This window comes from Pseudomonas sp. AM8, from assembly GCF_036346475.1.
Classification (GTDB): Bacteria; Pseudomonadota; Gammaproteobacteria; order Pseudomonadales; family Pseudomonadaceae; genus Aquipseudomonas; species Aquipseudomonas marginalis.
This window is the reverse complement of the sequence record NZ_JAOTNX010000005.1, coordinates 1-425,706: the sequence shown is the minus strand read 5'-3', so window position 1 is coordinate 425,706 and position 425,706 is coordinate 1. Positions and strand designations below refer to the sequence as shown.

Below are 425,706 nucleotides of genomic sequence, written 5' to 3'. Positions count from 1 at the left end.
CCCACGCTCCAAAGCCGGAGTGAGGGCATGCCGAGCCTAGGCGAGGCACCGAGTGTTGGGGCGAAGGCCTTTTGCTTACTTTTGGGCCTTTCCAAAAGTGAGCCGCCGTAAGGGCGGAACCCTAAGCCGCCGTTACCGCAGCAACGGATATGTACCCGGTCCAATCCAAAAAAATAGTCGGCCCAGAGGCCGCCATCGGGGGCAAGCCCCCCTCCCCCATTTCTAACCGCGTCCACCCGCGAGTGTGGGGCGAAGTCCTATAGTGACTGGTGGCGCCCAGCCCAAAAATTTCCCCTCAGTTAAAAAACTTTCCCAAAAACCCTGGACGCCCTGCCCCCATTCCCCTATAAAGCCACTTCAGGAATATTTTATTCCCCACAAGAAAACGCGCTCAAGGAATGAGCCTGCTGTCCTCAGACATTTTTTCGCTATGCGATGAGCTGCCGCCATCATCCCGAGGACGTGTCATGCAACACGAAAAAAACCATTTCATCATCAAGGTGACGTGCCCCGCCGTGTCCGGCATCGTCGCTGCCGTCACCACTTACCTGGCGGACAAGGCGTGCTACATCGGGGAAATGGCGCAGTTCGATGATGACTTCAGCGGCCGCTTTTTCATGCGTGCCGTGTTCCGTTTCAACGATGGCCACACAGGCGACCTGCAAGAGATCAGAGACGGTTTCGCCGATGTCGCCCAGGCCTTCGACATGCAGTGGGAGCTGCACGACACCCGCGAGCCGATGCGCGTGATGCTGATGGTGAGCAAGTTCGACCACTGCCTCACCGACCTGCTCTACCGCTACCACAAGGGCGAGATGGACATGACCATCACCGCCATCGTCTCCAACCACCTCGACCTGCGGCCGATGGCCGAGCGCGAGGGCATTCGCTTTATCTACCTGCCGGTGTCCAGGGACAACAAGGCCGCGCAGGAAACCGAGCTGATGAAGATCGTCGACGACACCCGCACCGAGCTGGTGGTGTTGGCGCGCTACATGCAGATCCTCTCCGACGACCTGTGCCGGCAACTGTCGGGGCGGGCGATCAATATCCACCATTCGTTCCTGCCCGGGTTCAAGGGTGCCAAGCCCTATCACCAGGCGTATCAACGCGGTGTGAAGTTGATCGGTGCCACCGCGCACTATGTGACCAGCGACCTGGATGAGGGCCCGATCATCGAGCAGGAAGTGCAGCGCGTCGACCACGTGTACAAGCCCGACGACCTGGTCGCCATCGGCCGCGACACCGAAACCGTGGCCCTGTCCAAGGCGGTCAAGTACCACCTGGAGCACCGGGTCTTCCTCAATCAGGACAGAACGGTGGTGTTCCGGTGAGCGCGCATAAACTGATCGACGGCAAAGCCGCCGCGGCGCGCGTGCTGCTGCAAGTGCGCGAGGACGTGGCGCGGCTGCATGGGCAGGCTATTCAACCGGCGCTGGCGGTGATCCTGGTGGGCAGCGACCCGGCCAGCCAGGTCTATGTGCGCAACAAGATCCTGCGCGCCGAAGAGGTGGGCATCCGCTCCGTGGAGCATCGCCTGCCCGGCGATACCAGCACCGAACACTTGTTGATCCTGATCGGCCAATTGAATGCCGACCCGGCGATCCACGGCGTCCTCCTGCAATTGCCGTTGCCGGCGCAGATGGACGAACTGCGCGCCCTGGAGGCCATCGCGCCAGACAAGGACGTCGACGGGTTTCACAGCCAGAACGTCGGTGGCCTCAGCCAGGGCCGCGCAGTGCTCACGCCATGCACCCCGAGCGGTTGCCTGTATCTGTTGGAGCAAACCTGCGGCGACCTGCGTGGCAAACACGCGGTGGTAATCGGCCGTTCGAACATCGTCGGTAAGCCCATGGCCGCGCTGCTGCTCAAGGCGGATTGCTCGGTGACCGTGCTGCATTCGCGCAGCCACGACGCCCAGGCCCTGTGTCGCCAGGCCGATATCGTGATCGCCGCCGTGGGCCGCGCCCGCTTGATTGACGCGAGCTGGTTGAAGCCCGGCGCGGTGGTGATCGATGTCGGCATCAACCGCATCGACGACGACGGCCGCAGCCGCCTGGTGGGTGATGTCGACTTCGACAGCGCCCTGCCCCATGTCGCCGCCATCACCCCGGTGCCCGGCGGTGTCGGGCCGATGACCATTGCCTTCCTGATGAAAAACACCGTGGCCGCCGCCCTGGCGCAACACCACGCCCTACGCAGCCAATCGGAGGCCGTATGCCATTCAATCTATTGAAATACGGGCTGAGTTCGGAGTACCCGGTGGAGGTGGACCTGCCACCGCCCAAGGAACTCAAGTCGAGTTACGACGTGGTGATCATCGGCGCCGGTGGCCATGGCCTGGCGACGGCCTACTACCTGGCCAAGTACCACGGCATCACCAACATAGCGGTGCTGGAAAAGGCCTACCTGGGCGGCGGCAATACCGCGCGCAATACGGCGGTGATCCGCTCCAACTACCTCACCAGCGAAGGCGTTCGTTTCTATGCCGAGTCGGTGAAGATGTTCCAGTCGCTGTCCAACGAATTCGATTTCAACATCATGTACTCCGAGCGCGGCCAACTGACCCTGGCCCACACCGACGCCACCGTGCGTTCGTTCCGCCAGCGTGCCGAGGTCAACAAACACTTCGGCGGGCGTACCGAGATGATCGACCGCCAGCAGATCCGCGAGCTGGTGCCCAGCCTCAACCTCGACCCCGGCCACCTGCCGGTAATCGCCGGGCTCTGGCATATCGACGGCGCCACCGCGCGTCACGATGCCGTGGCCTGGGGCTACGCCAAGCAGGCGGCCAAGCGTGGCGTGGAAATCCATCAGCTCACTGAAGTGCAGGACCTGGTGATCGAGAACGGTGCCATCACCGCGGTGAAAACCAATCGCGGCACCATCCGGTGCGGCTGCGCGGTGCAGGCGATTGCCGGGCACAGCTCGCTGCTGATGGCCAAGGCCGGTATCCGTTCGCCGATCCAGACCTTCCCGTTGCAGGCCATGGTCACCCAGCCGTTCAAGCCGTTCCTCGACCCGTTGGTGAGTTCCTCGGCCCTGCACTGCTACGTGCAGCAAACCAGCCGTGGCGAAGTGGTGTTCGGTGGCGGTTCCGACCCGTACCCGCTGTTCAACACGCGCTCGACCCTGGACCTCAAGGAAAGCCTGTTGGCCCATGCCATCGAGATGTTTCCGTTCCTGGCCAACGCCAAGTTGATGCGCCAGTGGGCCGGGATCACCGACATGACCCCCGACTACAGCCCGATCATGGGCCTGTCGCCGCTGAAGAATTACTACCTCGACGCCGGCTGGGGCACCTGGGGCTTCAAGGCCACGCCGATCTGCGGCAAGACCATGGCCGAGCTGGTCGCCAGCGGCGGCAAGGTGCCGGACTTGATCAAGCCCTTCGGCCTCGAACGTTTCTCGACCTTCCAGCAAGTCAACGAAATGGGCGCCACAGCGGCCAGCCACTGACGGAGAGCAGACGATGAAAATCATGATTTGCCCGCTCAACGGGCCGCGCAATATCAGCGAGTTCACCTACGGCGGTGAATTCAAACCGATGCCCGACCCGCTGACCTGCAGCGATGCCGAATGGGCCGACTACGTGTTCAACACCGACAACCTCGCCGGTGTGGTGCGCGAATGGTGGATGCACACGCCGTCCAGTTACTGGTTCCTCGCCGAACGCCACACGGTCACCGACGAGATCCTGCGCACCTTCGATCCGCGCGAAGTGTTCACTACCCGCGTCGACTTCACCACCGCCAAGGAGATCGCCGGATGAACCGCCTCCCCGCCCCCATGGGCCTGCTGATCCAGCGTGACCAGCCACTCGATTTCAGTTTCGACGGCCTGCCCTACCAAGGTTTGCAGGGCGACAGCATCGCCAGCGCGCTGCTCGCCAACGGGCGCTTCCTGATGTCGCGTTCGTTCAAGTACCACCGCCCACGCGGCCCATTGACCATGGCCGGCCATGACGCCAACAGCCTGGTGCAACTGCCCCGCGAACCCAACGTATTGGCCGATGCCCACGCGCTGTCCGCCGGCCTGGCGGTGACGGCGCAGAACGTCAACGGCTCGCTGGATAACGACAAGGACGCCTACCTGGGCAAGTTCTCCAGGTTCATGCCAGTGGGTTTCTACTACCGTTCGTTCTACAAGCCCAAAGGCATGTGGAAAGTCTGGGAACCGATCATCCGCAAAAAGGCCGGCCTGGGCGTGCTCGACCTGACGTTCCAACCCGAGTACTACGACAAGGCCTACCTGTTCACCGACCTCGCCGTGATCGGCGCCGGCCCCGCTGGCTTGCAGGCCGCGCTGACCGCCGCGAATGCCGGCGCCAAGGTGCTGCTGATCGAGCAGCAGCCTATTCTCGGCGGGTCGCTGACCTACGCGCGCTTCGATATTGCCGGCACCCGTGCCGACACCCTGCGCCGCGAGTTGCTCGGCGCGGTACAGCAACACGCGAATATCCAGGTGCTCACCGACGCCACCTGCAATGCCTGGTTCACCGACAACTACCTGCCGGTGATCCAGGGCAAGCGCTTGTACAAAGTGCGCGCACAACAGTGCCTGGTGTGCAGCGGTTCGTTCGACCAACCGGTGGTCTTCCGCAACAACGACCTGCCGGGGGTGATGCTCACCAGCGCCGCGCAACGCCTGATGAAGCTCTATGCAGTCAAGCCCGGCAAGCGCGCAGTGGTACTCACCGGCAACGATGACGGCTACCTCGCCGCCCTCGACCTGCATGACCAGGGCGTGGACGTGGCCGCCGTGATCGACCTGCGTCACGCCCCGGCGGACAAAGCCCTGCCGGGTGCCCTGGCCCAGCGCAAGATCCCGTGCCTGAGCAACAGCACCGTGTTCGAGGCCCTGCATGAAAAAGGCCTGCGCCATGTGAAAGGCGTCGATGTGCGCCAGATCACCGGCCAGGGCCAGGTCAGCGCCAGCGGGCAAGTGATCGACTGCGACCTGCTGTGCATGTCGGCCGGTTATATGCCGGTCTATCAGCTGCTATGCCAGGCCGGTGGCAAGCTGGCCTATGACGACTCGCGGGCGGAGTTCAGCCTCAGTGGCCTGCCGCGCAACCTGGGCGTGGCCGGTTCCGTACACGGTCGGCATCAACTGGACAATGTGCTGGCGGATGGGTCCAACGCCGCCGCCGACAGCCTGTGCGCCCTCGGTTTGAACAGCCCGAGCCCGCCTGCAGCGCTGCGCAGTGAAGCCCAGGTCAACTTCCACTGGCCGATCTTCCCGCACCCCAAGGGCAAGGATTTCGTCGACTTCGACGAAGACCTGCAAGTGGCGGATATCGTCAACGCCACCCGCATCGGCTACCGCGATGTGCAGTTGGTCAAGCGTTACTCCACGGTCGGCATGGGTCCGTCCCAGGGACGTCACTCGGCGCTGCCGACCGCACGGCTGGTGGCCTGGGCGACCCAGCGCACGATCAGCGAAACCGGGGTCACCACCGCACGCCCGCCGTTCGTGGCGGAGAAACTCGCCCATGTCGCCGGACGCGCCTTCGACCCCTACCGCCAAACGCCGATGCACGCGCGCCATGTGCAAGCCGGGGCGAAGATGATGCCCGCCGGTATCTGGCAGCGCCCGGCCTATTACGGCAAGCCCCAGGACCGCGAAGCGTGCATGCAGGCCGAAGCGCTGCATGTGCGTAACAAGGTCGGGCTGATCGATGTGTCCACACTCGGTGGCCTGGACGTGCGCGGCCCGGACGCCGCCGAATTGCTCAACCGCATGTACACCTTCGCGTTCCTCAAGCAGCCGGTGGGCCGTTCGCGTTATGCGCTGATGACCAACGAACACGGCGTGGTGATCGACGACGGCGTGTGCGCGCGGCTGGCCGACAAGCATTTCTACGTCACCGCCACCACCAGCGGCGTCGACCGCATCTACCAGCAGATGCTCAAGTGGAACGCACAGTGGCGCCTGGACGTGGACGTGACCAACGTCACGGCAGCGATCTGTGCGGTGAACGTGGCCGGGCCGGATTCGCGCAAGGTGCTGGAGCAGGTGTGCAACGACCTCGACCTCAGTGCCGAAGGCTTCCCCTACCTGGGCGTGCGCCAGGGCACGGTGGCCGGGATCAAGGCGCGCTTGCTGCGGGTCGGGTTTGTCGGCGAGCTGGGCTATGAAATCCACGTACCGGCACGCCACGGCCTGGCGTTGTGGGACGCGTTGATGACGGCCGGCAAGGCCTTTGACATTCGCCCCTTCGGCGTCGAAACCCAACGCCTGCTGCGCCTGGAAAAAGGCCACGTGATCATCAGCCAGGACACCGACGGCATGACTCACCCGGCAGAAATCGACATGGGCTGGGCGGTCAGCCGCAACAAGCCGTTCTTCGTCGGCCGCCGCTCGGTGGACATCCTCGAAGCCCAGCCGCTGAAACGCAAACTGGTGGGCTTCAGCCTGCCCAAGGGCAGCGTGCAACCGCTGGAAGGCCACCTGGTACTCAACGGCGCGGACATCAGTGGCAACGTCACCTCCTGCGAATACTCCACCAGCCTGGGCCGCATCATCGGCCTGGCCTACGCCGGGATCGACCAGAGCACACCGGGGCAGCGCATTCCGATTCGCGTCGAGGGCGGCATCGTCGTCCAGGCCGAGGTGGTGCAACTGCCGTTCTTCGACCCCACCAACCAACGCCAGGAGGGTTAAGCCATGACCAGTCTGAAAGCCCACGAATTGTTCACGCCGCCCTGCCAGTTGCAGGACCAGACCGACCTGCCCCGGGTCGGCTTTCGCGGCGCACAAAGCACCGAGTACCTTACCGCGCGCGGCTTCACGTTGCCGGGCGCGCCCAACCAAGCCAGCGCGCAAGCGGACGGCAGTTGGGTGGCGCGCCTGTCGCAGAACGAATACCTGGTGCTGGGCAGCCCGCAGGATCAGGGGCAACGGATTGCCGATGAAGAAGCGCGTTGGGAACTGGACCACCGTGCCAATTACCTGCTGCCGCGCCAGGACAGCCATGCCTGTGTGCGACTCAGCGGGGGCCTGATTGCGCAGGTGATGGCCAAGCTGTGCGGGGTCGATCTCAATTTCCCGGCCTTCAAGCCGGGAGCGGTGGCGCAGACGTCGGTGGCGCGGGTCAATGCGATTGTCATCCACACAGGGAGTGTGGAGCTGCCGGCGTTTCATATCCTCTGGGATCGCGCCTCGAAGGAATACTTCGAGGGCGCGTTGCGGGATGCGTTGGAGGAGTTCGGCGGAGTGGCTCAGTCGGTGTAGCCCAACCGCGCCGCCCTGATCTTCCGGGTGTGTTGACGTGTCGCCAGGCAGTAATACAACGGGCACGTCACCACCAGTCCCACCAGCCACGACAGGTCCGCGCCTTCCACCAGGTTGGCCCACGGCCCCACATACAGCGACGTATTGGCAAACGGCAGTTGCACGATGATGCCGATGAAGTACGCCACGATCGCATGCAGGTTGAAACGCCCATACACCCCGCCATCGGCCCGGAAGATCGAGGCAATGTCATAGACCCCGCGCTTGATGATGTAGAAGTCGATCAGGTTGATCGACGCCCACGGCACCAGCACCAGCAACAGCGCGAGGATCAGGCCGATAAATTGCGAGATGAAGTCCGCCGAGGCACCCAACGCCACCACGCAGCAACCGGCCAGGACCACGCCCGACAGCAGCACGCGCACCTTGATGCTCGGGGTCCACTGGCTGGCGAAGGTCTGCACCGAGGTGATGATCGACAGCACCGCGCCGTACAGATTCAGGGCGTTGTGGCTGATGATATTGAGCAGGAACAGCACCATCAGGATCGGCCCCAGCCAGCCGGTGGCTTGCTTGACCGCGACCATGGCTTCGGTGCCTTCGGGCGTGGCCAGTGCAGCTACCAGGCCAAAGGCGAAGGACAGGATGGTGCCAAGGGTGGCGCCCAAGTAGGTCGCAATGAACGGCCGGGTGATGCCGATATCCGCCGGCAGGTAGCGCGAGTAGTCGCTGGTGTAGGGCGAAAAGCTGATCTGCCAGATCACCCCCAGCGACACGGTGGCCAACCAGCCAGCGGCGTTGAAGCCGCCACGGGTCAGGAAATCTGCCGGCAAGTCATGGGCGAAGATGTAGATAAAACCGGCCAGCAACGCGCTGCCCATCACCCAGGTGCCGATGCGGTTGAGGGTATGGATAAAGCGGTAGCCGATCACGCCGATGGCGGTGGCGCTGAGGGCGCCGATCAGGATGCTCGCCGGCACCGGCACCGACGGCACGATGCCAACGATGGACTTGCCGGCCAGGACGATATTGGAGATGAAAAATCCGATGTAGATCAGCGCGGCAAAGAACACGATCAGCAGCGCGCCGTAACGGCCGAACTGGCCACGGCTCTGCACCATCTGCGGGATGCCCATGCGCGGGCCCTGGGCCGATGCGAGGGCAATCACGATGCCGCCGAGCAAATGCCCGAGGGCAATCGCCAGCAGGCCCCACGCCAGATTGAGATGGAACACCTGGGCCACCATGGCACCGGTGACGATCGGCAGTGGTGCGATGTTGGTGCTGAACCATAAGGTGAACAGGTCGCGGGCCTTTCCATGGCGCTCTGCGAGGGGGACGTAATCGACCGTGTGATGCTCGATCAGGGGGTCTTGCCGGGACATCTGGGGCATGGAAATGAACTCGCGTTTGTCTGATCTTATAGTTGTTTGACGCCAAACCGGGGGAGCTCTCTGGCCGCCCCTCAGATGAACACCATATTATGGTATTCCAACATTTTCACAAGACTGATCCGCTGGTTTTACCTGCAACTGATCCGGTTCCTTGTCGTATTGATTCCTTGATTTTTAAACCTAACACCCCGTATTCATTGAATATTTCGCCACAAAAGACGTTTATCAGGGATTTAAAAAAGCGCTTGCAAGCTTTGTATTACGGTATACCATCATACCTACAACCCGATAAAAACCGTTTCACCGCCAGAGGACCGTCACATGATCGATGCCACCATCTACAAACAAGTGATGGGTTCGTTTCCTTCCGGGGTCACCGTGATTACCACGCTCGATGACGACGGGCAGATCGTCGGCCTCACCGCCAGCGCGTTCAGCTCGCTGTCCATGGACCCGGCCCTGGTGCTGTTCTGCCCCAATTACAGCTCCGACTCCTATCCCATTCTGATCAAGAACAGGCACTTTGCCATCCACGTCTTGTCGGGCGGACAGCAAAATGAAGCCTACGCCTTCGCGCGCAAGGGCAAAGACAAGGCCCAAGGCATCGAATGGACGCTCAGCGCACTGGGCAACCCGATCCTGGCGAATGCCACTGCAGTGATCGAGTGTGAGCTGTGGCGCGAATATGAAGGCGGCGACCACGCGATTATGGTCGGCTCGGTAAAGAACCTGATCGTGCCAGAGCAGGCCAATGGTCCACTGGTGTATTGCCACGGCAAAATGGGTACCCTGCCCCTGCCTGCCTGACCCTCCCTGCAAACCCGGTATTTGCGGAAAATAACAACAGATTAGAGGTAAGCGTCATGAAGTTTTCCCTGTTCGTACACATGGAGCGTTGGGACGAAAGTGTCAGCCACCGCCAGTTGTTCGAAGACTTGACCGAACTGACCCTGATGGCCGAGGCCGGCGGTTTCAGCACCGTATGGATTGGCGAACACCACGCCATGGAATACACCATCTCGCCGAGCCCGATGCCGCTGCTGGCTTACCTCGCGGCCAAGACCACCACCATTCACCTGGGCGCCGGGACCATCATCGCGCCGTTCTGGCACCCGCTGCGGGTGGCGGGCGAATGCGCCTTGCTCGACGTGATCAGCAACGGGCGCATGGAAGTCGGCCTGGCCCGTGGCGCTTACCAGGTCGAATTCGACCGCATGGCCGGCGGCATGCCCGCTTCCAGCGGCGGCCAGGCGCTGCGTGAGATGGTGCCGGTGGTGCGTGCGTTGTGGAAAGGCGACTACGCCCACGACGGCGACATCTGGAAATTCCCCACCTCCACCAGCGTGCCCAAGCCGATCCAGCAGCCCAACCCGCCGATGTGGATCGCCGCCCGCGACCCGGACTCGCACAACTTCGCAGTCGCCAACGGCTGCAACGTGATGGTCACGCCGCTGATGAAGGGCGACGAAGAAGTCCTCGACCTGAAAAACAAATTCCAGGCCGCCCTCGACAACAATCCCGGCGTACCGCGCCCGCAACTGATGGTGCTGCGCCACACCCACGTGCATGCCGCCGATGATCCGGACGGCTGGAAAGTCGGGGCCAAGGCGATCTCGAAGTTCTATCGCACCTTCGATGCCTGGTTCGGCAATAAAGAGGTGCCGGTGAATGGCTTCCTGGCACCGAGCCCGGAAGAAAAATTCGCCGCCCGCCCGGAGTTCGAGCTGGACAGCCTGCACAAGACCGCGATGATCGGCACCGCCGAAGAAATCATCCCGCGCATCCGCTACTACCAGGAACTGGGCGTGGATGAGTTCAGCTTCTGGTGCGACAACAGCCTGCCCCATGCCGAGAAGAAGAAGTCGTTGGCACTGTTTATCGAGCAGGTGGTGCCGGCGTTTCGTTGATTGCTTGCAGGCGTCGCGCCAAACAGCTGCGACGCCTGCCCGCCCGGCATCAACTGAACAGTTCGACACCCAATTGGAACGCAACCCACAGCGCCAGCCCCGTGGCGAAGAGCAGCGCAATATTTTCGAACAGGTTATTGCGGTATTCCTTGCTCAGCAGCGACTTCTGGTTGGACATAATCAGCAAGCCGAGGGAAATCACCGGCAAGCCAATGATGTTCAACGCGCTGACGCCGATGGTCAGCGTGACAAAGTCCGGCATGCCCGGCAGCGACCAGATCAGCGGGGTCACCAGGATGAACAACATGAACCACTTGTGCATCGGGTCATGGTGAAACTCTTTGCCGTAACGCTCCCGGCGCCCAGGCCGTACGTGCTGGAAGGCATCGGTGATCAGCATCGGAAAGGCCGTGGTTTTGCCGGAGATGCTGGCAAACAGCGTAGCGAATACACCGATAAAGAAAATGTACCAGCCGATCGGCCCGAAGAAGATTTCGAGCGCCTTGCCCAGGTCGCCCAAGGTCTTCACTTCAATACCGTTGGGCCGCAGGATCTCGGCGCCCACAATCCAGATCGCCAGATTGATCACAATGCCGACGAACACGGCGAATAGCAGGTCGTTACGCTGGATGCGCTTGTGCTGTGGGCCGACCCAGCCTTTCTGGCGCATGACATAAGGGTGCACGAAGTTGGCAATCGAGCCCGCCACCGCGCCGATCACCGAGACAGCCACCAGCAACGCCCCGTGTACGCCCTCATCCGGCGGAATGCTGAAACCAATAGTCCCTTTGACAATGCCCGCCATATCCGGCCCGGACATCACCGCCAAGGCAATGAACGCCAGGGTCATGATTGCCAGCAGGCCTTTCATCACGCCTTCGATCATCGAATAGATATTGCGCCCCACCAGCAGCCACACCGCCAGCACCACCGCCACCGAACACAGCAGCGCATAGTCGGTCTTGAACAGCATGGCCAGGGCTTCACCCGCCCCCTTGATCATGTAGGCATTCATCAAATGCCCCATCAGCAGCGCGTACACCAGCAGGAACCAGGCGAAGAACGGGTTCAACTGGGCATAACCCTGAAGGATCGTCATGCCTTGGTTATTGCACAGTTGAAAGCGCGCAATGATGTTGACGATCAGGTACCTGAGCAGCAGGGACACTGCCAGCACCCACATCATGGCGTAGCCGTAATTCGCGCCGGCAACGGAGGAAGTAATCAAATCGCCTGCCCCCAGCCAAGACAGGACGGCGATCACGCCTGGGCCTAATAACTTGAGTAGTCGTACAACATGGCCGCTTACGGGTGCGGCAGACTTGCCTTCTATCGAAGGGAAATCGGTCATAGGGGAGTCTCCGTTGTTGTTTTTGTGAGAGCGGAGATAGTCGAACACAATTGATACGACGTCGTATAACCAATCAGGGCGGGTATGTATTAATAAATGTTTCCTGGCGGGCGCCCCCCCTTGAGTGCTGATTGACCGGACAGAAAGAGGATTGGATCGCTGTGCACACGGCAAAATGTACTATCTGGTTACTTATATTGCTAAAATCGCGTCTTTGCCCTCTCTCACTCGAGTCCTTTCGACATGAAACGAGCATCGCGCGCCACTGGCGTCTCTAGATTCCTACTCCTGGGCCTGGGCGTAATCATCGCCCTGCTCGGCCTCGCGCTGGCCGTTGGCGGCGCCAAACTGGTGAGCCTCGGCGGTTCCTGGTACTTCCTGATCGGCGGCGTGGCCATGGCGGTTTCCGGCCTGTTGATTGCCCGGCGCAACACCGCCGGTGCATGGTTGTTCGCCGCGTTCCTGATCGGCACGGCCATCTGGGCGGTGGCGGATGTGGGCCTGGTGTTCTGGCCGCTGTTCTCGCGGCTGTTCATGTTTGCGGCCATCGGCCTGGTGGTGGCGCTGGTGTATCCGCTGCTGGCCGGCCGGCCCGCGCGCGGTGCCTATGGCGTTGCCGCCGTGTTGGCGGTGGGCGTGGCGGTGGCGGCGGGCAATATGTTCGTCGCCCATCCCAGCGTCGCGCCGACCGGTGCGGGCCCAGGCATCACGCCCGTGGCCGCGGCCGACGCGCAGAAAGACTGGGCCCACTACGGCAACACCGAAGGTGGCAGCCGCTTCGCTGCGCTGGACCAGATCAATCGCGACAACATTAACCAGCTCAAAGTGGCCTGGACCTACCACACCGGTGACGTGGCCCTCAGCGACGGCAACGGTGCCGAAGACCAGCTGACGCCCCTGCAGATCGGCAACAAAGTGTTTATCTGCACGCCCCACAACAACCTGATCGCCCTCGACGCCGACACCGGCAAAGAGCTGTGGAAGAACGAAGTCAACGCCAAGTCGGCGGTGTGGCAGCGTTGCCGGGGCATGGCGTATTTCGACGCCACCGCGCCGATTGCCCAGCCGACCCAGCCCAACAGCTCGCCGATCATCGCCGCCAGCGTTCCCGCCGGTGCGCAGTGCCAGCGTCGCTTGCTGACCAACACCATCGATGCACGGCTGATCGCCGTGGATGCCGACACCGGCAAATTCTGCGAAGACTTCGGCACCCATGGCCAGGTGGACCTGAAAGCCGGCCTGGGCAATGTGCCGGACAGCTACTACCAGCTGTCGTCCGCACCGTTGGTCGCCGGCACCACCGTGGTGGTCGGTGGTCGCGTCGCGGATAACGTCCAAACCGACATGCCCGGCGGTGTGATCCGTGGCTTCGATGTGATCAGCGGGCAAATGCGCTGGGCCTTCGACCCGGGCAACCCGGAAGACAAACAGGCCCCGACCGGCGACAAGACCTACGTGCGCAGTACACCGAACAGCTGGGCGCCGATGTCCTACGACCCGTTGATGAATACGGTCTTCCTGCCGATGGGCAGCTCGTCCACCGACATCTACGGTGTGGAACGCACTCAGCTCAACCACAAATACGGCGCTTCGGTATTGGCGCTGGATGCCTCTACCGGTGCTGAAAAGTGGGTGTACCAGACCGTCCACAATGACCTGTGGGACTTCGACCTGCCGATGCAACCGAGCCTGATCGACTTCACCCCACCGGGCAGTGACAAGGCGGTACCCGCAGTGGTAATCGGCACCAAGGCCGGGCAGATCTATGTACTCGACCGCGCCACCGGACAGCCGCTGACCGAGGTCAAGGAAGTCCCGGTCAAAGCCGCGAACATCCCCAACGAACCCTACTCGCCGACCCAGCCCAAGTCTGTGGGCATGCCGCAGATCGGCGCGCAGACCCTGAGCGAGTCGGACATGTGGGGCGCCACCCCGTACGACCAGTTGCTGTGCCGCATCGACTTCAAGGGCATGCGCTACGACGGCCTGTACACCGCGCCGGGCACGGATAAATCCCTGAGCTTCCCGGGTTCCCTGGGCGGCATGAACTGGGGCAGTATTTCCACCGACCCGGTGCATGGCTTTATCTTCGTCAACGACATGCGCCTGGGCCTGTGGATCCAGATGCTGCCGTCGCAGAACAAGACCCAGGCCGCTTCCGGTGGCGAAGCGCTGAACACCGGCATGGGCGCGGTCCCGCTCAAGGGCACGCCGTATGCGGTGAACAAAAACCGCTTCCTGTCGGTGGCCGGCATTCCGTGCCAGGCGCCGCCGTTCGGCACCCTCACCGCCATCGACATGAAGACCCAGAAAGTCGCGTGGCAAGTGCCGGTGGGCACCGTTGAAGACACCGGCCCCCTGGGCATCCGCATGCACCTGCCGATCAAGATCGGCCTGCCGACCCTCGGCGGCACGCTGTCGACCCAGGGCGGCCTGATCTTTATCGCCGGCACCCAGGACTTCTACCTGCGCGCTTTCAACAGCGGCAACGGTGATGAAATCTGGAAGGCCCGCCTGCCCGTCGGCAGCCAGGGCGGCCCGATGACCTACGTGTCGCCGAAAACCGGCAAGCAGTACATCGTCGTCACCGCCGGCGGTGCGCGCCAGTCCACCGACCGTGGCGACTATGTGATCGCCTACGCCCTGCCATAACCTCTCTGTCCGCGCGGTGCCCCTGCACCGCGCTCCGGCATCGGGGGCAAGCGCCCTCCCACTGGTGAGCGCTGCAAGTTTCGGCTACTACGCACAGGTGACGCGGAGCGTCACGGGCTGCAGGAGCGTGGGAATGTTCTTTGAGCATTGAGCCGGGGGCGTTTTCGGGGGAGAACATCGACAATGCGCTGGTGCTGGGGTTGCAGGTCAAGGCGACGTTCTGACGTGTTTCAGACACCCATGGCGGTCGTGTTGAAACCCGCATCCACATGGAGGATTTCACCGCTGATACCGGACGCCAGGTTGGAGCACAGGAAGGCGCCCGCGTTGCCGACTTCGTCGATGGTGACGTTGCGCCGCAGCGGCGCATGGGCTTCGCTGGTCGTCAGCATGGCACCAAAGTTCTTGATGCCCGACGCGGCCAGGGTACGGATCGGGCCTGCCGAGATGGCGTTCACGCGGGTGCCTTCGGGGCCAAGGCTGCTGGCCAGGTAGCGCACGCCAGCCTCCAGGCTGGCCTTGGCCATGCCCATGACGTTGTAGTTTGGCATCGTGCGCCCAGCCCCCAGATAAGACAGCGTCAGTACACTACCCTGGCGGCCGCGCATCATTGCACGCCCGGCTTTGGCCAACGCCACCAGGCTGTAGGCGCTGATATCGTGAGCACTGCGAAACCCCTCGCGTGTGGTGACTTCGGTGAAATCGCCGTCGAGTTGCTCAAGCGGTGCGGAACCCACGCAATGCACGATGCAATCCAGGGCGTCCCAGTGCTGCCCCAGATGTTCGAACACCTGCGCAATTTCATCATCGCTCGCCACATCGCAGGGTACGCACAAGGCCGCTCCGGTACCCCATTCAGCCGCCAGTGCTTCAACGCGGCCCTTGAACTTTTCATTCTGATACGTGAACGCCAACTCTGCGCCCTCGCGATGCATGGCTTGCGCGATGCCTGAAGCAATCGACAAGCGGCTGGCGACGCCGACGATCAGCACGCGCTTGCCCGTGAGAAAACCCATTGTGTGCTCCTTGCTGTTCGATACGACCACGGTTTGCTATGGCTGAACCACAGGAATCGCGTTGTTGATAATCTCGCGGGCGTGATTGGCCAGCTGTTTTGCACTCATCGCCGCCACCTCATCAGCCTCGATGGGCGGGTGGGCGATGATGCTCACGTCAGTACTGCGAAAGGCGTTGTAGGCGATATGGTTGACCGCAGGACTGATCGTGACAGGAACAATCCCCACCCCCATGTCCTTGGCGATCCGGAAGGCCCCGGTCTTGAAGGGCAGCATCTCGCCGCCATGGCTTCGTGTGCCTTCGGGAAAGATCCACAGTGACGTGTTGTCTGCTACCACTCGCTTGGCAATCTTGCGCAAACTCTGGATAGACGCCCGTGGGCTGTTTCTATCAATGAACAGGCTGCCGGTCAGCCAATACAACTGCCCGACCAGCGGCAGCCATTTGAGCGATTTCTTACCGACGATCACGGTACCCGGATTGAGCGCCTGCGCCACGATCAACACGTCATAGTTGCATTGGTGATTGGCCACGTAGATATACGGACGGGTCGTGGGAATGCTGTCAAAGCCCCGCACCTCGACGCGCACCGAGAAAATTTTATTAATTACCGAGTAGGCTCGGCAGGCCACGTACAGGTTTCTATTCTTCGAGGGGTTGATCAACATGTAGAGACACAGGAATGGAAAGCTCAACACGATCAACACCAACACCAGCAGCCCTCTGGCTAACGCAATCATAAGTTACCCGCCTGACTCGAATTTCCGGGCCCACCTGAAGCGGCCCCTTGAACATCGTTACGCTGAACCAGTGCAACGCCATAAAAACCTTCTTCATCCACACAGACCATCACACCGCCGCCCTGCGCCGAGATGTGTTTGGCCAAGTACGCCAATTGATAGGCGCCGACCATGGACAAACTCAAGGCCTTGGCCCGATCGAGCCTCTCGACCGGCATACCCAGGGCCGTGCTCAACTGCACGCAGGCCGCCGGCCAGGCATCCGGCGCGGCCAGGCTCACGCGCCACTCACCCGACTCAATGCCCTGCCCCAGCAGAAACTCGCGTATAAGCTCGCCCAGGCTGGCCGCGTCGGCGGCGAGCAGTCGCCCCGTGACACAGGCCCGTACGACCAGCCCCGGCGCCTGCGTGTCGGTACTGGCCTGAAAGCTGAACACCGCCGCCGTGTCCGGCCGTTCTTCATCGGGCCGTTCGATAGCACGTACGTAGCGCTTACCAAACTCACCACTGAACGTCTCAAGCGCCGTGGTGTAGAGACGTTCCGAATCACCGCGCCGGGCAATCCTCAAGGTTTGAACCAAGGCGTTGTAAAAACTCAGCTCCTTTGCACACAGCGAGACGTTCGCGCCCTTGATGCCGTATTTGATCGCCAATTGGCCCAACGACGAATTGATCACGGTATTGGGGATCTGCGCGGGATTGACCTGAAAGGCAAAGCGGTTGTCGTTGGATTCCTTGATCAACTGAATGACGCTGTCGATAGACCCATTTGACGTTGCACCGATAAGGGCCGAGCACGTCAAGGCGTCACCGTGGTTGTCATCGCTGATCAACGCCATCGCCGCCAGCAGCAACAGGGCTTGGCGATCAAAATTTTTCAGCTCACGGCTCGCCACCAGCTCGCCAGCGGCCAAGTCCCACGCCGGCAAGGTGCCCCGGTTCAATTCCACGCCGCCGTGCTCGAACTCACCGGGCATTTGCAACATGACCCAATCACGCAGGATCAATCCAACGATAGCGTCGCCCGTCATTTCAGATTACCGAATACCAGAATTGAATTATTCCCGCCAAAAGCGAAAGCGTTGTTGACCGCCACATCGACCTTGCCGGCCCGGAACCCCTGGGCAACCACATCAAGGCGGATGTGCGGGTCCTGCTCAGTGACATTGATTGTCGGCGGCAGCCCTTCGCCTAACGCCAGCATGCAGGCGATCGCGCCAAAACCGGCCGCCGCGCCCATGCTGTGCCCCATCATGGATTTGATCGAACTCACCGGCGGCGGCGAGGCCCCGAAGACCGCTTCAATAGCTTGGTATTCGTTGCTGTCATTGGCCACGGTGCCGGTGCCATGGGCGCAGATATACCCCACCGCGCTCGGCGCCACTGCGGCCCTGTCCAGCGCCGCCTGCAGGCATTCGCCGACACGCTGGTGATTGAGCCTCACCATGTGGTCAGCATCGCAGTTCATCGCAAAACCCAGCACCTCACCATAGATAGGCGCGCCCCGACGCAGCGCCCGCTCGTAATCCTCAAGCACCAGGGCACTGCCACCTTCGGCGGTCAGCACGCCTTTACGTCCGGTATTGAACGGCGTGCAGTCTTTGTCGGTCATGCTGCCCAAGCGATGGAAGGTGGCGAAGGTCGCTTTGTAGACCGCGTCGCTGCCACCGCAGATGGCAATCTCACAGTCCCCGGCCTTGATCGCCTCATAGCCGAAGATCAGCGCTGTGTTGCTGGCCGAGCAGGCATTGCCGATGGTGAGCGATTCACCGGTCGAACCGATTGACCTGAGCACATCACGGCTTATTTCAGAGGCAAACGCCGAATCGACTGACGCTTGCGAGTCCGACTGGGGGTCAGCCATGGCCGTCACCATGCTGTCGATCCGATCCGACTCGCCGTAGGTGGTACCGAAATAACAATTGACCCGCTGGCCGCGAATCGCGGCCCGCTCGATACCCGCGTCTGCCAGAGCCAGTTCAGTGGCAGCAAGGGCAAAATGGCTGGCAACCCCGGAACGCGCAAAGGCGCCGAAATTCGGGATCAAGGGCTCGACCGGCGACTTCACTTCACACCCGTATTTGCGCTCGAAGCGATCGGTGTCGATTTTGCAAAGCGGCGCCGTGCCATTAGCGCCGGCTTTCAACGCCTCGAAAAACGCGGCTTTGCCGATGCCGATCGGACTGACCGGCCCCAGCCCCGTGACCACCACCCTCCTGCCCTGGTCGGCGTTCATCATGCACACTCGGCCGCGGGCAGGGTCTCGTGGATAAACCCGAGAATGGAATCCACACTGATGATCTGTGGCAGATACGCTTCATCAACGCGCACCTGGAAAGCCCCTTCGATACCCGCCAGAATTTCTATACCTGACATCGAATCGGCACCGTAAGCCTCGACAAAGTTTTCGTGGTTGAGAATCTCCGAGGCATTGACCCCCAATACTTTGGCGACGATCTGCTTGATCTTTGCTTCATGCACAGTGTTCATAAATGCTCCTTTTAATAAAACGACTCAGATAACAAACGGGATAACTTTGAAGCTATCGAACTGGTACTGCCGGTACGCCGCGCCGAAATAACCCACCATCATCTTTTCCTCCTGGTTCACGCGCTTGAGAATCAACGCAAGTGCAAGAAAAAAGATGATCAGCGCCGCGTAAATACTCGTGTACAAGGCAAAACCGGTCACGATCAGCAAGGTGCCCAGATACGCCGGATGCCGGATATATTTGAAGGCACCGACCTTGACCAACTCATGATCGACCAGCACACGCAGAGAGTGGGAAAAGTGCCGCCCCAAGACGATCTTTCCATGGGCGCGCAAACCGATCCCTGCGGCGATCAGCAGTGAGCCGATAAGTTGCAACAACACATCACTGCGAATCAGCAACTGCAACAACATGACGATCGATATGCCACAGGACACCATGAAGCCGCTCTTGATGCCCTTATCGAAGCTGCTGTCGCTGTCGGTTTCGTGGAGAAAATACAATTCGGCCAGCAGCAGGACACTGGCCATGATGATCGGCCCCAGGAATGTCAGACCGGCGTAATACACGAGGATTGCCGACGCACATGCCAACGGCATCAGAAGGCTTAACGCGACATCAACCCTGAGCGTTTTCAAAGTAGTCTCCTATCAAAGCCGACACGCTGAGCGGGGTCTCGATCACGCCTACACCGCTTTCGATTTGCCAGGGGCAGACAAACAGGTCATTGAAGCGCGCCCATGGAAACAGCTTGCGTGCGCGCCTGAAGCCGTCCATGAACGTCAGCACTTTGTAGACCCTGGCCATCGTGCGCACGCTGGCCGAACGTAACGTCGTGCCATGCCCGACCGGTTGCAGGCGGGCATACACTTCGCCTACCAGATCGTTGTAGGTCACCGTATGGTCACTGAGCAGGTAGTACGTCTGCAGTGCCTGGTCGGGAACGCGCGACAACCACTGGATAATGCAGTTGGCAATGCTCTGCACCCCAATCACATGCAGGGCCGGAAGTTGACCGGTGACCTTCGGCAGCAGTTTCAACCGGCACATCGAAATCATCGGCAGCAGGTTCTTGTCATGCCGACCCAGTACCGTCGGCACGCGCAATATGACGCCCTGCACTTTGGCGCAATTGAGGTGAATAACCTGCTCCGCTGCGTACTTGTCATCAGCGTAGGCATCCACCCGTTGCTCGGGGTTATGGGCTTTGACGCTGCTCAAATGAAACAGCGGCTTCTTGCCCGCGGCACTGGGTTTGATCGCCGCGAGTATCTGCTCTGTGAGGCCTTTATTGGTTTCGCCGGCCGTTCCCAGGCGGCTGAGACCGATGCCGGTGCAATTGACAATACAGTCGCTTTCGTCGACCAATTCAGCGAATGCCGGCGAACCGATTTCGCAGGCCTTGTAACCCGCCCTGGGCGAACGCGAGTGGCGGATCACCTCAATGCCCGGTACCGGGTCCAGGCGTTCATAGACCCCTCTTCCGATAAATCCACTGGCGCCTAACAGCAGTATCTTCTTCACGTACACGCAATCCCTTTCATGGGGTTAAAGTTTCGACCGTGAAACACCCTGAGCGATAAACCGTTTGCGCCTGCATACCCTGCTTTTGCAGGCGCTTGCGCACCGTTCGCAGAAACATGCCGTGGGAGACAACCACCACGGTCTTGCCGGCCCCGGTGCTGGCGGCGTGGAGTTCATCCGCGACCGCTGCCGCTCGACGGTACTCAGCCTTGCGGGAGGCAGCGCCCAACGAAATGCCCAGCAGCCAGGCCACCCGGTGCAGAGCGAACCATTGCCTCAAGCCCATCGTCACCAAGGGAATGGCGCTCAAGCGCAAGTCGTACTCGTGCAGACGGTTGTCCCGTTGGACTCGCTCTTCACCGAACAGACGGCACGCAGTGGCATAGGCTCGGTTGACGGGTGACGACAAGATGGTGGCTTCGGCACTCAGCAGCGGCTGCGACAACTGCGCGCGGTTCAAGAAACCGCTGATTTCGTCTTCTTCGATCAGTACGGTGTGGTTGTACTCATCCAGGCGAACCTTGGCCAGCGCCGCACCGCAGCGCGAATAGTCAACCTGTGGTGAGGCATGTCGAATCAGGTAAATCACAGCAGATAGACTCCCGTCACGATTGCGTTACCGACCAGAAACAGAAACGGCGTATCCCAGGTGTGCGGGGATTTGGCTTCCGTCAGCGTCAGTGCAAGTGGAAACACAGCACAGAGCAGGAAAAACTGTCCCGCTGAAAAGTACTGCTCGAACGCCACGCAAAACACCATAGACATCACAAACACGGTGGCCGACCCTTCAAGGGTTCGCTTGAACTTCTTATCGATAAAAAAGCCCTTGGCAACGTACTCGTGCTTACCAAAACGGATGCCCACAGGCTCTGCCAGCCCGTCACCGAAGGTGGTGGCCAGAATCGTGATGTACATCAGCTCCACCGGCACCCCGAGCGCCAGCCAGCAATACTGGGTCACCCACAGCACGAACAGCCCCGCCACGGTTTGGCTCACCAGCCAGGAAAGGGTGTGCGGCGAGTCTTCCGGGCGATCAATACTGGCAAACATATGCTGTGCGGTGAGGGACCGACGACGCGACCATCCACACATCGCGAGGAACAGGATGGCGGTAGAAACCATCGATAGCAGCAGGCGCTCATGGGTACTTTGAATATTGAACAGGACGAAAAACAGGCTGGGCAGCAGGAACATCGAGAAGTGCCCGACTTTCCTCGTGTAGTTCACCCGCACGCCATGATTGAGCACCAACAGCCCCAAGCCTTTACACAGCACAAAATAGAAAAGCACGATGCCTAACAGAGCCGAAGCCACCTGAACCATTTCATTACCACTTCGTTGACGTATTAAATAGCAGGCACATGCGCCCGCTACCATTGGGTACAGACGCCAGTCTCAGATCACGCTGCGCAGGGCTGTGATGCAGTAATCCACATCGGCGACCGTATGGTTGTACGTCAGGCACAGCCTGATCCGGGATTGATGATTAGGGACAAAGGGCGGCACAAACAGCGACCCCATGATGCCTTGCTTAACCAGCTCGGCGTTGACCCGTGCAGCCTCCATCGGGTCCTTGAACACCACGGGAATCACCGCCGTTCGGGAGCTGAGCTTGTCAACGCCCAGGGTACTCAGTTGTTCGTGGGTATAGCGCGTCAATTCGGCCAGTGCCTGTCGGCGTTCCGCGCCCTGCGTCGCGTTGATTTCAAGCGCCGTGCACGACGCAGAAGCGACACCCGGTGACACCGACCGCGAAGCGTTGTAGGTCGGGCAACGGAACCGTACCCGTTCGGCGAACTCATCGTCCTTAAACACTACGAACCCACCGGAAGAGCCGAACGCCTTGCTCATGGTGCCGACAATGTAGTCAACCTGCGCGACCACCCCCGCCGATTCACAAGCCCCCTGACCGGAGTCGCCCAACATACCCACACCGTGGGCATCGTCGATGTAGATTTCGAGCTGTGGATGCACCTGCTTCAATGCCACGATGGCAGCAAGATCAGCCACATCGCCGTCGGCAGAAAACACACCGTCGCTGATAATCAGGATTTTCTTATCCTGATTGAGCTGCACCAATTGCCCGAGCATCTCCACGTCTGCGTGGCTATAGGCCCTGAATGGGCAACCGGATAATTTCACGCCATCCCAGATCGAGACATGGGACAGTTTGTCGAGCAAAATCAGGTCGGCGCGCTCAGCGGCCAGGGGGATCACCCCGAAATTCGCCTGGTACGACGTGGTAAACATCAGCGTGGTGCGCCCACCAAACAAATCACGGTAGCGGCTTTGCAAGCGCTCGTGGTACTCGGTAAAACCACTGAAAATCATCGGCCCACCGATATTCGAACCGTACTCGCGAATGGCCGCGATGGCCGACTCTTTCATACGTTCGTTATTGGACAAGCCCAAGTAGTCACACGACGCAAAGTTCAACAATGTGCGCCCATCTGCGAGGGTCATGTCCCGACCACAGGCCGAACGTACTTTAGGGAAGTAGGTGTAATAACCCAACTCTTTCGATTTGAAGGCGACGTCATCTATGCGCATAACACTCTCATTCAGCCGGCGTGGCATATCTATAAATTCGATAAACTCGCTCATGGCAAACACCCTCTTGAGTGAGGTGGCGCATGGTGCGCAGTACCATGATGTTGTCTTCCAGCATCCAGGACACACTGATGCGCCCGCGTCCGACCACACTTAATGCAATCGCGGATAGCTTCAGCGTGAGCGCAACCGACAAGCCTTTGCGTTGATACTCCGGCGCAACACCAGTGAAAAACGCCCGGCCATATAAACCTTGTTCATTCAGGGCGGGTGCAAACATGGTAAAGCCGATGACTTCACCCTCCCGTTCGGCAATCAACGCAGAAATATTCCTGATATTACGAGCCGCCACTTCAAACTGCCCTTTCAACGCCGGGCTATAGCCCCAATTGCGTTCCCAGGCGCGGTTATAGCAATCGGCCAATTGCTGACTCTTGGCGACCAGTTCATCCTGGCCACAATGAACAAACTTGATACCCGCCAATCGTTGCGTCAGTTTTTCTTCCAAGGCCTGGTACTGATAACCCTGGGCAGGCGGTTCGAAGACAATCTCGATCAGGTCTTTTTCTTTGTGGAAACCGGCTTCGGTCAATGCATGCGCGAGCGCCAGCGTATTGGCGGGCAATGAAAACACATTGAAATCAGACTCGAACGTACGCAGCCCGCGCTCGACCAGGAACGAACTGTGAATAGGGCCGACCAGGTCGGTCACCTGCCGGGGCAGCAACCGCGAGCTGTTTATATAGTCGATTGAACTGCGCATCAGCGCCTGCAAGGCATCTGCCTGGGGTCGCGCGATCAGGGTCGAAAAATACGCAGTATCCAGCCCGTTGATCATTGCTCGCCGATCAAAATGCACAATGCAGAAGGCGACGAGGTTACCGTGCTCATCTTGCCAGGCCACCGGGACGTTATGCTCAGTGGCTGAATGCTCGCAGGCGGCTATCACCCGCTGTTCGATTTGCTGCTGTGTGCGACCTACCACCGACACTTGCTGGTCCAGACGCTGCAAGGCATACCAGTCGCACGCCGCCAAACCTATTACTCTACTCATCAATATTCTCGCCCCACATGCATGGCAGGGTTTTCAGGCGGCCAGGCACAAGGCGCGGGTGGTTTGGTCGTCGATCTCGATCCAGAAGGGCACGATGCTTTGGTTATCGATAAGGTGCGGTGGTGAAATTCGCCGGGTAGTGACGCCCATGCGTTTGAGCAGACGCTCATTGCCTACCGCACTGAATGCAATCAATCGGAAAGCGCCCTTTGAGCGCGCAACATCAATGACCTCTCGAACCAGCGTCACTGTGTTTTTCCAGGCTTGCGCAGCGGTTAATACCTGGCCCTTGGGCTGGCTGATGGCGAACCGCGAAAGCTCCCAGATGTCGGCTGAAAAAGGCAGAGAACTGACGCCCATCAAATGAGGAAAAACTTCCCCCAACAAATACGGACCATTCGTGGGAAGAAGTCGGGCACAACCGAATATTTCGCGATCACGATCACAGGCCACTACATAGACGGTATCCGGACGGTCAAACGCATCCAGTTCAATACCCTCTTCGCAATGTAACGGCCAACCCAACGCCTTAACGAATACTTCATACCGATATTTAGCCAACGCCCCGACCATGCCTGGCAAAAGTTCGCCAACCGTCCCTGTTATTGCCGTAAGCATGCCAACCATCCAGCCCGCCAATATGATTAAGCAAGTACAACAAACCCCTCACTGAGTGAGTAGCTGCCCGAATGGGCAGGTCAATCGGAACCCCCATTGCCTGGCCAGAACTTACTGGTCGAAAACCGACTTTCTAGTACTGACGTACTAATAAATAAACAACAAGAGTGCTTCGACCACCTCCTTCATCTCGCCTACACCCCACGCCGAATAAGGGGTTACCGATTTTTGTATGCCACTCGCGAGCGTTCAACCGCGCGCCCTTTATCCGCTGCTGAGTCTGTATAATCTGCCCCCGCCTCACACACTCAGGGGGCGCTGACCACGGAAGGTATTATTGGTGAAAGAATGGCGCGAAACGTTAATCGAGGCAGTGTCGGGCTGCGCGACCGAACATGAACTATTCAACAAGCTGCATACGATAACGTCCAACTTAGGTTTCGAATTCTGCTCCTACGGATTAAAAGTTCCGTTGCCCTCAAGCACTTCGCAATATGTGCTGATTTCAAACTATCCCGCCTCGTGGGAAGAGAAGTACGTCAGTGAAAACTACTTCTCCCAAGACCCCACCGTCGCCCATGGCCTGACCCGCTCCATCCCGCTGCACTGGTCCGCTGCACAACAGCAACAACACCTGGCTTTCTGGGAGGAAGCGCGTCATTACCAGCTCAACCATGGCTGGTGCCTGTCTTCGCAACGCGGCCCTAACGCGATTGGTTTACTCTCGGTGTCCCGCTCCGGTGAATACATTTCAACCACGGAGCTTGAGCACATCGAAAACAAGTTGATCTGGCTGACGCAGTTGGCACACGAATCGATGACGCGCTTCTTCTCCGAAAAATGCCTGCCAGAAATCCACCGCCCCCTGACCGCACGGGAAAAAGAAACCTTGAGATGGACGGCCCTTGGCAAAACCTATGTCGAGATCAGCATGATCCTCAGCATCGATACGCGAACGGTAAAGTTTCATCTGGTCAACGCCATGCGCAAACTCCAGGCCAGCAACAAAGCAGAAGCTGCCGTCAAAGCCTCCTTACTGGGATTACTCTTTTAGCCCTGCTGGTACTCCCGCGGCGTACAACCAAACTCGCGACGAAACACCGTATGCAGGTACTGCGCCGACTTGAACCCGCACTTGGCGGCAATATCGGCAATCGCCAGTTCGTGGCTTTCCAGGCCCTTGGCGGCGGCGGCGAGTTTGAAACGCAGGATCTCGTCATGCACGCTGCAGCCGCGCACCTTGCGAAAGTGCGCTTCCAGGGAGGAGCGCGACACGCCGACATAGGCCGCCACCTGCGCGGTCTTGATGCCCTGGCAGGCGTACTGGCGGATAAACAGCAGCGCCTGCATCACGTACGGATTACCCAAGGGTTGATGCAAGCTGGAGGCCTGCACATTGATCGCCTCCGGCGGCACCAGGACCTGCGTGCCCACGCACGGTTTGCCGTGCAGCATCTGGTGCAGCAAGGCGGCGGCCGTGCGCCCCATGGTTTCCGTGCCCTGGATCACCGAACTCAGCGGCACGCGCGTGAGGGTGCGGGTCAGGGGGTCGTTGTCGATACCGATCAATGCGACTTGCTCCGGCACGGCGATGCCGGCAGTCAGGCAGGCTTGCAGCAGTTGTCGGGCGCGGGCGTCGGTGACGGCGATGATGCCGATGGGCTTGGGCAGACTGTGCAGCCAGGCAATCTGCTGTTCCACCGCGCTGTCCCACAACGGCGCGCTGGTGCCCAGGCCGCGATACACCTCGACGTGCAGACCATCGCGTTGCAGCAGGCGGCGAAAGGCTTTTTCACGCTCCTGGGCCCAGCGATTGGCCTGGGCCTCGGGCAGGCTGAAACAGGCAAATCGGGTCAGCCCGGCCTCGATCAGGTGCTCGTACGCCAGCTTCATCAACTCATGGTTGTCGGTGGCCACGTAGGGAATGCCCTTGGGATAAGCGCGCGCGTCTTCATACGAGCCACCCACCGCCACCACCGGCAACGTGCTGTCGGCCAACGCTTCGCCGATCAGCGGGTCGTCGAAGTCGGCAATGATGCCGTCGCCCTGCCAGCGCTCGATACCGCGCAGGCGACAGAGAAAATCCTCCTCGAGGAACAAATCCCAGGACGCGCGCGTGCTGCTCAGGTAATTGCCGATGCCGGCGATGATGCCGCGGTCGTAGATTTTGCTGCCGTTAAACAACAGGGCGATGCGGTGGACGGGCGGTAGGGTTTTCATTGTTTTTATCCTGGGGCCTGTGGCAACAGACTAGCCCCCACCACTCAAAATCGCACCACCCCTTGGTGATTTTCATAATCAGCGGGCCAGGAGCCGTTGCTAGTATCCAGACACCGCCAAGAACAATAAGGAAAACGCCATGCTGTACTTCCCCGGTGTCGAGAAGGTTCGCTTCGAAGGCCCCAGCAGCGATGCCCCCCTCGCCTTTCGCCATTACGACGCCAACAAACTGGTCCTCGGCAAACCGATGCGCGAGCACCTGCGCATGGCCGCGTGTTATTGGCACACCTTCGTGTGGCCTGGCGCCGATATGTTCGGCATGGGTACCTTCAAGCGGCCGTGGCAGCGCAGTGGCGAGCCCATGGACGTGGCCATCGGCAAGGCTGAGGCGGCCTTCGAGTTTTTCTCCAAGCTGGGCATCGACTACTACAGTTTTCACGACACCGATGTGGCGCCGGAAGGCAGTTCGATCAAGGAGTACCGCAACCACTTTGCGCAGATGGTCGACCACCTGGAGCGCCATCAGGAACAGACCGGCATCAAGTTGCTGTGGGGCACCGCCAACTGCTTCAGCAACCCGCGTTTTGCCGCCGGTGCCGCCAGTAACCCGGACCCGGAGGTGTTTGCCTACGCCGCTGCCCAGGTGTTCAGCGCGATGAACGCCACGCTGCGACTCAAGGGCGCCAATTACGTGCTGTGGGGCGGCCGTGAAGGTTATGAAACCCTGCTCAACACCGATCTCAAGCGCGAGCGCGAACAGCTCGGGCGTTTTATGCGCATGGTGGTGGAGCACAAGCACAAGATCGGCTTCAAGGGCGACCTGCTGATCGAGCCCAAGCCCCAGGAGCCGACCAAGCATCAGTACGATTACGACAGCGCCACGGTGTTCGGCTTTTTGCATGAGTACGGCCTGGAGCATGAGATCAAGGTGAATATCGAGGCCAACCACGCCACCCTGGCCGGGCACAGTTTCCATCACGAGATTGCCACGGCCGTGTCGTTGGGCATTTTCGGCAGCATCGACGCCAACCGGGGCGACCCGCAGAACGGCTGGGACACCGACCAATTCCCCAACAGCGTCGAGGAGATGACCCTCGCCACCTATGAAATCCTCAAGGCCGGTGGCTTCAAGAATGGCGGCTACAATTTCGACTCCAAGGTACGCCGCCAGAGCCTGGACGAAGTCGACCTGTTCCACGGCCATGTCGCCGCCATGGATGTACTCGCCCTGTCACTGGAGCGTGCGGCGGCCATGGTGCAGAACGACCAGTTACAGCAGTTCAAGGACCAGCGCTATGCCGGCTGGCAGCAGCCGCTGGGCCAGGCCGTGCTGGCCGGTGAGTTCAGCCTGGAGTCGCTGGCCGAACATGCGTTTGCCCACGAACTGAACCCGCAGGCCGTGAGTGGTCGCCAGGAGATGCTGGAGGGGGTGGTCAACCGGTTTATTTATCGGTGACCGTGTGGCGAGCGGGTTTGTTGTGATGAGTGGGGTTGGTGTGGTGAGGGGCTTATTGTGGTGAGAGGCTTGGTGTGGTGAGGGGGGGTTATTGTGGTGAGCGGGCTTGCCCCGCGTTGGGCTGCGAAGCAGCCCCAAACCCAGGCACCTCGGTGTGTCAGCTAAAAACACATCGCCTGCAATGGGGCCGCTTCGCGCCCCGGCGCGGGGCAAGCCCGCTCACCACAACAAGCCCCCTCACCACACCAAGCCCGCTCACCACAACAAGCCCCCTCACCACACCAAGCCCGCTCACCACACCAAACCCATTCACCACGACAAGCCCATTCACCACAAAAGCCCGGCTTGCCACAACACACCGGTTAGCCACACCTACAGTGTTCGCCTAAAGTCCTCACCCAGTGTCTTTCCAACAACAATAAAAGGACGCACCACCATGAAGTCATTCAAACGTACCCTGCTCGCCACCGCCCTGGCCCTGCTCGCCCTGCCGGTGATGGCCGACTCCGCCCACCCGAAAATCGGTTTTTCCATCGACGACCTGCGTCTGGAACGCTGGTCCCGGGATCGTGACTACTTCGTCGCCGCCGCAGAAAAACTCGATGCCAAGGTCTTTGTGCAGTCCGCCGATGCCAACGAGCAGAAGCAGATTTCGCAGATCGAAAACCTGATCTCCCGGGGCGTCGATGTGATCGTGATCGTGCCGTTCAACGCCACCGTGCTGACCAACGCGGTCGCCGAAGCCAAGAAAGCCGGGATCAAGGTGGTGTCATACGACCGCCTGATTCTCAACGCGGACATCGATGCGTACATTTCCTTCGATAACGAAAAAGTCGGCGAGATGCAGGCCAACGGCGTGCTGCAAGCGGCGCCCAAGGGCAATTACTTCCTGCTCGGCGGCGCGCCCACCGACAACAACGCCAAGGTGCTGCGCGAAGGCCAGATGAAGGTGCTGCAACCGGCCATCGACAAGGGCGACATCAAGATTGTCGGCCAGCAGTGGGTCAAGGAATGGAACCCCACGGAAGCCCTGAGCATCGTCGAGAACGCCCTGACCCGCAACAGCAACAAGATCGACGCCATCGTCGCCTCCAACGACGCCACCGCAGGCGGTGCGATCCAGGCCCTGGCCGCGCAGAAGCTGGCGGGCAAGGTGCCGATCTCCGGCCAGGACGCCGACCTCGCAGCCGTCAAGCGCGTGATCGACGGTACCCAGACCATGACCGTGTACAAGCCGCTCAAGCTGATCGCCACCGAAGCCGCCAAGCTCTCGGTGCAACTGGCGCGTAACGAGAAGCCCACCTACAGCTCGCAGTACGACAATGGCAGCAAGAAAGTCGACACCATCCTGCTCACCCCGACCCCGCTGACCAAGGCCAATATCGACCTGTTGGAGAAGGACGGGTTCTATACCAAAGAGCAGATCGGCCTGTAGGCGCTGGCTTGCCAGCGAAGATCGCGAACGAAAACGCGGAAAGCCTGAATAAACGCGGTGACTTGGCGTTTTTCGCGAGCAAGCTCGCTCCTACAGTCATGTCGTCAGTCCTGTGTGTGAGCCATGGTATGTCCGACTACCTGCTGCAAATGAACGGCATCGTCAAAACCTTTGGCGGTGTCCACGCGCTGAACGGCATCGACATCAAGGTGCGGCCGGGGGAATGTGTCGGCCTGTGCGGCGAGAACGGTGCCGGTAAATCCACCCTGATGAAGGTGCTGTCGGCGGTCTACCCCCATGGCACCTGGGAGGGGGAAATCCTCTGGGACGGGCAACCGCTCAGGGCCCAGTCCATCAGCGAAACCGAGGCCGCCGGTATCGTCATCATTCACCAGGAACAGACCCTGGTGCCCGACCTGTCGGTGGCCGAGAACATCTTCATGGGCCACGAGCTGACCCTGCCCGGCGGGCGCATGAACTACCCGGCGATGCTGCACCGCGCCGAAGCGTTGATGCGCGAGCTCAAGGTGCCGGACATGAACGTCGCGCTGCCGGTGTCACAGTACGGCGGCGGCTACCAGCAACTGGTGGAAATCGCCAAGGCCCTGAACAAACAGGCGCGCCTGCTGATCCTCGACGAGCCTTCCTCGGCCCTGACCCGCTCGGAAATCGAGGTACTGCTCGACATCATCCGCGGCCTCAAGGCCAAGGGCGTGGCCTGCGTGTACATCTCCCATAAGCTCGATGAAGTGGCGGCCGTGTGCGACACCATCGCGGTGATCCGCGATGGCAAGCACATCGCGACCACGGCCATGGCCGACATGGACATCCCGCAGATCATCACGCAGATGGTCGGGCGGGAAATGAGCAACCTCTACCCAACCGAGCCCCATGCCATCGGCGAGGTGATTTTCGAAGCGCGCAACGTCACCTGCTATGACGTCGACAACCCCCAGCGCAAGCGCGTCGACGATATTTCCTTTGTGCTCAAGCGCGGCGAAATCCTCGGCATAGCCGGGCTGGTGGGCGCCGGGCGTACGGAGCTGGTGTCGGCGTTGTTCGGCGCCTACCCCGGCCGCTACAGCGCCGAGGTGTGGCTCGACGGCCAGGTGATCGACACGCGTACGCCGCTCAAATCGATCCGCGCCGGGCTGTGCATGGTGCCCGAGGACCGCAAGCGCCAGGGCATCATCCCTGACCTGGGCGTGGGCCAGAACATCACGTTGGCGGTGCTCGACACCTATGCCCACCTGACCCGCATCGATGCCGAGGCCGAACTGGGCAGCATCGACCAGCAGATCGCACGCATGCACCTTAAGACCGCCAGCCCGTTCCTGCCGATCACCAGCCTGTCCGGTGGCAATCAGCAAAAGGCTGTGCTGGCGAAAATGCTGATGACCAAGCCCAAGGTGCTGATCCTCGACGAGCCCACACGCGGGGTGGATGTGGGCGCCAAGTATGAGATCTACAAACTGATGGGCGCGCTGGCGGCAGAAGGCGTGTCGATTATCATGGTTTCCTCGGAATTGGCCGAAGTGCTCGGCGTGTCCAACCGCGTGCTGGTCATCGGCGACGGCCAGTTGCGTGGCGACTTCATCAACGAGGGGCTCACCCAGGAACAGGTGCTCGCCGCCGCGCTCAGCCAAAACAATAACAATCGGAAAACCGCGTAGATGAATCAGGTCAAACAGCTGTTCACTCGCTACAAAATGCTCGCACTGGTGATCGCCGTGGCGTTTATCTGGCTGTTTTTCAGCTGGCAGACCGAGGGCGGCTTCCTCACCCCGCGCAACCTGTCCAACCTGCTGCGGCAGATGTCGATCACCGGCATCCTGGCGTGCGGCATGGTGCTGGTGATCATCAGCGGTGAGATCGATTTGTCGGTGGGTTCGTTGCTGGGACTGTTGGGCGGGCTCGCAGCGATCCTGGATGTGGTCTATCACATTCCGCTGCTGGCCAACCTCAGCCTGGTGGCGTTGTGCGGCTTGATGATCGGTTTGGCCAACGGCTACATGACCGCTTACCTGCGCATTCCGTCGTTTATCGTTGGCCTCGGCGGCATGCTGGCGTTTCGCGGGATCCTGCTGGGGATCACCGGCGGCACCACCATCGCGCCGGTGTCGCCGTCGCTGGTGTATGTAGGCCAGGGGTATTTGCCGCATTCGGTGGGGGTTGGCCTTGGGGTCTTGCTGTTTGCCCTGACTCTGTTTTTGACCTGGAGACAACGGCGCAACCGCGCGCTGCATGGCTTGGCACCGCACGCCCTGATGCGCGATGTGCTGCGCGTGGGGGTGATCGGCGCGGTGCTCGCCGGGTTTGTCACCACCCTCAACAGCTACGACGGCATCCCCGTACCGGTGCTGCTGTTGCTGGTGCTGCTCGGCGTGTTCAGCTACGTCACCAGCCAGACCGTGTTCGGCCGCCGCGTCTACGCGGTGGGCAGCAACATGGAAGCCACGCGCCTGTCAGGCATCAACGTGCAGGCGGTGAAACTGTGGATCTTCGGCATCATGGGCGTGATGTGCGCCCTCGCCGGCCTGGTCAATACTGCGCGTCTCGCGGCGGGCTCACCGTCAGCGGGCAATATGGGCGAGTTGGATGCCATCGCTGCGTGCTTTATTGGGGGTACGTCGATGCGCGGCGGCTCGGGCACGGTGTATGGCGCTTTGCTCGGGGCATTGGTGATTACCAGCCTGGATAACGGCATGTCGATGCTGGACGTGGACAGTTACTGGCAGATGATTGTGAAGGGCAGCATCCTGGTGTTGGCGGTGTGGGTGGATGTGAGTACGCGCACGGGTCGGCGCTGACTGCCTCACTTCCCGAGCAACACGGCCCCATCCCCCAGCCGCCCCAACTGATCCCCCGGATTGCGCAACGGGCAATCATCCAGGGACAGGCATCCACAGCCGATACAGCCATCGAGTTGGTCGCGCAGTTGAGTGAGGCTGTTGATACGCTCACTCAACAGGTCGCGCCAGCGTGTGGAGAGTTGGGTCCAGTCCTTGGCCGTCAATGGCCGTCCTGAAGGCAGTTCGTCCAACGCGTCCTTGATAGTCGCCAACGGAATGCCCGCGCGCTGCGCGACCTTGATCACCGCAATTCGGCGCAGTACGTCACGCTGATAACGACGCTGATTGCCCGCGCTGCGTTGTGCGTGAATCAACCCCTTGGCTTCGTAGAAATGCACCGTGGCCACGGTCACGCCGCTGCGGCGGGCCAATTCGCCCACGCCGAGGGGGATGCGCACATCGATTTTCGCTTCCATCCAGCTCTTGACCTCATCTAAACATGAGGTTTTATAAAGGGTGTCGGCTTGCCTTGGCAAGCCTTCAGTCCTTTGAATCGGAGCCTGCATGGACACACCTCAACCCTCCCCCTCCAACTGGGCCGCGCTGTTGTCCGGTGCCAACGGCGTACGTTCGCTCGCACTGGCAGGCGGCGTGGTGCTGCATGCGATCAACGTGTACATCGCCACCACGATTCTGCCGTCAGTGGTCCAGGACATCGGCGGCATCGACTACTACGCATGGAACACCACGTTATTTGTCGCCGCCTCGATCCTCGGCTCGGCATTGTCGGCGCGCCTGCTTGGCAGCCTCGGGCCGCGTGCGGCGTACCTGGTCGCCAGCCTGGTGTTCGCCGGCGGGGCCTTGGCCTGTGCGTTTGCGCCGTCCATGCCGGTGATGCTCGTGGGGCGGTTGGTGCAGGGATTGGGCGGTGGGTTCTTGTTCGCGCTGTCCTACGCGATGATTCGGTTGGTGTTCGATGAAAGCCTGTGGCCGCGCGCGATGGCGTTGGTGTCGGGGATGTGGGGCGTGGCGACGCTGGTCGGGCCAGCGGTGGGCGGAGTGTTTGCCGAGCTGGGCATATGGCGCGCGGCGTTCTGGTCGTTGATTCCGGTGGCCGGGTTATTCGCGGTGCTGGCGGCGGCGGTCCTGCCCAAGCGCAGCACCGATAGCGTTGAGCCGACACCGCTGCCTCTCGCCCAACTGGTGCTGCTGACGGCGGCGGTACTGGCGGTGTCGGCCGGCAGTGTCTCGTCCACCCTGCCCCTGAACCTGCTGGGGCTGGCCGTGGCTGCGGTGTTCACCGCGCTGCTGATCGTCACGGAAAGCCGCGCCCGCCATCGACTGTTGCCCGCCGGAGCGTTTCGGATCACCACGGCACTCGGCGCGCTGTACGCGACGATGTCATTGCTGGCGGTGGCCGTGACCAGTGGCGAAATCTTCGTGCCGTTGTTTCTTCAAGTCCTGCACCACCAGTCGCCGCTGGTGGCCGGTTATCTGGCGGCATTGATGGCGGCTGGCTGGACGCTGGGGTCAATCGCCAGCGCGGGTGTGACGGGCAGCAACATTCGACGAGCGATCCTGGCCGGGCCGATCCTGGGCGTGGTGGGCATGGTGGCGCTGGCCATCTTGATGCCCGTCGAAAGCAACGGCAGCGGGCAGACGCTCACACCGATCTGCCTGGCGCTTATCCTGATTGGGTTGGGCGTGGGGCTGGCTTGGCCGCACTTGCTGACCCGGGTGTTCCAGGTGGCGCCGGCCGGTGAGCAGGACCTTGCCAGCGCGTCGATTACCACCGTGCAGCTGTTCGCTACCGCGTTTGGCGCGGCACTGGCGGGGATGGTCGCGAACGTCGCCGGCCTCACTGAGCCCGGCGGTGTCGAAGGCACCGCGAGCGCGGCGGTGTGGTTGTTTGGCGTGTTTGCACTGGCGCCTGTGGTGGGTGTTCTGATTGCCAGGCGGGTGGTTCGCATGATCGGTCAGTACCATGCCAAGCTCACCAATACCCCTGCCTGAGCACATTTGACTGCATTCCAAGGTTGGATCGAGGTGCTCAGTGCTATTCAAACGCCTGGCGATTCTCAGGCGTGATCAACTTGAACGGCACCCAGACCACCGCCGACTCCAGCACCTCGCCGCGTACCAGGCGCAGTGCGGTGTCCACTGCGCCGCCGGCCTGGCCGGCGGCATCCTGGAACACGCTGACCGCCATCTTGCCCTCAGCCATCAATTTCAAGCCGTCCGGTGTGCCGTCGATGCCGCCGACCCAGTAGTCCTTGGCCTGCTTGCCGGCCTTTTCCAGCCCCATGATCGCGCCGATCGCCATTTCATCGTTATTGGCCGCGATGATCGAAAAATCGACGCCCTGCTTGACCCAGTCAATGACAATCGTGGCGGCCTGGCTACGCTCCCAGTTACCGACTTTTTTCTGTACGACTTTCATATCGGGGTATTTGGCGACGACTTTTTCCACGTCCTCGGTGCGCATCAAGGAGGACGCGTTGGCGGGGTCGCCCACCAGAATCACCACGTTGCCCTTGTAACCGGCGCGGCGCGCCAGCTCTTCCATCTGCAACGTACCCGACTCCAACTCGTTGGAGCCGACAAACGCGGTCTGCGCCGGCCACGTTTGCGGGTTCGGATTGCGGTTGACGAACACCAGCGGGATCTTTGCATCCGAGGCCAGCTGCATCATCTGCGCCGCACTTTTGCCGTCGACCATCGCGACGATGATCGCATCCACCTTGGAATTGACCAGGTTGCGGAATTGGCGCATCTGCAGATCGACGCTGTCCTGCCCGTTCTCCATAAAGATGTCGGCGTTCATGACGCTGGCCTGTTGCTGCACCCCGTTGCGCAGCAGGGTCTGGAAGTTATCGTCGTACTTTGCCATGCCCACACCCAGCAAGGGCGTGGCGGCCTGGGCCGGGCCCGGAATGAACAGCGTCGCCCCCAAGGCGAGGATTAACCATGCTTTCATGTTCTGACTCCCGCGGCTCAAACGCTGAAATGATGGAGCAGCTCGCGCTGCACCTTGGCCATGTCCGACAGCTCGTGGCTGCTGATGGCGGACTGCTCGGCGCCGTCTGCCGTCTGCTGGGCCGAATCGTTGATCTGGATGACCATCCGACTGGTTTCCTGCACCGTGGCGCTCTGCTCCTCGGTGGCGGCGGCGATCTGAATATTCATGTCGCGGATACTGTCGACCGAGTCGCTCATCGACAGCAGCAAGTCACCCGCGCCCGAGGCCAGGGACACGCACTGGGTGGACTGCGCCTGGCTTTCGTTCATCACGTGCACCACCGAGTGAATCTTTTCCTGCATGAGCCCGATCATGTCCTGGATTTCGCTGGTCGAGGTCTGGGTACGGCTGGCCAGGGAGCGCACTTCATCGGCCACCACCGCAAAACCGCGTCCCTGCTCGCCAGCACGGGCCGCTTCGATGGCCGCATTCAGGGCGAGCAGGTTGGTCTGTTCGGCAATGGTGCGAATGGCGACAACAATGCCCTCGATATTCTGCCCGTACTTCTGCAACTCATCGGTCACCTGCGTGGCCTTGTTCACCTGGTCGGCCTGCTGGCGGATGTTGACGATGGTCTCGGCCACACGCGCCTGCACCTTGTGCGTGAGTTCACTCGTGTCGTCCACGGCCTGGCGGGTGTCCTGCGCACGCCTGGCCACCTCTTCGACCGTGCTTTCCATCTGCGTCATGGCCGAGGCGGCCGATTGCAAGCGGTCCTTCTGCTCATCCACCACACGGGTGGTCTGCTCGCTGTTCAAGGCGTTGCTGCCCGCGGTAACGGCCAGCGCATCGGCAGAGCTGATCAATTCACGGAAGGTTTTGCGCAGGGCCGTGGTCAGTTCGTTCAGGTAACCGCCCAACTCACCGAACTCGTCTTTACGGCTGACGTCGAAACTAACCCGCATGTCCCCCGCCGTGAGCGTCTTGAGGACTTCACGAAACGCCGCCAGCGGACGCCGCAGGCTGAAGGCGACCCAGGTACCAATCGCCACCGCCGCCAGCACCGCCAGCACACACGCGATCAACAGCAAGCTGCGGCTGGTGCCGATGGTCGCATTGGCCGACTGGCTGGCCTGGTTGGCGACCTCCAGGGACTGGCTGCCGAACTCGCCAATCCTGTCCAGGGTGGCTTTCAGCGCCGCGTCAACCGCACTGCGTTGCTGCTGCACCTGCGCGGCCAGTTTTGCCTCCACCTGATAAGCCTGGAACAGGCCGTCAGGGGCGGTCAGGTCACTCAGCAGGCGATTGACCATGACGCCGGCAATCCGCCCGACCCTGGGGTCAATCGCCGCCAGGGCCTGGGCCCGGGTGCTGATCACTTCGTCCTGCAGATTGAGCACACGCTGTAATTTATCAATGGCCGGCGTGACGGTATGAGCCGCGAAGCCATCGTAGGATTTGTTGACTTCCAACAGCAGCTTTTCCGCTGCGGCCACCTGTTGCGGTTCGCCGACACTGCGTGCATGGGCAATGTAATCGCGCAGATAGCTGGTCAACTGTATCGCCTGTGCACTGCTGTAGCCTTGCAGTTGCCGCGTCAGCGCCAACTGCTGCACGTGTTGCACGTGGGACGCCATCAACGCCTGCGCCTGCTCGGCGTAGGCTGCGACCTGTTGGCGCTGCTGCGCCAGGTTCGCGCGCAGCGCCTCATGCTCGCCCGTATAGGCAACGGTGCTGTCGAGCAATTGATTGAACTGGGCGATGCTCTCGGTGAACGGTCGCTTGCCGTCCTCGATCTGCTTGGGGTCGGTGCTGATCTGAAGGGCCAGCAACGCCTGGTTGGCGCGCAGGATATACACGTACAGCTCACTGGCGGCCCGGCTCAAGGGTGCCGACTCGCCGGTGATAATGTTCAAGCGACTGCTGATGGACTGGGTGTTCTGATAACTGATCCCCGCCATGACTAGCAGTAACAGCACCAACACCGCAAACCCGCCGATCACACGCTGCAATATGGTCATGGCCACCCCTTTTGATTTTTATTCGTTGACCTGAGCGACGACCAGGCGTGCACCTACGAGCTCGGGATCACTCGTGGTGCTAGTGCCTGTATCGGCCAGGTGGGCGAGGACTTGAGCCTTGAAGGCAGGCTGAAATGCGGTCAAAAAAAGTGGGAGGGGGCAAGCCCCCTCCCACCTACCTGATGAATTCAGGCTGGGTTTTGCACTGCGGTCACTGGCTCAACACCACATCCCGCATCGCCGGAATGTAGCCATAGTCATAAGCCTCCTGCACAAACGAACGATCGCCCTTCAACACGATCCTGACCGTCGGCGCTTCGGTGCCGCCGATGCGGTAGTCATCGCCGGTGGTGGGCACGCTGTCGATAAACGACGTCACCAGGCCGTTGGGCATCACACAGTGGGAATACGTCTGGAACGGCTGCGACGGCGGATTGCCGAGGACCAGCCCGGACGCGTTCATCGGCGTATAGGGCCCGAACAGATGATCGCTGACAAACCCATAGACGCCATCCGGCCCCGTCACGCCATCGGCATAGGTGAACTTGTGGCTGATGGTGAACAGGTAGTACTTGTTGTCCTGGAACACATAGTGCGGCCGTTCGGTCTGGTCGTTCACGCCGACGGCCGTGACCAGGGGCGGCAGGATTTCCCATTCGTCACCGTTGAGGTCCTTGGCCACGGCGATGCCGATGCAGCCCACCTGGTAGCGGGCACCGCCCACGTCCTCGTGCCCCGGCGGCACCAGGCCCAGCTCGTTCGGGCCCACTTCGTGAGTGCCGCGCTCACCGGCGACATTGCCTTCGAACACCATGTACAACTTGCCATCGACGGGATCGATAAAGGGGCTGGGATCGCGAAAGTTCCAGGTCGCATTCTGCGCTTCGGTTTGATAATAGGTGCCGTCGGCGTCGAACAACGACTTGACCTGATCAAAGCCCTGGAGGGTGACACCGGTGTCGGACGTAATGACCTGGCCCCGGACCTTGGCAATCGTGGCGCCCGGCGTGACGCAGGTGTAGTACAGGTCGATGTCACCGTTGTTATTCAACAGAATCGGCGTGCCCGCCCATTCACGGGTGGTCGGCGAAACCCCTTCGGCCATGACACGGCCGCCGAAGATCCAGTCCTTGCCGGTGCGCGAATACCAGTAGCAGATCCGCGCATGACCATGACGGTCTTCCCAATCGCGCTTGATGTCGTAACGGCCATCGGCATTGATGAATTGTGGATCATGGGGGCGACGGTCGGCGGTCAGGGTGAAGATCACCGACCAGCCATCCACCGATACCACCGTGCCATCGAGTTCACGCAAGGGCATGGTGTCCCAGATAAAGACCGTGTCACTCATGACAGGAAAGTCAGGACTCACTAACGGCTGTGTCGTCGTCGGGTCATTTTCATTAACTTTCAGCGCATCGGCCCGTGTCCAGCGAGTGGGTGCGTGATTCGCATGTTTCATGATGATGTCCTTTTGCTGACGCTTAAGTGACAAGCGAAGATTAAATAGCACCTGACAGCCAGCAACTTAATACTGACTGAAAGAGCAAGAGATAGTTGGCTCTGCAAGTGCGCACCAAGGTTTAACATGGGCACTTGCTTATCGCAACATGAAGAATTATTTATATTACAAAGGCCATCACTGTGTTTATATCCTTGATATAAATACAGTGGCACTTGCAATAAATGACAGCTCAGTAGAAAGCTAGCTACTCAACTACCGAATACCAGCGCCGCAGCCTGGGCACCGGCATTCTTCTGGGTGAAGTCCTTGGCTTGCGCCGCAGTCTTCAAGGTATAGGCGTAGTTGGAACTGGCCGTCCATTGTGCTTTGGGCGACTTCTGGTTGGTGATCGGCGGCACACTGTTTGTATCCGTGAACGTCCCGGTGCCTTTGTCATCCAACATGCCTTTGTTTTGGCTGCCCTCGCCAAAATAGTTACTTTCAGACAGGATATTGGCGTTCTGCGCCAGGGTAAAACCGAGGTGGAAGTTATTGATGTAGTTGTTATACACATGGAAATAACCATAGCGCATCAAGCCGGGTGCGCGCACTTCCATATTGTCGAAGCGGTTATGGCACAACGTCAGGCGCGGATAACCGTTGAACTCTGCCTTATTATCATCCGCTGGGTGACCGAAGATCAGCCCGTACTTGTGGCTGCCAAAGAAGCAGTTGCTGATGGTGGCATAATCGGCTTTTTCACCGATATACAGCAGTTTATCTTCACTGCCGTCAGTGGTGGACCAGCTGTGACCGACAAACGAGCAATGGTCAATCCAGTACTTGCTGCCGTAGTTCAGGTAGACCTGAATATCGTCATTGGCCTTAATGCTCGCCGAATGCTTGAAGATAATATTCTGCAGAATAATGTTCTGCGACTGCGCGGTTGCACGCAGGTGAATATTCTCCAACGTGCGGTTCTGGAACGAACCGATCAGGGTCTTGTTGGCGCCCAAGTTGACTTTGGTCAGGCTCGACGCCGAGATATTACTGTTGATCACCAATACCCGTGGGGTGGTGTCGCCAATATTGGCCTTGAGTTGATCCAGGGTGGTGATACTGACCACAGGACCGGACCAGCCGCCTGTGACTTTTGCCGCGAGGGCGAAACCGGTCAAGCCGGTGAGTTTGCTTTCTGGATAGGACATGAGTTCCCTCTCTATCAATCAAACGGCTCGGTATAACGAGCCTGTGCATTAAGTTAATCCATTAACTTGCACACAGTGTTTGGCGTGGCTGATGTTGCCATCCTGGTTGATCAGCGCTTAAACACTGTGTTTATGTACAGTATTCGTCATTCGCCTGGCCGTCAACCCTCAAGTGAAAAACAACCAAAAGTGGGAGGGGGCTTGCCCTAATGCTGATCAGTTGAGAGATAGAACGGGCAAACAGTAACCAGTGGCGAGCGGGCTTGCTGTGGTGAGCGGGCTTGTCCCGCTCACCACAGCAAGCCCGCTCACCACAGTTACAGTGTTTTTCCTTAACTGACTGGCAAGCCCCCTCCCACAGGGTTCCGCTGTGTTCTTTTGGCCGTTATTTGGACACCGGCATCGCAAACTCCGCGCCCTGCTCGATGCTCTCCGACCAGCGCTGCATGATCGATTTCTGCTTGGTGTAGAAGCGCACACCCTCAGTGCCGTAGGCATGCATGTCGCCGAACAGGCTCTTCTTCCAGCCACCAAACCCGTGCCAGGCCATCGGCACCGGGATCGGCACGTTGATACCGACCATGCCCACTTCGATACGCCGGGCAAACTCGCGGGCAATGTTGCCGTCGCGGGTAAAGCAGCTGACGCCGTTGCCGAATTCGTGGTCGTTGACCAGCTTCACCGCCTCGGCGAAGTCATTCACGCGCACGCAGGCCAGTACCGGGCCGAAGATTTCTTCGCGGTAGATGCTCATCTCCTGGGTCACGTGGTCGAACAGGGTCGCGCCGAGCCAGAAGCCGTTTTCCAGGCCAGCCTCGGTGGGTACATAGTCACGTCCGTCGAGCAGCAGTTGCGCGCCGGCCTGCACGCCTTGCTCGATGTAGCCGCTGATGCGCTCCAGTGCGGCACGGGACACAATCGGGCCCATCTCGGCCTTGAGGTCGCGGCCGTCGGTGATGCGCAGGTGCCTGGCGCGTTCGGTCAGGGCGGCGATGACCTTGTCACCGACATCGCCGACCAGCACCGCTACGGAAATGGCCATGCAGCGTTCGCCGGCACTGCCGTAGGCGGCGCCCATCAAGGCATCGACGGTTTTTTCGATATCCGCGTCGGGCATCACCACCATATGGTTCTTCGCGCCGCCCAGGCCTTGCACACGCTTGCCGTTGCGCGCACCGGTTTCGTAGATGTACTGCGCAATCGGCGTGGAGCCTACGAAGCTCACAGCCTTGACGTCCGGATGCGCGATCAGCGCGTCCACCGATTCCTTGTCGCCCTGCACCACGTTGAACACGCCTTTGGGCAGGCCGGCTTCACGCAGCAGTTCAGCCATGAACAGCGAAGCACTTGGATCGGTCGGGCTTGGCTTGAGGATGAAGGTGTTGCCCGCCGCGATGGCGATCGGGTACATCCACATCGGCACCATCACCGGGAAGTTGAACGGCGTGACGCCGGCCACGACCCCCAGCGGCTGGCGCATCGTCCAGTTGTCCATGCCACGGGAGACCTGGTCGGAATGCTCGCCCTTGAGCAGGTTGGGGATGCCGCAGGCGAATTCGAGAATGTCGATGCCACGGTCGACTTCGCCCTGGGCATCGGTGAAGACCTTGCCGTGTTCGGCGACGATGATGCGCGCCAGGTCGTCCTTGCGCTCACGCAGCAGGTGCAGGTATTCGAACAGCACGCGGGCACGGCGGATGGGCGGGGTGTCGGCCCAACCGGCAAAAGCGGCCTGGGCAGCGGCGACGGCTTCCGACACGGTCTGGCTGCTGGCCAGGGCAACGCGGCCGGTGATTTCGCCGGTGGCCGGGTTGTAGACGTCCTGATAGCGATCATCGCGGCTGACGCGCTGGTCGTTGATGTAGTGCTCGATGGTTGCAGTCATGGCAGTAGATCCCAGGTGGGTTGCGTTGGGACACACGATAGGCTTTCGGTTTGTTCCAAACTAGAGCAGAATCAAGAACTGATTGTCCTCACAAGCGAACAATAAACCCATGGAAAAATCCGAGATCGAAGGGCTGTGGACCCACATTCACTGGCTCTCAGTGCTGGAGGAACACGGCACCTACACCGCCGCCGCCGCGCGCCTGGGGGTGAGTAAATCCGCGGTCAGCCAGCGCATTTCCGACCTCGAGAAAGCCACCGGCACACGGCTGGTGACCCGCACCACGCGCAGCGTGCGCTTGACCGATGCCGGGTTGTCGCTGACCCGTGAAGTGCGCGGTGCCTATGAGCAAATCGCGCGCAGCTTCTCGTCGGTGCGCGATTCCGCCGGGGAGATTCGTGGCCTGGTGCGCTTGACCGCTCCCGTGGCATTCGCCCGACAACAGCTGGTGCCGCACTTGGCGGAATTCCTGCAGCAGTACCCGCAGGTGCGTATCCAGCTGGATGTGTCGGATGCCCTGAGTTCGCTGGCGGCCGAAGGCTACGACCTCGCTGTGCGCCACGGCTTCCAGGTGCCGGAAACCCATGTGGCGTGGAAACTGTGCGACACCGGTTCGGTGCTGGTCGCCAGCCGCGATTACCTGCAACGCCACGGCGAACCCCGCGAACCCGGCGACCTGTCGGCGCACAACTGCCTGTTCTACCCGCGCGGCACCGACCAGCCCGCATGGACCTTCGAGCGCGGCAGCAAAAAGGTCGAACGCCTCACCGTGCCTATCGCCGGCAGCTTCGCCACCAACAACAGCGAAGCCCTGCGTGATTCGGCGCTCAACCACCTGGGCATCGCCCTGCTCCCGGACTTCAGCGCCCACGCTGCGCTGGCCAGCGGCAAGCTGGTACAGGTGCTCAAGGGCTGGACACTCAAGGGCGCGTTTGCCGATGAGATCTACCTGATTCGGCCGTATTCGCCCCATGTGCCGAAGTCGGTGAGTGCGTTGGTGGGGTATTTGAAGGAAAAGTTATCGACGGGATTCCGCTTCGAGGGCTGAGGTTTTTAGCTTGCCCAACGGAACTAAAAGTCCATAATGGACAAATAAGTTCAGATATCGGAGATATCCATGTCCAGCGCGCCCCATGTAATCAACCAGGCCCAGGCCCGTGAACTGCTCGCCCAAGTCGATGTACCGCAGATCCTGCACACGCTGTTTCGCGCCCTGGCCGCCGGGCACGCGGTGCAACCGGCGCAGCAATTAGTGGCGTTCCCCCACGACGCCGGCGATTTCATCAATTACCTGGGCGTGCTGGCTGAAGAGGGGGTGTACGGGGTCAAGACCTCGCCGTATATCGTGCGCGAGCAAGGGCCGCTGGTGACGGCCTGGACGCTGTTGATGTCGATGCAAACCGGCGAGCCCCTGTTGCTGTGCGATGCCGCCGAGTTGACCACCGCGCGCACCGCCGCGACCACTGCGCTGGCGGTGGAGGCGCTGGCCCCGCAGGTGGCACGGCGCCTGGCGATCATCGGCAGCGGCAAGGTGGCCCAGGCGCATCTGCACTACGTGAAAAACCTGCGGGACTGGCAGAACATCAGTGTGTTTTCGCCCAGCCTGGCCACTGCCAATACCGACGCCATCAAACGCCTGGATCCACGCTTGAGCGTCGCCGACAGCTGCGATGCGGCGGTGGCCGACGCCGATGTGATCCTGCTGTGCACCTCATCGGCCGGCCCGGTGATCGACCCGTCGCGCTTGAGCAAGCCGGCGCTGATCACCTCGATCAGCACCAACGCCCCGCGTGCCCATGAAGTGCCGCCCCAGAGCCTCAACGCCATGCAGGTGTTCTGCGACTATCGCCAGACCACCCCCGGCTCGGCCGGCGAAATGTTGATTGCCGCTGAACAGCACGGCTGGGACAAGAACGCGATCGTCGGCGACCTGCCCGAACTGCTCAGTGAGCAGGTACAGCGCCCGGCCTATGACCGCCACGTATTTTTCCGTTCCATCGGCCTGGGCCTGGAAGACATCGCCCTGGCCAATGCCCTCTGGAGACTGTTATGAGCCATGCCGACTTCATCATCATCGGCGGCGGCATTGCCGGCGCGTCCACGGGTTTCTGGTTGTCGCCCCATGGCAAGGTGCTGGTGCTGGAGCGTGAATCCCACCCGGCCTATCACTCCACCGGACGCTCGGCGGCGCTCTACACGGCGGCGTATGGCACCCCGCAGGTGCGGGCGTTGACCCTGGCCAGCCGCGCGTTTTTCGATAACCCGCCGCCGGGTTTCTGCGAGCACCCGCTGCTGACGCCACGCGGCGAAATGACTGTGGACTTCAACGGTGACGCCGCCGAATTGCAGGCCCAGTACCTGAGCGCCAAGGCCACGGTGCCCCAGGTCGAACGGCTCACGGCGGATGAAGCCTGCGCGCGCCTGCCGATCCTGCGCCGGGAAAAAGTCCATGGCGCGCTGTATGACCCGACCGCCAGCGACATCGACACCGACGCCCTGCACCAGGGCTATTTGCGCGGTATCCGACGCAATCAGGGCGAAGTGCGTACCGACAGCCATGTACTCGGCTTGAGCCGTGACAGCGCAGGCCTCTGGCACGTAAACACCCAGGACGGGACCTACACCGCGCCGATCATTATCAACGCCGCTGGCGCCTGGGCCGATCATATCGGCGGGCTGGCGGGCGCCGCGTCCATCGGCCTGCAACCCAAGCGGCGCTCGGCATTTATCTTCACCGGCCCCGAAGGCGTGGACAGCCACGCCTGGCCGATGCTGGTGGCCCTCGACGAAGCCTTCTACATGAAACCCGACGCCGGCATGTTCCTCGGCTCGCCGGCCAATGCCGACCCGGTGGAGCCCCAGGATGTACAGCCCGAAGAGCTGGACATCGCCATGGGCATCTATCAGATAGAAGAAGCCACCACCCTGACTATCCGCCGCCCGACGCGCACCTGGGCCGGCCTGCGCAGTTTTGTGCACGATGGTGATTTGCTCAGCGGCTTCGACCCACAGGTACCCGGCCTGTTCTGGGTGGCGGCGCAAGGCGGTTATGGGATCCAGACATCGCCCGCCATGGGCCAGGCCAGTGCAGCGCTGGTGCGCGGTGAAGCGTTGCCGGAACCACTGACACGGTTCGGCCTCGACGCTGGTATGCTCTCCCTCGCCCGCCTGGAGCCCCATTGATGAACAGCGCCGAACACGAAAAAGTCCTGCAGAATTTCCGTGCGATTGCCGACGCAATCGCCACGTTGTTCTTCCCCCACGCTGAAGTGGTGCTGCATGACCTGCGCACGCAAAAAGTCGATTACATCGCCAATAACCTGTCCAAACGGGGCATTGGCGACGATTCGGCGCTGGAGGACATGCTCAGCGCCGACGTCAGCGACGTGAATATCGGCCCCTACGAAAAGCTCAATTGGGATGGCCAGAAAATCCGCAGCCTGAGCACCGTGCTGCATGACCACACAGGTCGCCGGCTGGCAGTGCTGTGCATCAACCTGAATATCTCACTGTTCGAAAACGCCAAGGCGGCGCTGGACCTGTTCCTGTCGCCGAGCAAGCTGATCCCGCAACCGGACTCGCTGTTTCGCGATGACTGGCAGGAGCGCATCAACACATTCCTGCATGCCTGGATGCGCGAGCGCCAGCTGAGCCTGAACCTGCTCACCCGTGACCACAAGCGTGAGCTGGTACTGGCGCTGCATGCCGAAGGCGCGTTCAAGGGCAAAAGCGCCTCGAACTACGTGGCCAACGTTCTGGGCATGGGCCGGGCTACGGTCTACAAGCATTTGAAGGAGCTCAGGGGCTGATCAAATGTGGGAGGGCTTGCCTCAATGCCAGTCAGTTAAGGCTTTTTGTAGGAGCGAGCTTGCTCGCGAAAAACTCGCAGGCGCCGCGTTCATTCAGGAAGCACGCGTTATCGTTGACGTTTTTCGCGAGCAAGCTCGCTCCTACAGGAGGCGATGTACGCTTAACTGACTGGCATTAGGGCTTGCCCTCTCCCACCACATTTTTCCCGCGTATGACGCTCAATCGCCGTAGATGTCAGCCTTGAAGTACTGCTGTGAAATCTTCTGGTATTCCCCACTGGCACGAATGCCGTCGATGGCGCTGTTCAGTTCGCTGACCAGCGCGGTATTGCCCTTGCGCACCGCGATCCCGGCGCCCTCGCCCACGTATTTCGGGTCCTTGAGTTCCGGGCCGACAAACCCGTAGCCCTTGCCCCGAGGCATCTGCAAAAAGTCATTCAAGGGAATGGTGTCGGCAAAGATTGCATCCAGCCGGCCTGCCGCCAGGTCCATGTAGATCTCTTCGTTATTGCTGTAGCGCTTGACGTTGATGCCCTTGGGTTCGAACACCTCGGTGGCGTAACGGTCGGTGGTGGTGGCGCGCTGCACACCCACGGTCTTGCCCTTGAGGCTGGCGTACTGGTCATCCACCACGGCACCGTCCCTCATCACCAGGCGCGAGGAGGTGAAGTAGTACTTGTGGGAGAAATCCACCGACTTCTTGCGATCGTCATTGATGGTCATGGACGACAAGGCCATGTCGATTTTCTTCACTTTGAGGGAAGGAATCAGGCCGTCGAATTCACCTTCGACCCACACACACTTGACCTTCATCTGCGCACACAGCGCATTGCCGATGTCGTAGTCGAAGCCGACGATCTTGCCCTCTTCGGTCTTGGACGCAAACGGTGGGTAAGCCGCTTCGATGCCGATACGCAGGGTTTTCTCGGCGGCCAGCAGGTGGCTGGAGGCGATCAGGCCCAAGGCCAGGGCGGTGATGAGGGGGAGTTTCTTCATGGTCGTGTCTCGCGAGTTGTTATTGGTTTTGGCAAGCGTGAAGAAAAAGCTGGAGCGGGTTCTTTTGTACTTATAATTCCATACTGGACTTTTACGTATAACCCGTCAATCACCACTCGCCAGCCCTTATCACCCATGACTTTTTTGCACAACGCTCCGGTGTTTTTGAGCGTTTTGCTCTTATTTATGCGTGCCTATACTCGGTCCAGCCTCTCGGTGCACCCGAAGGGCCAGTCCCCACAACAATAATTAAGGACACCGACCATGACCCAGTCCTTCCTGGCTGCCCGGGATTTTCTGCTCGCGCACCGTACCGACTACGCCACCGCCGCCCGTGACTTTCGTTGGCCGCAACTGGACGCCTTCAACTGGGCCCTGGACTACTTCGATGCCATGGCCGAGGGCAATGCCGCCGACGCGCTGTGGATCGTCGAAGAGGACGGCAGCGAGCAGCGCTACAGCTTCCAGCAACTGGCCGCGCGCTCCAACCAGGTCGCTAACCACCTGCGCGCCCTCGGTGTTCGGCGTGGCGAGCGCGTGCTGCTGATGCTCGGCAACGATGTGGCGCTGTGGGAAACCATGCTGGCGGCCTTCAAGCTCGGCGCGGTGGTGATCCCCGCCACCGCCCTGCTCAACCCCATTGACCTGCACGACCGCATCGAGCGGGGCCAGGTCCGCCACCTGGTGGTCGGCGCGGCGCATGTCGGCAAGTTCGAGGGCCTGGGCGAAGGTTGCAGCCGCGTATGCGTGGGAGCGGCGCCGACTGGCTGGGTCGCGCACAGCGCCGCCTTTGAATACCCCGAGCGGTTCGAGGCCGAGGGCCGTACCTTGGCCACGGACCCGATGCTGCTGTATTTCACCTCCGGCACCACCTCAAAACCGAAGATGGTGCTGCACAGCCACCAGAGCTATCCGGTCGGCCATCTGTCGACCCTGTACTGGATCGGCCTGCAACCCGGCGACCTGCACCTGAACATCTCCTCGCCGGGCTGGGCCAAGCATGCCTGGAGCTGCCTGTTCGCACCGTGGAATGCCGGCGCCTGCATCTTTATCCATAACGTCGCGCGCTTCAGTGCCCAGGCGTTGCTCGGCGCGCTGGAGAAGTACCGGGTAACCAGCCTGTGCGCCCCGCCCACGGTGTGGCGCATGCTGATCCAGGAAGACCTGGCCAGCTACAAATCGCGCCTGAACCTGCGCGAACTGGTGGGCGCCGGTGAACCGCTGAACCCGGAGATCATCGAGCAGATCCAACAGGCCTGGGGCCTGCCGCTGCGCGACGGCTTCGGCCAGTCGGAAACCACCGCCCTGGTCGGCAATACGCCGGGCCAGGTGCTCAAGCCAGGCTCCATGGGCCGCCCGTTGCCGGGCTACCAGGTGGCCCTGCTGGACGCCGACGGCGTACCGGGCACCGAGGGTGAAGTCGCCCTGCCCCTTGAGGTGCGCCCACTGGGCCTGATGCTCTGCTACGAAGACAGCCCGGAGAAAACCGCCGAGGTGATGCGCGACGGCTACTACCGCACCGGCGACACCGCGCAGATCGACGCCGACGGCTACATCACCTTTGTCGGGCGCGCCGACGACGTGTTCAAGGCCTCCGACTACCGCATCAGCCCCTTCGAGCTGGAAAGCGCGCTGATCGAACACCCGGCGGTGATGGAAGTGGCCGTGGTGCCCAGCCCCGATCCGTTGCGCCTGGCGGTGCCCAAGGCGTTCCTGATCCTGGCCCATGACGCCCCGGGCAGCGCCGAACTGGCCGCGCACATCCTCGCCTTCGCCCGCGAGCATCTGGCGCCCTACAAGCGGGTGCGGCGGATCGAGTTTGTCAGCGAGTTGCCCAAGACCATTTCCGGCAAAATCCGCCGGGTGGAGTTGCGGCAGATGGAGGTGGTGCGGCGCCAGAGCGACACACGGGGTGAACAGGAGCACTTCGAAGAAGATTTCAGCTAAAAAAAGCCCGGTGACGCAAGTCACCGGGCAAAACGAAGCGACCAGCTTCAGAAACGCGGTTTGACGGTCTTCCAATCCGGTTGATAGCGCTGCATCTGCTTCACGTCGTCGCGCTGGCGAATGCCGCATCTGAGGTATTGGTCATGCAGCTTGCCCAGTTGATCAGGGTCCAGTTCCAGGCCCAGCCCCGGTGCGCGGGTGATCTTCACGCAGCCGTCGACAATCGGCAGTTTGCCGCCCTTGATCACTTCTTCGTCCGGTTCTTGCCAGGGGTAGTGGGTGTCGCAGGCGTAGTCGAGGTTGGGCACCGACGCGGCCACGTGGGCCATGGCCATCAGGCTGATGCCCAGGTGTGAGTTGGAGTGCATCGACACGCCCAGGCCAAAAGTCTGGCACATCTTCGCCAATACCTGGGTGTCGCGCAGGCCGCCCCAGTAGTGATGGTCGGCGAGTACGATCTGCACGCTGTTCAGGGCCACGCTGCGGCGGAACTCGTCAAAATCGGTGACCACCATGTTGGTCGCCAGGGGCAAGCCGGTGCGTGTGTGCAACTCGGCCATGCCTTCCAGGCCGGGGGTGGGGTCTTCGTAATACTGCAGGTCGTCGCCGAGCAGTTCGGCCATGCGGATCGAGGTTTCCAGGGACCAATTGCCATTCGGGTCGATGCGCAGCGGCACGCCGGGGAAGGCTTTTTTCAGGGCCTTGATGCACGCCACTTCATGCTCAGGGTCCAGCGCACCGGCCTTGAGCTTGATGCTTTTGAAGCCATAGGTGTCGATCATCCGCCGCGCCTGGGCGACGATCTGTACTTCGTTGAGGGCTTCGCCCCAACTGTCGGGTTTATAGGGCGAGTCGATGTGCTCGGCGTACTTGAAGAACAGGTAGGCGCTGAACGGGATCTGGTCGCGGATCGCGCCGCCCAGCAGGTCCACCAGCGGCACATTCAGTGAGTGCGCCTGCAGGTCGAGAAACGCCACCTCAAACGCCGAATAGGCATTGCTCACTGCCTTGCTCGCATGGGAACCGGGGGCCAGTTCGGCGCCGGCAATGCTCGCGGGTTTGTGCGCCGCCACGGTGGCCTGCACGATGGCGCGCAGTTGGTTGAGGTTGAACGGATCAAGGCCGATCAGTTGATCCTTGACCTGTTGCTGGATCGCCAGCGCCGGGGCATCGCCGTAGCTTTCGCCAAGGCCGATGTAGCCGGTGTCGCTCTCGATTTCGATGATCGAGCGCAGCGCGAAGGCTTCGTGGATACCGCTGGCGTTGAGCAGCGGCGGGTCGCGAAACGCGATGGGGGTGACGGTAACGCGGACGATTTTCAAGAGGCGGCTCCCTGTGGGCCTGGACGCAAGGCATGATGATGAGTCGGTTTGGAGGTGGGCGGCACACCGGGCCGTGGTGCGGTGCGCGCAAAAAACACCACCACCGCGGCCACCAGCGAGGTCGCGGCCAGGCCGTACAGCCCGCCTTCAATCGAACCGGTGGTCTGCTCCAGCAGGCCGAAGGTGGTGGGGGCAACAAAACCGCCGAGGTTGCCGACCGAATTGATCAAGGCAATCACCGCCGCGGCGATGCGCGCATCCAGGTAACCCTGGGGGATCGGCCAGAACAGCGCGGAAGCGGCCTTGAAGCCAATCGCGGCAAAACAGATGGCGACAAACGCAAACACCGGCCCGCCAGTGGTGGACATGAACATGCCGACGGCGGCGATCACCAGCATCAGCGCCACCCACGCCTGCTGGTGTTTCCACTTGCTCGCCAGGGCGGCGAACCCATACATGGCGACGATGGAAATCAACCACGGGATCGAGTTGAACAACCCCACCTGGAAGTCGCCCAGGTTGCCCATTTTCTTGATCATGCTCGGCAACCAGAACGTGGCGCCGTAGATGGTCAGGGCGATGGAAAAGTAGATAAAGCAGAACAGCGCGATCTGCTTGTCGGCCAGCAGCTTGAACATCGACGGCCGCACGCTCTGGGTGGCTTCGCGGGCCGTTTGCTCAAGCGCGATGGCCGTCACCAGCGCGTGTTTTTCTTCGTCGCTGAGCCACTTGGCCTGATGGGGGTGGGACTGCAACCAGAACCACACAAACCCGCACAACAGGATGGAGGCAAAACCCTCGATCAGGAACATCCACTGCCAGCCATGCAGGCTCAAGCCGCTGACGTTGAGCAACGCCCCCGACACCGGCCCGGAAATCACCGAGGCGATGGCCGAACCGCTGAGGAAAATCGCCATCGCCTTGCCGCGCTCGGCGGCCGGCAACCATTGGGTGAAGTAGTAGATGATGCCGGGGAAAAAACCGGCTTCGGCCGCGCCGAGCACGAAGCGCAGGATATAAAAGCTGGTTTCGCCTTGGACAAAGGCCATGGCCATCGCAGCCGCGCCCCAGGTGAACATGATGCGCGTCAACCAGGCCCGTGCGCCGTAGCGCTGCAGCAGCAGATTGGACGGCACTTCGAAGATCGCGTAACCGATGAAGAACAGCCCGGCACCCAAGCCATAGGCGGCGGCGCCAATGCCCAGGTCGGTCTCCATATGGCTGCGCACAAAGCCGATATTGACCCGGTCGATGTAATTGACGATGAACATCACCACGAACAACGGCAGTACATGGCGCTTGACCTTGGCGGCTGCGCGGGCGAGCACGCTCGGGTCGGGCGGATTCTGGACGGTATCCAAGGGCAACTCCCAATCATTGTTTTTTTAGGGACGCACCGATGATGGACGCCGGGGATTGTTCCCGTCTAATCTAACTTGGCATTCGATTGATACCTGGATTAGATCAATGTTCGAACTGACGCAACTGCGCTGCTTCACCACCGTGGCCACCGAGCTGAATTTTCGCCGCGCCGCCGAACGGCTGAACATGACCCAGCCGCCCCTCAGCCGACAGATCCAATTACTGGAGCATCACCTCGGCGTAGAGCTGTTTACCCGCACCACCCGCAGCGTTGCCCTCACCGCCGCCGGCCGGGCGTTTTTCATCGAGGCCCAGAACCTGTTGGAGCGCGCCCAGCAGGCAGCCGTGACCGCACGGCGTTTTGCCGAGGGCGATATCGGCACGGTGAATATCAGCTTCGTCGGCAGCGCGGTGTATGAGTTTTTGCCCAGGGTCATCGCCGAGGCACGGCTCAAGCAGCCCCAGGTCAGGATCGACCTCTCGGAGATGAACACCTACCAGCAATACGAAGCCCTGCGTGCGCGCCGCATCGACCTGGGCATCGTCCGCGCGCCCCTGCTGGAACCCGGTTATGCCACCGAATGCCTGGTGCGCGAGCCCTTTGTGCTGGCGGTGCCGAGCAGCCATCGACTGGCCAGCGCCGACAGCGTCAGCGTCCACGACCTCGACGCCCAGCCCTTCCTGATGTACGCCCATTCGGCCTACCCGCCGTTCAACGAACTGCTCACCGGGCTGCTGCGCTCGGCCCGTGTCGCCCCCGAATATGTGCAGTGGCTGGGCTCGTCCCTGACCATCCTGGCCCTGGTCAACGCCGGCATGGGGCTGGCGCTGGTACCGCGTTGCGCCAGCAGCGTGGTGTTCAAGAACGTGGTGTTTCGCGATATCGACCTGGGCGAAGGCGCCCAGAGTGAACTGCACCTGATCTGGCGCGAGAACAATGACAACCCGGCGTTCGCGATGTTGCTGGAGGGGATTCGCAGTGCGGTGCGTGACGGGTGGGCGGACTGACGACGCATGCCGACTCAGGTGCCCGCGGGTGATTGCGGCGTGTCGGGGTTGAGCTGCTGGCGCCTGAATTGCCCGGGTGGCTGGCCGTGTATCTGGCGAAAACGTCGGGAGAAATACGCCTCGTCGGCGAAACCGCACAACCTGGCCACCTCACCCACCGGTCGTGTGCCATTGAGCAAATAATTGCGCGCCGCGTGCATCCGGCGCTCAAGCACCAACTCCGTAAAGGTCTTGCCGATTTCCTTGCGCAACCAATGCGTCAGGTAGGTCGGTGACAGGTAAGTCGCCGCCGCCACCTTGATCAGGTTCAGATCGGGGTCTGCAATATTCTTGCGCAGGTATTCAGACATTCTGCCCAGTGCATCGCGCCGACTGAGTTCGGCGGCATTCTCTTCGGCCAAGTGCTTGAGCGGTTCGGCATACAACGCGCACACGCGTCCTACCAATTGCAGCAACAATCCCTTAAGCATCTCGCGAGTACCAAACTGGCGGTTTTCATCCAGGGCGCGCATCTGTTCGATCAAGCCACAGACGATGCCGAAGTCCTCATCGCCGAGGATGAAATCCAGATGTTCTTGGAAGCGGAACGGTGACAACTCGGGCGCAAGCAGGATCGAGACCTCTTCCAGATCCATCGGGTCGCACTGCAAATGCGGCAGCAGGAAGGTCTGGGAGAAATTGATCACAATGAAGTTGCTGTCTGCCGGATGGGGAATCACATGCACCCGATGCGGCAGGATGAAAGCCAGCGCATTGCGCGGAAACGGCCGTTCGGCATTGCCGATGTGCTGCACAGTGTCGCCACCCAGGTTGACCTGGATCTGGAAATACTCATGGCGGTGGGGGCTGGTTTCTGCGCGACGACCTTTTTTGTCGCGGATGTAAAAGTCGGTCAACTCGCTGCGTTGCTGCATGACGTAAGTGGGGACTCGACTGGGTGATGACATTGCCTGAGGCTCCTCGACAGGTACAGGGTCGGGGTGATTGTGCAGGCGGACCGGCGCGGCTTCAATATGTCATCGGATGACAGCCAGGTGTGACGGATTATTTTCACCTGCGTTGGCGATTTTCTCTGTCCAAAAAAATCGGGCGCACCACGAAATAATTAATCATTAAAAAACAATAGATTATTTAAAAAAAGCAGCGGTTTTAGCCAAATAAATTAATCCGTTTTTTCTTGGACTCCTGCATTCAAGGCCTTTTCATAAAGAAAAAACGATCTAACGCACGCGTTGATTTTGGAATGTTGTACGACCACTGTAATCACCCATGCAGCCCGAACCTTCCAAAAACAATCAAAAGGTGCGCACCCCATGAACCTGCTTTTTTGCCCTATCCCCCCTCCCCCGGCCCGACCCGTGCGAAGGCATCTCTGAGCGCCTGACAGCGGCTGTCCGCGCCTCTCATTAATGCAGCGATTGCTCTGCCCCAGCACTGGGGGCATCGGCTTCGGCTGCGCGCGAACTTCACGATTCACCTGACAATAAAAAGGTCTACCCATGTCGAACTCGCACCTCTCCCCGTCCACCGCGCCGTCGGTGAGTGCCGGCGTACGGGACGCCGTCCTGCCCCAGCGGCTGCCGACCCGGCGTCGCTGGTTCATGCTGTCGTTGCTGCTGATTGCAACCATCATCAACTACATCGACCGCGTGAACATCTCGATTGCGGCACCGTTCATGGCCAAGGACCTGGGCCTGGACAAGATCGAAATGGGCCTGGTTTTCTCCGCGTTTGCCTGGACTTATGCCCTCGCCCTGGTACCAGCAGGCTTTGTGGCCGACCGCTTCGGCTCCCGGCTCACCTACGGCGTGTCGCTGATCAGTTGGTCAACCGTGACCGTGTGCCAGGGTTTCGCCACAGGGTTTGCATCGTTATTCGGCTTGCGCCTGGCCGTCGGCGCCATGGAAGCACCGGCGTTTCCGGCCAACAGCCGGGCAGTGACGGTATGGTTCCCGGCCCGCGAACGCGGCATGGCCAGCAGCATCTATGTGTGCGGCCAGTACCTGGGCACGGCTCTGTTTACCGGCGTGCTGCTATGGCTGGCCACCACTTATGACTGGCGCCATGTGTTCTACAGCACAGGGTTGCTCGGCATCGTGTTCGGCGTGGCCTGGCTGTACCTGTACCGCGACCCGTTGAGCTGCAAGCGCGTCAGCCAGGAAGAGTTGAAGTACATCGAAGGCGGCGGTGGACTGGTCAAGAGCAGCCAGGAGCGCACCCGCTTCAATTGGCGGCAGATCACCGAGCTGTTCGGCTACCGGCAGATATGGGCCATTTGCATCGGCAAGTTCGCCAGTACCTCGGCGCTGTACTTCTTCCTGACCTGGTTCCCGACGTACCTGATCGAAGAGCGCAAGCTGACCATGATCAAGGCCGGGTTCTTCGCGGTGCTGCCGTTCGTGGGCGCTACCGTCGGCATTCTATTGGCCGGCATCGTCTCCGACTTGCTGATACGCCGTGGTTACTCAATGTCCTTCGCGCGCAAGTTGCCCCTGGTGGTCGGCTCGATGCTGGGCATGTCGATTGTGCTGGTCAATTTCACCGACTCGAACGTGATCTGCATCGCGGTACTGACCATTGCCTTCTTTGCCCAGGGCATCGCGTCGTCGTCGTGGGCCGCCGTATCGGAAGTGGCACCGAAAGAGCTGATCGGCCTGACCGGTGGGATCACCAGCCTGGCCGCCAATATCGGCGGGATCGTCACCCCGATCGTGATCGGCGGCATCGTTCACGCGACAGGCTCGTTTGCCTACGCGTTCTGGTTTATCGGCGGTGTCGCGCTGATTGGCACCTTGTCTTACTCGTTGTTGCTCGGCCGCTTGTACCGCATCGAACTCAAGGCGCGCTGAGTCAACAACATGTTTTTCTCCAACACCAGGCCGCAATCGTCCAACTTCACCCATGAATGCCGCCGTAGGCTGCGGCTTCCAACAGGACACTGATAAAAATGACCATGACCGAGTATGTGTTTACCCCCGATCTGCCCGTGACCTTGCCGGTTGCCGGCAGCCTGCAGCGCTTTCCCGTCGGCCGGGTATTTTGCGTCGGCCGCAACTACCCGTGGCCGGATACCCAAGGCCAGTCCCGCCAGCCGCCGGTGTTCTTCATGAAGCCCGCGAGCAGCGTGGTGGACGCGACCGGTGAAGTGACGTTCCCGCCGTTGACCGAAGAGTTTGCCCACGAAATCGAATTGGTCGTGGCCATCGGTGAGGGTGGCGCTCATATTCCTGAGAGCCAGGCGCTGGCCTATGTGTGGGGCTATGCCGCCGGCCTGGACCTGACCCGCCGCGATGTGCAGCGCGCAGCCAAAAGCCAGGGCCTGCCCTGGGAAGGCGCAAAGGTGTTCGACGGCGCCGCGCCCATGACCGCCATTGTGCCGGTAACTCACGCCGGGCACCCGAGCGGCGAGTTGTGGCTCAACGTCAATGGCCAGGAGCGCCAGCGTGACAGCCTCGACAGCCAGATCTGGTCGGTCAGCGAGATCATCAGCCGGATCTCCCAGTCGGTATCGCTGCGGGCCGGTGACCTGATCATGACCGGCAGCCCGGCGGGCGTGGATGTGCTGCAACCGGGCGATCTCATCAACGCCGGGATCGACGGCATCGGCCAACTCGAAATGCGCGTCGGCCAGCGCGCTTGAACCCGACACACCTACCCGAGAATGGAAAAAGGAGATAACACCATGTCGAATCTTTTGAAGGTGGCCCTGGTTACCGGCGCCGGCAGCGGAATCGGCCGCGCCGTGGCCCTGGGCTTGATGGCGGACGGTTTCACCCTGGTACTGGCCGGGCGCCGGCCGGAGCCGTTGCAGGCCTTGGCCGAGTTGGCGACCAGCGAAGGCCACGAAGCCTTGGCCGTCCCCACTGATGTGCGCGACCCGGCCAGTGTCGACGCGCTGTTTGCAACGATTGCCGAGGTGTACGGACGTCTCGATGTGGTGTTCAACAACGCCGGGGTCAACGCCCCTGCCGTGCCATTGGATGAACTGACGTTCGAGCAGTGGCGCAACGTGATCGATACCAACCTCAACGGGGTTTTCCTCTGCGCCCGTGGCGCCTTCGGGCTGATGCGCCATCAACAGCCACAGGGTGGACGCATCATCAATAACGGCTCGATTTCCGCGCATACCCCACGGCCTTTCAGCAGCGCCTATACCGCCAGCAAACATGCGGTGTTGGGGCTGACCAAATCCCTGGCCCTGGACGGGCGCGAATTCAACATTGCCTGCAGCCAGATCGACATCGGCAACGCCTTGACCGACATGTCGGTGCGCATGACCAAAGGCGTACGCCAGGCCAACGGCACCATCGCCGTGGAGCCGATGGTCGACGTCAAGCACGTGGCCGATGCCGTGCGCTACATCGCCGCGCTGCCCCTGGAAGCGAACGTCCTGAACATGACCGTCATGGCCAGCGCCATGCCGTTTGCCGGTCGCGGTTAAACCGGCCTTTTTATTCCGTGACACGAGGTTCCCAATGAAACCAGAAGTCTTGCAGCTCAGCCCTATCCTGATCCCTGAAATCAACGCGCGGCTCGATGAGCTGTTTACCGTCAGACGTTACTTCCAGCAGGCCGACAAGCCGGCTTATTTACAGGAACACGGTGCGAACATTCGCGGGGTGATCACCGGCGGGCATACCGGCATCAGCCAGGCGCTGATGGCGCAACTGCCGAGATTGGAAGTGGTGGCGGTCAACGGCGTGGGCACCGATGCGGTGGACCTGGCGTATGCCCGGGATCGCGGGATCCGCGTGACCGCAACGATCGGCGCGCTGACCGAGGACGTCGCCGACCTGGCCATCGGCTTGCTGATCGCCGTGTGCCGTGGGCTGTGCACCAGTGATCGCTATGTGCGCTCGGGCCAGTGGCCGCAGAGTCCGACACCGCTGGCGCCCTTGCCGTTGGCGCGCCAGGTGTCCGGCATGCGCATCGGCATCGTCGGCATGGGTCGGGTCGGGCGGGCAGTCGCCACTCGAGCGGCGGCCTTCGGTTGCCCGATCTGCTACACCGACCTGCAGCCGATGAGCGATGTGAGCCATACCTTCATCGCCGACCTGAAACAGTTGGCCAGCCAAAGCGACGCGCTGATCCTGGCCGCCGCCGCCGACCAGGCTGAAGCCATTATCAACGCCCAGGTGTTGCAGGCATTGGGCAAGGACGGCTACTTGATCAACGTGGCACGCGGCAAGCTGGTCAACGAGGCTGACCTGGTAGCCGCGCTGGCCGCCGGTGAGATCGCGGGGGCGGCCCTGGACGTGTTTGTCGACGAGCCAAATGTTCCCGAGGCGCTCTTCGCCAATGAGCAAGTGGTGCTGCAACCCCACCGCGCCAGCGCGACGCTGCAAACCCGCACGCGCATGGGGGACATGGTGGTGGCGAGCCTGCTGGACAGTTTCGCCGGGAAAAAACCCCAGGGTTGTGTGACGGATTGAGCGTTTGATCGTTCCCACCTGCGCGTGGGAACGATCAAAGCCCCCTCACCACCGCCTCACGCCACTTTGAAACGATTGACCAGACGCTGCTGGTGCTCGGCCAGCCGCGCCAGTTCCTGGCTGGTGATTGCGGTTTGCTCGGCGCCGGCACTGACCTGGATGACCAGGTCGTTGATCTCGTTGACGTTACGGTTGATGTCTTCTGAAACCGCAGTCTGCTCTTCAGCCGCCGAAGCAATCTGCAGGTTGCGATCACTGATACTGGCCACGCCTTCGGCGATCTCCAACAACAACTCACCCGCACGTTCGACCTTGCGTGCACCGTCCTGGGCCTTGCCCAAGGTCTCCTGCATGGACGAGCTCGCCCGATCCGAACCACTTTGCAGGTTGCTGATCATCTGCTGAATGTTCCCCGTGGACTCCTGGGTCTTCTGGGCAAGTACCCGTACCTCGGACGCCACCACGGCAAATCCGCGCCCATGATCCCCTGCCCGCGCCGCCTCGATGGCCGCGTTCAAGGCCAGCAGGTTGGTTTGCTCGGCAATGCCGCGAATGACGTCGAGCACGGAGGAAATCCCATCGCTTTCCTGCTTGAGTTCGCCAATGATCAGCGCGGTGTCCTCGGCCTGCCCCGAGAGCTGGCGGATCAGCGTGATGGTGCCTTCGATCTCGGTACGTCCTTGGGTGGTGCTGGTATTGACCCGTTGCGACAGTTGCGCCGCATCGTTGGTGCTGTGCGCCACCTCGCGCACGGTGGCGCTCATTTCGTTGATCGCCGTGGCCACCAGTTCAGTGCTTTGGCGCTGCTGCTCGACGCTTTGGCTGGTCTGCATCGTCACGGTTGAAGACTCCTCCGCCGCCGTTGCAACCTGTGCGGTGGCGTTGCCGATTTCCTGCACCACGCCACTGATCTCTTGCGCCATGCGGTTGAGGTTGCGCGAGATCTGACCGAATTCGTCCTTGCTGTCATAAGTCGCCCGCGCGGTGAGATCGCGCTGTGCCAGGTCATTGAGCACGCGGTTGAGGTCGCGCACCGCCGAATCGATCATGCGGATGATCAGCCAGGACAACACCGCCACCGCCAACAGGGACACGATCACTGCGCCAACGGTCAACCATAGGGCGCGGCGGGCGTCATCCCGCTCGTGCATCGCCAGGCTGCTGACACTTTGGCCCAGGGCTTCCTCCACTTGGCTCATCAGGTCAATGCGTTGGGTAGAGGTTTCAAACCAGGCTTCGGGTTTGATCCCCAGCGCCTGCCCCATCGGCACCTCAAACGCCAGGCGCTGCAACTTGGCGACTTCGACGGCGGCCGGTTGCTGCATTTGCGTATCGAACTGCGCAAGCGAGGCCGCGGGCGCTTTGCGTCGGAACGCATCGTAATAGGCGCCGAACTCGCCCAGGTTGCGGCTGAAGCGCGACAATAGGGCCTCATCGAAATGCCCCTGGCTGAAGACCAGGCCCAGCACCACGCGCTCGCGCCCGGCCCGCTCTTTCATTTCGATAAATTGATTCAGGGCCCCCAGGGCGTAGACGATGGTCGCGTTGTTGACGCTCGCTTCCAGGGAATGGGTGTAACCGGTCAGCACTTGAATGATCTCGGTATACCGCGCGCCGGATTCGGTGCTGTTGATGCTCAGTTTATCGACCTGCCCGCGCATCGCCGGCAACTGGTCCAGGGCCCGCATGACGTTGTCCAGGTTCGCACCGCCGGAGGTGGACAAACCGCGCACCACCTCGACGGCCGCGCTGGAGTCCCTGCGCATCTGCACCATTCGTTCGCCCATGGACTTGCCGCCACTGCCGAGGAACACGCCACTGGCACCACGCTCACGCTGCAAGGTGGTAATCAACTGGCTCAACTTCTGGGCGGTGGCGCTGGCCATCACCGTGGTGTTCATGTCACGCAGCGTTTTGTAGTTGTCCACCACAAACACGCCGGCCAGGGTCAGGAACCCGAGCATGGGCAGTAGCAGAATCAACAACAGTTTCAGACGCAGCGGAGCGTTCTTAAGCATTTCCCTAAAGCCTCATGTCCATGGATCAGACTGGCGCCTGTCACGCCAAGATAGTGGCGCCATAATATCACCCATGAAAACAGCGCTACCGCTCTCGGACGGCCATCTGGAGCCAATAGGGGGTTGTACTGACCCAGATCAATAAACCCTCACAAACCAATCGGCTGCCGGCCCCTGTGTTGATCAACCACCTTGATTGACTGACTCAATCCTCTCGAATACTTGCCTGATCCTCCGAATATTCGGTTTTTTCGTAGATGGCCCTTGTGCCCTGATCTAGAGTTCGACAATGGGCGCCCATCGCCTTTCTTATAAGAAACACGCCATCCCGACCGATGATCAGCAGGTGAGCCAGCCATGGAATTACGCATCAACCAAAAAACCTATCAGGTCGACGCCGACGCGGACACGCCGCTGCTGTGGGTGATCCGCGATGACCTCGGGCTGACCGGCACCAAGTACGGCTGCGGCCTGGCCCAATGCGGCGCCTGCTCGGTGCTGGTGGACGGCAATGTCGTGCGCTCGTGCGTCACGCCGGTGGCCGGGGTGGTCGGGCGTGAGATCACCACCATCGAGGCCATCGAAGCCGATGCAGTCGGCAAGCGGGTGGTCAGTGCCTGGGTCGAACATCAGGTGGCGCAATGCGGTTACTGCCAGTCCGGGCAGGTGGTGGCAGCCACCGCGCTGCTCAAGCACACCCCCGCGCCGACCACTGCGCAAATCGATGCGGCCATGGTCAACCTGTGCCGCTGCGGCACCTACAACGCCATCCATGCCGCCATGCATGACCTGGCCGCCGGGAAGGAGTGCGCCTGATGAACACGCCTGACGTCATCCCCGGCCTCTCCCTGGGCGAGCCGATCAACCTGTCGCGTCGACGCTTCCTGGCCAGCACGGCCGTGGGTGCGCTGGTCATCGGTTTTGGCCTGCCGCTGGGCTCGGCCCGAGTCCAGGCCGCTGCCGCCACAGAACGCGGCACCCAGGTGCCGGCATTCCTGGAGATTCGCCCGGACGGTACGGTGCGCCTGCTCAGCCCCTTTATGGAAGGTGGCCAAGGCACCCACACCGCCATGGCGCAGATCGTCGGCGAAGAGCTGGATGCCGACCCTGCCACCTTTATCGTCGAAGCCGCGCCACCCGGTGAGGCCTATGTGGTGATGGACAACGGCATGCGCATCACCGGCGGCAGCATGTCGGTGCGCATGAGCTACCCGGTCATGCGCCGCCTGGGCGCCCTCGCCCGCGCCATGCTGTTGCAGGCCGGCGCCGAGCAGCTTGGTGTGCCGGTGGCCCAACTGACCACCCAGCCTGGCCGCGTGGTGCACGCCGCCTCCGGGCGCTCCCTGGGCTACGGCGAGTTGGCCGGCCGCGCCCTGGACATGCCGGTGCCCGACCCGGCCAGCATCACCCTGCGCGACCCGAGCCAGTTCCGCTGGATCGGCAAGCCGGTCAAGCGCCTGGATGCCTATGACAAATCCACCGGCAAGGCGCAGTACAGCATCGACATCAAGGTCGACGGCATGCTCCACGCCGCCGTGCAGCACGCGCCGCGCCTGGGCATGACCGTGGGCAGCCTGCGTAACCAATCCCAGGTCGAAACCATGAAAGGCGTGCACTCGGTGCATGTGCTGCCCGGTGCGGTGGCCGTGGTGGCCGAACGCTGGTGGCACGCCAAGCGTGCGGTGGAGGCGATCCAGGTCGACTGGCAGGAACCGACGGCCGACTCAAAAGTGCGCGGCATGCCCGCGGATTTCTCCAGCGACGGCTTTCGCGATTTTCTCGCGGCCCAGCAAGGTCCGGCGCGTGACGACGAGAACGAAGGCGATGTGGCCGGCGCGTTGAAGAACGCCAAGACCCAGGTCGAGGCCACCTACCACAACCAATACCTCAACCATGCCCAGCTGGAACCACCGTCAGCCCTGGCGCGCTTCAACCCCGACGGTTCGCTGGAGATCTGGCTGCCCAACCAGGCGCCCGATATGTTCCGCGCCGACATCGCCAAGCGCGCCGGGCTCGACCCCGCGCAAGTGACCCTGCACTCGCCGCTGCTGGGCGGGTTTTTCGGCCGACACTTCCTGTATGACTCGGCCAGCCCTTACCCGCAGGCGATTGCATTGGCCAAGGCGGTGGGCCGTCCGATCAAGCTGATCTGGAGCCGTGAGGAAGAGTTCCTGCGCGACGTGTTGCGCCCGGTCGCGGTGGTCAAGTTCCGCGCCGCGCTGGACGCCGACGGCCTGCCGGTGGCGATCGAAGCGGTGAGCGCCACCGAAGGCCCTACCGAGGCCATCGCTGGCAAGCAGGGCGAAAAACTCGACCCCACCGCCCTTGAAGGCCTGTCGGGCAAGAGCTACGCCATCCCCAACAAACGCATCGCGCAGATCTACGTCAAGGGCCCGGCCATGCTCGGTTACTGGCGTTCGGTGGGCAATTCGCTGAATGACTTCTTCTACGAAGCGTTCCTCGATGAACTGGCGGACAAAGGCGGCCGCGATCCCTATGAGCTGCGCCTGCACCTGCTGCGCGACAACCCACGGCTGACCACCCTGCTCAAGGCCGTGGGCGAGTTGTCCGGTGGCTGGAAACGGGGCCCCTACACTGCCGAAGACGGTACCCGGCGCGCCCGTGGCGTGGCCATGGCCTCGCCGTTCGGCTCCCACGCGGCAGTGATCGCCGAAGTGTCGATTGAAAACGGCCAGGTCAAGGTCCACCACATCTGGGAAGCCATCGACCCCGGCAGCATCGTCAACCCGGCGATTGTGCAAGCTCAGGTCAATGGCGCGGTGGCCCTGGGGCTCTCGCAAACCTTGCTGGAAGAAGCGGTGTACGTGGACGGCAAGCCACGGGCGCGCAATTACGACCTCTACCCGATCCTGCCGCCCTCACGGATGGCGCAGGTGCACGTGAAGATTGTCGAGAGTGGCGAGAAGATGGGCGGCATCGGTGAGCCTCCGCTCCCCGCTGTGGCGCCGGCCGTGGTCAATGCGGTGGCGCAGCTGACCGGCCAGCGTGTTCGCAGCCTGCCATTAAGCCGACACACCTTCAGCTAACCGAGCGAGACCGCCCATGAACAACCGTCGATTCGTAAGAACCGCAGGCTGGCTGGCGCTGCCCTGCCTGCTCGCGGCAGCCCTGCTGGCCTGGTATGTCACCCGCCAGCCCGCCACCCCGTTCGCGCAGGAACAAGCCGCCAGCGTCGACCCCGCACAGGTCAGTCGCGGCGAGTATGTCGCCCGCCTCAGTGACTGCGTCGCCTGCCACAGCCTGCCGGGCAAGGCGCCCTTCGCCGGGGGCCTGGAAATGGCCACGCCGCTGGGCGCCATTCACGCCACCAACATCACCCCGGACCGCACCCACGGCATCGGCACCTACAGCCTCGCCGACTTCGACCGTGCAGTGCGCCACGGCGTCGCACCGGGCGGTCGCCGGCTCTACCCGGCGATGCCCTACCCGTCTTACGCCAAACTCAGCGACGACGATATACGCGCGATGTATGCGTTCTTCATGCAAGGCGTACAACCGGCCAACGAGCCCAACATCCCCAGCGATATTCCCTGGCCGCTCAATCTGCGCTGGCCCATCGCCTTGTGGAACGGCCTCTTCGCGCCGACCGCCACTTACGCGGCCAAACCCAACCAGGACGCGCTATGGAACCGTGGCGCCTACATCGTCCAAGGCCCTGGCCACTGCGGCAGCTGCCACACGCCGCGCGGCCTGGCCTTCAACGAAAAAGCCCTGGACGAATCCGGCAAGCCGTTCCTAGCCGGCGCCCTGCTCGACGGCTGGTACGCACCGAGCCTGCGCCAGGACCCGAACACCGGCCTGGGGCGCTGGAGCGAGCCGCAGATCGTGCAGTTCCTCAAGACCGGGCGCAACGCCCATGCGGTGGTCTACGGCTCGATGACCGAAGCCTTCAACAACTCCACGCAGTTCATGGAAGACGCCGACCTGGCCGCCATCGCGCGTTACCTCAAGTCACTGCCCGGCGACCCACAGCGTGACGGCACGCCCTGGCAGTACGTAGCCGCCGATACACGCCAGGACGTCCCCGGTGCCCACACCTACGCGACCCGCTGCGCCTCCTGCCATGGCCCGGACGGCAAGGGCCAGCCCGAATGGATGCCGCCCCTGGCCGGCGCCACCTCGGCATTGGCCAAGGAAAGTGCCTCGGCGATCAACATCACCCTCAACGGCTCACAGCGGGTAGTCGCCGCCGGCGTACCGGACGCCTACCGCATGCCGGCGTTTCGTGAGCAACTGTCCGATGCGGAAATCGCCCAGGTGCTGACCTACGTGCGCAGCACCTGGGGTAACCACGCAGAGGCGGTCGACGCCACGGCAGTCGGCAAGCTGCGCGGGCATACCGACCCGGCCAGCAGCAGTCCGATTATTTTGCATATGCGTTAAAAGTCGCTGTCCTGATCTTTTCCCCGGCGTGGTCAGTGAAATGAGCATGCCGGGGAATAAGGGTTGATGTGAACAAACTTAGTATTGATCCGGCCCCGCGAACGTTGATCTGTCCGATTACTCACCTGTTCAAGCTCGCCTCTTCCGACAATCAAAACAGAATCCTTCTACGTAACGGATTAACCATTACGCACGGAAATATGTTGGCAACCTCAGCAAGATCGAGACCCAACTGACCGAGCGGAACATGGCAAATTCACACTACCGCTATTTATGGCTGGCCATCTTCCTGACTGACGGTTCCTTCAACCGCTTTTTCATACATATAAAGTATGCATAATGAAGACGTTCAGGATTCAATACGATGAGGCAAAAAACATCGCCAATCAGCAGAAGCACAAGGGCATAAGCCTGGCGGACGCAGAACCGGTGTTCAACGATGAGATCGCCCTGACGATACAAGACCACGATCACGGTGAAGAGCGCTGGGTGACCATGGGCACTGACGCGAGGGGACGAATTTTGGTAGTGACATACACTTACCGCGATCCGAATTTCGTACGCGTTATCAGCGCCAGGCCGCATCAAAAAATGAACGGCGCCGTTATCTGGAGGCTTGAACAATGAAAGACGAATACGATTTCACCCACGGCAAACGCGGTGCTGTCGCCAGCAACAAAGGCAAGACCCGCATCACCATCATGCTTGACGATGCGGTTATCGATGCCGCCCGTGAACGCGCAGAAAGCGCCGGTACGGGCTATCAAACCGTGATCAACAATCTGTTGCGTCAGGCGTTGATTTCGCAACACGCACACAATCTGGCGCCCGCCCCAAAGAAGCGGGCTAAAACCCTGCAAGTTATCAACAATGGCATTAGCCTCTCTGAAGTTGAAGCACTGGAACAACAACTCATCGCTGTCGCTGGCGAGTTGAATCGCGTGCTGGGCACAGCCAAACCGGCCGATTGACCAAGGCTTTCTGCGACCGACCCCAACTCCCGCTTGAGTGGCTAATGGTCCAGCGCCCCATCCCAGCGGGCAATGAACTGGGTGGCCACGCCGTTGCCGATCACATTGATCAGTGCACCGCCTTCGGAGATAAACCGGTAGACGCCCAGTACCAGCACCAGACCTGCTGCCGGTATCACATAGATCGAGCCGAGGGTGCGGTCCGCCCTCCGAACTAATTTGAACGAACCCCCACGTTTATCCATCAACACTGAAGGACCTATCAGACACGAGAACGGCTTGTGTCGCTCCTACGCGAGCTACGAACCCGGCGGCCTTGATCAGGCCCCTGCACTCTTCGCTCGCACATGACGACCTTGGGGTGAAGGCCATGGCAGCGAATATGCGTGAAGCGTCGAAACACACCGGCTGGGAAGCAGAGCTGGCCAGGAACACCGAGCTGTTCTACGAGGCCGACCGCCTGGAAACACAGGCCTACGCCATCATAGGCAGCAGCCTGGCCGATGCCGGTGACTGGCTGCGCTTTACCGAAGCGAAACAGATAGCCGATGCAAAGCGCACCGAGGCGTATCAGGACCTGATGCGGATCCGGCGCGGCATGGAGGCTGCGCGCTCCGACTGAGGCCGCTCGGGGCGCTGCGGCAAGACAAAAAAACCACTCGTTCGAGTGGCTTTTCTGGGTTTTCACAGCGCCTCAGGAAGAAAAAACCTCCGCGCGCTGCCGTGTTGTCTTTTTGTACCGGAGCGGCTGCTGCCAGGCCAACTGAGCCTGGACCTGCGCTACGGCCTCCAACACCCGCTGCGCCCAGTTTTCGTCCTGAGGGTCCACCACTACCACGCGAAAACCGTGGTCATGGCCTTCACTGCGCACGCCTTCGGAGTCATCCACATGCAGGTCGATGTCGAAGGCCGGGGGGAATTTCGAGGGTGCGTTCGACAGCCCGCGTGCCGTCAGGGCATGGTTGTGCAGCACGCTGTTGACCACACCGTCGACGCGGATGCCGTAGAGCATCAGCCAGCGGCGGATATACGACGGCGTGCGACCGGACGAGGTGTAGACCCAGATGCTGCAGCCCTGGCGACGTAGCTCACGGGTCAGGGAACGCGTGCCGATCCGCAAGGGCTCACCCAGCCAACGGTGCACGCAGGCCGGCAGCCGGCTCGGCTCGACGTCGCAGTGGTGCAGCTGGCAGGCCAGGGTGTCGTCGATATCGAAGGAAATACGGATACGCGGGCGCTGCTGCATCGGCAGGATGCGCTGGAGGACCCGCCCTGCCCTGGCAAATACCGGAGAACCGCTCATCAATGGCCTCCTTGAAAAACGGGCTGGCGCGGGTCCTTGAGAAAAAACTTGTGCGGATCCGGCGCCTGTTCTTCCAGGAAGGCGGCGTATTTTTTCTTGATCTTGGGCAATTCGTACAACGCCTTGACTCCATGTTTGGCTGAGTTGCGGATCACCGACGAAGGGTTGAAGTAGCCCTCGGCGTTCTCCAGCGTCAGCACGAACGGCGGCAGGCCTGCACGCATCAGCAAATAGCTGACGATCAGCGAACCGCTGCGGTTGTTGCCTTCAATGAACAGCTGCGGCTTGCTGAGGATGCGTACATACACCCCGGCGGCGCGCTTCCAGACTGATTCACTGCGATACGCGCAGTACCAGTTGTACAAGTCCTTGATGCCACCTTCGACATTGTTGAAGAAGTGTTCTTCGGTCGCCGCCAGGTGGTGGGCGTATTCCAGGCGCCGTGCCGGGTCGCTGCCACAGAGCACGGTGGCGTTGATCTCCAGCATCAGGTCCAGCTGCTGCAGGTCGAACAGGTCGACGCCCCGCGCGACATAGTCGTCAATCAGCGCGTAGCCTTCAAGCACGTTGTGCAGCACTTCGTCGGTCAACGGGTCGCGCGGCTCGGTAAAGTCCCGGCTGAGCTCGGCAAAGCGCTGTTGCACCTCACGCAGTGCGCGTTCAATCGCGGGCAAATCAAGGCTTCGTGTTGCAGGCATCGGCATTCCCATAAGCAGTTGAAAATACGGGAGCATCCCAGCTCCCGCAGGGGCATCAGCTGAACTTGCCGCTGATGTAGTCCCCGGTCATTTGTTCACGCGGGTTCTCGAAGATCTGCGCCGTCGGGCCCATCTCCACCAGGTAGCCGGTGCGCGTGCCCTGGGAAATATCCACCGAGAAAAACGCCGTGGTGTCGGCCACGCGGATGGCCTGCTGCATGTTGTGGGTCACCAGGGCGATGGTGTAGTCCTTCTTCAGCTCGACCATCAGCTCCTCGACCCGGCGCGTGGCGATCGGGTCAAGCGCCGAGCACGGCTCATCGAGCAACAGCACTTCCGGCTCGGTGGCGATGGCACGGGCGATGCACAGGCGTTGCTGCTGGCCACCGGACAGCGACAGGCCGCTGACCTTGAGCTTGTCCTTGACCTCATCCCACAGCGCGGCGCCTTGCAGGGCGTGCTTGACGCGGTCGCCCAGGTCGCCTTTGTAGCGGTTCAGGCGCAGGCCGAAGGCGACGTTGTCGAAGATGCTCATCGAGAACGGGTTCGGCTGCTGGAATACCATGCCGATGTAGCGGCGCACGACCACCGGGTCCACGCCCTTGCCGTAGACGTCCTGGCCGAGGAAGTGCACATGGCCCTCGAAACGGAAGCCCTTGACCAGGTCGTTCATGCGGTTGAGGCTACGCAGCACGGTACTTTTACCGCAGCCGGAAGGGCCGATGAAGCCGGTGATCTTGTTCTTTTCGATCGGCACATGGCTGTCACGCACGGCCATGAAGTTGCCGTAGAAGATCTTGTCCAGCTTGCAGTCCATGACCACAGGCGCCTGGGTGACAAACGGAGCGGCTATTTGCGCAGTTGATACGTTCAAGATTCAGATGCTCCCGTTTTCAATACTTTGGCTTGCCGAAGATACGGCTCACGATATTCACGACCAGCACGATCATTACCAGTACCAGCGACGCCGCCCATGCGAGTTCAAGCTGGTTGTCGAAGGGCATGCCGGAGAAGTTGTAGATCAGCACGGCCAGGGAGGCCGTCGGGTTCATCACCGCCAGGCTGCCGTCGTGGTAGATCCAGTAGTTGCTGAACAGCGCGGTAAACAACAGCGGCGCGGTTTCGCCGGCGGCGCGGGCCACGGCGAGCATCACGCCGGTGAGGATTGCCGGCAGGCCGGTGGGCAGGACGATTTTCCAGATCACCTGGGAGCGGGTGCAACCCATGCCGTAGGCGGCGTCCTTCATGATCTTGGGCACCATGCGCATCGACTCTTCAGCCGTCAGCACCACGATCGGCAGCATCAGCACCGCCAGTGCCACGCCACCGGCCGGGGCCGAGTAGGTGCCGGTGGTCATCACCACCAGGGCGTAGGCGAATACACCGGCCAGAATCGACGGCAGGCCGGTGAGCATCTTCGCGGCAAAACGCGCGGCGTTCGCCAGCTTGCTGTCCGGGCCCAGTTCGGCGAGGAAGATTGCCGCCATGATGCCGACCGGCACGGCGATGGCAGCGGCAATGCCGACCATCACGAAGGTACCGGCCATCGCGTTGCCGAAACCGCCGCCGGTCTCGAAACCGGTGGGCGGCAGCTCGGTGAACACTTCAAGGCTCAGGCGCGCACCGCCGCGGGTGATGAGCATGTAGAGCACGGAAATCAGCGGTACGCTGGCCAGCAGCGCGCCCGCCCAGACCAGGGTGGTCAACACCAGGCTGCGCAGGGCACGGCCTTCGAACCGGCGCTGGAGGCTGGGCATTGCGCCTGCGGGGGACGTCAGGTCAGTTGCAGCAGTGAGGTCAGTCATCACTTATTACCCCGTTGGGCGTACATCATGATCATGGAGCCGAAGATGTTGACGATCAGCGTGATCAACATCAGCACCAGTGCGGCGTACATCAATACTTCGATCTCGTTCGGCCCGGCTTCGGGGAAGTTCAGCGCCAGCAAGGCCGCCAGGGTGTTGGCCGGGGCGAACAACGACAGCGAGATGTTGTTGGCGTTGCCCACCAGCATGGCCAGGGCCATGGTTTCACCGAGTGCGCGGCCCAGGCCCAGCACCAGGGAACCGAAGATGCCGGTGGCGGCGGACGGCACCATCACCTTGAGAATCGCTTCCCAGTGGGTGGTCCCCATGCCGTAGGCGGCTTGCTTGGTTTTCATCGGCACGGCGGTGAGCGCATCCTGCGACACGGCGGCGATGGTCGGCAGAATCATGATTGCAAGCACCAGCGCCGCCGGGAGCAACCCCGGCCCGCTCAGGGACGTGCCGAAAAAGGGGATCCAGCCAAGTTCAGTGTTCAACCATGCGGTCAACGGCCGGATCGCCGGGATGACCACGTAAATGCCCCACAGGCCGTAAACGACGCTGGGGATGGCCGCGAGCAGTTCGACGATGGTACGAAACACCGCCGCCAGCTTCGCCGGCAAAAAATCCTGGGTGAGGAAAATCGCCATGCTGACGCCGAAAACACCTGCGATCAGCAACGCGATAAAGGCACTGTAGAGCGTGCCCCAGATGGCCGGCAGAATGCCGTACTTGCCTTGGTTGACATCCCAGACGCTGCCCAGCAGCACGTCAAAGCCGTGCTTTTCCATGCCTGGCAGGGCCTTGCGCCCGACTTCGAACACCAGGGCAAACACCAACGCCAGCACCAGGACCACGCCTATTCGCGCAAGCGCACGGAAGGTGCGATCAACCAGGAAATCCTTCGCAGAAGGTGGCTGGCAGGCAGAATCCGGGTTACCCGGTACGACAAACGGTGTGTTCATTGGCTAATTCCGGAACAGGGGGGTAACTCTCCCGGCCGGGCTGACAGCACCCGCCGAGAGAGGCCTCACGAGCGTTACTGGATGTTGGCAGACGCTTTGCGAACCTGATCGACCACCGACTTCGGCAGCGGGATATAGCCCATCGAATCGGCGATTTTCTGCCCTTCGGTCAGGCTGTACTCGACCATTTCACGCATGGCCTTGGCCTTGGCCGGGTTGCCGTTGTCCTTGCGGAAGATCATCCAGGTGTAGGACGTGATCGGGTAGGACTTGGCGCCGTCCGGGTCCGGCAGCCAGGCCACCAGGCTTTCCGGCATTTTCACCGCAGCCAGGGCTTCGGCACCGCTTTCGGCGTTAGGTACCACGTACTTGCCGGCCTTGTTCTGCAACTGGGCAAAGTCAACCTTGGCCAGCTTGGCGAAGCCGTATTCGATGTAGCCAATCGCGCCTGGGGTCTGGCGTACGGTGGCGGTCACACCATCGTTCTTCGGCGACTTGATGAATTTGTCGCTGGCTGGCCAGTTGACGGTGTTGCCTTCACCCAAGTCCTTCTGGAACTGCGGGTTGATGGCCGCCAAGTGCTTGGTGAATACGGCTGTGGTGCCGCTGGAGTCTGCACGCACGACCACGGTGATCGGCATGTCCGGCAGTTTCAGGCCAGGGTTGGCGGCGACGATCTGCGGATCGTTCCACTTGGTGATCTTGCCCAGGAAGATGTTGGAGTACACATCGCGTGGCAACTTAAGTTCTTTAGGATTGCCCGGCAGGTTGAACGCCAAGACGATTTCGCCTGCGGTCATCGGCAGCAACTGCACGCCTTCGGCGACCTTGGCGATGTCTTCGTCCTTCATGGCCGAGTCACTGGCGGCGAAGTCCACGGTTTTGTTCAGGAAGTCCTGTACACCCGCGCCGCTGCCTTTGGACTGGTAGTCAACCGTGACGCCTTCGGTCTTCTTGCTGAAATCCTTGAACCAGGTGAGGTAGATCGGCGCTGGGAAACTGGCGCCAGAACCTGTCAGACGGACGTTCTCGGCAGCAAATACCGAGGTGGCACTTAGAGAAACCGCAACGGCGAGTGCAGCTGACTTCATCAGACGTTTCATTCAGGGAAATCCTTGTGATTACGGGCTCCCGGAACTTTGCAGCAGCTTTGTTACGCTTTTATGAAAATTGGGTGGCAAACCGCTATTTCGTCCCGTCTTTCCGCCACAGCCACGTATTTCGATGTAATTGGTTGGTAACAAAATGCGACTAAGACTTTGCCATCTCCCCCACGACGCGAGTGCCTCCCATGTCTGCAGTAGACGACGCCTTGATCCAGCGCATCCACCGAGAGCTGCTGGATCACAGTGACGAAGAGCTGGAACTGGAATTATCCGAAGACGGGCACGACCTCAACGCGCTGTTCGACGAGCACGTCGAGGAAAGCCCCGAAAAGGCCGCGCGCAGGATTTACTTCAGCGAACTGTTCCGCCTGCAAGGCGAACTGGTGAAACTGCAAAGCTGGGTGGTCAAGACCGGCGCCAAGGTGGTGATCCTGTTCGAAGGGCGTGATGCCGCCGGCAAAGGCGGTGTGATCAAGCGCATTACCCAGCGCCTCAACCCGCGAGTCTGCCGCGTCGCCGCACTGCCCGCGCCCAACGACCGCGAACAGACGCAGTGGTACTTCCAGCGTTATGTCTCGCACCTGCCGGCCGCCGGTGAAATCGTGCTGTTCGACCGCAGCTGGTACAACCGCGCCGGCGTCGAACAAGTCATGGGCTTTTGCAACGAAGACCAGTACGAGGAATTCTTCCGCACTGTACCGGAGTTCGAACGCATGCTCGCCCGCTCCGGCATCCAGTTGATCAAATACTGGTTCTCCATTTCCGACCAGGAACAGCACCTGCGCTTTCTCAGCCGCATTCACGACCCACTCAAGCAGTGGAAACTCAGCCCCATGGACCTGGAGTCGCGCCGGCGCTGGGAGGCGTACACCAAGGCCAAGGAAGTCATGCTCGAGCGTACCCACATCGCCGAAGCGCCATGGTGGGTGGTGCAGGCCGACGACAAAAAGAAAGCCCGCCTCAACTGCATCCACCACCTGCTTGGGCAAATGCCTTATGAAGAAGTGGAACTGCCGGTGATCGAGCTGCCGCAACGGGTCAGGCAGGAGGACTACTCGCGCAATCCGACGCCGGTGGAAATCATCGTGCCGCAGGTCTATTAACGCGGGACGCAATAGATTCCCCGGTGGTGAGCGCGCCGTTCAGTTAAGAGCGAACACCGTACCGGTGGTGAGCGGGCTTGCCCCGCGCTGGGCTGCGTAGCAGCCCCAATAAGAACGCTGCAGTGTGCCAGACAGTTCCGGGGCTGTGTTTTGGGGCGGCTGCGCAGCCCAGCGCGGGGCAAGCCCGCTCACTACAAGGATCCATTCGCCATAACGTTTGCGCTTACGGTGCCGGCTCCACCTCCTTGAACACCAGCCCTTGGCTATCACCCAGGGATAGTTAAGAGCGAACACCGGACCGGTGATGAGCGGGCTTGCCCCGCGCTGGGCTGCGTAGCAGCCCCAATAAGAACGCTGCAGTGTGCCAGACAGTTCCGGGGCTATGTTTTGGGGCGGCTGCTCAGCCCAGCGCGGGGCAAGCCCGCTCACTACAAGGATCCATTCGCCATAACGTTTGCGCTTACGGCGTCGGCTCCACCTCCTTGAACACGAGCCCTTGGCTATCACCCAGGGATAGTTAAGAGCGAACACCGTACCGGTGGTGAGCGGGCTTGCCCCGCGCTGGGCTGCGTAGCAGCCCCAATAAGAACGCTGCAGTGTGCCAGACAGTTCCGGGGCTGTGTTTTGGGGCGGCTGCGCAGCCCAGCGCGGGGCAAGCCCGCTCACTACAAGGGTCCATTCGCCATAACGTTTGCGCTTACGGCGCCGGCTCCACCTCCTTGAACACCAGCCCTTGGCTATCACCCAGGGATAGTTAAGAGCGAACACCGGACCTGTGGTGAGCGGGCTTGCCCCGCGCTGGGCTGCGTAGCAGTCCCAATAAGAACGCTGCAGTGTGCCAGACAGTTCCGGGGCTATGTTTTGGGGCTGCTGCGCAGCCCAGCGCGGGGCAAGCCCGCTCACTACAAGGGTCCATTCGCCATAACGTTTGCGCTTACGGCGTCGGCTCCACCTCCTTGAACACGAGCCCTTGGCTATCGCTGACCTGCCATGGGTTGGCAGCGCCGGTCTGGCTGAAGACCACGTGGTCGAAGCGTGAGTCTTTCAGTCCATCGATACGCGCCTTGGCCGCGCCGCGAAAGCGCACGCGCTCGAACACCAGGCCCTGATGGTAGGCGTTGTGCGCTGCATCACCCTTGACCTCGATCGCCGCCCCCTGGGCATTCTCGACGCTCACGTCGCTCACCCGGATGTCCTTGAACTGCCCCGCGATGGTTGAGCGCTGATAGTCGAGCTTGGCGTTAGGGTCGTTGTAGTCGAGGGTAAAAATGAACGCCTGCTTGACGGTGTTGCGGATCGCCGAGTCGCGGAATGTGACGTTGCGCGCGCCGCCGCCCATGAAGTTGGTGCTCTTCATGCGCAACCCGGCATCGGTGCCGTCCGACACGTTGTCTTCGGCCAGGATGTTCTGGATCCAGGCGCCGGTGTGGCTGCCGGCGACCACCATGCCGTGGCCCTTGCGGAAGTAGTTGTTGAAGATCCACGCGTCTTCCTGCGGCGGCTGGTGCACGGCATCGGCACCGGTGCCGGCCGCAAAATTCACGCAGTCATCGCCGGTGTCGAAGAAGTTGTTGAACACCATCGCGCCCTTGCTGTTGGCGAACTCGATGCCGTCGCCGTTGTTGGCGTCGTAGGTCTTGTGGGTGGTGTTGGCCAGCACCACGTTTTCGGTCTCCAGGTTCATGATGCCGTGGAACGCCGGGTTCACCACGGTGAAGCCGCCGTAGAAGACGTTCTTCACATTGCGCAGGGTAATCAGCGAGGAACGCATCTGCCCGTAGGCATCCTTGACGTTCATGCCGCGTGCCACGGCCTGTTCCACCTGCGCCTTGGCGAGGATGCCGTCCTGGGCATAGCGGGTATTGTCACTGGGCAGGTAGAACGGCAGTGCCTGGCCACGCTCGTCGACGACATCGGCGTTGCGCTTCCAGCCATTGCCATCGAGGGTGCCCTTGCCGACGATGCGGATGTTTTCGAATGACTGATGCTGGCGTGGATCGCGGGGCAACGCGTTGATCAGCGAAGCCGGGCGCACGGTGGTGGAATACGGGTACTGGATATAGCCGGCCAGCGGGTAATCTTCGGCGCGCTCGGAGCCGAGCAGGGTCGCGCCTTCGGCGATCTCCAGGGTCATGTTGCTCTTGAGGTAGAGCGCGCCGCTTTTGTAGGTGCCTTCAGGCAGCAAGACTGTGCAACCGACGGTGCAGGTATCGATGGCGTTCTGGATCGCCTGGGTATCGAGGTGACTGCCGTCGCCTTTGGCGCCGTATTTTTTCACGTCAAATACCGCCGCAACCGGGGTGGTGCGTTGCAGCACCGGGGCGCTGTCGGCGGATTCCTTGCCGCTGCCGTCCACCGAACGCACGGTGAAACGGTACGCAGTGTCGGGCTTCAAGCCTTGGGCAGTAAAGCTGTGAATGCCGATGCGATGGTGGAAGTTGGCGGTGTCTTGCCGATAAAACTGGTCGATGTAGGGTTTGGCCGGTGACACCTGGTCATTATTGGCATTGGCGCTGCCCAGCAGCGTGCCATTGGCGTAGACCCGGTAATCCTTGATGCCGGCATGCTCGGCAGGTTTTTCCCACACCAGGATGATTTGCCGGTCATCAAAGGCCAGCGTCGGTACCTGCAGTTTTGACGGGGCTTGCAGCGCCCATGACAGCGGGCTGCATCCAAGCGCCACGAGGGCCAGCGCGCAACGCACCGGTTTTTTTTTCGAGGGTTGATACGGCATGTTGTTCTCCTTGTTTTTGCCGGTATTCACACCGAGGGGCGCTACCTCTGCCGCCCGGATTCTTCGAGGTATTGGCTGCGATTGACGAAGGTCTCGCGGGGCATTTCGCGTACGTCCATGGACAGCGCATCGACCTGCGGCAGCAGTTCAATCAGGGCGCCCAGCGTCGCCGAAGCCAGGCTGCGCTGTTGTTCGGCAGTGCGCCCGGCGAACAGGTACAGGGCGACGTGCACGAAGTCATCTTGAGTGCTGCCACAGCGGTAATGGCTGAAGCCGTTGAGCCGCACCTTGATGTCGCCGGGCTTGAATACGCCGAAGCTGTCGAGGGCATCGTGTACGGTGGCCAGCAGGGTGTGTTCGCCGATGCGTTGGGCCAAGGCCGCAGGGCAATCGATGATGCAGTGGGGCATGGTCAAACCTCAGGTTGATGAAAGGACAGCGGCGCCACACAGGACGCCGCAGACTGGCCGCTTACTGCGCGCCCAGCGCCTTGATCAGCACGTCCAACTGCTCCACTTCTTCAGGCAGCAAGTCGGTCAACGGCGCGCGCACCGGGCCGGCGTCGTGGCCGACCAGGCGTGCACCGGCCTTGACGATACTCACGCCATAACCTTCGCAACGGTTGCGGATCGCCAGGTACGGCAGGAAGAAATCATCGATCAAGCGGCCCACGGTGGCGTGGTCGTCGGCGGCCACCGCGCGGTAGAAATCCATCGCGGTTTTCGGGATGAAGTTGAACACCGCCGAGGAATACACCGGCACGCCCAGGGCCTTGTAGGCCGCGGCATAGACTTCGGCGGTCGGCAGCCCGCCGAGGTAGGTCAGGCGATCGCCGAGGCGACGACGGATCGACACCATGGATTCGACTTCACCGATGCCATCCTTGAAGCCGATCAGGTTCGGGCAGCGCTCGGCCAACTGCTCGAGGCTGTCGGCATTGAGACGGCACAGGTTGCGGTTGTACACCACCACGCCGAAATCCACCGAATTGCACACCTGCTCAACGTGGGCCACCAGGCCTTTCTGGCTGGCTTCGGTGAGGTAGTGAGGCATCAGCAGAATACCGGCGGCACCGAGGCGCTCGGCCTCCTGGGCGTAGGCGATGGCCTGACGAGTCGGGCCCCCTGCCCCGGCGAGGATGGGCACCTGGCCCCTGCAGGTGTCCACCGCAGTCTTGATGATCTGCGTGTATTCCTTGGCTTCCAGGGAGAAGAATTCCCCGGTGCCCCCGGCCGCGAACAACGCGCTGGCGCCGTAGGGTGCCAGCCATTCCAGGCGGCGGGCATAGGTGTCGGCACGGAAGTCACCGGCCGCGTCAAAGTCGGTAACCGGGAACGAGAGCAAGCCGGAAGACAGGACTGTTTTTAGTTCTTGTGGCGTCATGTTCGCAAACCTCAAATCAAAAAATAAAGGGATACCTCGAGAGGTACGTCATCGTACAACTACAAATGATTGTTAGCTAGCCCTGAGTGCCTTAGTTCAGGGCCTTTAGATTTAATTCAATAAAAACAGCACATTAATCGCATTTAATAGGAATTGGCGCGTTACCAATCAAGAATAGTCATACGATGACTACAGAAATCAGCCGACTCGCCGTCGCTCAGACTCCTGGCTGAAGTCACGGCTGGCCTGCACCAGCATGCGCGTGTAGTCGTGCACGGCCTGGTCCTGGCTCAAGGCCTGGCAGTCGAGCAACTCGACGATCCGGCCGTGCTGCATAACCGCCACCCGGTCGCACAAGTGAGTGACCACACCCAGGTCATGGGTGACCAGCAGATAGGTGAGTTTCTCGCGCTGGCGCAGGTCCGCCAGCAAGTTGAGGATCTCGGCTTGGACCGACACATCCAGGGCCGAGGTCGGTTCATCCAGCAACAACACGCGGGGTTCAAGGATCAATGCGCGCGCAATCGCCACCCGTTGGCGCTGCCCACCGGACAGCTGATGCGGATAGCGAAAGCGGAAGCTGTCGTTCAGGCCGACCTTGAGCAGGATCTCGTTGATCCGATCGTCCTTGTCCCCTACCCCATGGATAATCAGCGGCTCGCGCAGGGCGGTGTCGATGGTGTGCCTGGGGTGCAGGGAGCCGTAGGGGTCCTGGAAGACCATCTGCACTTTGCGAAAGTGCTCCTTGGGAATCTTGTGCTGCAACGGCGCGCCGGCGATGCTCAGCTCCCCGTGCCAATGCCGGTATTGCCCGGCCAGGCAGCGCAGCACGGTGGTCTTGCCCGAACCGGACTCCCCCACCAGGCCGAACGATTCGCCGTCGGCGACACTCAGGCTCACATCGTGCAGCACCTGGTTGATGGCAGCGCCGGTGCCGAAACTCAGGTTCAAGGCGTGCGCTTGGATCATGGGCATGGTCAGGTTCCTTATAGAGTCAGCCAGAGTGGATCGCGCTTGAGCACCGGCAGGTGCACGCGACGGTTATCCATGCTCGGCAGCGCGGCCAGCAGGCCACGGGTGTAGGGATGCTCGGCGTATTGCAGGTCGCAGGCAGCCAGGGATTCGACCACGCGCCCGGCGTACATCACCAACACGCGGTCACAGTAGTTGCGCACCAGGTTGAGGTCGTGACTGACAAAAATCAGCCCCATCTGCTGCTGGTCCACCAACTCTTCCAGCACGTTGAGCACTTGCTGGCGCACCGAGACATCCAGGGCCGAGGTGGGCTCGTCGGCAATGATCACTTCCGGGCGAGTGATGACCATCATCGCGATCATGATGCGCTGGCCCATACCGCCGGACACCTCGTGGGGGTACAGGTTGTAGACCCGCTTCGGATCGCGGATATGCACCTGCTCGAGCATCTGCATGACCCGTTCGCGCGCATCACTGCGACTGGCCTTGTGGTGGGCCAGGTAGGCTTCGGCAATCTGGTCGCCCACCTTGACCACCGGGTTCAGCGAGTACTTGGGGTCTTGCATGATCATCGAGATGCGCTGGCCGCGAATCTTCTGCATCGCCTTTTCACTGGCCGAGAGCAGGTCGACCTCGCCAAACGCCATGGCCTTGGCGGTGATTCTGGCGCTGGGCGGATGCAGCTTGAGCAAGCTGCGCCCGACGGTAGACTTGCCTGAGCCGGACTCACCGACAATCGCCAGTTTCTCCCGCCCCAAGGTAAAGGACACATCGCGCACGGCGTGGGTTTCTTTCTGGCCACTGACGAAGCGCACATTCAGCCCTTCGACATTCAGCTTGATGGCAGACATAAGGTGTTCTCCGATTATTCGCTGCGCGGATCAAGGATGTCCCGCAGGCCATCGCCCAACAGGTTGAAGGCCAGGCTGACCAACATGATCGCCGCCCCGGGAACCGCCACCAGCCACCAGCACTCGAGCATGTAGCGGCGCCCGGTGGAAATCATCGCGCCCCACTCCGGCAGCGGCGCCTGGGCACCCAGGCCGAGAAAGCCCAAAGCGGCGGCGGTGAGGATGATCCCGGCCATGTTCATGGTCAGGCGGATGATCACCGAGGACAGGCACATCGGCACGATATGGCGCAGGATAATCCGCGCCGGCGACGCGCCTTGCAGTTCCACGGCGACGACAAAGTCGGCGTTGCGCAGGGACAGGGTTTCAGCCCGCGCGAGCCGCGCAATCGGTGGCCATGAGGTCAAGGCAATCGCCACCACCGCATGCTCCAGGCCAGGGCCCAGGGCGGCGATAAAGGCCAGTGCCAGGACCAGGCTGGGGAAGGAAATAAAGATATCGGTCAGGCGCATGAACACGGTGTCGACCGCTCCGCCGAAGTAGCCCGAGACGGTGCCGATAAACAGCCCGATGGGACCGACGATCACGGTTACCAGGGCAATGATGTACAGCGTGATCCGCGAGCCATAGACCAGCCGACTGAAAATATCCCGACCGTATTCGTCGGTGCCGAACCAGTGCGCCGAGCCCGGCGCCTGCAAGGCTGTGGCGAGGTTTTGCGCGACCGGGTCATGGGTGGCGATCCACGGCGCAAAGGCCGCGACCACCACCAAGAGCAGCGCAACCAGCAGGCCCGCCAGGGTCATGGGGTTGCGCAACAGGTGACGCAGCACCCGCAGGCCGCTCTTGCAGAAGGCATCGAAACTGGAGCCCGGCGAGCGATCCACCGGCCGCTTCGCCGCCGTGTCGATGGAAGACAGATTGGCATTCATAAGCATCTTCTCTGTGTGAATTCTGAAGGGCCGCAGCCCCACTCAACGCTGCTTGTAGACACCCAGGTAACGGGTGGCCTCGGCATCGTCACCACTGAAACCCTTGACGTCGGCAGCGCTGACCACGGTGTCGGTCATCTGCGAGATCATCAGGATCGGCCCCACCTGCTGGTCATAGAGCGTCTGCGCCTGGTGATACAGGCTGACCCGCTGTGCCGCATCGCGCGTCACGCCCGCCTGGTCGATCAGGCTGTTGAGCTGCGGATTGAAGAATGAAGCGCGCCAGCCCTGGAAGTTCGGCAAGCCGGCGTCATCGCTGTTATCGGGGTTGTAGGCGAAGGTGCGCAGGCTGAAATACGGATGCGGATAGCGCTCGGCGCCACGGGCCACGATGATCTCGAAATTGCGCGCGCGCATGGCGCCGTAGACCTGGTTGCCGGTGCCGGTGACGATGCTGGCCTTGATCCCGCCTTCGGCCAGGGTCGCCTGCAGGCGCGCGGCGATGTCGATAAACGGCGGCTCCGACAGCGTGCGAATGGTGGTGTTGAAACCGTCGGGGTAACCCGCCTCGGCGAGCAGCTTTTTCGCCTTGGCCACATCCATGTGATAGCCCGGATCCGGCAAGCGCGCTTCCAGCCCCAACTGCATCGGCTGCTGATTGAGCTTGCCGTAATACGGCATCACCTGTTCATCCAGGCCCTTGTAGTCGATCAGGTTGCGCACGGCTTCACGCACCTGAGTCTTGGCAAACTCGGGTTGCTTCATGCTCATCGCCACGTAGTACATGGTGCCGCGCGGCAATGATTGCACCTGAATCTTGTCCGAGCCGTCGATGGCGCGAATGTCCGGTGCCGCCATGCCGTAGGCCAGGTCGAGGTCGCCGCGCTCGAGCATCAGGCGCAAGGATTGGGATTCGGTCATGTGCCGCACCACCACGCGCTTGAGCTTGGCCGCGCCGCCCCAGTAGCCGTCGAAACGGGTCAGCAGCAGCGAATCGTTGGCGCTCCATTTGGTCAGCACGAAGGGGCCACTGCCGGCCTCGTTGGTCACCAGCCAGCCGGCGCCGAGGTCGCCGTTTTTCTCATGGGCCAGGGCGGTCTTGCGGTCCACTACCACAGCGCTCGGCGAGATCGCCAGGGAGTCCACCAGCAGCAGCGGGTCCATGGTCTGCGGCAGGTCGATGACCAGGGTGTGGGCGTCCGTGGCGCGGATCAGCGATTGGATATTCTCGACGCTGTAGCCATAGGCCTTCCAGGTGGTGGCCAGGCCGAAATTGAGCTTCATCACCCGGTACAGCGACCACGCCACGTCCTCGGCGGTCAGCGGGTTGCCCGAATGGAATTTCACATCCTGACGCAGATGAAAGGTCACCTGCTTGCCGTCTTCGCTGATGTCCCAGCGTTCGGCCAATTGCGGCAGGTGTTTTTCCGGGTTGCCCTGGTCACGCTTGATCAGCGTGTCGTAGAGGTTGGCGTTGACGCCGGAGGCATCCAGGCCAGGCGCATTGGCCGGGTCGATGGAGAACAGGTTGACCATGCTCATGCCGACGATCAATTGATCGACGGGGGTCTTGGCGCTGGCCGTTGTCATCGGCCCAAGGGCGAGCATCGCCGTCAACAGGCCAAGGTGCAGTGTTGAAAATACCGTCTTCATGCAAAATTCCCTCTTTTTATAGTTTTATCGGTACGGCGCAGTGCGTTAACGGGTACGGGGGTCGAACACCTTGTACAAGGCGTCGCTGATCAGGTTGAGCGCGACGAAAATCAAGCCGATCACCAACACGCAGCCCATCACCGCGTTCATGTCGCCGAGCATCAGGCTGCTGGTCAGGTACTGGCCGAACCCCGGCCAGGCAAACACGGTTTCGATCAGCACCGCGCCCTCCAGCAACGAGCCGTAGGCCAACGCAACCACCGTCAGCAACTGCACGAGGATGTTGCGAAACGCATGCCCCCACACCACCTGGCGCCGGGAAAGGCCCTTGACCCGCGCGGTGATGATGTACTCCTGGGACAGCTGCTCGAGCATGAAGCTGCGGGTCATGCGGCTGATATACGCCACCGAGTTCAGACCCAGGATCAGCGCCGGCAACACGATGTGGCGCAGAGCGCTGGCGAAGGCCTCCCAGTCACGTGCCAGGGTCGAGTCGATCAGCAGCAGGCCGGTGACCTCGGGCACCATGCCGTCGTAGGCCAGGTCGATGCGCCCCGCTCCACCGGCCCAGCCGAGCCAGGCGTAGAACACCAGCAGCCCCATCATGCCCAGCCAGAAAATCGGCGTGGAGTAGCCGAACAAAGTGATCACCCGCGCCACGTGATCGCCGAGGCGCCCTTGGTTGCTGGCGGCACAGACGCCCAGGGGCAAACCGATCAGCACGCCGAACAGGATCGCCAGGGTGGCCAGTTCGATCGTCGCGGGGAAGACGCGCAGGATGTCGTCGAGTACCGGGTGGCCGGTCAACAGCGCATTGCCGAAGTCACCGTGGAGCAAGTCGTTGAGGTAAAGACCGAATTGGGTCCAGATCGGCTTGTCCAGGCCCATCGACCGGTACACCTGATCGTAGGTTGAACTGTCGGCATCCGGCCCGACGACCGCCAGCACGGGGTCGAGCGGCATGACCCGGCCGATGATGAACGTCAGGGCCAGCAGGCCGAGCAAGGTCACCAGCACCGTACCGGCACGCCGGGCTGTGTTGGACGCGCGAGCGCCCATGACAGAGGCAGTCATAACAAACATAGTGAGCTCCTGATAATCGGTCAGCGCTTCTTGTAGACGTCTTTGTAGCGCGTGGTCGCGGCGGTATGGCCCTGGAAGTCGGCCACGTCTTCGTACACCACCACGGTGTCGGTCATTTGTGAGACCGGCAAAATGGCCCCGACCTGCCGGTCGACCTGCTCCTGGATGTCGCGGTATTGGGCCAGTTGCTTGCCTGTGTCAGGCTCGACTTCGGCGCGCTCGATCAGTTGGTTCAGCTCAGGGCTGTAGAAGGACGTGCGCCAGCCCTGGAAGTTGGTCAGCTTGGCTTCATCGCGGTTATCCGGGTTGTACACCAGCGTACGCAGGCTGGAGTGCGGATGCCGTTCCGCCCCGCCACCGCCGCGGCCGACGATGATGTCGAAGCTGCGCTCACGCATCGCGCCGTAGATCTGGTTGCCCGTGCCGGTGATGATGCTGGCGTCGATACCGGCCTGGGCCAGGGTCGACTGCAGGTTGGAGGCAATGTTGATAAACGGCGGTTCGGCGAGCACGCGAATGGTGGTCTTGAAACCGTTCGGGTAACCGGCCTCGGCCAGCCAGGCCTTGGCCTGCTTGACGTTGAGCGTGTAACCCGGATCCGGCAGGCGTGCGGCCAGGCCCAGCGGCAGCGGCCGTTGGTTGATCACGCCGTAATGGGGCATGACGGTCTGGTTGATGCCCTGGTAATCGATCAGCGCACGCACGGCCTTGCGCACACGCGCATCGGCAAACATCGGTTGCTTCACACTCAGGGCTACGTAGTACAGGGTGCCGCGCTGCAAGGTCTGGGTGCGGACCTTGTCGCTTTTCTGCAGGGCTTCGATGTCCGGCGCGGACATGCCTTTGGCGATGTCCAGGTCGCCGCGCTCGATCATCAGGCGCAACGACTGCGACTCGGTCATGTTGCGCATGACGATGCGCTTGAGCTTGGCCGGGCCGCCCCAGTACCCGTCGAAACGGGTCATCAGGATCACGTCGTTGGCGCGCCAGTCATTGAGCACGAACGCACCGCTGCCGGCGGCGTGAGTCACCAGCCAGGCGGCGCCCATGTCGTTGTTTTTCTGGTGTTCGAGGACTTTTTTGCGATCAAGGACAAACGCACTCGGCGAGGTCGCCAGGGTGTTGAGCACCAGCAGCGGGTCGGTCGGACGCGGCAGCTCGATCACGAAGGTCGTGGCATCCGTGGCACGCATGTAGCGCTCGACGTTCTCGGCGGTAAAGCCGTAGGCCTTCCAGGTGGAAGCCAGTGCGAGGTTAAGCTTGAGCACGCGCTGCAACGACCAGGCAACGTCTTCGGCACTCAGGTCATTGCCGGACTGGAATTTCACGCCGGTGCGCAGGTTGAAGGTCAGGGTCTTGCGGTCGTCACTGACCTGCCAGCGCTCGGCCAGCGCCGGCACCAGGCGATCCGGCTGGGCAACGTCCTGCACCAGCAACATGTCATAGAGGTTGGCGTTGATCTCCGACACATCCAGGCCGGTGGCCGCCGCCGGATCGAGGGACAGCAGGTTGATCATGCTCATGCCGACGATCAATTGATCGGCCGGGGTTTTTGCGAAACTTGCAGGTACAGCGGTGACAGCCAGCGCGGCGACGAACACCCGCGCCCACAGCGAAGGGAAAATGCTCATAACAAGAGTGCCTTTTTTATATTTATTCTTGTATTGGTAGGTGCTCTTGATCAGCCCGACTCATGCCGGACTGACCGTGTGCACGTCAGAAGCTTTTAAGCGTATTGGTCTCGATGAAGTTGAAATCGATGTCTTCACCCAAGCCCGGCAAGTCGGACAGATGCACAAAACCGTCGCTGTCCATCGGGTCTACCAGACGCTTGAGGTAGGCCGGTACTTCGTCGTAATCCAGGTACGGGTGCAACAGGCCACGCTCATACCAGGTGCAGTTCTTGATCGCGCCGACGACAGCCAGGTTGGCCGCACCGTTGCCATGAATCTCGCAATCCATGCCGAAGGATTCAGCCAGGTGCGCAACCTTCAGGCACGGCGCAATGCCGCCGACGCCCGCCACACCGGCGCGCAAGATATCGCACACATCGTGCTTGACCCAACTGGCGCGGCTCAGGTGTTTGCCGGACAGGGTTTCCGGACCCAGCACCGGAATGTCCAACTGCCCCGCCAGCCAGGCATAGGACTCGGCGGACTCTTCCATCATCGGCTCTTCGAACCAGGCGAAGTCGAGCTTCTCCAGCTCACGCCCGATGTACAGCGCTTCGGTGCGGCTGTACCAGTGATAACCGTCCAACATCAGGGCGATGTCCGGGCCGACCGCTTCGCGTACCGCCGCACAAGCCTGCACGTCGATGCGCGGGCTCGGGGCGAAGGACACCGGCGGCATCCAGGTGTGCAGCTTGATGGCCTTGTAGCCGCGCTGCACCAGGGTCTCGGCAAAACGCCCGTAGTCTTCCGGGGTCGCCAGGCCACCGGGCAGTTCGTCGCCACACATGGTGGAGCCGTAGGCCGGCACCTTGTCGCGGAAACCGCCAATCAACTTGTGCACCGGCACACCCAGTTTGCGCCCGGCCCAATCCCACAGGGCCTGCTCCACCAGCGCCAGGGCGCGGTCGGTCAACTGGCTGGCACTGCCGCGCTGCCAGTGCGCGAGGTCGTGCCAGATTTTTTCGCGATCGAAAGCGTTCTGCCCCACCAGCACTTTGCGCACGAAACCATCGAGCACATACGGGCGGATCAGTTCGGGGGCGCCGAAGGCATAACCCTCGTGGCCGTCTTCGGTCTGGATGCGCAGCAAAGCCATCTGCGCCTGGGTGACATCACCGGGGTGCGCATGGCCGGCACTGTCCACTGCGCGGCGGGTCGGGTAGGAAAATACCTGGACGTTGACTGCTGTGATTCTCATGGACGTCGTAAGCCTTCTTATTGGATTTGTGACGGAAGTGTCGTCTGTTGCGACCGATCATAGGTCATCGTACAACACTTGAAAAGACCCAATAACCCGCCCCTCACCTGCATGCATTTTCAGTAAATCCCGGCAAAACCCTTATTTTTAAAGACAACCAAGGAATAACTCGGATTGCTGTAAAGCCCTATTCACTGGGCACATATATTTCAAGATGTTTCAAAACCACCGATAACCCATAGACGAGTCATCTTGTCGTACGATAACGTATATCGGCACCTTAGATGAGAGCCATCCGCAACAACCCACTGCCGTAGCAACCGTCAAACGACCCTAACAAAAACAAAAAAGAAGACCGTATGAACACCACCCTACGCACGCTCGTTACTGCCCTGACCCTCGGCCTGCCGCTGTATGTCAGCGCTGACTCTGCCAGCATCAACTACCGCCACCAGTTCACCGAGGAGGACAGCGCCCACGCTGACCGAATCAAGCTCAACTACCGCCTGGACAGTGGCCTGGGATTTGAAGCGGAAATGAAATACCGCACCGCCGGCGACCGTGAAGACGTCGCCTACGACAACATGGTCAACAACGGGCACGAGTTCACCGTGAGCTACAACTACAAACTCAGCGCGCAATCGACGTTGACCCCGGCGTTCCAGATGGACAGCTCGAAAGACTCGACCACCTACAAGTTCGGCCTCAAGTACAACTACAAGATCAACGACGCCTTCTACGCCGCCACGCGCTATCGCCTGGATGCCAAGAAGCTGGACCGCGACCAGGTCAACGAGGACTTGCCCGACCACATCAAGGATGACCAGACCACCCATCGTTTCGAGGGCTGGCTCGGCTACACGCCGGCCAGTAAGTGGGCGTATGAATATCAGTTCATCTACTTCAAGACTGACTACATCCGCTACGACAACAAGAAGAGCGATTACGAACAGAACCTGATCGTCAAATACAAGCTCACCAAGGAATGGGCCCCGTTCATGGAGATTGGTGATGTGAAGGTCAACGCCACGTCCGAAGACCGCCAGGCGCGGTGGCGCCTGGGCATCCAGTACAACTTCATGTAAAGCCCCCACGACTTGCCTGGCGAGTGCGCATCGCTCGACAGGCAAGCCACCTGCATTCAGCGTTCAATGGAAGACCTGACCATGACCACACCACCCAAACCCTTCACGCGCATCTTGCTCACCGGCGCCGCCGGCGGCCTGGGGCAAATCCTGCGGAACACCTTGCACGCCCATGCCGACATCGTCCGCGCCTCGGACATCAGCCCCATGGCCCCCAGCCGTGGTGAGCACGACGAGGTGATCACCTGCAACCTGGCCGACAAGGCCGCCGTTGCGGCGTTGGTCACCGGCGTCGACGCCATCGTTCACCTGGGCGGGATTTCCGTGGAGCGGCCGTTCGAGGAGATTCTCGACGCCAATATTCGCGGCACATTCCACATTTATGAGGCGGCGCGACAACAGGGGGTCAAGCGGATTGTGTTTGCCAGTTCCAACCACGTCACCGGTTTCTATCCCCAGGACGTTGAACTGGACGTGCACTCACCGCGCCGTCCGGATGGCTACTACGCCCTCTCCAAGGCCTACGGCGAAGACCTGGCGGCGTTCTACTTTCACCGCTATGGGATTGAAACCGTGAGCCTGCGCATCGGCTCGTCGTTCCCCGAGCCGCGCAACCGGCGGATGCTGTCGACCTGGCTGAGCTACACCGACCTGGACCGTCTGGTGGCGCGCGCCCTGCTGACCAAGGAGGTCGGGCACAGTGTGGTATATGGCGTCTCGGCCAATCGCGATCGCTGGTGGAGTACTCGGCACACGGAACACCTGGGCTTTGCACCCAAGGACAGCTCGGAAGCGTTTCGCGCCAAGGTCGAGCAGCAACCGCCGGCGGCGGCTGATGAACCGGGCAGCGGGCTTCAGGGCGGCGCGTTCACTGCGGCCGGGCCGTTCGACAACTCGGCGGCGGCAGCTTCATAGGCCCGGCGCATACGCTCGCGACTGTTGGACAGATGCAGGCGCATCGCTGCCCGAGCCGCATCGGCGTCACGGCGCAGGATGGCTTTGTAGATGTCCTCATGCTCACGACTCAGGCGCTCCAGGAAGGGCTCCTTGTTGTCGTTGGCCAAGCGTTTTGAGTGCAGGCGTGTACGCGGCAGGATGTTGACCCCCAGGTGCAACATGATGTCGGTGAAGTAGCGATTGCCCGTGGCCAACGCGATCTGCTGGTGAAACTGAAAGTCTGCCGACACCGCGTAGTCGGCACTCACCGCCCGCGAGTTCAGCGCATCCAGCGAGTCGCGCATCACCTGCAATTGCTCGTCGGTCCGCCCCACGCACGCGAGGCCGGCAGCCTCCACCTCCAGGCTGATGCGCAACTCCAGCACGGCCAGCACATCCTGCAAGGTCACGATGCTGTCCGGGTCGATGCGAAACCCGCTGGGGCTCGGGATATCCTTCACAAAGGTACCGACGCCGTGCCGGGTTTCCACCAGGCCCGAGGCCTGCAGGCGCGAAATGGCCTCGCGCACCACCGTGCGGCTCACACCATGTTCGGCCATCACTTCGGATTCGGTGGGCAGCTTGGTGGCACGCGGCAGCTCACCGGAACAGATGCGCCGGGAAAGCTCGGTGACCAGTTCTTCGGCCAGGCTGCGGTGCCGGCGGCGAACGGTGGGCTGGACGTTCGGGTTGTCCATCAAGAACGGGTATCTCGGTTGGCGGAGGAACGCGCATCATAGCGCATTCGGTTGTACGACAACCCTCCCTGTGGCTCGCAGCGCCGCCCCCTACGCGAAAAGCCTCTGCCAGGCCGCTCTCGACGGTTACTGAGCGGACTAAAAATGTGCAGGATTGCTCAACGCCTCGGTTCATGATCGGGCTATGATCGGCCGATATGAACCGGACGCCCGATGCCCCATGCCCGTTGACCTGCAAGCGCTGTACCCAAAACTGATCCACCTGATGCTGGATACGGTGTTTGTCGTCGACGGTGACAGCCAGATTGTCTTCGTGAGCGATGCCTGCGAGGCGCTGCTCGGCTACCGAGCCGACGAACTGATCGGCACCCTGATCACCCACTACATGCACCCCGAAGACCTGGCGCGCACCCGGGCCTCGATTGTGCGGGTCATGAATGGCCAATCCCATGTCGACTTCCGCAACCGCTATCTACGCAAGGATGGCAGTGTCGTGCACATCCTGTGGGCAGCCTTCTGGTCCCAAGAGGTGGGCGCACGGATCGGGGTCGCCCGGGATGTGACGGCGCTCACACAGGCCGAGGAAGAACTGCGCTTCCTTGCCCATCATGATCCGCTGACGGGCCTGACCAACCGCTCACTGTTCAATGATCGACTGGACCAGGCCCTGCACAGTACGCAGTCCCACAACCGCGGCCTGGCGTTGCTGTTCCTGGACATCAATGATTTCAAGGGCATCAACGATGTGCATGGCCACGCCATGGGCGATCGCGTGCTGTGTGCGATTGCCCGACGCCTGGAACGCTGCGTACTCGACAGCGACCTGGTGGCGAGGATGGGCGGTGATGAGTTCACGGTGCTGTTGACGGACATCCCGTCGCGGGAGGCTATTTCTGCCAGGGTGGTGCAGATACTCGCGGTCATGGCCGAGCCGCTGGGTCCCGAGTTTGGTGGGGTGAAGATGCCGTCCTGCAGCATCGGCGTGGCGGTTTATCCCCAGGACGGAGAGGATGCCGACACCCTGCTCAGCCATGCGGACGGTGATATGTATCGAATAAAAAGGCAGCGATTCGCGGCTGAATGACCAGAAGGCGGTTTGCATCAGGCAGGTCGGCCCACCCGCCCGATGCAGAAGCCCTCAGAGGCTCACAACCGACAGGCATTGACCGGCGGAACCCGGCCGCGCCAGGGCTGGGCCCGCTCCAACTGCCCCGCAAAGGCCAGCAGGGTACTTTCTTCGCCAAAGCGAGCGGCGAAGTGGGCGCCCATCGGCAGGCCGGCAGCGCTCCAGTGCAACGGCACCGACATCGCCGGTTGCCCGCTGGCATTGAACAGGGCCGTGAACGGTGAGTAGCTGTGGAACCGTTCGATCAGTTCCTCCAGGCTCAAGCGGTCGTCTTGCAGGTCCAGCTCCCCGATCGGCACCGGCTCGCGGGCCAGGGTCGGCGTGAGGATCAGGTCGTAATCCTGCATGAACACCGCCAACTGCCGGCCCAAGGCATGAATCCATTCCACGGCACCGGCGTACTGCGCACCGCTGACAGCCCCTTTGCAGCGCAAGATAATGCGGGTGCGGGCTTCCAGCTCCTCGGGCTGCACGGCGGAACCGCGCATCTGCCCCAACACATCGACATAATGGCGCGTGCTTGCACCGATGATGGTGAAGACCTGATCGAGAAACGCCGGCAGCGCCACCGGCAAGCTGACCGGTTCAACGCGGTGGCCCAGGGATTCGCACAACCTGGCGGCCTGGCGCACGGCTTGCACACTTTCGCCGGAGGTCGGCCAAGGCCCGAGCTGCTCGACCAGGGCGATCCGCAGCGGCCGAGGGTCCTGCTGCAGCGCGGTGACATAGGGCTGCGCCTGCAGCGGCGCGGCATAGGGTGCGCCCAGGTCGATCCCGGCCGTGGCATCCAGCAGCGCGGCGCTGTCACGTACCGACAAGGTAATCGCATGGGGGGTGCCCATGCCGGCCCAGCCCTCGCCGATCATCGGCCCGGACGGCAACAGCCCACGGCTGGGCTTGAGGCCGAACACCCCACAGCAGGACGCCGGCACACGCAAGGAACCGCCGCCATCGTTGCCATGGGCAAACGGTACGGCGCGCGCCGCCACCAAGGCTGCCGCACCGCCACTGGAGCCGCCGGCACTGTGGGCGATGTTCCAGGGGTTGCGCGTGGCGCCAAAGCGGTTGGACTCGGTGGAATAAGAGGTGCCGAATTCGGGTGAGGTGCTGGTACCGACAATCACACACCCGGCACGGCGGATACGGCTTACGTGTTCGGCTTCAAAGTCAGCGCGAGCGCCTCCCAACGCCTGCGAGCCATGGGTCATCGCCGCGCCGTTGACCGGCGAAAACAGATCCTTGATCAGGGTCGGTACCCCGGCAAACACAGCGGGGCCGGGGCGCGACGCGCGTACCGACTGGCGGGCCGAATCGTAAAGCCGCTCGGCCACCGCATTCAGCTGCGGTTCGACCCGTTCGATACGCTCGATCACCGCTTCCAGCAGCTCGCCGGGCTGCACCTCACCGCGCCTGACCCATTCGGCCAAACCGGTGGCGTCTTCGCTGTCCAGCAGGTTGTGGATGTCCATGCTTATCTCCTCTTGATTACGAATGACTTGATCCGAATGCCTGGGTCAGCGCTTTGCGCCGTGCTTGCAGGCCTGCCAGTGCCCAGGCCAGGGCCGAGGCAAAACTGGCGCAGGCCAGCCACAGGATTGAACGACGCACGTCACCCGAGTAAACGCTGAGCACGGCCACCACCAGCGGGCTGACAAATTGACCGAAATACAGAAACGCCGTGAACCCACCCAAGCCGCGCCCGCGGGTTTTCGCGCTCAGGGCATTCATCACCGGCGCCATCGCGTTGGGCACCAGCAGCCCGGCGCCCAGGCCATGGATCAGCACGGCCACCAGCACCATGCTGTAGCTCGGTGCGCGCATCAGCAGCCACAACCCCAAGCCCAGCAGGCTCAGCAACAGCGCATTGCAACCGGGGATACCGATGCGCCGGCGCAGCAGCGGCCAGGCTAACGAACCGCCCAGGGTCGCCAGCAGACTGCCCCCCGCCGAGAGCCCGATCATCGTGCTTGAAGTGATGCCGAGGCTGACGAGTAAAACCGGCGCCTGGATCGGCACGATAAAACTCAGCACCATCCCACTGAGGATCAGCAGATAACCGAGCACCAACGGCAGCACGGCCACCCTGCCCTGTTCAGCCACCTCGACGGGCTGGCGAGCGGCGGCGGGCTCCCACAGCACCTTGATCATCATCGGCACCAACAGCAGTGGCAGCAGGTACAGCAGGAACGGCAGGCGCCAGGAGTGTTCGCCCAACGCGCCGCCCACGACATAGAACAGCGAGCCGACCAAACCGATGGTGACCACTTGCCGATTGATGTAGCGCAGCCGTTCCTCGCCGTGCCAATAGTCGGCAATCAGCGTGGCGCAACAGGTCATCACCGCCGCCTCCGCCGCGCCGAACAGCAGGCGTACACCGACGATGGCGGGCAAGTTATCCAGCAGCGCCGGGATGGCCCCGAGCACGGCATACAACAGCGTGGCGATCACCAGCAACGCCTTGCGCCCGACCCGGTCGGCCAACCAGCCAGCCAGGGGGGCGCACAGCGCAATCGCGAGTGCCGGCCCGGTAACCGCCAAGGGCACCAGCAGGTCGGCGCGCGGTTCCAGCGCACCGAACTCGGCGCCCAGCTTGGGCAGGATCGGCGCGACCATGGCCGCGCCCATGATGGTCAAGCTGCTGCCCAGCATCAGCACCAGCCCTTCACGGCGCCCGGTGGCTTGCCGCGGCGAGGGGGAATCGGAATGTGATGAGTTCATGGCCAGCCCCTTAGAAACTTTGAGAAATGCGCAGTGCCACGGTGTAACCCTCGGCACGGTTGCGGGCATCGGTTTCCTTGTAGGCGTGCAGCCAAATGGGCGGCAGGCCGGGCTTGAAGTAACTCACGGCCGGCCCGACAGCCAGCACCCGCGCCCGGTTGCCCGATTGCAGCCCCGGGGCGTCGTCATCGCTGAACTGGCGGTAGTAGTAACCACCCAGGCCCAGGGTCCACGGCCCTACATGCTGGCCCACGGCAAATTCGTGGCGGTACTCGACACCGTTCTTGTAGTCGGTCGCGGGGTTGCGGGTATTGACGTCCACCTCAACGCTTGAGGAAACCTCGAAGCCACCGTCGGTGATGTAGGTGGCGTTGACGATCGGCGAGAACGTCCAGTGATTGAGCCCTGGGGAGATCAAACGATTCTTGTCGTAGTCACCGGTGGGCGCCTGGATCTGCAGTTGCGTGTTGATAAACAGGTTCGGCGACAGGTTCCATTGCAGGATCACCGGCAGAAACTGCATGTCGGCCATTCGAAACGGATCGGCCTCCAGGCTCAGCGGGCCGGCCGGGGTCGGTACCTTGACGGAAGCGTCCATCTTGAAGAACGGTACCACCACGCCGAAACCATAGTTGGCGCCCAGCACCGTGTGATCGGTCATGCGCATGTAGGCGACGCCGATGGACAACACATCCAGTGAGAAGTGGTTGTCGACGGAGCGACCGTTACGGTCCTTCTGCACATTGGCCGAGTAAAACGCCGTGCGCAGCCCCACGGTCCCGAACGGCGTGGCCGGCGGCATCATCCCCGCGCCGAAATCGTACACACCGACAGCGGTGGTCGGCGCACCGTTCTCGGTGGCCTGGACACTGGCGCAGCAACCCAGCAGCCCCAGGGTGAACAGCGTCATGCGTGTGGCGCTTGCATTATTGTGGTGAATCATCGAATGCCCCTCCCATCAAGTGGTGTGGGCCATCCTAGTAACGCGCAGAGTGCGGCGGTTATCCGTTTTCAGCAGAGTTGCGTGCGACGCAGGGTCTGGGACGGGCTTTCGCCGAACATGGTGCGGTAATCGCTTGCGAACCGGCTCAAATGCCAGAAGCCCCAGCGCGCCGCCACTTCCTGTACGCCGTGGGCTTGGGTGCTGGTTCGCAGTTCGCGGCGCACCGCATTGAGGCGCAGTGCCCGCAGATAGGCCACCGGGTTGATGCCCAGGGTCTCCTGAAAACAGTACTGGAGTTTGCGCCGGCTGGCGCCGATGTGGTTGCACAGATCGAGGATCGACAGCGGCTCGTCGAGGTGACTCAACGCATATTCGCGGGCGCGATCGACCATCCTTTTGCGCGCCGTGGGGTTGAGGGGTGGCGCCTGGTCCGGGGCGATCAACTCCAGCATATGCAGCATCACCGCATCGCGGATGCCGCGGCGGATCGAGTCATGCCCGAGCACGGCATCACAGCCCGCCAGCTCGTCGAACAACGCCGCGAGGTCACGTTGCACGGATGAATCACCCAAGCGGTAACACCTGGGAAGATCGGTAATTCGAAATTGAATGCCCTGGCACTCCAGCACATGTTCCAGGGCGTGCTCTTCGATGGCCACGCCGAGCAGGTCCAGGTGCTGTGGAGTGTGCAGCTCGGGCAGGTTTTCACCGTGGGCCACCAACAGGCTGGGCTCGTGGATCGGATGCCCCGAGCAATACACCGGGCCGTCGGCACTCAAGGGAATGCTGAAGGTGATCGCACCTTTCCAGGCCACACCACTCTTGACCATGGCCTGATTAGAGCGGTCGCGCACCAGTTGCATCCAGTCCGAGCGGAACTCCAGCAACTCACCGGCAAAGGAGCCGGGTGACAACTGATCGTAGCGAACCTGCCAGCCGCCCATATTACGAGCGTGCTCGTCGATGTCGCTGGTCAGGAAACGCTGGAGGGGTAACGCCGGTGGAAGCACCACCGAGGCCGCAGGCATCTGCACATTATTATTGTTCATTGACCTAACCTTTTTCAGTTGCAAGGCTTACAGGTCGTATCGCACGCAAGTTCCATTCCGAACCCGGGGCAGCGCGTGCATGTGTGCCGAAAATGGATAGTGAGGATGTGCGCCCGCGATGCCAGCCTCGGGCAAACACGTTCACCTGTTAATGAATTTCTCCACCTTCAAGGCTTGATGTTTTTCAGCTCATTGAGCAAGTCCAGCAACTGCTGCATTTTCTCCGCGCCAAACTGCTCTTCGATCTTCTGGTAGTTGCTTTCCATGCCTTCGCTCATGGAGACGAAACACTGCTGGCCGCGCTCGGTGAGGCCCACGAACACCCGGCGCTGATCCTGGCTGGACTTCTGCCGACGCACCAGGCCGTCGCGCTCCAGGCGCGTCAACACTCCGGTCATGCTCGGTTTCAGGATGCAGGCCTGCTGGGCGAGTTGATGGCTTTCGAGTTCGCCCTGCTGACGCAGGATCCGAATGACCCGCCACTGTTGCTCGGTCAGGGCATGCTTGTTCAACGCCGGGCGGAAGAACGCCATTGCGGCTTCACGGGCTTGCAGCAGGGTCAGGGTCAGCGAAGGTCTGGGGTTGGCCATATCGGCACCAATTGGATGGGCGAGTCGGCAGCTTAGTGTCGCCGGCCAACCGCTGCAAGCGGCCTGGGGGCTGTGAAAAGTACAATCGGTTCGGCGTAAAAGCCATTCTGTTGCACCGCGGCGATGCTCATGATGATCCGCACAAGATCAACAAGCCCCCCCTTATGCCTGGCTCAACGCAATCCCGATTGGCGCTGGCGGTACTCCCCCGGAGTGAGCTGGGCGTAACGCTGGAAAAAACGACTGAAATAGGCCGGGTCCTTGAACCCCAGCTGATAGCAGATCTCGTTGGCCGAGCTGCCGGTAAACAACAGCAGGCGCTTGGCTTCCTGCATCAGGCGCTCCAGGATCAGGCGCTTGGACGGCAGGTCGGCAATACGCCGGCACACATCATTGAGCCGTGCTTCTGTCACCCCAATGCCCTGGGCATACCGCGACAACGGCCAGTGTTGCTGGTAGTGCGCTTCGATCAGCTCGTTGAAGCGGTGGAAGATTTTCAAGTCTTCGTGGCGGGCGGGCGTGGCTTTCAACGAGTTCGAACACAGCCGCAACAGGCTGATCATGATCAACCGCGTCAGGCTGTCCAGGGCTGCGCTGCGCCCGGAGCGCTGGGCTTTTACCTCTTCGCGCAGTTCCTCGAACAGATAATCCAGGCGGCGGATATCGCCCGCGTATTGCGGCGCCAACTGCGTCAGGGCGACACACGCGGCCGGCAATTGCACACCGGCCGGCGCCAGGCTGGCGTCGGCTTCGATCAGTTGCCACACCAATTGCTGACGCACCGTCAGCACATGCCCGTCACTGTCGGCCTCGGTCACAAACGAGTGCGGCACCGTGGGTGGCGTGAGGAAGAACATCGGCCCGGACTCGACGTATTGCTGGTCGTCCAGGTACACGCGCACGGTGCCGCTTTTTACGTAGTGAACCTGGAAGAACCGGTCATGCCGGTGAACGGGCATGTTGCGCCCGAAAAAATCCGCCAGGTTGGCCAGCTTGTCGTAATGGACTTCGGCGTCGCTGTAGCGCTGGTCGTACACCTGGCCAATGTTGATGTTCGGGATGGGTTGACGGTCGCTCATCGCACGCTACTCGTTTTTATTGTGATTGCCCTGATGCAGCGGTGCTCACCCTGCAAGCACCCCGTGGACAGTCTACACCCTTGACGATAGTTAACATCTTAATTATAACTGTTAACACATTAACTAAATGCAAGGCCGCCATGGCCCTGCCAGGAGAACCCATGAGCCGTGCCTTGCATGACATCGCGACCGGCACCCTTTTCGGTGTCGCGCTGAACTACCAGGGGTTGCTCAAGCAGCGCCTCGCCGAATTCGAACAGCCGCCGTACCAGAAACCGCCGGTCAAGCCGGTGCTGTTCATCAAGACGCCCAACACCCGCAACCAGCACGGCGCCGAGGTGGTGCATCCCGGCCAGGGCGAACGCCTGCAACCTGGGCCGGCGTTGGGGGTGGTGATGGGCAAGAGCGCCAGCCGCGTCAGCGTAGATGAAGCCCTCGACTACGTGGCCGGCTACACCCTCGTCAATGAGTTCAGCCTGCCGGAAGACAGCTACTACCGCCCCGCCGTCAAAGCCAAATGCCGCGATGGGTTCTGCGCCATCGGGCCCGAGCTGATACCCACAGGGCAGGTGTCGAACCCGCACAATCTCGCGATCACCCTGTACGTCAACGGCGAGGTTCGCCAGCACAACACCACGGCCAACTTCGTGCGCAATATTCCATTGCTGATCGCCGAGATCAGCGAATTCATGACCCTGCACGCGGGCGATGTGCTGATCACCGGCACGCCCGAAGGCCGGGTGGATGTGCAGCCCGGCGACACCGTGGAGGTCGAGATCAGCGGCCTCGGCCGCCTGGTCAACCACATCAAGGCAGAGGAGCTCTCATGAAACACGCCCGTATTCGCTTTGAAGGTGAAGTCCATTCGGTACAGGTCGAAGCTGAAAACGCCGTGCGCCTGGCCGACGGTCGCCTGCTGGCCGAAGACCAGGTGCAATGGCTGCCACCGACGACCGGCAGCATGTTCGCCCTGGGCCTGAACTATGCCGACCACGCCGCTGAACTGGCTTTCAAGCCGCCGACCGAACCCCTGGCCTTCATCAAGTCCGTGGGCACGTACACCGGCCACAACCAGGTGACCTGGCGCCCGGATAACGTCGCCTACATGCACTACGAGTGCGAGCTGGTGGCCGTCATCGGCAAGCCGGCGCGCAACGTCAAGCGCGAAGACGCCCTGGATTACCTGGCGGGCTACACCGTGTGCAACGACTACGCCATTCGCGACTACCTGGAAAACTACTACCGACCCAACCTGCGCGTGAAAAACCGCGACGCCACCACGCCCGTCGGCCCGTGGATCGTCGATGTGGCCGATGTGCCGGACCCGAGCAACCTGAAACTGCGCACCTGGATCAACGGCGAGCTGCGCCAGGAAGGCAACACCCAGGACATGATTTTCGACATTCCCTACCTGATCGAATACCTGTCCAGCTTTATGACCTTGCAACCCGGCGACATGATCGCCACCGGCACGCCCGAAGGCCTGGCCGACGTCGTGCCTGGCGATGAAGTGATTGTGGAAGTCGAAGGCGTAGGCCGCCTGGTTAACCGAATTGTCAGCGAAGCGGCGTTCTTCAGCGCCCGTAAAGAGGCTTGAGCAGCATGATCAAACATTGGATCAACGGCCGTGAGGTCGAAAGCAAAGACGTGTTCGTCAACTACAACCCGGCCACCGGCGAAGCCATCGGTGAAGTCGCCAGCGGCGGCGCCGAGGAAGTCGCGCAAGCCGTGGCGGCGGCCAAGGAAGCCTTCCCGAAATGGGCCGGCACCCCGGCCAAGGAACGGGCGCGCTTGATGCGCAAGCTCGGCGAACTGATCGAACAGAACGTGCCCCACCTGGCCGAACTGGAAACCCTCGACACCGGCCTGCCGATTCACCAGACCAAAAACGTATTGATTCCCCGCGCCTCGCACAACTTCGATTTTTTCGCCGAAGTCTGCACGCGCATGGACGGCCACAGCTACCCGGTCGATGACCAGATGCTCAACTACACCCTGTACCAGCCGGTGGGTGTCTGCGCGCTGGTGTCGCCGTGGAACGTGCCGTTCATGACCGCCACCTGGAAGACCGCGCCGTGCCTGGCCCTGGGCAATACCGCGGTGCTGAAAATGTCCGAGTTGTCGCCGCTGACCGCCAACGAACTGGGGCGCCTGGCGGTGGAGGCCGGGATTCCAAAAGGCGTGCTCAATGTCATCCAGGGTTACGGCGCCACCGCCGGCGATGCCCTGGTGCGTCACCCCGATGTACGCGCGATTTCCTTCACCGGCGGCACCGCCACCGGCAAGAAAATCATGCAGACCGCCGGGCTGAAAAAGTACTCCATGGAACTGGGCGGCAAGTCGCCAGTGCTGATCTTCGAAGATGCCGACCTGGAGCGCGCCCTCGACGCTGCGTTGTTCACCATCTTCTCGTTGAACGGTGAGCGCTGCACCGCCGGCAGCCGGATATTTATCCAGGAAAGCGTGTACCCGCAGTTCGTCGCCGAGTTCGCCGCGCGCGCCAAACGCCTGATCGTCGGCGACCCCCAGGACCCGAAAACCCAGGTCGGCTCGATGATCACCCAGGCGCACTACGACAAGGTCACCGGTTACATCAAGATCGGCCTTGAAGAAGGCGCCACCCTCCTCGCCGGTGGCCTGGAGCGTCCGGCCAACCTGGCGGCGCACCTGAGCAAAGGCCAGTTCATCCAGCCCACGGTGTTCGCTGACGTGGACAACTCCATGCGTATCGCCCAGGAAGAGATCTTCGGCCCGGTGGTGTGCCTGATTCCGTTCAAGGACGAAGCCGAAGCCTTGCAACTGGCCAACGATACCGAATATGGCCTGGCGTCTTACATCTGGACCCAGGACATCGGCAAGGCGCATCGTCTGGCCTATGGCATCGAAGCGGGCATGGTGTTCATCAACAGCCAGAACGTGCGCGACCTGCGCCAACCGTTCGGCGGCGTGAAGGGCTCCGGCACCGGCCGTGAAGGCGGCCAGTACAGCTTCGAAGTGTTCGCCGAGATCAAGAACGTGTGCATCTCGATGGGCAGCCATCACATTCCACGCTGGGGCGTGTAACCCGGACACAACAACGCGTCCTGTAGGAGCGAGCTTGCTCGCGAAGAATCCGCAGGCGCCGCCGGCTAACAGAAGTGCTGCGTTATCGTTGATGTTTTTCGCGAGCAAGCTCGCTCCTACAAAAGAATAAATACTCAGGAGAATGATCATGGGCGAAGTAGTTCTGGCAGCAAAGATCTGCCACGTACCCTCGATGTATTTGTCGGAGCTGCCTGGCAAGCACCACGGCTGCCGCGAAGCGGCGATTGCCGGGCACAAGGAAATCGGTCGGCGCGCCCGCGAGCTGGGCGCCGATACCGCCGTGGTGTTCGACGTGCACTGGCTGGTCAACAGCGCCTATCACGTCAACAGCGGCGAGCACTTCAAGGGCATCTACACCAGTAACGAACTGCCGCACTTCATCAAGAACATGGCCTACGAATACCCCGGCTGCCCGGAGCTGGGCGAACTGATCGCCGCCGAGGCCAACGCCACCGACGTGCGTACCCTGGCCCACAACATCCCGAGCCTGGAGCTGGAATACGGCACCCTGGTGCCGATGCGCTACATGCACATGGGCGTACCGGACGAGCAGACCTTCAACGTCGTTTCGATTGCCGCCTGGTGTGCCTGGCATCGCCTGCAAGACAGCTTCACCTTCGGCGCCGCCGTGCGCCGGGCCATCGAGAAGAGCGATCGCAAAGTCGTGGTGCTGGCCTCGGGGTCGCTGTCGCACCGCTTCTCCGACGACCGCAATGCCGAAGCCAATATCCATAACTGGACCCGTGAATTCGACAAACAGGTCGACCTGCATGTGGTGGAACTGTGGCGCCAGGGCCGCTGGAAAGAGTTCTGCGCCATGCTCCCGGACTACGCCGAGCATTGCTTTGGCGAAGGCAAGATGCACGACACCGCCATGCTTCTCGGTTTGCTCGGCGGGCCGGACTACGACAAGCCGGCCGAGATCATCACCGAACCCTTCGGCAGCTCGGGCACCGGGCAGATCAACGCCATTTTCCCTGTTTGACCGCATGGCCGCGCGGCATCCCCGCGCGGCCTGAAGGAGCCGTTCATGCCTCACTTCATCGCTGAATACACTGACAACATTGAACAGCAGGCCGACCTGCCGGGCCTGTTTGAAAAAGTCCACGCCAGCCTGGGCGCCAGCGGCGTGTTTCCCCTGGGCGGCATCCGCAGCCGTGGCGTGCGCCTGGACACCTGGCGCATGGCCGACGGCAAGCATGACTACGCGTTCGTGCACATGACGTTGAAGGTCGGCCATGGCCGCGACCTGGCGACACGGCAGCACGTCGCCGAGCGCCTGTTCGAGGTCATCACCCAGCACTTCGCCGCGCTTCAGGCCCAGCGCCTGCTGGCCTTGTCGTTTGAAATGCTCGAACTGCACGAGCAGCTCAATTTCAAGCAGAACAACGTGCATGCGTTCCTCAAGGCGCAGGTCGGCTAAAGCACCCTGCCCGTTCACACCCTCGGCCTCTCAGACAAAAAGTATAAAACCATGAGCACAGCCCATACCGCCGCCCCCCTCGGCCAGGTCGCACGCGACCGTACCCACAGCACCATCACCTGGCGGCTGATGCCGTTGTTGCTGATCTGCTACCTCTTCGCCCATCTCGACCGCATCAACATCGGCTTCGCCAAGATGCAGATGAGCGCGGACTTGAACTTCAGCGACACCGTCTATGGCTTCGGCGCCGGCCTGTTCTTCGTGGCCTATGCGTTGTTTGGCGTCCCCAGCAACATGGCCCTGGACCGTGTCGGCCCCAGGCGGTGGATTGCCACGCTGATGGTGGTGTGGGGCGTGCTGTCGACCTGCATGTTCCTGATCGACAGCGCCATGGGTTTCTATGTGCTGCGTTTTTTGCTGGGCGTGGCCGAGGCCGGTTTCTTCCCGGGCATCCTGGTGTTTCTAAACCGCTGGTACCCGGCCGGCCGTCGTGCTCAGGTTACCGCCTTGTTTGCCATCGCGGTGCCGATGGCTGGGGTGATCGGCGGCCCGCTTTCCGGCGGCATCCTTGAACACTTCCACGACCTGGGCGGCCTGCGCGGCTGGCAATGGATGTTCGTCATCGAAGGCGCCCCCGTGATTCTGATCGGGCTGGTGGTGCTCAAGTGCCTGCCGGACAGCTTCGAGACGGTCAAGTGGCTGGCGCCGGAACAGAAGCAACACCTGCGCGAGCAACTGCACCAGGAAGAACACCGCAAATCCATCACCTCGTTTTCCGCCATTCTCAGCAACCCACAGGTGTGGCTGCTGGTGGCGGTGTACTTCGCGGTGATGCTGGCGGTCAACACCCTGGCGTTCTGGATGCCGACGCTGATCCACGGCGCCGGCATCGGCAGCGACGGCAAGGTCGGCCTGCTCAGTGCGGTGCCGTACCTGGCCGGGTGTTTTTTCATGATTGGCTGCGGGCGTTCGTCCGACCGCCAGCGTGAACGCCGCTGGCACCTGTGTGTGCCCTTGCTGATGTCGGCCGTGGGCATTGCCATCGCCGGGCTCGCCCCCGCCAACCCGGCCGTGGTGCTGGGCGGCCTGATCGTCGCCGGCATGGGCGCCAGCGCGGCGTTGCCGATGTTCTGGCAACTGCCTCCCGCGTTCCTCTCCAATAACACCCAGGCCGCCGGGATCGCCCTGATCAGCTCGTTCGGCAGCATCGCGTCATTCTTCGCGCCCTACCTGATCGGCTGGATGCGCGACACCACCCAGAGCGCCAGCCTGGCCCTGTACGTCCTGGCGCTGCTGATTGCTCTCGGTGGCCTGCTGGTGCTGCGCACCCGGGCAGCCATCGTCAACCCTCAATAAGAGACTCTTGCCATGCTTGATCAATCGCTCATTTTGCAAGCCGCCGCGCGCCTCGACCAGGCCGAACGTTCACGCGAACAGGTGCGTCAGTTTTCCCTCGATCACCCGGCGATCACCCTCGAAGACGCCTACGCCATCCAGCGCGCCTGGGTGGAACAGAAAATCAGGGACGGGCGCAAGCTGGTCGGCCACAAGATCGGCCTGACCTCCCGGGCCATGCAGGTCTCGTCCAATATCACCGAGCCGGATTTCGGTGCGCTGCTGGACGACATGTTCTTCGATGAAGGCACCGACATCCCCTTCGAGCGCTTTATCGTGCCGCGCGTCGAGGTGGAGCTGGCGTTTATCCTGGGCAAACCGCTGAAAGGCCCGAACGTGACGGTGTTCGACGTGCTCGACGCCACCGAATGGGTGATCCCGGCACTGGAGATCATCGATGCACGCATCCAGCAGGTCGACCCGCACACGAAGGCGACCCGCAAGGTCTTCGACACCATCTCCGACAATGCCGCCAACGCCGGCGTGGTCATGGGCGGGCGGGCCGTGCGCCCCACCGAGATCGACTTGCGCAAGGTACCCGCGGTGCTCTACCGCAATGGCGTGATCGAAGAGTCCGGCGTCTCCGCCGCCGTGCTCAATCACCCGGCCAAGGGCGTGGCCTGGCTCGCGAATAAACTGGCCGCCTATGACGTCACCCTGCAACCCGGACAAATCATCCTGGGTGGCTCCTTCACCCGTCCGGTGGCGGCCAACCCTGGCGATACCTTCCATGTCGACTACGACATGCTGGGTTCGATTGCCTGCCGATTCGTTTAACCGGAGAGTGCTCATGGACATGCCTATCAACACCTTCAAACATCGCCTGCGCAGCGGGGAAGCCCAGATCGGCCTGTGGCTGGGCCTGGCCGATGCCTATTGCGCGGAACTGGCCGCCAACGCCGGTTTCGATTGGCTGCTGATCGACGGCGAACATGCGCCCAACGACCTGCGCGGCATGCTCGGCCAGCTCCAGGCCGTGGCGCCCTACCCCAGCCAGCCGGTGATTCGCCCGGTGATCGGCGACACCGCGTTGATCAAGCAAGTGCTCGACATTGGCGTACAGACCTTGCTGGTGCCCATGGTGGAGAGCGCAGAACAGGCGCGTACGCTGGTGAAAGCCATCCATTATCCGCCCAAGGGCGTGCGCGGCGTCGGCAGTGCGCTGGCCAGGGCTTCACGCTGGAACAGCATTGCCGGTTACCTCGACCACGCCGATGAGCAGATGTGCCTGCTGGTGCAGATCGAAAACCGCGAGGGCCTGGCCAACCTGGAGGCGATTGCGGCGGTGGAAGGCGTCGACGGGGTGTTTATCGGGCCGGCGGACCTGAGCGCCTCGATGGGCCATCGCGGCAACCCCGGCCACCCCGAGGTGCAGGCCGCCATCGAAGACGCCATCGCGCGCATCCGCAACGCCGGCAAAGCCGCCGGCATTCTCAGCGCCGACCAGGCACTGGCGCGGCGCTACATCGAACTGGGTGCGGCGTTCGTGGCGGTGGGCGTCGACACCACGGTGCTGATGCGCGGGCTGCAAAGCCTGGCAGCGGCCTTCAAGGATTCACCGGCGCCTGACAGCGCGGCCGGCGGCGTCTACTAACGTAGCAGCTGCCGAGCCCCGGCGAGGCTGCGTAGAGCGCGACTCGATCTTGAATCGGCAGCGCGGCCTACGCAGCCTCGCTTGCGCTCGGCAGCTGCTACGAGGGTAGACCGTGGCATTCGTAGCAGCTGTCGAGCCTCGGCGAGACTGCGTCGGCCGCGACTCGAGCCTGAATCGGCAGCGCGGCCTACGCAGCCTCGCTTGCGCTCGGCAGCTGCTACGAGGGTAGACCGTGGCATTCGTAGCAGCTGTCGAGCCTCGGCGAGGCTGCGTCGGCCGCGACTCGAGCTTGAATCGGCAGCGCGCCTGACGCAGCCTCGCTTGCGCTCGGCAGCTGCTACGGGAGGAGACCTTGGTGGGGGGTTGGCATTCGTAGGATTTGCGCGGTGTTGGATAAGACGGTATCCACGGGGGGTAGTTTAACTAGCGCTTGAGGGTTTTCAGTTCGTTGAGCAAGGTCAGCAAGGTCTGCAACTTCTCTTCGCCAAACCCCGCCTGCAAGCGCTGGTAATTGGCTTCCATGCTCTGGCTCATGGAGTCGAAACAGGCTTGGCCCTTCTCGGCCAGCCGCACCAGCACGCGGCGTTGGTCCTGTTGCGCCTTGCGCCGCTCCACCATGCCTGCCGCTTCCATGCGCACCAGCACCCCGGTCATGCTCGGCTTGAGGATGCACGCCAGCTCGGCCAGGCGGTTGATCTCAAGCTCCTCATGCTGGCTGAGGATCCGAATGACCCGCCATTGCTGCTCGGTCAGCCCGTGTTGATTGAGCGAAGGGCGAAAAAACCCCATGGCGGCTTCACGCGCATGGAGCAAAGTGAGGGTCAGGGATTGGCGCGGTTTGGACATGGATGGCGGCGTCGCAATTGGTTAACAGATTAACAACATTCTAGCATTGGCGATTGTTGCCCGTGTGCGGCTTTACCGCGCGGCCGGATTCAGGGTTGATGATTGGCAGCCACGGTCAAGAGCGGCGGCACACAGAATCAAGACACCTACCGCTCGGAAGGCACTTAATACACCCCAACAGGCACAGAGCTTCGTGTCGGCTCTGCAGTGCGTTTCCCTTCACTTTTCCAGGCTGCGCCATGATCAATATCGAAACGCCGACCTACTACTCGGCAACCAAGAAATACAACCTCAGCTTCCCCACCCTCGAACAGGACGTGGAAGCCGATGTGGTGGTGATTGGCGGCGGTTTCTCCGGCATCAACACCGCACTGGAACTCGCCGAAAAAGGCATCACCAACATTGTGGTGCTCGAAGCGCGCTACCTGGGTTTCGGCGGCACGGGCCGCAATGGCGGGCAGATCATGGCGGGGATCGGCCATGACCTGGAGAAGATCAAGCAACAAGTCGGCGACGAAGGCCTGCGCCAGATCTTTGAAATCAGCGAGCTGGGCGCCGGCATCATCAAGGATCGCATCGCCAAGTACGCGATCGACGCCGATTTCTGCCACGGCTACGGCTACATGGGCTTCAACGCCCGCCAGGAAAAAACCCTGCGCGCCTGGGAGAAGGACTTCAAGTCGATCAACACCAAGGACGAAATCCGCTTTATGGCGGGGTCCGAGGTCAAGCAGATCATCGGTTCCGACGCCTATACCAGCGCGCTGCTGCACATGGGCGGCGGGCACGTGCACTCGCTGAACCTGCTGCTGGGCGAAGCCAAGGCTCTGGCCGGCCACGGTGTGCGCATCTTTGAGCACAGCCCGGCGCTGGAAGTCAGTTATGGCGAACGCATCACCGTGCGCACCGGCCGCGGCTCGGTCAAAGCCTCCAAGTTGCTGTGGGCCTGCGACAGTTTCCTCAACAAGCTGGAACCGGAACTGCACAAGACCACCGTCAATACCTATGCCTTCCAGTTGATGACCGAGCCGTTGTCGGACGAGATGATCAACCGCATCAGCCCGATACGCGGCGCCTACAGCGATATTCGCCCGGTGATCGACTACTACCGGGTCACCAACGAAAACCGCTTGCTGTTCGGTGCCGCCACACCTTTCGTCGAGCACATCCCGCTGGACCTCAAAGCCTGGAACCGCAACCTGATGCTGAAGATTTTCCCCTACCTCAAGGACGTGAAGATCGACCTGGCGTGGGGCGGGCCGATGGCGACCGGGGCCAACCTGTTCCCGCAGATCGGCACGCTCAGCGGGCGCCCGAATGCCTTTTATGTGCAGGGCTACGCCGGCTTCGGGGTCACGCCCAGCCACATCATCTGCAAGGTCTTGGCCGAGGGCATGAGCGAAGGCTCGTCGCGCTACGACCTGATCAGCGCGGTCAAGCATGCGCAGATCCTGGGCAAGGACCATATCCGCCCGCTGCTGCTCACGGCCGGCAAAAGCCTTCATCAACTTTCGGGCTATTTCAACGGTCGCCGTTGAGCCCCGCTGTTTCATTCACAGGAGAACTGCCATGCCCGTTACCACCCTGAAGAAAGACATCCAATTATCGGACCTCGATGCCTGGGGCACCGTTGCCGACCTCGGCTCCGAGATCCTCGAAGGCGAAGTCAAAGCCTTTGGCAAAATGACCTTCGGCGCCCCGACCGACGCCGTCAGCAGCGCCTATTTCGGCACCACCCAAGGCAAGTTCCGCATGGTCTACCCGTTCGCCGAACAAGCCACGGTGGTCACCGGTGAAGTGGTGCTGACCGACGAAAGTACTGGCCAGAGCACCCGCTACAAAGCCGGCGACAGCTGGTTCGTGACCAAGGGCACGCCGGTGCTGTGGGAGGTGGTAAGCGAGAGTTTTGTGAAGCACTATTTCGCGGTAGTCTGATCGCTCCCCTCTGCCGGCTTCGGCCGGCAGCGTTTGTTCCGGCGCAGGTGACTGACCATGCACGCCATCCCCGCTCAGGAAGTCGCCGGCCATTGCCTGCAGGCTTTCACTCAACTGGTGCCCGCCAGCCAGGCAGCGTTCTATTGTGTCGACCGCCAGCTGCAGGCCCGTGATTTCAGGCTGCAAGGCATGAGCGGTGAGATGCACCGCGACTACCTGGACAACTACCGCCAATTCGACCCGTTGCAACCGCGCAATTGCCTGTCCAGCGGGCTGGCGGTGGTGCCGCTGGGGTTCGCCATGGCCCGCCAGCCCCTGCGTGACAGCCGCCGCTATCAAGACTTCCTGCAACGCTACGGTGTGGTCGATGTGGTGGAGATCGTGGCCCATCGCGCGGACCAGCCCCAGGCGGCCATCTCCTTGCTGCGCACGGCGGAGCAAGGGGTGTTTACCCCCGACCAACTGGCTCAGCTCAATGCCTTGCAGGCATTGCTGCAAATGGCGGTGGCCAATATGCAGCCCTGCGACGATGCATTGGCCGGTCTCACGCCCAAGGAACGCCAGATTGCCTGGTTATTACGTCAGGGTGCGAGCAACAAGCAACTGGCCCTGGAGCTGGATGTCGGCCTGCCGACCATCAAGACCCACTTGATCCACCTGTTTCGCAAAACCGGTGTGAGCAGTCGTACCGAACTGGTCGCCGCGCTGTTTCTTTAAGCCGCCTCAACCCTTTGGTTGATAGGCGCGCCAGGTTGCCAACCGCATGATCCGGGGTGTCCATTCCCTCAACCGGAGCCATGCAATGACCACTTCATCCGACTGGATCACCGTAGGCGCCCTCGCCGATGGTTTTGCCCCCGACGCGTTTATCCTGCCCAACCTTGCCGACCTCAACGGCAAGGCCTTCACCCTGCACTTCGCCAACGGCTGGCAGATCGAGCATCGCTTCGACACCGAGCAGTTGCACTGGCACGCCGCCGACGGTCAATCCAGCGGTTCGGCCGCCTACCGCGCCACCTCGGTCCGCCCGGGCCTGTACCTGGTCGACTTCATCAAACATGAAGCCGGACAGGCCTGGTCGATCAGCCTGGTGCTGGACACCACCACGTCGTCGTTCACCGCCGTGATCGGGCGCATGCCGGACCGCGAACAAACCGAGCAAGGCCTCTACAGCCGCGCCCTGGCCGGCAAGGCCCTGACCTCGGTGGACGTGGACTTCCTGCACGGCAGCCTGGATCAACCCTGGCAGCCGGGCCAATGCCCCCACGCGCCCACCCAGGAACTGACCGGCCTGCGCAATCTGTATCGCTACAGCCCCAGCGAAGTCTACGAGCACATCTACCTGAACGATCAGTTCTATGCCTGGCAATGCCTCAAGGGCGTGGAGCAAGGCCTGTGCGATACCGATCGCTGCCACTACTACAAGATCGCCGATCAGCTGTACCTGTTCGTCTGGCGCGAAAAGATCATCCCGACCCTCGGCCTGGTGCTGATCGACCTGCAACAGCACCGCAGCGACGGCAAGATCTTCGGCTATGCCGGTGCGTCGTTCGATGAGCTGTCGAACTTTCCAGTCAGCTCCTACTGCCAAGTGCTCAACCGCACGGAGTATCCCGATGCCTGATCCACGCACCGTTGTCATCACCGGTGCCGGCACGGGCATCGGTGCCGCCTGCGCGCGCTTGTACGCCGCCGAAGGGGCCAACCTGGTGCTCATCGGCCGTCGCCGCGAGCCCCTGGAGCAAGTTGCGCAGGACACCGGCGGCCTGGTGTTGGTCGGCGATGCGGCCTGCCCGGCCACCTGGGAGCGTTTCGTTGCGCAGATTGGTCAGCGCTACGGCCGCCTCGATGTGCTGCTGGCCTGCGCCGGCGGGCATGGCGTGGGCAGCGCCACCCAGACCAGCCCACACACCTGGGAGGCGGCCTTGCGCAGCAATCTGGACAGCGCGTTCTACAGCGCCCGCGCCTGCCTGCCGCTGCTGATCGAAAGCGCCGGCAATATCGTGCTGCTCGGTTCCATCGCCTCGCTGGCCGCCGGGCCCGACGTATGCGGCTACACCACCGCCAAGCATGCGCTGCTCGGGCTCAATCGCTCCCTGGCGCGGGATTACGGCCCACGCGGTGTGCGGGTGAACGCGGTGTGTCCCGGCTGGGTTACCACGCCCATGGCCGACGAGGAAATGCAGCCGTTGATGAGCTTCCACGGCGACACCCTGCCGCAAGCCTATGCCCGCGTATGCGCCGACGTGCCGTTGCGGCGCCCCGCCAGCGCCGAGGAAATCGCCAAGGTATGCCGCTTCCTGGCCAGCCCGGATGCCGCGATCATCACCGGCGCCAGCGTGGTCGCCGATGGCGGTTCGAGCATTGTCGATGTACCCACGCTGGCTTACGTCCATATGGAGCGTGCACATGCCTGAAGACTTGGATTTCAGCGGCAAGACCGTGCTGGTCACCGGCGGCGCCCAGGGTATCGGCCAGGCCATCGTCGAGGCGTTCGCCTGGCGTGGCGCCCGCGTCATGATCGCCGACCTGCGCCTGGCACAAGCCCAGGCATTGGCCGAGGGCTTGCGTGCGCGCGGCTGCCGGGTCGAGGCCATCGCGCTGGACCTGGCCGAGGCGACGGCGGTGTTCGAAGGCATCAAGGCTATAGAACAGGACTGGGGTCGCCTGGATATCCTGGTGCACAACGCCGGCTACTTTCCGTTGACAGCGTTCGCGCAGATCACCCCGGCCATGCTTGAACGCACGCTGGCGGTCAACCTCTCGGCGCTGTTCTGGCTGACCCAGGCCGCCTTACCGATGTTTCAACGCCAGGGCGGTGGCTGCGTACTGGTCACCTCATCGGTCACCGGGCCACGGGTTGCCTATGCGGGGCTCAGCCACTACGCGGCGTCCAAGGCCGGGGTCAACGGTTTTATCCGCAATGCCGCGCTGGAGCTGGCGACTTACCAGGTGCGCGTCAACGGCGTCGAGCCAGGGATGATTGCCACGCCGGCCATGGATAACCTGGGCGACAGCCAGGTCAATGCCGACATCGCCAGCCGCGTGCCCCTGGGACGCCTCGGTGCCGCTCAGGATATTGCCGGGGCCATGCTGTTCCTGGCCTCCGACCTGGCGACCTACATCACCGGGCAGACCATCGTGGTGGACGGCGGCTCGACGTTGCCAGAGGTGAAGTGACCTCTATCGGGATGTAAACCGGATCAAATCTGGGAGGGGCGGTGTATCCGTTGAATAGCGCTCGCCCCTTCAAGCAGCGACAGTGAATCACTGAACACCCGCGACAACGCCGCAAGCCGCTTGACGTAACCCTGGGGCGTCGAATAGATCAGCTCCACATGCAGGCTGTCGACGATACCCAGGTAAGCGTCACAAAACACCTCGAGCGCCTCGGGCCGTACCATCCTGTATCGCCCTTGCGCGGCACGCTGGAAATCCTCGCGAATGCTCGCCAGGTACCCCTCAAATCCTGCCGTAATCACGCTGCGAATATCCGCCGGCGGAAAGTAGGCCGTGCGCAACAGGAAGCGCAGGTGCGCCGACCCCGCATAGCGCCCGCGCAACCGCTCAAGGTGCAATTGCCCAGGCACGCCAGGGTGCCCGGCCTCTTCCTTGAAGCACTGCGCGATGTACTGATGTTCATGGGCCAGGGCAATCTCGAAGACCGTCTGAAACAGCGCGTCCTTGCTGACAAAGTGCGCGTACAGCGAGGCCTTGCGCATGCCCGCCCCGACCGCGATTTCGTTCAGCGATGAAGCGTCGTAGCCGTAAGCGGCAAAGTGTTCGACCGCGACTGCGCAAATGTTATGGGCCGACAGGGTGAGCGGTTTCATTGATCCATCGATACCCTATGCCGCACCGACCGCTTGCTGCAGATGAGTGGAACGAAAATCCTTGGGCGACAGCTCGAATTGCTTCTTGAACGAGCGGCTGAAGTGCGCAGAATCGGTGAAGCCCCACTTGTAGGCAATCGAGGTGATCGACTCGCTCTTGAGGAACGGGTTGGTCAAGTCGTCCGCGCTGCGTTTGAGCCGCGCACGCTGGATGTAGCGGCAGACGCTGTCGTCCTGTTCTTCAAACAAGCGGTACAAATGCCGCACCGAGATGTTCAGGCGGCTGGCCAGGCCTACCGGGCTCAGGCCGGGTTGGGTCAGGGACTCGTCGATGACTTTCTGCACATAACTGCGCAGGTTGCTGCCCTGCAAGGACACGCCGCTGTCGCCTGGGGCGTCATGCAGTTCAAAGGCTGACCCGAGCAGGGAGACAAACGCCGCTTGCAGCGCCTCGGCCTCTTCAATCGAATCCTGACCCTCCAGGCCCTCGCGGCACAGCTGGTCCATCAACACGTGGAGCATGCGCCCGCAGGCCTTGCTCGAAGAGATCTTGCCGAAGGTTTTCGAGGCGCTGCCCAGCTGCTTGCACACTTCATTGCGCGAGAGTGACAGCGAGGCATGTTCGATAAGGCCAAACGGGCTGATCTCGATCGAACCCGTGGAGTCCATCAGCAGCATATCGCCGGGGGCCAATTGAATGACCTGGCCGTTCTGGGTGATCTGGCAATAGCCACTGCGCTGGCTGACCAGGAAGCAATGCTGGTCCATATCGTGATCGGCATTGGGCCGCTCGCGTTTGATCAGGCCGGCGTTGGTGCGCAGGTTGGCCAGTGACAGGCCGCCCCGGGAGTGCTTGGACACCTCACCGATGAACAGTGAGCGGTTGAAGGCCAGTTCCGTGTCGAAATGGCCGCAGGCCGCTCGCAGATCCCGAGTCCAGGTTTCCAACCCATAGTGCGCAGACTGATAGGTGCTCATGGCATCTCCACAATGGTTTCTTGTTTTTGTCGGCCAATAGTTAACATGTTATCTATATAGGCGCAACAAGTACGTGATACCGACTGTAGAAGCACTAATGATGCCAATTGCTCGACTCAGAGCGCGCCCAATACCCGCTGCAAACCCGCCAGTACCGTGAGCAGCCCGGCCCGCTGCGCGCCGCTCAAGGGGATGTAGCGCCGGAACGCCGGCATGCGGTTGACCACCTCGCTGCCGCCCATGTGCTCAAGCCGTACGTGCCATTGCTGCCCGCTCAAATCGAGGTGCAGGCGCTTGAAGTCCAGCCCCATCAACGCTTGATGCAGGTCGGGGTCATCGTTCAAGGCCGCCTGGAGCCTGGCCAGCAAATCCGGCGCTCCCGCCCGTTGCCGGCAGGCCAGCCCCGTGCGCCGGATCGACCCGCTGTGGTGCAGTTCAAAGCGCGCACTGCCCTGCTCTGAGGCGGGCACCGTGAACCTGAATTCGGTCATCACCAGGTGCATCAGCAATTGCGCTTCGGTGCGCTCGGCCACGTCGACCTGAAGGCCGATGTCGTCCAGGCAAAACCTTGCCTGGGCTGGCCCCGTCGAGGTGAAACTCGCCAGCCCGAGGTTGCGCCGCACGTACTCAAGCGTGACCCCAGGCCGGTAACCGGACGGGGCCCGTTGGGCGCTGAACAGCTCAGACAGCTTTTGCAGCCTGCTCGAGATAAGGGTTGTGAGGGTTGCCAGGCTCATGGGAAAACTCCTTGGCCAGCACTTCTTCTACCGAAGCCGGCTTGAATGGATTGACCTTCTGTACCACCAGTGTCCAGAACAGCGCATATGAAGCCGTGATCCCGAGCATCACCCCGAACGGCACATAAATGTCCGCAGGGTTCATGCCCGGCGGGGTAATGAACCACATGCCCAGCAAGATGCCGACGCTGGAAAGGATCTGTGGCAACGGGAAGAACGGCGAACGATAGGCCCGTGGCAGGTCCGGACGACGAATGCGCAGGATCACCACCGACAGCGTCACCAGCAGGTAAGAGAAACTCCACGCACACACCGCCGCCAGCACCAGGTGCATGATGTTATCGGTGTTGCCGCCCAGCCACAGGGCATACAGGCACGGAATCAGCATCGCCACCAGGATGCACAGCAGCGGCGTCTTGAAGCGCGGGTGCAAATAAGTGAAGACCTTGGGCAACGCGCCGTCCACCGCCATGCCGTAGAGAATCCTCGGCACGCCCGCCATCAGCGTGTTGATGGTGGCGGCACCGGCGAACAGGAAACCGATCCCCAGCCACAGCGGGCCAATATCGCCCATGACCTGCTGGGCAAAGCGTGGGATCGCCATGGGCGTGTCGAGCAGGTGCACGCCGGTGGCGGCATCCAGCACCACGTTTTCCACCTGGCGCTTCATCGCCGCGCCATAGATGAACATGCAGGTCGCCACGCTCAACAAGCCGAAAATCATGGCCTTGGGCATGACCTTGGCCGAGTTGCGCAGGTCCGGGGCCAACGGCGTGACGAACTCGCAACCGACGAACATGAACATGGCCATGCCCACCAGCGACAGAATGGTGACCAGGTCGGTACCCACCAGCGATACGCCGAACCAGCCCTCCAGCTGCACCGCCGGGGCCGCGATCAGGCCGAGCACGCCGAACACCATCAGGGTGGTCCACATGCCGAAAGTCAGGATGATCTCGGCCCTGCCGAAGGCGCTGACGCCAAAGGCATTGAGAACACCGAACACCACGACAAACCCCACCCCCAGCAACCAGGAGCCACCGGCGGACTCCGCCAGGGTGTTGAGGTGTTCGAAGTTCACCAGGGCCATGACCCCGGACAGAATCGTCTCGGCGGTGCCGGCGAATACGTGCACGATCAGGTACGCCGACAGGGTGCCGGTGATCGCAAAGAAACGGCCCATGCCGCAATTGATGTAGTCGTAGACCGAGCCGGTGGTCGGCAGGATCGACGCGGCCTCGGCAAAGGTGGTTGCCTGGGCCAGCATCATCACCACCGCAATCAGCATGGCCACCGCGAAGGCGCTGCCGCCGATACCGAAGCCCATGGTCGCGGTGAGAATCACCGGGCTGGCCATGATCAGGCCAATGGTGCTGGCCAGCGCGGTCGGAAACCCGACGCTGCCGCGTTTCAAATGCTGTGTAAGTCGGTCATTGATCGACATGGTGCGGATCCTCGAAAGCGGATTTCTGAGTGGATGCATCGAGCCGTTCAAGGAGCCGGCGATAAAGCCCTCCCCAGCCAGTCCCTGATCGAAACGGCATCGTGCGCAAAATCACTGTGCACTTCCCGAGCACCGAGCGTCTTGCCCATGTCTGCCGTGGCTTTTGTTGCTGCCTGCCAAGGCATACGGCTTGGCGGGCAGGATCAATTGCGTGGCACGCAGGTGAAAGACTTCCTCCGCCTGGGGTCATCTTAATGCGCCCTCGACCTAACCATGCTGGGGACTATAACAATGGAGCACACCTTGAAAATACGCACGCAATCCTTGGCCGTCGGCCTGGGTATCGCGCTGTTGATCGGCCATTCACCGGCCCAGGCCTATGAGCTATACGCCGACGAGGACTCCCACCTGAATGCGGACTTCCTGGCGGTCTACGGCCTGTTCAACAGCCGTCACAACTACGACGGCACAGCGGGCGGCTCGACCTGGCGCGAGGGTTTCATCAAGTACGGGGTGAGCGGCGACCAGGGCCTGGCCGGGCACGGCACCGCGTATGGCGCGCTCAATTGGGTCAGCTCCGGCACCTGGGGCGACGGCGATGCGGCGGGCAACACCGATGGCAGCGAACGCACCACCAAAATCGAAGACGCCTACCTGGGATGGCGCTCGGCCGACCTGTTTCCGGCGCTGGGCAAGGACGGTGTGGATTTTTCCATCGGGCGCCAGGTGGTCAAGATCGGCCGGGGGTTCCTGATCAACGACGACGGCCCCAACCTCGGCAAAGGCCCGGCTGACGGTGCGCTGAACCGTGGTGGCGCCTATTACCTCGCGGCACGCCACGCCTTCGACCGCACGGCGGTGCTGCGCCTGGGCGGGCAAGAGGGCCTGCACGGCTCGGTGCTGTGGCTCAAGTCGGACAACCGCGCCCAGGCCGAAACCGAACTGGCGGCGGGCACGCTCGACTACACGGCCGCAGCCGGTACGCTGGGGTTGACCTGGGTGCACGGCATGGGCGTCACCGACCAATGGGCCAACGACGTCCAGAAGCAGCGTGACGGTCTCAATACCTACAGCCTGCGCGGCGAAGGCAGTGCGGGCATCGACAACGCCAGCTTCGCCTTCGAATACGCCTGGCAGGACAAAGACACCGGCCCGGAAAAAGCCTGGTACGGTGAAGCCGGCTACACCTTCGCCGATGTCAGTTGGGCACCGAAGCTGACCTATCGCTACACGCGCTATTCGCAAAAATGGGACCCGCTGTTCACCGGGCTCAGCACCGGCTACGGTACCTGGGTCCAGGGTGAAGTCGCCGGCAATTACGCCGGCCCATTCAACAGCAACACCGGTATTCACCACATCGGCCTCAAGGCGACCCCGCTGGAAAACCTGACGATTGCCGCGCTGTACTTCGACTTCAATACCCTGCGCAAACACGACGCGCTGAACCTCGACGCCCGGGAGCTGGACCTGTACGCCGAATGGGCGGTCAACAGCCACCTGATCATCAGCCCGCTGGTGGGCATCTACCAACCCAAAAAGGATGCCGACTCCGGCGGTAACCAAGTGGGTGGCAACGGCACCAGCCTCTACAGCCAGTTGACGGTGGCCGTGCCCTTCTGACCGGCCTCAGGAGCTGCGCAACGCAGCTCCGTCCTAGCGTTCGTGCTGATGCAGCATCGTCTGGATCTGATGGGTCGCCTGACGGGTGTTTTCCGCCAGCTTGCGCACCTCATCGGCCACCACCGAGAACCCGCGCCCGACCTCGCCGGCCCTGGCCGCTTCAATGGCGGCGTTCAAGGCCAGCAGGTTGGTCTGGTCGGCAATGCCCTTGATCACACTCACCACCGTGGCGATCTGGCCGTAGGTGGCCTGATTGTGTGCGAGCAGCTGTTGATGGGTGGTCTTCGCCGACTGCTCATCGCTGATATCGCGTACCGCGCCGATCACCCGCGTCAAACGCCCCTGGGCATCGCGCACCGCTCGCCCACGCTCGCGGCACCAGATGTAGTCACGGGTCTTGTGGCGCATCCGGTATTCAAACACGTACTCACCGCTGCCCTGGGGCGCAAGGATTTCCCGATCGAAGATCGCCATGATCTTCGGCAGGTCATCGGGGTGGGTGATGCTGACCTGCGCGTCCCAGCCATCGGGCAGCTCATGGGGCGCGTAGCCCAGGAGCAGGCGGAACTGATTGAAAATCCGCATGCGGCTGGCGGGATCCTGCACGTCACCGTTGACCACGGTGATGTCCCAGCAGCCTTCGGTCATGGTGCAGAGCAGCAGCTCCCAGATCTGCGTCTCGTGTTGATGCGCAAGGGCGCGCTGCGCATGCTCGCGCAACTCGGCTTCCCGCGCCTGTTCACGCTGCCCGGCCTGCTCCAGTTGCCGGCGAAGCACGGCAAGTGCCTGTTCGCTGCGCGCCCCTTCGGCAGCCTGATCGCGGGCTGATTCCTCGAGCAACAGCAACTGCCGCGCAGCCCGCGCACGTTGTGTGGCGAGTTGCTCCAGGTCGGCCTGCACCGACGGATAAGCATGCAGTGCCTGGGTTCCCAACACCTCTCCCGCCAGCAGTTGCTTGAGGACGGCGGCAAGGTCCTGCATCGGCTGTTTTTTCTTGAAGAACATCGGCCTGGCCCTTTCTGATCGAGTCGAAACCCCGGATCTGATCGCAAACCGAGCGTGATTGCTTGTACGAGCCTGCAAGGCCTTTGCGCGTGGCTGCCATCCAAAAAAACCCTGCGTCGGGCGCTATCGTGCATCTGTAGGATGGTGATCGGCTTTCAACCCGTCGATACTTGTCTCCAGGCCCTGCCCACGTCAAAACGACGTTCCGGCCCTTAATGACTTCGTGACGAAAACAATAAGAATGTCGCACAGAGGTACATACGAATGAGCCGTCATGATCATGGTCACGCCAGCCTGCTGGAGGCATTCAGCGCGATGACACTGGAGCTCCAACGCCTGGCGCAGGACAAAGACATAGAACACTTCCACGAAGCGGCGCTGAGCTGCATCCGCCAACTACTGCCCTTCGACAGCGCCTGGTGGGGCCGGGCTGCGCTGATTGACGGCCTGCCGGAAGAACACAGCTCCTACCTCTACAACCTGCCCCGCAGCTACCTGGCAGATTGGCAATCGATTCGTCATATCGATGTGACCATTGCCAGGGTCAACGACGTGCCGGGGCAGGCGGTCATCGTCGACATGCGCAACCCCGCCAACGGCCCGGGGCTCAACTGGCTCGGCTCGTGCTACGCGATCGGTGAATTGCTGTGCGTCGTGTACATCGACCCGCAAACCCACCTCAGCGATCACCTCACGCTCTACCGGGCGCCCGACGCCCCACGCTTTACCGAGCAGGACTGCCTGCTGCTGAACAACCTCATGCGGCACCTGGTGGCGGCGGTCTCGGCCAATCAGATTCGTACCCTGGTCGCCATGCGCGAAGCCCTCACCCACCCGCGCAATCTCGCACTTGCCGTGTGCGACCAGCGCGGCACCCTGCACTGTACGGAACGTGGCTTCGTCGACTTGCTGCTGAGCGAATGGCCGGACTGGACCGGCCCTTGCCTGCCGGTCGCGATGGACGCCGGGGGCTATGACGGCAAGCACCTGCAGGTCGAGGCCTCGACGGTCGGCGACCTGCTCCTGCTGGCCGCCCGCAGCCGTACGGTGCTGATGCAACTGAGCCCTCGGGAGAATGCGGTGGCCCAGGGTTTCGGCGAAGGCAAGACCTACAAGGAAGTCGCCCGCGACCTGGGCATGTCGCCCAATACCGTGCGCCATCACATCCGCGCCATCTACAGCAAACTCGGGGTCAAGGACAAAGCCCGAATCGCCCATCTGCTGCACGCCCCGCCTGACTGATCGGCACCACTGACCCGCGCTGACTTTTTCGCTGTCGTTTTGACGGCCACGGGACACCTTTGCGCTTTTTTTGTCCCCTCTGCCACCCACGGGCGAGCCGTTCGCCACACAACACCTCAAAGAAGAGATGCCATGCCCATGATCCACACCTTCACCCGCACCACCACACTGGCCCTGCTCGGCGGCCTGTCGAGCCTGCACGCCAGTGCGGCCGACCTCAACGCCCGGGACTTTTTCGGCGCCCCCTCGGGTACCAGCCTGGGCGTGCTGTACCTGCCGGCAAGCCGCGCCAGTGACTTCCACGGCCCGGCCGACAGCACCGGCAAGGCCGACCTGAAGGTTAACGCCGTGGCGTACCGCCAAGTGTTCTTCACCGACCTCTGCGGCACCCTCTGTACCCCACAGTTCATCGTGCCTTTCGCCGACATCAACGCCCGCCTGCCGGGTGCCGGCCAACGCAGCGCAGAAAGCGGTTTCGGTGATCCCCAGGTCGGCGGCACGGTGTTTTTCATCAACGATCCGGCCTCGCGCACCTACAGCGGCCTACTGACCCTGATCACCCTGCCTGTGGGCGAATACCACGGTAACAATCCCGATGTGTCGCCCGGTGCCAATCGCTGGGGTACCACCTTCGTTTACAACTACACCCAGGGCATCGGTGAAAAATGGGTGCTGGAAGCCAACCTCGAAGCCCAACTCTATGGCAAGAACGACGACTACTTCGGCAGCGACCTGAAACAGGACCCGCTGTACCGCCTGCAAGCCTTCGCCTCCTACGACTTCACACCCAGCACCTACGGCGCACTGCGACTGATCCACGCCGATGGCGGCGAATTGCGGATCAATGACCAGCGCATCGACAACACCCACAAGCGCTACACCCAAGTGGGGTTCGAGGTTGGTCACTGGCTGGATAAACAGAACCAGTTGATGTTCGGCCTCTCGCAGAACGTCGCCACCGACAACGGCTATCACGGTACCGACGCGCTGCTGCGCCTGGTCCATGTGTTCTGAACCCCCTCATCGGAGCTTGCCCATGAACACCCAGACCCAACCGCTGACCGATGAACGTTCGCGCGCCTCATCCCCATTGGCATTGCTGGCCGCCATTGTGCTGTTCGCTGCCATCACCCCGACCATTCTGATGACCGCACCGGCCGTGGCGGCGCAACTGGCGACGCAATGGCAGTTGAGCCCGTCGCAGATCGGTGACCTGTTCTCCACCGAACTCGGCGCCATGAGCCTGGCCACCCTGCCGGCACTGTGGTGGCTCAAGCGTGTCGACTGGCGCCGCGCCGCCTTGCTGGCCGGGTTGCTGTTCATCGCCGCCAACCTGCTTTCAATGCTGGCCCACGACTACCCGATACTCCTGGCACTGCGCTTTTGCAGCGCCCTGGCCGGTGGCTCGTTGATGATCATCTGCCTGTCCAGTGCGGCCTCCACGGCCCATCCCGGGCGTGTCTACGGGTTATGGGTGATGGGGCAATTGGTGGTCGGGGCGATCGGTTTGAGCATCCTGCCCCAGCTGTTCGAGCACTACGGGTTGTCAGCCTGCTACCTGATCCTCGCCGCCTTGATGACGCTCTTTCTGCCCCTGGCACGGCACTTTCCCCAGGGCAGCCCGGCGCCTGAAAAAGCCGCCGAGCGCATCGCCCTCGCCTCCCGGTGGAAAGCCGCACTGGGCATTCTGGGCCTGCTGAGTTTCTACGTCAGCCTGAGCGGTGTCTGGACCTTTATCGGTTCCATCAGCAGCCATGCCGGCCTCTCTGCCGAGGCCAGTGGCGAGATTCTGGCGCTCGCCACGGTGATGGGCATCGTCGGGGCCGGTTGTACCTCACTGATCGGCGACCGTCTGCCACGCCTGTTGCTGTTACTGCTGGGGTACGCGTTGATGGCAGGCGCCGTGCTGTTGCTGCTGGGCCAGCCCGACATGCTGCGTTTTGCCTTGGCGGCGCTGCTTTTCAAGTTCACCTGGACCTTCATCCTGCCGCTGGTCCTGGCCTGCCTGGCCGACCTCGACCGCTCCGGAAAATTGATGAACACCTCCAACCTGGTGATCGGTGGCGGCCTGGCCATCGGCCCGACCGTGGCTGGCCGGATGATCGAAGCCAGCGGCGGCTTCCAATCACTGCTGATCGCAGGGGCGTGCATCACCGTGCTGTCCCTGGTGTTGATGCTGAGCAGCCGCCCGAATGCCTGACGGGCCCTTTTACCCCAACGAAAATGGAAAGACGATGAGCCGAAAAAGTGCATTTTTCTTCGACGAACTCAGCCTCTGGCACAGCGCCGGGTTGCACGCCTTGACCTTACCGGTGGGCGGGTGGGTGCAGCCGCCTGCCGCCACCGGCCACGCCGAGTCACCGGAAACCAAGCGTCGCTTGAAGAGCCTGCTGGACGTTTCCGGTCTGACCCGCCACTTACAGGTGCGCAGTGCCAACGCGGCCACCGATGAAGACCTGCTGCGGGTGCACACGCCCAACTACCTGCAACGCTTCAAGGCGATGAGCGATGCCGGGGGCGGCGAATTGGGCCCCCACGCGCCCATCGGGCCAGGCAGTTATGAAATAGCCAGGCTCTCCGCCGGGCTGGCCATGGCAGCAGTGGATGCGGTGCTGTCCGGCGAAGTCGACAATGCCTATTCTCTGTCACGCCCACCCGGTCACCACTGCCTCGCCGACAACGCCATGGGCTTCTGCTTCCTGGCCAACATCGCCATCGCCATCGAAGCCGCAAAAGCACGGCGTGGCCTGGGCAACGTCGCGGTGATCGACTGGGACGTGCACCACGGCAACGGCACCCAATCGATCTTCGAAGAACGCGGCGACGTGCTGACGATTTCCCTGCATCAGGACGGCTGTTTCCCGGCAGGTTACAGCGGTGAAGCCGATCGCGGGCGCGGCGCGGGGCTGGGTGCGAACATCAATATCCCGCTGCCTCCCGGCAGCGGTCATGAGGCGTATCTGCACGCGATGGAGCGTATCGTGATTCCGGCGCTGGAGCGCTTCGAGCCGGAATTGATCATCGTCGCCTGCGGCTACGACGCCAACGCGGTCGACCCACTGGCGCGAATGCTGTTGCACAGTGACTCGTTCCGGCACATGACCCGTCTTGTACGCCAAGCAGCCGAACGCCTGTGCCAGGGCCGCCTGGTGCTGGTGCACGAAGGCGGCTACTCCGAAGCCTATGTACCGTTTTGCGGGCTGGCGACCATTGAGGAATTGGTGGGCGTCAGGACACAGGTCGGCGACCCGATGCTTGAGTTTGTGCAGTTGCAGCAACCGAACGCGGCGCTGGCGGCGTTTCAGTTGCGCTTAGTCGATGAGTTGGCCGAAGCCCGCTGAGCGTGACGCAAAAAAATCCGATGCCGTTGCCGGCATCGGATTTTGGCCAGTCAGCAGTGGCTGATCAGTCCCTTCAACACCGTCTTGAAGGTGTCGATCTGGTCCTGACTGAACTCGGCGAACACCTTGTCCTGCTGTTCCCGTGCGATGGCCCAGAGGTCTTCGGTCTGTTCAATGCCCGCAGCGGTCAGGCGTACGCCGTGTTCATCATCGTCGACCAGCCCCTTGCGCTTGAGGTTGGCCACGGCGTCGTCGATTTCCCGCACCGGCATCGCCACTTCCCGCAGCAGGTCGCCAGCGCTCAGGCGGGCATCGTTCTCCAGCACCATCAGCATCCGCGCCTCGCTGGTGCGCAGGCCGGTGGACAGTTGCCGGGGCTGGTAGCTGGACTGGTAGGCGCGTACCGCCTGGGTCATCAGGTAATACAGGTTATGGTTCAGGCGCCCCTGGAAGTGGCTGCTCGGCGGTTGGCTTTCGTCGCGCCTGGTCATGCGCGTATGGGGCAGGACCATGGAGTAGGCGCCCTGGTGGTAGAGCAGCGGCGAGCGCCCGAAATCGTCGAAGGCCACCACCTTGCCGATCATGATCCAGTGATCGCCGCCATCCACCTGCTGGTATTTCTCGCAGTGAAAACGTGCCGCACAATCGGCGAACACCGGCGCCCCGCCCTCCCCCGGTTCATAGGCGATCTCGGCGAAGCGGTCGTCCTTGGGCCGGGCAAAATTGTTCGACAGGTCGATCTGGTCCGCCGCCAGCACGTTGACCGCGAAGTGGCTGGCCTCCTCGAATACCCCGTGGCTGCTGGAGCGTTTGTCGATGCTCCACAGCACCAGTGGTGGGTCCAGGGACACCGAGTTGAAGCTATTGGCGGTAACGCCCACCTTGCGGCCGGAGGCGTCGGCGGCGGTGACCACGGTCACGCCCGTGGCAAAGTTGCCCAGGGCCCGGCGAAAAGCGCGTGGGTCGAAGGTCGATTCAGACATGCAAGACTCCCGGGCTGCGTCAGGCGCAGCCCTGATTGTTGTTTTCAAAAGCGCGTTCAGATCATGCTCGGATCGGGCTCCAGGCCCATCAACTCGCGGCCGAGGATCTGTGCACAGACGTCGTAGTCGGTGTAGGCATGGGCGCCGGTCATGTGTGAGTCGCGGAACAGGCGCTGCATCTCGTTGTGCTCGAACCAGGCGTTGCCGCCGGCGGCTTCGAACAGACGGTCCACTGCCTGGATGCACATCTTGGTCGCGTAGGCCTGGTTGGTGCGCCAGAACGCCAGGGTCTGGCGGCTGGGGTAGCGCTGCTGCTCACTGTGTTCGGCGTGTTCGTCCCAGGTTTTTTCGAGGAAGGCGCGCGCGGCGGCCACCTGGTGCGTCGACTCGGCCAGGCGCATCAGCGCCGGGGTCGCGGCACCGACTGCCGCGCCGGTGTAGGCGCGCACGCGGGTCCTGGTCTTTTCGCGGAACACCTCCAGCATTCGCTCGGCGACGCCCAGGCTGACGGTGGAAAAGCCACTGGCAAAATACGGCCGGTACGGCGAATAGAAAATCTTGCTGTCGGGGTACAGCCCAAAGCCGGCGGACTTGCCTTCCATCATGTCCTTGGCTTTCTGGATGCGGTGTTCCGGCACCCAGGCCTTGTCGATGATCAAGGTCTTGGTGCCGCTACCTTTCATGCCGGCGGCAAACCAGTCATCGCGGATCTGGTAGTCACTGCGCGGCAGCACCGCGAAGCAGTAATCCTGGGTGCCCTGGGCGTTGTTGCGGCGGAAACCCACGATCGCCCAATCGGCGTGATCACAGCCGCTGCTCCAGCCCATTTCTCCGCTGAACAGCACGCCGCCCTCGACTTCCTCGGTGCGCCCGAACGGCGCGATGCTGCTGCTCGCAGTGGCATCCGGGTCAGCGCCCCAGACCTCCTGCTGCAGTTGGGCCGAGAACAGTGCCAATTGATGGCTGTGGGTACACAACAGGCTCATGGCCCAGGCCGTGCTGGCGCAGGCCCCGGCGAGCAAGGCGATGCAGTCGGCAAACTGCGGCAGCGACAACTCCATGCCGCCGAACACTTTCGGCTGAAACACACGGTGCATGCCGATGCTCTTGAGCAGCGCAATATTCTCGGCGGGCACTTGGCGGTCCTGCTCGGCCACGAAGGCATTGGCGGCGATGGTCGGCAGGATGGACTTGAGGTCTTCAAGGAGCGGGTTTGGCTTTTTCATGGATGGCCCTGCTTATTATTGGATGTCCGGGCAGCGCCAGAAATCAAGGCGTGGCGCCGGATGCAGGGCCAGTATGGAGCGTGCCTTCCTGGCAGGACATGCACCTTCCAGAGTCAAAATTGTACTTTTCAAAGGCTCAGGCTGATCCGCCGCGTACAGGCGCTGGCAGCCACAGACATGCCACTGGGCAGCCACAGTCAAGCCCGTTCCGGCCACGGGGATTAACCTCGGGCTTTTCAATGTCTGCCACCAGGAAAAACCCCATGAGCGATATTCCACTGCTGCCCCAGGTTGAAGCCTTCCTCCGTCGAACCCATGGGTTGTTCATTGACGGTGGCTACGTCGAGAGCCATTCCAGCCAGCGGTTGGAGGTGATCAACCCGGCCACCGGCCAGGTCATCGCCGATGTCGCCGACGCCGACCCGGCCGACATTGACGCGGCTGTGGCGTCGGCGAGCCGAGGCTTCAAGCAGTGGTCGCAGGTCGCACCGGCAGTGCGCGGCAACGTGCTGTTCAAACTGGCCGATCTGCTGGAGCAACACCGCGAAGAACTGGCACAGATCGAAACCTGCCAGTCGGGCAAGATCATCCAGATTTCCCGCGCCTTCGAAGTCGACCAGGCCGCGCACTTCCTGCGTTACTACGCCGGCTGGGCCACCAAGATCAGCGGCCAGACCATCACTCCGTCGCTGCCCTCCTTCGCCGGCGAGCGCTACACCGCGTTCACCCTGCGCGAGCCGGTCGGAGTGGTGGTCGGCATCGTGCCGTGGAATTTCTCGACCATGATCGCCATCTGGAAACTCGCCTCGGCGCTGGTAACCGGTTGCAGCATCATCATCAAGCCCAGCGAGTTCACGCCGCTGACCATCCTGCGCATCGCCGAACTGGCGATTGCCGCCGGCCTTCCCGCCGGTGCGCTGAACGTCTTGACCGGCAGCGGCAGCGTAGGCAAAGGCCTGATCGAACACCCCGGCACCGACAAAGTGTCGTTCACCGGCTCCGTGCCGACCGGAATTGCGGTGGGCCAGAGTGCCATGGGCGCCGGGCTGACCCGGGCCACCCTTGAGCTGGGCGGCAAGAACTCGGCCGGGTTCCTGCCCGATGTGGACCTGGACAAGGCCGTCAACGGCATCATCGAAGCGGGCTTTTTGCACTCCGGGCAAATCTGCGCCGCCGCCGAACGCTTCTTTGTGCATCGTTCGCAGATCGAAACGGTGATGGGCAAACTGGCCCAGCGCCTGAGCACGCTGAACATCGGCTCGCCCCTGGATGAGCGCACCGAATTCGGCCCCGTAACCAACCGCCAGCACCAGCTCAAACTCGGCGAGTTCTTCGCCAAGGCCCGTGCCGAAAACAACCGCATCATTCACGGTGGCAACCTGATCGACCGTCCGGGCTGTTACGTCGAGCCGACGATCATCCTCGCCAACAGCGTCAACGACACCCTGCTCAACGAGGAGACCTTCGGCCCCATTGCCACGTTCTTGCCGTACGACAGCGAAGAAGAACTGCTGGCCTTGATGAACAACACACCCTACGGCTTGAGCGCCAGCCTGTGGACCAACGACCTCAGCAAAGCCTTGCGCATGGTGCCCGCCATCGAGGCCGGCACGGTGTGGGTGAACATGCACACGATGCTGGACCCGGCGGTGCCGTTTGGCGGCAACAAGTCCTCGGGGGTAGGCCGGGAGTTCGGCAGCGCCTTCATCGAGGATTACACCGAGTTGAAGTCAGTGATGATTCGCTACTGAGAGGGATCGTGATTCAAATGTGGGAGTAGGACGGTGCGACTTGCCCCCGATAGCACCGGGTCAGTTAACAAATAAGTGACTGACACTCCCTCATCGGGGGCATGAGTATCCACACAACTTGAATAGTGCGTAGCAGCTGCCGAGCGCAAGCGAGGCTGCGTCAGGCGCGCTGCCGATTCAAGCTCGAGTCGCGGCCGCCGCAGCCTCGCTTGCGCTCGACAGCTGCTACGGATTTGCGCGGCGTTGGTATCTACGCAGAAGGCTCGCTCAAGTTGTGTAGATACCCATGCTCATCGGGGGCAAGCCCCCTCTTATCAAACTTAAAATAACTCCCTGATTTTAAAGATTAAATTTTTCAATTAAAAACTGGAATTTCACATTCAAAGATCATTCCCACGCAGAGCGCGGGAACGATCACCTCAGCCGCCACGAATATTCGTAGGCGCCCCCAGTTTGCTGCGCGACAGCGCTACGTCGAAGACGTAGTGGGCCTCCCACATTTTTAACCGAGGACACCAGACCCAACTCCGGTCGGCTCTAAGGCCGCCACAGAAGCAACCCCCCTCCCACATCAACCCCAGCATTGGATCCATAAATCACAAACAGCTCGATAATCGCCCAGTAAAATCCCATACCAAGCTTGACTACTCTCTACCTCTTAAGCCTAATGGATCCATTAAATAAAAATAATCCATCGCCTGGAGAGTCATCATGTACCCCAAAAACACATGGTATGTCGCCTGCACCCCCGATGAAATCGCGCACAAGCCACTCGGTCGACAGATCTGTGGCGAAAAGATGGTGTTTTATCGTGGCCAGGAAGGCGCCGTGGTGGCGGTAGAGGACTTCTGCCCCCATCGCGGCGCGCCGCTTTCACTGGGGTATGTCGAGAACGGCAACCTGGTCTGCGGCTACCACGGCCTGGTCATGGGCGGCGACGGCAAGACCGTGGAAATGCCCGGCCAGCGGGTACGTGGTTTTCCCTGCAACAAGACCTTTGCCGCCGTTGAACGCTACGGCTTCATCTGGGTATGGCCCGGCGATCAGAGCCAGGCCGACCCGGCGCTGATCCATCACCTGGAATGGGCCGTGAGTGACCAGTGGGCCTATGGCGGCGGGCTGTTCGATATCCAGTGCGACTACCGCCTGATGATCGACAACCTGATGGACCTGACCCACGAAACCTACGTGCACGCCTCCAGCATCGGCCAGAAGGAAATCGACGAAGCGCCGCCCGTGACCACGGTGGACGGCGATGAGGTCGTCACTGCCCGGCACATGGAAAACATCATGGCCCCGCCATTCTGGCGCATGGCCCTGCGCGGTAATAACCTCGCCGATGACGTGCCGGTGGACCGCTGGCAGATCTGCCGCTTCACCCCGCCCAGCCATGTATTGATCGAAGTCGGCGTGGCCCACGCCGGCAAAGGTGGCTATAACGCCGCCCCCGAACACAAGGCTGCGAGCATCGTGGTCGACTTCATCACCCCGCAAACCGACACCTCGATCTGGTACTTCTGGGGCATGGCGCGCAACTTCAACCCCCACGATGAGGCACTGACCGCAAGCATTCGCGAGGGCCAGGGCAAGATTTTCAGCGAAGACCTGGAGATGCTCGAACGCCAGCAACAGAACCTGCTGGCCCATCCGCAGCGCAACCTGCTCAAGTTGAATATCGACGCGGGTGGCGTGCAATCGCGCAAGATCCTGGAGCGACTGATTGCCAAGGAACGCGCCCTCGAACCGCAACTGATCGCCACCACCACCGCCTGAACAGCGCGACAACTTTGCGAGGACTGAACATGATCGATGTGGTGGTGGTATCCCGTAACAACGAAGCCCAGGACATTTGCAGCTATGAACTGGCCAGTGTCGATGGTCAGCCGCTGCCGGCCTTCAGTGCCGGCGCGCATATTGACGTGCACCTGCCCGATGGGGTGATCCGGCAATATTCCCTGTGCAATCACCCCGAAGAACGTCATCGCTACCTGATCGGCGTGCTCAAGGACCCGGCGTCCCGGGGTGGCTCGCGCAGCCTGCACGAGCAGGTTCACGAGGGCGCCCGCCTGACCATCAGCGAACCACGCAACCTGTTTCCCCTGGCCGACAACGCGCGACGCAGCCTGCTGTTTGCCGGCGGCATCGGCATCACCCCGATCCTGTGCATGGCCGAGCGCCTGGCCCATGTGGGTGCCGACTTCGAACTGCATTACTGCGCCCGCGCCAGTGAGCGTGCGGCGTTTGTGCAGCGGCTCAAGGCGTCGCCGTTTGCCGCGCGGGTGTTCCTGCATTTCGACGAGCAGCCCCACACCGCGCTGAACATCGCCGAAGTGCTGGCAGCGCCCGCCGATGACGTGCACCTGTATGTCTGCGGCCCCGGCGGGTTCATGCAGCATGTGCTCGACAGCGCACGCGCGCAGGGCTGGCAGGAAGACTGCCTGCACCGCGAATACTTCAGCGCGGCACCGGTGGACAGCAGCCTCGACGGCGGCTTTTCGGTAAAGCTCGGCAGCAGCGGCCAGGTCTTTGAAATTCCCGCCGACAAGACCGTGGTCCAGGTCCTGGAAAGCCACGGCATAGAGATTGCCGTGTCCTGCGAACAGGGGATTTGCGGCACCTGCCTGACCCGTGTGCTGGAGGGCATACCGGAGCACCGCGACCTGTTCCTCACCGAGCAGGAACAGGCCCTGAATGACCAGTTCACGCCCTGCTGTTCACGCGCGAAGACCCCGTTGCTGGTGCTCGATATCTGACAGGTGTCACGACGCGGGCAAAATCACCTTCATGCGCGCGGCGGCGGTGGCTGAGCTGAAGATCTCGGCATAGCGCAACGTCGCGTTGGCGTGCTCGCGCATGATGGCTTCGGCCCGCGCGCCCTGGCGATTGACCAGGGCATCGAAAACCGAATGATGCTGCATGTGGGCATAGTTGAAGCGTCGGTACTCGCGGGCCATGTCCTCGCGATCCACCGCCAGCGCCGTCACCGAGGCGAACGGCAGGTGATCATTGCGGGCCAGCGCGTCGGCGATCGCCGGGTTGTGGCTGCCTTCGACGATGACCTGGTGAAAGCGCATGTTCAGGTCGTGATAGACCTCAAGGTCATCCTCGGTCACATAGCCCTTTTCGAACAGTTGATCGCCTTCCACCAGGCAGCGCTCCAGCGCCGCACGCGCCGCGTCGGATAAACCAAGCTCGGCGGTCTGACGCGCTGCCAGGCCCTCAAGCACGCCGCGCACTTCGACGGCGCCGGCAATGTCGCTGGGGCTGACCGAACGCACCTGATAGCCGCGCCCGCCAAACGGCACCAGCAGTCCTTCCTGTTCGAGGGTACGAAAGGCCATGCGCACGGGCATGCGCGACACGCCGAACAGCTGCGCCGTGGGAATCTCCATCAGCCGCTCGCCCGCCGCCAACTCCCCGCTGGCAATCATCTTGCGCAGTGCAACCAGCACCAATTGACCGGGTTTACTCATCCAGGCAACTTCCAGAAAACGTGAGCCGCCATGGTACCGCAAGTAGTACCGCAAGCACCTGGCCGCGTCAGATGAACGCCAGCGCTGCCCGTGCCCCGTCTATGGCGCCCAGGTGCTGGGCCAACCGCGACGGCAGGTAATCGAAAAAGAACCCGGCGCTTTGCAGCTTGGCGGCACGCAGCGGATCGTCTTCGCGCAGGGCCCTGGAGACCCGCGCGGCCCGCGCCCAGGCAAAGGCCAGCAACGCGACGCCACAGAGCTGGAGGAAATCCGGCGCCGCCCGATAGGGGTATTCACTGTCCTCGTGGGTGCGTTCACGGATGGCGTGCACCACACTGGCCAACGCGTCGCACAGGTTGGCCAACGCGCCGGAAAAGCCTGCGCATTCCTCATACTGCGCGCCCTGCCCGGCCTCGGCGCGCAACTCGGCCAGCAGCAGGCCAAAGGCTCGCCCCTCATCCCCCAGCACCTTGCGCAGCAACAGGTCATTGGCCTGGATCTCGTTACTGCCCTCGTAGATCATCGCGATGCGACTGTCGCGCAGGGTTTGCTCGATGGCGAACTCGGTGACGTAGCCGTAACCGCCGAACACCTGCAGCCCATGGCTGGCCTGGCGAAAGCCCTGTTCGGTGAAAAACGCCTTGATGATGGGCGTCAGCAGCGGCGCCAAGCGGGCGGCCGACGAGTCCTGGTCATGCTCGGCCTGATCAAGCAGGTGCGCCGCCCAATAGCCGATGGCGCGCATGCCCTCGCTGGTCGTGCGCAGCTCCAGCAACACGCGGCGCATGGCCGGGTGATAACGGATCGGGTCAGCCGCCTGGGCGACCACCTCTTCCGGCCGGCATGGCGCACGCATCTGCAAGCGCTCGGCGGCGTACTGGCGGGCGTTCTGCCAGGCCGCCTCGACATGCCCCAGGCCTTGCAGGCCCACATGCAGGCGCGCCGAATTCATCATCACGAACATCGCAGCCAGGCCGCGATGGGCCTCGCCGATCAGCCAGCCCTGGGCGGCGTCGAACACCAGGGAACAGGTGGCGCTGCCCTTGATGCCCATCTTGTGTTCGATGCCGTCGCAGTGCACGCCATTGGCCTGGCCATCGTCCAGTTGCTTGGGCACCAGGAACAGTGAAATACCACGGCTGCCCGGCGGCGCATCGGGCAGGCGCGCCAGCACCAGGTGCAGGATATTCGCCGTGAGGTCATGCTCGCCGCCGGAGATAAACAGCTTGCTGCCGCTGAGGCGATAACTGCCATCCGCCTGGGGCTGCGCGCGACAGCGCAGCAAGCCGACATCGCTGCCGGCCTGGGACTCGGTCAGGCACATGGTAGGCAAGGCCTGGCCACTGACAATGTCGGGCAGGTAGCGCGCCTGCAACCAAGGAGCGGCGTGGGTCTTGAGGCACAGGTAGGCGCCGTGGGCGATGCCGGTGTACATGGCCCAGGCGTGGTTGCTGGCATAGAGCATCTCTTGCAGCGCCGCATCGAGCAGTTGCGGCAAGCCCTGGCCGCCGTGTACCTCGGCACACGCCAGCGCCGGCCAGCCCCCTTCGACATAGGCGCGATAGGCCTCGACGAAGCCGTCCGGGGTGCTGACCCGGCCCGCCTGCCAGCGGCAGCCCTGGCGATCACCGCTGCTATTCAACGGCGCCAGCACGCCCTGACTGAAGCGTGCCGCCTCCTCCAGCACCTGTACCGCCAGCGGCAGGTCCAGGGCCGCGAATGCCGGGTGGCGCTGCCAGGTATCGGGCGCCTGCAGCCAGTGTTCCAGGACAAATTGCATATCGCCCAGGGGCGCCTCATAGCTCCACATCGGGACACCTCATCGACTAAGAAAAACCATCAAGCGCGGTAAGCAGGGTTCTCGATCAGCAACGCCATGCCCTGCCCGCCGCCCACGCACGCTGCGGCAATCCCGTAGCGCAGGTTGTGCTGGCGCAGTTGCCGGGCCAGGGTCATCACCAGGCGCAGGCCGGTAGCGGCCAGGGGATGCCCCAGGGCAAGCGAGCCGCCCTGGACGTTGAGGCGGGTGCTGTCCAGCTCCAGTTCATGGGCCACCGCCAGTACCTGGGCGGCCTGGGCTTCGTTGATCTCGAAGCGGCCGATGTCACTCAGGTTCAAGCCGCTGCGTTGCAGCAGCAGGCGGATCGCCGGTGCCGGGCCGATGCCCATGAACTCGGGGGCCACGCCGACCACCGCGCTGGCCAGCAGCCGCGCCAGGGCCGGACGTGTGCAGGCCGAGGCACGCCCCACCAAAGCCGCCGCCGCGCCATCGACCACCGCGCAACTGTTGCCGGCGGTTTGCACGCCGCCTGGATGCACGGCGCGCAAGCGTGCCAGGGCATCAAGGTCGGTGGGACGTGGGTGGCTGTCGGCGCTGACGGCACTCGCCCGACGCGCCAGGCTGATGCCCCTGGGCTGGTACCCCTCAAGCTCGAACACCTGGTTATCGACCGTGACGATTTCTTCCGCCCACGCGCCGTCACATTGCGCTTGCAAGGCGCGCTGATGGCTGTCGCAGGCGTGGCGGTCCACAGCCTTGCGGCTCAGGCCATAACGGCGCGCCAGGTTGTCGGCGGTGGCGATCATGTCCAGGCCGGGGGCCGGGTCGTACAGGGCCTCCCAGAGAAAATCCTTGAATTGCACCTCGCCGCCGAGTCGAAACCCATCCCGATGGGTGTAGGCCGCAATCGGGTTGCGCGACATGGATTCACTGGCCACGCACAGGGCCAGTTGCACCTCGTCGCGCACCTGTTCAGCGGCCTGGCGCAGCAGTTCGAAACCGGTGGCGCAGATGCGCTGCACCCCCAGTGCCGGGACTGCTTGCGCCACCCCGCTGTACAGGCCGATATGCCGTGGCAGCAAGTAGGCATCGAAACTGGCCTGGGCCATGGAGCCGGCCAGCACGCTGTCCACCGCCAGGGGGTCGATGCCGGCCCGGGCCAATACTTCACGGCCGACCTTGATGCCCAAATCGATAGGCGACACCTGGGACAGTGCACCGCCAAGGTCGACCCACGGCGTGCGCACCGCCTCGAAAATCGCTACATCGGCAAACGCCGAGTACTGCCCGGCGCTGTTCAAGGCTTGGGCCCGGCGCGCAGGATCGCAGGGTCTTCACCGCGATACAGCGCCTCGACCCTGGCCGCGCGCCATTGCAGCACGGCGCGCTGGTTGATCGAGCCTTTGTCGGTGATTTCCCCGCGATCGATGGACGCTGGCTCGTCGAGCAGGGCAATCCATTCCAGGCGACTGGCATTGCCGGTGGCCTCGCGGTTGAGGCGCTGCAACCAGTCGCCGAACCACTGGCGTACCGGCGCGCTGGCCAGCACCTCGGCGTCGCTGGCGTCGGCGCTCAAGCCGGCCAGCCGACGGCACTCGTAGAGCCGGGGGAATACCAGGGCGCCCAGGCATTCGCGGTCCGGCGCAGCAATCACCAGGTCTTGCACATAGGGCGCGCCATCGAGCACCGCGCGATTGCGCAACGGGCCGACACTGACAAACACCCCGGAAGACAACTTGAAATCCTCGGCGATGCGCCCGTCGAACATCAGCCCCAATTGCGGCTGGTGCGGGTCGGCGAGCTTGATCGCGTCACCTGAACAGTAGAAACCCTGGTCGTCGAACACCTCGGCGGTTTGCTCCGGCGCCCGCCAGTACCCCGGCATGATGTGCGGCCCGCGGAAGCGCCCTTCGAACTTGCCGTCCAACGGCACCAGGCGCACCTCGCAGCCGGGCGCAGGCAAGCCGATATAGCCGGCCATGGACAACGGCCCGGTGGTGAAGGTGCAGGACGGCGCGGCTTCGGTCATGCCCAGCCCGGCCATCATGCGGATACGTTCACCGCAGTGCTGTTCGGCCACGCGGTCGAGGCGATCCCAGATACTTTGCGACAGGCCGGCGGCGGCGAAGAAGAACAGTTTCATGCGCGCAAAAAAGCGCTCGCGCAACTCGGCGTCCTGTTCCAGGGCGTTGACCAATTCTTCCCAGCCCTTGGGCACCGTCAGGTAGGCCGTGGGCGAGATGTCCTTGAGGTTGCGCAGGGTCTCGGCAAAGCCCTGGGCGGTCGGCTTGCCATCGTCGAGGTAAAACGTGCCGCCGTTGTAGAGCACAATGCCGACGTTATGGCTGCCACCGAAGGTGTGGTTCCATGGCAGCCAGTCCACCAGCACCGGCGGTTCCTCACCGAACACCGGGAACGTCTGCAACAGCATTTGCTGGTTGGCACAGAGCATGCGCTGCGTAGTGATCACCGCCTTGGGCAACTTGGTCGAGCCCGAGGTGAACAGGAACTTGGCGATGCTGTCGGGGCCGGTGGCCTGGAACGCCGCGTCGGCCTCGGCGCCGCCCGGCGTTTGCAGCAGGCTGGCGAAGCTGGCCTGAGTGCGCCCAGGCACGTGGCCGCGCACGCTGATCAGCGGGGTCTCGGCCGGCAGGACGGCGTCGATGGCACGCTGGTAAGCGGCCCCATCGCTGACGAACACCAGCCCCGGTTGCAGCAGGTCGCACACATGCCGCAGCTTGGCGAAATCCTGGGACAACAACGAATACGCCGGCGACACCGGGCAGTAGGGAATGCCGGCGTACATCGCGCCGAGGGCAACCTGCAAATGCTCGATGTCGTTGCCCGACAGCAAGGCCAGCGGCTTATCCGCCGACAACCCGTAACGCAACAGGCCCTGGGCAATCGCACGCACGCTGTCGAGCATCTCGCGGTAGCTGACCCGGCGCCAATCACCGCCGGCCTGGCGTGCGGCGATAAACGTCTGCTCGGGCCGCACCTGGGCCCAATGCACCAGGCGATCGAGCAGGCGCGCCGGCAACTCGGCCAGGGGCTCGAGGGAGCGCATATGCAGCACGCCGTGTTCTTCAGTGATCGCCACCGCTGCGTGGCCGATGGAGACCTCGCGGTATCGCGGTGCGGGCTGGGGTTGCGGTCTGAATTCGGAACTCACAAGGGTGTCCTCCAGCAAGGCGGATCAATGCCGCCTTGTTATTGTTATGTCGCGACGCCTGCTCAGATCGGGTAATGCCGTGGCCCGTTCTGCAAGGTCACCCAGCGCAATTGCGTGAAATGCTCGATCGAGGCCTTGCCGCCGAAGCTGCCGTAGCCGCTGGACTTGACCCCGCCAAACGGCATCTGCGCCTCGTCATGTACGGTCGGGCCGTTGATATGGCAAATGCCCGACTCGACCCGCTGGGCCAGGGCCAGTGCGCGCCCGGTGTCACGGCTGAAGATCGCCGCCGAGAGGCCGAACTCGGAGTCGTTGGCCAGGCGCAACAAGGCTTCATCCCCGTCACCGCGCAGCAGTACCGCCACCGGACCGAAGGATTCTTCGCGGTACAGGCGCATATGCTCGGTAACGCCATCGATCAGGGTCGGCTGCAGGATGCTGCCGTCCAGTTGGCCACCCACCACCAGCCGCGCGCCCTTGGCGAGGGCATCGTCGATCAGGGCCTTGATGCGTGTGCCGGCGCCGGCGTCCACCAGGGAACCCAGAACCGAATCCGCTGCAATGGGATCACCTGCGCGCAGGGTCGCGACCTTGGCCGCCAGCTTGGCGGTGAAGGCATCGGCGACCTTGGCATCGACAATCAGGCGCTCGGTGGACATGCAAATCTGGCCCTGGTTGAAATAGGCGCCAAAGGCCGCCGCTGCCACCGCCGCGTCGAGGTCGGCGTCGTCGAGCACCAGCAACGGCGCCTTACCGCCCAGTTCCAGCAAGGCCGGCTTGAGGTGACGCGCCGAGAGTTCGCCGACAATCCGCCCCACATGGGTCGAGCCGGTGAAGTTGACCCGGCGCACGGCCGGGTTGGCGATCAGCCGCTCGACAATCGCAGCGGCATCCGCCGGGGCATTGCTGATGACATTGACCACGCCATCGCCCAGGCCGGCGTCCTGCAACACCTGGCCAATCAGGCGGTGCACCGCAGGGCTCAGCTCCGAGGCCTTGAGCACCACGGTATTGCCGCAGGCCAACGGCATGGCGATGGCGCGGGTGGCGAGGATCACCGGGGCATTCCACGGCGCGATGCCCAGTACCACGCCGCAAGGCTGACGCAAGGCCATGGCGAAACTGCCGGGGACATCGGAGGGGATCACTTCACCGGTGATCTGGGTGGTCATCGACGCCGCTTCGCGCAGCATATTGGCCGCCAGGCGCACGTTGAAGCCATACCAGTTGGCCATGGCGCCGGTCTCGCCGGCGGCGGCAATGAATTCGGCGCTGCGCGCCTGCAATTGCTCGGCGGCATTGAGCAGGCGGGTGCGGCGTTCGTTGGGTGCCAGCGCCGCCCACGCGGGGAACGCGGCGTGGGCGGCCGCTACGGCGGCGTCGGCATCTTCCAGGGTGGCGGCGGCCACCCGCGAGACCACTTCACCGGTCACCGGGTTGCGGCGCTCGAAGGTTCGACCGTCACGGGCGGGGCACGACTGGCCGCCGATCAACAGGGGCACGTCCAGCATGGTGATTCCTCTTTATTGTCTTTATCGGGAATACGTTCAAGCAGGGTACAACGGCGCGGCCAGGCGGCCGCGCCCTTCAGCGTTTATACGCCTGCAGGCCAGGCTTGATGCTCTTGTCGTCGAGGAACTGCTTCATGCCCTGCTCGCGACCGCCTTCGGTGTCGAGCAGGCGCGACTGATCGAGCTTGGCGTAGAGGTAATCCTCGTTCTGCTCCCAGGTCAATTCGCGGCAGCGCTTGAAGCCATGCTTGGCGGCACGCAGCACCACCGGGTTTTTCTCCAGCAGGTTGCGCGCCAGTTCAATGGTCACTTCGCGCAGTTGAGCCAGCGGCACGCTTTCGTTGACCAGGCCCATTTCGGCGGCTTTCTGCCCGCCAAAGGTCTTGCCGGTCATGATGTAGTACAGCGATTGGCGATGGCCCACGGTGTCGGCCATGGCCTTGCTCACCAGGTTGCCCGGCGGGATGCCCCAGTTGATTTCCGAAAGGCCGAAGGTCGCTTCGTCCGCACAGATCGCCAGGTCGCAGGCCACCAGCGGGCTGAAGCCACCGCCGAAGCACCAGCCATTGACCATGGCGATGGTCGGCTTGGCGTACATGCGCAGCAGTTTCCATTGCCATTGCGAGGCTTCGCGACGGATTTTTTCCTGGAGGATTTCCGGGCCGGCGTCCACTTCGCGGAAGTATTCCTTGAGGTCCATGCCGGCGGTCCAGGCTTCACCCGCGCCAGTCAGCACCAGCACGCCGGCGGCAGGGTCCTGCTCGAGGGTTTCGAGGACGTCGATCATTTCCCGGTTCAGGGTCGGGCTCATGGCGTTGCGTTTTTCCGGACGATTGAGAATGACCCAGGCGATGCCTTCTTCGATCTCAACCTTGACGGTGGTCCAACGGCCTTCGTAATTGCTCATGGCGGTACGCTCTTGTTCTGGGTTTGAAGATGAGTCGAAATTAAACCGCAAATATAGTTATGTCAATTAACTATTAATCCGGATAACCAATATTTTTAAGCGATGAAACCTGCGTTTTCCAGGCGTTGTGAAAAGCCGGCATAGCCATGGCGCGCCAACCCCGGCAAACTAGATAGCCTTCTTAACCTCCACCTTCTGAGGATTGCACTGCCAATGGCCAAGCCTTCCACCATCGCCGCCGCCAGCCAGGCCCTGCCCGACAACGACGAGGTACGGCCGCCGCTGGATTCAGCCCTGGACGATCTGATCGGCTACGCCATGCGCCGCGCCCAGCTCAAGCTGTTCCAGAACCTGATCGGCCGGCTGTCGGACCACGACCTGCGCCCTGCACAGTTCTCGGCCCTGGCGATCATCGAGCAGAACCCCGGGCTGATGCAGGCCGACCTGGCCCGCGCCCTGGCCATCGAGCCGCCCCAGGTAGTGCCGTTGCTGAACAAGCTGGAAAGCCGCGCCCTCGCCGTGCGGGTGCGCTGCAAGCCGGACAAGCGCTCCTACGGGATCTTCCTCAGCAAGAGCGGCGAAATCCTGCTCAAGGAACTCAAGGCCATCGCCGCCCAGAGTGACCTGGACGCCACGGCCGCCCTCGACGGCCAGGAACGCGAAGAGCTGCTGCGCCTGCTGAAGAAGGTCTATCAGGACTGAGCGGCCTACCAGAGCGCCACGGTGTAGAGGACCAGGAAACGGGTCTGGTTTTCATCGCGAAACGCCGCGCCGCTCGGGAAGTCATTGCGGTAGATCGACTTGCGCGCCATGAACCCGACGTTCTTCAGCGGGCCGTCCTGGATCACATACCCCAACTCCATCTGGAACTCGCGCTCCTTGCGGTCCTCGGCATTGAAAGCGGCCAGTTCGATGTTGTCGCCGCGCACATAGCGCAGCCGACTCTTGAGCCCCGGCACACCCGCTGCGGCGAAGTCGTAGTCATAGATGGCTTGCCAGGTGCGCTCCTTGGCGTTAAGAAAGTCCGAGCTCATGGTCAGCTCGCTCATGCCCATCAACTCGGTGCCGGAGATATAGGGTGTGGCCGTCTCCCCGCTTGAGTGCATGTAGCCAAGGCTGACGCGATGGCCGCCGAGGCGGTAGCCGAACAGCGCCGAGAGGTTGCGGTTATCCACCTTGCCCGCCTTGGCACTGCCATCCTCGCGGCTGAAAAAACTGCGCAGGTCGCTGGTGAGCACGCCATCGCCCAACGGCAGGTTGTGCAGCAGCGCCAGGGTGTCCTGCTGGTAGAGGTCGGCGACCTGGGAGTGATAGACGCGCAGGCTGAGGTCTTTGTTGACCTGATAGTCCCCGCCCACATACGCCAGGTGCGACGTGGTGGCGGTGGCGTTGAAACGCCGGTTGGGCGAGGCGATGGTCATGGCCTGGTAGTCGGTGGAGTCGCGCTTGTTGATGCGGTCGATGTAGCCGGTGTTAAGGGTCAGGCCCTCGATGTCCTTGGAGCTCAAGGTGGTGCCGCGAAAGGTTTGCGGCAGCAGGCGCGACGGACTGGCAAAGGCGAACGGCAGGAAGATCGACACATCGCCGGCCTTCACTGTCGTTTGCGCAAACCGCAGCTTGGCAGTCGGGGCCAGGCGCGAGTACTCATCGGCGGCGCGCTTGTCGCTGGCCGACACCGGCAGCAACTCGGTGCCGCTGCGGTCCGGCGACGAGTCGAGCTTGACCCCCATCAACCCGCGCACATCCAGGCCGAAGCCCACCGGGCCCGGGGTGTAGCCCGATTCCAGGTTGAGGATGAACGCCTGGGCCCATTCCCGCGCGGCGGTCTTCGCCCCGTCGTCCTTGTAGTCGCGGTCCAGGTAGTAATTGCGCAAGGTCAAGGTGCCGTGGCTGTCGTCGATAAAGCCTGCGGCCCATAGCGAAGTGGGCAACACGCTCAAGACCAGGCATGCCATGAGCAGGCGTGGGGTATTGTTCGACACACAGGCGACGGGCGCCGCTGCAACGGCGTGCTCCATAGGGAGTTCTGGCATGTTCGATGTCCATTTTTTGTTGTTGTTTTTGGGGTGGCACACGCTCGGCCCGGTCGGCTTCGCGAGCCAAGAATGGAAACAGCCGACGGTGCCCGTCAACCACAACTGAGCGATAATCGAACATTAATAAAGCTATCTATTTTTTAGCTGCATATGGATCAACATCACAAGCCTATGAATTACATGAATTTATTCATGTTTTATGGGCAGATTAATCCACGATTCATTTTTTAGTTATCTTTGTTATCTTAATCACCAGCAGCCACTCGCGCTCGTCACCACAACAAAAACAACAATGAGGTTTGCCCATGGACAGTCCATCGCGTCGTTCGACGCTGACTATTGCGTTGTGCTTTATCGTTGCGCTGATCGAAGGGTTCGATCTGCAGGCCGCCGGCACTGCCGCCGCCGGGTTACGTCAAACGTTCGCCCTGGATCCGAAGATGCTCGGCTGGGTGTTCAGCGTCGGCATCATCGGTCTGCTGCCGGGGGCGTTCTTCGGCGGCTGGGTCGCCGACCGCATCGGGCGCAAGAAAATCCTGGTGGGTGCCGTGCTGCTGTTCGGGCTGTTTTCCCTGAGCACCGCGTTTGTCGACAGCTACGCCAGCCTGTTGCTGGTGCGCTTTCTCACCGGCCTGGGCCTGGGCGCCGCACTGCCCAACCTGATCGCGCTGTGCGCCGAAGCGGTGAGCGAACGCAACCGGGGCACGGCCATCAGCGTGATGTACTGCGGGGTGCCGCTGGGTGGCGCATTGGCCGCGGTGGTGGCGATGTTTTCCAGTGAGCACTGGCAGACCACCTTTATCATCGGTGGCCTGGCGCCGTTGCTCGCCGTACCGTTGATGATCCTGCTGCTGCCGGAGTCCAGCGCCTTTCGCCAACAGCGCGACACTCCGCACGGCGCCCGCCCTTCTACCGGCCAGGCGCTGTTCGGCGAAGGTCGCGCCCGCACCACACTGGCCTTGTGGCTCAGCTATTTCTTCACCCTGACCGTGATGTACATGCTGCTTAACTGGCTGCCGTCGCTGTTGCTGGAGCAAGGTTTCAGCAAGCCCCAGGCGGGCATGGTGCAAATGCTCTTCAATATCGGCGGCGCCCTCGGTTCGCTGCTCGGTGGCGTGCTGCTGGACCGCTGCAATGCCGTCAAAGTGGTGCTGGGCGTGTATGCCGGATTGCTCGCAGCGTTGGCCGGGGTCGGGTTGTCGGTGGGCATCGTGCCCATGGCCATCGCCGGTTTTGCCGCCGGCCTGTTCGTCATGGCCGCGCAGTTGGTGCTGTATGCATCGGCACCGCCCTCCTACCCGACCTCGGTGCGCGCCACCGGTGTCGGTGCCGCGGTGGCCGTCGGCCGCCTGGGTTCGGTGGCCGGGCCGCTGGCGGCCGGGCAACTGCTCGCCGCCGGCGCCGGCACCGCCGGGGTACTGCTGGCGACCTCCCCCGGGGTGGTGATTGCCGCACTGACCATCATCAGCGTGATGGTGCGTACGGCGCCCACTAGAACTTATGCAGCCAATTGAGCACCAGTTTGTTGCCCTGCGTGCGGTTCTCCGCCTGCTGCTCGAAGTAGGCATTTACCGATAGCACGTCTTCCTTGCTGAACCCGTAGACCAGGCCTGGGCCGATGGCCCAGACCTTCTCCCGACGCCCGCTCACGGCGTGCCCATCGACCTGGGTGTCGGTGATCTGCTTCAACCAGTAGCCGTTAACCCCCACGCTCAGTTGCTGGCTCACGGCATATTGCAGGGTCAGGTTGGCATGCAACGCCTGCCCGGCCTGGGTATCGGAAACATCCCCGAAGCCTGCCTGCGGATCATCGTTCTTGCCATTCCACAGGTACATGAACCGCCCGCTCGTCGACCACTTCGGGCTGAACCAGTACGTCGCCGCGTAATACGGGTTGAATGACCAGAAATTACTGCCTGGGTTGATCGAGCGCTTGCGGTCATAGGCGCCCACCGGCACCGAGATATCGGCTTCGATACGCTGGGTCAACAGCGGGCTGCCATCGGCACGGCTCAGGGTCGGCAGTTGCAGGAAGGGCCCCACAATCACATCACCAAAGCCGGCGCGAGAACTCAGGGCCGCATTGTTCAACCCGTCGTCGACATCCACATGGGCCAGGGAGGTGTTGATCAGGGTGAATCCGGGCATCGCGCCATTCGCCAAGGGTTGGCCGAGGTAGATGATCTGCGTGGTAGGCGCCACCACTTCCACGTCCTGGTTGGGCAGTGCCAGCTTGTGGCCGTTGGCATCATTGAAACGGCTGGCCCGGGAGTACGTCAGGTATTCCTCCAAATACCACCCAGGGCCGGCGGGTGCCGGTGAGCCGTCGTAGAAACTGGTACTGCCCAGATTGAGGCCGGGCAAGTCGTAAGCATGTGCAGTCGATGACAGTGCGATAAAGGTCCCGGCCGCAGCCGCCCGCAAGATAGGCTTGAGCATCTTGTATGTCCTGTATTTTTGTTGTTGTTCAAGACCCCCGGCACGGTGGATCCGCACCGGGGTTTACCGCTGTAGCAACCCCTACACGTAGGTCGCCGCCAACCCACCGTCCACCGGCAGATTGACCCCGTTGATCCAGCGCGCGGCGTCGGAGCACAGGAAGGCGATCACCGCCGCCACCTCATCGGCCAGGGCCGGACGGGTCATGCGCTGGCTGTCCGCCGCCACCCGCTCCGGCCCGAGCATGCTGACAAAATCGTCGAGAATCGGGGTAAATACCGGCCCCGGCGCCACGCAGTTGATACGCACCGAGTGATCACGAAACCAGGCCTGGGATTGCTGGAAGCTCCACACGATCAGCGCCTCCTTGAAGTACTGATAACAGCTGGCCTGCTCCACCGGATTGGCCGCCAGCCATTGCTGCCCGGCCTCGAAGCTTTGCGTCACGGCCAGGGCCTTGTGCAGCTCCAGGCGTTGCGGCCACTGCGCACCGAGCACCGAAGCGACATTGACGATGCTGCCGCCCGCCGCCATGCGTGGCAGCAGCGCTTGAGTCAGGTGCCGCAACCCCAGGTAATTGACCGTGGCCACCGCTTGCACGGGCGCGGTACCGGGCACGCCGGCGATGTTGCACAGCCCATCGACCCGCGCCGGCAGGCGTGCCACCAGGGCATCGATGCTGGCCGGATCGCCCAGGTCAGCCTGGAAGAAGCCATCCAGGGTCAGTTGCGGTGCATGGCGATCAACGCCGATCACCGTGGCACCCTGGAAGCGCGCGAGCCGCGCCAGCTCGGCGCCAATGCCGGAGGCGACGCCGGTGACGACCAGGGTTTTGTTGTGCAGGTTCATGTTCAAGCCCTCTTGTTTTTGTATAGGCATAGGTGGATCAAAGCGATGAGCCAGGGCTCAGAACGGATAGACAGGTGCAGTGTTCTTCACCGTGACCCACTGCCACTGGCTGTACTCGTCCCAATCGGCCGGCCCGCCTACGCTGCCGCCATTACCGGAAGCGCCTCGCCCACCAAAGGGGTTGATGCATTCGTCGGCGACGGTCTGGTCATTGATGTGCAGCAGGCCGCAGTCAAGCCGCTCGCCGATGGCCATGGCACGCCCGACCGAAGGCGAGATGATCGCGGCCGAGAGGCCGTACTCGGTGCGGTTGGCCAGCTCGATGGCCTCCTCGTCGGTGGCAAAACTGACCACCGTGGCCACCGGCCCGAAGATTTCATCCTCAAACGCGCGCATCCCTGGCCGCACACCGCTGAGCACGGTGGGCTGGTAGAACAATTGGTCGTATTCGCCACCCGCCTCCAACCGTGCGCCCGCTTGCAGGCTGTCGCTGACGATCTCGTGCACGCGCTGCAATTGCCGTTGGTTGATCAACGGGCCGAGCGCGGCTTCACCGCGGGCGGCATTGCCCACGGTCAACGCCCGGGCCTTGTCCACCAACTTGCGCGTGAGGCGTTCGGCGATGGATTCATGGGCGAGAATCAAGCCGGTGGCCATGCAGATTTGCCCCTGGTGCAGCCAGGCGCCCCAGGCGGCATTGCTCGCGGCCAGGTCGAGGTCGGCGTCTTCGAGAATGATCAGCGGGTTTTTGCCGCCCAGTTCCAGCGCGACTTTTTTCAGGTGGCGTCCGGCCACTTCGGCGACTTTGCGCCCCGCCGCCGTCGACCCGGTGAACGCAATCATCTGCACATTCGGATCGCGGCACAGCGCCTCACCCGCCGGCGCGGCGCCGGGCAACACCTGCAGCAGGCCCTTGGGCAAGCCCGCCTCCTCGAACAGCCGGGCGATGAGAAAACCACCGCTGACCGGGGTCTGCGGGTCGGGCTTGAGCACCACCGCATTGCCCGCCGCCAGGGCCGGCGCCACCGAGCGCAGCGACAGCACCAGCGGAAAATTGAACGGTGAAATCACCCCGACCACGCCATGGGGCTGACGCCGGGCATAGGACAGGCGACCGGCCGCACTGGGCAGCACCAGCCCGTGAGGTTGGGACAACAGCCCCGCCGCCTGATACAGCAGCACAATCGCTTCGCGCACTTCGTGTTCACCCTTGAACAACGCGCCGCCGGTTTCCCGCGCGACGTACAGCGCCAGTTCGGCAAAGGACTGCTGGGCCAGGTCCGCCGCCTTGCGAAACACCTCGGCGCGCTCCCGTGGGCCGAGTGCTGCCCAGGCCGGCTGCGCCAACGCCGCGCTGCGGCAGGCGACGGCGATGTCGGCCGGGTTGGCCATGGCGCAGCGCATCAGGGGTTCGCCGGTGGCGGGTTCGATCACCGGGATCACGGACCCCGAGGCGGGTATCCAGTCGCCGTTGAACAGGCATTCGGACGCAATGGCCCGCTGTAGCAAGTGGGTGGTTTCAGGTACTGACATGGCAACTCCCGGTTCTTGTAATTGTCATCGCCTGCACAGGGTGCAAACGCCGCATCAAGCCTTGAGCAAAGGCTGTGCCGCTTGCACGCAACAACGCTGACATAAAGCATCGAGGGCTCTGGGACGGGGCCTGGCACACACCGCTCATACCTCACCCGCCAATCGACTGCAAAAACCGCAGCGCTGCCACTTGTTCAATTGATAAGGTTATGTTTAATAACTATCTGAGCAGTTACTCATATCGATCACTCGCTTTGCAGGGGCATAACAATGACTAATCCCCCCAGCGCGCTGCCCGACGACCGGGTGGCCAGCGCGCCCTACCATCCGCGCGGCGACAGCCGCCAACTCAGTGACAGCAGCTCGCCCACCCCGGCGGAACTGACTGACTGCCTGTTCTTCTCGCCCGAAGACGGGCGTATCTGGCTCAACGATCAACGCATGGTGTTGCTGCACGGTTCGTCGTTCGGTGCCCTGCGCCGGGAAGTCATCGAGCGCCTGGGGCTGGAGCAGGCGCGTGGCCTGTTCACCCGCACCGGTTATGTCTCCGGCGCGCGGGACGCGCGGTTGATCCGCGAGCGCTGGCCACAGGCCGATGCCGCCGCGGTGTTCCGCGCCGGGACCCACCTGCACACCCTGGAAGGCATGACCAAGGTTGAACCGCTGCACTTCAAGTTCGATGCCGACTCGGGGTTCTATGAAGGCGAGTTCCTCTGGCACCACTCCTGCGAGGCCGATGAACACGTGGGCGCCTACGGCATCGGCCAGGACCCGGTGTGCTGGACTGAAACCGGCTATGCGATCGGTTTTGTCAGTGGCCTGTTCGGGCAAATGGTGATTTTCCGCGAGGTGGAATGCCGGGGCATGGGCCACCGCTGTTGCCGGGTGATCGGCAAGACCGCGGAGCAATGGGGTGACGTCGAGCAGGACCTGCGCTACCTGAATGTGTCCCAGGCCGTCACCAACGCCACGGTCGCGCCCACGCCCGACCACCCGGTGAACCACAGTGCCAGGGCCAACCCGCCGCAAACACTGGTGGGTGCGAGTGCGGCCTTCAACGCCGCGACACAAGCCCTGCAACGTGTCGCACTGACCCCGGCAACGGTGTTGATCAGCGGCGAGTCAGGGGTCGGCAAGGAGATGTTTGCGCGCCAGTTGCACCAGCTCAGCCGCCGCCAGGACAGCCCGTTCGTGGCGCTCAATTGCGCCGCCATTCCGGACAACCTGATCGAGGCCGAACTGTTCGGTGTCGAACGCGGCGCCTATACCGGCGCGACGCACTCGCGGCCTGGACGTTTCGAACGGGCCCAGGGCGGCACGCTGTTTCTGGATGAAATCACCAGCCTCAGCCTGGCCGGGCAAAGCAAGTTGCTGCGGGCCTTGCAGGAACGGGAAATCGAACGGGTCGGCGGAGTGCGCGGTATCAAGGTGGATGTGCGCGTGGTGGCTGCCACCAATCTCGACCTGCGTAAAGCCGTGGCTGACGGCAGCTTTCGTGAAGACCTGTTCTACCGCTTGAATGTCTACCCCATCGCCCTGCCCCCGCTGCGCGAACGCCGGGACGACATCCCGCTGTTGATCAATGCGTTCCTCACGCGCTTCTGCCAGGAATACGCGCGAACGCCGGCGGGCCTGACCATGCGCGCCCTGAAGGTGTTGCTGCGCTATGACTTCGCGGGCAATGTGCGCGAACTGCAAAACCTGATCGAACGCGGCCTGATCGCCAGTGACGAAGGCCAACCCATTGACCTGGTGCACCTGTTTCGCAACGAACCGATGCCGGCCGATCCCTACGGCCTCGACGACCACGGCAGCCTGTCCAACAGCGCACCGCCGCCGTGCCTGGCACTGTTCGACACCCTTGGCCAACTGGAACCGGGGTTTTCCATCGAAGGCCTTGAATCGCGCCTGCTCAATGAAGCCCTGCAACGCAACGCCGGCAACCTGGCCGCCGCCGCCAGGCTTGTGGGGCTCAGCCGCGCTCAATTTGCCTACCGGTTGAAGAAGCATCAGCGGCAAATCCCTTGAATGCCAATTAGTGCTTTAAAAGCTTTACCCAATTAAGTATTTTGCAGGGATACCGGGGCGATAAGCGCCCCTCTTTTTACTCGTGACAAGGATCTCCTGTGAGCGGACTGCGTGAACGTCAGAAAGCCGAACGCCGGCAAGCTATCAGCAAGGCCGCGATCGAGCTGTTTGAGCGCCAGGGTTTCCAGAACACCACCATCGAACAGATCGCCAGCCAGGCCGGGGTGTCGCCGCCGACGGTGTTCAAGTACTTCGGCAACAAGCAGGAAATCATCCTGGAAATCCTGCACCACGCCGATCAGCGCGCAATCAGCGACACCCGCCGCGAGATCCACACAATCGACGATCCGGTCGAAGCGCTGTGCCACCTGGAAAGCCTGCTCACCGGCTATGCCCTGGAAGTCATGCACCCCAGCCTCTGGCGTGAACTGCTGCCGCTGATCCTGTTCGGCGGCAGCAATGAACTGCCGGCCGGTTATCGCGCCATGAACGATGCGCTCAGGGCGCAAATCAGCGAACTGCTGCGGGAACTGCAACGGGCCGGCAAGCTGCGCCCACAACTCGATGTGGAATTGGCCGCGTTCCTGTTGAACGACTATTCGCACCTGCAACTGTTCAGGCTGGTGAACCAGGAACACCCGGATATCGACGCGCACTCGACCCAGGTCAGGCGTATCACCGAGCTGCTGTTCTACGGCATGCAGGCCTGACAGCTTCCAGGGCCGGGCCTCAGTAAAAGCGATAGCAACGAATTACCACCTGGTCGGCGCCCGGGTAATGCACCAGGCCGATAAAACTTGAACGGGTGAGCCAGTCCAGCCGCCCCTTGGGCACCTGAAACACCGGGGTGCAGGTGCAGCGGTACTCCGTCTCAGGAATCGGCCATTGACCGTCGCGCTCCATCTGGCGCCCGTACTCAGTCATGGTCAATATGCCGCGGTTACGGATGTTGACCACCTCGCCTTCGTCGGTCCTCAGGCTGTAGCGGGCATCCAGTTGACCGATGCCATCCGGGCGTAAAACAAAACAATCGTCTCCGCCCGCCAGGACCTGGCCGCTGATGCCGACCCCATCGAAGTCCCCGCCCACAATCGGGTAGTTGCAGCGCAGGCCTTCAACGCTGTCGCCCAGGGTCACACCCGGCCCTATCGCGACGCGCAGGGTCAGCACCCGCTGCAAGTTGGGGGCAATGTCAATCCGTTCAGTCATGGCAAGCTCCAAGCCCGGCGCACACGCACCGGGCCACACTGATCAGCGGTTGCTCTTGATGGCCGTCCAGGTGCGGGTACGGATGCGCTCCACGGCGGCCGGAATCGGTTCCAGGGCGAACAGGGTCTTGCGCGCTTCCTCCGGCACATACATGTTGGGGTCGTTGCGGATGCTGGCGTCCACCAGCGCAGTGGCGTCCTTGTTCGGGTTGGGGTAGCCGATCCTGTTGCTGATGCGCGCAATCACGTCCGGGCGCAGGATGTAATTGATGAACGCATGGGCCTCCGCCAGGTCGGGTGCCTTGGCCGGGATCATCATCACGTCCGCCCACATCGGCGCGCCTTCCTTGGGCAGTGCCATCTCGACCTTGACGCCCTTGCCGGCGGCATCTGCCAGTCGCGTGGCCAATGCGACACCGCCGGACCAGCCCACGCCCACACAGATATCACCGTTGGCCAGGTCCATGCCGTAGCGCGACGAATTGAAGTAAGTGACGTAAGGGCGAATCTTCATCATCACGGCCTGGGCTTGCACATAGTCCTCACGCTTTTGGCTATTGGGGTCGAGGCCCTTGTAGTGCAAGGCAATCGGCAGGATCTCGTTGCCGGCGTCGAGGAAACCCACGCCACAACTGGCGAGCTTGGCGAGGTTTTCTTCCTTGAAGATGATGTCCCAGCTGTTCATCTGCACGTCAGGACCCAGGGCCTTGCGCACCTTGTCGACGTTGTAGCCGATCAATGTGGTGCCCCATAGGTAAGGCACGGCGTAGCGGTTGCCGGTGTCACCCACGGCTTCCAGGGATTGCATGAACTGCGGGTCCAGGTGCTGCCAGTTCGGCAACTGCTGGCGGTCCAGCGGCTGCACGGCCCCGGCCGTGATCAAGTGCCCCAGGTTGGCGGTGCCGGGGAACACCACGTCATACCCGGAGTTGCCCGTCAGCAGCTTGGACTCCATGGTTTCGGCACTGTCGAACACATCGTAAATCGGGCGAATGCCGGTTTCTTCCTGGAAACTCTTGAGCACTTCGGGTGGCAGGTATTCGATCCAGTTGTAGATCCGTACGGTGCGTTCTTCAGCCAGGCAAAAACCACTGATGAGCAACGAGGCGACAGTGCCCAGCACGGTGTTACGCAAAAATCTGTTCATGATCAAAACACTCCAGCGCGGCCGCGATGGCTCGCAGCACTTAATAGCGGTAGGTGAAATACAGTTCCAGCGCACTGAACATCTGGTTGTTACCGAACACCTGTTTGGCGGCGGCCAGCGGCTTGACCCAGTTGTAGGACAGCGACGTATAGAACGACGGCGTGGGCGTCCAGTCGAGGAAAACCACACTTTCGTCAGCAAAGCGCCGATCGCTGACCGGCGCGCCCATGTAGTTTTTCTCGTCCAGCCAGAACTGGTAGTGAATCGCGCCGAGGGCCAGGGTGTCGTTGAGGTGGGTCTTGAGGGAGAACTGCTGGACGTTTTCGTTGCTGTTGAACAGCAGGTAGTTGCCGACCACATCCCCGACCAGCCACGTGCTCCAGTCGACAAAGCCCTTGCTCAGTGAATCCCAGGCTTTCTGGCGGTTGTCGGTAAGGTTGTCGTCGCCGGAAAAGCTCGCGTAGCGGTAGCCAATGATCGGCGTCAGCGGCAAGGTAGTGAAGGCATAGTCGGCCTGGGCATACCAGGCGTTGGCATCGTAGTCGACACCCTCGCCGCTGCCGCGCTCCAGCGCGTATTCGGCATTCAGGGTCAGCGCCTGGACGCCGGGCACCTTGGCGTTGAGCGCCCTGACGTTGTACACCTGCATCCCGTCCCGACGGCGCGGCAGCGTGCTGCCCCGGGGGCCAAGGGCATTGACCTTCATGGCCATGGCGCCGAGCGTAACCTGGTCATCGAGGTTGTAATCCACGTTCACGCCGGTCATGCGGAAATCGCCCAAGTCGTCATCGGTACGCAAGGTGAAGGCCTGGGACTTCAGCGCGTCATGATCCCAGGCCAGGATCGCTGAGTCCTTGAACGCAGTTCGCGGGCCGAGCCAGTAGGCGCCGTCCTTGTACTGGTCGAGGTTACCGTCCATGACGATGAACCCCGTACCGATCATGTAGTTCTGGCGGCCGGCGGTGAACTTCCACTCGCCGACGCGAAAACCGCCGTAGAGTTCTTCGGCTGCGACCTTGCCGTCGGAACTGCGGCTGAAGCCTCCCGCATCGCCATCGCCGAAGGTGCTCGCCGCCACCAGGGAACCGCCGGCCAGCAGGCTGAAATCCGGTTGCAACGCATACTCAAGCTTGACCCCCGGCTTTACGTAGACCTCTTGCCAGTTGATCCGGGCGCCGCCGTTTTTACCGTTGCGTGCATCGACCTGGCCGCTGCCGAAGTTGACGCCACGGGTAAACAGCGTCGCCCCACCCGCCGTGAGATTGACTTCACCCTTGAGATCGCCGTCCTCAAAGGTGTAGCCCGCCAACGCGACGTGGGTGGTCAAGGGTAAGCCGAACGCTAACAGCGCTCGGGAAAAACGCTTGGTGAAAACCATAAGAAGCTCCTGTGGAATTATTGTTGTTACAGGGCAGTCAATGGCGACGCAGAGCGCCGCCAACACCTGGGCAAGCCAGGTGAATAGAACGCAAGACTCTTATTGTTTGGGCGTGGGTCAGCGACTCAGGTGGGCGGCGATCGCGCGCAGCATGCGCACGCTGTCGTTATCGAACGGGCTGACTGCATCGGTGAGCGACGATTGCTTGACGATCACCACGCCGGACGGTTTGTCGATGAACAGGTATTGGCCGTGGATCCCTCCGGCCATCAGGGCTTGGCTGTGGTCGTTGAACACGTACCACTGGCTGCGATAGGACGCACCGGGCGTCCAGCTGGAGAACTCGGCATTTTGCGCGTAGATCGCCGGATCAGCGCCGGCGGCGATACGGGCCACGGTCTCAGGCGACAGCAGCTCAACGCCGTCCTGGCGACCGTCGTTGGCGAGCAGGCGACCGAAGCGCGCCATGTCTCTCAAGGTGGCACTGAAGCCCGCCCCGGCAACGTTACGGCCCCAGGGATCGGCCATGAAATAACCGTCGCGTTCGCACCCCAAGCGCCCCCAGATCTGTTCCAGCATCTGACTGCACGCCTGGCCCGAGGCACGTTCCATGACCCATGCCAGGACTTCGGTGGTGGCGGTCACGTAATGGAAAAAGCCGCCGTGTGCGCCACGTTTTTTCAGTGACGGCAGGTATTGGTACAGCGATTCAAACTGGGCGTATGGCGCCGGTGCCGGCTGGAAACCGCAGGCATAACCGTACTGCGAACTCTCGGAGGCGGGATCGTCATACACCTCGCTGTAGTCGATGCCCACGGCCATATCGAACAACTGGCGCACGGTGGCATCGCCAAACGCACTGCCCACCAGCTCAGGCACGTAGTACGCGGCGGACAGCTCAGGCTTGAGCATGCCGTTGGAAACCAGTTGTTCGCCGAGGGTGCCGATCAGCGACTTGGTCACCGAAAACATGATGTGCCGGTCATCCGCGCGCTGGCCGTTGAAGTAGCGCTCGAACAACACCGTGTCGCCCTGCATCACTAAAAAAGCGTCGGTCTGGCTGGCCACAAGGTGTTCGATCACGCTGATGCTGAGCCCGCATTCGCTGTCGAAACACAGCGGGTCCAGCGCTGTGGGCGCTTCCTTGAGCTGACCGGCAGGCCTTGAACCCGCCGCCACATCAATCGTGGGGCGCAGCCGCGCCAGATGACGGAACCCCCACTGGCTGAAGGGCGCGCGCATCCAGTTGTGCCACGTTACCCGGTGATTCGGCTCGGCCGGGAAGCCCTGCATCAGCACAGGTGCCACGGGGGTTGCAAAGCACGACTCATTGGCCTCGACGTAAAGAGTCGCCAGTACAGACGGGGTTTTAAGGCTCATCGGGATAACCCTGAAGATGACTCTGCATGGGAGCAGATGCACAGGAATAATTATCCGATATTTTGTTTTAGTCAATAAAACTATTTACTCGTTAATTTTACAAACAGTTGTACGACAACGAATACACGCATGATAGTATTTCTCATGCAGCGGACGTTCGATTCGCTGCACCAGTGGCAAGGACGTCCGCTCGAGAAACGCGCATGCCTGTGCGCGTTTAAACACTCAAGTTAATCAAGGATCTGATTACTCATGACAACCCCCTCAACCTTCACTGCCTCAACACTGGCCAGTGCCGTTATCGGTGCCCTGCTGTTTTCCAGCGTTCCTGCGCATGCCGCGGACATCTGGCTGGATTCGGCCACCACTGGTTGGGCCACTCAGAACGGCGGCACCAAGGGCGGCTCGCGAGCTGCGGCGAATAATATCTACACGGCAAAAAACGCGGCGGAGCTGAAAACCGCACTGAGCGCGTCGGTGGGCACCAACGGCCGCATCATCAAGATCACCGGCATCATCGATATCAGCGAAGGCAAGGCTTATACGACGACTGCTGATATGAAGGTACGCGGTCGCCTGGATATTCCTGGCAAAACCACCATCGTCGGTACCACCAGCAATGCCGAGATCCGTGAGGGTTTCTTCTATGCCAAGGAAAACGACGTCATCATCCGCAACATCACCATCGAAAACCCTTGGGATCCCGAGCCGAAGTGGGACCCCACGGACGGCAGCGCCGGCAACTGGAACTCGGAATACGATGGCCTGACCATCGAGGGCGCCAATAACGTGTGGGTCGATCACGTGACCTTCACCGATGGCCGCCGTACCGATGACCAGAACGGCAGTGCCAACGGCCGTCCGAAGCAGCATCACGACGGCGCGCTGGATGTAAAAAACGGCGCCAACTACGTGACCATCTCGTACTCGGCGTTCAAGTCGCACGAGAAGAACAACCTGATCGGTTCCAGCGACAGCCGCACCACCGACGACGGCAAGCTCAAGGTCACCATCCACAACAGCCTGTTTGAGAATATCTCTGCCCGTGCGCCGCGCGTGCGTTTCGGCCAGGTGCATCTGTACAACAACTACCATGTGGGCAGCACCAGCCATAAGGTGTACCCGTTCTCGTACGCTCACGGTGTGGGCAAGAACTCGAAGATCTTCTCCGAGCGTAACGCCTTCGAGATCGCCGGTATCAGCGGTTGCGACAAGATCGCCGGCGATTACGGTGGCAGCGTCTACCGCGACACCGGCTCGACCCTCAACGGCAGCGCATTGAGCTGCTCGTGGAGTTCGAGCATCGGCTGGACCCCGCCGTACAGCTACACTCCGCTGGCTGCCGATAAGGTCGCCGCCGACGTCAAGGCCAAGGCCGGCGCCGGTAAGCTCTAAGCAGCGGTGTCACCTTCGTGAAATGAAAAGCCCTCGGTGACGAGGGCTTTTTTGCTACTGCACCAGTTGGTTGATCTCGATGATCGGCAACAGCACCGCCATCACGATCACCAGCACCACCGCGCCCATCACCACGATCATCAGTGGCTCCAGCAGTGCGGTCATGCCCATCGCCCGGCGCTCGATATCGCGGGACAGTGTCTGCGCGGCGCGATCGAGCATCGGCGGCAGCGAGCCGGTCTTTTCGCCGCTGGCGATCAGGTGGATCAGCAGTGGCGGAAATACTTTCTCCGCCGCCAGCGCCGTGGCCAGGCTGACGCCTTCGCGCACCTTGGCAGTGGCGTCGTTGACGCACTGGCTCAGGCAGTCGTTGGACAAGGTCTGGCGTGCCGCTTCCAATGCACGCAACAGCGGCACCCCGGCGCCGCCGAGAATCGCCAGGGTCGAGGCAAACCGTGCGGTATTGAGCCCGAGTACAAAACGCCCGATCAGCGGCAGGCGCAACACGCGGCGATGCCAACCCAGACGCGCCAGCGGGTTGCGCAGGTACACACGCCAGCCCCAGAAACCCGCGATCAAAGCACTGAGGCACAGCCAACCCCAACCGCGAATGAAATCACTGGCATTGAGCATCGCCAATGTCAGCCCGGGCAAGTCCTGGCGCGCCTGGGAAAACGCACTGACCACCTGGGGCACCACGTAGCTGAGCAGGAAGATCACGATGGCGATCGAGACCAGCCCTACCACCCCAGGATAGATAAACGCGGTGAGGATTTTACTGCGCAGGTTATTGCGTTCTTCGATGTAGTCGGCCAACCGCTCCATCACCTGGGCGAGGTCGCCGGACTCCTCCCCCGCCGCAATCAGCGCGCGGTAGATCTCCGGAAAGTCCCGTGGCCGCGCGGCCAAGGCATCCGCCAGGCGCATGCCGCTGCGTACATCGGCACGCACCGCACTCAGGGCCTGGACGATGTGTTTGCGCTCGGCTTGTTCCACCGTGGCACTCAACGCGGCCTCCAGTGGCAGGCTGGCGCTGAGCAGGCTGGCCAGTTGCCGCGTGGCCCAGGCCAGGTCGTTGTCCGACAGCTTGGCGCTGAACAGGCCCGCGCCAGCCCCCGAGGCCGTATTTTGCTCAAGGTGCACCGACAAGGCCGTCAAGCCACGCCGGCTCAAAATCCCGAACGCCTCGCGCTGACTGTCGGCTTCCAGGTGTCCGCTCTCGATCTTGCCCATGGCGTCGGCGGCTTCGAAACGGTAGCGATTCATCAGGCGTCCCGTGTCACGCGGAGCACTTCTTCGGGTGCCGTCACGCCGCTGTTGACCCAGCGTTCGCCATCCTCACGCATGCTGCACATACCGGCGCTGCGAGCTGCGGCCCTGAGCGCCTGCTCACCGGCACCCTGGTGAATCAGCGCGCGAATCGCGTCGTCAATGCAGAACAGTTCATGAATGCCGGTGCGACCGCTGTAGCCGGTGTGGTTACACGCCAAACACCCGAGTGGACGCCAGGTGCCCGGGCTGGCCGGGTCTTCTTCCTTGCATTGCGGGCAGAGACGACGCACGAGGCGTTGCGCCAGAACCCCAAGCATTGAAGACGCCAGCAAAAACGGCTCGACGCCCATGTCCAGCAGGCGATTGACGGCGGATACCGCGTCGTTGGTGTGCAACGTAGCGAGTACCAAATGCCCCGTGAGCGAGGCCTGCACCGCGATTTGCGCGGTCTCCAAATCGCGGATTTCACCGATCATGATGACGTCCGGGTCCTGACGCAGGATCGCTCGCAGCGCCAGTGCGAAGGTCATGTCGATCTTGGCATTGACCTGGATCTGGCTGATGCCCGGCAAGTCGTATTCCACCGGGTCCTCCACGGTGAGGATATTGCTGGTGCTTGCATCCAGCCGTGCCAGCGCCGCGTACAGGCTGGTGGTCTTGCCGCTGCCCGTGGGCCCGGTGACCAGCACGATGCCGTGGGGCTGGCGGATCAGGGTATCGAGCCTGGCCAGTACCGAGGGCGCCATGCCCAGGGTTTCCAGTTGCAGACGGCCGGCTTGCTTGTCGAGCAAGCGCATCACCACCCGCTCACCATGCCCGGTGGGCACGGTCGACACACGAATATCAATCGGCCGCCCGGCCACGCGCAGGGCGATGCGGCCGTCCTGGGGCAAGCGTTTTTCGGCGATGTCGAGCTGGGCCATGATCTTGATCCGCGACACCAGCGCGCCATGCAACGCCTTGCGCGGCGACACCACATCCCGCAGGGTGCCGTCGACGCGGTAACGCACCACGGAGTGGGTTTCATACGGTTCAATGTGAATATCACTGGCCTCGTCCCGCGCTGCCTGTGTGAGCAAGGCGTTGATCATACGAATCACCGGCGCGCCGTCCTGGGTGTCGAGCAGGTCGGTGATTTCGGGCATGTCCTGCATCAGGCGGTCGAGGTCGACCTCGTTTTCCGCCGCGCCCACCACGGCGGCGGCGCTGCCCGTATCGGCATAAGCACTGGCGAGGAGGCCGTCGAGTTCATCGTCGCGTACCTGCTCGAGGTGGGCCTGGCCGAACTGGCGCCGTACTTCGCTGATGGACCAGCCGGGGGTGGAGGGGCAGACGGTCAGCAGCATGCCGTCGTCGCCGGGGCGCAGGAGGATGCGTTGGGATTTGGCCCAGGCGTAGGGCAGCAGGCTCATACCCCTCTCCCACAGGAATACACATTGGGTCCTGCGTACAGCAGGCTCATGGTCGCGCACCTACAGGCACCGCGCGAATCACCGCCCTCGGCCCCTGCTGCTGCCCGCCCGGAATCCCCTTCTCCACCGCCGGCAACTGCGGCGCCTGCACATCCGGCATCGCCCAGCTGTGTTCCGGCTGGGAATGGCCCTGGGCACGGCGCATGTAGTCATAGCGGTTCAGGGTGATCGCGCGCCCGGCCCCACTGTCGCGGATGATATACGGGCGCAGGAACACCATCAGGTTGGTCTTGGTGACCGCCCGGCGTTCATTGCGAAACAGCACACCCAGCCCCGGAATGCTCGACAGCCACGGCACGGCTTCATTGCTCTGGCTGTAACCGTCCTGGAGCAGGCCGCCGAGGACCATGATCTGCCCGTCGTCGAGCAAAATACTGGTGTCGATCGCGCGCTTGTTGGTGACGATCCCGGCCGACGCGGCGCTGCTGGACGCGCGCTCATCGATGCTGCTGACTTCCTGGTAAATATCGAGTTTGACCGTGCCACCCTCGGAGATTTGTGGGCGCACATTCAGCTTCAAGCCGACCTCTTCACGGGTGACCGTCTGGAACGGATTATTGCTGGTACCGCCGCCACCGGTCACGTAGCTGCCACTGACAAACGGGATGGTCTGGCCAACAAAAATACTGGCCGCCTCGTTATCCAGGGTCAGCAGGTTCGGCGTCGACAGTACGTTGCTGCCGCCTTTGCTTTTAAGCGCGCGGGCCAACACCTTGAGGTCCATGACCTTGCCAATGCCGGGCACATCCACGGTACCGTTGATAAAGCCGAGGCTGAGCCCGCCGGGCAGCACGTCAACGCTGGTCTTGCCATTCAGGTTGAACCCCGCGCCGCCCAGGTTAGTCCCGCCAATCACGCCTTTGCCGGCCAGGTCGCCGCTCTGCCACTGCACGCCGAACTCATTGGCATCGTCCTCGCCGACTTCAACGATAAGGCTTTCAATCACCACTTGGGCGCGGCGCTGGTCGAGCATGTCGATGACTTCACGCAGGTTGCGGTACAGCGGCTCCGGGGCAGAAATCAGCAAGGTGTTGGTGGTCGAGTCGGCCTGGAGGGTCACGCCACCGGCGGTGAAGGCGACGTTTTGCTCATTCGTTTGCCCGCCGGGCTGGCTGCTCGAGCTGCTGTTCGTCTGCGCCGACTCATTGGCGCTGGTGGTACTGCCTTGGCCACTGCCCTGCCCGGTCTGGCTGCCGGAGATATTGGCACCCATTGTGCTGAGGGCCGACCGCGCATTGTCACCGCCACCGCTGTCGCTTTCACCGGTCAGCAAACCGCGTAACGACTGCGCCAGTTTCGCGGCCTGGGCGTTGCGCAGGTACACCACGTGCAAATTGCTTGGGTTGGCTTGGGCGTTATCCAGCTTGTAGATCAAGTTACGCGCCAACTCGGTTCGCTCCGGGCTGCCGGCACGAATCACGATCGCGTTGGAGCGCGGGTCGCCCACCACCGTGATTTTCTGCGTCGGATCGCTGCCCGGCTGCTCCAGCAGTTGCGAGACCATCTCGGCGATATCCACGGCGATCCCGTTTTGAACCTGCACCACGTCGGTGTCGATGGCGCTCGGGGTATCGATACCGTCGATAAGCTGCGCCACCCGCGCCAGGTTCTCGGCGTAGTCGGTGACAACGATGGTGTTGTTGCCCGGATAGGCGTTGATCGGATTGTTTGGCGAAACGATCGGGCGCAGTACCGGGATCAGGTTCACCGCGTTTTCGTATTGCAGGCGGAAGGTGCGCGTGAGCATGCCGCTGCCGCCCGGCTTGTCGGCACTGTAGATCGGCCCGCCGAGCAGCTTGGCATCGGCCTCGGGCACCACGTGCGCGATACCGCCAACATCCACCACGCTGAAGCCCTGCATGCGCAGTGCCGCCAGCAGCATGTCGTAGGCCTGATGCGCCGGCACCTGCCCTTCGGAAACCAGCGTGAGGGAACCCTTGACGCGCGGGTCGACCAGGAACTGCTGCCCCGTCGCACGGGACAACGCCCGCACCACGGCTTGAATGTCGGCCTCGACGAAATTCAGCGTGACCGGTTGATCGCCCAAGGGTTTGCTCGGCGCCACGCCGCTGTGACCGGCACCGCTGCCACGTGTGGGGTTGGTAACCTTGTGCAAGGGCCGCGACTGCCGTTCGATTTGCACTTGCGCACGCTGCCGGTCTACCAGGGCATCGCCGCTGCGCTGGGTGGTGGCCAGGGGCAGGCCGAGCTCACTGTCCTGGGGTAAATCCGCCGTGGGTTGCGCGCTGCACGCCCCCAGTGCGAGCAACAGAAACGGCGCAGCCGTGCGTACATAATGGGAACCTGACCACTTCATGATGCTTCCTTAGCGCCGTGCATCCGATCCATACGGACGGTTCCTGTGAGAGTGCCTGCCGTGTTGTCGGCCGAGGCTTCGCTGGCGCGCTGCAAACGAGCCTCCACCACGTCCAGCGAAAATTGCCTGGGGTCACTCAATAACCAGCCGAGCACCGCATCGGCGGGGGCCGCGTCCAGTGTCAGTTGCCAGGACGCATCCTGGGCCTGTAACCGGTAGTACCCCGTCAGTCCGGCGGCGTCGAGGGATTGCCGCAATGAGTGTTCAAGGTCCAGCCCGACAGGCGTGGTGACCTCGCGAAGCAACAGCGCCAGTGCCTGGCTCTGGGCGCGCAGCTTCGGGGTTTCGGCTTGCCAATAGTCAATGCTCTTGAGCGCCGGCTGGATCAGCGACAGCCAGACCAACAGGCTGGCGAGAAACACCGCCGCACCGCTGAGCATGGTTTTTTCCCGCGGAGCCAACGCTTTCCAGCGTCCTCTGAATGCCATCAGCCTCGGATTATTCATCGTCGTTTTCCACGCTGGAATCACCCTCTCCCGACGCGGGTTCGGCCATCGCACTCAGCGTCCAGATGCGCTCGTTGCGGTGGGCGGAAAGTCCCGCCTGGCTCAGCGCAGCCTGTACAGCGCCGTCGGCAGCGGGAGTGGCTTCGGCGGTCATCTGCAGCTGCAACTGGCGCTCGCTGAAGGTCAACCGCTGGACGCTGCCGGCCATGAACGGCAGCGCCATGGCGGCTTGCTGCACCAGGTAAGCAAAGTCGTGATTGAGCTGCGCGGGCCCTCCCCCTTGCCGGTTCGCCAACTGCTGGCGAGCCTGTTGCAGAGGGTTGAGAATCACCGGCAGCTCGGGAAATGCGTGCTTCACGCGCTGGCTCATCTGCTGCTTGAGCTGCTGCCCTTGCGCAACCTCGCGGGCGGCGTAAAGGTTGAGCCCGGCCACCCAGACACCCACGGCCAACGCACAACAGCCCAACGCCCGCCCCCAACCGGCCGCCTGTGCAGTGCGCCGACCGACCCCGGCGTGCAATCCCCAGCCAGGGGCAGCGCCGTTCCAGCGCTGATGGTCCACGGGCCACAGCACACTTTCGCCGGTGGCGGCGAGCGCTTCCAGACGGTCCTCAACCAACGGTTCCACCGCCCCATGGGCGAGGGTGAAACGCAGCAGCAACTGGCCCTCTACCACACACCCATTGACCTGCCCGGCCGCTGGCACGGCTAAGCGGTAAGGCGCTGGATACAGGCCGCCCAGCTTCAATCCGTGCAGGCCAAGCAACTGATCGAGGCGATCCAGTACAGCCTTGGGCAGCCAGCTCAGGTGCACCTGTCCATCGGCATCTCGAGCGCTGTGCGCCACATGCATCTGCTCGCTGGGCCCCAGGATCAAGGCCTGCGCAGCGCAGGTAACGGCCGCATCGATACGGGACGCTGACAGCGGCGGAAGTTCAATGCGCGTAAGTACCGTGTCCATGGGGTGAAGGAAACACTCGACGGCCTGAGACTTGACCTGTTGTCCCAGCTGGCCAAGGGTGCTGATGCCGGTATGACTGACGTGCCCCTTGCGGTCCAGTTGCGCGAACTCAAGCTCGGTGTCCGACGTCAAGGACTCCAGCGGCGGCAAGGCAAGACGCAGGCGTGTCATACGCCCAGCCTCGACCAGATCACCCTGGGCATTGCGTCTTCCGGACGATGCAGCAGCGCAGCCAGGTGAACACGGCGCTGATTGCGGCGGGCCTGCCCCTGGAGCAGGAACCACTCACTGGTGATCCCGACGTTGAGTTCATCCACGTTCAGGTTGGGCAATCGCGCACGGTTAACGAAGTCGCCGCGATTGATAAACCACTGGCCGCGATCGCGCTCGGCGACCAACGCCTTGGCCTGCGCCCAGGACAAACCCGGCACCACCGCGGCCAGCACCTCAGCGCTGGCCGTATTGCCGTTGACCCAGGTGTTGACCGGAAGAATGCTGACGTAGTGCTCCAGCCGTGCCAAGACCCGCTCATTGAGGCCTTCGATACCGCGTAATTGATCAAGACTGCGCAGCATCGGCTGGGTGGCGGGTAATGGCGGGGGCGGCTGCCCCACTGTTGAGGCAACCGGCCTATGTGGGTAGGCCGCAATCACGCGTTGGCTGATGCGCTGCGCCAGGCGGGCCTCGACACCGATCATCTCGCACAACCGCTCAAAGCTGCGCATCTGCCCGAGATCAACAGACTCTTGGGCGATTAAATTGCGCAGGTTGAACTTGCCTTGCAGGTCCTCAAGGCGGCCTTCGAATTCGCCGTCCTGAGCGGTGTTGATCGGCCGGGCCCATGGCTGGTCAAGCCGCGTCAGCACATCCTGCTCGCGGGCGTCCCGAAGCAATCGCCGGCTGACTTCCAGGCCGCCCAGCAGTGATGCACTGCCCTGCACTCGCGCCTGCTCGGCCTCAAGTGAACGGGTAAAAACGCTCTGGCGGGTGAGCATGCCGGCGGCGAACACAGCGACCACCGCCGCGATCAGCATCGCGCTGATAATCGCCATGCCGCGCTGTTTCGCCCCTGTGGGCGAGTGTGATTTCATGGCCGCGCTTAGAGCTGCCAGGATCCGATATCGGCATTCACACCGTCGCCATCAGGCTGTCCGTCGGCACCGAGGGAGAAGATGTCGACTTCGCCGTTCGCGCCGGGATTCAAGTAATGGTAAGGACGGCCCCAGGGGTCGTTGGGCAGGCGCTCCAGATAAGAACGCCAGTTGGTATTTTTTGCATCTGCCGGGCGCTCGACCAATACCTTGAGGCCCTGGTTCATGTTGGGATAGGTGCCGTGGTCGAGGCGATAAAGCTTGAGCGCCTGCATCAGGCCGGCAACGTCCTGCTTGGCCGCAATCGCCCTGGCCTGGTCCGGACGGTCCAGCACTTTAGGCACGACAATCGCCGCCAGAATGCCGAGGATGACCACCACCACCATGATCTCGATCAGCGTGAACCCTTGCTGAACGTGGCGGGCGCGAGGCCCATATTTGATGCGCGCGAAATCCATATCCACCATCCTTGGCTTGATCCTAATTCGGCGCGCAGTGTAACAAAACTAACTATCTGGATAGCAAAAATAATTGGCCGCTGCCCGCGGCTCTCTGAGTGCTACTCTACGGCGTGTTTTTACGCCAAGAGTGACCCATGGAGCTGTCGCGCAAGGAGCAAGGTTTTACATTGATCGAGGTGCTCGTGGCCTTGGCGATCATTGCCGTGGCGATGGCGGCGGCGGTCCGCGTTGCAGGCTTGATGACCCAGAGCAATGGGTTGCTGCGCGACCGCTCGATGGCGCTGCTGTCGGCCCAGGGCAGGCTCGCCGAACTGCGCCTGGAGGGACGCCTGCCCAGGGGGCACAAAGCGTTTGACTGTGATCAGGGCCGCTTGCAGTTGCGTTGCGAGCAGAGCATCGCACCGAGCGCCGATGGACGCCTGATGCGCGTCACCCTGCAGGTGTCGGAGCGCAAGCGCGAGGCGCCACCGTTGGCGCGGGTGGAAACGCTGCTCAACCCGCCGAAGGCAACGCCCCAATGAGCGTTCAGGGTCGGGTCAAGCGCGGTAGCACCACCGAGTCCGGCAGCGTGCTGACCTTAATGCGGGTGTGCTGCGTGCCACGCTCAATCACTACCGCATCGCCCTCGATCGCCGCCAGGCGCACACCCTGGGCCAATGACTCGCCCACCCGAAAACTGCGCGGCGGCCCCTCGTTCAGGCTCAGGATCGCCACCGCCCCGCGCACGCCCGCCATCAGGCCGGAGACCTTGATGTCCACCACCGCCGGCTGGTTGGAAAACCACTGCAACGCCGGGGTATCCGGGCGAGCGGCCAAAACCGGCGGCTCGACTGGCGGCACCTGGGACTCGGCCGATGTCAGCAACACGGAAGACCAGACCAGCCCCCCCGCGAGCGCCGTGGCCAATGCCACTGCCTGCACCACTCGCGGCGCGGTCAAACGAAAAATAGCGACCACGACAAAACCTCCTTGTTGTCCTGCCGGGCAGTCTACAGGAGAGACCCACGACGAAGGAGCGTTGTGTCATGACCAAGGCCAATCAGCAAGGCTTCACCCTGATCGAGTTGATGGTGGTCCTGGTGATCATCGGCATCGCCTCAGCGGCGATCAGCCTGAGCATCAAACCCGACCCGTTGCAATTGCTGCGCAAGGACGCCAACCGCGTGGTCCAGATGCTGCAGATCGCCCAGGCCGAAGCCCGGGCCGACGGCCGCCCCATCACGTGGCGGGCCGACAATAAAGGGTTTCGCTTCAGTCGGCGCAACGCGCCCGGCGAGGGTTGGGATCACTTCATGAGCGACCCGCAACTGCGTCCCCGTGCCTGGGAAACACCCTCGATGAGCGTACGTGTAACCCCCAGGCAACCGGTGGTACTGAATGCCGAATGGTTTGCCTCGCCCTTGCAACTGCAGCTCTCGGATGGCCAGCACCGCCTCACCCTTCACCGCACGGCGACAGGACAAATACGCGTGGCGAACCAACCATGAAAACAGACCAGCACGGTTTTACCCTCATTGAAGTCATGGTGGCGATCATGCTGATGGCCATTGTCAGCCTGATTGCCTGGCGCGGCCTCGACAGCGTGAGCCGTGCCGACAGCCATCTGCAGGCCAGCACCGAGCAAACCGAAGCGTTGTTGCGCACACTCAACCAGCTGGACCGCGACCTGGCCCTGCGCGCCAGCGTTGAACTGAGAACGCCAGCCTTGAACGATGACGAACAGCCCGACGGGCTCGCCGCAATCAGCGTTCGCAGCTCCGACCAGCATGATTTTCAACTGAACGTGATTCGTAACGCAGCCCTTCCCGAAAACGGTCTGCAACGGGTGCGCTGGTGGCTGGAGGGTGACACGCTGTACCGCGCCACATCCGCAGCCAGTGATCGATACCCGTTGCCTGCGCCCAAAAAAGCAGTGGCCGTCTTATCCGGTGTCAGCGACCTGCAAGTGCGCATCTGGGAACCGGGCCAAGGCTGGCGTCAGCTGGCCGGCAACCGTAAAGCCGATCCCATCGGCCTGGAAATCAACATGACCCGCCAGACGCCGCAGGGGGAAGAACGCTATCGGCAAGTGGTGGGGCCGCTGCAATAACCTCATCTTTTCAAAGCCGCTTCGCCTTCGCCAGCTCAGCGATCAGAAAATCCCTGAACGCCGAAACCGCCGCCGGTAGATTGCGCCCAGCCATGCTTTGCAGTTCGATGCGCCGCGCCTGCATGCCTTCATCAAGGATCGGCAAGCATTGCAACTGCTTGTCCGCCACCTGTTGGTGCAAGGTCATTTCGCTGGCCAGGCTGATGCCTCCCTCTTCACGGACGAAACTGTAGAGCGCGGCAACGTAATTGGTGGTCAATACCGGGTCGAACAACAACCCCTGGACGCCGCAACAGATGTCGAAGAGTTGCCGTATCGTAGTGTCGGCCTTGGGTAACGCAATGGGCCAGGGTTGCAACTCGGCGAGGTTGACAGACTCCCGCCCGGCCAAGGGATGGGCATTGGAGACCACGGCAAAAATCGCCCCGCTCAGGACATGTTCGACCTTGATTTCCTTTTGCGGCGTCAGGCTGAACGTCATCGCCAGGTCGGCTTCACCGGAGCGAACCTTCTCGGTCGCTTCAGCGGGCGCACAGACCTCCAACGTAAAATGAATGCCCTGATACTCACGCCTGAACGCGCTGATGCTCCTGGGCATGTATTCCAGGGCAAATCCTTCCGAACAGGCAACATGCACATGGCCCCGTTGCAAGCCGTGCAGCTCGGTAATTTCCAGCACCACCTGCTCGGCCTCAAGCTGCGACTTGCGCGCATACGCCGCCAGTCGCGCCCCCGCCTCGCTGAGCACCATGCCGCGGGCACGACGCTCAAACAGGCTGGCATCCAGGGCCAACTCAAGCTTGGAAATTTGCCGGCTCACCGCTGATGCCGCCACATTCAGCCGCATTGAGGCCTCGCTGATCGATCCGCATCGGGCGACTTCAAGAAAATAGCGCAGTGCCGTGGACTGCACGCCATACAGCTGCATCGGAGCCCCCAAGGATTGCCTTTTCGGCAAAGGAAGTATCGAAATATTGTGCTTGCGGCATTGATAGCCCTTCCCTACATTCGTGTCCAGACCAAAAAAAACAGCGCCCGACCTTTTCCTCCTCCTTCTACGCATTTGCGATTCGCTGCCCTTTGATTCAACCACTCTCGCCAACGGAGACGACGGCATGGGCATCAAAGGTTTCGCCTGCAGTATCGCGCTGATGGGCCTTATCAACAGCTTTCCGGCGCATGCCGGCAAAGCCAACGACACCCTGGTTTACGCTTCCGACAGCGAGCCTGAAAACATCAGCCCCTATCACAACGATTTACGCGAAGGCGTGATTCTCGGCCGGCTGATCTGGGACAACCTGATCTACCGCGATCCCAAAAGCGGCGAATACAAACCCATGCTGGCTACCAGCTGGAAGCAGGTCGACGACACCACCCTCGACTTTGAGCTGCGCAAGGGCGTCAAATTTCACAACGGCGACGCCTTCACCGCCGACGATGTGGTGTTCACCCTCAACTACGTGGTGTCGCCCGAAGCGAAAGTCGTTACCGTGCAAAACGTAGACTGGATCAAGGGCGCCGAAAAAACCGGCGACTACAGCGTCCGCCTGTATTTGAAGAAGCCTTTCCCGCCGGCACTGGAATACCTGTCCAACGCCGTTCCGATGTTTCCCAAGCAGTACTTCGAGAAGGTCGGCCTGGCCGAATTCAGTCGCAAGCCCATTGGCACCGGGCCGTATAAAGCCGTGTCGGTGGTGGCCGGCGAAGGCGTGACCATGGAGATCAACAAGGACTACTTCCCGGACAGCCCACAAGGCAAGCCCCATATCAGCCACCTCAAGTTCCGCGTGATCCCGGATGCAGAAACCCGTCTGGCCGAGTTGATGACCGACGGTGTCGACTGGACCTGGCGTGTGACCTCGGATCAGGCGGTCGACCTCAAGGGTATGCCGAACCTGACCGTGACCAGTGGCGAAACCATGCGCATCGGTTTCCTGATTCTTGATGCACGTGGCACCTCCACTGAAAACTCACCGATGAAGAACCTCAAGGTGCGCCAGGCCATCAACCATGCGATCAACCGCAATGCGCTGGCCACGCAATTGGTGGGGGGCGAAGCCAAGCCCTTGCAGGTTGCCTGTTATCCCGGCCAGTTCGGTTGCGATACCACTGCGGCCACGGTCTACGACTATGACCCCGCCAAGGCCAAGGCGCTGCTCGCCGAAGCCGGTTACCCAAATGGCTTCGAGACAGAAATCTTCGCTTATCGCGACCGTGATTACGTCGAAGCCATCATCGGCAACCTGCGCGCAGTGGGCATCAACGCCAAGCTGCGCTACTTGAAGTACGCCGCCCTGCGCGATCAGCAACGTGGCGGCAAGGTGCCCATGTCGTTTCAGGCCTGGGGCTCGTTCTCGATCCTCGACACCTCGGCGTCGGCCGGTACCTGGTTCAAGGGCAATCCGGACGACAATATCAAGGACCCACAAGTCCAGGGCTGGTTGCAGACCGCCGACAATGCCCTCGACCCGCAAGTGCGCAAGGATAACTACCGCAAGGCCTTGCAGCGCATCAGCGAGCAAGCCTACTGGGCGCCGCTGTTCAACTACTCGATGAATTACGCCTACACCTCGGAACTCGCGTTCACACCGTACCCGGATGAGCTGCCGCGTTTCGTCGAGTCCACGTGGAAGTAATACGTAACCGGGCGCACGGACTCTCGTGCGCCACGGACACGTCCTCACACTTGTCATCCATTGGATATGAGGAAACTTGCCATGCTTGGATTCCTTCTGCGCCGCCTGGGCATCGCCATTTGCGTTGCCATTACCGTGTCGGTGATCAGCTTTTCTCTTTTGCACCTGTCCGGCGACCTCGCCACTGCCATTGGCGGACCGGAAGCCACCAGCGAACAGATCGAACAGATTCGCGTGCAGTACGGCTTGAACAAACCGCTGCCGACCCAGTACTTCAACTGGCTGGGCGATTTGCTGCGGCTGGACCTGGGCAACTCGTTTTTCTTTCAGGAATCGGTCTACAACCTCGTCGCCAGCCGCCTGCCGATTACCCTGGGGCTGGGTGCCATGGCGCTGGGGATCGCCTTGCTGGTGGCCATTCCACTGGGCGTGCTGGCCGCAGTCAAACGCGACACCTGGGTTGACCGGCTGGCCTTGAGCATCGCGGTGCTGGGCCAGGCAATGCCAAGTTTCTGGTTTGCTCTGATGCTGATCGTGGTGTTCGCGGTGACGCTCAAGTGGCTGCCGGTGTCCGGCAACGCGACCCTGTTGCACTTCGTCATGCCGGCCATTGCCCTGGGCTACTACGCGACGCCGGCAATCATGCGCCTGACCCGCGCCGGCATGCTTGATGTGCTCAGTTCCGATTACATCCGCACCGCCCGCGCCAAGGGCCTGCGCCCTGCCCGCGTGCTGTTCAAGCATGCACTGCGCAACGCGCTGATTCCGGTCGTCGCGCTGGCGGCGGTGGAGTTCGGTTTCATGCTCGGCGGCTCGGTGGTGATCGAAACCGTGTTCTCCCTGCAAGGCATCGGGCAACTTGCCTGGGACGCCATCGCCCGTGACGACTTTCCGGTGGTACAGGCCGTGGTCCTGTTGATTGCGGTGATCTACATCATCCTCACGTTGCTGGCCGATGTGCTCAACGCACTGCTCGACCCGCGTATTCGCGTGCGCTAGGAGGCCTACATGAGCACCCCCACTACCCTCGCGATCAATGACTACCTGCCACCACCGAGCAGCCTGAGCCGAGTGCTCGGCAAGAGCTTGCGTCATCGGGGTTTCGCCATCGGCGCGGTGTTGTTGCTGATTATCTTCGCAGGTGCACTGTTCGCGCCGTGGCTGGCACCTTACGACCCTTATGCGCAAGACGTGATGCTGCGCATGAAACCACCGGTATGGATGGCCAACGGCACCTGGGAATACGTGCTCGGCACCGACAAGCTGGGCCGTGACTACCTGTCGAGGCTGCTCTACGGCGCACGTATTTCGCTGTTCATCGGCATTGCAGCGGCGCTGATTTCCGGTTTTATCGGCACGCTCATGGGGCTGTTGGCGGGCTACTACGGCGGCAAGGTCGATGGGTTTATCAGCTACCTGATCACCACCCGGCTGGCGATGCCGGTGGTGATGGTCGCGCTGGCCTCGGCCTCGTTGATGGGCGGCTCACTGAAAGTGGTGATCGTGCTGCTCGGCTGCCTGTTATGGGATCGCTTCGCGGTGGTGGTCAGGGCCTCGGTGCAACAGATTCGCGATGCTGAATATGTGGCGTCGGCCCAGGCGCTCGGCTGCTCGACCCTGCGCATTCTGGTGAGTGAAATCCTGCCCAATCTGGTCGGCGCACTGATCGTCGTCGCGACGCTGGAAATGGCCCACGCGATCCTGCTGGAGTCGGCCCTCTCGTTCCTCGGGGTTGGCGTGCAGCCACCGACGCCGTCCTGGGGCCTGATGATCGCGGAAGGCAAACCCTACATGTTCTTTTCCCCGTGGGTTATCGCCATTCCCGGCGTCGCCCTGATGATTCTGGTGCTGGGCATCAACCTCGTCGGCGATGGCCTGCGCGATCTGATCCTGCCCGACGGCCGTAACTGATAGACCGCCGTAACTGATAGAGGGAACCGAACATGGCACTACTCCATGTAGAAAACCTGCGCGTGGACATCCCCATGGGCAACAGCCCGACGCCGGATGACATGCTGCATGCCGTACGCGGCCTGAGTTTTGAAGTCGAGCGCGGTGAAATGCTGTGCATCGTCGGGGAATCCGGCTGCGGCAAATCCCTGACCTCGCTGGCGTTGATGGACCTGTTGCCACGCAAGGCCAAACGCACCGCGTCCCGGCTGACGCTGGACGGCATCGACATGCTCGGCCAGAGCGAGCGGCGCATGTGCGACCTGCGCGGCAACCGCCTGGCGATGATCTTCCAGGAGCCGATGACCTCGCTGAACCCGGCCTACAGCATTGGCGATCAACTCAGCGAGGTACTGACCCAGCATCGCAAGGTCTCACGCAAGGAGGCCCTGGCGCGCGCCGCGCAGATGCTGGAGAAGGTCGGGATCAGCAATGCCACCGAGCGCTTGCGCCAGTATCCGCATCAACTTTCCGGCGGGCTGCGCCAGCGGGTGATCATCGCCATGGCATTGATGTGCGAACCGGACCTGATCATCGCTGATGAGCCCACCACGGCGCTGGACGTGACCATTCAAGCGCAGATCCTGCGCTTGATCCGCGACATTCAGAAAGAACTCGGCCTGGCGGTGATCTTCATCACCCACGACCTTGGGCTGGTGGCACGGATCGCCGACCGGGTCGCCGTGATGTATGCCGGGGAAATCGTCGAAACCGCCCCTGCCCTGCAACTGTTCGAGAATCCGCAGCATCCGTACACCCGGGGTCTGCTGGCGAGTATTCCAATCCCTGGCCGGACCAAACCGGGTGAGGCGCTGGGTTCGATTCCAGGCCTGGTGCCGAGCCTGGTCGGCGAACAGCAAGGGTGTGCGTTCCGCAATCGTTGCAGTCAGGCGATCCCGGCCTGCGCGCAAAACATCCCCGAAGTCGAACAGGACGGGCACATGGCGCGCTGCCTGTTCGCCGCCCCGGCCCCGGCACCGATTCGCCTTCAGGAGCGTGCAAGGTCATGAAAAAAGATATCGCTTTGGAGCTGTGTGACATCCGCCGTGAGTTTCGGATCAACCAGGGATTTTTCAAACCGCCCGCCACCCTGAAGGCCGTGGATGGTGTTTCCCTGCGCCTGATGCGTGGCGAGACCCTCGGTCTGGTGGGCGAGTCCGGTTGCGGCAAAAGTACCCTGGCCAAGATGCTGCTCGGTCTGTTGCCGCCCACCAGCGGCGACGTGTTGGTCAATGGCAAACACCTGGCGGCGACTGATCGCAAGGCAATGTCCCGGCATATCCAGCCGATTTTCCAGGACCCGTATTCCTCGCTGAATCCACGCAAGACCCTGCGCGAAATCGTTACCCTGCCGCTGATCGTGCATGCCATCGGCAGCACCGCCGAGCGCCGCAGGAAGACCGAAGCGATGCTTGATGTGGTCGGCCTGCCCAAACGGGTGATCGACAGCTACCCGAGCCAGCTGTCCGGCGGGCAACGCCAGCGGGTGGCGATTGCCCGGGCGCTGATCATGCGCCCTGACGTGTTGATCTGCGACGAGCCCACCTCAGCGCTGGATGTGTCGGTGCAGGCGCAGATTCTCAATCTGCTGCAGGACCTCAAGCGTGAATTCGGCCTGACCTATCTGCTGATCAGCCATAACCTGGCGGTCATCGAACACCTCGCCGACCGGGTCGCCGTGATGTACCTGGGGCGCATCGTCGAAGAACGCACGCGCGAATCGTTGTTCGCGGAGCCCGGTCACCCATATACCCGCGCCTTGCTGGATTCGGTGCTCACGCCCGATCCGCGCCTGGGCATTCCCGAGATCGGCCTGCACGGCACCTTCCCCAACCCCATGTCACCGCCGTCCGGCTGCGCTTTCCATCCGCGCTGCCCGAGCTGCTTCGCCCCCTGCAAAACGGCCTACCCGGCCAATGGTCCGCTTATCGGCGGCAACGTGCGTTGCCACCTTCACGACACTTCTGCCCAAACACTGGAGCTTGTCCACTCATGAGTCGTTCACTGGCTATCAGCAACACCACAGCACAATTCGACAATGGCGAGTTTTTCAATCTGCTCCAACGCAGCGTCGCCTTGCACACCGAAAGCCAGGCAGCGGACAGCCAGCCCGAGCTGTATCGCTACCTCAATGAGTTCATCACCCCACATGTCGAGGCGATGGGTTTCAGCGTCAAGATCTATGACAACCCAGTGGCCGAGCGCGGCCCCTTCATGATCGCCACGCGCATTGAACACCCGGACCTGCCGACCGTGCTCAGCTACGGCCACGGTGATGTGGTGCGCGGCTATGAGGCGCAATGGCGCGAAGGCCTGTCGCCGTGGCACGTCATTGCCGAAGGCGATCGCTGGTACGGCCGCGGCACGGCGGATAACAAAGGCCAGCACCTGATCAACCTGACCGCGCTGGAACAAACGCTCAAGGCGCGCGATGGCCAACTGGGTTTCAACGTCAAGCTGCTGCTGGAAATGGGCGAAGAAGAAGGCTCGCCGGGCTTGAACGCATTCTGTGCCGCGCACAGCAAAGAGCTTGCGGCGAATATTTTCATCGCCTCGGACGGCCCGCGCCTGGCGGCATCACGCCCGACGATTTTTCTCGGCTCGCGCGGGGTATTCAACTTCGAGCTGGTGGTCAATTTACGTGAAGGCGCCCACCACTCCGGCAACTGGGGCGGGTTGCTGGCCAATCCCGGCATCATCCTGGCCAATGCCATCGCGAGCATGGTCGATGAACACGGTCGGGTGAAAGTGGCGGGCCTGATGCCCGAGACACTGCCGGAGCCGGTTCGGCAGGCGCTGGCCGATATTGCCGTGGGTGGCGGACCGGGCGATCCGGACATCGACGCCAACTGGGGTAACCCGGCGCTTTCGCTGAGCGAAAAGGTGTTCGGCTGGAACACCCTCGACGTCATCGCCTTCAAGACCGGCAACCCAGACGCCCCGGTGCATGCGATTCCCGGCAAGGCTAACGCCCACTGCCATATCCGCTTCGTGGTCGACAGCGACTACACGACCTTTATCCCGGCGGTACGTACCCACCTGGATGCGCATGGCTTCAGCAATGTCGAGGTCAAGCAAAGCCGCATCGATGTGATGCATGCCACTCGGCTGGACCCGCAGAGCCCTTGGGTCGATTGGGCGCTCGGCTCCCTGGCACAGACCACGGGCAAAAAACCTGCGCTGCTGCCAAACCTCGGTGGTTCGCTGCCCAACGACGTGTTCGCGGACGTGCTGGGCCTGCCGACATTGTGGGTGCCGCACTCGTACCCGGCCTGTTCACAACATGCGCCGAACGAACACTTGCTGGCGCCGGTGGTCAAGGAAAGCCTGCAAATCATGGCCGGGCTGTTCTGGGACCTGGGCAACGATGCGGCACGCCTGACCCGGGAACATCAGTTACGGGAGCAGGCGCAATGAGCGCCACGCCACAACAGGCCCTGGACTGGCTAGCCGACCAGCGCCCAGCCATGGAAGCGCTGCTGCGGCGCATCGTCGACACCGATTCCAACAGCTATGACAAGGCGGGTGTCGACGCCGTGGGCGCGCTGCTCGCGGCTGAACTGGAGGCCGACGGCATCCTGCTCAAGCGCATCCCGGTCGAGGGTTTTGGTGACGTGCTGCTCGCCGAAGTGCCAGGCGATTCTGGAAAACCGGTGCTGTTGCTGGGCCATCGCGACACGGTCTTCCCCAAGGGCACCACCACGACTCGCGGCTACAGCCGCGACGCCAACCTCGCCTATGGCCCCGGCGTCGCCGACATGAAAGGCGGCCTGGTGCTCAATTGCTTCGCGCTCAAAGCACTCAAGCGCGCCGGCCGGTTGCCCTATCCGGTGCAGGTCCTGTACACCGGCGACGAAGAAATCGGCTCCGGCAGCGCCAGGCCCCATATCGAAAACGCCGCCCGTGCCGCCCGCGCCGTGCTCAATACCGAACCCGGCCGGGCCAGCGGCAACGTGGTCAGCGCACGCAAAGGCGGGGCCACGCTGATCATCGAAGTCAGCGGCCGCGCGGCGCATGCCGGGGTCAACCATGCCGACGGGGCCAGCGCCATCGAGGCCCTGGCACACAAGATCGTCAAGCTGCATGCCTTGACCGATTACCCGGCCGGCATCACCACTAACGTTGGGCTGATATCCGGTGGTACGTCGAGCAACACCGTCGCGCCCAGCGCCTGTGCGCGGCTGGACGTGCGCTTCATCGAACTCAAGCACTGGGACCGGATCTTCAGCGCAATCCAGGCCATCGTCGCCGAAGAAGAACTGATCGGCACCCGCGCCGTCCTCAAGGAAGCGACGACCTTTCTACCGATGGAAGCACGCCACAGCGAACGACTGCTGCACCTCTATCAACAAAAAGCACTGGCATTGGGTTTCAGCGTCGAAGGCGAATTCACCGGCGGTTGCGCCGACTCCGGCTTTACCGCCAGCCTGGGCGTTCCAACCCTGTGCGGGCTCGGCCCGGTGGGTGGCAAGGTCCACACCGATCGTGAATACCTGGAGCTGGACACCCTGGTACCTCGCGCCCTGGCCCTGGTGGCGACCATTCTGGCGGTCGGCGACAGCGTTTGAGGCCATGGTTTTCTACGTGTGGTCCCCGACAGGTTCACAGGCAGCTCCCGGCGCTGTCGGGTATCGTTTCAAGGTGACGGGAATAGCTCACTCGGGCGAAGTTTTTGACCTGTTCTACTGCTGCAATCACCGAACATTCGGCCGACACGTCTGGCGCTATGGAGTAGAGGCATCGCTTACCCATGGAAAGGCTATGCAATACACGTTCATCCAGTTCACCGAGCACGACAAAAGAACAGTCACTCCTGGCCACTTGCACATCAACGTGCTTGCCAGGGACGGTGTCCACCGCATCGACATGGAGCAGCGCAACATTGTCAAAACAGCTGAACCCTTGATGAATCAAGTCAATATGAGCGCTATCAAGTCCGCACACGATGACCACGATGCGCGTACAACTTGATGGCTCGCGCATCCACTTCATGGCGTTGGGACGACAATCGACAGCTTGGCTCATAAGCGATGCCTTTATGGTTCCAACAGGCGAATGGACCAGGTCATTGGTTAAATGACGCCGCGTGCCTGCAACACGCTTTTCGCCAGGCTTCGGGTCGCCGCTAACACTGCCTCCACCTGTTGATCCATCTGCGCAGTGGAGGAAGCTACTTCTCCAAGCTCGACCACGCGCAACGGATGACCAAAGACGGACCCCAGCCACGTCATGCCGGAATCCGTGCCCATTTCGACATCCAGTAAAAAGCTGCCGTGGGAGACGCCGCGCAACAGTTGACTGGCATGGCACGCGTAGGCTCCGTCGGACGGCTCCGGGCTGGACCCGACCTGCAACCAGTCGAGCCTCAACGCCTCGGACTGTTTGATGGCTAGATAAGCCACCTGGTCCCACTCATCTATCGCCACATGCAGCTTGTCGATCATGTACGGGGGCAACGCGGCGCTGGTAACGATCACTACTCCGGCATCCGCCGAAGGCTCCTTGATCCAGACTGCAGATTGCGTTATCGCATGCATGGCGGTACTTCCGGCGGTTGGATAGGAGCAACGTGCTCCGGGTGGCGTTTCGACGATGGGGTCGTGACATTCAATATTGATGCCGACTCACCCATCGCTTCGTGAGCTCCCTGGTTTTTTGGCGTTAATCAGCCGTTGCGAAACAGGAAGCTGTAGGCATTCAGCGCAGGCGCCCCACCCAAGTGCGCATACAGCACTTTGGAGCCTTCGGGAAACTCACCACGGCGGACCATTTCAATCATCCCGTGCATGGATTTGCCTTCGTACACCGGATCGGTCAGCACACCTTCCAGGCTCCCGCACAAACGAATGGCTTCCAGCGTGCCTTCGTTGGGCAAACCGTATTCCGGGTAGGCAAAACGTGTATCGAGCACCACGTCGTCTTCGGTGATCTCACGGCCCAGTTCCACCAACTCTGCGGTGTGCCGGGCGATACGCAGGATCTGCGCCTTGGTTTGCTCCGGCTTGGCCGAGGCATCAATGCCGATAACGTTCTTCGAACGGCCGTCCGCGGCGAAACCGACGACCATGCCGGCCTGGGTACTGCCGGTCACAGAGCAGACCACGATGTAGTCGAACGTGAACCCCAGTTGTTTTTCCTGCTCTCGCACTTCCTCGGCAAAGCCGACGAACCCAAGGCCGCCGTAGGGGTGTTCGGAACAACCCGCCGGTATCGGGAACGGCTTGCCACCCCGCGCCACCACATCGTCCATGGCCTTCTCCCAACTGGGCCGAATGCCGATATCGAACCCGGCGGCGTCCAGTCGTACCTCGGCGCCCATGATGCGAGACATTTCGATATTGCCAACGCGGTCATATACCGCATCGGAGTAGTTCACCCAGTTTTCCTGCACCAGCACGCACTTCATGCCCAGGTGAGCGGCAACGGCGGCCACCTGGCGGGTCTGGTTCGACTGGATGCCGCCGATGGAAACCAAGGTATCGCAGCCTTGCTCGAGCGCTTCGGGAATCAAATATTCGAGCTTGCGCGTTTTGTTCCCGCCGAAGGCCAGGCCACTGTTGCAGTCTTCACGTTTGGCATACAACTCGACCTTGCCACCCAGGTGTTCACTGAGGCGCTTCAAGGGCGTGATGGGAGAAGGACCGAAGGTCAACGGATAACGTTTAAAACGATTCAGGTTCATGACGCTGCTCCTTGATTACTGGACATCAAAGCGCCAGACCGAAAGGCAAAGGTTGCCTTCCAGGTTCTTTCAGGCGGGCTTCGATGAGTTCAATATTAAGAAGATTTCCAAAAAGATGTGTTGCAAACTTCTACCACTTAAAGAACTATAATTTCTCGCTATAAATATCGAACATACTTTAATTGCGAATAAACAGTCATGAACGCAATAAACACTCGCAAGAAGCCAAGTGTATCGGCCCCGGTGCCGCAGCCGCTGGATCGAACCGACCGCGCCATTCTCAAGGCCCTGCAGCGAGATGCCTCCATCTCCAATGTGGCGCTGGCAGAGAAGGTGAAATTGAGTGCACCGGCGTGCCTCAGGCGCGTCGAGCGGCTCAAGCAAGTCGGCCTGATCAAAGGCATAGTCGCGCTGCTCGACAATGTCGCGCTGGATGCGGGGATGGTGGTGTTGATCGGCGTGGTGCTGGACCGCTCCACACCGGAATCCTTCGCCGCATTCGAGGCAGCCGCACAAAAAGTGTCCGGCTGCATGGAGTGCCATGTGGTGACGGGGGAATTCGACTACTTCATGTTGATACGAACCAAGGACAGCAACAGTTTCAACCGGCTCCACGCGGAACAGTTGCTTTACCTGCCTGGGGTTCGCCAGATTCGATCGTTCATGGGCTTGCGTCAGGTCTTGTCGACCACCCACATTCCCCTTTGAAGCGTCGCTAGTCGAGCAGTCCGCCCTGCTCCCGTACGTGCTTGATGTCTCTCGAGGGCGGGGCTCCGAAACGCCGGGCATATTCACGGCTGAATTGAGCGACACTTTCATAGCCGACGCGCAACGCGGCGGTGTTCACGTCAACACGATCGGTCAACATCAGGCTGCGTGCGGCTTGCAGCCGTAACGCCTTTTGATACTGAACAGGGCTGGTGCCTGTCAGCTTGCGAAAACTGTGATGCAGCGTAGAGCTGGCCATTCCTGATCGTTCGGCGAGATCGGCCACGTGCAGCGGTTTGTCGTAGTGATGTTTCAGCCATTCAATGGCTCTTACGATGCCCTTGTCTCGATAACCGTCGCGGGTGACGCTGCGCAGCCAGTGCCCTGCACTACTTAGCAATAGCCGAACGCATATTTCCCGCTTGATCAGATCCGACATCAAGCCTGCTTCAAGCGGCCGTTCGATCAGCGTAGCGAGTCGAGCGAATGCGTCGAGCATCTCACTCGACGCCGCACCGGATACGAAGCCTCGCGCTTCAGTAGCCATTTCCTGCGCAGGCGGTTCCAAGGTCTGGATCACCTCGTTGAGCATGGAAAGGTTGAGCTTCAACACGACGGATAAATAGGGGGTTTCCTCGCTGGCAGCGGTAACACGGGCCAGTGTGGGGATGTCGACCGACGTGACGAAGAACGCCCCCTGCCCGAACTCACAGGCCTCCTCACCGAACGTGATCTCCTTCGCGCCCTGCAGAATGATGGCCACGCAAGGCTCATAAATGCAGTAAGTGGGCGTACCCAGGTCAGCCATTCGATAAAAGGCCAGACCTGGAATCGATGTTTTGCAGACCTCGTTCAAACCAATCTGCCGGGTGACTTTTTCGATCAGCCGCCTGAGCGCCTGGAGACGCTCGTTGGGCTGTATGGGATCGCGCAACGCCAGAGAATGCAGATGGCCGGAACCGAACTGCGAGAAGGAACCGCTCGTCATTACATGCGCCCCTGTTTACGGAATGCTCGAGTCTGCTGAGAGTGCGTGACCAACACAAGCGCATCGGCAGGATTGTGCAAAAAATATGGCGTATTAGGGTCACCCGGCCAACCCTCGTTGTTCTAACTTCCAGTACGAATACCGGCTTCGATGATCCCGTGAAACCTCGGTCGCGAAAGGAACGTTGGATGGACAGACGAGATTTTCTTACTTACTCGGCAGTGGGTACTGTTGCAGCCGCTTTGCTGCCAGCCTCGAGTGTCGCCAGTTCGGCAGCCCCAGCGCCCTCTTTACTGACAGAGCGCGGGAGCGTGATGCGTACTGAAGGCCGGCCAGTGCGCACAGGCCTGCCCCTCAATTCACCCTCGCCTACCCTGCGATACATGACGCCTCAACGCTTTGGCATGGGCGGGACACAGATTGGCAATATCTTTGCGCCGCTCAGCGACGAGCAGGCGGGCCTGGTTCTACAGGCCGCCTGGGACGCGGGTGTAAGGCTTTACGACACGTCGCCGTTCTACGGGTTTGGTTTGAGTGAATATCGGGTAGGCCGCTTTCTGCACGGCAAACATCCGAACGACTATGTGGTCTCCACCAAGGTAGGACGCGTTTTGACTGCCGCGGGTGGCCCCCGCGCGGACCATGCCATCTGGAAGTCACCCGCGCCCTTCAACTACCGGTATGACTACACCGCGGCAGGCGCACGGCGTTCCGTGGAAGACAGCCTGCAGCGGCTGGGGCTGCCGCGTATCGATATCGTGTTTATCCATGACATCTCGCCCGATAACAGCGAACTGGAAGGCGGTTGGGAAGCGGCGTATCGCATTGCGCGCACAGGGGCGATGGTTGAGCTTGAAAAGATGCGTGATGAGGGGCTCATCAAGGCATGGGGCTTCGGCGTCAATACGCCGAATGCTGTGGTCCAGGCAATGGCCGGTGATGACCCGACTCCCGACATCGTGTTGCTTGCCTGCCAGTATTCGCTCCTTGAGCACAGCGATGCGTTACGCAACACCTTTCCGGCGTTGAGCAGGAAGGGCACCAGCGTTGTGGTTGGAACACCACTGAACGATGGATTCCTGGGAGGACGCAGCCGATACAACTTCAGTTTGGATCTGCCTGCCGGAGCGGTGGAAAAGCGCGCGCGAATCATGGCGGTTGCCAAACGACATGGCATCGACATTCATACTGCCGCCCTGCAGTTCGCGGCAGCACATCCGCAAGTGTCAGCGATCATTCCGGGTGCCCGCACGCCGGGGCAGATCGTTTCCAATGTGCAGGCGATGAAGGTCGGTATCCCGGCAGCCTTTTGGGAGGAGCTCAAGAGCCGGAACCTGATCGATGCCCAAGCACCGGTCCCTTCCTGAGCAGGGTCTACGCCCGTGCAACCTACTGATGTGACGCTAGCGTCGCTGGCCTCATTTAACCCGAAACGTATCTTCCTGGTTGCAGCAACGCTGCAGATAGCAGCCGCTTGATCCGCCTGTTCCAGTAAACAAACTGCGCACGCGTCCAACTAAAACACTCGTCCAAGGCCGTAATAAATGAAGATACGCACGTCTTTCATGATTTTAGGCGGCCTGCTTGCGCTGTCCGGCAGTGGCTACTTACTCGCCGACACACTCGCGCTGAGCGTTACATTGCCGGCTCCACTCCCACAGCTAAAGGTGCTGACACTCCTTATAGGTATACACCTGCTCGGCATGTGCTTCGGTCTCGGTGGGGCGACGATGCTGGACCTCTGGATCCTGCGTTGGATGCGCCGGGGCAGCCTCCCGGTTGAAATCGGACGCACCTTTCACTTCATCAGCGACGCGGTCAATATTGGACTCTGCCTCCTGTGGCTTTCAGGCCTTGGTTTCCTTGCCCTTTACGCGATGGAATCGCCGGAAAAGTTTGAAAACCCCAAACTCTGGGCGAAAGTCATTGTGGTGATCGTCCTGACCATCAACGGAATAATCATCCACGCGCTTGTGCTGCCAGAAGCCCTACGCGACCTGAGTCGCCCCCTGCTCTTTGGCGTATCCCGCAAAAGAGCGGCCTTGTTTCTCGCCTCCGGTGCAGTTTCGGGGGTGTCTTGGTACACGGCTTTTGCCTTCGGCATTTTTCGGGAGTTAAACAACAGTGTCACCTTCACCCTGCTGGTCATCATGTGGCTTACGCTGATAGTCGCCGCCTCTCTCGCCGCAATGCTGCTCTGGTTAAACTCTGCCGCGGGAACCAGAAAACCTCCGTCGCTCAGTCATCCGACATGAAGATAAAGACCCGCTTGGGCATTGCGCGTAACTGAGCGCTCGTCATGTGGGAGCTTGGGGGTCACTACCCGCCCGGCTCCAAAACTCTTCAGCAGATTGACTGAGGATTGCTTTCGGGCGGGTCAGATGAATTTCCAGAGGTATGTCCCAGCTTTCGTCGAGCGCTCTGACTAAGCGCCCATCAAGAACTTCCTGCTCGGTAAGGCTCTTGGGCAGCCACGCCACACCTTTGCTTTCCAGGGCCATGGACATGAGTACCGCTGCAAGGTGGCTGCTGAAAAGCGGCTTGAGGTGAAGGTAATCTTCCTTGCCACGCAACCTGTGGGCGACGATACGTCCCAGTCCAGACTCATGGGTGTATGCGAGGTATGGCAATGCCGCGGGTGAGGTGCCGAAGTGAGTGGAAGCACTCGCAAGCGGAACGAGGACGTCCTCCCCCACCTTCTTGCTGGTGAACTGATCAGGCGCCAGTAAAGGCGGAACGTCGGGATGGCGGTGGCAGAGCAGGAACTGAACCTGACCATGTATCAGCATCTGCTCACAGACGGCCATGCTGTCCGAGTGCAGTTTCACTGCCTCAATGGGGGCACCGTTTTCTGAGCTTCGAAGCCACTTGGGAAAAAACGTAAACGACAGCGAGTGAGTTGCCGCGAATTGCAACGACTTGGCGGCGATTCCTGCTACCTCTTGAGCCTCGTTGCGCATCCTGTACAAGTGTCGAGCCGCTTCCTGGGCACTGGGCAAAATTTGCCTTCCGGCCTCGGTAAGGGTTGCGCCTTGTGGTGTGCGCACAAACAACTCGACGCCCATCCAATTCTCCAGTGAGCGTACTCTTCGACTGAAGGCTGGCTGAGTAACATGGCGTGCCTCAGCGGCACGGACAAAGCTGCCGTACTCCGCAAGCGCTGAAAGATCTTCAAGCCAAACGAGTTCCAAGGGGCCATGCCTCCTGTGCATAGGGTCCGGCATTAATAGCATTGGGCGGGTGACATCGCAAAGCATAACGTGGGGCCACGAACAACAAGAGGAGCCCGTCATGCGTATCGTAGACATCCGTGAAAAAACAGTTTCCATTGCCTCCCCAATTGCCAATGCCTATATCGATTTTTCCAAGATGACCTGCTCGGTCGTCGCTGTCATCACCGATGTGATGCGCGATGGCAAACCCGTCATCGGCTACGGTTTCAACTCCAATGGCCGCTATGGCCAAGGCGCTCTGATGCGGGATCGTTTCCTGGCGCGTATCACGGAAGCTGATCCTGACACGCTCGTCGACCATGAAAACAACAACCTGGATCCGTTCGCCATCTGGAAAACCCTGATGACCAACGAAAAGCCAGGCGGCCACGGCGAGCGCTCGGTCGCGGTTGGCACCATCGACATGGCTGTATGGGATGCCGTCGCCAAGATTGAGGGCAAACCTCTGTATCGCCTGCTGGCTGACCGCTACCGTAACGGCGTGGCAGATGACAAGGTCTGGGTCTACGCAGCCGGTGGGTATTACTACCCAGGTAAAGACCAGACCAAGCTCAAAGCAGAAATGCAGAGCTATCTGGATCGTGGCTACGACGTCGTCAAAATGAAGATCGGGGCAGTACCGCTGGATGAGGATATTCGTCGCATCGAAGCGGTGCTTGAAGTGGTGGGTGACGGTCGTCGACTGGCGGTCGATGCCAACGGTCGTTTCGATCTACAGACCGGTATTGCTTACGCGGAAGCCATCAAGCAGTACAACCTCTTCTGGTACGAGGAGATCGGCGACCCGCTGGACTACGCACTTCAGGCTGAGCTCGCCAATCACTATGAGCTGCCCATGGCCACCGGGGAAAACCTGTTCTCCCACCAGGATGCCCGTAACCTTCTGCGTCACGGTGGAATGCGCCCTGATCGCGACTTCCTCCAGTTCGACTGCGCCCTGTCCTACGGGCTGGTGGAGTACATGCGCACCCTGAAAGTGATGGAAGACATGGGCTGGTCTTCCCGCCGCGTGGTTCCCCATGGTGGCCACCAGATGTCCCTGAACATCGCAGCCGGCCTGCACCTGGGCGGCAACGAATCCTACCCCGACGTGTTCCAGCCTTTCGGCGGCTTCGCCGACGGAATCAAGGTGGAAAATAGTTATGTCGGCCTGCCGGATATTCCAGGTGTTGGTTTCGAAGCCAAGTCCGCCTTGTACGCAGTCATGCGCGAGCTAGGCGAAGGCTGATCAACCTCGGTCTGCGGTTTCTTTTAAAGGGGCCGCAGACTCAGGCGTCATCCACTGACGCCAAACCACATGCCCATCACAAAAATAAAATGAGGTGCTTCCGTGGAAATGTCCAAGTCCCGCTGGTACAGCCAGCTGTATGTGCAGGTGCTGATCGGTATCGTCATCGGCGCTGCAATCGGTCACTTTGAACCGCAATTCGGAGCCAAGCTTCAACCTTTTGCGGATGGCTTTATCAAACTCATCAAAATGCTGTTGGCGCCGATTATTTTCGGTACTGTCGTGGTGGGTATCGCCAAGATGGGCAGCATCAAGGAGGTCGGGCGGATCGGCGTGAAGGCGCTGCTCTACTTTGAAATCCTTTCAACCATTGCGCTGGTCATCGGCCTTATTGTGGTCAATGTCGTAAAGCCAGGCGCCGGGATGAATATCAACGCTACCACGCTTGATGCCAGCGCTATCGCCAAGTACAGCCAAGCCGCCAGTGAGCAGGGCGGGACTATCGATTTCTTTCTCAACATCATCCCGAGCACCTTCATTGGCGCATTCTCGAATGGCGTCATGCTTCAGGTCATCTTGATTTCGGTATTGATGGGCATTGCCCTCGTTCAAATGGGTGACACCAGCAAACCGCTGATCAATACCATCGACTTGTTTCTGCAAGGGCTGTTCAAGATCGTAGCAATGGTTATGCGCCTGGCGCCGATTGGCGCCGGCGCCGGGATGGCGTTCACGATAGGCAAGTACGGAATTGGTACCTTGCTGTCACTCGGCCAGTTGCTGGTCGCGCTCTACATCACCACCTTGATTTTCATCGTGGTCGTACTGGGGACGGTTGCTAGATGGTCAGGCATGCCGCTTATGCAATTTCTGCGTTATTTCAAAGATGAAATTCTCATCACGCTTGGCACCTGCTCAACCGAGGCCGTGCTTCCGCGAATGATGGTGAAACTTGAAAAGCTGGGCTGCAAGAAGTCAGTGGTGGGCATGGTGCTACCCACTGGATATGCCTTCAATGCGGATGGCACCTGCATTTACCTCACCATGGCGGCGATTTTTATCGCACAGGCAACCAATACGCCCCTGACGTTTATGGATCAGATGATTCTGCTGGGTGTCTTCCTGCTGACCTCAAAAGGCTCCGCTGGCGTGGCGGGTGCCGGGTTCATAACCCTTGCGGCAACGCTCACGACCATCCACTCCATTCCGTTGGTAGGCCTTGTCCTGCTGTTGGGCATCGACCGCTTCCTCAACGAAGCGCGTGCCGTGACCAACCTGATCGGCAACGGTATCGGCACCATCGCCATTGCCAAATGGGACAACTCCTTTGACGTCGAAGCCTGCGAGCGTGAAATTGCCGCAATGAAACACCAAAAAGCAGTGCGCAAAGCACTGTTGCCGCAAAAGTAATCAGCACAGTTTACCGGTCATTTGCGCGTCAACCATGGCCATGACCGGTCGTGATTTCCAGGTCTCGTTCAACGCGGGACGATCCCAACGAAGACCGCGAATGAAGTGGATGGAGCCGAAAAAATGATCGAGCGATCTCATCATGAATTGCGCAAGACGTTTGGTGACTTACTTCACGGAACCGCCTGTAAACTTGCCGCGTCCGTATTCGATCCTATCTCGGTTCGCATGGCATCCGACCTTGGCTTTGAGGTTGCCATCCAAGGTGGTTCCGTCGCCTCGCTTCAAGTGCTCGGGGCACCTGACATTGCACTGCTCACGCTTGATGAGTACGTCGAACAGGTTTCTAGAGTCGGGCGGGCCAGTCAAATCCCAATCATCGGCGACGCTGATCATGGGTTCGGTAACGCACTTAATGTCATGCGAACAGTGACCGAACTTCAGAAAGCCGGGGTTGCCGCCCTGACGCTGGAAGACACCCACCTACCGGCCAAGTACGACGAGCAGTCGAACGTGCTTATCGAAAGGCAAGAAGCCGCAGCCAAGATCTACGCTGCACGATTTGCCCGTTCGGATGATGCGCTCAGCATCATTGCCAGAACGAATGTGGCCGCTACCACGTTGGAAGACTCCATCGCTCGCACTGCGGCCTATCAGAAGGCCGGAGCAGATGCGATTTGCCTGGTTGGCGTTAAGGATTTCCAGCACCTGGAAGCACTCACGGCACACCTCAGCGTGCCAATCATGCTGATCAACTACGGCAATCCGGCCCTGAGCGATGTCGAGAAACTGAGTGCCGCCAATGTGCGGGTCGTGGTCAATGGGCATGCCCCTTATTTGTCCGCAATCAAAGCGACCTACGAGGCGCTGCGCGAACAAAGCGGCACACACGCAAGCGAGCTTTCCCTTCCTGAGCTGCTTTCAAAATACACGCTCTCGGATAACTATCGTGAGTGGGCCAAGACCTACTTGAAGTCAGGGTACGATTCAAATTGCCCCTGAAACAGGCGGGCGGAGTGACCACCAGGTTGCTGGCAATAGGGCTGCCCTAAAGGCTACACGTTTTTCTTCAGGCTCTCGGGGCTGCCAGCGCACAGACCATCCATCACCAGGTTCATCAATCTGGCGAGACGCGAGCGCCATTCACTCTGGGCATCCATTTGCCATATGCCAGCAATGGCTAGAAAGAAATCGTCGTTGGTAATCCCGCTACGAATAGTTCCGGCCTTTTCATTCGCCCTCAAAAGCAACTCGGCGGCGGCCTGGACTGGAGCGTATCCCGATTTCCCTGGGAACTCGTAAACAGACGCAGCTTGTTGAATCGCTGCAGCGAGTCCTGCCTTTGTCATTGCGTATTCAGCGAGGCTGTCCATCCATTCCCGCAGGGCCTCCTTGGGCGGTTTTGCCGCGAGAAGCTGTTGCGCCAACGATGCCACCTGTTGCATCTCGAATTGATAGACCTCGAATACCAGTTTCTCTCGGGTGGCGAAGTGACGATAGAACGTGCCCTGCCCCACCCCGGCCTTCTTCGCGATCGTGCTCAACGCAACCGCAGGATCGCTGGTCAGCTCGAGCACAGCGACTTCCAGTATCCGTTCGCGGTTTTTCTTGGCGTCAGAACGCATCACCAATTCGTCAGTCATGGACAAAGTTTTCCTTCATTGCATTGCTAATCGGACAATTGTCCGGTAATTTTGATCAATCGGACACTTGTCCGTTTAAGCGTGGTTTCTGGAGTTTACTATGAACAGCACTGGCAACACGATTCTGGTTACTGGCGGCACCTCAGGCATCGGCCTCGGTCTGGCGCTCAGGCTTCACAAGGCGGGCAACACCGTCATCATTGCAGGACGTCGCAAGGCTCTGCTCGACAAGATCGTGTCGGAGCATCCGGGGATTGAATCCGTCGTGCTGGACGTCTGCGATCCACAATCCATCCAGCGCAGCTGCACAGCGCTTGCGACCAGCCATCCGAATCTGAACGTCCTTATAAACAACGCCGGGATCATGCACTGGGAGGATCTGACTGATCCGCAAAGCCTGAGCACGGCCGAAGATATCGTGACCACGAACTTACTTGGCACGATTCGTATGGTTTACGCGTTCACTCCCCAACTGATCAAGCAACCCAGTGCAACGATTGTGAATGTCAGTTCGGCGCTGGCATTCGTACCGCTGCCAGCCACACCGACCTACAGCGCAACCAAAGCTGCAGTTCACTCGTTCACTCAAAGTCTTCGAGTGCAGCTAGAGAGCTCGCCGGTTGAGGTTATAGAGCTTGCGCCGCCGGGGGTGCGTACCACTTTACTGGGGCAGGAAAACGACGAACACGCCATGCCCCTGGAGGCGTTTTTGGATGAAATCTTCGAACTGCTCGAGATCTCTCCGACCCCACGGGAACTTGTCGTCGAGCGCGCCAAGCCCTTACGGTTTGCTGAAGCAAGCGGATCACATGATGATGTGCTGAAAATGCTGGCGGGATACAAACCACCGGCAGAATGATGTCAACCGTGTGAGTAGCCTCTGCTGCCATCGCGGTCACCCGATGGCATCTCGCAGCGCCCAGGATTGATCGGCACGGCTTGATAGCTTGATTATTGTTCGTAGGTGAGGATCCAATTGAAATGAAAATCGGAATTATCGGCGCAGGCAACATTGGCGCAACGCTTGCCCGTAAGCTCGCGGCGTGCGGCCATGAAGTCAAACTGGCAAATTCAAAGAGCCCTCATACCCTTGAGAACCTTGCCAACAAAATCGGTGTACACGCGGTGACCAAAGAAGACGCGGTGTCCGACGTGGACGCCGTAATCCTCTCTATCCCCTTTGCAAAGTACCCGGATCTGCGGCAAACATTGAGCAATCTTCCCGAGAAGGTCGTCATCATCGACACCTCCAATTACTATCCAGGACGAGACGGAGCGATCAAAGAAGTGGACGACGGCAAGCCCGAAAGCGTTTGGGTAAGCGAGCAGATTGGCCGCCCGGTGGTTAAGGCATGGAATGCCGTCCTCGCAGCAACGCTTGCCGACCACGGCCAACCGGTCGGGTCTTCCTCACGCATAGCCTTACCTGTAGCTGGCGGTGACATCAATGCTGAAGCGATCGCGCAAGATCTTGTAGAGGACACCGGCTTCACCGCGCTTGCCGCGGGTAGCCTTGAAGACTCGTGGCGTCAGCAACCCGGTACACCTGCCTATTGCACCGAACTGAAGTTGCCAGCGCTGAAGGCAGCCTTGTGCGCGGCAGATAAGTTGAGGGCGCCTCAAAACCGGGATGCCCTGATGGCCACGTTCATGACGCCCGGTGGCCATTTCACACACGAGGACATTGTTGCCATGAATCGGGAACTGACCGCCTGACTATCGGATTGGAGGGACTCTTGCCTAAGGTCCCGCCTGAGTGATCAATCAGAGGTCGCAAGCCCGTTATGAAATCTGGCGAGAGCGTTGTTCCTCCAGAATCTTTGGCAGATTGCCTTCGATCCAGTCAACCAGGCCTTCGACATGGCGGGCTACTTCAGTTCCCATAGGGGTGAGGCTGTACTCAACGTGAGGTGGCACGACCGGATAGGATTTGCGCAGGACGAAACCATCGAGTTCCAAAAACTGGAGGGTCTGCGCAAGCATCTTTTCGCTGACGCCTCCAATCTTGCGACGCAGATCGCTGAAGCGATGCGTACCCGCGAGCAAGGCCACCAATACTAATACTCCCCAGCGGCTGCTGACGTGCTGGAGCACGACCCTCGAAGGACAATCCGGGTCGAATAATTCACCGCTGCGCAGTCGGTTGGCCACTGTTGCGGGACGGGTTGCTCCAGAGGGCTCGGAATCCGGCATGCTTACTTACCTTTAGGTACGTACTTACGAAAAGTTAGTTAAGGCCCTACTCTGCCTGTTCTATCACTTTTTGTAAAAGGAACCCCTCATGATCGCCGTCACCGGAGCCACCGGCCAACTTGGCCGCCTCGTTGTCCAGCAACTCAAGCAAAAAGTACCCGCGTCCAACCTGGTCGCGCTGGTGCGCAGCCCTGACAAGGCGAGTGATCTAGGCGTGGAGGCACGTGTTGCCGACTATGACAATCCGCAAACCCTGGTCGCGGCGCTCAGCGGAGTCGACACGCTTCTACTCATTTCCTCAAGCGAAATAGGTAAGCGACTCTCACAGCATCGAAATGTCATCAACGCAGCAAGGCAGGCCGGTGTAGGTCGCGTCGTTTATACCAGTGTACTGCACGCGGATACCTCTTCATTGAGCCTCGCCGAGGAGCATCGACAAACGGAAGCCGAGCTCACAGCATCGGGGTTGGCATTCACGATATTGCGTCATGGTTGGTATACCGAGAACTACACCGGCTTTATCGCTGGCGCGTTATCGGCCGGTGAATTTATCGGCAGTGCAGGTGATGGAAAGATTGCCGCGGCGACACGGGAAGATTTTGCCCAGGCCGCTGCCGTCGTGCTGACCCGCGACGATCAAGAGGGGAAGGTCTACGAGTTGGCGGGTGACAGCGCCTGGACGTTATCGGAACTCGCAGCCGAGGTTTCTCGGCAAACGGGTAGGAACATTCCCTACAAGAACTTGCCTGAAACTGACTACGCCTCTGCGTTAATCAATTTCGGCCTCCCGGAGCCACTCGCACAGGCCCTGGCTGGCTACGATGTCAACGCATCCCAAGGCGCACTTTTCGATGATAGCCATCAGCTTTCGACGCTGATCGGCAGGGCCACGACTTCACTTTCAGCAGCAGTGGCAATCGCGCTCAAAGGGCAATGATCGCAGGACACCGTGACGCCGCCGAGCAGCCACGCCAACAAAGAGCGCAAGGGCTGTAAACCCCTGCGCACCGTTGAGCAATGGCGAATTCGGGTCAGTGACGATCGGGTGGCCAGCAAGGCTTAAGCTTATTGCTGGTGCATGATTGCTCCATACCGGCGCCCGTCAAAAATCGACGGTCGCCGATAGTTGCAAGGTACGCGGATACCCCGGGGAAAACGCACCATAAGAGGCCACGCCGGACCAGTACTCACGGTCGAACACGTTCTGTACCGTGGCGCGGAATGTCGTCGGCCGCCCTTCTATCTTGGTGGCGTAACGCGCACCGGCGTCAATGCGGGTCCAGGCGTCGAGTTCCTGGGTGTTGGCCTGGTTGACGTATTGGCTGTCGGTGTAGATCGCACCACCCGTGAGGGTGAAACCTTCCAGCCAGGGGGTGTCGTATTCCGCCCACAGGTTGGCCTGGATATCGGGCACGCCGACCGGCTTGTTGCCTTGGTTAGCGGCAGTCGCCGACTTGGTCAGCTCGCCATCGAGGAAGGTCACCCCCCCCATCAAACGGGTGCCGGTGGCCACTTCGCCGAACACGCTGAGTTCCAGGCCACGGTTGCGCTGTTCGGCCTGCACCGAATACACGCCATTGGCGCCCAGTTCGCCGGCAGGTTTCTCGATCTGGAACAACGCCAGCGTGGTCATGAAGGTGCCGTGTTCATACTTCACCCCCAGTTCGTGCTGCTTGGACTCATACGGCGCAAAGGTTTCCCCGGCATTGCTCGCCGTGCCCGGTGCCGCATCGCCTTTGCTCAGCCCTTCGACGTAGTTGTAGTAGAGGGAGACGTCCTCCCAGGGCTTGACCACCACCCCCAGCAACGGCGTGGTGGCGTTGGCGCTGTAACGCGAGCTGACGGAGCCGGCGGCATTGTAGTTACGCGACTCGATAAACTGCCGGCGTACGCCCAGGGTCAGTTGGAAACGGTCATCCAGCATCCCCAAGGTGTCGGTCAACGCCACGCCGGACAACTCCGACTCGGAGATTCGCAGCACCTTGGGCGTGTTGATGTATTGCTTGGGCGTGTCCACCGGGTGGTAGATATTGGAGAGGATTGTGGTGCCGTTGTTGATGCCCCGCGATAGCTCATCCTGGTAACGGGTCGCCATCAGCGTGGTGGTATGGGTTACCGGGCCGGTGGCGAAGAGCCCGCGCATCCCCACATCGGCGGTAGAACGGTCGACGTTGAATTTGTAATAGCCCGGGACGTTGCTGGTGTCGCCCGCGTCATTGAGGATGCGCGGCACCTGGTCGGACATGCGTTTCACATCCGACCTGCCGCCCCCTGCATGGGCGAAAACGGTGAGGTTGTCGCTCAGATCATATTCACCGCCGAGCAATGCGGACTGTTCCTTGGTATCCGACCAACCCCACTTTTGCGGCAGGCTGGTACGGCCATTGGGGGCGGATGGCACGTCAACGCCCGGCGCGATGGTGAACGGGCGTGAGGCACCGTCGAAGCTTTCTTTCTGGCTGATGTAGTCCAGGTTCAGGCGCAGCCGCTCGCCACGATAATCCAGGGCAATCGCACCGATCCCTACGTCGCGATGCTGGTCGTTCACCGCCGTGTCGCCGCCCTGCAGGCTGCCGTTAAAGCGCACGCCGAACTGGTTTTCCTCACCAAAACGCCGACTGATATCCAGGTGCCCGCCCGCCTGGGAATCTGACGCGTAGCTACCGGTGAACCGGGTCAGGTCTTCCTCCAGCGGCCGTTTGGGAACGATGTTGATGACCCCACCCACGCCACTGTTGGGCGAGATGCCATACATCAAGGCACCCGGTCCCTTGAGCACTTCGACACGCTCGGCATACTCGGTAAAGACCCGGTAATTGGGGGCTACGCCATACACACCGTCGTAGGCCAGCTCACCCAGGTTGCCTTCGCCGATGGCGAAACCGCGAATGAAAAACGAATCGACGATACCGCCGGTCTGGCCGGTCGAGCGCACCGAGGGGTCGCGTTCCAGGGCATCGGCAACGGTAACGGTTTGCAGGTCGGCGAGGGTTTTGGCGGTGTAGCTGGTGACGCTGAACGGCGTGTCCATCACGTCTTTGTTGCCCATCATGCCCAGCCGCGCGCCGCGCGCCACCTGTCCACCGGGGAGGACTTCGGGCAACGCCGTCGGGCCGTTGTAGCGGCCGTCGATCGTGGTGGTGTCGAGGGTCAGGCTGGGCGTGCTGTCATCCGTGGCGGCAGGCGTTGGTGTCTCAGCCCAGGCATTGGCGCCCGCTGCGACCATGACGAAATTCAACAGGGCGGTTCGAATAGCGAGGGTTAACGCGCGTTCACCGCAGGGCCGACTGGCAACAGGCATGACGAGAGGATCCTTTCAACGAGAGAAAATGGGAATCACTCCTAATGCCAGTCGACGTGCGAAAAAGTATCACCCACCCACCTGATTTTTTTGCACGGCTCACTCGTACAGGCGATCCAGCGGGATCGCGATGACCGGTAGCGCCGGATCAAACACATGCCGTGTGGTTTTGTACGGAAAGATCTCGCCGCGAGCGATGGTGTTGAAAATCCGCGCGACCTCGAACGCGTGCCCCGTGTGCCAGTGCCGTACGCACACCCGTGGGTCCGCGTAGTCGAGCTGGATGCACGGCACCCGACACAGACCCAACTGCAACGCTGCATTCAGGCGATGGTTACCGTCCATCACGATGCCTTGCGAGCGCTCGACAATGATCGGTTCCAGCCAATGCCCTGCGCGGATAATCGAGTCGCATAGCCACTGCACATTCGCCGGGTCCACCTGTTCCGATTGCAGCACTTCGCACACCGGTCGCAGCGCAATCTGATAGGTCTGCGCAATGGCCCCTTCCTGTCCTGGCAGCATGTTCAGCAAGCTCCGGTCTTGGCGACCGCTGCGTGTCGGCGGGCCATGTCCAACAGGCGTTGCGCCTGTTCGATCAGCGGCAGGTCGACCATTTCGCCGTCAACTTGCACCGCATGGCTGCCCCCGGCCACGGCACTCATCACCCGACCCGCCCAGGCCAATTGCTGCGCATCGGGTAGAAATGCGCGCTGCACCGTCGCCAACTGCGCGGGATGGATGCACAGCTTGGCCCCGAACCCGAGGGAGCGAGCGTAGAGCGAGTCCTGGGCGACCACCGCCAGGTCGTTGATCGCCGGTGTGACTCCGTCGATCGGCGCCGGCAAACCTGCAGTGCGAGAGGCCAGCACGATGCGGTTGCGTGCGTACACAAACGCCTCAGGCACCTGGCCGCAATTGATATCCAGGGAAAAATCCAGCGAGCCAAAGGCCAGGCGTGACAGGCCGGGAACCGCAGCAATCGCCTCCACCTGCTGCAAGCCTCTGGCCGTCTCGATGATCGCGACAATGTGCAATTGGGGTTGCCACGCCAGCAACTGCTCGACCACCCGCGCCAACGCTTGCGGCGCCTCGGCCTTGGGCAGGAATACCCCGGTGCAACGCTCGGGGTAACGCATGTCGCCCAACCACGTCAGGTCCTGGCGGAACAACGCGCTGCCGACGCTGTTGAGCCGGATAAACCGCCGGCACGCCACACTTGGCGCACTCTCCTGCCACGTCCAGATGGCAGCTCGAGCAGCGGCTTTGCTATCGGGATGAACCGCATCCTCAAGGTCCAGGATGATTGCATCCGCTCCGGCCTCAGCCGCTTTGGCAAAGCGCTCCGGACGGTTCCCCGGAACGAACAGGTAGCTGATGGGAAGCAGGGCAGTCGTGATCGGACGATCAGTGTTCATAGCAGTTCTCCTTGGCGTGCATCAGTCGTGGTTTTTGCAAAATTTTCAGGGGCCTCGGGGCGGCTGAATTGCGCCTCTGTCAGCGCCCTCGCCGATCAACGCTTAACCCCTTATTGATCAATGAATTAACAACGCTTTCAAACTTGGTACGAACGCCCGCAAGAGCGTGCAAATACACGTTCGCGCAACGCTGTTCGGCCGGGATCAATTAGAAATATTTGAAAACCTTACTTGATAATCGTTCTCGGTAGCAATATTGTTCACGCCGCCAAGAGAAACTTTTCATGACCCTAGGCAAGTCTTAACGCTCACCGAAAGTATGGCCTCGCGACATCATTTAACCATCACTCAGCGGTGAGTCAGATCAAGAAAAACGGCAGTTAGTGGCCGATAGCTACACCCGTATAAACCTTATGGAATGGGGTTCTTATGCAATTGTTTTATGAACCGGTTATTACCATCAAAGCCACAGTTTCGCCTGCAGGATTCGTGTGGCATCCACCGCCAAACGCATAAGCGTTAAAAACACGACGAACGACAAGACCACATTCATCGATCTCTTCCAGAGATTTAAATATGAATGACGACGCTATAAGCGCCAGGGGATAGTTATGTCTATTGCAATAACGCGCCTCAATGAAGCGCGCACTGAAGTTCATCTTTCGAAAATGCTTAATCCATTATTGGACGCATGTATCGCACAGCTGTTACATAGCCAACCCGACAAACTGCTTGAACTCGTTGCGCAACACGGCTCCCCCCTGAATCTTGTATGGCCACACGCCTTTGCACTGAACACCGGCGCATTGCAATCCGTGCTGGAACAGCATGAAGTCCGACATGCGATCTTCTATGGCGCCAAAGCCAACAAGTCACAATGTTTACTCGGCGCGGCCAAGGCGTCCGGTATCGGCGTCGACGTTTCCAGCATTTACGAGATGCAAGCAGCACTGCGCGCCGGTGTGCCGGCCGCTCAGTTGTGTGCCACCGGCCCGGCCAAAACCGAAGATTTTCATCGGGCGCTGGTCCATGCCGGTGCACTGATCTGCGTGGATTCGCTGGAAGAGTTCGACCATTTGAAAACACTGGTCGAAGCCAGCAGCGAGGCCATAAAGGCCAGGGTTTTACTGCGTTACAGGCCTAAAGCCTGTGGGACCAGCCGCTTCGGAATGGGGGCCGCGGACCTGCTGGTGTGCTTGCACTTACTGACCGGACTCAGGGCATTTTTTGACTTCGAGGGTTTCCATTTCCACCTCGGTGGCTATGGGTTCGAATCTCGAGCACAGGCCTTTCGTGAAGTGACCGATTTCGTCGATGTGGCTCGGACGATGGGGTTGGCTCCGACCATGATCGATATCGGCGGAGGTTTGCCCATCCGCTATGTCGAGCCACACGCCTACGAGCGCTTTCTACAAAACGACAATACGCCCAATCACTATTACAACCAGTCAGTACCCAAGTCTTATTACCCTTACGGCAGCAACTTGACGGCGAGCCAATGGTTAACGTTGTTTCTGGAAAGTGCCTTCTCGCCGCGACAAAACATTGCCCAGTACTTGAAAGCCAACAGCATAACCCTGGCATTGGAGCCGGGCCGAAGTCTGGTGGACCAAGCGGCAATTTCGGTATTTCGCATTACACGCAGCAAAAAACTGGCCAATAACAAAACGGTGTTATTTGTCGAAGGCAGCAGCTTCAGTGCCTGCGAAACATGGTTCGCGTCGGAATATCTGGTCGACCCGATTTTAATCAGCTCAGCGCCAACATCCGCCACACCAATGCAAGCCTATATTGCCGGGCATAGTTGCCTGGATGATGACGTCATCACCCACCGCCTGATCAACTTCACGACTTCCCCCAAGGCCGGCGACTTATTAATTTATGCCAACACCGCCGGCTATCAAATGGACTTACTGGAGAATGAGTTCCATCGTCACCCCCTGCCCCGGCGAATGGTGGCGACCTGTTGCACGTACGGTAACTACGCGTTTTCACCTGACGACTAAAGGAAGTACTTCATATGATACTGACTAAAGTTTCCGAGCTGATCGGCAATACGCCTATGTTGGGTATTTATATTCCGGGCACTGATGCCCGGCTGTTATTAAAGATAGAGAAAAACAATCCCGGCGGCAGTATCAAGGACCGCATGGCGCGCAACATGGTACTCGCCGCGCTCAAGTCCGGACGCTTGAAACCAGGTGGCGTGGTGGTTGAGTCGTCGTCGGGCAATACCGGCATCGGCCTGGCCATGGCCGCCGTCGAATTCGGCCTGCAATTTATCGCCGTGGTCGACCATCACGCGGCGCAGGACAAGATCGCGGTGATGAAGGCACTGGGCGCCGATATTCGGTTTGTCGCGGGAACTTATCGTGAAGATGAAGTCGCGGTGGTAGAGCGCCAGCGCCTGGCGGCCGAACTCGCCGAGCAGATCCCGGGGGCCGTGTTCATGAACCAGTCCGACAACGCGGCCAACGCCGGCGGCTACAGCGACTTTGTGCGGGAAACCATCGTTCAGGCCGAAGGTGTGATCGGCGCGTATGTCGGTTGCGTCGGTACCGGCGGGTCGATGACCGGGATTGCCCGAGGCCTTAAACAGCACAACCCCGACATTGTGACCGTGGCGGTGGAGCCCGCAGGTTCCATCGTTTTCGGGCATCCCGGCTATCCGTACTATCAGTCCGGTACCGGCACGCCTGCCGGGGACACAGTGGGGCTGGTGCTCGATTACAGCTGCATCGACCTGGGCGTGCAGGTCACCGACTCACAAGCCTTCGAGACCTCGCGCTATATCGCCCGCCACCTCGCCCTGCTGGTAGGCGGCTCGACCGGTGGCGCAATTTTCAAGGCCCTGGAGCTGATTCACAAAGGTGTACTGAGCGGCAATGTAGTAGTGCCGATTGCCGATGGCGGCGAAAAATACCTGCACACGGTCTTCGACGATAAGTGGCTGGAGGAACGCGACTTGCTCGACCCCGGCGTCGCGTCGCAGTTGGATGCCTGGCTGGGCAAGAACCACTGGCAGGAGTCCAGCTCCGCCCCGCTGCAACTGAGCGTCGCATGACCCTCTTTCGACCAAGGAGCGCCTCTGAATGAAACCGCTGAAAGTCGCCATTTGCGGCGGTGGCCGAACAGGTCATCTCAACGCCATCCTGTTCAAGCAACTGCCTGACGTCCAGGTTTCGCTGCTGACCAGCAACCTGGAAGTCGTCGACCACCACACGCGGCAGGTGCCGCTTCAGGCCCTGCTGCCGGACGGCTCCACATTGAACGCCCGGCTGGATCGGGTGACCGCCGAGGCCAGGCCCGCCGTCGAAGACGCCGACATCGTCATCATCACGGTGCCAGCCCATGCCCGTGCCAAAACCCTGCAGGCCATCGCGCCGCACTTGAGCACGAGCAAACCGGTGTACATCGGTGCGATTCCGGGCTTCTGCGGGTTCGACTGGCTGGCCGAGGCCACACTGGCAAACCACCCGAACCTGGTGATCTGGGGCATGAAGGACGTACCTCATACCGCCTTCGATCTCACCCCCGGTAGGTCGATAAAAATGGGCGGCGGCAAAAGCCAGTTATATGTCGCGACCCATGCCCGCGAATCCCAGGTGTCGCGCCAGCACTTGCACGACATCCTCACACGCCTCTACGGCCCTTGCGTCACGCTGCTCGATCACTACCTGGAGATCACCCTGACGCCCGGTAACCCGATCATGCACAGCTCGGTGATCTACGGGTTGATCGGCCCCTACGGGCAATGGCACCGCAAGATCTTTCCCCAGCGCCTGTGCTGGTGGACGGAGTGCCCCGAACTGGGCGCCTACTTCCTGGAACGCATGGATCAGGAAAGCCAGGAACTGTGCGCGGTCATCAGTGCGCGCATGGGCGTCGACCTGTCGTCCGTCAAATCCTTGAAACAGGAAATCGTCGAGGCGTACGGCGATCAGATTCGCGACCAGAGCAGCATGTTGTCCATTCTGCGCACCAACCAGGCCTACAACGACATCCTCGCGCCCATGGTGCCAGCCGGTGATAACCGCGCCGGGTATGTGATCGAGCGTGAGAGCCGTGCGTTCAACGAAGACGTCGCCTATGGCCTGGTGCTGCTGGTGGAAATGGCCAGGCGTTTTGAACTGAAAGTGCCCTATATCGAAGAAGTCCTGCACTGGAGCGTTGCCTACATGCAAGGCCTGCGCGACTCGGCGCTGGATTACTTCCCGAGCCAATGGCCTCGCACGGCATAACCCTTTTAATGAATGACTCAACAAGCAGAGAGCTGATATGGATGACCTCAACACCTTGATCGCCTACTCCCGCAAGAACGCCCTGCGCCGGCTGATTCGTTGCTTGTTTGCGGAAAATATCCTGGATCGTTCGGCGCTGGCGTTTACCCACGACGGCCAGCAGGCCACCTACCCGCTCAAGCAGAACGGCGAGGCGCTGTTTTTCTCCGAGATTGCGCTGGGCCCGGCCGACACGCTGGTCAATGACGGCGACGTGGTGCTACTGACGGCCGAAGGCGTGCGCCAGGTGATCACCCGCCATCAGGACCTGCTGGATGTACTGCGCGACAGTTTCGACTTCGAGCCCAGCGACGAAGGTGTGGCCGGTCTCAAGTCGGATATGGAAAACAGCCTGCTGAACGACGCCCACGCACGTCAGTTCCGCCAACACTGGAACGCGCGCCTGGCGCAGGCCGCTCAACGCCAGGGCCTCAGCAGCCTCACCGATTACCTGCGTCGGCATGCAAGCACCAAGGACGCCGCGATCTTGCTGGATCAGTGGGGCTCGCTGGAAGGCCACCCCTACTACCCGACCTGGAAAGCCCGCCCCGGGCTGAATGACGCTGAGGTCGAGCAACTGTCTCCGGAGTTCAACGCCCAGGTGCCCCTGCGGATAGCCGCCTTGCGTGCCGACATGGCCAAAAGCGAAAGCATGCCTCACGTGACCAACTACCACGCCTGGTTCGCCAGCAATTTCCCGGCACACTGGGAGCAATGGAAAGCGGCGCTCAACGCCAAAGGCCTGGATGAAACGCAATGGCTGCCCCTGCCGATTCATGCCTGGCACTTGCAGGCCTATGTGCTCAAGACGTTTGCTGCGGAAATCGAAGAAGGCCTGCTGATCACTGAGGGGCCGGATATTCAGACGCTGCCGACCATGTCATACCGCACGATGATGCCGGTCCTGGACCACGCTGCACCGCTGATCAAATTGCCCATCGCGTTGTGGATGACCAGCGAGTTGCGCAGCCTGCAAGCCAAGTCGATCCATATGGGGCCGCGCATCAGCACAGTGATCACGCAAATCCTGGAAGCCGAAAACGGTTTCGACCAGCAACTGGAAATCTTCCCGGAAGAAATCGGCGTGCGCTACCGCCACGCAATCACCCAGGACGACGTACCGGGAAAACACCTGTCCGTGGTGTTTCGTGCCAGCCGGCAAGCGTTCGAACGCAGCGATGAGCGTCTGCCGATCACGGTGGCTTCGTTGTTCACCCGTTTACCGGGCAGCGGTCGGCCGCTGTTTACCGACCTGATCGAACGCGACGGGGTGCGTGCCGACGCCGCCAGCGTAGAACAGTGGTTTCGCCACTATGCCAAGGTCGTCACCCACCCCGTGGTGGCAATCTATCTGCTGTACGGTATCGGGCTCGAAGCGCACCAGCAGAACACCATGGTGCTGTTCTCACCCGATGGCGTGCCGCGCAGCCTGCTGATCCGCGATTTTGGCGATGGCAGAACCTACGCCCCCCTGCTGGAAGAACGCGGTTATACGTTACAGCCGCATGTGCAGCCTGGCATTCTGCCTACGGTATTTAGCGGCGATATCGAGCCGGTGCGCATGTTTGTACTGGACGCCGCGTTCCTCACCCACTTGCATGAAATGGCCCTGTGGCTGACCAAGGAGTACGGCATGGACAACACACGTTTGTGGGCAATATTGCGCGAGGAAACCGAAAACGCCTTTGCCGCCGTGCGCGAGCGGGTCTCGCCGCAGGTGTGGGAGGTCGAGCGCCAGGCCTTTGTCGAGGATCCATGGCCTACCCGTTCGTTACTGCGCATGCATTTGATGCAGTATTCCAACTATCGTTTGCAGCACACCCTGACCAACCCGCTAGCTGCCGTTTAATCACTGAGGCCGTCTCATGTCCCAAGCAGGTGCCATCCAGGGTTCGCGTGTAAGAATCCTCATTTATCTTCTGTTCGCGATCCAGCTGGTCTCCATGGGCGCGATGGAAATGAGCGGGCCGTTCTGGCCCGTGCACCTGCGCGGGCTGGCGTCCTCGGAGTCGGTATTCAGCTTCGCCAGCATCGCCGTGTACGTCGGGCCGATGCTGGGCATCATGCTGACCAGTGCATTCTGGGGCCGTATCGGCGATCGCTACGGCCACAAGCTGATGATGATCCGCGCACTCGCGGGGTTGTCCCTGACCCAGCTCGGGCTGGCCTTTTTCAGTGACATCTGGGTCATCCTGGTCCTGCGTTTTCTGCAGGGCGCCTTTGCCGGCTATATAGCCCCGGCGCAGGCTTACGGGGTCAGTATCGAAGCGCCGTCGCGGCGGGCGCGGTTATTCGCGATCCTGCAGATATCGACCAATGTCGGCTCACTGCTCGGTGCGGTCGTAGGCGGCCTGATCCTCGATTACGCGACGTTTTTCTGGATCAACATCGTCGCCTCGGTGCTCTGTGCACTCTGTACCGTCATCGCCGCCGTGACCTTGCCGGATGTGCCTCCCGTACCAAAAAAGCCGACGGTGGCCACCCGCACGCCGGTCGCAGGCACCGACAGCGTATGGCGCAGCTCTCCGCTGCTGTCGCTGCTGTGCGTCATGGGCATCCTGCTGCTCGCGCGCATGCTGCCGCAGACCTCGTTCTCGCTGTATGTGAGCTCGACGTTCGAGGTCAACAACTCCGTCGTCGGCTTGTGCTACGGGTTGCTGGCGCTGGGCTTCATCCTGTCGGCAACGGCATGGTCGCGCTACTTCGAGCATCGTTCCCAGGCAGAAACCCTGCAACGCATCACATATGTCGTCATGGGCTGCATCGCCCTGACCGCCGTGGCGGGCGTAACGCGCAGCGCCGTGGTATTTATCGTCGCCTACTTCATTTGGGGGGTGCTGCTAGGGGCGACCACCCCCGTGCTGATGGCGTTGGTCTCGAAAACCGCCGACAGCTCGCGACAAGGCTACGTACTGGGTATTGCCCAAAGCACTGCGCAGTTCGCCTCGATTGCCGGCATCTCCATCGGTGGCTTGCTGAGCCAGGTCTACGGCCTGCAATACACCTATCTTTTCGTGTGCCTGGCCTATGCAGTGGCGCTGATTCCCATGGTCGCGCTGCGGTACTGGTCGGTGTCCGCGCCGTCCAATGGCGTTGCAGGCAGCGACTGAACAAGGAGCAAGGGTTTGAACATTGAACAACTGCGTGCCGATACACCGGGTGTCGAGCATCTGATCCATTTCAATAATGCCGGTGCGGCGCTGATGCCTGAGCCGGTGGTCCAGGTCATGACCGGGCACCTGCAACAGGAAGCCCGCCTCGGCGGGTATGAAGCGGCCGCCCGATGCGCGCCTGAACTGGACAATGTCTACACCGCCGTCGGGCGCCTGATCAATGCGCACCCCACTGAAATCGCAGTGGTCGAAAACGCCACCCGAGCCTGGGACATGGCCTTCTATTCACTGGCGCTCAAGCCCGGCGACGCCGTGCTGACCTCCATGACCGAATACGCCGGCAACTACATCCCATACCTGCAATTGAGGCAGCAGCGCGGGATCGAGATCCGGATCATCCCCAACGATGAACACGGCCAGGTGTGCCTCGCAGCCTTGGCGGCCATGCTTGAAGACGAGCGCGTCGCCCTGGTATCGCTGCCGATGATCGCCACCAACGGCGGGCCTGTGCAACCCGTCGAGCAGATCGGTGCCCTCGCCCGGGCGGCGGGTGTGTTGTTCCTGCTGGACGCTTGCCAAGGGGTGGGCCAGGTGCCGATCGATGTGCAAAAGATCGGCTGCCATATGCTCGCCGCCACCAGTCGAAAATACCTGCGCGGGCCGAGGGGCGTGGGGTTCCTGTACGTAGAACAATCCCTGTGCCAACGCCTGGAGCCGGTTTTTCTGGACCTGCATGCGGCGTCCTTGCTCACGGCAGACAGCTTTGAAATTCGTGCGGATGCGCGACGTTTTGAAAATTGGGAATGCAATGTTGCGGCCAAGCTGGGCCTGGGGGCCGCAGCGGAGTATGCGTTGGCGCAGGGTATCGAACCGATATGGCAGCGCATCCAGCACCTGGCGGGTTACTTACGCCATCGACTGACCGACGTGGCGGGTATCACCTCGCAGGACCTGGGTCCTGTAAAGTCCGGCATCGTCACCTTCAGTCATCGCCACCACAGCGCCCCACAGGTGCAGCAGTGGCTCGCAGCGCAACCCAAACGCATCAACGTGAGCACTTCGACAGCAGGCTCGACCCTGCTCGACATGCAGCAGCGGGGCTTGCTTGAGGTCAGCCGTGCATCGGTTCACGCTTACAACACCGAAGCTGAAATCGATTTGCTGATTGACGCCTTGATACGCCTGTCACACGCCTGATCACGGGACACGATGGCGCTTGCGCTCAAGCTGGTTTGTCAACTAGCATTGGGAATACTTCTCAATTACAAACAAATCTGCCGCCATGAGCGAAATCTCTTCCGCAAATCATCTCAATCACCTGCGCGCCATCGAGGCCCTATACAGCGGGCATCACGGCTGGCTGTATGCCACGCTGAAGAGAAAACTGGGTAACGCCATGGATGCGGCGGATCTGGCGCAGGACACCTTCACCCGGATCCTCGCCTCACAAGTCACGGTGATTGACCAGCCACGGGCGTACCTGAGCTGCGTGGCCAAGGGCATCCTGGTCAACTGGTACCAGCGCAAGGCACTGGAACGCGCCTACCTGGATGCGCTGGCGAACGTGCCCACCCACGAAGCGCCGTCGCCCGAGGCGCACTTCATGGTGCTGGAAACCCTGCACGAAATCGACGCCATGCTCGATACCCTGGCGCCCCTGGTCAAGCGCGCCTTCCTGCTGTCGCAGATCAACGGCCTCAAGTACGACGACATCGCCGAGCAACTGGGTGTATCGCTGATCACCGTCAAGCGCTACATGAAACAGGCCTTCGTACAGTGCCTGATGCTGGTGGAGTGAATGCTCGGTCTGCGCAAGGAGCCGCCGCTGGACCCGCAGGTACTCGAAGAAGCCGCCGAGTGGCTGATGCGCTTGAGCGAACGCGAACTGAGCGAGCACGAGCGCGCCGAATGGGAGCGCTGGAAGGTCAGCAGCCCGGAGCGGGATCGCGCCTGGTCCCGTGCGCAATTGCTGCAGAGCAAGTTCGGCGGCCTGCCGCCCGCCCTGGCGATGTCGGCGCTGGACCGGCCAGACAGCCCTGAACGTCGTGCAGCACTGGGCAAGCTGGCGATCCTGCTGGCGCTGGCGCCCGCGGGTTGGGGGAGCTGGAAGCTGGCGCAATCGCAGCAATGGTCAGCGGACTATCGCACCGACGTTGGCCAACGCCGCGAACTGACCCTGGCCGATGGCTCACGCATCACCCTGAACACCGCCACCGCCATCGACGTCGTATTCGACGACCGTCAACGGCTTATTCACCTGCGCGAGGGCGAAATCCTGGTGCAGACCGCCGTGGACACCGCCCCCCTGCCCCGGCCGTTCCTGATCAGCACCCGCCAGGGAAGCATGCAGGCGCTGGGCACACGGTTTACCGTGCGTGAAGTCAGCCCCCGCACCCATCTTGCGGTCATCGACGGCGCGGTGCGGGTGATATTGGCCGATAACCGCCAGACCCCGCCGCTGATCGTCAATGCAGGGCAGCGCACCGACTTCTCCTCACAGACCTTTGGTGACCTGGCGCCGACCGATCGCTACATCGGTTCATGGACCCAAGGCATGTTGATGGCCGACAAGATGCGCCTGGCGGATTTCGTCGCGGAACTGACGCGCTACCGCCGAGGTTTCCTGCGCTGTGATCCGGCCATCGCCGACTTGCGCATTTCCGGGGCCTTTCCGATCAGTGATACCGATCGCACCTTGAGCATGCTGGTGCACACTTATCCCGTGCTGGCGAACAGTCATTTGCGCGGTTACTGGGTCACCCTGTCGCCCGCCTGACTCTCACGCAAAAATAAACGGCGGCCGGGGTGATACTTTTTTCGATCTCGACTGGCAAAGACAGGAACAGCCTTTTCCTCTCGTCCATGGGTCATCCTTTCATGCTCGTAGCACGGCCCCTGCGTCCGGCTCGTCCGCTCAAACCGATGGTGCACGGCGTTGTGCTCAGCCTGCTGCTGGCCGGAGCCATGTGCCCGGTGGCGTTGGCGGATGCACCGGCCCAATTGGACTCAGTCGCTGTGCAGGCCTACCACATTGCCCCCGGCCCGCTCGGCGCGACGCTCTCAAGCTTTGCCGTGGACGCCGGTATTGCCCTGTCGTTCCAGCCGTCGATCACGGAGGGCCTGATCAGCCCCGAACTGAACGGCACCTACTCCACGCAGGAAGCCGTCACGCGTTTGCTCGAAGGCAGCGGCCTGGAGATGGTGTTGCGCAGCGATGGCAGCTACACCCTGGTACTGCGCCGGCTGACGCTGTCGGCGACCACGGTGGAGGCGGCGCAAAAACACACCGATAGCCTGCCGCCGGTGTACCCGGGCGGCCAGGTGGCCGAGGGCGGGCGTCTCGGCCTGCTGGGCAATACGGATGTGATGGACGCGCCGTTCAGCATCAGCACCTATACCGCGTCATTGATCAAAGACCAGCAGGCGACCACCGTGGGCGACGTGCTGGAGCGCGACTCTTCGGTCCGCTCCACCGGCCAGACGGGAGGGATCGTCGACTCATTCTTTATCCGCGGCTTTCCGGTGGGCGAAGGCAACCTCGGGGAACTGGCGTTCGACGGTGCGTACGGCGTGGCCTCCAATTACCGGGTCTTCACCGACTACGCCGAACGCATCGAAGTGGTCAAAGGCCCTGGCGCCCTCCTCTACGGCATGTCCCCCAACAGCGCCGTCGGTGGCGTGATCAACGTGGTCCCCAAGCGCGCCCTGGACGAGGACCTGACCCGCGTCACGGCCACCTATGCCCAGGACCGACAACTGGGCACCCATATCGACCTGAGTCGGCGGTTTGGCGAGGACCGGCGATTCGGCATGCGCGTCAACGGCCGCGTGCAGCAGGGTGACACTGTCATCGACAAGCAATCGCGGGATGTCGGGGTCAGTGCCATCGCCCTGGATTACCAGGGCGATCGCCTGCGCACCAGCCTGGACCTGATCAACCAGCAAGAGCAATTCGACGCGGCGTCACGGCCCTTCCTGATCGCGCCCGGCGTGCCGATTCCCCACGCCGCCAACGGGCGTACCAACGTCAGCCAGGCGTGGGGCTGGTCCAAGACTCGCGACGAGTCGGCATTGCTGGGTGGCGAGTATGACGTGAGCGACGCACTGACCCTGTTTGCCCATGCCGGCGGTGGGAAGTCGAACGTGGCACGCCTTTCCGACCAGACCCCGACCATCATCAACACCGTCGGCGACACCTCGTCGATCCCCGGCTATTACAAATTTAAAGTACGGCGCTACACGGTCGACAGCGGTGCCCGACTGCGTTTCGACACCGGGCCGATCAGCCACAGCACCACGCTGCAAGTGACGCGCTATCGCGATGAGTTGTCGCGCGGCATTATTTCCGGCCCGCCGATCCTGTCGAACATTTACCACCCTGTCTCACGACCCGAGGCCGACATTGCTACGCCTGCCACGCCGAAAGTCTCGGCGACCGAATTGTCCGGCGTCGCCGTTGCCGACACCTTGTCGATCCTCGATCAGCGCCTGCAGGTGACGGCCGGCCTGCGCAAACAGACCATCCGCTCCAACAACTACGACGCGGCGGGTACGGTGACCACGGCTTACGACGACGGCAGGACCACGCCGCTGTTCGGCGCAGTTGTCCGGCCCTGGGAGCATGTGTCGTTCTACTACAACTACCTGGAAGGCTTGAGCAAAGGCGATATCGCCCCCGCCACGGCCTCGAACGCGGGCCAGATCTTTGCCCCCTACGTCTCACGCCAGCATGAGGTGGGGGTCAAGCTCGACTACGGCACGGTCATGTCCACACTCGCGCTGTTCCAGATCACCAAACCCAGTGGCGAGCTGTCAGGTACCACCTTTGCGGTACAAGGCGAACAGCGCAACCGCGGCCTGGAGCTGAACGTATCCGGTGAGGCCGGCCAAGGCACACGCCTGCTGGGCGGGGTGACGCTGCTGGATGCGCAACTGACCAAAAGCGCGGTTGCGGCCAACCGGGGCAACACCCCAGTGGGGGTGCCGAAGGTGCAAGCCAACCTCTGGGCCGAGTGGGACGTGCCCTGGGTCGAGGGGCTGACGCTAACCAGCGGGGCGTTGTACACCGGCAGCCAATATGTGAACCAGGCCAACACCCAGCAGTTGGACCCCTGGACCCGCTTCGACATGGGCGTGCGCTACAGCACGCGCATCGCCCAGCGGCCGACGACCTTTCGCGCCACGGTACAGAACGTGTTCGACCGTGAGTATTGGTCGGGGGTCGCTTCCTATGGTGCGTTCTCTCAAGGCTCGCCACGCACCCTTCTACTGTCGACCACGGTCGATTTCTGAAACCTTCGGCCCGGCACGGCAAGCTGCACCGCCACCCGGCCCGACCACTGCAAAGGCTTTAACCATGGTTACCATTGTTCGACGCAGCCACGCCTTCGCCGGGCTGCTGCTTGCGGGTTTGTTGGGATGGGCTCTGCCGTCGACGGCCGCCGAGCCGCAGGCACCACGCAGCACCGTCACCGATTTGCTCGGGCGCCAGGTCAAGGTGCACCTGCCGGTCCGGCGGGTGATTCTCGGGGAAGGCCGTCAGTTGTACCTGGTTGCCGCGCTGGATACGCAAAACCCCATCGAGCGAATCGTCGGCTGGCGCAAGGACCTGATCCAGTCCGACCCGGACACCTATGGCGCTTACCTGCGTAAATTTCCCGCCATCGCCAAAATCCCCACCTTTGGCGGCTTTGAAGACGGCACCTTCGATATCGAGCAGGCCATCTCCCAGCGCCCGGACGTGATCATCCTCAATATCGAGGCCCAGCACGCGACCGAGGACGCCCGCTATATCGAAAAGCTCGATGCCCTGGGGATTCCAGTGGTGTACGTCGACTTTCGCAACCACCCGATGCAGAACACCGAACCGACCATGCGCCTGTTCGGCCAGTTGTTCGGCAAAGAGGCGCGTGCCGAAGCGTTTATCGACTTTCGCAACCAGCAGATCCGCCGCGTCACCGACGTGATCAACGCGCAACACCCTTCGCGCCCCAGCGTGTTCATCGAGCGTATCGGTGGCTACACCGACGATTGCTGCCTGAGTTTCGGCAATGAAAACTTCGGTCTGTTCGTCGATATGGCGGGGGGCAATAACATCGCCAGAGGCGTTATTCCCACCACCTTTGGCCAGCTGAATCCCGAGCAAGTGATCGTCGCCAACCCGGAACAGGTGGTGGTCACCAGTGCCAACTGGGAAGCCTTTGCCCCCGGTGGCCACTGGGTCGGGGTGGGGCCCGGTGCCGACATGGCCCAAGCCCGGCGCAAACTGGCCTGGTATACCCAACGCCCGGCCTATGCCGGGATCAAGGCGCAGGATGACCAGGCGTTCCATGCCATCTGGCACCAGTTCTACAACAGCCCTTATCAGTTCGTGGCCATCCAGCAGTTGGCCAAGTGGTTTCATCCGACACTGTTTACCGACCTGGACCCTGAAGCCTCGTTTCGCGAATTGCACGAGCGATTCCTGCCGGTGCCCTATGAGCCGGGTTACTTCGTGAGCCTCAAGCCATGAGTGCCGTGATCCAACGCGACACCTACCGGGCCCTGGTGCTGCGCAAACGCCTGATCCTCGGTGGCCTGCTCTTGCTGCTGTTGTGCAGTGTGCTGCTTGACCTGGCCCTGGGGCCGGCGCGCTACAGCTTCAATGAAGTACTCGGTGCACTGTTTGCGCCGGACAGTGCGCCGGCACAGGTTCGCGTGGTGATGTGGGACATCCGCCTGCCGATCGCCCTGATGGCCGTTGCCGTGGGTGCGGCGTTGTCACTGGCCGGCGCGCAGATGCAGACCATCCTCAATAACCCGCTGGCCAGCCCCTTCACCTTGGGCATTTCCGCCGCCGCCAGTTTTGGTGCAGCCATGGGGCTGGCGTTTGGTGTGGCGCTGTTTCCGTTGGCGGCGCAGTACATGGTGCCGGTCAACGCGTTCATCATGGCCATGCTGTCGGCGTTGCTGATTCACTTCCTGAGCATGCGTCGCGGGGTCACCGCGGAAACCATCGTGCTATTGGGTATTGCCCTGGTCTTCACGTTTAACGCGTTATTGGCCCTGGTGCAGTTTTTCGCCACCGAGCAAGCCGTGGCGGCCGTGGTGTTCTGGACCATGGGCAGCCTGACCAAAGCCACCTGGCCCAAACTCGGGGTGATCTGCCTGGTGATCGTGATCACCCTGCCGATCTTTGCCAAGCGCGCCTGGGCCCTGACCGCACTGCGACTGGGGGACGACAAGGCCGCCAGCTTCGGGATCAACGTACGCAGCCTGCGCTTTCAGACGCTGATCATGGTCAGCCTGCTCGCCTCGTTCCCCGTGGCCTTTGTGGGCACCATCGGCTTTATCGGGCTGGTCGGCCCGCATATTGCGCGGATGTTGATCGGCGAGGACCAACGCTTCTTCCTTCCGGCCTCGCTGCTGACCGGCGCACTGATTCTGTCCGCCAGTTCAGTGGTGAGCAAAACCCTGATCCCCGGCGCCATCTTCCCGATCGGGGTGGTCACTTCACTGATCGGCGTGCCGTTCTTCATATCACTGATCCTCAGCGGGAAGAAAAACACATGGTGAAGATTCAGCTGCAAGACCTGGGTGCCCGCTATGGCCAGCGCACGATCATCCGTGGCGTTACCACCGCCGCGTTCACCGGCGGCCAGGTGGTCGCGGTGGTGGGGCCCAATGCGGCGGGCAAGTCCACCTTGTTCAAACGCATGGCCGGGCTGATCGACGGGCCTGGACAGGTGATCCTGCAGGACTCGAAAAAGGGCCGGCAGGGCATCTGCTACATGCCCCAGGGCTTGAATGCCAGTGCGCGGTTGACGGTCTACGAATCGGTACTCCTGGCCCGCAAGCAACTGTCGCCGCAATGGACCGTCCACGATGACGAGTTGAACCTGGTCGACGAAATGCTCGAGGCCCTTGGCATCAGCGACTTGTCCTTTCGCAACCTCGGCGAACTCAGCGGCGGCCAGCAGCAACTGGTGTCCATCGCCCAGACCTTGGTGCGCGAACCGGAAGTCCTGCTGATGGACGAACCCACCAGCGCCCTCGACATGCATCGCCAGGTGCAAGTGTTGAACTTCATGGGCGCACTGGCCCGCCAACAGCAGGTCATCGTGTTTATTGCCCTGCATGACCTGAACCAGGCGTTGCGCTTTGCCGACCAGGTATTGGTGATTGCCGACGGCACCGCCCAAGGCAGCGGCGCGAGTCATGAGGTGATCACCGAACGCATGCTGCGCGAGGTGTACCAGGTTGAGGCGCGGATCGAGCAGTGCAGTCGGGGACAACGGCATATTTTGATCGACGGCATAACTTGACCGCGTACCCAGCACGAGCCATAGATTGATGCGAGAACATGCCGATAGCCGAAACCCGCGTCGTCAGCTTGGCTTGTTTCGTCCTCGCAGTGACTCCAGGCTTAACCCTCATTGACCGCGCGTTCGCATTGCACCTTCACAGGTCAGGCAACGACACGCTCTGGAGCGCCGTCAGCCCAAGCAACAGGTACCCTGGCTACTGCCGACGGCGCCAGGTCACTCACGCTATCAAGTCGACCAATTTGCTCCGCAGAGAGCTGCAGTGTCAGCGCTCCAAGGTTATCGGTAAGTTGGCCAAGTGAGCGCGGGCCGATAATGGGAACCGCACCATGCGTGCCTGCCCAAGCAATGGCAACCTGGCCCGGGCTGACGCCGTGTTCACCCGCTATAGCGACTACCGCGTCCAGCGTCTGCGTGCGCTGTGCCGAGTTCTCCGGCTGGAACACACGCCCTGCGAACCCTTCAGCACGCCCCTTTTCCCCTTGCCGGTACTTTCCGGTCAACATACCGCCCCCCAGGGGCGACCACGTCACGATGCCGAGACCGAGCGCATGCGATGCCTTGAACAAATCGGCCTCGGGCTCGCGATGCACCAAGCTATGTTCGAATTGCGCAGCCGCAATCGGAACGGCATGGGACAGTTCGGCCAACGTGACCGCACGGGCGAGGCGCCAGGCGGGGAAGTTCGACAGGCCCGCGTACAGGATCTTGCCGGCACGCGCCAGGTCCTCGAAGCCTCGGACGATTTCCTCAAGGGGCGTGGTGCCATCCGGGTGATGCGCCCAGTAAATATCAATCCGATCGGTTTTGAGCCGTTTCAGGCTTGCCTCCACGGAAGCCACCATGGCCTTACGGCTGTTGCCGGTGACCAGTCGGTTCGCATTCTGCACTGCGCCACTGCTGAACTTGGTGGCGAGCACAAAATCCTCACGCCGCCCTTCCAGCAATGTACCGAGCAGTTCTTCGGATTGCCCGAATTGGTAGACGTCAGCCGAATCGATGAAGTTGCCGCCAGCTTCGGCATAAGCGTTGAACACAGCTTTGCTGGCGTCGGGATCGGCGCCATAACCCCAGCCTGTGCCGAAGTTGCCCGTGCCGAGCGCCACCTGTGAAACCTGCAAACCGGTCTTTCCAAATGATGTGTACTTCATGCTGTGCTCCGTCAATTGAATCGGCCCTGTTGTCGGGATCGACTGGGCGCATGACCGCCTCGATAGCGTTCCCCTGCGCTTTAGTGACTTTCATCTTCAAGATCTGTGTAGATAGGCCAGCAGTGAAGCCTATAGCCTTCATTGATGTCAATCGCAATCAAAGATCTTGACGACGAAGATTATGATCGACATCATTGAGGTGCTTGCCTCACAAGGGTGCTGGAAATTTGCGCGCCCATCTGACCGCGCCCACCTGCTTTCGTCGAGGCGGGCTTGGCCTTCGAGTTTGCCGCCATGGTCCAGGAAAACCTCGCTGGGACGCGCAAGGACAAGGGCATCGTCACCTTCAACTACCCTCAGGTGGGTCGCAGGCGAACCCAAGGTTTTCCAACTGGGTCAACTGATTTAGCACAACGCACGTGGTCACCTGACCAGGAGAAGACGATGACATTCAAGGCACTGCTCGCCAGCAAGACCGGTGACACCCTTTCAACCCGTTTGGTTGACTTTGAGGACGAGGATTTGATGCCGGGCGACGTCACCGTCGCGGTCGAATACTCAACGGTGAACTACAAGGACGCGATGGCGCTCAGTGGCCGGTCACCGATCATCCGCAAGTTTCCGCTGATTCCGGGGATCGACTTTGCCGGGGTCGTAGAGTCGTCGACCTATCCCGGCATTGTGGCCGGCGACCGTGTGCTGGCCAACGGCTGGGGACTCAGCCAGACTCACCACGGCGGCTTCGCCCAAAGGGCACGGGTGAGCGGTGATTGGCTGGTCAAGGTTCCCGCAGCGTTTTCGGCCCGGGATGCCATGGCCATCGGCACAGCGGGGTACACCGCAATGCTGTCCGTGCTGGCACTGGAACATGGCGGTCTGACGCCTGCGCGCGGCGACATCCTGGTGACCGGCGCCAATGGCGGCTCTGGATCGGTGGCGATTGCCCTGCTGTCCAAACTGGGCTATCGCGTGATCGCGTCGACCGGGCGGCTTGAAGAAGCCGATTACCTGCGCGCGCTCGGCGCGAACGAAATCATCGACCGCCACACCCTGTCCGCACCGGGCGCACCGATTTCCGAAGAGCGCTGGGCGGGCGCCATTGACTCGGTCGGCAGCCATACGTTGGCTAACGTGCTGGCGCATACCCGGTATCGTGGCGTGGTCGCGGCCTTCGGACTTGCACAAGGCGCGGATCTGCCCGCCTCTGTGCTCCCCTTCATCCTGCGCAACATCACCCTTGCTGGCATTGATTCGGTCAATGCGCCTCAGCAGATACGGCTGCAGGCTTGGTCGCGCCTTGCCAGTGACTTGGATCTGGACAAGCTTGCCCGAACCTCAAAGGTGGTTGGCCTCGGCGATGTTCCTGACATCGCCAGCCGCGTGCTCGCAGGGAAAATTCAGGGGCGCACCATCGTTGACGTGAACGCGTGACGGGGCGGCGGGGTTTTCCAGTGCCACCACGAGTTCTTGCCCGAAGCGGTGCCCTGCTCAATGAATGAAACAATCCAATGAGGAGGCGCGCCCTGGAGCGCAGATGCTATACGCCGACCGACGACGCGCGCACGTCGCTGGGCGTGCGCCCATAGTGCGCCTTGAAGGCCCTGGCGAAATGCGCCTGGCTGGTGAACCCATGCCGATAGGCGACCTCGGCAATGTCCAGCCCGCGCCTGTCCGCCTGGCTCAGCAGACGGAACGCTCCTTGCAAGCGCTTTTCCAGAATAAAACGATGGGGTTGTGTGTCTTCCAAGGCAAATAGCCGGGCCAGGTGCCGCGTGGAAACGCCGGTTTGCAGCGCCACCCGCTCACAGCTCAATGCCGGGTCAGCCAACTGCTCGAGGATGCATTGCTTGGCGACCAACAGGTAAGACGCACTGAGTGCGTTGATCCGGCGATTGCCCATCTGGCCGGCGATGATCGTGCCGAGCAGCTCAAGGGCATCCTCTTGATAATTGTCCGCCCCTTGGCTGAGCGGCCGCTCGAAAAAACCGCCGGTGCGCTCACTCAATGTCCTTAGCAGTAAACGCTGTGTGCCGGTGTGTGCGCTGATCTTCACGGCGTGATCAAAGCGGCGCAGACAGCGGGAGGCAAACACGTCCTGGGGGATATCGAAGATAAACTTGTGCATCGAAGCGGAGAAGCCGAACAGGTAGGGCTTGTCGGTGCGATACACCATCATCTCGCCCGGTTCCAGCAGATGGCAGTTGCCGTTCTGAAAGAAAAACGACGCACTGCCCATGACCAGCGATACGAACACCGACTCTTTGGGCACGGTGCGAATCATTGAACCATCACGCTCGATGACGTGTTGGGTACCGGCAATATGGGCAACCCGCAGCCGGTCCAGACTCAGATTGTCCTCCCGCGCGCTGAACCCGGTTTCACTGAAGGAAGAGCACTTCAGGCCGACCAGCGTCGATGCGTTGTACTGCTCCCAGAATGCCACGCGCTGATCCAGTGGAAGGTCATCGGTACTGGCACGCTGGGTATCAAGCAAGGCGGCGGTTCGGGTCATTTTTTTTCTCGTTCTTATTGACTGCTCGGCGCTACACAAGGCGGATTTCGGGGCCTGCAGCGCTCCATTAACCGCCCAGCCAGGCACGCTGTCAATCGGTAGCCGATACAAAACCACGGCAACCGATGAACTGAAAATATCCGTCCGATTCAGACAACAATGACGTCAGTTTCGATCAAACCGCAGTGCCCCGTTCGCCCTAGAGTGGCCCCTGTATTCCAACAATCAGAGGCCCAACATGCCCGAATTAGCCCGCAACGAATTTTGGAAAGACCTGCAGCCCATCGCGAACTGCTTCAAGCCCGATGCCAAGCCTGAGGTTTACCTGCCGAATGCCGCCAGCGATGATCTGCGGCTCTACGTGCCTTTCACCGAGACGGTTTCTTCGCGCCCTCTGTGGATCTCCCCCAGCGAAAACCGCTGGTGCGACATCTTGATGTCCAGCCATGCCGGCCTGGTCAATCGCCACTACCACCCGCACGAAGTGTTCGCCTACACCCTGTCGGGCAAGTGGGGCTACCTGGAGCACGACTGGACCGCCACCGCCGGTGATTTCGTTTATGAGACGCCCGGCGAGGGTCACACCTTGGTGGCCTATGAACACGAGGAACCCATGCGCGTGTTCTTCATCGTCAAGGGGCCGCTGATCTGGCTCGACGAGCACGGCGAATCCACCGGCTACTTCGACGTGCACTCCTACATCGCCCTGTGCCGTGAACATTACGAAAAGGTCGGACTGGGCGCTGATGCAGTGGACCGTCTATTCCGTTAAACCCCTTGCTGCGGAGAACCGTCATGGCTCACAAAAATAATAAAGCCAGTTATGAAAATGTCCTGCTCTGCGTGTTGTTCCTGACGTTTGGTTTTGTGTTTTTCGATCGTCTAGCGCTGTCGTTCCTGTTTCCGTTCATGGCGCAAGAGCTGAATCTGAGCAACAGCCATCTCGGCATGTTGTCCTCGGTGCTGGCCTTGGCCTGGGCGATTTCCGGCACGCTGGTCGGCGCGTGGTCAGATCGTCGGGGGGTGCGCAAGCCGCTGCTGATTGCGGCGGTCATCCTCTTCTCGCTGTGCTCGGCCCTCTCCGGGCTGGTCGCGGGATTCCTTAGCCTGTTGCTGTTTCGCGCCATCATGGGGTTGGCCGAGGGGCCCATCCTGCCGTTGTCTCAATCGATGATGGTGGAGGCGTCATCGCCGCATCGCCGGGGCTTGAACATGGGCCTGCTGCAAGGTTCGGCAGCGGGTTTGTTGGGCGCAGTAATCGGCCCGCCGGTATTGATTGCCCTGGCCGAGGCATACGGCTGGCGACATGCGTTCATTGTGTCGCTGCTGCCAGGACTGCTGATCGCATGGCTTATCTGGCGCTATGTGCGTCAGGATGAACCTCGTCAGGCTCCGGTGAATGACGTCAAGCTCAGCGGGCATCGCCTGGCATTGCTTAGAAGCCGCAACATCGTGCTGTGCACATTGATCAGTTGCGTGTTTCTGACCTGGTTCGTGATCCTGATCTCCTTTACCCCGACGTTTCTGGTCAGCGTCCGCGGTTACAGCGCACCGAGCATGGGCACGATCATGAGTTGCCTGGGTGCGGCATGGGTTGTGTGGGGGTTTGTGGTGCCCAGCATCTCCGACCGTATCGGCCGCCGTCCGACGCTGGTGCTGTTCTCGCTGGTTGCTGCCTGCTGCCCGATAGCCCTGCTATTTGCGCCCTCGCCGATGATACTCGGCGTGCTGATGGTGCTCACCTTTACCGGGCTTGGCTGCTTCACGCTGTTCATGTCCACCATTCCGGCTGAAACCGTCCCGCGTGAAGTCATGGCCACGGCGCTGGGCATGATCATGGGCGTTGGCGAACTGGTGGGAGGGTTCGTGGCGCCCACCGTCGCAGGGTTCGCCGCCGATCAGTTCGGGTTGTCGATTGTGATGTGGATCTCCTGCGGCGGCGCCTTGCTGGCAGCAGGGCTGTCCCTGCTGCTCAAGGAAACTGCGCCTGGCGTGCTGCAACGCCGATCAATGCAAGCCTGCACACAGCGTGCGTGATCCGAGATCACCACGCGGCTCCCTTTACTCATCACAACAACAATAAAATGAGTCCAATACCATGCACCCTACCCTTCGTTTGTGCGCGTTTTTGTTGCTGGTGTATACCTACCCCCAAGCCTGGGCACTGGACCGTGAAGGTCCACTGGCCGGCCTGGGCGAGCAATTGGCCGGCTACGGCATCCAGCCCCATGTGCAATTCACGAGCCTGTCGATGAAAAACCTCGACACCGGCCCGCGCCCCTACAGCTTCGGCAACAGCGGTGACCTTTACATCGGCGCAGACGTTAACCTCGCCACGCTCAGTGGCCTGGACGGCGCAGCCCTGCATTTCGAACAAACCGTCTTTATCCTCGATAACGGTACCGGTCAGCCGACCGGGGGCGAATGGCAAGGTGCCGTCGGCAGCTATTTTGGCGGTGCGCCCTTGCACAATGACATCGCCAGCAACCAGTTGAGCGTGTTGACCTACGAGCAAAAATGGCTCGATGGTCAACTCGACCTGCACGTCGGACGGACCAATGGCCGGCGGTACTTCTACATCTATAACTGCGAAACGGGCGTCACCTGTACTGACCCGATCCTGGACGCTTCAAGCGGCATGTTGCCGCCGCCCTTCGGCGCCTGGGGTGGCTACCTGAAGTATCAAGTGAACCCGCGCTTTTACGTGCACGCGGGTGCGTTCGAATCCAACCCGGTGGACTACCTGAAAAAGCGCAAAGGCCTGGATTTCAGCACCGACGACGCGAGTGGCACCAGCTTCCTGGTGGGCCTGGGCAGCAAGCCTGGCGATGACACCACCCAGTACGAACTGAATGCGTACTTCAACTCGTCCAACCAGGTCGACCCCTTGACGGGTGCCAGCGACCACGGCACGGCCGGCGGCTTCTTCAAGTTCCGACAGACGCTATGGCAGGGCGGGCAACAAGGCGTACAGGTATTCGGCTCGCTGTCGGCGGCGGCCGACGAGAAACAACCCTTCAGCCATTTCGCCGAAGCCGGGCTGACCTACCTTGCCCCCTTTGATCGGGCGCAGGACAAGCTCAATCTCAAAGTCAGCTACCTGCAAGTCAACGCCCACCAGTTGCAGTTCCAGCAGCGCCTGCGCACGGCGGCTGGTGGCGATCCTGAATTGGGTGAACGCAATGTCTACGCCGTGGAAACCAACGGCCATTTTGCCTTGACCCGCCACCTGGCGATCGAACCGAGCATCCAGTACATCATCAACCCGGACAACTTCTACAACCCGGGCGCGACGCAATTGAGCAACAACGGCTTCGTGGTTGGCCTGCTAGTGGTGCTGGATGTGGGTTCGGTACTGGGTCTGTAAGCCCGTGCCTTGAATAAAACGTTTAACTGACTCCATGAGGTAACGATGACTATGTTCAGCAGCTCTCTGTTTGAAGGCAAGGTCGCGCTCGTCAGCGGCGGCACGTCCGGGATTGGCCAAGCGACCGCCGAGTATCTGGCCCGGCATGGCGCCAGGGTCGTGGCGATCGGCTTGGGCGCCGACGCGACAATCGTCGCCGAGGGGGTTGAGCTCGATCTGCGCGAGGTTGACGTCACCGACGATGGTGCGCTTAAAGGCGTGATCCAAAGCCTGGACCGCCTGGATATTCTGGTACCGGCTGCGGGTGGCACCCTGGGCGAAAAGGAGATGGAGTGGGAGGCCTTCAACCAGGTGTTGTCGGTTCAACTCAATGCCGTTTACCGCCTCATCAACCTGGCGCATCCGCTGCTGGCCAGGCAAGGTGGGTCGATCATCAACATCGCGTCGATGTTCTCCTACTTCGGCGGGGGCAAACTCGTGGCTTACTCGGCAGCCAAAGGGGCGGTTGTCCAGATCACGAAATCCCTGGCGGAGGCCTACGCCCCTGACAACATTCGCGTCAATGCCGTGGCGCCGGGGTGGATCACGACCCCCCTGCTGGCGAAAATCGATGATCAACCGAGGATCGACCGTTTGCTCTCTCGCACGCCCATGAAGCGCTTCGGCAGTGCCGAAGAGGTCGCCAAGGTGATTGCATTTCTGGCTTCGGATGCGGCGTCATTTGTGACCGGCGTGGTTCTGCCGGTCGACGGTGGCTACCTGACCACCGCTATCTGACCCACACAGACGCGCCTGCATCGGCAGGCGCGCTTGAGGTCTCCCGGACTATTGCTCGCTGCCTGGCGATACCGGCAAGGAAGCCGATATCCGGGCGTGGCAAACCTCAAGTATTTCATCGGCGAGCGGCGAATCATCCGGACACGCTCGCGACAACACCATCGCGCCAACGGCATGAGCCAGTACGTCGATCATCTTCGCTCTCGTCTCGCCCGGCGCAGCGTCTTCGACGGTCGGAGACTTTTGCACCAACGCTTGCAGCATGCGGTCTATGCCTTCGGCGAATGCACGCTTCAGCTCATCCGACTGACGCGCGGCGTCTCCACACAGGGCCGCCATGGTGCAGCCCTCGCCACGCCGGTCACGGTGATCCCTCGACACGTAGATATCGATGAACGTCTGAATATCAAGCGCCTCGGTGCCGGCGAGCGACCGGGAAAGACTGCTGGCTGCAGCCTCGGCCATCAGATCGGCCTTTGAGCCGAAATGTTTGTAGAAACCTCCGTGGGTGAACCCGGCGGCCCCCATGAGATCCACCAAACCTACGCCGTCAAACCCCCGCTCACGAAACAACACGGAGGCCGTCTCGACGATGTGCTCGCGATTTGCCTGCGCCTGCGCTTTGGTCACTTTCACCTGCGATACCTCGAACTTGCACAAAAAACCTACGCCCATAGTACATAGATGTTGATTGCAATCAAAATAATTGACAGCTTTGATTATGATCACCATCATAAAGGCAAACCAAATCCCTCTTCCGCCACAGCCACAGAAGACACCTCACATGACCGATCAAAATCTGTTTACTGCCTATACCCTTGGCTCACTGACCCTCGCCAACCGCATCGTGCTCGCGCCCCTGACGCGCAATCGCGCCGGCACTGGACTGGTGCCCAGCGAGTTCGCCCCCACTTACTACAGCCAGCGCGCTTCGGCCGGACTGCTGATCACCGAGGCCACCCAGATTTCGGCGCAGGCGCAGGGTTACCAAGACACACCCGGTCTTTACACCCAGGCGCAGATCGACGGCTGGCGCCGGGTTACCGAAGCGGTGCATGCCAAGGGCGGCAAGATTTTTGTGCAGCTGTGGCACGTTGGCCGGGTTTCCCATGTGGACCTGCAACCGGGCGGTGCCGCCCCAGTAGCGCCGTCGGCCATCCGTGCCCAGACCAAGACCTTCGTCAATAACGGCTTTGCCGACGTGTCCGAGCCACGCGCACTCGAACTCGACGAACTGCCAGGCATCGTCAACGATTTCCGCCAAGCGGCAGCAAACGCCATTGCGGCCGGCTTCGACGGCGTGGAACTCCACGGTGCAAACGGCTATTTACTCGATCAATTCATCAAGGACGGCGCCAACCAGCGTACCGATGCCTACGGCGGTTCGATCGAAAATCGTGCGCGCCTGTTGCTGGAAGTGACCGCTGCAGTGGTCGCCGAGATTGGCGCGGACCGCACGGGCATTCGCCTGTCGCCGGTCTCGCCCGCCAATGGTGTGTCGAGCAGTGAGCCGCAGGCTCAGTTCGATTACATCGTCGACCAACTCAATGCGCTCGACATCGTTTACCTGCACGTCGTCGAAGGCGCGACCGGTGGGCCACGCGACGTGGCGCCGTTTGATTTCGACGCGTTGCGCCAGCGCTTCCAGAACACCTACATCGCCAACAATGGCTACGACCAAAACCTGGCCAACTCGCGGCTTGCGCAGGACAAGGCTGACCTCATCGCCTTTGGCCGCCCGTTTATCGGCAACCCGGATCTGGTGGAGCGGCTCAAGGCCGGTGCGCCGCTGTCCGCCTTCGACCCCACCACCCTCTACGGCGGCGGTGCGACGGGCTACATCGACTACCCGACACTGGCCGAATCAAGCGCTGCCACCAACTAGGCGGTGCCTGACCGGGCCAGGTTTTATTTGTGCATCCCTCTCACTGCGTGACCGAAGCTTGTATCCGGGAAGGTCCAGGTAACTCCGTATAAATGGCGCGCTTGGTGTCGTTACCTGTGTTCTGGCACCAAACGAGCCAGCGTCGATTACAGAACGATCACGACTGGGGGCACAAGGGGTAAGGCAGGAGCGCGCAAAAGGCTGGAAAGATGAAGTTGAATAACGATAAGTGCGACATCAATGAGTGCGTTGAATCAACCGCAGCCGCACCACCCGATACAGGACACACAGGCCCATATCAGGATCAAGCGCCACAACGTGACGAAGCGACACCTGCGCAGTCACCGACCAGCAAAGTACCTGAAGACGCGGCTCAGCCTGTAATCGTCTGGCGTAGCTTGATGTTGCAGCAGTAACACTGCGAAGTCGCATTGCTCCGTCAACACCCGTCGCAGTGCAACCAGACATCGAGCCCGGTGCGGACAACCCGCGCGGGTGCAATCTGTACCCAAACAGCCATGGTTTGCTGCATCAGATGACAACCCCTTGGAGGACTTCAAAATGAGCTATAGCCATCTAACCGCCCCTACCCTGTATATCGACGTCGATGGCGAGACATTTGCCTATCGCCGCTGGGGCAATGACAAGACAGATCAGCCTCCGCTGTTCCTCCTCCAGCATTTCCGTGGCGGCATGGATCATTGGGACCCCATCATGACGGATGGGCTGGCGGCAGGGCGCGAGGTCATCCTCTACAACGGTCGCGGCATTGCCTCTTCTTCCGGAGAGCCGCGTAACCGAATTGAGCTGATGGCCGACGACGCTGCCGCAGTGATCCGCGCACTCGGTCTATCAACAGTCGATGTGCTGGGTTTCTCGCTTGGCGGTTTTATCGCCCAGGACCTGACACGACGCCATCCCGACCTCGTGCGCAAACTGATGCTGCTGGGTACCGGGCCTCGTGGCGGTAATCCGGACTCAGACCCTGGCGTGCTGGAGGCCGCACCACGGCCCATTCCCACAGTGGACGATTTTCTGTTTCTGTTTTTCGGTCGCTCCGAGGCGGCGCGGCAGGCAGGGCTCGCGTTCTGGGAGCGCCGTCATCAGCGTGTCGACCAGGATCCACCCAGCTCTGTGCAGGTGATGCAGGCACAGATCGAAGCCCACATGCACTTTATGCCCAAGCTGGACCCAAATGATCCCTTCAATCATCTGCGCGCTATCAAACAGCCAACGTTCATCCTGAACGGCATGAATGACGTCATGATTCCAACAGTCAACTCCTGGTACATGGCCCAGAACATCCCGAACGCCCAGTTATTCCTGTACCCGGATGCGGGCCACGGCGCCCAATTCCAATGCCCTGAGCGCTTTCTGAAACACGCCATCGCGTTCCTCAGCGAATGACAACTTACGGAGCCAGCACATCATGCTGAAGTTTAAATTTTTGTTGTGGGCGCTGACCAAGCTGTTTCAGCGGGCCATCAAGAAAAACCCCGGCTGCGCAAAATTTGTTAAAGGCAAGTCGTTGGTCTTTCAGATTCGAACAGAGGATGGCGTGGGTCGCTACTTCACCGTTGCGAACGGAAAGATAAAATCCGCCGCAGGTTTAACGCAAAAGCCGGCATTCACGCTGTCGTTTAGAAACACAGAAAGAGGCTTCGCCATTCTGTCGGCTAAAGACAGCAAGGATGAATTCCTGACGGGGTTGCGTACAGGCGATCTGAAAATCAGCGGTGATTTTGTCGAGGTGATGTGGTTCCAGGGATTAACAGAATACTTGCAGCCGGCTAAAGACCCCGCGCAGGTCTTTTCACGACGCCTTGCATCGTGCGGCTGCCGATCATCACGATTCGGGCGCCGGGGTGCAGCCTGGCGTGCAGGGTGTTGACCAAATGGCTCGCCGCCGCCACGTGAACCTGCCACATGGCTTGGCCATCCTGCGGCTGCAACTGCCCCAACGGGGCGGTACGCATGAAACCTGCCGCGTGGACGATGGCATCCACCGTTTCGATGGGCTGCAAGGCTTGATCCAAGGCCTGCAAGTCACTCAGATCGCATTCAGTCCAGTGAAAGCGCGGATGATCGATACCGGCAGCGCGGCGACTCAGCCCCTGCACACGCCAGCCTTCTGCCAGCAGGCGTTGCGCGCTGGCCATTCCAGGCCCAGTCGCCAGCGAACGTATTCGCCAGCGCCTGGGCAGGCCATCGGTTTACAGCGCCGGGGGTTTAGGGAATACGCCGCGGGCGTGTTCGTAGGCCTGGGCAACGCGCAGTGCGAGGGCGTCCTGGAAGCGCGGAGCAACGATCATCATGGCGACCGGCAAGCCGTCCGCAAGCCCCGCCGGGATCGATGTCGCGGGGTGCCCCGTGAGGTCAAACGGCGCGGTATTGGCAAGCATGTCCAGTGCACTGTGCACGTACTCCTCCACGGGTGCGTCCGCGGCGGTCAACGGCGTGGCTACGAAGGGCATGGTGGGCATCACCAACACGTCAAAATCCTTGAATGCCTCGTCGTACTGGCGCGTCAGCTCCGGTACCAGCATCCGCGCCTTGGCGTAGTAGGCGCCATGCAGGTTTTTCAGGCTGTAGTGACCGGTCAACGCAACCGCTCGCACGCTACTGGACAACGCATCGGCGTGTTCGCGGCGTTTTTCGCCGAAGTAACTCATGATGTCCGGGTCGTAATAACCGTCGACGTTCATGCCGTAACCATTGCCCTGCAACATCTGATACGCCGCGCCGTCAGTGGCAATCACGTTCCACAGATCCAACGCCACGCCCGTGTGCCACGGCGCGCTTGCTTCGCCGACGCTGGCGCCCAGGCTTTCAAGCTGGGCAACCGCCGCCTTGACCAGGGCATCCACCTGCGGCTCGGACATTCCCGGGATCGCAAAACCTTCTCGCAGCAAGCCGATTTTCAAGCCGGCCACGCCCTGCTCCAGCGTCGCGAGGCAGTTGACCGCTGGCGGATTTTTCTGCCGGGAATCAAGCCCATCGGCCCCCGCAATGACATCGAGCATCGCTGCCACATCGCGTACGTTATTGGCCATCGGGCCCACATGGTCGATGGTCCGCTCAATCGGAAAAGCGCCGGTGTAAGGCACCAGGCCGTAAGTCGGCTTGTGCCCGACGATGCCGCTCCAGGCCGACGGCATCCGGATCGAACCGCCCTGATCGCCGCCGATGGCCATGTCGACTTGGCCAAGCGCCACCAGCACCGCACTGCCGCTGGACGAACCGCCTGCGTTGCGCGTCAGGTCCCAGGGGTTTTTAACCGGGCCGCTGGCGGAGGTAAAACTTGCCCCGGAAAAACACAAGTCTTCACACACCGACTTGCCCACCACCGTGGCCCCGGCCGCCAGCAAGCGTTTGACCACAGTGGCGTCTTCGGACGGGATATAACCGTCCAGGCTCAATGAGCCGTTAGCCATGGGCACGCCAGCCACCGACACATTGTCCTTGATGACCACCGTCTTGCCGGCCAACGGGCCTTGCGCCGCGCCGACGATTCGGGTTTTCACGTACCAGGCGCCGTGCAGGTTGTCTGCCTCGGCGGCTTTGTTGTATTCGCGTTCAGGCGGTTGCTGCGCGACGTTGGCAGCGTAGAGCGCATCGATGGCTTCGTAGGAATTCAACGTTTCATCGGCCAGGTTGAGGAAGGCCTCCATCTGGCTATCTGTCAGGTGATAACCGTGGTCTTCGGCGGCAATCAGAAAGTCGGCTTTGCTGGGGCGTTTTACGGACATGGTGTTCTCCAAATGACGTTAAGAACCACCCGATCTCGGGCGATCATTGACGCGCGCCACCCGTGCCCACTGCACAGGTTACGGCTCGCTCCGGAGGACTCCATTGTCCACGCCGGTCGCCACGCGGTGATCCATACCTGCCAAGGGAGGCGTATGGCAAACGTCCACGCAGAAGAGGATCAAGCCCTCACAAGCTTGATGCTCAAAGGCTGTTCAGGAACAGGCTTGTCGGAACAACTCATGGGCCTTGACCAGCGCTTCGGCGATTTTTTCCACCGGTTCGCGTTTGGCCATGGCTTGATCTCGCAAGGCGTTGTAGGCATCGGTCTCCGACATGCCCTTGGTTTCGATAAGGATTATTTTCGCCTGCTGCACGGTGCGCATGACCGCCATGCGCCCTTCCAGGCGCTTGACGTGCCGTTCCCGTTCGCGGGCCTTGCGTGACTGACTCAGGGTGATCGCCAAAGCGGTCAGCAAACCGAACGACTTCACGGGCGAAGGGATGACAGCGCAAGCGTTCAGTTGCACCAATGCCTCGACGATGATCGGGTTCTCATAGGCAATCACCGGAATGATCGGCGGCGTGCTGGCGTGCAGCAGCCATGGCGTGTTGGTCGACAGGCTTTCCGGCGACACCGCCAATACGATCACGTCCGCCTCGGCGCTCAAGCGCTCCGGAATCGGCCATTGCACACGCACCTGACAACCGATGCGCTGCAACTGCTCGATCAGGTTGCGTCCATCCTCGTCATCCGGGTGGATCACCAATACGCTGACATCGCGCAGGTCCTTGATGCCTGTCGCGCTGTCGTTGCGCAGGCGTTTCTTGGCGGCGCGCAAGGTCATGGACGTCTCCCCACCGAGCCGGACCATTCATTGAAATTGGGTGCAATGGCATAAGGGTCAGGCTTGAGTGCACTCTGGCTTTCGTAAAGGATGTCGAATTGGCCCTCGACGTTGGCCCGGCCAATCCGCGAAAACAGGTACGTGTGGTGATTGTTGGCATCGACCCGAATGCGTCCTTGTGGCGCTTCGAATTCCAGCCCGCGCATGGCCTGCAGCACATCCTCCACTTGCGTGCTGCCAGCTCGAATGATCGCCTTGGCCAGCAAGTGCACCTGAAAGTACGCCGCCTCCCAGCAACGGTCAGTGACCTGGTGTTGACCAAACAACTCGCGGTATTGGGCGATGCATTGGCGGTTGGTCGGCGTGTCCACCGACTGAAAATACGTAGCCGCCGAGATATGCCCAGTGCCCAGGTGAACCCCCATTTGCTGGATGTCGGTTTCGCTGGTCGTCAGGCTGGCAATCGGCATCACCGAGGGGTCAAAGCCTGCGTCGGCGTAGGCCTGGTACAAATGCCCCATGGTTTCGCCGACGACCGTCGAGAAAATAAACGAGGGCTTGAGCTCCCTGGCCTTGACCATCAGTTTGGCAAAATCTTCCGGACGTGCGTTTTTCAGCGGCAGGTAATACTCGCCCAGCTTGGTACCGCCACGCTCGTACAACAGGTCGCTCATCAAGCGATTGGTTTCGTACGGGTAGACGTACTCGGAACCGATCATCAACACGCGATTGCCGAAGTTGTCGAGCATGTAATTGCCCAGGGGCAAGGCATTGTGATTCGGTGTGGCGCCGGTGTAGATAATGTTGCGCGAATACTCGAAACCTTCGTAATACACCGGGTACAGCAACAGGGCGTCGTAGCGCTCGACAATCGGCAGTGCCGCCTTGCGTGCAGCCGAGGTGTAGCAACCAAAGAAAAACCGCAGGTGTTCTTCGCGGATCAGCGATTCGATATGCATGGCGTACAGCGCAGGCGTTGAATCGGGGTTGCGGGTGATCAACTGCAGCGGGCGACCACCGACCCCGCCTGCCGCATTGATCTGCGCAATTGCAAACTGCGCGCCGCGCATCGTCGAGCCCTCGGCAGCCGCCGTGACACCGGTATCGGAAAACAGACCGCCTATGCGGATCGACTGGTCAACCATGCCTATCAACCTTGTTCAACGTGATAAAAGACACCCGCTCGTGGATTGGGGGTCTGGAGGCCTGTGCAAATAATGATTGAGCGAGACGCCGTATAACAAAATGGCTGCTCTCAGGCGGGTTGTGCCTGGGGCTGGCGCGACAACACTGTCAGGGCCAGTCATGCGAGGGGCCTTCCACACCTGCCGAGAATGGGCGTGTGACAAGGGACCCTGCGAGGGTGTTGCCTGTCGCTCATGCAGATAGTGGGCCACACGCAATGGGCGAGCTGCACCCGCGGCGCCGGCCGGTTTCAATCCTTGCCGTGGAGCCCATCCATGCCGCCCACACGCTCACGGTATTGGTGCATTCAGGGTGCATTCGCGCCAAAGCAGCGCAGGCCAGTGACACGCGACAATAGATGCAGGCGTCACTCGCACGCCCCTTCGACTGCCCGGAAAACGCCCTGGTCGCAATTGGCACTGCCCTTGCTATAACTCTCCAGAGACATCGCGCCAGCTGTTTGCCCTACGCCCCCTTGGCAAGTAGGGAAGCACCTCGCGTACGACTGGATCGGACACAGCTGTCCCGCCAGATTCGGCACAAGAAGCCTGATTTCCCGACTATTGATTTAGCCGGGATGTCGGGCTTTTTTTATTCCTGGAGAGAAGTGAATGCACAACGACAAACGCCGTTTGATCAAGCATGCCCTGTTGCTGGGCGCCTTCAGCCTGTTGCCGTTTTCCCTGGTCAGCCAGGTGCAGGCAGCCGAGACCGTGAAGGTCGGCATCATCCACTCGCTGACCGGCACCATGGCCATCAGTGAGGCCTCGGTGGTGGACGCGGAAAAACTCGCCATCGACGAAATCAACGCCAGCGGTGGCGTGCTCGGCAAGACCATCGAACCGATCGTCGAGGACGGTGCCAGCGATTGGCCGACCTTCGCCGAGAAGGCGCGCAAGCTGTTGGAAAACGATCACGTTGTAGCTACGTTCGGCGCCTTCACCTCGGCGTCGCGTAAAGCGGTGTTGCCAGTGTTCGAACGCAACAAGGCGTTGCTGTATTACCCGACGTTCTATGAAGGCCTGGAAAAATCCCCGGCCATCATCTACACCGGCGCCGAAGCGTCGCAGCAAACCCTGGCAGCCGTCAGCTGGTTGATGGCCAACAAAGGCAAGACCGTCTACCTCGTGGGCTCGGACTACATCTGGCCGCGCACCACCAACAAGCTGGCACGGGCGTCGGTGACCAAGCAGGGCGGATCCATCGTCGGTGAGGATTACCTGCCCCTGGGCAACATCGAGTTCTCCTCGGTGATCAACAAAATCAAGGCCGCCAAGCCCGACATCGTACTGTCCACCATCGTCGGTGGCTCAAACGTGGCGTTCTACAAACAGCTCAAGGCCGCCGGCATCGACAGCAGCAACCAGACGCTGATGGCGCTGGCCGTCACCGAAGAAGAAGTCACCGGCATCGGCGCCGAAAACCTCACCGGCTTTCTCACCTGCATGAGCTACTTCCAGAGCCTGAAAAACCCGGTCAACGAGAAATTCGTCGCCGCCTTCAAGGCCCGCTATGGCGACAAACGCGTAGTCGGCGACCCGATGGCGGCCGCGTACACCGCCGTGTACCTGTGGAAGAAAGCCGTGGAAAAAGCCGGCAGTTTCGACGTCCCGGCCGTGATCGCCGCGTCCTCGGAGCTGACCCTCGACGCGCCTGAAGGCGAGGTCAAGGTCCACAAGGACAACCACCACCTGTGGAAGCGTGCGCGCATCGGCGCCCTCAACGCCCAGGGCCAGGTTGACGTGATCTACGAGTCCGCGCCCATCGAGCCTAACCCTTTCCCGAAACTGTGATGCAGGGTCGGGCGCGATCTGACTCGCGCCCTCTCCCGCCCACGCGGTCCGCCAACGTGCAGCGACAGGTAGCGACGCAATGACTTTCGATATTTTGGTGATGCAGGTCTTCAGCGGGTTTTCGCTGTTCTCGGTGTTGGTGCTGATGGCCCTGGGGCTGACCATCGTGTTCGGCCTGATGGGCGTAATCAACATGGCCCACGGCGAGTTGATGGCGATGGGGTCGTACATGACCTACGTCACGTCCGTGGTGTTTGCGCGCTACTTTCCCGACTACATGGGCTGGTATTTCGTGATCGGCATCGGCGTGGCCTTCGTCGTGACCTTCGCGTTCGGTTTCCTGCTCGAGCGCTGCTTTATTCGCTTCATGTACAACCGCCCGCTCGACACGCTTCTGGCGACCTGGGGCCTGTCGCTGGTGCTGCAGCAGGTGTTCCGCCAGGTCTTCGGCCCCAAGGAAGTCAGCGTGCCCACGGTGCAATGGCTGCAAGGCGCGTGGAAGATCAGCGAAGGCCTGGAACTGCCGCTCAATCGGATTTTCATCATCGGCCTGACACTGGTGATCGCCGGCGCCGTGTTTCTGTTTTTGTACCGCAGCCGCTGGGGGCTGCGCATTCGCGCGGTGACCCAGAACCGCGCCATGGCGGGGGCAGCCGGCATTAACACCGCCCGTGTCGATGCGGTCACGTTTGCCCTGGGCTGCGGGCTGGCAGGGATCGCCGGCAGCTCGTTCACCATGCTGGCCTCGACCGGCCCGGTCAGCGGCCAGCAGTACCTGGTCGACACCTTCATCGTCGTGGTGTTTGGCGGGGTGGAGAGTTTGCTGGGCACCTTCCTGTCGGCCTTCGCCATCGGCCAGACGCAGATTTCGCTGGAATACCTCACCACCGGGTCCATGGCCAAAGCCATCACGCTGCTGGTGGTGATCGTGCTGCTGTTCTTCCGCCCCAACGGCTTGTTCGCCGCGAAAGTGAGACGCTGAGATGAACGATATGACTGAGACGCCCCTCACCCGCCCCAGCACCTCGACGCCGACCACGCGCCGGCTGCGCACCGGGTTGCTGCCGTTGCTCGAGCGCCACAGCCTGGTCTGGCTGTCGCTGCTGTTGCTGGTGATATTGCCCCTGAGCCTGGGCGACTTTCGCCTGGGCCTGGCCGGCAAATACCTGAGCCTGGCGTTCTGCGCCGTGGGCATGGTGATGATCTGGGGCTACGGCGGGATACTCAGCCTGGGCCAGGGCATCTTCTTTGGCCTTGGCAGCTACATGATGGCGATGTACCTGAAACTTGAAGCCACCGCCAACGACGAAGCGGCGAGCGCGCTCGCCGCCTTCTACGGCTCGGCGTTGCCGGACTTCATGATCTGGAACAGCGTCGACGCGCTGCCCTGGTGGTGGAAGCCTTTCGAGTCGGCGACATTCACCTTTGCGGCGATCCTCGTCCTCCCGGCATTGCTCGCGTTTGTGTTCAGCTACGCGTATTTCAAGAAGCGCGTGGGCGGCGTGTACTTCTCGATCATCACCCTGTCGTTGGCGGCGATCATGTCGATCATGATCATCGGCCAGCAAGGCTACACCGGCGGCGTCAACGGCCTGACCGACTTCAAGACCGCCTTTGGCCTGAGCCTGCAAACGCCTCAAACGCCCTGGATTCTGTACCTGATCACCACCCTGTTACTGCTGGGCTGCGTGGCGTTGTGCGGGTTCATCCTGCGCAGCCGGCTGGGCAAAGTGGTGGTGGCGATCCGTGACCGTGAGGACCGCGTACGGTTTTCCGGCTACAACACAGCACTGTTCAAAGCGTTCATCTTTGCCGTCGCAGCACTGATCTCCGCGCTCGGCGGGGTGATGTTCACCCTGCAGGTCGGCCTCGCGTCGCCGTCGCTGGTGGGCATCATTCCTTCGACCGAAATCGTGATTTACGCAGCCCTCGGCGGGCGTCTGTCGCTGGTCGGTGCGGTGTACGGCACGCTGTTGATCGGCGTGGCCAAAACCTACCTGTCGGAAAATTTCGTCAACTTCTGGCAGTACTTCATCGGTTTCCTGTTCATGGGCGTGGTGCTGTTCTTGCCGACCGGGCTGGCCGGTTTGCTGCAACGCCTTGGCCACAACAAACAGGAGGTGCAGTCATGAGTGGCCTGTTGCTGAGTGTCGAAGACCTCACGGTGTCGTTCGACGGTTTCAAGGCAGTGGACAGCCTTAATTTCTATGTCGAAGAAAACCAGGTGCACGTTGTGATCGGGCCTAACGGCGCGGGCAAGACCACCCTGCTTGACATGATCTGCGGCAAAACCCGACCGAGTGCCGGCAGCATCCGTTTCAAGGACCTGCAACTGGCCAACATGATCGAATACCAGATCACCCGCGCGGGCGTTGGGCGCAAGTTCCAGAACCCTTCGGTGTATGAAGACCTCACCGTGCGCGAGAACCTCGACATCTCGTCGCCCGGCAAACGCGGCATTTTCAACTGCCTGTTCGCCCGCAAAGACCCGGCCCTGCAAGCAGAGATCGAGCAGACCGCCGAGATGATTTTCCTGCAGGACCAGCTGGGGCGCAAAGCCGGGCTGTTGTCCCACGGGCAAAAGCAGTGGCTGGAGATCGGCATGCTGCTGATGCAGCGCCCGGAACTGTTACTGCTGGACGAGCCGGTGGCCGGCATGAGTGCAGGCGAGCGGGAAAAGACCGCAGGCCTGCTCAAGCGCATCGCCAAGGGCCGCGCCATGGTGATCATCGAGCACGACATGGAGTTCGTGAAGTCAGTGGCTGACAAAGTCACCGTCCTGCACCAGGGCAAAACCCTGGCCTACGGCTCGATGGATCAGGTGCAAAACGATCCTCGCGTCATCGACGTCTACCTGGGGCACTGAGCATGCTGACCGTCAATAACCTGAACGTGTATTACGGCGACAGCCATGTGCTGCGCAATCTCGACCTGACCCTCGCACCGGCCGAGTCCCTGGCGATCATGGGTCGCAACGGCATGGGCAAGACCACCCTGCTCAGAAGCCTGGTGGGCATGCTGCCGGCGCGCAGCGGCAGCATCACGCTGGCGGGCCGGGAACTCAGCGCCAGCAAGAGCTATGAGCGGGTCGCCGCCGGGGTGGGCTTCGTGCCGCAGGGGCGGATGATTTTTCCGTACCTGACGGTGGAGGAAAACATCCTCACCGGCATGCAGGGCGCCCCTGCCGCACCGATTCCCGACTACATCTACGAGTACTTCCCGGTGCTGTTCGAGATGCGTCGACGCAAGGGCGGCAACCTCTCCGGCGGCCAGCAACAACAGCTGGCGATTGCCCGCGCGCTGGTCTCCAACCCCAAAGTGTTGATCCTGGATGAGCCGACCGAGGGCATTCAGCCGTCGATCATCAAGGACATCGCCCGGGCCCTGAACCTGCTGAAAAAAGAACGGGGATTTTCGCTGATCGTCTCCGAACAGGTGCTGTCGTTTGCGATGGCGGTGGCCGACCGTTACCTGATCATCGAGAAAGGCGAGTTCGTGCACAGCGAGGTCCGCGAAACCGTCGACCGCGAGCGCATCCTGCGCTACCTGACCATCTGAAACCAGACCTGAGAGCACACACCATGTTGATCCTCGACCGCATTCTGGGCCAGGCCAGCGACCCTGCCCTCGCCGACCGCTTGCATGACCTCAGCCACGCAGGCCTGGTCGAAACCCTCAGCCTGTCGGCCAGCGACATTCAGCGTCATCGCCTGCGCCTGGCCAGTGATCGCGGCACCGACTGTGCGATTCGGCTGGAGCGCCATCAGCAGCTGCGTAACGGCTCGGTGCTGATGCTCGACGGTCAGCGCGCCATCGTCGTGCACATGCAGGACGTGCACTTTCTCGACCTGCAACCGCGGGACGCTGCCGCAGCGCTGGAGCTGGGGTATTTCGCCGGCAACATGCACTGGGCCGTGCGCTTTGCAGGCACTGCGTTACGGATCCCGCTGAATGGCCCGGAGGCCGACTACCTCGAGCGTCTGGCGCCGCTGCTCGCGGACGGCCGGGTGCTGCGCCTATGAACGCCGCACCGGCCGAGTTGCGCAGCAGCCTGTTGGCACTGCAACAGGCCGACAGTTTTTTCCCTGGTGGTGCGGTTGCCTGGTCATGGGGCCTGGAAACGCTGGTGGCCGATGCGCGCCTGGGGCAGAACGCCGCGATGACCGACCCCGTCCCTGTCAGGCGCCGTCAGCGCGGCCTGCAGAATGATCGCAGCGTTCAGGTGCGGGCCTTCGTCGAAGGTCAATTGCGCCATCGCTGGAACAGTTTTGACCGGGTGTTTTTATGCGCCGCCTGGCATGCAGCGGCTGACCTCGCCACCCTGATGGACCTGGACAGTCACATCGAGGCCCTGACCCTGGCCGAGGAACTGCGCCAAGGCTCACGTCGCGTCGGCCAATCGTTGCTGGGCGTGCATGTCGCGCTCGGTACCCCCGGCGCTGCCGCTTACCAGCAACACGTGCTCGCCTGGGCAACGCCGGGGCATTTGCCGGTGTTGCAAGGGCTGCTGTGGCAACAACTCGGCATGCAACTCGAGCACTGCCAACTCGCCGCCGCCCATGGGCTGTGCACCGGATTGGTCAGTGCCGCTGTGCGCCTGGGCGTAATGGGGCATGTGGATGCGCAGCGGGTGCTCACCGACATCCAGCCCTTGCTGCTGCAACTGCTGGCTCAGGCGCCACTCACCCTCGACGACGCCAGCGGCTTCACACCCATGGCCGAGATCGCCGTGATGCGGCACGAAACCCAGGACCTCCGTCTTTTCGCCAATTGAGGTGGCGGGCACGAAAACGCCTGCTGCCGACACAGGAGCTTGAACATGCTGCTGACGCCCACCGAACTTGAGCGGCTGACGCTATACACCGCCGCCGAACTTGCGCGCAAACGCCGCACCAAAGGGCTGCGCCTGAACTTTCCGGAAGCCTCGGCGCTGATTGCCGATGAAATCCTCGAAGGCGCCCGTGAGGGTCGCAGCGTGGCCGAGCTGATCGGTTTCGGCTCGACACTCCTCAACACTGACGACGTCATGCCCGGCGTGGCCGATCTGCTGCCGGTACTGCAGGTGGAAGGTACGTTCCCCGATGGCACCAAACTGGTCACCGTGCATCAGCCGATTCGACCCGGGCAGTTGCCGTTGGCCGTCATGCCGACGCCTGGGGAAATCATCTCGCCCGAGGGCGATATACAACTCAACAGCGGTCGCCCCACGACCACCGTACGGGCCATCAATACCGGCGACCGGCCGGTGCAAATCGGCAGTCACTACCACTTTTTCGAAGTCAACAAGGCGCTGGATTTCCCCCGCACCGCCGCCTTCGGCATGCACCTGGACATTCCCGCGGGCACCGCCGTACGTTTTGAGCCGGGGGAGCTGCGCGAAGTGCAGCTGGTGCAATTCGGCGGCACGGGGGACATCTACGGTTTCAGCGGTTTGACCAATGGCAACCTGCACGATCCGGCCTGCAAAGCCATCGCGCTTGATCGAGCCCGCGCACAACAGTTCAAGGGGGCGTGACCCATGGCAACAATGACGCGCAAGGAATACGCCGCGATGTACGGCCCCACCACCGGCGACGCGGTGCGCCTGGGGGATACGTCGCTGCTGGCCGAGGTGGAATTCGACTACGCGGTGCCCGGCGATGAATGCCTGCACGGCGGCGGCAAGACCCTGCGCGACGGCATGGGCCTGATGCCGGGGCATGACAGCGCAGACGGCGCGCTGGACATGCTGATCTGCAACGCGCTGATCATCGACCCGGTGATCGGCATCGTCAAAGGCGACATCGGCATCAAGGACGGCAAGATCGTGGCCATCGGCAAGGCCGGCAATCCGCAGGTCATGGACGGTGTCCATCCGCAATTGATCTGCGGCGTCGCAACCACCGTGCGCGACGCAGAAGGCCTGATCGTCACGCCGGGCGGGATCGACGTGCACGTGCATTTCGACTCGGCGCAACTGTGCGATCACGCGCTGGCGGCGGGCCTGACGACGCTGATCGGCGGCTCGCTCGGGCCGATTACCGTGGGGATCGACTGCGGCGGCGAATGGAACGTCGGCAAGATGCTGCAGGCCTCTGAAGCCTGGCCAATCAATTTCGGCTTTCTCGGCAGGGGCAATTCCAGCAAGCCGGAATCGCTGCTCGGCCAACTGCGCGGTGGCTGCCTGGGATTGAAGATCCACGAGGACTGGGGCGCGATGCCCGCCGTGATCGATACCTGCCTCAAGGTGGCCGATGAATACGACTTCCAGGTGCAGTTGCACACCGACACCCTGAATGAATCGGGTTTTCTCGAAGACACCCTGGCCGCCATCGGCGACCGCACAATCCACATGTACCACACCGAAGGCGCAGGCGGCGGCCACGCCCCGGACATCATCAGCGTGGCGGGAAAATCCAATTGCATCCCCTCCTCGACCAACCCGACCAACCCGTACACCGTCAACACCTTCGACGAGCACCTGGACATGATCATGGTCTGCCATCACCTCAATCCGGACGTGCCGGAAGACGTGGCGTTCGCCGAATCCAGAGTGCGTCCGCAGACCATCGCCGCCGAAGACATCCTGCACGACACCGGCGCAATTTCGATCCTGGGCTCCGACAGCCAGGGCATGGGGCGCATCAACGAGGTGATCTGCCGCACCTGGCAGCTGGCCTCGAAGATGAAAGACCAACGCGGCCGTCTACCGGAAGAAAAAACCGGATTGGGCGACAACGAACGCATCAAGCGTTACATCGCCAAGTATACGATCAACGCTGCGCGGGTGTTCGGCATCGACAGTTACATCGGCTCGCTGGAGCCGGGCAAGCTCGCTGACCTGGTGCTGTGGCGGCCGGCCTTTTTTGGCGTCAAGCCGGAGCTGGTGGTCAAGGGCGGGTTTATCGTGCACGGCGTGATGGGCGACTCGGCAGCCTCGCTGTACACCTGCGAGCCGCTGATCATGCGCCCGCAATGGGGGGCCTTTGGTGAGGCCAAACAGGCACTGTCGGTGAATTTCGTCAATCGCCTTGCGGTGGAGGCCGATACCGCTGAGAAACTGGGCCTGAAAAAAGCCCTGTTGCCGGCCTTCGGCACCCGCACGCTGCGCAAGTCCGACATGTTGCACAACGACGCCTGCCCGGACATTCGCGTCGACCCCCAGACCTTCGATGTGTACGCCGACGGTGAGCGCCTGAGCTGCGAGCCGGTCAGCGAAGTGCCCCTGGCCCAGCGCTACATGCTGCGCTGATAACAGCCAATAAAAGGAACCTGCTAATGAGCACTGCATTCAACGCCGCACCGCAGCCGCAACCCCACCCCGGCGCCGCGCGCGTCGGGATCGGCGGCCCGGTCGGCTCGGGCAAGACTCGCCTGCTGGAGCAACTGATTCCGCGCTTCATCGCGCGCGGCACCGAGCTGGCCATCATCACCAACGACCTGGCGACCCGCGAGGACGCCGAACGCGTGCAGCGCAGCGGCCTGATCGACCCACAACGGGTGCTCGCGGTGGAAACCGGCGCCTGCCCGCACACGGCGATCCGCGAAGACCCGACGCTGAACCTGCAAATGGCCGACGAGCTGGAAGCGCGATTCGAGAACCTGGACCTGATCCTGATTGAGTCCGGCGGCGATAACCTGGCCTCGACCTTCTCGTTGGATCTGGTGGATTACTGGATCTTTGTCATTGATGTCGCCGGCGGCGATGACATCCCGCGCAAACGAGGGCCCGGCGTGTTGAGCTGTGATCTACTGGTGGTCAACAAATATGATCTGGCGCCCTATGTGGGCGTGGATCTGCCACGCATGCGTCGCGAGTCAGCCGAAGCCCGCAACGGCCGGCCCGTGCTGTTCACCAACTGCGCGACGGGTGACGGGGTCGACGCGGTCGTCGACGCCATCAGCCGCGCCGTGTTGTTTGACCGACCATGAACGCGCCGCAGGAACTGTTTCACCCGTTGATTGCACCGCCCAAGGCATCCTCGCAGGTGCAGGCCCGGATTGCCTTCAGCAAAGCGCCGTCCGGCGCCAGTTATATCAGCGAACAGCGCGTGGGCTATCCCTTTCATCTGGGCCGCACCCTGAAGCTGCCCGACGACCCGAAAGGCATGGCCGCCGTGTATGTGCAGTCTTGCTCGGGCGGGATTTTCGCAGGCCAGGATTTGCGGATGCACCTGCATGCCGGGCCGGACACTCAAGTGCATGTCAGCACTGGCGCGGCGACGGTAGCCCACAGTATGCTCGAGCAATCGGCACGGCAGACCGTCAGCCTCACCGCCGAACACGGAGCGCTACTGGAGTACCTGCCTATGGCGACGATCCTGTTTCCCCAGGCAAAACTGCACAGCCAGGTAAGGGTGAATCTGCACCCGGGCGCCAGGGTGATGCTGTGCGACGCGTTTTGCCTGCACACCCCCCAGGACAGTGCCGGCCTCTTCGATGTCTACCGCGCCGACCTGGAAGTGCGCTGCCCGGCAGGCCGCTTGCTGGCCGGCGATCGCCTGGCGCTGAACGGGCAAGACCTGCTGCGGCAATTACCGGGCGTCAGTGGTGCCTTCCAGACCCTGGCGACATTCATGCTCGTGGGTCAGGGCTTGCCTGTCGAAGCGCTGAAAACCGCATTGCGCAATGCCCTGCCCACTCACCCCGACAGCTATCTGGGTGTCAGCGCATTGCCCAACGATTGCGGGGTTTCATTACGCATCATGACCCTTGATGCCGTGTCACTGCGCAACAGCCTTCACATAGCCTGGGCGTGTGTACGTGAGCATCTGACCGGTGTGGCACCGCGTATGCGCCGCAAATGAGGAGTGACGATTACAATCCACGCCGGCTGACGGCGTTCAGCGATTTTCTGTTCGACCGCTGGCAGGAGGCGCCGTGGGATCAATGACCTCATTCGCCGCAGCCGATGCATCGTAGGCATCTCGAACAGCCGCTAAGTTTCGTAGGAAATTTTGTAGGTCTTGCCTATCCGCTCGACATGTGCAAATCCAAGCTCGCAAAGGTGCATACCCGCGATAAGAATCTTGTCCGAGCTGACGACATCCAACAACTTTGAACGTGTGGCGGCGGAAAGCAGCGGGTCTTGGTCAAATGCAATGGATACGTCGGGACGCGCAATCTGGACTTGAGGGAAATGAACGATATCCCCCCAGATCAACAGACTCCTCTGATCGGATTCGAGGCGATAACCGGAATGCCCCGCCGTATGCCCCAGAAGGGGCGTCGCACTGATGCCAGGGAGGACTTCGTTATCAGTAAATGTGCGCATTTTCTCCCGATACTGATCGAACACCTTCCGAGCAAACAGAAAGTTGCCACGAGCACGCTCACTCGCTCGGCTGAGATTGCCATCGTCCTCCCAGAAAGAAACCTCACGCTGGTGCACGACCAACTCTGCATCGGGAAAGACAGCTGCCCCGGAAGAATCAACCAGCCCCCCAACATGGTCGGGATGTGCGTGAGTCAGGAGAATCGCGTCAATGTCAGAGGGTTGCACGCCAGCCAGTGCGAGATTGGCCTTCAGCTTTCCGCCCCACTGCTTGAAACCACCAGCCCCCGCATCGATGAGAATCGTGCGGCCCCTTCCACGCACCAGGTAACAGTTGATGTGGATCGAGGATGGGTCGCTCACGCCTGCGTCCTGCTGCAACTTGGACGCCTGCGCAGGATCGATATTGGAGAGGAGATCCAGACTTGCGCAAAGGTATCCGTCACTGATGGCCGTAATCGAAAACTCGCCGATCTGCTGGCCCGGAAATTTCATGTCGCTCATTGCAGCACTCCTTGCGCGTCATCAGTTCCGCGCGTAAATGGCAGCAGCTGGATAGCCGATACAACGGATGCGCGCCGTTAGCCCCGCATGGCGCTCTACGGCCTCATCCAGTCGCGCCATGAAGACATCCATGACCGATGGCGTTCTGAGCGGTTCGAGGCGGTACCTGATTTCCGCGTAAGCAGGATGCCCGCGCCCTTGGCGAACAGAGACATAGATGACATGCACGTTGTCCAACGTAGCCTGGAGGACGTCCGTGCAAAGCCGAGTACATTCTTCAGTGAGTTCCGCCAGATTCGCCTCGGGCGGCATCTTTTCCGCCTGGATGAAGATTGTCAGGTTAGGCATGTCGGTTTTGCCCCGGCGTGTGGGGCAGTGCGCCACTGCCACTCGTCAACTGCGCGGTCATCGGAGCATAGAGGTGTACGTGGTTCGGAAGGGTATCCACATCGAGACGGATGGAGCTATCCAGCTTCGCCAGCCATCTGATTTCAGGGCACTTCTCCAATGCGACGGCGCGCATCCGATCAGGCGCCAGCCCCCTCTCGATGAGCGGCTCGGGACCGACTGCGCTTACGATCAGATGCTCGCCTTCACCGACGGCAGGCGCACGTTCAAGGGCGCCATACAGATTGCGGTGCCAATCGGTGATGTGCTGCTGCCAGCGTGCAAAATTGCCGCCGCCCTTCTGGCGATACTCATCGCCTTCAAGCACGGCCAGGCCGTCGATCGAATGCATGGCAAGGTAGACAGGGCAACCCGTGCTCAACGCCTTGAAGCGCTGCGAGGTATGGAACCCGCTCACGGAAATAAGCGCGGGTAGTTTTTCCAGGCTATAGAAATCATTCCACTCGGCTTCGCTGGCGGGGTCGGTAAAGCTGCACTCGACGGTATAGATCATGGATAACGTCGCGACCGAACATCGTGTGTCCGGCCCTCCTTGTTGATGTTCCATCACGGTATGGCCTTGACATCAACGAATAAAGCGATTTTTCGGTATACTTCAGTGATAAAAGCTCAAGCTTATCTGGATCACCACCCTTAGACCGAGAACGCTTATGCGAAAGAAGATCCCGAGCAGCACGGCATTGACAGCATTCGAGGCGGCCGCTCGTCACGGCAGCTTCGCGCGCGCGGCAGAAGAACTGTCTTTGACTGAAGGCGCCATCAGTCGCCAGATTGGCCGGCTGGAAGCCTTCCTCGGTGTCGCGCTATTCGAACGAGTCGGCAATCGTGTCCGGCTCCTGCCCAACGGGGAACGCTACGCGGCCCAAGTTCGCGAATCGCTGGACCGCCTGGATCGGGACAGTCAGTACTTAATGGGGCAGCCGAACGATGGTGCGAGCCTGGACATCGCCACTATCCCGACGTTCGCGATGCGATGGCTCATTCCTCGCTTGACACGATTCCAGCAAAAGCATCCGAACATCACTGTGCATTTGGCCGAGCGCATGGACCCCTTCGTCCTGGCCGGGAGCGGATTCGATGCTGCCATCCATTTCGAGCACCCAGCGTGGACGGGTATGCGGACTCACCACCTTTTGCATGAAGTGCTGGTTCCTGTTTGTCATCCTGCATTGCTCCAAGAGAGCACAGGAGCAGCAACACTGGACATGCTTCCACGCCTGCACCGACGGCAGAACCCGGATGCCTGGCAGCGCTATTCCCTGGAAACGGGGATCCCACTTACCAATCCAGCGATTGGTGCGCGCTACGATCTTCACGGCATGTTGATCGAGGCGGCATTGGCCGGCCTCGGTGTTGCGCTGGTCCCGCGTCTTTACGTTGAAACTGAACTGGCGTTAGGACGTCTGGTCGCTCCGTGGCCAGAGGGGAAAACCATTTCCAAAACCTTCTGCCTCATCCTCCCCGAGCCCATCGCATTGAGCAGAGAGCCAATACAAGCGTTTGCTCAATGGATGCTGGACGAAGCGAAGAAAGCAACGACGGTTGAGTCGTAGGGAACCTCCTTTTGCAGGCCTGCCACCAGGTTGTCCCATACGTTTTTATGTATGCATCGATGCATGCCCCCGGTAATCAGGCAAGGTGCTTGAGCAAATATAGTTGAGCTAAAATGCCGGAAACACAGACCTCAAGGACGCGCGATGATATTGCAACACAGGCCAGTGAAGGCTGACGACATCAAAACTATCTGTAGCTTTCCCCTGAACGCTCGGGAACTGTTTTATATGTTCCCGAAAGCTCAATACCCTCTGACTGAAGCTCAACTGTCTAACGCTATTACTCAACGATTCGACTCCACGGTTGTCGAGACCCGGAACAGCGTTGTCGGCTTTGCTAACTTCTATCGGGCTGAAACGGGTGGGGTTTGCTGTATCGGCAATGTCATCGTTGCCCAAGAGGCACGAGGTAAAGGTGTGGCGACCTTCATCGTGGAGACGATGACAGCTCTGGCGTTCGACCGCTACGACGCCACAGAGGTGCAGATCTCGTGCTTCAATGAAAATACAGCAGGCTTGCTGCTTTATCCAAAACTAGGCTTCTTGCCCTTTGCTGTCGAAGAGCGAATCTCCCTGGATAGTCGTAGATCAGCACTCATCCATATGACCCGCAGCAGAGCGGCCCGAGCATGATACTCACCTTGAAAGCCCGCTTAATGCAGCTGCTTTCAGGTATTCAGTCAGTTGCTTTGGTTCTGCTGTATCAGTGCTGAATGGGCAGCGCTGTGCAACAAGGATCAAGGGGTAGGTACTGCATTACCTCAGGTGGAAACAAGCGTTACGGGGTTTGATAGGATATTTATTACTTCTTGTCGAAGCATCCTGCTGAGTAGCCCAGCGGTCGCGCATAAACGTCAGTCCGGCTGTGAAAAACTGTCGAATCCACTAAGCCGCAGAGAAGAACGCCACTTTAGCGGTAAGACGATCCGCTAAATCTGATAGCTCGATGCTGGCTGCTGCCACTTGGCGCGCGCCATTGGCCGACTCAACCGTCGAGCCATGAATGCGGTTGATGTTTTCAGCGACCTCATCGGTCACGCTACTCTGCTGCACGGAGGCACTCGCGATCTGGGCGTTCATATGACTGATAGCGGCAACCTGCTCACTGATCCTTGCCAACGCCTCCTGCGCACTGCGTGTTTGTGTGACCGTTTGGCTCGCCAGCTCACAACTATCGCGCATGGTTTGAGATGCTGTTTCGGTACCCGATTGCAACGTACTGATCATCTCTCGAATTTCTTCGGTCGACTGCTGTGTCCGGTTGGCCAAGGAACGTACTTCGTCCGCTACCACCGCAAATCCACGCCCGTGCTCGCCAGCTCTAGCAGCCTCGATAGCTGCGTTCAAAGCAAGCAAATTGGTTTGCGAGGCGATGGAGTTGATTACGTCGATCACTGACGCAATATTTTCACTATGTTTGGAGACCTGGTTCACGGTAGCAGTCGTTTGCTCGAGGGTTAATGCCAGCTGTTCGATAGCAACCGTGGTGCTTGCAACCAATTTGTTCCCACTTCCCACGTCAGTATCAGCCAACCGGGAGGCATCAGCTGCCTGCGCGGCATACCCGGATACTTCATTAACCGTCGCCGCCATTTGCATGATGGCTGCGGCTACCTGCTCGGCTTCGCGGGTTTGCAAGCTGGTCTGCTCATTATTAGCCGATGATGCGGCAGACAACTGGGTGGCCGAGTAATTGACTTCTTGGGCCGCCTTACGTACTTGACGAATGGTCTCTGCGAGATGGCCCAGCGTGTCTTTCAGGACGCCCATGACACTGCCGGGATACTCTGTGGAAATCGTTTGATTCAGATCACCAGCTGCCAGTCGCTCGATGGCCAATGCAACGTCTGTGGGCTCAGCACCCAGCGTGGATTTAACAAAGCGAATAAGTACGGCCGACAACGTGATGCTCAGCAGCAGGGCAATACCTGTCGCGATAAGCATCAGCGTACTGAACTGGCTAGCGGTTGCCTGCACTGCGCCCAACTTTGCCTTGATTGATGCTTCCTCGTAGTCGATCAATGCATTGACGCGCTTGAGCCACTCACTGTAATCCAAAGACGTTTGACGCATCAGCAGCGCCTGAGCCCCTGGTATGTCACCCGCCTGGCGCAGGGAGATTACCGCTCTGGTGGAGTTAAGGGTTTGTTGTTCGATGTCCTTGATAGCGCTCAGTAATCGAACCTCCTCGCCAGTTACGCTTGCGCCCTTGAACAACTGATCCATTGGAGCTGCCGAGTCAGAGTAGGCCTTTTCCAAGGCTGAGACTTCCGATAAGTGTTTTGCCAAATCCAAATCAGTCGTTACCAGCACGGCATCCCGAATAGCGATGGCACGGTTATGGACACTGCCTCGGAAATTGATTGCGTAGCGCTGCACCTTTGCGGCATTTTCGCTTACGTAGCCCAAGGTGGAGTCAATGAACGCAACGCGGTGAATGCCGATGGTGGTTATCAATATGAGCAGCGCCAGGATGGCCGCGAAACTAAGCCCTATGCGTGTGGCCAACGAAAGCGTTTTCTTCATGGAAATCTCGGAAACATGACCTGTACAGGCCTGTGTTGATTTGGAAGACGCGAACGGTGCTACCGGCCCATCACGCTTAATACCTCTACGATACGTAGACGCAGAATGGTCATCCAGTTAGTAATACGCACGGCCATGATAGCTCATAGCTATCATGGCCGTGCGCATGCTTCACAGTGGGCCTCGCGAGTTAGACAGCAGGTACCAAGGCAGAGAGCGTATGGGTAAACGTCACGCCTGAGGAGCTTCACCGGAACCGTACTTAGCGAGCAATCATCCCGGCAGCTTGTTCGGTTGCTTCAGTCGTGCGAGTTGCGAGCTTGCGAACTTCGTCTGCAACGACCGCAAAGCCACGGCCCGCTTCGCCCGCGCGCGCCGCCTCAATTGCCGCGTTGAGCGCCAAGAGGTTTGTCTGGCTCGCAATGCTCTGAATAGTCCCAACGATTTGCGATAATTGAGCAATGTTGTTCTCAAGCGTCCGCTGATGCTTGACCTCTGCCTGTCGTAACGCCTCCTGCTCATGCTGCAAATGGACATCCACAAGGGCACCTACTACCCGAAGCGGTGAGCCGGAGGAGTCGCGCCGAGTCTGACCTCTCGCTCTGAACCACCGATACTCGCCGCTCTTCATCTTCAAGCGATACTCGATGTCAAAGGGCGTTTTACCAGAACGGTCGCTTAGGTGAGCACCAAAGGCGGTGAGGCTTTGCTCCTTATCGTCCGGATGCAGCCTGGACGCCCAGCTATCCAAAACATCCGGGAACTCCTCCACCGTTTCAAAGCCGAGCAATCGCCGGAACTGAGGAGACCACCAGAAAGGGTTCTTTGGATTTACCGGGTCTCCCGAGATAACTTCCATATCCCACAACCCGTCCGAGAGCATCTCCCTGGCCAGTTCAAATCTGGTGATGATTACCTCGTGTTCCTGGTCGCGCTCAAGCTGATCATGGATATCACGCAGAGAACCAGCTACACGTATAGGCATGCCGCGATCATCCCGTAGAGTTTCTCCTTGGGCATAGAACCAACGGTATGAACCGTCTTTCATCGCGAGCCGATTTTTCACTTTATAAGGTGTGTGCCCGGACTTATCGTTCAGATGGCGGGCAAAAGCATCAAGAGTGGCTTGCTTGTCCTGCGGATGCAGGCGATCAGCCCAACTGGCTAAAACATTTGGGAAATCGCGCTCATCTCTGAACCCCAGAAGGTTTCGTAGTTGCTGAGACCACCAAAAGCGATTTTTAGGGTTCACGGGGTCGCCGGCAACTACTTCCATATCCCAAAGCCCCTCGCTAGAGGCTCGGTTCACAAGATCAAACCTGACCTCATGCGCAGAAGCGGACAACGCTGCCTCGCGAAGCAGCTCACGGGCTGCTTCCAATTCATGCTCAAGCTCAGATATACGGGACTTGGAGCCGCGATCGAGTGAGTCAAAAGTCCTCCAAGCACCAAGAACTGCAGCGCTTTCAGCGCACCCGTCTACTTGTGGCGGTACCCCGCAAGTGATTGCAGCTACCAGTTGTTGAATAGCGCGACGATCACGGCGCCTTTTGAAGAAGATAGTCATGACGATTGGACTCATAGATGTTGCGGGCCCTATCCATGGCACCTTGCCATCTATATCGTCATGAACGAAAAAAACTGTACACGGATTTTATACTTGTACATATTTATCCAGCGATTATTTTTAAGCTCGACGAAAACCTTTGATTGATCCTTTCACTGGAATGAGTAAGCAGTGGATCAGAGGTAACCGTGCGGTAGACACGTCTTGACGAAATCATCTTAGGCCGATGGCGCGAGCAAGACGTGGAGCATTTAGGAGCTTTTGGTGTCCGGGAGAGAGCCTTTAGCCCAGTGGTCAGATGCTTCGCCGCCCAGATAAGGCAGAACCTCGCGGGCCGCATCTGCGAACCGAGTAGTACTGTTCGCTCCTTGCCGTTGTCTTTTGGAATGCGCTTTTCCCGTACAGGTGGCGGGAAATACGACCCTGAACACAACCGGTTCCAGATGCGGTAGAGGTTATGATCGCGTTGCCGATCAAAGTCCGTGTGCTCTACCGCATTACGCACAGAGCGACGTAAACCGATTCAGTGTGCGTCCGAATTCAAGACTCTCATTCAAGACTCTCATTCAGGACTTAAAAACACTGGATGGTGCTGGATTTCAGGGGTTCTTGCCGGAACGAAAAAAGGACCCGAAGGTCCTGATTTCAATCGCTTGCAGAATTCAGTGGAGCTCTGCAGCGCAATACTTGGAGCGGGAAACGAGACTCGTATCTGGTGTCCGACTCATTGAAATATAAGGGGTTTCTTTTCTTGCCGTAGCAGGAAAAGACTTAATTCTGGACTTGTATTTGGGGAATAACAAGGGCTAAGAAAGCGTGATTCCGGGCTGCTCTATTTGCTTCTACCCATAACCAGCCGGACGGGAGCGTCCGGTCTGGACAATTACTCACTAATTTCTTAGGTAACTAGATGGGGCCGTGAAACTGCTCCTGCTGTAGCGCCCCTACGAGTTTAATGAACCGTATCCTGGAACTGCGACCTAGGGTTTGTCTGAAAAGTCGCTTTGGCTAAGATGACGTGCTCTGGTTGCTGGGAGGGCCGTTATGGCAGGCCGATATGAAATCTCATCTGCACGTTGGGCGATGATCGAATCCATCGTTCCCCTCCTCAACGCATGGGACGCCCAAGGCGCGATGACCGTCAGATGCTTAACGGTATCTTCTGGATATTGTGCTCGGGCGCCAAATGGCGGGATCTTCCAGAGCGCTTTGGGCCTTGGAAGACTGTTTGTGACCGCTGATGACGGATTGCCCCTGTTGCGGACGGGACGCTTACCCGGTCAGCTCGCGAATTACCCAGAGCCAATGATCGTTTACGTCACAACAGCCCGGGTCAGCTAAATATTAGCAACTGGATCAATCTCGCTCCAGCGCCAACAATGGTCTTTCAGCATGGCCACGCCTACCGACACTTGGCCAATCGGTCACCATTATTCAGAGCATATTGCGATCAAGCTTTACGGCTCCGTCCGATACCCTGATGCATTCAAACACCCAACCATAGAATGCTACCTACATTTAGGCCCACTACTCCTAAGCGACAAGTCGGCTCCTCGCTGCATCGACTCTATGCAGGCGACTGGCAAACGGCTCATTGCATATGTCGCCGTTGACCTATAAAAGCAGATTGAACAATTATGCGGGATTTTTCCAATAGTACTTGGAGTACTCACGGCATGAACTAGAGTTCGTTAGCGCAATTTATATCGCCGTCAGCCCAGCGCTTGATATCACTTATCTTCGGCGATCTAGCACCGACACTCAAGATGTTCTTTGTTGTGTACAACCTGACCTGTGCTTTGTTCGCATCATGTCTTTCTATTTCAATTAGGGCGTTGTTAATCAACAGTCCTTCCGAAAGGAGCTTTTGATTGATCTCACCTTCACTGCGCTCATCGCTAAACTCGCTTAATACGATGACCGGCTTTCCTGTATATGTCTCATGTTCCAGGCATTGTCTTGCCATTAGTCTTAAGTTTCGATAAGTATCGGAGGGCGTCTTCTCGCTAGTGAAGCTGCCGTCATAAGATGAATGACTACTTTTTAATTCGCTGACGGTTATAGCGCACCCGCTGATTGAGATAGAAAATAATAGTATAGGCAAGGATAAATATTTCAATTTCAACTCCATTGTTCTGGTATGGGCCCTCCGCCGGGCAGGCATCAAATCATGCTTTTTCAGTCGGAATTGTGTTTTGGAAAATCAACAGTCGCCAGGAGTCCACCCTCTGCAGATGTACTTAGCCATACGTTGCTGTTGTGCTGCAGTGCAACCGCTTTGACTATTGCGAGCCCCAGTCCGCTGCCGCTTTGCATTTGATTGGGCTCGCGAAAAAACCTATCGAAGACTCGCGCCCTTAATTCAAATGGAATGCCAGGGCCTGCATCTGAGACACGTAGCTGAGTAGATTTATCAAGTGATCGCACATCTACCTCAACGCGTCCGCCCTCAGGGCTGTACTTCACGGCATTTTCAATTAAGTTATCAATCAGCGACATAAGGCGTTCCCTGATGCCATTGATCCAGCTTTCACCATCAGAGTAGAATTCAAGTTCAATCCTACGCTCAGCCGCTAGGGGGGCCAGCGCAGCCATTTGCTCTTGTATGAGGGTCGTCAGCGGCACAGCCTCCATAACAGTGTCGATGCTTGCTTCGCTATGCATCAGCAGCAATAACTGATTGACGAGACGCGCAGCACGGCTATTGCTGCGAATAATCCCTGCAAGCAGCTCCTGTTGATTAGTGCTGCTTACATAGGACTGCAAAGCCTCAACATTGATTCGCATTGCAGCCAGGGGAGTACGCAGCTCATGAGCGGCATCTGCAATGAAAACCCGTTCCCTCTCAGAACTTGCTCGCACTCTGGCAAGAAATAGATTAGTCGCGTCCACCATTTGGCGAAGCTCTATCTGCTTTGGTCCTTCTTTTAAGGGGGAGAGATCTTCTAAAGTTCGCAAAGAAATACCATTTATCACCTTGCTCCAAGGGCGCATTGCAATACGGACTGATAGCCATGCGGGAAAAAAAAGAAAAGGAATGCACACCAGCAGCGGCAATATGTAGTATCCACGAGAGTTCAGGTATATGAAGAAGTTCCAGCCTCCGGCAGGGGTAATAAGTGTTACCTCCGCGTCGGAGTTCCCTGATTTGAGAGTACGGCTATTCCAGCTGCGCCCCTCACTCTGAATGCTCTGAATTTCTCCATACCTGCTATTTGTTACTCCTGTCGGAGCACCATCAGATGAATAAATTATCTTTCTATTCTTACGAACAATGAGGCTGATTGACAGTTTGGGATCTTCACCTCCGCCATAACCTTCCTGCAATGCTTCGCTGAACTTTTTCAGCACGGTAGTGAGGTCCTGCGGGCGATCATCCATGCGCTTAACTAATGTAAGAATGGTTTCGTAAGTATTGCTACCCGTGAGCATAGAGGGGCTTCGCAAGTTCTCCCACAAAATGTAGGTCAGAAAAAGACACCAAAGCAGTGTAAGTAGTAGCATCTGGGCGAGTATAATTCGTCTTACAAGCGTTGGAGTTTTCAAGTTGAGCCAAAAATTTCGCATCAACCAATCCCTTTCTGAATTGTAGCGGTATCAATGACATACCCCACACCCCGCACCGTTCGCACATAGCCTTCGCCGATTTTGCGACGCAAATTTCCCATATGCACATCCAGCGGATTACTCATATTTTCTTTCGCGCCGAATAGCCTTTCCTCCAGAAAACGTCGTGTAAGCACGCGGTCAGCGCGCATCATTAAAATTTCAAGCAGGGCGTATTCACTTGCCGTTAAATCAACATTACGTCCACTAACTGTCACGCGACGAGTCGGCATATGAAGAAATAATCCTCGAATTTCTATCACCTCATTTTGAAAACCGTAACTGCGTCGGGCCAGTGCTCTCACCCTAGCCAACAACTCGGCGAGAACAAATGGTTTTACCAGATAGTCGTCTGCACCCGCATCGAGCCCACACAGGCGATCTTGCAGAGTGCCTCTTGCAGTCAGGATGATGACGGGGATCCCCCTGAACTGCTGACGTAAGCATGCTACCAGGCTCATGCCGTCACCGTCGGGCAGTCCGAGGTCGAGTAGCACAAGTTCTGGCACGCAGACATCGAGCTGATGCAACGCATCTACTTTTCGGCGAACCCATATGACATCTAACCCTTGATCTGCAAGTGCGATACGAACGCCATTGCCGAGATCCAGGTCGTCTTCGATTAGGAGAATTTTCACAATAGTTACGTTATCAAAAGTGAATGAAGAACGTCTGAAGAAAAAATATATTAGGAAATCTATTATGATTTGTCTGAAAAGTCTCTTTGGCTAAAATGATGCCCTCTGATTGCCAAGAGGGCCGTCATGACAGGCCGCTATGAAATTTCATCTGAGCGTTGGGCGATGATCGAAGCCATCGTTTCTCCTCCTCAACACATGGGGCGGCCAAGGCGCGATGACCGCCAGATGCTTAACGGAATCTTCTGGATTTTGTGCTCTGGTGCCAAATGGCGAGATCTTCCAGAGCGCTTTGGGCCTTGGAAGACCGTTTACCAGCGTTTCCGACAATGGCGTGACAACGGCACTTTTGAGCAGGTTCTGCGCCATTTACACCTTCGTTTGTGCGAAGATGGCTTTATCGATCTGAATACCTGGATGGTCGATTCGACATCGATTCGAGCTACCCGAGCGGCCAGCGGTGCTGGAAAAAAAGGGGCCCGCAAGAACCGCAACACCACTGCCTAGGCCGTAGCCGAGGCGGATTGACCACCAAAATACATCTCGCCTGCGACAGCCATGGCTTCCCCCTGGCTGTCATGTTGTCGCCCGGTCAAGAAGCCGACTCGCGCTATTTCATGCCGCTACTGGAACAGATCAGCCTGCCAGGCAGCAAGGGTCGTCCGCGTAAGCGTTGCCGATGTGTACTGGCGGACAAGGGCTATGACAGCCAGATACTGCGTCAGTACTGTGACCGCTACGGCATGCAGCCGATCATTCCCTTGCGCAAGATGCATCGCAAGCCTCGACCAGGCCTGCCTCGACTGTTCGACAGGCCACAATATAAAAAGCGCAACGTGATCGAACGGCTGTTCAGTTGGCTCAAAGAAAAGCGTCGGCTCTGTACGCGATACGAAAAACTGGCGAGCAGCTTCAAAGCCATGATTACACTGGCCTGTATCAAGAAATGCTTGCGGGCTGACTTTTCAGACAAACCCTAAGTCGCGCACCGTCATCGGTTCGCTGGCATGATCCAGCGCCTGGATGATCGCTCAAAGGACTGCTTTCGGCCATTAGCGGACACTAAGGCCGTACGTGAAACCTGAGACGACTCATACAACGCCTTAGATCAGCCAAAGCAGAGAGTTTCTAGCACCCTAGATTAAACCCGTTGACTTGGCGGTATTGATTTCGACCCATGCAGCAAAGGCGTCAATGAATTTTTTCAAGAACTGAGTAGTTCCGTCGTCATTCAAATTTCCGCCTGGCCCCAGTAGCCTTGTCGCCCCACCGATATACGCTTCCGGCTGCTGCAAAAGTGGCATGTCCAGAAATACCATAGACTGACGTAAATGATGGTTAGCACCGAAGCCGCCGCTGGCACCGGGCGATACGCTTACGATAGCTGCGGGTTTGCCTGCCCACACAGACTCGCCGTAAGGGCGAGAACCAATATCAATGGCGTTCTTCAATACACCAGGAACTGACCTGTTGTATTCGGGAGTGAAAAACAGTACTCCATCTTTCGACGCCATATTTTGGCGAAAACGAGTCCAGGCTTCAGGGGCACTCTTACCGTTTTCTTCCAAGTCTTGGTTAAACAGATTCAGTTCATTGATCTCGACTATTTCTAATAAAAGGCTCGGTGGCGCAAGCGCGATTACTTCTTGAGCAAATAGGCGGTTCAACGACTCTTTGCGCAGGCTGCCGACAATGACGGCAATCTTTTTAGGCGACATGATGGGACCTTGATTTAAGTGGCTTTAAAGGGGGTAATCAATTTGAAAAGAACAAAAAAACGGACGTCGAACGGTGGCCGAACGATGAGGACTGCCCCACCGCCTGGTCATGTGGGTCTGCCCTATACTTTGGCGGCGCCGTTGACAACCAGGTGATGACCGGAAATCCAAGCTGCATCGTCACTTGCCAGGAAAAGCACGGCGCCTTCGACATCGGCGACAGAGCCCAAGCGCGCAAATGGCGACAACTGTGCCAATGCCTGATAGTCATTTTCCTGAAGGTTTGCGATGACACCGGCGTCACGTAGCGGCCCCGGTACCACACCGTTCACCGTGACGTTACGCTTGCCCATTTCCTGCGCGAGACATTCAACGTAAAGCCGGCCGGCGGCTTTGCTTCCGGCATACGCGGTGAAGCCTGCGTTCGGTACGATCGTCGTAGTGGACGAAATCACGATGATGCGTCCACCATCGGTAACATGGCGCGCACTTTCGCGAAGCGTATAGAAGGTGCCAAACACATTGGTTTTGGTGACAGCCTCGAACATCGCGTTATCGATTTCCGTGATCGGTGTGTCGATAAGCTCCCGCCCGGCATTGGCCACGACAATATCGATGCGCCCAAATCGAGCCAGCACTGCTGCGAATATGGCTTTGACAGCGTCCGGGTCGCTGATGTCTCCCCCGATGGCCATTGCTTGAGCGCCCTCAGCAACGAGAGCCTCGACATTTCGGTCGGCTGCGGCAGCGTCAGTGTTGTACGTCAACGCAACGGAAGCCCCCTCTCTGGCAAAACGACGTGCCAGGGATAATCCGAGCCCGCGCGATGCGCCGGTAATCAGTACAACTTTGTTGGTCATTCGCATGATCAGATTCCGTTGATGCTGCGTTCTGTAGAGGTTGCGTTGCCCTGCCACTGGACAAGTTCCTGCTCGACTTTGGCCATTTTTGCACGCATTCCGCCCATCGCATCGGCACCCAAGGCCGCGTGTACGGGTGGATGATCCGCCTCCATCAGGTTGATAATCGCCAAAGCCCCTTTTCCTGGAACATTCGGCTGCTTACCTTGCAGACCACCTATAGCTACACGGAACTTACCGACGGGTGTGCCTTCATAGTCATCGATTTTTTGCTCGACGTAAGCCAGTGAGCGACCCGCAAATTGGGTCTCGAATACACCGATGGTCAACACAGTCGTGGCGATGTTAAAGGGTGCAAGTTCACCTGCCAGTGCTTCCCCCAGGATGTCAGTAGCGCCCTTAGCGGCCGAGTACACGCCCATGCCCGGGTAGCCAATGAAGCCACCGATTGCGGAGAATTGAATGATGTGCCCGCTGCGCTGCTTGCGCATCGCAGGGGTTACAGCGCGAATGATGTTCAGGCCGCCAAAGAAATTCAGATCGAATACACGCCGCGCTTCTCGATCCGTCATTTCTTCAACTGCACCCACTGTGCCAGCACCCGCACAGTTGGCGACAATGTCGATACGTCCAAAGTGATCCAGCACCTGGGCCACCCCCGTTTTGACCGCCACATCGTCTGTCACGTCTACCAAAACGCCCATGCCCTGCGCAGCATGTTTACCGTTATAGAAATCCACTTCTTCTTGCTTGCGAAAGGTGGCTGCGACTAGCGCACCTTTTTCCAGCAGTTGATGCACTAACTCGCGCCCCAATCCCGATGAGGCACCAGTAACGAGGACGACTTTGCCATTTATTGATTTCATTCTCTGCTCCGGGGTTTGGCTATTCACCGGATGTTAGGTATTGGGCCTCCCCCCAACAAGCCGGTTTGGCCAGATTCAACTTCCCGCTCATTGGACGCTCCTTCCCAGCGAAACATTGCCAAATAACCACATAGTTCTAGACGGTACCCTTGGAACTCTTCAAGATTAAAAATTGCCTTCCTATGATTGGGCCATACGTGAATCGGCTGGACCTGAACGATCTGTTTATTTTTGTCAATGTGGTCGATCGCGGTGGGTTTACTGCCGCAGTTGCAAGTACCGGTATGCCCAAGTCAACGCTTAGCCACCGCATGCAACAATTGGAGGGCGAATTAGGTGTGCGTTTGCTCAGCCGAACGTCGCGTCGCTTCGGTATGACCGAGGCAGGAGAAGAGTTTTACCAGCACGCGCTGGCCGCGCTGCGAGAAGCGGAGATGGCAGAAATGTCAGTGCGTCAGCGGTTGTTGGAGCCCGTCGGGACCATCCGGTGTACCGCTGGAGTCGCGACCATGAATTTCGCCATGGCGGGTATGATCGCTGACTTCCTTCGTGTCTATCCCAAGATCAATATGGTCGCTCATGCAGCCGATCGAACCATCGATATTGTTGGCGAAAATTACGACGTCGCCATCCGGGCGCATGAGGCTCCATTGCCGGACTCCGATCTTGTCCAGCGCATGCTCGGGGTCGCTCTCTGGTTTCTGTTCGCCGGATCAAGCTATCTGGCCGAACATGGCGCACCGGCCACGCCAGCGGAGCTAAGCAGCCACGCCTCGATTTTCTTTGCGCGAGCTAATGCCCCCATGAACTGGCGGTTGCGCCATGTCACTTTATCGATCGAAGAAATTGCTGTGCCCATCATGCCGCGGCTGCAAAGCGAGGACATGCTCAGCCTGCAACATGCAGCTATCAGCGGGCTTGGGATTGTGGCCCTGCCGAGTTACATCGCGCGGGCGGCCGTTGCGCGTGGTGAGCTTCATCGAGTTCTGCCCGAATGGATAGCTGGCGATGCCAGGATCACTGCACTGGTACCTTCCCGCAAAGGATTACTGCCGTCAGTACGTGTTTTCTTGGATCACTTGGCTTCGGAGTTTCCCAAGATCCTCTAGCTGTAAAGCCATCCTTAATACGCTGGGCAAATCGTTGCAGCGGCTTCTCCGTGAATACAGCACGTTTTTTTACCGAATACAGCAACTACGGCGGCACTACCGAGCGGGTAGGCGCCGAAGATAGGGGGAGTTCTCGACGTCCATTCCACCGGACACAGATTCCAGAAACCCCGTCTTGCTGGGTCAGGTACGCGTTCCTACCATGGTTTCTTGCCTCTCATCCTCGACGGCACTAACGATACCTGATCTGGAATCTATGACTTTGACAATCACACGACGCGGCGCGATAGCTTTGGGAGCACAGGCAGTGCTGGTTGCAATGACGGCAGGCGCTGCTACGTTTGCCTCTAGTGCAACGCGCAGCTCCAGTAAAACTAAAGAGACCCCTCGGACTGGCAAGCAGTTTGACGTGGTGATCGTCGGTGGTGGATCTGCCGGTGCCGTCCTTGCAGCACGTCTCAGTGCCGACCCGCTGCGCAGTGTGCTGCTGCTCGACGCAGGTCCCGACTTTGCGCCCGACCGGTATCCAGCAGTGCTGACGAACGCCGACCTAGTTGCCGCCTCTCCCGAATACGACTGGCATTACCATAGTGACGACTCAGCTCGGATAGGTCACGACATAGCCATCCCACGCGGCCGAGTGATCGGTGGTAGCTCCGCGGTCAATGCTGCTGTGGCGATGCGTGCGCGTCCTGCCGACTTTGCGCGCTGGGCCGGACGCGGAATCGAAGGTTGGGCTTGGCCGGAAGTGCTGTCCGCCTACCGAACGATGGAAAACACGCCAACTGGCGAAGATGCATGGCATGGCCGTACCGGCCCATTTCCAGTGCGTCAGCGCACTGCTGCGCAGAATACTATCTCAATGCGTGCTTTCGTGGCGGCTGCCGAGTCAGTTGGACTGCCGCTCGTGGATGACTTCAACGGCGCGCGCCAGCACGGCGTAGGTCCCTACCCGTTGAATGTCATCAACGGCACCCGAATCAATACCGGCATGGCTTACCTGAGTGCAGACGTGCGGGCTCGCGCCAACCTCACTATCCGCGGCCACGCTGAAGCCGACCGCGTCCTGATAGAACGAGAACGCGCCATAGGTGTATTGCTAGTAGACGGCGAGATAGTTCCAGCCGGCGAAGTAATCTTGTCGGCCGGTGCCATAGGCAGCCCCGCTATCCTGCTACGCTCCGGTATCGGCCCACAAGGCCATCTTCGCGAGATGGGAATCGCCACCGTCGCTGATCTACCGGTAGGTGAACGGTTGCAAGAACATCCGTTTTTCTTCAACGTCTACGCGCTGAAGACCTCCGCAATTGCTATGACCCCAGCCGGCGGCGCCATCGCCTGGACTCGTTCGCAACACGCCGCACCGGACGATCTGGACTTACATATCTCCGGTACACACCTGATCGACCCAAAGGCAAGCCCTACCGGCGGTGCGATAGTGCTGGCATGCGCCGTCACATTACCTAAATCCAACGGTAGCGTACGCTTGACCAGCCGTGACCCCCGAGTTGCGCCGAACATTCGGTACAACTTTTTTGAACAGGAAAATGACTTGGATCGCATGGTCGAAGCTGTAGAACTGTCTCGCAAGATTGGCCGCAGTGCACCGTTTGCTGACTTGGTTGACCATGAAATGACACCGGGTAGCAGCGTACTTGAAGGCAAGGCTTTGCGACAAAACATCGTAAACAATGTCGCCGGCTATCAGCACCCCACGTCGAGCGTGCCGATGGGCGCGGACGGTGACAAGGCCGCCGTAGTCAACAATTGGGGCGCGGTGCGAGGTATCGCGGCACTGCGTGTTGTGGATGCCTCTATCATCCCGGATATCCCATCGGTGGCGACAAATCTTACTACTATCATGCTAGCCGAACGCATTGGTGCCCACCTGACTCGATAATTTCCCCGAACGCAGCGTAAAACTGGAGCATCAATGATTGGATCGCTAAAGCCGAACTCTGCAATAAGAACCATAATCTGAAATTGAATAAAATATACGGAGACCGTTGAGCAAACGCCGTCAATAGACGATAAATTGCAAATTAGAAGTTTGGCCGAAACAGCGCCGCAACTGCGGCGCGAGCCAAGAATGGTTTATTTTTATGTCGGACATATCTAGTGCTTATAAAAAAGAGCCAAACTACAGAAAGACTATTTATAATTACCCTAAGTATCACACATATAACTATAACCATCAAATAAGATAAATAAAGCCAGGAAGTTAATGCCTTACATTAAGAGAATTGAAATCTTAGAGAACTATAGAGAAGAGAATAATTTCCCCTTCTATTTGCCTTCAATTCAATCAATTAGCAAAATCGAGCTTCATCCCGTGATAAATTTTTTCGTTGGAGAAAACGGTAGCGGTAAGTCAACCCTCTTAGAGGCTATTGCAGTTTCATGTGGCTTTAATCATGAGGGAGGCAGTAAGAATTTCAAGTTTTCTTCCAGCGATGAAAAATCCCTACTGTCCAAGGCATTGCGCTTGTCACGCACAGCAAAGCGACCTCGAGATGGCTATTTTTATCGCGCAGAAAGTTTTTATAATGTAATTACAGAGATGAATAAGTTGGATTGCGGACCTGGCGGGCCAGCTATTAAGGACTCATACGGGGGAAACGATCTTCATACGAGGTCTCATGGGGAGGCTTTTATGGATCTGATTTTACATCGATTCGGAGGAAACGGATTGTATTTACTAGACGAGCCTGAATCTGCGCTATCTCCCCAACGCCAATTATCTCTGCTGGTACGTATAGCGGAACTCGCAAAACAAAATTCGCAGTTCATAATTGCAACTCACTCACCAATTTTAATTGCTTACCCGGGCGCCAGAATTTGGGAGTTTACCAATAGTGGATTGGTAGAGAAGGAATATTCAGAAACTGAAAACTACCTAATTATGAAAAGTTACTTTGCTAACCCTGAAAGCTTTATGAGCAAACTATTTGATGAAAAGCATGATTTTTAGTTAGTTCAGGCACTGAAGAACATCGATGGCTAGAGCGTTTATCAAGATCGCTGGCGCAAAAAAATGAATTGTTGCCGATCGCGGCTTAATAAGTACGACGGCATTATTGCCTTGTTTAGCGTAGATCGAGATGCCGCCGATTTTGAGGAGAATGGCCACTTCTTGCCGAAAGCGGTAGCCTGGTACGGCAGGTTTCGGCTAGAAGCGCACTCGACAGTTAGCCGCTGATGTCTCTACGCTGATCGATCTGGTGAAAGCACACCACTAAAAGGAGCAGTCATGTTGGTAGTTGCCGTTGATCGAGATAGCGTTCATGCGGGAGATGATCTGGAAAGTCATGCAATATCGATCACATTCGATCAATCAGCAACACTGCGCACCTTGATCGAAGTGATACAAGATATGGACTACCTACCTCGTATCAGTGGAGGCAAGGCCACTTGGGTTGTTTATTCATCTGGCAAACCATTAGGTGTTTTAGCCCAGCAATGGCCAGAACCTAAATTGGTCGTGCGCCCCGAGAGCATCGTGGATCAATATTTCGGAAATATCGAGCCTCGCCTACTTTTCAGATATTGGTGTCAGGCAGATCCAGATGAGGTCTTTTCGGATGCCCAGGCCGGAAATGAACTGCCATCACGATTTTAGGATGGGCAGGAGGCATTGCTTTAAATCAATGCGAGATTACTGCTGTGGGTCGAGAGCCGCCTCCCGTGAACGACTGCTTTTGGCCGTTAGCTGCCGATCCCGACTGTTCGCTCACGGGCGATTCTGTTGAAAAAGTCCCCCCGTCCGCAGAGATTATGGAACAGAGGGTGGGATTTCGCCGACGCCATGCCCCACCAGTAACTTGAGCGTTGCCTCGGGGTCAACGCTCCACCATGGGCCACCCCGCACATGCTGCCACCCTACTCTACGCATCAGACTTACCGTAGCCTTGGCGGCGAAACTCGCGGCCTCCGACTCGGCGACTATTCCCAAAGATCGGACGCTTAAAACCTCAACAGGTCTATACATCGTGGTCCATTCCGAACCTTTGCCCGCAAAGTGACGACGAATGCGTGCGACCGGGTTACTGCTGTAGCCTACAAAATACCGGTCCCCCTCCAGCAGTAACACGAACAGCGAGTACTCCCCGCCATTGCCCAACTCTGCGGGGCCGACAACATCGCAGGGTGGTTGTCCTGCGGCCATCGCGGACGCGACGCTGTTGAAGGCTTCCATGCCAGGCATTGCACCTACCACGTCATGGTGACCATGACTGATCAGGGCCTTGACGGTGAGCTCATGGCTCAAATTAGTAAAGAAACCGCCTCGAACATTCTGATACCCATGGATGCGCATCAGCGCGAGAACTGCTTCGTTCTCCGCCAACTCCCCGGTCCTGTAGTCAATCTCTCCCAAGTCGACCCGACGTACTTCGCGCACGGGTGGATGGAGGCGTGTCCATTGAGATCCCGTGCCACTGAAATGCTTTTTAATGCGACGGTTTGAATCCTTTGCCTGCCCCACGTAAAACTTTCCGTTAGCAAGTTCCAAGACATACAGTTGGCGAGCGGCGAGCTCCAGTTTCCAGTCCATAGTCAGATCCATACCAATGTCAAGTCCGTAACATATGCACGAGTCGCTGATGTTGCCATCACCAACCGGCGCGACGACAGCGATATATCGCATCGCTTAGCGCAATCGCATTTCGCGAAGAGCAGCTTTAGAATCGATAGTTGCCGTTCATTAATGTTCCCTCTTGGTCAGATTCAGTAGCGTGCAAACACTGAACATTGGCCAGGCATCGCAACATCCGCGACACGGTACGCGGGAAGGACATTTCGTTTCGTTACAGGATGGTCATCCTGCAAATTTCCTACTCAAACGTTCCCATCTGCGGCAACCGCTGCAAAAGCGAATTACTTAGCGCATCACGCAGTCCTGTCGGGATGCTCGGTGGTCCCTGCCGAAAAATCGGGCTCACCATCTGCCCGTCAAACTCATTGAGAATGGTGTCGATGATCTCATCTGGTACCTTTGTCATATCGTATTGAACGATGGGCGTGGTGCCAGGAAACAATGTGTGTATTGCCATGAGTTGCGCCAGCTCGGCCAGCTTCAGTTCATGTGTCGCGACAAAGGCGATTTCGACATGGCCACCATTCACTGGCGGCTTCAATAGCAGTTCTGGCGTTCTCAGCAGCAACAAGTCCCACGCGGTAGCGGAAATATTTCTGAGCGCCTTTTTACGTGAGGTGTTCTCCTTGATTCCGAGCAGAGAGCCTGCTTGCCCGCTGAAGTAATGCAAAGCCAACTGGCTTTCCCGCGCAAGCGAGACATTTACCGTAGAGCTGATAAACCGCTGATAAGCAATATACTGGTCTGCTGCCGAGGCGCCTCGCATTTCAAATTCCCGTAACAGAACCATCTTCAGCAATGCTATCTCGGTGACTTCAACTGTCTCCAGAGCCTTACGCTGGGTGTGGGTTGCGATAAATGAATGCACATGCCGCTCGGCAATCTCATCAAGGGAATCTACGCCCTCCTTCGCAAGATAATGCGCGACGGCGGCCGGGAGCAGGCGGACGTTACCTGTCGCCAGAAAATAACCGGTGTCCATGGCTAGAAACCGATAAAGCAACCGTAAGCGCCGTGTGGCATGAAGTATGAAATTTGCGCGCGTTGATTTTGCATACTGCTCGACCAAAAAGAAGCCCGCGTTGATATCCCAGCCTTCGCGCGAGACAAACTCAATAAAGCCTCGCATGCCATCTTCTATCTCAGCACCAGACATCAGCGCTGCGATGCCGTCCAACAAATTGGAATCGACCACGACCCTGGCACAGGCCGGATAACTCAACTCGCCCTCTTCCCGGTACTGTTGGTTAATTAGGTAAGGTTGTTTACCGCCGAACTGATCGATCAACATGACGGGCTTATTGACACCAAAAATCTTCGTGCCGCGTAGCCAAGGCGAATCAATTGGGGAATCTTTCACCAGCCACTGGAATGCCGTCACGATGCTGCCCTCCATTTCCAAGAACTTTTTTTAATAACTACATTCCGAGGCTTGTGCAGCGCGAAATGAGCAACGATTAACTCGACACTTTGTCCATAAGGATGTCCATCCTAAACCCTTTCCGCGCTATCTCGCATGGCTGTGTGGATCATACAGGGAGTCTGGGTGACGGTCCGCTTGAGGTATGCGCTGTCACTCGTCAAGTTCGCCCTCCGCCTCGCCCCGCTACGGGGCAGCAGCCTAGAATCCCAGCCTGGCGCCGGCCATAATGAAGGTCCAATAATGCGTAGGCGCGATCATGAAAACAGCTCTAGGAATAGGACTAGCGCTACTGCTGGTGGTGACAACCTTTACGGCGCTCGGCCTCTTTGAAAAAAATCATATGCTGGTCTTCGGCCTACTCCTTGCGGTGGTCTCAGGCCTCGTAACCATCGCCCTGGCCGCCACGGCGAAAATCCAAGCGCTGCGCGCGACCTTTGAACCCACACCCTCGGTCGCGCAGAATAAGTCGCACTCTTTCAGCAACACCACAGCGATGCACCACTACCCTAGCGAGGAGCTCCGTGAACTGGCATCGCTACGCCAGGACTTACGCACGCTGCAGGATCTGCACGGTAATGCCGTGTTTGAGATTGCCGCACTGAAAACGCACATGCGCCTGTGCTTCGACAATATCCGCTACCACGAGCAAATCACCCTCCCCCACGCGCTGGCGGGTCAGGCCAGCGCGATTATTGTTGCAACGCTGTTGACGCTCGTGGGCACAGCCTTGTGCGCTCTGCCCGATATTGCCTATGCGCTGGCTAAGGCCGTCAATGTAGTGGTTGTTGACGGCTGGCAACACCTCAGTCATTGGCGCGCCGGCTGAACGCTCGACTACAGTGTGCTGATTCACGCCACCCCGGAATACCGGCCCATGGGATACACGGTCTCAACCCGGGAACACGATGGCAGTGAAGCTGTAGGGCTGCTGCCACGTTTCGATCATGCGCCCCACGACAACGCAGCGGGCTTTGCCAGTCTGCGCCAGTATGTCCTGAGCGAACTGACCAGCCACTTCATTACGCGTACTGGAGAGCATGCGCGGAAAGACGTAGAACGCCACCACGCTATCGCTGTAGGGCGCCGGCAAGACAGCGAGCCCTCGCGGCTGCTTGGGATCATGCGGGTTCACCGCAACATCCTGTTTAAGCGCCAGTAGCTCGTCGTCCAGGCTGTCGCCAGCGTGGAAAGCGATGTCCAGCAACGCCAGACTGACTGTCGTCCAGCCGTGACGGCCACGACGCTGCGCCTCTAGAATCATATAGCGCAGCGTGTCGGGTAACAGCAGCGTTGGCTTTGGCAGACTTACTCCGGCATCACGGCTGGTGTAATAGCGGTCAACGGGCTCGGACAGGCCGGAGATGGCAAACAGTGCGTCAGTCCGCGCGACTTCCCCCATGCCAAAGGCGGTTTGCAGATAGAATCCGAGGTAGTCCAGTTCATCGCCTAGCAGCCCCGTCCAGCGCTGGACAGATCCGCGATTAGCCAAATAGTGGAGGATGTATGCCGGCTCCTCCAAGACTTCTAAAATGCAGCCAAGGTCGGCGAGATTCACCGTCGGAGCAAGCTCGAGATCCAGCGGCACCCAACCTGCCTCCTTCAGCTCCGCTTCGCAACTAGCGAGAATGGAAAAGTCCTCCAGTGTCACCGACAGCCGAATCACCTGATCGATTACCCTGGCGTCAATCCCTAGGGATGTAACAACCTGTTGACTGAGCTCATCACCACGCTTGGCAGCGTCAATCACCTGCGCCAGCCGATCTGATTGAACGGCCGGCTCGACCAGCAATTCCTGCACATGGCGTTTAACTCGGTCTGGCGCCCCGCGCAGACCCTGTGCGCTCAAAGCTCCAGACTTCGCTTCAACAATCAGCACCGTACGATCGAGGATCAGCAGTACATCCGTCTCGTAGCGATCTACCCCCACCGCCCACTTGACTCCCGCCTGCAGCCGGGCGGAAGGAAATGCCCCTCGCAGCAGATCGGTTACTTGCGCTTCCAGGTACTCGGCCCGTGTCCGGGCCATTTTGTTCCTGACGGCCGGGGTGAGGTCTCCCAACAGCGAACGCATTACGCTATGAATATGACTGAACACTAACTGGGGCATGGGGAAGAAGTACTCAAGTCCGGTACTGATACAGGGTGCAGACCAGATCGGATTACCCATGAAGAAATGGGGGATGTCGTCGGCGCTTAAGCTCCCAGGTTCCCGCGACAAGCGTTCCAACACCCGTACCACGACGCCTCGATCACGGCCGGTGGCGTGTGCGATGCCTTCGGAGTCCACGATGGCCAGCTTGAGCAGTTGAAAATCGGCGTGAGACATTATCCAACCGGCCAACTGCTCGCGGCTTACGGTTTCCGGGATTTGGCGCAGAAACGCCTCAGGATCGCCTTCGACAAAGTCAGGCTCGCGAAAAAAAGCGTGGACCATTTCAGCATGGGTTTGGCAACGGATAATCGCGCCCAATCGCCGCAGACGTTCTGATGCGCGCTGCTCGACATCCACGAGCAAGGCCTTAGCCACCTCGATCACGTCGGTCGCGCCGAATCCGTAGGCAGCGGTAAGGTCGCCGTCCAACGCGCCGTATAGCTCGCGGGCAATGCGTAACACGGCACCATGGTAGCCCCAATTCCTGACGAACTGGGTATGCCCGCGCAAGCGCTCCTGGAGCACCAACGCGGCGCGTTCATTCACCTCCTTCGCCTCGGACAGTGAGGTGTACCGGGCATGGTAAAACGCGTCTGCTAGGGCTTTCAGGCGCTCGATTAACTGCTGAATCTCGTCGGGTTCAGCCGGGCGCTGCCCCCACTGATCCTGACGCAACGTCAGGATCAAGGCTTGCAGCAATTCGACATGCGGCTGCCCGATGCCCGACATTAGACTGCGTTGAGCTACGCCCTCGGCACTGACCGGTGCCTGCAGCCCGTAATGGGCGAGGACCGCCAGCAGGTGCGGGGGATAGCAGCGCTGCAGCAACGCACAAATGTCACTGCACAGTACAGGCAATTGCCGTTGGCTCTCGATCCCGTTTGCCACCAGTTGCGCTTGCAGCTCATCACGATCCATCGAACTGTAGGGGTGAATCGTCCATCCTCCAGCGGGCAACGCCGACGCATCATTCATGAGGTTCTCTTCCATTTTCCGTATCGTCGATGGCAACTTAGCCGAACGGGTCACCAGGTAGTTTTGCACACCGTGCCGTCCGGTCAACGCTCCGTTGTGAGAGCGAGACATGAAACATGTTTGGAGAGATGAAGTCAGGCGCGCCAATGCTGGAGTCAGAACCTAAAAGGCAAAGCCCGGCAGCATCAGCGATTTGCGAAGAGGATGGAGTCTCAACGATAAAGTTAAAAGGTGGACAAGGGATAGCCAATTGCCATTCCTAGTAATTCGACCATACTCAGATGCCATAGGAATGAAGCATAGGAATTTGACCGCCCCCTCAAGGGCTCCACTAATCCAGCATCTGACGAACGCAATCTATTCGCAAGGAGCAGACTTTGAAGGCATTTTTTCCTATGGTAGCCACCATGCTCCTCAGCGGCCTTGCACCGCTTGCGTCCGCTGAAGAAGTCGAGTCTTGTGGAGATATTCTTAGGTATGCGTCCCGGGATGTCCGTCACGACGTATCCTTCTCTGACCAAAGGAAGTACTACTACCAAAACGTGTGCAAAATGGCCGGTTCGGGATTTGGGATTGACTACAAAGACGCCTCATCCGCGCTCGGTTTTTCTTACTCTTCGAAAGATGAGTACTGCAAAGCAGAACAGTCGCTCAATACAAACACCAACTACAACCAAGCCGATTCAAGTTTAGTGGTTCGCAGTTCTTTGGATGCTTACGTTGCTTGTCGTGCACTTAGTGCTAAAGGCGTTGCTACGTCAATATCCATGCCGCCGGGCGAGACGCCCACTGTTTTTTCCATAAGCGTGAAGCGTCTGAGTTCATTACCGCAATCCGTTGACTCTTTGGCCATTGACCCTGAGGCGGTTTCTTGTAGTTCACAAAATAACGGCCAAGTGCAGTCCTATGACAAAGCGTTTAATGTTGTCGGGTTTCAGCTTCCACAAAGCGAAGCACAGTGGTCGCTCCTTTGCACGAGAAAGGCTGCGGTCAATTCAAATGGTAATCGGACATATGGCTCTGTCCAACTCATTCTTACGACCTCGTCAGGAGCGCTTCCTATCTCACTGCCGCAAGCCGGATATGCCTCTGGAGCCTGGGCAACAGAGCTTCAGGGTGAAACAGCAGCCATCTCGAAGAAGCTAACCTCTGTTGAGACAAGCCTGGCTGCGCAGAAGCTGATCGCGCAATGTAGTGGTGATGGTTGGCTCCCTCGACCTGCGGCGCCTGCCTGCCCTTCTGGATTCAAGGACAGTGGGCAATTCACTCACTCCGCACCTGGAGGCCCGCATGGGTTTGGTGGAAATTGCCGTATATGCTTGGGGAATTAAACGCCCCAAGCGCCAATTTGCTCACTAATATGAGGCCATATGAGCATTTTCTTGATGGTCCAGGCAGGCATACTGAACGTGTTGAAATAGCGGACCAGATGGGCTTTCATTTTCGTTTTTATGCAATTTTGCGGACAGCACCATGCCATATTCCAAAGCTGAGTGCTGTTGGCTTAACCAGTGTATACCCAACACTGACGGTCTCGTCCAAGAAGCGATGTTCCCCGATATGCAGGCATGAAGGGCTATTGCAAAGCTTATAGGCGATGCAGAGTACGCTCACTACATGCTCTGCCTTCAGAGCTCTCTCACTTCACACCAAACGCTCAAAGCCGAAGCCGAAGCCGACTCAAGGCTGGTCAAGCATGTTATTGCGTGATACCAGCCAGTAGAAATACTGATTGGTTTGCAGGGCCACTCTGACTCTATATTTTGGTGTTGAAAAACAACTAGATGAATAACACCCGCACAAAATGCATTTAAGGTCCAAGACCAGTCAACCCTGCCAAAAACGAGAACGCGCCCATGATTAAAATCCTAGCCGCTGTACGCAGAAAACCAGGAATGACGCATGCTGAGTTTTTAAACTATGTAGAGCACACCCACGGAGAAATCGCTAAAGCCAAACCGTTAGGCGTCAAACGGTACGTGCAAAACCATGTCATCGACGCGGCTTTCGGGGTCGACGCCGACAATGCCTATGCACAGTCCTTCCACAAAGACTCCATTACGGAGCTGTTTTTTGAAGACGTGCCAGGTTTGATTCGCACCTTCAGCGATCCCTATACCCAGCAAACCGTCGGCCCAGATGCAAAGAACTTCGCTGACCTTTCCGAGCAGCTCGCTCAATTGATGGACGAAGAAATAGAGACCTCCAACGTCGCTAAAGCCCCCCTCCAGTGGAAGGCGATGATCCTGCTGAAGAAGAATCCCGCGATGGCGCTCGATCGTTTTTTCGAAGCTTGGGACGCAGCTCACGAGAGCATTACCCGCGAACAGCCCGACTTCCAGAACGCCCTACGCCGGTATGTTCGCTCCCGGTATCTGCCCGAGGGTGACAAGGTGACGGCCTATTTCGGGCCAAACATCGCCGTATACGAAGGCGCCTCTAGCCTGTGGTTTGAAAATGAAGCGGATTTTTCGACCTTTCGGCAGTATCAGCGAGCGCTGTTTCAAAAACTTGCCGAGGACGGCGTGGCGCTGACGTCGGCGTCTTTTTTCGCTTACGTCAAAGAGGTCGTTATTTTCGATCACTGCTCCTAACGACCAGAAGCGCGACCCTTCTCATCCAGCAGGGTCGCAATCAATCAGATAGGCTCAGCCAGCGTCGCAGTGGACTCACGCATGATCTGCGCATGCTCTTCCTTGTCCCCGCCACTTTTCTCTATCTCGCACAGACGCGCGGAGTTCTCGACCACGAGTTGGCAACGCTCCCAGCGCCGCGTTTCGAACCGGCTCAGGGCCGTCTGTAGATTGCTATTGCCGAGCAACTCTTCGGCAAGCACGATGGCGCTCTCAATACCGATGCCAGCCCCGGAAGCCAGGTGCGGTGTGGTGGCATGCACCGTGTCTCCGATCAGCACGATTCGGCCCTTGTGCCAGGGCAACGGCACCAACAGATTGGACAGCGGACGATAGTCGATATTGGCGTCCGCCTCGTACAGTTGCGGCACCAGCGTTTGCAGGATCGGAGCTGGGAACTCACTCAACAGGCGCGCCATTTCACCCGGCCAACTGGCCGGGTCGATCCACTCGGAAAACTCGCGGCTTTCCATGAGGAACATGTACATGTGCGTTTCGGAGATTGGATTGACGCCAACCTTGGTGCTACCCAGCCAATGAGTGGGGCGCACGATTTCCGGCGGACGCTTCAGCACCGCGCGCCAGACGCTCTGATGAATGGGTTTTGGCGAGGGTGCTTCCGGGAAAAACTCCTTTCGCGTGCGCGAATGCACGCCGTCAGCGGCGACGACCAGGTCATAGCGTTCAGTGGTCCCGTCGGTGAAAGACACATCAATGCCATCATCATGCTCGATGACGCTGTCGTAGGTGATGCCCAGGCGCACACGGGTCCCCACTTCCCGCGTCCTGTCGGCAAATATTCGAGCCAGTACCGGGCGCAGGATGCCGCCACCACAGGGAATCGGCTTATCGCTGACCGGCGGTCGAAGCGCCAATTGCACGATCAGGTCGCCCACCGGTGAAAACACATCGAAATTGGTCGACAGGTACCCTTCCCCGGCGACCCTTTCCAAAATCCCAACCGTATCAAGCGCTCGCAGCGTGGGCCCACTGAGCGTAATCCCCGCTCCCAAAGGACACCACAATGGATCGATTTCGACGAGGTCCACTTCGACGCCCTGGCGGGCGAGCTGGATAGCCGCGGTCATACCGGAGAACCCTCCCCCGATCACCAGGACCTTGTTGACTGCTGCAATCATCACGCTCTCCTAATTATTCTTATTCACTCGGGCAGACATTGCATGGCGCACCAACGAGCGCTGCGGCGTCATTGCGTCAATGCCGCAGCAACATGGAATGCCGACGAAAAATGCCGGATCAGCCACGAGACTATCGAATCGGCTATCAGGGCTGAAATCGCTTTGCACAATCCGAGGTATCGCTGGCGGCGATGGGTCTCGCAGGTAAGCCGGGGGCATTGCTCGGAGTGCCTGCCTTTGCGGCAGAACAAATACAAAAGCCGATGAACGACGGCTCACACGAACCGCCGTCCACCGGCCTTTAACGACGGTTGTTTACACGCTTTCCAAGCCATCCCAGCAGAGGTATTTAACCTCTAGGAACTCGTCTATTCCCAGGTGAGATCCCTCTCGCCCAAGACCGCTCTGCTTCACGCCACCGAAAGGTGCGACCTCATTTGAAATCAAGCCACAGTTGATGCCCACCATGCCCGACTCGATGCGCGCGGCGTTGCGCCAGATACGCGCCGCGTCACGGCTGAACAGATACGCGGCCAGGCCAAACTCGCTGTCGTTGGCCATGGCAATGGCTTGGTCATCCGTGTCGAAACGCACCAGCGGCATGACCGGGCCGAAGATCTCCTCACGAGCAACCCGCATCCCATGGGTCACATCAGCCAACAAGGTGGGCTCGAAAAAACACCCGCCCAGCGCATGGGGCTTGCCGCCAGACAGCAGTCGAGCGCCTTGGGCCAGCGCATCATCAACCAGCGCCTGGGATTTTCGTACCGCCGCGTCATCGATCAACGGCCCGACTTGTACACCCGGCTCCAGGCCATTGCCCAGCTTCAGGCGTGCCATGCGCTCGACGATGCGTTCGGCCAGTGCGTCATAAACCGCGGACTGCACCAGCACCCGATTCGCGCCGATACAGGACTGTCCACCATTGCGAAACTTGGCCAACATCACCCCGTCAGCCGCAGCATCCAGATCAGCATCATCGAAGACAATGAACGGGGCGTTGCCGCCCAACTCCATGGAGCATTTCTTGACCGTCTGCGCCGCTTGCGCCAGCAGCAGCCGGCCCACTTCCGTGGACCCGGTGAACGTGAGCTTGCGCACCAACGGGTTGGCCGTGAGTTCACCGGCAATATCGCGCGTGTCATTGCCGGTGATCACACTGAACACACCCGCCGGCACTCCCGCGCGCAGGGCGAGTTCGGCGAGTGCCAGCGCGGTCAGCGGTGTCTGGCTGGCCGGTTTCACCACCATCGTGCAACCGGCCGCGAGGGCCGGAGCGGCCTTGCGTGTAATCATCGCAGCGGGGAAATTCCAGGGCGTGATCGCCGCGCAGACGCCGATGGGTTCGCGCAGGACCACGATGCGCTGAGTGTCCTTTACGCCCGGAATCAGATCACCGCGCACCCGTGTGGCTTCCTCGCCAAACCAGCGCACAAAAGACGCCGCGTAATCGACTTCACCCCGCGCCTCCTCCAGTGGCTTGCCCTCCTCCAGGGTAATCAGCGTGGCAAGGTCCTCCCGATGTTCAACCATCAACTCATACCAGCGGCGCAACACCTCGCCACGGCGTTTGGCCGTCAGGCGACGCCATGGGCCAAAGGCCTCATTCGCCGCGTCGATGGCGTGCCGAACTTCAGTTTCACGACAACGCGGCAACTCGGCCAGCACCGTTTGGTCAACCGGATTACGCAGCGTGTAGTGACCGTGCGGCGTCTCGCTCAGCCACTCACCGGCGATATAGGCACCGTCACGCCACAGTGTGGGATCTTTAAGTAAATGCTTCACTGTGCAACCCTCCTGATCAGCACGGATGACGCCCGATCATGAAGGCGCTGTCAGGATCCGAAGTCACCGGCAACCCCGACGCAACCAACCCTTGACGCAGCGACTTCATGAAGCGATCCGGCACGCGCATCGCCGGGGCACGCAGTGGGCCGCCGTTGAAGCCGGCGAGCCAGTCCTGGTATTTCCACATCGTGCGATTGAGCACACCAGTGCCGCCGGCATAGCTTTGCGCGGCGGCGCCGTTGGCGCTGCGTGCCGGATTGACCTTCCAGTACAGTTCCATCGCCTCTTCAAAGCGGCCCGTGCGTGCCAGTTCGAAAGCTTTCGGGTAGTAGTCGCTCATCCAGGCGGTGTTGCTGGTGCCGGAAAACTGCAACTTCATCAGGCTCATCAAGGGGATTGCGTCGCCTTCGATCGGGCAACTGATCACCACCTGATCACGGAAGTGGTAATACATCTCGCAAATGCCCGCCGGCAGCGGGAACCCTTGCTCGGACTTGATGGCCGCGATATTCGGGCAATCAGCCAACAGCCGACTGACCAACTCCAAGGACATCCCTGCCGGATGCACGCGCTCAAAGCCCCAGAGCGGAATCGGGAAGAGCATGACGGCGAGGTCCGTCGCGTCACAGAACGACTTGGTGTAGTCGTAGATTTCCTGCTCGCAGGTCGGCCAGAACTGTGGTGGATAGGAGAGTAGGACGATGTCCGCACCGGCATTCTCGGCGAGCTTCACCGCCTCGATATTCTCGGCAAGCGTGCCAAAGGCCGCATGGAAAAACAGGATCAGGTCTTTCCCTGACTCACGGGCCCAGGCAGTGAACTGGGCATTCTCCTGGATAGAAATCGCCAGCTCGCTGCACAGCAACGTAGCACTGTAGCCCAGGCCAACCGTATGTTCGATGTCGTGGCGTATGCCACGCTCATTGAGACGCTTCAAATCAGCACTGAAACTTGGGATGGTGACAGCCGAGCAGCCCACCAGGTTTTCCCGCGCCCAGGCACGGGCATCCGCTTTCTTGTATGTGGCCATGATGATGTTCCTTTGCACAGTGAAGGGAGTTATTTCGAGACAGGGACAATGCTGGCGGGCAACTCGATGCCGAGGCCTTGTTGCCGGGCGCGCTCGTACAGCGCTTGGGCGATGACGACGTCCTGCAGCGCCGAGCCAACAGACTTGTAGAGAACGATGTCGCTTGCGTGCTGGCGCGGTATGACACGGCCCGCGACGAGGTCCGACAGCGCGACCAATTTGTCGGCGACATAAACGCCGGCACTGATCGCCGCAATGGCGTCACCGGTATCGTGAAGCACCTCTTGCGGCATATCGGCGACGATGCAGACGGCTCGCTCCATCGTGACCGGGTCAACTTCCCGTTGCTCAGGCAAGGTGGAACCCAACGACACAACCGTGGCCCCCGGGCAAAGCCAGGCGCCTTGCAGGACCGGAGATTCGTCACGACTGCGGGCGGCACAAATCACCACGTCGCAATCCTGCACAGCTTCTTGCGCGCTGTTCACCGCTTGGATCTCCAGCCCTGGCCTGAAGCTCTCGGCAAAACGCTCGCGGCTAGCGGGCGTTGGACTGAATACCCGGACATGCGCCACATCGCGCACGGACTTGAGGCAGTCCAATGCGCCACGGGCCTCAAACCCCGAGCCAATCACCCCCACCCGCAGCGCGCGCTTGGGCGCCAGTAAATCGACTGCCAGCGCAGCGGTTGCCGCGGTGCGCAAACCCGTCACCCGGTTGCCGTCGATCAGGGCACTGAGCGCCATGGTTTTCTGATCGAACAACGCAATCAGGTAGCTGGCGCAGCGCGCCCGCATGGAGGCTGCGATCAACTTGCAGCCCATATGGCCGCCAGCCGGAGGTACGGCAGTCAAACTGCGCAGCCAGATGCCATCGCCCCGGGCCATGGAGCGAGGCGGCACCATGGCATCCGATGCAGGGCGTGCATACGCCTCGGCGAGCGCGGCGACGGCGGTGCTCCAGTCGGCGAGCGAGGCCACATCGGCGTCACTGAGAAAAAGCGTCGGGGCAATGACTTGGAGTTCTTGGGCGTGATGCATGGCGCAAACCTCGCAATCGGGGATCAGTCGTTGGTTGACTGACACCCTACGAGGCGCGCCCCCCACCGAATACTGCTGGGGATGCAAAGCAGCTATCGCTTAAATCGATGGCATGGACAGATTGCAAATCAGCCGTCGCACTTCACGGGAAGCACGGGTCAAGGGGCGCCGGGGCGATTCGACCAGCACGACAAAGCGCTCCAACACGGGCTCTATAATGCGCGATGAAATAAGTCGTTGATCCAGTGAGCCCGGCAACACCGAGGCAATCGCATAGCCTCCGCCTGCCGCGACGACTTCGTACTGGAGCTGGACCGAGTCGGCTTCCACGGCCACGCACAGTTCCACGCCTTGCTCCGCAGCCAAATGATCGAGCCTGGCCCTCAGCAGATGCGGCCGCCCAGGCACGACCAATGGCAACCCAGATAGATTTTCCAGCGCAATATCTCGATTTCCGAGCAGAGGATCGGCGACGGGTCCTACCAGGTGCAGCGGTAGCCTGGCCAACAGATGAGCTTGGCCGACGCTCGCCTCGCTCTCGCGCAGCACCAGCGCCATATCCAGACGACCATCGTGCAACTGCTCTTCGAGTTGAGCACTGGCGCCCTCGATCAGGTGCAATCTCACCCCGGGCATCTGCGCGCGCACCGCAGAAAAGAGCGTCCCCGCAAACCGGCGCACCGCGGAAGGCAACATGCCCACAACTACCTCCCCCACCGGCTTTCCACGCAGGTTGCGAATGTCATCGACAAGGCTTTCAGCGTTCGCCAGAAGATCCGATATACAGGGCAGCAACTGCTCGCCAAATTCGGTCAGAACCACCCCACGTCCGTTGCGATGGAACAGGCGTTCGCCACATTGCGATTCGAGCAGGGCAATATTGCGACTCACCATGGACTGCGGCATGTCCAGTAGTACGGCCGCTTTGCTGAGACTGCCAGCCGCCACGACCCGGACGAACAAAGTCCAGCGGGGATCGATGATGGTGAGCGCCGTGGCAGTAGGCTGCGTGGCCATGTCCGGCACCGGGTAGCTCTGGTTCTCCGTCATGTCATCAACTCTTGGCGGGCCTGGTGCAAGTATTCGCGACTGTCCTGGAGATGCAGGCGCATCGCGGCACGCGCACACTCAGTGTCCTGATGGAAGATCGCCTGGTAAATCTGCTCGTGCTCGCTTTGCATGCGCTGTTCGTAATGCAAAGGCTCATCGTGAAACAGACGCGCAGAATCCAGTCGGCTGCGGGGGATGATGACCTCGCCCAGGTTGAGCAGTGTGCTGGCGATGTAGGGGTTGCCGGTCGCCTGGGCAATGCCCAAATGGAATTGAAAATCCAACGCCGCCCGATCATTGACGCTGACATCCGGCTGCCCGAGCTGATCGAGAAGTGCCCGCAACCCCGTCAACTGATCCGTGTTGCGTCGCTGGGCCGCGAGCCCGGCGGCTTCGACCTCAAGACCGATCCGAAACTCCATGATCGCCAGCGAATCGGTGATGAGACCGATCGTCTCCGGGTCGATGAAGGCCCCCAACGACAGGGCGCTACCGCATACAAAGGTCCCTATGCCGTGGCGTGTCTCGACCATTCCCCCGGCCTGTAGACGCGACATGGCCTCGCGCACCACGGTCCTGCTGACGCCATGCTCCAGCATCAGGGCCGACTCGGTGGGCAACTGTTCACCGCCACGCAGCCGTCCCTCGATAATGTGCTCCGACAGCAGCGCCTCGAGCCCCTGGGACAGGCTAGCGCGCTTTTTCCCACCGGCAGCCGGCACGCTCATTCCTCGAAAATCGCTACGGCGCGGACGAAACCGGCCGAAGCGTGCCTGATCTTGTAGGGGAAGCAGGACACCTGGAAACCATGGGCCGGCAGGCATTCCAGGTTGGCCAGCTTCTCCATCTGGCCGTAACCGATGTCGCGTCCGGCCTTGTGCCCTTCCCAGATGATCGAGGCGTCGCCTGTGGCGGCGAAGCGTTCGCGTGTGTACTTGAACGGCGCGTCCCAGCTCCAGGCATCGGTGCCCACCACGCGCACGCCGCGTTCCAACAAGTACAACGTGGCCTCACGGCCGATGCCAACCCCGGCGTCCAGGTACCCAGGCTGGCCAAACAGCGCGCCGGCACGGGTATTGACCAGGACAATGTCCAGCGGCCGTAGAACATGGCCAATACGCTCCAGCTCTGCTTGCACTTGGGCAGCGCTGACCACATGGCCATCCGGCAAATGACGAAAGTCCAGTTTGACGCCGGGTTGCAGGCACCAGTCCAGCGGCAACTCGTCGATGCCAAACGCCGGCTTGCCACCGTCCGTGGTCGAGGCGTAGTGCCAAGGGGCGTCCATGTGCGTACCGCTGTGCGTGGTGATCTGCAGGCGCTCGGCCGCCCAGGATTCGTCGCCAGGCAGTTGCGCCTTGGACAGGCCGGGAAACATCGCGGCCATCTCCGGCCAGCCTTGCTGATGGTCCATGTAGTCGATTTTCGGCAGCAACGGCGGTGGATCGGTGTAGGGGTTGTTGTCCAGGGTGACGGACAGGTCCACCAGGCGGCGTTTAGCTGTTTGCATGATCAGTCACTCCAAGCGCCACCCGTCCACGCATACGACGCGCCGGGGCAGCAGCGTTCAAACTGTTTCGTATCAAGGCGCCGGCAGAGCCGTCATGGCGAAAGCCAAGGGCGCGGGCCAGAGGGGTTTTCATTGCAGGGAAGTTGCCGAACAACGCTTGCAGCCCGGCATCCGGCGCGAAGCTGATCAGCGCGCGGCGTTCCTGGCCGTAGGCTGCGGCCAGGGCATCGATGACCTGGGCAATGGACAGGTGCAACAGCGGCAGTTGCCAGACACGTGACGCGCCGAGCTCGGCCGCCGGCAATTCGGCGGCCCGCAGCAGGTTATCCACGCAACACCGCACGGACATCCACCACACCTGCGCCTGCGGCGACACCGGGCAGCAATACGGTTCACCTTGAGCGAAGGCGTAAAGTAGATCGCTCATGAACGCCGAGCGCAGCCCATTGGGTTCACGTGGACGGGCTACGATGCCGGGCAGGCGCACGGCACGACCGTCCACCTCGCCCCGTCGGGCAAGGTCATTGATCGCCATTTCCACCATTGCCTTGTGCGCACCGTAACTCAACTGCGGGTGCGGCACGGCACGCTCATCCATGCGAGCCGGCAGGTCGCCGCCGTACACCGCCACGCTGCTGGCATACACCAGCACCGGCGTACCAGGCTGCTCGCGCAACTGGTCAAGCAACTCCAGGCTTGCCAGCAGGTTGACCTGATAGCCCAGTGAATAGTGCTGCTCGGCCGCGCCACCCGGGATGCTGACCAAGTGAAAGACCACATCGATGCCATCGGCCAAGGCCCGGCGCAATAACGCGGCGTCGGTGACACTGCCGCAATGCCGGCGCAGGCGCTTATCCTCAGCAAACCCCACCAATTCCTTGTCCAGTAATATCAACGCGCTGATCGACCGGCCTCGCAACTCATTGGTTTGGAGCAATCGTTTCACCAACGCCCGGCCGACAAAACCATTGGCCCCGGTAATCATTACGCGCATGGGAGGCCTCCGCGCACGATGCACTGGTCTATCGCCCCGAACACCGACTGCCCTTGCAGATCGAAGACCTCCATGCGCACGCGGTCGCCAAAGCGCATGAAGGACGTCTGTGGCGCGCCGTGCTCAATCATCTCAACGGCACGACGCTCGGCGATGCAGGCCGCGCCCACCGTGGGATCGGCATTGGAAACGGTGCCGGAACCGATCACGCAGCCGGCCCTGAGTCGCCGGGTCAGCGCCGCATGGGCGATCAATTGATGAAAGCCGAAATGCATGGCGCCACCGTGGGCATGACCGAACCACTGGCCATTCCATTCGACCCTCAGCGGCAAGTGCACACGCCCGTCGCGCCAGGCCTCGCCCAACTCGTCGGGGGTGATCGCCACCGGGGCAAAACTTGACGAGGATTTGGCCTGGATAAAACCGAAGCCGGTCTTCATTTCCCGAGGGGCGAGCGCACGTAAGCTGACATCGTTGACTTGCACGATGAGCCGGATATGGTCGGCGGCCTCTTGCGCCGAGCAGCCCATGGGGACCTCATCGACCATTACCGCGAACTCACCTTCGAAATCGATACCATGGGTTTCACTAGGCAGCACAATGTCATCGCGAGCGCCGAGAAAATCATCGCCAGAGCCCTGGTACATCAGCGGCGTGTGTTCAACGCCTTCGATCGGATCCAGCGCAAACGCCTTCTGCATCCGCTCGCCATGACTGAGGAAAGACGAGGCGTCCAGCCACTGCCAGGCACGTGGCAAGGGCGCGGCGGCTTGCCCCGGATCAAAGGCGAAGGCACCGGCCAGCGTGCCTTCGTTCAAGGCGTCATACCGCAAGCGCAAGGCCGTTTCGACGTTCGACCAATGCTCGAGGGCGGCCTGCAGCGTCGTGGCGATATCGCTGGCCTCCACCGCCCAGGCCAGGTCGCGCGACACGACCAAGAGGCGACCGTCGCGGCTGTGATCTTTCAGGGTGCTGAGCTTCATGCCGGTTCTCCTTGCAGCTCGGGGGCGAAGCGGCCATCGAGCAGCACGAACAACATGCGCGCCATCTGCTCGGTGCGATTGCTCCAAGCGTGGTTGGTGCCGCGCTGCACGACGATGTCACCGCGCTTGAGATGCACTTCCTCGCCATCGAGCACCAGCCACACCTCCCCCTCCGTGACCACGCCGTAATCGAGCGTTTCGGTGCGGTGCATCAGCTTGTGTTTGGAATCCGCCTGCCCCGTGCCGGCATGGGCCTGGCCAATTTCGACAAAGGCCGCCGCGGCATCCTCGGCGCTGATTTGGTTCTGCATGCTGTCGGGCGGGATATCCACCACGCGAATGACGCTGCCCAGGGGTGCCGGACTCAATTGAAGCGGCTTGCGGGTGGGGTCGTCGCCGTTATCCAGCACGGCCGGGCTGGCGCCACTGCTCCAGATCTCATGGAAGACCGTGCCAGGCACGGCCTTGAGCGGGAAGCTATTGGGCGTCGGTCCGCTGAGCGCGACCACCGCCTGGCCCTGGGCATCGTGCCCGGTGACCACGCGTTTGAAACCAGGAAGTTGTTGCATGTCCGACTCCTCAATCAGTTGGCGAAACACCGCAGCGGGTAAAGATGGATGCATGGAAAAATCTTAAAGATCGAGCACCAGCCGCGCGCTCCTGGCGCGCGAGCAACACGGCGTGAACTGGTCGTTGCGGGCTCGCTCGACATCGGTCAAGAACATGTCACGATGCTCTGGCTCGCCTTCCAGCACGCGCGTGATGCAGGTGCCACAGATGCCCTGCTCGCAAGACAACGGGATCTCGATGCCGGCCTCCGACAGCACCTGGGCAACGCTGAGCGCGGCCGGCACTTGGAAACACTGTCCGGTGCTCGCCAGTTGCACTTCGAACCCGCCCGCCTCACCCGCCGGGGCAGCGGCGGCGGTAAAGTACTCACGGTGCAGTCGCGCCTCGGCCCAGCCCTGCTCGCGAGCCGTGCCGAGCACGTGTTCCATGAAACCGTTGGGGCCACAGACGTACAGGTGACGGTCGGCGGCTGGCCCGGATAAAACCCGAGCGGCGTCGAGACGCTGGGCATCCTCGCCATCGTCCACATGAACCTGCACACACTTGGCAAACGTCGAATGGCGCAGGTACTCGATAAAGGCCATGCGCCCGACCGAGCGACCGCAATAGTGCAGCTCGAAAGGCGCCCCGATCCGCGCCAGGCGCTCGGCCATGCAGAGAATCGGCGTGATGCCGATACCGCCGGCGAACAGCACGCTGTGCCCCGCCCCATGCTCAAGCGGGAACAGATTGCGTGGCTCGCTGATGCGCAGCCGGCTGCCTTCGTGCACTTGCTGGTGCATGGCCTGCGAACCGCCGCGAGACGCTGGGTCGAGCAACACTCCCAGCAGGTAGCGGTGGCGTTCTTCCGGGTGATTGCACAGCGAGTACTGGCGCACCAGGCCATTGGGCAGGTGCACGTCGATATGCGAGCCAGCGCTGAAGGCAGGCAGCATGGAATTTTCGACCGGGGCCAGTTCGAAGCTGTAGATGCCCTCGGCTTCGAGGCGCTTGCGAGTGACGATGACTTCAATCATCACTGGGCACCCGCAGGCTGTTCGGCAGCAATCATGCGGTCGAGGACACGCCGCGCCCGGACCGCTCCTGCATCACCAATCAGCAGGACCGGCTTCAAGTCCCAGAACGATGCAGCGCCCATCATGCGCTGCTGCGCCTCGAGCATTGGCAAGTCTTCATCGGCAAAGGGCCGGCTGATCGCGGCCGCCTGCTCATCAGCGAATCTCTCGACAAATTCGCCCATTACCTTGGGGAAACAGACTGAGAACCAGTAGTGAGTCGTGGTCTCGGTCTCTGGAGTGAACAGATGCGGAATCGGTGTGGAAACGCCCTTATCCCTGGGGAGCCCGGTCGCCACGGCGCCGGAAAACAGCAACATGTTCGCCGGAGCATCCCAACGCACATCGATCCAACGGTCCACCGGTGTGCCCTGAGGAATGTTCCAGGCGGTGTAGAGAAACTCCGGCATGATTTCCGCAACCGTCTGGCGGTTGGACCAAACGGTGTTGCCCTCCTCTTGCACGCTGGTCAACGCGCTCTTGACGCCATCGCCACCCAGCGTAGACGGGTGCAAGAATTCGATATGACTCAGGTCCATGATGTTGTCGGTTTCCAGCACGTAGTTGGCTCTGGCGTGCAGGTAGCGTTTGCCGACATACCAACGGTCTTCATCCATGCAACTGAAATCCGGAATCAGCGTCGCATCGGCCAGTTGTGCATCGCCCATCCAGATCCACAGCAGGCTGTAGCGTTCAACCAGCGGGTAGGCCTTGACCTTTGCCGCCTTGGGAATTGCACCATCACCATGAGGGTTATGCACACAGGTGCCGCTGCCATCGAATTCCAGGCCGTGGTACGGACAACGCACCGCATCGCCTTTGAGGATGCCCATGCCCAGGGGCGCGAAACGGTGGGGACAGCGATCGGCAATGGCTTGGGCATTACCTTGGGTGTCGCGAAAAAACACCACGGGTTCATTGAGCAAGGTTCGTTGGAACAACTCGCCAGCCTTGATCTCGTTTCCCCAGGCGGCCGCGTACCAGACGTTGCGTAGAAAGCTCATCGCAGTTCCTCTTTTTCATAGTTTGATGACCGACTGGCTTGCGTCTCCGCTCGCTCGGCTTCCATCAATCGACGCAGAACACGTCGACAGCGCACGGCCCCTGCATCGACTGGCAGCAACACAGGGTTGAGGCCAAGCAGTTCAACCTCACCAATCTGGCGCTGTTGAGCCTCGACCATGGGTTTGTCTTCACCGGCGAAAATACCGATCAACATCTCCTGGACGAAGGCATTCAACTGCGCATTGTCCTGCTCGAAACTGCGCGTGTTGGCAAAGAAATAATGGGTGTTGGCCGCGTCCTGCGGCGTCATCAGATGCAGGTTCCATGTCACTGGTCCCTCGGCCCTGGGGCGCCCTGGCGCCGTGGCGCCACTGCCGAGCAGCATCAGGCCGGGGGCGTGCCAGATGACTTCGGCCCAGACGTCTGCCCGACTCGGATCTTCAAGGTGAGCGCCGAAAGCCGGCGGGGGCACATCGTCCGGCGCCCACCAACTGATGCGTACGCGATCGTTGGGCAATTCCTCGATGGTGGCTCGGGTGTGTGACAACGCCCCGCCACCGAGCGTATCCGGGTGCAGGAAATCAACATGGCTCAGGTCCATGATGTTGTCGGACAGCAACTCGTAGTGCGCACGGGTCGGCAAATACCCATGCCCTTTGGCATGGGTGGGCGCCTGCTCGAAAAAGGAAAAATCAGGAATCAAGGCATCGCTGGCCAGGTGACGATCGCCCGGCCAGACCCAGATCGCCCCGTGGCGCTCAACGGCCGCGAAACCGCGAACACAGGCGGCCTTGGGGATGTTTCCTTCGCCATGGGGATTGTGCGTGCATTGGCCACTGCCATCGAAACGCAGGCCGTGGTACGGGCACTGGACGCTGTCGCCGACAACCTTGCCCATGTGCAGCGGGGCAAAACGGTGCGGGCAACGATCGGCGAGCGCCTGGATCACACCGTGGCTATCGCGAAAGAACACAATGGGTTGCTCGACGATGGTTCTGCCCAGCATGCCACCTTGCGCCAGCTCGTCTGCCCATCCAGCGATGTACCAGGTGTTGAGCAAATAACTCATGATGTTCTCCTCGTTGTTCTTATTTTTATGAAACGTCGAATGGGCAGGTCAGTGCTCAGGGTCTGCGACAACCGCAGTAGTAAAAGCAGCCCCGCTGCCTCGCAACCGAAGACAGGCCAGGGCTACCACCAGCTGAACGCCCGCGACGATGCCCAGTGCGGCTGGCAAGGCGCCGATTACCCCGCCGGTGATCGCCAGCACCACCAGCGGGCTGGCGAACTCACCGGCGAAGAACATCGCCGTGAAGCCGCCGGCCGCGCGGCCGCGCTGCTGGAAGTCGACCTGGCTCATGATCCAGGTGAGCAGGGTTGGCATCATCAGGCCGATGCCCAGGCCGTTGATCAGGACGGCGATCACCACCAGCCCATGACTGTCGGCTACCGCCAGCAGCCCGCCACCCATCCCGGCCGCGACGAAGGCCAGGAGCATCTGCCGGTGCGCCGGCACACCACTGAACAGACGGAAACTCAGGGCGCCAACCAGCACGCCGAATTGACTGGCGCCCATGGTCAAGCCGATCTGCTGAGCGCCTTCAACGTGCAATAGGTTGAGTAGATAACCGACTTGTACCGGCACGATGAACAGGCTCAAGCCCGCCAGGAAAGACAAGCCATACAACGGTGCCAAGGTGCGCCAGGGGAATGCCCTGCTCATCGCCTTCTTCTCGATGGCCGCATGCCCGCGCGGCTCCCAGAGCAACCAGGCCATCAGCGGCAGCAACACCAGCCCCAGCCCATACAGGGCAAACGGGGTACGCCAGCCGTGCTCGCCGAGCACACCACCGACGGCAATGAAGATCGCCGCCGACAACGACGTCGCGACCATTTGCAGGGCGAACATGCGTTCACGTCGTGCGCCGCTGTAGTAGTCACCCATCATCGTTGTGCAGCAGGTCATGATCGCCGCTTCGGCCACGCCGATGCCGGCGCGGCTGATGACGATGACCTGCAGCGACTCCAGCCACAACGGCAGCACGCCACAGACGGTGTAGAGCACCATCGCACCGATCAGCAACGTCTTGCGCCCCAGCCGGTCGGCGATGATCCCTGCCACGGATGCCAACAGCGCAATCATCAACGCCGGCAGCGTCAGGGCGATGGGCACCAGCACGGCCACACCCGGTGTGTCGGCGAAGTGTTCCTGCATACGCGGCAGGACGGGGGCCAGCAGCACCGCACCGAGCACTGGCAGGCAACTGCCGAGCAACAGCAACAAGGATTGCGGTAGCCGCGCCTGGCGTTCAACGTTCATCGCGCACCTCCGCAGGTTGCGCCGCGCAAAATGCCATACCGAAGGCGCTCAGGCCGGCGATGACGTCAAGCCATAGAGACTGCTGGAACAGAGATGCACGAGACATGGGAAAGTCCTTTCTTGTTGTTATGACGTGACAGGGTCAGCAGCCGCTGTCGTCGTTTGATCGTGTCCCGACGTCAGGCGCAGTGAGTGGTGCTTCACACAGGCCCCCTCCTCGGCTACGGCCGGCATTAGCGGCAAGCTCAATGGGTGGCTGGGTCTGGCCTCGGCCGACCCCGCGCTCACCCGCTTGCTCGGCAACAGGAAGTGAGCCAGGGCTGGCAATAGAACCAGCGCACCGACCATGTTCCAGACGAACATGAAGGCCAGCAGCACGCCCATATCAGCCTGGAACTTGATTGGCGAAAACATCCAGGTGGCCACGCCGATCGCCAAGGTCACGCCAGTCAGCATCACCACCTTGCCGGTGGACAGCAGTGCCCGGTAATACGACTCAGACAAGCTTGTACCCTGGCGCATATGACCGAGCAGGATGCTCATCACGTACAGCGCGTAGTCGACGCCGATGCCCACGCCGAGGGCAATCACCGGCAGGGTCGCGACCTTGACGCCGATGTTCAGCCAGACCATCAGCGCCTCACAGAGGATCGATGTGAGCATCAGCGGAATCACCGCGCAAATCGTGGCGCGCCAGGAACGGAAGGTGATCAGGCACAGCAGGATCACCGCGCCGTAGACCCAGAACAGCATTTCGCGGTTGGCCTGCCTGACGACGATGTTGGTCGCGGCCTCGATCCCGGCATTGCCAGCGGCCAGGAGGAACTGGACGTCATCGGTATTGTTCGCCGCGGCGAATTGCTCGACGTGATCCACCAGGCGGCTCAAGGTTTGCGCCTTGTGGTCGGAGAGGTAGACGTACAGTGTCAGCAGGCTGCAGTCTTCGTTGTACAAACCGCGCGGTGCCCCGGCGGTGACCATGTTGAGCATCGCCTGGTTGTTCTGCAGCTCATACCATTTCGGGCTGCCTTCGCTCAGGCCCACCAGCATGCGGCGGTTGAGCAACGCCAGGGAATTGGTCGAATCGACACCCGGCAAGGTGCGCAACTGCCAGTCGAGGGCATCGACCTTGTTCAGGATGTCATAGCGCGAACAGGCGCTGGCGGGTGTCTTGATCATGACCGCGAACAGATCGCTGCTGGCGCCGTAATGCCGGGTCAGGAATGCATCATCCTGGTTGTAGCGCGAGTCGGCCCGCAGCTCAGGCGCGCCCGCATCCAGGTCACCGACTTTCAATTGCAGGCTGACGATGAAGCCGAGCGTCGCCAGCGCCAGGCTCAGGGCGATGCACAGCGCCGCCCACCGGCGCTGGGTGAACAGGTCGAGGAAGCGCCAGAATCCGTGGCGATTGTGGCCGGCCAGTTCGGCGTGCTCGCTTTTCAGGCTCAGTTGCGCCGCACGGCGGCTGACCCCCACATAAGAAAGCAATATCGGCAGCAGGATCAAATTGGTGAAAATCAGCACCGCCACGCCGATACTGGCAATCATCGCCAGGTCCTGGATCACCTGGATCTTGATGATCATCAGCACCGCGAAACCGACCGCATCACACAGCAGCGCGGTGAGGCCGGCGAGAAACAAGCGGCGGAAGGTGAAGCGTGCGGCGACCACCCGGTGCATGCCGCGCCCGATATCCTGCATGATGCCGTTCATCTTCTGTGCGCCGTGGCTCATGCCAATGGCAAACACCAGGAACGGCACCAGCACCGAATAGGGGTCCAGTTGATAATTGAGCAGCGGCAGCAAGCCGAGCTGCCAAACCACCGCCACCAATGAGCAGAACACCACCAACAGAGTGCTACGAATGCAGCGGGTGTACCAATAAAGCACCACCGTGGTGATCAGGATCGCCACGGCGAAGAACATCAGGATTTGCCGTAGGCCGGCAATCAGGTCACCGACTTTCTTGGCGAAACCGGTGATGCGGATGTCGATGCTGTCGCTCTGGTATTGGCTGCGCAATGATTCCAACTGTTGCGACAGTTGGCTGTAGTCCAAGGGTTTGCCGTCCGGGGTGCGCTGCAGCAGCGGTACCTGGATGATGCTCGAAGCCTGGTCGAACGCCACCAACTGGCCGATTTCGTTGGACAGCTGCACGTTGCGCCGCAATGCCGCAAGGCTCGCTGCGCCGCCATCGTAGTTATCCGGAATGACCGGCCCACCCTCCAGGCCCGCCTCGGTCACCGCCACCCAGCGCGTGGCCGGCGTCCAGAGCGATTTCATGTACGCACGGTCGACACCGGGCAGCAGGTAGATCTTGTCGCTCAACGCCTGCAGGGTCTTGAGGTAGGCGCTGTCATAGATGTCGCCCCGCTTGTTGACCACTGCAATGCGCACCGCATTCCCCAGCCCGCTCAACTCCTGCTGGTGCTCAAGGTAGTTGGCGATATAGGGCTGATGGGTGGGAATCATTTTTTCGAAGCTGGCATTGAGCTCGACACGACTGGACTGCCACCCCAGCACCAGCGTGGTCGCCAGGCACAGCAGCAACACCCACAGACGATGGTTGAACAATGCTCGTTCGAGCAGCGAGCCGGAGCGTGGATCAAAGTCATCGAACGTACTTGCACGAGACGGGGAAAAATTATCAGGGGACGTCATAACCTCACTCCGGAGCGGCAGTGGCTGGCTGCGCAAGACGCTGCAGCCCGGTGAAACCGGCAACGATCAAGCTACCATCGGCGGCCTCGATCACACTTGAAACAGGTTTGCCCAAGGGCGTTCCCAACGGCAGCAGCGCCGCCCCGGTCTGCTCGCTGTTGCGAAACAGCATGCCGCCCTGGTTGACCAGCAGTAGTTGGCCGTCGGCCAGGCGTGTGGCGTCGTTGAAGGAGATCGGTACGGGCACCGAAAGACGCTGGAAACTTGCGCCGGCGTCGTGGGAGACAAAGGCATTGCCCTTCAGACCGGCGACCATCAGCGCGCCATCCGCGCGGTTCTGCAGGGTGAAGAAACTACCTTCGTAGGGGCTGTCCAGCTGACTGAACGACAGCGCATCGTCGTCCGAGCGTGCCAGGTAGCCCTGCTCGCCAGCCAGGAACCAACGTGTGCCGTGGCGACTGATGGCGTACAGGTGCAAGCCGTTGGGGTTGGCAATTTTCCCCATCAGCGATTGCCAGGTGGCGCCACCATCGGTGGTCAGCAGCGCCAAACCGTAGGCACCGACGATCAGCCCGCGATGTGCGTCGACGAACTCCAGTGCCAGAAAGGGTTTGTCTGGACCATCGGCGACAAGACGCTCGGCATTTTGTACCCGTATCAGGGCGGCATCCGGGTCGACAGCGGTGGCTTGTTCCGCCTTGGCGGCGTCCAGTTCCAGCTGTGCCACGCGTACGCCGTCGAGCTGCAGCGTCCAGTGCTCGCCGCCGTCCAGCGTCGCCAGCACCACGCCCGCATGACCGACTGCCCAGCCCTTTTGCGCATCCACGAACCGCACCGCCGTCAGGCTGACCGAAACCGGTACCGAAGCCTGGTGCCAGCTTTGCCCATTGTCGTCGGAGAACAGCACCAGGCCGCGCTCACCCACGGCCACCAGGCGTGTGCCGGCACGCGCCAGGTCGATCAATACGCCGTTCTGCGCAGCCGGTACCCGCATGGCCGGGGTATTGAGCGGCACGCCCACCGCTGCCGACCCGGCCAGACACTCGCTCGTGGCGAGGGGCAAATACAAGGCCAACAGCAACGCGCTCGCCTGACTGATTCTGTTCATAACCTACCTCGGACAAACACTCGTATCCCAAGGGCAGACCGGCAGGCCTGCCCTTCACTCTCGGCTCAGGTCTAACGCACGCCACGCCCCGCCATCGCCGCGGGCGAGAACTCCGAGGACTTGTAGCGATCGACCGCGCGATACTGATCCGGCAACCCGGCATAGAGATTCTGGATAAACCACGCACCGGAGGTCAGGTCATAAAAACCTGAAGAGAGTTGCACCAGCCCAGGCAGGTCGGGCAATACGGAAGGCAGCGACCAGAGGGTCTTGGCCAGTTGGCCGCTGGCATCCCAACGGTCGCCGAGCAGGGCTTGCCAAGTGTCTTCATCGAGGTAGTAACGCCCCTTGGGCAACTGGTGGCGCTTGCCGGCGGCCACCGTCGATTCGAGCACCCAGACGCGGTGCAATTCCCAGCGCACGTAGTCCGGGTTCAGATGGTGCTTGCCCAGCAGGTCCTGCGGCTGGGCAGCGTTTTGCACCTTGTTGGTGTTGTAGGGGACATACATCTCCTGCTTGCCCACCAGTTTCCAGTCGAACCGGTCCGTGCGACCACCCCACACACTCAACTCATCGAAGGACATGACCCCGGCAGTGGACGGCGTCGGCGTATCGCAGCAAGCGTTGGGCAGCGTGCGTACCCGGCGTTGACCGCTCAGGTAGACATGGGCCTGGGATTTGTCACCGTTGATGTTTTCACGCCCCAGGATCTGCTCACCGGCACGAATCGCCGGGCCGAGATTGACAAAGTGCACCTGCCAGTAGTCGCCCGAATAGTTCTCAGGGCCGCCCTCCTGAAAGTAGTAGGGCATTTCCTGGGTCAACAGGCCGTCGCTGGTCATCACCTGGTTGCCGTCAGCGGTCATCAGATAGTGGCGAAAGTGCCCCGCCACCGAAGTGCCGCGCCAGTTCAGCACATGGTTCCAGATGGCTTCGGTACCATTCTGTGGAATCGGGAACGGGATCCCGCCATAGGCACCGTCGGGGATCAGTCCGGCGCTGCTGTCGACCAGTTTGGCGCGGGTCGCATTCTTGAACGTGTTGTCATAGACCCACTGCGGCGCGGCCGCCGTGCGCCGGGTCGGATAGACATCGATGCGATAGGTGTCCGGGAAACGCTTGAACAGCTCCTTGGTGCCGTCGCTGAGTTTGTCGGCGTACTTGGCCAGGTTCTGGGCGGTGATGCTGTACAAGGGTTTGTCCGCAGCAAATGGATCGCTGCGTTTGCCGCCCGGGACGTAGCCTGGATCAACCTTGGTGTAGCCACCGTCCCAGGCCGGAATACTGCCGTCGGTATTGCCGGCTTTCTCGGCACCGAAGGGCGTCAGGGTCTTGCCCAGCGCGGCCGCTTGTTCGGCGCTGGCGGCCAAGGCCATCGGCGCGGCAGCGGCCAGCAGGGTTAAGCACAAGGCCTTTAGAGTGAACTGAATGGTCATGCGCAAATCCTCTTAGAACGTGGTCTTGACGGAGAAAGCCAGGTAATCCCGATCCTTCAGCGACTGCTTGTAATTGAACTGGTTGGCGGCGTTGAGGCTGGTGTCCTCGGGACCGTAAAAGTGGGTGTAGGTCAGCCCCACCGTCACTTGGTCCAAATAGGTGGCGGAGACGCCGATGTTCATGTCCCCGCCTCTGTCGGGGCCGAACCCGCTGATCACAGCCGACTTGCCCATGGGGAAATAGCTGATGCCCAGCGGCACGCTGATATCCACGCCCGGAAAGAACTGGCGATAGGTGGGCGTGTAAACCAACTTCAAGCCCAGGCCATCATCAGTGGCGTTAGGGTCTAGGGCGGCGCGGTTCCTGGTTACGGCGAGCAGGCGGTTCCAGGCGATTTCCCCTACCAGGCTGGCTTCATTGGCGACGAAGGAAGGGCCCAGCGATGCCAGGACGTTGAGGTTGACGTGGGCCGTACGGCCGACGGCATAGAGGGCGTCGTCGTTGTTGTCCGCCTCGGCGCCCGGCAGGACGGTCTGGGCGTTGGACACCAGCGGCATGTTCCAGCGCATCGATGCCTCGCCGGCAAAGCTGTACTCGTTCACGGAGGTCGCGAAACTGGCGCCCAGGACCCGGATATCTTCCGGGTAGACCCAGGAATATTCGCCGACTTGCCCGGTACTGAAGTTCGGCCCGGTGGCATTCGGCTTCAAGTACAGCGTTGGGGTTTTCTCGTGATATTGGAGTGCGTACAGGCCGTAATCCGTCGTCCCGGTGTTGTACTTGAGCTGCAGGCCGCCCTGGCCGGAACTCCTGGCTTTCTTGTCCTTGCCATGGAAAAACGCAGCCGGGCTGTTGGCATTACCGCCGAGGAAATCCGGGAACGGCCCGCCGGTGATCAGCCGTTCATTGCCGTCGCCGATGGTATCGCTGGTGGAGAAATAGCTACCGGCGCCCGGCAAGCGGGTGGCTTCCCACTCCAACTGGTAGAAGGCGCCCAATGACACATCGTCGGTTAGTTGGTAGGCGGTCGAGAGCTGGTTGACCGGTCGGGTGATTTCCTTGAATTGGGTGTTGGGCACCGATTGCGCCTTGACCACGTCCACCGGCGCCATGGCTCCGGCAATGCCGTTGCCGCCGAAGAACAGGCTCTCGCCCCAGATCAGCCCGTGGCGCCCGGCGCGAACCGACAAGGTACGGTCGGCCAGCTCACCGTTCCAGTAGACGAACGCATCCAACAGTTCACCGTCACCGCCGTGCAGTTGACGGGTATCACTGGTGAACTCGTTGAAACCCACCGAACGCTGGTTGGCACTGGCCGCGTCGTTGTTGTCGTTGCGGTCCTGGTAGACAGTGTCGTACCAGGCCGCACCGCTCAGACGGGCACCAAAGTTGTGAAAACCGATGTCCAGTTCGGAAAGAATATCCAGGCGATTGGAGATCAGGCCCTTGCCGAAGTTGTGATCACCGTCATTCTGGTTCAGCGCCGTCTGCCCCTCGCTAAGCTTGCTGCTGGGCTCCTTCAGGCGCCAGGCCGCGCTGTACTTCAGCGTGTTGTCCCAGCGCAAGCTGAGATCGGGACTACCGGTGTCGATCTGAAAGGCCTGGGCAGCCGAAGCGCCAAGCCCCAGGCTGGCCGCAAGGGTCAGGGTGAAGGGGACGCGCCGCGACGCAGCGAACTTGCGAGTAGCCATCGAAGTAACCCTCTTTATTGTTGTTGTATGTCAGCTCTTCTGGTGGAACGGCGCCCGCAGTCGAACCGGGCCAAGCCTGCACAGGCATGAAGCATCCATGGGAGAGCAAATTCAGTTTTGCCGGCGCCTCAGATAGGCGCTGCCGTGACGTCGAGCATCCGCCTGACCAGGCCGATCCGGTCGAAGCTGCTGTCGTGGGCCATTTCTTTGTCACCGGCCAGCACCGAGCTGTCGCTGATGAATTTGCAGCGCTCATAACGGCGCGCCATAAAGCGTTGGAGCTGCTGTTCGAGGCTGCCGCCGGCGATCAACTCTTCGCCAAGCACCACGGCATCCTCGATGGCCATGCCGGCACCCTGGCCCAGGTGCGGCGTCGTGGCGTGCACCGCATCGCCAATCAGCACGACACGGCCGCGGTACCAGGGCTCGCTGACGAACAGCACCTCCAGCGGCTTGTAGACCACCTGGTCGCTGTCGGTTATTTGCTCGCGCAGTTCGCCGATCAGCCCGGTGAAACCACTCAGGCGCTGGCGCATCTGGGTCGCCAGCGTGGCAGCCTCCATCCTGGGGTTGGCGGGCTCATGGGAAGTCACGAACAGGTACATCTGGTCGCGGCCCAGCGGCACCAGTCCGGCGTTACCGGCAGGTCCCTGGAAGGTGGCCAGATGATCAATTCCAGCGGCACGAGGAAAGTTGTAGCGCCACACCGATTGACCGGTGAAGCGCGGCAGGTACTGCTCGCCAAACAGCAGACCGCGCAGGTGGGAGTACAGGCCATCGGCGCCGACGACCAGGTCGTAGCGACCGCGACTGGCATCGGTGAACAGCACATCGACGCCCTCGCCCATCTGCTCCAGCGACTCGACACTCAGGCCCAGACGAACCGAGACGCCAAGGGCAGCAACGGTTTCGCTGAGGACTTGATGCAGGGCCAGGCGCGAGATGCCGACGTTGGCTGGATACTCGGGCCCCGCCAGGCGCTTGCCGGGAATTCGCGCCAGTTGTTCACCGGCGGTGGTGTTGATGGTCACATCCTCGAACGCGTAGGCGGCATCCAAGTAGCCGTCCAACACACCCAGCTTGGCCATCTCACGGACGACGTTACTCTGCTGGATGATGCCAACGCCATAGACTGTCCACTGCGTCTTGAGCTCGACAAGATCGACTTCGATGTCCTGGCGACGCAAAGCGATTGCCGCACATAGACCACCGATACCACCACCGACGATAAGCACCTTTTTCACTGCGTTCATGCTCGTCTCACTCTTATTCTTGTTATTCACGCTAGCGTTCTGCCGGAGCGATCCCAGGCTTCACCACCGGCTGTGTTTGCACGCATTCGCTACCGCGTTGTGTTCACTTTCTCGGCAAAGCAGGCGTTTGACTAATCGCATGTAGGGATACGATGTATCAGCTACCGCGATACGTTAATCAGGATGCATACGCCTCCAACTGATCCGCTTCGAGCACCAGCCAATCGGCCTCTGCATGCCATTGCAGTGCGCTCAGGCTGTCCCCCAGGCACGGCCCGTAGACGCACAGACCACTGTCCGGAAGGAACCGGGCACCATGGGCGTAACAGACGATCTGGCGGCCATCGACGCTGAGAAAACGATCCTTGCGGTACTCCAGGCGCACCTCCAGGTGCGGACAGCTGTTGCGATAGACCCGCACTTCGCCGTCATGGCGCAGGGCGAACACACTGTCCTTCCCCGTGCCCAGGGGATCGAACCCGCGGGCCTGCCCTTCCACCAGTTCATCCAGGCAACAGAGCACCAGGGCCTCGTGACTCATGGACAACCTCCACACTCAGGCCTGCTTGGGCGGAGGGCCGCTCGGGAACCATTTTTCCCGGGAGGTGAACAGGAACAATTGCGAATTATCCGCCGACAGTGGCGCCTGGCGCGCTTGCCAGGCGTCATCGTGCTTGTCCATATCGGCGTCGTATTCGATGTGACAGCCCAACGGACTGTTGAAGTACCAGAACCAGTTGGAACCGAAGAGATGGCGGCCCGGCCCCCAGAAGCTGGTCCAGCCTTGCTGCTCGAAGCGACGTCCGGCCAGCAGGACTTCCGTGCCGCTGCCCATGTGAAAGGTGAAATGCTCGCAACCCTTCATGTGTGGCGGTGTCTGGATCATGAACAGGCAGTGATGGTCATCGGAACCGGCCGGCCGCATGAACGGACCCGCGCCGACAAAGGTGTCGGTGGTCACGAAGCCCAGGCGCTGGTAAAAAACCTCGGCCTTGGCTGCATCCGGCACGAAATACACCACGTGGGACAGGGTACGCGGCAAAGCCTGCATATCGGGGCTGATGCCCGGCTGGTTGACCGGCCGCTGGGGGACATGGCCCGGTGCGTTAGTCAGGTCGGCGGGCGCGCTGTACGCACGCCGCACGCTGATCTGGAAACCAATGGCAAAGCCCATATCGTCCACGCTGTGCACGGAACCATCGGCACCGCGGGTCACCGGGCGGTCGCGCCCCAACTCATCGGCGATGGCCTCGAGGTCAGCCACGCCGGCCACGCCATAAACGGTTTCCCGAATCGAGGGAGCAGGCCCGATGGCCACCGGCAAACGAGCATCGTCTGCATGACGGATAATCACCGCCGTGCCGTCGAGGGCTTCAAAACGACCGCCCTCGCTGTCGACATCGACAGGGCACAGGCCGTAGTCACGCAGGCAATGGGTACAGGCTTGAATATCGTCGACGCCAAAAATCAAGGCATCAAGGCCAATGATGTTCATTGAGTTACCACTCCATTGTAATTATTCAGCGCAGGCCAGCACCCCGCTTACGGGAACCGTGCCAGGCGGAGCGCTGCCGAGGCGGGTCTTGAAGTCGATGAAGCGTCACGCCAACCGACTGTGGGCCGATACTGAAGGGGCAAAAACCCACTGACTAATCGCTTGTCGGGATGCGACCTATCGGCAAATGCGATACCTGGCTGCGCGGCGCAAGTGACATGGAAAATCGAACCAGGCGTCGTTCGATTCATCCATTCACGGGACTTGACGCCGCGATAGGAAGGCCGGAAGGTATTTACAAAATAAATACAAGAATCGAGACCGCCATGCGCTTCAACCACCTGGATCTCAATCTCCTGGTGGCGCTGGATGTGTTACTGGAAGAGCAGAACATCACCCGCGCTGCCGAACGCCTGCACATGACTCAATCCGCCACCAGCGGCGTACTGGGCAGGCTGCGCCTCTACTTCGAAGATGAACTGCTGGCGCAGGTCGGGCGCAAGATGCAGCCCACGCCCTATGCCCGCGAGCTGGCGGCGCCCGTACGCCAGGTGCTGCTGACGATCCAGTCCTCGATCACCGCCAAACCGGTGTTCGATCCCGCCACCAGCAAGCGCCATTTTCGCCTGATCACTTCCGACTATCTGATCAGCGTCCTGTTTGCCCGGGTGATCCAGAAGATCTCCCTGGAAGCCCCGCACATCACCTTCGAATTGCTGGGTCCCGGTGACACGTCCACTGAGATGCTGATGCGCGGCGAGGCCGATATGATGATCGTGCCTGAGCGCTACCTCATCGAAGGCCACCCCTCGCAGCTGCTGTTCGAAGAAGAGCACGTTTGCGTGGTGTGGGACGGCAACACCCAGGTGGGCGACAGCATCACCCTCGATCAGTACATCGAGATGGGCCATGTCTCGGTGATTTTTGGCCGCAACCGGCAATTGAGCGTCGAAGAGTGGTTGATGAGCCAGTATGGATTCACCCGTCGCATGGAAGTGGTGACCCATGACTTCAACACCCTGCCGCAGTTGATTGTCGGCACCCAACGTGTCGCCACCATGCTCCAGCGCATGGCCAGGCTCTACGCCAACTACCTGCCGCTGCGCATCTTGCAGCCTCCGGTGAAAATCCCGGTGATGCGTGAGTTCATGCTCTGGCACCGAACCATGGAAGGAGATCCGATGCACCGTTGGTTGCGGGCGAAAATCAGTCAGATCATCAACAAGCTGGAGCAGTAGTCGCTCCCGCTGCTCGGCGGCGAGCCAGGATTCATGCGCGCGCCGAGACTCAAGCCAATGGCGCATATGCGCCCTATCGCCGTTCGCAATACCTCCCATCCTGACTCGCGATTGGCCAAACAATGGGCCTCCCCTTAGCCTGCTTCGAACCGTCAGGTCTGGCGTACCCCGCTCCGGATTTGGCCGCCTGCCTTTGCTTGCACAAGGACAATAACAATCATGTTTCGCTACTTCCCGACCAACTACGTGTGGAATCTTTCCGTCGACCTGGCCATTGAAATGGGCGCCCGCATCGGCGAAATCGAGGAAATGTGCGCGCCGCTGCAAGAAGCCGCCAAACAGCCGGATGCCGCCGGCAGCAAAGCCTTCCGTGAAACCTGGGCGAACATGGCCGACAAGCTGTGCGGCCTGGCGGAAGAAGACGAAGGCAAGGGTCGACTGTTGTCTGCCGGTGAAAAATACAACCGCGCCGCGACCTATTACCTGAGCTGCGAACGCCTGCAGGCCCACGGTGCACCGGGCCGCATGGAGCTGTACCAGCGCTTTCTGCACACCTTCCAACGGAGTATCGAACTGGCACGGGAAAATTGCGAGCGCGTTGAAATCCCTTACGAAGGCAAACACCTTTCCGGTCTGCTGGTCCGTGCCGAAGGCGTCAGCGGCCCAGCGCCGATCCTGGTGCAGGTCAATGGACTGGATTCCACCAAAGAAATGAAATACCGCGTCGGCCTGCCCGCCTGGCTGGCCAAACGTGGCGTGTCATCGTTGATCATCGACCAACCCGGGACGGGCGAAGCGCTCCGGCTACATAATCTGACTGCGCGTTTCGACAGTGAGCATTGGGCCAGCCGCGTGGTGGATTGGCTGGAAACCCGCGACGATGTCGACGCCAAACGCATCGGCCTGGAAGGTGTGTCGCTTGGAGGCTACTACTGCCCGCGCGCGGTAGCCTTCGAGCCGCGCTTCGCGTGCGGCGTCGTATGGGGGGCCAACCATGATTGGCGTGATGTGCAGAAACGTCGAATGGAAAAGGAAGGCAGCTTCCCGGTGCCGCATTATTGGTCGCATGTGTCTTGGGTCTGGGGTGCCAAGGACACGGACGAGTTCATGACCATCGCCGAGAACGTTCATCTGGACGGCATCCTGGACCGCATCAAGGTGCCCTTCCTGGTCACCCACGGAGAAAAGGATTCGCAGATTCCATTGAAGTGGGCCCACCGCACTTACGAACAGTTGGTCAACAGCCCCAAACGCGAACTGAAAATCTTCACCGAACGTGAGGGCGGCGTGCAGCATTCGAGCTTCGACAACAGTATCAATGCCGGCCAGTACATCGCCGACTGGGTGGCTGAGGTACTCGGCGGTCGTACTGCATGACTATTCGTTTCAAACTTGAGCCAACGCTCGTTGCGGAAATGCTTCTGTGCCGGGCAGCGCCTATCGCTCTGGAATCGATGACCCGCCACTACCGTTAAAAAAGCTTCCCCGTCTGGCCTGCCGCAAAATCTTCGCAACGGCCAGATGGGGAAGCACACAGCATGATGGGACAGCTATCGAGTGGATAGATACGACTATCTCGGTTGCTCAGTCACAAAGATCACATCCAAGCACTCCCTTCAGCGCAGCCTGATCAGTGTTTTGATCTGAGCGATCTCCCGCTCAAAGATCATGCTTTATGTTGGCTTGATCACCACGAGACCGCGCCGACTCATTAATCCGTAGTAAGCGCATGCTGGAAACAGCAGACCAACAACCCACGCCAAATCGATCCCTTGCAGGGCGGAGGCGATGGGGCCGACGTAAAGGGAAGTATTCATGAATGGAATTTCTAGCAAGATGGTCGCGAGGAACACCCCGATAGCGATCCAGTTCACCCGACCGTAAATTCCCGAGGGGTCAAAGATATCGGCAATCTTGTATACGCCTTTGCGTAGCGCGTAGTAGTCGACCAGGTTTATTGCCGTCCATGGGATGAGAAAGTAGCTCATGAAAAAGATGAAATTCAGAAAAAACTGAATGAAGTCATCCTGGGCCATGGTGCATAACGCAGTGGCAACGGCACAGATAATGAGCATAAAGCTGGCGCGCACCTTCGCAGTGACCTTGAGCGCAGCAAAGGGCTCGATAACGGTAACCGTCGACATAAAGGCTCCATAGAGGTTGAACACGTTGATAGCGATCTGACCATAGAGCACGAATGCCACGGTCAGCAAACTTCCACCCCCTAGGACGCTAAGCAAATGAAGGCCAACATTATCTGAAAAACCTGTGACGCCCTTGGTCAATATCGCCCCCAGCAGCATCATCCAACTTCCACCAATGACCGTCCCCGTATAGCTGTACCAGAAGACCTGGCGCGCGGAAGTATGGGTAGGCAAATAGCGAGAATAGTCAGCCACATAAGGGGCATAGGACAATTGCCAAGTCACCGCGATGCTCACTGAGGCGAGGAAGCTCGCCAAGTTGAAGCCCTGCGTCGTCCATTGTTGCGCATCTATTGGCAGCGCAAGGGCGAACAGGGTCGCGATCCCGAAAAAAACAACCGAAACCAACGACAGCATTTTTTGCAGGCGGTGGATGAGCTTGTAGCCAAACAGGGCTACCAGAAAGCAGAGCGAACCAAGCAGCACAATGTTTGCCTCACTGCTGAGGGGGCTTGAGGCGGCGACTGCTTGGGTGGCCAACAACGTATTACTGACAAAAAACCCTAAGTAAATGAGCATTACGAACAGCAGCGGAACAATGGCTCCAAATACCCCAAACTGCGCACGGCTCTGGATCATCTGCGGGATGCCCAACCTCGGCCCCTGTGCAGAATGCGAAGCCATGAATACCGCGCCGATTAGGGAGCCGAGCAGGATCGACAAAGCGCTCCAGAACAGGTTCAGCCCCAGGCTGACCGGCAGCACCCCGGCCGCAACCGTGGTGATGTTGGCGTTGGCCCCAAACCACACGAAGAACAGAGAACGGGGTTCGCCGTGACGTTCGGTTTCTGGAATGAAATCGATGCTTCTTTTTTCTACGTTCATCATGCTCTCCGCTCTGTCTTGGCAACGAGGCAATTTTCCAGGCGCGCGATAGCTTGCATAAACTCTTCTGGCTGGAAGGCAAGGTGGTCCGGCTCCATCGTGCGAAGTGAAGGTGCTGGCTCGCCCGCCCAGCGCCGCAACAGCTGTTCGGTAGAGAGCATGTCCAGTCCGTAAAGCCAGTTGGAGACAATAAATAAGGCCGAGTAATGGGCTGCGGTAGTCGTAGCCGTACAAGCGTCGGCCACGAGGCTCAAGTGGAAGTCGTGCTGATAGGCATCGAACAGACTACTCATCACGCAGACGTCAGTCAGTACGCCCATCACCACGAGATGCTTGATGCCGCGCTCCCTCAGCATCGGAGTCAGCCGAGTACCGTGGAAGGCACTGTAGCGTTGCTTATCAATGACAACGTCATCGGTTTGTGGGGCTAACGCGTCGATGATCTCTATGGCAGATGTACCTGCGCGATAGCTGGTCGGTTTGCCCTCGGCATCTACGGGCTCGCCCAGCGCCAAGCCGAGACCTTGGGCATCGTTGACATGACGGGTGTAGAACAGAGGGATGTTGTTTTTTCGAGCGCAATCAACCAGCGCTGTTGCGTTTTTGATTACTTGATCGAACCGCTCCAGAGTGAAGCCGTCTTCTTTCTGAAGATCGATCACGAGCAAAGCCGTGTCTTGGGTCATCAGGTTTTCTTCCAATTGCAGAGCACCAGGCGATAGCCGCAAGGCTCGCTGGTCGCTAACGAATGCTCAGGCGCAGGCACCGCAATCGCGGGCTACGGAAAGTTCGAGATTCTCGAGGAAGGATTACCTGACTATTTGCCAAAAACCGTTTTGCTTAGCGGCAACGCAGGAGGGAAGACGTTTCAGCGTCACGTGGGAAGGCGCAATCGATCGACGTAGAAAGTTCTTCATGGCTCCGCACGGGACTAACGTTGCCCAGCCAAGCAGGCTGATGCGCGTTATGCCGGGTCGAAATGCGGAACTGACCATGACGTAGACTCTTGGGGTTAGTTCCGTCAGGCAAGCAATATGCACGCCATAGTATCGGAAGGCTCGGAAAGCGGCCGAATAGAGCGATATCAGGAATCATCGTGATGTCTTATGGCATTCGGTATGCCGTAACACCGCGCTACGGAACGTAGCACGCAACGCCGAAGTGCACCTTTCTGAAACTCCCGTTGCAGGTGGGCAGCTTTGGCCAATTCTGTTCCCAGGCGTTTTGCCAGGCGCCTAGCATTACGCTCCATCCGCCGATAATGTTTTCACGGGACGGCGCGGCAAAAGTCGAAGAAAGACTTTTCTTTGGACGAAAAAAAATGGACCTCTTTTCAGAGGTCCATTTTTAAATACTTGGAGCGGGAAACGAGACTCGAACTCGCGACCCCGACCTTGGCAAGGTCGTGCTCTACCAACTGAGCTATTCCCGCTTGGTGATGCGCATTCTATAGAATCCTCAGCACCCGTCAACCCCTTGATTCAAAAAAGTTTTATTTCTTTTCAACGGTGGTGCGCAGATGCGGCCAGGCGGCGCGCAGATATTGGAGCATCGACCACAGGGTCAGGCCCGCTGCGATCAGCAGCAAGGCATAACCCGTGAGGACCCAGAACGAGAAGTCCGACGGGTTGGCCAGCAGGATAACCAGCGCGAGCATTTGCGCGGCGGTTTTCCATTTGCCCATGTTGGACACGGCCACGTGGGCGCGGGCGCCGATTTCAGCCATCCATTCGCGCAGGGCCGAGACGACGATTTCGCGGCCGATGATGACCGCTGCCGGCAGGGTCAGCCACAGGTTGCCGTGTTCCTGCACCAGCAGGACCAAAGCGACGGCCACCATGAGCTTGTCGGCCACCGGGTCGAGGAACGCGCCGAAGGGCGTGCTCTGTTCCAGGCGGCGCGCCAGGTAGCCGTCGAGCCAGTCGGTGGCGGCGGCAAAGGCAAACACTGAACTGGAAGCCAGATAACTCCATTCGTACGGCAAATAGAACAACAAAATGAAAATAGGGATGAGCAGGACGCGTAGAACGGTGATCAGATTAGGGATATTCATCGGCACAACTGGCTACGAGGTGGAAAGGCATTCTATTCGCTATGCAGATTCGCATAAATCAGCTCAGCGAGCTTTTTACTGATACCGGGTGCTTTGGCTATCTCGTCAATGCTGGCACGGGACAGCTCCTGCAAGCCACCAAAATGTTTAAGCAAGTCGCGACGCCGCGTCGGGCCAACCCCTGCCACCCCTTCCAGGGTTGAGGTTCGCCGGGTTTTGCCACGGCGGGCGCGGTGGCCGGTAATGGCGAAACGGTGGGCTTCGTCGCGAATCTGTTGAATCAAATGCAACGCGGGTGAGTCGCCCTTCAAAGTGAACTCATGGGCGGCATCATTCAAGTACAACGTCTCGAAACCCGCCTTGCGCGTCGTTCCCTTGGCCACGCCCAACAGGATCAGGTCAGGCACCGCCAGCTCATTGAGCACGTCGCGGGCCATGGACAGCTGGCCCTTGCCGCCGTCGACCAGGAGGATATCCGGCAACTTGCCCTCGCCATCCTTCAACTTACTGAAGCGGCGCGTGAGGGCCTGGTGCATGGCGGCGTAGTCATCGCCGGCAGTGACGCCTTCGATGTTGTAGCGCCGGTAATCGGACTTGATCGGCCCTTCCGGCCCGAACACCACGCAGGATGCCACCGTGGCCTCGCCACTGGAGTGGCTGATGTCGTAGCACTCCAGGCGCTGGGGCGGCTCTTCCAGGTTAAGGACTTCAGCCAGGGCGTCAAAGCGTGCGGCGACGTGCTGTCGGTTGGCCAGGCGCGCGCTCAGGGCTTGCTCGGCGTTAGTCACCGCCAGTTGCTGCCAGCGTGCGCGGGTGCCACGCACGCGGTGGCTGATGTCCAGCTCGCGGCCGCGCAGTTCGTGGATGGCTTCGATCAACGCGGGGAAGTCTTCGTGCACCACATTGACGATCAACTCCGACGGCAGGTCGCGCTCGGGGCTGCTCACGTAGTATTGGCCCAGGAAAGCGGCCATGACTTCGGCGACCTCCTCATCAATACCGGTCTGCGGAAAGAAGTTCTTGCTGCCCAGCACTCGCCCACCGCGCACGCTGATCAGGTGCACACAGGCACCGCCCGGATTGACGAAGGCCGCGATCACGTCGACGTCGCCGGTGCCACCTTCCATGCTTTGCTGGTCCTGGACACGGCGCAGCAGCGAAATCTGGTCGCGCAGCTCGGCGGCCCGTTCGAAATCCAGGGTGCTGGCCGCCTGCTCCATGGCGGTGGAAAGCTCATCGGTGAGGGCATTGCTGCGCCCTTCGAGGAACATCACCGAATGGCGCACATCCTCGGCGTATTCGGCCGGCTCAACCAACCCCACACAGGGCGCTTTGCAGCGCTTGATCTGGTACTGGAGACAGGGCCGGGTGCGGTTCTTATAGAAGCTGTCTTCGCACTGGCGTACAAAAAAGGTTTTTTGCAGCAGGCTCAGGCTTTCCCGAATGGCCCCGGCGCTGGGATAAGGCCCGAAGTACTTGCCCTTCGCTTTCTTCGCCCCACGGTGAATGCTCAGGCGTGGGAAGTTGCCATCGGATAAAAACACATAGGGATAGGATTTATCGTCACGCAGCAGAATGTTGTAGGGCGGCCGCCATTCCTTGATCAGCGTCTGCTCAAGCAGCAGCGCTTCGGTTTCGTTGGCGGTGATGGTGGTTTCGACCTGGGCGATACGCGCCACGAGGGCCGCGGTTTTCGGCGCGAGACCGGTCTTGCGAAAGTAGCTCGCCAGACGATTCTTGAGGTTTTTGGCTTTGCCGACATACAGCAGGCGCGCCTCGCTGTCGAACATGCGGTACACGCCAGGGCGGCCACTGCAGGTTGAGAGAAAGGCACTCGGATCAAACGGTGTGGTCATGTCAGGCGCTGGCGTCCACCATGCCGTGGCGCACCGCGAGCAGGGTCAATTCAACATCACTGCTGATGGCGAGCTTCTCGAAGATGCGATAGCGGTAGGTGTTGACGGTCTTGGGCGACAGGCACAGCTTGTCGGAGATCGTCTGTACCTTCTGGCAACCGACGATCATAAGGGCAATCTGGATTTCCCGCTCCGACAGCGCATCAAACGGCGAGTCGCTGGTGGGCTGGAAGGACTTGATAGCCAATTGCTGGGCGATCTGCGGGCTGATATAGCGCTGGCCGGCAAACACCAGGCGAATGGCCTGGACCATTTCCGCCAGGCCCGCACCTTTGGTGAGGTAGCCGGCAGCGCCAGCCTGCAGCAGGCGTGTCGGAAACGGGTCTTCCTCGCACACAGTCACCACCACGACCTTGATGTCCGGATGGCTGCGCAGCAATTTGGTCGTCGCGCCAAGACCGCCGATGCCAGGCATCTTGACGTCCATCAACACCACATCGGGTTTCAACTCCCGGGCCTTGATCAGGGATTCCTCGCCTGACTCGGCCTGACCGACTACTTGCAGGCCATCGATGTCAGCCAGCATTCGTGTAATGCCTGTACGAACGAGATCATGGTCATCGACTACTAGCACCCTAATCAAGCAGACACCTCGCGAAATGGTCTTATAGGTTGCTGAACACCTTAGCAAAAAACCAAGGCACAGACCTAATAGCACGCGTCATATAGAGAGAGATTGATTGGGCGACAGCCATCCGCCGGGCGGCGGATGGCTCAATTTGCTGGGCGAAGGGTCAGGAATCCTGGGGCTGGGGCTTGGGTTTTCCATTCATCGCAATCGAATGCTCGGCCAACGTCGAGGTCAGGCGACGGATCGCAGCCTGGTCTTCCTTGAACATTGCGCGATAGTCCCCGAGGACTTTCTCTTCAATCTGGCTCAGATTCTCCAATTGAATCGGCGTGGCTGCACCGGTCAACACGTAAAGTACATCCACGCCTCTTTGGGCGACACGAGACAGGTAATCCGCTTTAGGCGCACGCCCTCCACTTTCATATTTACCTTGTGCGTTGGCTTCAACGCCGCCGATTTCACCAAACACTTTTTGCGACAGGCCAAGCCGCTCCCTTTCTTGCCGTAAACGCGAACCGATTCCACTCATTTGGATGTATGATCCTATTTGGCACACCCCAAGAGGTGACACATTCATCTCTTATTAAACAAACTTGAACGGTTTTGAACTATGCCCGGAATCCGTACCGCTGCACAAGCCAAGGCCTGGCTGGAACATCAAGGAAAGTCAGTTCAAGCGTTCGCCCGTGAACATGGCGTAGATCCGGCAACCACCTATCAAGTGCTCGCTGGGCGCAAAAAGGGACGGCGTGGGGAAGCCCATAAGGTAGCGGTCCTTTTGGGCATGAAAGAAGGGATCATCCTTGCTGAGACGGGAGACCTGAACAACGATCAGGAAGTCGGCGCCTGAGGCCAGTATGCGCTTATAAGGAGTGGGTGCACGTTTTAGCTTGAGCGACAAACACGCTCCATACGCCAGAAGCAGTCTTCTTCACCTACGATGCTGAGCCCCATGCGCTGATAGAGCCTCCTGGCCGGGTTGGTCTTGAATACGGTCAAACGCAACAGTCCCAACGTTTGCGCCTTGAGCGCCATCTGCTCCAACACCCAGCCACCCGCGCCCAACCCGCGATACGCCTCGAGCAGATGCAACTCGCGAATATAGAGGGCCCGGCTGTCGCGGCTCAGGCTGATAAAACCCAAGACCCTGTCGTCCCGGCAAATCAGCCAGTTTTCCCGACCGGCCCAGGCCGTATCAAAGCCGTCGTTGGACCACCACAATCCGTACTGCACGTAGTAGCGGGCCATGGCCTCGTGGGTCAACTTCCGCGCAAAGGGAAGGTCCTGGTCCGTTGCAGCGCGCATGTGAAAAGCCATTAGAGAGCCATCACGTGGCTGACCCACCCCCCGCCATCGCGACGGGCAATCAGCAACGCATCCCCCACGCCAAGTACAGCAGCAAGCAAACGGCCATTGGCGGCCCAGATCGCACTGCGACCGGCGCAGGCCCAGCCACCCGACGGGCCGCCATGATTGGCCATCAACACCAGCAGGCCATGTTCAACGGCATAGCCTTGGAGCAGCGCACTGTCCGTGGCGTAGCCGCCCTCACTGATCAACACCCCGGCGGCATACACCGTGGCGCCCGCTCGCGCCGCGGCACGGGGATGGCTGGCGTGGGAAAAGTCTGCGCACACCGCCAGCGCAATCCGCTCATCCCCACGTTCAAGGACCGCACCGCCCTGCCCTGGGACAAACACAGCCTCTTCGCCGGCATGCAGATGCTGCTTGGTGTAGACCGCCAGGGAGCCATCCGCTCCCAGCACCAACGCACCGATCAGCACGCCCGCCTCTGGCGTCAGTCGGATCGGCATCCCCACCACCGCCGTCAGTCGCAGCTCACGCGCCATCTCGCGCAGGGGCGCCAGCACCTTATCCCCCGGCGCAATCGCCAATTCAGCGGCCAGCGACGGCTCATACCCCGTCAACGACAACTCGGGGAACACCAGTAATTGCACACCCTGTTCCGCCGCCGCGCGCATAAATGCGAGGTGCCGTTCAATATTGGCCGGGACATCGCCCGCGATGGAAATGGATTGAGCAGCAGCAAGAGTGAAGGCAGTCATGGTCGCGTCCAAGCAATCAGTATCAAAGTGCAAACAGCATATCGGCACTCCCCCCATAGCCGTAAGTCCCCCACTGCAATAGAAATTACTGATTGAATCTGCCTGCGTGCCTCGAGTAAGCTCCCCCATACATTTGGAGACACACCATGTTGCAACTCACCCACACTCAGGTTTGCCCTGCTGCCAGCGCCCAGCGCTCGGTGTCGGCTACCCGTGTGAACGGTTCGAGCGCACTGGTCAGCTTTTATTTTGGGTATTGGTTTAGCCACTGGCGCGCCTGATACCTGAAATCGGCGCCCACTTACCAAGGGGTCGCCTACCAGAGAAATCTAACCCCCGGTCGGCTCCCCGACCGGGGGTTTTGTTTTTTCAGGTCTCCATAAACTTTTCAACTTGATCAAGAACACTTAAAGGAATCCCGACATGAACTACGCCACCTATTACCGCTACGACATGTGCACTGCATGGCGATTTAGCCAGCTCCGCTCGGGACAGCCTGCCGCCTCCGATCGGTCACCTATCGGTGGCAAACCAACACACGTCGCCGATACGGCGAATTGTCGAACAACCCAGTAGGCCGAGCGCGCGGGAATAGCCCGCCGCTTGCCCAGGAAGCCTTGAATATGAACTCCTCCGTCGCCGCTCTGCCCCTCTCTGCCTTGAACAGTGCCAATGAAGCCCTGACCCAGCGCCTGCCCAGCTCGCTTGAGCTCAAGCACCAGTTGCCCCTCAGCCCGTTCCTCAACGAACAGATCCACGCCCACCGCCAAGCCGTGCGCGCCATCCTCAATGGCGAAGATTCACGCTTGCTGGTCATCGTCGGTCCATGCTCGATCCATGATCCGGAATCGGCGATGGAATACGCCCGCAACCTGAAGAAGCTGGCCCTCGACGTCGGCGACCAGATGCTGCTGGTGATCCGCGCCTATGTCGAAAAACCCCGCACGACGATCGGCTGGAAAGGCCTGGCCTACGACCCTCGCCTGGATGGCAGCGATGACATGGCCGCCGGCCTGACCCTGTCCCGCGAGCTGATGCGCGAAATGCTGCGCCTGGGCCTGCCGGTCGCCACCGAGCTGCTGCAACCCATGGCCGCCGGCTACTTCGATGACCTGCTCAGTTGGGTGGCGATTGGCGCGCGTACCACCGAGTCGCAGATCCACCGCGAGATGGCCAGCGGCCTGGGCATGCCCGTGGGCTTCAAGAACGGCACCGATGGCGGCGTCGCGATTGCCTGTGACGCCATGCGCTCGGCGTCTCACCCGCACCGCCACTTCGGCGTCGACAGCCAAGGCCATCCGGCGATCATCCAGACCCCGGGCAACCCCGACACCCACCTGGTGCTGCGCGGCGGGCATCACGGGCCGAACTACGATGTGCAGAGCGTGGCGCGGGTAAGACACGACCTGGCCAAGTCCAAGGTCACCCCGCGGATCATGGTCGATTGCAGCCATGCCAACAGCAACAAGGACCCGCTGCGCCAACCGGCCGTGTTCAACGATGTGTTGGAGCAGCGCTTGCAGGGTGATACCTCGCTGATCGGCATGATGCTCGAAAGCCATTTGTTCGAAGGCTGCCAACCATTGAGCCCGCCGATGAAATACGGGGTGTCGGTGACCGATGGCTGCCTGGGCTGGACCGCCACCGAGCAGTTGCTGCGTGCGGCTGCCGAGCGGCTGCGCGCTTAAGGCTGATGGATCGAGGCGCTGCTGCCGCAGGTACAGCGCCTCATGAGAACCTGCGGCACACAGGCCATTCGTGACGTGCAGGCAAGAGTCCTTTTCGGCGTCGACGGTGTTTCCGAAGCAACGACGAGGGGATACTCAACGCCATTGCCTACGGCCCTATTGGAGTTACCGATGTCTACCCTCACGCCAAAAGTCCCCACCTTCGGCCTCGGCACCTTTCGCCTGCAAGGCCAGGTGGTGATCGATTCCGTCAGCACCGGCCTGGAACTGGGCTACCGTGCCATCGACACCGCGCAGATCTACGAGAATGAAGCGGACGTTGGCCGGACCATCGCCGCCAGCGGCATCCCGCGGGACGAGCTGTTTATCACCAGCAAGATCTGGATCGCCAATCTTGCTGAAGGCCGGCTGATCCCAAGCCTCAAGGAAAGCCTGCACAAGCTCGAGACCGATTACCTGGACCTGACCCTGATCCACTGGCCATCGCCGGAAGACCAGGTGCCCGTCACCGAATTCATGGAGCAGTTGCTGGAAGCCAAACGCCTGGGCCTGACACGCCAGATCGGTGTTTCCAACTTCACCATCGCCCTGATGAAACAGGCCATCGCAGCCGTGGGTGCCGAGCACATCGCCACCAACCAGATCGAATTGCACCCTTATCTGCAAAACCGGCAGGTTGTGGATTTCGCCACCGCCAACGGTATCCAGATCACCTCGTACATGACCCTGGCCTACGGTGAAGTGCTCAAGGACCCGGTGATCCAGCAGATCGCCGAGCGTCATCAGGCCACCCCGGCGCAAGTGACCCTGGCCTGGGCTATGCAATCGGGCTATGCGGTCATCCCGTCCTCAACCAAGCGTGCCAACCTGCAAACCAACCTCAAGGCCCTGCAACTGACCTTGAGCGCTGCTGACATGGCGCACATTGCCGGGCTGGAACGGGGCCAGCGCTTGACCAGCCCCAAGGGCATCGCGCCGAAGTGGGACTAAACCCCCGCCACCGGTGTGCGGGATAACTCGCGCAGCCATGGCAACACCCGCAGGCCGGCAGTGGCCTCGGGGGGATCGATGATGTCCATGAAGTGTTCGAGATTGACGTTGTCCGGCACGCCGGGCAGCCGCACCAGCACCGCCGGCGTTACGCCAGGGTGTGCCCCCACATCCAGGTGATCGTAGACCAATACATGGCGCACCTGGGGCTGGGGCCCACAGGCCTGGGCCGTCAGCCCCGCATTGATGATCAGCACGTCGAAGGGTTCGGCCGGGATGGCCGTGAGTATCTGGACTTCCTCGAAGGTTTGTACCGGCACGATCCGGTGGTACCCCAACTGATTGAGCATTTTTTCGATATACAACCGTTGCAGGTGTTGTTCATCGGCAATCAGGATGGTCAGTGCTTTGTTCGGCATGGCAAACCCCTGGGCAGGCAGCGCTCGTCAGTGAGCGAGGCCCATTTTCCAGACATATCCCGAAGACAAAATCAGGCATGTTCCCCCTTCTTGTAGGAGTTCTCCCAAATCAACCGAATGACCACATTCCGCGGTCAAGCCCGATTGCGGTAACGGCCCAGGCTGTGATGCAACTCTTCGATGGCCTCTTCCAGCGCCGCTACCGCAGCGCCCAGTTCCCCGCTGTCACGTCGTTCACAGACGCTTTCCAGGATCTCGCAACAGTTGATCAACGCCTTTGCCCTGACCATACGCGCGCCCCCTTTGACCCGATGAGCCAGGTCATGGAGCCTGGCGAAATCAGCCTGGGATTTCAGCGGCTGCAACAGCGCACAGTCCTCGTTGAGGCTGCCGAGCAACGGCGTCAGCAGCTCGTCGAGAGCATCGTTATCACCCTCCGTCAGCGTGATCAGCGAGCTTAAGTCAAACGTAATCCCAGCCTCAGTCGTTGAAACGTCGGCGGTGCGTGACGCCAAGGCCAGGCGCAAGTCCTCAAGCCCGGTCGGCTTGAACAGGCAACCGTCCATGCCTGCTTGCCGGCAGCGTTCGGCTTCCTGCGGCAAGGCATTGGCGGTGAACCCGAGGATCAGGCACGGCGCCAACCCACGCTGGCGTTCCTGTGCACGAATATCACGCGCCAACGCGTAACCGTCCTTGAAGGGCATATTGCAATCGGTGATCACGCCGTCAAAATGCCCGGCCTGCCACAGTGAAAATCCTTGGGCGCCGTCCTCGGCCAAGGTGATGCGATGCCCCAGGAAACTCAGCTGTCGAGCCAGCAACAAGCGGTTGGCCGGGTAGTCATCCACCACCAGGATATTCAACCCGCGCGCTGGCGGAACGTGGGGGACCGGTACATTGGCAGGCACGGCCGAGGTCAGCGCCAGCGTCAACGTCACATCCACCCGCGTGCCCTTGCCCAGCACACTGCTCAAGTGCAATTGACCGCCCATCATCTCGCACAGGTTGCGACTGATCACCAACCCCAGGCCCGATCCGCTTCGCGCCGGCTGTTCGTTGTTGCTGCCCTGGATAAAAGGGTTGAACAAGCGCTGCTGATCTTCGGCACTGATGCCAATACCCGTGTCCTCCACCCACAACCGCAGGTGCAACTGGTCGTCGGTCAATACCGGTGCACCCTGGGCGCCCAGGCGCACCTGGCCGGAGGCGGTAAACTTGATCGCGTTACCCAACACATTGGACACCACCTGCTTGAAGCGCAGCGGGTCAACCAGCACCGGCCGGTCGATCAACGGGTCGAGTTCCACCTGCAGCACCAGGCCCTTGTCCCGCGCCAGCCCCTCGAACACCCGCGCCACTGAGGCCAGCAGTTCGTGCAGATTGGCCGGTTCCAGGCTCAGGGACAGGTGGCCGGATTCGATTCGCGCAATGTCGAGAATATCGCCGATCAACTCCAGCATGCTCCGGGACGCCACCGACGCAACCTCCAGCGCATCGCGGTCAGCCACCCCCTGCTCGGCGTTTTTCAGGGCCAGTTCGATCATGCCGATCACGGCATTCATAGGGGTACGGATCTCATGGCTCATGGTCGCCAGGAAGGTGGTCTTGGCACGGTTTGCGGCGTCGGCCTCCTCCTTGGCTTCCTGCAACTGCCCCAGCAAGCGCTGGCGCTCGCTGACATCCACCCAACCGGCGATCATGCCCACCACGCTGCCATTGCTGTCACGGTACGGGAGCATCCATTGGTAGATGGTCAACACCTCGCCGCCGGGCACCTTGAGCACGCGGTCATGAACCTGCGGCTCGCCCAACGCCATCAAACGCAAATAGTCGGCATGGAACGACTGGGCCTGGGGCGGGTTCCCCGTGTCGGTTTCCACCACGGTCTTACCGATGACGTCTTCCAACTTGAAGCCGAACACATCGAGGTAGGCATTGTTGCAGGCCATCAGGCGCCCCAGGCGATCGCGCACATAGATCGGATGCGGCGTGCCGTCGATCAACACACTCATGAACCGCATCTGGTCGCTCAACGCACGCTCGGCCTGGGTGCGCTTGCGAATCAGGCTGCGCAGGTAGAACACCCATCCCAGGGTGACCAGCAGCAGCAGCGCGGCCAAGCCAAACCCCTGGAGGATGATGTTGCGGTGACGTATCCAGTAGTTGTCTTCGATGATGATCTCGCTGCGCCAATGGTTGGTCAGCTCGTCCATTTCTTCTGGAGTAATGCTCAATAACGCCTTGTCGAGGATCGAGTACAGCTCCAGTTGGCTGCGGTTGACCCCAAAGGCAATGCGTGCAGGCTCACTCCCGACAGTGCTGGTGATGCGCAGCCGCTTGCGGTAATTGCGGGCGATCATGTAGCGCGCGCTCATCAGTGAAACCGCAGTCGCATCGACACTGCCGTTGACCACCAATTCCATGGCCTGCTCCGGGTTCTCCACGTCGACAAACCCGATGCCTGGGTAGTCCCGGCTGATTTGCCCGGCCAGGCTGTTGCCGCGAATAAGCGCCATGCGTTTGCCAGGCATATCTTCCAGGGTCACCAGATGCTCGTCGTGGGTGCGCACCACCAATACATAGGGACTGGACAGATAAGGGCGAGTAAAGCGGATCTTTTCGGACCGCTCGACACTGGGGGTGACGACCGCCAGCATGTCCACGCGACCGGCACTGGCCTGTTCAATTTGCCGCGGCAGCGAACTGCCCCGTTCCACATCAAACCTCAAGCCCGTACGCAGACTGATACGCGAGAGAACCTCGGAGCTCAATCCCTCGAATTGCTCTTGTTCGTTGAAAAAAGACAACGGCACGAATTTATCGAGCACCGCCACTTTCACCCGCGGGTGCTTCTCCAGCCAGCGCTGTTCACTTGCGCTCAAGCGCAGTTGCTCCGCCTCCAGGAACCCGCTGCCGCCGGCACCCCAACGGCGCAGGATTTCCATCTGCTGGTTGGCCGGAACAGCGGCCAGTGCGCTATTGATGATGCCCAACAGGCGGGTATTGTCCTTGGCGAATGCGAACCCGAAAGGGTTGACCTCCAATGCGGAGAAATCCGCCATACGCACGTTATTAAGGTGATTCTTGTTGATCAGGTAGCGGGTGCTGATGGCGTCGCCCAGGTACACATCCGCCTGGCCGAACGCCACGGCGCCAATGGCTTCGAAGGTCGAGGCAAACAAGTGCAATCGCGCATCGGGGTAAAAGGCCTGGACGGCCTCGGGCTGCATGTAGTGGTAGAGCATCGCCAGGCGCTTGCCTGCAAGGTCAGCCTTCAGCGCCTGGTTTTCTCCCGCACGCGTCACCAGCGCGGGTTGGTCATTGGCGTAGGATCGGGACAGCACCAGCTCCGGGTCGGCCGCCTCGAACCCGTTGGCCGATCCCACAAAATCCACGGCGCCGGTCTTCAGGGCTTCGATCACCTCATCACGGGTGTCGTAGCGCTTCACGTCGATGGTGATATTCAGCGCCTGGGCAACCAGTGCCGCAAAATCGGCCGTGATGCCCTCGAGCTCGTCATTGTTGCTCAAGTCAAAGGGCGCGTAGTCGGGGGCCGACACCCCCATCAGGAGCGTGCGGCGCTCGCGTAGCCAGCGCCAGTCGGCTTCGTCCAACACCACCGAGGGATTTTCAAGAGTGGAGTGACCCAGCAGTTTCAGATCGTGGGATTCCTCCAAGGCCATCACCGCCCAGGGCAACAGCCCCATCAGCAGGATGGCCGCGCGTTTCACCCGCCGGGAGGTGAGCATTTCAGATCAGATGATTGCGCTGGGCGAACTTGGACAGATGCACCACCGACGACATACGCAACTTCTCCTTGAGCCGCGTCTTGTAGGTACTGATAGTCTTGTGGCTCAACAGCATGTCCTCGGCAATATCCTTGTTGCCCAGGCCCAGGGCCAGCTTCTGCAGCACGGTCAATTCGCGATCGGATAACGCCTCCACCAACTCCTGCTCGGTCGATTGCAGGTCGTCGCGACGCACCGAACTGGTGGGCAGGCTGGGGAAGCAACTGTAGCCGGACCTGATCGCCCTGATCGCCTTTTGCAGCTCATCCAGTTCACCGGTCTTGGCAACAAAACCCATCGCTCCGGCGCGCATGCAGCGAGTGGAAAAAAACACCGCCAGATACGAGGTCAGTACCAGGATCCGGCAGGGTAACTCCAGCGCCTTGATCCGGCTGATCACCTCCAACCCACCGAGCTTGGGCATCGCCAGGTCGAGAATGACCAGGTCCGGACGTTCTTCGCGAGCAATCTGCATGGCATCAGCGCCATTACCCGCTTCGTAGATAGTATCGAAGCCTTCCTGCCTCAACAGATACTTCACGGTGGCGCGTATAAAAGGGTGATCATCCACGATTAAAGCTTTGTTGCTCATAAGACTCCCCTGGGAAGATCAGTACGCTTACATATCACTCGAGACCCCACTACCTGTGAAAAGTAACAGTTCCGACAAGCGGCACTGATTACTCGGTCAAACACCTCAGGCAGTACAGGCCCCTCCTTTTGAAAAACACAGTAAACATGTGAAGCCACGCCTTGATTCCTGAACAGGCGCAAGCGCGCAACCTTAGCAACCGCGTGTTTTTGCCAATGAAGGGATAATCTCGACTAAATGTAGGACTTTTCCTCAGCGTCCTCCATAAGCTACTCGGTGGTGCTGGGGCTCCAGAACGCCTGTACCACCAGGGTCGACCGGGAAATTCGCGTCACCAGGGCGTCCAACTCGTCACCGTCTACCGAGGTCACCGCCAGTGTGGCTTCGATTTCAACTTCCTCAGTGCCGAACGGCCGCACATCGACATCGCTGGCCGGGTAGTTACAGCGCGCCAGTTCGGCTTCCAGCAACGCCAATACCGCGGTTTGCTGGGTGCGCCGGGCAATCACATAGAGGATGTTGGTGACCTCCGCCGACACCACATCCAGCGGTTGGCGGTTGATGTTATTGACGATGGGCCGCAGCAGCGTATTGGCCGCCAGCACAAACAGCGTGCCCAACAACGCCTCGAGGACCAGGTCGGCACCGGCGCACGCCCCCACCGCTGCCGACGCCCAGAGCGTGGCGGCGGTGTTGAGACCGCGCACATTGCCTTCTTCGCGCATGATCACACCGGCCCCCAGAAAGCCGATGCCCGACACCACATACGCCACCACCCGCACGGCGCCTTCCGCACCGCCGAGACGGTTGGCCATGTCGACGAAAATCGCCGCCCCCACCGCCACCAGTACGTTGGTACGCAGGCCCGCCGTGCGTTGGCGGTACTGGCGCTCGAAGCCGATCAGGCCACCGAGGATAAACGCGGCGGTGAGGCTGACCAGGGTATCGACCAGGGAGTTGAGGTTGATATTGTCGATTGCTTGCATGGGAAACCGTCCCTGTTCACTGCCAGCCAAACTTACGGATGTAGTAGCCCTTCACCGCCTGGGTCAGCGCCATGTACGCCAGCAGGATCACCGGCAGGAACACAAAGTACAGCGACGGCAGCGCCTGCAATTTGAAGTAATGCGCCAGCGGCCCCATCGGCAGGAAGATCCCCACGGCCATGATCACAGCGGTCATCACCATCAACGGCATCGCCGCGCGGCTTTGCAGGAACGGGATTTTCGGGGTGCGGATCATGTGCACGATCAGCGTCTGGGTCAGCAGCCCCACCACGAACCAGCCGGACTGGAACAGCGTCTGGTGGTCAGGGGTGTTGGCATCGAACACATACCACATGAGTGCGAACGTGGTGATGTCGAAAATCGAACTGATCGGCCCGAAAAACAGCATGAACCGCCCCACGTCCCCCGGCTGCCAGCGTTGGGGTTTGGCGAGCATGTCCTCGTCGACGTTATCGAACGGGATCGCGATCTGCGAGATGTCATACAGCAGGTTTTGCACCAGCAGGTGCATCGGCAGCATCGGCAAAAACGGGATAAACGCGCTGGCCACCAGCACCGAGAACACGTTGCCGAAGTTGGAGCTGGCGGTCATCTTGATGTACTTGAGCATATTGGCGAAGGTGCGCCGGCCCTCCAGTACGCCCTCCTCCAGGATCATCAGGCTCTTTTCCAACAGGATGATATCGGCGGCTTCCTTGGCGATATCCACCGCGCTGTCCACAGAGATACCAATGTCTGCTGTACGCAGCGCCGGTGCGTCATTGATGCCGTCCCCCATAAAGCCCACCACATGCCCGTTGGCCTTGAGCAGGCGCACGATGCGTTCCTTGTGGCTGGGCGTCAGGCGGGCGAACACATTGGTGGTTTCCACGGCCTTGGCCAGTTGGGCGTCGGTCATGTCCTCGATGTCGTTGCCCATCAACAGGCCCTGTTGTTCCAGGCCCACTTCGCGGCAGATCTTGGCGGTGACCAGCTCGTTGTCGCCGGTCAGCACTTTGACCGCCACACCATGGGCTTTCAGCGCCTTGAGAGCGGGCGCAGTGCTTTCCTTGGGCGGGTCGAGAAATGCGACATAGCCGATCAGCGTGAGGTTGTTTTCATCCGCCAGGCTGTAAGTGTCGCGCCCCGGGGCCATCGGTTGCGCAGCCACGGCCACCACCCGCAGGCCTTCTTCGTTGAACGCGGCAGTGACCTGGCGAATGCGCGCCAGCAGGTCGTCGGTCAGCGCTTCGTTGACCTCGCCATGGCGCACGCTGTTGCACACCGAGAGGATCTCTTCCACCGCACCTTTGCAGATCAGCAGATGCGGCCGGCCCTGCTCGGCCACTACCACCGACATGCGGCGGCGGTTGAAGTCGAACGGGATTTCATCCACCTTCTGGAACGCGGTGCCGACCTTCAGTTCGCGATGCACCTCCACGTGCTCGAGCACCGCCACGTCCAGCAGGTTTTTCAGGCCGGTCTGGTAGTAGCTGTTGAGGTAAGCCATCTCCAGCACGTCGTCGGACTCCTCGCCCCACACGTCCACATGACGCGCCAGGAAAATCCGGTCCTGGGTCAGGGTGCCGGTCTTGTCGGTGCACAGCACATCCATCGCGCCAAAGTTCTGGATCGCATCCAGGCGCTTGACGATGACCTTCTTGCGCGACAGGAACACCGCGCCCTTGGCCAGGGTGGACGTGACGATCATCGGCAGCATTTCCGGGGTCAGGCCCACGGCAATCGACAGCGCGAACAGCAGCGCTTCGGTCCAGTCACCCTTGGTGAAACCGTTGATGAACAACACCAGCGGCGCCATCACGAACATAAAGCGGATCAACAACCAACTGACCTTGTTGACGCCGTGCTGGAACGAGGTGGTCGCACGGTCGGTGGCCGTCACGCGTTGGGCCAGCGCACCGAAATAGGTGCTGTTGCCGGTGGTCAGAATCACCGCCGTCGCGGCGCCGGACACCACGTTGGTGCCCATGAATAGGATGTTCTCCAGGTCCAGCGGGTTGCGGGTGTTGGTGTCGTGCTGCTGGGCGAACTTCTCCACCGGCATCGATTCCCCGGTCATCGCCGCCTGGCTGACGAACAGGTCCTTGGCGTTGAGCACGCGGCAGTCGGCGGGGATCATGTCCCCGGCCGAGAGCACGATCAGGTCGCCTGGTACCAACTGCTTGATGGGCAATTCAATGCGCTTGGCATCATCCCGGCGCAGCACCGTGGCGGTGTTGCTCACCATGGCTTTCAACGCATCGGCTGCCTTGTTGGACTTGGCCTCCTGCCAGAACCGCAGCAGCGTCGAGAGCACCACCATGGAGAAAATCACCGTGGCGGCCTTCATGTCCTCGGTCAGCCAGGAGATCACCGCCAGCAAGGTCAGCAGCAGGTTGAACGGGTTCTTGTAGCAATGCCACAGGTGCACCCACCACGGCAGCGGCTGCTCGTGCTCGACTTCATTGAGGCCGTATTGCACGCGCAGGGCGTCGGCTTCCAGGCCGCTCAAGCCCTCGGCATGGCTGCCCAACGTACCGAGCAATTGCACGGCACTGCTGTTGGCCGCGACCACCAGGGTTTGCGCCAGGGTGGGCGGCACTTCGCGGCTGACGCTGGCATCGGTGACGGTTTCGAGCATCGCCAGGCGGCGGAAATGCCGGGCGATATGCCGGGTCCGCAGGAAGCCGGCGAAGAACTCTTTCAACAGAGTGAGGTTCATGGTGTGTTACTCCTGCGCGAGGAAAAAACCTTCGTGCAGGTACTGCCTGTCCCACCGCGCCCGCTTCATAGGCACAGTCAGCCCGGCCCGCCCGCCGCAAAAGGCAGGCGCGTCCGTAGCATCCCGAGGTTAACCGGGTGCTGGTCAGCGTCGATGAGAGGGATCGCACAGGGGCCAGGACTGGCCGCTGTCGGGATGCCGCTTCTCGCTAGGTGGCGAGACAACGGCATCGAAAAAATGCGCGTTATCTTGCCAAGTATGTGCCGGTTACCGAGACCGGCCGACAACTGTCACTCGAACAAGTACCCACTGAGGGTCTCCGCTATTGATGAAAACGCGCGAAGCTTACGCCCCGATTTAAGGAGAGTAAACCGTAGGAAAGTTTCCATATGGTGAATAAGAGGATTCTTCAGGGAGGGTTCAGGAACCCCCATCCTGAAGCCGCCGATGCTTGAATGTGAGGTGGCAGGTTCGCCAGATCCCGTAGCAGCTGCCGAGCGCAAGCGAGGCTGCGTCAGCGGTTCGTCTGACACACCGCGAACGCAGCCTCGCTTGCGCTCGGCAACTGCTACGTACGAGGTGGTGGGCCAGGTTTTTGCGAAATTAATCGTCCCGCGTCAGCACTTCCAACAACTCAATCTCAAAGCGCAGATTGCTGTTGGGCTTGATATGCGCGCCCATCGACCGTTCGCCATAGGCAAGGTGCGCCGGCACAAACAACCTGCGCACCCCGCCGACCTGCATGCCCATCAAACCCTGGTCCCAGCCCTTGATCACCCGCCCGGTGCCGATCACACACTGGAACGGCTTGCCCCGCTCCCAGGACGAATCGAAGACCGTACCGTCTTCCAGGGTGCCGGTGTATTGAGTGGTGATCAGTGCGCCCTTGACCACGGCTTTGCCGGTGCCTGGTCGGGTGTCGGTGATCTGGAGTTCGTCGGGGCTCATGGGGTTCTCGTTGAAGGCGTAAAGGCTGGGGTTTTCCCAGAATCGGTGGGGTTTGGCAAGTGTAGGAACAGTCGCAGCTGTGACATTACACTTTAACTTGCAGGACGTTTCCGAGAGAATCCCAAGCGCTTGCGCCGCTCAAGCGAGGGAGCTTGCTTCCGTTGGGCTGCGCAGCGACCCCGTTGCTTTAGTACTGCCCCCCACAAAAATCCCGTAGATATAGCGTCGGCCCGACTTGAACACGCCATAAGCCGATACAGAGTGCTCGCTTGTGCTTACTTACGCAGAGAGCTCACGCAGCGCTGCCGTCGCCAAAAAACCTGACCGCGATGCATAGCGATGATCCTTTTGCACACGCTCGTCAATCCGCTGCAAGAGGTGTTCCGGCAGAGAGGCATTGAACCGCACTGATTTCCCCAGATAAGGCGTGAGGTCAAAGTCGACTATCGCCCAGACACCACCGGCAAAATCCGGATTACCCAAATGGGCATCAACCTCCAGCGCCTGAGGAAGCTGTTCCTGATCGGCAACCAGGCCTTCGAGGTGCAGAGCCAATGCCTCACGTACATTGTCCAGCGCTTCGGAAAAAGACCCGCCCGCCGAGAAACACCCCGGCACATCAGGGACGGTCACGCTGTAATCCGAATCAGCATCTTTGTGTACTACCACTGGGAATTTCATTGTTCCTCCTCTGACCGAGCCCGTGGGAGCTCGCCCAATTCATCCAGCAGGCAATTATTTGAGACCGGCTGATTTGAAAATACTGTGCAGAGTGCCCTTGGCAATCTCTGACTTGGGATGAGGGACGGTGACTCTTCCCCGCTTCATGGGGTGCTTGAACTGATGATGACTGCCCTTCACTGCCACCTCAAACCAACCATCCGCAACCAGCAGGTCAATCACCTCTCGACTTCTCATCGCCTCACCCTTAGGTGTGTATATTACACACCACCAAATGGCAATGCGTTTTTTGTACACACGAGACACACCAATAAAAAAAACCGCTCAACCGTCAAGCGGGCTTGTGTGACGTAATGATGACGGTGTCCAAAACCCTTATGCCAGCGCACTAGTGTGAGTTTTTGTGCCCCGATCTTTTGTCGACCGTGCTTTCGGTCATGCACCTGGTGGACTGTTGCTTCAGCTCATCGACCTTTTGGATGGCCTGCTTATAAGCCTGGGCGTAATTGTCGACGATGTGGGTCGCTTCCTCTTTGCTATTGCCGGTACGGGCGGCAACGATGTTGACCACTGCGTCTCTATCCTCCGCCTTCAACGCAGGTTCACCAAAGGCTTTCACACGCTCGAACCATTGTTTCAGCGCGTCGCCCGCTTGAGCAGTACACCGTGCAGGCCACCGCGATCCTTTTACAGTGATTGACCGTCTCAGTCTGGCGAGCCCAACACTCTCTCATCCTCGCGCAAAGACACCAGACCACCTGGTGCATTCGCACCCCACGCCGCGTAATTGCCCTGCACTATCCTGACACCGGGCTGTCGTACTTTCATGCGTCTAAAACCCGGAGAAACCATGACCCAGGATGTCCTTGCCAAAGAAACCAACCGCCGCCAGCTGCAGCAGATCATCTCCGGGCTGTCCGATGGGATCATCCTTGTAGAGGTGGACCAAACGATCCTCTGGGCCAATGAAGCCGCGCTGACCATGCACGGGGTGGATGACGTGGCGGCACTGGGCAGCAATGCCCGGGAATACGCCGAACGCTTCGCCCTGCGCTATCGCAATAATCATCCCTTGCCCCTGGAGAATTACCCCCTCGCCCGCGCGGCGGCAGGCGATGAATTCAGTGACGTGGTAGTGGAGGTCATGCCCACCGCCGATGAAGAAAAAACCTGGGTGCACCGCCTGCGCAGCCTGGTCATCAGCGATTCCCATGGCACGCCTGAATTGCTGGTGCTGATCCTCAGCGACGCCACCGAATGGGCCAGCGCCGAACAGCGCTTCGAAAAAACCTTCAACGCCAACCCGGCGCCGGCGGTGATCTGCCGCCTCAGCGACCTGCGCTATATCAAAGTGAACCAGGGCTTCCTGGAGATGACCGGCTACACCCGCGACCAGGTGATCGGCCGCTCCGTGTATGAGCTGGACGTGCTGGAGCATGCCGAGCGCAGGGAGCTGGCCGTTCAGCGCCTGGGGGAAGGCGCGACCATCCCGCAGATGCAGGCCGAGCTGAAACTGCCCGGAGGCGGCAGCAAACTGGTGATCGTCGCCGGCCAGCCGCTGGACATGAACGAGGAAGACTGCATGCTGTTTTCCTTCACCGACCTGGAGCCACGCCGCAAGGCCGAGATCGCCCTGCGCCAGAGTGAAGAGCGCTTCGCGAAGTCGTTTCGCCTGACGCCGGTGCCCACCTTGGTGTGCAACGCCGCCAACCGGCAGGTGGTGGATATCAACGAAGCATTCATGACCATTACCGGGTACACCAGTGAAGAGCTGATCGGTAAATCCGTCGAAGACATCAACTTTATCGACAGCCAGCAGGCGGCCGCGCAGTTGTTCGCCACCCTGGAGAAAGCCGGCAACCTCGATGGCCAGGACCTCAAGGTGCGCAAGAAAGGCAACGAGGTCATCGACTGCGTGGTCTCGGCGGACACGGTGACCATTCAGGATGTCCCCTGCTACCTGCTGGTGATGATGAACATCACCGAACGCAAGCGCTCGGAACTGGAGTTGGTGGCGGCCATCGAGGAAGTGATGCAGGACGCGTCCTGGTTCAGCCAGACCCTGATCGAGAAACTGGCCAATGCCAAGAGCGTCAACAGTCCCAACCTGCCGAACGTGGCCTTCACCGACCTGACCGCCCGTGAGCGCGATGTACTCGGCCTGATCTGCGAGGGCCTGGCCGACAAGGAGATCGCCTCACGCCTGAAATTGGCGCCCAACACGGTGCGTAACCATGTGGCCACGGTGTACTCGAAACTGGGGGTGCATAGCCGTAGTGCAGCGATTGTCTGGGCCCGTGAACGCGGGCTGTTTGCCGGTGAACTGCGGGTCAAGAAAAGCCGATAAAAGTGCAAATGCACTAGTGCGGCTAGTGCGAATTCGCCTTATCCCGCGCAGTCCCAATCCCTAACCTTCAGGGTGTGAGTACAGGGCTTTCAACCTGTGCCGTCGTAAAACGACACCCTGAAGGAACCCACATGTTTACGCTCTCTCAACTGCGAAATTGCATCGAAGAAGGCCTCGCGCCGCTGACATGCGAGTTCACCCTGTGCCGGGATGCGTCGCTGACCCTCAAGGTCTACGACGCCGACACCGGCCGGGTGGACCTGGTGGTGACGGGGATCAGCACCAACCGGCTGCAGACCCCGCAAGACGTGGAAAAGATGGTGGAAGAACTGCGCTACGAACTGCAAAGCAACAACATGGGCAAGGTCACGCTGGAAGACGCGCCTTCAACGACGAACCAATGAAATAGAACACCCCGCCCGCGACGATGAACGCCCCCAGCATGTAGAACATGTAGTGGGCCGGCAGGCTGGCCAGCACCAGCCCGCACAACACCGGCCCCAGCGCCGCCCCCAGGTTGGACAGGTTCTGTGCGCCGTAGTACATGCCGCGCAGGTGGTCCGGGGCGATCCGGTCGATAAACATGTATTCGGCCGGGAACACGATGATTTCCCCTACGGTAAATACTGCCATCGCCAGCACCCACCACAGCACGCTGGTGGACAGCGCAAAACCAATCAAGCCCAGCATGAACATGCCCAGGCCGGCAATCAGCCATTGGCTGAGGTAACGGTGGGAAATACGTCGACCAATCACGTATTGCAAGGCGATCACCAGCACGGCGTTGGTGGTGAGCACGGCACTGATGACGGTGTAGGTGTATTCAGCACTGGTGGTGGTAACCAGGTACTGCGAGAGGTAGGCGGTGAACTGGCCGAACACCACGGCGCTGAGCACACCCCCAAGGGTGAAGCACACCAGGCGATGGTCACGCAGCAGCACGCGGCCGACGGCCAGGAACGGCACCGGCTTTTGCGTCACATCGATGGTCGCCAGGGTGCGATCGCCCCAGCGCCAGTACAGCAGGAAAAAACCCGCCCCCAACAACGCCGACAGGATGAACGGCAGGCTGATGTCCAGCTTGGCCACCATCGCCCCAAAGAACGGCCCCGCGGCATAGCCGATATTGGTCAGGGTGTACTTGATGGAAAACACTTCGCTGCGTGCATCTTCCGGCAACAAGCTGGCAAAACCGGCCTTTACCGCAATATCGATGACCGCGTAGGCCAGGTTGATCAGGATCAGGCAGCTGTAGAACGCCCAGATGTTCTGCGCCAGCACCGTACCGATAAAACCCAGCCCAAACAGCACGCTCAACCCCAGCAACAGTCGATAACTGTTGATGCGGTCGACCAGAAAACCGCCATATACGCTGAGCAGCGAGCCAAGGATCAACGAGCTGCCGATCACCAGCCCAACCTGGGTGATATCGAGGGCAAATTGGCGGGTGAGGTAGATCACCAGGTAGGGAAAGGTAATCGCCTTGGCCAGCGTCAGCAGCAACGTGGCGGACAACAACAGGTTCACGGCGCGGGGGTAGTTTCTTATTGTGGCAAGCATCCTGCTCTCTTTCGTCTAAGGTAACGCGGTCTTGATGGCCGGTTACCTTAACGCAAGAGCGAGGAAAAAACGCGGGTCATTTCTTGACGGGCGTGATCTCCAGGATGGTGCCGTTGGTGGTTTTGAGCAGCACGAACCTGTCGCCCACACGGGCCCACTGGCTGTCGGCTTCAGGCTGCTTGAGACCGCGTTTCTTCCAGTCGCTGACCGCCGACTCCTTGCGCATCAGGATGTCCGGGGCACGGTCGCCTTCTTTCAAATCACGGGTATTGATGTTCGAAGGCTGCACGGTTTCCTGGGGAGTGTCGCCGGCCTGCACGACAAAGCTGGCGGTGGACAGGCTGGCGGCGACCAGGACACAGGCAGCGAGGGTTTTGGACTTCATGGGTGCTCCTTCAATGAATGATGCGTACCCAGGTTCCGACCGCAGGCGCATGAAATCATTCAGCCTGTTGAACCTTGATCCCCTGTGATGAGCATAGGTATCTACACAACTTTTCAGACCCTGACAAATCTCCCTGCCCATTGCCGCCATGAAATAAATCCTGTAATTTTTCATGAAATTATTAGATATAAATTTCATGAACCAGCAAGAAGAACTCGACGCCCTGGCGATCCTGATCCACGACCTGCGCAAGTACAAGAAGCTCACCCTCGCCCAACTCGCACAGAAAATCGAGCGTTCGGTGGGCTTCCTGTCCCAAGTGGAACGGGGCTTGTCGCGTCCGACCGTGGCGGATCTCACCGCCATCAGCCATGCCCTCGACGTGCCCACCACCTATTTCTACAGCCTGTCCAAACCCAAGGCCGTGAGCTGGGTCACCCGCCCCAACGAACGCCGCACGGTGTATTACGCCAATGGCATCACCGACATCCTGGTGTCCCCCAGCATGAATGGCGCCTTCTCGATGCTCGACAGCCTGCTGGCCCCGGGTGCCAATAGCGGTGAACAAACCATGAGCGACCGCGCCGAGCAGGCCGGATTTGTACTGGAAGGGGAATTGACGCTGTGGGTAGAGGGCGAGGCCGATTCGGTCACCCTCGGCCCCGGTGACAGCTTCCACCTGGCCAGTTTCGCCCACTGCCGCTACGCCAACCTCACCGACCTGCCCGCCCGCGTGCTGTGGGTTTACAACTAGGAGCAACACCCGTGAAAAGCCAAGCCTCCACGTTACTGGCCGAAGTACGGACCTTTCGCCAGAACCATCCCGACGTGCGTTATGTCGACCTGATTGCCCTGGACATCCCCGGGCATTTCTACGGCAAGCGCTACCCCATCGAGATACTGGAAAAGGTCGCCGCCGGCAGCCCCTTGAAGCTGCCGCAGAACGCCGTGCTGCTGGGGGTTCAGGGCGGGCTGTTCAAGATCGGCGACTACTGCTTCCACGACGGCGACCCGGATGCCAACCGCCGCCTGGTGCCCGGCACGCTCAAGCCGGTGAGCTGGGAGTCGCAGCCTTTGGGGCAGATGTTGATCACCTCGGACGGCACCGAGGCGCCGATCGAATTCGAACCTCGCGAAGTCCTGGCCAAGGTGCTGGAGCGCCTGCACCACAAAGGCATTCACCCGGTGGTGGCCTTCGAACTGGAGTTCTACCTGTTCGACAAAAAACTCGACAACGGCCTGCCGCAATTCGCCCGTGACCCGCTCAGCGATGACACCGACGACCAGCCCAACCTGCATATAGAACGGCTGTCGCGCTTCAGCGAAGTGCTGGACGACATGGCGCAGACCGCCAAGGACCAGGGCATCGACATCACGGTGATCACCGCCGAACTCGGCCCCGGCCAGTTCGAGATCAATTTCGGCCACCTCGACGACGGCATGCGCGCCGCCGACTGGGCGGCCCTGTTCTGCCGCAGCACCCGTGGCGTGGCGCTGAAACACGGCTACCGCGCCAGTTTCATGGCCAAGCCTTACCTGCAATTTCCCGGCAGCGGCATGCATGTGCATGTCAGCCTGTACGACGGTGCGGGCAACAATATGCTCGCGGCGCACCAGCAGCAACCCCTGCGCCATGCCGTGGCCGGTTGCCTGGAGTTGCTGCCCCACTGCATGCCGATCTTCTCGCCCAACCACAATGCCTTCCGCCGCCTGGGCGGTACGGTCAACGCGGCCACCCGCGCCTGCTGGGGGTTTGAAGACCGCGACGCGTGCGTGCGCATCCCCGACTCCGACCCGCGCAACCTGAGGATCGAACATCGCCTGGCCAGTGCCGACGCCAACCCGTATCTAGTGCTGGCGGCGATCCTGGTCGGCCTTGAACATGGCCTTGAAGCCGGGCGAGAACCTATCGCGCCACTGAACGAGGACCGCAGCAGCGGCACCGACTTCCCCGTGGAAATGCTCGATGCCGTGCGCGCCATGCAGCATCAGCCGGTAGTGCGCGATAAGCTGGGCGCCGAATTTGTCGACGTGTACTGCGAGAACAAACGCCAGGATCACCTGGCCTTTCAACAAGAAATCCATGCGCGGGAATACCGCTGGTTTCTCTAACGACGGAATAACCGATGACCGACCAAAGCGCCCCGGCCCTCAAGGAAATCTTCAACCTCGAACGCCTGCAACACATCGCCAGCGAGATGACCGCGGTGTACCCGGCGTTCGACGCCAAGGGGTTTCTCAAGCATGCCAAGGCCGGGCTCGCCGAGTTATCGGTGATGCAGCGTATGGCGCGGGTCAGCGAAAGCCTGCACGCGGTGATCCCGCTGGACTATGCCCAGACCCTCAAGCTGCTCTACGCCCTGGCCCCGCGCCTGAACAGCGGGTTTGTCAGCCTGTGCCTGCCGCACTACGTGGCGAGCTACGGCCTGGATGACTTCAAACGCTCCATGGCCGCGCTCAAATACTTCACCCCCTTTGGCTCGGCTGAGTTCGCCATAAGACCCTTCTTGCTCCACGACTTCGAACGCACCTTGGCGGTCATGCAAACCTGGTCGCGGGATGACAACGATCACGTGCGCCGCCTCGCCAGCGAAGGCTCGCGCCCGCGCCTGCCGTGGTCGTTTCGCCTGGCCAAGGTGCAGGCCAACCCCGAGCTGTGCGCGCCGATCCTCGATAACCTCAAGGCCGACAGCAGCCTCTACGTACGCAAATCCGTGGCCAACCACCTCAACGACATCACCAAGGACCACCCGGATTGGGTGCTCAGCCTGATCGAAGGCTGGAACCTGGATAACCCGCACACCGCCTGGATCGCCCGCCATGCGCTGCGCAGCCTGATCAAGCAGGGCAACACCCGCGCGCTGACGATCATGGGCGCAGGCGCCAAGGCCGAGGTGAAGCTCCATCACCTGAGCGTGACGCCGGCGGTGATCACCCTGGGCGAGCGGATCAACCTGTCATTCAGCCTGGAATCCACCGCTGCCACTGCACAGAAACTGGTGGTGGACTATGCCATCGACTACGTCAAAAGCGCCGGGCACAGCGCGACCAAGGTGTTCAAGCTCAAGGCGTTTACGCTGGGCGCGGGTGAACGGCAGAGCATCCGCCGCGAGCAGCATATTCGCGCGTTGACCACGCGCAAGCACTATCCCGGCAGGCATGCGGTGCATGTGCTGGTGAATGGAGAGCGATTGGGCAGTGCCGAATTCGAATTGAGGGATTAATCCGATTCAACCAACACCACAGATCAATGCGGGAGGGTTTCTTCAGCTGGATTCGCCGAGCAACAGTGGCTGCTCCCGCGCGCACAATTCCACCACGTAGTCCCACAACACCCGCAACCGCACCGACTTGTGCAACTCCCGGCGCGAGCTGATCCAGTAGCTGCGCTGGATCCCCTCCCCCGGCAGCAACGGCACCAACTGCGGGTCACCCGACGCCATGAAGCACGGCAACACCGCAATCCCCAATCCGGAGCGTGCGGCCTGGTGCTGGGCGATGACGCTGGTGCTGTGGAACACCACCTTGGGGTTACGGCAGAAACTGCTGAGAAACTTCAGCTCCTGACTGAACAGCAGGTCATCGACGTAGTCGATCCAGGCGTGGGCGGCGAGGTCTTCGCGTTTTTCGATCGGGGGATTGCGGTCCAGGTAAGCGCGGCTGGCATAGAGCGACAGGCGGTAATCGGTGAGTTTGCGCGTGACCAGTTGATCGACGCTGGGGCGTTCGAGGTGGATGCTGATTTCCGCCTCGCGGTTGAGGATGCTGACGAAGCGCGGCACGGCGAGCAGTTCCACTTCCAGGCCAGGATAGCGTTCGAACAGCCCGCCCATGCGGCCGGCGAGGAACATCACCCCCAACCCTTCGGCCACCCCGAGGCGGATCTTGCCCAGGGGCGCAGCGGCGTGGGTCAATTCGTCCTCGGCCAACAGCGCGACGTTTTCCATGGCCTCGGCGTGTTTAAGCAGGGCTTCGCCGGCGGGGGTCAGTTCGTAGCCCTGGGCGTGCTGCACGAACAGCGCGGTGCCGAGGCTCTTCTCGATGGCTTCGATATGCCGGGCCACCGTGGCGTGCGTGGTTTTCAGGCGCTGCGCGGCGGTGAGCAGGCGGCCGCTGCGCTGCAACTCCAGAAAATACCGCAGGTCATTCCAGTCGAACATGTCGCCTCCATTGCATGGCCCGGATAGCGCTGTTTAAAAACGCACAGCAGCTGGGTAAAAACTAACATTTTTAAGACGAAAACTAACAACTAGGATGGAGCCAATAAGAAAAACAAGCGAGACCTCAGATGCCCATTGCAGCTGCTGAATACGATTACGTGGTAGTAGGCGCCGGCCCCGCAGGCTGCCTGCTCGCCAATCGACTGTCCGCCAACCCCGCCCACCGCGTGCTGCTGCTTGAAGCCGGTGGCCGCGACAACTACCCCTGGATCCATATACCCGTCGGCTACCTGTTCTGCATCGGTAACCCGCGCACCGACTGGTGCTTCAAGACCGAAGCCCAGGAAGGCCTGCAAGGCCGTGCGCTGAGCTACCCACGGGGCAAGGTGCTCGGCGGCTGCTCATCCATCAACGGCATGATCTACATGCGCGGCCAGGCCCAGGACTACGACGGCTGGGCGGCGGCAGGTAACGATGGCTGGGCCTGGAAAGACGTGCTGCCACTGTTCAAGCAGAGCGAAAACCATTTTGCCGGCAGCTCGGAATTCCACAGTGACGGCGGCGAGTGGCGAGTCGAACAGCAGCGGCTGCATTGGCCGATCCTGGACGCCTTTCGGGATGCTGCGGCGCAAAGCGGCATTGCCACGATCAGCGACTTCAACCAGGGCGATAACGAAGGCTGCGGCTACTTTCAGGTCAACCAGAAGGCCGGGGTGCGCTGGAACGCGGCCAAGGCGTTTCTCAAGCCGATCCGCCAGCGGCCCAATCTCACCGTGCTGACCGAGGTCGAGGTAGACCGCGTGGTCCTGGAAAACGGCCGCGCCTCGGCCGTGATCGGGCGTCAAAACGGCCAGCCAGTGAGCTGGAAGGCCCGCAAGGAAATCGTGCTGTGCGCCGGCTCCGTGGGCTCGCCGGGCATCCTGCAACGCTCGGGGATCGGCCCGTCCAGCGTGCTCAAGCCGCTGGGCATCGATGTGCGGCATGAACTGCCGGGCGTCGGCGGCAACCTGCAGGATCACCTGCAGCTGCGGCTGATCTACAAGCTGGAAAACGCCCGCACCCTGAACCAGATCGCCGGTACCGTATGGGGCAAGATGGGCATGGGCCTGCGCTACCTGTATGACCGCAGCGGCCCGCTGTCGATGGCGCCCAGCCAGCTCGGCGCGTTTGCCCGCTCGGGCCCGGAACAGACCTCGGCCAACCTCGAATACCACGTGCAGCCGCTGTCCCTGGAACGCTTTGGTGAACCGCTGCATGGGTTCCCGGCGTTTACCGCCTCGGTCTGCGACCTGCGCCCGCAAAGCCGTGGCCGCATCGATATCCGCTCGGCCAACCCGGCGGATGCGCCGCTGATCCGGCCCAACTACCTCAGCCACCCGGAGGACCTGCGGGTGGCCGCCGACGCGATTCGCCTGACCCGACGCATCGTCGCCGCACCGGCCCTGAGCCAGTTCAAGCCGGTGGAATACCTGCCCGGCGACGCGCTGCAAACCGAAGAGCAACTGCACGAAGCGGCCGCGCGTATCGGCACGACGATCTTCCATCCGGTCGGCACCTGCCGCATGGGCAGCGATAAAGACGCGGTGGTCGACGCCCAGTTGCGCGTGCATGGCGTGCCCGGCCTGCGTATCGCCGATGCCTCGGTCATGCCGCGCATTACCTCCGGCAATACCTGTTCACCGACGCTGATGATCGCGGAAAAAGCCGCGCAGCTGATCCTTTCGCCGAACACTGTAGGAGCGAGCTTGCTCGCGAAAAACGCAAAAGCGCCGCTGCCCTCCGGGTTTCCCGCGTAATTGTTGACAACGTTCGCGAGCAAGCTCGCTCCTGCAAGGAACTGAGAAATAGCGGCGCTGAGCCTGGCGCCGACAGTGGAACAACAATAAATAATCACTGTGAGGGCTTCCCGATGTCAGAACATGCTCAAACCCTGGGCTCGGCCACCAACGCGAGCACCGGTAACGAATCAAGAAAAGTCATCTTCGCCTCGTCCCTGGGGACGGTGTTCGAGTGGTATGACTTTTTCCTCTACGGCGCCCTGGCGGCGGTGATCAGCAAGCAGTTCTTTGCCGGGGTCAACGACACCACGGCGTTTATCTTTGCCTTGATGGCCTTTGCGGCCGGCTTTGTGGTGCGCCCGTTCGGCGCGCTGGTGTTCGGCCGCCTGGGCGACATGATCGGGCGCAAGTACACGTTCCTGGTGACCATCATCCTGATGGGCGTGGCGACCTTCTGCGTCGGCCTGCTGCCAACCTACGCCAGCATCGGCATCGCGGCGCCGATCATCCTGATCGTGCTGCGCATGCTGCAAGGCCTGGCATTGGGCGGCGAGTACGGCGGTGCGGCCACCTATGTGGCCGAACATGCGCCGGCCGGCAAACGCGGCCTCAACACCAGCTGGATTCAATCCACCGCGACCCTGGGCTTGTTGCTGTCGTTGCTGGTGGTGCTGGCATGCCGGTACTTCACCGGCGATCAGTTCGAAGTCTGGGGCTGGCGTATTCCGTTCCTGTTTTCCATTGTGCTGCTGGGTATTTCCACCTGGATCCGCATGAGCCTGCACGAGTCGCCGGCATTCCTGAAAATGAAAGAGGAAGGCAAGGCCAGCAAGGCGCCGATCCGTGAGTCCTTCGGTAAATGGGAAAACCTCAAGGTGGTGCTGATCGCGCTGTTCAGCATCAACGGTGGGCAAGCGGTAACGTTCTACGCGTCGCAGTTCTATGTGCTGTTTTTCCTCACGCAGTTCCTGAAGATGGACCCGGCCCTGGCCAATATGCTGCTGATCATCAGCGTGGTGATTGGCGCGCCGTTCTTCGTCTTCTTTGGCTGGCTGTCGGACAAGGTCGGGCGCAAGCCGGTGCTGATGCTCGGCCTGCTGCTGGCCACCGCGCTGTACTTCCCGATCTTCAAGGGCCTGGCGCACTACACCAACCCGGCGATGGACCAGGCCAGCCGCCAGGCACCGATCACCGTGCTGGCCGACCCGGCCACCTGTACCTTCCAGTTCGATCCGGTAGGCAAGGCGAAATTTGACAGCCCGTGCGACAAGGTCAAGACCTTCCTGGTCAAACAAGGCCTGCCGTACAGCAGTGCCGCCGCCCCGGCCGGCAGCCCGGTGCAGGTCAGCGTGGGTGAAGTGCGCATCGACGGCTTCGACGAGGCAGCGCTGCGCGGTGCAGTGGCCCTGGCCGGCTACCCGACTTCGGCGGATGTGGCGCAGGTCAACAAGGTGATGGTGGTGGTGCTGATCGTGGTACTGATCCTGATCGCCGCCATGTGCTACGGCCCGCTGGCGGCGCTGATGGTGGAACTGTTTCCGACACGTATCCGCTACACCTCGATGTCCCTGCCCTACCACATCGGTAACGGCTGGTTTGGCGGCTTCCTGCCGACCGTGTCGTTTGCGCTGGTGGTGTACACCGGGGATATCTTCTATGGCTTGTGGTACCCGGTGGTGGTGACGGGGGTGAGCCTGATTGTCGGATTGTTTTGCCTTAAAGAAACGCGGCATGTGGATCTCGACAACAATTAAACCGATCGCCTGAACACAGGAGATCCCTTGTGGGAGGAGGCTTGCTCCCGATAGCGGTGGTTCAGTCACAGTTGCGTTGACTGATATGGCGCTATCGGGAGCAAGCCCCCTCCCACATTTATTTCCGCAACGCTTACACGAATTGCTGTACATCCATACAGATAATAGTTGCTCAAATTCCTCTGACTGAGCATCCTGCAAAGCATCAACCCGATCTGATGTGATGACCATGCGGCTGTACCTCTGTGAAAAACCCTCCCAGGCCAAGGACATCGCGGCCGTGCTCGGCGCCGGTCGCCGCGGCGACGGTTGCTGGTTGGGCAATGGGGTCACCGTCACCTGGTGCATCGGCCACCTGCTGGAAACCGCCCCGCCCGACGCCTACGACGCCAAATACAAACGCTGGGTGCTGGCCGACCTGCCGATCGTCCCGGAAAAATGGAAGATGCTGGTCAAGCCCAAGACCGCCAGCCAGTTCAAGGCCGTCAAGCGCCTGCTGGGGGAAGCCCAGGAACTGGTGATCGCCACCGACGCCGACCGTGAAGGCGAGATGATCGCCCGCGAACTGGTCGAGCATTGCCGCTATCGCGGGCCGATCCAGCGGTTATGGCTGTCGGCACTGGACGATGCCTCCATCCGCAAGGCCCTGGCGGCGCTCAAGCCCGGCGCCGAAACCTTCAGCCTGTACCACTCGGCCCTGGGCCGCTCCCGCGCCGACTGGCTGATCGGCATGAACATGAGTCGCCTGTTTACCCTGCTGGGGCGTCAGTCCGGCTATCAGGGCGTGCTGCCGGTGGGCCGGGTGCAAACACCGACCTTGCGCCTGGTGGTGGACCGCGACCGCAGCATCGCCGACTTCGTGCCCGTGGCGTACTGGGCCATTGATGTGGACCTGCACCACCAATCCATGACGTTTACCGCACAATGGCGCGCGACCGAGGATGCCTGTGACGACCAGGGCCGCTGCCTTGACCCGCAGTTGGCCCGGGACGCTGCCGACGCCATGAGCAACGCCGCCAGCGCACGCCTGATCAAGCTGCGCACCGAACGCATGCGCGAGGTGGCCCCCCTGCCCTTCGACCTCGGCACCCTGCAGGAAATCTGCTCGAAGAAGCTCGGCCTCGGTGCCCAGGAAACCCTGGATATCGCCCAATCCCTCTACGAAACCCACAAGGTCATCACCTACCCCCGCAGTGACTGTGGTTACCTACCATTGAGCCAGCACAGCGAGGCGCCGAAGATTCTCGCCGCATTGGGCCGTGCGGATGCAGCAGTCAATGAGCTGATGCCGCATATCGATCCCCAGCGCCGCTCACGGGCGTGGAACGATGCCAAGGTCAGTGCGCACCACGGCATCATTCCCACCGGCGCCGGCAAGGACGTCGGCCAACTCACCGGCAAGCACCGTGCGGTCTACACCTTGATTCGCGCGCGCTACCTGGCGCAGTTCCTGCCCAACCATGAATACGATCGCACCCAGGCGGATTTCGACTGTGCGGGCCAGGCGTTGCGTGCGGTGGGCAAAGTGGTGATCGAACCGGGCTGGAAACGTGCCTTGCCCGAAGCCCTGGCACCGGCAAAGGGCCGTGAAGCACCGGCCCCCCAGGCCTTGCCGACACTGGTGCAGGGTCAGGATTACGCGGTAGCCAAGGTCAACCTCAAGGACCTGTGGACCCAACCACCCAAGCCCTTTACCGAAGGTGACCTGATCAAGGCGATGAAAAACGTCGCCAAGCTGGTGGAAGACCCGCTGCTCAAGCAAAAGCTCAAGGACACCACCGGCATCGGCACCGAAGCCACTCGCGCGGGGATTATCCAGGGGTTGCTCGACCGGGGTTACCTGGTGAAGAACGGCAAGGCGCTGTCGGCCACCCCGGCAGCCTTCAGCCTGATCGACGCGGTACCCCGCGCCATTGCCGACCCCGGCACCACCGCGATCTGGGAGCAGGCGCTGGACATGGTGCAAAGCGGTGAGATGAGCCTGGAAGAATTCGTCGCCAAGCAGGCGGCGTGGATGAGCAAGCAAGTGGCGCGTTGCAACGGCATGCGCATGACCATCAGCGGGCCGGCCAGCCCGCCGGATCGAGGTGCTGCGCCGTGGAAAAAGAAGCGCAAGGCGGCCCCTCGCAAGACCGCCACTGGCCCAGAGCGCGCCAGGAAACCGAAAAAAACCGGGTGAAAGGCGAAAAAAACCGGCGAATGACGTTTTTCGACGGGTTTAACGCCGCATTGGACCTTGCCCCGGCGAGTGCCGTCTAGGATTCTGTAGGGGATAACAACAACACCGGAGTGGCCGCCATGAAAACCGTCGCACAATTGCTCAAAGCCAAGGACCAGAAAAACCAGGACGTCCACACCATCCAATGGGACCACACTGTGTTTGAGGCGCTGGTGCGGATGTCGGAGAAAAACGTCGGCGCCTTGCCGGTGGTCAAGGAAGGCACGGTGGTGGGGATCATCAGCGAACGCGATTACGCACGCAAAATAATGCTCAAGGGCCTATCGTCAGTCACTACAAAGGTCCATGAGGTCATGAGCTCGCCGGTGATAACCGTCGATACCCATAAAAGTGTCGAAGCGTGCATGAACATCATGACCGACAGTCACCTGCGCCACCTGCCGGTGGTCGAAGACGGCAAACTGCTGGGCCTGCTCTCCATCGGTGACCTGGTCAAGGAAGCCATCGCCGAACAGGCAGACCTGATCAAGCAGTTGGAGCAGTACATCCGCGGCGAATAGGGGGCCCCATGCTCGATACCCTGGAACATCAACAGGACCACCTCGACACCCTGCACCGCGCCATGGCCGGACGGCGCTTCCTGGTATTGACCGGTGCGGGAATCAGCACGTCGTCGGGAATCCCCGACTACCGCGACAGCGAAGGCGTGCGCCGGGGCAAGGCGCCGATGATGTACCAGGAGTTCCTCGCCACCGCCCAGGCGCGGCGGCGCTATTGGGCACGGGCGATGCTGGGGTGGCCGCGTGTACGTATCGCCCAGCCGAACAACGCTCACCGGGCACTGGCGACCTTGCAACAACGCCAACACATCAGCGGCCTGATCACGCAAAACGTCGACACTTTGCATGACCAGGCCGGTAGCCATGACGTGATTGAATTGCACGGCAGCCTGCACCGGGTGCTGTGCCTGGATTGCCAGTTGCACAGCACGCGCGACCTGATCCAGCGCCAGATGGAAATCGATAACCCGTACCTGGCGCAAGTCCATGCGGTACAGGCGCCTGATGGTGACACCCTGCTTGATCCCGCGTTTGAAGAGCGCTTCCAGGTCCCCCGCTGCCCCCATTGCCAGGGTGAGCGACTGAAACCGGACGTGGTGTTTTTTGGCGAGAACGTCGCACCGGCGACGGCAGCCAGGGCGATGGCGGCGGTAGCCCATGCCGAGGGGCTGCTGGTGGTAGGTTCATCGCTGATGGCTTACTCCGCATTTCGCCTGTGCAAGGCAATGGTCGAACAGGGCAAACCGGTGATCGCCATCAACCTGGGCAAGACCCGGGGTGATGAGTTGTTGCAGGTAAAGATCGAAACCTCGTGCGAACAGCTTCTGCCCTTGTTGGCAGACCGCCTGCAGTCAACCCCTCCTCAGCCATAGCGACCGTCCAGCGCAAAAAATGACGCTCGAGTCACGCATTTGCCGTATCTCCCCATAGCCACGACGAATTATGTAGTGATCAAAAATAATCACTACATAACCGTTGACGTAACCTTTTTGTCCTTGCATGATCTAGACGTCTCCCGGATCGGGAGCGTTGGTAGCAAGCGTTTTGAACAAGCTCGTCTGACCGCCGAGCTGTTTTTTCCGGATGTGCACTGCCCACAAGGCAGATTGATGAAGCTGACCGACCCGAAAGGATCGGTACAAGGCGCTCAAATGCGGCTTGTCTTCGTTATGAAACCATTGCGTAGCAGTTCATCAGCAAGACTACATGCATCAGGTTCAAGACCCTGCCCGTATTCGGCAGACCGTCACTGACGCCCGGTTTTCCAAGCCGGAGACAACTAAGCAGTTTTAACGGAATCAACTGATAGATCGCCAACTGGTCAAGGGGCTTACACATGAATCTGAACAACCAACCAACTATCGATGAATTGGCTGAGATGTTCGCAGCGCAGAAAGACACACTCGACGACCATATCCTGTGGATTGGCAAATCGGGCGAAGTGCAAATCGACTGCCTGGCGCCCCACACCGAAGAAGCCGAGTTCGACCGCAATAACCGTGAACTGGCGGCGCGCCTGAAGATGTACCGCCGTGGCCAGGGTTATGTCGGCAAGAAGGCCGCGGCCGATCGCAACTTTATCGAGCAAGTATTCCACACACTTAATACCGAATGGCAGAACCTCAAAGGCCAATCGCACGTTAAAGTGATTGATAGATACTGCTGATAACAGTGCACCTTTACATTTAAGCCCGCTGGTTTATTCGAGCGGGCTTTTTAATACCTGTTTTATAACAACGCCGGGAACCTGCCCTTCCCCGCCTCATCGCGAAAAATATCAAACAACACCTGCGCCGCCGCCGACAGTTCATGCCCAGGCTTGGTCAGCACGCCAATCGGCCGCTCGATCACCGGACCGGTCAAGGTGATGCAATGCGCCCCCGCCTCCTGCATCTGCTGCGCACACAAGGCCGGTACGGCGCTGACACCCAGGCCGCTGGCGACCATCTTGCCCACGGTTGCCAATTGATGGCTTTCCAAGGCCACCGGCAGCTTCATCTTCAAGGCCCCCAGGTGCTCCTCCAGCATCACCCGCACCGTGGAAGGCCGCTGCAACGTGATGAACGGGTGCTCCAGCAAGGTTTTCCAGTCGACCTCGGCACACTGTGCCAGCAGTGAATCACCGGGCACCACCGCAATGAAGCGGTCCAGGTACAACGGCGTAAAGGCCAGCGACGAGCCTTCCGAGGGTTCAAACGCCACGCCCAGTTCCACATGGCGGTCGCGAACCATCTCCAGCACTTGCTCGTTGATCAAGTCATGCACCGTCACGTTCACCTGAGGGTAACGGGCGCGGAATATCTTCAGGATCGGCGGTAGCAGGTTGCCGGCAAACGACGGCATCGCCGCCACGGTCACCCGCCCGCGTTGCAGGGTGAACAGCTGACGCAGTTCGTCTTCGGCATTGTCCCAATCGGCCATCAGCCGACGGGCCAGAGGCAGCAGGGATTCGCCCTCGGGCGTGAGGGCCACGTTGCGCGTATTGCGGCTGAACAAGCGCCCACCCAGCCCTTCCTCCAAGCCCTTGATGGTCAGGCTCAACGCCGATTGAGAGAGGTGCAGGCGCTCGCAGGCGGCGGCAAAACTCAGGCTTTGGGCCACGGCCAGAAAGGCACGCATCTGTTTAACGGTCATGACGCTACTCCGGGCGGCGGGTTGACTATGCTGTTTTCTAAATCAATCAACCTTAAAAAACAACTTAACAAATCAATCTGTCAGCGCAACACTCGATTCATTGGCTGGCCCACAAACAATAAAAGAGGTGCATATGGCAGGTTTCGATAAACGCGTGGCGTCCTACGAGGAAGCACTGGCAGGCCTGGAAGACGGCATGACCGTGCTCTCCGGTGGTTTCGGTCTGTGCGGCATTCCGGAAAACCTCATCAATGAGATCAAGCGCAAAGGCACCCGTGACCTCACCGTGGTTTCCAATAACTGCGGCGTCGACGGCTTTGGCCTGGGCGTGCTGCTGGAAGAAAAGCAGATCAGCAAGGTGATCGCTTCCTACGTCGGTGAGAACGCCCTGTTCGAGAAGCAGTTGCTCAGCGGCGAAATCGAAGTGGTCCTCACCCCCCAAGGCACACTGGCGGAAAAAATGCGCGCAGGCGGCGCCGGTATCCCCGCCTTCTTCACCGCCACCGGCGTCGGTACTCCGGTGGCCGAAGGCAAGGAAACCCGCGAATTCAACGGTCGCCCGTACCTGATGGAAGAATCCATCACCGGCGACTTCGCCATCGTCAAAGGCTGGAAAGCCGACCACTTCGGCAACGTCATCTATCGCCACACCGCCCAGAACTTCAACCCGCTGGCCGCCACCGCCGGCAAGATCACCGTGGTCGAAGTCGAGGAAATCGTCGAACCGGGCGAGCTGGACCCGGCGCAGATCCACACCCCTGGCATCTACGTCGACCGGATCATCTGCGGCACGTTCGAGAAGCGCATCGAACAGCGCACCGTGCGCAAATAATCCGCTCCCAGCCCGAACAATAAGGACTCATAAAATGGCTCTTACCCGCGAACAAATGGCTCAACGCGTCGCCCGCGAAATGCAGGACGGTTTCTACGTCAACCTGGGCATCGGCATTCCGACCCTGGTGGCCAACTACATCCCCGAAGGCATGGAAGTCATGCTGCAGTCGGAAAACGGCCTGCTCGGCATGGGCCCGTTTCCTACCGAAGACACCATCGATGCCGACATGATCAACGCCGGCAAACAGACCGTGACGGCGCGCATCGGCGCCTCGATCTTCTCCTCCGCCGAATCCTTCGCGATGATTCGCGGCGGCCACGTCGACCTCACCGTGCTCGGCGCCTTTGAAGTGGACGTACACGGCAACATCGCCTCGTGGATGATCCCCGGCAAACTGGTCAAGGGCATGGGCGGCGCCATGGACCTGGTGGCCGGTGCAGAAAACATCATCGTGATCATGACCCACGCCTCCAAGGACGGTGAGTCCAAGTTGCTCAGCCAATGCAGCCTGCCGCTGACCGGTGCCAACTGCATCAAGCGTGTACTGACGGACCTGGCGTACCTGGAAATCGAAAATGGCGCTTTTGTCCTCAAGGAACGCGCACCTGGCGTCAGCGTTGAAGAGATTGTGAGCAAGACCGCCGGTAAACTGATCGTCCCGGACCACGTTCCAGAAATGCACTTCCAGTGAGGACAGATTCCATGCAAGACGTCGTGATTGTTGCTGCCACCCGCACCGCCGTAGGCAGCTTTCAAGGTTCGCTGGCAAGCATTCCGGCACCGGAGCTGGGCGCCGCCGTGATCCGTCGCCTGCTGGAGCAGACCGGCCTGGACCCGGCCGAAGTGGATGAAGTCATCCTCGGCCAGGTACTCACCGCGGGTTCCGGCCAGAACCCCGCACGCCAGGCCTCGATCCTCGCCGGCCTGCCCCACGCCGTGCCGAGCCTGACCCTGAACAAGGTCTGCGGCTCGGGCCTGAAAGCCCTGCACCTGGGCGCCCAGGCCATCCGTTGCGGTGACGCCGAGGTCATCATCGCCGGCGGCATGGAGAACATGAGCCTGGCACCCTACGTACTGCCTGCTGCGCGCACGGGCTTGCGCATGGGCCACGCCAAGATGATCGACAGCATGATCACCGACGGCCTCTGGGATGCGTTCAACGACTATCACATGGGCATCACCGCCGAGAACCTCGTGGACAAATACGGCATCAGCCGTGAAGCCCAGGATGCTTTCGCCGCCGCCTCCCAGCAGAAAGCCACCGCCGCCATCGAGGCCGGGCGTTTTGTCGATGAGATCACGCCGATCCTGATTCCCCAGCGCAAGGGCGACCCGATTGCCTTCGCCGTCGATGAGCAGCCCCGTGCCGGCACCACCGCCGAATCCCTGGCCAAGCTCAAGCCGGCGTTCAAGAAAGACGGCAGCGTCACCGCCGGTAATGCTTCCAGCCTGAATGACGGCGCTGCTGCGGTGCTGCTGATGAGTGCCGACAAGGCCAAGGCCCTCGGCTTGCCGGTATTGGCCCGTATCGCCAGTTACGCCAACGCGGGTGTCGACCCGGCAATCATGGGCATCGGCCCGGTCTCGGCCACCCGCCGCTGCCTGGACAAAGCCGGTTGGAGCCTGGCCGACCTGGACCTGATCGAAGCCAACGAAGCCTTTGCCGCGCAATCCCTGGCGGTAGGCAAAGAGCTGGAGTGGGATGCGGACAAGGTCAACGTCAACGGCGGCGCCATCGCCATCGGCCACCCCATCGGCGCTTCAGGCTGCCGCGTGCTGGTCACCCTGCTGCACGAAATGATCAGGCGCGATGCCAGGAAAGGCCTGGCGACCCTGTGCATCGGTGGCGGCCAGGGCGTAGCCCTGGCCCTCGAACGCAGCTGATAAACGAGCAACACGGAAAAGGCCCGGCTCCACGAAAAGCCAGGCCTTTTCTTTATGCGGTTTCCCTGAACAAACACAGTCCCTCCCCTATAAGATCTTTATTGCCTGTCAGCGAGAGGCACGGCAAACACCGCATTCGCCCGCGCCACCACCTTCTCTCCCACCTGCAGGCTCACCGTGGCAAACGCCATTTGCCGCCCTCGCTTGTGATGTTCCAAACGCACGGTAATCCACTCCCCCACCTGCACCGCCCCCAGGTAATCCACGGTCATGCTCGCCGTAATCAACGGCAACGGCGGCTCACTGGAAAACGCCATGGCATAGCCCATACCGACATCCGCCAGGGTCGCCAGCACCCCGCCGTGCACCGTTCCACGCCCATTGGCATGGCGATTGTCGGCGCGCAGGCCGATTTCCAGTTGCAGGCCGTCACCTCGGCAGTACGCCGGGCCAAGCAAATCCAGCAACGGGCTGCTGCGCGGCAGCGGGACAAAACCTTCGGGCACGGCGTGGGCAATCATGACGAGTCTTCCTTGGGGTCGAATTTGAGGTGTACGCCACACGCCCAACGGCAGCCATCACCATCAGCCTTGCAAATCCTGCACGATACTTTGCGTTAATTCGCCGGACCCGCTTTAATCGCCGCCAATGTCCCCCCCACATCTCAAGGAACTGCAATGCGCCATCCGGACGGCCCCCTTCAATCGCTTCGCGCGCCCCTGTTGATCCTGCTGGCCGGCCTGGCCCTGGTCGGCTGTTCACCCAAGGACCACTCCCGCGCCACGGTGATCAATGGCGAACAAGGTCGGGCCGGTGCGCAACTGGCCTATGAGCACGAACTGACCCTGGCCCTGCCCGGCGCCCTGCTCGCGCCGCGCATGCAGGCCACCCGTGAGGCCTGTGAATCGGCGCGGTTTGGCGCGTGCAATATCCTTGGCATCACCGAAGACAGCAACGGCGGCGAGATCATCCTGCGGATCGCACCTAGCGGCGTCGAACCGATGGTCACCCTGGCCGCTGAGGGCGGCAAACTCGGCCAGCGCATCACCACCGCCGAAGACCTGGCCGACGCGGTCGCCGATATACGTCGCCGCCAGGATCGCCTGCAAGCCCAGCAACAGCGCCTCGATGAACTGGCCAAGCGCAAGGACATCAGCGTCAGCGACCTGATTGCCTTGAGCAAGGAGCAGGCGGGCATTGAAAACGAACTGCAGGAACTCGCCCAGGTTGCCGCCGGCCAGCAACGTCGCCTGGATACCAACCGCGTCACCCTCAACTTCCGCTCTGCCGACGGCGCGAACCAACCGTCACGCTTCAGCCGGATGTTCAGCAACCTGGGCACTAACCTGGTGGACGGCACCGCAGACGCCCTGGAACGCGCCAGCTATGTGCTGCCGTTCGTGATCCTGGCGTTTCCGGTGGTGTGGTTGTGGGTGTGGCTGTGGCGCAAATTTGTCCGGCGCCGCAGCTGATCAGCGCTTCATGCAGCGCTGGTACCGCTCATCCACGCGCTTGGCAAACCACGCCGTGGTCAGGTTGCGGGTGATCTTCGGGCTTTTGAGCTCGATGCCCGGCAGGATCGCACGGGGCATCGGCTTGCCGGCGGCCTGGTCGGCCAGGGCAAACACGCGCTTGTAGAGGGTGGTGTCTTCAAAATCCAACTGTTCGCCCTGTTCCAGCTGGCTGCGAATGCTGGGATTGCGCATGTCCAGCTTCGCGCCCAATGAGCGCACCGCCAGTTCGGTGGTGCCGGGCAGCAATGAGCCGTAGCGAATCAAATCCCCGTCCAGCGCCAACTCAGTGCCCGACGCGCGGCTGACAGCCGCCTGGAACGCCGCATTACGGCTGGCGTACCAACCCGCATTGAAGTCGGCAAAGCGGTACAGCGGCTGGTCATAGCTCACCGGGTAACCGAGCAGATGGGCGATACCGAAGTACATGCCGCCGCGCCGGGTGAAGACTTCCCGACGAATCGTGCCATCCACCGTGTAGGGATAACCCCGCGCCTGCTTCTGGGCGAAGTCGATACTGACCTGCATGGGACCGGCGGTGTGCACCGGATTGAAACCGCCAAACAGGGTGTTGCCCAGGGGCACCACGCTGATGAAGTCATCGAAGATGCCACTCAGGTCCTTCTCCGTGCGGGCGGCATTCAAGCGGTCGGCATAGGACTGGCCGGTGGGCGAGCGCAGCTGCAGGGCGCTGCGCACCACAAAAGCGGGCACATGCACCTTGGCGGCACGGCGCAGGATTTCATCCTGGGCGATCTTGCCCATATTGGGTACGGGCGGGTCGACCTGATAGGTGGACTCCTGCTCGGTCACCGCCAATACGGCACAGATATTCTCGGTACTGGGGTAGATCTTTTGAGTGTCAAAGGCAGTGTAGATGTCCTGGGCCCAGCCGTTGCGGTCTGGAACCTTCGCCGGGAGCAAACGCACGATCTCGGCCTTCACCTCGGCCTCGCTGCGCGCTGGTTGCTGCGGGCCGCGTGACGTGGAACAGCCGGCCAGCACCACCAATGAGGTGAGGCAGAGGATCAGGCAGCGTGGGGACATGAGGCTTCCTTGAGGACGATGGGCCAGGCGTTGCGGATATGGACCAGTAAGTCTAACGCGGGTTCGCCAACTCACCTTCTCGCCAGCCAGGGTTGAACCTGGCGTTCGCGCAGCGCTGAAGGCTTTTTGATACGTCGCCAAAAAGGGACGATAGCCGCTGAAAGCTCCCACGTAACGGCAAGATAAGCTCTACAGCCCCAGCCTGAAAACCGCTGCAAAGTCCCTCGCCTGAATACACAGTGCGAGGGATTGCAGATGGTTGTTTTCGTTAAAGCCCTGGTTGAAGGGGCGGCCTCTTGAACCCGGCCATTGGCAGGCTGGCCCTGACCCCGATGGATGTGAAGACGGTCGACGTTGAAAGCGTCTTCCGTGACTTTCGCGAATGCCTGAATATGTTCGATGACTGGGCGCAAAGCTTCTGGCGCTTCTCGGCGCTGGAGGTCGAGCAGGTCTTCAAGGTCGGCGATGAGGTGGCGCTGGTCGCGCCGATCAATCGCTCAATCATCCCCAGCAGCACCGTCGCCACGTGCCCGGCCAATGGCACCCTGACGCTGGTGCATATGTTCCAAAGCACGCGCTTCGTGCCCATCGGCAACACGCCGGTGATGCTGCAGCGCGTCGATCCCAATGGCGGCCCGTTGGGCGAGCCGATCCACAAGACCATCGGCCCCAGCGGCCTCCTCGAAATCACCGAGTGTGATCGCAACCAGCCGTACCGAATCAGTTTCTACCCCAACGTTTCCAAGGATCACGTCAAGGCGCTGTATGGGTCTTATCAGTCGGTGATCGCGGGGTTGGAGGCGCGCCTGCGTGAAGAGTGGGCCGGCACTTTCCAGGATCAGTGGAAAGACTATGCCGAAGCCAAGCCCCTCGATCGGCGCCGAATGCTGGAAGCAGCGTTTTTCAGCGGCCTTGGAAAAGCCCTCTTCAATGTGTGGGACAACGTTACGCAGCTGTATGACCTGCTGGCGGACCTCAAGCCCAACAGCGAAAAGCTGTTGGCCTACCTCTCCCAGGCCGAACTCGATGAACTGCTGAAGCTCGGCAACGACACGATTGCCAATGGTTTGCTGGTGCTCAGCGATGAGCCGCTGTTGTTTATCTACCTGTCAGCGATGGTCAGTTGGATGCGCCTGCTGCCACCGCCGCAGATTAATGAACTGTGGGGTGAGATCACTGGCGAGGTCCTGATCAATCTGCTGTTGATTCGTGTATTGGGTGCGATGGGGGTGGTGGCGCGGCTGGGGGCTCAAGTGCTGAGCGCTATCAAATCCAAGCGCGCGCGGGAGTTGTTGGAGTTGCTGGCCAAGCAGCTTGTAAAGCCGGGGTTGGAGCCGCATGCCGAAGCGCTGAAGCCTTTGCTGCTCGGTGGCCCCGCGACAGCGATCAAGACTGTACCGGTTGCGCCGTTGAAGGTTGGGGAGCATGTGGTTTCGAACCCGGTGCCGGCGGTTCGCAGGAAGACTCAGCAGACGGTGTTGGTCAGGCAGGAGCCTGTCGATGATGTGCCCGTTTCAGGGAAGAACCCGAACGGGGATGCGGCGGCCCCTTCGGATAAGACCGTCACCAACGGCTGCCCGGTGTCGATGGTTACCGGGGAGGAATTGCTCACCCTCACCGATGGTGTTTTAGACGGGATCTTGCCGTTCGAGTGGACCCGGCTGTATCGCACCAGTGCGGTGGAAGTGGATGGCGGGTTGGGGTTTGGCTGGAGTCATTCGCTGGCGCATCGGCTTGCGGTGTCGGGCGATTCGGTGGTGTGGACGGACCATGAGAACCGCAGTACTTCGTTTCCGATGCCGACCGTTGCTCGGCCTGCAATCACCAACAGCTTGGCCGAAGCAGCGATCTATTTGGGCGCATCGCCGGACGAACTGGTGTTGTCCCAGGCGTCGCGGTTTTATCACTTTCGCGACGGTGTGCTGGTCTCGATCAGCGACGCGTACGACAACCGGCTGCGGATTTCTCGGGATTATTTGGGGCGGATTGAGCGGCTGGATAACGGTGCGGGGGGTGCGCTGTTTTTGCGTTACTCGTCCGGTCGCATCGTGGCGGTGGATTATCAGGTTCAGCGGGCCAAGGGGTATGAGCCTTACGAATGGGTGACGGAGCAGAACGTCGTTTCCTACGCCTACGACGACGCTGGCCGACTGGTCTCGGCGACCAATGCCGTCGGCGAAAGCGAGGTTTATCGCTACGACGATCAGCACGTGATTCTTGAGCGTGGACTGGCCGGTGGGGCGAGTTTCTTTTGGGAATGGGAACGGGCGGGCAAGGCTGCGCGATGTGTTCGGCATTGGGCCAGTTTTTCCCAGATGGATACGTGGTATGCCTGGGGGGACGACGGCCGTGTCACGGTGCATAACGCCGATGGCAGTCAGGAAGTGTATGTCCATGACGACCGGGCACGGCTGGTGCAGCGGATTGATCCGGACGGTGCCCAGCATTTCAAATCCTACGACGCTAAAGGCCGGCTGACGGTTGAGCAGGATCCGCTGGGGGCGGTGACGGCGTATCAGTATGACGAAGCCGGACGTTTGGTGGCGTTGTTTCCGGGGGATGATGAGCCAACAACCTACGAGCATGACAACGGGTTCGTACGGGTTGTAAGGCGGGGTCTGGCGGTCTGGAAGTACGAGCGCAATGACCAGGGCGACGTCATTCGTAAGATCGATCCCGACGGACATGTCACCGACTACAGCTATGACAAATACGGGCAACTGATTGGGGTTTGGTACCCGGACCACAGTTGTCAGCGGCTGGTGTGGAATGAGCGGGGGCAACTGGTTGAGGAGCAGTTGCCCAATGGCGGGATCAAGCGGTATCGCTATGACGATCTTGGCCGTCAGGTGGCGCGCGAGGATGAGCATGGCGCGCTGACCCAGTATCAGTGGGACAGCGTAGGTCGCTTGGTTCGCGTGGTGCTGCCCGGTGGGGCGTGTAGGGAATACAGCTACAACCCCTACGGCAAAATCACCGCCGAACGCGATGAATTGGGGCACGTCACCCGCTACGAATATGCCGATGGGTTGCACCTGATCAGTCGCCGCATCAACGCTGATGGCACTCAGGTCAAGTACCGCTACGATAACGTGCGGTTATTGCTGACCGAGATCGAAAACGAAGTCAGCGAGACCTACCGACTTGATTACCACCCCAATGGCCTGATCCAGCAGGAAATCGGTTTTGACGGGCAGCGCACCGCCTACGTCTACGACCTCAACGGCAACCTGCAGGAAAAGACCGAACACGGTGACGATGGTAGTCAGCTCATTACCCGTTACGAGCGAGACCACGCCGGACGCCTCGTCAGAAAAACCCTGCCCGACGGTAGCCTTGTTGAATATGCCTACGACCGCCAGGGCAACCTCCTCAGCGTCGATGACGGCCACTGGGCGCTGGCCTACGAATACGACCGCCAAAACCGCCTCACCGCCGAACACCAGGGCTGGGGCACCTTGCGCTACGGCTACGACGCCTGCGGCCAGCTTCAACACCTGCGCCTACCCGATAACAACCGACTGGTTTTTAACCATGCGAAAGGCGGCCACCTCGCCACCATCGAATTAAACGGCGCGCTGCTGACGTCTCATCTGTTCAAAGCCGGCCAGGAACACCAGCGCCAACAAGGCCAACTCCTCAGCCACTACCACCACGACGACCAGCACCGCCTGCACGCCCACGCGATCACCCAGCAACAGGACCACCTCTACCAACGCCAATACGACTATGACAAAACCGGCAACCTCACCCGCCTGCTCGACACGCGCAAAGGCGAACACCACTACCACTACGACCCACTAGGCCGCCTCACCCGCGCCGACCACTCCCAAGACCTGCAGGAACGCTTCGGCCACACCCGCGCCGGCAACCTGCTGATGCAAGACCGCCCCGGCCCCGACATCATTGCCGGCAACCGCCTGATGATCCAGGGCGACCGCCACTACGACTATGACGCCTTCGGCAACCTCATCCGCGAGCGGCGTGGCAAAGGCCATCAACTCGTTACCGAATACCGTTACGACTGCCAGCATCGGCTGATAGGCATCACCCAACCCAACGGCCAAACCGCCAGCTACCGCTACGACCCGTTTGGGCGGCGCATCAGCAAAACCGTGGACGGCATCACCACGGAGTTTTTCTGGCAAGGCGACAGGCTGATTGCCGAGCACCATGCGGATCGTCATCGCAGTTATCTCTATGAACCGGACAGTTTCCGCCCTCTAGTTCTGTTGGAAGGCTTTGGACCGCAAGACACCAAAGCCTTCCACTACCAACTCGATCACCTCGGCACGCCCCAGGAACTGACAGACCCAGAGGGCGAAATCGTCTGGTCCGCCCACTACCGCGCCTACGGCCAGATCAGCCGACTCGACAAAGGCACAATCGACAACCCGCTGCGTTTCCAGGGGCAGTACTTTGATCAGGAAAGCGGGCTGCACTACAACCGCCATCGCTACTACAATCCGGATATTGGGTGTTACCTGACGCCGGATCCGGTGAAGTTGGCGGGTGGGATCAACGCGTACCAGTACGTGCCGAACCCTATGGGGTGGGTGGATCCGTTAGGTCTGAGTACCTGTCCAGGCGGGGATAAATGCAAGCCGAACCCCAGTGCTGAAGTTCCAGCGGGAAAAGCACAGGTTAATGAAGGCAGCCCACTCAGTCCCACAAGCTCCAACTCTCCACCTACACTGGGCTACCATAAGGAGACCTTTGCCAATAAACCTGTAAAGCCGGAAGAAACCATTCAGAAATGGGATGAATTTCTAGGACCTGGCCCTCACACAAACACCAACCCACGAACTGGGAAGCCCGACCGCGACAGAATTGTTTCCAGCGACGCAAAAAGAAGTATTCGTTACGGGGCCCATGAAATGAATAGCAAGCCAAGCAAGCATCACTATCATGAGGAGACATGGACGTTCGAGATAAAAACCAACACCATGAACGTTGACAATACTGTTGTACGCGTTCCCCTGACGAAGAAGTGAAATGAAGATACAAATAACTGATATTTTTTCTGACAAAGGCACTGTGAGAGTAAAATTCAACTCACCTTTTGGAAATGCCACAGCTTTATGGAGCGGAACCAAGTTAAAAACTGGTGAAATTCTGGATGTAGAGTTAGAACTTGATGAAATATTTTCATGGGGACAAAACATCATGTCCTCATCTGTAAAAACACCACAGATCGCTTCTGCGAATGGTGCTCATAAAATTATCGGCGAGCTTATCCAAGATGCAGACCAAAGTTGCTCAATACTAAAAATCGGCGATTCAGTAATTTTGATTGAAATTGACAAGCCAATCACCGGCAAGCCCAGCTTTGTTGAAGTGATAACAAATGACATTCTTCTTCACCCAACAAATGTTTGAGCATAAGCTCACTTACTCACAGCCGTAAATTACATATAAAAAAATGCTCAACCAGCGGAAATCAATCGGAGAGAGCTATAAAAAATACACATTTTTGAATATGCAACATAAAGAAAATCAACAACAATACTAGATACAGACGGAAACCCAATCACCGCCTGCACGGACTACTGAAACGAAACATCAACCTAAACTTTCAATCCTCCGCAGCCTTCTATTCAAAATCCAGGAAAAATATATAAAATTCAGACCAGCGATTACCTCCCCTTCATCCAATCAAACAATTCAAACTTCACAGAATGTAGTTAGTCAGGCAGATGAAGTATTTAAGGTAGATCGTGGGCATGGGGCTGCTACGCAGCCCAACGCGAGCAAGCTCGCTCACCACAAGTGTTCGCTCACCAGGGGTGGGTTACGTTGCCCTTAGATCCCAGCCAACGCCAAGTCCATCGCGAAGTAGGTAAAGATCAAATCCGCACCCGCACGCTTGATCGACCCCAAGGTCTCACGCACGACCCGATCCTCATCGATCGCTCCCGCCTGGGCGCCGAATTTGATCATCGCGTATTCGCCGCTGACCTGGTACGCCGCCACCGGCAGGCGCGAGGCTTCGCGGATGTCGCGGATGATGTCGAGGTAGGCACCGGCCGGCTTGACCATCAGTGCGTCCGCGCCTTCCTGTTCGTCCAGCAGCGATTCGCGCACGGCTTCGCGGCGGTTCATCGGGTTCATCTGGTAGCTTTTGCGGTCGCCCTTGAGCGCACTGCCGCCGGCTTCGCGGAATGGGCCGTAGAGGGCCGAGGCGAATTTGGTGGAGTAGGCCATGATCGGGATATGGGTGAAGCCGGCTTCATCCAGCGCACGGCGGATGGCCTGGACCTGGCCGTCCATGGCGGCCGAGGGGGCGATCACGTCGGCCCCGGCGCGGGCGGCGGCAACGGCTTGCTTGCCGAGGTTGACCAGGGTCGCGTCGTTGTCGACATGGGCACCGTGCATCACGCCGCAGTGGCCGTGGTCGGTGTATTCGCAGAAGCAGGTGTCGGACATTACGATCATGTCCGGCACCGCGTCCTTGATGATCGAGGACATCCGCGAGACCAGGCCGCGTTCCTTCCAGGTGTCGCTGCCGTTGGCGTCCAGGTGGTGGGACACGCCGAAGGTCATCACCGACTTGATACCGGCACGGGCATAGCGCTCGATCTCGGCAGCCAGCTTCTTTTCCGGGATGCGTTGCACGCCGGGCATGCTGGTGATCGGCACGAAGTCGTCGATTTCTTCTTCGACGAAAATCGGCAGCACCAGGTCGTTGAGGGTGAACTCGGTTTCCTGGAACAAGCCACGCAGCTCCGGGGAGCGGCGCAGGCGGCGTGGACGGGCTTGGGGGAACTGGCTGGTCATGGCTGTCCTGAAAAAGTGGCGGGAAATCTTTGGGGCGAAAGCTTATGCCCCAAGGCCCCGGCAGCACAAATGCCCAGGGGCCAACAGTGTATTGCGGGGGCCGTAATAATGTATTGATCTAGAGCTGTAGACGACCTTCGATACACACCGTAACGGCGCCGCCGACCCAGATTTCATCACCCTGGCGCTCGACGCGAATACGCCCCGCACGCCCCATGGCCGTGCCCTGGCTGACCACGTAGCACTCAGGTGCGAGTCCTTCGCTGAGCAGCCATTGTGCGACGCCCGCATTCAGGCTGCCGGTGGCAGGGTCTTCCTGGGCCCCGTCGCCTGCGACAAAGGCACGCACCTCAAACTGCGCGTCCACGTCGTCAGCCGGGTTGCAAGGAGCAATCACCCCGACGGCCAGCCCAAGCAGCTGCGAATAGTCCGGCTGCAAGGCCAGGACCTGATCACGGTCAGCCAGCATCACCGCGAGCCACCCCGCGCCATTGTCGACCCACTGGCTGCGCACAATGGCCCCCGGCGCCAGGCCCAATCCCAGGCGAACGCGCTCCAGCAGCGCGGAGTCCACAGGGCCGGAGCGCATCAACGGCGGTGCAATAAACGCCAGTTCATCGCCTTGACGCCGAATACGCACCAGGCCGATTCCACACTCCTGGATAATCTCCTCGCCTTGGGGTACCCCACCCGCCTTGAGCCACGCATGGCAACTGCCCAGCGTCGGGTGCCCGGCGAACGGCAGCTCCTGCAAGGTGGTAAAGATCCTCACCCGGTAGTCCGCCCGAGCATCGCGCGGTGTCAGCAAAAACGTGGTTTCACTGAGGTTTGTCCATTTGGCGAAGTCAGCCATCTGTTGGTCGCTGAGGCTGTCAGCACCTAGCACGACGGCCAGCGGATTGCCCTTGAGCGACACGCTGCTGAATACATCCAGTTGTTTGAAATCGAAAGTCGGCATGCTTCAGCTCGGAATATTCAGGCCACGGATGACCGCCGGCCGGGCGACAAAGCCGTCCAGCGCGCGCAGTACGTTAGGGAAGTCGGCAATGCCCACCAGATCGCCCGATTCATAGAAACCGATCAGGTTGCGAATCCAGGGGAAGGTGGCGATGTCGGCGATGCTGTAGTCGTCGCCCATGATCCAGGTGCGGCCGAGCAGGCGCTTTTCCAGCACGTCCAGCAGGCGACGGGATTCCGCGGCGTAACGGTCGCGGGGGCGCTTGTCTTCGTAGTCCTTGCCGGCGAACTTATTGAAGAAGCCCAGTTGGCCAAACATCGGACCGATGCCCCCCTTCTGGAACATCAGCCATTGAATCGTTTCATAACGTGTCGCCGGATCTTCGGAAAGCAACTGGCTGGATTTTTCCGCCAGGTAGATCAGGATTGCGCCTGACTCGAACAGCGCCAACGGCTGCCCCGCCGGGCCGTCGGGGTCGATGATCGCGGGGATTTTGTTGTTGGGGTTCAGGGACAGGAACTCGGGGGAAAACTGGTCCTGGGTCTCGAAACTGACCTTGTGCGCCTCATAAGGCAGGCCCAGCTCTTCGAGCATGATCGAGACTTTTACCCCGTTGGGCGTGGGCAACGAGTACAGTTGCAGGCGCTCCGGATGCCGGGCGGGCCATTTGCTGTTGATCGGGAACGCGGCGATCGGGTTCATCGGGAAACTCCCTGGCGGAAAGCCCCCATGATAATCATCTGTCCCACGTCCTGCATGGGTCATCAATGCGCAACATCAGCGGGCTATTATCCCCCGTGGGCGAACCAATACGCCCGCGTGCACTCTTAAGTGCGCTCAAACGGTGAATGGAGGCACCTCGCTGTACCGACACGGAATACCCGCAGGACGCCCCAGGCGTCATTGGGGCCAGGCTTGTCCGCCTTAACGTGACGCACGAAGACTCGAACCCATAATGACGATCAAGCCTCTGCGCCTTGTGCAACGACTGAAACACTACGCCTACATCATGTTGCCCCTTTTGCTGGTGAGCGGCGCCATGGTTGCCGCCCTCGACGCCCGGGAAAGCCGCGCCCAACCGGTGGACGGCGTGCAAACCCTGGTGTTCCTGCGCCACGCCGAGAAACCGGCCGGCGGCCTGGGCCAACTCAATTGCCAAGGGTTGAACCGAGCAATGAACCTGGCCACCCTGCTGCCGGAAAAATTCGGCAAGGCCAACTTCGTGTTTGCCGCCAACCCGACGCGCAATGTCGAGGAAGGTGAGCTGGACAATTCCTACAGCTATATTCGCCCGTTGATGACCATCAGCCCCAGCGCCATCAAGTTGGGCCTGCCGGTGAACATCAAGTTCTCGGCCAACGACACCAGCGACCTGGCCGACGAGCTGGTTGAAGACAAATACCACAATGCCACCATCTACACCGCGTGGTCCCACGGCTACCTGCCGGAGCTGATCAACAAGGTGGCCAGTGAGGCCTCCGGCGAAAAACACACGATTACCGACGACTGGTCCGGCAGCGACTACGACACGCTGTACGTACTGACGCTGACCTGGCACAACGGCAAAGCCTCGTTGCTCAGCCGCAACTACAAGCAGGGCCTGAACGACGGTGAAGAAACCTGCCCGCAGCCAACACAGGTGAGTGCCGATAGCTGAGGGCGTATGATGCACCGCTATTGACTCATTTGCGGACCCTCCCCCATGCCCAACCTCGCCCCCACCCAGCCCGTCCGGGGCTGGTCGTTCTGGTGGAAACCTGCCCTCTTCCTATTGGTGGCCTGCGTCGGCCTCTACTACGTGAAGTGGTCGCCCTACTACTTCAAGGCGTTTGTCGCCGCTGACAACCACAGCATCGGCGCCTCGATCCTCAACGATCAACAAAGCTCGCCATTGGCGGCAGCGCTGGCCTACGCCCAGGTGTATTTCCTGGCGATCTGGAAGGCTGCCGTACTGGCGGTGATCCTCGGCTCGCTGCTGCAAGTGCTGATCCCCCGCGACTGGTTGCTGCGCCTGTTTGGCCGTGCCGGCCTCGGCTCGACCTTGCGCGGCGGGCTGTTCGCCTTGCCGGGGATGATGTGCAGTTGCTGCGCGGCGCCCGTCGCGGCCGGTATGCGCCGCCAGCAGGTGTCGGTGGGCGCGGCATTGGCCTTCTGGATTGCCAACCCGGTGCTGAATCCGGCGACGCTGGTGTTCATGGGTTTTGTACTGGGCTGGGGCTTTACCGCGTTGAGGCTGGTGGCGGGCATTGTGCTGGTGGTGGGTGTGTCACTGGTGGCACAACGCATCGCACGGCCGGACCAGGTGCCGGAAGTTGCCTTGGACGCGGTGGCCGAGGCCAGCCAGGTCGAAGCGCAACCCTTCTTCAGTCGCTGGCTGCGTACCCTGTGGCAGCTGTTCTGGAGCACCATACCGATCTATATCCTGGCGGTGCTGGTGCTCGGTGCCGCACGGGTGTGGCTGTTCCCCCACGTGGACGGCGCCATGGCCAACAGCCTGGTGTGGCTGGTGCCCCTGGCGATTGTCGGCACGCTGTTTGTGATTCCTACAGCGGCAGAGATCCCCATCGTACAAACCATGATGACCCTGGGCATGGGCACCGGCCCGGCCGTGGCCTTGCTGATGACCCTGCCCAGCGTGAGCCTGCCGTCGCTGTTGATGCTGCGCAAGGATTTCGATGCGCGGGTGCTGGTGACGGTGGCCGGGTTGACCATGCTGGTGGGCGTGGTGTGCGGGTTGATCGGCGTGCTTATCCTCTGAGGGCGCGCTCGCGCAGATAGGCCGTGACTGCGCCCTGCTCTCCCGCAAACTCGATGCGTGCGCCTTTGCTTTCACGCTGGAAGGCGTACATCGGGTCGTAATACTCGCGCAACAGCCCTTCAATCCAGGCGCGATGCAGGTCCACGGCGCCGCTGCGCAGCTGTTCCGCCAGAGCATCCTGCATGATCGCCTGCAACCGCTGGAAACGCTCGCCGCCCAGGCGCTTGTGGATATTGGCCAGGCCCTGGGTCAGGCGTTCGGCAAACAACGCCTGCCCCTGCTCACCAAATACCGCGATGAATTCTGCGCAAAGGTCAATCACGTAATCGCGCAGGATGCGCTCGACACGGCCTTCGACGCTGTCTTCCAGCCACACCATCGGAAAGGTCTGCATGCCCTTGTGCAACGGCAACGGCAGCGCGCAGCTGCCGATCATGCGGCTTTCATCCTCGACCACGAACTGCTCGATACCGCCCGCGCGTTTTTTCAGCAGGTCCACCGCCAGGCGGTTTTCGAAGTCAATAGTGGAGGGTTGCGCCGTGGCGCGTTTGCCGAAGCTGGAACCGCGGTGGTTGGCATGGCCCTCCAGGTCCAGGGCGTTGCGCAACTGGCCCAGCACCTCGGTCTTGCCGGTGCCGGTCATACCGCCCAGCAACACGAAATCACAGTGGGCGGCCGCCTGGTCAAGGGTATCCAGCAGGAAGGTCCGCATGGCCTTGTAGCCACCGCCGACCCGGGGGTACTCGATGCCGGCTTCGGTCTTCAACCATTGCTGCACGATCTGCGAGCGCAGCCCGCCACGGAAGCAATACAAGAAACCGTCAGGATTGGCCTGGGCAAACCGTGCCCATTGTTCGATGCGTTCAGCCTTGATCGCCCCCGACACCAGCTCATGCCCCAGCACAATCGCGGCTTGCTGGCCCTGCTGCTTGTAGCAGGTGCCGACGCGTTGACGCTCGTCATCGGTCATCAACGGCAGGTTGATCACGCCGGGGAACGCGCCCTTGGCGAATTCGACCGGTGCACGGGTGTCCATCATCGGCCGGTCGTTGAGGAAAATGTCGCGGTAATCGGTGATGTCAGTTGCCATCAAACCACCTCTACCGCGTGGGTCTGTCGCTCAACCAATTGGCCGATCGGCTCAAGGCTCAAGCCCAATTCAGCCGCCGTCGCGCGGAACTCGGCGTCGCCTTCAGGGGTGACCGCGATCAGCAGGCCGCCGCTGGTCTGCGGGTCGCACAGCACGCGTTTGTGCAATTCCTGCAGACGCCCGACCTTGCTTGCGTAGCTGTCGAAGTTGCGCAAAGTGCCACCTGGCATGCAGCCCTGGTCCAGGTAGTCCTCGATCCCGGGCAGACGTGGGACTTTGTCGTATTCGATGCGTGCGGTCACGGCGCTGCCGTCCGCCATCTCCACCAAATGGCCCAACAGACCGAAACCGGTGACATCCGTCATTGCCGTCACACCGGCCAGCTTGCCGAAACGGCTGCCGGGTTTGTTGAGGGTACACATCCAGTCGCGGGCCAGGCCGATATCCGCCTCACGCAACTTGCCCTTCTTTTCGGCGGTGGTGAGGATGCCGATGCCCAACGGTTTGGTCAGGTACAGACGGCAGCCCACGGTGGCGGTGTCGTTGCGCTTCATATGGCGCTTTTGCACGATGCCGGTGACAGCCAGGCCGAAGATCGGCTCGGGCGCGTCAATGGAGTGCCCACCCGCCAACGGGATGCCGGCTTCGTCGCACACCGAGCGGCCACCCCGGATCACTTCACGGGCGATCTCCGGCGCCAGCACGTTCACCGGCCAGCCAAGAATGGCGATGGCCATCAACGGGTCGCCGCCCATGGCGTAGATGTCACTGATGGCATTGGTGGCGGCGATGCGGCCGAAATCGAAGGGATCATCGACAATCGGCATGAAAAAGTCAGTGGTGGAGACCACGCCACGCTCATCGTCGATGGCGTACACCGCCGCGTCGTCGCGGGAGGTGTTGCCCACCCACAGGTTGGGGTCAAGGTTCTGCGCGCCGCTGCCAGCCAGGATCACTTCCAGCACCTGGGGCGAAATCTTGCAGCCACAACCCGCGCCGTGGCTGTACTGGGTAAGGCGAATCGGCTCGTTCATGGTGGACCTCAAGCTATCAAGTGGGCGGATTCTAACAGACAGCAAAAGGCCGGCTGGGCTCTTGTGAGCACCGCCGGCCTTTGGGGTTGCAGCGTTACTGCCGGGCAGCGAGCAGACGCTTGTGACGGTTGCGCCGAGCGATGTTCAGGCACTCGATGGCCGCCGAGAAGGCCATGGCCGCGTAGACGTAGCCTTTAGGCACATGGGCGCCGAAGCCTTCGGCGATCAGCGTCATGCCGATCATGATCAGGAAGCCCAGGGCCAGCATCACCACGGTCGGGTTGTCGTTGATGAACTTGGCCAACGGCTCGGCCGCCACCAGCATCACGATCACCGAGGTCACCACGGCGATGATCATGATCGGCAAGTGCTCGGTCATGCCCACGGCGGTAATGATGCTGTCGATGGAGAACACCAGGTCAAGCAACAGGATCTGCCCGATGGCTGCGGCAAAGCCGATGGCCACGACATTGCCGGTGCTGGTCTTCTCTTCGGGCTCAGGGTCCATGCTGTGATGGATCTCGGTGGTGGCCTTCCAGACCAGGAACAGGCCACCGGCGATCAGGATCATGTCCTTCCATGAGAACGCCTGGCCGAGCACTTCGAACACCGGCGTAGTCAATTGCACGATAAACGCAATGGTGCTCAACAGGCCCAGGCGCAACACCAGCGCCATGCTGATACCGATGCGTCGCGCCTTGGCCCGATGTTTCTCCGGCAATTTGTTGGTGAGTATCGAGATAAAGATCAGGTTATCGATGCCCAGCACGATTTCCATCACGATCAAGGTGGCCAGGGCAATCCAGGCGGTAGGGCTGGCGGCCAGTTGTAAAAGGTAATCCATAGGTCAGTCCTGACGTTGTGCTGGGGAGATTAGGTTTCTTTGGTGTTCGATTCAGACTCGTTTTCTTCCTGATCGTCCTTTTTTTGTGGATTGATCAGGCCATTTGTCGCTTCACTCAACGCCTGCTCGGCAGCTTTCTGGGTGTCATCGATGGCTTGCTTGGCCGACTCGGTGGCTTTGCCCATGACCTGTTGCGCGCTTTTTTCGACCTGATCGCAACCGCTGATCATCACCAATGAAAGCGCAAGCAACGATGCCGCGCTCAGGAAATTGAGTTTCATCATGTCTTCCTCGTTAGAACCATTGGGTCCAAATAGTGGCCCCGCGATAGCGAGGCATTCTATGCAGGCAAACAGTTCAGGAAAATTCGTATTTTCATCGCGTATACTTCGGTTTTTACGAAGCGACGATCATCATGCTCAATTACCGACAGTTGCATTACTTCTGGGTAGTGGCCAAGACCGGCAGCATCGTGCGCGCCTGCGAGCAACTGAACCTCACGCCCCAGACCATCAGCGGGCAGATCAGCCTGCTGGAGCAAACCTACGGGATTGCGCTGTTTCAGCGGGTAGGCCGCCAGCTTGAACTCACCGAAGCCGGGCGCCAGGCCCTGCCCTATGCCGAACAGATGTTCCAGACCGGCAATGAACTGGAGGCGATGCTGCGCGCGCAGCCCGATGAGCAACAGATCCTGTTTCGGGTCGGGGTGGCGGATGTGGTGCCCAAGTCCATCGTGTACCGACTGATCGCGCCGACCATGGAATTGAGCGAGCCCCTGCGCATTACCTGCCGTGAAGACAAACTCGAGCGTTTATTGGCCGACCTGGCGATCCAGCGCCTGGACCTGGTGATCTCCGACAGCCCCATGCCCTCGCACCTGGATATCAAGGGCTACAGCCAGAAACTGGGGGAATGTGGCATCAGTTTTTTCGCCACCCAGGCATTGGCTGACAGGTACGCCGGTGACTTCCCACAGTGCCTGCACGGCGCGCCCCTGTTGATTCCCGGCGCGGAAACCGTAGTACGCAGCCGTTTGCAGCGCTGGTTTGCCGAGCAGCAGATCCTGCCCAGGATCATCGGCGAGTTCGATGACAGCGCCTTGATGCAGGCCTTTGGCCAATCCGGCAGCGGGATCTTTATCGCGCCCAGCGTGATCGCCGATGAGGTGGTGCGCCAGTACGGGGTGGCGTTGATTGGCCAGACCGATGCCGTCACCGAATCGTTCTACGCGATCTCGGTGGAACGCAAGGTCAAGCACCCCGGCATCGTGGCGATAACCGAAGGTGCACGGCGAGAGTTGTTTACCGCCCTGCCCTGAGCGTTCAGGCGTTGGACGCGGCCGCTGGCCTGGCGGTCATCAGCCACAGCGCCAGCAGGATCGACACCAGGATAAACCCGGAAGCGGCAAAACCCAGGCTGCCGAGGCCGAGGGTGTCGATCACATGCCCGCCGACCATGGCCCCCAGGCCAATGCCCAGGTTGGCCCCGGCGATATTCAACGACGCCGCAAACGCCGGCGCATGGGGTGCGGCCTTCATCAACCGCACATGGCTGACCAGGAACATCGCCGCCTGGGTCACGCCCCACACCGCCATCGCCGCCGCCAGGCCGACCGTGGAGTGAATCGCCGGCACCAGCGCGACCATGCCGGCGATCATGAAACCGCAGAACACCATCGAGGCGATCAGCGGGTGACGGTCCACCGCACGCCCGCCCAGGGAGTTGCCGATCAGCCCCACTGCGCCAAAGCCCATCAGGCACCAGCCCACCAGAGTGCCGTCGAAACCGGCCAGGCGCTCAAGGATGTCCGCCAGGTAGGTGTACGCCGTGAACATGCCGCTGAACACCAGGACCGACAACAGGATATGGCCTTGCATCAGCGGGTTGCGCAGGATCTTGAACTGCGAGCGCAACGACACCTGGTCGTTCTTCGGCTGGGTCACCGGCAGGTAGATAAACAGCAGCAAGGCCTTGGCCAGCGCGACCACTGCGAGGATCGCAAACGCGGCGCGCCAGCCGAACATATCGGAAATCAACGTGCCCACCGGGATACCGAACACCGTGGCGCAGACGATGCCGAAGCCGATTTTTTCGATGGCGCGCCCGGCGTATTCGGGGCCGACAATATCCACCGCCGTTTCACTGGCCAGGGCCCAGAACACCGGCAGGCCCAGGGCCGGGATCAAGCGCGCCAACGCCATCACCCAGATATTCGGCGCCAATGCGGCCACGGTATTGGCCACGCCGAACAGGAGCAGGATGCTGATAAACAGACGCTTGCGGGGGAAACGGGCGCAGTACGCGGTCAGAAACGGACCAAAGGCCGCCACGGTAAAGGCAAACAAGGTCACCAGCAGGCCGGCCTGGGACACGCTGACGTTGAGGTCCCGGGCGATGGACGGCAACAGGCCGACGATAACGAATTCTGTGGTCAGCACGGTAAAACCGGCGGCCGACAGCAGCAGGATGGGAAACAGCATGAAAACTCCAGAAACGACGACATCAACGACAGCCCGAAGGGCCCGCTGACGGAGAGGAAAGGTGAGAGGGGAGAATCTTAACAGAGTATGTCCGGCTTTTGCGAAGCCCCGGTGACCCAATGCCGCAGCGGCCGGGACAGGTCCAGCGGCATGCTAGACTTCGCGCCCTGCTTCCTACAGCTCTTTCCGCCTGCATTGCTGCGCCCTTAAAAAAACTAGAGACAACCTTTATATGACTGCTGCCCCTTCCCTTTTCCAACGCCTGGCCCGCATCAGCCTGGTCACGCAAATCGTCATCGGCTTGATCGCCGGTATCCTGCTGGCCCTGCTCTTGCCGGAGGCGGCCAAGGCCGCCGGGTTTATCGGCAAGGTATTTGTTGCCGCGCTCAAGGCCGTGGCGCCGATCCTGGTGTTTGTGCTGGTAATGGCGTCGATCGCCAACCATAAACACGGCCAGGAAACCCATATCAAGCCGATCCTGTTCCTGTACCTGCTGGGCACCTTTGCCGCTGCCGTGGTGGCGGTGATTGCCAGCATGTGGTTTCCCTCATCGCTGGTGCTCGCTACCCATGACGCCACCGTGAGCGCTCCCGGCGGCATTGGCGAGGTCTTGCAAAGCCTGCTGTTGAGCGTGGTGGACAACCCCGTCAGCGCGCTGATGAACGCCAACTTCATCGGCATCCTGGCCTGGGCCATCGGCATGGGCATTGCCATTCGCCATGCCGGCGAGACCACCCGCACGGTGCTCGACGACCTGTCCAACGGCGTGACCCTGATTGTGCGCGTGGTGATCCGCTTCGCCCCGCTGGGTATCTTCGGCCTGGTGGCTTCGACACTCGCCACTTCGGGCTTCGGCGCCCTGCTCGGCTACGCCCACCTGCTGGTGGTACTGATCGGTTGCATGCTGTTCGTGGCACTGGTGGTCAACCCGGCCATCGTGTTCTGGAAACTGCGCCGCAACCCGTTCCCGCTGGTGCTGATGTGCCTGCGCGAAAGCGGCATCACCGCGTTTTTTACCCGCAGTTCGGCGGCGAATATCCCGGTGAACCTGGCCTTGAGCAAACGCCTGGGCCTGCATGAAGACACCTACTCGGTGTCGATTCCACTGGGTGCCACGATCAACATGGCCGGTGCTGCGATCACCATCACCGTGTTGACCCTGGCGGCCGTGCACACCCTCGGCATTGCCGTGGACCTGCCGACTGCCGTGCTGCTCAGCGTGGTCGCGGCGATCTGTGCCTGCGGTGCGTCGGGTGTGGCCGGCGGCTCGCTGCTGCTGATTCCCCTGGCATGCAGCCTGTTCGGTATCCCCAGCGAAATCGCCATGCAGGTGGTGGCCGTAGGCTTCATCATCGGCGTGTTGCAGGATTCGGCGGAAACCGCGCTCAATTCGTCCACCGATGTGCTGTTTACCGCGGCCGCGTGCCTGGGCAAGGAAGAGCAGTCGGTTTAAAACAGCCAGCGTAAGCAAGCCCGGCGCCGTTCTTCAATGAAGAACGGCGCCGGGCTTTTTTTGTATGGGCTGGTCGGGTTTTCCGTGCCACGTGCTGGCTCGCAACCACGACAAACATTATGTAACACTGCCAACAGATGCCTCGGTCGATAAGGATTGTTCACCGCCATGCTCGGACAGCACCCCCTGATTCAAAAACTGTACGACTTCGTATACGCCGAACAGGCCGCCAACTGGCAAAAACTTCAAGAGGTATGGGAACGTCCCTTGAAGGACAAGTTGCTGCAGGGCTGGACACAGGGCTTCGTTCGACTCGAACGTGGCGATACAGCCAAATTACTGTGGGCCTACCTCGACGACAACGAATCGCGCTTTCGTGCAGGTGACTTGCTGCGTCTGCATCTGGGCGATGCCCAAGGCCCGCTGCTATGCCAGGCCATGAAGTTCGAAAAGGAAGAGGATGATCGCTGGCTTCTCAGTTCGGATCAGGCAATGCTCATTTGGGAGAGCTATCAGGAAGGTGTTTGCTACGCGGACCCTGATGGCATGGACCTGACGCCGAAATATCTTCAAACCTTGCAGGATATTGAGAGCGACATACACGGTAACAACGCGATTCTTCCTTTGCTCGGCGATGCTCCCAATATCGGCTTCCATGACGCGGACCTCGAATACGCCGAGCAGATCGCGCTCAAAGAGGGCTGCAACCAGAAACAAGCCGAGGCCGTGGGTTTTGCCTTCGGTGCTGAACAGGTCGCCTGCATTCAAGGTCCACCCGGTACCGGCAAGACCAGAGCCCTGGCCCTGATCGCTCAGTTGCTGGTCGAGCGCGGCGAACGGGTGTTCATCACTTCGCATACACACATGGCCATCAACAACGCTCTGAGTAAGATTGCTGCGCGCGATGTGCCGACCGTCAAGGTCGGTCGCCGCCGGGAAGACCTCGACAAACACGTGGATTGGGCAGCCGAACCGGCCAGATGGGAAGGGATGCCAGAGGCAGGTCAAGGTTATGTGATTGGCGCCACGCCTTTTGCAACGTGTTCCTCGTTGTCCCATTACAATTTCGACACGGTGATCTTCGACGAGGCCAGTCAGATCACCGTACCTCTCGCCCTGATGGCGATGCGCAAGGGCAAACGCTTTATTTTCATCGGCGACCAGAAACAACTTCCCCCCGTACTGCTTTCTCGCTCGGTTCTGTCAAAAGAATCCATGTCTGTGTTCGCCCGCCTGACGGCTCAGGATGCCGATCACACGGTAATGCTTGAAGAAACCTACCGGATGAATCGCTGGCTTACCCAGTGGCCCAGCCAAATGTATTACGGCGGGCGATTACGCGCCGCCGGGCGAAACAAGGACCGTCTCCTGTCGCCCATTCATCAGGCAGATGTCAGCGAAGCGCTTGATCCGCAAACCTGCGCGGTGTTCATCCCGACGCAGGACGCAAAAGCGCGGAACCGCAACCCAGCAGACGCCAGGTGCGTCGTCCAGTTGTGCCGGCAAGCGAACGACATGGGGCTGCCACTCCATGAAATCGGCATCGTGACGCCCTACCGTGCTCAGGGTCGAGCCATTCGCAAGGCGCTGGCCAAACAGTTCGGCAGCGAGGCCGCCAGTACAATCGTCGCGGATACTGTCGAGCGTATGCAGGGTCAGGAGCGGGAGTTGGTGATCCTGTCCCTGTGCAGTGGCGACGAAGCGTTTATCAGTGCAATCGGGACATTTTTCTTTCAGCCTGAGCGCCTGAACGTTTCCATCACACGCGCGATGACCAAGCTGATCATCATCGGGCCGGAGCTGCAGCACGGGATCATCTGTTCCAGCGAAACAGCACAGGCCTGGGCTGAGCAATACCGCCAGTTGATCAGCCAATGCCATAAGGTAAATTTCCCGCTATGACTCTTTTCATACCCGAATGGCAGCGCAGCAGCGGCTCCCAGCAACAGTGCAAGCGGGTACTCAAGAAGCTTGAGGATGACTACGTCGTCCGCAAATGCCTGACCCAAGACAGTTGGGCACCGGATTTTTTCCTACAGCGCGGTGAGCTTGAGTGGCTGGCGCTGATGGTGTGCGAGTTGCCGTACGATACGCTGGACCCGGACCAGCTGTTTTTGACCGCAGAGCAGACAGCATTCAGCCAGATGCTGGAGAAACTGGGAACATTCGAAACCCAGGCCGGTATCCCGGCCATGCGCAAGATGGTGGTGATGTGGGGCTGCGACTCCGAGCAAAGTAAAATCCTCTGGTCAAGGCATTGCGAAGGTCGGGGAATCTGGCTGATGTCGAAGAAGACGTTCCTTGAGTCCGGTGCAGAACAACTGCCCAAGCTGCTCAAGGCACTGTCTTCGGAAACCCGGCAGACCCTTATGGGCCGTTACTTTTCCGAGGCCGAAATAGCCGGGCTCCGCTCAACACGCCGTCACTTTTCGCGCGACAACAGTGCCCGCACGCTGCGCTACTTTCTGGACCCTCAGCAAGAGTGGGCCAGCAAGCTCGACCTGGACCTTCCGGATGAGCAAACGGAAATGGCGGGGGATTTTTCCGTGCGGCTGATCAATGGTGTAGCGGGCAGCGGCAAAACGCTTATTGCTGCCAGTCGCGCCTATATCCTGGCCAGGAAATTCCCTGACCAGCAGGTTCTCATGCTGATTCACAACGTTCCTGTCGTGAAAGATCTGAAACACCGCCTGCAGCGCGTCTATGGGGAAATCCCCAAGAACCTCACCATCATGACGGCGCTGGGCTGGATCTCAAGGCAATGGAGGGCGCTGTTTAAAGAAACACTGAAGATGCCTAAGTTCACTACCGAAGCCATAGGCCTTATTCAGCATTTTCGCGACACGGAATACCGGGAACTGAAACCGGACAATAACCAGTTGCTTGATGAGTTCAACTTTATAAACGACAACGTCGTCATCGACGAGCCTGATTATCTCAAGGCAGAACGGGCAGGCCAGGGCTTTGCGCTGCGCAAAGAGGAGCGACAACAGGTCTGGGCGCTGTACGAACGGGTGACCAAAGCCCTGTTCAATCAGCATGGGCTGCGTTTATGGAGCTCTCTGCCCCGTGATCTGTGCCTGGCCAATCGCCCAGACACGCTGGAAGCCTATCAGCACATTCTGGTGGACGAGGCACAGTTCTTCGCACCATCGTGGTTCCAACTGATCAAACTCACCCTGGAAAAAACCGAGGGAACGCTGTTTTTATGCGCTGATCCGAATCAGGGCTTTCTGAAGAGCCGCCTTAGCTGGAAACGAGTCGGCCTGGATGTGGCGGGCAAGACCAAAAAGCTGCGCAAATCGTATCGCACCACCCAGGCCATACTAAGCGCTGCCAGCCAGATGCTGGCCGATATTACGCAGACCGATCCGGACGAGTATCTGCAACCAGACTTCGACGGTATGGAAGCAGGTACACCGCCGCTGTTTGTTCTGTCGCCCTCTCCACAGGATGCCGTGGTCCAGGCCTGCAATGAAATTGGAGCGCATCGGAACAGCTATGAATTACCGTTGTCGGCAATGTTGCTGCTGTATGGCAAGGGCATAGACAAAGCGTTGTTAATGAAAACCCTGAAGAAGAGTTTCGGCACCGAGCGAATCTGGGACATGAATGATCCAGACGTCGTACCCGGTCATGATGAGACGCTGCGAATCGCGACGGTTGAAAGTGCAACCGGACTGGAAGCCAACGTAGTGTTTCTGGTTGGGCTGGAAAAATTGCTCAGGATTATCGAGCAGAAGGCTGGCATCACGGCGGACGAGCTGGAACGGAATGCTCGCAAGCTGTATATGGCGATGACTCGCGCAGGCCAACGGCTTGTGCTGATCTCGTCTATCCCGCTACCGGAGAAAATTGCGGGGGTGTTTGTCCACACCGGGATGGAATAAAAAACGCCCAGGGTCATTCGACGAAGAACGGCTCCGGGCGTTTTCCGATGCCTGGGCTTAGAAAGCGCCCATGTAGTCACGCTTGCCCACTTCTACACCGTTGTGACGCAGCAAGGCGTATGCGGTGGTGACGTGGAAGAAGAACTGCGGCAGGCCGTAGGTCAGCAGGTAGGACTGGCCGCTGAAGCGCTTCTCTTTCGGCGTGCCTGGGCGGGTGATGATCTCGATGCCTTCCTTGCCGTCGACTTGCTCGGGCTTGATGGTGTCGACAAACGCCAGCACCTTGGCGATCAGCGCTTGCAGGTCGGCGAAGGTGACTTCGGTGTCTTCGTATTTCGGCACTTCGATCTCAGCCAGGCGTGCGGAAACACCCTTGGCGAAGTCGACGGCGATCTGCACCTGGCGCACCAGTTGGAACATGTCCGGGAACAGCCGCGCTTGCAGCAAGGCGTTGGGTTCGATGTTCCTGGCGGTGGCGTGGGCTTCGGCTTTGTTCAGCACATCGCTCAGGGCGCTGAGCATTTGCTTGAAGACCGGGATGGAGGCGGCGTACAGGGAAATAGTCATGGCAGTCTCATGGGTAGTGGCAGGGTTGGAACCAGCGGCGATTATAGACACGCCAGGCGCTTGTCTTTTATTTTTTCCGGCTTAGGCTAGACGGGGGCGTTCTCAATTAGTTTCCCCGCCGCGCTGGGCCTGGCCCGCTTTAAGGCGACAACGCGGCGGGGAAACTAATTGAGAACGCCCCCATTCACTGCATAGGGAAAGCGCGATGACCGCCGAGCACGACACCGACACCCCTGAGCCGCGCCTGAACAGCACGGAAATTCGCGTCCTGGGTTGCCTGATCGAAAAACAGGCGACCAACCCGGAAACCTATCCCCTGACCCTCAACGCCCTGGTCCTGGCCTGCAACCAGAAGACCAGCCGCGAGCCGGTGATGAACCTGAGCCAGGGCCAGGTTGGCCAGAGTCTGCGTGCGTTGGAAGGCCAAGGCTTCACGCGCCTGGTGATGGGCAGCCGTGCCGACCGCTGGGAGCATCGCGTGGACAAGGCGCTGGAACTGGTGCCGGCCCAGGTGATCCTGACCGGGCTGCTGTTCTTGCGTGGGCCGCAGACGGTCAACGAACTGCTGACCCGCAGCGGGCGCATGCATGACTTCGAGGATGCCGAGCAGGTGGTGCACCAGTTGGAGCGCCTGATTGCCCGCGGGCTGGCGCTGCTGGTGCCGCGCCAGGCGGGGCAGCGGGAAGATCGCTATACCCATGCGCTGGGGGATCCGGCGGACATCGAGGTGATTATCGCGGCGCGGGGAAGCCCGGTGGAGCGCTCTGCCGGCGCAGTCTCGCTGGATCGTATCGAAGAGCTTGAAGCACGAATTGCAGCTCTGGAGGAGCGGCTGGCGCAGCTGGAACAGGCCTGACACGGTCAAACATGTGGGAGGGGCTTGCCCCCTCCCACATTTAGAGCTGCAGTGGCCTTCAGTTGCGGGCGAAGGCTACTGCTGCCTGGAACTGTTCATCCGTAGGCCGCACGCCGGTATAAAGCACAAACTGCTCCAACGCCTGGATCGCAATCACCTCCAGCCCAGTGATTACCCGCTTGCCTTTGGCCCGTCCACGCACGATCAGTGGCGTTTCGGCGGGGATCGCCACCACATCGAAGACAGTGTCCGCTGCATCCACGGCATCCGCCTCGAACGCCAGGGCATCCGCCTCGGCCCCGCCGGTCATGCCGATGGGCGTCACGTTGATCAGCATCTGCGGGCGCAAATCGCCCAGTTCCGCCTGCCACTCATACCCCAGGTTATGCGCCAACGCCCGGCCCGCCGCTTCGTTACGCGCCACGATCACACCATTGGCGTAACCGCCATCCCGCAAGGCGCTCGCCACGGCCTTGGCCATACCGCCACTGCCACGCAGGGCGAAGGTCGAATCCTGCGGCACGGCGTGTTTCTTGAGCAATTGTTCGACGGCGATGTAGTCGGTGTTGTAGGCCTTGAGATGGCCATTGGTATTGACGATGGTATTCAGGGAGTCGATGGCTTGAACCGAATCGTCCAGTTCGTCCACTAAGGCAATGGCGGCCTCCTTGAAGGGCATGGACACCCCGCAACCCCGGATGCCCAACGCGCGGATACCACCTATCGCGCCGGGCAAATCCTGGCTGCTGAAGGCTTTATAGTAGAAATTCAGCCCCAGCTGTTCGTACAGGTGGTTATGAAAACGCAAGCCAAAATTCCCAGGGCGGGCCGACAGCGACATGCACAGTTGGGTGTCCTTGTTGGGGTGCATCTGCATGGATAACTCCTTTGAGTAAGCAAATCGGTACAGACCTTACACAACCTTTACCTAGCGGCCGTGCTGTTTTTCAGAAATACGTTGTCTTAAAAGTATCCCCGCGACATTACTTGAGTCTATTGATTGCAGACCACAAGCGCAGGGGCTAACCGAGGAATGACCATGATTCGTACAATCCCCAAGATCGCCTTGCTGGTAGGTGCACTCGCTATGGCAGGCCAAGCCTCCGCCCATGGTGGTGGATGGGGTGGCCCAGCCGTCTTGGGTGCCCTGGTCGGCGCCGCCGTAGTGGGCTCCGTGGTGGCCAGCCAGCCCCGTGAGGTCTATGTGCAGCAGCCGGTCTACGTGCAACCACAGCCGGTGTATGCCGCGCCCCCGCCCGTCTACTACGCACCACCGCCACCGGTGTACGTGCAGCAGGAGGTCTATTACCGCCCGGCGCCGGTCTACTACGGCCCACCGCGTGGCTACTATGGCCCGCCCCACGGCTATTACCGCCGCGGCTGGTAAGTCTCAACCGTCAGCTATGCAACAGGCCTCGCCCACCCGCGGGGCCTTTTCTTGTGGGTAACGTCCGGATTTATCCTGCCAAGGTCGCTCTGAGGACAATGGCCGGGCTGCAATCCCACATGATTAAGGTCGAAAGTCTACTTGCCCGAACGGGGCTCACGCTGTCATGTTTGTGTCACGACACACTCCCACTATCAATCCTGTCCACTCCATAACAACAAGGACGACTGACCATGCCCACACAAAATCCGCACCGCACCGCTGGCCTGTGTACGTCCAGCAAGGTCTACAGCGCCCTCACGGAGCTCAAGCACCTGGAAGGCCACCGCAGCGCCAAGTTCCTCGCGCTGCTGGCGGAAAACCTGGTGCACAAAGGCCTGCTTAATGAGCAGGAAGTGGTGAGCATGCTCGATCAAGTGGTCGACTGAGGCCTTTTGTTGATGTCGACTATCGAGCCAGATGATTTTTCCTGAGCGCCTGTGCCCCGTAAGGTGACCTCCATAGCGATTGGAGGTCCTTATGCCCACTGTTCAAATCATGTCCGTCATCGGCAGCGCCGTCCCTGCCCCGCTTCGAGAGCTGGGTTTATTGGCTTGCTGGTACGTGGTGCGCGACGGCGAAGCCATCAGCGGCCCGCTGACGTCCCTGTCTGCCGCCGAAAAACAACTGCAGCAAGCCTCGAAGTTCCGCCTGCACGCCTGAGACTCAAGGCAACGGCAACTTGACCCGCGGCTTGCTTTCGACAAACAACGCCCAACTGGACATGAACAACGCCGCCACCAGCGGCCCGATCACAAATCCGTTGAGGCCGAATACCGACAGGCCGCCCAGGGTCGAGATCAGGATCAGGTAGTCCGGCATCTTGGTGTCCTTGCCCACCAGGATCGGGCGCAATACGTTGTCCACCAGGCCGATCACAAACACGCCGAACAGGCCCAGCACCACACCCTGCCAGATCGAACCGCTCAACAGGAAGTAGGCGGCCACCGGCCCCCACACAATGCCCGCGCCCACGGCCGGCAGCAGTGACAGAAACGCCATCAACACCGCCCACAGCAACGCACTGGGAATGTCCAGGAACCAGAAGATCAAACCACCCAGCGCCCCCTGGGTCACGGCCACCAGCACGTTGCCCTTGACCGTGGCGCGCACCACCCGATTGAACTTGAGCTGCAACCGACGCTTCTGCGGCTCGGCCAGCGGCACCGCCGTGCGGACCTTGCGCACCAGTTCCGGGCCGTCCCGCAGCAGGAAAAACAGCAGGTACAGCATGATGAAAAAACTCACCAGGAAATCAAACGTGCCCTGACCGAAGCTGAACGCCTGGGTCGCAAAGAACTGGCTGCCCTGCATCGCGCTCTTGACGATCTTCTCGCGCAGCCCTTCCAGGTTGCCCATGCCGAAGCGGTCCAGCAGGTGCTGGAAGTACGGAGGCAGGAAGTTCTTGAACTGCTCGATATAGCCGGCCACGTCCAGCTTGCCGCTCTCGACGTTTTTGTACAGCGTGGCGCCCTCTTGCACCAGCAATGCGCTGGTAATGATCACCGGCAGGATCGCGATCACCAGGCACACCATCAAGGTGGCCAGGGACGTCAGGTTGCGGTTCCAGCCGAAGCGCTGCTGCAGGCGACGCTGCATCGGCGCAAAGATGATGCCGAGGATCACCGCCCAGAACACTGCACCGTAGAACGGCAGCAATATCCAGATAAAGGCGACGGTCACCAGGGCCAGCAGTAGCAGCAGGGTCTTGAATTGCAGGTTGGTTTGATTCATGTCCGATCCATGTCAGAAAAGCAGGCCGCGCGTGTGCGTCCAGCTGCTTAGTCCACCGCAAATCCCGGGAGTGCCATCTTTGTTGCGGTAAGCGTAGACCCAGATCAATAAAGCCCGGCACATGTTGGGCTACGCTCGCGGCCTTTTGCGATCCGATCCCCATGCCTCTCGTCCTTGCCCCCGAACTGCTCGCCCCCGCCGGCACCCTGAAAAACATGCGCTACGCCTTCGCCTACGGCGCCGATGCAGTCTACGCCGGCCAGCCGCGCTACAGCCTGCGGGTGCGCAACAACGAGTTCGACCACGCCAACCTGGCGCTCGGCATCCAGGAAGCCCACGCGCTGGGCAAGCGGTTCTATGTGGTGGTGAACATCGCGCCGCACAATGCCAAGCTCAAGACGTTCCTCAAGGACCTCGCCCCGGTGATCGCCATGGGCCCGGATGCGCTGATCATGTCCGACCCAGGGCTGATCATGCTGGTGCGCCGGCACTTCCCGATGATGCCGATCCATCTCTCAGTGCAGGCCAATACGGTGAACTGGGCCAGCGTGGAGTTCTGGCAGCAGCAAGGAATTTGCCGGGTGATCCTGTCGCGGGAGCTGTCCCTGGAAGAAATCGGCGAGATTCGCCAGCAGGTGCCGGCCATGGAGCTGGAAGTGTTTGTGCACGGTGCCTTGTGCATGGCCTATTCCGGGCGCTGCCTGCTCTCGGGCTACATGAACAAGCGTGACGCCAACCAGGGCACCTGCACCAATGCCTGCCGCTGGAAATACCAGGCCACCCCGGCGGTGGAAAACGCCACGGGCGATATTGTCCAGGTGTATCAACCGGAACCCACACTGGGGATCGGCGCGCCCACCGACCAGGTGTTCCTGCTGCAGGAAGCCAACCGCCCCGACGAACAGATGCCCGCCTTCGAGGATGAACACGGCACCTACATCATGAACGCCAAGGACCTGCGCGCCGTGCAGCATGTGGAGCGCCTGACCCACATGGGCGTGCATTCGCTGAAGATCGAAGGCCGCACCAAATCGCATTTCTACTGCGCCCGCACGACCCAGGTGTACCGCCAGGCAATCGATGATGCCGTGGCCGGCCGTGCGTTTGACCGCAACTTGATGACCGACCTGGAATCCCTGGCCCAACGCGGCTACACCGAAGGTTTCCTGCGCCGCCACGTGCACGACGAATACCAGAATTACCAGAACGGCAGCTCAGTGTCCGAGCGCCAGCAGTTTGTTGGCGAATTGACCGGCGAGCGCCGCGGCGAGTTGGCCGAGGTCAAGGTGAAGAACCGCTTTGCCGTCGGCAATCATCTGGAATTGATGACCCCCGCCGGCAACTTTCACTTTGACCTGTCCAGTCTGCACAACGCCAAGGGTGAAGCCATCGAAGTGGCGCCGGGGGATGGGCACACGGTGTATGTGCCCCTGCCAGCGCAGGTGGATCTGCGCTTTGGGTTGTTGATGCGCGATCTCTAGATCCTGAACTGCCCCACCAACTGCCCCAACCGCTGGCCCAGGTCCGCCAGACTGCGCGAGGTCTGGGCGCCCAACTGGGTTTCATCGGCCACGCTGTCCACCGCCACGGCAATCTGATGCACGCTGCGGTTGATCTCTTCGGCGACGGCGGTCTGTTCTTCGGCAGCGCTGGCAATCTGCGCGTTCATCGAGTTGATGGTGCCGATCAACTGGGCCATGGTGTCCAGGGACGCCCCGGCTTCGTTGGCCTTGGCCGAGGTGCCGTCGCCGGCATCGCTGGAGCGGCGCATGGCATCCACGGCCGCTTCGGTGCCTTTTTGCAGGCGGTCGATCATGCCCTGGATTTCCTGGGTGCTGGTTTGCGTGCGGCTGGCCAGGGCGCGCACCTCGTCGGCGACCACGGCAAAACCGCGCCCGGCCTCCCCTGCCCGCGCGGCCTCGATCGCCGCGTTGAGGGCCAGCAGGTTGGTTTGTTCGGCAATCGAGCGGATCACGCCGAGCACGCTGACAATCGACGACACGTCCTGCTGCATGCTGTCGAGGGACACACCGCTGCTGCGGATGTCATTCACCAGCGCATGGATCTGCGCGATGCTGCCGTCCACCACGCGCTTGGCGGCCTGGCCTTCGGCGTCGGTCTGTTGCGCGGCCACGGAGGCGCCCTGGGCACTGCGCGCCACTTCTTGCGCTGCGGAGGACATCTGATTGATGGCGGTGGCCACCTGGTCGGTCTCGTGACGCTGGCGTTCCATGGCCTGCTCAGAACGCTGGGCCTGGTCGGACACCTGGCTGACCAGGCCGGTGAGTTGGGTGGTCATCTCGGTGATCTGGCGCACCAGGCCATGGATCTTGTCGACAAAGCGGTTGAACGCACCAGCCAGGTCGCCCAGCTCGTCCTGGCTGGTGATGGCCAGGCGGCGGGTCAAATCGCCTTCGCCGGCAGCAATGTCGTCGAGGTTGGCTTTCATCAAATGCAGCGGGCGCAAAATGGTGTTGGCCAGCAGCATGCCGGCAGCGGCGATCACCAGCAACACCACCACGGCCACGCCGAGGATGCTCAGCAGCACGCCTTCCATGCGCGTTTTCACTTTGGCTTCGACCACCGCCACCTGGGCTTCGATGCCATCCAGGTTCGCCGAGGTACCGATGACCATGTCCCACTTGGGCAGGTATTCGGTGTAGCCCATCTTGGGCACCAGTTCGGTCTGGCCGGGCTGGGTCGAGCTGTATTGCAGGTAGTGGGTGCCGTCCTTGCCGACCTTGACCAGGTCGCGGTTGACGTAGACACCGTTGGGATCACGGTTGTCCTTGAAGCTCTTGCCCACGCCGTCGGGGCTGTTGCCCTTGAACAGGCGGATGGTCTCGGAGTCGTAGCCGAAGAAGTAACCGTCCTTGCCGTAGCTGGTGTTGGACAGCAGCTTGACCACCTCGGCCCGCGCCGCCGTATCGCCGGGGGCGGCCGCGTCATAGAGCGGCTTGATGGTGGTCATGGCCACTTCCACATAACTTTGCAGGGTGGCCTTGGCGTTGTTGAGCAGGCGCTGGCGGGTTTCATCCACCTCATTGCGCGCCTGGCCCTGGAGGATCCACACGGTGGTCAGGCTGATGACCACGGCGAACAGCAACACCGGCACAACGGCGAGGGACAGGACTTTGGCCTTCAGGCTCAGACGCATGGCTTTTCTCTCTTATTGGGCGACTTGAGAGGTTATCGGCCAGCGCCGGTGAATCTGTAGATCAGAGCGTCATCGCCGCCAACCAGCCAAACGCCAGCAATGGGAGGTTGTAGTGCAGGAACGTCGGCACCACGGTGTCCCAGATATGGTGATGCTGGCCGTCGATATTCAGGCCGGAGGTCGGGCCCAGGGTGGAGTCCGAGGCGGGCGAACCGGCATCACCCAGCGCCCCGGCGGTGCCGACGATGCACACGATGGCCAGCGGGCTGAAGCCCAGTTGCACACACAGCGGCACGAAAATCGCCGCCAGGATCGGCACCGTGGAAAACGACGAGCCGATGCCCATGGTCACCAGCAGCCCCACCAGCAACATCAACAACGCCCCCACCCCACGGCTATGGCCGATGAACGCCGCCGAGGTTTCCACCAGCGAGCGTACGTCGCCGGTAGCCTTGAGCACTTCGGCAAAGCCTGACGAGGCGATCATGATGAAGCCGATCATCGCCATCATCTTCATGCCTTCGGTAAACAGGTCGTCGGTGTCGCGCCAGCGCACGATGCCCGAGACCGAGAAGATCAGGAACCCGGCCAAGGCGCCGATAATCATGGAGTCCAGCCACAACTGGATGATGAACGCCGAGGCAATCGCCAGGCCCGCCACCGCCAGGGTCAGCGGGTTGTACTGCACCGCCACTTGCTCGACCCGCTCGATTTTCTCCAGGTCATACACGCGCTTCTTGCGGTAGCTGATAAACACCGCCACCAGCAGCCCGACCACCATGCCCAGCGCCGGCAGGCTCATGGCGTGGGTGACGTTGACCTGGCTGATGTCCACGCCGCTCTTGGCCACGTTGGCCAGCAGGATCTGGTTGAGGAAGATATTGCCGAAGCCCACCGGCAGGAACATGTACGGCGTGATCAGGCCGAAGGTCATCACGCAGGCGATCAGGCGGCGGTCCAACTGCAATTTGGTCAGCACATACAACAGGGGCGGCACCAGCAACGGGATAAACGCGATATGGATCGGCAGGATGTTCTGCGACGCAATCGCGACCACCCACAGCAGGCCGATCAGCAGCCATTTGACGTGGTTGCCGCCGCTGGCTTGCTGACGGTCGACCAGCAGCAAGGCCCTGTCCGCCAGGGCGTGGGCCAGGCCGGACTTGGCAATCGCCACGGCGAAAGCGCCGAGCAAGGCGTAGGACAAGGCCACGGTCGCCCCCCCTCCCAAGCCACCGTTGAACGCCTTGAGCGTGGCCTCGATGCCCAGGCCACCGGTCAGGCCGCCCACCAGGGCGCCGACAATAATGGCGATGACCACATGCACGCGGGACAGGCTGAGCACCAGCATGGTGCCGACCGCGGCGATGACTGCGTTAATCATGGTTACCTCAAGCAGAAACATACAAAACAGGCATGCCCGCGCCCGGGCGGCCATCGGATGGCAGCCGGCGTGCAGGCTTGAAGGAGGTCTTATTAGAGGGCGCGCACTGTGCAGCAGGTCGCGCCCCATGTCAAAAAGCGACGCCGCTTTCAGGTTTAAATTGATCGTTTGAATAAAGAAAATTCCAGATCGGCCGATAACCGTGCTCTATGTGTTTTCAGGTAAGGATGTACCGATGTCCCTCAGACAGCTCTCCATTCAATGGAAAATCACCCTGCTCGCCGGCCTGTGCCTGCTGGGGATCGTGACCCTGCTGGTGGGTTTGTCGTTGTACCGCATGGCGCAGAGTTCCGAGCAGGTCAAGGCTTCCAGCATGCAGATGCTCGATGAAGCGGCCCAGGCTCGCATCGAGGCCCAAGGTGAGGTGCAGGCCGCGGGCATCCGCCGGCAATTCATGGACGCCTATCAATATGGGCACGGGTTTTCCCGCCAGGTCCTGTTCCTGCGTGAGCAAGCCGAAAAACGCTTCCTCGACGCCTTCGACACCCGCGAAGACCTGACACGCCAGGTCAAGGCCGCCCTGCAGGCCAACCCGGAACTGCTGGGGCTGTCCCTGGTATTCGAAGCCAATGCGCTGGATGGCAAGGATGAGTTGTTTGCCGACCAGGCCGAACTGGGCAGCAACGACAAGGGCCGCTTCGCCCTGTACTGGTCGCAGCCGACGCCGGGCACGCTGACATCGATGGCACTGCCGGAAAGCGACATGTCCGACACCCGCGTCGGTCCCAGCGGCGAACCGGCCAACGCCTGGTTCACCTGCCCGCGCAGCACCCTCAAGCCGTGTGTGATCGAACCGTACTTTTATGTGATCGACGGGCAAAACGTGCTGATGACCAGCATCGTGTTTCCGTTGACGGTCAATGGCAAGGTGATCGCTTCGCTGTCGGTGGACATCAACCTCAACAGCCTGCAGGCCGTGAGCCAGCAGGCCAGCCAGAAGCTGTATGACGGCCAGACCCAGGTCAGTATCCTCAGCCCCACCGGTTTGCTTGCCGGCTACAGCGCGGACGCCAGCCAGTTGAGCAAACGCCTGGATCAGGTCGATACGCAAAGCGGCGCGCAATTGATCAGCGCCCTGGCCGGCGGGACACAGACCCGCAGTCTGCGCACCGACCATCAACTCAAGGTGCTGGCGCCGTTCGCGCCGATTCCCGACGGCAAGCCATGGGGGGTGTTGCTGGATGTACCGGAAAAAGTCCTGGTGGGGCCGGCTGAAGCACTGAAGACCCAGATGGACGCCGATAATACCCGCGGCACCCTGCTGGAACTGGGCATGGGCCTGCTGGCTGCCGTGATCGGCCTGATCCTGGTCTGGCTGATGGCCCGCAGCGTGACCCGACCGATCCTCGGCGTGGCCCATATGCTTGAAGACATCGCCAGCGGCGAAGGCGACCTGACCCACCGCCTGGCGTATGACAAACAGGACGAACTGGGCCAGCTCGCCGGCTGGTTCAACCGTTTCCTCGACAAGCTGCAACCCATCATTGCCGAAGTCAAACGCTCGGTGCAGGACGCCCGTGGCACCGCCGACCAGTCCGCCGCGATTGCGACGCAAACCAGCGCTGGCATGGAGCAGCAGTACCGCCAGGTCGACCAGGTGGCCACCGCCTCCCACGAAATGAGCGCCACCGCCCAGGACGTGGCCCGCAGCGCCGCCCAGGCGGCCCAGGCCGCGCGGGATGCCGACCAGGCTACCCGCGACGGCCTGACAGTGATCGACCGCACCACCACCAACATCGGCCAACTGGCGGCCGATATGAGCACCGCCATGGCCCAGGTCGAAGGCCTGTCTGCCAACAGTGAGAAGATCGGCTCCGTGCTCGAAGTGATTCGCGGCATCGCCGAGCAAACCAACCTGCTGGCGCTCAACGCGGCAATCGAAGCCGCCCGCGCCGGTGAGGCCGGCCGGGGGTTTGCCGTGGTCGCCGACGAGGTACGCAACCTGGCACGGCGGACCCAGGAGTCGGTGGAGGAAACCCGCCTGGTGATCGAGCAATTGCAGAGCGGTACCGAAGAGGTCGTCGGCTCCATGGGCAACAGCTATCGCCAGGCCCAGGGCAGTGTCGAACAGGTCGGCGAGGCCGTTACCGCCCTGCGCCAGATCGGCGATGCGGTCACGGTGATCAGCGACATGAACCTGCAAATCGCCAGCGCTGCCGAAGAACAAAGCGCGGTGGCCGAAGAGATCAACCACAATGTGGCGACCATTCGCGATGTGACCGAGTCGTTGTCGGAACAGGCCAATGAGTCGGCGCGGGTGAGCCAGGCGTTGAACAGCCTGGCCAATCAGCAGCAGGGGTTGATGGACCAGTTCCGCGTCTGAGTGATCGCTCCCACGCGTGGATGCCGTCTTATCCAACACCACACAAATCCGTAGCAGCTGCCGAGCCTTGGCGAGGCTGCGTCGGCCGCGGCTCGAGCTTGAATCGGCAGCGCGCCTGACGCAGCCTCGCTTGCGCTCGGCAGCTGCGGATTTGCGCGGTGTTGGATAAGACGGTATCTACGGGGGTGTTTTCAGATCTGGCGGCGTGGCAATTCGATCAGTGCCTTGAGCCCGCCCAGCTCGCTCTCCTGCAACTGCAACACCCCGCCCCACACCTCGACAATGTCGCGCACGATCCCCAGCCCCAGGCCATGGCCGTCGATCTGTTCGTCCAGGCGTGCACCGCGGCTGAAGACCTGGTCACGCTGGGCCTCGGGAATCCCGGGACCGTCATCTTCCACCGCCAGCAGGTAAGCATGCGGCGTCTCGCTGACGCTCACGCGCACCTCCGCATCCGCCCATTTGCAGGCGTTGTCCAGCAGGTTGCCGAGCAGCTCCAGCAGGTCTTCGCGGTCCCAGGGCAGTTGCAGACCCGGCGCGACGTGGTAACTGAGGTCCAGGTGTTCGCCATGGATCATGTTCAACGTGGCGAGCAGGCCGGGCAGTTCTTGTTCACAGTCGAACAAGGCACCCGGCAGGGTTTCGCCGGCCAGCCGGGCGCGATTGAGTTCACGGTTGAGGCGTTGTTGCACCTGCTCCAATTGTTCGCGCAGCAGTTTGCTCAGTTCGGGGTGATCCTTGAGCGCCTCGCTCGAGGCGGCGCTCAACAGCACCGCCAGCGGGGTTTTCAGCGCATGCCCAAGGTTGCCGAGGGCATTGCGCGAACGTTTGAGACTGTCTTCGGTGTGGGCCAGCAGGTGGTTGATCTGGGCGACCAGTGGTTCCAGTTCCAGCGGCACCTGGGTGTCGAGTTGCGAGCGTTGGCCTTGTTGCAGTTGGGCGATCTGGTTACGCGCGTTTTCCAGCGGGCGCAAGGCGCGACGTACGGTGACTCGCTGCAAAAACAACACCAGCAGCAGTGCCGCCAGCCCCAGCACCAGGCCGATCCGACGCATCAGGCGAAAACTTTCCCGCACCGGGGTGTAGTCCTGGGCCACGCTGATGGAAATCGATTGGCCAAAGCGCTTGTAGTCCGAACGCAGCACCAGCAATTGCTGGCCTTCGGGCCCCAATTGCAGGTTGCCCTTGAGCCCGGCCTCGGGCAGTCGGGGCAATTCCTGGTCCCACAGCGAACGGGAGCGCCAGTGAGTGTCGGCAAAATCGATACGGAAATAATGCCCGGAAAACGGCCGCTGGTAGGCCGGCGACAGGCGCTGCTCATCCAGTTGCACACCGTTGGGCCCGCGTACCAGGGCGACCAGCAGGTTCTCGGCATCGTTGCGCAACCCCGCTTCCAGGTAGCGTTGCAAACCGGCCTCGAACAACCACAGGCTGGTTTGCGCCAGTACCACGCCGACGATCACCATCACGCTGATCAGGCCCAGGCTCAGGCGGCGCTGAATCGACTTCATGCAGGGCTGGCGCCAAAGCGGTAACCCTGGCCGCGCCGGGTTTCGATCACGCTGCGGCCGAGTTTGCGGCGCAGGTGGTTGACGTGCACTTCCAGCACGTTGGAGTCGCGCTCGGTCTCGCCGTCGTACAGGTGCTCGGCCAGGTGGCTTTTCGAGAGGATCTGTTCGGGGTGCAGCATGAAGTAGCGCAACAGGCGAAATTCTGCGGCGGTCAGTTGGATCTCGTCGCCATCGCGCAGCACGCACTGGCGGCCTTCGTCCAGGTGCAGGCCGGCAGCTTGCAAGGTGGGTTGGTTGGCCTGCCCGTGGGAGCGGCGCAACAGCGCCTGGATGCGCAGGTGCAGCTCTTCGGGGTGAAACGGTTTGCTCAGGTAATCGTCGGCACCGGCCTTGAGCCCTTCGATGCGCTCGGCCCAGGAATCGCGGGCGGTGAGGATCAACACCGGGGTGGTCAGCGCGGCGGCGCGCCATTGCGCCAGCACCTCAAGGCCGGGCAAACCGGGCAGGCCGAGGTCGAGGATGATCAGGTCGTAGGGTTCGCTGCGGCCCTGATACGCGGCGTCACGGCCGTCGGCCAGCCAGTCGACGGCATAACCCTGGCGCTGCAGGCCGGCCAGCAGTTCATCGGCCAGGGGTACGTTGTCTTCCACCAGGAGCAGGCGCATCAGTCTTCCTCATCTTTGATCAGTACACCGTTGGTGGCGTCGAGTTTGATCTCGCGCACCACGCCGTCGGTGGTCACCAGTTCCACTTCGTAGGCATATTGGCCGTGCTTTTTCTCAAGCTCGGCTTCCAGCAGGCGCGAGCCGGGATACCGCGCCATGGCCTGCTGCAACAGTTGCTCCAGAGGCAGGATCACCCCCTGCTGGCGCAGCGCCAAGGCTTCGTCCTGGTTGAGGTCGCGGGCCTGCAAGCCTGAGCAGAACACCACCAGCACCAACGCCACTCGACTGCCGGCGCGTAAATTTACCTTCATTACGTATCCTGATGATTCTTGAGAACCTGCCCGGTAAGCGCGTCCAATTCGACCTCCCATTCAATGCCGTCGGCATCTTGCAGTTCGACTTCATAGACATACTTGCCGTAAGCCTCGTCCAGGTCGGTGTCCAACAGCGTTGAACCGGGGTGCAGGGCCTGAGCTGTGGCTTCGAGCTGGTCGAAAGCGACAATTGTAACAGTGGCGGGCACGATCAGTGGTTTGTCGGGGTCCACGGCTCCGGCCTGAGTCGCCGTGGAGGCGATGATAGCGGCGGCGACCAGAGCAGTGAGGCGTTTCATGATGAGTCTCCGTTACACGATGTTTTTCCTACGCCGGCCACGGTAGCGGCTGCAACTTAACTGAAACTGAATTGCCACCATGGCAATTTCCAGCAGGCGCGACGGGCTACGATGTTTATTCAGGACTCACGCGGTATCGTTAACGTTTTTCGCGAGCACGCTTGCGCCTACACCTCGCTTCAACAGAGACCGGTATGACAGCCATCCATATCAAGTTCCCCGCCCTGACCCTCAAGGCCGGCAAACGCGCCTTTGCGCACATTCGCGAACAGGGTCTCAAGCCTGCGGATGTCGGCATCCTTCCCGGTGCGGCCGGCGGCCCCAAGGCGCTGGGGATCCAGGGCCTGGACCTGGCGCTGTTCGGCGACTGGCTGCCGCGCGCACCGCGGGAGCGGGCGTTGATCGGCGCATCGATCGGTTCCTGGCGGTTTGCCAGCGCCTGCCTGCCCGACCCTGTGCAAGGCCTGCTGGACCTCGGCCGCCTGTACAACGAACAACGCTTTGCCAAAGGCGTGACCATGGCCGAAGTCAGCCGCAGCTGCCAGCGCATGCTCGACGACCTGCTGGCCGGCCGCGATGCACGGGTGCTGGACAACCCCGACTACCGGCTGAACATCATGGTGGTCAAGAGCCACGGCCTGCTCGCCGATGACCACCGTGGGCGCCTGGGTTTGGGCCTGTCATCGGTGATTGCCGACAACCTGCGCGGCCGTGCGCGGCTGGCGCGGCATTTCGAGCGGCTGATCATCCACGACCCGCGCCAGGCACCGCCGGTGCACCCGCTGAAGGATTTTCCATCGCGCTTTCTTGAGCTGGACATGGGTAACCTGCGCCAGGCGCTGCTGGCGTCCGGGTCGATCCCCATGGTGATGCAAGGCGTGCGCGACCTGCCCGGAGCCGGCACCGGCACTTACCGCGACGGCGGCCTGCTGGACTACCACCTCGACCTGCCCTACCACGGCGACGACATCGTGCTGTACCCGCACTTCACCGACCGGGTCATCCCCGGCTGGTTTGACAAGGGCCTGCCATGGCGGCACAGCAACCCGCACGGCTTGCAGGATGTGTTGCTGCTGGCGCCGTCCAGGGACTACCTGGCCCGCCTGCCCCACGGCAAACTGCCGGACCGCAGCGACTTCAAGCGCTTCATGGGCGACGACCCGAGCCGCAACAAGTACTGGCAAACCGCGATGAGCGAGAGCCGGCGGCTGGGGGATGAGTTTCTGCAGCTGGCCGATAACGGTGGCCTGGGCGAGCGCTTGCAGGCGCTTTGACCCAGCGGTATGCGCGGCATGGGATCAAGCTGTTAAACTCGCCGCCTGCCAGATACCTGACCGAGCTGAAAATACTGTGGAAATCTTCAAAGAGTTTACCTTCGAGTCCGCCCACCGCCTGCCCCACGTACCGGAAGGCCACAAGTGCGGGCGCCTGCATGGGCATTCGTTCAAGGTGGCGATCCACCTGAGCGGCGACCTGGATCCCCATACCGGCTGGATTCGTGACTTCTCGGAGATCAAGGCGATTTTCAAGCCGCTCTACGAACGCCTCGACCACAACTACCTCAATGACATCCCAGGCCTGGAAAACCCCACCAGCGAAGTGCTGGCCAAGTGGATCTGGACTGAACTCAAGCCGCTGCTGCCGGAGCTCAGTGCGATCCGCATCCACGAGACCTGCACCAGTGGCTGCATCTATCGCGGCGAGTAAACCTGCGCTGTTAAAAAACCACCCTTGCGGTGGTTTTTTTGTGCCTCCCGTAGCACCCTTCCACCCTTGCCCTTCTTCGCGACCGAGGAGATGTCCATGGAAACTACCTGGCTGGCCCAGGCCAAACGCTTGCAAGCATTGGCCTCCACGGGGCTGCACTTTTGCACCGATGATTTCGAGCGCGAACGCCTGGAAGAAATCGCCGAGATTGCCCACAGCATGCTGGCACAGCTGGGCAACGTGCCGCTGGAGCGCATCACCGGGCTGGTGTCGGATTTCGCCCAGCGCTATTCGACGCCGATGATCGACGTACGTGGCGCGGTGATCGAGGGTGAGCGGATTCTGCTGGTGCGCGAGGCCACCGACGGTTGCTGGGCGCTGCCCGGTGGTTATGCCGATATCGGGTTGTCGGCGGCGGAAAACATCATCAAGGAAATTCGCGAGGAAGCCGGGCTGAGCGTTACTGCGCGGGCACTGTATAGCGTCACCCACAAGGCCAAGGGGCTGTACCGGCCGGATGTGCGGGATTTCTACAAGTTGTATTTCCTGTGTGAACGGGTGGATCAACTGGCGCCGGTGGCCGGGTCCGAGACCACCGAGGTGGGCTTTTTCAGCCTGGACGAGCTGCCGCCGCTGTCCCGGGGGCGCACCATCGAAAGTGATCTGGAGGCGGCGTTCGCCTTTCATCGCGGCGAGACCACGCAGACGCTGTTCGACTGATCCAATTTGTATCACTGCTGCACCGCTTTCGTGCCCGACTGGGCACAACGAACACTCCCGCCTGCGTTCCCCGCCTGTTTGGCTATAAATACTGTGCACGGTGCACAGCGACAACCGTGCGCCTGTCACTGCCGGTGATTTGGCACGCCCGGTGCAACAGGCCTGCGTCACTCATTCAGGGAGCACGCACATGACGCAGCAAGAACCGGGCAACGATTACCCCTTAAGCGAAGTCCCCATGCATGCGCGCAAAGGCCTGGCGTCGACCGCCATGGTGCTGCTGGGCTTTACCTTTTTTACCGCGACCATGTTTGCCGGCGGCAAGCTCGGGGTGGCGTTCAGTTTCACCGAGATTCTCGGCGTGGTGGCCTTGGGTAACCTGCTGTTGGGTATCTACGCCGCAGGCCTGGGTTACATCGCGTTCAAGAGCGGGTTGAACTCGGTGTTGATGGGCCGCTTCTGCTTTGGCGAGGTGGGCAGCAAGCTCAGTGACTTGATCCTCGGGTTCACCCAGATCGGCTGGTACGCCTGGGGCACCGCCACGGCGGCCGTGGTGCTGGGCAAGTATTTCGAGCTGAGCCAGGGCAGCGTGCTGGCGTTGATGGTGCTGTTCGGCCTGGTGTTTTGCGCCACGGCCTACGTGGGCTATCGCGGGCTGGAGATTCTTTCCTACATCGCGGTGCCAGCCATGGGCCTGTTGCTGTTGCTGTCGATGTGGGTCGCCACGGTGAAAGTCGGCGGGCTGGATGGGCTGCTGGCGGTGGTGCCGACCGGCGAGCTGGATTTGTCCACGGCGATCACCCTGGTGTTCGGCACGTTCGTCAGCGGCGCCACCCAGGCCACCAACTGGACGCGGTTTTCCCGCTCGGCCAAGGTCGCGGTGCTGGCCAGCCTGATCGGGTTCTTTATCGGCAATGGTTTGATGGTGCTGATCGGCGCCTATGGCGCGATCGTCTACCAACAGCCCGACGTGGTCGAAGTGTTGCTGCTGCAAGGCTTTGCCATGGCGGCAATGGCCATGTTACTGCTCAATATCTGGAGCACCCAGGACAACACCATCTACAACTTCGCCGTGGCCGGCTGCAACCTGCTGCGCACCAAGCGGCGCAAAACCGTGACCTTGGCGGGTGCGGTGATCGGCACCTTGCTGGCGTTGCTGGGTATGTACGACATGCTGGTGCCGTACCTGATCCTGCTGGGCACGGTGATTCCGCCGATTGGCGGGGTGATCATGGCGGACTTCTTCTACCGCTGGCGCGGCCACTACCCGCGCCTGGCGGATGCGCGCCTGCCAGCCTTCAACTGGGCCGGGCTGGTGGCGTACGCAGTGGGTACCGTGCTGGCGTTCAACTCGCCGTGGGTCGCGCCGTTGGTGGGCATCGCTGCCGCGTCGCTGACCTACGTCGCGCTCACCGCCGTGCTGCGCGTGCCTTTGGCTGATGCCCGGGCATGAGCCTGACCATTGCGGATGTACTGGCGTTGCCGGGGCTGGAATCCATGCGCCTGCGCGCCGGCGCTGCCGCCCTGGATAACGTCGTGCGTTGGCCTTATGTGGCGGAAAACAGCGGGATCGCCGAGTGGGTGCTGGGCGGTGAATTGGTGTTCGTCACCGGCATCAACCACCCACGGGATGAGGCCAACCTCCTGCAACTGCTGGACGAAGCCTGCCAGCGCCAAGTGGCCGGGTTGGTGATCCTGACGGGAGCGGCGTATATCCAGGCAATTCCCCAGCGCTTGCTCGACGCCGCCGAAACCGCCGGCATGCCGCTGATCGAACAGCCCTACTCGCTGAAAATGGTGCTGGTGACCCAAGCGATTGGTTCGGCGCTGATCCAGTCCGAGCAACTGGGACGCTCGCGGCACGACGTGCTGGAGCGCTTGCTGAGCGGGGATTATCAATCCCTGGATTTGCTGCTGCATCGGGCCGTGCAATTGAATATGCCACTGGCCGGGCATTGGCAGGTCGCCCAACTGCAATTGGAAGGCAGTGAGTTGCTGTTTGCCCAGGGTGACGCGGCACAGGTGGAGGCACAGCTGGCGCGGCAACACGACGGTATCAGTCGGCGCTTGCGTCAATTATCGGCGGTACTGCCGGTACTGGGGCGCGCCGGACAATGGACCCTGCTGCTGCCGGCACCGGATGCCGTCACGGCCTTGGCCAACCGCCAGCAACTGGCCAACTGGCTGAACCCGCTCAACCTGCGCCTGGCGCCGCTGAAATTGTTTATCGGCCTGAGCGCCGCTGCACACCCACCCGCGCGCCTGGCCCAGGCGCAAGACGAAGCACGCCAGGCATTGGTGGCGGCACGACGCTTCAGCGAGCGTGCCGGGCTGTGCGTGTATGACGAACTCGGCGTGCTCAAGCTGCTCAGCGGTGTGCGTGATCGCGCCCTGCTCGACCAGTTCCTCAATGAACGCCTGGGCCCGCTGCTGCGTCACGACCTGCACCACGGGCCCAGCCTGATGCCGACCCTGGAAGCCTGGTTTCACGAGAATGGTAACCTTGTGGCTGCCGCCCAACGCCTGGCCTTGCACCGCAATACCCTGACACACCGTGTCCAGCGCATCGAGGCCCTGTGCGGTCTGACACTGGATAACGCTTATGACCGCCTGGACATCGGCATCGCCCTGATGATCTGGCGGCTGTCTGCCTGATTGCTTTCAACCAAGAGGAACTTGCCCATGCACATCATCAACGCCCGCCTGCGCAACCGTGAAGGCCTGCATGATCTGCACCTGGAACATGGCCGGATCGCCAGCATCACCCCACAAGCAACAGCGCCGGCAGTGGGGCCCAATGACCTGGACGCAGCCGGCAACCTGGTGATACCGCCCTTCGTCGAACCGCACATTCACCTCGATGCCACCCTCACCGCCGGCGAACCACGCTGGAACATGAGCGGCACCCTGTTCGAAGGCATCGAGTGCTGGGGTGAACGCAAGGCCACCATCACCGAGGAAGACACCAGGAACCGCGCCAAAAAGACCATCCAGTCCCTCGCCGCCCACGGCATCCAGCATGTACGCACCCATGTCGATGTCACCGACCCCGACCTCACGGCGCTCAAGGCCATGCTGCAAGTGCGCGAAGAAAGCTCGCACCTGATCGACCTGCAAATCGTCGCCTTTCCCCAGGAAGGCATCGAGTCATACCGCAACGGCCGCGAACTGATGGAAGAAGCCATTCGCCTGGGCGCCGATGTGATCGGCGGCATCCCCCACTTTGAATACACCCGCGATCAAGGCGTGAGTTCGGTGAAGTTCCTGATGGACCTGGCCGAACGCACCGGCTGCCTGGTGGATGTGCACTGCGACGAAACCGACGACCCGCATTCACGCTTCCTCGAAGTACTCGCCGAAGAAGCCCGCAGCCGCGACATGGGCGCCCGCGTCACCGCCAGCCACACCACGGCCATGGGTTCCTACGACAATGCCTACTGCGCCAAACTGTTCCGCCTGCTGGGGCACTCCGGGATCAGCTTCGTCTCTTGTCCCACCGAAAGCATCCACCTGCAGGGTCGCTTCGACAGCTTCCCGAAACGCCGTGGTGTCACCCGGGTCAACGAGCTGCTGGAGGCCGGCATGAACGTATGCTTTGGCCAGGACTCCATCGTCGATCCCTGGTACCCGCTGGGCAACGGCAACATCCTGCGCGTGCTGGAAGCCGGTTTGCACATCTGCCATATGCTCGGCTACCGCAACCTGCAAAGCGCCCTCGACCTGGTGACCGACAACAGCGCCAAGGCCATGGCCCTGGGTGACCGTTACGGCCTAGAAGCCGGGCGCCCGGCCAACCTGTTGATCCTCTCGGCCGACAGCGACTACGAGGTGATTCGCAGCCAAGGGCTGGCGCTGTACTCGATTCGCCACGGCAAGGTGTTGATGAAACGCCAGCCGGCGCAGGTGGAGTTTGTCTAAGCACCCAGGTCAGACGATTGAGTCGAGATCCAGCGGCTGTGCCCTCCCCAGCTCACTCTGCGCAGCGGGAGGGATGCTCGCGACCTGAGGCAACGCCTGGTTTTCACGATGGCGGAACCAGCGCTTGAGACTGGGTTGCAGGTTGGAGGAGTGGCTATGGCTGCCGTAGACATCACGCGCTTCAAGACGACGCCAGCGCAGGGTTTGCAGGCGTTCGCGACTGGTGTGCAGGCGGTCGATCTCAGCGTTCAGCGGCTCATGGTATTCATAGGCACGGTCGTTGGCCGGGCGCTGTCGAGTCAGTTCACGCCGCTTGTCGTGCAGTTGCTTGCGCATGGTCGCAAGGGCGTGGTCGAGCAGTTCAAACTCCCGTTGGGTCACCAGAGGACCGTTGCTATCCACGGCTTGTTGCCAGCGACGCAACGTCGCCCAGGCGGCGGGGATGTAGCTGGCGGTCATGAAATGCTGCTTGTATTGCACCAACTGTTTGATCAGGCCTTCGCGATCGGGCATGTCACCGCGCGTTTGCCATGCCCGGTTGCGGCCAGCTTCTTCAATGGACTCGCAGCCCGGCTTCCACAGCACGGACGAATGCGTACCGTCCGGGAGCACGATCGGCATGAAGTGCTGTTGATCGCCGTGGTGTTGGTAGGGGTTACCGCCAATACGTACCAGGCCGGCGGCGAACAACAGGCCCCCGGCCGTGGGGGCGCTGAATAGCGTGACGGCACCGGGGATCCAGAGTTTGGCGGTGGTGTTCATCCAAGGGGCCGGGACGCTGGGGACCGGGTCGTTGTGGTTGACGATGCGGTGGTGGACCAACGTGGAAGCGCCGGCAGTGAACTCGGCATCGGCGGCGCGGGGGGCGCCGTAGGTGTAGAGGAGGATGTTGTAGTTACGCTCAGGAATACGACGTAACGCTTCTGCCAGTAACAACGCAATTGCGCCGCCCAAGCTATGACCGCAAATGACTATTCGTTGGCCTATGTGAAATTGACTGAGGTAACGCAGTACGAAGTCACGCACAGCCCGGTAAGCCTGATGGAAACCTTCGTGTGCCTTGCCGACCCCGTCGGCGAATGCAACCTGATGGGCGTTTGCATCCCGTAGTGCGTCGGCCGTGCTGAACGTTCCGCGCACTGAAATCAGGATCACCTCATCGTGATGGGTGATGAACGCCTGGGTGTCAGTGCCGTCTTTTTCGTCATCAAAGAAGTGCAAGCTTGCGGGATGTTCCTGTTTCTCGCCCAACTCCGGGCGATTTTGCAGGTACAACTCAGGGTCGAAGGGCAGGATTTCGAAGCGCCTGGAATAAGGGACATCTTCATAAAGAGGGAAAAATCGCCGGGTTTGCTCGGGATCAACTCGCCAGGCTTCACGGTATCCAGACAGTTGCTTGCCAAACAGATTCCCAACGCTGGGGTCCAGCGGGAAATGGACTTTATCAACGGGTTTCTTTGAGGGTTCCTGCCCAAAATCGCAGTAACTCAACGCTGCAAACAAAGCCAACTGATACAGGTTCAAAGCACAGAACTCATCTTCAGTGGAGAGCATCGGGCGCAAGGCTCGCAGCGGTCGGACTTCGAGAACGGTATGCTGGCTGGGGAACAGCACGATACCCGATAAGGTTGGCTGGGGCGGGCCAAAGCCCAGGTCGGCCATCATTTTTAATGCGTGGCGCTGGGGGCGGTGGGGTGTTTTTTCCACGGGGGGAAGATGGGCGATATGGCGAACCAGATCGCTTACTTCAACTTGGTAAAACCGATCTGAGCTCTGTCGTCCTGGATTGCTTTCAGTTCGCCGACCATCGACGCTTGAAAAACGGGTTTGTTCAGCTCGGACTTGAAGATCGGTGATCGGTAATGGATAGCTGTCTCGCTGCTGCAATGTTGAATAGTAGCCCCTCCCCGCCTCATATGGAGCATCTAAAACCAGCACGACAGGACCGCGACACTGCCCCTCCAACCGTGCAAACCCTTCTCCATTCAAATGGCCTTTGTACCGCTGCCCTGCGCTGTCAACAACCTCATATCTAAGCCCTCCATAGGCTTTCCCATCACCTGATTCATCCACCAGACAAAAACTCAGCCAACCTCCACGCAATGCGCAAGCAGGCATACTTTCATCAAAAAAAGGGTGCTTCCATTCTTCCATCGTCATGCCTGGATATCCTTATTCAGTACAAGTTGGATAGATGTCGCATATACGCCCATCGGGCATTGTGATGGGCTTGAAGTCGGTAGTATTCCCGTTACAGAACGCATAAAGATCATCAAAATCCGTCCCTAGACAACGCTTCCACCCACCAGGAAAACGAATCCAGTTATCGCCCATGTAAGGTCGCTCTTCGGGATTGAGTCCTACTTTTATCAGTACCTTTTGTCCTCCCAGTTCATCTCGCAGCAAACCACCTCTCGTACCAGCGTTAGATAGCGCCCCACTGTCACTCAAATATCCACATTTAAGGACCTTTATGATTACGTGCTTCCGCCCTGCAGTCCGAAACAACCACTGACACTGCCAAGACAGCTCCTTAACTCCCGACTCCGGCATTCCTGGCCGATCCCCCTCCAGAAGATCCCGAATGGAAATCCCCCCTATATCCCCCCCAACGTCCGAATCCCGCTTGCCCCACTTCGCATAAAGATCAAAATCCACACTTCGCAGCACCAACGGACACCCCTGTACCGTCTCACTCAGAGGCAACTCATAACTCGCACGACTCGCCACCGGCTTGTACTCGGTAAAAAAGACCTTCCGCTCCGGCCTCTTGCCTCGGCGCCTTGGCAAGGTGCAGGTCTCACCTGTTGCAGGCCCATAGTTGGCGGCAGTTTTAAGTTTAAACTCCCCCGGTAAATCCACCTCCAACGTAAAGCGATCAACCGGTTTCATCGCGCACCCCGAAAGTCCCGCCATCGCCAGTGCAAGCAGCACGCCCCATACACGCTTACTCATCCTTGTTCTCCAACATGTGCCACTGCTGCTTAACTCGTTCAAAGTGATCCTGCGGTGTTTCTCCAAGCGTCGGTTGCCAACGAATCACACTGCTGCGGGTGGCCTCTTCCAGCCGTCGCACGACCAGAAACTCCAGCTGTTGCGGCTGGCTCCATCGCCAACTGCTAGCCTGTTCCAACACTTGGGTCAGCCAGACCCTGGGGTCTTGGAATTCAACCAATGCCGCCAGGTCTTCACTGCGTTCAGCCAGCAGGTAACGCAGGATATTGGCGTGCAGGATGGCGCTGGCATTCGGGTTGGGCGTGTTCAGCCAGGGGGCTGGCTCGGGCACCGGATAGTCACCGGGGGCAGGGTTGTCGCCACAGTGCCAACTGCCTTCATGCCAGTAGCACACACTGATCAGTGGGCCGAGGAATGCTGGCCAGTGTTCAAGGCCCAGATGGTTCAGTGCGCGCGCCAACGTACGATTGTCGTGAAGGCGGTACAGCGTCCGGTTATTCTCCGGTCCGACCAGCAGCCGGTCGCGCCAATGCCGGGACATGTCCGTCAGGTCCGCATTTTGCAAACTGCCCAGCCAGCCCCAATTCATCTCTGGTTCTTGCAGAAGATCGAGCAGCGCGGGCTCTCCTACCTGATCCAGCAACAGGATCACGGGGCCAGCCGTGGCCATTTCCGCCAGTGGGGTTTGTGCGTAGAGGTGGCAGTACGCCGGAAAACCGCGTGCCGCCAACATTGGCTGGCACGCTGCGTTATTCCCCTCAAGCATCAGGCACAGCCTGTGCCCCGCCTGTTGCTGTTGGCTCATCCATCGGCTTGGAAGGTTTTCCATCAGGCTGCCCTCCCGCCGACAGTGCAGAGGCCTTCGCGGCAGTCCTCGCATAGCGGGCAGAAGTCCGCATCCAGTTGCCTGGCCAAGTGCATGATGGCGCCCTGTGTGGCGGAGATTTTCGGGCTCTGCGCAACCAACAGGGCGTTCGCAGACCCGGTCGCGGACGGGGTTCCACCGAGGGTGATGGGCCGACTGCTGAAAATGCCGCCTGCCTGGATCACCAGGTGCTCTCCGCCGGCCTTGAAACTCAGTTGTACGCCCGCGTCGATCACCAGGCTGGCGCCGGCCTTGAGATGCACCTGTTGCCCGGCTTCAATCACCAGGGTTTGCCCGACATAGGTCCGGCTGTCGCCCTGCACGTCCAGATGATCGCTGGCCTTGAGCACAACCTTGCGGTCACCGGTGACGTGACGATGCTCCTCGCTTTCCAGGTGCGCCGTACTTAACCCTCGAATGATTTCACGCCGCTCACCGGCCACTTCCAGGCGACTGTCATGCCCCACCTGCTGCTCCAGGTCCCGCTGGGCACGAAGGTAGATGAGCTCCTTGCCACGGCGGTCTTCCAGGTGCAATTCGTTGCCGCCGCCTCCGCCCGGGGTGCTGCGACTGCGCAAGACGCTGCGGGTCTTGTGTTGCGGCAAGGAATAGGTCGGCATGTGCAACGCATTGGCCAGGCAACCGTTGATCAATGGTTGGTCCGGGTCGCCCTCCAGGAATGTCACCAGCACTTCCATACCCACCCGCGGGATCATCGTTGCGCCAAACCCGTCTCCGGCCCAACCCGATGCCACCCGCACCCAACAACTGCTTGTGTCATCGCTCTTGTCCAGTCGGTCCCAGTGAAACCGTACTTTTACCCGGCCGTATGCATCGCAATGCACCTCCTCGTCGGCAGGCCCGGTCACCGTGGCGGTCTGGGTGCCGTGGATGGTCGGCTTGGGGTGCTTGAGAGGGGGTCGATACGGCGCACTCCAGGGTGTCGCGGTGAAACGGTTGCGATACCCCTGGAATGCATCCACCTCACCTGTCCCATCCTCCAGCACCTGCGGTTGATAACCCTCGTGACGGACCGAAGTGATCAACCATAAATCATTGCAGGCCGGATCCGGATGGTCGTGCAGCTCAAGAAAATGCCCACTGCGCAGCACCGCTTGGTCGCTCCTGCCCAATGCCCGATATCCGCCGATCTGAAGGCGCTCCAACCCCCTGCGAGCCAGGCGAGCCCCCCGTGCATGGCCGGTAAACCCCGCCGGGTAGCGGTAGTCCTCAAGGGGTTGCGCTGAGGCAGAACCCGCGGTGTCTTGCAGACATAAGGACGGATGCTCGAAGTCATGATCACGACGCACCGTTTGCTGGCTGCGGGTCGCCAGGCGTACGTCGAAACGCTGGATAACCCGTGTCTCGGCCAGCGGCCCGCCGGCAGCTGAATAACGCTGCGCAGGCAGGCGGTGGAACACGGTCTGGTCGTCGCCAAACACCAGCACATGCTGGTGCTCGCTGTGACGGAAGTGGTAGTGAATGCCCTCCTCTTCACACAGCCGCTGGATGAAATGCAGGTCGGTTTCCGCGTATTGCACGCAGAACGTCCGCGGCGGGTAGACCACCGGCCCCAACTCAAAGGCATAGCGGTCGGCCAGGATGCCGTGGTGTTCGAGGACTGCCGCGATGATCTGCGGAACACTGCGCTGCTGGAAAATCCGCTGGTCGCGTCGATGGGCAAGGTAGGCGAGATGCGGCGCCAACGTCAGGTGATAACGGGTGAGCCGCCGCCCGGGATCATCGCGGCCAATCGCGTAAACCTGCCCGTGCAGGCCTTCATTGGCATCGCCAAAAACCAGGTAGGCAGGCTGGTGGAGCAGTGACTCCAGGTCCAGTGAAGGGTTTTCGCTGACCACCTGCACCTGGATGAAAAACGGCTGATCAAGCACCTCCTGACCGTTGAACGCCAGTACTTGAAAGTCAGTCTTTATGCCTGGAAGGATTAATTTGAAACGTGACGAAACAAACGCGTTAACCATCCGTTGTTACCCGCCAATATCGATAGTTATTACCGGACTGAGATACCTCCCCCGCCAAACATGAAATAAGTTGCCGAGGAAAAGCGCCTGAACGCCTTGAAGCTTAGCGTATCCAGGAAAAAATCGGCCCCCAAAAAATAAAAAAGAAGTTTCGTACGACTGAGATTGAAGTGTCTTTTACAAAATAATAAATCAAGCCAATGAGCCACTTCTCAAACATAAGAAATGCCCTACACCAACTTTTATCTGATCAATTAATTAATAGCGAAACAGCTGACACCCACTCAGGGCGTCAACTGCTCAAAAGACTTCATGTCCGAGGCCGTGCAGTCCCGAACAGACTGACGCTCAGCAGCGTATCGACCTGGGTGTGCAAACGTACCGGCGCAGTGCCACCCGGCATCACCACCGCGACTTCACCTCCCTCAACCCAACCCGCTCGCCACGCCGCACAGGCCACGGCACTGGCGCTGGTGCCGGAGGACGCCGTGGGGCCCTCTCCCCGCTCGAACACCCGGGCAACCACCCGGTTGCCGGATTGCCTGGCGACCCATTGCAAATTGACTCCGGCCAAGCATGGCTCGCCGCTTCCTGCCGGGGGGGCGAAGGCAATCGCCTGCAACGGTTCGAACAGCGCTGGCTGTTGCATCTGCAGATTGTCCGGCAAGGCTGACATGTGTTCGACCAGGGTCACACAATGAGGATTGCCCACACGCACAAACTGACTGTGCGCCCACTGTGGGTTGATTGCCGCCAACGCCTTCACATGGCTCAGTTCAATGTCGCCTTGGAACACCTGCTCAACCCCCTGAGCACCCACGGCCGACGGCCCGAACCCGGGCAACCCCAATGCCAGCCAGAATCCAGAGCGGTGCTCATAGACGGCAGGTTCGACCCGAGTCACCAACGGCGACACCCCGTCAGGCTGGTCATGATGCACGCGCAAATCACAGGCCTCGGTCATCAAGCCCTGGTCAGTAAGCGCCTGGGCAAAAATCGTCACCCCATTGCCACTGCGCTCGGCCAGGGAGCCGTCGGTGTTCACGATCAACAGGTCAAACGGCGGCTCGGCCTGGAACGGGCCCACCAGCAAGCCATCGCAGCGGTGGGCCTTGGCATTGGCCGGGCGCGGCGTCGAGCCCCACTCGCATTCAGACCTTATGGCCGATGCAGCCCAAGCCTCGCGAGTCCTCGCGGCCTGCGCCGCGCTGTCGGGCACCTCGATACCCCGCTGTCGTAGGAACGCCGGGCTGGCGACCCCGTAAATGTTGCCACGTGCGTCATAGAACTGGGTCATGGCGCCACTTGCCTTGCAATCTTCATCGGTGCGTCCGCTCGGTTGCCTACAGGGTTGGACCAGCAGCGTATTACACAATGCAGGGTGTGTGGGAGGCGGCCTGGAAGGTGGTAATCCACCGTGAAAACCCGGGGGTTCACCAGCTCCCACAGGGATTACACACCTTCCAGAACGCCTTCCGCAAAGACACTCCGTGTGTGGTTGCCAACGCCCATGGCGTTCCAGAATTGCAAAAAAACTCATCGCCGCTGATCTCGGGGGGGAACCCGGCTCGCCCCCCAAGGCCTGATGTGCAAGGATGTCGCGCCGGACATCGTTCGCTGAACGCAAAACCAAGGATTTTTTCATGACTGCCATCCCCACCTCAGCACCCGTGGTTCCCGGGCGGCTGGAACAAATGTCGACCCGTATCGCATTTTTCATCGCCGGCTTCGGCATTGCTGCCTGGGCGCCGTTGGTGCCATACGCCAAAGCGCGCGCCGAACTGAGTGAAGGCACTCTGGGCCTGCTGCTGTTGTGCCTGGGGGTGGGGTCTATCATCGCCATGCCGGCCGCCGGTGCGCTGGCGTCTCGTTATGGCTGCCGACGCGTGCTGAGCGCCGGCACGATCATGATCTGCCTGGCCTTGCCCATGCTGGCCACGGTCAGCTCGATTCCGTTACTCATCGCCGGATTGTTCCTGTTTGGCGCGGGCCTTGGCACGGTGGACTCCACGGTGAACCTGCAAGCGGTGATTGTTGAGCGTGCCAGTGGCAAAACCATGATGTCGGGCTTCCACGGCTTGTTCAGCCTGGGAGGGATCGTCGGCGCGGCCGGGGTTGCCGGGCTGCTGGGGTTGGGTCTGTCACCTCTGCAGGCGACCCTGGTGGTGATCGTCATCATGGCACTGGCGCTGCTCAAGGCCGGGCCCCATTTGTTGCCCTATGGCAGTGAAAGTTCGGGTCCGGCATTTGCGATCCCCCACGGCGTAGTACTGTTCATCGGCTGTCTGTGCTTTATCGTGTTTTTGGCAGAAGGCGCCGTACTGGATTGGAGCGCCGTGTTCCTCAGTGCCGAACGCGGTCTGGACGAAGCTTACGCCGGCCTGGGTTACGCAGCCTTCGCCCTGACCATGACTGCCGGGCGCCTGACCGGCGATGCCATCGTGCGGCGCCTGGGCGCGACCCGTGTGATTGTGATCGGTGGTGCACTGGCCACTGCTGGCATGTTGCTGGCAACGTTATTGCCAGCCTGGGAAACCGCATTGCTGGGGTATGCGCTGGTAGGTGCCGGTTGTTCGAATATCGTACCGGTGCTGTACACCGCCGTCGGCAAGCAAACGGTGATGCCGGAACATATTGCCGTGCCTGCCATCACGACCTTGGGGTATGCCGGGATTCTTGCCGGCCCCGCAGTGATTGGCTTCATTGCCCATGGCAGCAGCCTGAGCAGTGCCTTTGTGCTGATCGCAGTGCTACTCGCCGGTGTGTCCCTGAGCGGCAAGGTCCTCAAGGTATGAACCCCGCACATCAGCGCGCTTTGCGGGCCTTGTCCTGTTCCAGCCAACGCTCGAGGCTTTTGTTACTGAGCCAGCCGTCTTTTTGCGGCAGACCAAACAATCGTGTGCCGTTCGCACGTATCAGCGAAGGCAGCAGACCAGGCCGCTCAAGAATGTTCTTCGTCGTGTAGACACAGAGCTCGCTGTACCTGGGCCGGGGCATGCCGGAGGAAGGATCCAGCACAGGCGCACCCTCTTGATCAACGGCATGCGGGTCCTGCATGACGGCCTTGAGCATGGCGATTTCAACGTACTGGTGTTGTTCAAAGAAAAACGTCCGATCCTGCGATTTATCCCTCAATTGTTCGAACTGGCCCTGCAGGGCCAGCACCACCTGGGTATTGCCCTGGGCATGGAACGGGTCCTGGCTGAACACACTTGGCGAGCTGTTCCCCTGTAGCGTTTGGGCTGCCGCCCTGAGACTGTCCCGGGTGATATCGCCGTCGCAACTCAAAATTGCATCGCTCAACCGCGGGCGCTTGAGAATCTCGCTGACCACTTGAATCGCCCGGTCCAACTCCTCGCTTTTCCCCATACGTTCGTCTGCAACACGCTGCAATGACGAGCAGGTCAAACGCCCGTCGTTCAGGAAGGGGTACAGCCTGCCAAAATCTTTTTCCAGGGCCAACGCCAGTTGGCTGTCGGTGGATGTTACGCCGGGCTGGGCGAGGTTCGCGCGCGTAGCAGCGGGCAGGTTCTGCAGCGCTCGCTGTCGCAGCACCGACATTGTCCCGCGCAGCACCAGAGGCACCCGCGACACGCCGTCGAGGCGCGCAGGAACAGCCCCCTGCCAGGTTTCAGAGGGCGTGAGCGGCGCTGGCACTGTAGACCGTAAAGCCGGCTCGTCCAGTGCCAAGGGCAGACCATGAGGGGGTACACCCTCGATCGTCATGGGTTTTCTCCAACGCGTTTCCGATACATACCTGCCCGGTGATCACCACCCCCAGACGGAATCAGCGAATGGATTCCACCGGCAAGCACCCCATGTGTGGTTGGACAAACACAACAGTTCCGGACAACCGATGAATACCAATGACAGCATGTAAACAACGACCAGAAGGTACGGTGATTCCCACCCTTACCGACGCAACCAGGTCGTCAGGCTATTGATCAGCCTGGAGTGCTTGGGGGGCTTGGCGTCGTCACTCGCCATCTGCCCGGTCGCGAGCATGCCCCGGGAAAAGTCTTCCTCGACCGGCGCCTGGAATTGGCACTGACCGGCGAAAGCCCTCATGCGCCTGGCTTCGACAGCATGCACATCGGCCAGGGCCGGGGGCTCTTGCGCCACGATGGCACCCGTGGGCACAGTCGGATCGCCATCATCCGTATTGCGAAAGAGCTCATGACAGCTGGGCTGGGGCGGGTGAAACGAGCTTGACGTCATTTGCTAGCTCTCCACACGGAATCTGAAAGCCGACCGGTTTGATCAAGGCCGGTGCCTATGAACGACTTGGTCAGTCGGCGTAAACAGTTCCTGACAAAATTGAGCCAGGCACCGTCATTCAGCGGCGGCGCCTGGCGGACGGTCAGCGGGAAAGCAGGTAAAGCGCTTGCCAGCTGATCCGGCCGTCATTATCACGACCGGCGAGATTGTCCATTTTCCTCAACACGTCACTGCGCTTGAGTATCTCCTGGGACAGCTGGATCAGATGATCCATGGGCGAATCGCCTGTCTGCTCCTGGGCCGCCAGGCTCCTCAGGTGGTTGAAGCTCAGCTCCCGGTCCCAGGGATTACGTTTCAACTCGTCGAAATGCTCAAGCATTTCACCGGCCATTTCCTTGTCGGTCTTGTACTTGAAGTAGTTTTCCCCCTTGACCACGATGTTCACATTTTGCCGGTCGATCAGGCCATCCAATGCACCGGTGGAGGAGTGCCGGTCCAGGGCGCTCATCAGTTCCGGACGTCGCAGCAACTCGTTGGCCAGGCGAATGTTCGCGTTCGTGACCGGATTGGGAGACCAGGTTTTTTTCGCCATCCCATAGATACTGTCAACGCTGACATACCCAGGGTTGCTGCGGTCCCTGAAGGCATTGAAATTGTCACGTAACTGTTGCGCCAACTCGTCATTGCTTTTCAGCGAGTACGTCGGATCAGGCCAGCCCGGCGCGGGCGGATACGGCTTACCCACGGTAGGATCGGGGCGTGGCGGCGGATTGCTGCAGCCAGGATTCGGCCTCGGCGGCGGATTGCAGTAGCCAGGACCTGGTTGTGGGCGATGCCAGGCAAACCAAGGGCTCACCCAGTGTCTGACCGTATCCATCAGGCCCTGCCTGGCCGGCTCGCTGGAGTGACGCATCACGTTGTCAGCAGCACTCTGACGGGGGGCCTGCGAAGAGGGCGCGCCGAACACGGGCCCCCTCTGGTTTTCCCGAGGCAGGAAGCTGACGTTTGCAGCCGCTTGGCCGTTGGGGGCAGTTGCTGGCCGAGGGGCTTTGACCTCAGGCCTGGAAGTGGCCTGCAAAAGGTCAGAGGTTGATGAGGTAGAGGCCTGTGTATCGGACACCAATACCGACATAGTTTTCTCCATTACAGTGGGCGCGATCTTAAGCTTGCCGCTCCAACGCAACGTCGAAGCCCTTTAGCTTTCCCATGTGTGGCACTTCTGTCGGAAACGGTTCCTGAACCAGCCGCAATATGCACTGCGAGGATGTAAGAAACAGGACAAACGATCGCAGCCTCTTGCAAGACTGCGACTTTTCCAAACCGATAAAGGTCAGAACCCGACGCTGGCCTGTACAAAAAACGTACGCGGCTCGCCCAGGTACAGCCCGGCATTGTTGTCGCTGGAGCGGGTGTAGTGCTGCTGGTCAAAGACGTTTTTCACCCCCACCCCCAGCTTCAGGTTCGACAGTTGTTCGCCAAAGTCGTAGCCACTGCGCACGTTGACCGAGACATAGCCCGGGATATCACCGTACTGCCCATCGGCGCTGCCCTGGGTAATGTAGGTGCTGGTGGTACCCGGTGCACGCTGTCCGGACTGGGCGTACACATCCAGGTTGTGGGTCCAGTGGTTGACGTCGTAGCGCAGGCCCAGGGTTGCCACTTCCCGGGAATACAGTGGCAGGTCGCGCCCTTTGAACGGTACGTCACCTTCGGCGGTAGCCTTGGTGTAGGTGAAGCCGGCGTTGGCGGTCAGGCCGTCCAGGCGAGGGTCCAGGTTCGACAAGTCATAGTGGGCCGACGCTTCGATGCCGGTGTGCTTGGTGGCGCCAAGGTTGGTCCAGCCCACGGCATTGCTGACGTATTGCAGCTCATCCGAGAAGTCGATGTAGAAATACGTGAGTTCCCCGCCCCACACACTGTCGCTGTAGCGCGTACCGACCTCATAGGTCTTGGCTTTTTCCGGGTTCAGGCCGCTGGCGGTCTGGTCGCCGCTGCCGCCTTGTCCGAGTTGGAAGTACTGCAGGCTGCCGAAGGAGGTTTCGTAGTTGGCGAACAATTTCCACGCATCGGAAAGGTGGTACATCACGCTCAGGGCCGGCAGCGGTTCCTGGCTATGGACCTCGCGGCGTTTTTCCTGGGTGCGGGGCCCCGTAAGGGGGATGACCGGACGGTCGTGCCATTCGGTGCGGATGTCTTCAAAACGGATGCCCGGGGTGACGGTCCACTTGCCGATATCGATCTTGTTGTCCACATAGAAGGCGTTGGCCTCGGTGCCACCGGTGCGATCCTGGTAGACGTGACCATCGCTGCGGCCACCCGGCGTCGGCACGTTGTTGATCAGGTTCAGACTGGTGGCCTGCTCATGCATGCCTTCCTTGAGGTAGCGGTAACCGACGCTGACTTCCTGGGTGCTGGGGCCCACGTCGAATACATGGGACACCCGCGGCTCGATGCCGAAGGTGTAGTAGGTGCGCGGGTAGGACCCGAGGGTCGCGAGGTCGCGGTTAGCGATGTTACTGCCGCGGAAACTGTCGGAATAATAAGTCAGCACTTCGGCCTGGGTCCGGTCGTCGATTTGCCGGATGTACTTGAAGGACACGTCCTTGCGGCGCCCGCTGAAATTGTCCCAATCGCGCACCGACTGGTACGGGTTGGCATCGAACTGTTTCTGGGTCAGCCCGCCGGGCATGTCGGCGCTGGCATCGTAGTAATGGAAGTTCAGCGAGAAGTCGTCCTGGTCGGTCGGCGCCCAGTGGGTCTTGAAGATCACGTCGTCGATGTCGTTGCCGTTGTTGCTGTTGCGGTAACCGTTGCCATTCACTCCGGAGTACAACAGCGCAGCGCCGATGCCGTTTTCGGCAGTGCCGCCGATAAAAGCGCTCTCGATGTGCTTCCAGCCACCATGGGCGGAAGTTTGCAGGGTGGTGCCGACTTCACCGGAGAATTTCTCGGGGATCGCGCGGGTCACGAAGTTGATCACGCCACCGACGTTCTGTGGCCCATAACGCACGGAACCGGCGCCGCGTACCACGTCGATGCTGTCCAGGTTGCCGGCGGAAATCGGCGCCATCGACAGTTGTGGCTGGCCATAGGGCGCGAATGCCGCCGGCACCCCGTCGATCAGCACGGTGGAGCGTGGCGACAGACGTGATGTCAGCCCGCGTACGCCGACATTGAGGGAAATATCGCTGCCACCTGTGCCGTTGGATTCCTGCACCTGGACCCCAGGCATACGACGCAGCACATCACCGACATTCATCGCGCCCTGCTCCACCATGGCTTCGCGGCGAATCACCGTACGCGCGCCCGGGTGGTTCTGCACCACTTCGGCATTGGCATCCCCAAGCCAGTCGCCGACCACCCTGATGTCGGTGGCACCCAGTTCCAGGGGCGAACCGGCGTCACCGGCGCCGCTGCCGAGCGGGCGCAGGGTCACGGAACCGGCGTCGATCTGATAGTCCAGGCCACTGCCTTGCAGCAATTGGCGCAGGGCCTGTTCCGCCGACAGGTTGCCATCTACTGCGGGGGCCTGCTTGCCGGCGACCAGGTCGGGGCTGAAAAACACTTGCAGGGACGTCTGCTGCCCCAGTTGGCTCAGCGCGCTCCCCAGGGGTTGGGCCTGGATATGGATAGCGTCGCCAGCATAGGCCGCCGGCACTGCGGCACTGACAGCAAGCGCAAGGGCAAGCGGCGCCCAGCGGGAGATTTTATTGTTGTGAACGGCACATTTTTTCACGTCGACCCCAGTCCTGTAATCGCAAGAGTATGCGGCTGTTAATGCAAACCAGTTGCAGCTGCAGGAGAAGACGAAGAACTCGGAAAAAACCTGAATCTCAGCGTGAAATAATTTCCTGGCTGCCATCCGGCAGGGTCCTCAGGGCCACGGGCAGGATATGGGGCAAGGCCTTGAGCAAGGCATCGGTGTCATTGGCCTTGAACACACTGGTCAGTCGCAGGTTGCCAACGGCGGGTGTGCTGACGCGCAACGGGCGCTCGCGATAACGCGACACCTCACGGGCGACTTCACCCAGGGATGCGTTGTTGAACACCAGTTTGCCGCTGCGCCAGGCCGTCAGTTCCTCGGCATTCACTGCGTAGGACGCTGCCACCAAGCCTTGGTCATTGATATGGGTTCCCAGCCCCGCCGTCAGCGTCACCCCCTCGTTCGGTGAGCGCCCTTGCACCTTCACCGTACCGGCCTCGACCACCACACGGGTCTGGTCATCATCGCGACGCACATCAAAGCGCGTGCCGGTGACCGTCACCTGCCCTGCACCGGCGGCGACCACAAAGGGACGGCTGCTGTCATGCTCGACATTGAACATGGCCTCGCCCTGCTTGAGTTCAATACTGCGGCGGCCTTTTTCGTAGTGCACCGAGACAACACTGCGGCTGTTCAAATCCATCATCGAGCCGTCGGGCAATGCCACCTGGCGATGCTCACCCAGGCGCGTGCTGAAATCGGCCCGGTAGGGCTTCGGATGATCAAGGCCGCTGAACAAGCCGAGCCCCAAGGCCACGGCGACCACACTGGCGGCGACGGCGTAACGCAACACGCCACGACGTTTTGGACGCTCGGCCGGCGCCTCGCCCAACGCCTGCAAGCGGGCCTTGGGCACCAGGTCGGCGGCGCCCCACAGGCCTTGCAGCACATCGAATTCATATTGGTGCTCGGGCTTTTCATTGCGCCACACATCGAAACGCTCGCGCTCGGTGGCGTCCAACCCAGCGTCTTGCAGGCGTACAAACCATTGCGCGGCTTCGTCGCGGGCACGGTTATCCATCATGGAAGGTCCTGTTTCAGAGCGAGCGTGTGTCATGGGGCCATCGCATCCAGGCGGTCACGCAAATGCCGCAGGGTGCGGATCATATACTTTTCCACCATGTTCTTGGACAAGCCCAGGCGCTCGGCGATCTCCTGCTGGGTCAGGCCCTCGATCTTCTGCCAGATAAAGATCCTGCGGCAGTTGAGCGGCAACTCGGCCAATGCCCGCTCGATGGAGTCCGCGAGCTGGATCGCGTGCATGAAATGCTCCGGGTCACCGCCGTGGGGCTGGCTCTGATCAAAGGCTTCCAACGCCATGGCTTCCCGCCGGTCTTCGCGTCGGTAGGCGTCCACGGCGATATTTCGCGCAGTTTGATGCAGATAAGCGCGCGGTTGCTCTACCTGGGAGGCGGTTGTCTCCAGCACTCTCACAAAGGTGTCGTGGGCCAGGTCCTCGGCCTGCTGACGGTTTCTCAGGCGGCGTGTCCAGGTGCCGATCAACTCTTCGTAGTGCTCGAAAAAGCCTGTTCTGCGGGGCGGCTGAGGGATCATCGCGGGAGCACTGGGGAGGCGGGGCGTGAATAGTAATGCTTCCTATTAAGTGGAGCAATTGCTACCCGTCGACCGCGCCACTGCCTGGAAACTAAAGCGCCTGTTTAAGGCGACTCAATTTCTCCCGGCTGCCGCACACGCTCATCTGGCACCATTTGCGCAGTTTGTTCTTGGAGATATCCAGGAATAGCCAATCACAGTCGGTGGCCGTGCAGCACTTCAGCACGCGAAGATCACCGGACACCAGCAACTGCGTGGCCTCGATCGCCAGGCGCCCGATCAACATTGCACTCAGTTCCTGAGCAGAGGTGCAGGTTTTCCACGCCCAGGCCGGTGTCCCATCAACCATGCGCAGCACCCGCCAGGCGGTGCCTTGCTGGAAATTCAGGTTGATCTGCTGCAAGGCGTCATCGGCCGCAGCCTGGCGCAAGGACAACGGGTAAAACACGGCATACAGGCATTCGCGGAACGCAATGATGGCGTCCAGATCCGGCTGGTAGGAAATAGGCGACTCAAACACCATGGCCTTGTATTCAGCGAACTCCTGGGCGGAGATCAACGAGGCGTGCAGCGCCCATTCAAAGAAAAACTGAAAACTGGTAAGCCGCTCTTCCATGACTTTGAGCGGCGACCCAGGGCGGCGGCCGTTGGTGGTATTGATGAAGTCCAACACCTGGGCCCCGCCGATCAGGCGGATGGATTTTGCAGTGCCGGTGAAATGCGTCATGCCTGCTCCTGAAAAAACGCGGTATGCCTGCGATGGCGCAGATTACCTTGTTTTCCTAAGGTGCAGGCACCGCCACCGCGGCGCAAAGACCAGCGGCTATGTGCGCTCGTCGTTGCGGGCCATCCAATCGAGAATAGTCGCGACAGACTGTTCGACAGACAGCGCCTGGGTGTCCACGTGCACTTCCGGAAAGATCGGCACGTCGTAGTCCGAATCAATCCCGGTGAAGTGTTGGATCAACCCCAGGCGGGCTTTTTTGTACAAGCCCTTAGGGTCACGTTGCTCCGCCGTTTCCAGCGGCGCATCCACATGCACCTCGACAAAATGCTCATTGCCGACAATGGCGCGCGCGTAATGCCGGCTGGCCGCCGACGGTGAGATCAGCGCCACGATCACCACCAGCCCTGCGTCCAGCATCAAGCGCGCCACTTCGGCGACCCGCCGGATATTTTCATCGCGGTCGCTGTCGGTAAAACCCAGGTCGCGGCACAGGCCGCCGCGCACCGAGTCGCCGTCAATGATGCAGGTCAAGCGCCCCTGTGCCTGCAAGGCCCTGTCCAGCGCATCGGCAATCGTCGACTTGCCGGCCGCCGAGATGCCCGTCATCCAGATGACCAAGGGCTTTTGCCCCATACGCGAGCGTTCCGCGACGAGATGGCTGAACGCAAACGCATGCAGATTCCGTTCTGGACGTTCCGCAAAATGACTCATGGCCGCTCACCCTCCGTCACCGCCACAGGCGGTTTACCCAACAGGAATACCATCACGCATTGCACGAACAGCAACAGCGCAACCACCCAGTAGACGGTCGCGAACGAGCCGGTCAGGTCCTTGGAAAAACCGCCCAGGAAGTTACCGCACACACCCCCCAGGCCGATTAGCACATTGGCAATGCCGAATGCCTGGGTCAGTCGGCTGACCGGCACGATTTGCCCGATGTAGCTGGGGACAAGCCCGAAGATGGGGTAGAACGCCAGGGCAAACAAAAATGCCGCCAGGTAGAACAGCGGGAGGCTGTTGAAACTGAACACCAGGGTGGCGGCCAGCCCCGCACTCAAGAAGCACATGGCCAGCGACGCCCTGACGCCCACCTTGTCGGCGATCCACCCCACCAGAAAGCCCGAGGCCATGCCCACCGCGCCAATGGTGGTCCAGACAAACCCGGCGTCCTGTACCGACACCCCCAACTCGTCCCGCAGGAACGGAGCCAGGTAAGTCTGGAACGGCAACAGCGCCATCCCATTCAAAAACGCAATGGCCCAGGTCAGGTACAGCGAGCGACTCAACCAAGGTGCATGACTCTCGAACGCCGTCGAACGCGGCCCGGAAAAACCGGCGTCCTTGTCCGCCACCAGGTTGCGCAGCAGAAACCAGGCCACCACGCACAGGGCCACCGAGATCAGGCCCGCGGTGAGCCAGATCGAGCGCCAGCCACCCTGCAGGGTAAGGAACGACACCAGCAAGCCATTGATGAACACGCCGTAGCTGGTGCCGCTGGAAATCAGCCCCATGACCCGCGAGCGATTACCCGGGCTGAAACCCTTGGTGACAATCTCCGCCAACGGGATGTACACCGAGGCCGAGCAGCCGCCGAGCAAAATCAACAGCGCCCCGGACAGCCAGATACTGTTGCTGACACTCAGCCCCAACAGCGCCAGGGAGGTCATCAGCGTCGACACCAGGCTGATCTTCCAGCCTTCGAAAAAACGACTGATGTAACTGGTGACCGATGAAAACAGCAGGAAGCCGATCTGCGCACCGCCGGTGATCAGGCCCACCGTGGTGTAGTCGAAACCGATGTCGCGGCGCATGTCCACCACCAGGTTGGCGAACAGGTAGACGCCAAACCCGTAGGTACTGGCCACGAACCCGGTCAACACCACCGCCAGCACGACGCTGTCCAACGGGCGCGCGCTACTCTGTACCAGTGTGCTCATCAGGTGCTCCTTAAACGGCGCGTGCCGTGTGGATGACAAAATCACAATTCATCATGTCGTAGTCACGCTGGAAATCCCCGTAACTCTCATGGGCGCAAAATCCGGACTTGAGCACCTCCCCCTTCAACTCGCCCGGCAACAGCGGATAGACCTGCAACCGATACTGCTCGGCGTTATCGAACGAGTAGATGAACTCACACACGTGTTCATCCACCTGCCCCAGGCCGACGGATGCCTGCGTGCCGCAGTAATAGTAATGACCGCTGGATTTGAACTTGCCTGCGCGAATGGCAAAGAAGTTACGTTGATCCACAATCAGCAAGCCGCCCGGATTGAGCAATGCCCTGAATCTCTCCAGCACCTCCAGCCGTTCATGGGCTGCAAACACATGGCACAGCGAACTGCCCAGGCACACCACAGCATCGAAGCGCCCCAGTTCGGCGGGATCGAGGGCCTGCCAATCCCGGTAGTGCGATTCGATCGCCAACCCGCGTTGCCGAAAATTCTCCCGGGCCTTGGTCAACATCGTGCTGCTGCCGTCCGTGGCGACGACATCGAACCCCGCCTGCTTAAGCTGGACCGCATGAAAACCACTGCCCGTGGAGACGTCGATCACCGACTTCACGCCGTGCTGCTTCAGCAGGTTTTCAAAGAACCCGTTCTCCCCCGACTTTCTTTTGTCCCAATCGATCAAGTCATCCCAGCGTTCGACGAATTTTTTCGAGTATTGCGTGGCGTAACTGGCGACTTCGCTGTGCTTGTGCCGCGACATTTGATTCATCACACACCTACCAGGTTGAATGTTTGAAAGACAGGTATTTGCTCGACAGCTCGTGGGCAAACTCGGCGGACTGTTCGATGGACATGGTTTTCTTCGAGTACCCCAGCATCGCCTGCATCACGGCCATGCATTGCGGGTTATAGGTGACCGAGCCATCGCAATGAATCTCATCGATGCCATCCTGGCTCTGGCAGATGGTATTGATGCGCACCGCTTCGTCCTGGGGGCAGTCGGCGCTGAACTGCACCTTGATCTGCCCCTCCTGCAACCACACCGGATAGCCGCCCGGCAACCCCAGCGGGCCGGGCGCGTGCACCAGCACCGGCGTGGGCGAAAACAACCCTTCGATCACGGTGACGGCCGAGCACGCCGTGAGGAACTGCCCATCGATACCGCCCAGGCGGCGGAACTCGGATTTAACCGTGGAAAAAATCGCTTCGGCCGGCAGGTGGGCCGCGGCCGGGCGGTCGCGCACCTCATGCAACAAGCGGTAGCTGGCACGCGGGGGCAAGCCGCCGCGCGGCACGTAGTGGCTGAAATAGTGCTGGGCATACAGGCACACCTGCACATCGGCAGGCGCACACTCCAGCAGCCGCGCGATGGAAAATCGCAGCGCCGGGATCAGGTTGGCGACATTGCCCACGCCAATATCCGGCGCCAGCCCGACCCTGGCCAGGATCGGGTTGACCGCATCGGGAAAGGCCGCGTTGACCGTCCTGGCCGCGATACCGGAGGCTTTCACCGCCTGCATCAAGTGATGCATCAGCGTCAGGTGCATGGGCAGCCAGGGGCCGAACTGCGCCTGGTCGAGTTGCTCGAACGAGAGCCTGGGCAACCCGGTGATCACACGCCACGACTGCAACGACGCGCAGTTCACCACCAGGTCCGGCGCCTCTGCACGCAGCACCTGGGTGACCCGGTCGATATCGGTGAGGTCGGCGATCACCGGCTTGATCGTGATGCAGTGCCCCAACTGCGCACACGACAGGGCCACCAGGTTGCATAGCCGCACGGTCGCGTCTTCATTGCGCCCCAGCACCACGAATTCAAAGGCATTTTTCGGCCCGAGAATCTTCAGGATCTGCAGGCACAGGTTGCCTGCGCCCACCAGCAGCAGTTTCTTCTTGGAGGCTGACGGGCTCATCGTGGGTAGGCTCCGTTGTCTACCGGAATGACCTTGCCGGTGACATGCCGCATGGCATCGCTGATCACCAGCAAAATGACCTCGGCGACGCCGCCGGGCAGGATCGGTTCCTTGAGGATTTCCTGGCGCGCGTACTCGGCGCGGCGGTATTCAGGGATGGTGTCGTAGATGGCGGTGTCGTGGATCAGCGCCGGCGACACTGCGTTAACCCGCACGAACGGCGCAAAATTCCAGGCATTGGCTTTGGTCAGGCCGATCACCGCCGCCTTGGTGGCGCCGTACAAGGCATCACAGCTGCCCACTTCGCCCGCCACCGAGGCGATATTGACGATGCTGCGCGGCGCCTCGTGTTTCATCTCCCGTTCGGCGAAGTCTTTGGAGAGATAGACCAAGGCCTTGAGGTTCACAGTCAGGATTTCGTCCACTTCGGCATCGGAATAGGCGTAGATGCTTTTGCCGTGGTAAATACCGGCGTTATTGATTAATGCATGAATAGTTGCGTGGCGCTCGTACAGCGCAGGGATAAAACCCTTGATCAGCGCATTATCCGAAAAGTCCGCGACATGGGTTTCCAATACATCCGCCGTGTAAGTGCGCTGTAACGCACGCAGGCCTTCGGCATCCTTGTCGGCACCGATAACGAAATAACCTGCCTGGATAGCCTTTTCCACAGTAGCCCGGCCGATCCCATTGGCCGCACCGGTGACAATCAACTTTTTCATACAACAATCCTTATTGGCAAAATTCATTCATGCGTGCGTAGAAGGGTCGGTGGTATTCGTAAAAGGCTTTTAATTTTGGCGACTGATCGAAAGTATCCATATCGATAGCAGGTTTATCCGGCAGAGCAATGCGTTCACTGTTCTCCGCCGCCACATGCCAACTTCTCCAGGTTTTCCACTGTCGTGGACATTCACGTTTCCATGTCATGGCATGGGGCAAAAATTCAATCTGCAAGTAGTCACACAGTTTACGAATGACACGCTCCGGCTCGGCGGCGAGGTCATCGGCATTAATCACATAAGGCACTTTTCCGATGAGTTTGGTGACCACACAAAATATCTCGTACAAGGCTTTATGCCCGATGGCCTGCACGGGCATATCGGGGTGTACCCGGTGATGGGAAATAATGCTGCTGGCGGGCTCGCGAATAATAAAAACATTGTGTTGTTGCGCCAGGAAGTCCCGGTCAACTTTCAAGTCATCCAGGCAGTGGTAACACATGTCTTTGTGAAAGACATTGGTACTTTCCCGGGCCTTGAGCAGTTGCTCTTTTATACCTTGATACGTGGTGGGCAAACTGTGGTCCCATTCATCCGAAGGAATCATTGAATCTGCGGAAAATGCCATATGGGCAAACGGCTCGTGGAAAACCTCAAAATCCCCTCGTTCGATAAACACACGCTCCAACACCGTGGAACGGGAACGCGGGTGCGCCCACAACCCGACCATCTTGTTCATGCCAGCACCCCGTATTCAGCGGCCAGGATGGCGTTGAGCGAGCGTGCGAAAGGCTTCGTCACCGGGCACAGGCGCACGCAGTAGTCGGTCAGGCGCCGATGCGCACTGTTGGCTTCGTTGCAGGCGTTGATAAACGCCTCATGATTGCCAAAGTCGTAGGGCTCGATGCTGTCGATGAAATAGGCTTCGCAGAAGTACGGAATGCGGATGAGCCGGGCGAACGTCTCAGCCGGCGCCTGCTGGGGTTCACAGGCGGGTGCCACCGGTTTGCCGTGGCTTTCACGCTCGATCAGAAACTCCACCACCTCCGGCGTCAGCGTGTAGCACGTGGTGGTCAGCCCGGTCTTTTCCAGGTGCCAGCAGTGCTTGTGGCCACGTTCGTCAACGTCGACCTTGATACTGGAAAGCAGGGTCTTGACCGGCACCTTCGAGGCCGCGACCAGGGCCTGGATCTGCTGGTAAATCATCAGCTCGGCCCAGCGCATGTCCTCCGGGCCCAGCGCCAGGCCACGCTCGGCGGCCTGCAAGGCGAACTCGGGCTGGCAGGAAAAACGCCCGATCATAAAGGTGATCACATACTTGCAACAGCCGGTGTCGACGCCATTGCGGCGGGCGCAGGCGATGCCCCGCTCTATTGCCTGGATACCGGCATGGAATTGCGAAACGGTGAAGCAGAACGTGATATTGACCGAAACGCCTTGGGCCACCAGGTGTTCGATCGTCGCGAAACCCTCCAGGCTGCCCGGCACTTTGACCATCACATTCGCGGCCAGGCGATGCAGCTCCAGGCCTCGTGCGGTCATGCGTTCGCTGCACCTCACATCCGACGGGTCGACTTGGGCGCATATCCAGCCGTCGGCCTGGGCCGATTGCACCCACAGCGGCTTGAGCGTCGAAGCGCCCTCTGCAATCACTTCGTTGTAGAGTTGCTTGCGCAATTCGCCGGGAGACAAGCTGGCCAGATTAAAACGCGACGACCAGTACTCTTTCTTGTCGAGGATCGTCGCCGTCACCAGCCGGGGGTTGGTGGTCACACTGCTGAAGCCCCAGGGCTGGGAGAGATCCTGCGGCATCAACTGTTCGATATGGGCGGCGGCTGCCGGGTACTTGTCCAACAAATGCTGTTTATACGGTGCGTACACCACGGGCGACGAATCCCACCACACTTCCGAACAGGGATCATTACGTTTAAGTCGCTCTATATAACCCAGTGTGCCCACAACACTTGCTCCTTGAGTAACGTGATCAATGAGGGTCGGTAACTCACGCATATCGGCAAAAGGTAACGCGCCGGCTTCGGCCAATATTCGATGTCGAGACAACGGACCAAAACCCAGGACTTTTATAGTGGCTGCCACGGCGGCTTGAATCCCTGTGACACTGTCTTCAATCACCAGCGCATCACAGGGTTCGACGTTGTAAGTTTCACACGCCGTTAAAAACACCAGCGGATCAGGCTTCCAACGCCCCAATTCATAACAACTGAATATTCGCCTTTCGAAATAAGGCAACAACCCCACAAGGCGTAAACACTGTTCGATCTTATTGCGCGGCGCACTCGAGGCTACGCAATAGGGAATTCCCAGCACTTCCAATACGTCAAGTACCCCATCAGTCGCTTTCACATTAAGCGTCAATGCTTCCAGCGCTCGAACTCGGAAGTCCTCTTCAAACTGAGGAGTCAAACAAATACCCATTAACTGTTCTGCTTCGCGCAGACAATCGGCAATCCTTCTTCCACGAAAGTGCTCAATGAAATACGCACTATCCAGTGTCTTGCCGTCCTGTACGTGTGCATTAAGCATGCCGATCAATACAGACAGGGTGATCTCTTCGCTTTGGACGAGTACACCGTCGCAATCGAAAATAACTAACTTAGGCAACGTCGTAGCTCCCTGCTCTGGTAGTTCCCCTATAGCTGCCGATGAACACATAGGCATCTCTTATAGGTGACTCCGCATGACTTCCGAACTACCAGCGGAGCGGGTTGAGGTGTGCTTATAAGACACGGGGCAAAAAACCCTGTCAAACGCTTTTTAGCGGTTTTTTAGTATCTTATGGTTATTTTTTATTCTTCTGTTATTCCATTTTCCACCATGGTTGTAGTCGCTAATTTCACACGGCTGAACTTCCGTTATGCGCCGTCAGTCAGCTACTTGAACTCACGAATTCAAGGTCGGGTGGGCAATGCATATCTCGTTGGAGCAACAAGTGGCGCTGGTAACGGGCGCCAGTTCCGGTATCGGCGCCGGTGCGGCCAGGGCCCTGGCGCAAGCCGGCGCTGCGGTGGTGCTCAATTACAACAGCCAGGCCGCGCCCGCCGAGGCGTTGGCAGAGCAGATCAACGCCGAGGGCGGCCGGGCGATTGCCATCGGCGCCGACGTGTCGAAAGAAGCCGATGTGGAACGCCTGTTCGCAAAGACCCTCGAGGCGTTCGGCCATCTGGACATCCTGGTGGCCAACTCCGGCATGCAGAAGGACGCCGCCGTGGTCGACATGACCCTCGACGACTGGAACGCCGTGATCGGCGTCAACCTCACCGGCCAGTTCCTCTGTGCCCGGGCGGCGGTACGCCTCTTCAAGCGCCAGGGCATCCGTGAAGGCGTATCCCGCGCCGCCGGCAAAATCATCCACATGAGCTCGGTGCACCAGTTGATCCCCTGGGCCGGGCATGTGAATTACGCGGCGTCCAAGGGCGGCGTTGAGATGCTGATGCGCACCCTCGCCCAGGAGGTCAGTGAACAGCGCATCCGTATCAACGGCATTGCGCCGGGGGCGATTCGTACGGCGATCAACCGTGCCGCCACCGAAGGCGCGGCGGAACAGGAGCTGCTCAAGTTGATCCCCTATGGCCGGGTCGGCGATGTGGAGGACGTCGCCAACGCCGTGGTATGGCTGGCCAGTGACGCCTCGGATTACGTGGTCGGCAGCACCCTCTTCATTGATGGCGGCATGAGCCTTTACCCGGAGTTTCGTGACAATGGTTGATTTGAAAAACGAACCACAAAGCGCCATCGATGCCCACGGCATCATCGGCGATATGCGCAGCGCGGCGCTGGTGAACGATAAAGGCAGCATCGATTTCTTCTGCTGGCCGGAGTTCGACAGCCCGTCGATCTTCTGCTCACTGCTGGACACCCCCGATGCCGGCACGTTCCAACTCACCCCGGACCTGCCCAACGCCCGCCGCGAACAGATCTACCTGCCCGACACCAATGTGCTGCAAACCCGTTGGCTCAGCGATGAAGCCGTGGTGGAAATCACCGACCTGCTGGTCATCAGCGAAGAAATCGACGACTTGCCCCTGCTGATTCGCCGCGTACGCGTGGTCAGCGGCACGGCCACCCTCCATCTGCGCTGCGCCGTGCGCCATGACTACGCGCGCGCCACCACCGAGGCGAGCCTGGATAACGCCAGCATCTGTTTCAACGCCGATGGCCAGCCGGGCATGCGCCTGTGCGGCAGCCATCCGTTGCAGATCGAAGATAACGCCGCCGTGGCCCGCTTCACTCTGGATCAGGAAGAAGGCGCCGAGTTCGTACTCGGCGGCCAGGACGATGAGCGTGTGGCGAGTGTCTGCACCGACCTGGCCCTGGCCCACACCTTGAAGTTCTGGCGCGGCTGGATCGCGCAGTCGAACTACCGCGGGCGCTGGCGCGAAATGGTCAACCGCTCGGCCCTGGCCCTCAAGCTGCTGACCTCGCGCAAACACGGCGCAATCATCGCCGCGGCCACCTTCGGCTTGCCGGAAACGCCTGCGGGCGAACGCAACTGGGACTACCGCTACACCTGGATCCGCGACGCCTCGTTTACCGTCTACGCCTTTATGCGCCTGGGCTTTGTCGACGAGGCCAACGCCTATATGCGCTGGCTCAAGGGCCGGGTCAGCGACTGCTGTGGCCAGCCGACCAAGATCAATATCCTGTACGGCATCGACGGCCGCCAGGAGCTGCCCGAAACCACGCTGGAGCACCTCAGCGGCCACGGCGGCGCCAAGCCGGTGCGCATCGGCAATGGCGCGGTCGACCAGGTCCAGCTGGATATCTATGGCGAGTTGATGGACGCGGTGTACCTGGTCAACAAGTACGGCGAAGCCATCTCCCACGAGGGCTGGAAACACACGGTGGAAGTCGCTGACCAGGTGTGTGAAATCTGGAACCGCAAAGACGTGGGCATCTGGGAAATGCGCGGCGAGCAGCATCACTTCCTGCATTCGCGGCTGATGTGCTGGGTGGCCCTGGACCGTGCGATCCGCCTGGCCTCCAAGCGCTCGTTGCCGGCGCCGTTTGCACGTTGGGACCAGACCCGCCAGGCGATCTATGCCGATATCTGGAGCAACTTCTGGAACGAAGAACACGGGCATTTTGTGCAGCACATCGGCAGCACCGCCCTGGACGGTTCGATGCTGCTGATGCCGCTGGTGCGTTTTGTCGCCGCCACCGACCCGCGCTGGCTGAGCACGTTGCAGGCGATCCAGAAAAGCCTGGTGCGCGACGGCATGGTCTACCGCTACCGCAACGACGACAACGCGATCGACGGCTTGCAAGGCACCGAAGGCGCATTCGCCGCCTGCTCGTTCTGGTACGTCGAATGCCTGGCCCGCGCCGGGCAAGTGGAGAAGGCCCACCTGGAATTCGAACAACTGCTGCGCTACGCCAACCCGCTGGGCCTGTATGCCGAAGAGTTCGACAGCCAGGCCCGCCACCTGGGCAATACGCCCCAGGCGTTGAGCCATCTGGCGTTGATCAGCGCGGCGACGTTCCTGGACCGCAAGCTCAGTGGCGAGAAGACGACCTGGCAGCCCTGAGGCGCCCTGCCTTTACAGGCAGGGCATCCCGTCATGTCTTTCGACTAGAGTTTCAACACCTGACAGGAGTCCACCATGACCATCACCGCCCCACTCCTCTACGTGCGCACCTCCATGCTCGATGTGGCGTATGAAACCCACGGTCCCATTGACGGCGAGCCTGTGATCCTGCTGCATGGTTTCCCTTATGACCCTCGCGGCTATGACGAGATTGCGCCGGTGCTGGCCGAACGCGGCTACCGGGTGCTGGTGCCGTACCTGCGCGGTTATGGCCCTACGCGGTTTATCAACGCGCAGGTGATGCGCTCCGGCCAACAGGCGGCGCTGGGCAAGGATCTGCTGGATTTCATGGATGCGCTGTCGATCCCGCGCGCCACCCTGGCCGGGTATGACTGGGGCGGGCGTGCCGCGTGTATCGTCGCGGCCCTGTGGCCGGAACGGGTACGCGGGCTGGTAACGGGCGATGGCTATAACATCCAGGACATTGCCAGGTCGCGCCAGCCACGGGCGCCGGTGACGGAACATCGGTTGTGGTACCAGTTCTACTTTCACACCCAGCGCGGTGTGGACGGGCTGACGGCCAATCGCCGCGAACTCTGTGAGTTGCTGTGGTCGCTATGGTCGCCGTCCTGGGCCGACGGGCCAGGGCTGTATGGGCAGACGGCGCCGTCATTCGATAACCCGGACTTTGTCGAGGTGGTGATTCATTCCTATCGCCATCGTTTCATGTATGCGCCTGGCGATCCGGCGCTGGAAGCCATCGAGCAGGCCCTGGCGCGGCAACCGGCGATTGCGGTGCCGAGTATTTCGCTGTGCGGCGCCGATGACGGCGTGGGCCCGCCGTCGCAAGAGGATGACGACGTGGAGCATTTCAGCGCTTTTTACCGGCGGGAGGTGTTGCCCGGTGTGGGCCACAATATTCCCCAGGAAGCACCGCGGGCCACCCTCGACGCCCTGTTTGAATTGCTCGCCTAGGCCACCGGCGAGAACCGCTCGCGGTAGGCCTGGGGCGTCACCGACAAGGCCCGCATAAAGCTGCGGCGCAAGGTTTCTTCGCAGCCGAAACCACACTGCACGGCGATGCGCTTGATCGACGCCGTGCTGTCGGCCAGTTGCCGACGGGCGCTTTCGACGCGGATCAGTTCGACGGCGCGCGCGGGCGTCTGGCCGGTTTCAGCGCGGTAGTGGCGCACGAAGCTGCGCTCGCTCATGCCGGCCTGGGCGGCCAGGGTCGGGATACTCAGGTCGAGGGTCAGATGCTCGGCTATCCAGGCATGCAGCTCGGTGAAACGGCTGCCGCCCTTTTGCAGGGACAGGGTCACGCTGAATTGCGACTGGCCGCCGGGGCGCTTCAGGAACACCACCAGGTGCCGCGCCACTTCCAGGGCCACGGCGCGGCCCAGGTCTTCTTCCACCAGAGCCAGGCACAGGTCGATACCGGCGGTGACACCGGCGGAGGTCCACACCGCGCCCTGCTGGATAAAGATCGGGTTGGGCTCCACGGTCAACGCCGGAAACTTGCGCGCCAGTTCTTCGCAACGGGTCCAGTGGGTGGCGACGCGACAACCATCGAGCAAGCCACTGGCCGCCAGCAAAAACGCACCGGTACACACCGACGCCATGCGCCGAGTGTGCCGGGCTTTTTCGCGCACCCAATCCACCAGCGCAGGCTTTTCAGCGGCGCCGTACACGCCCCAGCCACCCGCGATCACCAGGGTGTCGCAGGGCTGGTCGACCGCAGGCAACGGCTCGGCCACCAGCGCCAGGCCGGCGGAGGTCATCACCGGTCCGGCCTGGTCGGCGATCACCGTGACCGCATAAGGCAACGGCACGCCACGCTGGCGCGCCAGGTCATTGGCCGATGCAAACACCTGCAGCGGCCCGGTGACGTCGAGCACCTGGGCATTCTCGAAAGCGAGTACGTGAACAATTCTGGGCATGGTTGGCGTGATTCGTGGGTTCAATGGCGTATTCGCCAAAGCCTAGGCCGCTAGAGTGAGGTCGTCTACCCCTTTCTCGGAGCTTCATTCATGACCTTGCAGATCGGCTTTCTGTTGTTCCCCGGCATTCAGCAACTGGACCTGACCGGCCCCTACGACGTATTGGGTTCGCTGCCGGACGTGAAACTGCACCTGATATGGAAGGACCTGGCGCCGGTCACCTCCAGCACGGGCCTGGTGTTCACGCCGACCATGACCTATGCCGACTGCCCGACGCTGGATGTGATCTGCGTGCCCGGTGGTTCCGGCGTGGGCCCATTGATGGAAGACCCGCAGACCCTGGACTTCCTCAAGGCCCAGGCGCAGACCGCGCGCTACGTGACCTCGGTGTGCACCGGCTCGCTGGTGCTCGGCGCGGCGGGGTTGCTGCGCGGGCGCAAGGCGACGACGCACTGGGCCTACCACGACATGCTCGCCCCCCTCGGCGCCATCCCGGTACAGGAGCGCGTGGTGCGTGACGGCAACCTGTTCACCGGGGGTGGCATTACCGCCGGTATCGACTTTGCCCTGGTGCTGGCGGCGGAGTTGTACAGCGAAGCGGCGGCGCAACTGGTGCAGTTGCAGATCGAATACGCGCCAGCACCGCCGTTCGATTCGGGTCGCCCTGACACAGCGCCTGCGCATGTGCGGGAAGAAGCCAACAAACGCACCGCCGAATCGCGCAGGGCGCGCGGTGAAATCGTCGCGCGCGCAGCAGCACGGCTGGGCTGAGCCGGTACCTGTGGTGAGCGAGCTTGCTCGCGCTGGGCTGCGCAGCAGCCCCTCCAAAGCTTGGGGCCGCTTCGCGCCCCAGCGCGAGCAAGCTCGCTCACCACAACAAGCTCGCTCACCATAAGAAGCTCGTTCACCACAACAAGCTCGTTTGGCCACAGACCGCTTGCTCGCCGCACAATCCCTTCACCTCATGGGGTCAGGCTGGGCGCGACATCACCGCCAGGCGCACCGCCAGCACGCTCAGCACCGTCGCCAGGCCCCATTTCTGTAGCCACGCGCCTTTTGGGCGCCTGGCGAAGAAGCGGCTCAGCACCCCGCCGAATATGCCCAGCAGCAGGTGAAACACCCCAGCGATCAAAGTCAGCACGCCCCCCAACAGCATCAACTGCACGGCGATGGAGCCGGCCTGCGGCCGTACGAACTGCGGCAAAAACACCACAAAAAACAGCAACGCCTTGGGGTTGAGCAGGCTGTTGAGCATCGCCTGTAGAAACACCCGGCCAAGGGGCACACGGTGCAGGTGGGCAGTATCTGGCCCAGGTTTTTTCTGCAGCGTCTTGAACACCAGCCACAGCAGGTAGACCACACCCGCACAGCGGATCACGTCAAAGGATGGCGGCCAACTGGCGACCAACGCCGTTACCCCGCTGGCGGTCAATGCGCTCAGCAGTATGTCGGCGACACCGATGCCCAGGGCCGAGGCCACTCCCCCGCGCCAGCCGTGGGTGACGCCATGGCTGATCACAAAGGCCATGTTCGGCCCCGGGGATAACAGCAACAACAGCACAGCACCTGAAAAAACTGCCAGGGTCGCAAAGTCGATCATGCTCAAGCCGTCCACCGGGAAAAGCCTGCAGATTAGTGCGTGGGCCTGGGGCGAACAAAAAATTGTGCTGGATACATTGTTCATCGGCAATTGCGAATGGCCACGACCAGCGCCTAGAATGCGAAACATTATCAATTAAGACTGCTGCGCCAGGATGCCCATGTCGAGCGATCACCCACTGGACCATGCCGCCATCGGCCAGCTTTACCACACCCATCACTCCTGGCTGCGCGGCTGGTTGAGCCGACGCACCGGTTGCCGTGAACGTGCCGCCGACCTGGCGCAGGAAACCTTTGTGCGCCTGCTCAACGCACGTAAGCAGCAGGCCGTGCTGCAGCCGCGCGCGTACCTGAGCAGCATCGCCCGCAGCTTGATGATCGACCAATACCGGCGCCGTGAACTGGAGCGCGCCTACCTCGAAAGCCTTGCGCATTTTCCCCATGCCGACGTGCCGTCGGAAGAAACCCGCCTGCTGATTCTCGACAGCCTCGAACGCATCGACCGCCTGCTCGACCAGCTCAAGCCGCGGGTGCGTGAAGCGTTCCTGCTGGCGCAACTGGACGGCCTGACCTGTGCGCAGATCGCCCTGCGCCTCGGGGTGTCCAAGGCTACGGTGGAGCGTGACCTGTCCAAGGCGCTGCACGCCTGCTATCGGTTGCGCTATGCCGACCTCTGACCCGCGCCTGGTCGACCAGGCCATCCAGTGGATGATCAAGCTGCGCTTCAACGTCGCCGACGACGCCAGCACCGCTGCGTTCGAGCGCTGGCTGCACACCAGCGCCGAACACCAGCAGGTCTGGCAACGGGTGGCGACGATGAATGATGAGTTCAGCCACCTGCCCGCGCAGGTCGGCCGCCACGCCCTGCACGGGGCGCGTCGACGTATCAGCCGTCGCGAAGGGTTGAAGCTGCTCGGCCTGGTGGCCGGTGCGGCCGGCCTGACCTGGTTTGGCCGCGACTACACCCCGCTGCCCGCCTTGATGGCCGACTACCGCACTGCCACCGGCGAACGGCGTTGGGTGGCGTTGAACGACGGCAGCCGCATCCAACTGAACAGCGCCAGCGCATTCGACGCGGTATTGACTCAGGAGCGGCGCCTGGTGCAGTTGCGCCAGGGTGAAATACTGGTCAATACCGGTGCCGACACGCGGCCCTTCTGGGTACAGACCCGTGACGGTTACCTGCGCGCCCTCGGCACGCGCTTCCTGGTGCGCGAAGACGCCCAAGGCACCATGCTCGCCGTGCAGCAGGGCACGGTGGCGGTGTTTGCCGACAACCACGCCGCCGGCGCGCGCCAAGTGATCAACCCCGGCGAACAGGTGCTGTTCGACCGCAGTGGCATTCGTTCTCTCGCCGCCAATGGCCTGGACCCTTGGGCCTGGAGCGAAGGCGTGATCAGCGCCCGGGACATGCGCCTGGATGCTTTCCTCGCCGAACTGGGCCGCTACCGCAACGGCCTGCTGCGCTGCAGCGAAGCGGTGGCCGGGTTGCGGGTGTCGGGCACTTATCAGTTGGACGACACCGATCAAGTGCTGGGCCTGGTAGCGCACTCACTCAAGCTCGATGTCACTTACCGCAGCCGCTACTGGGTGACCGTCACCGCCCGCGTTTAACATTCTCGAAAATAAATGAGGTGAATTCTCATTGCCGCTCGACCTGTAAGGAAAGGCCGATCAACAGGCCGGTTCTGTTCACTTCCTTCAGGAGCATCCCGCGGTCATGCAAGCGTTCCCCTCCCCACGTTCCCCCCTCAAGCACGCGGTGCACGCCGCCTTGCTCGGCGCCTGCCTGAGCTGCGCAGCCGCGCCGCCGTTCGCATGGGCCGAAACGCCGGCCAGCGACACCCAGGCCCGCGACTGGAACATTGCAGCCGGTTCCCTGGCCACGGCACTGGACCAGTTCGCCCGTCAGGCCGGCATCAGCCTGTCGTACGACGCCACCAGCGTCGCCGGCAAGACCAGCCCGGGCCTGAGTGGTCGCCTGGACCGCGAGCAGGCGCTCGACCGGTTGCTGCGTGGCCAGGGCCTGCAAGCCCAGCGCCAGGGCAACAGTACCTGGCTGCTGTTGCCGCAAGTGGCCGACAGCGGCGCGCTGAACCTGGGCGCCACCACAGTCACTGGTGAGCGGTTGGGCGCCACCACCGATGGCACCGGGGCCTACACCACGGGCGCGGTGACGATCGGCAAGGGCGAACACAGCCTGCGGGAAACGCCGCAATCGGTGAGTGTGATGACCCGCCAATTGATGGATGACCAGAACCTCACCACCATCGATGACGTGATGGAACGCACGCCCGGGATCACCACCTACGAATCGCCCATGGGCGGCAAATATTTTTATTCCCGTGGTTTCAAGATGCTCGGCCAGTACCAGTACGATGGCGTGCCCCTGGACATGGGCAAGGACTACGTGCAGGCCGACAGCTTCAGCGCGAACATGGCGATCTACGACCGCGTGGAAGTGCTCAAGGGCGCGGCCGGCATGCTCAAGGGCGCCGGCACCGCCAGCGGCGCGGTGAACTTCGTGCGCAAGCGGCCCCAGGCCAAGCCCACCACCAGCCTGTCGCTGTCCGCCGGCACCTGGGACAACTACCGCGCCGACGTCGACACCGGCGGCCCGCTGAATGACAGCGGTACGGTGCGCGGCCGCGCGGCGATCAGCCAACAGAATCGCGGTTCCTACATGGACATTTCCAAGCGCCAGGACCAGGCGTTCTATGGCGCCCTGGATGTCGATCTCAGCGCCGACACCACCCTGGGCTTCGGCGCCAGCCATGAAGACGTCGACGCCACACCGTGCTGGGGCGGCCTGCCGCGCTACGCCGACGGCAAAAGCGCCCACCTCAGCCGCTCCACCTGCCTGGGCCAATCCTGGAACGACTGGCAAAGCCGGCGCACCACCTTCTTCGCCGACCTCACCCATCACTTCAACGATGACTGGAAACTCAAGGTTGCGGCCGTGCACAGCCGCAACCTGCAAGACACCAAATACGCCGCCAGCGAAGGCACCATTGCCTACGGCAACCCGACGCCTACGGCCAACTCCTATGCGGCGCTGATGGACTACGACCACAAGGACTTCGGCCTCGATGCCTATGTGGACGGCAAGTTCGAAGCCTTCGGGCTGGAACACGAACTGATCCTCGGTGCCAATGGCAGCCGTGGTACCCAGGACGATGTGTACGCGATCCAGAACCTGCCCAGGCGCCAGGGCATCTACCAACCCGACCACCATTTCCCGGAGCCGGCCAACAGCACTTTCTGGCCGAACATGTATCGCGGCGGCACGGTGAAGGAAACCGCGACCCAGTACGGCGCCTACACCACCTTGCGCCTGCGCCTGGCCGAGCCGTTGATGTTTATCGTAGGCAGCCGCGTGAGCTGGTACGAGAACCGTCGCCAGTCCAACAACCTGGCCTGGGGCGAGTGGGCCTTGCAGGATGCCCGCACCCGGGAAACCGGTGAAGTGACGCCGTTTGCCGCACTGATCTACGACCTCAATGAGCACCTGTCGGTGTACGCCAGCTACGCGGATATCTTCCAGCCGCAAAGTTCCTATGCCACGCTCGATGGCGCCGCGCTCAAGCCGAAGATCGGTGACAACTACGAGCTGGGTATCAAGGGCGAATGGTTCGACGGGCGCCTGAACAGCTCCCTGGCGCTGTTCCGCGCCGTCGAGAAAAACGCGGCCGAATCCGATTACATCGCCCAGTGCCCGACCTCCGCCGACGGCTATTGCTACACCGACAGCGGCAAGGTGCGCGCCCAGGGCGTGGAGGCGGAAATCAGCGGTGAAGTCCTCGAGCGCCTGCAGGTATCCGGCGGCTACACCTACACCCAGACCAAGTCCCTGAAGAACATCGATACCGCCCTGGAAGGCGGCACGTCCAACACCTACGTACCTCGACACATGCTGCGCATGTGGGGCGACTACCAGCTCGACGGCGCCCTGTCGAAATGGAGCGTGGGCACCGGCGTCAACGCCCAGAGCAGCAATTACCGCGTGCAGACCATCAAGCTCGAACAGGCCGGTTACGCAACCTGGAGTGCCCGTGTGGCGTACCGTATCGACGACACTTGGACCGTCGCACTCAACGGCAACAATCTGTTCGATAAAAGTTACTACAACACGGTGGGTACAGCCTCCTGGGGTAACTTTTATGGCGAGCCGCGAAATTTTACGGTGAGTTTGAAAGGCAACTTCTGATCTGGCGAAAGTCCCGCAGGCAGGGCACTTCGTGCGCCCTGCCACCCCCTCTTTGTCCCCCCTTCCTACCGCCTTGAAAAAAGGTTTTTCCTTTATGCAGGAAAAATCCTGCATTTGTTTCTACACTCAAAAACACACCCAATCACCGCGTACCCGGACAAGGAATGTCAATAAAATGCCGAACAAAACACTGATAAACCTGTCTGCCCTGCCACCTCCGCACCATCGTCAATTCATTGACAAGTTGATTAAGGGAACACTCCTGTAGTCACTACCCCCGCAAATTCCCTTCAAATGGATAGCTGCATTTGAATTGATAGTTGCGTATTACCCAGAGTAGCCGTAGTTGGAAGTGCCCTCTAAAGCAGTTCGCTGCTTTATTGAACAAACATCCAAACAATAGCTCTGGCGTGCAATGAGGGATGTTTTATGCGAGAGAAGTCGTCCGTCGACAGCCTGTTTTTAACGCGCGCCGGCTTTGTTGAGTTCTTTGTTGTTTTCGTCAAGTTCATACATGGCCTGAGTGCCATTTTGCCCCCGCTGATCCTGGTGATGTTCATCGACCCGATGGACCCTGAACTGCGCGGGCACTTCCTCGGTCTGCTGGTATTTTTCGCGGTCCTGACGATCATTCTGTTCCAGGCCCTGGGCATCTATTCCGAAGAACTGTTCAGCAACCGGCTGCGCCTGAAAACCAAGGTCAAGGCCTGGTCGGCGGCGTTTTGCATCCTGTTGTTCATGTACCAGATCCTGCAGTTTTTCCCGCAATTGACCCCGCGCAACCTGGTGGCCTGGTACTTCGCCAGCCTCGGGTTGTTCTGCCTTGAGCGCCTGCTGATGCTGCGCCTGTACCGCAGCCTGATGCGCAAGGGCAAATACCTGCAACGTACGGTGATCCTGGGCTTTACCGACACCGCCATGCACGTCGCCGACCACCTGCAACGCAACGGTGATATCCGCTCCGGCCTGATCGGCTTTATCGACGATCGCACCGAGCGGATCCCCAAGGAATTGAGCAACCTGCCCCTGCTGGGCAACACCCGTGAGCTGGAAAAACTCATCCGCGCCGAGCAGGTCAACCAAGTGATGATCTGCCTGCCCTGGGCCGCCGAGCAGCGCATCCATGGGTTGGTCAACCGCCTGCGGCAGATGTCGGTGAACGTGATGCTGGTGCCCGACATGGCCGCGCTGCGCTACGGCCATAGCCGCATCACCGACGTGGGCGGGATCCTGATGTTCAACACCTCGCAATTGCCGTTGCGTGGCTGGTCGCCGGTGATCAAGCGCCTGGAGGATGTGCTGCTGGCCAGCCTGGCCCTGGTGGCGCTGTCCCCTGTGATGGTGGCGACGGCGATTGCGATCAAGCTCGACTCCAAAGGGCCGATCCTGTTTCGCCAGAACCGCTTTGGCTACAACGACAACGAAATCCGCGTGTTCAAGTTCCGCTCGATGTACACCGACCAGAGCGACTTCACCGCCGAACGCCAGACCACCCGCGCAGACCCGCGCATTACCCGGGTGGGGCGCATCATCCGCAAGACCAGCATCGACGAGCTGCCGCAGTTGTTCAACGTGCTGCTGGGCAACATGTCCATGGTCGGCCCGCGCCCCCATGCCACGGCGACCAAGGCCGCCGGCATACCCTTCGAAGTGGCGGTGAGCGAGTACAGCTCGCGCCACCGCGTGAAACCGGGGATCACCGGCTGGGCGCAGATCAACGGTTACCGGGGTGAGACCGACACCCTGTTCAAGATCCAGAAACGTGTCGAGTACGACCTGGAGTACATCTCCAAGTGGTCGGTGTGGTTTGACCTGTACATCGTTTTCATGACGGTCCCGGCCGTCCTTTCCACCAAGGAAGTCTATTGATGAAGACCCTCAACGGATTAATTCCCTGCATCGTTTCCGGTGGTTCGGGCACTCGACTGTGGCCGGTGTCGCGGCAGAACATGCCCAAGCCCTTCATGCGCATGCGCGATGGTCAGAGCCTGCTGCAAAAAACCTTCCTGCGCGCGGCCAAACTGCCCGGCGTGGAAAGCGTGCTCACGGTGACCAACCGCGACCTGTTGTTTCGTACCCTCGATGACTACCGCGGAGTGAACAACGCCCGCCTGCCCCTGGACCTACTGCTGGAACCGTTCGGGCGCAACACGGCGGCGGCCATCGCCGTGGCGGCCCTGCATGTGCAGGAGCATTTCGGCGGCGACGCACAGTTGCTCGTGATGCCCGCCGACCACCTGATCCTCAATGAAGTGGCGTTCGCCGAGGCCGTGACCCAGGCCCGCGACCTGGCCGAAGCCGGCTACCTGGTGACGTTCGGCATCCAGCCCGACCACCCGGAAACCGGTTTTGGCTATATCGAGCAAGGCGAGGCGCTGAGCCAGGGCTACCGGGTCAAACGCTTCGTCGAGAAACCCGACCTGGCCACCGCCCAGGCCTATCTGGACGGCGGCAAGCACCTGTGGAACGCCGGCATGTTCTGCTTCAAGGCCAGCACCCTGGTGGATGAGCTCGCCACCCATGCACCTGACGTGCTGGAGGCCGCACGCGCCGCGCTGGAGCACAGCCAGAGTCTGCAGAACACAACCTCGCGCCAACGTGAACTGGATGCGGATGCGTTCGGCAGTGCGCCGGATATTTCCATCGACGTGGCCTTGATGGAAAAGTCCCGGCAAGTGGCCGTGGTGCCCTGTGACATTGGCTGGAGCGACATCGGGTCCTGGGAAGCGCTGCGCCAGCTCACCCCCAGCGATGCCCATGGCAACCAGGTCAATGGCGAAGCGATTTTGCATGACGTGCACAACTGCTACATCGACTCGCCCAAGCGCGTGTTGGGCGCCGTTGGGGTGCACGACCTGATCATCGTCGACACCCCCGACGCGCTGCTGATCGCCGACGCCCACCGCAGCCAGGATGTGCGCTACATCGTCGCCGAGCTCAAGCGCCAGAATCATCCGGCGTACAGCCTGCACCGCACGGTGACCCGGCCGTGGGGCACCTACACCGTGCTGGAGGAAAGCAGTCGCTTCAAGATCAAGCGCATCGTGGTCAAGCCCCTGGCCTCGCTGTCGTTGCAGATGCACCACCACCGCAGCGAACACTGGGTGGTGGTCAGCGGCGCGGCACAGATCACCAATGGCGACCGCGAATTCCTGATCAACGCCAACGAGTCCACCTACATTCCCGCCGGGCACAAACACCGGCTGACCAACCCCGGCATCATCGACCTGGTGATGATCGAAGTGCAGAGCGGCGAGTACCTGGGCGAAGACGACATCGTGCGCTTCGACGACATCTACGGCCGCGCGCCTGCCGAGGCGAAAAAATGACATGCGCACTTCATTGATCATCCCCACCCGTAACGCCTCCAACCACCTGGCACGCCTGCTGCCCGCGCTGAAGATGCAAACCCTGCAACCTGACGAGATGCTGGTGGTGGACAGCGCCTCCAGCGATGACACCGTGGCGCGCTTTCGAGCGTTCGGCGCGCGGGTCGAGGTGATCGACGCCCGTGACTTCAACCACGGCGGCACCCGCCGCTGGGCCAGCGAACAGGTGGGTGGCGACGCACTGATCGTGATGACCCAGGACGCCATCCCCGCCACCCCCGAGACCTTTGCCAACCTGCTCGATGAATTGCAGCAGGACCCGCTCAACGGCGTCGCCTACGGGCGGCAATTGCCCCATCCCGATGCGGGCGTGCTGGGCGCGCAATCGCGGCACTTCAACTACCCGGAACACAGCCGCAGCAAAAGCCTGGCCGATGCACCGGAGCTTGGGATCAAGACCTGCTTCAGCTCCGACTCGTTTTCGGTATACCGGCGCAGTGTGTTGCAGGCCGTCGGTGGCTTCCCTGCCGACGTGATCGGCAGCGAAGACGCCTTTGTGGCCGCACGCATGCTGCTCGACGGCTACAAGGTGCGCTACGCCGCCACCGCGCTGGTGCATCACTCCCACGATTACAAACTCATGGACGAGTTTCACCGCTACTTCGACATTGGCGTGTTCTACGGCCGCGAGCCGTGGATCAAGCAGGCCTTTGGCGACGCGGGTGGCGAGGGCAAACGCTATGTGCTGGCCGAACTCGCGGCGCTGCGCAAAGCCGGCGCCTTGCACCGCGTGCCCGAGGTGCTGGTGCGCAGCGTGTTCAAACTGCTCGGTTACCGCCTGGGCCATCTTGAACGCCGCCTGCCGCTCGCCCTCAAGCGGCGCATCAGCATGTTTCCCGGTTATTGGAGGTGAGCAGCATGACCCACAGGAAGTCCCCCTTGATGAAGCGAAGCGTGCTCGCCCTGGCCATGCTGGCCCTGGCCGCCTGCAACACCCCGGCGCGTATCGAGCCACCGGACAGCAAGACCGTCGAGGACGGCAAGCGCGCCCTCGACCAACTGGCCCAGCTGCCACCGGCGGTGGAACGCATCCGTATCGGCGACCAGTTGCGCATCGTCCGCGATGCCGGCGAGATGCCGACGCTGTCGGCGTTCAACGTCAGCACCATCTACGAGCTGACGCTGTACACGGTGCAGACCGACGGCAAGATCAACTACCCGTTCCTGGGGCCGATCCAGGTTGCCGGGCGCCAGCCATCGGAGCTGGCCACCCAGTTGACCCACGAGCTCGCGGCGACCTACCGCGAACCCCGGGTGACGGTGAACATCAACCAGGCGCCGAGCAACTCGGTGATCGTCGGCGGTGCGGTGAATAACCCCACGGCGGTGCAGATCGCCACGGCCAACACCCTGGAGCAGGCGATTGTCGGCGCCGGCGGGGTCAGCCCGGCGGGCAACGCGAGCATGGTTGCGCTGCTGCGCGAAGATGCCCAGGGCGCCTATCGTGCTTACTTCCTGGACTTCAGCCAGCTCCTCAAGACCGGTGCAAACGGGCGCAAGCCGGTGCGCCTGCAACGCGGCGACGTGGTGTTCGTGCCCAAGTCCAACGTCGGCGAGCGCATCCAGGGCGTGGACACCTACATGAACCAACTGATCCCGTTCACCAAGTCCATCGGGGTCGGCTACAACTACACGCGAACCAGCGGCGGCAGTAATTAAAGGAGCGACATCCCATGATCGAGATCCGTTCTTTTCGTGATCTGCTACGCCTGTTCTTCATCTTCCGCCACGAGTTCAAACTGGCCGCCATTGCGGCGCTGGTGATCATTCTGCTGGGGGCTTTCCTGCTGCCGGCCAAGTACGAATCCACGGCGCGCCTGCTGGTCAAGCCGGGGCGTGATTCGACCTTGCCCATCGAGATCAGCAACCGCCAGGCGCTGGTGATGCCCAGCACCCAGCGCGACCCGATTGTCGACGAGGAGCGGCTGCTCACCGGGCGCCCGATTGTGCGGGCGGTGGCCGAGCACTACCTGGAAGTGATCAGTAACGCACCGCCACCGGAAGGCTTCTGGAAGCGCACCAAGTACTACGTCAAGAGTGGTATAGGCGCGGTGTTCGATGGCATCCGCGTGGTACTGGAAACTGTCGGCGTGGTGGAAAAAACCACACCGGTGGAGCGCCTGGCGGCGGGCCTGGAAAAGAACTTCGAGGTGAGCCACGCGGCCGGCTCCACGGTGATGGACATCACCTTTACCTGGGGCGACCCGGAGATAGCCCAGGCGGTGGTCAAGGATTGGGTCGAGACCTATGTCAACGAACGCACCCAGGCCCTGGGGCGCAAGAGCCTGTACGTCTTCTATGAAGGCCAGGTCGCCACCAGCGCCACCGAGATCCAGAGCTACAAGCAACAGATCCTCACGCACCTGAACCAGATCGGCGCGGCGAGCATCACCGATCGCCTGGAAGACTTGTCCGAGCGCATCAACGTACTGCGGGGCGAAACGTTCAACACCACGCGCCTGATCGCCTCCTCCGACAGCGCCATCCAGAGCACCCGCACCCAGCTCAAGAGCCAGCCCAAGGAAGTCACCACGGTGCGCCAGATCGCACTGAACCCCCAGCAGCAGGACCTGCGCCGCCTGCTGAACCAGAAGCTGCTGGAAAAGGCCGACATGATGCGCACCTACACGGACAACGCGCCGCCGGTCAAAGCCCTGGATGCATCGATCCGCGCAATGCAGGCCCATGTCGCGAGTGAAAGCAACACCGTGCAAAGCTCGGAAAACCGCGCGCCCAATACCCTGGAAATCCACTTGCAGCGAGTACTGCTGGATGAGTCGAGCAACAACCTCGCGCTGCGTACCCAACTGACACAACAACAGAAACAACTGGCCAACCTCGAAGCCCAGCGCAAGCAAGCCCTGGAGATCGAACCGGAACTGACACGCCTCGCCCGGGAGCTGGGCGCCGCCGAACGCAACTACGCGTTGTATGTGGACAACCTGGAAAAATCACGCATTGACCGCGAACTGGATAACAGCCAGATCAGCAACATCGCGGTGATCGAAGAGGCCACCCTGAACCCCGGCCGTATCTTCCCCAAAACCCTGGTGATGCTGGTGCTGGCGGTCCCATTCGCCCTCGTCGTCGGCCTGCTGGTGATCTACCTGTGCTACCTGCTCGACCAGCGCATCCACGATGGCGGCCTGGCGGAACGCAAGTTCGGCCTCCCGCTGTGGACCACCTTGCCCGAGCTGGACACCAGCACCGCCCAAAGCACCAACGCATTCAATGCGAGCATCTACCGGCTGTACGGGTTGCTGCAGTTGGAGCGCATCGCCGAGCAGGGCCTGACTCTTGGCCTGACCTCGGCACGGCACGGCGAAGGGGTGACCTTTGTGGTGGAACAACTGCGTCAGTTGCTGCAGGAAAACAGTATCAACGTGCGTGTGGGCGGCGCCGAACCGGCGGCGCCAGGTGAAGTGGTGCTGCTGGACGCCTCGGCGCTGCTGGATAACCGCGATGCGTTTATCAACCTGCGTCGGGCAGACCTGATCGGGCTGGTGGTGGAAGCGCAGAAGAGCACGGTGCCGGTGGTGGAGCACGCGCTGTCGATCCTCAACACCGCGTTCGGCAAGGTCGACGGCATCATCATCAACCGGCGCAAATTCGAAGTGCCGGCCAAGGTGCTGAAAACCATCGCCAAGTACCGGGGGGCGTTCTGATGCGCGTCGCCCTGCTCGCCCCGTTGCCACCGGAGAAAAATGGCATCGCCGACTACGCGAACCATTTCCGCACGGCACTGGAACAACTGGAGGTGACGGTGCTGACGCCGTTGGCCGGGGTGGCGGGCAACAGCGAGGCAATCAAACAGGCCATCGGTGGGTTCGACTGGCACAGCGTGGACCTGGTCCACGCCGAGCTGGGCGGTGGACGGCTGGGGGAGTTCCTGGCCCTGCGCGAATTGCGCAAGGCCTACCCGGCACTGCCCTTGACCGCCACGGTGCATGATCCGGAACGCATCGTCTGGCGGCGTGAGCGCTTGCCATTCCCGTTGAACCTGCTGGAGCGCTTGCCCAGCCCGATGCCACAGGCGGCAGTGGTGCTGGCGGATCCACTGACCTTGCGTGAAGAGCGCCAGGTCGCCGCCGGGTTGACCCGTTTGATCACCCTCACCCGCCTGGGCGCCGAGTGCCTGGGCCAACGCATGCAACTGCCGACGGGGAAAGTCGCGGTGATCAACCATGCAAACCTGGCGATTCCATCGGCGCCGTTGCCGCCCCTGGATACGCTGCGCCTGCTGTACTTCGGGTTTATATACCGGGGTAAAGGCATCGAAGACCTGTTAGAGGCCCTGGCCGGCGTGTTCAAGCAGGCCCCCGAATTGCGTGAGCGTGTGCGCCTGACCCTGGCCGGTGGCACCGCCGCCGAAATGGCGTTTGGCGCAGGCGGCAACTACCTGGAGCAGTTGAACCGCCAGATCGCTGAACTCGGCCTGGCGGATGCCATCGACTGGCGGCTGAACCTGCCGGCTGAAGAGATTGCCCAGACCATCCAGGCCCACCATGTGATGGTGCTGCCCTATCGCGAATCGAAAAAACTCGGCCTGCTCGGGCGCCAGCGCGGGACCAGTGGCGCGCTGTCCTGGGCTGCCGCCTGCGGGCGTGGGGCGATCACGTCTGACGCTCGCGCGTTTGCCGAGGAAGTCGCCAGCGGCAATGGCGCTATCTACCCCGAAGGCGATGTGGATGCCCTCAGCGAGCAACTGCTGCGCCTGGCACGCACGCCGCTGCTGGCCCGGGACTGGGCCGAACGCGCCGGCGAAATCGGCCGCGAACGCTTGTGGCCGTTGACCGCGCAGAAGTTCAAGGCGCTGTTTGAGCAAGCCATCGAGGGCAGCCGCCATGGCGCGTAAACGCACGTACGTCGCCACCCTGGTCGTGGTCGCCGCCTTGGGCCTGACCGCGTTTTTGTGGGGGCGCCAGGCCGATGCCGAGAGCCATGTGCTCAAGGGCAACAAAACCGTGGTGTGGAAGGATTTCCTCGGGGTGAACGCGCAGTTCCTGTGGTTCGCCCCTGAGCGCTATCAGAAGCAGATAGACCGTCTCAAGGCGCTGGGCCTGGAGTGGGTACGCCTGGATTTGCATTGGGACCAGCTGGAGCCGGTCCCAGGGCAATACCAGGTTGCGACGTTGGATCAGTTGGTAGGCAAACTGCAGGACAACCAGCTCAAGTCGGTGTTCTACCTGGTGGGGTCGGCGCCGTTCGCCACCACTGCGCCGGTGGGTGCGCCGTATCAGGACCAGTACCCGCCGAAAGACCCGAACGTGTTCGCCAACCGCATGGCGCTGTTGGCACAGCGCTACCCCAGTGTCGACGCCTGGCAGGTGTGGAACGAACCGAACCTGCTGGGCTTCTGGCGCCCGGCAGCCGACCCGGCCGGCTACGCCGCACTGCTGACCACCACCGCCGCCGCGTTGCGCGCAATGAGCCCGAGCAAACCGGTGGTGGCCGCCGGCATGGCATTCTTCAGCGAAATGCCCAACGGCCAGAGCATGTTCGATGCCCTCGGCGCCCTGGGCGTGGCCAGCCTCAATACCGTCGTCTCGTACCACCCTTATACCCAATTGCCCGAAGGCAACGACCCGGCCAACCTGGACTTTATCGCCAGGACCACCGCGCTCAACCAGGCCCTGCGCAACGGCGGCGTGCAGACCCTGTGGAGCACCGAGTGGGGCTGGTCGACCTACACAGGTCCCAAAGACGCCCAGGACATCATCACCCCACAGGCCCAGGCCGATTACGTGGTGCGCCGCCTGGCGCTGATGAGTGCGCTGGATTACGACCGGATCTTCCTGTTTACCCTCAGTGATCTGGACCAGCGCGCCAGTGTGCGTGATCAGTCTTACGGTTTGCTCGACATCGACGCCAACCCCAAGCCGGTCTACACCGCGCTGAAAAATTTCCTCGACGTCAGCGGTCCGACGCTCACCCCCGGCGACCCGCCCAGCGCCGATCAGTTGCCCGACGGCCTGTTCAGCATCGGCTGGACCCGCGCCGACGGGCGCAAGCTATGGTTCTTCTGGGCGGCCGGGGGCGGCAACGCACACCTGCCCAACCTGGCCAGCGCCACCCTGTATGACCCGCTGCGCGGTACGCAAACCCCGGTAAGCGGCACCCACGGGCTGACCGTCATGGTCAAGCCGAACCTGCAAATTCTGTTATGGGAGTGAGGCCCGCCATGCGCATTTTATGGATCCTGCCCTACTCGCCCTGGCCCGCCACCAGCGGCGGCAAGACGCGCCAGTTCCACCTGCTGCGCAGCCTGGCGGCGCGGGGGCATCGGCTCACCTTGCTGCTGCATGACAAGCATCCGGTGTCCCTTGCCGACCGCCAGGTGCTGGAAGCGTTTGTCGAACAGTTGATCATCCTGCCGCGCCGGCCGTTGCGCAGCCTCAAGACCCTGGTGGCGGGGCTGTTTGCACCCTACCCGCTGCTGGCCAGCGTGAATGGGCTGGCGGGCGAGTTGCAGGACACCTTCAACTGGTTGCTGGGTGAGCAGTGGGACGTGGTGCAGATCGAGCACAGCTACAGTTTCCAGCCTTACGAAGATGCGCTGGCGCGTAAATCACAGCCCTTTGTGCTGACCGAACACAATGTGGAGTCGGCCCTGGGCGCGGCCACCTACGACCGTTTGCCGCGTTGGTCGCTGCCGTTCATTCGCTACGATCAATGGCGCTATGCCCGCTGGGAACGCCGGGTGATGCGCCAGGCCGCGCAGGTGGTGGCGGTCACTCAAAACGATGCGCACGTCCTGGAAAAAATCGCCGGCAAACCCGTACCGGTGGTGGTCAATGGCGTGGACTGCGATCACTTCGCCGCCGCCCATCCCGACCCGTCGACACGCCGCGTGCTGTTCCTCGGCAACTATGAATACGCGCCGAACGTGGACGCCATCGAATGGGCCCTGGATGAAATCCTGCCCAAGGTCTGGGCGCGCTGTGCGGATGCGCGCATGAGCGTGTGCGGCTTCGGCATGCCCGGCAGCTGGCGCGAGCGTTGGAAAGACCCGCGTATCGAGTGGCAAGGCTTCGTGCCCAACCTGCTCGACCTGCAATCGAGCTGTTCGGTGTTCCTGGCGCCGTTGCGCCACGGCGGCGGCTCCAAGCTCAAGGTGCTCGAAGCCCTGGCCGCCGGCCTGCCGCTGGCCAGCACCGAACAAGGCGTGTCGGGGTTGGACCTGGTGGAAGGCCTGGACTACCTCGGTGGGCAAAGCGCCGACGACCTGGCCGATGCCGTGGTGCGCCTGCTGCAATGCCCTGAAGCCGCCGCGCCCATGGGTGAGGCGGGCCGCGCCTACGTACGCCGCGCCCATGACTGGAGCGTCGCCGCCAGCCAATTGGAGCAGGTGTACGCCACCCTCGTACCGCTGAGCCAGAGGGAGCCCGCATGCGTATAGGCCTGGATTACCGCACCGTCGGCACCTCGCCGCAATCGGGCATCAGCCGCCAGGTGTATGCACTGGAAAGCGCCCTGCACACCTTGCCGGGCATTGAACTTGAACGGTTTACCGTGGCACCACTGGGCGATGAAACGCGCCTGCAGGCCCACTGCCCGGCGTGGGGCTGTGCCAAGACCGCCATGCACCAGCCGCAGAATCGTCTGCGCTTTGAGGCCGGTTTTCTGCCCCGCGCCTTGCGCGAGGAGCGTATCGACCTGTACATCAGCACCTTCAACATGGGCCTCCCCTTGCCGCCCAAACCGAAAGGCTTGCGCACCGTGGTACTGCTGCATGACCTGTTCCAGATCACCCTGGACAACTACCATGCCAACCGCTTGAAGGCGCTGATCTACAAGACCAGCGATCGCCTGTCGATTGCCTACGCGGTGCACAGCGCCGACCGCGTGTGGACGCCGTCGCAGTACAGCGCCGATGAAACCGCGCGGCTGTTTCCCAAGGCGGTGGGCAAGATTCGTGTGCTGCCCAATCAGGTCGATGGCTTTGCCGGGCTGGTGGCGGACATGAGCCGGCATCAATTGCCCGAGCACTACTGGCTGCTGGTGGGCACCCGTGAGTTGCGCAAGAACGTGCCGTTTTTGGTGGACGCCTGGCAGCAGGCGCGGCGCCAATCCCCTTCGGTGCCGGAGTTGGTGCTGGTGGGCAGTTTGGAACACTTGCCCGAAGCCCAGCGCACATTGCCGGGGATTCGTGCGCTGAGCGGCGTGTCGGACGCCGAGTTGCAGGCGCTTTACCGCCAGGCGTCACGCCTGTGGCAGCCGTCCTATGCCGAAGGCTTTGGCCTGCCGGTGATCGAGGCCCTGAGCGTCGGTACGCCGGTGGCGGTGGCGAGCGGCACTTCGCTGGATGAAATCACCCCGCCGTCGGCCCCGCGCTTTTCGCCCATCGATGGCCCGGCGCTGGTGCAATTGATGCTCAGCCTGGGCGCGCGGCCGGATGAAGACTGCGCCGAGCAACGGCGCCTGTGGGCGCAACGTTTCAACCATCATGCCTATCGCCAGCGCCTGACCGAACTGATCGAGGAACTTCAGTGAGAGTGAACCTGGCAAGCCTCGTCGCGATCCTCTTCGGCCTGCTGTTTGGCGCCCTCGCCCTGTTGCTGTCGCCGGCCAAGGCGTTCCTGGCCGTGGTCGGCCTGGCGGGGGCAGTGACCATCCTGCGCTTTCCGTTGTGGGGGCTGTTGTTGTTCGCCATGATCGCCACGTTCATGCCGTACTCGACTATCAACCTGGGGATCCGCAGCACCGTCAGCGAAGCGATCCTGGCCCTGACCTGGGGCGCGGTGCTGTGGCACAACTTCCTGGCCCGCCTGCCCGATACGCCCAGCCTGACCCGCCGTCCCACCGACCAGATGCTGCTGTGGCTGATGCTGTTCAGCGTGTTCCCGTTCATCGTCGGCCAGGTCACCGTCCACGCCGACAGCAGCGGCGTGGCCAACTGGCTGCGCTGGTTGCTGAGCCTGTCGGCAGTGTTTCTCTGCGCCAGGTTGCTGGTGGACCGCAAGCAGCGTGAATCCTTGGTCATCGCCCTGTTGCTGGGCAGCCTGGCGATGCTGGTGCTGTCGATTGCGGTGTTCGTGCGCACGCGCTCCGGGGCTGGCATTGCGCCGATTCTGGCGTTGTTCAACTACGGCAACTTCGACATGTTGAAATTCGGCCTGGAGGCCATGTCTTCGCGCATGGGTTCGCCGTGGATGCACCCGAATGCCATCGGCGGGATCATGGCATTGCTGCTGCCCCTGGCCTTCTGCTTCGGCGTGACCGAACAGGGCTGGAAACGTGCGCTGGGCCTGGGCGTCGCCTGCCTGGGCGCGGCCGCGTTGCTGTTGGCCAGCAGCCGCGGCGCGATGGTCAGCCTGGCGTTGGTGCTGGTGTGGATGGCTACGCGCCGCGTGCCCTACACCGGGCGCCTGCTGATGATCGGCGCGGCGCTGACCGTGGCACTGGTAATGGCCTACCCACCGTTACAGGAACGCCTGGCGACGATTTTCTCGTCGGACAACGCCAGTACCGAAGTGCGGTTCGACGAGTACCGCATGTTCCCGCAGGCGGTGGTGTCCTATCCGTTCGGGATCGGCTTCAAGGTTGACCCGCCGGTACCGGGTACCCACCTGCTGGGGATCTCCAACCTGTGGCTGAACTTCATCTACAAGACCGGCATCGTCGGCATGCTGTTCTTTGTGGCGGTGACCGTGCGCTGGTGGCGTGAGGCGCGTCCGCAAAAAGGCCCGATCCGCCTGACCAAGGACAATGCCCTGTGGCTGGGCACCACCGGCGGGATTCTGTCGGCGCTGGTCAGCGGCCTGTTCGACCACTACTTCAGTTTTGCGGTGGTGATGGTGGCGTTGTTCTGGCTGATGGTGGGCATCAATGTACTGGAGGCGCGGCGGTTGTTTCCGGCGCGGCTGCCGCAAGTGAAGACCGTGGCCTACCGCAAACACTTGCCTGATGGGGCACGGCCCTGATGCTCGGCTCCGCCGCCTGGCTGACCCTGGCGACCCTGGTGGGCCTGTGCCTGGGATTTGCCCGTGAATGGTTGCTGGTGGCGGCCTGGGGCGCCGGAGAGCGCAGCGATGCCTTCCTGATCGCGCTGTTTTTGCCGGAAGCGCTGCGCATGTCGTTGGCCGGCGGTGTGCTGAGCGCCGCCGCGCTGCCCTTGTACCTGCAACGCAAGCATGGCGAACGCCTGGAGTGGCTGGCGGTGCTGTTCCCGGCGTTGCTGCTGATCGCGCTGGTCATCAGCCTGCTGCTGACGCTGTTGGCGCCGTGGCTGGTGCAAATGCTCGGCCCGGGGTTGGCCGACACCGCCACAGTCTTGGCCAGCAGCAACCTGCAGATCGTCGCCTGGTGTGTGCCGGGCTTGATGTTGCATGGGCTGTTCAGCATTCCCTTGCAGGCCGGCGAACGTTTTGTCCTCGCGGGGCTGGGCTCGTTGCTGTTCAACCTGCCACCGGTGACGTACCTCGCCCTCGCGGGCACTACCAGCCAACCGCACGCGCTGGCCCTGGCCTGCCTGGCCGGCAGCCTGTTGATGCCGCTGGCGCTGTTGCCCTCGGTGTGGCGCCAAGGCTGGCGGCCGTGGCACTGGCAACTGTCCTTCGCGCCCCTGCGGGAGCTGGGCCAACGCATCGGCCCGCTGTTGCTGAGCAATGGCGCCAGCCAGGGGTTGGCGCTGATCGAGCGGCTGGTGGCATCGCTGCTGGGCGAAGGCGCGGTGACCTGGGTCAACCTGGCGCGCAAGCTGATGAACCTGCCGCTGATTGCGCTGATGAGTCTCAACCAGGTACTGCTGGGCATGATGAGCCGCCGTCAGGGCGATGAGCGCCTGGCCCTGCTCAAGCGCGGCCTGGAAACCGCCAGCGTACTGACCCTGCCTGCCGGTGTCGGCCTGGTGGCGGCAGCCCCGAGCCTAGTGGCGCTGCTGCTGCCCAGGCAATCGGCGGATTCGCCGTTGCCGCTGCTGCTGGCCTGGTTTGCCGTGCCGTTGGTGTTCGGCGCCTGGAACGCCTTGCTCGCGCGCTATGCCTACGCCGCCGGCGATACGCGCCAGCCGCTGCGCTGCGAGTTGCTCGGCAGCCTGGTCAACGTGTTGTTGCTGGGAGCGCTGCCCTGGGTGTTCGGCCTGGCCGGCATCCCCTTGGCCGCACTGGCCGGCGTGCTCTGCACCGCACTGTTGCTGATGCAGCGCCAGGCCTTGCTCGACGCCCTGCCCTGGGCCCGGCACTGGCTGCTCAGTGCACTGCTGATGGGGCTGGCGGCGCTGATGCTGTTTGGTATTGAGGGCGTGTGGCTGCAACTGGGGCTGAGCACCCTGGCGGGCGCCGTGGTGCTGCTCGGCATGGGGCTGTGGCTCAAGCCGTGGCGCAAGGCATGACGCTTATTGTAGGAGCTGGCTTGCCAGCGAAAATCGTCAACGATAACGCGGGCATTCTGGATGCACGTGGTGCACTTGCGTTCTTCGCTGGCAAGCCAGCTCCTACAGGGGCGGTGGAGTTTATAGATCGGGAGCACTCAGGTGAAAAATCGCTGGATTCAAATGGATATCGCCAAGGGCATCGGCATCCTGGTGATCGTGTACGCCCACAGTTGGTTTGTCGCCACGTCGCCGGACTTGATGTACCCGATCCTGGCGTCGTTCGTACTGCCGTTGTTCTTCTTTCTGTCGGGGGTGTTTTTCAAACCTGAACAGCCGTTTGTCGAGATGGCGGTGCGTAAGGCCGACGGCCTGCTCAAGCCGTTTTTCTTCACCATGCTGGTGTATGTGATCGTGCGCGATGTGCTGCGCGGCCAACCGCTGCTGCCGGATATCGGCGGCGTGCTGTACGCCTCGGTGGACACCATCCCCTGGCAGGCGCTGTGGTTTTTGCCGCACTTCTGGGTGGCGATCCTCTTCAGTTGGGCGGTACTGCGGCTGATTCAGCGCCTGCCGCTGGCGGTGAGCTGTGCAGTGATGCTGGTGCCGCTGCTGATCGGCATCTGGATGCTGCCGTGGTTCTGGCAACTGCCGGTGACTCTCGGCGGGCAAACCTGGGTGCTGCCCGGCTTGCCCTTCAGCCTGGATATCACCCTGATCAGCAGTGCGTGTTTCGTCTACGGCTACCTGCTGCGTGACTGGCTGCGTACCCATGCGGGGTCACTGCTGACCCTGCTGGTGTCGGTGGCGCTGTTCGCGGCGGTGTTCCTCTACCGGGGCGATACCATGGACCTGGCGCAGCGTCGCTACGACCACTGGCTGTGGACCAGCCTGCTGGCGGTGATTGGGGTGTACCTGTGCTGGGCGTTGGCGCGGGTGCTGATGGCGTCGGCCCTGATCACCCGGGTCATGACCTACATCGGCCAGTCGACCCTGATCCTGCTGATCTTCCATGGGGAGATCCAGCACAAGACATTCGATTTGATGGAGCGTCTGGGGCTGCACGCGTTTGTCGCGGCCTGCATCGGTTTTGTGGTGGCGGTAGTGGTGCCGTTGTTGATCGGGGAAGTGATCAAGCGGGTGGCATTCCTGCGGTTTTTCTACTTTCCATTTCCGCTGCGCAAGGCTGCCAGATAACGGTAGGAGCGAGCGTGCTCCTACCGGGTATCGGGTTCAGTCATCCAGTTGTTGCGCGGCGGGCTTGCCGGCGTGTTTCGCCGGCTTGGCGCCCTTGGCCGGAGCCGGTGCAACGGGCTCGGGTTCCGGGGCGGCGGCGGTTTCTTTCTCGGCCATCGGCATCTGGTCGATGGCGCTGAAAAACTCTTTCAAATCGAGGGTATCCGGCGGCACGGTCTTCTCGACTTTCTTCTCGCCATCCTTGCCCACCAGGATCACTTTGGTGCCGCTGCCGGCACCCAGTTTGAGGGCGCGGATCAGCGCATTGGTCTCGGGCGGCGTGAGCTTCTTGTTGTCCTTGGGGTCCTTGGCGAACTTCTCCCCTTCGGCACCGATGCTGCCAAACTTCACGGTGTAGAACACCATGCTGCGCTCTTCAAAGGACTGCTTGGTGGCAGGCTCGTCCAGTTGTTTCTTGAGGGTCGCCAGTGTGTCGTTGCCGGAATCAAGCTCCACCACCACCAGTGGCCGGGCTTTGCCCAGGTCCTGCTTGAGCGGGTTGATATCATCAGCAGCCAACAGCGGCCCCGTAAAAGCCATCAAGGTAGCCAGGGTCAGCGACCGGATGAGCATGCGCACCTCCTTTGAATTCCATGCAGGGTTCTTGAGTTTCATGTCTGCGACAGTCAAATTCAAGGATGATTCCTACACCGCGTTCAGAAAGCGTAGGTCAGGACGCCCGCTCCGCAAGGGCTTGGCGGCGACATGCGGCATTGTTTCCCTTGATTGCACAAACATTACGAGACCTTCCAGCCCGGCCAATGGCGGGCAAAGACAGGCGCCACGATCGGGTCGGCATCCACCTGCGCCAGGGTCTGGGCAAAGCCTGGCGCCAGGGCAGTCAAGGCCTCACGCGCCTCATCCCAGCGCGACACCGCCGCCGCCATGATGCCCAGCGCATTCGGTTCGCCGTTGGACGCGAACAGTTGGCCGGCAAACTGTTCGGCAAACACCACCCAGGCCTGATGCAGATAGCGACGCGTGCCCGCGACCAATTGCGCCTGCACCGCTTCATCGGCATTGCCCACCCAGCGTTGCGGGTAGTCAATGATGCCAATCGCCGAATAGCAATTGGCCGCGATGTACACCAGGCCGCGGATGATCTGGTCACGGTCGCCGCCCAGCAGATGCGCATCGGGAAACGCCAGGCCCAGGTGGATCAGGATCGCGGCACTTTCCGTCAGCACCTGTCCATCGGGGATAACCAGGGTGGGCACCTGTTTGAGCGGGTTGATACGGGCAAGCTCATCACTGCCCTCGCCGTCGGCCCAGGAGGCGGCGTCCACCCGTCGCCATGGTACCGCGCACCGTTGCAGGGCGATTTCAATCATGCAGGAGCCGGATTCGTCGATGCCATAGAGTGTGTACATAGCCTTTCCTCCATTGGATGAATCAAGAATTTTAGAACAAGCCCATTTGCCCGCCGACCAGGGTGCTGAAATCGTCACTCACGAACGGCAGGATGGCATCTGCGACCGGTTGCAATTGCCGGGTGACGTAGTGGTCGTAATCAATCGGCGCCTGGCGTACTTCCAGCGGTTCGGGGCCGTTGACGCTGATCACATAGCGGATCCAGCCGCCGCGCTGGTACTGGCGCGGGCGCCCCAGGCGGTCGTTGTATTCATCGGCCAGGCGCGCCGCGCGTACATGGGGCGGCACGTTGCGCTCGTAGTCATCCAGTTGACGGCGCAGACGTTTGCGGTAGATCAGCAGTTCATCGAACTCGCCGCTCAAGGTGCGGCGCACGTAGTCGCGTATGTAGTCCTGATGGGGCTGGCGGTGGAAGATGCGCTGGTAGAGTTCCTGCTGGAACCGGCGGGCCAGGGGCGACCAGTCGCTGCGTACGGTCTCCAGGCCTTTGTAGATCATCTCTTCGCTGCCGTCGGCACGTACCACCAGGCCGGCGTAGCGCTTCTTGCTGCCCTCCTCCGCGCCGCGAATGGTCGGCATCAGGAAGCGGCTGAAGTGGGTTTCGTATTGCAGCTCCAGGGCACTTTGCAGGCCGAACGCGCTGTGCAGGTGCTCACGCCACCAGGTGTTGACGTGCTTGACCAGCGCCTGGCCGATACGGCTGGCGTCGTCCTGGGAATGCGCGCTGCCGAGCCACACGAAGGTGGAGTCGGTGTCGCCGTAGATCACCTCATACCCCTGGGCTTCAACCAGTTCGCGGGTCTGGCGCATGATCTGGTGGCCGCGCATCGTGATCGACGAAGCCAGTCGTGTATCGAAAAAGCGGCAACCGCTGGAACCGAGTACGCCGTAGAACGCATTCATGATGATTTTCAGCGCCTGGGACAGCGGCGCGTTGTGCTCACGCTTGGCCTCTTCGCGACCTTCGGAGACACGCGCAACGATGGCCGGCAGGCAGTGCCGGGTGCGAGAAAAGCGTGCACCGCGAAAGCCTTCGACGGAGTCGCTGTCGTCGGGGTGCTTGAGGCCTTCGATCAGGCCCACCGGGTCGATCAGGAAGCTGCGGATGATCGACGGGTAAAGGCTTTTGTAATCGAGCACCAGCACCGATTCGTAGAGGCCAGGACGCGAATCCATGACAAACCCGCCGGGGCTGGCCTGGGGTGGTTTGTCGCCCAGGTTCGGCGCGACGAAGCCCTGGCGGTGCATCAGCGGCATGTACAGGTGGGTAAACGCCGCCACCGAGCCGCCGTTGCGGTCGGCCGGCAACCCGGTGACGCTGGCGCGTTCGAGCAGGAACTTGAGCAGTTCGGTCTTCTCGAAAATCCGCGTGACCAGCTCGCAGTCCTTGAGGTTGTAACGCGCCAGGGCGGGCTTGTCCTCGGCGAACATGCGGTTGATTTCGTCCATGCGTTGATACGGTGTGGAGATGTCCTTGCCCTCGCCGAGCAGGGTTTGCGCGACGTTTTCCAGGCTGAAGGATTCGAAGCTCCAGGTGGCCGAACGCAGGGCCTCGATACCGTCGATGATCAGACGCCCCGCCGCTGCGGCGAAGTAATGGTTGCGGCTGCCGTGTTCGCGCCAGGCCATGGGCTCATCGCCGCGACCGAGCATCAACGGTACGTTGAGGCGCTGGGCATGTTCGTGGAGTACGCGCAGGTCGAACTGCACCACATTCCAACCGATGATTGCATCGGGGTCATGGGTGGCGAGCCATTGGTTGAGGCACTCGAGCAGTTGGACGCGGGTGTCGCAGTAGTCGAGCTTGAAATCCACCGCGTCAGTCTTGTTCGGCGGGCCGAGCATGTACACCTGGCGTTCGCCGCAGCCTTCGAGGGCGATGGAGTAGAGGTCGCCCTGGGCGGTGGTCTCGATGTCCAGGGACACCAGCTTGAGCGGCGGGCGGTAGTCGGGCGCGGGCTTCATCTGCGCGTCGCACAGGGCGCCACCGGCATCCGCTGTACCCCCGAACCAGACCGGAGCGGTGATGAAACGCTCCATCATGTAGCGCTCGGGCGGGCGTACATCGGCTTCGTAGACGTCGACACCGGCGGCGCGCAGGCGCTTTTCCACGTCCATCAACTGGCGGTGCTGGCGCGTGTAAAGGCCCAGGACCGGGCGGTGATGGAAATCGCAGAGTTGCAGCGGGCGCAATTCGATATCGCGTTCGCCCTTGAGCAACCAATCCAGCGGCTTGCGATGGACCTCGGGAATAAACATCACCGAGGTCTGCACGGGTAGGCGGATAAACCGTGGTCCTTGATCTGTGGCCAGCCAGAAACTGACCTCCGTGCCCGCCGGGGTGTCGCGCCAATGCCGGGTCAGGACAAAACCCTGCTGTAAATCCACCGTACCGCACCTCTGGAATAGCTTTCAGGCGTTGATTCTACGCGGCATCTGCGCAAACGCGGCAGGTAAACGCGCACGCAAGCGGTGGACTTCTAAAGGCGGCGAAAGCGGGCACCGCAATGGTGCCATTTCTCCAGCTCACGCCCGACGTGTTTTGCTCAAATAGTTTTCGATATTGCCCATCTGCTCGTCCCAGCCACGGGAATTCATCTTGAAGGCTTTTTGCCGACGAGCCTCCGGCACCGCGTCGAAACCGGATTCAACCACCCGCAGCAAAATGCCCGGCGCCCGATCCTCAATGGTGAATTCAACCAGTGTCGGGGTTTCCTTGTCGTAGTCGACGCCCTTTTCTACCGCGAAGGGGTGCCACCAGAAAGAGAACAACGTTTGCGGCAGGATGCGTTCGATTTTGGCTTTCCAGATCACGTGTTCGTAACCTGGGTAGGTAATCGGCGCCTCTATGGTTTCCCCTGCCACAAAGGCTTTGCCCTTGAGGGCGATGCCAAACCAATTACCGAATTGCTCGGCATTGGTGAGCGCTTCCCAGACCTGTTTACGTGAAGCGTTCAGCAGAACTTTTCGCTCAATGCGATCTAATACGTGCATAAGTCACCTCCTCCATTGACAGTAGGCGACACCAAATAATGCGCAACCTCAGGTTGTAAGCAATCATGATGACCCCGTCCTTGAACCGGCAATACGTTTATGACTGACCCATTGAATGGAAGTTGCTTCTGCAAAGGTGTCCGCTATCAGGTGGACCAGTTGGACATGCCTATCAGCCACTGCCACTGCGCAAGCTGCCGCAAAATACATGCGGCACCGTTTGTCGCCACCGCAGGAGTAATGCGCGAGCATTTTCGCTGGACGCTGGGGGCGGAACTGTTGGCGTCCTTTGAATCTTCGCCGGGCAAGCTCAGGCATTTCTGCTCGCGCTGTGGCTCACATCTGATAGCAGAACGTGGGCATCAGCCCCATGTGATCGTGCGGGTGGCGACGCTGGACGATGATCCGGGCGTCAGGCCCACCTCGCACATCTGGATGGCCCATGATGTGCCCTGGCTTGACCATGAAGGCATAGAGCAATGGGACGAGTGGAAGGCATGATTTAGACGTGGGGGTCACCTGGCGCTTTTGCCGGCGTCGCATATTGCGGCTTCAGGTGACCGTCCTGGTCGAGTAGCCACGCATCCATGATTTGCCGCACCACCGGACCCGCGACGCGACCACCGGCCTCACCGTTTTCGATCATCACCGAAATCACGATCTTCGGATGTTCGGCCGGAGCGAAGCCAACGAACAACGCGTTGTCGCGATGGCGCTCCAGGGTTTTTTCGCGGTTGTAACGCTCACCTTGCTTGATCGCAACCACTTGCGCAGTACCGCTCTTGCCGGCAATGCGGTATTGCGCGCCTTGTGCGGCAGCCCGGGCGATACCTCGCGGGTCATGCATCACCAACTGCATACCGTGATTGACCTGCTCCCAATCACGCGGATCCTTGAGGACGACGTTGGGCATTGGATTCTGGTCCACCGGCGGCTCACCATTGATCGTCTTGGCCAGGTGCGGGCGATTCCACACACCCTTGTTGGCGATCAACGCCGTGGCCTGGGCCAATTGCAGCGGAGTGACTTGCATATACCCCTGGCCAATGCCGAGGATCACGGTTTCGCCCGGGAACCAGGGTTGGCGCCGCGTGGCGCGCTTCCAAGCCTGGGATGGCATCAAGCCAGCGGACTCTTCGAACATGTCCAGGGAGACTTTCTGGCCCAGGCCAAACTCCGCCAGGTAGTCGTGCAGACGGTCGATGCCGAGTTTGTGAGCAAGGTCGTAAAAGTAAGTGTCGTTGGAACGCATGATGGCAGCGTCCATGTCTACCCAGCCGTCGCCGCTGTGGTTCCAATTGCGGTATTTGTGGTCAAAGTCGGGGAGCTGGTAGTAACCGGGGTCGAATACACGGGTCTGTGGGGTGACGACACCGCTGTCGAGGCCAGCGATGGCCACTTCCGGCTTGATGGTCGAGCCCGGCGCATAGAGCCCCCGGAGGACACGGTTGAAGAGCGGCCGGTCAATGGAGTCGTGCAGGGCGGCATATTCCTTGAAACTGATGCCGGTGACGAACAGGTTCGGATCAAAACTCGGCTTACTGACCATGGCCAGTACTTCGCCGGTTTGCGGATCGAGGGCAACCACTGAGCCACGGCGATCACCCAGGGCTTCTTCCGCAGCTTCCTGGAGCTTCACGTCGAGGCTCAGGACGATATTTTTGCCAGGAATCGGGTCGGTGTGCTTGAGCACACGGAGTACGCGGCCTTGGGCATTGGTCTCGACCTCTTCGTAGCCGACATGACCATGCAGTTCGGATTCGTAGAAACGCTCGATACCGGTTTTGCCGATGGACTGCGTGCCACGGTACTCCACCGAGTCGAGGGCTTTGGATTCTTTCTCATTGATCCGCCCCACATAGCCGATGGAGTGGGCAAAATGCGCACCCAGCGGGTAGTGACGGACGAATTGCGGCTCTACATCTACTCCTGGCAGGCGGAACTCATTCACCGCCAGCAATGCGACTTGCTCTTCGGTCAACTCGTAAAACAACGTCACGGGGACGAAGGGGTGCCGTGCCTGCTTCAGGGCCTTGTCGAACAACGCACGGTCTTCGACAGGCAGGTGCAGCAAGTTGACGATGGCGTCGAGTTCGCCCTTGAGGTCAGTGGTGCGCTCGCGGGTGATGGTCAGGTTGTAGCTGGGTCGGTTATCGGCCAGCACCACGCCATTACGGTCATAGATAAGGCCGCGCGTAGGAGTGATGGGCAGCACGTGGACGCGGTTGTTTTCAGAAATCGTGGAGTGGTAGTCGAACTGTACGACTTGAAGGAAATACATACGCCCCACCAGGGCACACGTAATGCCTATCACCAACAACGCACAAGCGAGCAGGCGCTTGTTGACCAGGCGGTTTTCTTTTTCGTGATCTTTAATCGGTATCGGTTCAGGCATTTCTACAGCATCTCGTTGAAGAAGGTCGACGCCGCATCCTGCGATGAAAGATCAGTCCTTGGGAAATGTGCTGCACCATACCAAAAATGCAGAAACACTTTGCATTGAATTCCCCAACGGCACTCTGAAGTGAGTTCCCTCTCGACGGGTACGGTGATACGGCAGCTGCCCTTGAAGATACTCAACAGCTCATCCGCCTAGGCGTACC

At 60.8% G+C, this 425,706-nt stretch carries 377 protein-coding genes, 1 tRNA gene and 13 pseudogenes; 186 read left to right on the top strand and 205 right to left on the bottom strand.

The features are described 5' to 3' along the window. Positions 1 to 467: 467 nt before the first annotated feature. The 6 genes from purU to V3W40_RS15625 are packed head-to-tail and all read left to right on the top strand — an operon-like array spanning position 468 to position 7,236. A complete protein-coding gene (gene purU / locus V3W40_RS15650) occupies positions 468 to 1,334 on the top strand; it encodes a formyltetrahydrofolate deformylase (RefSeq protein ID WP_065925509.1) in 867 nt (288 codons plus the stop codon). Continuing rightward, positions 1,331 to 2,236, top strand: a complete 906-nt coding sequence (gene folD, locus V3W40_RS15645) for a bifunctional methylenetetrahydrofolate dehydrogenase/methenyltetrahydrofolate cyclohydrolase FolD (RefSeq protein WP_065925510.1) — start codon at positions 1,331 to 1,333, stop codon at positions 2,234 to 2,236. The genes purU and folD overlap by 4 nt, the downstream gene beginning before the upstream one ends. After that, on the top strand, positions 2,218 to 3,459 hold the full coding sequence (locus V3W40_RS15640) for an FAD-dependent oxidoreductase (protein WP_065925511.1): 1,242 nt from the start codon (positions 2,218 to 2,220) through the stop codon (positions 3,457 to 3,459). The genes folD and V3W40_RS15640 overlap by 19 nt, the downstream gene beginning before the upstream one ends. 13 nt (positions 3,460 to 3,472) lie before the next feature. Continuing rightward, the gene (locus V3W40_RS15635; RefSeq protein WP_065925512.1) at positions 3,473 to 3,772 is read left to right on the top strand and encodes a sarcosine oxidase subunit delta; all 300 of its coding nucleotides are present in this window, start codon (positions 3,473 to 3,475) and stop codon (positions 3,770 to 3,772) included. Further along, on the top strand, positions 3,769 to 6,666 hold the full coding sequence (locus V3W40_RS15630) for a 2Fe-2S iron-sulfur cluster-binding protein (protein ID WP_065925513.1): 2,898 nt from the start codon (positions 3,769 to 3,771) through the stop codon (positions 6,664 to 6,666). Before V3W40_RS15635 ends, V3W40_RS15630 begins: the two co-directional genes overlap by 4 nt. Before the next feature lie 3 nt (positions 6,667 to 6,669). Then, entirely contained in the window at positions 6,670 to 7,236 is a 567-nt protein-coding gene (locus V3W40_RS15625; protein ID WP_330215301.1) for a sarcosine oxidase subunit gamma, read from the top strand. Here V3W40_RS15625 and V3W40_RS15620 read toward each other — a convergent pair. Then, a complete protein-coding gene (locus V3W40_RS15620) occupies positions 7,224 to 8,630 on the bottom strand; it encodes a purine-cytosine permease family protein (protein WP_137213130.1) in 1,407 nt (468 codons plus the stop codon). The genes V3W40_RS15625 and V3W40_RS15620 overlap by 13 nt on opposite strands. 321 nt (positions 8,631 to 8,951) lie before the next feature. On the opposite strand from V3W40_RS15620, the gene V3W40_RS15615 reads away from it, so the two are divergent. Both V3W40_RS15615 and V3W40_RS15610 read left to right on the top strand, forming a co-directional pair. Beyond that, positions 8,952 to 9,437 carry a flavin reductase family protein gene (locus V3W40_RS15615; RefSeq protein ID WP_323147169.1) on the top strand — a complete coding sequence of 162 codons (486 nt, stop codon included), beginning with the start codon at positions 8,952 to 8,954 and terminating at the stop codon, positions 9,435 to 9,437. Positions 9,438 to 9,493: 56 nt separating this feature from the next. Continuing rightward, positions 9,494 to 10,537 (top strand): LLM class flavin-dependent oxidoreductase, encoded by a 1,044-nt coding sequence (locus V3W40_RS15610; RefSeq protein ID WP_064052580.1) that lies wholly within the window; start codon positions 9,494 to 9,496, stop codon positions 10,535 to 10,537. 49 nt (positions 10,538 to 10,586) lie between these two features. On the opposite strand, the gene V3W40_RS15605 is transcribed toward V3W40_RS15610, so the two are convergent. Further along, positions 10,587 to 11,888: an Nramp family divalent metal transporter gene (locus V3W40_RS15605; RefSeq protein ID WP_074846027.1), complete on the bottom strand. Its 1,302-nt coding sequence runs from the start codon at positions 11,886 to 11,888 to the stop codon at positions 10,587 to 10,589. Between the two features lie 243 nt (positions 11,889 to 12,131). Here V3W40_RS15605 and V3W40_RS15600 point away from each other — a divergent pair, with 243 nt between their 5' ends. Then, the gene (locus tag V3W40_RS15600; RefSeq protein WP_330215300.1) at positions 12,132 to 14,540 is read left to right on the top strand and encodes a glucose/quinate/shikimate family membrane-bound PQQ-dependent dehydrogenase; all 2,409 of its coding nucleotides are present in this window, start codon (positions 12,132 to 12,134) and stop codon (positions 14,538 to 14,540) included. Positions 14,541 to 14,770: 230 nt separating this feature from the next. Here the strand turns inward: V3W40_RS15600 and V3W40_RS15595 are convergent, their stop codons facing one another. The 12 genes from V3W40_RS15595 to V3W40_RS15540 all read right to left on the bottom strand — a co-directional run bounded on the left by V3W40_RS15595 (position 14,771) and on the right by V3W40_RS15540 (position 24,534). Next, positions 14,771 to 15,556 carry an enoyl-ACP reductase FabI gene (locus V3W40_RS15595; protein WP_330215299.1) on the bottom strand — a complete coding sequence of 262 codons (786 nt, stop codon included), beginning with the start codon at positions 15,554 to 15,556 and terminating at the stop codon, positions 14,771 to 14,773. A gap of 36 nt (positions 15,557 to 15,592) precedes the next feature. Further along, a complete protein-coding gene (locus V3W40_RS15590; RefSeq protein ID WP_330215298.1) occupies positions 15,593 to 16,297 on the bottom strand; it encodes a lysophospholipid acyltransferase family protein in 705 nt (234 codons plus the stop codon). Next, entirely contained in the window at positions 16,294 to 17,328 is a 1,035-nt protein-coding gene (locus V3W40_RS15585) for a hypothetical protein (protein WP_330215297.1), read from the bottom strand. Before V3W40_RS15585 ends, V3W40_RS15590 begins: the two co-directional genes overlap by 4 nt. Then, positions 17,325 to 18,536: a beta-ketoacyl-[acyl-carrier-protein] synthase family protein gene (locus tag V3W40_RS15580; RefSeq protein WP_330215296.1), complete on the bottom strand. Its 1,212-nt coding sequence runs from the start codon at positions 18,534 to 18,536 to the stop codon at positions 17,325 to 17,327. The genes V3W40_RS15585 and V3W40_RS15580 overlap by 4 nt, the downstream gene beginning before the upstream one ends. Continuing rightward, a complete protein-coding gene (locus V3W40_RS15575) occupies positions 18,533 to 18,787 on the bottom strand; it encodes an acyl carrier protein (protein ID WP_259194877.1) in 255 nt (84 codons plus the stop codon). Before V3W40_RS15575 ends, V3W40_RS15580 begins: the two co-directional genes overlap by 4 nt. A 24-nt stretch (positions 18,788 to 18,811) precedes the next feature. Further along, the gene (locus V3W40_RS15570) at positions 18,812 to 19,426 is read right to left on the bottom strand and encodes a methyltransferase family protein (RefSeq protein WP_330215295.1); all 615 of its coding nucleotides are present in this window, start codon (positions 19,424 to 19,426) and stop codon (positions 18,812 to 18,814) included. Continuing rightward, a complete protein-coding gene (locus V3W40_RS15565; RefSeq protein WP_330215294.1) occupies positions 19,407 to 20,312 on the bottom strand; it encodes an NAD-dependent epimerase/dehydratase family protein in 906 nt (301 codons plus the stop codon). Before V3W40_RS15565 ends, V3W40_RS15570 begins: the two co-directional genes overlap by 20 nt. Before the next feature lie 16 nt (positions 20,313 to 20,328). Then, positions 20,329 to 20,901 carry a histidine phosphatase family protein gene (locus V3W40_RS15560; RefSeq protein ID WP_330215293.1) on the bottom strand — a complete coding sequence of 191 codons (573 nt, stop codon included), beginning with the start codon at positions 20,899 to 20,901 and terminating at the stop codon, positions 20,329 to 20,331. Beyond that, positions 20,898 to 21,635, bottom strand: a complete 738-nt coding sequence (locus V3W40_RS15555) for a hypothetical protein (RefSeq protein ID WP_259194873.1) — start codon at positions 21,633 to 21,635, stop codon at positions 20,898 to 20,900. The genes V3W40_RS15560 and V3W40_RS15555 overlap by 4 nt, the downstream gene beginning before the upstream one ends. Before the next feature lie 72 nt (positions 21,636 to 21,707). Continuing rightward, the gene (locus tag V3W40_RS15550; protein WP_330215292.1) at positions 21,708 to 22,862 is read right to left on the bottom strand and encodes an aminotransferase class I/II-fold pyridoxal phosphate-dependent enzyme; all 1,155 of its coding nucleotides are present in this window, start codon (positions 22,860 to 22,862) and stop codon (positions 21,708 to 21,710) included. A 7-nt stretch (positions 22,863 to 22,869) separates the two neighbouring features. Continuing rightward, positions 22,870 to 23,874: a GNAT family N-acetyltransferase gene (locus V3W40_RS15545; RefSeq protein ID WP_330215291.1), complete on the bottom strand. Its 1,005-nt coding sequence runs from the start codon at positions 23,872 to 23,874 to the stop codon at positions 22,870 to 22,872. 75 nt (positions 23,875 to 23,949) lie between these two features. Further along, positions 23,950 to 24,534, bottom strand: a complete 585-nt coding sequence (locus tag V3W40_RS15540) for an acyl-homoserine-lactone synthase (RefSeq protein ID WP_259194870.1) — start codon at positions 24,532 to 24,534, stop codon at positions 23,950 to 23,952. Positions 24,535 to 24,874: 340 nt separating this feature from the next. On the opposite strand from V3W40_RS15540, the gene V3W40_RS15535 reads away from it, so the two are divergent. After that, positions 24,875 to 25,588, top strand: a complete 714-nt coding sequence (locus V3W40_RS15535) for an autoinducer binding domain-containing protein (protein WP_330215290.1) — start codon at positions 24,875 to 24,877, stop codon at positions 25,586 to 25,588. Here V3W40_RS15535 and V3W40_RS15530 read toward each other — a convergent pair. Then, positions 25,585 to 26,754, bottom strand: coding sequence for a XylR family transcriptional regulator (locus V3W40_RS15530; RefSeq protein WP_137213126.1), 1,170 nt, complete (start codon positions 26,752 to 26,754; stop codon positions 25,585 to 25,587). The genes V3W40_RS15535 and V3W40_RS15530 overlap by 4 nt on opposite strands. Before the next feature lie 139 nt (positions 26,755 to 26,893). On the opposite strand from V3W40_RS15530, the gene xylA reads away from it, so the two are divergent. From xylA to V3W40_RS15510, 4 genes are all read left to right on the top strand, one after another. Further along, positions 26,894 to 28,210 (top strand): xylose isomerase, encoded by a 1,317-nt coding sequence (gene xylA, locus V3W40_RS15525; RefSeq protein WP_330215289.1) that lies wholly within the window; start codon positions 26,894 to 26,896, stop codon positions 28,208 to 28,210. Positions 28,211 to 28,646: 436 nt separating this feature from the next. Further along, complete coding sequence (gene xylF, locus V3W40_RS15520; RefSeq protein WP_065926258.1) at positions 28,647 to 29,645, top strand: D-xylose ABC transporter substrate-binding protein; 999 nt, start codon at positions 28,647 to 28,649, stop codon at positions 29,643 to 29,645. 128 nt (positions 29,646 to 29,773) lie between these two features. Next, a complete protein-coding gene (xylG, locus tag V3W40_RS15515; protein WP_330215288.1) occupies positions 29,774 to 31,318 on the top strand; it encodes a D-xylose ABC transporter ATP-binding protein in 1,545 nt (514 codons plus the stop codon). Next, on the top strand, positions 31,319 to 32,455 hold the full coding sequence (locus V3W40_RS15510; RefSeq protein ID WP_027603558.1) for a sugar ABC transporter permease: 1,137 nt from the start codon (positions 31,319 to 31,321) through the stop codon (positions 32,453 to 32,455). 5 nt (positions 32,456 to 32,460) lie between these two features. On the opposite strand, the gene soxR is transcribed toward V3W40_RS15510, so the two are convergent. Then, positions 32,461 to 32,913, bottom strand: a complete 453-nt coding sequence (gene soxR, locus V3W40_RS15505) for a redox-sensitive transcriptional activator SoxR (protein ID WP_065926256.1) — start codon at positions 32,911 to 32,913, stop codon at positions 32,461 to 32,463. Between the two features lie 88 nt (positions 32,914 to 33,001). On the opposite strand from soxR, the gene V3W40_RS15500 reads away from it, so the two are divergent. Further along, positions 33,002 to 34,450, top strand: coding sequence for an MFS transporter (locus V3W40_RS15500; RefSeq protein WP_330215287.1), 1,449 nt, complete (start codon positions 33,002 to 33,004; stop codon positions 34,448 to 34,450). Between the two features lie 43 nt (positions 34,451 to 34,493). Here V3W40_RS15500 and V3W40_RS15495 read toward each other — a convergent pair whose 3' ends face one another. The 6 genes and pseudogenes from V3W40_RS15495 to V3W40_RS15475 form a co-directional block, all read right to left on the bottom strand. Beyond that, positions 34,494 to 35,414: a substrate-binding domain-containing protein gene (locus tag V3W40_RS15495; protein ID WP_330215286.1), complete on the bottom strand. Its 921-nt coding sequence runs from the start codon at positions 35,412 to 35,414 to the stop codon at positions 34,494 to 34,496. Positions 35,415 to 35,431: 17 nt separating this feature from the next. Then, the gene (locus V3W40_RS34740) at positions 35,432 to 36,187 is read right to left on the bottom strand and encodes a methyl-accepting chemotaxis protein (protein WP_370671265.1); all 756 of its coding nucleotides are present in this window, start codon (positions 36,185 to 36,187) and stop codon (positions 35,432 to 35,434) included. Between the two features lie 102 nt (positions 36,188 to 36,289). Next, positions 36,290 to 36,709: pseudogene (locus V3W40_RS34735) on the bottom strand (HAMP domain-containing protein); the annotation flags it as partial. Positions 36,710 to 37,628: 919 nt separating this feature from the next. Further along, positions 37,629 to 38,879, bottom strand: a complete 1,251-nt coding sequence (locus tag V3W40_RS15485; protein ID WP_065926252.1) for a glycoside hydrolase family 68 protein — start codon at positions 38,877 to 38,879, stop codon at positions 37,629 to 37,631. Positions 38,880 to 39,130: 251 nt separating this feature from the next. After that, positions 39,131 to 40,069, bottom strand: coding sequence for a pectate lyase family protein (locus V3W40_RS15480; protein WP_053139574.1), 939 nt, complete (start codon positions 40,067 to 40,069; stop codon positions 39,131 to 39,133). A gap of 385 nt (positions 40,070 to 40,454) precedes the next feature. After that, entirely contained in the window at positions 40,455 to 41,954 is a 1,500-nt protein-coding gene (locus V3W40_RS15475) for a CoA-acylating methylmalonate-semialdehyde dehydrogenase (RefSeq protein WP_253489041.1), read from the bottom strand. Positions 41,955 to 42,063: 109 nt separating this feature from the next. Between V3W40_RS15475 and V3W40_RS15470 the strand changes: the two genes are divergently transcribed. The 4 genes from V3W40_RS15470 to V3W40_RS15455 all read left to right on the top strand — a co-directional run bounded on the left by V3W40_RS15470 (position 42,064) and on the right by V3W40_RS15455 (position 45,763). Then, positions 42,064 to 43,002, top strand: a complete 939-nt coding sequence (locus tag V3W40_RS15470; protein ID WP_065924410.1) for a LysR family transcriptional regulator — start codon at positions 42,064 to 42,066, stop codon at positions 43,000 to 43,002. Between the two features lie 69 nt (positions 43,003 to 43,071). After that, complete coding sequence (locus V3W40_RS15465; RefSeq protein ID WP_330215284.1) at positions 43,072 to 44,007, top strand: ornithine cyclodeaminase family protein; 936 nt, start codon at positions 43,072 to 43,074, stop codon at positions 44,005 to 44,007. After that, positions 44,004 to 45,137 carry an NAD(P)/FAD-dependent oxidoreductase gene (locus tag V3W40_RS15460; protein WP_330215283.1) on the top strand — a complete coding sequence of 378 codons (1,134 nt, stop codon included), beginning with the start codon at positions 44,004 to 44,006 and terminating at the stop codon, positions 45,135 to 45,137. The genes V3W40_RS15465 and V3W40_RS15460 overlap by 4 nt, the downstream gene beginning before the upstream one ends. Beyond that, a complete protein-coding gene (locus V3W40_RS15455) occupies positions 45,137 to 45,763 on the top strand; it encodes a helix-turn-helix transcriptional regulator (protein ID WP_065924413.1) in 627 nt (208 codons plus the stop codon). The genes V3W40_RS15460 and V3W40_RS15455 overlap by 1 nt, the downstream gene beginning before the upstream one ends. Before the next feature lie 219 nt (positions 45,764 to 45,982). On the opposite strand, the gene V3W40_RS15450 is transcribed toward V3W40_RS15455, so the two are convergent. Beyond that, positions 45,983 to 46,759: an ABC transporter substrate-binding protein gene (locus V3W40_RS15450; protein WP_065924414.1), complete on the bottom strand. Its 777-nt coding sequence runs from the start codon at positions 46,757 to 46,759 to the stop codon at positions 45,983 to 45,985. 264 nt (positions 46,760 to 47,023) lie between these two features. Here V3W40_RS15450 and V3W40_RS15445 point away from each other — a divergent pair, with 264 nt between their 5' ends. Then, the gene (locus V3W40_RS15445; protein WP_330215282.1) at positions 47,024 to 48,706 is read left to right on the top strand and encodes an AMP-binding protein; all 1,683 of its coding nucleotides are present in this window, start codon (positions 47,024 to 47,026) and stop codon (positions 48,704 to 48,706) included. A 47-nt stretch (positions 48,707 to 48,753) separates the two neighbouring features. Here the strand turns inward: V3W40_RS15445 and V3W40_RS15440 are convergent, their stop codons facing one another. Together V3W40_RS15440 and V3W40_RS15435 are read right to left on the bottom strand one after the other, a co-directional pair. Then, positions 48,754 to 50,028 carry a glucarate dehydratase family protein gene (locus tag V3W40_RS15440; RefSeq protein ID WP_330215281.1) on the bottom strand — a complete coding sequence of 425 codons (1,275 nt, stop codon included), beginning with the start codon at positions 50,026 to 50,028 and terminating at the stop codon, positions 48,754 to 48,756. Beyond that, entirely contained in the window at positions 50,025 to 51,389 is a 1,365-nt protein-coding gene (locus V3W40_RS15435; RefSeq protein WP_065924419.1) for an MFS transporter, read from the bottom strand. Before V3W40_RS15435 ends, V3W40_RS15440 begins: the two co-directional genes overlap by 4 nt. 106 nt (positions 51,390 to 51,495) lie before the next feature. On the opposite strand from V3W40_RS15435, the gene V3W40_RS15430 reads away from it, so the two are divergent. Further along, positions 51,496 to 52,398 carry a LysR family transcriptional regulator gene (locus V3W40_RS15430; protein ID WP_092488300.1) on the top strand — a complete coding sequence of 301 codons (903 nt, stop codon included), beginning with the start codon at positions 51,496 to 51,498 and terminating at the stop codon, positions 52,396 to 52,398. A 14-nt stretch (positions 52,399 to 52,412) separates the two neighbouring features. Here V3W40_RS15430 and V3W40_RS15425 read toward each other — a convergent pair whose 3' ends face one another. Then, positions 52,413 to 53,345, bottom strand: a complete 933-nt coding sequence (locus tag V3W40_RS15425) for a helix-turn-helix transcriptional regulator (protein ID WP_092488301.1) — start codon at positions 53,343 to 53,345, stop codon at positions 52,413 to 52,415. 552 nt (positions 53,346 to 53,897) lie between these two features. Between V3W40_RS15425 and V3W40_RS15420 the strand changes: the two genes are divergently transcribed. The 4 genes from V3W40_RS15420 (at position 53,898) to V3W40_RS15405 (ending at position 57,830) form a co-directional block, all read left to right on the top strand. Continuing rightward, the gene (locus V3W40_RS15420) at positions 53,898 to 55,247 is read left to right on the top strand and encodes an MFS transporter (protein ID WP_330215280.1); all 1,350 of its coding nucleotides are present in this window, start codon (positions 53,898 to 53,900) and stop codon (positions 55,245 to 55,247) included. 98 nt (positions 55,248 to 55,345) lie between these two features. Further along, complete coding sequence (locus V3W40_RS15415; protein WP_137213115.1) at positions 55,346 to 56,038, top strand: fumarylacetoacetate hydrolase family protein; 693 nt, start codon at positions 55,346 to 55,348, stop codon at positions 56,036 to 56,038. Positions 56,039 to 56,080: 42 nt separating this feature from the next. Then, positions 56,081 to 56,839 carry an SDR family oxidoreductase gene (locus tag V3W40_RS15410; protein ID WP_074846002.1) on the top strand — a complete coding sequence of 253 codons (759 nt, stop codon included), beginning with the start codon at positions 56,081 to 56,083 and terminating at the stop codon, positions 56,837 to 56,839. A gap of 34 nt (positions 56,840 to 56,873) precedes the next feature. Beyond that, positions 56,874 to 57,830, top strand: a complete 957-nt coding sequence (locus V3W40_RS15405) for a 2-hydroxyacid dehydrogenase (RefSeq protein WP_065947975.1) — start codon at positions 56,874 to 56,876, stop codon at positions 57,828 to 57,830. A 56-nt stretch (positions 57,831 to 57,886) separates the two neighbouring features. Here the strand turns inward: V3W40_RS15405 and V3W40_RS15400 are convergent, their stop codons facing one another. Further along, entirely contained in the window at positions 57,887 to 59,794 is a 1,908-nt protein-coding gene (locus V3W40_RS15400; protein ID WP_442962842.1) for a methyl-accepting chemotaxis protein, read from the bottom strand. A gap of 411 nt (positions 59,795 to 60,205) precedes the next feature. Between V3W40_RS15400 and V3W40_RS15395 the strand changes: the two genes are divergently transcribed. The 5 genes and pseudogenes from V3W40_RS15395 to V3W40_RS15375 all read left to right on the top strand — a co-directional run bounded on the left by V3W40_RS15395 (position 60,206) and on the right by V3W40_RS15375 (position 65,223). After that, positions 60,206 to 60,664 carry a (2Fe-2S)-binding protein gene (locus V3W40_RS15395; protein ID WP_330215278.1) on the top strand — a complete coding sequence of 153 codons (459 nt, stop codon included), beginning with the start codon at positions 60,206 to 60,208 and terminating at the stop codon, positions 60,662 to 60,664. Next, entirely contained in the window at positions 60,664 to 62,895 is a 2,232-nt protein-coding gene (locus V3W40_RS15390) for a xanthine dehydrogenase family protein molybdopterin-binding subunit (RefSeq protein WP_330215277.1), read from the top strand. Before V3W40_RS15395 ends, V3W40_RS15390 begins: the two co-directional genes overlap by 1 nt. A gap of 16 nt (positions 62,896 to 62,911) precedes the next feature. Further along, complete coding sequence (locus V3W40_RS15385; RefSeq protein WP_330215276.1) at positions 62,912 to 64,252, top strand: c-type cytochrome; 1,341 nt, start codon at positions 62,912 to 62,914, stop codon at positions 64,250 to 64,252. A gap of 339 nt (positions 64,253 to 64,591) precedes the next feature. After that, positions 64,592 to 64,872: pseudogene (locus V3W40_RS15380) on the top strand (BrnT family toxin). A gap of 3 nt (positions 64,873 to 64,875) precedes the next feature. After that, complete coding sequence (locus tag V3W40_RS15375; RefSeq protein WP_330215275.1) at positions 64,876 to 65,223, top strand: BrnA antitoxin family protein; 348 nt, start codon at positions 64,876 to 64,878, stop codon at positions 65,221 to 65,223. Between the two features lie 41 nt (positions 65,224 to 65,264). Here the strand turns inward: V3W40_RS15375 and V3W40_RS15370 are convergent. Further along, positions 65,265 to 65,420 (bottom strand): annotated as a pseudogene (locus V3W40_RS15370) (C4-dicarboxylate transporter DctA); the annotation flags it as partial. A 173-nt stretch (positions 65,421 to 65,593) separates the two neighbouring features. On the opposite strand from V3W40_RS15370, the gene V3W40_RS15365 reads away from it, so the two are divergent. Next, positions 65,594 to 65,845 carry a hypothetical protein gene (locus V3W40_RS15365; RefSeq protein ID WP_315872229.1) on the top strand — a complete coding sequence of 84 codons (252 nt, stop codon included), beginning with the start codon at positions 65,594 to 65,596 and terminating at the stop codon, positions 65,843 to 65,845. A 72-nt stretch (positions 65,846 to 65,917) separates the two neighbouring features. Here the strand turns inward: V3W40_RS15365 and V3W40_RS15360 are convergent, their stop codons facing one another. The 6 genes from V3W40_RS15360 to pstS all read right to left on the bottom strand — a co-directional run bounded on the left by V3W40_RS15360 (position 65,918) and on the right by pstS (position 71,097). Beyond that, entirely contained in the window at positions 65,918 to 66,526 is a 609-nt protein-coding gene (locus tag V3W40_RS15360; protein ID WP_092359166.1) for a hypothetical protein, read from the bottom strand. Beyond that, positions 66,526 to 67,224, bottom strand: coding sequence for a hypothetical protein (locus V3W40_RS15355; protein WP_330215274.1), 699 nt, complete (start codon positions 67,222 to 67,224; stop codon positions 66,526 to 66,528). Before V3W40_RS15355 ends, V3W40_RS15360 begins: the two co-directional genes overlap by 1 nt. A 55-nt stretch (positions 67,225 to 67,279) precedes the next feature. Then, positions 67,280 to 68,041: a phosphate ABC transporter ATP-binding protein PstB gene (pstB, locus tag V3W40_RS15350; protein WP_010210300.1), complete on the bottom strand. Its 762-nt coding sequence runs from the start codon at positions 68,039 to 68,041 to the stop codon at positions 67,280 to 67,282. 76 nt (positions 68,042 to 68,117) lie between these two features. Beyond that, positions 68,118 to 69,029 carry a phosphate ABC transporter permease PstA gene (pstA, locus tag V3W40_RS15345; RefSeq protein ID WP_027603518.1) on the bottom strand — a complete coding sequence of 304 codons (912 nt, stop codon included), beginning with the start codon at positions 69,027 to 69,029 and terminating at the stop codon, positions 68,118 to 68,120. Further along, complete coding sequence (pstC, locus tag V3W40_RS15340) at positions 69,029 to 69,994, bottom strand: phosphate ABC transporter permease subunit PstC (RefSeq protein WP_027603517.1); 966 nt, start codon at positions 69,992 to 69,994, stop codon at positions 69,029 to 69,031. Before pstC ends, pstA begins: the two co-directional genes overlap by 1 nt. 74 nt (positions 69,995 to 70,068) lie before the next feature. Continuing rightward, a complete protein-coding gene (pstS, locus tag V3W40_RS15335) occupies positions 70,069 to 71,097 on the bottom strand; it encodes a phosphate ABC transporter substrate-binding protein PstS (RefSeq protein WP_027603516.1) in 1,029 nt (342 codons plus the stop codon). Between the two features lie 188 nt (positions 71,098 to 71,285). Between pstS and ppk2 the strand changes: the two genes are divergently transcribed. Then, complete coding sequence (gene ppk2, locus V3W40_RS15330) at positions 71,286 to 72,203, top strand: polyphosphate kinase 2 (protein WP_065928085.1); 918 nt, start codon at positions 71,286 to 71,288, stop codon at positions 72,201 to 72,203. A gap of 934 nt (positions 72,204 to 73,137) precedes the next feature. Here the strand turns inward: ppk2 and V3W40_RS15325 are convergent. From V3W40_RS15325 to V3W40_RS15280, 10 genes are all read right to left on the bottom strand, one after another. Then, positions 73,138 to 74,937, bottom strand: coding sequence for a glycoside hydrolase family 28 protein (locus V3W40_RS15325; RefSeq protein WP_330215273.1), 1,800 nt, complete (start codon positions 74,935 to 74,937; stop codon positions 73,138 to 73,140). 41 nt (positions 74,938 to 74,978) lie between these two features. Then, positions 74,979 to 75,347, bottom strand: a complete 369-nt coding sequence (locus V3W40_RS15320; protein ID WP_065923975.1) for a 5-carboxymethyl-2-hydroxymuconate Delta-isomerase — start codon at positions 75,345 to 75,347, stop codon at positions 74,979 to 74,981. Positions 75,348 to 75,408: 61 nt separating this feature from the next. Then, the gene (gene kdgD, locus V3W40_RS15315) at positions 75,409 to 76,320 is read right to left on the bottom strand and encodes a 5-dehydro-4-deoxyglucarate dehydratase (RefSeq protein WP_065923974.1); all 912 of its coding nucleotides are present in this window, start codon (positions 76,318 to 76,320) and stop codon (positions 75,409 to 75,411) included. Positions 76,321 to 76,518: 198 nt separating this feature from the next. After that, the gene (locus V3W40_RS15310) at positions 76,519 to 77,295 is read right to left on the bottom strand and encodes an ABC transporter ATP-binding protein (protein WP_065947983.1); all 777 of its coding nucleotides are present in this window, start codon (positions 77,293 to 77,295) and stop codon (positions 76,519 to 76,521) included. An 11-nt stretch (positions 77,296 to 77,306) separates the two neighbouring features. Continuing rightward, positions 77,307 to 78,146, bottom strand: coding sequence for an ABC transporter ATP-binding protein (locus tag V3W40_RS15305; RefSeq protein ID WP_330215272.1), 840 nt, complete (start codon positions 78,144 to 78,146; stop codon positions 77,307 to 77,309). A gap of 14 nt (positions 78,147 to 78,160) precedes the next feature. Continuing rightward, positions 78,161 to 79,078, bottom strand: coding sequence for an ABC transporter permease (locus V3W40_RS15300; protein ID WP_027603510.1), 918 nt, complete (start codon positions 79,076 to 79,078; stop codon positions 78,161 to 78,163). 42 nt (positions 79,079 to 79,120) lie between these two features. Then, positions 79,121 to 80,731, bottom strand: coding sequence for an ABC transporter substrate-binding protein (locus V3W40_RS15295; protein WP_330215271.1), 1,611 nt, complete (start codon positions 80,729 to 80,731; stop codon positions 79,121 to 79,123). 45 nt (positions 80,732 to 80,776) lie between these two features. Beyond that, positions 80,777 to 81,814, bottom strand: a complete 1,038-nt coding sequence (locus V3W40_RS15290; protein WP_065923970.1) for an ABC transporter permease — start codon at positions 81,812 to 81,814, stop codon at positions 80,777 to 80,779. Between the two features lie 20 nt (positions 81,815 to 81,834). Then, positions 81,835 to 83,445 (bottom strand): ABC transporter substrate-binding protein, encoded by a 1,611-nt coding sequence (locus V3W40_RS15285; RefSeq protein ID WP_330215270.1) that lies wholly within the window; start codon positions 83,443 to 83,445, stop codon positions 81,835 to 81,837. Positions 83,446 to 83,530: 85 nt separating this feature from the next. Continuing rightward, positions 83,531 to 84,685, bottom strand: a complete 1,155-nt coding sequence (locus tag V3W40_RS15280) for a mandelate racemase family protein (RefSeq protein ID WP_131698834.1) — start codon at positions 84,683 to 84,685, stop codon at positions 83,531 to 83,533. Between the two features lie 359 nt (positions 84,686 to 85,044). Here V3W40_RS15280 and V3W40_RS15275 point away from each other — a divergent pair, with 359 nt between their 5' ends. Together V3W40_RS15275 and V3W40_RS15270 are read left to right on the top strand one after the other, a co-directional pair. Continuing rightward, positions 85,045 to 85,770: an oligogalacturonate-specific porin KdgM family protein gene (locus V3W40_RS15275; protein WP_065923967.1), complete on the top strand. Its 726-nt coding sequence runs from the start codon at positions 85,045 to 85,047 to the stop codon at positions 85,768 to 85,770. An 81-nt stretch (positions 85,771 to 85,851) separates the two neighbouring features. Continuing rightward, positions 85,852 to 86,685 (top strand): NAD-dependent epimerase/dehydratase family protein, encoded by an 834-nt coding sequence (locus tag V3W40_RS15270; protein ID WP_330215269.1) that lies wholly within the window; start codon positions 85,852 to 85,854, stop codon positions 86,683 to 86,685. Here the strand turns inward: V3W40_RS15270 and V3W40_RS15265 are convergent. After that, the gene (locus tag V3W40_RS15265) at positions 86,625 to 87,404 is read right to left on the bottom strand and encodes a FadR/GntR family transcriptional regulator (protein ID WP_065923966.1); all 780 of its coding nucleotides are present in this window, start codon (positions 87,402 to 87,404) and stop codon (positions 86,625 to 86,627) included. The genes V3W40_RS15270 and V3W40_RS15265 overlap by 61 nt on opposite strands. A 220-nt stretch (positions 87,405 to 87,624) precedes the next feature. Here V3W40_RS15265 and V3W40_RS15260 point away from each other — a divergent pair, with 220 nt between their 5' ends. Then, on the top strand, positions 87,625 to 88,488 hold the full coding sequence (locus V3W40_RS15260) for a sensor domain-containing diguanylate cyclase (protein ID WP_330215268.1): 864 nt from the start codon (positions 87,625 to 87,627) through the stop codon (positions 88,486 to 88,488). Positions 88,489 to 88,550: 62 nt separating this feature from the next. On the opposite strand, the gene V3W40_RS15255 is transcribed toward V3W40_RS15260, so the two are convergent. The 6 genes from V3W40_RS15255 to hpaA form a co-directional block, all read right to left on the bottom strand. Continuing rightward, a complete protein-coding gene (locus V3W40_RS15255; RefSeq protein ID WP_330215267.1) occupies positions 88,551 to 89,999 on the bottom strand; it encodes an amidase in 1,449 nt (482 codons plus the stop codon). Between the two features lie 16 nt (positions 90,000 to 90,015). Beyond that, positions 90,016 to 91,248: an MFS transporter gene (locus tag V3W40_RS15250; RefSeq protein ID WP_092488320.1), complete on the bottom strand. Its 1,233-nt coding sequence runs from the start codon at positions 91,246 to 91,248 to the stop codon at positions 90,016 to 90,018. A gap of 10 nt (positions 91,249 to 91,258) precedes the next feature. Next, a complete protein-coding gene (locus V3W40_RS15245; protein WP_330215266.1) occupies positions 91,259 to 92,191 on the bottom strand; it encodes a SphA family protein in 933 nt (310 codons plus the stop codon). A 68-nt stretch (positions 92,192 to 92,259) separates the two neighbouring features. Continuing rightward, a complete protein-coding gene (locus V3W40_RS15240) occupies positions 92,260 to 93,240 on the bottom strand; it encodes a helix-turn-helix domain-containing protein (RefSeq protein ID WP_065939661.1) in 981 nt (326 codons plus the stop codon). Positions 93,241 to 93,407: 167 nt separating this feature from the next. After that, positions 93,408 to 93,830 carry a homoprotocatechuate degradation operon regulator HpaR gene (hpaR, locus tag V3W40_RS15235; RefSeq protein ID WP_330215265.1) on the bottom strand — a complete coding sequence of 141 codons (423 nt, stop codon included), beginning with the start codon at positions 93,828 to 93,830 and terminating at the stop codon, positions 93,408 to 93,410. A 173-nt stretch (positions 93,831 to 94,003) separates the two neighbouring features. Continuing rightward, positions 94,004 to 94,909: a 4-hydroxyphenylacetate catabolism regulatory protein HpaA gene (gene hpaA / locus V3W40_RS15230; RefSeq protein ID WP_027603496.1), complete on the bottom strand. Its 906-nt coding sequence runs from the start codon at positions 94,907 to 94,909 to the stop codon at positions 94,004 to 94,006. A 161-nt stretch (positions 94,910 to 95,070) separates the two neighbouring features. Here hpaA and V3W40_RS15225 point away from each other — a divergent pair, with 161 nt between their 5' ends. The 8 genes from V3W40_RS15225 to hpaI all read left to right on the top strand — a co-directional run bounded on the left by V3W40_RS15225 (position 95,071) and on the right by hpaI (position 102,405). Then, positions 95,071 to 95,739 (top strand): fumarylacetoacetate hydrolase family protein, encoded by a 669-nt coding sequence (locus tag V3W40_RS15225; protein ID WP_065923961.1) that lies wholly within the window; start codon positions 95,071 to 95,073, stop codon positions 95,737 to 95,739. Beyond that, positions 95,736 to 96,506 (top strand): fumarylacetoacetate hydrolase family protein, encoded by a 771-nt coding sequence (locus V3W40_RS15220; RefSeq protein ID WP_330215264.1) that lies wholly within the window; start codon positions 95,736 to 95,738, stop codon positions 96,504 to 96,506. Before V3W40_RS15225 ends, V3W40_RS15220 begins: the two co-directional genes overlap by 4 nt. 5 nt (positions 96,507 to 96,511) lie before the next feature. Continuing rightward, positions 96,512 to 97,972, top strand: coding sequence for a 5-carboxymethyl-2-hydroxymuconate semialdehyde dehydrogenase (gene hpaE, locus V3W40_RS15215; RefSeq protein WP_065947991.1), 1,461 nt, complete (start codon positions 96,512 to 96,514; stop codon positions 97,970 to 97,972). 148 nt (positions 97,973 to 98,120) lie between these two features. Then, positions 98,121 to 98,978 (top strand): 3,4-dihydroxyphenylacetate 2,3-dioxygenase, encoded by an 858-nt coding sequence (hpaD, locus tag V3W40_RS15210; RefSeq protein WP_330215263.1) that lies wholly within the window; start codon positions 98,121 to 98,123, stop codon positions 98,976 to 98,978. Positions 98,979 to 99,023: 45 nt separating this feature from the next. Next, positions 99,024 to 99,416, top strand: a complete 393-nt coding sequence (locus V3W40_RS15205; RefSeq protein ID WP_065923958.1) for a 5-carboxymethyl-2-hydroxymuconate Delta-isomerase — start codon at positions 99,024 to 99,026, stop codon at positions 99,414 to 99,416. 51 nt (positions 99,417 to 99,467) lie between these two features. After that, on the top strand, positions 99,468 to 100,772 hold the full coding sequence (locus V3W40_RS15200) for an MFS transporter (protein ID WP_330215262.1): 1,305 nt from the start codon (positions 99,468 to 99,470) through the stop codon (positions 100,770 to 100,772). A 12-nt stretch (positions 100,773 to 100,784) separates the two neighbouring features. Then, positions 100,785 to 101,588 (top strand): 2-oxo-hept-4-ene-1,7-dioate hydratase, encoded by an 804-nt coding sequence (gene hpaH / locus V3W40_RS15195; RefSeq protein WP_065923956.1) that lies wholly within the window; start codon positions 100,785 to 100,787, stop codon positions 101,586 to 101,588. Between the two features lie 13 nt (positions 101,589 to 101,601). Next, positions 101,602 to 102,405: a 4-hydroxy-2-oxoheptanedioate aldolase gene (gene hpaI / locus V3W40_RS15190; protein WP_330215261.1), complete on the top strand. Its 804-nt coding sequence runs from the start codon at positions 101,602 to 101,604 to the stop codon at positions 102,403 to 102,405. Positions 102,406 to 102,828: 423 nt separating this feature from the next. Here the strand turns inward: hpaI and hpaR (V3W40_RS15185) are convergent, their stop codons facing one another. Further along, entirely contained in the window at positions 102,829 to 103,251 is a 423-nt protein-coding gene (gene hpaR / locus V3W40_RS15185) for a homoprotocatechuate degradation operon regulator HpaR (RefSeq protein ID WP_027603487.1), read from the bottom strand. Positions 103,252 to 103,490: 239 nt separating this feature from the next. Between hpaR (V3W40_RS15185) and V3W40_RS15180 the strand changes: the two genes are divergently transcribed. The 6 genes from V3W40_RS15180 to V3W40_RS15155 all read left to right on the top strand — a co-directional run bounded on the left by V3W40_RS15180 (position 103,491) and on the right by V3W40_RS15155 (position 108,366). Then, entirely contained in the window at positions 103,491 to 104,789 is a 1,299-nt protein-coding gene (locus tag V3W40_RS15180; RefSeq protein ID WP_065923954.1) for an NAD(P)/FAD-dependent oxidoreductase, read from the top strand. 31 nt (positions 104,790 to 104,820) lie between these two features. Further along, a complete protein-coding gene (locus V3W40_RS15175) occupies positions 104,821 to 105,186 on the top strand; it encodes a cupin domain-containing protein (protein ID WP_065923953.1) in 366 nt (121 codons plus the stop codon). A 57-nt stretch (positions 105,187 to 105,243) separates the two neighbouring features. Beyond that, a complete protein-coding gene (locus V3W40_RS15170) occupies positions 105,244 to 105,903 on the top strand; it encodes a response regulator transcription factor (RefSeq protein WP_065923952.1) in 660 nt (219 codons plus the stop codon). 85 nt (positions 105,904 to 105,988) lie between these two features. After that, complete coding sequence (locus V3W40_RS15165; RefSeq protein WP_330215260.1) at positions 105,989 to 106,810, top strand: molybdenum cofactor biosynthesis F family protein; 822 nt, start codon at positions 105,989 to 105,991, stop codon at positions 106,808 to 106,810. Then, positions 106,803 to 107,603 (top strand): SDR family NAD(P)-dependent oxidoreductase, encoded by an 801-nt coding sequence (locus V3W40_RS15160; RefSeq protein WP_330215259.1) that lies wholly within the window; start codon positions 106,803 to 106,805, stop codon positions 107,601 to 107,603. Before V3W40_RS15165 ends, V3W40_RS15160 begins: the two co-directional genes overlap by 8 nt. Further along, positions 107,596 to 108,366: an SDR family oxidoreductase gene (locus V3W40_RS15155; RefSeq protein WP_065923949.1), complete on the top strand. Its 771-nt coding sequence runs from the start codon at positions 107,596 to 107,598 to the stop codon at positions 108,364 to 108,366. The genes V3W40_RS15160 and V3W40_RS15155 overlap by 8 nt, the downstream gene beginning before the upstream one ends. Positions 108,367 to 108,389: 23 nt before the next feature. Here the strand turns inward: V3W40_RS15155 and V3W40_RS15150 are convergent, their stop codons facing one another. The 4 genes from V3W40_RS15150 to V3W40_RS15135 form a co-directional block, all read right to left on the bottom strand. Continuing rightward, positions 108,390 to 109,019: a TetR/AcrR family transcriptional regulator gene (locus V3W40_RS15150; RefSeq protein WP_065923948.1), complete on the bottom strand. Its 630-nt coding sequence runs from the start codon at positions 109,017 to 109,019 to the stop codon at positions 108,390 to 108,392. Positions 109,020 to 109,034: 15 nt separating this feature from the next. Beyond that, positions 109,035 to 109,997, bottom strand: coding sequence for a transcriptional regulator FeaR (gene feaR, locus V3W40_RS15145; RefSeq protein ID WP_027603480.1), 963 nt, complete (start codon positions 109,995 to 109,997; stop codon positions 109,035 to 109,037). A gap of 116 nt (positions 109,998 to 110,113) precedes the next feature. Next, positions 110,114 to 110,734 carry a DUF3156 family protein gene (locus tag V3W40_RS15140; protein WP_065923947.1) on the bottom strand — a complete coding sequence of 207 codons (621 nt, stop codon included), beginning with the start codon at positions 110,732 to 110,734 and terminating at the stop codon, positions 110,114 to 110,116. Continuing rightward, positions 110,679 to 112,178, bottom strand: coding sequence for an APC family permease (locus V3W40_RS15135; RefSeq protein ID WP_092359660.1), 1,500 nt, complete (start codon positions 112,176 to 112,178; stop codon positions 110,679 to 110,681). The genes V3W40_RS15140 and V3W40_RS15135 overlap by 56 nt, the downstream gene beginning before the upstream one ends. Positions 112,179 to 112,469: 291 nt before the next feature. Between V3W40_RS15135 and V3W40_RS15130 the strand changes: the two genes are divergently transcribed. Next, the gene (locus tag V3W40_RS15130; protein ID WP_330215258.1) at positions 112,470 to 113,798 is read left to right on the top strand and encodes a hypothetical protein; all 1,329 of its coding nucleotides are present in this window, start codon (positions 112,470 to 112,472) and stop codon (positions 113,796 to 113,798) included. A gap of 45 nt (positions 113,799 to 113,843) precedes the next feature. Here the strand turns inward: V3W40_RS15130 and V3W40_RS34730 are convergent. Beyond that, positions 113,844 to 114,125: pseudogene (locus V3W40_RS34730) on the bottom strand (methyl-accepting chemotaxis protein); the annotation flags it as partial. A gap of 15 nt (positions 114,126 to 114,140) precedes the next feature. Beyond that, positions 114,141 to 114,383, bottom strand: a pseudogene (locus tag V3W40_RS34725) (PAS domain-containing protein); the annotation flags it as partial. A 684-nt stretch (positions 114,384 to 115,067) separates the two neighbouring features. Between V3W40_RS34725 and V3W40_RS15120 the strand changes: the two are divergent. The 4 genes from V3W40_RS15120 to V3W40_RS15105 all read left to right on the top strand — a co-directional run bounded on the left by V3W40_RS15120 (position 115,068) and on the right by V3W40_RS15105 (position 119,386). Then, positions 115,068 to 116,045 carry a helix-turn-helix transcriptional regulator gene (locus tag V3W40_RS15120; protein ID WP_065923943.1) on the top strand — a complete coding sequence of 326 codons (978 nt, stop codon included), beginning with the start codon at positions 115,068 to 115,070 and terminating at the stop codon, positions 116,043 to 116,045. A gap of 132 nt (positions 116,046 to 116,177) precedes the next feature. Further along, a complete protein-coding gene (locus V3W40_RS15115) occupies positions 116,178 to 117,059 on the top strand; it encodes a transporter (protein WP_141691232.1) in 882 nt (293 codons plus the stop codon). 22 nt (positions 117,060 to 117,081) lie between these two features. Further along, a complete protein-coding gene (locus V3W40_RS15110) occupies positions 117,082 to 118,245 on the top strand; it encodes an MFS transporter (protein ID WP_330215256.1) in 1,164 nt (387 codons plus the stop codon). Between the two features lie 34 nt (positions 118,246 to 118,279). Then, on the top strand, positions 118,280 to 119,386 hold the full coding sequence (locus tag V3W40_RS15105) for a class II histone deacetylase (protein WP_330215255.1): 1,107 nt from the start codon (positions 118,280 to 118,282) through the stop codon (positions 119,384 to 119,386). Between the two features lie 50 nt (positions 119,387 to 119,436). Here V3W40_RS15105 and V3W40_RS15100 read toward each other — a convergent pair whose 3' ends face one another. Next, on the bottom strand, positions 119,437 to 120,369 hold the full coding sequence (locus V3W40_RS15100; RefSeq protein WP_065923940.1) for a p-hydroxyphenylacetate 3-hydroxylase reductase component: 933 nt from the start codon (positions 120,367 to 120,369) through the stop codon (positions 119,437 to 119,439). 56 nt (positions 120,370 to 120,425) lie between these two features. Continuing rightward, positions 120,426 to 121,595 (bottom strand): p-hydroxyphenylacetate 3-hydroxylase oxygenase component, encoded by a 1,170-nt coding sequence (locus V3W40_RS15095; protein ID WP_065923939.1) that lies wholly within the window; start codon positions 121,593 to 121,595, stop codon positions 120,426 to 120,428. A gap of 263 nt (positions 121,596 to 121,858) precedes the next feature. Here V3W40_RS15095 and V3W40_RS15090 point away from each other — a divergent pair, with 263 nt between their 5' ends. From V3W40_RS15090 to V3W40_RS15080, 3 genes are all read left to right on the top strand, one after another. Then, a complete protein-coding gene (locus V3W40_RS15090; RefSeq protein WP_330215254.1) occupies positions 121,859 to 123,346 on the top strand; it encodes an aldehyde dehydrogenase family protein in 1,488 nt (495 codons plus the stop codon). A 711-nt stretch (positions 123,347 to 124,057) separates the two neighbouring features. Then, positions 124,058 to 125,119 carry an aromatic ring-hydroxylating oxygenase subunit alpha gene (locus V3W40_RS15085; protein WP_065948005.1) on the top strand — a complete coding sequence of 354 codons (1,062 nt, stop codon included), beginning with the start codon at positions 124,058 to 124,060 and terminating at the stop codon, positions 125,117 to 125,119. Between the two features lie 29 nt (positions 125,120 to 125,148). Beyond that, the gene (locus V3W40_RS15080) at positions 125,149 to 126,099 is read left to right on the top strand and encodes a PDR/VanB family oxidoreductase (protein WP_330215253.1); all 951 of its coding nucleotides are present in this window, start codon (positions 125,149 to 125,151) and stop codon (positions 126,097 to 126,099) included. 6 nt (positions 126,100 to 126,105) lie between these two features. On the opposite strand, the gene V3W40_RS15075 is transcribed toward V3W40_RS15080, so the two are convergent. From V3W40_RS15075 to V3W40_RS15050, 6 genes are all read right to left on the bottom strand, one after another. Next, positions 126,106 to 126,819, bottom strand: a complete 714-nt coding sequence (locus tag V3W40_RS15075; RefSeq protein ID WP_065939635.1) for a GntR family transcriptional regulator — start codon at positions 126,817 to 126,819, stop codon at positions 126,106 to 126,108. Positions 126,820 to 126,886: 67 nt separating this feature from the next. Further along, positions 126,887 to 128,629 (bottom strand): acyl-CoA dehydrogenase, encoded by a 1,743-nt coding sequence (locus V3W40_RS15070; RefSeq protein WP_323146662.1) that lies wholly within the window; start codon positions 128,627 to 128,629, stop codon positions 126,887 to 126,889. Between the two features lie 29 nt (positions 128,630 to 128,658). Further along, complete coding sequence (locus V3W40_RS15065; RefSeq protein WP_330215252.1) at positions 128,659 to 129,900, bottom strand: thiolase family protein; 1,242 nt, start codon at positions 129,898 to 129,900, stop codon at positions 128,659 to 128,661. Then, on the bottom strand, positions 129,897 to 131,771 hold the full coding sequence (locus V3W40_RS15060; protein ID WP_330215251.1) for a feruloyl-CoA synthase: 1,875 nt from the start codon (positions 131,769 to 131,771) through the stop codon (positions 129,897 to 129,899). Before V3W40_RS15060 ends, V3W40_RS15065 begins: the two co-directional genes overlap by 4 nt. Before the next feature lie 62 nt (positions 131,772 to 131,833). Next, on the bottom strand, positions 131,834 to 133,282 hold the full coding sequence (locus V3W40_RS15055) for an aldehyde dehydrogenase (protein ID WP_027603462.1): 1,449 nt from the start codon (positions 133,280 to 133,282) through the stop codon (positions 131,834 to 131,836). 76 nt (positions 133,283 to 133,358) lie between these two features. Further along, positions 133,359 to 134,189, bottom strand: coding sequence for a p-hydroxycinnamoyl CoA hydratase/lyase (locus tag V3W40_RS15050; RefSeq protein ID WP_010567568.1), 831 nt, complete (start codon positions 134,187 to 134,189; stop codon positions 133,359 to 133,361). A gap of 213 nt (positions 134,190 to 134,402) precedes the next feature. Between V3W40_RS15050 and V3W40_RS15045 the strand changes: the two genes are divergently transcribed. Beyond that, positions 134,403 to 134,891 (top strand): MarR family winged helix-turn-helix transcriptional regulator, encoded by a 489-nt coding sequence (locus tag V3W40_RS15045; protein WP_330215250.1) that lies wholly within the window; start codon positions 134,403 to 134,405, stop codon positions 134,889 to 134,891. Between the two features lie 5 nt (positions 134,892 to 134,896). On the opposite strand, the gene V3W40_RS15040 is transcribed toward V3W40_RS15045, so the two are convergent. Next, positions 134,897 to 136,222 carry an OprD family porin gene (locus V3W40_RS15040; protein WP_330215249.1) on the bottom strand — a complete coding sequence of 442 codons (1,326 nt, stop codon included), beginning with the start codon at positions 136,220 to 136,222 and terminating at the stop codon, positions 134,897 to 134,899. A gap of 308 nt (positions 136,223 to 136,530) precedes the next feature. Between V3W40_RS15040 and mhpT the strand changes: the two genes are divergently transcribed. Further along, positions 136,531 to 137,739 (top strand): 3-(3-hydroxy-phenyl)propionate transporter MhpT, encoded by a 1,209-nt coding sequence (mhpT, locus tag V3W40_RS15035; RefSeq protein ID WP_065947035.1) that lies wholly within the window; start codon positions 136,531 to 136,533, stop codon positions 137,737 to 137,739. On the opposite strand, the gene V3W40_RS15030 is transcribed toward mhpT, so the two are convergent. The 3 genes from V3W40_RS15030 to V3W40_RS15020 all read right to left on the bottom strand — a co-directional run bounded on the left by V3W40_RS15030 (position 137,717) and on the right by V3W40_RS15020 (position 141,046). Further along, positions 137,717 to 138,664 (bottom strand): SphA family protein, encoded by a 948-nt coding sequence (locus V3W40_RS15030; protein WP_065923819.1) that lies wholly within the window; start codon positions 138,662 to 138,664, stop codon positions 137,717 to 137,719. The genes mhpT and V3W40_RS15030 overlap by 23 nt on opposite strands. A gap of 81 nt (positions 138,665 to 138,745) precedes the next feature. Continuing rightward, positions 138,746 to 139,513: a coniferyl-alcohol dehydrogenase gene (locus V3W40_RS15025; RefSeq protein ID WP_330215248.1), complete on the bottom strand. Its 768-nt coding sequence runs from the start codon at positions 139,511 to 139,513 to the stop codon at positions 138,746 to 138,748. Between the two features lie 57 nt (positions 139,514 to 139,570). Further along, positions 139,571 to 141,046 carry a benzaldehyde dehydrogenase gene (locus tag V3W40_RS15020; protein ID WP_330215247.1) on the bottom strand — a complete coding sequence of 492 codons (1,476 nt, stop codon included), beginning with the start codon at positions 141,044 to 141,046 and terminating at the stop codon, positions 139,571 to 139,573. 270 nt (positions 141,047 to 141,316) lie between these two features. On the opposite strand from V3W40_RS15020, the gene V3W40_RS15015 reads away from it, so the two are divergent. Beyond that, positions 141,317 to 143,074 (top strand): sigma-54-dependent Fis family transcriptional regulator, encoded by a 1,758-nt coding sequence (locus V3W40_RS15015; RefSeq protein ID WP_074845862.1) that lies wholly within the window; start codon positions 141,317 to 141,319, stop codon positions 143,072 to 143,074. Positions 143,075 to 143,172: 98 nt separating this feature from the next. After that, positions 143,173 to 143,784 carry a TetR/AcrR family transcriptional regulator gene (locus V3W40_RS15010; RefSeq protein ID WP_065926266.1) on the top strand — a complete coding sequence of 204 codons (612 nt, stop codon included), beginning with the start codon at positions 143,173 to 143,175 and terminating at the stop codon, positions 143,782 to 143,784. Between the two features lie 19 nt (positions 143,785 to 143,803). On the opposite strand, the gene V3W40_RS15005 is transcribed toward V3W40_RS15010, so the two are convergent. The 4 genes from V3W40_RS15005 to V3W40_RS14990 all read right to left on the bottom strand — a co-directional run bounded on the left by V3W40_RS15005 (position 143,804) and on the right by V3W40_RS14990 (position 148,187). Further along, the gene (locus V3W40_RS15005) at positions 143,804 to 144,283 is read right to left on the bottom strand and encodes a DUF3237 domain-containing protein (protein ID WP_330215246.1); all 480 of its coding nucleotides are present in this window, start codon (positions 144,281 to 144,283) and stop codon (positions 143,804 to 143,806) included. Between the two features lie 42 nt (positions 144,284 to 144,325). Beyond that, the gene (locus tag V3W40_RS15000; protein ID WP_330215245.1) at positions 144,326 to 145,429 is read right to left on the bottom strand and encodes a polyamine ABC transporter substrate-binding protein; all 1,104 of its coding nucleotides are present in this window, start codon (positions 145,427 to 145,429) and stop codon (positions 144,326 to 144,328) included. Positions 145,430 to 145,469: 40 nt separating this feature from the next. Beyond that, a complete protein-coding gene (locus V3W40_RS14995; RefSeq protein WP_330215244.1) occupies positions 145,470 to 146,807 on the bottom strand; it encodes an alginate export family protein in 1,338 nt (445 codons plus the stop codon). 117 nt (positions 146,808 to 146,924) lie between these two features. Beyond that, positions 146,925 to 148,187 (bottom strand): serine hydrolase domain-containing protein, encoded by a 1,263-nt coding sequence (locus tag V3W40_RS14990; RefSeq protein WP_330215243.1) that lies wholly within the window; start codon positions 148,185 to 148,187, stop codon positions 146,925 to 146,927. A gap of 252 nt (positions 148,188 to 148,439) precedes the next feature. On the opposite strand from V3W40_RS14990, the gene V3W40_RS14985 reads away from it, so the two are divergent. Beyond that, the gene (locus V3W40_RS14985) at positions 148,440 to 149,582 is read left to right on the top strand and encodes a pectate lyase family protein (RefSeq protein WP_253488804.1); all 1,143 of its coding nucleotides are present in this window, start codon (positions 148,440 to 148,442) and stop codon (positions 149,580 to 149,582) included. 54 nt (positions 149,583 to 149,636) lie between these two features. Here the strand turns inward: V3W40_RS14985 and gspF are convergent, their stop codons facing one another. Genes gspF through gspG form a run of 7 tightly spaced genes read right to left on the bottom strand, consistent with a single transcriptional unit; the run spans position 149,637 to position 157,659 of the window. Continuing rightward, entirely contained in the window at positions 149,637 to 150,848 is a 1,212-nt protein-coding gene (gene gspF, locus V3W40_RS14980; RefSeq protein WP_330215242.1) for a type II secretion system inner membrane protein GspF, read from the bottom strand. Further along, positions 150,848 to 152,266 (bottom strand): type II secretion system ATPase GspE, encoded by a 1,419-nt coding sequence (gspE, locus tag V3W40_RS14975; RefSeq protein WP_330215241.1) that lies wholly within the window; start codon positions 152,264 to 152,266, stop codon positions 150,848 to 150,850. The genes gspF and gspE overlap by 1 nt, the downstream gene beginning before the upstream one ends. 46 nt (positions 152,267 to 152,312) lie before the next feature. Beyond that, positions 152,313 to 154,643 carry a type II secretion system secretin GspD gene (gene gspD / locus V3W40_RS14970; RefSeq protein ID WP_330215240.1) on the bottom strand — a complete coding sequence of 777 codons (2,331 nt, stop codon included), beginning with the start codon at positions 154,641 to 154,643 and terminating at the stop codon, positions 152,313 to 152,315. Beyond that, positions 154,640 to 155,149, bottom strand: a complete 510-nt coding sequence (gene gspM / locus V3W40_RS14965; protein WP_330215239.1) for a type II secretion system protein GspM — start codon at positions 155,147 to 155,149, stop codon at positions 154,640 to 154,642. Before gspM ends, gspD begins: the two co-directional genes overlap by 4 nt. Then, on the bottom strand, positions 155,142 to 156,281 hold the full coding sequence (gspL, locus tag V3W40_RS14960) for a type II secretion system protein GspL (RefSeq protein WP_315871851.1): 1,140 nt from the start codon (positions 156,279 to 156,281) through the stop codon (positions 155,142 to 155,144). The genes gspM and gspL overlap by 8 nt, the downstream gene beginning before the upstream one ends. After that, the gene (gene gspK / locus V3W40_RS14955; protein WP_330215238.1) at positions 156,278 to 157,201 is read right to left on the bottom strand and encodes a type II secretion system minor pseudopilin GspK; all 924 of its coding nucleotides are present in this window, start codon (positions 157,199 to 157,201) and stop codon (positions 156,278 to 156,280) included. Before gspK ends, gspL begins: the two co-directional genes overlap by 4 nt. A gap of 8 nt (positions 157,202 to 157,209) precedes the next feature. Next, a complete protein-coding gene (gene gspG / locus V3W40_RS14950; RefSeq protein WP_065926130.1) occupies positions 157,210 to 157,659 on the bottom strand; it encodes a type II secretion system major pseudopilin GspG in 450 nt (149 codons plus the stop codon). A 137-nt stretch (positions 157,660 to 157,796) separates the two neighbouring features. Between gspG and gspI the strand changes: the two genes are divergently transcribed. Next, positions 157,797 to 158,183 (top strand): type II secretion system minor pseudopilin GspI, encoded by a 387-nt coding sequence (gspI, locus tag V3W40_RS14945; RefSeq protein WP_065926129.1) that lies wholly within the window; start codon positions 157,797 to 157,799, stop codon positions 158,181 to 158,183. Between the two features lie 4 nt (positions 158,184 to 158,187). Here the strand turns inward: gspI and V3W40_RS14940 are convergent, their stop codons facing one another. Next, the gene (locus V3W40_RS14940; protein WP_065926128.1) at positions 158,188 to 158,619 is read right to left on the bottom strand and encodes a type II secretion system protein N; all 432 of its coding nucleotides are present in this window, start codon (positions 158,617 to 158,619) and stop codon (positions 158,188 to 158,190) included. Positions 158,620 to 158,687: 68 nt separating this feature from the next. Between V3W40_RS14940 and gspH the strand changes: the two genes are divergently transcribed. Together gspH and gspJ are read left to right on the top strand one after the other, a co-directional pair. Further along, on the top strand, positions 158,688 to 159,149 hold the full coding sequence (gene gspH / locus V3W40_RS14935; RefSeq protein WP_065926127.1) for a type II secretion system minor pseudopilin GspH: 462 nt from the start codon (positions 158,688 to 158,690) through the stop codon (positions 159,147 to 159,149). Continuing rightward, positions 159,146 to 159,751 (top strand): type II secretion system minor pseudopilin GspJ, encoded by a 606-nt coding sequence (gspJ, locus tag V3W40_RS14930; RefSeq protein WP_330215237.1) that lies wholly within the window; start codon positions 159,146 to 159,148, stop codon positions 159,749 to 159,751. Before gspH ends, gspJ begins: the two co-directional genes overlap by 4 nt. A gap of 10 nt (positions 159,752 to 159,761) precedes the next feature. On the opposite strand, the gene V3W40_RS14925 is transcribed toward gspJ, so the two are convergent. Then, complete coding sequence (locus V3W40_RS14925; RefSeq protein WP_027603431.1) at positions 159,762 to 160,679, bottom strand: LysR substrate-binding domain-containing protein; 918 nt, start codon at positions 160,677 to 160,679, stop codon at positions 159,762 to 159,764. Between the two features lie 187 nt (positions 160,680 to 160,866). Between V3W40_RS14925 and V3W40_RS14920 the strand changes: the two genes are divergently transcribed. From V3W40_RS14920 to V3W40_RS14890, 7 genes are all read left to right on the top strand, one after another. Then, a complete protein-coding gene (locus V3W40_RS14920; protein ID WP_330215236.1) occupies positions 160,867 to 162,387 on the top strand; it encodes an ABC transporter substrate-binding protein in 1,521 nt (506 codons plus the stop codon). 81 nt (positions 162,388 to 162,468) lie between these two features. Then, positions 162,469 to 163,386, top strand: a complete 918-nt coding sequence (locus V3W40_RS14915) for an ABC transporter permease (protein ID WP_027603429.1) — start codon at positions 162,469 to 162,471, stop codon at positions 163,384 to 163,386. A gap of 9 nt (positions 163,387 to 163,395) precedes the next feature. After that, positions 163,396 to 164,298, top strand: a complete 903-nt coding sequence (locus V3W40_RS14910; RefSeq protein ID WP_065926124.1) for an ABC transporter permease — start codon at positions 163,396 to 163,398, stop codon at positions 164,296 to 164,298. A gap of 32 nt (positions 164,299 to 164,330) precedes the next feature. Continuing rightward, a complete protein-coding gene (locus tag V3W40_RS14905) occupies positions 164,331 to 165,347 on the top strand; it encodes an ABC transporter ATP-binding protein (RefSeq protein ID WP_065926123.1) in 1,017 nt (338 codons plus the stop codon). Then, entirely contained in the window at positions 165,344 to 166,333 is a 990-nt protein-coding gene (locus V3W40_RS14900; protein WP_330215235.1) for an ABC transporter ATP-binding protein, read from the top strand. The genes V3W40_RS14905 and V3W40_RS14900 overlap by 4 nt, the downstream gene beginning before the upstream one ends. Next, complete coding sequence (locus V3W40_RS14895) at positions 166,330 to 167,754, top strand: M20 family metallopeptidase (protein WP_330215234.1); 1,425 nt, start codon at positions 166,330 to 166,332, stop codon at positions 167,752 to 167,754. The genes V3W40_RS14900 and V3W40_RS14895 overlap by 4 nt, the downstream gene beginning before the upstream one ends. Continuing rightward, on the top strand, positions 167,751 to 168,905 hold the full coding sequence (locus V3W40_RS14890; RefSeq protein WP_137212769.1) for a M20 family metallopeptidase: 1,155 nt from the start codon (positions 167,751 to 167,753) through the stop codon (positions 168,903 to 168,905). The genes V3W40_RS14895 and V3W40_RS14890 overlap by 4 nt, the downstream gene beginning before the upstream one ends. A gap of 34 nt (positions 168,906 to 168,939) precedes the next feature. On the opposite strand, the gene V3W40_RS14885 is transcribed toward V3W40_RS14890, so the two are convergent. The 3 genes from V3W40_RS14885 to V3W40_RS14875 all read right to left on the bottom strand — a co-directional run bounded on the left by V3W40_RS14885 (position 168,940) and on the right by V3W40_RS14875 (position 171,019). Then, positions 168,940 to 169,362 carry a hypothetical protein gene (locus V3W40_RS14885; protein ID WP_330215233.1) on the bottom strand — a complete coding sequence of 141 codons (423 nt, stop codon included), beginning with the start codon at positions 169,360 to 169,362 and terminating at the stop codon, positions 168,940 to 168,942. 47 nt (positions 169,363 to 169,409) lie between these two features. Continuing rightward, the gene (locus V3W40_RS14880) at positions 169,410 to 169,874 is read right to left on the bottom strand and encodes a transketolase (protein ID WP_330215232.1); all 465 of its coding nucleotides are present in this window, start codon (positions 169,872 to 169,874) and stop codon (positions 169,410 to 169,412) included. A 128-nt stretch (positions 169,875 to 170,002) separates the two neighbouring features. Continuing rightward, positions 170,003 to 171,019: a 1-aminocyclopropane-1-carboxylate deaminase gene (locus tag V3W40_RS14875; RefSeq protein ID WP_065926117.1), complete on the bottom strand. Its 1,017-nt coding sequence runs from the start codon at positions 171,017 to 171,019 to the stop codon at positions 170,003 to 170,005. Between the two features lie 198 nt (positions 171,020 to 171,217). On the opposite strand from V3W40_RS14875, the gene V3W40_RS14870 reads away from it, so the two are divergent. Beyond that, positions 171,218 to 171,727, top strand: a complete 510-nt coding sequence (locus V3W40_RS14870; RefSeq protein WP_065926116.1) for an Lrp/AsnC family transcriptional regulator — start codon at positions 171,218 to 171,220, stop codon at positions 171,725 to 171,727. A gap of 7 nt (positions 171,728 to 171,734) precedes the next feature. On the opposite strand, the gene V3W40_RS14865 is transcribed toward V3W40_RS14870, so the two are convergent. Beyond that, positions 171,735 to 172,715, bottom strand: coding sequence for an AraC family transcriptional regulator (locus V3W40_RS14865; RefSeq protein ID WP_315871843.1), 981 nt, complete (start codon positions 172,713 to 172,715; stop codon positions 171,735 to 171,737). Between the two features lie 188 nt (positions 172,716 to 172,903). On the opposite strand from V3W40_RS14865, the gene V3W40_RS14860 reads away from it, so the two are divergent. After that, the gene (locus V3W40_RS14860) at positions 172,904 to 174,082 is read left to right on the top strand and encodes an aldo/keto reductase (RefSeq protein ID WP_065926114.1); all 1,179 of its coding nucleotides are present in this window, start codon (positions 172,904 to 172,906) and stop codon (positions 174,080 to 174,082) included. Between the two features lie 177 nt (positions 174,083 to 174,259). Then, positions 174,260 to 174,970 (top strand): hypothetical protein, encoded by a 711-nt coding sequence (locus V3W40_RS14855; RefSeq protein ID WP_330215231.1) that lies wholly within the window; start codon positions 174,260 to 174,262, stop codon positions 174,968 to 174,970. 42 nt (positions 174,971 to 175,012) lie between these two features. Here the strand turns inward: V3W40_RS14855 and V3W40_RS14850 are convergent, their stop codons facing one another. Further along, positions 175,013 to 175,906: a LysR family transcriptional regulator gene (locus V3W40_RS14850; RefSeq protein WP_065947789.1), complete on the bottom strand. Its 894-nt coding sequence runs from the start codon at positions 175,904 to 175,906 to the stop codon at positions 175,013 to 175,015. Between the two features lie 100 nt (positions 175,907 to 176,006). Between V3W40_RS14850 and V3W40_RS14845 the strand changes: the two genes are divergently transcribed. From V3W40_RS14845 to V3W40_RS14835, 3 genes are all read left to right on the top strand, one after another. Further along, entirely contained in the window at positions 176,007 to 177,176 is a 1,170-nt protein-coding gene (locus V3W40_RS14845; protein WP_330215230.1) for a mandelate racemase/muconate lactonizing enzyme family protein, read from the top strand. Positions 177,177 to 177,278: 102 nt separating this feature from the next. Beyond that, positions 177,279 to 178,586 (top strand): C4-dicarboxylate transporter DctA, encoded by a 1,308-nt coding sequence (gene dctA / locus V3W40_RS14840; protein ID WP_330215229.1) that lies wholly within the window; start codon positions 177,279 to 177,281, stop codon positions 178,584 to 178,586. Between the two features lie 123 nt (positions 178,587 to 178,709). Continuing rightward, positions 178,710 to 179,588, top strand: coding sequence for an isocitrate lyase/PEP mutase family protein (locus V3W40_RS14835; RefSeq protein ID WP_330215228.1), 879 nt, complete (start codon positions 178,710 to 178,712; stop codon positions 179,586 to 179,588). A 53-nt stretch (positions 179,589 to 179,641) separates the two neighbouring features. On the opposite strand, the gene V3W40_RS14830 is transcribed toward V3W40_RS14835, so the two are convergent. Further along, positions 179,642 to 180,229, bottom strand: coding sequence for a TetR/AcrR family transcriptional regulator (locus V3W40_RS14830; protein WP_330215227.1), 588 nt, complete (start codon positions 180,227 to 180,229; stop codon positions 179,642 to 179,644). Between the two features lie 100 nt (positions 180,230 to 180,329). Between V3W40_RS14830 and V3W40_RS14825 the strand changes: the two genes are divergently transcribed. Both V3W40_RS14825 and V3W40_RS14820 read left to right on the top strand, forming a co-directional pair. After that, positions 180,330 to 181,088, top strand: coding sequence for an SDR family oxidoreductase (locus V3W40_RS14825; RefSeq protein WP_065926109.1), 759 nt, complete (start codon positions 180,330 to 180,332; stop codon positions 181,086 to 181,088). 122 nt (positions 181,089 to 181,210) lie between these two features. Continuing rightward, positions 181,211 to 181,945: an NADPH-dependent F420 reductase gene (locus V3W40_RS14820; protein ID WP_065926108.1), complete on the top strand. Its 735-nt coding sequence runs from the start codon at positions 181,211 to 181,213 to the stop codon at positions 181,943 to 181,945. 66 nt (positions 181,946 to 182,011) lie between these two features. Here V3W40_RS14820 and V3W40_RS14815 read toward each other — a convergent pair whose 3' ends face one another. Next, complete coding sequence (locus V3W40_RS14815) at positions 182,012 to 182,422, bottom strand: winged helix-turn-helix transcriptional regulator (protein WP_074845758.1); 411 nt, start codon at positions 182,420 to 182,422, stop codon at positions 182,012 to 182,014. A gap of 88 nt (positions 182,423 to 182,510) precedes the next feature. On the opposite strand from V3W40_RS14815, the gene V3W40_RS14810 reads away from it, so the two are divergent. Next, complete coding sequence (locus tag V3W40_RS14810; RefSeq protein WP_065926106.1) at positions 182,511 to 183,359, top strand: SDR family oxidoreductase; 849 nt, start codon at positions 182,511 to 182,513, stop codon at positions 183,357 to 183,359. 165 nt (positions 183,360 to 183,524) lie between these two features. Here the strand turns inward: V3W40_RS14810 and V3W40_RS14805 are convergent, their stop codons facing one another. The 3 genes from V3W40_RS14805 to V3W40_RS14795 form a co-directional block, all read right to left on the bottom strand. Continuing rightward, positions 183,525 to 185,723 (bottom strand): TonB-dependent receptor, encoded by a 2,199-nt coding sequence (locus tag V3W40_RS14805; RefSeq protein ID WP_330215226.1) that lies wholly within the window; start codon positions 185,721 to 185,723, stop codon positions 183,525 to 183,527. Positions 185,724 to 185,822: 99 nt separating this feature from the next. Further along, entirely contained in the window at positions 185,823 to 186,248 is a 426-nt protein-coding gene (locus tag V3W40_RS14800; protein ID WP_065926104.1) for a ParB N-terminal domain-containing protein, read from the bottom strand. Between the two features lie 2 nt (positions 186,249 to 186,250). Further along, entirely contained in the window at positions 186,251 to 187,141 is an 891-nt protein-coding gene (locus tag V3W40_RS14795) for an HpcH/HpaI aldolase/citrate lyase family protein (protein ID WP_330215225.1), read from the bottom strand. A gap of 611 nt (positions 187,142 to 187,752) precedes the next feature. On the opposite strand from V3W40_RS14795, the gene V3W40_RS14790 reads away from it, so the two are divergent. The 12 genes from V3W40_RS14790 to V3W40_RS14735 all read left to right on the top strand — a co-directional run bounded on the left by V3W40_RS14790 (position 187,753) and on the right by V3W40_RS14735 (position 202,837). Beyond that, complete coding sequence (locus V3W40_RS14790) at positions 187,753 to 189,147, top strand: Y4yA family PLP-dependent enzyme (protein ID WP_065947796.1); 1,395 nt, start codon at positions 187,753 to 187,755, stop codon at positions 189,145 to 189,147. A gap of 14 nt (positions 189,148 to 189,161) precedes the next feature. Further along, a complete protein-coding gene (locus tag V3W40_RS14785) occupies positions 189,162 to 190,205 on the top strand; it encodes a PLP-dependent cysteine synthase family protein (RefSeq protein ID WP_065939576.1) in 1,044 nt (347 codons plus the stop codon). Between the two features lie 28 nt (positions 190,206 to 190,233). Continuing rightward, positions 190,234 to 191,382 carry an NAD/NADP-dependent octopine/nopaline dehydrogenase family protein gene (locus V3W40_RS14780; protein ID WP_065926100.1) on the top strand — a complete coding sequence of 383 codons (1,149 nt, stop codon included), beginning with the start codon at positions 190,234 to 190,236 and terminating at the stop codon, positions 191,380 to 191,382. A 37-nt stretch (positions 191,383 to 191,419) separates the two neighbouring features. Beyond that, positions 191,420 to 193,270 carry an IucA/IucC family protein gene (locus V3W40_RS14775; RefSeq protein ID WP_330215224.1) on the top strand — a complete coding sequence of 617 codons (1,851 nt, stop codon included), beginning with the start codon at positions 191,420 to 191,422 and terminating at the stop codon, positions 193,268 to 193,270. A 16-nt stretch (positions 193,271 to 193,286) separates the two neighbouring features. Beyond that, positions 193,287 to 194,531: an MFS transporter gene (locus V3W40_RS14770; RefSeq protein ID WP_065926098.1), complete on the top strand. Its 1,245-nt coding sequence runs from the start codon at positions 193,287 to 193,289 to the stop codon at positions 194,529 to 194,531. 15 nt (positions 194,532 to 194,546) lie between these two features. Further along, positions 194,547 to 195,731: an aminotransferase class V-fold PLP-dependent enzyme gene (locus tag V3W40_RS14765; protein WP_065926097.1), complete on the top strand. Its 1,185-nt coding sequence runs from the start codon at positions 194,547 to 194,549 to the stop codon at positions 195,729 to 195,731. Positions 195,732 to 195,816: 85 nt separating this feature from the next. Then, positions 195,817 to 196,332, top strand: a complete 516-nt coding sequence (locus V3W40_RS14760) for a sigma-70 family RNA polymerase sigma factor (RefSeq protein WP_065926096.1) — start codon at positions 195,817 to 195,819, stop codon at positions 196,330 to 196,332. Beyond that, a complete protein-coding gene (locus tag V3W40_RS14755) occupies positions 196,333 to 197,310 on the top strand; it encodes a FecR domain-containing protein (RefSeq protein WP_065939571.1) in 978 nt (325 codons plus the stop codon). 101 nt (positions 197,311 to 197,411) lie between these two features. Beyond that, positions 197,412 to 199,826, top strand: a complete 2,415-nt coding sequence (locus tag V3W40_RS14750) for a TonB-dependent receptor (RefSeq protein ID WP_330215223.1) — start codon at positions 197,412 to 197,414, stop codon at positions 199,824 to 199,826. A 64-nt stretch (positions 199,827 to 199,890) separates the two neighbouring features. After that, entirely contained in the window at positions 199,891 to 201,045 is a 1,155-nt protein-coding gene (locus V3W40_RS14745; RefSeq protein ID WP_065926093.1) for an ABC transporter substrate-binding protein, read from the top strand. Next, on the top strand, positions 201,042 to 202,088 hold the full coding sequence (locus tag V3W40_RS14740) for a FecCD family ABC transporter permease (RefSeq protein ID WP_065926092.1): 1,047 nt from the start codon (positions 201,042 to 201,044) through the stop codon (positions 202,086 to 202,088). Before V3W40_RS14745 ends, V3W40_RS14740 begins: the two co-directional genes overlap by 4 nt. After that, positions 202,082 to 202,837 carry an ABC transporter ATP-binding protein gene (locus tag V3W40_RS14735; protein ID WP_065926091.1) on the top strand — a complete coding sequence of 252 codons (756 nt, stop codon included), beginning with the start codon at positions 202,082 to 202,084 and terminating at the stop codon, positions 202,835 to 202,837. Before V3W40_RS14740 ends, V3W40_RS14735 begins: the two co-directional genes overlap by 7 nt. Before the next feature lie 143 nt (positions 202,838 to 202,980). Here V3W40_RS14735 and V3W40_RS14730 read toward each other — a convergent pair whose 3' ends face one another. Continuing rightward, positions 202,981 to 203,988: an aldo/keto reductase gene (locus V3W40_RS14730; RefSeq protein ID WP_065926090.1), complete on the bottom strand. Its 1,008-nt coding sequence runs from the start codon at positions 203,986 to 203,988 to the stop codon at positions 202,981 to 202,983. Between the two features lie 444 nt (positions 203,989 to 204,432). Here V3W40_RS14730 and acuI point away from each other — a divergent pair, with 444 nt between their 5' ends. After that, positions 204,433 to 205,419 carry an acrylyl-CoA reductase (NADPH) gene (gene acuI, locus V3W40_RS14725; RefSeq protein WP_065926088.1) on the top strand — a complete coding sequence of 329 codons (987 nt, stop codon included), beginning with the start codon at positions 204,433 to 204,435 and terminating at the stop codon, positions 205,417 to 205,419. A gap of 106 nt (positions 205,420 to 205,525) precedes the next feature. Here the strand turns inward: acuI and V3W40_RS14720 are convergent, their stop codons facing one another. Next, positions 205,526 to 206,500 carry an AraC family transcriptional regulator gene (locus V3W40_RS14720; protein WP_330215222.1) on the bottom strand — a complete coding sequence of 325 codons (975 nt, stop codon included), beginning with the start codon at positions 206,498 to 206,500 and terminating at the stop codon, positions 205,526 to 205,528. 238 nt (positions 206,501 to 206,738) lie between these two features. On the opposite strand from V3W40_RS14720, the gene V3W40_RS14715 reads away from it, so the two are divergent. The 4 genes from V3W40_RS14715 (at position 206,739) to V3W40_RS14700 (ending at position 210,644) form a co-directional block, all read left to right on the top strand. After that, the gene (locus V3W40_RS14715; protein WP_108538433.1) at positions 206,739 to 207,272 is read left to right on the top strand and encodes a 2,4'-dihydroxyacetophenone dioxygenase family protein; all 534 of its coding nucleotides are present in this window, start codon (positions 206,739 to 206,741) and stop codon (positions 207,270 to 207,272) included. 23 nt (positions 207,273 to 207,295) lie between these two features. Beyond that, positions 207,296 to 208,537, top strand: a complete 1,242-nt coding sequence (locus V3W40_RS14710; RefSeq protein WP_330215221.1) for an MFS transporter — start codon at positions 207,296 to 207,298, stop codon at positions 208,535 to 208,537. 61 nt (positions 208,538 to 208,598) lie between these two features. After that, entirely contained in the window at positions 208,599 to 209,867 is a 1,269-nt protein-coding gene (locus tag V3W40_RS14705) for a carbohydrate porin (protein WP_330215220.1), read from the top strand. 45 nt (positions 209,868 to 209,912) lie between these two features. Then, positions 209,913 to 210,644, top strand: a complete 732-nt coding sequence (locus V3W40_RS14700; protein ID WP_330215219.1) for an SDR family NAD(P)-dependent oxidoreductase — start codon at positions 209,913 to 209,915, stop codon at positions 210,642 to 210,644. A 48-nt stretch (positions 210,645 to 210,692) separates the two neighbouring features. Here V3W40_RS14700 and V3W40_RS14695 read toward each other — a convergent pair whose 3' ends face one another. Beyond that, positions 210,693 to 211,280, bottom strand: coding sequence for a TetR/AcrR family transcriptional regulator (locus tag V3W40_RS14695; protein WP_065926140.1), 588 nt, complete (start codon positions 211,278 to 211,280; stop codon positions 210,693 to 210,695). 148 nt (positions 211,281 to 211,428) lie between these two features. Between V3W40_RS14695 and V3W40_RS14690 the strand changes: the two genes are divergently transcribed. The 3 genes from V3W40_RS14690 to V3W40_RS14680 all read left to right on the top strand — a co-directional run bounded on the left by V3W40_RS14690 (position 211,429) and on the right by V3W40_RS14680 (position 214,420). Further along, the gene (locus V3W40_RS14690) at positions 211,429 to 212,529 is read left to right on the top strand and encodes an alkene reductase (RefSeq protein WP_065947800.1); all 1,101 of its coding nucleotides are present in this window, start codon (positions 211,429 to 211,431) and stop codon (positions 212,527 to 212,529) included. A 561-nt stretch (positions 212,530 to 213,090) separates the two neighbouring features. Then, positions 213,091 to 213,936, top strand: coding sequence for an alpha/beta fold hydrolase (locus V3W40_RS14685; RefSeq protein WP_065926086.1), 846 nt, complete (start codon positions 213,091 to 213,093; stop codon positions 213,934 to 213,936). Positions 213,937 to 213,958: 22 nt separating this feature from the next. Further along, positions 213,959 to 214,420 (top strand): SCP2 sterol-binding domain-containing protein, encoded by a 462-nt coding sequence (locus tag V3W40_RS14680; RefSeq protein ID WP_242001099.1) that lies wholly within the window; start codon positions 213,959 to 213,961, stop codon positions 214,418 to 214,420. On the opposite strand, the gene V3W40_RS14675 is transcribed toward V3W40_RS14680, so the two are convergent. From V3W40_RS14675 to V3W40_RS14660, 4 genes are all read right to left on the bottom strand, one after another. Next, complete coding sequence (locus tag V3W40_RS14675) at positions 214,320 to 214,688, bottom strand: NAD-dependent epimerase/dehydratase family protein (protein WP_065926085.1); 369 nt, start codon at positions 214,686 to 214,688, stop codon at positions 214,320 to 214,322. The genes V3W40_RS14680 and V3W40_RS14675 overlap by 101 nt on opposite strands. 54 nt (positions 214,689 to 214,742) lie before the next feature. Further along, positions 214,743 to 216,278: an amidase gene (locus V3W40_RS14670; RefSeq protein WP_323146689.1), complete on the bottom strand. Its 1,536-nt coding sequence runs from the start codon at positions 216,276 to 216,278 to the stop codon at positions 214,743 to 214,745. Between the two features lie 213 nt (positions 216,279 to 216,491). Further along, positions 216,492 to 217,124, bottom strand: a complete 633-nt coding sequence (locus V3W40_RS14665; protein ID WP_065926083.1) for an ANTAR domain-containing response regulator — start codon at positions 217,122 to 217,124, stop codon at positions 216,492 to 216,494. Then, complete coding sequence (locus V3W40_RS14660; protein WP_065926082.1) at positions 217,121 to 218,269, bottom strand: transporter substrate-binding domain-containing protein; 1,149 nt, start codon at positions 218,267 to 218,269, stop codon at positions 217,121 to 217,123. Before V3W40_RS14660 ends, V3W40_RS14665 begins: the two co-directional genes overlap by 4 nt. Before the next feature lie 651 nt (positions 218,270 to 218,920). Between V3W40_RS14660 and urtA the strand changes: the two genes are divergently transcribed. From urtA to V3W40_RS14605, 11 genes are all read left to right on the top strand, one after another. Continuing rightward, complete coding sequence (gene urtA, locus V3W40_RS14655) at positions 218,921 to 220,102, top strand: urea ABC transporter substrate-binding protein (RefSeq protein WP_137212777.1); 1,182 nt, start codon at positions 218,921 to 218,923, stop codon at positions 220,100 to 220,102. Between the two features lie 79 nt (positions 220,103 to 220,181). Then, positions 220,182 to 221,084: an urea ABC transporter permease subunit UrtB gene (gene urtB, locus V3W40_RS14650; RefSeq protein ID WP_027603389.1), complete on the top strand. Its 903-nt coding sequence runs from the start codon at positions 220,182 to 220,184 to the stop codon at positions 221,082 to 221,084. 1 nt (position 221,085) lies between these two features. Then, positions 221,086 to 222,234, top strand: a complete 1,149-nt coding sequence (gene urtC / locus V3W40_RS14645) for an urea ABC transporter permease subunit UrtC (protein WP_027603388.1) — start codon at positions 221,086 to 221,088, stop codon at positions 222,232 to 222,234. Further along, a complete protein-coding gene (gene urtD / locus V3W40_RS14640; RefSeq protein ID WP_027603387.1) occupies positions 222,231 to 222,968 on the top strand; it encodes an urea ABC transporter ATP-binding protein UrtD in 738 nt (245 codons plus the stop codon). Before urtC ends, urtD begins: the two co-directional genes overlap by 4 nt. Before the next feature lie 2 nt (positions 222,969 to 222,970). Next, on the top strand, positions 222,971 to 223,660 hold the full coding sequence (urtE, locus tag V3W40_RS14635) for an urea ABC transporter ATP-binding subunit UrtE (RefSeq protein ID WP_092488400.1): 690 nt from the start codon (positions 222,971 to 222,973) through the stop codon (positions 223,658 to 223,660). 23 nt (positions 223,661 to 223,683) lie between these two features. After that, entirely contained in the window at positions 223,684 to 224,124 is a 441-nt protein-coding gene (gene ureE / locus V3W40_RS14630; RefSeq protein ID WP_065947803.1) for an urease accessory protein UreE, read from the top strand. Further along, complete coding sequence (locus V3W40_RS14625; protein ID WP_330215218.1) at positions 224,121 to 224,876, top strand: urease accessory protein UreF; 756 nt, start codon at positions 224,121 to 224,123, stop codon at positions 224,874 to 224,876. Before ureE ends, V3W40_RS14625 begins: the two co-directional genes overlap by 4 nt. Positions 224,877 to 224,921: 45 nt before the next feature. Continuing rightward, positions 224,922 to 225,617, top strand: coding sequence for an urease subunit beta (locus V3W40_RS14620; protein ID WP_065926078.1), 696 nt, complete (start codon positions 224,922 to 224,924; stop codon positions 225,615 to 225,617). 3 nt (positions 225,618 to 225,620) lie between these two features. After that, the gene (gene ureC / locus V3W40_RS14615; RefSeq protein ID WP_330215217.1) at positions 225,621 to 227,333 is read left to right on the top strand and encodes an urease subunit alpha; all 1,713 of its coding nucleotides are present in this window, start codon (positions 225,621 to 225,623) and stop codon (positions 227,331 to 227,333) included. Between the two features lie 26 nt (positions 227,334 to 227,359). Further along, positions 227,360 to 228,013 (top strand): urease accessory protein UreG, encoded by a 654-nt coding sequence (gene ureG / locus V3W40_RS14610; RefSeq protein ID WP_027603381.1) that lies wholly within the window; start codon positions 227,360 to 227,362, stop codon positions 228,011 to 228,013. Continuing rightward, positions 228,010 to 228,888, top strand: a complete 879-nt coding sequence (locus V3W40_RS14605) for an urease accessory protein UreD (protein WP_083221215.1) — start codon at positions 228,010 to 228,012, stop codon at positions 228,886 to 228,888. Before ureG ends, V3W40_RS14605 begins: the two co-directional genes overlap by 4 nt. 131 nt (positions 228,889 to 229,019) lie before the next feature. Here the strand turns inward: V3W40_RS14605 and V3W40_RS14600 are convergent, their stop codons facing one another. From V3W40_RS14600 to V3W40_RS14590, 3 genes are read right to left on the bottom strand one after another with little or no spacing between them, the layout of a single operon-like run. Next, entirely contained in the window at positions 229,020 to 229,859 is an 840-nt protein-coding gene (locus tag V3W40_RS14600; protein WP_330215216.1) for an MBL fold metallo-hydrolase, read from the bottom strand. 21 nt (positions 229,860 to 229,880) lie between these two features. Then, the gene (locus V3W40_RS14595; protein WP_065926074.1) at positions 229,881 to 230,207 is read right to left on the bottom strand and encodes a hypothetical protein; all 327 of its coding nucleotides are present in this window, start codon (positions 230,205 to 230,207) and stop codon (positions 229,881 to 229,883) included. Next, positions 230,200 to 230,760, bottom strand: coding sequence for a sugar ABC transporter (locus V3W40_RS14590; RefSeq protein ID WP_074845708.1), 561 nt, complete (start codon positions 230,758 to 230,760; stop codon positions 230,200 to 230,202). Before V3W40_RS14590 ends, V3W40_RS14595 begins: the two co-directional genes overlap by 8 nt. A 157-nt stretch (positions 230,761 to 230,917) precedes the next feature. On the opposite strand from V3W40_RS14590, the gene V3W40_RS14585 reads away from it, so the two are divergent. Both V3W40_RS14585 and V3W40_RS14580 read left to right on the top strand, forming a co-directional pair. After that, complete coding sequence (locus V3W40_RS14585; protein WP_065947806.1) at positions 230,918 to 231,820, top strand: LysR substrate-binding domain-containing protein; 903 nt, start codon at positions 230,918 to 230,920, stop codon at positions 231,818 to 231,820. A gap of 144 nt (positions 231,821 to 231,964) precedes the next feature. After that, positions 231,965 to 232,453, top strand: coding sequence for a GNAT family N-acetyltransferase (locus V3W40_RS14580; protein ID WP_074845701.1), 489 nt, complete (start codon positions 231,965 to 231,967; stop codon positions 232,451 to 232,453). A 252-nt stretch (positions 232,454 to 232,705) separates the two neighbouring features. On the opposite strand, the pseudogene V3W40_RS34720 reads toward V3W40_RS14580, so the two are convergent. The 3 pseudogenes from V3W40_RS34720 to V3W40_RS34710 all read right to left on the bottom strand — a co-directional run. Further along, a pseudogene (locus tag V3W40_RS34720) lies at positions 232,706 to 233,227 on the bottom strand (methyl-accepting chemotaxis protein); the annotation flags it as partial. Positions 233,228 to 234,617: 1,390 nt separating this feature from the next. After that, a pseudogene (locus V3W40_RS34715) lies at positions 234,618 to 234,845 on the bottom strand (methyl-accepting chemotaxis protein); the annotation flags it as partial. Between the two features lie 45 nt (positions 234,846 to 234,890). Next, positions 234,891 to 235,622 (bottom strand): annotated as a pseudogene (locus V3W40_RS34710) (PAS domain-containing protein); the annotation flags it as partial. Between the two features lie 1,335 nt (positions 235,623 to 236,957). Between V3W40_RS34710 and V3W40_RS14565 the strand changes: the two are divergent. Next, positions 236,958 to 237,151 (top strand): annotated as a pseudogene (locus V3W40_RS14565) (transposase); the annotation flags it as partial. 443 nt (positions 237,152 to 237,594) lie between these two features. Here V3W40_RS14565 and V3W40_RS14560 read toward each other — a convergent pair. The 3 genes from V3W40_RS14560 to V3W40_RS14550 are packed head-to-tail and all read right to left on the bottom strand — an operon-like array spanning position 237,595 to position 240,157. Continuing rightward, the gene (locus V3W40_RS14560; protein ID WP_218188802.1) at positions 237,595 to 238,032 is read right to left on the bottom strand and encodes a hypothetical protein; all 438 of its coding nucleotides are present in this window, start codon (positions 238,030 to 238,032) and stop codon (positions 237,595 to 237,597) included. Between the two features lie 59 nt (positions 238,033 to 238,091). Next, positions 238,092 to 239,480, bottom strand: coding sequence for a sensor histidine kinase (locus V3W40_RS14555; protein ID WP_065939513.1), 1,389 nt, complete (start codon positions 239,478 to 239,480; stop codon positions 238,092 to 238,094). Further along, positions 239,480 to 240,157, bottom strand: a complete 678-nt coding sequence (locus tag V3W40_RS14550; RefSeq protein ID WP_017530590.1) for a response regulator — start codon at positions 240,155 to 240,157, stop codon at positions 239,480 to 239,482. The genes V3W40_RS14555 and V3W40_RS14550 overlap by 1 nt, the downstream gene beginning before the upstream one ends. Before the next feature lie 126 nt (positions 240,158 to 240,283). On the opposite strand from V3W40_RS14550, the gene V3W40_RS14545 reads away from it, so the two are divergent. Beyond that, a protein-coding gene (locus V3W40_RS14545) for an IS5 family transposase (protein ID WP_330215213.1) occupies positions 240,284 to 241,137 on the top strand; the annotation gives its coding sequence in 2 pieces (ribosomal slippage) (positions 240,284 to 240,632 and positions 240,632 to 241,137; 855 coding nt in all). Positions 241,138 to 241,293: 156 nt separating this feature from the next. Here V3W40_RS14545 and V3W40_RS14540 read toward each other — a convergent pair. The 3 genes from V3W40_RS14540 to V3W40_RS14530 all read right to left on the bottom strand — a co-directional run bounded on the left by V3W40_RS14540 (position 241,294) and on the right by V3W40_RS14530 (position 243,601). Next, entirely contained in the window at positions 241,294 to 241,875 is a 582-nt protein-coding gene (locus tag V3W40_RS14540; RefSeq protein ID WP_065883890.1) for an NADPH-dependent FMN reductase, read from the bottom strand. A 122-nt stretch (positions 241,876 to 241,997) separates the two neighbouring features. Next, positions 241,998 to 242,741, bottom strand: a complete 744-nt coding sequence (locus tag V3W40_RS14535; protein WP_056861412.1) for an SDR family NAD(P)-dependent oxidoreductase — start codon at positions 242,739 to 242,741, stop codon at positions 241,998 to 242,000. Positions 242,742 to 242,743: 2 nt separating this feature from the next. Further along, the gene (locus V3W40_RS14530; protein WP_056861411.1) at positions 242,744 to 243,601 is read right to left on the bottom strand and encodes an SDR family NAD(P)-dependent oxidoreductase; all 858 of its coding nucleotides are present in this window, start codon (positions 243,599 to 243,601) and stop codon (positions 242,744 to 242,746) included. 149 nt (positions 243,602 to 243,750) lie between these two features. On the opposite strand from V3W40_RS14530, the gene V3W40_RS14525 reads away from it, so the two are divergent. The 4 genes from V3W40_RS14525 (at position 243,751) to V3W40_RS14510 (ending at position 248,329) form a co-directional block, all read left to right on the top strand. After that, a complete protein-coding gene (locus V3W40_RS14525) occupies positions 243,751 to 244,710 on the top strand; it encodes a LysR substrate-binding domain-containing protein (protein WP_330215212.1) in 960 nt (319 codons plus the stop codon). A 256-nt stretch (positions 244,711 to 244,966) separates the two neighbouring features. Beyond that, positions 244,967 to 246,610: a GMC family oxidoreductase gene (locus V3W40_RS14520; RefSeq protein WP_065883894.1), complete on the top strand. Its 1,644-nt coding sequence runs from the start codon at positions 244,967 to 244,969 to the stop codon at positions 246,608 to 246,610. A gap of 324 nt (positions 246,611 to 246,934) precedes the next feature. Then, a complete protein-coding gene (locus V3W40_RS14515; protein ID WP_083203152.1) occupies positions 246,935 to 247,681 on the top strand; it encodes an AAA family ATPase in 747 nt (248 codons plus the stop codon). A gap of 279 nt (positions 247,682 to 247,960) precedes the next feature. After that, on the top strand, positions 247,961 to 248,329 hold the full coding sequence (locus tag V3W40_RS14510; protein WP_082463679.1) for a hypothetical protein: 369 nt from the start codon (positions 247,961 to 247,963) through the stop codon (positions 248,327 to 248,329). A gap of 153 nt (positions 248,330 to 248,482) precedes the next feature. Here V3W40_RS14510 and V3W40_RS14505 read toward each other — a convergent pair whose 3' ends face one another. After that, the gene (locus V3W40_RS14505) at positions 248,483 to 249,274 is read right to left on the bottom strand and encodes a GIY-YIG nuclease family protein (RefSeq protein ID WP_330215211.1); all 792 of its coding nucleotides are present in this window, start codon (positions 249,272 to 249,274) and stop codon (positions 248,483 to 248,485) included. A gap of 268 nt (positions 249,275 to 249,542) precedes the next feature. Then, positions 249,543 to 250,685, bottom strand: coding sequence for a hypothetical protein (locus V3W40_RS14500; RefSeq protein WP_141696537.1), 1,143 nt, complete (start codon positions 250,683 to 250,685; stop codon positions 249,543 to 249,545). A gap of 298 nt (positions 250,686 to 250,983) precedes the next feature. On the opposite strand from V3W40_RS14500, the gene V3W40_RS14495 reads away from it, so the two are divergent. After that, positions 250,984 to 251,553, top strand: coding sequence for a hypothetical protein (locus tag V3W40_RS14495; RefSeq protein WP_065939508.1), 570 nt, complete (start codon positions 250,984 to 250,986; stop codon positions 251,551 to 251,553). A 63-nt stretch (positions 251,554 to 251,616) separates the two neighbouring features. On the opposite strand, the gene V3W40_RS14490 is transcribed toward V3W40_RS14495, so the two are convergent. Further along, complete coding sequence (locus V3W40_RS14490; RefSeq protein WP_330215210.1) at positions 251,617 to 253,923, bottom strand: hypothetical protein; 2,307 nt, start codon at positions 253,921 to 253,923, stop codon at positions 251,617 to 251,619. 308 nt (positions 253,924 to 254,231) lie between these two features. Between V3W40_RS14490 and V3W40_RS14485 the strand changes: the two genes are divergently transcribed. Together V3W40_RS14485 and V3W40_RS14480 are read left to right on the top strand one after the other, a co-directional pair. After that, positions 254,232 to 255,185: a hypothetical protein gene (locus V3W40_RS14485; protein WP_141696535.1), complete on the top strand. Its 954-nt coding sequence runs from the start codon at positions 254,232 to 254,234 to the stop codon at positions 255,183 to 255,185. Positions 255,186 to 255,710: 525 nt separating this feature from the next. Beyond that, entirely contained in the window at positions 255,711 to 256,448 is a 738-nt protein-coding gene (locus V3W40_RS14480) for an EthD domain-containing protein (RefSeq protein WP_065939506.1), read from the top strand. 44 nt (positions 256,449 to 256,492) lie between these two features. Here the strand turns inward: V3W40_RS14480 and V3W40_RS14475 are convergent, their stop codons facing one another. The 21 genes from V3W40_RS14475 to V3W40_RS14375 form a co-directional block, all read right to left on the bottom strand. After that, complete coding sequence (locus V3W40_RS14475; protein WP_083221216.1) at positions 256,493 to 257,626, bottom strand: FAD-dependent oxidoreductase; 1,134 nt, start codon at positions 257,624 to 257,626, stop codon at positions 256,493 to 256,495. A 315-nt stretch (positions 257,627 to 257,941) separates the two neighbouring features. Next, positions 257,942 to 259,411, bottom strand: coding sequence for an NAD-dependent succinate-semialdehyde dehydrogenase (locus tag V3W40_RS14470; protein ID WP_330215209.1), 1,470 nt, complete (start codon positions 259,409 to 259,411; stop codon positions 257,942 to 257,944). A 16-nt stretch (positions 259,412 to 259,427) separates the two neighbouring features. Next, entirely contained in the window at positions 259,428 to 260,444 is a 1,017-nt protein-coding gene (locus tag V3W40_RS14465) for a dihydrodipicolinate synthase family protein (protein ID WP_065939504.1), read from the bottom strand. A gap of 29 nt (positions 260,445 to 260,473) precedes the next feature. Continuing rightward, a complete protein-coding gene (locus V3W40_RS14460) occupies positions 260,474 to 261,484 on the bottom strand; it encodes an ornithine cyclodeaminase family protein (protein ID WP_065947812.1) in 1,011 nt (336 codons plus the stop codon). Positions 261,485 to 261,583: 99 nt separating this feature from the next. Further along, entirely contained in the window at positions 261,584 to 262,534 is a 951-nt protein-coding gene (locus V3W40_RS14455) for a LysR family transcriptional regulator (RefSeq protein ID WP_235865574.1), read from the bottom strand. Further along, positions 262,531 to 263,262, bottom strand: coding sequence for a FadR/GntR family transcriptional regulator (locus tag V3W40_RS14450; protein WP_027603329.1), 732 nt, complete (start codon positions 263,260 to 263,262; stop codon positions 262,531 to 262,533). Before V3W40_RS14450 ends, V3W40_RS14455 begins: the two co-directional genes overlap by 4 nt. Then, entirely contained in the window at positions 263,259 to 264,044 is a 786-nt protein-coding gene (locus tag V3W40_RS14445) for a cyclase family protein (protein WP_027603328.1), read from the bottom strand. The genes V3W40_RS14450 and V3W40_RS14445 overlap by 4 nt, the downstream gene beginning before the upstream one ends. Beyond that, positions 264,031 to 265,038, bottom strand: coding sequence for an NAD-dependent epimerase/dehydratase family protein (locus tag V3W40_RS14440; protein ID WP_330215208.1), 1,008 nt, complete (start codon positions 265,036 to 265,038; stop codon positions 264,031 to 264,033). The genes V3W40_RS14445 and V3W40_RS14440 overlap by 14 nt, the downstream gene beginning before the upstream one ends. Beyond that, the gene (locus tag V3W40_RS14435) at positions 265,029 to 266,021 is read right to left on the bottom strand and encodes a fumarylacetoacetate hydrolase family protein (protein WP_330215207.1); all 993 of its coding nucleotides are present in this window, start codon (positions 266,019 to 266,021) and stop codon (positions 265,029 to 265,031) included. The genes V3W40_RS14440 and V3W40_RS14435 overlap by 10 nt, the downstream gene beginning before the upstream one ends. Beyond that, positions 266,018 to 266,590, bottom strand: coding sequence for a cupin domain-containing protein (locus V3W40_RS14430; RefSeq protein ID WP_065939499.1), 573 nt, complete (start codon positions 266,588 to 266,590; stop codon positions 266,018 to 266,020). The genes V3W40_RS14435 and V3W40_RS14430 overlap by 4 nt, the downstream gene beginning before the upstream one ends. Before the next feature lie 63 nt (positions 266,591 to 266,653). Further along, positions 266,654 to 267,607 carry a PDR/VanB family oxidoreductase gene (locus V3W40_RS14425; RefSeq protein WP_330215206.1) on the bottom strand — a complete coding sequence of 318 codons (954 nt, stop codon included), beginning with the start codon at positions 267,605 to 267,607 and terminating at the stop codon, positions 266,654 to 266,656. Beyond that, on the bottom strand, positions 267,607 to 268,650 hold the full coding sequence (locus V3W40_RS14420; protein WP_330215205.1) for an aromatic ring-hydroxylating dioxygenase subunit alpha: 1,044 nt from the start codon (positions 268,648 to 268,650) through the stop codon (positions 267,607 to 267,609). The genes V3W40_RS14425 and V3W40_RS14420 overlap by 1 nt, the downstream gene beginning before the upstream one ends. After that, positions 268,647 to 269,720 (bottom strand): aromatic ring-hydroxylating dioxygenase subunit alpha, encoded by a 1,074-nt coding sequence (locus V3W40_RS14415; RefSeq protein WP_065939496.1) that lies wholly within the window; start codon positions 269,718 to 269,720, stop codon positions 268,647 to 268,649. Before V3W40_RS14415 ends, V3W40_RS14420 begins: the two co-directional genes overlap by 4 nt. A 48-nt stretch (positions 269,721 to 269,768) precedes the next feature. After that, positions 269,769 to 270,971 (bottom strand): MFS transporter, encoded by a 1,203-nt coding sequence (locus V3W40_RS14410; protein WP_330215204.1) that lies wholly within the window; start codon positions 270,969 to 270,971, stop codon positions 269,769 to 269,771. Positions 270,972 to 271,097: 126 nt separating this feature from the next. Further along, complete coding sequence (locus V3W40_RS14405; protein WP_330215203.1) at positions 271,098 to 273,632, bottom strand: efflux RND transporter permease subunit; 2,535 nt, start codon at positions 273,630 to 273,632, stop codon at positions 271,098 to 271,100. Between the two features lie 4 nt (positions 273,633 to 273,636). Next, complete coding sequence (locus V3W40_RS14400) at positions 273,637 to 274,740, bottom strand: YCF48-related protein (protein WP_330215202.1); 1,104 nt, start codon at positions 274,738 to 274,740, stop codon at positions 273,637 to 273,639. Positions 274,741 to 274,811: 71 nt separating this feature from the next. Then, positions 274,812 to 276,176: a DUF1329 domain-containing protein gene (locus V3W40_RS14395; RefSeq protein ID WP_330215201.1), complete on the bottom strand. Its 1,365-nt coding sequence runs from the start codon at positions 276,174 to 276,176 to the stop codon at positions 274,812 to 274,814. 12 nt (positions 276,177 to 276,188) lie between these two features. Beyond that, complete coding sequence (locus tag V3W40_RS14390) at positions 276,189 to 277,868, bottom strand: DUF1302 domain-containing protein (RefSeq protein WP_065926047.1); 1,680 nt, start codon at positions 277,866 to 277,868, stop codon at positions 276,189 to 276,191. Between the two features lie 128 nt (positions 277,869 to 277,996). Continuing rightward, positions 277,997 to 279,121 (bottom strand): FAD-dependent oxidoreductase, encoded by a 1,125-nt coding sequence (locus tag V3W40_RS14385; protein ID WP_065947821.1) that lies wholly within the window; start codon positions 279,119 to 279,121, stop codon positions 277,997 to 277,999. 178 nt (positions 279,122 to 279,299) lie between these two features. Then, entirely contained in the window at positions 279,300 to 279,662 is a 363-nt protein-coding gene (locus V3W40_RS14380) for a Rieske (2Fe-2S) protein (protein ID WP_065926045.1), read from the bottom strand. Positions 279,663 to 279,677: 15 nt separating this feature from the next. Next, entirely contained in the window at positions 279,678 to 280,616 is a 939-nt protein-coding gene (locus V3W40_RS14375; protein WP_330215200.1) for a VOC family protein, read from the bottom strand. A gap of 326 nt (positions 280,617 to 280,942) precedes the next feature. On the opposite strand from V3W40_RS14375, the gene V3W40_RS14370 reads away from it, so the two are divergent. Both V3W40_RS14370 and V3W40_RS14365 read left to right on the top strand, forming a co-directional pair. Continuing rightward, a complete protein-coding gene (locus V3W40_RS14370) occupies positions 280,943 to 281,854 on the top strand; it encodes a LysR family transcriptional regulator (RefSeq protein ID WP_065926044.1) in 912 nt (303 codons plus the stop codon). A gap of 219 nt (positions 281,855 to 282,073) precedes the next feature. Continuing rightward, on the top strand, positions 282,074 to 283,231 hold the full coding sequence (locus V3W40_RS14365) for an alpha/beta hydrolase family protein (protein WP_065939490.1): 1,158 nt from the start codon (positions 282,074 to 282,076) through the stop codon (positions 283,229 to 283,231). Between the two features lie 296 nt (positions 283,232 to 283,527). On the opposite strand, the gene V3W40_RS14360 is transcribed toward V3W40_RS14365, so the two are convergent. The 7 genes from V3W40_RS14360 to V3W40_RS14330 all read right to left on the bottom strand — a co-directional run bounded on the left by V3W40_RS14360 (position 283,528) and on the right by V3W40_RS14330 (position 289,952). Continuing rightward, positions 283,528 to 284,883: a purine-cytosine permease family protein gene (locus tag V3W40_RS14360; RefSeq protein WP_330215304.1), complete on the bottom strand. Its 1,356-nt coding sequence runs from the start codon at positions 284,881 to 284,883 to the stop codon at positions 283,528 to 283,530. Next, entirely contained in the window at positions 284,883 to 285,569 is a 687-nt protein-coding gene (locus tag V3W40_RS14355) for a cysteine hydrolase family protein (protein ID WP_065939489.1), read from the bottom strand. Before V3W40_RS14355 ends, V3W40_RS14360 begins: the two co-directional genes overlap by 1 nt. A 670-nt stretch (positions 285,570 to 286,239) precedes the next feature. Next, a tRNA-Gly gene (locus V3W40_RS14350) sits at positions 286,240 to 286,315 on the bottom strand. Between the two features lie 60 nt (positions 286,316 to 286,375). Next, on the bottom strand, positions 286,376 to 286,936 hold the full coding sequence (gene pgsA, locus V3W40_RS14345; protein WP_027603207.1) for a CDP-diacylglycerol--glycerol-3-phosphate 3-phosphatidyltransferase: 561 nt from the start codon (positions 286,934 to 286,936) through the stop codon (positions 286,376 to 286,378). Between the two features lie 32 nt (positions 286,937 to 286,968). Further along, positions 286,969 to 288,792, bottom strand: a complete 1,824-nt coding sequence (gene uvrC / locus V3W40_RS14340; protein WP_065926219.1) for an excinuclease ABC subunit UvrC — start codon at positions 288,790 to 288,792, stop codon at positions 286,969 to 286,971. 1 nt (position 288,793) lies between these two features. Further along, positions 288,794 to 289,435, bottom strand: a complete 642-nt coding sequence (gene gacA / locus V3W40_RS14335) for a response regulator transcription factor GacA (protein WP_003190387.1) — start codon at positions 289,433 to 289,435, stop codon at positions 288,794 to 288,796. Between the two features lie 151 nt (positions 289,436 to 289,586). After that, complete coding sequence (locus tag V3W40_RS14330) at positions 289,587 to 289,952, bottom strand: helix-turn-helix domain-containing protein (RefSeq protein ID WP_065947534.1); 366 nt, start codon at positions 289,950 to 289,952, stop codon at positions 289,587 to 289,589. Positions 289,953 to 290,033: 81 nt separating this feature from the next. Between V3W40_RS14330 and V3W40_RS14325 the strand changes: the two genes are divergently transcribed. Further along, entirely contained in the window at positions 290,034 to 290,273 is a 240-nt protein-coding gene (locus V3W40_RS14325; RefSeq protein WP_065947535.1) for a DNA-binding protein, read from the top strand. A 35-nt stretch (positions 290,274 to 290,308) separates the two neighbouring features. Here V3W40_RS14325 and V3W40_RS14320 read toward each other — a convergent pair whose 3' ends face one another. Next, a complete protein-coding gene (locus V3W40_RS14320; protein ID WP_330215199.1) occupies positions 290,309 to 290,740 on the bottom strand; it encodes a GNAT family N-acetyltransferase in 432 nt (143 codons plus the stop codon). Further along, complete coding sequence (locus tag V3W40_RS14315) at positions 290,740 to 291,489, bottom strand: carbon-nitrogen hydrolase family protein (RefSeq protein ID WP_330215198.1); 750 nt, start codon at positions 291,487 to 291,489, stop codon at positions 290,740 to 290,742. Before V3W40_RS14315 ends, V3W40_RS14320 begins: the two co-directional genes overlap by 1 nt. A gap of 146 nt (positions 291,490 to 291,635) precedes the next feature. Between V3W40_RS14315 and V3W40_RS14310 the strand changes: the two genes are divergently transcribed. The 3 genes from V3W40_RS14310 to dkgB all read left to right on the top strand — a co-directional run bounded on the left by V3W40_RS14310 (position 291,636) and on the right by dkgB (position 294,167). After that, a complete protein-coding gene (locus tag V3W40_RS14310; protein ID WP_256585361.1) occupies positions 291,636 to 291,770 on the top strand; it encodes a hypothetical protein in 135 nt (44 codons plus the stop codon). Positions 291,771 to 292,112: 342 nt separating this feature from the next. Beyond that, on the top strand, positions 292,113 to 293,177 hold the full coding sequence (locus V3W40_RS14305; protein ID WP_065926222.1) for a 3-deoxy-7-phosphoheptulonate synthase: 1,065 nt from the start codon (positions 292,113 to 292,115) through the stop codon (positions 293,175 to 293,177). Positions 293,178 to 293,348: 171 nt separating this feature from the next. Then, positions 293,349 to 294,167, top strand: coding sequence for a 2,5-didehydrogluconate reductase DkgB (gene dkgB, locus V3W40_RS14300; protein WP_141605970.1), 819 nt, complete (start codon positions 293,349 to 293,351; stop codon positions 294,165 to 294,167). Here dkgB and V3W40_RS14295 read toward each other — a convergent pair. From V3W40_RS14295 to V3W40_RS14255, 9 genes and pseudogenes are all read right to left on the bottom strand, one after another. Next, on the bottom strand, positions 294,164 to 294,586 hold the full coding sequence (locus tag V3W40_RS14295; RefSeq protein ID WP_065926224.1) for a chemotaxis protein CheY: 423 nt from the start codon (positions 294,584 to 294,586) through the stop codon (positions 294,164 to 294,166). The genes dkgB and V3W40_RS14295 overlap by 4 nt on opposite strands. 134 nt (positions 294,587 to 294,720) lie before the next feature. After that, positions 294,721 to 298,335 carry a transporter substrate-binding domain-containing protein gene (locus V3W40_RS14290; RefSeq protein ID WP_330215197.1) on the bottom strand — a complete coding sequence of 1,205 codons (3,615 nt, stop codon included), beginning with the start codon at positions 298,333 to 298,335 and terminating at the stop codon, positions 294,721 to 294,723. Position 298,336: 1 nt separating this feature from the next. After that, the gene (locus tag V3W40_RS14285) at positions 298,337 to 298,966 is read right to left on the bottom strand and encodes a response regulator transcription factor (RefSeq protein WP_027603197.1); all 630 of its coding nucleotides are present in this window, start codon (positions 298,964 to 298,966) and stop codon (positions 298,337 to 298,339) included. Between the two features lie 269 nt (positions 298,967 to 299,235). Continuing rightward, positions 299,236 to 299,952, bottom strand: coding sequence for an MgtC/SapB family protein (locus V3W40_RS14280; protein ID WP_092488418.1), 717 nt, complete (start codon positions 299,950 to 299,952; stop codon positions 299,236 to 299,238). A 16-nt stretch (positions 299,953 to 299,968) separates the two neighbouring features. Then, on the bottom strand, positions 299,969 to 302,674 hold the full coding sequence (mgtA, locus tag V3W40_RS14275) for a magnesium-translocating P-type ATPase (RefSeq protein ID WP_330215196.1): 2,706 nt from the start codon (positions 302,672 to 302,674) through the stop codon (positions 299,969 to 299,971). A 603-nt stretch (positions 302,675 to 303,277) separates the two neighbouring features. Further along, a complete protein-coding gene (locus V3W40_RS14270) occupies positions 303,278 to 303,622 on the bottom strand; it encodes an FKBP-type peptidyl-prolyl cis-trans isomerase (protein WP_065926228.1) in 345 nt (114 codons plus the stop codon). 279 nt (positions 303,623 to 303,901) lie between these two features. Next, on the bottom strand, positions 303,902 to 304,303 hold the full coding sequence (locus V3W40_RS14265; protein ID WP_065947540.1) for a type II toxin-antitoxin system HicB family antitoxin: 402 nt from the start codon (positions 304,301 to 304,303) through the stop codon (positions 303,902 to 303,904). Between the two features lie 54 nt (positions 304,304 to 304,357). Then, a complete protein-coding gene (locus V3W40_RS14260) occupies positions 304,358 to 304,540 on the bottom strand; it encodes a type II toxin-antitoxin system HicA family toxin (RefSeq protein ID WP_065947541.1) in 183 nt (60 codons plus the stop codon). 190 nt (positions 304,541 to 304,730) lie between these two features. Next, a pseudogene (locus V3W40_RS14255) lies at positions 304,731 to 304,958 on the bottom strand (hypothetical protein); the annotation flags it as partial. Positions 304,959 to 305,153: 195 nt separating this feature from the next. Here V3W40_RS14255 and V3W40_RS14250 point away from each other — a divergent pair. Then, positions 305,154 to 306,650, top strand: coding sequence for a helix-turn-helix transcriptional regulator (locus V3W40_RS14250; RefSeq protein ID WP_330215195.1), 1,497 nt, complete (start codon positions 305,154 to 305,156; stop codon positions 306,648 to 306,650). 131 nt (positions 306,651 to 306,781) lie between these two features. Beyond that, complete coding sequence (locus V3W40_RS14245; RefSeq protein ID WP_027603187.1) at positions 306,782 to 307,054, top strand: DUF1652 domain-containing protein; 273 nt, start codon at positions 306,782 to 306,784, stop codon at positions 307,052 to 307,054. On the opposite strand, the gene V3W40_RS14240 is transcribed toward V3W40_RS14245, so the two are convergent. Beyond that, entirely contained in the window at positions 307,017 to 308,210 is a 1,194-nt protein-coding gene (locus V3W40_RS14240; protein WP_027603186.1) for an MFS transporter, read from the bottom strand. The genes V3W40_RS14245 and V3W40_RS14240 overlap by 38 nt on opposite strands. A gap of 76 nt (positions 308,211 to 308,286) precedes the next feature. Further along, positions 308,287 to 308,595, bottom strand: a complete 309-nt coding sequence (locus V3W40_RS14235) for an RcnB family protein (protein WP_027603185.1) — start codon at positions 308,593 to 308,595, stop codon at positions 308,287 to 308,289. 196 nt (positions 308,596 to 308,791) lie between these two features. Between V3W40_RS14235 and V3W40_RS14230 the strand changes: the two genes are divergently transcribed. Genes V3W40_RS14230 through V3W40_RS14220 form a run of 3 tightly spaced genes read left to right on the top strand, consistent with a single transcriptional unit; the run spans position 308,792 to position 311,819 of the window. After that, positions 308,792 to 309,349 carry a helix-turn-helix domain-containing protein gene (locus V3W40_RS14230; protein ID WP_027603184.1) on the top strand — a complete coding sequence of 186 codons (558 nt, stop codon included), beginning with the start codon at positions 308,792 to 308,794 and terminating at the stop codon, positions 309,347 to 309,349. Positions 309,350 to 309,360: 11 nt separating this feature from the next. Then, positions 309,361 to 310,707 carry a glutamine synthetase family protein gene (locus V3W40_RS14225; protein ID WP_330215194.1) on the top strand — a complete coding sequence of 449 codons (1,347 nt, stop codon included), beginning with the start codon at positions 309,361 to 309,363 and terminating at the stop codon, positions 310,705 to 310,707. Between the two features lie 14 nt (positions 310,708 to 310,721). Continuing rightward, the gene (locus tag V3W40_RS14220) at positions 310,722 to 311,819 is read left to right on the top strand and encodes a DNA alkylation repair protein (RefSeq protein ID WP_330215193.1); all 1,098 of its coding nucleotides are present in this window, start codon (positions 310,722 to 310,724) and stop codon (positions 311,817 to 311,819) included. A gap of 42 nt (positions 311,820 to 311,861) precedes the next feature. On the opposite strand, the gene V3W40_RS14215 is transcribed toward V3W40_RS14220, so the two are convergent. After that, complete coding sequence (locus V3W40_RS14215; protein WP_330215192.1) at positions 311,862 to 312,755, bottom strand: LysR family transcriptional regulator; 894 nt, start codon at positions 312,753 to 312,755, stop codon at positions 311,862 to 311,864. A gap of 128 nt (positions 312,756 to 312,883) precedes the next feature. On the opposite strand from V3W40_RS14215, the gene V3W40_RS14210 reads away from it, so the two are divergent. The 6 genes from V3W40_RS14210 to V3W40_RS14185 all read left to right on the top strand — a co-directional run bounded on the left by V3W40_RS14210 (position 312,884) and on the right by V3W40_RS14185 (position 320,692). Then, entirely contained in the window at positions 312,884 to 314,551 is a 1,668-nt protein-coding gene (locus V3W40_RS14210) for a GMC family oxidoreductase (protein ID WP_074845331.1), read from the top strand. Positions 314,552 to 314,664: 113 nt separating this feature from the next. Next, complete coding sequence (locus V3W40_RS14205) at positions 314,665 to 316,287, top strand: MFS transporter (protein WP_065927812.1); 1,623 nt, start codon at positions 314,665 to 314,667, stop codon at positions 316,285 to 316,287. Between the two features lie 229 nt (positions 316,288 to 316,516). Continuing rightward, positions 316,517 to 318,466: a DNA topoisomerase III gene (locus V3W40_RS14200; protein WP_330215303.1), complete on the top strand. Its 1,950-nt coding sequence runs from the start codon at positions 316,517 to 316,519 to the stop codon at positions 318,464 to 318,466. A gap of 119 nt (positions 318,467 to 318,585) precedes the next feature. Next, on the top strand, positions 318,586 to 319,026 hold the full coding sequence (locus V3W40_RS14195; protein WP_027603177.1) for a CBS domain-containing protein: 441 nt from the start codon (positions 318,586 to 318,588) through the stop codon (positions 319,024 to 319,026). A gap of 8 nt (positions 319,027 to 319,034) precedes the next feature. Further along, complete coding sequence (locus V3W40_RS14190) at positions 319,035 to 319,898, top strand: NAD-dependent protein deacetylase (RefSeq protein WP_330215191.1); 864 nt, start codon at positions 319,035 to 319,037, stop codon at positions 319,896 to 319,898. Between the two features lie 464 nt (positions 319,899 to 320,362). Further along, a complete protein-coding gene (locus V3W40_RS14185; RefSeq protein WP_016977362.1) occupies positions 320,363 to 320,692 on the top strand; it encodes a hypothetical protein in 330 nt (109 codons plus the stop codon). Positions 320,693 to 320,754: 62 nt separating this feature from the next. Here the strand turns inward: V3W40_RS14185 and V3W40_RS14180 are convergent, their stop codons facing one another. After that, complete coding sequence (locus V3W40_RS14180; protein ID WP_330215190.1) at positions 320,755 to 321,660, bottom strand: LysR family transcriptional regulator; 906 nt, start codon at positions 321,658 to 321,660, stop codon at positions 320,755 to 320,757. A 133-nt stretch (positions 321,661 to 321,793) separates the two neighbouring features. Between V3W40_RS14180 and V3W40_RS14175 the strand changes: the two genes are divergently transcribed. The 3 genes from V3W40_RS14175 to V3W40_RS14165 are packed head-to-tail and all read left to right on the top strand — an operon-like array spanning position 321,794 to position 324,379. Next, on the top strand, positions 321,794 to 322,492 hold the full coding sequence (locus V3W40_RS14175; RefSeq protein WP_032886653.1) for a CoA transferase subunit A: 699 nt from the start codon (positions 321,794 to 321,796) through the stop codon (positions 322,490 to 322,492). A 34-nt stretch (positions 322,493 to 322,526) separates the two neighbouring features. Next, the gene (locus V3W40_RS14170; protein ID WP_027603173.1) at positions 322,527 to 323,186 is read left to right on the top strand and encodes a CoA transferase subunit B; all 660 of its coding nucleotides are present in this window, start codon (positions 322,527 to 322,529) and stop codon (positions 323,184 to 323,186) included. A gap of 11 nt (positions 323,187 to 323,197) precedes the next feature. Continuing rightward, positions 323,198 to 324,379, top strand: coding sequence for an acetyl-CoA C-acetyltransferase (locus tag V3W40_RS14165; RefSeq protein ID WP_065947548.1), 1,182 nt, complete (start codon positions 323,198 to 323,200; stop codon positions 324,377 to 324,379). Positions 324,380 to 324,477: 98 nt separating this feature from the next. Here the strand turns inward: V3W40_RS14165 and V3W40_RS14160 are convergent, their stop codons facing one another. Beyond that, on the bottom strand, positions 324,478 to 324,900 hold the full coding sequence (locus tag V3W40_RS14160; RefSeq protein WP_065927817.1) for a PaaI family thioesterase: 423 nt from the start codon (positions 324,898 to 324,900) through the stop codon (positions 324,478 to 324,480). A gap of 156 nt (positions 324,901 to 325,056) precedes the next feature. On the opposite strand from V3W40_RS14160, the gene V3W40_RS14155 reads away from it, so the two are divergent. Next, positions 325,057 to 325,851, top strand: coding sequence for a DUF4349 domain-containing protein (locus tag V3W40_RS14155; RefSeq protein WP_065927818.1), 795 nt, complete (start codon positions 325,057 to 325,059; stop codon positions 325,849 to 325,851). Here V3W40_RS14155 and V3W40_RS14150 read toward each other — a convergent pair whose 3' ends face one another. Then, complete coding sequence (locus V3W40_RS14150) at positions 325,852 to 326,937, bottom strand: DUF1615 domain-containing protein (protein ID WP_074845319.1); 1,086 nt, start codon at positions 326,935 to 326,937, stop codon at positions 325,852 to 325,854. A 332-nt stretch (positions 326,938 to 327,269) separates the two neighbouring features. Here V3W40_RS14150 and V3W40_RS14145 point away from each other — a divergent pair, with 332 nt between their 5' ends. Together V3W40_RS14145 and V3W40_RS14140 are read left to right on the top strand one after the other, a co-directional pair. Next, positions 327,270 to 331,931 (top strand): RHS repeat-associated core domain-containing protein, encoded by a 4,662-nt coding sequence (locus V3W40_RS14145; RefSeq protein WP_330215302.1) that lies wholly within the window; start codon positions 327,270 to 327,272, stop codon positions 331,929 to 331,931. Between the two features lies 1 nt (position 331,932). Then, on the top strand, positions 331,933 to 332,316 hold the full coding sequence (locus V3W40_RS14140; RefSeq protein ID WP_141691296.1) for a hypothetical protein: 384 nt from the start codon (positions 331,933 to 331,935) through the stop codon (positions 332,314 to 332,316). Between the two features lie 423 nt (positions 332,317 to 332,739). Here V3W40_RS14140 and hemB read toward each other — a convergent pair whose 3' ends face one another. From hemB to V3W40_RS14125, 3 genes are all read right to left on the bottom strand, one after another. Continuing rightward, a complete protein-coding gene (gene hemB, locus V3W40_RS14135) occupies positions 332,740 to 333,714 on the bottom strand; it encodes a porphobilinogen synthase (protein WP_065926960.1) in 975 nt (324 codons plus the stop codon). A gap of 118 nt (positions 333,715 to 333,832) precedes the next feature. Further along, the gene (locus V3W40_RS14130) at positions 333,833 to 334,672 is read right to left on the bottom strand and encodes a PhzF family phenazine biosynthesis protein (protein WP_074845316.1); all 840 of its coding nucleotides are present in this window, start codon (positions 334,670 to 334,672) and stop codon (positions 333,833 to 333,835) included. 3 nt (positions 334,673 to 334,675) lie between these two features. Continuing rightward, complete coding sequence (locus V3W40_RS14125; protein ID WP_330215189.1) at positions 334,676 to 335,374, bottom strand: glutathione S-transferase N-terminal domain-containing protein; 699 nt, start codon at positions 335,372 to 335,374, stop codon at positions 334,676 to 334,678. Between the two features lie 253 nt (positions 335,375 to 335,627). Here V3W40_RS14125 and V3W40_RS14120 point away from each other — a divergent pair, with 253 nt between their 5' ends. Both V3W40_RS14120 and V3W40_RS14115 read left to right on the top strand, forming a co-directional pair. After that, positions 335,628 to 336,329 carry a histidine phosphatase family protein gene (locus V3W40_RS14120; RefSeq protein ID WP_065947080.1) on the top strand — a complete coding sequence of 234 codons (702 nt, stop codon included), beginning with the start codon at positions 335,628 to 335,630 and terminating at the stop codon, positions 336,327 to 336,329. A 45-nt stretch (positions 336,330 to 336,374) separates the two neighbouring features. Then, positions 336,375 to 337,430, top strand: coding sequence for a permease (locus V3W40_RS14115; RefSeq protein ID WP_330215188.1), 1,056 nt, complete (start codon positions 336,375 to 336,377; stop codon positions 337,428 to 337,430). Here the strand turns inward: V3W40_RS14115 and mnmH are convergent. From mnmH to V3W40_RS14095, 4 genes are all read right to left on the bottom strand, one after another. After that, positions 337,420 to 338,520, bottom strand: a complete 1,101-nt coding sequence (gene mnmH / locus V3W40_RS14110; protein WP_065926956.1) for a tRNA 2-selenouridine(34) synthase MnmH — start codon at positions 338,518 to 338,520, stop codon at positions 337,420 to 337,422. The two genes, V3W40_RS14115 and mnmH, sit on opposite strands and share 11 nt — an antisense overlap. Next, positions 338,520 to 339,554, bottom strand: coding sequence for a selenide, water dikinase SelD (gene selD, locus V3W40_RS14105; RefSeq protein WP_330215187.1), 1,035 nt, complete (start codon positions 339,552 to 339,554; stop codon positions 338,520 to 338,522). Before selD ends, mnmH begins: the two co-directional genes overlap by 1 nt. Positions 339,555 to 339,648: 94 nt before the next feature. After that, positions 339,649 to 340,398 (bottom strand): TerC family protein, encoded by a 750-nt coding sequence (locus V3W40_RS14100; RefSeq protein ID WP_065926954.1) that lies wholly within the window; start codon positions 340,396 to 340,398, stop codon positions 339,649 to 339,651. A gap of 29 nt (positions 340,399 to 340,427) precedes the next feature. Next, positions 340,428 to 340,679, bottom strand: a complete 252-nt coding sequence (locus V3W40_RS14095) for a hypothetical protein (protein ID WP_065926953.1) — start codon at positions 340,677 to 340,679, stop codon at positions 340,428 to 340,430. A gap of 134 nt (positions 340,680 to 340,813) precedes the next feature. On the opposite strand from V3W40_RS14095, the gene nhaR reads away from it, so the two are divergent. After that, positions 340,814 to 341,716: a transcriptional activator NhaR gene (nhaR, locus tag V3W40_RS14090; protein ID WP_065926952.1), complete on the top strand. Its 903-nt coding sequence runs from the start codon at positions 340,814 to 340,816 to the stop codon at positions 341,714 to 341,716. Between the two features lie 4 nt (positions 341,717 to 341,720). On the opposite strand, the gene V3W40_RS14085 is transcribed toward nhaR, so the two are convergent. Then, complete coding sequence (locus V3W40_RS14085; protein WP_330215186.1) at positions 341,721 to 342,878, bottom strand: MFS transporter; 1,158 nt, start codon at positions 342,876 to 342,878, stop codon at positions 341,721 to 341,723. A 232-nt stretch (positions 342,879 to 343,110) separates the two neighbouring features. Here V3W40_RS14085 and sstT point away from each other — a divergent pair, with 232 nt between their 5' ends. From sstT to V3W40_RS14070, 3 genes are all read left to right on the top strand, one after another. After that, positions 343,111 to 344,331: a serine/threonine transporter SstT gene (gene sstT / locus V3W40_RS14080; protein WP_330215185.1), complete on the top strand. Its 1,221-nt coding sequence runs from the start codon at positions 343,111 to 343,113 to the stop codon at positions 344,329 to 344,331. Between the two features lie 168 nt (positions 344,332 to 344,499). Further along, positions 344,500 to 346,233 carry a DEAD/DEAH box helicase gene (locus V3W40_RS14075; protein ID WP_330215184.1) on the top strand — a complete coding sequence of 578 codons (1,734 nt, stop codon included), beginning with the start codon at positions 344,500 to 344,502 and terminating at the stop codon, positions 346,231 to 346,233. Further along, positions 346,230 to 348,221 (top strand): 3'-5' exonuclease, encoded by a 1,992-nt coding sequence (locus V3W40_RS14070; RefSeq protein WP_330215183.1) that lies wholly within the window; start codon positions 346,230 to 346,232, stop codon positions 348,219 to 348,221. Before V3W40_RS14075 ends, V3W40_RS14070 begins: the two co-directional genes overlap by 4 nt. Before the next feature lie 57 nt (positions 348,222 to 348,278). Here the strand turns inward: V3W40_RS14070 and V3W40_RS14065 are convergent, their stop codons facing one another. Then, positions 348,279 to 348,788 carry a DUF1993 domain-containing protein gene (locus V3W40_RS14065; protein ID WP_027603156.1) on the bottom strand — a complete coding sequence of 170 codons (510 nt, stop codon included), beginning with the start codon at positions 348,786 to 348,788 and terminating at the stop codon, positions 348,279 to 348,281. A gap of 205 nt (positions 348,789 to 348,993) precedes the next feature. Between V3W40_RS14065 and V3W40_RS14060 the strand changes: the two genes are divergently transcribed. Next, the gene (locus tag V3W40_RS14060) at positions 348,994 to 349,644 is read left to right on the top strand and encodes a YceH family protein (RefSeq protein ID WP_065926946.1); all 651 of its coding nucleotides are present in this window, start codon (positions 348,994 to 348,996) and stop codon (positions 349,642 to 349,644) included. 58 nt (positions 349,645 to 349,702) lie between these two features. Here V3W40_RS14060 and V3W40_RS14055 read toward each other — a convergent pair whose 3' ends face one another. Further along, the gene (locus V3W40_RS14055; RefSeq protein WP_074845302.1) at positions 349,703 to 350,521 is read right to left on the bottom strand and encodes a shikimate 5-dehydrogenase; all 819 of its coding nucleotides are present in this window, start codon (positions 350,519 to 350,521) and stop codon (positions 349,703 to 349,705) included. Between the two features lie 156 nt (positions 350,522 to 350,677). Between V3W40_RS14055 and V3W40_RS14050 the strand changes: the two genes are divergently transcribed. From V3W40_RS14050 to V3W40_RS14040, 3 genes are all read left to right on the top strand, one after another. Next, positions 350,678 to 351,031, top strand: a complete 354-nt coding sequence (locus tag V3W40_RS14050) for a hypothetical protein (RefSeq protein WP_027603153.1) — start codon at positions 350,678 to 350,680, stop codon at positions 351,029 to 351,031. A 233-nt stretch (positions 351,032 to 351,264) separates the two neighbouring features. Continuing rightward, positions 351,265 to 351,459, top strand: a complete 195-nt coding sequence (locus tag V3W40_RS14045; RefSeq protein WP_027603152.1) for a hypothetical protein — start codon at positions 351,265 to 351,267, stop codon at positions 351,457 to 351,459. A gap of 91 nt (positions 351,460 to 351,550) precedes the next feature. After that, positions 351,551 to 351,733, top strand: a complete 183-nt coding sequence (locus V3W40_RS14040; RefSeq protein WP_141605945.1) for a hypothetical protein — start codon at positions 351,551 to 351,553, stop codon at positions 351,731 to 351,733. A 3-nt stretch (positions 351,734 to 351,736) separates the two neighbouring features. Here the strand turns inward: V3W40_RS14040 and V3W40_RS14035 are convergent, their stop codons facing one another. Then, positions 351,737 to 352,804 carry an AI-2E family transporter gene (locus V3W40_RS14035; protein WP_027603150.1) on the bottom strand — a complete coding sequence of 356 codons (1,068 nt, stop codon included), beginning with the start codon at positions 352,802 to 352,804 and terminating at the stop codon, positions 351,737 to 351,739. Positions 352,805 to 352,965: 161 nt separating this feature from the next. Between V3W40_RS14035 and trhP the strand changes: the two genes are divergently transcribed. After that, a complete protein-coding gene (gene trhP, locus V3W40_RS14030) occupies positions 352,966 to 354,285 on the top strand; it encodes a prephenate-dependent tRNA uridine(34) hydroxylase TrhP (RefSeq protein WP_065926943.1) in 1,320 nt (439 codons plus the stop codon). Here trhP and V3W40_RS34705 read toward each other — a convergent pair. The 3 genes and pseudogenes from V3W40_RS34705 to V3W40_RS14020 form a co-directional block, all read right to left on the bottom strand. Next, positions 354,282 to 355,037 carry a methyl-accepting chemotaxis protein gene (locus V3W40_RS34705; RefSeq protein ID WP_442962841.1) on the bottom strand — a complete coding sequence of 252 codons (756 nt, stop codon included), beginning with the start codon at positions 355,035 to 355,037 and terminating at the stop codon, positions 354,282 to 354,284. The two genes, trhP and V3W40_RS34705, sit on opposite strands and share 4 nt — an antisense overlap. Before the next feature lie 102 nt (positions 355,038 to 355,139). Beyond that, positions 355,140 to 355,961 (bottom strand): annotated as a pseudogene (locus tag V3W40_RS34700) (cache domain-containing protein); the annotation flags it as partial. A gap of 61 nt (positions 355,962 to 356,022) precedes the next feature. Continuing rightward, a complete protein-coding gene (locus V3W40_RS14020; protein ID WP_161985740.1) occupies positions 356,023 to 357,342 on the bottom strand; it encodes a Na+/H+ antiporter family protein in 1,320 nt (439 codons plus the stop codon). A 238-nt stretch (positions 357,343 to 357,580) separates the two neighbouring features. On the opposite strand from V3W40_RS14020, the pseudogene V3W40_RS34695 reads away from it, so the two are divergent. Together V3W40_RS34695 and V3W40_RS34690 are read left to right on the top strand one after the other, a co-directional pair. After that, a pseudogene (locus V3W40_RS34695) lies at positions 357,581 to 358,870 on the top strand (HAMP domain-containing protein); the annotation flags it as partial. Between the two features lie 102 nt (positions 358,871 to 358,972). Beyond that, positions 358,973 to 359,728 carry a methyl-accepting chemotaxis protein gene (locus V3W40_RS34690; protein WP_370671270.1) on the top strand — a complete coding sequence of 252 codons (756 nt, stop codon included), beginning with the start codon at positions 358,973 to 358,975 and terminating at the stop codon, positions 359,726 to 359,728. A 191-nt stretch (positions 359,729 to 359,919) separates the two neighbouring features. On the opposite strand, the gene V3W40_RS14010 is transcribed toward V3W40_RS34690, so the two are convergent. From V3W40_RS14010 to V3W40_RS13995, 4 genes are read right to left on the bottom strand one after another with little or no spacing between them, the layout of a single operon-like run. Next, positions 359,920 to 361,239 (bottom strand): sensor histidine kinase, encoded by a 1,320-nt coding sequence (locus V3W40_RS14010; protein WP_137212944.1) that lies wholly within the window; start codon positions 361,237 to 361,239, stop codon positions 359,920 to 359,922. Next, on the bottom strand, positions 361,236 to 361,904 hold the full coding sequence (locus V3W40_RS14005) for a response regulator transcription factor (protein ID WP_065926938.1): 669 nt from the start codon (positions 361,902 to 361,904) through the stop codon (positions 361,236 to 361,238). Before V3W40_RS14005 ends, V3W40_RS14010 begins: the two co-directional genes overlap by 4 nt. After that, the gene (locus V3W40_RS14000; RefSeq protein WP_027603140.1) at positions 361,904 to 362,215 is read right to left on the bottom strand and encodes a PepSY domain-containing protein; all 312 of its coding nucleotides are present in this window, start codon (positions 362,213 to 362,215) and stop codon (positions 361,904 to 361,906) included. Before V3W40_RS14000 ends, V3W40_RS14005 begins: the two co-directional genes overlap by 1 nt. Continuing rightward, the gene (locus V3W40_RS13995; protein ID WP_065926937.1) at positions 362,215 to 362,517 is read right to left on the bottom strand and encodes a PepSY domain-containing protein; all 303 of its coding nucleotides are present in this window, start codon (positions 362,515 to 362,517) and stop codon (positions 362,215 to 362,217) included. The genes V3W40_RS14000 and V3W40_RS13995 overlap by 1 nt, the downstream gene beginning before the upstream one ends. A gap of 194 nt (positions 362,518 to 362,711) precedes the next feature. Between V3W40_RS13995 and V3W40_RS13990 the strand changes: the two genes are divergently transcribed. The 6 genes from V3W40_RS13990 (at position 362,712) to codA (ending at position 368,862) form a co-directional block, all read left to right on the top strand. Beyond that, positions 362,712 to 363,791: a patatin-like phospholipase family protein gene (locus V3W40_RS13990; RefSeq protein WP_330215180.1), complete on the top strand. Its 1,080-nt coding sequence runs from the start codon at positions 362,712 to 362,714 to the stop codon at positions 363,789 to 363,791. A gap of 76 nt (positions 363,792 to 363,867) precedes the next feature. Then, positions 363,868 to 364,224 carry a 6-carboxytetrahydropterin synthase QueD gene (gene queD, locus V3W40_RS13985; RefSeq protein WP_003237990.1) on the top strand — a complete coding sequence of 119 codons (357 nt, stop codon included), beginning with the start codon at positions 363,868 to 363,870 and terminating at the stop codon, positions 364,222 to 364,224. Positions 364,225 to 364,320: 96 nt separating this feature from the next. Beyond that, on the top strand, positions 364,321 to 364,944 hold the full coding sequence (locus V3W40_RS13980) for an NUDIX hydrolase (RefSeq protein WP_330215179.1): 624 nt from the start codon (positions 364,321 to 364,323) through the stop codon (positions 364,942 to 364,944). Between the two features lie 190 nt (positions 364,945 to 365,134). Next, the gene (gene codB / locus V3W40_RS13975) at positions 365,135 to 366,397 is read left to right on the top strand and encodes a cytosine permease (RefSeq protein WP_330215178.1); all 1,263 of its coding nucleotides are present in this window, start codon (positions 365,135 to 365,137) and stop codon (positions 366,395 to 366,397) included. Then, positions 366,394 to 367,599, top strand: coding sequence for a PucR family transcriptional regulator (locus V3W40_RS13970; protein ID WP_065926933.1), 1,206 nt, complete (start codon positions 366,394 to 366,396; stop codon positions 367,597 to 367,599). The genes codB and V3W40_RS13970 overlap by 4 nt, the downstream gene beginning before the upstream one ends. 27 nt (positions 367,600 to 367,626) lie before the next feature. Then, the gene (codA, locus tag V3W40_RS13965) at positions 367,627 to 368,862 is read left to right on the top strand and encodes a cytosine deaminase (RefSeq protein WP_330215177.1); all 1,236 of its coding nucleotides are present in this window, start codon (positions 367,627 to 367,629) and stop codon (positions 368,860 to 368,862) included. A gap of 9 nt (positions 368,863 to 368,871) precedes the next feature. Here the strand turns inward: codA and V3W40_RS13960 are convergent, their stop codons facing one another. The 5 genes from V3W40_RS13960 to V3W40_RS13940 form a co-directional block, all read right to left on the bottom strand. Continuing rightward, positions 368,872 to 371,022, bottom strand: coding sequence for a lipase family protein (locus V3W40_RS13960; RefSeq protein WP_330215176.1), 2,151 nt, complete (start codon positions 371,020 to 371,022; stop codon positions 368,872 to 368,874). 12 nt (positions 371,023 to 371,034) lie between these two features. Continuing rightward, positions 371,035 to 371,817, bottom strand: a complete 783-nt coding sequence (locus V3W40_RS13955) for a hypothetical protein (protein WP_330215175.1) — start codon at positions 371,815 to 371,817, stop codon at positions 371,035 to 371,037. Beyond that, positions 371,810 to 372,646 (bottom strand): DUF4123 domain-containing protein, encoded by an 837-nt coding sequence (locus V3W40_RS13950; RefSeq protein WP_330215174.1) that lies wholly within the window; start codon positions 372,644 to 372,646, stop codon positions 371,810 to 371,812. The genes V3W40_RS13955 and V3W40_RS13950 overlap by 8 nt, the downstream gene beginning before the upstream one ends. Continuing rightward, positions 372,646 to 374,664, bottom strand: coding sequence for a type VI secretion system Vgr family protein (locus V3W40_RS13945; protein WP_330215173.1), 2,019 nt, complete (start codon positions 374,662 to 374,664; stop codon positions 372,646 to 372,648). Before V3W40_RS13945 ends, V3W40_RS13950 begins: the two co-directional genes overlap by 1 nt. A gap of 310 nt (positions 374,665 to 374,974) precedes the next feature. Next, the gene (locus tag V3W40_RS13940; protein ID WP_330215172.1) at positions 374,975 to 375,961 is read right to left on the bottom strand and encodes a diaminopimelate epimerase; all 987 of its coding nucleotides are present in this window, start codon (positions 375,959 to 375,961) and stop codon (positions 374,975 to 374,977) included. Between the two features lie 346 nt (positions 375,962 to 376,307). Here V3W40_RS13940 and V3W40_RS13935 point away from each other — a divergent pair, with 346 nt between their 5' ends. Beyond that, positions 376,308 to 377,459, top strand: a complete 1,152-nt coding sequence (locus V3W40_RS13935) for an MFS transporter (RefSeq protein ID WP_027603128.1) — start codon at positions 376,308 to 376,310, stop codon at positions 377,457 to 377,459. A 10-nt stretch (positions 377,460 to 377,469) separates the two neighbouring features. Here V3W40_RS13935 and V3W40_RS13930 read toward each other — a convergent pair whose 3' ends face one another. The 15 genes and pseudogenes from V3W40_RS13930 to V3W40_RS13860 all read right to left on the bottom strand — a co-directional run. Continuing rightward, positions 377,470 to 378,390, bottom strand: a complete 921-nt coding sequence (locus V3W40_RS13930) for a type III secretion protein (protein WP_330215171.1) — start codon at positions 378,388 to 378,390, stop codon at positions 377,470 to 377,472. Positions 378,391 to 378,576: 186 nt separating this feature from the next. Further along, on the bottom strand, positions 378,577 to 378,786 hold the full coding sequence (locus tag V3W40_RS13925; RefSeq protein WP_330215170.1) for a type III secretion effector protein: 210 nt from the start codon (positions 378,784 to 378,786) through the stop codon (positions 378,577 to 378,579). 238 nt (positions 378,787 to 379,024) lie between these two features. Then, a complete protein-coding gene (locus tag V3W40_RS13920; protein WP_330215169.1) occupies positions 379,025 to 380,014 on the bottom strand; it encodes a type III secretion effector protein in 990 nt (329 codons plus the stop codon). Between the two features lie 198 nt (positions 380,015 to 380,212). Beyond that, positions 380,213 to 382,618, bottom strand: coding sequence for a TonB-dependent siderophore receptor (locus V3W40_RS13915; RefSeq protein WP_330215168.1), 2,406 nt, complete (start codon positions 382,616 to 382,618; stop codon positions 380,213 to 380,215). Between the two features lie 97 nt (positions 382,619 to 382,715). After that, entirely contained in the window at positions 382,716 to 383,669 is a 954-nt protein-coding gene (locus V3W40_RS13910; RefSeq protein WP_065947062.1) for a FecR family protein, read from the bottom strand. A 29-nt stretch (positions 383,670 to 383,698) separates the two neighbouring features. Continuing rightward, positions 383,699 to 384,199: a sigma-70 family RNA polymerase sigma factor gene (locus V3W40_RS13905; protein WP_065926921.1), complete on the bottom strand. Its 501-nt coding sequence runs from the start codon at positions 384,197 to 384,199 to the stop codon at positions 383,699 to 383,701. A 91-nt stretch (positions 384,200 to 384,290) separates the two neighbouring features. Next, positions 384,291 to 384,926, bottom strand: coding sequence for a CGNR zinc finger domain-containing protein (locus V3W40_RS13900; protein ID WP_330215167.1), 636 nt, complete (start codon positions 384,924 to 384,926; stop codon positions 384,291 to 384,293). Between the two features lie 96 nt (positions 384,927 to 385,022). Then, positions 385,023 to 385,637, bottom strand: a complete 615-nt coding sequence (gene cysC / locus V3W40_RS13895) for an adenylyl-sulfate kinase (RefSeq protein ID WP_065947061.1) — start codon at positions 385,635 to 385,637, stop codon at positions 385,023 to 385,025. Next, entirely contained in the window at positions 385,634 to 386,863 is a 1,230-nt protein-coding gene (locus tag V3W40_RS13890; protein ID WP_065926918.1) for an MFS transporter, read from the bottom strand. Before V3W40_RS13890 ends, cysC begins: the two co-directional genes overlap by 4 nt. A gap of 10 nt (positions 386,864 to 386,873) precedes the next feature. Continuing rightward, on the bottom strand, positions 386,874 to 387,644 hold the full coding sequence (locus V3W40_RS13885; protein WP_330215166.1) for a class I SAM-dependent methyltransferase: 771 nt from the start codon (positions 387,642 to 387,644) through the stop codon (positions 386,874 to 386,876). A gap of 7 nt (positions 387,645 to 387,651) precedes the next feature. Next, positions 387,652 to 388,788 carry a hypothetical protein gene (locus V3W40_RS13880; protein WP_137212933.1) on the bottom strand — a complete coding sequence of 379 codons (1,137 nt, stop codon included), beginning with the start codon at positions 388,786 to 388,788 and terminating at the stop codon, positions 387,652 to 387,654. Further along, positions 388,785 to 389,510 carry an SDR family oxidoreductase gene (locus V3W40_RS13875; protein WP_027603118.1) on the bottom strand — a complete coding sequence of 242 codons (726 nt, stop codon included), beginning with the start codon at positions 389,508 to 389,510 and terminating at the stop codon, positions 388,785 to 388,787. Before V3W40_RS13875 ends, V3W40_RS13880 begins: the two co-directional genes overlap by 4 nt. A gap of 10 nt (positions 389,511 to 389,520) precedes the next feature. Continuing rightward, positions 389,521 to 390,249 carry a sulfotransferase family protein gene (locus V3W40_RS13870; RefSeq protein ID WP_065926914.1) on the bottom strand — a complete coding sequence of 243 codons (729 nt, stop codon included), beginning with the start codon at positions 390,247 to 390,249 and terminating at the stop codon, positions 389,521 to 389,523. Next, positions 390,246 to 391,469, bottom strand: coding sequence for a transaldolase family protein (locus V3W40_RS13865; RefSeq protein WP_065947056.1), 1,224 nt, complete (start codon positions 391,467 to 391,469; stop codon positions 390,246 to 390,248). The genes V3W40_RS13870 and V3W40_RS13865 overlap by 4 nt, the downstream gene beginning before the upstream one ends. Positions 391,470 to 391,592: 123 nt before the next feature. Further along, positions 391,593 to 392,183 (bottom strand): annotated as a pseudogene (locus tag V3W40_RS13860) (HAD family hydrolase); the annotation flags it as partial. 253 nt (positions 392,184 to 392,436) lie between these two features. On the opposite strand from V3W40_RS13860, the gene V3W40_RS13855 reads away from it, so the two are divergent. The 3 genes from V3W40_RS13855 (at position 392,437) to V3W40_RS13845 (ending at position 396,031) form a co-directional block, all read left to right on the top strand. Beyond that, positions 392,437 to 393,237, top strand: a complete 801-nt coding sequence (locus V3W40_RS13855) for a glucose 1-dehydrogenase (protein ID WP_074845258.1) — start codon at positions 392,437 to 392,439, stop codon at positions 393,235 to 393,237. Further along, positions 393,230 to 395,056, top strand: coding sequence for a glycoside hydrolase family 15 protein (locus V3W40_RS13850; RefSeq protein ID WP_330215165.1), 1,827 nt, complete (start codon positions 393,230 to 393,232; stop codon positions 395,054 to 395,056). Before V3W40_RS13855 ends, V3W40_RS13850 begins: the two co-directional genes overlap by 8 nt. 75 nt (positions 395,057 to 395,131) lie before the next feature. Beyond that, positions 395,132 to 396,031: an alpha/beta fold hydrolase gene (locus tag V3W40_RS13845; RefSeq protein WP_065926910.1), complete on the top strand. Its 900-nt coding sequence runs from the start codon at positions 395,132 to 395,134 to the stop codon at positions 396,029 to 396,031. Here the strand turns inward: V3W40_RS13845 and V3W40_RS13840 are convergent. After that, a complete protein-coding gene (locus V3W40_RS13840) occupies positions 396,028 to 396,996 on the bottom strand; it encodes a GlxA family transcriptional regulator (protein ID WP_065926909.1) in 969 nt (322 codons plus the stop codon). The genes V3W40_RS13845 and V3W40_RS13840 overlap by 4 nt on opposite strands. Positions 396,997 to 397,086: 90 nt before the next feature. Between V3W40_RS13840 and inhA the strand changes: the two genes are divergently transcribed. Beyond that, positions 397,087 to 397,767 (top strand): isonitrile hydratase, encoded by a 681-nt coding sequence (inhA, locus tag V3W40_RS13835; protein ID WP_137212929.1) that lies wholly within the window; start codon positions 397,087 to 397,089, stop codon positions 397,765 to 397,767. 199 nt (positions 397,768 to 397,966) lie between these two features. On the opposite strand, the gene V3W40_RS13830 is transcribed toward inhA, so the two are convergent. Next, on the bottom strand, positions 397,967 to 398,596 hold the full coding sequence (locus V3W40_RS13830; protein WP_330215164.1) for a LysE family translocator: 630 nt from the start codon (positions 398,594 to 398,596) through the stop codon (positions 397,967 to 397,969). Between the two features lie 160 nt (positions 398,597 to 398,756). Between V3W40_RS13830 and V3W40_RS13825 the strand changes: the two genes are divergently transcribed. The 15 genes from V3W40_RS13825 (at position 398,757) to V3W40_RS13755 (ending at position 418,699) form a co-directional block, all read left to right on the top strand. Next, positions 398,757 to 399,272, top strand: coding sequence for a sigma-70 family RNA polymerase sigma factor (locus V3W40_RS13825; RefSeq protein WP_092489779.1), 516 nt, complete (start codon positions 398,757 to 398,759; stop codon positions 399,270 to 399,272). After that, positions 399,259 to 400,209: a FecR domain-containing protein gene (locus V3W40_RS13820; protein ID WP_330215163.1), complete on the top strand. Its 951-nt coding sequence runs from the start codon at positions 399,259 to 399,261 to the stop codon at positions 400,207 to 400,209. The genes V3W40_RS13825 and V3W40_RS13820 overlap by 14 nt, the downstream gene beginning before the upstream one ends. A 106-nt stretch (positions 400,210 to 400,315) precedes the next feature. After that, positions 400,316 to 402,802 (top strand): TonB-dependent siderophore receptor, encoded by a 2,487-nt coding sequence (locus V3W40_RS13815; protein WP_330215162.1) that lies wholly within the window; start codon positions 400,316 to 400,318, stop codon positions 402,800 to 402,802. A 429-nt stretch (positions 402,803 to 403,231) separates the two neighbouring features. Then, positions 403,232 to 404,671: an undecaprenyl-phosphate glucose phosphotransferase gene (locus V3W40_RS13810; protein WP_065926905.1), complete on the top strand. Its 1,440-nt coding sequence runs from the start codon at positions 403,232 to 403,234 to the stop codon at positions 404,669 to 404,671. Further along, entirely contained in the window at positions 404,671 to 406,131 is a 1,461-nt protein-coding gene (locus V3W40_RS13805) for a mannose-1-phosphate guanylyltransferase/mannose-6-phosphate isomerase (RefSeq protein WP_315871863.1), read from the top strand. The genes V3W40_RS13810 and V3W40_RS13805 overlap by 1 nt, the downstream gene beginning before the upstream one ends. 1 nt (position 406,132) lies before the next feature. After that, positions 406,133 to 407,044 carry a glycosyltransferase family 2 protein gene (locus V3W40_RS13800; RefSeq protein ID WP_074845245.1) on the top strand — a complete coding sequence of 304 codons (912 nt, stop codon included), beginning with the start codon at positions 406,133 to 406,135 and terminating at the stop codon, positions 407,042 to 407,044. A 29-nt stretch (positions 407,045 to 407,073) separates the two neighbouring features. After that, complete coding sequence (locus V3W40_RS13795; protein ID WP_027603103.1) at positions 407,074 to 407,850, top strand: polysaccharide biosynthesis/export family protein; 777 nt, start codon at positions 407,074 to 407,076, stop codon at positions 407,848 to 407,850. Between the two features lie 14 nt (positions 407,851 to 407,864). Next, positions 407,865 to 409,856, top strand: a complete 1,992-nt coding sequence (locus V3W40_RS13790; RefSeq protein WP_065947050.1) for a GumC family protein — start codon at positions 407,865 to 407,867, stop codon at positions 409,854 to 409,856. Then, a complete protein-coding gene (locus V3W40_RS13785) occupies positions 409,856 to 411,046 on the top strand; it encodes a glycosyltransferase (protein ID WP_330215161.1) in 1,191 nt (396 codons plus the stop codon). Before V3W40_RS13790 ends, V3W40_RS13785 begins: the two co-directional genes overlap by 1 nt. Continuing rightward, positions 411,036 to 412,364: a GH39 family glycosyl hydrolase gene (locus V3W40_RS13780; protein WP_315871861.1), complete on the top strand. Its 1,329-nt coding sequence runs from the start codon at positions 411,036 to 411,038 to the stop codon at positions 412,362 to 412,364. Before V3W40_RS13785 ends, V3W40_RS13780 begins: the two co-directional genes overlap by 11 nt. An 8-nt stretch (positions 412,365 to 412,372) precedes the next feature. After that, positions 412,373 to 413,590, top strand: coding sequence for a glycosyltransferase family 4 protein (locus V3W40_RS13775; RefSeq protein WP_330215160.1), 1,218 nt, complete (start codon positions 412,373 to 412,375; stop codon positions 413,588 to 413,590). Then, positions 413,581 to 414,684: a glycosyltransferase family 4 protein gene (locus V3W40_RS13770; RefSeq protein WP_065926897.1), complete on the top strand. Its 1,104-nt coding sequence runs from the start codon at positions 413,581 to 413,583 to the stop codon at positions 414,682 to 414,684. The genes V3W40_RS13775 and V3W40_RS13770 overlap by 10 nt, the downstream gene beginning before the upstream one ends. A 2-nt stretch (positions 414,685 to 414,686) precedes the next feature. After that, a complete protein-coding gene (locus V3W40_RS13765) occupies positions 414,687 to 416,114 on the top strand; it encodes an O-antigen ligase family protein (RefSeq protein ID WP_027603097.1) in 1,428 nt (475 codons plus the stop codon). Continuing rightward, on the top strand, positions 416,114 to 417,523 hold the full coding sequence (locus V3W40_RS13760) for a murein biosynthesis integral membrane protein MurJ (protein ID WP_330215159.1): 1,410 nt from the start codon (positions 416,114 to 416,116) through the stop codon (positions 417,521 to 417,523). Before V3W40_RS13765 ends, V3W40_RS13760 begins: the two co-directional genes overlap by 1 nt. Positions 417,524 to 417,664: 141 nt before the next feature. Then, positions 417,665 to 418,699 (top strand): acyltransferase family protein, encoded by a 1,035-nt coding sequence (locus tag V3W40_RS13755; RefSeq protein WP_137212920.1) that lies wholly within the window; start codon positions 417,665 to 417,667, stop codon positions 418,697 to 418,699. Between the two features lie 36 nt (positions 418,700 to 418,735). Here the strand turns inward: V3W40_RS13755 and V3W40_RS13750 are convergent, their stop codons facing one another. From V3W40_RS13750 to V3W40_RS13735, 4 genes are all read right to left on the bottom strand, one after another. Next, positions 418,736 to 419,311 carry a DUF4174 domain-containing protein gene (locus tag V3W40_RS13750; RefSeq protein ID WP_065926894.1) on the bottom strand — a complete coding sequence of 192 codons (576 nt, stop codon included), beginning with the start codon at positions 419,309 to 419,311 and terminating at the stop codon, positions 418,736 to 418,738. A 164-nt stretch (positions 419,312 to 419,475) separates the two neighbouring features. Beyond that, positions 419,476 to 420,108 carry a glutathione S-transferase family protein gene (locus V3W40_RS13745; RefSeq protein ID WP_065926893.1) on the bottom strand — a complete coding sequence of 211 codons (633 nt, stop codon included), beginning with the start codon at positions 420,106 to 420,108 and terminating at the stop codon, positions 419,476 to 419,478. 31 nt (positions 420,109 to 420,139) lie between these two features. Continuing rightward, positions 420,140 to 422,497: a DNA polymerase II gene (locus tag V3W40_RS13740; RefSeq protein WP_330215158.1), complete on the bottom strand. Its 2,358-nt coding sequence runs from the start codon at positions 422,495 to 422,497 to the stop codon at positions 420,140 to 420,142. 138 nt (positions 422,498 to 422,635) lie between these two features. Continuing rightward, positions 422,636 to 423,103 carry an SRPBCC family protein gene (locus tag V3W40_RS13735; RefSeq protein ID WP_323147250.1) on the bottom strand — a complete coding sequence of 156 codons (468 nt, stop codon included), beginning with the start codon at positions 423,101 to 423,103 and terminating at the stop codon, positions 422,636 to 422,638. Positions 423,104 to 423,202: 99 nt separating this feature from the next. Here V3W40_RS13735 and V3W40_RS13730 point away from each other — a divergent pair, with 99 nt between their 5' ends. Next, the gene (locus V3W40_RS13730) at positions 423,203 to 423,604 is read left to right on the top strand and encodes a GFA family protein (protein ID WP_330215157.1); all 402 of its coding nucleotides are present in this window, start codon (positions 423,203 to 423,205) and stop codon (positions 423,602 to 423,604) included. Between the two features lies 1 nt (position 423,605). On the opposite strand, the gene mrdA is transcribed toward V3W40_RS13730, so the two are convergent. Then, complete coding sequence (mrdA, locus tag V3W40_RS13725) at positions 423,606 to 425,498, bottom strand: penicillin-binding protein 2 (RefSeq protein WP_065926889.1); 1,893 nt, start codon at positions 425,496 to 425,498, stop codon at positions 423,606 to 423,608. Positions 425,499 to 425,706 lie beyond the last annotated feature (208 nt).

Coding starts and splice junctions, on each gene's coding strand:
- purU (WP_065925509.1), top strand. CDS start 468: ATGCAACACGAAAAAAACCATTTCATCATCAAGGTGACGTGCCCCGCC.
- V3W40_RS15640 (WP_065925511.1), top strand. CDS start 2,218: ATGCCATTCAATCTATTGAAATACGGGCTGAGTTCGGAGTACCCGGTG.
- V3W40_RS15635 (WP_065925512.1), top strand. CDS start 3,473: ATGAAAATCATGATTTGCCCGCTCAACGGGCCGCGCAATATCAGCGAG.
- V3W40_RS15630 (WP_065925513.1), top strand. CDS start 3,769: ATGAACCGCCTCCCCGCCCCCATGGGCCTGCTGATCCAGCGTGACCAG.
- V3W40_RS15625 (WP_330215301.1), top strand. CDS start 6,670: ATGACCAGTCTGAAAGCCCACGAATTGTTCACGCCGCCCTGCCAGTTG.
- V3W40_RS15620 (WP_137213130.1), bottom strand. CDS start 8,630: ATGCCCCAGATGTCCCGGCAAGACCCCCTGATCGAGCATCACACGGTC.
- V3W40_RS15615 (WP_323147169.1), top strand. CDS start 8,952: ATGATCGATGCCACCATCTACAAACAAGTGATGGGTTCGTTTCCTTCC.
- V3W40_RS15610 (WP_064052580.1), top strand. CDS start 9,494: ATGAAGTTTTCCCTGTTCGTACACATGGAGCGTTGGGACGAAAGTGTC.
- V3W40_RS15605 (WP_074846027.1), bottom strand. CDS start 11,888: ATGACCGATTTCCCTTCGATAGAAGGCAAGTCTGCCGCACCCGTAAGC.
- V3W40_RS15600 (WP_330215300.1), top strand. CDS start 12,132: ATGAAACGAGCATCGCGCGCCACTGGCGTCTCTAGATTCCTACTCCTG.
- V3W40_RS15595 (WP_330215299.1), bottom strand. CDS start 15,556: ATGGGTTTTCTCACGGGCAAGCGCGTGCTGATCGTCGGCGTCGCCAGC.
- V3W40_RS15590 (WP_330215298.1), bottom strand. CDS start 16,297: ATGATTGCGTTAGCCAGAGGGCTGCTGGTGTTGGTGTTGATCGTGTTG.
- V3W40_RS15585 (WP_330215297.1), bottom strand. CDS start 17,328: ATGACGGGCGACGCTATCGTTGGATTGATCCTGCGTGATTGGGTCATG.
- V3W40_RS15580 (WP_330215296.1), bottom strand. CDS start 18,536: ATGATGAACGCCGACCAGGGCAGGAGGGTGGTGGTCACGGGGCTGGGG.
- V3W40_RS15575 (WP_259194877.1), bottom strand. CDS start 18,787: ATGAACACTGTGCATGAAGCAAAGATCAAGCAGATCGTCGCCAAAGTA.
- V3W40_RS15555 (WP_259194873.1), bottom strand. CDS start 21,635: ATGGTTCAGGTGGCTTCGGCTCTGTTAGGCATCGTGCTTTTCTATTTT.
- V3W40_RS15550 (WP_330215292.1), bottom strand. CDS start 22,862: ATGCGCATAGATGACGTCGCCTTCAAATCGAAAGAGTTGGGTTATTAC.
- V3W40_RS15540 (WP_259194870.1), bottom strand. CDS start 24,534: ATGCTTACGGCAATAACAGGGACGGTTGGCGAACTTTTGCCAGGCATG.
- V3W40_RS15530 (WP_137213126.1), bottom strand. CDS start 26,754: ATGAAAACCCTACCGCCCGTCCACCGCATCGCCCTGTTGTTTAACGGC.
- xylA (WP_330215289.1), top strand. CDS start 26,894: ATGCTGTACTTCCCCGGTGTCGAGAAGGTTCGCTTCGAAGGCCCCAGC.
- xylF (WP_065926258.1), top strand. CDS start 28,647: ATGAAGTCATTCAAACGTACCCTGCTCGCCACCGCCCTGGCCCTGCTC.
- xylG (WP_330215288.1), top strand. CDS start 29,774: ATGTCCGACTACCTGCTGCAAATGAACGGCATCGTCAAAACCTTTGGC.
- V3W40_RS15510 (WP_027603558.1), top strand. CDS start 31,319: ATGAATCAGGTCAAACAGCTGTTCACTCGCTACAAAATGCTCGCACTG.
- soxR (WP_065926256.1), bottom strand. CDS start 32,913: ATGGAAGCGAAAATCGATGTGCGCATCCCCCTCGGCGTGGGCGAATTG.
- V3W40_RS15500 (WP_330215287.1), top strand. CDS start 33,002: ATGGACACACCTCAACCCTCCCCCTCCAACTGGGCCGCGCTGTTGTCC.
- V3W40_RS15495 (WP_330215286.1), bottom strand. CDS start 35,414: ATGAAAGCATGGTTAATCCTCGCCTTGGGGGCGACGCTGTTCATTCCG.
- V3W40_RS15485 (WP_065926252.1), bottom strand. CDS start 38,879: ATGAAACATGCGAATCACGCACCCACTCGCTGGACACGGGCCGATGCG.
- V3W40_RS15480 (WP_053139574.1), bottom strand. CDS start 40,069: ATGTCCTATCCAGAAAGCAAACTCACCGGCTTGACCGGTTTCGCCCTC.
- V3W40_RS15475 (WP_253489041.1), bottom strand. CDS start 41,954: ATGACTGCAACCATCGAGCACTACATCAACGACCAGCGCGTCAGCCGC.
- V3W40_RS15470 (WP_065924410.1), top strand. CDS start 42,064: ATGGAAAAATCCGAGATCGAAGGGCTGTGGACCCACATTCACTGGCTC.
- V3W40_RS15465 (WP_330215284.1), top strand. CDS start 43,072: ATGTCCAGCGCGCCCCATGTAATCAACCAGGCCCAGGCCCGTGAACTG.
- V3W40_RS15460 (WP_330215283.1), top strand. CDS start 44,004: ATGAGCCATGCCGACTTCATCATCATCGGCGGCGGCATTGCCGGCGCG.
- V3W40_RS15455 (WP_065924413.1), top strand. CDS start 45,137: ATGAACAGCGCCGAACACGAAAAAGTCCTGCAGAATTTCCGTGCGATT.
- V3W40_RS15450 (WP_065924414.1), bottom strand. CDS start 46,759: ATGAAGAAACTCCCCCTCATCACCGCCCTGGCCTTGGGCCTGATCGCC.
- V3W40_RS15445 (WP_330215282.1), top strand. CDS start 47,024: ATGACCCAGTCCTTCCTGGCTGCCCGGGATTTTCTGCTCGCGCACCGT.
- V3W40_RS15430 (WP_092488300.1), top strand. CDS start 51,496: ATGTTCGAACTGACGCAACTGCGCTGCTTCACCACCGTGGCCACCGAG.
- V3W40_RS15425 (WP_092488301.1), bottom strand. CDS start 53,345: ATGTCATCACCCAGTCGAGTCCCCACTTACGTCATGCAGCAACGCAGC.
- V3W40_RS15420 (WP_330215280.1), top strand. CDS start 53,898: ATGTCGAACTCGCACCTCTCCCCGTCCACCGCGCCGTCGGTGAGTGCC.
- V3W40_RS15415 (WP_137213115.1), top strand. CDS start 55,346: ATGACCATGACCGAGTATGTGTTTACCCCCGATCTGCCCGTGACCTTG.
- V3W40_RS15410 (WP_074846002.1), top strand. CDS start 56,081: ATGTCGAATCTTTTGAAGGTGGCCCTGGTTACCGGCGCCGGCAGCGGA.
- V3W40_RS15405 (WP_065947975.1), top strand. CDS start 56,874: ATGAAACCAGAAGTCTTGCAGCTCAGCCCTATCCTGATCCCTGAAATC.
- V3W40_RS15400 (WP_442962842.1), bottom strand. CDS start 59,794: ATGCTCGGGTTCCTGACCCTGGCCGGCGTGTTTGTGGTGGACAACTAC.
- V3W40_RS15395 (WP_330215278.1), top strand. CDS start 60,206: ATGGAATTACGCATCAACCAAAAAACCTATCAGGTCGACGCCGACGCG.
- V3W40_RS15390 (WP_330215277.1), top strand. CDS start 60,664: ATGAACACGCCTGACGTCATCCCCGGCCTCTCCCTGGGCGAGCCGATC.
- V3W40_RS15385 (WP_330215276.1), top strand. CDS start 62,912: ATGAACAACCGTCGATTCGTAAGAACCGCAGGCTGGCTGGCGCTGCCC.
- V3W40_RS15375 (WP_330215275.1), top strand. CDS start 64,876: ATGAAAGACGAATACGATTTCACCCACGGCAAACGCGGTGCTGTCGCC.
- V3W40_RS15365 (WP_315872229.1), top strand. CDS start 65,594: ATGGCAGCGAATATGCGTGAAGCGTCGAAACACACCGGCTGGGAAGCA.
- V3W40_RS15360 (WP_092359166.1), bottom strand. CDS start 66,526: ATGAGCGGTTCTCCGGTATTTGCCAGGGCAGGGCGGGTCCTCCAGCGC.
- V3W40_RS15355 (WP_330215274.1), bottom strand. CDS start 67,224: ATGCCTGCAACACGAAGCCTTGATTTGCCCGCGATTGAACGCGCACTG.
- pstB (WP_010210300.1), bottom strand. CDS start 68,041: ATGGACTGCAAGCTGGACAAGATCTTCTACGGCAACTTCATGGCCGTG.
- pstA (WP_027603518.1), bottom strand. CDS start 69,029: ATGACTGACCTCACTGCTGCAACTGACCTGACGTCCCCCGCAGGCGCA.
- pstC (WP_027603517.1), bottom strand. CDS start 69,994: ATGAACACACCGTTTGTCGTACCGGGTAACCCGGATTCTGCCTGCCAG.
- pstS (WP_027603516.1), bottom strand. CDS start 71,097: ATGAAACGTCTGATGAAGTCAGCTGCACTCGCCGTTGCGGTTTCTCTA.
- ppk2 (WP_065928085.1), top strand. CDS start 71,286: ATGTCTGCAGTAGACGACGCCTTGATCCAGCGCATCCACCGAGAGCTG.
- V3W40_RS15325 (WP_330215273.1), bottom strand. CDS start 74,937: ATGCCGTATCAACCCTCGAAAAAAAAACCGGTGCGTTGCGCGCTGGCC.
- V3W40_RS15320 (WP_065923975.1), bottom strand. CDS start 75,347: ATGCCCCACTGCATCATCGATTGCCCTGCGGCCTTGGCCCAACGCATC.
- kdgD (WP_065923974.1), bottom strand. CDS start 76,320: ATGACGCCACAAGAACTAAAAACAGTCCTGTCTTCCGGCTTGCTCTCG.
- V3W40_RS15310 (WP_065947983.1), bottom strand. CDS start 77,295: ATGCCCATGATCCAAGCGCACGCCTTGAACCTGAGTTTCGGCACCGGC.
- V3W40_RS15305 (WP_330215272.1), bottom strand. CDS start 78,146: ATGTCTGCCATCAAGCTGAATGTCGAAGGGCTGAATGTGCGCTTCGTC.
- V3W40_RS15300 (WP_027603510.1), bottom strand. CDS start 79,078: ATGAATGCCAATCTGTCTTCCATCGACACGGCGGCGAAGCGGCCGGTG.
- V3W40_RS15295 (WP_330215271.1), bottom strand. CDS start 80,731: ATGAAGACGGTATTTTCAACACTGCACCTTGGCCTGTTGACGGCGATG.
- V3W40_RS15290 (WP_065923970.1), bottom strand. CDS start 81,814: ATGTTTGTTATGACTGCCTCTGTCATGGGCGCTCGCGCGTCCAACACA.
- V3W40_RS15285 (WP_330215270.1), bottom strand. CDS start 83,445: ATGAGCATTTTCCCTTCGCTGTGGGCGCGGGTGTTCGTCGCCGCGCTG.
- V3W40_RS15280 (WP_131698834.1), bottom strand. CDS start 84,685: ATGAGAATCACAGCAGTCAACGTCCAGGTATTTTCCTACCCGACCCGC.
- V3W40_RS15275 (WP_065923967.1), top strand. CDS start 85,045: ATGAACACCACCCTACGCACGCTCGTTACTGCCCTGACCCTCGGCCTG.
- V3W40_RS15270 (WP_330215269.1), top strand. CDS start 85,852: ATGACCACACCACCCAAACCCTTCACGCGCATCTTGCTCACCGGCGCC.
- V3W40_RS15265 (WP_065923966.1), bottom strand. CDS start 87,404: ATGGACAACCCGAACGTCCAGCCCACCGTTCGCCGCCGGCACCGCAGC.
- V3W40_RS15260 (WP_330215268.1), top strand. CDS start 87,625: ATGCCCGTTGACCTGCAAGCGCTGTACCCAAAACTGATCCACCTGATG.
- V3W40_RS15255 (WP_330215267.1), bottom strand. CDS start 89,999: ATGGACATCCACAACCTGCTGGACAGCGAAGACGCCACCGGTTTGGCC.
- V3W40_RS15250 (WP_092488320.1), bottom strand. CDS start 91,248: ATGAACTCATCACATTCCGATTCCCCCTCGCCGCGGCAAGCCACCGGG.
- V3W40_RS15245 (WP_330215266.1), bottom strand. CDS start 92,191: ATGATTCACCACAATAATGCAAGCGCCACACGCATGACGCTGTTCACC.
- V3W40_RS15240 (WP_065939661.1), bottom strand. CDS start 93,240: ATGAACAATAATAATGTGCAGATGCCTGCGGCCTCGGTGGTGCTTCCA.
- hpaR (WP_330215265.1), bottom strand. CDS start 93,830: ATGGCCAACCCCAGACCTTCGCTGACCCTGACCCTGCTGCAAGCCCGT.
- hpaA (WP_027603496.1), bottom strand. CDS start 94,909: ATGAGCGACCGTCAACCCATCCCGAACATCAACATTGGCCAGGTGTAC.
- V3W40_RS15225 (WP_065923961.1), top strand. CDS start 95,071: ATGAGCCGTGCCTTGCATGACATCGCGACCGGCACCCTTTTCGGTGTC.
- V3W40_RS15220 (WP_330215264.1), top strand. CDS start 95,736: ATGAAACACGCCCGTATTCGCTTTGAAGGTGAAGTCCATTCGGTACAG.
- hpaE (WP_065947991.1), top strand. CDS start 96,512: ATGATCAAACATTGGATCAACGGCCGTGAGGTCGAAAGCAAAGACGTG.
- hpaD (WP_330215263.1), top strand. CDS start 98,121: ATGGGCGAAGTAGTTCTGGCAGCAAAGATCTGCCACGTACCCTCGATG.
- V3W40_RS15205 (WP_065923958.1), top strand. CDS start 99,024: ATGCCTCACTTCATCGCTGAATACACTGACAACATTGAACAGCAGGCC.
- V3W40_RS15200 (WP_330215262.1), top strand. CDS start 99,468: ATGAGCACAGCCCATACCGCCGCCCCCCTCGGCCAGGTCGCACGCGAC.
- hpaH (WP_065923956.1), top strand. CDS start 100,785: ATGCTTGATCAATCGCTCATTTTGCAAGCCGCCGCGCGCCTCGACCAG.
- hpaI (WP_330215261.1), top strand. CDS start 101,602: ATGGACATGCCTATCAACACCTTCAAACATCGCCTGCGCAGCGGGGAA.
- hpaR (WP_027603487.1), bottom strand. CDS start 103,251: ATGTCCAAACCGCGCCAATCCCTGACCCTCACTTTGCTCCATGCGCGT.
- V3W40_RS15180 (WP_065923954.1), top strand. CDS start 103,491: ATGATCAATATCGAAACGCCGACCTACTACTCGGCAACCAAGAAATAC.
- V3W40_RS15175 (WP_065923953.1), top strand. CDS start 104,821: ATGCCCGTTACCACCCTGAAGAAAGACATCCAATTATCGGACCTCGAT.
- V3W40_RS15170 (WP_065923952.1), top strand. CDS start 105,244: ATGCACGCCATCCCCGCTCAGGAAGTCGCCGGCCATTGCCTGCAGGCT.
- V3W40_RS15165 (WP_330215260.1), top strand. CDS start 105,989: ATGACCACTTCATCCGACTGGATCACCGTAGGCGCCCTCGCCGATGGT.
- V3W40_RS15160 (WP_330215259.1), top strand. CDS start 106,803: ATGCCTGATCCACGCACCGTTGTCATCACCGGTGCCGGCACGGGCATC.
- V3W40_RS15155 (WP_065923949.1), top strand. CDS start 107,596: ATGCCTGAAGACTTGGATTTCAGCGGCAAGACCGTGCTGGTCACCGGC.
- V3W40_RS15150 (WP_065923948.1), bottom strand. CDS start 109,019: ATGAAACCGCTCACCCTGTCGGCCCATAACATTTGCGCAGTCGCGGTC.
- feaR (WP_027603480.1), bottom strand. CDS start 109,997: ATGAGCACCTATCAGTCTGCGCACTATGGGTTGGAAACCTGGACTCGG.
- V3W40_RS15140 (WP_065923947.1), bottom strand. CDS start 110,734: ATGAGCCTGGCAACCCTCACAACCCTTATCTCGAGCAGGCTGCAAAAG.
- V3W40_RS15135 (WP_092359660.1), bottom strand. CDS start 112,178: ATGTCGATCAATGACCGACTTACACAGCATTTGAAACGCGGCAGCGTC.
- V3W40_RS15130 (WP_330215258.1), top strand. CDS start 112,470: ATGGAGCACACCTTGAAAATACGCACGCAATCCTTGGCCGTCGGCCTG.
- V3W40_RS15120 (WP_065923943.1), top strand. CDS start 115,068: ATGAGCCGTCATGATCATGGTCACGCCAGCCTGCTGGAGGCATTCAGC.
- V3W40_RS15115 (WP_141691232.1), top strand. CDS start 116,178: ATGCCCATGATCCACACCTTCACCCGCACCACCACACTGGCCCTGCTC.
- V3W40_RS15110 (WP_330215256.1), top strand. CDS start 117,082: ATGAACACCCAGACCCAACCGCTGACCGATGAACGTTCGCGCGCCTCA.
- V3W40_RS15105 (WP_330215255.1), top strand. CDS start 118,280: ATGAGCCGAAAAAGTGCATTTTTCTTCGACGAACTCAGCCTCTGGCAC.
- V3W40_RS15100 (WP_065923940.1), bottom strand. CDS start 120,369: ATGTCTGAATCGACCTTCGACCCACGCGCTTTTCGCCGGGCCCTGGGC.
- V3W40_RS15095 (WP_065923939.1), bottom strand. CDS start 121,595: ATGAAAAAGCCAAACCCGCTCCTTGAAGACCTCAAGTCCATCCTGCCG.
- V3W40_RS15090 (WP_330215254.1), top strand. CDS start 121,859: ATGAGCGATATTCCACTGCTGCCCCAGGTTGAAGCCTTCCTCCGTCGA.
- V3W40_RS15085 (WP_065948005.1), top strand. CDS start 124,058: ATGTACCCCAAAAACACATGGTATGTCGCCTGCACCCCCGATGAAATC.
- V3W40_RS15080 (WP_330215253.1), top strand. CDS start 125,149: ATGATCGATGTGGTGGTGGTATCCCGTAACAACGAAGCCCAGGACATT.
- V3W40_RS15075 (WP_065939635.1), bottom strand. CDS start 126,819: ATGAGTAAACCCGGTCAATTGGTGCTGGTTGCACTGCGCAAGATGATT.
- V3W40_RS15070 (WP_323146662.1), bottom strand. CDS start 128,629: ATGTGGAGCTATGAGGCGCCCCTGGGCGATATGCAATTTGTCCTGGAA.
- V3W40_RS15055 (WP_027603462.1), bottom strand. CDS start 133,282: ATGCTGGACGTGCCCCTGTTGATCGGCGGCCAGTCGTGCCCCGCCCGT.
- V3W40_RS15050 (WP_010567568.1), bottom strand. CDS start 134,189: ATGAGCAATTACGAAGGCCGTTGGACCACCGTCAAGGTTGAGATCGAA.
- V3W40_RS15045 (WP_330215250.1), top strand. CDS start 134,403: ATGGCCAAGCCTTCCACCATCGCCGCCGCCAGCCAGGCCCTGCCCGAC.
- V3W40_RS15040 (WP_330215249.1), bottom strand. CDS start 136,222: ATGCCAGAACTCCCTATGGAGCACGCCGTTGCAGCGGCGCCCGTCGCC.
- mhpT (WP_065947035.1), top strand. CDS start 136,531: ATGGACAGTCCATCGCGTCGTTCGACGCTGACTATTGCGTTGTGCTTT.
- V3W40_RS15030 (WP_065923819.1), bottom strand. CDS start 138,664: ATGCTCAAGCCTATCTTGCGGGCGGCTGCGGCCGGGACCTTTATCGCA.
- V3W40_RS15025 (WP_330215248.1), bottom strand. CDS start 139,513: ATGAACCTGCACAACAAAACCCTGGTCGTCACCGGCGTCGCCTCCGGC.
- V3W40_RS15020 (WP_330215247.1), bottom strand. CDS start 141,046: ATGTCAGTACCTGAAACCACCCACTTGCTACAGCGGGCCATTGCGTCC.
- V3W40_RS15015 (WP_074845862.1), top strand. CDS start 141,317: ATGACTAATCCCCCCAGCGCGCTGCCCGACGACCGGGTGGCCAGCGCG.
- V3W40_RS15005 (WP_330215246.1), bottom strand. CDS start 144,283: ATGACTGAACGGATTGACATTGCCCCCAACTTGCAGCGGGTGCTGACC.
- V3W40_RS15000 (WP_330215245.1), bottom strand. CDS start 145,429: ATGAACAGATTTTTGCGTAACACCGTGCTGGGCACTGTCGCCTCGTTG.
- V3W40_RS14995 (WP_330215244.1), bottom strand. CDS start 146,807: ATGGTTTTCACCAAGCGTTTTTCCCGAGCGCTGTTAGCGTTCGGCTTA.
- V3W40_RS14990 (WP_330215243.1), bottom strand. CDS start 148,187: ATGAGCCTTAAAACCCCGTCTGTACTGGCGACTCTTTACGTCGAGGCC.
- V3W40_RS14985 (WP_253488804.1), top strand. CDS start 148,440: ATGACAACCCCCTCAACCTTCACTGCCTCAACACTGGCCAGTGCCGTT.
- gspF (WP_330215242.1), bottom strand. CDS start 150,848: ATGAATCGCTACCGTTTCGAAGCCGCCGACGCCATGGGCAAGATCGAG.
- gspE (WP_330215241.1), bottom strand. CDS start 152,266: ATGAGCCTGCTGCCCTACGCCTGGGCCAAATCCCAACGCATCCTCCTG.
- gspD (WP_330215240.1), bottom strand. CDS start 154,643: ATGAAGTGGTCAGGTTCCCATTATGTACGCACGGCTGCGCCGTTTCTG.
- gspM (WP_330215239.1), bottom strand. CDS start 155,149: ATGAATAATCCGAGGCTGATGGCATTCAGAGGACGCTGGAAAGCGTTG.
- gspL (WP_315871851.1), bottom strand. CDS start 156,281: ATGACACGCCTGCGTCTTGCCTTGCCGCCGCTGGAGTCCTTGACGTCG.
- gspK (WP_330215238.1), bottom strand. CDS start 157,201: ATGAAATCACACTCGCCCACAGGGGCGAAACAGCGCGGCATGGCGATT.
- gspG (WP_065926130.1), bottom strand. CDS start 157,659: ATGGATTTCGCGCGCATCAAATATGGGCCTCGCGCCCGCCACGTTCAG.
- gspI (WP_065926129.1), top strand. CDS start 157,797: ATGGAGCTGTCGCGCAAGGAGCAAGGTTTTACATTGATCGAGGTGCTC.
- gspH (WP_065926127.1), top strand. CDS start 158,688: ATGACCAAGGCCAATCAGCAAGGCTTCACCCTGATCGAGTTGATGGTG.
- gspJ (WP_330215237.1), top strand. CDS start 159,146: ATGAAAACAGACCAGCACGGTTTTACCCTCATTGAAGTCATGGTGGCG.
- V3W40_RS14925 (WP_027603431.1), bottom strand. CDS start 160,679: ATGCAGCTGTATGGCGTGCAGTCCACGGCACTGCGCTATTTTCTTGAA.
- V3W40_RS14920 (WP_330215236.1), top strand. CDS start 160,867: ATGGGCATCAAAGGTTTCGCCTGCAGTATCGCGCTGATGGGCCTTATC.
- V3W40_RS14915 (WP_027603429.1), top strand. CDS start 162,469: ATGCTTGGATTCCTTCTGCGCCGCCTGGGCATCGCCATTTGCGTTGCC.
- V3W40_RS14910 (WP_065926124.1), top strand. CDS start 163,396: ATGAGCACCCCCACTACCCTCGCGATCAATGACTACCTGCCACCACCG.
- V3W40_RS14905 (WP_065926123.1), top strand. CDS start 164,331: ATGGCACTACTCCATGTAGAAAACCTGCGCGTGGACATCCCCATGGGC.
- V3W40_RS14900 (WP_330215235.1), top strand. CDS start 165,344: ATGAAAAAAGATATCGCTTTGGAGCTGTGTGACATCCGCCGTGAGTTT.
- V3W40_RS14895 (WP_330215234.1), top strand. CDS start 166,330: ATGAGTCGTTCACTGGCTATCAGCAACACCACAGCACAATTCGACAAT.
- V3W40_RS14890 (WP_137212769.1), top strand. CDS start 167,751: ATGAGCGCCACGCCACAACAGGCCCTGGACTGGCTAGCCGACCAGCGC.
- V3W40_RS14885 (WP_330215233.1), bottom strand. CDS start 169,362: ATGAGCCAAGCTGTCGATTGTCGTCCCAACGCCATGAAGTGGATGCGC.
- V3W40_RS14880 (WP_330215232.1), bottom strand. CDS start 169,874: ATGCATGCGATAACGCAATCTGCAGTCTGGATCAAGGAGCCTTCGGCG.
- V3W40_RS14875 (WP_065926117.1), bottom strand. CDS start 171,019: ATGAACCTGAATCGTTTTAAACGTTATCCGTTGACCTTCGGTCCTTCT.
- V3W40_RS14870 (WP_065926116.1), top strand. CDS start 171,218: ATGAACGCAATAAACACTCGCAAGAAGCCAAGTGTATCGGCCCCGGTG.
- V3W40_RS14865 (WP_315871843.1), bottom strand. CDS start 172,715: ATGACGAGCGGTTCCTTCTCGCAGTTCGGTTCCGGCCATCTGCATTCT.
- V3W40_RS14860 (WP_065926114.1), top strand. CDS start 172,904: ATGGACAGACGAGATTTTCTTACTTACTCGGCAGTGGGTACTGTTGCA.
- V3W40_RS14855 (WP_330215231.1), top strand. CDS start 174,260: ATGAAGATACGCACGTCTTTCATGATTTTAGGCGGCCTGCTTGCGCTG.
- V3W40_RS14845 (WP_330215230.1), top strand. CDS start 176,007: ATGCGTATCGTAGACATCCGTGAAAAAACAGTTTCCATTGCCTCCCCA.
- V3W40_RS14835 (WP_330215228.1), top strand. CDS start 178,710: ATGATCGAGCGATCTCATCATGAATTGCGCAAGACGTTTGGTGACTTA.
- V3W40_RS14830 (WP_330215227.1), bottom strand. CDS start 180,229: ATGACTGACGAATTGGTGATGCGTTCTGACGCCAAGAAAAACCGCGAA.
- V3W40_RS14825 (WP_065926109.1), top strand. CDS start 180,330: ATGAACAGCACTGGCAACACGATTCTGGTTACTGGCGGCACCTCAGGC.
- V3W40_RS14820 (WP_065926108.1), top strand. CDS start 181,211: ATGAAAATCGGAATTATCGGCGCAGGCAACATTGGCGCAACGCTTGCC.
- V3W40_RS14815 (WP_074845758.1), bottom strand. CDS start 182,422: ATGCCGGATTCCGAGCCCTCTGGAGCAACCCGTCCCGCAACAGTGGCC.
- V3W40_RS14810 (WP_065926106.1), top strand. CDS start 182,511: ATGATCGCCGTCACCGGAGCCACCGGCCAACTTGGCCGCCTCGTTGTC.
- V3W40_RS14805 (WP_330215226.1), bottom strand. CDS start 185,723: ATGCCTGTTGCCAGTCGGCCCTGCGGTGAACGCGCGTTAACCCTCGCT.
- V3W40_RS14800 (WP_065926104.1), bottom strand. CDS start 186,248: ATGCTGCCAGGACAGGAAGGGGCCATTGCGCAGACCTATCAGATTGCG.
- V3W40_RS14795 (WP_330215225.1), bottom strand. CDS start 187,141: ATGAACACTGATCGTCCGATCACGACTGCCCTGCTTCCCATCAGCTAC.
- V3W40_RS14790 (WP_065947796.1), top strand. CDS start 187,753: ATGTCTATTGCAATAACGCGCCTCAATGAAGCGCGCACTGAAGTTCAT.
- V3W40_RS14785 (WP_065939576.1), top strand. CDS start 189,162: ATGATACTGACTAAAGTTTCCGAGCTGATCGGCAATACGCCTATGTTG.
- V3W40_RS14780 (WP_065926100.1), top strand. CDS start 190,234: ATGAAACCGCTGAAAGTCGCCATTTGCGGCGGTGGCCGAACAGGTCAT.
- V3W40_RS14775 (WP_330215224.1), top strand. CDS start 191,420: ATGGATGACCTCAACACCTTGATCGCCTACTCCCGCAAGAACGCCCTG.
- V3W40_RS14770 (WP_065926098.1), top strand. CDS start 193,287: ATGTCCCAAGCAGGTGCCATCCAGGGTTCGCGTGTAAGAATCCTCATT.
- V3W40_RS14760 (WP_065926096.1), top strand. CDS start 195,817: ATGAGCGAAATCTCTTCCGCAAATCATCTCAATCACCTGCGCGCCATC.
- V3W40_RS14755 (WP_065939571.1), top strand. CDS start 196,333: ATGCTCGGTCTGCGCAAGGAGCCGCCGCTGGACCCGCAGGTACTCGAA.
- V3W40_RS14750 (WP_330215223.1), top strand. CDS start 197,412: ATGCTCGTAGCACGGCCCCTGCGTCCGGCTCGTCCGCTCAAACCGATG.
- V3W40_RS14745 (WP_065926093.1), top strand. CDS start 199,891: ATGGTTACCATTGTTCGACGCAGCCACGCCTTCGCCGGGCTGCTGCTT.
- V3W40_RS14740 (WP_065926092.1), top strand. CDS start 201,042: ATGAGTGCCGTGATCCAACGCGACACCTACCGGGCCCTGGTGCTGCGC.
- V3W40_RS14735 (WP_065926091.1), top strand. CDS start 202,082: ATGGTGAAGATTCAGCTGCAAGACCTGGGTGCCCGCTATGGCCAGCGC.
- V3W40_RS14730 (WP_065926090.1), bottom strand. CDS start 203,988: ATGAAGTACACATCATTTGGAAAGACCGGTTTGCAGGTTTCACAGGTG.
- acuI (WP_065926088.1), top strand. CDS start 204,433: ATGACATTCAAGGCACTGCTCGCCAGCAAGACCGGTGACACCCTTTCA.
- V3W40_RS14720 (WP_330215222.1), bottom strand. CDS start 206,500: ATGACCCGAACCGCCGCCTTGCTTGATACCCAGCGTGCCAGTACCGAT.
- V3W40_RS14715 (WP_108538433.1), top strand. CDS start 206,739: ATGCCCGAATTAGCCCGCAACGAATTTTGGAAAGACCTGCAGCCCATC.
- V3W40_RS14710 (WP_330215221.1), top strand. CDS start 207,296: ATGGCTCACAAAAATAATAAAGCCAGTTATGAAAATGTCCTGCTCTGC.
- V3W40_RS14705 (WP_330215220.1), top strand. CDS start 208,599: ATGCACCCTACCCTTCGTTTGTGCGCGTTTTTGTTGCTGGTGTATACC.
- V3W40_RS14700 (WP_330215219.1), top strand. CDS start 209,913: ATGACTATGTTCAGCAGCTCTCTGTTTGAAGGCAAGGTCGCGCTCGTC.
- V3W40_RS14690 (WP_065947800.1), top strand. CDS start 211,429: ATGACCGATCAAAATCTGTTTACTGCCTATACCCTTGGCTCACTGACC.
- V3W40_RS14685 (WP_065926086.1), top strand. CDS start 213,091: ATGAGCTATAGCCATCTAACCGCCCCTACCCTGTATATCGACGTCGAT.
- V3W40_RS14680 (WP_242001099.1), top strand. CDS start 213,959: ATGCTGAAGTTTAAATTTTTGTTGTGGGCGCTGACCAAGCTGTTTCAG.
- V3W40_RS14675 (WP_065926085.1), bottom strand. CDS start 214,688: ATGGCCAGCGCGCAACGCCTGCTGGCAGAAGGCTGGCGTGTGCAGGGG.
- V3W40_RS14670 (WP_323146689.1), bottom strand. CDS start 216,278: ATGTCCGTAAAACGCCCCAGCAAAGCCGACTTTCTGATTGCCGCCGAA.
- V3W40_RS14665 (WP_065926083.1), bottom strand. CDS start 217,124: ATGACCTTGCGCGCCGCCAAGAAACGCCTGCGCAACGACAGCGCGACA.
- V3W40_RS14660 (WP_065926082.1), bottom strand. CDS start 218,269: ATGGTTGACCAGTCGATCCGCATAGGCGGTCTGTTTTCCGATACCGGT.
- urtA (WP_137212777.1), top strand. CDS start 218,921: ATGCACAACGACAAACGCCGTTTGATCAAGCATGCCCTGTTGCTGGGC.
- urtB (WP_027603389.1), top strand. CDS start 220,182: ATGACTTTCGATATTTTGGTGATGCAGGTCTTCAGCGGGTTTTCGCTG.
- urtC (WP_027603388.1), top strand. CDS start 221,086: ATGAACGATATGACTGAGACGCCCCTCACCCGCCCCAGCACCTCGACG.
- urtD (WP_027603387.1), top strand. CDS start 222,231: ATGAGTGGCCTGTTGCTGAGTGTCGAAGACCTCACGGTGTCGTTCGAC.
- urtE (WP_092488400.1), top strand. CDS start 222,971: ATGCTGACCGTCAATAACCTGAACGTGTATTACGGCGACAGCCATGTG.
- ureE (WP_065947803.1), top strand. CDS start 223,684: ATGTTGATCCTCGACCGCATTCTGGGCCAGGCCAGCGACCCTGCCCTC.
- V3W40_RS14625 (WP_330215218.1), top strand. CDS start 224,121: ATGAACGCCGCACCGGCCGAGTTGCGCAGCAGCCTGTTGGCACTGCAA.
- V3W40_RS14620 (WP_065926078.1), top strand. CDS start 224,922: ATGCTGCTGACGCCCACCGAACTTGAGCGGCTGACGCTATACACCGCC.
- ureC (WP_330215217.1), top strand. CDS start 225,621: ATGGCAACAATGACGCGCAAGGAATACGCCGCGATGTACGGCCCCACC.
- ureG (WP_027603381.1), top strand. CDS start 227,360: ATGAGCACTGCATTCAACGCCGCACCGCAGCCGCAACCCCACCCCGGC.
- V3W40_RS14605 (WP_083221215.1), top strand. CDS start 228,010: ATGAACGCGCCGCAGGAACTGTTTCACCCGTTGATTGCACCGCCCAAG.
- V3W40_RS14600 (WP_330215216.1), bottom strand. CDS start 229,859: ATGAGCGACATGAAATTTCCGGGCCAGCAGATCGGCGAGTTTTCGATT.
- V3W40_RS14595 (WP_065926074.1), bottom strand. CDS start 230,207: ATGCCTAACCTGACAATCTTCATCCAGGCGGAAAAGATGCCGCCCGAG.
- V3W40_RS14590 (WP_074845708.1), bottom strand. CDS start 230,760: ATGATCTATACCGTCGAGTGCAGCTTTACCGACCCCGCCAGCGAAGCC.
- V3W40_RS14585 (WP_065947806.1), top strand. CDS start 230,918: ATGCGAAAGAAGATCCCGAGCAGCACGGCATTGACAGCATTCGAGGCG.
- V3W40_RS14580 (WP_074845701.1), top strand. CDS start 231,965: ATGATATTGCAACACAGGCCAGTGAAGGCTGACGACATCAAAACTATC.
- V3W40_RS14555 (WP_065939513.1), bottom strand. CDS start 239,480: ATGCGAAATTTTTGGCTCAACTTGAAAACTCCAACGCTTGTAAGACGA.
- V3W40_RS14540 (WP_065883890.1), bottom strand. CDS start 241,875: ATGTCGCCTAAAAAGATTGCCGTCATTGTCGGCAGCCTGCGCAAAGAG.
- V3W40_RS14535 (WP_056861412.1), bottom strand. CDS start 242,741: ATGCGAATGACCAACAAAGTTGTACTGATTACCGGCGCATCGCGCGGG.
- V3W40_RS14530 (WP_056861411.1), bottom strand. CDS start 243,601: ATGAAATCAATAAATGGCAAAGTCGTCCTCGTTACTGGTGCCTCATCG.
- V3W40_RS14520 (WP_065883894.1), top strand. CDS start 244,967: ATGACTTTGACAATCACACGACGCGGCGCGATAGCTTTGGGAGCACAG.
- V3W40_RS14515 (WP_083203152.1), top strand. CDS start 246,935: ATGCCTTACATTAAGAGAATTGAAATCTTAGAGAACTATAGAGAAGAG.
- V3W40_RS14510 (WP_082463679.1), top strand. CDS start 247,961: ATGTTGGTAGTTGCCGTTGATCGAGATAGCGTTCATGCGGGAGATGAT.
- V3W40_RS14505 (WP_330215211.1), bottom strand. CDS start 249,274: ATGGATCTGACTATGGACTGGAAACTGGAGCTCGCCGCTCGCCAACTG.
- V3W40_RS14495 (WP_065939508.1), top strand. CDS start 250,984: ATGAAAACAGCTCTAGGAATAGGACTAGCGCTACTGCTGGTGGTGACA.
- V3W40_RS14480 (WP_065939506.1), top strand. CDS start 255,711: ATGATTAAAATCCTAGCCGCTGTACGCAGAAAACCAGGAATGACGCAT.
- V3W40_RS14475 (WP_083221216.1), bottom strand. CDS start 257,626: ATGATTGCAGCAGTCAACAAGGTCCTGGTGATCGGGGGAGGGTTCTCC.
- V3W40_RS14465 (WP_065939504.1), bottom strand. CDS start 260,444: ATGGCCACATACAAGAAAGCGGATGCCCGTGCCTGGGCGCGGGAAAAC.
- V3W40_RS14460 (WP_065947812.1), bottom strand. CDS start 261,484: ATGCATCACGCCCAAGAACTCCAAGTCATTGCCCCGACGCTTTTTCTC.
- V3W40_RS14455 (WP_235865574.1), bottom strand. CDS start 262,534: ATGACGGAGAACCAGAGCTACCCGGTGCCGGACATGGCCACGCAGCCT.
- V3W40_RS14450 (WP_027603329.1), bottom strand. CDS start 263,262: ATGAGCGTGCCGGCTGCCGGTGGGAAAAAGCGCGCTAGCCTGTCCCAG.
- V3W40_RS14445 (WP_027603328.1), bottom strand. CDS start 264,044: ATGCAAACAGCTAAACGCCGCCTGGTGGACCTGTCCGTCACCCTGGAC.
- V3W40_RS14440 (WP_330215208.1), bottom strand. CDS start 265,038: ATGCGCGTAATGATTACCGGGGCCAATGGTTTTGTCGGCCGGGCGTTG.
- V3W40_RS14435 (WP_330215207.1), bottom strand. CDS start 266,021: ATGAAGCTCAGCACCCTGAAAGATCACAGCCGCGACGGTCGCCTCTTG.
- V3W40_RS14430 (WP_065939499.1), bottom strand. CDS start 266,590: ATGCAACAACTTCCTGGTTTCAAACGCGTGGTCACCGGGCACGATGCC.
- V3W40_RS14425 (WP_330215206.1), bottom strand. CDS start 267,607: ATGATTGAAGTCATCGTCACTCGCAAGCGCCTCGAAGCCGAGGGCATC.
- V3W40_RS14420 (WP_330215205.1), bottom strand. CDS start 268,650: ATGAGCTTTCTACGCAACGTCTGGTACGCGGCCGCCTGGGGAAACGAG.
- V3W40_RS14415 (WP_065939496.1), bottom strand. CDS start 269,720: ATGAGTTATTTGCTCAACACCTGGTACATCGCTGGATGGGCAGACGAG.
- V3W40_RS14410 (WP_330215204.1), bottom strand. CDS start 270,971: ATGAACGTTGAACGCCAGGCGCGGCTACCGCAATCCTTGTTGCTGTTG.
- V3W40_RS14405 (WP_330215203.1), bottom strand. CDS start 273,632: ATGACGTCCCCTGATAATTTTTCCCCGTCTCGTGCAAGTACGTTCGAT.
- V3W40_RS14400 (WP_330215202.1), bottom strand. CDS start 274,740: ATGAACAGAATCAGTCAGGCGAGCGCGTTGCTGTTGGCCTTGTATTTG.
- V3W40_RS14395 (WP_330215201.1), bottom strand. CDS start 276,176: ATGACCATTCAGTTCACTCTAAAGGCCTTGTGCTTAACCCTGCTGGCC.
- V3W40_RS14390 (WP_065926047.1), bottom strand. CDS start 277,868: ATGGCTACTCGCAAGTTCGCTGCGTCGCGGCGCGTCCCCTTCACCCTG.
- V3W40_RS14385 (WP_065947821.1), bottom strand. CDS start 279,121: ATGAACGCAGTGAAAAAGGTGCTTATCGTCGGTGGTGGTATCGGTGGT.
- V3W40_RS14380 (WP_065926045.1), bottom strand. CDS start 279,662: ATGAGTCACGAGGCCCTGGTGCTCTGTTGCCTGGATGAACTGGTGGAA.
- V3W40_RS14375 (WP_330215200.1), bottom strand. CDS start 280,616: ATGAACATCATTGGCCTTGATGCCTTGATTTTTGGCGTCGACGATATT.
- V3W40_RS14370 (WP_065926044.1), top strand. CDS start 280,943: ATGCGCTTCAACCACCTGGATCTCAATCTCCTGGTGGCGCTGGATGTG.
- V3W40_RS14365 (WP_065939490.1), top strand. CDS start 282,074: ATGTTTCGCTACTTCCCGACCAACTACGTGTGGAATCTTTCCGTCGAC.
- V3W40_RS14360 (WP_330215304.1), bottom strand. CDS start 284,883: ATGAACGTAGAAAAAAGAAGCATCGATTTCATTCCAGAAACCGAACGT.
- V3W40_RS14355 (WP_065939489.1), bottom strand. CDS start 285,569: ATGACCCAAGACACGGCTTTGCTCGTGATCGATCTTCAGAAAGAAGAC.
- pgsA (WP_027603207.1), bottom strand. CDS start 286,936: ATGAATATCCCTAATCTGATCACCGTTCTACGCGTCCTGCTCATCCCT.
- uvrC (WP_065926219.1), bottom strand. CDS start 288,792: ATGACCACACCGTTTGATCCGAGTGCCTTTCTCTCAACCTGCAGTGGC.
- V3W40_RS14330 (WP_065947534.1), bottom strand. CDS start 289,952: ATGAGTGGAATCGGTTCGCGTTTACGGCAAGAAAGGGAGCGGCTTGGC.
- V3W40_RS14325 (WP_065947535.1), top strand. CDS start 290,034: ATGCCCGGAATCCGTACCGCTGCACAAGCCAAGGCCTGGCTGGAACAT.
- V3W40_RS14320 (WP_330215199.1), bottom strand. CDS start 290,740: ATGGCTTTTCACATGCGCGCTGCAACGGACCAGGACCTTCCCTTTGCG.
- V3W40_RS14315 (WP_330215198.1), bottom strand. CDS start 291,489: ATGACTGCCTTCACTCTTGCTGCTGCTCAATCCATTTCCATCGCGGGC.
- V3W40_RS14310 (WP_256585361.1), top strand. CDS start 291,636: ATGTTGCAACTCACCCACACTCAGGTTTGCCCTGCTGCCAGCGCCCAG.
- V3W40_RS14305 (WP_065926222.1), top strand. CDS start 292,113: ATGAACTCCTCCGTCGCCGCTCTGCCCCTCTCTGCCTTGAACAGTGCC.
- dkgB (WP_141605970.1), top strand. CDS start 293,349: ATGTCTACCCTCACGCCAAAAGTCCCCACCTTCGGCCTCGGCACCTTT.
- V3W40_RS14295 (WP_065926224.1), bottom strand. CDS start 294,586: ATGCCGAACAAAGCACTGACCATCCTGATTGCCGATGAACAACACCTG.
- V3W40_RS14290 (WP_330215197.1), bottom strand. CDS start 298,335: ATGCTCACCTCCCGGCGGGTGAAACGCGCGGCCATCCTGCTGATGGGG.
- V3W40_RS14285 (WP_027603197.1), bottom strand. CDS start 298,966: ATGAGCAACAAAGCTTTAATCGTGGATGATCACCCTTTTATACGCGCC.
- V3W40_RS14280 (WP_092488418.1), bottom strand. CDS start 299,952: ATGCAAGCAATCGACAATATCAACCTCAACTCCCTGGTCGATACCCTG.
- mgtA (WP_330215196.1), bottom strand. CDS start 302,674: ATGAACCTCACTCTGTTGAAAGAGTTCTTCGCCGGCTTCCTGCGGACC.
- V3W40_RS14270 (WP_065926228.1), bottom strand. CDS start 303,622: ATGAGCCCCGACGAACTCCAGATCACCGACACCCGACCAGGCACCGGC.
- V3W40_RS14265 (WP_065947540.1), bottom strand. CDS start 304,303: ATGAAATTCCCAGTGGTAGTACACAAAGATGCTGATTCGGATTACAGC.
- V3W40_RS14260 (WP_065947541.1), bottom strand. CDS start 304,540: ATGAGAAGTCGAGAGGTGATTGACCTGCTGGTTGCGGATGGTTGGTTT.
- V3W40_RS14250 (WP_330215195.1), top strand. CDS start 305,154: ATGACCCAGGATGTCCTTGCCAAAGAAACCAACCGCCGCCAGCTGCAG.
- V3W40_RS14245 (WP_027603187.1), top strand. CDS start 306,782: ATGTTTACGCTCTCTCAACTGCGAAATTGCATCGAAGAAGGCCTCGCG.
- V3W40_RS14240 (WP_027603186.1), bottom strand. CDS start 308,210: ATGCTTGCCACAATAAGAAACTACCCCCGCGCCGTGAACCTGTTGTTG.
- V3W40_RS14235 (WP_027603185.1), bottom strand. CDS start 308,595: ATGAAGTCCAAAACCCTCGCTGCCTGTGTCCTGGTCGCCGCCAGCCTG.
- V3W40_RS14230 (WP_027603184.1), top strand. CDS start 308,792: ATGAACCAGCAAGAAGAACTCGACGCCCTGGCGATCCTGATCCACGAC.
- V3W40_RS14220 (WP_330215193.1), top strand. CDS start 310,722: ATGACCGACCAAAGCGCCCCGGCCCTCAAGGAAATCTTCAACCTCGAA.
- V3W40_RS14215 (WP_330215192.1), bottom strand. CDS start 312,755: ATGTTCGACTGGAATGACCTGCGGTATTTTCTGGAGTTGCAGCGCAGC.
- V3W40_RS14210 (WP_074845331.1), top strand. CDS start 312,884: ATGCCCATTGCAGCTGCTGAATACGATTACGTGGTAGTAGGCGCCGGC.
- V3W40_RS14205 (WP_065927812.1), top strand. CDS start 314,665: ATGTCAGAACATGCTCAAACCCTGGGCTCGGCCACCAACGCGAGCACC.
- V3W40_RS14200 (WP_330215303.1), top strand. CDS start 316,517: ATGCGGCTGTACCTCTGTGAAAAACCCTCCCAGGCCAAGGACATCGCG.
- V3W40_RS14195 (WP_027603177.1), top strand. CDS start 318,586: ATGAAAACCGTCGCACAATTGCTCAAAGCCAAGGACCAGAAAAACCAG.
- V3W40_RS14190 (WP_330215191.1), top strand. CDS start 319,035: ATGCTCGATACCCTGGAACATCAACAGGACCACCTCGACACCCTGCAC.
- V3W40_RS14185 (WP_016977362.1), top strand. CDS start 320,363: ATGAATCTGAACAACCAACCAACTATCGATGAATTGGCTGAGATGTTC.
- V3W40_RS14180 (WP_330215190.1), bottom strand. CDS start 321,660: ATGACCGTTAAACAGATGCGTGCCTTTCTGGCCGTGGCCCAAAGCCTG.
- V3W40_RS14175 (WP_032886653.1), top strand. CDS start 321,794: ATGGCAGGTTTCGATAAACGCGTGGCGTCCTACGAGGAAGCACTGGCA.
- V3W40_RS14170 (WP_027603173.1), top strand. CDS start 322,527: ATGGCTCTTACCCGCGAACAAATGGCTCAACGCGTCGCCCGCGAAATG.
- V3W40_RS14165 (WP_065947548.1), top strand. CDS start 323,198: ATGCAAGACGTCGTGATTGTTGCTGCCACCCGCACCGCCGTAGGCAGC.
- V3W40_RS14160 (WP_065927817.1), bottom strand. CDS start 324,900: ATGATTGCCCACGCCGTGCCCGAAGGTTTTGTCCCGCTGCCGCGCAGC.
- V3W40_RS14155 (WP_065927818.1), top strand. CDS start 325,057: ATGCGCCATCCGGACGGCCCCCTTCAATCGCTTCGCGCGCCCCTGTTG.
- V3W40_RS14150 (WP_074845319.1), bottom strand. CDS start 326,937: ATGTCCCCACGCTGCCTGATCCTCTGCCTCACCTCATTGGTGGTGCTG.
- V3W40_RS14145 (WP_330215302.1), top strand. CDS start 327,270: ATGGATGTGAAGACGGTCGACGTTGAAAGCGTCTTCCGTGACTTTCGC.
- V3W40_RS14140 (WP_141691296.1), top strand. CDS start 331,933: ATGAAGATACAAATAACTGATATTTTTTCTGACAAAGGCACTGTGAGA.
- hemB (WP_065926960.1), bottom strand. CDS start 333,714: ATGACCAGCCAGTTCCCCCAAGCCCGTCCACGCCGCCTGCGCCGCTCC.
- V3W40_RS14130 (WP_074845316.1), bottom strand. CDS start 334,672: ATGCCGACTTTCGATTTCAAACAACTGGATGTATTCAGCAGCGTGTCG.
- V3W40_RS14125 (WP_330215189.1), bottom strand. CDS start 335,374: ATGAACCCGATCGCCGCGTTCCCGATCAACAGCAAATGGCCCGCCCGG.
- V3W40_RS14120 (WP_065947080.1), top strand. CDS start 335,628: ATGACGATCAAGCCTCTGCGCCTTGTGCAACGACTGAAACACTACGCC.
- V3W40_RS14115 (WP_330215188.1), top strand. CDS start 336,375: ATGCCCAACCTCGCCCCCACCCAGCCCGTCCGGGGCTGGTCGTTCTGG.
- mnmH (WP_065926956.1), bottom strand. CDS start 338,520: ATGGCAACTGACATCACCGATTACCGCGACATTTTCCTCAACGACCGG.
- selD (WP_330215187.1), bottom strand. CDS start 339,554: ATGAACGAGCCGATTCGCCTTACCCAGTACAGCCACGGCGCGGGTTGT.
- V3W40_RS14100 (WP_065926954.1), bottom strand. CDS start 340,398: ATGGATTACCTTTTACAACTGGCCGCCAGCCCTACCGCCTGGATTGCC.
- V3W40_RS14095 (WP_065926953.1), bottom strand. CDS start 340,679: ATGAAACTCAATTTCCTGAGCGCGGCATCGTTGCTTGCGCTTTCATTG.
- nhaR (WP_065926952.1), top strand. CDS start 340,814: ATGCTCAATTACCGACAGTTGCATTACTTCTGGGTAGTGGCCAAGACC.
- V3W40_RS14085 (WP_330215186.1), bottom strand. CDS start 342,878: ATGCTGTTTCCCATCCTGCTGCTGTCGGCCGCCGGTTTTACCGTGCTG.
- sstT (WP_330215185.1), top strand. CDS start 343,111: ATGACTGCTGCCCCTTCCCTTTTCCAACGCCTGGCCCGCATCAGCCTG.
- V3W40_RS14075 (WP_330215184.1), top strand. CDS start 344,500: ATGCTCGGACAGCACCCCCTGATTCAAAAACTGTACGACTTCGTATAC.
- V3W40_RS14070 (WP_330215183.1), top strand. CDS start 346,230: ATGACTCTTTTCATACCCGAATGGCAGCGCAGCAGCGGCTCCCAGCAA.
- V3W40_RS14065 (WP_027603156.1), bottom strand. CDS start 348,788: ATGACTATTTCCCTGTACGCCGCCTCCATCCCGGTCTTCAAGCAAATG.
- V3W40_RS14060 (WP_065926946.1), top strand. CDS start 348,994: ATGACCGCCGAGCACGACACCGACACCCCTGAGCCGCGCCTGAACAGC.
- V3W40_RS14055 (WP_074845302.1), bottom strand. CDS start 350,521: ATGCAGATGCACCCCAACAAGGACACCCAACTGTGCATGTCGCTGTCG.
- V3W40_RS14050 (WP_027603153.1), top strand. CDS start 350,678: ATGACCATGATTCGTACAATCCCCAAGATCGCCTTGCTGGTAGGTGCA.
- V3W40_RS14045 (WP_027603152.1), top strand. CDS start 351,265: ATGCCCACACAAAATCCGCACCGCACCGCTGGCCTGTGTACGTCCAGC.
- V3W40_RS14040 (WP_141605945.1), top strand. CDS start 351,551: ATGCCCACTGTTCAAATCATGTCCGTCATCGGCAGCGCCGTCCCTGCC.
- V3W40_RS14035 (WP_027603150.1), bottom strand. CDS start 352,804: ATGAATCAAACCAACCTGCAATTCAAGACCCTGCTGCTACTGCTGGCC.
- trhP (WP_065926943.1), top strand. CDS start 352,966: ATGCCTCTCGTCCTTGCCCCCGAACTGCTCGCCCCCGCCGGCACCCTG.
- V3W40_RS34705 (WP_442962841.1), bottom strand. CDS start 355,037: ATGGAACGCCAGCGTCACGAGACCGACCAGGTGGCCACCGCCATCAAT.
- V3W40_RS34690 (WP_370671270.1), top strand. CDS start 358,973: ATGGAGCAGCAGTACCGCCAGGTCGACCAGGTGGCCACCGCCTCCCAC.
- V3W40_RS14010 (WP_137212944.1), bottom strand. CDS start 361,239: ATGAAGTCGATTCAGCGCCGCCTGAGCCTGGGCCTGATCAGCGTGATG.
- V3W40_RS14005 (WP_065926938.1), bottom strand. CDS start 361,904: ATGCGCCTGCTCCTGGTGGAAGACAACGTACCCCTGGCCGATGAACTG.
- V3W40_RS14000 (WP_027603140.1), bottom strand. CDS start 362,215: ATGAAGGTAAATTTACGCGCCGGCAGTCGAGTGGCGTTGGTGCTGGTG.
- V3W40_RS13995 (WP_065926937.1), bottom strand. CDS start 362,517: ATGAAACGCCTCACTGCTCTGGTCGCCGCCGCTATCATCGCCTCCACG.
- V3W40_RS13990 (WP_330215180.1), top strand. CDS start 362,712: ATGACAGCCATCCATATCAAGTTCCCCGCCCTGACCCTCAAGGCCGGC.
- V3W40_RS13980 (WP_330215179.1), top strand. CDS start 364,321: ATGGAAACTACCTGGCTGGCCCAGGCCAAACGCTTGCAAGCATTGGCC.
- codB (WP_330215178.1), top strand. CDS start 365,135: ATGACGCAGCAAGAACCGGGCAACGATTACCCCTTAAGCGAAGTCCCC.
- V3W40_RS13970 (WP_065926933.1), top strand. CDS start 366,394: ATGAGCCTGACCATTGCGGATGTACTGGCGTTGCCGGGGCTGGAATCC.
- codA (WP_330215177.1), top strand. CDS start 367,627: ATGCACATCATCAACGCCCGCCTGCGCAACCGTGAAGGCCTGCATGAT.
- V3W40_RS13960 (WP_330215176.1), bottom strand. CDS start 371,022: ATGACGATGGAAGAATGGAAGCACCCTTTTTTTGATGAAAGTATGCCT.
- V3W40_RS13955 (WP_330215175.1), bottom strand. CDS start 371,817: ATGAGTAAGCGTGTATGGGGCGTGCTGCTTGCACTGGCGATGGCGGGA.
- V3W40_RS13950 (WP_330215174.1), bottom strand. CDS start 372,646: ATGGAAAACCTTCCAAGCCGATGGATGAGCCAACAGCAACAGGCGGGG.
- V3W40_RS13945 (WP_330215173.1), bottom strand. CDS start 374,664: ATGGTTAACGCGTTTGTTTCGTCACGTTTCAAATTAATCCTTCCAGGC.
- V3W40_RS13940 (WP_330215172.1), bottom strand. CDS start 375,961: ATGACCCAGTTCTATGACGCACGTGGCAACATTTACGGGGTCGCCAGC.
- V3W40_RS13935 (WP_027603128.1), top strand. CDS start 376,308: ATGACTGCCATCCCCACCTCAGCACCCGTGGTTCCCGGGCGGCTGGAA.
- V3W40_RS13930 (WP_330215171.1), bottom strand. CDS start 378,390: ATGACGATCGAGGGTGTACCCCCTCATGGTCTGCCCTTGGCACTGGAC.
- V3W40_RS13920 (WP_330215169.1), bottom strand. CDS start 380,014: ATGTCGGTATTGGTGTCCGATACACAGGCCTCTACCTCATCAACCTCT.
- V3W40_RS13910 (WP_065947062.1), bottom strand. CDS start 383,669: ATGATGGATAACCGTGCCCGCGACGAAGCCGCGCAATGGTTTGTACGC.
- V3W40_RS13905 (WP_065926921.1), bottom strand. CDS start 384,199: ATGATCCCTCAGCCGCCCCGCAGAACAGGCTTTTTCGAGCACTACGAA.
- V3W40_RS13900 (WP_330215167.1), bottom strand. CDS start 384,926: ATGACGCATTTCACCGGCACTGCAAAATCCATCCGCCTGATCGGCGGG.
- cysC (WP_065947061.1), bottom strand. CDS start 385,637: ATGAGTCATTTTGCGGAACGTCCAGAACGGAATCTGCATGCGTTTGCG.
- V3W40_RS13890 (WP_065926918.1), bottom strand. CDS start 386,863: ATGAGCACACTGGTACAGAGTAGCGCGCGCCCGTTGGACAGCGTCGTG.
- V3W40_RS13885 (WP_330215166.1), bottom strand. CDS start 387,644: ATGAATCAAATGTCGCGGCACAAGCACAGCGAAGTCGCCAGTTACGCC.
- V3W40_RS13880 (WP_137212933.1), bottom strand. CDS start 388,788: ATGAGCCCGTCAGCCTCCAAGAAGAAACTGCTGCTGGTGGGCGCAGGC.
- V3W40_RS13875 (WP_027603118.1), bottom strand. CDS start 389,510: ATGAAAAAGTTGATTGTCACCGGTGCGGCCAATGGGATCGGCCGGGCT.
- V3W40_RS13870 (WP_065926914.1), bottom strand. CDS start 390,249: ATGAACAAGATGGTCGGGTTGTGGGCGCACCCGCGTTCCCGTTCCACG.
- V3W40_RS13855 (WP_074845258.1), top strand. CDS start 392,437: ATGCATATCTCGTTGGAGCAACAAGTGGCGCTGGTAACGGGCGCCAGT.
- V3W40_RS13850 (WP_330215165.1), top strand. CDS start 393,230: ATGGTTGATTTGAAAAACGAACCACAAAGCGCCATCGATGCCCACGGC.
- V3W40_RS13845 (WP_065926910.1), top strand. CDS start 395,132: ATGACCATCACCGCCCCACTCCTCTACGTGCGCACCTCCATGCTCGAT.
- V3W40_RS13840 (WP_065926909.1), bottom strand. CDS start 396,996: ATGCCCAGAATTGTTCACGTACTCGCTTTCGAGAATGCCCAGGTGCTC.
- inhA (WP_137212929.1), top strand. CDS start 397,087: ATGACCTTGCAGATCGGCTTTCTGTTGTTCCCCGGCATTCAGCAACTG.
- V3W40_RS13830 (WP_330215164.1), bottom strand. CDS start 398,596: ATGATCGACTTTGCGACCCTGGCAGTTTTTTCAGGTGCTGTGCTGTTG.
- V3W40_RS13825 (WP_092489779.1), top strand. CDS start 398,757: ATGTCGAGCGATCACCCACTGGACCATGCCGCCATCGGCCAGCTTTAC.
- V3W40_RS13820 (WP_330215163.1), top strand. CDS start 399,259: ATGCCGACCTCTGACCCGCGCCTGGTCGACCAGGCCATCCAGTGGATG.
- V3W40_RS13815 (WP_330215162.1), top strand. CDS start 400,316: ATGCAAGCGTTCCCCTCCCCACGTTCCCCCCTCAAGCACGCGGTGCAC.
- V3W40_RS13810 (WP_065926905.1), top strand. CDS start 403,232: ATGCGAGAGAAGTCGTCCGTCGACAGCCTGTTTTTAACGCGCGCCGGC.
- V3W40_RS13805 (WP_315871863.1), top strand. CDS start 404,671: ATGAAGACCCTCAACGGATTAATTCCCTGCATCGTTTCCGGTGGTTCG.
- V3W40_RS13800 (WP_074845245.1), top strand. CDS start 406,133: ATGCGCACTTCATTGATCATCCCCACCCGTAACGCCTCCAACCACCTG.
- V3W40_RS13795 (WP_027603103.1), top strand. CDS start 407,074: ATGAAGCGAAGCGTGCTCGCCCTGGCCATGCTGGCCCTGGCCGCCTGC.
- V3W40_RS13790 (WP_065947050.1), top strand. CDS start 407,865: ATGATCGAGATCCGTTCTTTTCGTGATCTGCTACGCCTGTTCTTCATC.
- V3W40_RS13785 (WP_330215161.1), top strand. CDS start 409,856: ATGCGCGTCGCCCTGCTCGCCCCGTTGCCACCGGAGAAAAATGGCATC.
- V3W40_RS13780 (WP_315871861.1), top strand. CDS start 411,036: ATGGCGCGTAAACGCACGTACGTCGCCACCCTGGTCGTGGTCGCCGCC.
- V3W40_RS13775 (WP_330215160.1), top strand. CDS start 412,373: ATGCGCATTTTATGGATCCTGCCCTACTCGCCCTGGCCCGCCACCAGC.
- V3W40_RS13770 (WP_065926897.1), top strand. CDS start 413,581: ATGCGTATAGGCCTGGATTACCGCACCGTCGGCACCTCGCCGCAATCG.
- V3W40_RS13760 (WP_330215159.1), top strand. CDS start 416,114: ATGCTCGGCTCCGCCGCCTGGCTGACCCTGGCGACCCTGGTGGGCCTG.
- V3W40_RS13750 (WP_065926894.1), bottom strand. CDS start 419,311: ATGCTCATCCGGTCGCTGACCCTGGCTACCTTGATGGCTTTTACGGGG.
- V3W40_RS13745 (WP_065926893.1), bottom strand. CDS start 420,108: ATGTACACACTCTATGGCATCGACGAATCCGGCTCCTGCATGATTGAA.
- V3W40_RS13735 (WP_323147250.1), bottom strand. CDS start 423,103: ATGCACGTATTAGATCGCATTGAGCGAAAAGTTCTGCTGAACGCTTCA.
- V3W40_RS13730 (WP_330215157.1), top strand. CDS start 423,203: ATGACTGACCCATTGAATGGAAGTTGCTTCTGCAAAGGTGTCCGCTAT.
- mrdA (WP_065926889.1), bottom strand. CDS start 425,498: ATGCCTGAACCGATACCGATTAAAGATCACGAAAAAGAAAACCGCCTG.